The sequence below is a fragment of the Bradyrhizobium sp. AZCC 2289 genome, from assembly GCF_036924615.1.
GTDB lineage: Bacteria > Pseudomonadota > Alphaproteobacteria > Rhizobiales > Xanthobacteraceae > Bradyrhizobium.
This window is the reverse complement of sequence record NZ_JAZHRY010000001.1, coordinates 1,826,700-2,285,586: the sequence shown is the minus strand read 5'-3', so window position 1 is coordinate 2,285,586 and position 458,887 is coordinate 1,826,700. Positions and strand designations below refer to the sequence as shown.

Here is a 458,887-nt window from a genome sequence, read left to right as displayed (position 1 = left end):
TTTCCGACGTTCACAGCATGGAGCTGAAGGCCGCGCAGGGACTGAAGTTCGTGACCGCGTTCTACTGGGATCGCAACGACGAGAGCAGGGCCTGGTCGAAGCGCTTCTTTGAGCGGCACGGGAAAATGCCGACCATGGCGCAGGCCGCCGCCTATTCGGCCGTCCGTCACTACCTCACATCGATCGCTGCCGCGGGCACGGATGAGGCGAAGGCGGTCATGGTCAAGATGCGCGAGATCCCGGTGAACGATTTCTACACCAGCAACGGTCGCGTCCGGGAAGACGGCCGGATGGTTCACGACATGTATTTTGCCCAGGTAAAGAAGCCGTCGGAGTCGACCCGGCCCTGGGACTATTACAACATCCTGGGCGTGATCCCGGGCAATCAGGCGTTCCGTTCGCTGGCCGACAGCGGCTGTCCATTGGTGGCGCACTGATTTTGGTCGAACAGGTCTAGTTGCCGGCCGTCAGCACCGGGCGCACGCTGTCGATCTCGGCAATGATGAAATCGAAGAATGTGCGGACGCGCGGCATATGCCTGAGGTCGGGGTGCGTCAGCAGGTAGATCGGTGAGTAAAGTCCGGGCAACGGACCGAGCACTGAGACAAGATCGGCCTCCCGAACCGCAAGCGGCATCGGCAGCGGAGCAAGGCCCGCGCCCGACTTCACGGTCATGAGCAGCCCCGGCACGGTATTGCTTCGGGCAACCACCTGCGCATTCGGAGCCACCGACCGAAGCCATTTGGCGGCGTGGTGATCCCTGATGTCGCCGTCGAACTCGATCACCGAATGACCGGCGATGTCTTCGGCCCGTTCCACCCGGCCGTGGCGCTCGAGGTAGCCGCGGCTGCAATAGAGCGCCCAGGGCACATCGGCGATTTTGCGCCCCACCAGCGTCTCCTCGTTCGGGTTGCCGGCGCGTATCGCCACATCGGCTTCGCCCTTGGCGATATCGAGGAAGTGGTCGCTCATGATGAGTTCTACCCGCAGGCCGGGATGGCGGCTGTGAAAGGTCTCGAGCAGCGGCGATTGCATCAATCGATAGCCTATGGATTCCGAGCAGGTCACCCGAACCGAGCCGGTCGGCGTTTCGTCCGCAGCAACCAGATAGCGCTCGAGCGAGACGATCGCTTTCTCGACCTGTTCAGCCCAGGGCTGCAACTCCGTGCCGAACTCGGTGAGCCGGTAACCGGTCGCATGCCGGATCACGACATTCCGCCCGAGCCGCTTTTCCAGTTCGGCCAGCCGGCGGTGAACGGTCGACTGGCTGAGATTGAGCGCCTTCGCGGCCGCGATCGTGCTGCCATGGCGGGCCACCGCCAGGAAATGCCGAAGATCGTCCCAGTCAAACATGAGCTATTCACTCTTGACTTCGCGCGACGCAATCTTGCGGCTGCCGCATATGAGAAAATACGCCTAAGCGTAGCCCATTAACAATCGATACTGAGGGAGGCAGGCGGTCATGCTCGGGAAATCTTTCCATTTATTGGCGGCGTCGGCCCTGGCCGTCGCGTTGTTCGCCGGCGAAGTTGCAGCGCAAGAGGCCATCAAGGTCGGGCTGGTCATGCCGCTCACAGGTGTTTTGGGCCCGGTCGGAAAACAGGCCGTCGCCGGCGCCCGGCTCTACATGGCGCAACATGGCGACATGGTCGCCGGCCGCAAGATCGAGCTGGTCGTCCGGGACGACGCCAGCGTTCCCGACAATTCGAAGCGGATAACCCAGGAGCTGATCGTCTCGGACAAGGTCGCCATCCTGGGCGGCGGCCTGACGCCGAACGTGCTGGCCATTGCGCCCTTGGTCAACGAGAGCAAGACGGCGACGGTGGTCATGGTGTCGGGGACCTCGATCGTCACCGAACGGTCGCCCTATTTTGTGCGCACGAGCTGGACCCACGCCCAGCAGGCGAGCGTGCTTGCCAATTGGGCGGCGAAGAACGGGTCGAAGCGCGCCACCATCATCTCCTCCGACTGGGCGCCGGGGCACGAGGCATCCGGGGTATTTTCCACGACCTTCACCCAGGCCGGGGGCGCCATCGTGGAAGCGCTCAAGGTGCCCTTGGCGAACCCCGACTTCGCGCCGTTCCTGCAGCGCGCCCGCGACGGCAATCCCGATACGCTGTTCGTCTTTGTTCCCGCCAGCCAGGCCGCGATCCTGGCCAAGCAATTCGTCGAACGCGGGCTGGATAAATCCGGCATCAAGCTGATCGGCCCCGGCGATATCGCCGACGACGAAGACCTGCCCGGCATGAGCGACGCCATGATCGGCACCGTGACCGCCGGCTTCTATTCCGCCCATCACCCCTCGGCAATGAACAAGGAATATGTCGCCGCCTTTCAGAAGGCCAACGCCAATGTGCGGCCGAACTTCATCAGCGTCAGCGCCTATGACGGCATGCACCTGATCTATGAGGCGCTGAAGAAGACCGAAGGCAAGACCGACGGCCCTGCGCTCGTGGAGGCCATGAAGGGAATGGCGTGGGAAAGTCCGCGCGGCCCGATGTCGATCGATCCAAGAACCCGCGACGTGGTTCAGGACATCTACATCCGCCGGGTCGAGAAGGTCGATGGCGCGCTGTATAGCGTTGAATTCGAGACCTTCAAGGCGATCAACGATCCGACCAAGGTTGCGAGCAAGTAATCCGGACCATCCGACAACGAAGCCCCGCCCTGCGGGGCTTCGCGATTGTCCGGCCCCGGGGTTCGATAAATTTACCGGATCGATCAGCAATTTGCGTTTCAACATCTCCCGCGATCAACCAAAATGGTCGGTGAAGGCCCGCTGATCAACAAGGGCCGATGGGAGGAAACCGATGTCCAGTCAACAGCCGCTTGTCGTCGGCCTCGTTTTGGGAGCCATGATGATGACCGGACCTGCACGCGCCGACGCCCTGAAAGACGAAATCGCGCCGACCGGCAAGCTGCGGGTGGCGATCGCGATCAGCGCGGCCGGCGGCGCGTTCTGGTCGACCAGGACCAAAGCCGGCGGCTATGCCGGCGTACCCGTCGATCTCGGCAAGGAAATGGCCGCGCAGCTCGGCGTGCCCGTCGAATACGTCGTGCATAACAACTCCGGGCAGATCACCGACGCCGCGGCGAAGGGCACCTGGGATGTCACCTTCCTGCCGAAGGACCCGGAGCGGGAAACCAGGATGTCGTTCGGGCCTGTCTATGAGGTCGCGGACGCCACCTACATCGTCAAGGCCGGTTCGACGGCCGCAAATTTCCAGACGCTCGACCAACCCGGCATGAAGGTCGCCGCCGTCAACAACACGACGACGATGCGCGGCGCAATCGCGCATCTGAAGAACGCCAAGGTCACCGGCTATCAGACCTATGACGAGATCTTTGCCCTGCTCAAGAACGGCGAGATCGACGCGTTCGCGCTGTCGCGCGACCAGCTCAATGCCATGGCGAAGAAGATTCCGGGCACGCACGTGCTGGATGAGACCTTCAAGCAGACCGTCACCGCGGTGGCGGTGCCGTTGAACCATCCGCTGTCGGCCGCGTTTGCCGCCAAGTTCATGACGGACGCGACGACCAACGGCACGCTGCGTAAGGCCTATGACAATAACGGGCTGAAGGACAACCCGATCCGGACGAAGACGAAGTAACGGGCGATTGTTTCGATCCTAGCAGCTCGCACGAACTATCCCCGTCACCCTGAGGAGCGCGCTCTTGCGCGCGTCCCGAAGGGCGACGGCCACGGTCCGGATCGCTCATCCTTCGAGGCTCGCTGCGCTCGCGCCTCAGGATGACGGTGGTGGAGATGTGTCGAGCAAAGTAATCTCGTGCTAATTCGTCGCGCTCGCCGGGATCGGATCGAGGCCGCTCTTGACGAGGGTGTCGCGGGCAGCGGGCGAGGCAAGGAACTTGGTCAGTGCCCGGCCGGCGTCGGGTTCTTTCGACACGCTGAAGACTGGATTGCTTCGTCGCTTCGCTGCTCGCAATGACGTGGAGAGAGTCAACTCAAGAATTGACGTGCACGAAATCCCGCAGCAGCGGATAGATCTCGTTGTTCCAGCGCCGGCCCGAGAACACGCCGTAATGGCCAACGCCGGCCTGCATGTGGTGCACCTTGCGATAGGCGCGCACGCCGGTGCAGAGGTCCTGCGCTGCCAGCGTCTGGCCGATCGAGCAGATATCGTCCTTCTCGCCTTCGACCGTCATCAGGCCCATGCGCTTGATCGACGCCGGGTTCACCGGCCGGCCGCGATGCGTCAACTTGCCTTGCGGCAGCAAATGCTCCTGGAACACATCGCGCACGGTCTCGATGTAGAACTCCGCCGGCAGATCCATCACGGCAAAATATTCGTCGTAGAACGTCTTGATGATCTCGGCCTTTTCCTTCTCGCCCTTGGCGAGATGATCGGCGAGATCGATGTGCTGCTTGATGTGACGCTCGAGATTCATCGACACGAAGGCCGTGAGCTGCACGAAGCCGGGATAGACCTGCCGGAACGCGCCCTTGCACTGAAACGGCACGTAGTTGATCAAATTCTCCTGGAACCATTTGATCGGCTTGCTCTTGGCGAATTCATTGACCTTGGTCGGCTGAATACGGGTGTCGATCGGCCCGGCCATCAAGGTCAGCGTTGCCGGTCGCGCCGGATGATTGTTCTCCGACATGACCGCGGCTGCCGCGAGCGCGGAGACCGAGGGCTGGCAGATCGCCACCATGTGCGAGCGCGGGCCCATCTTGTCGAGGAAGGTGATCAAATGGTCGGTGTAGTCCTCAAGGCCGAATCTGCCGGCATTGAGCGGAATGTCGCGCGGATTGTGCCAGTCGGTGATGTAGACGTCGTGGTCCTGCAGCAGCGTCTTGACGGTGCCGCGCAACAATGTCGCGAAATGGCCGGACATCGGCGCCACCAGCAACAGCCGCGGCTGTTCCGGCCCATCCACTTTTTTGAAGCGCAACAGCGAGCCGAACGGCGTCGAGAAGGTGACTTCTTCCTCCACCTTCAGTTCCCGGTTGCCTACCATCACGCCGTCGATCCCGTAGGGCGGGCGCGCGTAGGTCAGCGAGGAGCGTGAAATCAATTCAAGCGCCGCCGCAAGCCGCCCGAACACCTTGTCGGAGACGCCCTGCGGCACGAGATTAAGATATTTGAGGGCTGCTGCGGCTCCGGTCCGCCACGGCGCCGTGAGGTCCATGTGGTTCTGGTACGCCTGGTACATCATTGACTTCATTCCGGTCCGCCCCTTCCCGTATTGCTATGCAATATCGAAGCCAAGGCGGCATCAAACGGCCTCGAAAACTGGCACGTCGCTTGCTGCGTCAGAAGCCGGTAGCATAGGCATTGGGCACGGGCCGCGAACCATCGGGGCGAGCGGGAGTGCCCGTTTGGCCGTAGAATCGACGTGCAGGCGTGAGGGAATGGCCTATGGCAAAAACAACACTGACCATCAGCAGCAAGAACTACTCGTCGTGGTCGCTGCGCGGCTGGCTGTTGACCAAATTCGCCGGACTGGAATTCGAAGAGGTCGTCACCGCACCCGACGATGCATCGGCGCGGGCCGAAATCCTGCTGCTGTCGTCGTCGATCCTGGTGCCGTGTTTACGGCACGAGGGCGCCACGGTCTGGGATACGCTGGCCATCGCCGAGTATCTCAACGAGATCATGCCTGCCGCCGGACTGTTGCCGCCGGACCGCATCCACCGGGCGCATTGCCGCTCGATTTGCGGTGAGATCCACTCGGGCTTCACGACGCTGCGGGCGTCGCTGCCGGTCAATCTGAAGGGCCATTTCCCCGGCTTCAAGATCTGGTCGCGGGCGCAGGCCGATATCGATCGGGTATGCACCATCTGGCGCGAATGCCTGGCCGAATCGGGCGGCCCGTTTCTGTTCGGCGAACGCACTATGGCGGACGCCATGTATGCGCCCGTCGTGACCCGCTTCATGACCTATGACGTGAAGCTCGACCCGAAGCTCGCGGCCTACGCCAAGACGATCATGGCCATGCCGGAAATGCAGGAGTGGATCGAGGCCGCCAAGGCCGAGCCGGCCGATATCGAGGAACTCGAGGTCGAATATTAGGCAATGCGCGCGGCGCTTTGCCCGTTTGAAGGGCTCAAGCAGCGGGCAGGGTTTGCTTAAGGCCGGTGCTGCCGACGATATGCGCGCCGCCCGTGTTGCCGGGTCGCAGACGGCGCGCCGACAATCGCCCAACTCGAATTCCGGTATCTCGCCAAATGCTTCGGCGGCTTTGCGGCGGCGCTCGTCAAAATCGCCGCAGTGCAGCGCGGCTGGCGTGATTTTCGCATAGCACCATACAGCCGTGAACGCGACGATGCGACGCTGCCGAAAATTTGGACGCCTTGCGTAGTCGCGATCTCGCCAATGAGAACCGTGGAGGCTTCAATGAATCAGCATGCTGTCGTCGGCAAATTTTCGCATGTCAAACCAACTGATACCGAATTCAAGGGCGGGGGTCTGCGCGACTTCTTCCTGTATCGCGACCTTGGCATCGCCGACGCCACCGGCGGCCAGGTGATCTGCCATCTGGTCAAGGCCAACCCCGATCTGCCCCCCGAGGAAGGCACCGGCTGGCACAAGCATCTGTGCAATTTCCAGATCGTGATCATGACCAAGGGCTGGGCCCGCTTCATGTACGAGGACAAGTCGACCCTGGTGCAGGCCGGCGACGTCGTGCATCAGCGGCCGGGTATCACGCACTATCTCTACGATTACTCGGAGGACATGGAGTATCTTGAAATCGTCAGCCCCGCCGATTTCGAGACTGTCGACGTGCCGCCGGCCGTCGACAAGGTGCCGCCGCCGACGCCCTGGAAGTGACGGATATGTCGTCGCCGGAGGAATTAACTTTTGTCGTCGGACGCTGGGTGCAGCCGATTGTCGTGGTGCTGGATATGGTGCGCCGCCTGCGACTGCGGTCGACATCTAGCCGTGAACAGGGGAGTACGGCACTCAACCACTGATTCGGACGCGCTTCGTTCCGTCGGCGTTCCGAACCTTAAGACGGCGCTCGTGCTCGTCGCATTTTGGCACAGGGCGTGACGTGTCAGGCGGTGCCCGCCTGTTTGAGGCGAGGCAGCCGCCATCCAATGACCGTCGCCTCCACGGCGCCGCCGGTTCTCTCATTGCGCCATTGACCATCGATAAAGCGGCAGGCGAACGGCAGCTGATAGGTGCCGCTGTGATCCTCGCAAAGCACCTCCACCGACTGGTCCGGCGGCGGCTCGCCGTTGCCGTCAAATTGCATCAGCCGCTTTTCGCGCGTTGCCATCGCATCATTCTCCGTTGCCGGGGCCTGCAAACGTCGGTTTGAGTTCCGCGGCCAAAAGTCTATTGCCTGTAATCCACGAAACCACAGCGCCCGAATGCGGTATCAGTGTGGTATCTCTGGCGCCGCACGCAGGCTTCGAGCAATTTGCCGTGATGAACGCTTTTTGAATGAGGATTTGATGATCGGCCGGACTGTTCTTTTCGTTTTGGCGTTGCTGATGCCCCATCTCGCCGCGAGCGCCTATGCGCAGGATGTTCCCGGCATCGAAATCTGCACCGTTGAAAAGACCATGGAGCGGCGGACCAGCTGCCTGCAGAGCAATGTCGACTTCCTGCAGAAGACGATCAGCAAGCTCGGCCTCGACCATCAGCAGAAGCTTGATGCCGCCAACCGGCAGATCGAAGGGCTGAAAAGCGCGCTCGCCACCCTGCAGAAGATCGTCGACGATCTGCAGGCGGCGCAGAAGAAGACGGCGGAGGATTTGAAGAAGAAGGCCGACGCGCCGCCCGTCAAAGACGGTACGCCGCCGACGAAGGATGCTGCGCCTGCCGCGAAGGATGGCGCGAAATAGTTTGGTTCACAGCACTCCGTCATGGCCGGGCATAGCCGTCCGAAGGACGGCGTCGCTTCCGCTCGCCTATGCCCGACCATCCACGTCTTTCTTGTTGCCGCCAAGACGTGGATGCCCGGCACAAGGCGGGGCATGACGATGTTGAAACAGGGTACTACCTGGTCAGCTGCTCTTCTCGCCGCTCATCACCGGCCCGAAGCGTTCCCAGGTCTCGCCCTTGAAGCGCATCATCTGAAGCTGCTCAAGAGGGGCGAAATCCGTCGGGCTGGTCTTGATCTTGGTACCCGGCAGGAAGATTCCGATCTCGAAATTCAGGTTCGCGGCCTGCTTCATAACGTTCTCGCGGGTCAGATCGTTACCGCACTGCCGCAGCACCTGCTCGAGCCCCTTGGCAACGCCATAGGCGAACACGGTCGCCGCGTCGTCCTGGTCGCCTTCCGGATACCATTTGGTCATGAACGCCCGCCACTCGTTCATGGGCGGATCGTTCTTCCAATCGGGATCCTTGGGATCCTTCAGATAGGCGGTGGAGAGAATACCCTGGCTGTTCTCGTAACCGGCCGGTTTCATCACGCCGCCGATCGAACCCGATACGTTGGTGAGGAAATGGACCGGGTGCCAATCGAGTTCGGCGATCTTCTTGATCGCCTGCGCCGCGAATTTCGGCGTGGCGATGTTGATGAAGATGTCCGGATTGGCGCCCTTGATCTGCACCACCTGGGAATCCACCGTCGGCGAAGCGGTCTCGTAGGACGATTCTATGACGATCAGCTTGTTGGCCTGATCGCCGAGGCCGTCGCGGAGCCCGATGACATAGTCCTTGCCGAAATCGTCGTTCTGATAGAGCACGCCGATCGTCTTGCCCGGATAGTTCTTCAGGATGTAGGCGGCGTAGATCCGCGCTTCGGTCTGGTAGTTGGGCTGCCAGCCCATGGTCCAGGGAAAGTTCTTCGGATCGTTCCATTTGGCCGCACCGGTCGAGACGAAGATCTGCGGCACCTTCTTGGCGTTCATGTATTTCTGGATCGCGGTATTGCCCGGCGTGCCCAGCGGATTGAAGATCAACAGCACCTCGTCGGATTCGACCAGCTTGCGCGCCTGCTCGACGGTCTTCGGCGGGCTGTAGCCGTCGTCATAGGAGACGAAGTTGATCTTGCGGCCGTTGATGCCGCCTTCGGAATTGAGCTTGTTGAAATAGGCCGCTTCGGTCTTTCCGATCGTGGCATAGGCGGACGCAGGGCCCGAATAGGGCATGATGTTGCCGATCTTGATCTCGGTATCGGTCGCGCCTGGATCGTATTTCTTCTGGGCATTGGCTGAACTTGCGACCGCGACGGCTAGAAGTCCCGCAAGGCATACGGATGTGGCATGGCTCAAGACACGGTAGTGCATCATCGTCCTCCCTGACGTGCTGGCCGAGGCTCATGCAGTCTTCATTTTAGGGCAGCTTGGTGAGCCGTCGGATCAATGCAGGATTGCAGTATGCACGATTGGGAACATGTTACCAGTACTGCCAATTCCGCTTGGCGGAACGGGCGGCGGTTCCGGCGGGGCGCGAGGATCGGAGCAAGGACTGTCAAGTGAAGCGCGCAGTAAACGAGCATGATGCGGGCGCTTCGAATGAAGGCCGTCGTCCATGAATCCAGCCCAGAAGGCACTCTGGTACATCGAAAGCCATCTGGCTCAGCCGTTGACGCTTGACGAGATCGCAGGCGTTGGCGGCGTCTCGCGCTTTCACATGGTGCGGGCGTTCGCCGCTGCCACGGGGTTTCCGGTCATGCGCTATGTGCGTGCCCGGCGTCTCAGCGAGGCCGCGCGCGCACTTGCCAACGGCGCACCCGACATTCTCAGCCTCGCGCTGGATGCGGACTACGGCTCTCACGAAGCATTCACCCGCGCTTTCCGCGACCACTTTGGCGTGACGCCGGAAATGGTTCGCGCCGCCACATGCCCGGATAAACTCAAGCTTCAGGAGCCGATCAAGATGGATTCCACCGCACTCGACCATCTCAAGCCGCCGCGTTATGAAACCAGCAAGCCGTTGCTCGTCGCCGGCCTCGGCGAGCGCATCACCCACGATAACCAGGGTGCCGGCATTCCCAACCAGTGGCAGCGCTTTCACCAGTCGGTGGACAACATCCCCGGCCGGATCGGCAAACTGGCCTACGGTGTCTGCTGCAACGGCGACGACGCCGGAAATTTCGACTACATCGCCGGCGTCGAGGTGACTGATTTCTCCGACCTGCCGCGCGAATTCAGCCGGGTGCGGATTCCCGAACAGAAATACGCGGTGTTCACCCATGCCGATCACATCTCGACCATCCGCCGCACCGTCAACACGATCTGGAATCACTGGCTGCCGATGTCGGGGATGAAGGCCGCCGACGCGCCGAACTTCGAACGCTATGACGAGAAGTTCGATCCGCTCACCGGCGATGGCGGGCTGGAAATCTGGATCCCGGTGAAGGAGTAGGGCGTTTTCAAGCGAAGTGGGCACCGGTTCGCGTGAAGAAAACGCGTCAAATAAAGGCTTGATATCCTGCAGGGCTGCCCTGCGCCGCTGATTTCCCCGCGCTTGCTTGGCAAGCGATAGCGACTTTGCCATAACATCGCGCAACGAATTGTTGCGCGTGCGGGATCGACGACGGAATCCACCTGCAGCCAAAAGCAAGCCGGGAGGATTTCATGGCCAATGTCCGCGTTCTCGCTACCGATCTGCAGTTTCCGGAAGGGCCGGTGGTGATGCCGGATGGCTCCGTGGTGCTGGTCGAAATCCGTGGGAAACGGCTGACGCGGGTTTATCCGGATGGGCGCAAGGAGGTCGTTGCGGAAATTCCCGGCGGGCCGAACGGCGCGGCGCTCGGGCCCGACGGCAAGATGTACATCTGCAACAACGGCGGGTTCAGCTGGATTCCGACCAAAAATACCATCATGCCGGGGCCGCAGCCGGACGATTATGCCGGTGGTTCGATCCAGCGCGTCGATCTGCAAAGCGGCAAGGTCGAGACCGTCGTCGACAAATGCGGCGAGCATGCCTTGCGCGGGCCGAACGATCTCGTGTTCGACAGGCATGGCGGGCTGTGGTTCTCCGACCTTGGCAAGCGGCGCGCCCGCGACATGGATGTCGGCGCATTCTACTACATCAAGCCGGGCATGAAGGAGATCGTCGAGGGCGTGCACGGTATCCTGCCCGCCAACGGCATCGGACTGTCGCCGGACGAACACACCGTCTATATCGCGGAGACCCCGACCGCGCGGCTGTGGGCCTACGAAATCTCCGAGCCCGGCACGGTGAAGCCGCGCGACGTGATCTATCGCGGCGAACGCGGCAAACCGATCGCGGGCCTCGGCGGCTACCAGATGTTCGACTCGCTTGCGGTCGAGGCGTCCGGCAATGTCTGCGTGGCGACGCTGATCTCGGGCTGCATCTCCGTGATTGCGCCCGATGGCACCCTGGTCGAGCAGGTGCCGACCGGCGACCGCGTCACCACCAATATCGCCTTCGGCGGGCCCGACCTGAAGACCGCCTACATCACGCTCTCCGGCAAGGGCGAACTGATCGCGATGGACTGGGCGCGGCCCGGGCTGGCGCTGAATTTTCTGAACAAGTGATGGCGATTGAGATAGTCCTCATGGTGAGGAGCGCCGCACTTGCGGCGCGTCTCGAACCATGAGTTGGTTACGGTGGCTTCATCCTTCGAGACGCGCTTCTAGCGAAGCGCTCCTCAGGATGAGGGGAGAGGAAACGTCAAATGCCATGGCTTGAACCGGTTACCCTCTACGGCACGCATGCACGGCTCGAGCCGCTGTCGCAGGAACATTGCGACGGGTTGACCGAAGCCGTGAAGGACGGCGAGCTCTGGAAGCTCTGGTACACCTCCGTTCCGAGCGCCGAGGGCATGCTTAGGGAAATCGACCGCCGGCTGGGCCTGCAGGCGGCGGGATCGATGCTGCCGTGGACGGTGTTCGATGCCGGCGGCCAGATCGCGGGCATGACGACCTACATGAACGTCGATACGACGAACCGCCGCGTCGAGATCGGCTCGACCTGGTACGCCAAGCGTGTGCAGCGCAGCGGCGTCAACACCCAGTGCAAATTGCTGCTGTTGACGCACGCCTTTGAGTACCTCGATTGCATTGCGGTCGAGTTCCGCACCCATTTCTTCAATCACCAGAGCCGCCGCGGCATCGAACGCCTGGGTGCCAAGCAGGACGGCATTTTGCGCAGCCACTCGATTGCGCCGAACGGCACGTTGCGCGACACCGTCGTGTACAGCATTATCGCCAGCGAATGGCCGACGGTGAAGGCGCATCTCAACTACCAACTCAACGAAAAGGCGCGGTAAATTCTTCAGCCGCGTTAGAAACGATACGATGGAAACGTTCGATTACGTGATTATCGGCGCAGGCTCTGCCGGCAGCGTGCTCGCCAACCGGCTCAGCGAGGATCCCGGCACCAGCGTGTGCGTGCTGGAGGCGGGGCCCAGCGATTGGCATCCCTACATCCATTTGCCGGCCGGCTTCATCAAGACATTCCACATGAAGAGCGTCAACTGGGCCTACCAGCAGGAGGTGGGCCCCTGGACCGGTGGCCGCAGCATCTATGCGCCGCGCGGCAAGACGCTCGGCGGCTCGTCGTCGATCAACGGCCATATCTACAACCGCGGCCAGCGCCAGGATTTCGACACCTGGGCGCAGCTTGGCAATCGCGGCTGGGGCTATCCGGACATCTTGCCCTATTTCAAGCGGCTGGAGCGCCGCGTCGGCGAGGGCGATGAAACCTATCGCGGCCGCGACGGCAATCTCACCGTCACCACGATGGATTGGCAGGATCCGCTGTGCGAGGCGTTCATGGCCGGCGCCATCAGCCTCGGCATTCCCCGAAATCCCGATTACAACGGCGCGATCCAGGAGGGCGTCTCCTACGCCCAGCGCACCATTCAAAACGGCCTGCGCGTCAGTGCGGCGACCGCGTTCCTGCATCCGGCGCGGAAGCGGCCGAATGTCCATGTGCGCACGCACGCGCATGTGACCAACATCATCCTCGAAGGCAAGCGCGCGGTCGGCGTGCGCTACATCAAAGGCGGCAAGGGCGGCGTGCCCGTTGAAGTCCGCGCCAACAAGGAAGTCATTCTTTCCGGCGGCACCTACAACTCGCCGCAACTGCTGCAATTATCCGGCGTCGGATCGCCGGAACTGCTGCAATCGCTCGGCATCGAGGTGCGTCACGCATTGCCCGGTGTCGGCGAGGGGTTGCAGGATCATTACGCACCGCGTTCGGTCGCGCGCGTCAAGAACATCAGGACCATCAACGAACTCCGGCGGGGGTTAAGCCTGTGGGTCGAGGCGCTGAAATGGGCCACGACCCGGCGCGGCCTGCTCTCGCTGTCGCCGACCATGGTCTATTGCTTCTGGCATTCCGGCGAGACCACCGAAAGCTCCGATCTGCAACTGACGTTCACGCCGGCAAGCTACAAGGAAGGCGTGCAGGGCCAGCTTGAAGACGAACCCGGCATGACCATCGCCTCATGGCAGCAGCGGCCGGAGAGCCGCGGCTATGTCCGCGCCCGTTCATCCGATCCGTTTGCGCCGCCGATCATCCAGACCAATTATCTCGTCGAAGAACTCGATCGCCGCGTCGTCGTCGCCGGCATGAAGCTGGCGCGGCGGCTGCTCGCCTCCAACCCGCTGGCGCGGTATTACGCCTATGAGGATTTTCCCGGCCCCAACGTGCAGTCCGACGACGAATTCCTGGCGGCGGCAACCCAGCGCGGCACCACTACCTTCCATCCCGGCTGCACCTGCCGGATGGGTCCGGCGGACGCCAAATGGGCCGTGGTCGACGACCAGCTGCGCGTGCACGGGCTGCAGGGCCTGCGCGTGGTCGACGCCTCGATCATGCCGCGGATGATCTCGGCCAATCTCAATGCCTCGACGCTGATGATCGCCGACAAGGCCTCCGACATGATCCGCGGCAAGGCCGCGCCGGAGGCCGTGAAGTTCGCGCAGTAGGTATTGAGCGATTTCCGGTTGCTTGAATCATTGCCGCTTTTCCCGTGGCCTCATGGTTCGAGACGCGCGAAGATGCGCTCCTCACCATGAGGGTCTGAGACCTCATCCTGAAAGGCTATGAAGCTATCTCGGACCTCATCCTGAGGAGCGGCGTCTTCGCCGCGTCTCGAAGGATGGGGCCAGCGAAGTGGAATTGCCTTAGACTAAGGGGCAGACCGCCTCGGGCCGGTACAGCGTGTCGATGGTGACGGTGCCCACCGCGCGCGACACGCACGGGCAGATCTTGCGATTGTCGCGCTTTTGCTGGTCGCTGAAGAAGACGTCGCGATGATCGATCTCGCCGTTGATCGCTACAACGTCGACGGCGCAAACCCCGCATTCGCCGCGCTGGCAGTCCGACATCACCTCGAAGCCGGCCTCGTTCAGCACGTGGAGCATGGAGCTGGTTTGCGGCACCACCAACTCGGTGTCCGAATTCTTCAGCCGCACGCGGAACTCCGCCGTCGGCAACAGTCCGCTGGAGCCGAAGGTCTCGTAGCGCAGATCGGCGGGTGGGCGGCCTGCGTCGTTCCAGGCGCGGCGCGCCGCTTCCAGCATCCGCATCGGGCCGCACATGATCGCGATGGCGTCATCCGGCAGCGCCTGAAAGGTGGCGTCGAGATCGATCCGCGCGCCTTCATCGCTGGCGTGAACGATCAGCCGATCGCCCAGCATCGCCGACAGTTCGTCGAGATAGGCGGCGTCCGCGCGCGACTTCACGGCATAGTGCAGGCGGGCGTCGATATTCCTGCGGCGCAAGGCGCTGGCGATGCCCACGATCGGCGTGATGCCGATGCCGCCCGCGATCAGACAATAGCTTTGCCTGTTCCAGTCGATGTCGAGCAGCGAGGCCGGGCTGGAAATCTCGATCCGCGCGCCCGGCTTCAAATGCCACATCCCGCGCGAGCCACCGCGGCTGTCCGGCGCCAGCCGCACCGCGATGCGATACCTCTCCGGATTGCGGTCGCCGACCAGCGAATAGCAGCGCCGCTGCGGTTGTCCGTCGACCAGGACGGCGACGCCGATATGGCTGCCGACCGGGTAGGGGGCGACCTGCCCGCCGTCGGGACGAAGCCTGATCTCGCGGATCATTGGTGTCACGTCGGTTGTCGCCTCGACCGTGCACCAGTTCCATTGCTCGGCAAAACGCATGGCGGTGTTTCCTCGCTATTCGGCGGTCGCCGATTTGAGCAGCGCCAGCGCGGGCAAAAGCTCGAGATGGCCGCGGTTGCGCAGCACCAGCCGCAGATTGCGCGCAGCGAGGCGGGAATGCTCGCGCATCACGGCCTCGGCGCGAGCGCCTTCGCGGTTCTCGATCGCGTCCAGCACGATGCGATGATGATCCTGCCCGATCAGCAGGATCTGGTGCGCCTCGGGCAGCGCCGATTGCGCCATCACGAACCCGCTCGGCGAGGCAAATGGCAACGCCGAGACCCGGTCGATCTCCCGAATCAGCGGCGCGCTGGCGGAAAGCTCGGTGAGCAGCGCGTGAAAGCGCGCGTTCAAGGTCACGTACGCGGAAAAAACCTCTTCCGAAACCCGGTCCTGCCGGACCAGCTGGTCGAGGTCGGCGAGACATTCCTTCAGCGGCTCGAGGCTGCGGGCGCTGGCGCCGCGCTCGGCGGCGAAGCGGGCGGCGAGGCCCTCGAGCGTACCGCGCAGCTCGATCGAATCGAGGATGTCGCGTTCGGTGAACGCCTTCACCATGAAGCCGCCGGAGGGAATCGCCTGCAGCAGGCCTTCGTCTTCGAGCCGGACCAGCGCCAGCCGCACCGGCGTCCGCGATACGCCGGTGATTTCGACCGCCTGCAGTTCGGAGATGCGCTCGCTCGACCGCAGCCGTCCGGACAGGATCAGGTCGCGCAGCGCCAGCTGGGCGCGCACGGTCTGCGAGACCGATCGTTCGGAATCGCGCTCGTTCATGGTTTTACTCCGCGGCTTGCGCGTTTGGCGGCGAGGTCTCTTTGGCCACCATCCGGTCGATCACGCGGCGCGCCCACATTGCGCCCGCGTCGATGTTGAGATTGTAGAAGGTGCGGTCCGGGTTCTCGCTGATGGCGCGCTGCTGCGCCTCGAGGATGATCTCGTCCTCGTGGAAAATGCTGGCGACGCCCTCGCGGATCTCGGTCGTCAGCTTCTGCTCGGTGCGGCGGTGGCTGCGGACGAAGGCCCAGAAATAGTGGCAGGTGGTGTCGGTCTCCGGCGTCATGGTGTTGAGCACAAAGCCGTTGACGCCCTGCGAGCGGTCGCCTTGCGGCGCGCCGCTGCCCGCAGGCGCGACGCCGACGTCGATATTGACGGTGCCGGGCGCCTGAAAATGGATGATCTGCCAGCGGTCGACCGGACCGGGCTTTTGCAACTGCGCCGCCCAGAACGGCGGCGCCTCGATGCCGTGCATCCAGCGCGTCACCGTCACGGTGCGCTCGCCATGGGTGACGTCGAACGGCGCTTCGGCGACGTGCTCGTTGCCGATGCTGGAGCCGTGCACGAAGGTCTCGTGGGTCAGGTCCATCAGATTGTCGACCACGAGCCGGTAATCGCATTTCACATGGATGGTCTTGCCGTCGCCGGCCCAGTCCGGATCGTCGTTCCAGTGCATATCCGGTACCAGCGCCGGATCGGCCAGCGCCGGGTCACCCATCCACAGCCAGATGAAGCGATGGCGTTCGACCACGGGATAGGATCGCACGCAGGCCGACGGGTTGATGGTTTCCTGCGAGGGCATGTAGGTGCAGCGGCCCTGCGAATTGTATTTCAGCCCGTGATAGCCGCAGACGACGGTGTCGCCGTCGAGCCGTCCCTTCGACAGCGGCACCAGGCGATGCCAGCAGGCATCCTCCAGCGCCGATACCTGCCCGTTGGACTGGCGGTACATCACGACATGCTTGCCGCAGATCGTTCGCGGAAACAGCGCGTGCTTGAGATCGACATCCCATGCGGCGGCGTACCAGGCATTGAGCGGAAAGGGTGTCGGCATGGCTGAACTCCCGTACGACAAACTGAGCTCAGTGTGTATACAAGAGGATCGCGAATATCGCAAATACTGGAATATTTAGGTTCTATAATACCTTTAAGGTATACATTTATTTGGATAAATGCGTCTCCAGGCAATAAAAAACCGCTCCCGGGCGGGGAGCGGTTCAGAAATCTGGCAGGCCTTAGCCGAGCAGCTGTCAGGCGATTGGCGTGGCTAGCCGTACACGAACACGTGGTCGTTCATATCGATGGCCGGGAATTCGTCCTTCTCGGCCCAGTAATCCTGGTTGTGCTGCCATTCCGGCTTGTCGCCGCGCTTCGGCAGCAGATGCATGCCGCGCATCATGTAGCCCGGATTGAAATTCTCCGGATCGATCCAGGGCAGCAGCGGCATGTTGTGGTCTTCCGGCCGCAGCGCCGGCGCCACCTTCCTGGCGCCGGTCTGCTTCATGTGGTTGAGCAGCTTGCAGACGAAGTCGGCGACCAGATCGACGCGCAGCGTCCAGCTGGCGCGGAAATAGCCGAATACCCAGACCAAGTTGGGCACGCCGGTGAACATCATGCCGCGATAGGTCACGGTATCGGCGAAATCCAGCGGGTTGCCGTCGACGGCGAATTCGATGTCGCCGTTGGCGGAGAGGTTGAAGCCGGTCGCGGTGATGATGATGTCGGCTTCGAGTTCCTTGCCCGACTTCAGCAGAATGCCCTTCTCGGTGAAGCGGTCGATCTCGTCGGTGACGACCGAGGCCTTGCCGGACTTGATGCCCTGGAACAAATCGCCGTCGGGGATGAAGGCGATGCGCTGCCGCCACGGCCGGTATTTTGGCGTGAAATGGGTGGCGATGTCGTAATCCTTGCCCAGATAAGCCTCGACCGCGGACAGCAGATCCTTCTTGGCCGCCTCGGGCTCCTCAAAGGTCTTGCGGGTGAAGGCGTCCTGATCGAACAGGATTTTGCGCCGCGTGATTTCGTGGATCCATTTCTCGTCGACCTGCAACAGGCGCAGCTGCTCGGCGATCTCGATCGCGTTGCGGCCGGTGCGGAAATAGGTCGGCGAGCGCTGCAGCATGGTGACATGCGCGCAGTCACCCGCCAAGGCCGGGATCAGGGTCGCCGCTGTAGCACCCGAGCCGATCACGATCACACGCTTGTTGTTGTAGTCGAGGTCATCAGGCCATTTCTGCGGATGGACGATCGGGCCCTTGAACCTGGCCATGTCCTTCCACTCCGGCGTATAGCCTTCGGTGTGGCGGTAATAGCCCTGGCACATCCAGAAGAAGTTGGTGGTGAAACGAACCGTTTCGCCGGTGTCTCCTCGGGTGGCCTCGATGGTCCAGAGATTTTGCGCGCTCGACCATTTCGCCGAGGTGATGGTGTGCTGATAGCGGATGTGGCGGGCAAGATCGTTCTCCTCGATCACCTCGCCCATATATTTGAGGATCTCGGCGGCGCTCGCGATCGGCGCGCTGGTCCATGGCTTGAAGCGGTAGCCGAACGTGTGGAGATCGCTGTCGGAGCGGATGCCGGGATAACGGTGGGTGCTCCAGGTGCCGCCAAAAGTCTTCTGGGTTTCGAGGGCGACGAAACTCGTGCCCGGGCACTGCGTGGTCAGGTGATAGGCGGCGCCGACGCCGGAGATGCCGGCGCCTGCGATCAGGACGTCGAAATGTTCGGTCGTGCCGGGCGCAGTTGTGTGAACTTGGCTTTGAACGTTCATATTCCCTGATCTTTTGTTTGTTGCGTCCGCGTAACTGAGGTGCCGGAACTTGAGCCCCGGCACGTTCAGTGGCGAATTACACTTCCCTGCGGCTGAGGAACGCCAGCCGTTCGAACAGATGCACGTCCTGCTCGTTCTTGAGCAGCGCGCCGTGCAGCGGCGGGATCAATTTGCGCGGGTCGCGTTCCCTGAGCATTTCCGGGGTGATGTCTTCGTTCAGCAACAGCTTCAACCAGTCGAGCAGCTCCGACGTCGAGGGCTTCTTCTTCAGGCCGGGCACTTCGCGCACCTCGAAGAAGATCCGCAACGCTTCTTCCACCAGGCGCTTCTTGATGTTCGGGAAATGCACGTCGACGATCCGGCTCATGGTGTCGGCGTCGGGAAACTTGATGTAGTGGAAGAAGCAGCGGCGCAGGAACGCGTCCGGCAGTTCCTTTTCGTTGTTCGAAGTGATCATCACGATCGGGCGCAGGCTCGCCTTGATGTTCTCGCCGGTCTCGTAGACGAAGAACTCCATGCGATCGAGCTCGAGCAAGAGGTCGTTGGGGAATTCGATGTCAGCCTTGTCGATTTCGTCGATCAGGAGCACCGGACGCTTGTCGTGGGTGAAGGCTTCCCACAGCTTGCCGCGCTTGATGTAGTTGGAGATGTCGGAGACCCTGGCATCGCCGAGCTGGCTGTCGCGCAGCCGAGACACCGCGTCGTATTCGTAGAGACCCTGCTGCGCCTTGGTGGTGGACTTGATGTGCCAGGTCAGAAGCGGCGCGCCGAGCGCTTTGGCGACTTCCTCGGCCAGCACGGTTTTGCCGGTGCCGGGCTCGCCCTTGATGAGCAGCGGGCGCTCGAGCACGATCGAGGCGTTGACGGCGATCTTGAGATCGTCGGTGGCGACGTAGTCCTTGGTACCGGTAAATTTCATAATACCCCGTATGGATAGGTTTCATTTTGATACTAGTGGAAAAAGCCGGCAGGTCTACCGCGGATTCCGCATAGGCCGTTTCAAACAATGTTGGAGGCAACTTCGCGCAAGGGCGCGCTGTTTCCGCCCTGCGGAATGCATCGCGCGCAGCAAATCCTTGCGGATTGTTTGTCAGAACTGAATAGCTGCCAGCGGGCTTTACCGTGGCGGCGGCCCTTGACGGGGGCCCCCCGGCGGGCGATCTAGAGAGCATGTTCCTGCAATTCTTCACATCGCTGCGCGACGCCCAGGTCCCCGTGACCTTACGGGAATATCTGACGCTGATGGAGGCGCTCGACGCCGATCTCGCCGAGCAGACGGTGGAGAATTTCTACTACCTCTCCCGCGCCGCTTTGGTGAAGGACGAGCGCAACCTCGACAAGTTCGATCGCGTGTTCGGCACCGTGTTCAAGGGACTGGAAAGCCTCCTGGACGCCATGGAGAAGGCGGACATTCCCGCCGAATGGCTGAAGAAGCTCGCGGAAAAATACCTTACCGAGGAAGAGAAGAAGCAGATCGAGGCGATGGGCTGGGACAAGCTCATGGAGACGCTTCGCCAGCGCTTGAAAGAGCAGCAGGGCCGCCATCAGGGCGGCAACAAATGGATCGGCACCGCAGGGACCTCGCCGTTCGGCGCCCATGGCTACAATCCCGAAGGGGTGCGGATCGGCCAGGAGAAGAACCGCAACAACCGCGCGGTAAAGGTCTGGGACAAGCGCGAGTTCAGAGATCTCGACGGCAATGTCGAGCTCGGCATCCGCAACATCAAGATCGCGCTGAGACGTTTGCGCAAGTTCGCCCGCACCGGCGCGCCGGACGAACTCGATCTCGACACCACGATCAAGGAAACCGCCAATCACGGCTATCTCGACGTACATATGCGCCCCGAGCGGCGCAACGCGGTCAAGGTATTGGTGTTCTTCGACATCGGCGGCTCGATGGATTCGCATATCGAGCAGGTCGAGGAGCTGTTCTCGGCGGCCAAGACCGAATTCAAGCACATGGAATATTTCTACTTCCACAACTGCCTCTATGAAGGCGTCTGGAAGCAGAACAAGCGCCGCTTCACCGACCGCACGCCGACCTGGGACGTGCTGCATAAATATCCGCACGACTACAAGGTGGTGTTCGTCGGCGACGCCTCGATGAGCCCTTACGAGATCATGGTCCCCGGCGGCTCGGTCGAGCACGTCAATGAAGAGGCCGGATCCGTCTGGCTCGACCGCATCACGCGCACCTATCCGCATGCGGTGTGGCTCAATCCGGTGGCGCAGAAACACTGGGACTATTCGGAATCCACCACCATCATCCGCCGCCTGTTCTCGGAGCGCATGTATCCGATCACGATCGAGGGACTGGAAGGCGCGATGAAGGAACTGGTGCGGTGACATCAGTCATTCCGGGATGGTCCGAAGGACCAGACCCGGAATCTCGAGATTCCGGGTTCGATGCGGAGCCTGTCATCGGGCCGCGCTTCGCGCGGACCCGGTGGCATCGCCCCGGAATGACGGGCCAAGAAAAATTGAGAGGGAATGCAAAATGCCCCAGACCATTCACCGCGGTATCAAATCCCTGATCGACGAAGCCAATGCCGAGATCGAGACCGTCAGCGCGGCGGACGCGATCAAGGCCGCGCAGAGTCCCGACGTCGTGATCGTCGACATCCGCGATCCCCGCGAGATCGAGCGCGACGGCAAGATTCCCGGCGCGTTCTCCTGCACCCGCGGCATGCTGGAGTTCTGGATCGATCCGGCGAGCCCGTACGCCAAGCCGATCTTCCAGGAAGACAAGAAATTCATCTTCCACTGCGCCGGCGGCATGCGCTCGGCGCTGGCGGCCAAGACCGCAAAGGACATGGGCCTGAAGCCGGTCGCCCATATGGGCGGCGGCTTTGCCGCCTGGCGCGACGCCGGCGGGCCGGTCGAAAAGTGGGAACCGAAGAAGAAGGGCTGAGGTTGACGCGCCTTCGCTCTCTCACTTCGTCATTCCGGGGCGCGCGCCAGCGCGAACCCGGAATCTCCTGGAACAACTTCTGGATTCCGGGTCTGCGCCTGCCGGCGCATCCCGGAATGACAACGAGGATCTTCCACACATGACCACCACCGACGATCCGCTGGTCTCCACCGACTGGCTCGCCGCACATCTCGACGATCCCACTGTCCGGATTATCGATGCCTCGTTCAAGCTGCCGGGCGTGCTGCCGTTGCCGCTGGATGATTATCTCGCCGCGCATATTCCAGGCGCAGCATTTTTTGATGTCGACGCGGTTTCCGATCACAATGACCCGCGGCCGCACATGTATCCCGACGCCGGGCAGTTCGCGCGCGATGTGGCCGCGCTCGGCATTTCCACCGGCGATACCGTGGTCGCCTACGATTCCGGCAGTTGGGTCGCAGCACCGCGGGCGTGGTGGATGTTCCTGTCATTCGGCTATCGCAACGTGAAGGTGCTGGATGGCGGTTTGAAGAAATGGACCAGCGAAGGCCGTGCGACGCAATCCGGCAAGGTCACGCCGAAACCCGGACAGTTCACGGCCAGGCTCGATCCCAGTTACATCCGAAGCCAGCAGCAAGTGCTCGCCAATATCGAAACGCGCGCCGAGCAGTTGGTCGATGCCCGCCCGCGCGGGCGTTTCGAAGGTACCGTGGCTGAGCCACGGCCGGATTCCCGCTCCGGCCACATTCCCGGCAGCCGCAATGTGCCTTACGCTGAATTGTTCGACGCCAGGACCGGCGCGATGAAATCGCTCGATGATCTGCGCAAGGCATTTGCCGGCGCCGGGGTCGACACCACGAAACCAATCGTGACCACCTGCGGCTCCGGCGTCTCCGCGCTGGTGCTGACGCTGGCGCTGTATCGCCTCGGCGTACGCGGCACCGCGCTCTATGACGGCTCGTGGGCCGAATGGGGTTTGCCCAACGGACCGCCGGTTGCGACCGGCCCGGCCTGAGTGACGCACGCCGGCCGCTTCACGGAAAATTGCTGCGACCGGTGGTCGCAAGCGAGGGTGGTATCGCAATTGCGGTATTACATCCGAGATGCACGGCAGCCGAACGCGCGCTGCCCAAGGTGTCGGATCATGCGGACAGGTCGATGGGCCTTTTGGCTGCTCTTGCCGGCCGCGGTCGCGGCCATGACCACGGGTGTCAACGCGGTGGCCGCTGAACATGTCGAAACGCTCGCGACGTCGGCCGGTGCGCCGGTCGCGCTCGGCACCGGGCCGGTGGCTGTGACGCTTGCGCCTCCGACTGCCGGCAAGGCGCTGTCCGCGCGGGTCGCAAGCGTCGGCGAGAACCGCAAGGTCTATCTCGTCGCCAGAGGGCTCGGCACCGACGAGCCGCCGGAGACGATCTACCAGATTTACCTCGGGCTACCGCCGGGCGTCGCGCCAAGTCCCGACGCGATTTATTATGTCGGCTCACTGAATTTCTTCCATGCCGTGGGAGCCGCGCGATCCGATCCGCGCTTTCTTAGTTTCGACGTGACCGCGCTCCTCCGGACGCTGCAGTCGCGCCATTCGCTGGGCGACACTACAACCGTAACGATCGTTCCGGCCGGTAGGCCCCGTGCCAGCGCCAAGCCTGTCATCGCCGAGGTCGCGCTGGTCGAGCAGTAGCCTGTATCTGCAGCCAAATGACGCAGCAACCGGCAATTTGATCCGGCAATTAAAGATTGCATTTTGTTGTGTCGACACCCTCGATGCGGTAGTCTGCGCGCGATCGTGCGGATCATCACAACCGAGGGAGGTAGACATGGCGGAGCTGTCGCGTCGTCATCTCGTCGTCAGCGGGCTTGCCGGAGCAGGCGCGAGCCTAATGCCCGGCTCCATCCGGGAAGCGAATGCCGCAACGTCGATCCGGTACAATCTGGCCTCGCCGAACGGCCAGGTGATGCTCAAGAAATATGCCCAGGCCGTGAAGCTCATGATGGCGCTACCGCCAAAGGATCCGCTGAGCTGGACCTTCCAGTGGTACACGCACGCGGTGCCGACCAATACCACCAAGGCGGCGGCGCTGACGCAGATCTTCGGGCCCAACCCGTCGCCGAACAAGACGCTGGCCACCGAGATGTGGAACACCTGCCAGGGGCACTTCGCGGCCTCCGGCGAGCCGTATTTTTGCCCGTGGCACCGGATGTATGTCTGCTACTTCGAGGAGATCATCCGCGCGGTCCTGAAGGATCCCAAGTTCACGCTGCCCTACTGGAATTATACGGTGCCGGCCGGCTATGCCGTGCCGAAGGAATTCCGCCTGCCGAATGACCCGCTGTGGGGTCCGCTGTATCGCCCGAACCGCAATCCGACATCCAATGCAGGGCAGCCGATCTTCGCCGCCGGCGGTTCGGCCAGCGATATGAGTCCTGCGCCGGCGATGGCGGAAACCCAATATCTGCCGAGTGGCGCGATACAAGGTTTCAACCAGACGCTCGACTTCGGTCTTCACGGCAACGTGCACGTCTTCACCGGCAACAGCCAGGGCATGGGCCAGATACCCTGGGCCGCGAACGACCCGATCTTCTGGATGCATCACTGCAACATCGATCGCATCTGGGCGAGTTGGAACAACGCCGGTCACGCCAATCCCAACACCGCGGCGTGGCAGGGCAAGGTCTTCATATTCGCCGGCCCCGACGGCAAGGGCGTCAAGGCGATCGTGAAGGATTACACCAACACCAAGAAGTGCGATTACCAATATGATCAGCTGATCGGTACGAAGCTCGTCGCTTCGGTTGCCGAGTCGCTCGCGCCTGCGGCGGCCGCGGCTCCGGTGACGGTGGCGAAGACACAGAGTGGACCGGTGGCGCTTGGCGCTGCGCCGGTTCGGGTCAGCCTGCAGGCCGCTGCATCTCCCTCGGCCGCGGCGTCACCGTTGTCCGCCAGGCTTTCAGCCCTGCCGGAGAATCACCGGGTCTATCTGGTCATCAACGACTTCAAGGCCGATGCGCAGCCGGAGACGCTGTTCCGCGTCTATCTCGATCTGCCCGACAATCCGCCGTCCGATCCGGTCAACAGCCACTATGTCGGATCCTTCAATTTCTTCGCCGCGGTTGCGCATGGCGACGACCACGACCACGCGGATGTTGCCCGGTCGATCAGCTTCGACATCACCGACATTGCCGCCAATCTCGATGCCAGGGGTCTGTTGAAGGCCGAGCACGCAGTGACGATCGTTCCGGCGAAGGCGCCGGCCGCGGACGCGAAAGCGGTCGTCGGCAATATCTCGTTCGTCGAGCAGTAGGGCGAGCCCGCGAAATTTGCGGTGAAGCGCGCCTGTCCCGCGCGCTTCGCTAGCGCGCTCTCGGCGTGATGGAGGGTTGTGCGAACGGATTGGCTTGTGGCTGAGCCGCCGCTGCCTGTCGCGCAATGCGCGCGCGTCGTGCGATGCGCCGGCGTTCCCGGGCACGCTGCGCCCGCTTCCCTGCGGGTGTTGCGTCGGCTTTTGCTGTTGTGGCCGGATTGATCGCGACCGCTGGACCGCCCAGCGTGGCGATCCTGGTCGCTGCGATGCTGGTCTCGGGCGAGGGCACCACGGCCGGTTGCTCGGACGCCACCGGCGCGGTTTCAGTGACCGGTGGCGCAGTTTCTGTGACAGGCGGCGCAGTTTCGGTGACCGGTGGCGGCGTTTCGGCGATCGCTGCGAGCTTCGGCTCGTCGGTTGAAGCGGGCGTCTCGGCTGGAGCTGGGGCGGTCGGCATGTCGAGCGCAGTTGCTGCAGTCGAGATGTCCGGCTTCGCCGCCTCCGGCGGGGACGCGTCCTCCGGCTTCAGCGCCGCCAGCTTTTCGGGCTCTGCCGGCGGCACGGCATCCGCAGCCTGCTCGGTTGGTGCCGCAGCCACGGCAACATTGTCCGGCGTATTCTCCTCGACCGGCGGCTCGACGCGCAGCAGCGCCAGTGTCGGCGCTGGCGCTTCGCTCGGCTGCGCAAACACGGTTTCAGGCGGTGGCTGTCGCGACGGCATGCTGGCAAATTGCTCATGCGCGGCACGCAACAGCGCCGCCGCGCCAAGCCCGAAGACCAGGACCGACATCGACAGGATGATCGCGGCGAACAGGAAACGAAAGCCGGGGAGCATGGTCGCGGGTTCCGCCTTTGGCGGGGGGCCCTTGGATCGGGCCGTTGAGACTTGAAGGGAACGCGGTGACCACAAAGCCAGCTTCGCACGCCGCGAATCAGACCGATTCGAGAATATCGCAACGCTTCGACGCTGTTCGTTACAAAATATGCGGCCGGCGCTCGCGATCGGGCGGCAGAGCCATGTTTTTGCGGAGGTGAGGCATCTTTACCGCAGCTGTCACGGGCGATCACAAAATGACCGATTTGGGCCGAGTTTCGCTGATTTGTCTTGAATGCGCCGCTATCTTCGGCCATCTGCCGTTAACGGTCCGGTGTGGCTTGGGGACTATATAAAAACGATGATGATGAACCGCATTCTGACGATTTGTGCTGCCGTGGCTGCTTGCGCGGCGGGAGCTTCGCTTGCCCAGGCGCAACAGAGCTATCCGGTACCCCCCGGCTCGGTCTATTCGACGGCTCCGGGACCCTATCCGCCCGGCGGCTATGTCGTCGATGAACGCCGCGGCCCCGGCATGCCGGATTTCGATGCCCTGGAAGATGACGACGCGCCGAACGCGCAGAGTTCGACCGCGCTGCCGCCGCCCGGCCCGGTAATGTCGCCGGACGACCCGCGTTATGGCCGCCCGATGGGCGCCCCGGTTTATTCCGATCGCGGCGCACCGGTGCCTACAGGCCCCGTTCTTTCTCCGGACGACCCGCGTTATGGCCGTCCGATGGGCGCCCCGGTCTATTCCGAACGCGGCGCACCGATGCCGACAGGTCCGGTGATGTCGCCGGATGATCCGCGTTACGGCCGCCCTGCCGGTCCGCCGCCGGTGATCTATTCCGACCGTCCGGATGGCCGCGTTCCGGCTGCGGGCGTGATGTATCCGAACGACGATCGCGGCTTGCGTCCGCCGGAGGCCGTCGGCACCGCGCCAAGCGTCACCGGAGCGGTTCAGCCGCAGCAATCGCCTGTGGGCGCCGATGGCAAGCCGATGGTGCTGTCCGCACTGCCGCCCGATGAACAGCCGGAAACGGGTCCTGCGCAGCTCGCGCCCAATTTGCGCCGCCAGGAAGTTGCGTTCGCGACCAAGGAGCCCGCGGGCACGCTGGTCGTCGATACCCCGAACACCTACCTCTATTACATCCTCGGTGGCGGCCGTGCGATCCGCTACGGCGTCCGCGTCGGCCGCGACGGCTTCACCTGGACCGGCGTGCAGAAGATCACCCGCAAGGCGGAGTGGCCGGATTGGCATCCGCCGACCGAGATGATCGAGCGTCAGCCCTATCTGCCGCGCTTCATGGCCGGCGGCCCCGGCAATCCGCTGGGCGCCCGCGCGATGTATCTCGGCTCGACCGTGTACCGCATCCACGGCACCAACCAGCCCTCGACGATCGGCAAGTTCGTCTCCTCGGGCTGCATCGGCATGCTGAACGAGGATGTCTCTGATCTGTTCGAGCGCGTGAAGGTCGGCACCCGCGTGGTGGTGCTGCCCGGTGGCCCGCCGCCGGGAGCTCTCACCGCGTCAGCCGCGCCGCCGCCCGGTGGACCCGCGGCGCCGCGTCCGGCGTCCGCGCAGTTGGCCCAGCCCCTTCCGGGAACGCAGCCGACCGTGGTGCCGCCGCTGCCCGCACCGGTGACGGTGCGCTGAGGCCGCCGATCGTCCGCGACATCATCCAAAAAGGCGCGCGATAGCGCGTCTTTTTCGTTGCGACTGCGAAGAGGGCTAAGCCAGCTTCTGCAGCGGTTCGCCCATGAACCAGGCGTCGATGCCCTCGACCATCTGGCTATAGTGATTGCGGAAACTGTCCTCGGTGACGTAGCCGAGATGCGGCGTCAGCACGAGGTTGTCGAGTTTGCGGAAGGGATGATCGACCGGCAGCGGCTCGGCCGAGAACACGTCGACGGCCGCGCCCGCGATCTTCTTCTGTGTCAGGGCTTCGAGCAGCGCGCCTTCATCGACGATCGGCCCGCGCGCGGTGTTGACGAGGTAGGCGGTCGGCTTCATCCGCGCGAGATCGGCTGCTCCCACCAGCCCGCGCGAGCGCGGGCCCAGCACCACATGCAAGGTGATGACGTCGGCGGTCGCAAACAATTCCTCCTTGCTGGCGTAGCCGACGCCGACTTCCTTGCAGCGTTCGGCCGTCAGGTTCGGGCTCCAGGCGATCACGTTCATGCCGAAGGCCTGAGCGAGCTTTGAGACCTTGCTGCCGAGCTTGCCGAGGCCGATCACGCCCAGCGTCCGGCCTTCGATTTCCATACCGACGAACTTTTGCAAGGGTTCGCCGGCATGCATCCGCGCGCTCTCGCGGCCGATATTGCGGGTCAGTTCCAGGATCAGGCCCATCGCCAGCGGCGCGGTGGGATCGCGTCCCCATTGCGTCCCGCACAGCGTCACCTTGTGGTCCTTGGCGGCATCGAAATCGATCGCGGCATTGCGCATGCCCGAGGTGATCAAGAGCTTCAGCTTCGGCAGGGCCGCAAACAAGGTGCGCGGAAACGGCGTCCGCTCGCGCATCGCGCAGATGATCTCGAAATCCTGCAGCGCGCGGGCCGCGGCCTCGGCGGTCGCAAACGGCTGATTGAACACCGTGACATCGACGCGGTCGGAGATTTTCGACCAGTCCGCGACCCTCAGGGCCAGATTGAGATAGTCATCGAGAATTGCACAGCGCAGCCGCGTCATCGGAGGTCCGTTCCTGGCGAGGATGACGGCGGGAAAGAGCCGTCGGGGAAAGGTCGCCATGGTTGCGCGCAATCGGCAGGCGCGCAAGCGGACTTAAAAGGAGACTTGCCTCAAATATCCGGGAAGGTCAGCCCGAACGGGCCTTGTGCTTGGCGCGCCAGGCGGGGCCGGGGCCGCGCATATAGTGCAGTTCCGGCCGATAGGGGTTGAACGCCCGGGCGAAGAACTGGCGCCAGAAGGCGCGGAATTCGGCGAACAGCCTGACCAGTCCATCGCGGCCGGTCGCCGGGTGCGAAACGGATGCCGAAGTGATCGTAGCCATGACGCGAGACCTCTGTTTTCACCGCGGCTTTTGCCGCCTTGGACGCACTGTTGGACGTCGTGAAAACGAGTTTTCGCCTCATTAATTAAAAGTTAGTTTCAATTAGCGTGATTTGGCGCACACATGGTGTCCATCCCGTATTCATCCGTGGTGAACGGATGGAAAACACGCCCCCGCGGTTGCCCTTTGGGGGCCGCGCCGCTACATCAGCGGCAGCAAATTTCCGATAAATCCAACGGTTTCCAGGGGATTCGATGGCCCGTCAGTTCGTCTATTTCATGCAGGGTTTGACCAAGAGCTATCCGACCCGGAAGGTGCTCGATAACGTCCATCTCTCGTTCTACCCGGACGCCAAGATCGGCGTGCTCGGCGTCAACGGCTCAGGCAAGTCGACGCTGCTGCGGATCATGGCCGGCCTCGACAAGGAATATAACGGCGAGGCATGGGTCGCCGAGGGCGCCCGGGTCGGCTACCTCGAACAGGAACCGCATCTCGACGCCACCAAGACGGTGCGCGAAAACGTCATGCTCGGCGTTGCCAAGCAGAAGGCGATCCTCGACCGCTACAACGAACTGGCGATGAACTATTCGGAAGAGACCGCCGACGAGATGACCAAGCTGCAGGACGAGATCGAGGCCGCAGGCCTCTGGGATCTCGACAGCAAGGTCGATCAGGCGATGGACGCGCTGCGTTGCCCGCCCGACGATTCCGATGTGACGAAACTTTCGGGCGGCGAGCGCCGCCGCGTCGCGCTCTGCAAATTGCTGCTCGACCAGCCGGAACTGCTGCTGCTGGACGAACCGACCAACCATCTCGACGCCGAGTCGGTGTCGTGGCTGGAAGGCCATTTGCGCAATTATCCCGGCGCGATCCTGATCGTGACCCATGACCGCTACTTCCTCGACAATGTCACCGGCTGGATCCTCGAACTCGACCGCGGCAAGGGCATTCCCTACGAGGGCAATTATTCGTCCTGGCTGGTGCAGAAGCAGAAGCGGCTTGAGCAGGAAGGCCGCGAGGACGCCGCGCATCAGAAGACGCTGGCGCGCGAGCAGGAATGGATCGCGTCCTCGCCCAAGGCGCGCCAGGCCAAGTCCAAGGCGCGCTACCAGCGCTACGAGGACCTGCTGAAGCAGGCCAGCGAGAAGCAGAACCAGACCGCGCAGATCACGATTCCCGTGGCCGAGCGGCTCGGCCAGAACGTGGTCGACTTCGAAGGCCTCAGCAAAGGCTTTGGCGATCGCGAGTTGATCGACAATCTTACCTTCAAGCTGCCGCCGGGCGGCATCGTCGGCGTGATCGGCCCCAACGGCGCCGGCAAGACCACGCTGTTCCGGATGATCACCAAGCAGGAAACCCCGGACAAGGGCTCGATCACCGTCGGCGAGAGCGTGCATCTCGGCTACGTCGACCAGTCGCGCGACGATCTCGACGGCAAGAAGAACGTGTGGGAGGAGATATCCGGCGGCAACGAGTTGATCCTGCTCGGCAAGCGCGAAGTCAACTCGCGCGGTTATTGCTCGTCGTTCAACTTCAAGGGCGCCGATCAGCAGAAGAAGGTAGGCTCCCTGTCAGGCGGCGAGCGCAACCGCGTGCATCTGGCCAAAATGCTGAAATCCGGCGCCAACGTGCTGCTGCTCGACGAGCCGACCAACGACCTCGACGTCGACACGCTGCGCGCGCTGGAAGAGGCGCTGGAGGATTTTGCCGGCTGCGCCGTCATCATCAGCCATGACCGCTGGTTCCTCGACCGCATCGCCACCCACATCCTGGCCTTCGAAGGCGACAGCCATGTCGAATGGTTCGAAGGCAATTTCCAGGACTATGAGAAAGACAAGATGCGCAGGCTCGGACAGGACAGCATCATCCCGCATCGGGTGAAGTACAAGAAGCTGACGCGGTGAGCTCGTTGATCTGAGCTATCCCACCTTCTCCGCCAGCCACATCTTGATGAGCGACTGATACGGCACGTCGCGCTTGTTGGCGGCGATCTTGATCTGCTCCAGAAGGCCCAGTGGCAGACGAATTGAGATCGCTGTGGTGGACGGCTTCAAGTTTGGAAAGCGCACACGCCCGGCTTTGCTCCAGTCGACGTAATCGCTGGAGTCGTGCGTCTCCCGGAATTTCCGCTCCTCGGCTTCGGTCTTGAAGGCGGGACGTGGTTTTGGCTTCTTCACAGTCTTCCCCCGATCCCCCGTTGGTCGGCCTCGGTCGGCATAGTTCACAATGATCAGCGCTTGTGATAATCTCATACTATGACTGAGCCCGACAACATTGTTCTTGAGCATCTGCGTCATATTCGCGGCGCGATTGATGACGTGCGCGACGACATTCGCGAGATCAAGCAGCGCGTCGGAAATCTTGAGAATCAATATGCCAGTATGTCGAATCGACTTGATCGGATGGACGTACGCATCGAGAGAATTGAACGACGCCTCGATCTGACGGACGCGTGAGCGGGCTGTTGAACGTCCGTATCACATCGGCTCTTGGCCTGCTGCTCCTGGTGCTGGCGCTCAACTCTCCCGCCCGCGCCGCCGATGCCGCCTTCACCCAGTTCACCGCCTCGCTATGGCCGGAGGCGCAAGCGGCCGGCGTGTCGCGCGCGACCTTCGATGCCGAGACCCGCGGGCTCGAGCCCGACTACAAATTGCCCGACCTGATCCTGCCGGGACGGCCCGCGACCGGCGCGCCGTCGCAGGCCGAGTTCGTGCAGGTGCCGGCCGATTACGTCAGGGAAGCCTCAATCGCGCGGCTGGCGGCGGAGGGGCAGCGATTGATGGCGAAGCATCGCGCCGCGCTGACCGAGATCGAATCCCGTTTCGGCGTGCCGGCGTCGGTCGTGCTCGCGATCTGGGGCCGTGAAACCGACTTTGGCCGTTACACGCTGCCCTACGACACGCTGCGGGTGGTTGCGACGCAGGCCTATGTCGGCCGCCGCAAGGATCAATACCGCACCGAATTCATCCTGGCGCTAAAAATCCTCGGCGAGGGGGCGGTGACGCGCAAGGACATGCGCTCGTCCTGGGCCGGCGCCACCGGCCTCACGCAATTTCTTCCGTCCGAATACTACAAGCATGGCGTCGATTTCGACGGCGACGGCCGCGTCGACATCTGGCATTCGGTGCCGGACGCGCTCGCCTCCGCAGCACAGCAACTTGTCAACAAGGGATGGCAGAGGGGCGTGCGCTGGGCCTATGAAGTGCGCGCGCCTGCCAATGTCGACTGCACCATGGGTGTGCCTGAAGTGACGAAACCGCTTGGCGAATGGCTGCGCGCGGGCTTCGTGCCGGTGCGCGGACAAAAGTTGAGCGCGGCCGAACAGGCGCAGCCGGCCTCGCTGCTGCAGCCCGAGGGCATCTACGGCCCGGCCTTCCTGACCACGCAGAATTACTTCGTCATCAAGGAATATAATTTTTCCGATCTGTATGTGCTGTTCGTCGGTCATCTCAGCGACCGCATGCTGAGTCCGCTGCCGTTCGCGACGCCGTGGTCGGCGTCGTCCCAGATGCGCACCAAAGATGTCGAAGCCATGCAGCGCCATCTGACGCAGATCGGTCTCTACAAGGACAAGCTCGACGGCAAGGCCGGCATGCAGACCCGCGCGGCGTTGGGGGCATATCAGAAGTCCGCCGGCCTGAAGGTCGATTGCTGGCCGAGCGACGCGGTGCTGCGTTCGCTCGGTGCGGCACGCTGAGCCAGGCGACGAGCGCAAAAGAAAAACCCGGCCGAAATCTCGGCCGGGCTTGAAATCAAGGCGCGTAGGTTTCGCGCCGGTCGGTCAGATCAGTTGCAGTACTCGACGCGGCGGAAACGCCAGCCGTAACCATCCCAATAGCGCTCGCGAACCATGCGGCAGGGCGGGGGAGCTTCTTCCACATACACCGGGCCGCCATAGGCCGGGCGGCTGGAGGCGATCGCGCCACCGACGATCGCGCCGCCGATCAGGCCGGCTGCCACGCCTGCGGCAACGCCACGCTGGGCGCTGGCGGGTGTCGCGGCGAGCGACGCGGCGATCGTTGCGACCGCGACGAAGGCAGCAAATGTCTTCTTCATGTCTAGGGCTCTCCTGGAGATGGCGCCTTCAGCCGACGCCGGGTTTAAGGTAACTCGCACGCTGGTTTCGAACTGGCCGTCTCGCCAAAAAGCGCACAACAGTCAACCGAAAGTAAACGTCATGGCCTGATGGGCGGAAAAAACGGTTTTTTCAGGCCGCAACAGGCATACGTCCCGGAAAACCAATGGTTTCTCGGGACGCTGCCGTCGATTTAATGTCGATTTAATGAAGGTGAACGGGATCAGTCGCAAACCCTGACGTTGCGAACCCGCCAGCCGTAGCCGTCCCAGAAGCGCTGGCGCTGCCAGACGCAGGGCGGCCCGTAATAGCCGGGATCGGCGACATAGGCCGGGCCGCCATAATAGCCATAGCCGGGGCCGTAGTAGCCGTTCTGCGATGCGATCGCGCCGCCGACGATGGCGCCGCCGATCAAGCCTGCGGCGACACCCGCAGCTACGCCGCGTTGCGCCTGGGCAGGGGCGGGGACCGCCACAGCCGAAATCGCCAGCGTGGCGACGGCAGCAAGTGCCACCAATGTCTTCTTCATGGCCTCACCTCTCTCGTGGGAGCAAAGGACTGCGATAAGCGGTCCGTCGCAGTGAAAGTTCCACATTTCTCTTGAATGATCAATGAACGGCGGTGCCTCATTTGGCGACGAATGTCGGTGGTGGTTAGGCGCTTTTGCGGTGCAAAACGGCGGTTTTTCGGCCACCCGCCGAGAGGATCCAGATGAGCGGGATGACGGCATTCGTGATCGCGGTCGGCGGCACATCGCTGATTTGCTATCTGCTGATGAACCGGGTGCAGAGCCGAAGCGCGCGACGCAGCCCGGCTGGCGACGGCTCGGCCGACGGGGCGAGCTACGATTCCGGCGCCGGCTGGCATAGCCTCAACTGGTTCGGCGCCGACAATTCCACTTCCGACCATTCGGGCCCATCGGGCGACTCCGGCGGCGGGGATAGCGGAGGCGGCGATGGCGGCGGTGGGGGTGGCGACGGTGGTGGCGGAGGCGATTGACGCTACCCTGTCAGATCGGCAGATCCGCGTTTGATGCCTGCGGCGCAAGGGTTTTTTAGACCCGTTCCAAACTGCTTTAGCCATCACTTTGGAATTGCTTGAAAGTGAGGTTTTTCCTTTTGCATCCCGTCCCGGCGTTCAATATCTGTGAGTTGAGCATCACCGATGGGCCTGCCGTCTCTATGATTGTTTGTTCCTGTAACGTCCTCAGCGACCACGATGTCCGCAATGCCGTGGTCGCCGCCGGGGAGCTGCCGCGCAATGCGAAGCAGATTTATGGTTGCCTCGGCTGCAGCGCGGAATGCGGCCGGTGCGCGCGTACCATCAAGACCATCATCGACGAGGCGCTCGGTCCCTGTGCCAAGGCCTGCTGCTCCGGCTGTCCGCATACCGCTGCGAACGACGAACCCGCCCACGACTTCGCACTCGCGGCCTACTGAAAATCCCTGAATCTGTCGGATTTCGCCGTTCCCAACGCTTTGCTCCGGGACCGGTTGCCCTTGTCTCTGAACTGACTTAGAAGCGTTCTAAACAATACTTCAGGCTCGTTTTAGCCTCAAAACCCGGAGTGCACCATGCAGGGCGACCCAAAAGTCATCGATTATCTCAACAAGGGCCTGCGCAGCGAACTCACCGCCATCAGCCAGTATTGGCTGCACTATCGGCTCCTGAACAATTGGGGCCTGTTAGAAATGGCCAAGGTCTGGCGCAAGGAATCCATCGAGGAGATGGAGCACGCCGACAAGTTCACCGACCGGATCCTGTTTCTCGACGGCTTCCCCAACATGCAGGTGCTCGATCCCCTGCGCATCGGCCAGAACGTCAAGGAAATCATCCAATGCGATCTGGACTCGGAGATCGCCGCGCGCGCGCTCTACCAGGAAGGCGCGACCTACTGCCATGGCGTCAAGGACTACGTCTCGCGTGATCTGTTCGAAAGCCTGATGAAGGACGAGGAGCATCACATCGACTTCCTCGAAACCCAGCTCGATCTGATCAAGCGCATCGGGCTCGAGCTCTACACCCAGAAGCACGTCGGCGGGCTCGAGAGCGAGCACTAGCTAGACTAGAAGTTCATGCAACGCCCAATGCTGTCATCGCCCCGCGAAAGCGGGCGATCCAGTATTCCAGAGACGTCAGTGATTGAGCCGGAAAAGCCGCGGCGTACTGGATCCCCCGCTTTCGCGGGGGACGACGACCAGCTTTGGAGCAGCGGGGAATTGCGCGCTCACAACTGCGTCTTGTAACGCGCCTCGACCACGGCCTGCTCTTCCGGCTCGCCGAGGTGGGTCTGGTCGTGGATCACTTGGCTGATGCTGGGCATGACCGTGCGTTCGACCCGCGTATCCGCCGACCACAATTTTGAGCGCATCAGCGCCTTGCCGCAGTGGAAATAGGCCTCGTGCACGTCGATCCGCAACACCGCGCGCGGCGGTTTGCCGAACTCCACCATCGACGCCAGCAGGTCTGGATCCGCCGACACCTTGCCCTTGCCGCCGACGCGCAGCGTCTCGTCGATCCCGGGCACGAAGAAGATCAACTGCACGAAGCCGCTTCCCTCGACGATGTTGCGAAAACTGTCGATGCGGTTGTTGCCGGAACGATCCGGCATCAGCAGCGCGTTCGGCCCGGCGACGTGGACAAAGCCGGGATTGCCGCCGCGCGGCGAAGCATCGACGCTGCCGTCGGAGCCCGACGTCGCAAGCACGCAGAACGGCGACATCGCGATAAAGTTTTTCGCATGGACGTCGATTTCCGGCCGCGCCTTCGCGATCACGCGCTCGGTGGGTTTTGGATAGATCGAGGCAAGGTCGCAAGGAGCAAGGTCGGTCAAGGAGGGCCTCCGGTCAGGTTTCGGCCAGAGTATCAGCAAGCGCCGACGGCGTCATCTCGACGCCATCTAAACTGCGTCCGCCGGCACGAAACAGCTGATGATGATGCTGCCGCGGTGGTGCACGTACCACACCACGGCTTCGCCGACCGGATTGCCGCGATCGCGGATGATGGCGCGCTCGGGCACCGCCATCCACTGACCCTCGATCGGAACCCAATAGGCGCCGTCGCGGAAATCATATTCGGTCTTATGGCCGTCGGAGATATCGCAACACGGCACACCGTTCGGCGCCATCACGCTCTTGAACCAGGCGCGGATGTCGGGCGGCACGTTCTCGTATTGACCATTGTCGAAGGCGATCGCCGCGTTTCCCAGCGTGGACAGACAGGCAAGCAAAACGATATGCGCCAGTCTTCGCATTCGATCCTCCACATTGCCGCATCGTCGGGCGCCGCGTCGCGCGTCATGACGACGAATCCGGAATGCGATTAGGCCCGAGCCGGGATGCGGATGCACGCTCAAAAAATGAGCGCCGCGGCCGATGAAAAATTGATGCGGTGCGAAAATCAGGCCTTGTGCTTCGCGCGCGGTTTCGCGAGCGATTGGGGCGCGATGTTCTGCCACGCCATGATCAGCGCGCTTTGCAGCGTCACCGGACCGGCCTTCGCAAGCCGCACATTGGTGCTGCCGCCTCTGCCCCATCCGCCCGGCACCGGGCGGAAGATTTCAGGCTCGGCCTCGATCAGCATGGACTGCTGCTCCGGCGTCAGCTTCACCATGCCCCAGTTGTCGTCGGGATAGCCGAGCGTGGCGAAGATGCGCTTGCCGACGCGGAAGTCGGCGTGGCCCTGATGGGCGCCTTCGATCGCCCCGGGCAGCCCGAGCGCGACGCGGCGGAAACGGTGTTGCGACATTGTGTGCTCAGTTTGGGTCGCGTCGGCTCACATCGTCCGCTGTGGCGCGATCTGCAGCAATTCCTGCAGCTGCCGGCTGTAGAATCTGGCGTTGCCGGTGGTGAGATGGCCGCGCGTCTCGGTGCTGGCGGGGATCAGATAGAGCTTGCCGTTCTTGATGCGCTTGATCGCCGCGTCGGTGATGCCGGTTTCCGGCGGATTGCGTTCGTCGTCGGCGGCATTGATCGCCAGCAACGTGGCCGCGATCTTCTCCATCCCGGCGGACGGATCGTAGTCGTGCGAGGCTTCCCACTGATAGATGTAGTCGTTGGCATCCGCGGTGACGGCAGTCGCCAGCCGTTCGTCGACCATCTTGTCGGCCTGGGCCGCCGTCGGCGCCAGCGTCTGATAGCCGAGCGTGCCGCCGCCGGTCGCAATGCCGTAGGCGTTGATGGCGTATTTCATCATCCGCGGCTGCGCGGTGTAGTTGCCTGAGTTGTAGTCGGGGTCGTTGCGGATGGTCTCGAGCATCATCCGCCGCAGCATCCAGTTGCGGGCCGCCATCGCGGTCGGCTGCGACGCCATCGGCACCAAGGCATCCATCATCTGCGGATAGCGCACGCCCCAGATCCAGGTATGCATGCCGCCCATCGAATTGCCGATCACGAGCCGCAAATGCTTGACGCCGAGGCCCTCGGTGACCAGGCGGTAATGCGCGTCGACCATGTCGTTATAATCGTACTTCGGAAACGCCGTCTTCATGCCGTCGGACGGCTTTGACGATTTGCCGTGGCCGATGCCGTCCGGGATGATGATGTAATATTTCGACGCATCGAGCGGCTGGCCCGGCCCGAACAACTGGCCGGCGAATTCCGCCGTCAGCATCCGCGACGCATCGCCGCCCGAACCGTGCAGCACCAGCACCGGCTGGCCGGTGGGTTCGCCCACGGTCGTATAATGCAGCCGCAACTCCGGCATGGTCTCGCCGGTGTGGAACTTGAAATCCCGGGCGATCCAGTCGCCCTGCTTCGGCGCTGGATAATCGGCCGCGACGGCGGCGAACGAGGTCAAAATAAATGCGGCGCACAGCGCCGCCCGCAGCAATTCCATGACGTTTCTCCCAGTGCATCGGCCGCCTTGCCGGGGCCTCTTGGGGACAAGCCTATCATGTCGGGAAAACGGAGCCGAGAACGAAGCATTGGCGGACCTGCGGAAAATTTTTGGAAGGGCGCAACCGGAGCGGGGAATATTACGCCTTGTCCTCGACGTCAGTCTCCGGGCGGTCGTTGCCGGCGGCGGTCTCGGTGTGCCATTTGCCGTCCGCAGTCTCGTATTCGATCGCTTCGGTGCGGCCGGGCACGCGCTGCTCGGCGGCCACGCGTCGGGCGGCAGCCAGCGCCGCGGCGTGCGTCGCGAACGGTTCCGAGAACACCCCATCAACGGTGTAAGCCCAGCCGCCGTCGTGCTCGACGATCTTGTAGGTGACATGGCTCATCGGGGAACTCGCTTCCTGGTACTGGAAACCGGGGTGAACGCAGGGCCTATTCTATGACAGAATAGGCCAGGATGTCGCAATTTGCATGGGCTGATCGTCCTTGGGAAAGCGATCCGCCCGCCGCCCGGGCTTCAGGAGAATACCATGTGCCGCAACATCAAGACGTTGTTCAATTTCGAACCGCCAGCGACGCCGGCCGAAATCCATGCCTCTGCACTGCAGTTCGTGCGCAAGCTTTCCGGGTTCAATTCACCGTCCCAGGCTAATGCCGAAGCGTTCAACCGTGCCGTTTCCGAGGTCTCCGATTCCGCCCGGCGTTTGCTGGCGTCGCTTCAGACCAATGCGCCGGCGCGAGATCGCGAGGTCGAGGCCGAGAAGGCGCGGGAGCGGTCGCGGGCGAGATTCGGATGACGCGCGTCTTTGCGGTGTCTGCCAGGTCGATCCCGGCTTGCTGATAGTCTTGCCGGACTGATGCTGGCATCGCGACGCAACGCAACGGCGCGATGATATCCAGGCTCCGAAATTTTCTCCGCGCTCAACGTGACGTATCTCACAGTACGGCTCGGCGCTGGCGTGCATGATGGCATCTCGTCGCAGCCATCGGAGAAGCGCCATGAACCGGACAACCCAGCTCAAACTGTGCTCGCTCGCCTTCGCGGTAATGTGGACCGGCTGGATGCTGTGGGCGAACGAACCGGTCGATCGCGCCAACATCGTCATGCTGGTCGTCTGCGGCGCTCTCGCGGGCTCGGCGTGGTACTACGCCATGCGCTGGTTACTTCAATTGATCCGCCTGTTGCCGCCGCACGATGGTCCCGTTAAGCCGGCACAATGGCGCCGCGCCCATCGCTGTTAGGTTCGTGGCGGGAGGTCTTTTTGGGCACTGGCTTTTCATGCCATTCCGGGCAGTATGATCATCGATAAATTCGGCTACAAGGAATGTCCGCGCGATTAAGCCGGGACCGGAGAGGCTGTTGATGGTCTGGTATGCCTACGTCGGCTGGTTTTTCGCCGGCGCGTTTCTCGTCAACGCCATTCCGCACGTCGTGCAGGGCGTTTGCGGCAACCGGTTTCAGACGCCGTTCGCGTCGCCGCGCGGCATCGGCGAATCCTCCGCCGTGCTGAACGTGATCTGGGGGTTCATCAATCTCGCCATCGGCGGCGTGCTGCTGCAAAGCTTCCTTCCCGAGCGATGGCCGCCGCCGTGGACGCTGTGTGTCGCGGCGCTGACTGGCGCGCTGGCAATGGCATTGTACCTCGCCAATTATTTCGGCAAGGTCCGCAACGCCGCGCCGCATCCGTAAGCGCGTCTACTTCTTGTCCTTGCGCCGGTGCTTCTTCTTTTTCTTGCGATCGCCGTCGTCATCTTCCGGATCCCCGGAGGGGTCGTCGACAGGCTCGGCCTCCGTCAGCGCCTCGCGTACGGCGGCTTCGCGTTCGGCGGCCTCAAGCTCGCGCATGTGCCGGTGATCTTCCCAGGCATCGAACACCAGGTGCAGCCACGGCATGATCTGTTCGATCGACGGTAATTGGCCGGGCGGACCGGCCTCGCCGCGCGGACCGGCCGGGCCTTGCGACCCGGGCTTGCCCTGCGGGCCGGCGTCGCCTCGTGCGCCTTGCGGGCCGGGTTTTCCTTGCGGGCCGGGCTTGCCTTGTGGGCCGGGCGCGCCCTGCGAACCGGCCTTGCCCTGCGGCCCCGGTTTGCCGCGCGCGCCATCAGGGCCGCGTTTTCCAGGATGACCCTGGGGTCCCGGACGTCCCGGTTCGCCCGCACGGTCGCGCGGGCCTTGCGGTCCCGCTCGTCCCTGCCGGGGTGATGTGTCGTCGGCCAATGGCATGCTCCGCGAATTGAAGCCGTTTTTAGCAGACGTTGGATGACGGCTTCAATTGCGCGGCAGGTGCTTTTGCACGGGATCAACAGTCCACGTCCCATTTCACCGGCAGATTGAGCCGCCCGCGAAACGCCCAGCCGCCGATCCGCACTGGCTCGCCGGGGTCGAGCCGCAAGCCCTTCAGCCGCGCGAAGATGCCGGGCAGGGCGACGTCCGCGACCATGGCGCGGGAGGCAAAGGCGCCGGCGCAGTAATGCGGGCCGGCGCCGAAGGCGATGCTCTTGGCGGTATCGCGCGTGATGTCGAAACGGTCGGGATCGCCAAAGCAGGCTTCGTCGCGATTGGCCGAGCCGAACATGAAGAACACGCGATCCTCAGGTTCGAAATCGACGCCGCCATAGGACCAGGGCTTGGCGACCCGGCGCGGTGACATCCCGATCGGCGCGATCCAGCGCGCATATTCCTCGAACACGTCGAGCCATGTCGCGCCGCCCTCGCGCGCCAGCGCGAGCTGGTCCGGATGCGTCAGCAGTGCCCAGACCGTGCCGGAAATGGCGTCGCGCGGTTCGTTCTGCCCGCCCGAAATCGCGAGCTTGATGTTGGCGCGAATGCTTTGCATCGGCTGGCCCGCGGCCAGGAGCACGCTGAGGATCGAGGTGTTCGGGTGCTTCGTCACCACCGGAATCATGTCGTCGATCGCCGCATCGATTCCGGCGGTGGCGGCATGGCAGCGCGCCTCGACCTGGCTGTCGCCGGTGTAATTGGCGATGCCGTCGATCATCGCCTGCGACCAGGCGTCCATGTCCTCAAAGCGCATGTTGGTCAGCCCGGTGACGTCCTTGAGGCATTCGGCCGACAGCGGCAGCGCGAACGCCTTGCAGAGATCGCCGCTTCCGGCCGGCGCCAGTTCGTCGAGGATACGGTCGGCGTGGGCTTTGAACTGCCGGATCCAGGTATCGCGCACGGTGCGCGGCGACACTGCGGGAAACATCGCCGCCCGTTCCGACATATGCGCGTCGCCGTCCTTGCGCATCATGTTGTGGCCCATCAGCACATTCATCAGGCCCGCCGGCTGATGCGAGGAGAACACGTCGATGCGCTTCTCCTGGCTGAAGATATCGTCGCGCCGCGTGAAGACGGTGGAACCGAGCTGCGGCACGAAGGCGATCGGCGCCTGTTTCCGCATCCTGGCCAGATCCGGATAGGGATCGGCCCAGAACTTCTGGACGTCGATCTCGTAATGCGGCGCGTTAGACATGCGGCTGCCCCTGGGGATTCGCCCCATCCGGGACTTCCCGCCCGGCTGGCGCCAGCCTAATCACAATGCGCGGGCACGTCGATTCCGTCGGCCGAATACAGCCTGATCTTGTTGCGCAGGGTGCGCACCGAAAACCCGAGCACGCGCGCGGCGCGCGTCCGGTTTCCGTCGCAACGCGCCAGCGTTTGCAGCACGAGCTCGCGCTCAATCTCTTCGACGGTAGAGCCGATCAGCAATGGGACGACTTCATTGAGGGCCAACGAAGGCGCCGGAGTTTCCGGCGCGACCAGCGTGGACGCATGTGACATGAACACCTCCCGATCAACGCCCGCTTCTGCGCTGAAGCGGAAACATCGGAACCAACTACCCCAAGCAAGTGCGACCGTGGGCGGAGTCGGTTAACAAGTTCTTAACGCAGGGCTGAGGGGCCCATAAGGCCCGAGGAATACCCAGAATTCGCCACGATTGCCGCTCGCCACGCAACCTCAGATCGTCCGGTAGCCGCCATCCACCATCACGATCGTGCCGCTGACATAGGCGGAGAGATCCGAGGCGAGGAAGATCGCGGGACCGACGATGTCCTCCGGCTTGCCGGGGCGGCCGAGCGGGGTGTGGTCCATGAAGACCTGCACAAGCGCCGGATTGCTGGCGCGCATCTTCTCGTTCAGCGGCGTTTCGATGAAACCCGGGCCGATCGCATTGACGCGCACGCCATCCTTGCCGAGTTCGGCGGCGAGCGCCTTGGTGAAGCCGAGCACGCCGTGCTTCGAGGCGGTATAGGCCGGGGAACTGGGCGTGCGCAGATGCACGAACGACTGGATCGAGCCGATATTGACGATGCGTCCCTTGGCGGCGCGCAACGGCTCGAGAAACGCATGCGTGACATTGAAGACGCCGGTCAGGTTGATGGCGATGATGTCTTCCCAGTCGTTGATCACGGCCTCGGCCGCGCCGAGCATGCCGTTGCGGCGGGCGATGCCGGCATTGTTGACCAGAATCGAGACTTTTCCGACCTTGTCGGCGACCTGCCTGGCCATCGCGACGCAGTCGTCGCGTTTGGTGACATCGAGGGCGAAGCTCTCGGCCTTGCCGCCGGCGTCGCGGATCTCGCTGACCACGTCGGCCGCCGCCTTGTCGTTCATGTCGAGCAGCACGACCCGCGCGCCCTCGCCGGCATAACCTTTCGCGATCGCGCGCCCGATGCCGGAGCCCGCGCCGGTGACGACCGCGATGTGGTTTTGGAGAAGGGGCATGGGGGTTTCCTCTGTTTTGGTTCTCAGACGATTCCAGACAAGCTAATTCAAACCTGAGGAATCTGAAACGCCAAGCCATGCCGGCGCGTTGCTATCATCCATTTTCGGTAATGCCATTTTTGGTGATGCCAATTTCGGTGATGCCATGGATCAGCAGCTCAAGGCATGGAAATCGGCCATCGAGCGGTTCTGGTCGGCCGCGACGCTCGACTATCGCGAAGTGGCGCGACTGGCCGCCGAGATCGCGGCAGTCAGCGCGGACGAGACGCTGCGGCAGGCGGCCGCGCAGGCGCTGCCGAGCCTGCGCAATGCGTCGCTCACCTCGGCGGATCACCGCGCCAGGGAAGTCGCGCGGCGGCGACTCAGCCTCGTCAGGGATGTCCTGCATACGCTGACCGCGCCGCGGTTCGGCAAGCGCGGCTTGGCGCCAAAAACGCTGACGCCGGAAGAGCATTACCGCCAGATGCTCGGATTGCCGTTCGGTGTCCGGCTGGCGGCAACCGAGATCCATCAAGCCTACAAGCGCGCGGCCAAGACCATGCATCCGGATGGCGGCGGCAACGAGCGGGAGTTTCGCGAGCTGTCCGCGGCGCGGGATGCGCTGATGAAGCCGCGTCAGGACCCCTAGCGCCTCGCGCCGCTTGCGCTAGCTGACCGCCTCGTGAATCGCGCGGCAGTGCCGCACGATGTTGCCGTGCGCGGTCACGAATTGCTTGAGCGGGGTATCGATGTCGTAAAAATAGATGTTGGCGATGAAGCCGTAGATGCCGGCGTCGATGCTGGTCGGCGTTTCGCCATGGACATAGCCCTGCGGCGGAATCAGCGCAGCAATCGCGCCGAGATCGGCGAGCCCGCGCGCCATCGCGGCATCGGGATCGTAACGGCCGATGCCCTGGTAGTAATAGCGCTGGGCATTGAAGGCCTGCGCCTTGGTGAGGCCTTCTTCGGTGAGGCCGGGATGTTCGCGCAGCAGCGCATCGCGGAACGCGTGCCAGTAGCGCTCGTCCTTCCAGCGCGAATAGGACATCACCCAATAGAGGTCGTCGAGCATGCGCGTGATCAGGAGGTTGGTGGTTCGCTGCGCGGTCGTGAGTGCGGCATCGATCGGCGGCCGGTATTTTGCGGTCACGTAGCCGAGGATGGTCTCGCTGTCGCCGACTGTATCGTCGCCGTCGACGATGTAGGGCAGCTGGCCGCGCGGCGCCTTCGACGCGTCGAAGATGTGCTCGTGCCGGAACGGCACGCCGGCGAGCCGCAGGAAGGCGAATACCTTCAGGCCGTAGCCGTTATTGTCGGCGACGCCGAACAGCGTGGGGTAGGAGTAGAGTGTGAGCATTTGGGACGGTCCATCGGGTGAGGAGAGCGGCCTGTCCGCCGTAGCTCGAAGAGCGAAGGCGGTGCCCACCATCGCACAACCGGACCATAAAAAAAGGCCGATGAGACTGATCTCATCGGCCCCGATCCCGAGCTTGATCTAAAGCCGTGATCGAAGTCTTCGCGGGGAGACTACGCGCTTACTGTTGCCGCATCTTCTGATAAGCGCCCGTGGCGTAGCTTCGTACGTGGGGATCCTTGTCCTGTTCGGACATGGTCTTCATCCGCGCGGCAAGCGCCGGTTCGTCGATAGCCGCGGCCGATTTCATTGCCCTGATCCGAACGCCGGCCTCCGAGTCATTCAGCAATTGTGTGGTGACGCTCACCGCATGCTGGGTCGGAAGCTTGGCGGCGGCGGCGGCCGCCGCCACCCGCACGACGTCGTGACGGCTGCGCGCCGCCATCGCCACGATGTCGTGCGCATTGCCCTCCGAGATCAGGCCGGCCAGATAGGCGGCCTTCGAGGCGATCCGCGGTTCGTCCTCGGCGACCAGCGCCTGCAGCTGCGGCAAGGCGCCCGGGCCGAGCGCCAGCGCCAGTTCCGGATAATCCAGCTCGTCCTTGTCGATCTCTTTGCGGACTTCATCCAATGTGGCCATTGACGCCTCCTATGAGGTCAGCGGGCTTGCGATCATGGTGTTGATCTCGGACTGGATCAGATCGGGCGGCGGGTTGGTGATGTTCCAGGTGCCGTTCCCCGTCATCAGCCGATCGTTATCGTTGACGTGGACGAGGCCGAGCACATGGCCGCATTCGTGACCCATGGTCCAGGGCGAGGCCACTGAGGTGATTACCGCGGCCGGCCGTCCGTCCGGGTGGGCGGCGCACCCGTTCAGCGGCGGCACCGTGGAGCGGACGAAGTAGACGCAGATGTCGTTGGCGCCGGCATTGTTGCGGTGGCCGAACAGATCGTTTTGCTCTGCCGTGGTCGAGCCCACCACGCAGGTGCCGACGTCGAGGTCGTTGAGCAGCGGCAGGTTCAGCGTTTCCTCGCTGGCGATCACGACGTCGATGCCGACGCCGGCATAGACGTCGCGCATCGACTGCATCATCTGCGCGCGCGAGATCGTGGTGGGTTCGCTCAGCACCTTGACGTGAACGCGAACCGCCTCGGACTGGTCCCACCAGGTCGAGTAGATGCGGCCGTCGGTGCCGGTGACGAACAGATCGAGATGGTCGGGATTGCGCGCGATCGGGGTGATCGGCGACGTCAGCGCCGCAGCACCGCCCGAGACGTTGAACCAGTTGGCCCAGCCGCTGCTCTGGTCCCACCAGGTCGAATAGATGCGGCTGTCGGTGCCGGTGACGAACAGATCGAGATGATTGGGATTGCGGGCGATCGCGGTGATCTCCGAACCGAGCGCTGCGGCGCCGCCGGAGACGTTGAACCAGTTCACCCAGCCGACGCTCTGGTCCCACCAGGTGGAGTAGATGCGGCCATCGGTGCCGGTGACGAACAGATCGAGATGGTTCGGATTGCGGGCGACCGCCGTGATCGGCGAGCGCAGCGCCGCGGCGCCGCCGGAGACGTTGAACCAGTTGGCCCAGCCGCTCGCCGCATCCCACCAGGTCGAGTAGATGCGGCCGTCGGTACCGGTGACGAACAGATCGAGGTGATTGGGATTGCGCGCAATTGCCGTGATCGGCGAGCCCAGCGCCGCCGCGCCGCCTGAAACGTTGAACCAGTTGGCCCAGCCGCTGCTGGCATCCCACCAGGTGGAGTAGATCCGGCCATCGGTGCCGGTGACGAACAGGTCGAGATGATTCGGGTTGCGCGCCACCGCGGTGATCTTCGAACCCAGTGCGGCGGCGCCGCCGGACACGTTGAACCAGTTGGCCCAGCCGCTGCTCGCATCCCACCAGGTGGAGTAGATGCGGCCGTCGGTGCCGGTGACGAACAGGTCGAGGTGATTGGGATTGCGCGCCACCACGGTGATCGGCGAGCCCAGTGCGGCGGCGCCGCCGGAGACGTTGAACCAGTTGGCCCAGCCGCTCGCCGCATCCCACCAGGTGGAGTAGATGCGGCCGTCGGTGCCGGTGACGAACAGGTCGAGATGGTTGGGATTGCGCGCGATCGCCGAAACCGGCGATCTCAATGCCGCTGCGCCGCCGGATACGTTGAACCATGAATGCCAGCTCATGCACGCCTCCCATTGTCAGAGCAAATGATCGGAGGGGGATGCTAGCACAACACAATCTCAAAGCGAGTGAACTGGCTCACGGCGCGCGACGCCCCGGCTTGTCACGTCAACAAGGTTGTCGTATCGCGGATCTTATCGAGAGATACGTGCAATTATCCGATCATTCGCGATATCCGACGCTCAATTACAGGTAGATTGCGTGTAAATCGCGCCTGAGATGGAAAATTGCCGGGCAACGGCGGGGTTTTTGTCCCGCATTTTCGTCGAGCGCGCCGGGCCGCAACGCGCGGATGCAAATGTGGCGAACGAGGGTGCGCTGATTTGTCTCGCCGTGCGGTTTGCCGTTCGTCCTACAGCTGATGGCCGCCACCAACTATTTTGACGAATATGAAATCGGCCCATCCGTGCAAGACTTCGCCGACAAATACCATGATCGCGATAAATACAATAATTCGCATCCTTTGATGATGCCGTTCTGTCGCCCGCCGAATCCGTGTGTTCTCTATTAGCGATCGATCCGAAGAGGCAAACTGCCCCCGTTGGGCGGCAGCTTCGTCCCCCTTGTTGAACGCTTCGAAACGAACTTCGCGCTGTACCTGAAGAATGATCATCAGGGCGCCGATCGCGGAAAGGCTTGCCCCCATCCTGTTGGCCAGATGTGGGTCGTCGTAGTAATAGCTCAAACCGAAAGACAGGATCACGTATAAAACGAGCAGAAAAATAAGTGATACCGTGGAGATCTTTGTCATCTCACGACTCTCTATTCTTTAATCCCAATAAGATTCCTCAATTTTGGACGGGTATATGAATTTCATTCCCGGAGCTCGCTTTAGATGCCAGGTGCCGCTGAAGAGCGGATGGACGCAATATCTCAGGTGATTGGCAAACCTGATCTTGTTGTGCGAGTTGAAGTGAAACAATCCATATTCGTAGTATTGCGTGTTGCGATTTGACTCGTCCGGATCGATAAATCCCAAAACCCCTATTTCATAGAGTGTTCTCCACGGATCGTCGGTTTCCATGGAAACGCTCTTGCGCATTCTTTTTCCAACCGAATGCAGTTCGCTAAGGGTGCATATCGTCGGCAATTCCGAGAGAACGTGTTCGCAGGCGATGATAAGCTCCTTATAGACCGGCATATAAGGTCTGAGAATTTGCCGTGCCAACGCCGACTCGCTTTCGTCGACGGCCTTTACGATTGCCGACGACGTTATGGTTCGCCAACTTGCGGTTTCCTGGTGAGAAATGCTGATGGCCCGGCTGAACAACAGGATCAGTTCTCGGGGCAATAATTGCGAATGACGGACCAGATACGCAACGGAATCTTCCTTTTGACCATACTTGTTCGTGACGTATTTCGGCATCACGGCGCCATAAAAGGTCATCAAGTTGTCGCGGTGAGAAAAATTCAGTTTTGAAATGTCCGCAATGAAGTTCTGATCCTCGGCCAGATGAATCTTCAGAAATTCGCGAAACCGCTCCGCCACTATTTTCAGGAGGTCGACCGGCTTCCAATGAAGTCGCGAATAGCTCGTAGCCGGAGACAGATCTCGGGTTTCGTTGGCTACATGTGTAAATAAATGCGGTTCGACCTCTTCGGGCACGCAGCAATAGATTTTAACCCGATCGTATGAGTCGCTGAAGTTGGTGATGCATCGGAGCAGCCCGGCAAGGATACGGGAGAAGCGCGGAGACGTTATTGGATACAGATCGAGAGAGTCTATGATGACAAAGCAGCGTCGTTTGGTGGCGCTGAGATATTTCAGTACGCTGTCTCGGGTCAGTTCAAACGCCTTCTGCAACGTCTCGCTCGTTATGGATTCGCGAGGGTCTATGATGTCGCGGCCTTCAATGAATTTAAATACCAGTGGAAGCTTCGATCGGTAGTCTATCGGGTTCGATTCTGAAGACGCGTCCCGAAAGATCTGGTTGAATATTGCTTGCCACAGATGACGCGCCCAGAAACGAGCTGCCGTTTCCGGCAATAGATCATCCCACATCGGCTGCGAACCGAGGGAGTGGTAGCAATCGATTCCGACGAGGTTCACGATCTCGTCGAGGTGATCCCAGGATTGAATGAATACATAGATGTCGTGATTATCGTTGATAGCGTCATCACGGCCATAGAAATAATGTTTGCGGCCGGAACCGGCGAGCATGGCCGCGACGATCGCTGTTTTGCCGGATCCCCTCCGGCCGAGAATTATTGGATGCAGATCGTGCAGCGCCAGGTCGAAGGGTTCGGCCTGGTAAATGAGCAGATTAACCGGGTCTTCATCTTGCTGATCATAAGCGCGTCGACGCAAAATGCGTTCGTGACGGATTGGCCCAAGCGGTTCGTCTGGGGTGAGGAAATCTCGAAGCGGCACGATTGTTCTCCGCTGCAACCCGAGAGGGCAATTAGACTAAACCCGCTGTAGGGCGACCGCAAGTCTCTCGATCGCTGTTGGACCATCCAAGGTTGAAACCGATCCCCCGCGCTGATCACCAAAGGCCTGGCGGAATCGCTGGCGCCGTGATGGTGCGTAGCACGACCCACGACACCCGATTGCTCTCCTGCTCTGCATCCAGATCCACGCCGCTTGCCACCCCCTTGAAAGCGGCGCTTGTGCACGATCGCGTTCACATGCGGCCGAACCGCCCGGCAGCTTTGCTGATCCGGCCTGCGGAGCGGGCAAAGCGCGCGTAGCGGGACCGTGGGCCGGGCAATCCGCAGTCCGCGCTGCGGAATCAACGGGGCGCGCTTCGCATCGGCCCATTGGCTCATTCCGGCCGTGCTTGCTAGACTCGGTCAAGCGCGATTCGACCTGCCTCGCAACGCATGCTCGCAACAATCCCCGGGAGACCTGAACCATGAAGATGTCATCCGCCATTCGTGCCGCGCTGGTCGCGCTGACGGCGTTCGCCGGCCTGTCCTCCGCCGCCGACGCCGACGACGGCTTCGTGTCGCTGACGATCTACAAGGCCGGATGGATCATCGGCGGCTCCGGCGGCGGCGGCGTGCTGAATTTTCGCGGCCGGAGCTATGGGCTGTCCGCCGGCGGCCTGGACTACGGCCTGGTGTTCGGCGGTTCCAGGACGGTGCTGCGCGGCCGGGTCAGCAACATCGTCAGGCCGTCGGATGTCGCCGGCGTCTATGGCGCGGCGGGCGCGGGGCTCGCGGTCGGCCGCGGCGCGCGCGCGATCGTGCTGACCAACCAGAAGGGCGCGGTGCTGGAACTGACCGGCCAGCAGGTCGGCCTGATGGCCAATGCGGATCTGAGCGGGCTGGCGATTACGATGAAGTAGTACGGGTGGGCGGTCTCTCCACGTCATTGCGAGCGAAGCGAAGCAATCCATCTATCCGCTGGCTGAAGCATGGATTGCTTCCGCCTTCGCTCGTTGAGCTTCGGCGGACCCGGTCGTCGCTTGCGCTCCTCGCAATGACGGGGGGAGGACTTCCGATTCACATGTCAAACAGCAATGCGGATACGCGTCCGCATTCTCGCGGCGCGATCCGCCCGAGCTTTGCGTCACGTTCCACCCTCGTAAAGCGCAGAGGGCGCAGGGAAGACCGGGTGCGCGCTGCACCCGCGGTCTCGTGTGCAAACATGCACAAAAGAAAACGCACACGAGCATACAGGTTCAGCGGAAACACTCCGGCCTTCCCCGCGCAATGGTTTTACGGCTTATAACGTGCTCTCCCCGGTGACCGGCTTTCTTGCCACCGTCATCCCCGAGAAGCTCCCTTCCCGGAAACTTGGCGCCAGCATCGGGGCGCCAGAACCACACGCCTTCGCCGTCCGCATCGGCCACGCTCGTCAGTCGTGGCCTTCGCGTCCACCGCATCTCACCGCAACGTTCGTGACGATCGCGACCCGCCCCTCATTCGGATGAGACGCGCGGAGTCAAACCACTGATTTGCCCGACGCGAAAAGCGAAATATTTTTCGCTGGAGGGCTGGACAGGTTTTTGCTGATTTGCCCGTCGGGCAGTTTTTTCATACCTCGCGCCTCAATAGAGGCCGTCATTCCGGGGCGATGCGAAGCATCGAGCCCGGAATCCATTTCGACGCCCGCGCATGACGCCCGATGGATTCCATGATGTGCAATCGCACATCATAGCTCGCGCCAAGAGGCGCGCCCCGGAATGACGGAGGATGAGGACCGTAGGGTGGGTTAGCGAAGCGTAACCCACCGTCCCTTAGGCTTGTTCGAACCAATTGCGCATCGCGCGATCCTGAATAGGATAGCGTGAGGCAGACTAACGGCATGAGGTTCGCGATGCCCCTCAACACCGACAAGATCGACGACACAGCGCTGGCGCTGCTCTATCTGACCTTGCACGACGACTGCAGGGCCTGGGAAAGGATTTGACTGGGGGGTGCTCGGCCGTCTGCACGACAAGGGCATGATCCACGATCCCGTGGGCAAAGTGAAGTCGGTGGTTTTCACGCCAGAGGGGCTGGAACGGGCGAAGGAATTGTTCGAGACGATGTTCGAGAAGTGAGCAGTCGGGCCGGTTGGTACAGGGTGGGTAGAGCCAACGGGTCGCGCGAATGCGCGCCCGATGATAAACTCCGCGAAACCCACCGTTTTTCCACTCGCACTCAACTCGTCATGCGCGGGCTTGACCCGCGCTTCCATCAAACACGAAGATGCGCTTCGCGCGATGGATTGCCGGGCATGGGCGAGCGGAAGCGACGCCGTCCTTCGGGCGGCTATGCCCGGCAACGACGGCTTTCCTACGCCTTCAGCGACGCCACGCCCTCGATCTCGATCAGCATCTTCGGATCGGGCAGCGCCTGCACCACGCAGGTGGTGCGGGCGGGATAGGGTGCGGGGCCGAACGCGCCGGCATACAGCGCATTCATCGCCGCGACGTCGGAGGCGCGCGTCAGCAGCACGTTGACCTTGACCAGATCATGGACGGTCGCGCCAGCCTCGCCGAGCACGCGCTTGATGTTGGTGACGACGTTGGCGAACTGGGCTTCGAAGCTGTCGGGCAGGGCGCGGTTTTCGTCAAAGCCGGGGATGCCGGAGATGAACAGGAGGTCGCCGGTGCGGGCGGCGAAGGAGAGGGGCGGGGCTTTGACGCCGGGTGGCGGGGGGAAGTGTTGGATGGGCATGAATATCTCCAACTATCTTTCTCTTGTTAGTCGGGTACCTTCTCGCCCCCTGATGATTGCGGACGAAGGCAGCACAGTTTTCCGGATGCCGTTCCGATTAGGATCATTCTCTTCCAAATCGCGGGAGTTGAGCAGATGCCTGCTACAATCTTCTGACTCGGATATGGACCGGCTTTGAACTCGGAAGGGTTCTTCGGCCAAGATTCTGGCTCGTCTACGCTCGTAGGGCTTTCCGAGGATTCAAACACTTCGACCGAATAGGACGAAAGCAGCTTTCTAGTCTTGAGATCCAGAACGGACAGAACGCCGTTTATGCGCGCCACATACAGCAGCTCATCCTGAACTATCGGTGACGACCAATTCTGAAAATAGCTATCGTCAAGCCTCTGTCGCCACATCCATTTGCCATTATCGAGCGAAAATGCATGGACCGCGTCATTGTACGAAAATGTCGAAAGAAGCAAATTATTCCAAACAGCCGGCACGATGCGCGAGTTACCGAACTCTGGCACTTCACTTCTGGAAGCGGTCTGTACACGGCCTGCATCCCAAAGCTTCTCACCCGTTTTCAATGAGAAGCAAACGATCGGAGGACGGCGATCATAAGTATTTCGGGCATAAGACACTACGGCGCGATCAGCTTTAACAACAATGCTCGAAATGCCCCGGACTTCCAGCATAAAGTCGAACTGTCCGGAGGCCTTATGTGGCTTTACTTCAAACATTGTTCGGGAGTTGATCTGGTCATCAATCAACTCCGCCAATGTTATGACTCCTGCTTGGGAGGCCACCAGAAATGACGCAGAAGCAACCCTTGTCGGATTTGCTCGAACTCCATAAGGCAATCTCCCTAGCACCGAAAACCTTTTGGCTCTTGTATCGTATTGGATGACCTCACCCGCGTGGGAAACTAGGATTCCAATCTTTCCGCTTGGTCGTTCGAGCTCGATTGCTCGAGTATAGACGGGCTCCTCCGCTTGGAATTTGCTAAAGATGAGGCCGGAACCTACATCTATTGCAAACACCTTGCCGCTATCGGTTCCAACAAGAAGTACATTGTCGACAATGGAAATCTCGTTTGCATCAGAATATGTCTCGGTGAACCAGATAATCCGTCCAGAATTCAAGTCGATGCAATAGACGCCGTCCTTAGGATCATCGACGTTCCAGAGTGCTCCAGACGAACTTAGAAAGGCGACGTCTTCCCGTACGATAATGTTGTTGCGAGAGTGCATACGACCAACATCGATCGACCAAAGAAGTACATTATCTCGCTTCAATTCTGAAAGCGGTTGTCCGATCATGGACGATGCCCTTTGATAATGGCCGTGAGTCGGTCGGCGAACGCTGCAATTTCACTCGGCTTCACTTCTTCCCACTGCAGGTCCTGCAGGTCGATTTGTCCCACGCGTAATGATGGCACCTCGCACTTTTCCGATACGATCGGAAGCACGAAGACTTCATTGTCGGGCATTTCATTCATTAGTTGCAGTGCCGTTCGAAATTCCACTTGGACATATCCGCGTTTGCGAACGGAGCGTGGCGATAGCAGGAGGGCCACATAGTCCGCATCTCGGATTTTCTGGTTCAACACGGAACTCCAGCGTTGGCCGATTTGCAGTCCCCTTCCGTCATAAGGTGTCGGCGGCTTGTCCATCCAAGGATCAAGCTCCGCGACCTCAAGCGCAAGATAAAGCTCGCACGCGTAGGCGTGATCTTCCTTCGCATACGAGATAAATATCATGCGTCGGCTTCAAACAGTTCGTTTTCACAACACCCGATTACTCTCCTTCACCTTCTCCGCATCCAGATACACCTGACCGCCCATCTCCTTGAACTTCTGCGACATCGCCGCCATGCCATCCTCGATGGTGCCAGACACCGTCATCCCCACACTCGCCGGATCGTTCAGCGTCGCCGCATAATCCCGCACATCCTGCGTGATCTTCATCGAGCAGAACTTTGGGCCGCACATCGAGCAGAAATGCGCGACCTTGTGGGCTTCCTTCGGCAGCGTCTCGTCGTGATAGAGGCGTGCGGTTTCGGGGTCGAGGCCGAGGTTGAACTGGTCTTCCCAGCGGAAGTCGAAGCGGGCGCGGGACAGGGCGTCGTCGCGCAGTTGGGCAGCCGGGTGGCCCTTGCCGAGATCGGAGGCGTGGGCGGCGATCTTGTAGGTGATGACGCCGACCTTGACGTCGTCGCGGTTGGGCAGGCCGAGATGCTCCTTCGGCGTCACGTAGCAGAGCATCGCGCAGCCGAACCAGCCGATCATGGCGGCACCGATGCCTGACGTGATGTGATCGTAGCCTGGCGCGATGTCGGTGGTCAGCGGCCCCAGCGTGTAGAACGGCGCCTCGCCGCACTCCTTGAGCTGCTTGTCCATGTTGATCTTGATCTTGTGCAGCGGCACATGGCCGGGGCCTTCGATCATGACCTGGCAGCCCTTCTTCCAGGCAATTTGGGTGAGCTCGCCGAGCGTCTCCAGTTCGGCGAATTGCGCGCGGTCGTTGGCGTCGGCGATCGATCCGGGACGCAGGCCGTCGCCGAGCGAGAACGACACGTCGTATTTGCGCATCAGGTCGCAGATTTCCTCGAAGTTTGTGTAGAGGAAGCTTTCCTTGTGATGCGCCAGGCACCATTTTGCCATGATCGAGCCGCCGCGCGACACGATGCCGGTGACGCGGTTGGCGGTGAGGTGGATGTAGGGCAGGCGCACGCCGGCGTGGATGGTGAAGTAATCGACGCCCTGTTCGCACTGCTCGATCAGCGTATCCTTGTAGAGCTCCCAGGTCAGTTTCACCGGATCGCCGTCGCACTTCTCCAGCGCCTGATAGATCGGCACGGTGCCGATCGGGATCGGCGCGTTGCGCAAAATCCATTCGCGCGTGGTGTGGATGTTGCGGCCGGTGGAGAGGTCCATCACGGTGTCGGCGCCCCAGCGGATCGCCCACACCATCTTGTCGACTTCTTCCTCGACCGACGAGGTCACCGCGGAGTTGCCGATATTGGCGTTGATCTTGGTGAGGAAATTGCGGCCGATGATCATCGGCTCGAGTTCGCCGTGGTTGATGTTGCAGGGAATGATGGCGCGGCCGCGCGCGATCTCGCTGCGTACGAATTCCGGGGTGACGAAGGCCGGCACCGAGGCGCCAAAGCTTTCGCCGTCGGCCAATGCGGCCTCGGCGCGTTCGAGCTGCACCTTGCGGCCGAGGTTCTCGCGGGTGGCGACGTAGATCATCTCCTTGGTGATGATGCCGGCGCGGGCGAATTCGAGCTGCGTGATCATGTGGTCGCCGGTGCCGCGCAGCGGCTTGTGGTGGGCGGTGAACGCCTTTGCCGCATGCGAGGCGCCGACATTGCCGTTGTCTTCCGGCTTGATGTCGCGGCCTTCATACTCCTCGACGCCGCCGCGCTCCTTCACCCATTCGATGCGCGCGCGGGCGAGGCCGGCATTGACGTCGATGGTCACGGCCGGATCGGTATAGGGACCGGAGGTGTCGTAGACGGGCAGGTTGGGCTCGCCGGCACCTTCGCTCAGGATGATCTCGCGCAGCGGCACCCGCACATCGGGCGCTTCATCGGGCGTGACCCAGATTTTTCGCGAGGCCGGCAGCGGGCCGGTGGTGACGGCGGGAAGCGTGGTGTCGGGGTTGGAGCGGATGTTCATACTGTATCCTCCTTTATATTGTTGTCATTCCGGACGGTCCGCGGCGCGGACCGATCCGGAATCTTGACGTTATTGCGCGAGATTCCGGGTTCGCGCTGCGCGCGACCCGGAATGACGCTGGTGGAAATTTTCCGTCATTGCGAGCCAACGGGTCGGCGCGAAGCGCCGCCCGATGACAGGCTCCGCGAAGCAATCCATAGTTCGGCTGGTTGTGAGATGGATTGCTTCGTCGCTTGCGCTCCTCGCAATGACGGCTGTGATAGTTTCGGAAATTCGTCACGCGGCCTCCGCGTTCTGGTCGAGCCAGGCGCGCACGCGCGCATCGGGGTCGGCGTTCTGGGTGACGTCGCTGACGACGGCGATCGAGTCGGCGCCGACGGCGAAAATGTCGGCGGCCTGTTCGAGCTTGATGCCGCCGATCGCGACCAGCGGGATGTTGCCGATGCGCTTCTTCCACTCGGTGAGTTTCGGAATACCCTGCGGCGCAAAGCGCATCGATTTCAGCGTGGTCGGGAAAATCGGCCCGAGCGCGATGTAATCGGGATTGGCGCGCAAGGCCGTCGCCAGTTCCTCGTCGTCATGGGTGGAGATGCCGAGCGTCAGCCCGGCTTTTCGGATCTCGCCGAGGTCGGCGCCGACCAGGTCTTCCTGGCCGAGATGCAGATGCTGCGCGCCGGCCACGATCGCCGCGCGCCAGTAATCATTGACGACCAGTTTGGTCGGCGTGCCCCTGGTCACGTCGAGCGCATCGCTGACGATCTGCAGCGCTTGACCGTCATCAAGTTCCTTGGCGCGCAACTGAATGGTGCCGACGCCAAGCTTGGTCAGGCGCTCGACCCACGCCACGCTGTCGACGACGGGGTAGAAGCGATCAGGATACGCGCGGCGATCTGGATACGCGTGGCGATCAGGATACGGCATGCCAGAAGGGTGTCCCGATGACAGGGGTTGAAGGGGAGGCGAAATCGCGGGCTTCCATCAGCCCGGCCTCGTATGCGGTGCGGCCGGCCTCGACGCCCAAGCGAAACGCGTTGGCCATCGCGATGGGGTCGGCGGCTTTTGCGATTGCCGTGTTGAGCAGCACGGCGTCGTAGCCGAGTTCCAGCGCGCGGGCCGCATGCGACGGCGCGCCCAGGCCGGCATCGACCACCAGCGTCACATCGGGCAGGCGGTCGCGCATCAGTTTCAGCGCATCGGGGTTGATGACCCCCTTGGCGCTGCCGATCGGCGCCGCCCACGGCATCACAACCTTGCAGCCGGCATCGACCAGCCGCATCGCGACGGAAAGGTCCTCGGTGCAATAGGGAAACACCTCAAAACCGTCCTTGATCAGGACGGCAGCCGCCTCGACCAGGCCGACCACGTCGGGCTGCAGCGTGTCGTTGTCGGCGATCACCTCGAGCTTGATCCAGGAGGTGCCGAACAATTCGCGCGCCAGCTTTGCGGTGGTCACCGCCTCGCGCACGCTGCGGCAGCCGGCGGTGTTCGGCAGCACCGTGACATCGAGCTCGCGGATCAGCGACCAGAACGCGTCGCCGGTCTTGCCCCCGGCGGCTTCCCGCCGCAGCGACACCGTGACGATGTTGGCGCCGGAGGCGCGAATGGCGCCTTGCATGATCGCGGGCGACGGATACAGCGCGCTGCCGATCAGGAGGCGGGAGGCGAAGGTTTTGCCGTAGAAGTTCAGCATGGTTTCAGTATCCTTGCGTGTCGCAAGCCGAGGCCGTCATCCCACCCATAGCTTGTCATCCCCGCGAAAGCGGGGATCCAGTATCCCAGAGACCTTTCGATTGAACCGAGAAGCCGCGGCGTACTGGGTCGCCCGGTCAAGCCGGGCGATGACAGTTGAATTTGTTCGACGCTCATCCCCATCACCCTCCCTGCCTTGGCGTGATGATCTCGATCTCGTCGCCGGCCTTCAACGCCGTCTCCGCCCAGCGGCTCTTCGGCAGCACGTCGTAATTCACGGCGATCGCGAAATGCGTGCCTTCGTATTCGAGCTCGGAGAGCAGCGCGTCGACCCGCGACGCGTTGATCTCCCGCGCCTCGCCATTGACGATCACGCGCATTGCATCACCTCATTGTCGATCACGCCGCGCTTGACATAGCCGAGCGTCAGTTCCGCCAGCGCCGGCGCCAGCAAAAACCCGTGGCGATAGAGGCCATTGACCGCGATCCTGTCGTGGTCGATCGCAATCCGCGGCAGATGGTCGGGAAACGCCGGCCGCAAGCCGGAGCCGAATTCGACGATCCGCGCCTCGGCAAACGCCGGATGCACCGCATAGGCCGCACCCAGCAACTCCAGCGCCGAGCGGACGCTGACGCCGGAATCTTCGGCCTCGATCGAGGTCGCGCCCAGCATGAAGCGGCCGTCGCCGCGCGGGATCACATAGAGCGGCCAGCGCGGATGGATCAGCCGGATTGGACGCGACAGCTCGACCTCGGAGGTCTCGACGATGATCATCTCGCCCTTGACGCCGCGCAATTCGGGCTGGGTGTCGCGCGCGGCGAGTCCGCGGCAATCGATCACGATGCCGTCGAGGTCTTTGGCATCCGCGTCGCTGTTGAATTCGATCCGGCCACCGGCGGCCGCGATGCGTGCGTGCAATTCCGGCAACACCCGGCGCGGCTCGACATGGCCTTCACCGGCATAAAACAGCCCGTCGCGAAAGCGGCCTTCCAGCGACGGTTCGAGTTCGCCGAGAGCGCGTGCGTCGAGCCGCTTGTGACCGGTGGTGAGCTTGGCAAAGCGCTCGAAATCGGCGCGCTCGCGCGCATGCGCCACCACCAGCGAGCCGTTGAAGGGGGTCTGCGGAAACTGCTCGCGCCAGAGGGCGAGCGAGCGGACGCCGAGCCGCGTGATCAGGGGTTCCGAGGTTTCGGCCTCGCACCAGGGCGCCAGCATGCCGCCGGCCCAGTGGCTGGTGGATTCCGTCATGGCCGCGTCACTGCGCTCGTGCAAGGTTACGGCATGGCCGGCCTGCGCGAACAGCAGGGCTTGCCAAGCGCCGGCAATGCCTGCGCCGATGATGGATACGGGGGAATCCCCCCCCGGCTTCGAACTCTGGTACATCCCTGTCCCTTCGCCGGCATGACCCGGATCAGGTTCAAAGGGTCACCGCGGTCTCAAGGCCAAACCGGCCCAAAGCTTGCGGTATCTCAGCTCCTCATCGGAGCTCCCCTCGGAACGGGGCTAATGTAGGCCGATCGGCGGGGGTGTCAACGGACACTGTCTCGTCATGCCCGGGCATAGCCGCCCGAAGGACGGCGTGCCCCGCCTATGCCCGGTTATTGGGTTGGAACCTGCTGAGCGTTGGCGTCGACGGGGCTATTCCGCGGTGCACCCGCGAGCACCGGTTCGGATTGTCGTGCGCGTTCGTGCCGCTGGCGCTTTGCGGCGCAGTAATAGCCGCTCGCATAATAATGCATGGCGCGGTTATGGTCGCTACCGGCGGCGTGATAGGCGCCGGCAAGATACTTGATGCCGTAGATGAGATTGGTCTCGGGATCGCGCAGGCCTTCAGCCGTGCCCGTGTAGCCAAGGCTGCGGGCGGTCGCGAGCTTGATCTGCATCAGCCCGATGGTGCCGCCGCGGCCGACCAGCGCCGGCTGGTATCTGCTCTCGCGCACGATCACGCGATGCACCAAAGCTTCCGGCACGCCGTTCGCCTGGGCATGGGTCGCGACCAGCGTTTCATATTGCGCACGTTGCTGCGCCTGCGCATCCGCGCCGCACGATAGCGCGGCGATGGCGGCGAGCCAGACGGAAGCCAGCATTCGTTTCATCTGAAATGGTCTCGAACCCTGGGATTTTCCGAGTTCCGCTTTCACACCCCAATTGTTGCGGCCGGCGGGCGGTGATGTGGCGAAATTCCGGCATCGAAGTTGAAATGAATCGTTAAATTCTTAACGACTGTTTGCCGCACGCATCGCAGCGACGGATTATCGTGCAAATGATTCAAGAGAGGTCTAGGATTTGGCGCGACAGGCAGCAGACCTGTCTCATCCAAAAAAAATTGCTACCTGGGAGATGCGCCATGGCCCGTTCCGATTTGCCTCGTGGAAATCCCTGCGCTCAATGCGGCAAGCCGATTGCGAAGCCGGACTGGATCGAAAGCGCGCCGGGCCGCACGTCCTATCTCTGGACCTGCCGCGCCTGCGATTATCGCTTCGAGGCCATCGCGATCTACGACGAATCCCAATCCGAACATGAGCCACTCGCGGCCTGACGCGCTTTAAGTCTTCAAGAAGCTGGTCTTCAAGAAGTCTTTACGCCGCCGACTTCTGCGTCTGCTGCTGCACGGGCAATTGAATCCGCGCCACCAGTCCGTGCGGCTGCCGGTCGTGCAGTGACAGCGTTCCGCCGTGCGCGAGCACAATGGCGTTGGCGATGGAAAGGCCGAGGCCGAAGCCCGTTGTCTCATCCATGTTGCGGGCGTCGTCGCCGCGCACGAACGGCTCCAGCATGTTGATCTTCTGCGCATCGGAAATGCCGGGACCATCGTCGTCGACATCGATGGTCACTTGGTCCGCCGATACGCTGAGGCGGATCACGGCTTCCGCGCCGAACCTCACTGCATTCTCCACCAGATTGGTGACGCTGCGATGCAGGTCGTCCGGCCGCACGGTCGCCATCGCATGGCCGGGGCCGACATAGGCGACCTTGCGTCCCATGTCGGCGAATTGATCGGTGATGAGCTGCAGCGTGCTCGCGATATCGACCAGCGTCATCGATTCCAGCCGGCGGTCGTTGCGCAGGAACGACAGCACCGATTCCAGCATCGAGCGCATCTGGTCGAGATCGCCGAGCATGCGGCTGCGATGGGTTTCGTCCTCGATGAATTCGGTGCGCAGCCGCATCCGCGTGATCGGCGTGCGCAGATCGTGGCTGATGGCGGCGAGCATTTTGGTGCGATCTTCGATCAGGCCGGTGATGCGCTCCCGCATCCGGTTCAGCGCCTTCGCCACCGAGCGGATTTCCTCGGGGCCGCGTTCCGGCAGCGGCGCCGCGGCGCCGTTGAGGCTGAAATCTTCGGCGGCTTTTGCGAATGACGACAGCGGCGCGGTCAGGGCGCGCGCCGCCCACAGGCCCAGCAGCGTGACGCTGATGACGGCAAACAGCAGCGTCATCATCCACGGCCCGGCCCAGAACGGCGGCCGCGGCCGCTGGTCCGGCATCAGGTTCGCGGCAATCATCGCGCCGTCCGGCAACGCGATGCCGATCCGGCTGGTGTAGACGTCGGGCGCCAGCGCGAAAATGCGATAGCCGTTGCCGAGGCGGCGATGCAGGCCGCGCAGGCCGGGGGCTCCGGGTTCGTCGGCTGCCGGCGCAGCATCCTGGCTAAGTTGTTCGATGCCGAGTTGCGGAAATGCGCGCGCAATATCCGCCGACAGCCGCGGCCGTTCCGAAACCGGTGCCGCGCCGAGCAAATGGGCTGCCGCGGCGAGCTGGGCGTGGCCGCGATCAAAGGACGAGTCCGGCTGGTCCGGCCGGTGGATCAGGAAGCTCGTGGTGATGATCAGATGCAGTGCCACGATCGAGGCGACCACCAGCGCTGCGATCTGTCCGCTGATGCGTTTCAGATTCAAAAAGCCTGTCAGCTTCATGATCAGTTGCTGGCGGCCGTGACCGCCTCGACTCTTATGGGTTCAACTCTTGGGGTGAACATATAGCCGCCCGAACGCACCGTCTTGATCATGGTGGGTTCTAGCGGCTCGGCTTCGATCTTGCGCCGGATGCGGCTGACCAGCACGTCGATGCTGCGCTCGAACGAGCCGGCGTTGCGGCCCTGGGTGAGGTCGAGCAGGCTGTCGCGCGACAGCACGCGCCCGGGCCGCTCGCAGAAGGTTCGCAGCAGGTCGAATTCGGCGCTGGTCATGGCCACCCGCGCGCCGGCGGGATTGCGCAGCTCCCGCAGCCGCAGATCGATCCGCCAACCCAAAAATGCCAGCGCGGTCGCGCCCTCGGTGGCGCTCGCGGTGCGGGCCGCCGCCTGCCGGCGCAGCACCGCGTTGATGCGGGCCAGCAATTCGCGCGGATTGAACGGCTTGGCCAGATAGTCGTCGGCGCCCATCTCGAGGCCGAGAATGCGGTCGACGTCCTCGCCGCGCGCGGTGAGCATGATGATCGGCGTCTGCGACTCGGCGCGCACCTTGCGGCACAGGCTCAAGCCGTCCTCTCCCGGCAGCATGACGTCGAGGATCAAAAGATCGACGCGGTGGTCGGTCATGGCGCGAACCATTTCGCGGCCATCGCTTGCCGTCGTCACGTTGCAGGCGTTGGTGCGCAGATATTTCGCGATCAGTGTCCGCGTCTCGCGGTCGTCCTCGACGACTAGGATATTGGGCGCTGCCTGGGCCATACCGACCTTTTGTCCGTGATTCGGGGCATTCGTCGAAGGATTTTTGTTTCGCAATGTTTCCAGCGCGATCCTTGCAACAGGTCGTAACAGGCCAAGTGGGCGGCGAGAAGGCCTCGTTAAGATTATTAACCCCACCGTCAGCGCGTCTTGCACGAACTCTCTGCGAACTCCCCAAGAACCTTGGAGCTATCATGACCTCGATCTCGGCGGCCTCCGCCAGCACCTACCAGTCGCCTCTTCAGAAGCTGCAGGCTGAGCTGCAGTCGGAAGTCACTTCGGGCGTCATCAGCTCGTCCGATCAGGACGCGCTGTCGTCGGCGCTGACTGATATCGATACCTCGCTGCAGAGCAGCCGGGCCAGCGACCAGACGAGCGGCACCAGGCCTTCGCCCGGCGATCTCAAATCCAAGATCGACGACCTCATCAATGGCGAAGTCTCCAGCGGCAAGCTGACCAGCGACCAGGCCACCGAATTGCAGGGCGTGTTCAAGGCCGCGTTCGCCAACGGCCCCGGCGGAACGGACGGTGCCGGTGGTGCGGATGGCGCAGGCGGCGCTCATGGCACCCACGGCCATCATGGCGGCCACGGCGGCCCGCCGCCGGCTGATGATTCGTCTTCGACCGACAGCAGCAGCTCGTCGAGCACCACTTCCGCCGACGACATCCTGAAGCAGTTTCTGCAGTCGCTGCAGGACTCGCTCTCGGCCTCGTCATCGAGCACTTACAGCGCAACCGGCACATCGAGCGCGTCGAGCAATACCAGCTCGTCCTTTTCCGCGCTCCTGATCGACTACCAGACCTGACATCTTGCCGACGCGCCGACGCGCGTCGCAGCCATCCTTTCCGGAAGGGGAAGGATGGCTGTCGCATATTTCGCAGTGCGGGAACCGGTTGCCGATTGCGACGTTGAGCCCTTTATTGATCTGTGGAGGGTCCGATGGCATCTGACGTCATGACCAAGCCGCATCAGTTGATCGCGAGCGATCGCGTCGAGGGCACTTCGGTGCGACGGCCGAACGGCGATATGATCGGCCACATCGAACGGCTGATGATCGACAAGGTCTCCGGCAAGGTTTCTTACGCAATCCTGAGCTTCGGCGGGTTTCTCGGCATGGGAACCAATCTGCTTCCGTTGCCCTGGGGCCGGCTGCGCTACAATGTCAGGGTCGAAGCCTATGAACTCGACATCGATGATGACGAGTTGAAGCGCGCGCCGTCGTTCCGCGCCGACAAGGATTTCGACTGGGGCGATCGTTCGCAGGAAGCGGAACTGCATCGCTATTACGGCATACCGCCGTATTGGGCCGGTTTCTGAGCGCGTGTTCCCTTGGAACCGTTGTCGAGGTGACGGGTTTTCTCAGTATCATTTTTCGAACTGAGGAGAACCGATATGTTAGCCAAATATACCATCGCCGGCCTGGCCGGTTCTGCGTTGCTGGCAAGTGTCGCGTTCGCGCAGACGCCGACCGCGACCACCGACCGCAGCAACATGGCGCCGGCCGCCGCATCCGATACCTCGTCGTCGTTCCAGGGCAACTGGCGCGCGTCGAAGGTGGTCGGGCTCAGCGTCTACAACGACAAGAATGAAAGCGTCGGCTCGATCAACGACCTCCTGACCGACAAGAGCGGTAACATCAAGGCCGTGGTGATCGGCGTCGGCGGCTTCCTCGGTGTCGGCGAACATCTGGTTGCGGTATCGTTCGACAAGGTCAAGTTCGTCAACGAGCCGATCGTCTACACCGGCGCAGCCAACCTGCCGAATGCGGGCGGCGCCAGGCCGTCCTCGACCACGACCACGGGAGCGGCGACCACCAATACCGCGCCCAGCGCGGCCAACACGGCGAAGCCAAATCCCTGGTATCCCGATCATGCCGTGTACAACGCGACCAAGGATGAGTTGAAGGCAATGCCCGAGTTCAAATATTCGACGGAGTAAGTCCGCGAAGTTGCGAGAACTTGAATGACTCATGGAAACGCGCCCGGGCGACCGGGCGCGTTTTTTGTTCGGTATCTCTCGACATCGTCATGGCCGGCCACGGCCGTGCTTCGGACGGCTATGGCCGGCCATGACGCGATCAATTTGCGGTCATCCGAATGCTGCACCGCATCCTATCAGCGCCGATGTCCCGATGTTAGGCTCTGCTCGCGGCAGGAGCACCTGCGTCCTGCCTGACAACAACGGGAGGACGACATGGCGGATAGCGTCTACAAGGTCATTGAGCTGATCGGTACCAGCAAGGATTCCTGGGAAAAGGCGGCCGCGGTGGCCGTCAACCGGGCCGGAAAATCCTTGCGCGATCTTCGTGTCGCCGAGGTGGTCCAGCTCGATCTGCAATTGGACGCCAAGGGCAAGATCGAAGCCTATCGCGCCAAGTTGAAAGTCTCGTTCAAGTTCGAGGGTTCGTAGACGCTTGCTAGGCTTAGCCGGGCCTACCCTGCGATCCGAGCACCAACGCGCCCGGTTTTGCCGGGCGCGTTTTCTTAGTTTCGTCATTGCGAGGAGCCACCGGGTCCCGCCTCCGGCGGGCCCGATGATAAACTCCGCGACGACCGCGTCCGCCGAAGCTCAAGGAGCGAAGGCGGAAGCAATCCATTCTTCCTTTGTGGTGCGATGGATTGCTTCGCTCCGCTCGCAATGACGTTTTTAATGCGTCACGAGCGGGCAGCCGCCCTTGTCGAGCGGGCGGAATGCCTCGTCGCCGGGCACGGTGGCGATCAGCTTGTAGAGATCCCATTCGCCCTTCGATTCCGACGGCTTCTTCACCTCGAACAGATACATGTCGTGGACCATGCGGCCGTCGATGCGGATCTTGCCGTTCTTGGCGAAGAAGTCGTTGATCGGGGAAGCGCGCATCTGCGCCATCACTTTCGGCGCTTCATCCGATCCGATCGCCTCGATCGCCTTCAGATAATGCATGGTCGCCGAATAAAGCCCGGCCTGGATCATGGTCGGCATGTGGCCGACCTTCTCGTTGAAGCGCTTCGAGAACGCGCGGGTCTCGTCGTTCATGTCCCAGTAGAACGCGTCGGTGACGATCAGGCCCTCGGTCGCCTTGGCGCCGAGCGCATGGGTGTCGGTGATCTCCATCAGCAGCGCGATCATCTTCTGGCCGCCCTGGGTGATGCCGAATTCCGAGGCCTGCTTCAGCGCATTGGTGGTGTCGCCGCCGGCATTGGCGAGCCCGATCACCTTGGCCTTGGAGGCCTGCGCCTGCAGCAGGAAGGAGGAGAAGTCCGACGAGTTGAGGGGATGGCGCACGTCGCCGAGCACCTTGCCGCCGCTCTCCTTGACGACGTTGGCGGCGTCGCGCTCCAGCGCCATGCCGAAGGCGTAGTCGGCGGTGACGAAGAACCAGGTGTCTTCGCCGCGCTTGACCATCGCCTTGCCGGCGACGTTGGACAGCGCATAGGTGTCGTAGGTCCAGTGCACGGTATTGGGCGAACAGGCGACGCCGGTGATGTCGGAAGAGCCGCCGCCGGAATTGATGTTGATCTTGTTCTTTTCGCGCGTCAGCGCGGAGACCGGCAGCGCGACCGAGGAGGTCGGCACGTCGAAGATCGCGTCCACCTTGTCGTTGTCGTACCAGTTGCGGGCGATGCTGACGCCGACGTCCGGTTTGTTCTGATGGTCGGCGGCGACCACCTCGACCGGCTTGCCTTTCACTTTGCCGCCATAGTCGGCGACCGCCATCTGCACCGCGGCCAGCGAACCCTTGCCGGTCGCATCGGCATAGAGGCTGGACATGTCGGTCAGCACGCCGATCTTGACGACGTCGTCGGAAATTTGCGCGCGCGCTGTGCCGCCGGATACGGCGAGTGCGAGGCCGGCCGCGACCGCGGCTGCGAGTGATTTCATGATTTTTTCTCCCAGGCTTCTTGTTGAGGGCTTCGGTTGAGGGCCTCTTCTATCCGGCTTTGCGAGCGCCCGCCAAGCCAACTTTTGGGTATGGCCCGACGGCAGGGTCCCACACCCAATAGAAACTGTCATCAGGCACCTTGTCCCGTCAGCCGCTCTCAGCCCTTCACCAAATCCCCCAGCAAATTCGCCCCCACCGTCAGCTTGGCGAGCGTCAGGCCGCTGGTAGCGATCTCCTCGACCGAACGGCGGATGCGCGCAGCTTTGGGATGGGCCGCGAGCCAGTTCTCTGCGGCCTGGTGGCCGGATTTGCCGTTTGCAAGCATATCGGCGACCAGTCTTCTTTCGGCGGCGGCGATCTGGTCAACGGCGCGGTCGATGGCGAGACGTTCGAAAAAATCGTTCGCCGTCACGCCGCGTGCGGCGGCGATGATGCGGTCGAGACCGAAATAGGCCTCGGCGGCGAAGAAGGTCGTGGCGGTATCGCCGATGACACGGTTGGTGCGTTCTGCGACCGTTACGATATCGGGTGCGGAGACCAGGGTGTCGAGATCGGCAAGTTCGCCGGCAAGTTCCGCCGGGACGCCGCCATCGGTCAAGTCTTGCCGGTGCTTGCTGCGCGCGGCCTGGATGTCCTGCGGCAGGGCATTGTCGAGCCCGGCGGCGATCTCACGGATGCTGGGGCCGAAGCGCGAGATCACGGCTTCCAGACCGGCGCTGAAATCAACATTGCGCACATACCAGACCACGCGGGAGTGCAGCAGATCCTGAACCGCGGCGTAGAGGCCAAGCTGCAATTGACCGTCGATCCTGTTGTCGAGCGCATCAATCGCGTCGTTCAGCCGATTGAGGCCGTAGGATTCATCCACCGCCACGAAGGCCATGGCGATGGTGGGCACGTCGGCATCGGTCTCGTCGATCAGGCGCACCACGCAAGCCGGTCCGCCGCGATTGATCACGGCATTGGCGAGATTAGTGGAGATGATCTCCCGCCGAAGGCGATGGAATTCCACCGAGTCGGGGAATTTGTCCCGAACCTCGCGTGGGAAGTATTGGGACAATTCGCGGGCGAGATAGGGATCGTTGGGCACGCCGCTGGCGAGCAGATCATCGTAGAGCGTCAGCTTGGCGTAAGCGAGCAGCACGGCAAGTTCCGGCCGCGTGAAGGGCTGACCGCGCCGCGTGCGCTCGGTGATCGCCACATCGTCCGGCAGGAACTCCACGGCGCGGTCAAGGAGGCCGCGTTGCTCCAGTGATTGCATCAGGCGGGCGAGGAAGCCGTTCTCGGCCACACCCTTGCGTTCGGCCAGCGAAAGCGCCAGCGTCTGCAGATAATTGTTGCGCAGCACCAGCATGCCGACCTCGTCGGTCATGGCGGCAAGCAGGCTGTTGCGATCGCTCTCGCTGAGGCGTCCATCGCGTTCGGGGCGCGCCAGCGCGATCTTGAGATTGACCTCGACGTCGGAGGTGTTGACCCCGGCCGAATTGTCGATGGCGTCGGTGTTGAGCTTGATGCCTTTCTGTGCCGCTTCGATGCGGCCGCGCTGGGTCGCGCCGAGATTGGCGCCTTCGCCGACCACCCGGGCGCGGACATCCGCGCCAGTGACACGGATCGGATCATTGGTGCGATCGCCGACCTGATCGTCGCTTTCCCCCGAAGCGCGGATATAGGTGCCGATGCCGCCAAACCAGAGCAGGTCGACGCGTGCCTTGAGGATTGCCCTCATCACCTCGAAGGGTGTGGCTTGCGGCCTATCGAGATCGAGCAACGCCCGCACTTCCAGTGCGAGCGGAATTGCCTTGAGCGAACGGGAGAACACACCGCCGCCCTGCGAGATCAGCGACTTGTCATAGTCCTGCCAGCTCGACCGGGGCAGGTTTAACATGCGCCGGCGCTCGGCATGGCTGATAGCCGGGTCGGGCGAGGGATCGATGAAGATGTCGCGGTGATCGAAAGCCGCGACCAGCCTGGTCGCCGGCGAGAGCAGCATGCCATTGCCGAAGACGTCGCCGGACATGTCGCCCACACCGGCCGCGATGAAGGGCACGGTCTGGATATCGGCGCCGAGCTCGCGGAAATGGCGCTTGACGGCTTCCCACGCACCGCGCGCGGTGATGCCCATCTTCTTGTGGTCATAGCCCTGGCTGCCGCCGGAGGCGAAAGCATCGCCAAGCCAATGGCTCTTCTCGGTCGAGATTGCGTTGGCGATGTCGGAAAAGGTGGCGGTGCCCTTGTCGGCGGCGACGACGAGATAGGGGTCATCGCCATCGTGCCGCACGGTATTGTCGGGCGGCACGATGGTATCGCCATCGAGATTATCGGTGAGTTCGAGCAGCGAGCGCACGAAGATGCGATAGGCTTCGGTGCCTTCGGCCATAAAGGCATCGCGATCGGAGGGTGGCGGCAGGCGTTTGGGCACGAAGCCGCCTTTGGCGCCGACCGGAACGATGACGGCGTTCTTGACCTGTTGTGCCTTGACCAGGCCGAGGATCTCGGTGCGGAAATCCTGCGGCCGGTCGGACCAGCGCAAGCCGCCGCGCGCCACCTTGCCGAAGCGCAGATGGATTCCTTCGACACGCGGCGAATAGACGAAAATCTCGTAAAGCGGCCGCGGCGCCGGCAGGTCCTCGATCTTGCGGGCTTCGAATTTGAAGGAGATCACCGGACGCGGATGCCCGTCCTGGCCGATCTGCCACAGATTGGTGCGGATGGTGGCCTGCACCAGATTGGTGAAAAGGCGCAGGATGCGGTCTTCGTCGAGCGAGGCGACCGATTTGAGTTGCTCCTCGATCTCGGCGAGGATGATCGTCTGGCGTGCGGAGCGCTCGGCATCGGTGGCGACGAGGCGCGGGTCGAAGCGGGCCTGGAACAGAGCGACAATGCTGGTGGTGATCGCGCTGTTCTTACGCAAAGTCTCCCACATATAGTCCTGGCTGAACGGCGCGCGGATCTGGCGCAGGTAGCGGGAGAGGGCCCGGATCGCCGAAATTTCGCGCCAGCTCAGGGCGGTCCGCAGAATGAGGGCGTTGTAACCGTCGGATTCGGTGCGATCACCTGCCACCGCCATGATCGAGGCTTCCAGGCGATGGTTGAATTCCGTGTTGATAACGATCGGCTTGCCGTCGTTGGCCTCGATCGTCATATCGTGCAGCCAAACCGGGGCGGGTGCCGGCGTCGCGCTGGGCACTATCTGATAGGTGCGTTCGTTGACGACGCGCAGGCCATGATTTTCGATCACCGGCACCCGGTAGGACAGCGACATGGGCGCGCCGCGCGAGAAGACCTTGAGGCCGAAGCGCGTCGGATCGTCCTCGCCCTCGATCCGGTAGACCGAAATCGCCACCGGACGAGCCGAAGTGAGCTTCTCGATGGTCGCGATATCGGTAGTCGCCTGTGAGGTGCCAAAGGCTTCTGTGTAGCCGCCGGTGAAGGCCCGGGCGTAACGGTTGGCGAGCATGCGGGCTCGCATGCCGTCAGTGGAGGTGGCGAGCGCGGCTTTCAGCTTGTCGCCCCAGGTCGCGGCGATGGCGCTGATCTCGGCTTCCAGCGTCGCGCGCGCGATGACAGGCGTATCGCCCTCGTAGCGCCCGATGATGTAGTGGACCCGGACAAGCGATCCTTCGGGGAAAGAGATGTAGGAGGCTGCAAGGCGCCCCTCATAGACTTGCGCCAGAAAGGCCGCGATGCGCGTACGCACATCGGTGTCATATTTCTCGCGCGGAATGAAGACGAGGACGGAGACGAAGCGGTCGAATTTGTCGGTCCGTGCCAGCGCCCGCACGCGGGGTCGCTCATAGAGCACCAGGATTTCCATGACGAAATTGTAGAGCGTCTCGGCATCGACCTGGAAGAGTTCGTCGCGCGGATATTCTTCGAGGATATGCTGGACGGCCTTGCCTGAGTGGCTGTCCGCATCGAAGCCGGCGCGCTCGAGCACCTGCGCCACCTTGTGGCGGACATAGGGGATCTGCCGCGCCGAGCGGGTATAGGCGCCCGAGGTGAACAGGCCGACGACGCGCAATTCGCCTTCGAGCCGGCCGTCGGGCGTATAGAGCTTGATGCCGACATAATCCATGCGGACACGGCGATGAACGCGGCTGCTTACGTTCGCCTTGACCACCATGAGAACGGTCGGCTCGCGCATGAATTCGCGGATTTCCGGCGTCATCACCACCATTTCGGTGCCGCGGCGCAGGACCTTCACATCCGGATCGCGCAAGATGCCGAGGCCTTCGCCGGTAGAGATGTCGTCCGGCGCATCAGTGTCGGGCGAAAAGCGATATTCGCGCAGGCCCAGGAAGGTGAAATTGTCGGCGCAGAGCCATTGCAGGAACTGGCTGGCTTCGGCGACCTCGTCGATCGGCAGCGGCGGGGGACTGGAGCTGAAGGTCTTGATAGCCTGTTCGACCCGGGCGCGCATGGCTCGCCAGTCGGTGACGCAGGCGCGCACGTCGTTGAGCGTTTTGGTGAGGCCTTCGATCAGCTTCTGGCGGTCGGCATCGGCGTCCAGACGCGCGATGTGGAAATGGATCAGGCTTTCGCGCTCGCCTCTTGCCCCATCTGGCAGCGCCTCGCCGTAGAAACGCAGGAGTTTGCCTTGCTCATCGCGCTCGACAGCGATGATCGGGTGGGCGACTAGCGTGACTTCGATGCCCTGCTCGGCGAGCTCCGCCATGGTGGAATCGAACAGGAAGGGCATGTTGTCGTTGAGAACTTCGAGCACGGAAATCTCGCGCCCGTCCGGCATCATCGGATTGATAACGCGGATATCGGCACTGCCCGCCGTGCATCGCTGCACATGTTCCCAGGCCTGTTCTGCGAGGAAGGCCAGGGAAGTCGCATCGTAGTTGGCGAGGTCTTCGATATTGGTGTGGTCGAACAGAAGCTCGGCAAAGGCCCGGGGCGTCTTGCCCGGCTGCATGCTTGCCGCTGCCTCGCGGATCAGGGTCGCGCGAGCTTTGTCGTCACGCCACGCCATAACGTCCTCCCTCTGTAGCCGCGCCGTCTAACCGCAGCGCTATTGTCTGCCTGATATTGGAGTGCAACTTTTGGGGCGCCATTTCCCCTGTTGTTGCAACGCAGGCATCTTGGCGGAGCAATACGATCGTCATCGTGCCGCCAAGTCTCAGCGGACGCAGCAGAGCTAAGGGCCATAGCGAGCACGATCCGCGCTAGCGCGATACGATGCTTGGAAACGACTGGCTTTCCCGTCTTCTGAAATTGTCCGCTTACGGCGCCAGTCTAGAGCTCAATTGTCGTCCTTACTATGTAATTTTGACCGGTTTTGATGCGTTGCATGAGATGCGCGCGGCAAGCAGAGCTTGCCAAGTTCCAGCTTTGCCGCAAAGGAGACCGGCGCATTCAAGCGTTTTGTGTTGCATGCCGTCGACGCCACCGGCATCGTGCACGCGATGCTGTTGCGGATCCAGGCCCTGCTGCTGCCCATCAAGACGCTGGTGTTGAGCGGGCACTGAGTCCCGTCCCAATGCTCCTCGCAGGCCGATTCATAGCGCCGGCAACGCGCTGACGGCGGCGTTGATGACGCCTTCGGTCTCCACGATCACGCGCAGCGTCTTGGAGTCGAAGGCGATGCCGGCCAGCCGCAGGCTGTTGATCTCGGCATCCACCCGCACGCCGTCCTCGTTCTTCTGGAAGTCGGCGATGACGGCGGCGATCTTCCTTTGCGCATTGCCGGCGAACGGCTTGAGGTCGACGATCAATTTGTCCGCCAGCGCTTTTTGCAAATGAGGCATCGCCGCACGCGCCGCGGCTCCCAGGAGGCCGAACGCGGCCTCGGATTCGACCGCCAATTCGACATCGGTCAGCCGCAGCGTCTGCTGCGCCTGATCGAGCACGGGCCGGCCCCAGACATGCACGGTGGCCTCGCCGCCGAGGCCGAGGAAGCTCTTCTTCTCCTTGGCCTTGACCAGCAGCGAGATCAGCAAGCGGTCGCCGGAAGCCGCGACGCTGGCATGTTTGACGGTGACGTCGACCGCCCCCGAGCCGTCCTCGGGAAACGTCTTGCCGACCAGCTGGGCTTCCACCAGCTGACTCAGCGCGACGAACGATATATCGACCGGCAAGCCGATCGAGACGCGGCCCGGCGTCGGCGGCACGATGTCGATCGTCGCCGGGAACGGACAATTGGGCTTGGTCTCGAGCTCCGTGACGCGGGTTTCGGCCTCGATGCCGAGCGTCAGCGTGACCGCCGACGCGTCGACGCGCGGCTGTGCTGCGATCGCGCGGGTCGGCCGCAACTCCAGCCAGAGCGGCGGCACGGAGGTGGCGCCGGTGCCTTGCAGCGGGATCGAGCGGCAGGCCTTGGCCCATTGCGCCCGTGCGTTCTGCTCGAACGCGGTATCGTTGCGCATCCGTGCCTGCACCGCGGCGAGCTGATCGGCGACCGTCTTGTCGATCAGCGGCTTGACCTGTGCCGGAACGTTGACCCGCGCGCCCGCCACCGAAAGGCTGGTGTCGCCGAGGTTCACCTGCGCCGCGAGGTTCGGCTCGATGCGCCAGGCGGCGGCGATTTTCGGCCGCGCGGTGATGACGACATTGCCCTTGATCTCGGCGCTGGCGTTGAGGTTCTTGATATTCACGCTGCCGATCTGCTTGGCGACATTGCCGCCGAGCAGGCTGCCGAGCGCATCGCCGACCGCGCCCGTCGCCTTCGCCGACAGCGAGCCGGTGACGTTGAGGGTTCCGGTCAGCGGCGTTGCCAGCGACAGCACATCCTGCGCGCCGGTCGCCGCGATCGGCCCGCGCTGGGCGGTCCAGCCGATATCGGCGTTCTGCAGGATCTGCGAGATCGGATTCTCGGCCTTGCCGTTGAAGGTTTTTGGCGCGCCGCGATCGGCGGCGTCGCGGATCGCCGACAGCGCAACCGCGACCGGTACCATCACGATGGAGCTGCGCGGCGCCGGCGGCAGCGGCGGCACTTCGACCAGCACGGGACCGCTGACCGTGGCGCGCGGCGCCAGCCAGTCCATTGCCTTCAGGCTGATCAGGAACGAGACCGCGACGATCGCGCCCCCGATCAGAATTGTCTTCAGATGCATCGGCAGACGCATCGTCCCCCCGAACCGATTGAGCCCAAACGGGTTCTACAGGGGAGGGGAAAGGTGCGCCAGTGAGGGCAAATTGATGTCCACCTTGCGGCCGGTATTGCCCGGCAGACACATTTGGGCGATTTCTACCTCACGGGCTTCATCCTTCGAGACGCATCGCTTCGCAATGCTCCTCAGGATGAGGTCTCAGACCCTCATGGCGAGGAGCGCGTCTTCGCGCGCGTCTCGAACCGTGAGGCCCCCGGGGGGAGCGGCAATGTTCGACCAACCGGAAAGCGCTCCAGGCGATCGTGGCCAAAGCGAAAACGGCCCCGGCGAATGCCGGAGCCGCTCTTCCGAGGCTCGAATTCCGGTCGGTTTAGCGGATGGCGGTGCCGAGATCGGCGCGGCGGTCGGTCATCGGCAGCACGATCACCTTGGTGCCGACATTGACCCGCGAATAGAGGTCAGCGACGTCTGCATTGGTGAGGCGCAGGCAGCCCGACGAAACCCGGGTGCCGATGGTCTCCGGCGCGTTGGTGCCGTGGATGCGATAGACCGAGCCGCCGAGATACATGGCGCGGGCGCCGAGCGGGTTGCCGGGGCCGCCGGCCATGTGGCGCGGCAGATAGGGCTGGCGGGCGATCATTTCCGGGGGCGGGGTCCAATCCGGCCATTCCGCCTTCTTGGTGATGGTCTGGGTGCCGGACCAGGTAAAGCCCTCGCGGCCGACGCCGATGCCGTAACGGATCGCCTGGCCGCCTCCGAGCACATAATAGAGATAGGTGTTGGGGGTATCGATGATGATCGTGCCCGGCGCCTCGCGGGTGGCATAGCTGACGACCTGGCGCTTCAGCCGCGCCGGCATCTCGACCACGCTGCCTTCGTCCTGGGACGGGGCGGCCTGAACCGGCGGCGGCGCCGCTTCGGTCTGCGGAATCAGCAGGAAGGGAAACAGCGGCAGCGGAGCGGCTGCGGCGGAAGTGGAAAAAGCGACGGTGCCGATGGCCAGCGCGCCCAAAGCGGCCGCAGCGAGGCGGGTATTCAGCCTGATTGAGTTGAACATTGTCGTCCCCTGTTTTGGCGCCCTGCGCGCCAGTTCGGCGCGTCGTTGGGCAGATCATTACAGGGCAGGCGTTTCGGGACGTTTGCACGAAACCGCCAAAATGGTTTCATCGCGGTAAGGAATTGTTTCTGGACGGTTTCGCGGCAGCGCTGGTTAACGTCGCCTCACCGCAGCGATCTTGCCGTCCCCGGGGACGCGCGGCGGGGCAAATCTAGCCGACGCGCACGCGGGCCACGCCGGCGGCCGAGGCGGTCCCCAGCGTGAGGCGGCGGTCGGTGACGGCGTGATGGAATTGCTCGAGCGCCAGCCCGAGCACGGACAGGTCATCTTCCTGGATCGCGCCATCTTCGTAGCAATCGAGCGCCTCGCGCAGGACGGCGTCCGCCTCGCCCTGCATCTCCGTCAGTTCTTCCGGCGTTTCGGCCTTGCGCGCCCGCGCAAGCAGGTCGAGCAGATTTTCGCGATGCGCGACGTATTGCTCGCGTTCGTCCCGCCTCCAGTAATGCTGCAGCCAGGCGCCCCCCGATCCCAGGCCCGAGAGCAGCAGAATGACGCCCCAGATATAGTCGCTATATTTTTCGAGGAAGGTGCGCTCGGTGCCGTCGATATAGGCCGCCGCGCCCTGGTGTGCCGGCAGCGCCGCGTCCTTGTCGGTGTCCGGCTTTTCGATCTTGGCCGCAGTCGGCAATTCCCTGGCGAGTTCGTGGCGCACCGTGAACAACTGACGGGCGAACGCGCCGACCGCGGTGTCGGACAACGACTTCGGCGCGATGATCAGGTGGTTGACGCTGACGGTATCGATCTTGTCTTCCGGCCGGGCCGGCGATGAGGCGAAAATGCTGCCGGGAATTTCCTCGGCTTCATAGAGCGGATGTTTCTTGGCGATGGCTTCCGAGACATCGACCGGGAGGAATTTCGGCTCGCCGCGCGCGGTGGCCGTCGCGGCGATGGCGTCAGCGGTGATCTTGCTGTCGAGCGGGCCGACCGCCATGAACGCATCAAGGGTCTGGTCGCGCGCCATCTCGGCGATTTGACTGGTGGCGAACTGCGTCACCGCGACCTTGTCGGGATTGACGCCCGACTCGGTCAGGATCACGCGCAGCAGCGTGACATTGGCCTCGCTCCGGCCGATGACGCCGATGCGATGTCCGGGAAGTTCGTCGATGCCCTTGATCTTCGGCGTCGGCGTTTTCTTCGAGCCTTTCGCCGCGAGACCCGACGGTGCCCACAGCACCACGACGTTCTTGCGCAGGATGGCGACGGATTCGGCGTAGGCCGGCAGGTTCAGATCGCCGCGCGCAATCGCAAGGTCGGTCTTGCCGGTGGAGAACAGCGCGATGCTCTCGGTCGCTCCTGCGGTCGTGATCGGCGCCAGCCGAATCGGGCTTCGCTCATTGGCAAAGGTCTGCGCCAGCAACTGGACCAGCTTCTGGTCGTCGCTGCCGGGTGGTCCGACCGCGATCCGCAAGGTGACCGGCCGCAACACGTAATAGACCGTGCCCGCGGCGACGCCGAACAGGAAAATGCCGACGGCGAGGATCAGCAGCGAATAGTTCTTTCGCTTCCGTCGCGGGCGGCGTGCAGCAATGTTTTCGTCGGGGTTTGACATCGTACTGTCACGTTACACGAAAAAACGTGGAAGCGGCCTTAAAAAACAACCTTACAGATCGATGACGTCATACGCCTGAAATATCCATGTCCTTAACGTCAGGAAATTGAGAATCATCGAATCTCGGGTTCCCACGATGCGGATATTGATCGCGACCGACGCTTGGCACCCGCAGGTGAATGGCGTCGTGCGGACGCTGACCTCGCTGGCCCGCAGCGCCTCGGCGCTCGACGCCGAAATTAACTTTCTCACTCCCGAGGGGTTTCCATCGGTTGGAGTCCCGACCTATCCGGGCTTGCGCGTCGCGCTGCCGAACCGGCGGGAGATCGCGCGCCGGATCGAGGCCGCCGCACCCGACGCCGTTCACATCGCGACCGAGGGACCGGTCGGCTGGGCGGTGCGCGCCTATTGCCGCCGCCGCAAACTCGCCTTCACCACCTCCTACACGACGCGCTTCCCGGAATATGTCGCGGTCCGCACCATGATCCCGGCCAGCGTCGGCTATGCGGTGCTGCGGCATTTTCACGCGGCCTCGAGCATGATCATGGTGGCGACCGACTCGCTCCGGCAGGAATTGAGCGCGCGCGGCTTTCGCAAGCTCGGCTTCTGGACCCGTGGCGTCGACACCGACCTGTTCAGGCCGGAGCAGCCGGCGGAACTCGATCTGCCGCGGCCGATCTTCATGACCATGGGCCGCGTTGCGGTCGAAAAGAATCTCGAAGCGTTCCTGGCGCTGGATCTGCCGGGAACCAAGGTCGTGATCGGCGACGGGCCGCAGAAGGCGGCGCTTCAACTAAAATATCCGAAGGCGAAATTCCTCGGCGAGAAAAAGGGTCAGGATCTGACCGCGCATCTGGCCACCGCCGATGTCTTCGTATTCCCGAGCCTCACCGACACCTTCGGCGTCGTGCAACTCGAGGCGCTGGCGTGCGGCACGCCGGTTGCGGCGTTTCCGGTCACCGGCCCGCTCGACGTGATCGCCGATCATCCGATCGGCGCGCTGGATTGGGATCTGCGCAGCGCCTGCGTCCGTGCGCTCGGCATGTCGCGCGAGGCGTGCCGGAATTTTGCGCTGGCGCGTTCCTGGGAGAACAGCGCGCGCCAGTTCATCGGCAATCTGACGGCGTTGCAGCCGAGCCGTTCGCTGCGGCCCGCCCGCCGCGTCGCCGGCACCAGCGCTGTGCAAGGGTAATCGAGAATTCATCGAACGAAAGAGACGAGAACACAATCATGGCAGAAATCATCAAGCTCGACTTCGACCGTGCAATGGTCGAGACCGCCTACGATCGTTGGGCGCCGATCTACGATCTCGTATTTGGCGGCGTCTTCAGCAAGGGTCGCAAGGCGGCGATCCAGGCGACCAACAGGATCGGCGGCCGCGTGCTCGAAGTAGGCGTCGGTACCGGCATCTCGTTGCCGCAATACGCGCCGCACGTCAGGATCTTCGGCACCGACATTTCCGAGGCGATGCTGCAAAAGGCCAGGAAGCGCGTTACCGAGCTCGGCCTCAAGAACGTCGAGGGTCTCGCGGTGATGGACGCCGAGAAACTCGAATTCCCCGACAATTCCTTCGACGTGGTGATGGCGCAATATGTCGTGACCGCGGTGCCGAACCCGGAAGTGGCGCTCGACGAGTTCGCCCGCGTGCTGCGGCCGGGCGGCGAGCTGATCATCCTGACCCGGGTCAGCGCCGATGCCGGCGTGCGCCGCTTCATCGAGCAGCGGCTGCAGCCGGTGGTGCGTCCGCTCGGCTTCCGGACCGCCGAATTCGCCTGGTCGCGCTATGCGCAATGGCTGGCCGGCGCGCGCGGCATGGAATTGGCGGAGCGCCGTCTGGTGCCGCCGCTCGGCCACTTCTCGCTGGTACGATTCCGCAAGATCGACGTCGCCGCCGCCGCGTGAGTCGGAGCAGCGCGGCGCTTTCGCCGTCGCTGCACGGGTTCATATGTCAACATCATGATGTCACATGCCGGACATCGAATCCCTGTAACCATGATCCCGAAAGAATTTTGGGGGAGACAATGATCAAGAACTTCCTGCAGGAACTGCGAACCCAGCGCTGGGACGACCATCGCTACTATCATCACAGCCGCATCAACCAGTCGCTGCACTTCGTCAGTTCGGTGAGCTTCCTGGTCGCCTATGTGATGCTGTTTGTGGATCCGATGGTGTCGGCGCTGCTCGGCTGGCTGGTCTCGATGACGTCGCGCCAGGCCGGCCACTTCTTCTTCGAGCCCAGGGGTTACGACCACGTCAACCACGCGACCCATGAGCACAAGGAAGAGATCAAGGTCGGCTATAATTTGCAGCGCAAGGTCGTGTTGATGGCGATCTGGGCGCTGTCGCCGCTGGTGCTGTACTTCGATCCCACCCTGCTCGGTCTATTCAAGCCATGGGTCTCATTCGCCGACTTCACCCGTCAGGTGGCGAAGGTCTGGCTCGCGGTGGGTATCGGCGGCCTCTTGTTCCGCACCATCCATCTGTTCTTCATCCGCGATATCGAGACCGGCCTGGTCTGGATGACGAAGATTCTCACCGACCCCTTCAACGATTTCAAACTCTATCACAAGGCGCCGCTGTTCCTGTTGAAGGGCGAACTGATCGATCCCGGCCTCGAGAAGCACGTCAAGCACGCCTGAGAATTGACTTCGGATGCCCCTAACGTTCGTCATGCCCGGGCTTGTCCCGGGCATCCACGTCTTGGCGGCACAAAGAAGAAAGACGTGGATGGCCGGGGATAGGCGAGCGGAAGCGACGCCGTCCTTCGGACGGCTTTGCCCGGCCATGACGAGGAATAGAACAGCGGAGTTACCGCAGCCGCTTTCGCGTCAGCATCTCTTTCAGGATCTGCCGCTTGATGCCCTTGTTGGTGAGGGCAGCGTCGTGCCACCACCAGCCGTCGCGCTTCATCTTCTCGGCGGCGGCGACGAAGCGGTCGGCTACCGCGGCAAAGTCGGCATCCGTATAGTTCAGGCTGAAGATCAAGCGGCCGCTTCCGACCCAGCTCAGCGCGAGCCCTTCGGCGCGCAGGTAATATTGAAGCATCCAGTTGTAACGGGACGGCTCGGTATAATGCACCATCCAGATCGACGACAGATTGCTGACCCGCACCGGGAGATCGGCTGCGGCCAGCCTGTCGTTCAACGCCTTGGCGCGCCCGTTCCAGGTTTCTTCAAGTCCGATATAGACCGAACGGAAATTGGGACTGGCGAGCCGGCCGAGGAATTCGTCCATCGCCGTCATGACGTAGGGGTGCGAGTTGAAGGTGCCGCGGGCAAAGCAGACGTCGGCCGGCCGGTCGTCGCGGAACCGGCGCATCAGATCCTTGCGGCCGCAGACCACGCCGACGGGCAACCCGCCCGCGAGACTCTTGCCATAGGTCACCATGTCGGCGCGGATGCCGAAATATTCCTGCGCGCCCCGGTGCGCGAGGCGGAAGCCGACAAAGACCTCGTCGAAGATCAGCACGATGCCGCGCTCGGTGCAGACCTCGCGCAGCTTCTTCAGCCATGCCGTGTAGGCGTCGTGATCGAACTTTCCGATTCGCGAACTGTCGACCAGCGCGGAATCGCCGGGCGCGTTGGCGTTGGGATGCAGCGCCTGCAGCGGATTGACCAGCACGCAGGCGATGTCGCGGCGCGTCTTCAGGACATGCAGCGTCCGCTCCGACATCTCGGCCAGCGTGTAGGTCTCGTGCGGCGAAACAGGATTGCCGACGCCGGGCTGCACGTCGCCCCACCAGCCGTGATAGGCGCCGGCGAAGCGCACCAGATGCGAGCGGCGGGTGTGATAGCGCGCGAGCCGCACCGCCTGCATCACGGCCTCGGTGCCGGACATGTGGAACGAGACTTCGTCGAGGCCGGAAATCTCGCACAGCCGCCGCACATTGTCGGTTATGACGGGATGATAGGGCCCGAGCACCGGCCCCAGCACATGCGCGCGCTCCTCGGCCTTGGCGATGCACTCCTTGTAGAAATCGTTGCCGAAGATGTTGACGCCGTAGGAGCCGGTCAGGTCGTAGGACACATTGCCGTCGACATCGGTGACGGTGACGCCGGCCGAGGACTGCACGAAGGTGCTGGTCGAAAGATGCTCGCGCACCAGGCGGCTGTACTGAAACGGCACCCGGTAGGCTTCGGTGAATTGCAGGTCGGAGATCCGGCTGGCCGCCTCCGCCGTCATCTGCCGGCCCTTGGCGTAGCGTTCGCCGTAGCAACCGGCGAGGCGGAAGAAGCCGTCCTGGCGCTGCATCGCCACCGCGGACGGCGCGCCGTCGGAGCGGAAGAAATCGTCGATATCGAATTCGTAATGCGGCACCAGGCGCGCGACCATCCTGGACATCTTGGAATGTCCGGTCAGCGAGCGGTGCTTGGCCCGCGACAGCGCCAGCCGCGCCTGCAATTTGGGGAAGGTCACCGCGGCGCCGGCAATCGCGGCGGCGGACAGCGACAGAATCGAAAGGGGCGAATCCATGCCACCAGCGCTAGCTAATCCAGCTAACAGAATAATGACAATCCGGGGCCTGATATCCAGCCTGACCCAGCAGGAGGACCTGAACTTCCTCTTGACCAACCGCATCCCGCGGGCGGCGCTGACCCGGTTCATGGGCTGGTTCGCCAAAATCGAAAATCCGCTGCTGCGCGACGCCTCGATCGCCTGCTGGCGGCTGTTTTCCGATCTCGATCTGTCGGAAGCGAAGAAGACCGAGTTCAAGAGCCTGCACGATTGTTTTACCCGCGAGCTTCGCCCCGGTCTGCGGCCGGCCGACCCCGATCCCGCCGTTGTCGCCAGCCCGAGCGACGGAATCATCGGCGCGTTCGGAAGGATCGAGGATACAAAACTGTTTCAGATCAAGGGCGCGCCCTACGCGCTGCTCGATCTGCTCGGCGACCCCGCCTTGGTGGAGCAACATCGCAACGGGCGCTTCGTCACCCTGCGGCTGACGTCGAGCATGTATCACCGCTTCCACGCGCCCTACGATTGCCGGATCGAGCGGGTCAGCTTCATCCATGGCGACGTCTGGAACGTCAACCCGATCGCGCTGAAGCGGGTCGAGCGGCTGTTCTGCAAGAACGAGCGCGCGGTGCTGCAAACCCGTCTTGCGTCAGGCGAGGCGCTGACGCTGGTGCCGGTCGCCGCCATTTTAGTGGCCAGCATCCGGCTGCATTTCCTCGATGTCACGCTCAACGCGCAAAGCAAGGGGCCGGTCGTGTTCCCGTGCGATGCCAGCGTCCGCAAGGGCGATGAACTCGGATGGTTCGAACACGGATCCACCATCATCGTGCTCACGCCGGATCATTTCGAGTTTTGCGACAACGTCATGGAAGGCGCGCGCATCCGCGCCGGCGAGCCGCTGCTGAGAAAACCGTCGGCGTAATCTCGATTCCGCCGCGCGCTTCGCTATATAGTGGTGATCGCAGCAAAATTCGAAATCCCAAATTTGGGAAGAGAGATGGCGCGGACGCCTGTTCTGGCGGCGGGAGGCATTGTGCTGCGGCTGGAGGACACGCCGCTGATCGCGGTGGTGCGCCTGCGCAAACGGAACGAATGGGTGTTGCCCAAGGGCAAGCTCGACGACGGCGAGACGCCGCGTGCGGCGGCCGAGCGCGAGGTGATGGAAGAAACCGGACATGATGTTGCCGTGCACGAATTTCTGGGAACGCTGGTTTATGAATCCCGCGGAGGCGCCAAGGTCGTGCACTATTGGCGCATGGACGCCGGTCGCGATCCGGTTCGCGAACTGATGCGCGACGTGAAAGCGGTCGAGTGGTTGCCGCTTGCGGATGCAGTCGAGCGGCTCTCGCGCGGCTATGAGCGCGCGTTTCTCGAAAATGTCGGGCCGATCGCCCTGCAGGCCGCCGGCAGTGTTGCCGAAGCCGACGGTTCGGCCGGGGTTGGGTTCGAACCGCGCGAGATCGTTGCGGTGGGCGATGACGTTCCAGGCCCGCGCAGAAGCTTCGCGCAACGAGTCAGGGACTGGCTGCGGCGCGCGGCCTGAGTCTTGCGCCACGCGAAATCGTCAGCGACGTTTTTCCTTCGGCGGCTTACCGCCCCTGGGCGGAGGCGGCAATCGACGCGGCGGCGGCGCCGGCCGGTTTTGCAATCCGGGCCGCTGCAGGCCGGGCGCGACAGGTGCAATGCCGGGCGGATGCGGCTGGGCTTGTTGCGGCACGCCCGGCTGCGGCGTGGCGGGCTGCGGCGCGGCCGGCGGACGAGCGCCGGGTTGCCGCACGCTTGGTGGCTGCACGCCTTGTTGCTGCCCACCTGGCTGCTGCACGCCCGGCGGCTGAACGCTTGGCTGTTGAACGCCGGGTTGCTGACCGCCTTGCTGCTGAACACCTGGCTGCACACCGCCCGGCGGCTGCGAACGCGGCAGTGGCGTGCCGCCGGGTTGACCGGGCAACGCCTGGCCTGATCGCGGCGGCACCGTCGCTTGTCCCGGCTGCGGCTGGGTCGATCCCTGCCGGTTCGGCGCGCCCGGTTGTGGCGGCTGACCGGGACGATTTGGCTGACCGGGCTGCGGCGGTTGTCCAGGACGATTCTGTTGACCCGGCTGCTGCGGGCCCGTCCGGTTCTGTCCCGGCACGCCGTTTGGCTGTTGCGGGCCGGATCGGCGCGGCGGGTTGCCACGGATCACGCCGGGATTGGCGCGGCGGAACGCGCGCTGCTCGTCGACGACCTGCCGGCCGACGGTCTGTGCAGCGTGAACCTGACGCACAAAACCCTGGTCGCGCGCGATTTGTTGCGGCGAAATCGTCAGCGGCACCGCGGCGACGCGCGCGCCTCCCACGCCGGGCCGGATGTTGAAGCCGCTGGCGCCTTGGGTCAGGAAGCCGAGCCGCGCGCCGGCGCGGTCGTTGACCTCGATCCGTCCGACCTTGCCGTCGGCGTCGGGATAGAGCTTGATCGCGACATTGTTCGGATTGTTGGCGGCCGCGCCTTGCGGCACTTCGACCAGGCCGGTGGTGCCGCGAATACCGAGCGTTGCGGTCGGCGTGGTGATTTTCATGTCGCCGGTCTTTGCCACCGACGCGGCCACGAAGGCCACGGTGCCCTTGGCGACGTCGAATATCGCCGAGTTGTTCTTGCCGCCGTCCTCGTAGACGTAGTTGTCGATCGTGATCTGCGAACTGGCCTTGAGGTTAAAGGTGGTGGCGTCGTTGAAGGTGACGCCGAGCGTCGAACTCGCCGCGGTCTGCACCAAATCGTTGAGATAGATGTCGTCCTTTGGCTTGAGCGGCGTGGTCTCGTTGCTGCGGGTGACGCTGGCGCTGCCGGTCAGGGTTGCGACATTGCCGATCGGCTCCTCGACGGCGGGCTGGGCATCGGCGGCCGGTGCGGCGGGATTGGGTGCAACGGGCGCCGGTGCGGCAGGCGCCGCGGGTTGCGCCGGTGCGGGCTGTGCCTGCGCCACTTGCGTGATGTCATCAGGTGCGGCGAAAACATCCGTCGCGCCGACGCAGCAGACGATGAGCAGGAGCGCGAATGAAAACCAGCGCCGCATCACGACAGATTCCGGGCAACGAGGGATTGGACGAAGAGCGGAGGGGGATATCAGCCTTGCCGGGCTGAATGCAGGATGAACGTGGCCGTTTTGTTGTCACGGCCGGCCAGAACGATGAAGCGCCACCCGGATTCCTGGCCGTGGCGCATTGTGACTTTATAATGGATCGGTCAGCCGCGCTTGTTCCGCATTTCGTGGCGAGGTTTTCAGAGCGTCATTCCGGGATGGTCCGAAGGACCAGATCTCAAATGCGCAATTGCGCATGAGGGAATCCTTGGATTCTCAGGTGCGCAATTGCGCACCTGGTTCGATGCTTTCGCATCGCCCCGGAATGACGGCTCGAGGCGCGTTTAGCTGACGCGTTTCCAGGTCTGGCCGCCGCAGAACATGCCGCCGAAGGCGCAACCCTGAACCTTGAGGGAATTGGTGCCCTTCAAGGCGATCGTCGAGTCGTAGTTGCGGCCGCTGTCCGGATCGTGAATCCGGCCGCTCCATTTAGAGCCTTCCGGTTTCATGTTGATCAGGATCTTCTCGCCGGACTTCTCGGCATAGCCGCAGAGATTGGCGCCGCACTCTTCGATGCGAACGTTGCCTTTATTCTCTTCGGTCGCCCAGACGCCGAGCGGCGTGGTCGGCGCAGGAGCGGGTGCGGCGGCGACCGGAGCCGGCTGCGGCACGGGTACAGCGATTGCGGCAGGCGCCGAAGCCGAGGGCGCAATGTCGTTGGCCACGGGTGCGGCGGTGGCAACCGTGGTCTGGGCCGGGGCTGGCGCCGCGGTGGTCGCTGCGGGCGCAACGGGTTGGGGTGCTGCGGCCTGAACGGGAGCGGGGGCGGGCGCCGATTTTGCCGGCGGCGGACTGGAGACGGTATCGTCATCGTCGTCGGCGTGGTTGGACTTGAAGCCCTTGAAGCCCGGCGCCGAAATCTTGATGCAGGACAGCGAGTCGCAGTTACGCGGCGCTTCGATGTGGATTTTCTGGCCTTCGATCTCGAACGAAATGCCATTGCCGGCATGCGCTGAGGTGGTGGCCATGAACAGCGCGGCGAGAACAATGAGCTTCTTCATGCGAGCCTCCTGGGCGGCCGGTGAATGCGTTGGCGCTAAACTTGCCAAGACCCTACGCGCCGTGAACGGTCCGTTCCGTGATGTGCGTCACGGGGAGGGTGGGTGACCCAAATCACATCCAGGACGGCCTCGATCGGCCTAGTTTCTCCGTGCTACCGGGGAGGTTGCGATGCGACGATTCTGGTTTCTCGCGCTGCTGATGGTGCTCAGTCCGCCCGCTTATGCGGGTTCGTTCTCTTTCTCGATCGGCGGACATCGGATCCACATCGAATCGTCGAGGTATTGCCGTTCGACGTCATGCGCTTCGGTATCGATCTCTGGCATCTATCAATCGCGCCGCGATCGTGACCGTTATGATGACGACAATCGCGATACGGTCGATCCGGTGAAGGCGCCCGCGGCGCCGACGCAAACCGCTGCGCCGATTATAGCGGCCGCACCCGCCAACAATCCCGCCGTTCAGCCCGCTGCCGCCGCGCCGCCGCCGGCGGTGTTCAAACCGGCGGCATCCACGACGCAGATCGTCGCCGCGCCGCCGCCACCGCCGCCCGCTGCGCCGCGGGTCGAGAAGCCGGCCGAAGCCGTGCGGCCCGCGCCCGCTGCCACGCCGCCGGTCCTGAAGGTCTCGCATCACGTGCAGGACATGGAGGATGAGCCGGCCGACACGCCGGTCGGCGACTGGCTGACCGAGGCCAAGGGAACGGTTCGCATCGTCAAATGCGGCCGCGCGCTGTGCGGCTATGTGCTCAACACCTCGTCGGACGACAAGGGCGAGGCGGTGCTGGTCAACATGAAGCCGAAGACGGACACGCGATGGACCGGCAGCGTCTACAGCCACGACAGCGGCGATACTTACTACGGCACGATGGACATCAAGGGACGAAACACGCTCCGCATCGAAGCCTGCGCGCTCGGCCGGTTCTACTGCTCGGGCAACAACTGGACCCGGATCACAGCCAGGAACGAGCCGATGATGTCGTCGCGGCAGACATTGCCGGAGCCGCGGTCGTAGCGAGCATGTCGCGGCGCCGTGTGCGCCGCCGACGTTTCCGATTTGTAATCGATGCGGTTCGAACCGCTCCCTCCATCGGATGCGACCGATAGCTGAAACGCTATTCGCCCGAGATGGAGACCGATCATGAAAGGCCTGAGCCTGATTGCCATGTTGTTGCTGGGCAGCGCGATCAACGCCCATGCCGACAACGACGTCTATAACAATACCCTGAAACAGCCGCGCGGCGACGATGCCCTGCACGCCGACACTGCGATATGCGATGCGCAATTCGGCGCACCCCGGAATGGCGTGCCGACATCGCGGGCCTACAAGAGCTGCATGCGCGCGCATGGCTGGCGCTTCAGCCATACGATCCGCGAGCGGGCGAAGCGCGACGATCGCTATCCCGATCCCGATAATCCCGGAATGATGTGCAGGGATTTTACGATTGGCGGTGTCACCGGATCAAGCTGTTCGAATTTTGACTAGCGGGATTGAACCGGGCTTTCTCTCGGTACCGTGCACGGGGCACACGACGGCTGATGCACATGATAACGCCCGGTGGAGGGACCACCGGGCGCCAACGTTCAGTTCTGTACGAAAAGCCTAGAACACGCCGAGCACGATGGCGCCGACGAAGGCGAATGCGATATACGCGGTCACAATGCTCAGTTTGCTGACGAGTGGCATGGGAAAACTCCCTTGGTTCACCTCGTGCCCGCGCATAACGCACGAGGCTAGCAATGCGTTCCCGGCGTAAAAAGTCAGCGTTGCTGTCGGTTCCCGCCTCTCCACCGCACCCGGCCCCCGGCAACGTGGTTAAAAATTAGTAAAATCAACACGTTGAAGAGTCCTTAAATAAATTGGTCGAACCTGCGGGGATGACGCGCGGAGTTCGTTTGTATCTGGTCGGCTCCTTCGTCCTTGTTTCGCTAGCGGGCTGCGGCCGCGGATTCTTCCAGTCCGCGGAGCGCGAACCGTGGCGGGCCGAGGCCGAGGTCGCATGCCTGAAATCCGGCGCGGTCAAGGAGACCCCGGAACTGGTCCGGATCGATCCGATTTCCGGCCCCGGCGTCTGCGGCGCGGAATTCCCGCTCAAGGTCGCGGCGCTGGGCGAGGGCAGCGGTACCTTTGGCTATAGCGACGAATTGCGGCCGCCGGGCACCATCGGCAATCAGCCGCGCTGGCCGATCGCGCCGGCAGCCGCGCCCGCGCCCTATTCGGACAATGCGCTGCGCCAGCCGAATTACGCAGCACCCGCCAATGGACCGATTTCGCTGTCGGCGCCGGGCGTAGCTCCCGAGGAAGACGAAATCGACCTGCCGGCCGAGGGGACGCCCGACCAGGTTGGCCGTTACATGAACGCGCCGGCCTATCCGCCGCGCGAGCGCTATTCGTCGCCTTCCCCGGCGCCTTATTCACCGTCTTATTCGCAGCCGCCGGTCGCCGCATCACCTTTGCCGCGGCTCGGGCCCGCGCAGGGCGATCCCGTCACGTCGGTCGGCCCGGTCGCGCTCAAGCCGACGGCGACGCTGGCCTGTCCGATCGTCTCGGTGCTGGACCGCTGGCTCGCCGATTCCGTGCAGCCGGCGGCGCAGCGCTGGTTCGGCGCGCGCGTGGTCGAGATCAAGCAGATCTCCGCCTATTCCTGCCGCGGCATGAACGGCAATCCGAACGCGCATATTTCCGAACACGCTTTCGGCAACGCGCTCGACATCGCTGCCTTCACGCTCGCCGACGGCCGGCGCATCTCGGTGAAGGACGGCTGGAAGGGCCTGCCGGAAGAGCAGGGCTTTCTGCGCGACGTGCAGGCCGCCGCCTGCCAGCAGTTCAACACCGTGCTGGCGCCGGGCTCCAACCGCTATCACTACGACCACATCCACGTCGACCTGATGCGCCGCTCCAGCCGCCGCATCATCTGCGAGCCGGCGGCGGTGTCGGGCGAGGAAATCGCGGCGCGGGTCGGCGGGCGCAACCCCTACGCCTCGCGCGACCCCTATGTGACGGGATCGCTCGGCGGCCGCAAAGTGCCGCCTCGGCACAAGGCTGGGGTCAACGAAGAAGACGAATTCGAGGACGAGTAGAGCCAAGCTCAATCCTCGGACGCGGGATCGCCGCGCTCATCGAACAGCGTTCTCAGCAGGCGCCACAATTCGCGGTGGCCCGCGGTTTGCCCGCCCTGGGTCAGGTAATCCGCAATGTCCATCGTGACCGTCTGGAACTCGATCGTGCCACCGGGACTTGCCTCCAGATGCGCGACCTCGCGCTCGACATACAGTCTCTTGCTGTCGGTATCGAACACCAGGGTACAGCGGTCGGCATGGGTGGTTTCCGGCCCTTGGACCTGACGATGCAATTCCCGCTTGAGGAGAGCCATGCTCCGCTCCCGATGATGACGATGGCGAAATTTTGCTTGCTCAACTTTGCTAGCTCAGCAAAGTGCGGACCATCGTGGCGGCGTTATAGATTTCGATCTGAAGCATCGGATAGGCCGATTTCAGTTTCCGCGCCGATGCCTCCGCAGCCTCGGCCGTGGCAAATTCGGATTTGAAGTGGCCGTCAACAACCACCACGAACCCTTCTGTGGGCGGCCGATCGGCCCGTGGCGCTTTCTTCGGCTCCGGCTCGTCGATTGAGAGAAGTGGCTTTTTCATCGGGGTCACCATCGAATGGCTTCCGGCCTGCCGCTCGGCATTTTACGCCAGTTGATGGCTTTTGTCTTGACTTGGATCGGGTTCGCCGCGCCCCCGGCGGCCTAATCGACCGGACGACGCGCGGCGTAGGCGGTACGCAGCCCCGGGACAAAGCCGCATCCTTCGTAGAACCGGTGGACGCGCGGGTCGGCCCGGCCGCTTTGCAGCAGCACGTGATGGCAATCCCGCTCCCACGCTTCAGCCAGGGCCGCCGCGATCACCGCGCGGCCATGACCGCGTCCCCAATAATTCGGATGGGTGACGACGTTTTCGATAATCCCATGCTGACGGCCGCCGCGCAGCAGGTTGGGAACGGTAATGAGCATGCAGGTCGAGACGATCGTTGCGTCCGCTTCGGAAACAAAAACCGCAAGGCCGTCGCGCGCCAGCGTCTCCTGCCAGATCTGTTCGGCCCTCGCGCGCGGCGCTACCGCACGGCTGACGTCGGAGACCGCAAACAGCGCCAGCAGCGCGTCGAGATCGGCGGCATCGGCAAGTCGGGCGGCGGGCATCAGGCCAACCTGTTTGCAGCGGTTGCTAGGACGGGCGCTACCATTCGGTGCAGAAATATTGTCGCGGAATCGCGCGATAGGCGGTGTAGCGATAATGCGGCCGGTAGGCGTAGCCGCGATAGAGCGCCGGTGGCACGTCGTAAAAGGCGCCGTGATAATAATTGTAAGCCGGCCCGTCGCTGCAGCGGTAGGGAACCTCGCCGACGCTGCCGATCCGGCGCACGCCGATCTCGTAGGGGACATCGGGCCAAAGCACGCGCGCTTGCGCCGGTTCGGGCAAGGACGCCGCGATCGCGGCCAGCGCCGCGGCGATGATCGGAGCCAATGTGTTTCTCATGAGCACCCCCCGCAATGACGGTTCGCCTTGCGGGGATTGTCACCCCGGGGCGCCGTCGTGTCCAGCGTCCGTGGCGCCGGGGGGCGCCGTGGGTCAATGTCGCCTGACGCCGGCGAAGCTGGTCGGGAGCGGAAATGAACAGTGCCGCAACGGCGGTGGCGCGGTCCGCGCCTTACGAAGCCGCCAGCTGCTCGAGAAGATCCCGCACCACGCCTTCCAGCAGATCGAGCTTGTAGCCCGTCATCGGCAGCGGCTTGGCTCCCGCGGTCGCTTCTCTTGCGGCGGTCGCGATGTTCGCGGCGCTCGCGCGCTTGCCCTGCAGGGCAGCTTCGGATGCGGTTAGGCGCAGCGGCACCGGCGCGACGCCGCCGGCGGCGAGCCGGATGAACTGGAAGGCGCCGTCGTTGATGACGGCACGCGCGCACACCTCGACCAGCGGCCACTCGGCGTAGCTGCGGCTGATCGCGCGCTTGTAGCGCGCGCGCTCGTTCGGCAGGGCTAAGGGAAGCTCGACACCCCTGATCATCTCCCCCGGCTTTAGCGCGTTGTCGGAGGCACCGTTGGAGCCGTCGCCGAAGGCCTCGGCGATCGTCAGCCGGTCCCTGCGGTCGGTGATGATCGTGGCGTCATAGGCCAACAGCGCCGCGGCCATGGTCGAGGGATGCGGCGCCACGCAGGGGCCGAGATCGAACGCGACGCCGTAGAGGTGATTGCCCGATCGCGCCGGACAATCGGTGCCGCCCTTCTTCAGGCAGGCAATGTGCGGATTGCGGAAATACCAGCAGCGCGAGCGCTGCGCGAGGTTACCGCCGAGCGTGGCGAGATGACGGACCTGCGGCGTCGCCAGCCCAAGCGCTGCGGCCGCAATGCCGGGATAGGCGGCAGCGATGGCGGTGTCGGCGGCAATGGCGGCGATGGTGGTGAAGGCGCCGATGCGCAAGGTCCCATCCGCGCCCCAATGCATGCTGGTCAAATCTGACGCCGCGGCGATATCGATCAGAGGCCCCGTCGAGACGCCACTGCGGCGGCGTTCGGAAAGGTCGGTGCCGGCGGCGCGGAATTCGGCGACATGGATGGCTGCGGAAGTCATGCGGCGGTCCTCCCTTTCAGGGCGGCAATCAGGCGATCGGGCCGGATCGGAATTTCGGTCAGCCGGATGCCGGTGGCGTTGCGGATCGCGTTGGCGAGCGCGGGTGAGGTCGGCACGGTCGCGACCTCGCCGATACCGACACTGCCGCCGAGCACGTGGTCAAAACCGCCTTCGTCGAAATGCACATCGATTTCGGGAATGTCGGCAATACCGGGGATCCGGTAATCCTCCATGCCGGCGGTGAGGATATCGCCGGTGCGCGGATCGGTTTCGCGCGCCTCGTAGAGCGCGTAGCCGAGGCCCTGAATGACCGATCCCGCCGCCTGGCTGTGCGCCAGCGCGGGTGCGGCAATTTTGCCGACCGCGATGCCGGTGTGAATATTGAGCACGCGGACATGGCCGAGCCAGGTATCGACCTCGACCTCGATCACCTGCACCGAGCTCGGCACGCCGGCGCCGACCGCGAGGTTGGAGAAGCGGCGCAGCATCCAGCCGAAGATCACGCCCATGAATCCCGCTTCCTTCAGCGGCGAGCGCACGCCGGGCGACGTTGGCTTGTCGTCCTCGGGCCGCACCGCGGAGACGCGCAGATCCGGCGAGGCCGCGAGCAATTCGCGCCACGGCGCATTGGAGCCTTTGACCGGCTTCCGCTTTGCGTTCTGCTCGATCGCGGCTTTCAGCTTTTGCACCGCGAGCAGCGCCGGTGGGATCATCGAGGCGGTCGAGCGGCTGCCGCCGGCGCCCGGTCCTTCCGGCAGATCGGACGCGCCGATCCGCACTTCGATCTCGTGCGGCTCAAGTCCGAATTCGCGCGCCACGGTGTTGGCGATCACGGTGCGGCTGCCCTGGCCGATGTCCTGCGTCGCGCAGCTCGCGACCAGGCGTCCGCCAACGACTGCGAGATCGACCTTGGAGCCGGGCTGCCAGAGATAGAGCCAGTAGCCGGTGGCGACGCCGACGCCGCGACGGTAGCGGCTGCTTTGCGGCGCCGCGCTTTTCGCGTTGCGCCAGACATCGAGCGAGGCGGCCCAATCGTACAGCCGCTGCCGATTGGGATAGGGATCCCAGCGCTTGCGCAGATCGATCGGATCGACCTTCATGCGAATTGCGGCCTCGTCGATCGCCTGCTCCAGCGCGAACGCCATCGGCGGTCCGCCCGGGCCGCGGAACGGCGCGCCGGGCGGCAGATTGCTGATGACGTCGAAGTCGACGAGTTCCTTGGCCTCCGCCGGATAGATCAGCCGGGCCAATGCGGCCAGCGTCGAATTGGTGGCGGCGCCGGTGTCGGCATGCGCGGTGAGCGACAGCGCCTTGAGACCGCCCTGCGCGGATGGCAGCAGCGCGATCTTGATCTCGGCCGCCGGCCGGTAGCCGCTGACGGCAAGCTCTTCGTGCCGGTCGTAGGCGATCCGGACCGGCGCCTTGGCCTCGCGCGCGAGATCGATCGCGGCCGTGGTCTCGATGCCGAGCGCGCCCTTGGAGCCAAAGCCGCCGCCGACATGATCGGCGATCACGCGGATCTTGTCGTGCGCGAGCTTGTAGCGCTTTGCCAATAGCTCCATCACGTGAAACACATTTTGGGTAGAGGCGTGCACCGTCAGTGCATCGCCATCGAAACGCGCGACGGTGGCGTGCGGCTCGAGGCAGGCATGCGATTGCGTGCCGGTGCGAAAAATTTCCTCGACCAGAAGGGGATTGTTGGCCGCGCGGGCTTCACTGACCCAACTGCGAACCTTCTTCGGCTTTTGCGAAAACGCCGCCGAGGGACCGCGGACATTGCCGTTCCAGGCCGCCGGCCCGCCGGCGCCCTCGGAAACGTTGCCGGCCTTCTTGCGGTTGGCCTTGTCGAACACGACCGGCGCGCCCGGCTTGCGCGCCGCATCCAGCCCGATCACCGACGGCAGGCGTTCGCTTTTGATTGTGATGGCGGCGATCGCGGCCAGCGCGGTCTTGCGGTCCTTTGCCGCAACGGCCGCGATCGGCTGGCCGACGAAGCGCACCATGCGGTCGTCGCCGAGCAGCGAGATCGCAGCACCCACATCCGCCATCGCGCGCGCCGGCGCCAGATCGATCTCGGCGATCCGTGCATGCGCCCATTGCGAGCGCAGGATCACGCCTTCGAGCTGCCCGTCATGGTGGATGTCGACGGTGTATTTCGCTGATCCCGTCACCTTGGCGCGCGCCTCGACGCGCGGCGAGGCAAAATTGTCGCCGTCGAACTGGCCCGAGCAGGCAGCGGCGACCGCGCGAAAAATGCCGTCATAGGCGCCGCAGCGGCACAGATGCCCTGATAATGCCGCACCGATTTCCTCGCGCGACGGCGCCGCCGTTCCCTTTGTTGCGCGCCAGCGATCACAGAACGCTACCGCCTCCACGATGAAGCCCGGTGTGCAGAACCCGCATTGCAGCGCGTCGTGCGCCATGAAGGCCTTCTGCACCGGGTGCAGTTTTTCCGCGCCGATGCCTTCGATCGTCGTGATGGACTTGTCCGCGGCATGGCGCGCGGGCATCAGGCAGCTCACGACCGGTTCGCCGTCCACCAGCACGGTGCAGGCGCCGCAGACGCCGGCGCCGCACACGAGCTTGGTGCCGGTGAGCCCCTGCGCGTCGCGCACGACATCGATCAGCAGCGCGTCGGGATCGTCGGGGAGGGAGGCTGTGCGGCCGTTGATCGTCATGGTGCTCATTTGCGATCTCCAGATTTTCGGCGGGCGGATTTTTTCGAAGGCGTTGGTTTTGCGGAACGCGGCTTCGGCAATGGGCCGACGGCGCCGGCGACCAGCGTTCGCAGCATGATGGCGAGATCGGCGAGGAACGCGTCGCGCGGCTGCATCGCCGGATGCATTGATTTGGCCCCGTTGACGGCCATCTCGATGCATCGCGCCAGTTCCTGCGGCGTCATGCCGTCGCGGGGCATCAGCCGCTGCCTGGCGCAGACCTTCTCGATGGTCGCCGCCAGCTGCGCGGCATAGAGTACGGCATATTTTTGATAGAGGTCGCGGCCATGAACCAGATGCTCGGAGAACAGCTCCTCGATATGGGGCGAGCCCTCGAGCGAAGCGAGCAACTGCCCGAGCCGTCCGCTGACCTCCGCGGTGAGGATATCGGCGAGGCCGAGGTCGGCCTTTTCCGCGGCGTTGGCGGCGGCGATCTCGGCGGCGAGCGCGCTCTGATGCAGCCGTTCGATCACGGCGCGGAACAGCGCTTCCTTGGACTTGAAATGATGATACAGCGCCTGCCGCGTCAGCCCCGCGGCCTCCGCCGCCTGCTCGATCGACGACCGCCGAAAACCATGGTGGCGAAACACCACCATCGCGGCGTCGAGAATGCGGTCACGGGGGCTCATTTGACGATTTTGACATAAATAGACGAAGTGTCAAATGACGAGGGCGTGAATGGGAAGGGGAGGGAAGGACGGCGCTTTTGTGCGCGAATCCTCTGGGCTAATCGGCCGCAGGAGCCTTCTCGCAGACTGACCTTGATTTAAGCCCGTAGGACCTCCTACTCGCGGATAGAATCCTATCAATGACGTGTGCTGTTAGTCTGGTTCGCACCCTTGACGGCGAGGCGGGCTCGCACCTTGCCATCGATTTCGCGCCCGGTGGCACGCTTCCACTTGCGGAGTTCGTCGACCGTCAGGATGACCTTTACAACTTGATCCTTCAGCGGGCTGCCCAAGGCTTCGATGCCTGCTTGAGCGTCAGCCAGCCATTCCTCGTAGGTATCATGGAGATCAGGGCAGATGCGTTTGAGTTCGTTCCACTCCTCGCGTCGGAACCAAGCGAGAGCAACCACAGAAACGTTTGACCGCTCCATGTCATTTCCTTTTCCTTCGCCAGAGCTGTAGGGCGGATTCGCGATGGTGTAATCCGCGTTTCACCGACGATAAAGTGGCTACGGCGCTGCACGATCGACCCATCATTTCGGCAGCCCGTGCTCGTCATAGCCGAGAATCTCGTCCGGGTTTACTTCGACGTCGGGCAATGCCGCATAACTTTTGCCGCAGCGACATCGTCGGTGCGCCGGCGCCGGCGCTCGCGGGCCAGTCGTTCACGCAGTGCCACGGTGACGGCAGAGGTCAGGCTCTCGCCAGTGAGCCGCGCGAGCTCAGTCGCCAGTTGGTGAGCTTCATCGTTCTTGATGTGCAGATGCATGGCGTGCGTCTCAGGAAACGAGGGCTTAGGAATGTTACATGAATATTCTACTACCATTCGCGCAAGATGAATTGACGGCTAACCCGTCCGAAGGGTTCTAGAACTGATCAATTCACCGCGCCGAAGGCGTTATAAATAAGTTTCTTGAACGCAGGCGTAATGCGCCAGCGTTCATTCTGGGTCTGCTCCAGTAGGATGTAGACCATGTCCAGTTTCGGATCGACGCCGAAGTAGGTCCCGCTGCCGCTATCCCATTTGAGTTCGCCGATCGAACCTGGCGGCGTTGGTTTGGCATTGCCCGGGTCGGTGCGCACCGCAAAGCCATAACCGAAGCCGAAGCCGTCGCCTGGAAAATAGAAATAGTCCCGCGCTACCCCGGAGTCGCGGCCGATATGGTCCGTCGTCATCGACGCGAAAGCGCGCATGCTGAGATAGCGTTTGCCGTCATATTGCCCGCCATCGAGAATCATCTGCGCAAAACGCGCATAGTCGGTCAGCGACGACACCAATCCGCCGCCGCCGGACTCCCATTCCGGATGCGCGCGGCGGTCAGCCTCCGCGCTTTTCAGAATCGTATCATCGGGCAGGGGCTCCGCCATCCGGGCGCGTTCGTCGGCGCTGCCGAGAACGAATTTGGTGCTGGTCATGCCGAGTGGATCGAAGATGTGCTGCTTTTCGAATTGATAGAGGCTCTGCCCGGATACGATCTCGATGATGCGGCCAACGACATCGGTTGAATGACCGTAACGCCAGAGCGTGCCGGGCTGCCGCGCCAACGGCAATCTGGCGATGCGCTCGGCAAACACCTTGTTGTCGAACTGCCCATCGAAAAGGCCCGATTCCGAATAGGCCCTGTCGATCAGCTTGCCGCCGATATAGTCGTAGGTGATACCCGAGGTATGCCGCAGCAGATCCTCAATGGTCAGCGGCCGGTCCAGCGGCACAAGCTTCAGATAGTGTGTTCCGTCCGCCGCGACGGAACTGACGCCGACCTGCACGTCGGCAAATCCCGGAATGTATTTGGAGGCGGGATCAAACAGCGAGAGTTTGCCGGCATCGATCAGCATCATCGCCGCGACGCTGGTAATGGGCTTTGTCATCGAGTGGAGTGCAAAAATCGTATCGGGCGTCATCGGAAGATGGGTCGCGACGTCACGGACGCCGAAACATTTGAGATAGACCGGCTTGCCGTGCTGCTGGATCAGGACGACGGCGCCCGGCAACTTTTCGCCGGCGATCTCATTGTCAAAAAATTCGGTGATACGCTGCAGTCCATCCGCCGAAGGAAGTTGAGCGCCGGCCGCCCGGCCTGGCTCGACGGCTTTGATGCCAATCACGATCGATGCGGCTGCCAGCATGATCCGGGCGGCACCCGACGCCGTGCCGCGGCCGAATTTCCTGTGAGCAAAGGTTGCGATCATTGCTCCCCCCGGGTTGTCCGGAGCATGATCGGTTCTGGTTGAAGCAGAACCGAAGCCCCAGATTCTTGTTTTGACGCGTTTCCTGCCGCAGATGCGGACAGTACCCCCACCGTACCGATAGGCAATCCAGCGCGTCACCGCTCTGGTGACTGCCCGACGGGCAAATCAGGAAATTCCTGTCAAATCAACTCAAATCAGGTCTAGAAACACCGCCGTCTCATCCCTCAAGAGGGGCGTTGGCCATCGTCACGAACGTTGGGGTGGGATGCGGTGGACGCGGCAGCGTCGGGCGCGCTTTGGATTCGCAGGGTGGGCTTCGGCTCGTGAGCGATTGACGACGCGCGGACGAACGGCGCTGAAGCGTACGGCAAAACCGTGTGGTCCTGGCACCCGTTGCTGGTGCTAAATCAGCGGAGGTTTTCTCGGGCCCAACCGGGCCTGACAAGACCTTCAATCCGCCAATGACGGTGACAAGACGAATTCGTCGCCGGGGAGAACTCGGCATAAGCCGTAAAACCATTGTGCAGGGAATGCCGGGATGCTCCGACTGTACCTGTATGCTCGTGTGCGCTTGCTATTGTTTTTTTGCACACGAGACCGCGGGTGCAGCAAGCACCCGGCGTTCCCTGCGCCCTCTTTCGGGCGGAAGAGTTTTCAACAGCTCGGGCGTATCGCGCCGCGAGACGCGAACTCACGAGAGCACCGTCATTGCGAGCGCAGCGAAGCAATCCATTTGGCAGCACAAAGAAAGAATGGATTGCTTCGCTGCGCTCGCAATGACGTGGACATGTCAGTGCTACCCTCTGTCGTCATCGCCCGGCTTGACCGGGCGACCCAGTATTCCAGAGGCGCCAGTGATTGAACCGAGAAGCCGCGGCGTACTGGATACCCCGCATGCGCGGGGTACGACGACCTTTAGTGAGGCCGCCGCCTTCCGCTCAGCTCGCCTTCGCCCGATACGCCGCCAAAAACATCCGCGTCGCGCTTTCGACGACCTCGTCCATGCGCTCGGCCGAGGGTGCGGGGGCGGCCTGAAACACGAACGGCAGGAACAGCGACGCCTTGCATACTTCCATGAACTGCGACGCCGCGAGCTGGCAGTCATCGATCGCGAGGTCGCCCGGCGCAACATGCGCCTTTAGATATTCGGCGAGGCGGTTGATGGTTTTTTCCAGCACGCGCTCGTAATAGCGGCGGCCGACGTCCGGCATCCGTTCGGCGATTGCCATCACGGTGCGGATGGCGGAGCCGCCGCCCGGCCGGCACAGCAGTTCGTTATAGGCCTTGCCGAATTCCAGCAGCGTGGTCGCGACATCGCGCGCGGGGTCGAAATTGAACACGACCTGGCCATGCTCGAGCGCTTCGCCCTCGACGATGGCTTCGAACAGCCGGTTCTTGTCGGCGAAGTAGACGTAGAGCGTGCCCTTGGAAACCCCGGCGGCACGCGCGATCTCGTTCATACTGGCGCCGTCAAACCCGAGATCCATGAACACCTTGCGGGCGCCATCGAGGATCTGCCGGCGCTTCGAGGAATCCTCATCGCCGACCAGATGAAGCGGGTTGGGGGTGGCTGCAACCATTGGTTAGCTTTTTCGCAAAAATTTCAACTCAGGATACGCACAGGTAGGAATTTTGACCCTATGATCCGAGTCATGCGAATATATCTTGACCGAACCGTTCGGTCAATGATAATTTGAAATCGGGTGGTGTCGCAGGCTTGCTGTCGGCCGCCTCGGCATCGCGACATTGTATTGAGGAGGCCGGTAATGGCCGCAGCGAGAGACCAGGCCGCACGCATCGTTCGCACCGGGCCGGAGACGGCAGAGGGTGAGGCTGCGCGTGATAATTCCGCCCATCTGGCGGAGCAGCTCCGGACTCACGTCGCGGAAGAAACCCGGCGGCTTCCCGCGGAGCCGCCGGCCAGCCCTGCGACCGAAAAGCCGGCCGCGCCGCCTGCCAATGCCGCCGCTCAGGTCGAGCCGAAATCGGGAAAGCGCAAATTCGTGATGATGGGCGTCGTCGCCTTGCTGGCGCTGGCCGCCGCGAGCTACGGCGCCTACTACCTTCTCGTCGGGCGCTTCTATGTCTCGACCGATGACGCCTATGTCCGCGCCAACAACACCACCTTGGGCGCGCGGGTGTCCGGGCACGTCGCGGCGATCCTTCCCGGCGACAACGCCATCGTTCACACCGGCGACGTGATCTTCAAGATCGATGACGGCGATTATCGCATCGCGGTGGATGCCGCGCGCACCAGGATCGCGACCCAGCAAGCCACCATCGACCGTATCGGCCGTCAGGTCGCGGCGATGGAAAGCGCGGTCGAACAGGCCAAGGCGCAACTCGTCTCCGCGGAAGCCGGACTGAAGCGCGCCGGTCTCGACTTCGACCGCCAGCAGGCGCTGAGCACCAAGGGATTTGCCTCGCGCGCCACCTTCGAAGTGTCCGAAGCCGGCCGCGACCAGGGCGTTGCCGCGGTGAAATCGGCGCAGGCGGCCTTTGACGCCGCGCGCGACAGCGTCGAAGTGACCAAGGCGCAGCAGAACGAGGCCCGCGCCCAGCTTGCGGAATTGCAGACACAGCTCGCCAAGGCCGAACGCGACCTCGACTTCACCTCGGTGCGTGCACCGGTCGACGGCACCTTCTCCAACCGCCTCGTCAACACCGGCGACTTCATCACGGCCGGCCAGCGGCTCGGCAACGTGGTGCCGCTCAACGACGTCTTCATCGATGCTAACTACAAGGAAACCCAGCTCAAGCGCATCCGCCCCGGCCAGCCGGTGACGATCAAGGTCGATGCCTACGGCCTTCGCAAATTCGAAGGCACCGTCGACAGCATTTCGCCCGCGGCAGGCTCGGTGTTCACGCTGCTGCCGCCGGACAACGCCACCGGCAATTTCACCAAGATCGTGCAGCGGCTGCCGGTCCGGATCCGGGTGCCGAAGGGCGTCGCGACGCAAAACCTGCTGCGTGCGGGCATGTCGGTTTACACCACCGTCGACACCCGCGAGGGCGCAGCCGATGCGGACAGCGAGGTCGACCTCGATTCACCGTTGATGATTCATCCGCAGTAATTCCTTGCGCCTCGGGCGAAGCCCGGGCGCGTGATCTGGGCAAATCATGGCTGACGCCACCACCGCTCCGCCCTCGATGATGAACACAGGAGCGCCGCCGTCCGAGCGCATCGCGCCGCGACGGCTGTTCGCGTTCCTGATCATGGTGTTCGGGATGTTCATGTCGATCCTGGACATCCAGATCGTGTCGGCGTCGTTGTCGGAAATCCAGGCCGGGCTCTCGGCCAGCTCCAGCGAAGTGTCGTGGGTCCAGACCGCGTATCTGATCGCGGAAGTGATCGCGATTCCGCTGTCCGGATTTTTGTCGCGCGCATTCGGCACGCGCTTGCTGTTTGCGATTTCCGCCTCCGGCTTCACCATCGCGAGCTTCCTGTGCGGCTTCTGTTCCTCGATCGAGCAGATGATCCTGTGGCGCGCGATCCAGGGCTTCCTGGGCGCCGGCATGATCCCGACCGTATTCGCGTCCGCCTACACGGTGTTTCCGCGTTCGAAATTCTACATCGTCGGCCCGATCATCGGTCTGGTCGCGACGCTGGCGCCGACCATCGGCCCGACCGTCGGCGGCATCATCACCGATTGGATGTCGTGGCACTGGCTGTTCTTCATCAACGTCGTTCCCGGCATCGGCATCACCATCGGCGTGCTGATCCTGGTCGATTTCGATCAGCCGAACTTGAAGCTGCTGGAGCACTTCGACTGGTTCGGCCTGTTCGCGATGGGCGGTTTTCTGGGCTCGCTCGAATACGTGCTGGAGGAAGGCCCGCAATATGAATGGCTGCAGGACACCTCGGTGGCGGTCTGCGCCGCGGTTTGCCTGGTTTCCGCGGTTGCCTTCTTCTGGCGGGTGCTGACGGCGCGGGAGCCGATCGTCGATATCCGCACCTTCACCGACCGCAATTTCGCGATCGGCTGCCTGATCTCGTTCTGCGTCGGCATCGGCCTCTACGGCCTGACCTATGTTTATCCGCGCTACCTCGCGGAAGTGCGCGGCTACAGCGCGCTGATGATCGGTGAGACCATGTTCGTCTCGGGGATCACCATGTTCCTCACCGCGCCGATCGTCGGACGGCTGATGACCAAGATCGACATGCGCCTGATCATCGCGATCGGCCTGATCACCTTCGCGATGGGCTCCTACCAGATGACCTGGATCACGCGCGATTACGATTTCTATGAATTGCTGATCCCGCAGATCCTGCGCGGCATCGGCATGATGTTCGCAATGGTGCCGACCAATACGATCGCGCTGGGGACCTTGCCTCCCGAACGGGTGAAGAACGCTTCGGGTCTGTTCAACCTGACGCGCAATCTCGGCGGCGCGGTCGGCCTGGCCGTCATCAACCAGGTGCTGAACGAGCGCACCGATCTGCACATCGTGCGGCTGCAGGAGCGCGTCAACTGGGGCAACGCCACCGCGGTGGAGACGCTGAACATGTTCACCCAGCGCCTGCAGGGCGTGGGCGATGCCGCATTGATGGCGATGAAACAATTGTCGCAGATCGTTCACCGCCAGGCGGCGGTGATGGGCTATGGCGACGCCTTCTTCATGCTGACGATGTTCTACATCTGCCTCAGCCTTCTGGTCATGCTGCTGAAAAAGCCCGCCGCATTGCCGTCGGGAGAGCCGGGGCACTAAAGCGTTTTCGAGCGAAGTGGATACCGGTTCGCATAGCAATCAAGTTTGCGCAGATTGCGTAGACTTATCTGCGGTAGAAAACGCGTCAAAACAAGAATCCAGAGCATCGGTTCTGATTCAATCAGAACCGATGGTCTAGCCGCATGCGCCGCCGGCGCGGCTTGAAGGTCACACTGTTGCGTTGAACGGCCCGCTCACGCGGTTGTCATATTGCCATTCACCCGTGATGCATTTATAAGCAGCGCATCGTCGCTCGAACCGGGGAGGATTTGCATGATTTCGATGTATTCGCAGATCGCGCGCCCGCGTCCGATGTCTGTGCTGGATTTTCGGTCGCACTGCTGACCGCGCCTGCCGCCAGCTTTGATCGGGCCTGACATCCCGATCTCCAGGCTTCCCAACGACTTACAGATATTTTTCACGACGCCCGGATCAGGTTTTGTGCCGCCGCGCGTCCATCCAGATGGAGCCGGCGTGCGCGCGAACCGCGTAGCCGGATGAGACCATGACCGCTCAAGCCAACAAGCGTCCCGCCGCGATCCGCGTGGTGATCCCGTTCGTGTTTCGCCACTGGCTGGAACAGCCCGTGCGCGCCTCGCTCGTCGCCGGCGGCCTGCTGGGCGCGACCGCGGCCGACCTGTTCATGCCGTTGTTCTCGGGCCGTCTGGTCGATGCGCTGACGCTGGGCGCGTCCGACCCTGCTGCGCGTCATGCGGCGCTGGCCGCGTTTGGCGGCATCGTGGCGCTCGGCCTGCTGTCGATGATCCTGCGCCTGACCGGGTTGCAGGCGATCGTGCCGTTCACGCTGAAGATCATGTCGGATGTGGCGCGCGACGCCTTCATGCGCGTGCAGCGATTTTCGACCGACTGGCACGCCAACTCGTTTGCCGGCTCGACCGTGCGCAAGATCACCCGCGGCATGTGGGCGCTGGATCTGCTCAACGACACCATTTTGATGGCGCTGGCGCCGTCGCTGACGGTGCTGTTGGGCTCGATGATCCTGCTCGGGCTGCACTGGCCGTCGCTCGGCCTCGTGATCGCCGTGGGCACCGTGATCTATGTGTCGATGACGATCGCGTTCTCGGTCAACTACATCGCACCCGCCGCGCGAATCTCCAACGCCTGGGACACCAAGGTCGGCGGCACGCTCGCGGACGCCTTGACCTGCAACGCGGTGGTGAAATCGCTCGGCGCGGAAGCGCGCGAGGACGCGCGGCTGGCCGGCGTCATCGGCCGCTGGCGCACGCGGGTGCGGCGAACCTGGCTGCGCTACAACTACACCTCGACCGCGCAGCTTATGGTGCTGCTGTGCTTCCGCGCCTCCGTGATCGGCGGCGCGATCCTGCTGTGGATCGCGGGACGCGCCTCGCCGGGCGACGTCACCTACGTGCTGACCAGCTATTACATCATCCACGCTTACCTGCGCGATGTCGGCATGCACATCAACAATCTGCAGCGTTCGGTCAACGACATGGAGGAACTGGTCGCGATCCATGGCGAGCCGATCGGCATTGCCGATGCGCCGGGTGCTGCGCCGATCGACATCCAGGGCGGCCGCATCGTGTTCGACGCCGTGACCTTCCTCTACGGCGGTCACCGCGCCCCGCTCTATGACGGCCTCACCGTGGATATCCGCGCCGGCGAGCGCGTCGGCCTAGTCGGCCGCTCCGGCTCGGGCAAGACCACGTTCGTAAAGCTGGTGCAGCGGCTCTACGACGTCTCTGGCGGAAGGATCCTGATCGACGGCCAGGATATCGCTCACGCGACCCAGCATTCGCTGCGCAGCCAGATCGCGATCGTGCAGCAGGACCCGATCCTGTTTCACCGTTCGCTGGCGGAGAACATCGCCTATGGAAGGCCCGGCGCCAGCATGGCTGCGATCGAGCAGGCCGCGCGGCTTGCCAACGCGCACGAGTTCATCCTGCGGCTGCCGAAAGGCTACGGCACGCTGGTCGGTGAACGCGGCGTCAAACTGTCGGGCGGCGAGCGGCAGCGCGTGGCGCTGGCGCGCGCGTTCCTGGCCGATGCGCCGGTGCTGATCCTGGACGAGGCGACGTCGAGCCTCGATTCGGAATCGGAAGGCCTGATCCAGCAGGCGATGGAGCGGCTGATGAAGGGCCGTACCTCGATCGTGATCGCGCACCGGCTGTCGACGGTGCGCAGCCTCGATCGCATCCTGGTGTTCGATCGCGGCGAGATCGTCGAGCAGGGCACCCACGCCACGCTCACCGCGCGGGCCGGCGGCATCTATCGCGGGCTGTTCGAGCGGCAGGCGACCGAGTTCGGCGAGGTCTCGGCGGCGGAGTGAGATCGTCAGGTCATTCCGGGGCGGCGCCAACGGGTCCGCGCAGAGCGCGGCCCGATGACAGGCTCCGAGCCGTACCCGGAATGACCGTGTTGATCGGCGCTGCCCGTCCGCGCGTGCGCGTCGAAATCGCAACCGTCGCGACCACGGCGGAGGCGAACAGCACGATCTGCGGCGTGATGGTCTCGCCGTTGAGGAAGGCCGCGAGCACGAAGGTGATGAAGGGCTGCAATAATTGGATCTGCGAGACCCGCGCGATGCCGCCCATCGCCATGCCGGCGTTCCAGGCGAAGAACCCGATCCATTGGGAGAAGATCGCAACGTAGAGCAGGCCGAGCCAGGGCTTCAAGGCGATGTGGCTGATGTCGGCCGGCATGCTGAGCGCGGCGGCCGGGATCGAGACCGGCAGCGCGATCACCAGCACCCAGCTGATGACTTCCCAGCCGGGCATCTGCGAAGTGAGCCGTCCCGAGAACGCGTAGCCGATCGCGGCGACCGCGACGGCGGCGAACAAAAGCAAATCGCCGGCGGAGAGTGTGCCGCCGCCTTGCCGCAGCGCAAACGCGACCACCAATGCGGCGCCGCCGACGGATGTGATCCAGAACAGGGGGCGCGGCCGTTCATGGGTGATGGCGACGGCAACCAGCGCGGTGGCAATGGGGAGAATGCCGAGCACCACGCCGCCATGCGAGGCGTCGACGCGCTGCATCCCGAGCGACATCAGAAGTGGAAACAGGATGCTGACGCACAGCATCGTGATCACGAGCTGAAACCACAGCGCGCGCGGCGGCAGCGGCCGGCGCAGCACCAGCAACAGCGCCAGCGAACACAGTCCGGCGATCGCGGTGCGCAACGATGTCAGTGCAATCGGATCAATTTCAGATACCGCGATGCGCGTCGCCGGCAGCGTGCCGCCGAAAATCGCCACGCCGATAAGGCCGAGCAACAGACCAAGACGTTCGCGCGATACCGAGGACGACATGACCGGAGAAGACATGGCGCGAGTGGTTAGCTCGTTTGCTTATGCGCGTATAGTTTTTTGCGCACGCCGCATGGCGGCCATGCGACGGTGCGCAATTTTGTCAGTGCAATCGGATCAATCCGCACTGCTGCTAATGGCCGACGCTGCTCCACACCAGTCCGATCCCGGACAGAATCAAAAGCCCGAGCACGACGTCACCGAAGTTTCGATCGCTGAGCGCATGATAGGTCCGTGTGCCGAGCCACGCGCCGACGAGTGTTCCTGGGAAAGCGCATAGCACCAGCCAGATGATTTCAGGTTTGACGAGGCCGGTTGCGATCTGCACGCAGAGCGCGGTTGCGAGGATTGTCCAGTTGAAAGTCTGGAAGATGCCGCGGCGCTCCTTCTTGCCCCAGCCGCGCACGCTCGCCCACAGAATGGGAATGGGACCCGAGAGTCCGGCGAGACCGCCAAGAATGCCGCCGGCGAAGCCGATGGCGGTGTCGGCCCATTTGCCGCCGAAGCGGAAAGCCATCGGCGTGCGCTGAAAAAACAGCGCGGTCGGAAACACCAACAGCAGCACGCCGATGGTCAGTTTGAAGACCTTGGGATCGGCATGGGCGATCATCAGGATACCCAGCGGCACGCCGGCGAGGCCGCCGACGATAAAAGGCCAGACCAGACCGAAGTCGATGCTGCGCCAGATGCCCGGCAGCGTCGAGGTTTGTGCGATGACCGAACAGATCAGGACCAGCGGCACGGCCATCGAAGGCGGCAGCACATAGAGCCAGATCCCAAGCGCCATCAGCGCAGTGCCGAAGCCGGCAAGGCCGGACACGAAACCGCCCGCGAGCGCGCCGAGGAAGAGGAGTGCGTAGGCGGTCGCGCTCAATCTGACTTTTCTCCTACGTCATTCCGGGGCGATGCGAAGCATCGAGCCCGGAATCTCGAGATTCCGGGTTCGCATCTTCGATGCGCCCCGGAATGACGGATGTGTTGGGGGGCGAACGTTTACACGAGGCAGCCCGCAGGTACTATCGCAATCAACGATAACTCCAAGGGGAAACGGCCGAATGAATTCAAGCTCCGCCAAAACCTTTCTGGTCTGCCACGGCGCCTGGTCGGCGGGATGGGCGTGGAAGAAGATGCACCCGCTGATGCAGGCCGCCGGACATCGTTTGGTCACGCCGTCCTACACCGGGCTCGGCGAGCGGGCGCATCTGGCCAATCCTTCGATCGATCTGGAGACCCATATCGAGGACATGCTCAACGTCATCACATACGAGGATCTGCGCGACATCGTGCTGCTCGGCCACAGTTATGGCGGCATGGTCGCAACCGGCGTCGCCGACCGCGCCCGCGACCGCGTCGCGCAGTTGATCTATCTCGACGCCTTCGTGCCGCGCGACGGGCAGTCGCTGTTCGATCTCAACGAATCCGGGCGGCAACATTTGCAGGACGCCGCCAAGAGCGGCGACGGCTGGCGCGTGCCGCCGCTGCAGACGCCTCCGGATACATCGCCCGCCGACGTCGAATGGCTGGCGGCGCGCCGCGTGTACATGCCGGTCAAATGTTTCGAGACCAAGCTCAAGCTGCAAAACGGCGAGCCGACCTTGCCGCGCAGCTACATCTACGCGACGCGGATCACGCCCGCCGATACGTTCGGCCCATTTGCCAAGCGCGCCCAAGGCGAAGCGGGCTGGCGCTTCTACGCGATCGACGCCAGCCATTCGCCGAACGTTACCGCGCCGGACGCGCTGACGGCGTTGCTGGAGAAGATTGTCGCTTGACGTGTCATTCCGGGGCGATGCGAAGCATCGAACCCGAAATCTCGAGATTCCCCGATGCGCAATTGCGCATCTGAGGTCTGGTGCTCGCGCACCAGCCCGGAATGACGATTTCCTAAATGGCGAAGGGTCCGGCGCGTCACGCCGAACCCTTCATTTTTAGAGCATCAGCCAGCCTGTAAGCCGGGTTCTGTAGGGCACCACCCGCTTTCGCGAATGATACGTGACGGCCATTCCTCTGGGACCATGTTCGCACATGGCCTCGAGCAACCTACCCGGACGGCGAGCCTGACATCGCCCTGCGGTGTTATCGCTTTCGCGAACAGCCCGCGTTGCCGTCCCTATTCGGTTTTGCTCCCGGTGTGGTTTGCCATGCCGTTTCCGTTGCCGGACCCGCGGTGCGCTCTTACCGCACCTTTTCACCCTTACTGCCCCCTCCCTTTCGGGTGGGGGAGCGGTTCGTTCTCTGTGGCACTGTCCCTGGGGTTGCCCCCGCCGGACGTTATCCGGCACCGTATGTCGATGGAGCCCGGACTTTCCTCCCCCGCAGCCTTTCGACCATAGCGGGAGCGGCCGTCCGGCCGACTGACGCCCCAAGGCATGGGGGTTCGGGGCCACAAGGTCAAGCCGATAACAGCTTCAGCCGGGCTCAAAATAAATTATCCTGAAGATGTCGTTTTGCGCGGCCCCCGTTCGACTGGGTGTCGGCGATCCAGCCGATCAAGAGGAGTATTCGAAATGCAGTATCTGTTGATGATCTATCGGAACGAAGCAGATTTGGGCCGTATGACCGCGGACGACCGCAAGAAAATGACGGCGGAATACGGTGTGTTCACCCAGTCCATCATCCAGAGTGGCCATTTCAAGGCTGGCGATGGGCTGCAGCCCACAACGACCGCAACCTCCGTGCGGGTCCGCGACGGCAAGACTTTGACGACCGATGGCCCGTTCGCGGAAACGCGCGAACAGCTTGGCGGCTACTATCTGGTCGAAGCCAAGGATCTCGACACCGCGCTCGGCATCGCCGCGCGGATTCCCGGCGCTACGACCGGCACCATCGAAGTCAGGCCGGTCATGATCTATGACTGAGACCTCGCCGTCATTCCCGGTTGTGCAATTGCACATCGTGGATGCGCCTTCGGTCGGCAATTGCCGATCTGAGGCGACAGGCTCTGATGTGCAATTGCACATCATAGCTTGTGCGGAGCCTGTCATCGGGCCGCGCTACGCGCGGAGCCGTTGGCACGCCCCGGAATGACGATTATTGAATAAACCATGACACCAACCGAGATCGAAAAAATATTCCGCGACGAGGCGGGGCGGGCGCTGGCCACGCTGATCCGTCTCGTCGGCGATTTCGATCTGGCGGAAGATGCCTTGCAGGATGCCGTCGCGGTCGCGCTGGAGCGCTGGCCCAATGGCAACCTGCCGGCCAATCCGCGGGCGTGGCTGGTCAATGTCGGCCGCAACAAGGCGATCGACCGCGTTCGCCGCAACATCGCGTTTCGCGGCAAGCAGCAGGAGCTGACCCACGAACTGCTGCTCAACGCGTCGCCCCCGTGCGAGGCCGCCGACAGCGTGCTCGACGACGACATGCTGCGGCTGATCTTTACCTGCTGCCATCCGTCATTTGCCGCCGAGGTCCAGGTCGCGCTGACACTGCGCACGGTGTGCGGGCTGACCACGGCGCAGGTCGCGCGCGCGTTTCTGGCGAGCGAAGACGCGATGGCGCAGCGCTTGCTCCGTGCCAAGCAGAAGATCCGCCTCGCCGGTATTCCCTATGAGGTGCCGGAGCGCGAAGCGCTCGAACCGCGGCTGCGCGGCGTGCTCGCGGTGATCTATCTGGTGTTTACCGAAGGCTATGTCGCGACCTCGGGCGAGGATCTGATGCGGCCGGATCTGGCGCGCGAAGCGATCCGGCTGGCGCGGCTGATCGATGCGCTGATGCCCGGACGCGGCGAGATCATGGGACTGCTCGCACTGATGTTGCTGCACGACGCGCGCCGCGCCGGCCGCGAGACCGCGGGCGGCGACATCGTTTTGCTCGAAGAGCAGGATCGTGCGCTGTGGGACGCCGGCCAGATCGCCGAGGGCCTCAAGCTGGTCGAGGATGCGTTGCGGATGCCGGGTCGGCCGCAATCCTACACGGTGCAGGCGGCGATCGCGGCCCTGCACGCGCGCGCACCCAATTATCAAGACACCGACTGGCCGCAGATCGCCGGCCTCTACGAAGTCCTGCTGCGCATCAGCCCGTCGCCGGTGATCGAACTCAATCACGCCGCCGTGGTGTCGATGGTCGACGGCCCGGCGCGGGCGCTCGACCTGATCGACGCGCTGGAAGCCCGCGGCGGTCTCAAGGGTTATGAAATGCTGCCGGCGGTTCGCGCCGATCTGCTGCGCCGGCTCGGCCGTCATGACGCGGCGCGCGAAGCCTATCTGGCGGCGACGGCTGCGACGCAACTGGAGCCGCTGCGGCGGCTCTATGCGCGGCGGATCGCGGAGATGGGTTGAGTTCAGTGCGCTGCGACCGCCTCGTAGATATCCTCCTCCTGCGCGGTGTGGAGGCGGACCAGGGTCTCGACGGTCTCGATCAGGCGCTGGGCGTCGCGAATGAGATAGCGGTCGACCTTCTCCGACGGCAGATCCTCGGTGACGCGGGCGAGCAGCCGGGCAACATGCAGGATCTCGCGGTGCGCGCGGCTCATCGCGGAGAGGCCGTGGCTCTCGCTGAGAACCCTGGCGAGCTGCGGATAGACCTGACCCTCGTCGTCGCGCTCGTGCACGACAACCTGGTCCTGCACCAGCCGGTTCGCCTCGGTGATCAATGCGGCCGCGTGTTCGGGAACGGCATCGTCGAGCGCATCGACGATCGATCGCAGCCGGTCGAGGCTCCCGATCAGCGTAACGTGGTTGCGATGCAGCTCGCGCCCGGCTTCGGCGGTCATGCGCTTCCCGGTGCTGGCGTGACCGGGATTCAGGGCGCGCAGCGCGTTGAGGATCACGGCAACGTCGATCACCTCCTGAACGATGGCGGCCGGAACCGGCATCAGCCAGCCGAACATTCCAGCCAGCATCGCCAGCGTCGAAAGCGCGATGCCGGCCACGATGCTTTCGATGGCGATGCGCCGCGCCCGTTGCGCGATCATGATCGCTTCGCCGACCCGATCGAGGCGATCGGCGAGGATCACCACGTCGGCTGCCTCGGACGAGGCGCTGGCGCCGCCGGCGCCCAGCGCGATCCCGACATCGGCGGCGGCCAGCGCGGGCGCATCGTTGATGCCGTCGCCGACCATGATGCTGGGATGAAGCCGCTGTTCGGAGCGCACTGCATCGACCTTGTCGGAGGGCACGCGTTCGGCCAGCACCGCGTCGAGATCGAGGGCGGCGCCGATGGCCTGCGCGGCTCCGGCACGGTCGCCGGTGACCATGATGATGCGGGCGATGCCGGCGTCGCGCAGCAGCCGGATCGCGCGCGGGGTGTCGGAACGAAGCTCGTCGGCGAGCAGCAACGCGCCGATCGGCCGTCCCTCGACCGCGACGAACACGATGAGCGCCGAACGCCACGAGGCGCGGCGTATCGCCCGCGCTGCCCATTCGGCAACGTGCCCGCCGGCAATCACCATCTCGCGTGAGCCGGCGCTGACCTGCCGTCCCTCGATCACGCCTCGCAACCCCGAGCCCATGGATTCCCGCACCTGTTCGGGCAGCTTGAGGCTCAGGCCGCGTTCGGTCGCCGCCTCAACGATGGCGCCGGCGATCACATGATGCGACGCCTGTTCGAGCGAGGCACCGAGCATCAATACCTGTTCGGCGGTTTCGCCCGGCGCAACCTCGACCGAAAGCAGCCGCGCGCCGCCGACCGTCAGCGTCCCGGTCTTGTCGAACAACACGGTATGGGCGCGCGCCAGCGCCTCCAGCAGGCCGCCGCCTTTGACGAGAATGCCGCGCCGGGCCGCTTGCGCAACGCCGGCGATGAAGGCCACGGGCGCAGCCAGAATGAGCGGACACGGCGTCGCCGCGACCAGCACGGCGAGGCTGCGAAGCAGATCGCCCGAGATCAGCCAGGCCACGAAGGCGAGCGCCAGCGTGACGGGCAAAAATATCAGCGCATAACGATCGGCCAGTCGCACGAACGGCGCTTTCGCGGTCCGCGCGGCGGTCACCAGACGCACGATGCCGGCATAGGTGCTTTCGCCTGATAGCGCCGACACCGTCATTTCAAAGGTCTCGCCGGCGTTCAGCGAGCCGCTCAGAATGGCCGCGCCGCGCGCCTTCGTCACCGGGATCGGTTCGCCCGTCAATGCGGACTCGTCGATCGTTGCATTGCTCGAAGTGATGACGCCGTCGACCGGAACCACTTCGCCGGCATGCACCAGCAGCCGGTCGCCGACTGCCACGGTGCCGACAGGCACTTCCTCGACGCCGCCATCGAGGCAGCGGTGGGCCTCGCGGGGGGCGCGGTCGACCAGCGAGCGCAGATCATGCTCGGCCCGGGCAACCGCGATATCCTCGAGCACGTTGCCGCCGGAATACATCAGCGCCACGACGGCGCCGGCCAGCGGCTGGCCAAGCGCGAGCGCCGCGCTCATCGACACCAGCGCGATCGCATCGACGCCGAACCAGGAGGTCCCTGACGATCGAGAACGCCAGTCCCGCGACCACAGGTATCGTCGCAAGCATCCAGCTGAGATCGGCGAGATCGGAGCGACCGGCGAGGTAAGCAACGATCCCTGCCGATAATCCCGCGATCGCGACCGCGACCAGTGCCCAGCGCAGGACGCGCTCCAATGCCATCGACCCATTCCGTGCTCATGCCGCCATCGCGGCTTGTCGCCGAAAATGCGCCTGTCAGGCTTGATGGAAATCAATTGGCCCGGCCGTGGGCGCTAGCTCGAAGCGGCGACCGTCGCTTCGGCCGGCAAGCTCGCCAGCAGCGCATGCAGCGTGGTCATGGTCGAATGATCGGCGACGCCGTCGACGCGGGCGGGGCGGAAGTGGCGCTGGAACGCGGTGACCACCTCCATCGTGGCGCCGTCGAATTTTCCGTGGGTGGGCACGTTGTAGCCATAGCGGGCCAGCGCCGCCTGCAGGCCCGCGACGTCGTCACTGATGCTGCCGAGCTTGAGCGCCTCGCTGCGCACGATCGGCGCCGGCTGCACCCAATGGCCGACGCCGGAATTGGCCAGCGAATGCCACGGAAATTTTTCGCCGGGATCCTTCTTGCGGGCCGGTGCGACGTCCGAATGCGCGAGCACGCGATGCGACGGCACCTTGCGGCGGAGCATGATGCCGCGGCACAGCGCGATCACGGCGGCGATCTGGCGCAGCGGGAAATCCGGATAGCCCCAATCGTGGCCGCGGTTGATGATCTCGACCCCGATCGAGCAGGAATTGATGTCTTCCTCGCCGGCCCAGAACGACGCGCCGGCGTGCCAGGCGCGCTTGCTCTCGGGCACGCATTGCACGATGCGGCCGTCCTCCAGGACGATGTAGTGCGCGGATACGTCGGTGCCGGCGGTGCAGAGCTGGGCGATCGCGCCTTCCACATCCGGCATGCCGGTGTAGTGCAGCAGGATCATGTCGGGCAGGCGGCCCTTGTTGCGGTCGCCATAGTTCGCCGACGGGATGACGTCGGAAGCGATCGAGGAATCCGGGGTAAAAGTCTGCATTTCGGCGTTGGCCCTGGGAACGGGGAGGGCACGTTGACGCTTCGAATCGATACCGGCAGATGCGAACGAACCTTGGGCCATAAGAAAACTCAAACCGGGCAGGAGAACGGCAATACGACGCTTTAAAAAATGAACTGTATTTACTATTCCTTTACCCTGTCATCCGCGCAATCCGGCGGCCGCCCTTCGCTTCGCATTTTGCCTGAGTGTGTGCGGCGGGCATCACCGGGTTCCCGGCGGTTAAAAACCGCGCAAATCCGGTGGCCGACCGTCAACGCTTTCTTAACGCTAAGTGCCGTTACTAAGTGGTGAAGAGCCGAACCGGTTTTGGGGACGGCCGAGGCCCTCTTTCACGCTCGAAACGCCATGGCAGGCCAGCAAATTCCGTACGGAAATGAGGGTTTGCTGGTCGGGGCGGGAAACGGCGATCACGCCCTGCGAGGGCTCTTTGGCCGGAAAAGGCTGGCAAAACGCGGGGATTTGAGGCGCAATGGGCCCGTCGGCGTCCAATTTCTGTTCCGTACGCTGGAATGTGCCAGAGACCGGCGCATGACCTCGGCTGCGCCTCGTCATATTTCCGTTCTCGGCCGCGAGGCGGTCGAGATGCTCAATCCGCGCGCCGGCGGCATCTATATCGACGCCACCTTTGGCGCCGGCGGCTATAGCCGCGCCATCCTCGACACCCCGGGCACCCGGGTCATCGGCATCGACCGTGACCGGTCAGCGATTACCGGCGGGTTCGATCTGGTCGACCGTTCGGGCGGGCGGCTGACCCTGGTCGAGGATCGGTTTTCCAACCTCGCCGAGATTTGCGACGGGCAGGGGGTCGAGGCGGTCGACGGAATCGTGATGGACGTCGGCGTCTCCTCGATGCAACTCGATCAGGCCGACCGCGGCTTCTCGTTCCGGCTCGGCGGCCCGCTCGATATGCGGATGGGCCATGACGGCCCGACCGCGGCCGATGTGGTCGCCAGGGCGTCCGAGGCCGATCTCGCCAACATCATCTACATCTTCGGCGAAGAGCGTCACTCCCGCGGCGTGGCGCGGGCCATCGTCGCCGCCCGCAAGGAAGCGCCGATCACGACCACCCAGGCGCTGGCCGACATCATCGGCAAGGTGGTCCGCTCCAAGCCGAACGAGATCCACCCGGCGACGCGCACGTTCCAGGCTTTGCGAATCTTCGTCAACGAAGAGCTCGACGAACTGCATCTGGCGCTGGCTTCGGCCGAGCGCGTGCTGAAGCCGGGCGGCCGGCTGGTGGTCGTGTCCTTTCATTCGCTGGAAGACCGCATCGTCAAGGATTTCCTTAACCAGCGCAGCAAGGCGGCCGGCGGGTCGCGGCATTTGCCCGAAGTGGCGCAGGCAGCGCCAAGTTTCCAGATATTGACCAAGCGGCCGGTCACGCCCGGCGACGCTGAGGTCTCGGCCAATCCGCGTGCGCGGTCCGCCAAGCTGCGCGCGGCCGAACGGACCGCGGCGCCGGCGCATGCGGCGGGTAGCTTGCCGGCCTGGCCCGTCCTCGCCGACGTGATGCGGGGAGGCTGATCATGCGGATCATCCATTTCCTCGTCATCGGCATGCTGGTGTTCGCGGCCGCCTATGTCTACCGGATCAAGATGGAATCGACGTCGCGCACCGAGAGCGTGCTGCGCCTGAACGCGGAAATCCGCGAGCAGCGCGACGCCATCGCCACGCTGCGCGCGGAATGGGCCAGGCTCGACGCGCCGCTGCGGCTGCAAGGTCTCGCGGACCGGCATCTGGAACTGAAACCGGTCAACGGGACGCAATATGACCAGTTGAAGAACCTGCCCGAGCGGCCGCCGAACTTCGCGAAGCCGGGCGCGCCCGATCCGATCGGCGCGATGATCAACACCATCGAGGCCGCTTCCGACGCCGAGACGGTGACCGGTTCGGTGCCTGCGCCGGCGCCGGGAGATCAGCAATGACCGATCAGGCGCTTGCGAAGACCAAGCCTGCCGAGCCTTGGCGGCAGCGGCTGATCCGCAGCCTGCTTTACGGGCGCAATGTCGATCGCACCGCGAAAGCGCGCGCCCGTGTCGGATTTGCGATCCTGGCTTTTGCGGCGATCTACGCCGTGCTCGCCGGACGGCTTGTGATGTTCGCGGTCGGCGCCGACAGCCATGGCGCGCGCCGCACCGCCTCGCAGGACGCGATTGCAACCGCGCGGCCCGATATCGTCGATCGCAATGGTGAGGTGCTCGCCACCGACGTCAAGGCGCCCAGCCTGTTCGGCGAACCGCGCCGGATCATCGACAAGGACGAGGCGATCGAGCTTCTGACCGCGACGCTGCCCGACCTCGACACCGGGGAGGTGCGCGACCGTCTGTCGTCGAAAAAGGGCTTTGTCTGGCTGAAGCGCGAAATCACGCCAACGCAGCAGCTGGACATCCATCGCCTCGGCATTCCCGGCATCGGCTTCCTGCGCGAGAACAAGCGCGTCTATCCCACCGGCGCCGAAGTCGCGCACCTGATCGGTCTGGTCAATATCGACAACCAGGGCATCGCCGGGATGGAGAAGTGGCTCGACAATAACGGGCTCGCCGATCTGCACCGCGCGGGCTTTGCCACCGACCGGCTGCAAAAGCCGGTGGAATTGTCGGTCGACCTGCGGGTCGAACACGCCTTGCGCGATGAACTCATGAAGGCGAAGGAAAAGTTCAAGGCCAAGGCGGCCTCCGGCATCGTCTCCAACGTCAAGACCGGCGAGATCGTCGCTTTGGTGTCGCTGCCCGATTTCGATCCCAACAACCCCCGGGAGGCGCACGATCCCGATCGCATCAACCGGCTGACCACCGGCGTCTACGAGATGGGATCGACCTTCAAGGCATTCACGCTGGCGATGGCGCTGGATTCCGGCAAGATCAACCTAAACTCGATGTGGGATGCGCGGGGAAACCTGCACTACGGCAAGTTCACCATCCATGACAGCCACTCGCTGGGACGTTTCATCAACACCAAGGAAGTGTTCACCTACTCGTCCAATATCGGTGCCGCGCGGATCGCGCTCGGTCAGGGCGTCGAGGCCCACAAGGCGTTTCTCGCCAAGATGGGCCAGTTGCACCGTCTGCGCACCGAATTGCCGGAAAGCGCGTCGCCGCTGGTGCCGCGCCGCTGGAGCGAGTTGAACACCGTGACCATCGCGTTCGGCCAGGGCCTGTCGGTAGCGCCATTGCAGGCGGTGATGGGTATCAACGCGCTGATGAACGGCGGCTACCTGATTCCCCCGACCTTCCTGAAGCGCAGCGAAGAGGAAGCGACGGCGCTCGCCAAGCGCGTGATCAAGCCGGAAACCTCTGACAAGATGCGGTTCCTGATGCGCCTCAATGCCGAGGTCGGCACCGCCAAGACGGCGGACGTCAAGGGCTACTATGTTGGCGGAAAAACCGGCACCTCCGAGAAGGTCATCAACGGCCGCTACGCGAAGAAGCAGGTGCTGAACTCGTTCACCGCCATCATTCCGGCGGATAATCCGCAATACCAGCTGCTGGTGATGCTGGACGAACCGAAGGCGCTGCCGGAAACTCACGGCTTCATCACCTCCGGCTGGAACGCGGTTCCGACCGGCGGCAAGGTCATTGCCCGCATCGCCCCGCTTTTGGGCATCGAGCCGCGGTTCGATTTACCGCCGTCCGACCGCCTCATTCTTGCGGCATCAAAGCCAACCCAGTAAGGCGTAGCTGAGAGGCGCCGGACTGCGCCGGCCGGACTGGAAGATCATGAGACTTCGCGACCTCTTCGGCGATGACGCCACGATCGAGCCGCAGGCCGATGCGGTCGTGGCCGCCGATGCGACCGAGGTCAAGGGCCTCGCGGTGGACAGCCGGGCGGTAAAGCCGGGCGATTTGTTCTTCGCGCTGGCCGGCAGCAAGACCGATGGCTCCCGATTCATCGATGCAGCGATTGCCTCCGGAGCCGTTGCGGTCGCAGGCGACCATCCCTCCACAGCCGATCGTCGCGTGCCCTTCGTCGTCACGCCGAATCCGCGCCGCGCGCTGGCGCTGGCCGCGGCAAAATTCTATCCGCGGCAACCGTCGACGATCGCCGCGGTGACCGGCACCAGCGGCAAGACCTCGGTTGCCGCCTTCACCCGCCAGATCTGGCAGCGGCTCGGTCATGCCTCCGCCAGCATAGGCACCATCGGGCTGGTTTCGCCGAAGCGCACCGTCTACGGCTCGCTGACCACGCCGGATCCGATCGCGCTGCATCGGCAGCTCGACGAGATTGCAGGCCATGGCGTCACCCATCTGGCCTTTGAAGCGTCATCGCATGGGCTCGACCAGTACCGGCTCGACGGCGTTCGCATCGCCGCCGGCGGTTTTACCAATCTGTCGCGCGACCACATGGATTACCATCCCGACGTCGCGCATTATCTCGCCGCCAAACTGCGGCTGTTCCGCGATCTCGTGGCGGCCGGCGGCGCAGCTGTCATTTCGGCCGACCATGAGTGCTCACAGCAGGTCATCGACGCGGCGCGCGAGCGCGGTTTGCGGATCATCGCGGTCGGCCGCAACGCCGACGGGGCAGGTGAGGGCATTCGTCTCGAGGCCGCATCGATCGAAGGTTTTGCGCAACAACTCGCGCTCGAACATCGCGGCCGCCGTCATAGCATCAAGCTGCCGCTGGTTGGCGAATTCCAGATCGAGAATGCATTGGTCGCCGCCGGACTGGCGATCGGCACCGGCAGCGCGCCGGATGCGGTGTTCGCCAGCCTCGAACATCTCGAGGGCGCCAAGGGCCGGCTGGAGCGTGTCGGCGAACATAATGGCGCGCCGATCTTCGTCGATTACGCACACAAGCCGGACGCGCTGGCGAAGGCGCTGCAGGCGCTGCGGCCCTACGCCAGACGCAAGCTCGTCGTCATCTTCGGCGCCGGCGGCGATCGCGACGCCGGCAAGCGGCCGTTGATGGGGGCGATCGCGGTCGAGAATGCCGATCATGTCATCGTCACCGACGACAATCCGCGCAGCGAGCAGCCGGAAACCATCCGCGCCGCAATCCTTGCTGCTGCGAAGGGTGCCAAGGATATCGGCGATCGCGCCGAGGCGATCCGGACTGGGATTGCGGCACTGGAGCCCGGCGATGCGCTGCTGATCGCCGGCAAGGGCCACGAGACCGGCCAGATCGTCGGCGACAGGACGCTGCCGTTCAGCGATCACGATGCGGTCGCGGCAGCACTGGCAGCGAGGGTCGCATGAGCGCGCATTTATGGACCATTGCCGACGTCGCCCGCGCCCTGGGCCTGGCCGGAAAATTTCCCGATACGACGATCGAATTCGTCACCCAGGACAGCCGCCTGGTGAAGCCGGGATGTCTGTTCGTGGCGTTGAGCGGCACGCCGAGCGGCGGCTTTATTTCGAGTTTTGCCAGTGCGCGCGACGGTTGGGAATTTGCAAAGCAGGCCGAGGCGGCCGGCGCGGTGGCGATGATCGTGCCGCACCGGATCGAGGGCGTGAGCGTGCCGCAACTGGTGGTGAAGGACACGCTGATCGACGGGCTGTGGACATTGGCGCGCGCGGCGCGGGCGAGGTTCAGTGGCCCGGTGATCGGCCTGACCGGCAGCGCCGGCAAAACCAGCACCAAGGAATTTCTCGCCGCCTATCCCGGCGCCTATGCCAGCCCGAGCAGTTTCAATAATTTCTGGGGCGTGCCGCTGACGCTTTGCAATGCCGGCCCCAAAGCCACGCTGTGGGTGGTGGAAATGGGCATGAACCAGACCGGCGAGATCGCGCGGCTCAGCGAATTGACGCAGCCGACGGTGGCGCTGGTGGTGAATGTGCAGCCGGTGCATCTGGAAAAGCTCGGCAGCCTGGAGGCGATCCGGCGCGAGAAGGTGAGTATTGCACAGGGTCTGCCGAAAGCCGGCGTGCTGGTGCTGCCTGGGGATGTCGAGGCGCCGGAATGGAATGGAAAAATCATCCGCTTCGGCGATGCGTCCAAGGTGCGGGCGTTGAAGCATTCGGCGCAGGGCGAAAGCTGGAACGTGGTCGCGCAGGTAGGCGGCAAGCAGGTTGAATTCGGCCTGACGCCCGGCGCGCCGCATCGTCTGCAGAATGCGCTGGCGTCGCTGGCGTCGATTCACGCCGCTGGCCTGGATGAAACATTACTGGCGAAAGAGCTCGGCAAGGTCGGCATCATGAGCGGGCGCGGGGTCGAGCAGACCGCGCACGGCGTGACCGTGATCGATGACAGTTTCAACGGCAACCCTGCCAGCATGGTGGCCGCCCTCGACAGCCTGAAGGCGCGGCCGGTGCATAACGGCCGGCGCATCGCCATTCTCGGCGACATGCTGGAGCTCGGCGCCGATGCGCCGGCATATCATGAAAAGCTGGCCGGGCATCTGCCGGGCATCGATGGCGTGTACTGCGTGGGCCCCTTGATGCGGCATTTATACGACCTGGTGCCGGCGGAAAACGGCCTCGGCTGGTACGAGGACCCGGCCACGCTCGAGCCGCAAAAAATCGCGACTTTACTGCGGGACGGCGATGTCGTGGTGGTCAAGGGCAGCAAAAAAATGTTTTGGGTCAACAAGTTTGTGCCAAGGTTGCTGGCCGCCCTACAGGCAAGGGCGTAAACTGCCCATGCTTACGACCCGCTTTTCCGTGCGGCGATTCGCTAGGCACGACGCGGTCATGATCAAGGTTTTGCTTGGTTTGCGGCTGAAAGCGATTATCAACACACCCGCAAGGCGCTTTCCCGGCAAGACGGCGAACGAAGCCGCGGTATAGGGCATATTGAATGTTTTACTGGCTGATCGAACTCTCCAATACCGTTCCCGGCTTCGGCGTCTTCCGTACCCTGTTGAACGTGTTTCGCTACATCACCTTCCGCACCGGTGGCGCGATGGTGACCGGGGCGCTGTTCGTCTTCCTGTTCGGCCCGTGGATCATCGACCATTTGAGGCTGCGCCAGGGCAAGGGCCAGCCGATCCGCACCGACGGCCCGGCGTCGCACATCGTCTCCAAGAAGGGCACGCCGACGATGGGCGGGCTGATGATCCTTTCGGGGTTGGTGGTCTCGACGCTGTTGTGGGCCAATCCGCTCAATCCCTACGTCTGGATCGTGCTGGCGGTGACGCTCGGCTTCGGCTTCGTCGGATTCTACGACGACTATCTGAAGGTCACCAAGCAGACTCATGGCGGTTTCGCCGGAAAATTCCGGCTTGCGATCGAGGCGGCAATCGCGCTGGCCGCCTGCTACGCCCTGGTGCGGCTCGGCCGCGACGTGTCCTCGACCTCGCTCGCGATCCCCTTCTTCAAGGACATGGTGTTCAATTTCGGCTGGTTCTTCATCATCTTCGGCGCCTTCGTCATGGTCGGCGCCGGCAACGCGGTCAATCTGACCGACGGACTCGACGGGCTTGCGATCGTGCCGGTCATGATCGCCGCCGCCAGTTTCGGCATGATCGCGTATCTGACCGGAAACGCGGTGTTCTCCGATTATTTGCAGATCAACTACGTCGCCGGCGCCGGCGAACTGGCGGTTGTCTGCGGCGCAGTGCTCGGCGCCGGATTGGGATTTCTCTGGTTCAACGCGCCGCCGGCCTCGATCTTCATGGGCGATACCGGCTCGCTTGCGCTTGGCGGCATGCTGGGTGCGACCGCGGTCGCGGTCAAGCACGAGATCGTGCTGGCCGTGATCGGCGGATTGTTCGTGCTGGAAGCGGTCTCGGTGATCGTGCAGGTGGTGTCGTTCAAGCTGACGGGAAAGCGCGTGTTCCGGATGGCGCCGCTGCATCATCATTTCGAACAGAAGGGCTGGACCGAGCCGCAGATCGTGATCCGGTTCTGGATCATCTCGGTGATGCTGGCGCTGGCCGGTCTCTCCACGCTGAAACTGCGGTGAGCATTTGATTCCCGTCACCTCCTTCGCCGGCAAGACGGTCGCCGTCTTCGGCCTCGGCGGCTCCGGACTTGCAAGCTGTCACGCCCTGAAGGCGGGCGGCGCGGAAGTGATCGCCGGGGACGACAGTACCGACAATGTCGTCAAGGCGGCCCAGGCCGGTTTCATCACCGCCGATCTGCGAACCGTGTCGTGGGCGAATTTCGCCGCGCTGGTTCTGACGCCCGGTGCGCCGCTGACCCATCCGGCGCCGCACTGGAGCGTGCTGGCGGCACGGCAGGCCGGTATCGAAGTGATCGGCGATATCGAGCTGTTTTGCCGCGAACGAAGGCGTCACGCGCCGGAGGCGCCGTTCGTCGCGATCACCGGCACCAACGGCAAGTCGACCACGACGGCGCTGATCGCGCATCTGATGAAGGTCGCCGGTTACGACACCCAGATGGGCGGCAATATCGGCACCGCGATCCTGTCGCTGGAGCCGCCGCGGATGGGGCGGGTGCATGTGGTCGAGATGTCGTCCTACCAGATCGATCTTTCGCCCTCGCTCGATCCTTCAGTCGGGATTCTCCTGAACGTCAGCGAAGATCATATCGACCGCCACGGCACGCTCGAACACTACGCCGCGGTGAAGGCGCGCCTGGTCGCCGGCGTGCAGCCACAGGGCACGTCCATTGTCGGCGTCGACGACGGCTGGTGCCGCAACATCGCCGACCGCCTCGACCGGGCCGGCAAGCGCGTGGTGCGCATCTCCGTGAAGAATCCGCTGCCCGACGGCGTCTATGTCGAGCGCGAAACCATCGTGCTTGCTTCCGGCGGCGCGCGCAGCGAAATCGCAAAGCTCGGCGGCATCGGCTCATTGCGCGGCCTGCACAATGCGCAGAACGCAGCCTGTGCCGCGGCCTGTGCGCTGGCGATGGGCATTGGCGCCGATGTCCTGCAGAACGGCCTGCGCAGTTTTCCAGGCCTCGCGCATCGCATGGAGCAGGTCGGCCGCCGCGGCAATGTGCTGTTCGTCAACGACTCCAAGGGCACCAATGCCGACGCGGCGGCACATGCGCTGTCGTCCTTCGGCGACATCTTCTGGATCGCCGGCGGCAAACCGAAACTCGGCGGCATTACGGGCCTGACCGAATATTTCCCACGCATCCGCAAAGCCTATCTGATCGGCGAAGCCGCGCCGGAATTTGCGGGCACACTGGGCGATCGCGTGCCGCACGAGATATCCGAGACGCTCGACGTCGCGGTGGCCAATGCCGCACGCGACGCGGAGGCATCAGGGCTGGCCGATCCCGTGGTACTGCTGTCGCCGGCCTGCGCCTCGTTCGACCAGTACCGCAATTTCGAAATCCGCGGCACGAAGTTCCGCGATCTCGTCACGGCGCTTCCGGGCGTAAAGCCGGTGGTGTGAGCAACCACAACCGTCATCGCCCGCGAAAGCGGGCGATCCAGTATTCCAGAGGCCTCGCGGTTCAATCACTACGGCCGCGGCGTACTGGATACCCGCTTTCGCGGGTATGACGACCGTTTGTGAGGTGGCACTAGCCAACATCTCAAAAGATTATGATCTCATTAACCCCTTGGAAACCATCCTGCGCCACCAATGGGCGTTACCTCTGCCATTTGGGGACGCCCATGCTTGCCCGTGACCAACGCACCCCGTTTTCCGAATGGTGGTGGACCGTCGACAAGCCGCTGCTGGCAGCGATCATCGCGCTGATGCTGGCTGGCGTCATTCTGTCGCTGGCGGCGAGCCCGCCGGTGGCAACAAGGATCGGGCTCGATCCCTTCCACTTCTTCAACCGGCACATCCTGTTCCTGCTGCCGTCTTTCATGGTGCTGATCGCGGTGTCGTTCCTGTCGCCGCGGCAGATCCGCCGATCCGCGCTGCTGGTGTTCGCGGTCTCGATCGCGCTGATCGTGGCGACACTGCTGCTCGGTCCCGAGGTCAAGGGCTCGCGGCGCTGGATCACGCTGCTCGGCGTCAACATCCAGGCCTCCGAATCCGCCAAGCCCGCCTTCGTAGTGATGGCGGCGTGGCTTTTTGCCGAATCGACCAAGCGCCCGGAAATGCCGGCGACCTCGATGGCGCTGGCGCTCCTGATGATGCTGGTGTCGCTGTTGGTGATGGAGCCGGACTTCGGCCAGACCATGCTGATCCTGATGGTGTGGGGCGCGCTGTTCTTCATCGCGGGCATGCGGATGATCTGGGTGCTGGGGCTCGCGGGCGCCGCCAGCGCCGGCTTGTTCGGCGCCTATTTGCTGGTGCCGCACGTCGCCGGCCGCATCAAGCGCTTCATGAATCCGGCCTCGGGCGACACCTTTCAGGTCGACACCGCGATGGAGGCGTTCTGGAACGGCGGCTGGTTTGGGCTAGGGCCCGGCGAAGGCATTGCCAAGCGCAGCCTGCCGGACAGCCACACCGACTTCGTGTTCGCGGTCGCGGCGGAAGAATTCGGCATCATCCTGTGCCTGGCGCTGGTCGCGCTGTTCGCCTTCGTCGTGATCCGCACGCTGTCGCGCGCCTACGCCACCGAGGACATGTTCGCGCGCTTTGCCGCTTCCGGCCTTGCGATCCTGTTCGGGGTGCAGGCCGCCATCAACATGGCGGTCAATCTGCAGCTGATCCCCGCCAAGGGCATGACGCTGCCGTTCATCTCCTATGGCGGTTCGTCGATCGTCTCATTGGCTTACGGCGTCGGCATGATGCTGGCGCTGACCAGGCTGCGCCCGCGCACCGAGATGGAATCGATCAACGATGCCAGCGCGGCGCGCGGTTACGCTTGACCTGAGGGGAAAGACGCGCTTTTCGTCATTGCGAGGAACGAAGTGACGACCTGTCCGCCGTAGCTCGAAGAGCGAAGGCGGAAGCAATCCAGCTTCCTGGCCTATGAATTGCTTCCGCCTTCGCTAAAGCTACGGCGGACAAGTTGCTTCGCTCGCAATGACGGCACTCGGTTCGCGAAGATTGCAACAATGAATTTAGCGCCTTTGATTCTGCTGGCCGCGGGCGGTACCGGCGGTCATCTGTTTCCTGCCGAGGCGCTGGGCGTCGAGCTGATCAAGCGCGGCCTGCGCGTGCGTCTGGCGACCGACGCCCGCGCGCTGCGCTACAGCGGGTTGTTCTCCAAGGACATGATCGACGTGGTGCCGAGCGAGACCGTGCGCAGCCGCAATCCCGTGTCGCTGGCACGCACCGCCATCATGCTGGGCTATGGTACCATGGTGGCGCTCAATCTGGTGCGGCGGCTGAAGCCCGCCGCCGTGGTCGGTTTCGGCGGCTATCCGACCGTGCCGCCGCTGATGGCGGCACGCTGGCTCGGCGTGCCCGGCATCATTCACGACGCCAACGCAGTACTCGGCCGCGCCAACCGCTTTCTCTCCAGCCGCGTCGACGCGGTCGCGACCTCGCTGCCCGGCGTGCTCGATCGCGATCCTTCGCTGGCCGGCAAGACAACCACCGTCGGCACGCCGATGCGTCCCGCGATTCTTGCCGCCGCGGCGGTGCCGTTTGCGACACCCGAACCGAATGGACCGCTGCGCGTGCTGGTGGTCGGCGGCAGCCAGGGTGCGCGGGTGATGAGCGATATCGTGCCGGGCGCAATCGAGCGGCTGGAGCCGGTGCTGTGGGCCCGTCTGATGCTGACGCAGCAAGTCCGCGAAGAGGACATGGCGCGGGTCCGCGCAGTGTATGACCGGCTCAAGATCAACGCCGAACTGGCGCCGTTCTTCGGCGACCTGCCGGCGAAGCTGGCGTCGAGCCATCTGGTGATCTCGCGCTCCGGCGCCGGTACGGTCGCCGAACTCGCCGCGATCGGACGGCCCTCCATTCTGGTGCCATTGCCGGGCGCGATCGATCAGGACCAGTTCGCCAATGCCGGCGTGCTGTCGCAGGCAAATGGTGCTTTACGGATTCCGCAGACCGAATTTACCCCCGACCGGCTGGCGGCGGAAATCTCCGCGCTGGCCGCCGAGCCCGCCAGGTTAACCGCGATGGCCACGGCCGCGCGCAGCGTCGGCAGGCTGGATGCGGCGGAGCGGCTGGCCGATCTGGTGATGAAAGTCGCCAGAATCTAGGCGCTTGCGCACAAAATTGCCCTTGTCATGCCCCGCGAAAGCGGGGCATCCAGTACGCCGCGCCGCTGATTTGACTCACGGGGGGCGCGGAATACTGGATCGCCCGCCGGAGCCTGTCATCGGGCGGCGCTTTGCGCCGACCCGTTGGCGGGCGATGACACCGAGGAACAACCATGAGACTGCCGCGCGAGATCGGACCCATTCACTTCGTCGGGATCGGCGGCATCGGCATGAGCGGCATCGCCGAGGTGCTGTGCAATCTGGGCTATACCGTGCAGGGCTCGGACGCCTCCGAGAGCGGCAACGTCGCGCGGCTGCGCGACAGGGGCATCACGGTCTCGGTTGGCCACAAGGCGGAGAATGTCGACGGCGCCGACGTGGTCGTGGTGTCGACCGCGATCAAGCGCGACAATCCCGAATTGATGGCGGCGCGCGCGCAGCGGATTCCCGTGGTGCGACGCGCCGAAATGCTCGCCGAGCTGATGCGGCTCAAAAGCTGCGTCGCGGTCGCCGGCACCCACGGCAAGACCACGACCACCACGATGGTGGCAACGTTGCTCGATGCCGGCGATCTCGATCCGACCGTGATCAATGGCGGCATCATCAATGCGTACGGCTCCAATGCTCGTCTGGGCGCCGGCGACTGGATGGTGGTGGAAGCCGACGAGAGCGACGGCACGTTCTTGAAACTGCCATCCGATGTCGTGATCGTCACCAACATCGATCCCGAACATCTCGATCACTTCAAGACCTTCGAGGCGATCCAGGACGCATTCCGCAATTTCGTCGAGAACGTGCCGTTTTACGGCTTTGCCGTGATGTGCACCGATCACCCCGTGGTGCAGACCTTGGTCGGCAAGATCGAGGATCGCCGCATCATCACCTACGGCGAAAATCCGCAGGCCGATGCGCGGCTGATGGATCTCACGCCGATGGGCGGCGGTTCGAAATTCAAGGTCGCGTTCCGCAACCGCAAGACCGATGCCACGCGCGAAATCGCCGACCTCCTGCTGCCTATGCCGGGACGGCACAACGCGCTCAACGCCACGGCCGCGATCGCCTTGGCGCATGAACTCGGCATTTCCGATGACATGATCCGAAAGGCGATCGCTGGCTTCGGCGGGGTGAAGCGGCGTTTCACCAAAACCGGCGAATATGACGGCGTCACCGTGATCGACGATTACGGCCATCATCCGGTCGAGATCGCAGCCGTGCTGCGGGCGGCGCGCGAATCCGCCAACGGCAAGATCATAGCGGTGGTGCAGCCGCATCGCTTCACCCGCCTGCAATCGCTGTTCGAGGAATTTTGCACCTGCTTCAATGACGCCGATGCGGTCGTCGTCGCTGAAGTCTATCCGGCCGGCGAGGCGCCGATCCCGGGCATCGACCGCGACCACTTTGTGCTCGGCTTGCGCGCGCATGGCCACCGTGAGGTGATTCCGCTGCAGAGTTCTTCGGAACTCGCCAAGGTCGTCCACGGCATCGCCGGCCGCGGCGATCTCGTCGTGTGTCTCGGTGCCGGCAATATCACGCAATGGGCCTACGCGCTGCCGGGCGAATTGAAGGCGCTGGGGTAGCGTTGATGTTCCCCGACATCACGCCCGATCTTAAGGCCGCGATGCCCGAATTGCGCGGGCGGTTGCTGGCGAACCAGTCGCTGGCCGAGCTGACATGGTTTCGCGTCGGCGGTCCGGCGCAGGTGCTGTTCACGCCGTCGGATGAAGACGACCTGGCTTATTTCCTGTCGCATCTGCCCAGGGAGTTTCCGGTCACTGTCGTCGGTGTCGGCTCCAACCTGATCGTGCGCGATGGCGGTATCCCGGATGTCGTGATTCGGCTGTCGCCGCGCGGGTTCGGCGACACCAGCGCCGAGGGCGACATCGTCAGCGCCGGCTCCGCGGCGCTCGACAAGCGCGTGGCGGAAACGGCGGCGGCGGCCAATATCGGCGGCATGGAATTTTTCTTCGGCATCCCCGGCTCCATCGGTGGCGCGCTGCGCATGAATGCGGGCGCCAACGGGAGCGAGACCCGGGACGTGCTGGTCGAAGCCACCGGCATCGGCCGCGACGGCGCCCGGCATGTATTTTCCAATGCCGGCATGAAGTTCGTCTACCGCAACAGCGGCGTCGATCCCGCGATCATTTTTACCTCGGCGCGCTTTCGAGGGGCCATCACGGCGCCGGAAGCGATCCGCGCGCGCATGGCCGAGGTGCAGACCCATCGCGAGACGGCGCAACCGATCCGCGAAAAGACCGGCGGCTCGACCTTCAAGAACCCGCCCGGTCACAGCGCCTGGAAACTGATCGACGCCGCCGGCTGCCGCGGTCTTCGCGTCGGCGGCGCGCAGGTGTCGGAGATGCACTGCAATTTCCTGATCAATACCGGTGATGCCACCGGGCATGATATCGAAACCCTCGGCGAGACCGTGCGCGCGCGGGTTAAAGATAATTCCGGAATCGAGCTACACTGGGAAATCAAGCGGGTTGGGATTCCGGCATAGTCGTCATTCGGGGGCGCGCACAGCGCGAACTACGATGTGCAATTGCACATCGGAGAATCCAGAAGTTGTATAGATAAGGAGATTCGGGGTCTGGTCCTTCGGACCATCCCGGAATGACGGAAGAATTGGCGGATCGAAACATGCGGATTACCATTCTCTTCGGCGGCACCAATAAAGAGCGCCTGGTTTCGGTGGCGAGCGCGCAGGCGCTGCATCGTGCCTTGCCGGAGGCCGATCTCTGGTTCTGGGATGTCGCCGATACCGTGCACGAGGTCCGCTCCGAAACCCTGCTCGGCCACACGCGGCCGTTCGAGGATGAATTCAAGCCCGGTAATCGCGGCATCGCGTTCGAAGCGGGGCTCGACAAGGCCAAGGCGGAAGACCGCCTGCTGGTGCTTGGCCTGCACGGCGGCCGGGCGGAGAATGGCGAGTTGCAGGCGATGTGCGAGATGCGCGGCATTCCGTTCACCGGATCCGGCTCGGCATCCTCGCATCTCGCCTTCGACAAGGCCGCGGCGAAACGCTTTGTGGCCATCGCGGGCGTGAAGGCGCCGGCGGGCGTTGCGCTTGATGACATCGAGGCCGCGTTCGCCGAATACGGCAGGCTGATTGCAAAACCGGCCAAGGATGGATCAAGCTACGGCCTGATTTTCGTCAATGCGAAGCAGGACCTCATCGCCGTCCGCAACGCCGCGAAGTCAGAGGAATATCTGATCGAGCCGTTCGTCTCCGGTATCGAAGCCACCTGCGGCGTGCTGGAGCAGGCGGACGGCGCGGTGTTCTCGCTTCCGCCGATCGAGATCGTGCCTGCGGAGGGCGCGTTCGACTACGCCGCCAAATACCTGTTGAAATCGACCCAGGAGATTTGCCCGGGCCGCTTTTTGCCCGAGACCACGGCAGAGATCATGGATCAGTCGATCCGGGCGCACCGGGCGCTGTCGTGCACCGGCTATTCCCGTACCGATTTCATCGTCTCGGCGAAGGGGCTGATCTACCTCGAGACCAACACCTTGCCGGGCCTGACCCCGGCCTCGCTGTATCCGAAGGCGCTCAAGGCGCAGGGGATCGATTTCGCCGATTTCCTGCGCGACCAGATCGTGCTGGCCGAAAAGCGCAGCCGGCCATAGCAGGAATGGCCTGACCGCCCGGCTATTCGCCCCTTGGCGAAGGGAACCGGGCGCGCCGGACGATTTATTGCGAAAATCCTAACGATTGCGCGGCAAAGTGCTCACAAGGCACATCAAAACACGCCCTGAGCGCACCGGTTTTACACTTTGTTTACCAGGAAGTCCGAAGGTTAACGCTGGCGGCGCATGTGGCGCTTGGCTGCCGGGGCGCGAGCAGTTGCGGATTTCCGCTTCGACGATCGCATCGAGGGAAAAAAGGCCTCTTCTGACTGGAGGTCCAAATCCAGCCCGGCATGACCGAGACGTCATTTGCGCCAGAACTCGCAAAGCCTTTTGCGGGAACAACATTTGACGAGCTCGTGCAATGGATGGTGCAGGACGCCTCGCTCGATCGCTGCGATCGCTGGGGCCCCAAGCTGACCTGAAAGCAGCCGCTATAGGAGCGGTCGTGCTGTTGCGCGAGCGGCTGGGCCGACGCCGCGTCCGCGCCAGGCCGGCGCTCGATCGCGCGCCGCCCAACCGCCTCATTCTGGCGCTCGAACGTTATTTGCCGCACCGGGCCGGTATTACTTTGACCGTGCTGATGCTACTTGGCAGCGCCGGCTTCGGCATCGTCAAGGGCGGCCATGTCGACGAATTGACCCAGGCTTTGAGCGATACCCGCAATGCGCTGGCCAATTCCGCCGGATTCCGCATCACTACCGTCGCCATCAACGGCCGCAAGCAGTTGAGCCAGGACGAAGTGCTCGCGATCGGCGGCGTCAACGGCCGCTCGTCGCTGTTGTTCCTCGATGCGGCCACCGTGCGCGACAAGCTCAAGGCCAATCCCTGGATTGCCGATGCCACGATCTTGAAGCTTTATCCCGGCCGGCTTCAGATCAACATAACCGAGCGGTCGGCATTTGCGCTGTGGCAGGAGGACGGCCGGTTGTCCGTTATCGCCGACGACGGCGCGGTGTTGGAGCCCTATGTGTCGCGCCGCTTCGTCACGCTGCCGCTGGTGGTGGGCAAGGGCGCCGATGTCAGAGCCAAGGATTTCCTGGCGCTGCTCGACCGCTATCCGCAGGTCCGCGCCGTGACCAAGGCTGCGATCTTCGTCGGCGAACGGCGCTGGAACCTACGGCTGAAGGACGGTCTCGATGTCCGCCTGCCGGAAAACGACGTCGGCAATGCGCTGGCGGCGCTGAGCAAGCTCGACAAGGAAGACAAACTGTTCTCGCGCGACATCGTCGCGATCGACATGCGCCTGCCGGACAGGCTGACGGTGCAATTGTCCGAGGATGCGGCCAAGGCCCGCGAAGAGCTGTTCAAGGACAAGAAGACCAAGAAAAAGGCCGGCGACGCATGACCGGCCTCGATCGCAATCAGACCCCGAAGACGCGCCCGATGGCGCAGAAGCGCACCGCGCTGGTGGCTTCCCTCGATGTCGGCACCAGCAAGATCGCCTGCATGATCGCGCGGCTGAAGCCGTGCCCGCCGAACGAGGCCTTGCGCGGGCGCAGCCATGCGGTGGAATTGATCGGCTACAGCCAGATCCAGTCGCGCGGCGTCAAGGCCGGCGCGGTGGTCGACCTCGCCGAGTGCGAACAGGCGGTGCGCCAGGCGGTGGCGCTGGCCGAACGCATGGCCAAGGTTCGCGTCGAATCCGTTTTGCTGTCCGTCTCCGGCGGCCGGCTGCACGGCCAGCTGGTGGAAGCCGCGGCCGATATTCGCGGCGGTTCCGTCACTGAGGCCGACATTACCCGCGTGACCTCGACCGGCATGCGCCACGCCACCGGCGAGGGCCGCACCGTGCTGCATGCGCTGCCGGTCGGCTACACCCTCGACGGCGCCAAGGGCATCCGCGACCCCAGGGGCATGGTGGCGCGGCAGTTCGGCGTCGACATGAACGTCGTCACCGCGGACGCCACCGTCGCCAAAAACCTGATGCTGGTGGTCGAGCGCTGCCATATCAACGTCGAAGCCATGGCGGCCAGCCCCTATGTCGCCGGCCTCTCGGTCCTGACCGACGACGAAGCCGATCTCGGCGCCGCCGTGGTCGAGATGGGCGCTGGCTCGACCACGATTGCAACCTATTCGGGCGGACGATTCGTGCACGCCTCCGGATTTGCGGTCGGCGGGCAACACATCACGATGGATCTTGCACGCGGTGTCGGTGCATGCATTGCGGATGCCGAGCGAATCAAGACTTTATACGGCACCGCGCTGACCGGCGGATCCGACGCGCGCGAGCTGATGTCCGTTCCCACCGCGGGCGACGAACGCGATGCTCCGCAGATCGTCTCGCGCGCCACGATCGCCAACATCGTCCGGCATCGCGCCGAGGAGATTTTTGAAATGGTCCGGGACCGGCTCGCGGATTCCCCCTTTGCGGCAGAGCCGAGGGCGCGGGTTGTCTTGAGCGGCGGCGCTGCGCAGCTCACCGGCACCGTCGAGCTGGCCACCCGGATTCTCAACCGGCCGGTCCGGATCGGCCGCCCGCTCGGCTTCGGCCGCATGCCCAATGAGGCGAAGGGCCCGTCGTTTGCGGTGCCCGCGGGCCTCCTGGTCTATCCGCAATACGCTCATCTGGAACACGTCGAACCGCGGCATACGCGGCAGCTCAGAACAGGGACTGACGGCTATTTCGGAAAGGTCGGACGATGGCTTCGCGAGGGCTTCTGATGACTGGATCCCAGACCAAACGACTTTCACCAACTCCCGCGGCCGCCGGCCGGGGCGAACCAACGCGCGCGTAATCGAGAGGCAACCATGGCACTCAATCTGACCCCCCCTGACATCAGCGAGCTGAAACCGCGGATTACCGTCTTCGGCGTCGGTGGAGCAGGCGGCAATGCCGTCAATAACATGATCACTGCCGGGCTGCAGGGCGTCGATTTCGTCGTCGCCAACACCGACGCGCAGGCGCTGACCATGTCGAAAGCCCAGCGCATCGTGCAGATGGGCACGCAAGTCACGCAGGGCCTCGGCGCAGGTTCCCAGCCCGATGTCGGCGCGGCCGCGGCGCAAGAGGTCATCGACGAGCTTCGCGATCACCTGAGCGGCGCCAACATGGTGTTCGTCACCGCCGGCATGGGCGGCGGCACCGGCACGGGTGCAGCCCCCGTCATCGCCAAGACCGCGCGCGAGATGGGCATCCTCACCGTCGGCGTGGTGACAAAACCGTTCCACTTCGAAGGCCAGCGCCGCATGCGCACCGCCGAAGCCGGCATTGCCGAGCTGCACAAGGTGGTCGATACGCTGCTGATCATCCCGAACCAGAACCTGTTCCGTGTCGCCAACGAAAAGACCACCTTCGCGGACGCCTTTGCGATGGCCGACCAGGTGCTGTATTCGGGCGTCGCCTGCATCACCGACCTGATGGTCAAGGAAGGCCTGATCAATCTCGACTTCGCCGACGTCCGCGCCGTGATGCGCGAAATGGGCAAGGCGATGATGGGCACCGGCGAGGCCACCGGCGAGAAGCGCGCGCTGACTGCGGCCGAAGCTGCGATCGCCAACCCGCTGATCGATGATTCATCGATGAAGGGGGCGCGCGGCCTCTTGATCTCGATCACCGGCGGCAAGGACCTGACCCTGTTCGAAGTCGACGAAGCCGCCACCCGGATTCGCGAGGAAGTCGATCAGGACGCCAACATCATCGTCGGCGCGACCTTCGATGAAACCCTGGATGGCATCATCCGCGTCTCCGTCGTTGCCACCGGCATCGAACAGGCGATCATCGCGCGCAACTCCGCGGCGCCGCCCGCCGTCGTGACCAACAGCGCGGCGTCGACGCCGGACAGCCGTCTGGCCGATCTGACCGCGCGGCTGCGCGCCGACAATCAGCGCCTTGCCGAACGTGCCCAGAAGCTCGATCCGATGGCTCCGGCCGCAGCGCCGGCTCCAGGCGCCGCCGCGCCGCAGCGCGCGGCGAACAGCGTCGAGCGCGCGGCACTGGCCGCCATCGCCGCCGCCGTCGCCCCGGAAGCGCCGCCTTCGGCGCCGCTGCAGCCCGCCTCCTATGGCGACGTCACGGTTCGTCCGATCGCGCAGAAGCCGTCGCTGTTCCCCGATCATGATATCGCCCGCGTCGAGACCGAAGAGCCGGCGACGCCCGACACCTTCATCCCGCAGGCGGCTGAGCGTCCGCCGGTCCGTGCTCCGCGGATGCCGAAGTTCGAGGATCTTCCGATGCCGGCGCAGGCCGAAATCCGGCAGGCTCGCGGCGAGGCCGGGGAAGAGCACCCGCAGAAGACCCGGCTGTCGCTGCTGCAGCGGTTGGCCAATGTCGGCCTCGGCCGCCGCGACGAAGAGACCGAGCCGCCGATCGAGGCGCGCGCCTCGGGACCGGCGATGGCGCCGCTCCCCGAACGCAAGCCGCAGCGATCGGTCGCCCAGCAGATGGCCGGTAACGAGCCGGTATCGGAGTATGCAAGACGCCCGGCGCCGCAGGGTTTGGACGTTCATGGCCGCCCGGCACCTGTTGCCGCGGCGCCACAGGGCGACGACCATCTTGATATCCCGGCCTTCCTGCGCCGGCAGTCGAACTGAAGTTTGTTACAATTCTGGTGACTAAAAAGGTCCCGGCTGATCCAGCCGGGGCCTTTTTCTTTGGCCCTGAAACAGGTCGCAGCTGGGTGATCAAGAAGCTGATATTAAATGATTAATTATGAATTCCGTGATCAGATGCCGCGGTCGAAACGGCCCTGAACCGTCCCGTAATTTGGTTAAGCTTGGGCTTGAATGCGGCAGAGATAGGGTAACAATCGGTAAAAAAGCGTGAGTTGGCGCGCTTTGGGGCTGTGACTATGGTCTGCCGTGACTTGGGGATGCCTAAAACTCGAATCAGCACGTAAACGCTGGTTCCTGCGTTTGGGTTAAGTCGGGTAGTGGGCGATTATCGCATGAAGTTCAGCCGTCAAACGACGCTTCGGTCGCATGCCACCGTGACGGGCGTCGGCGTTCATTCCGGTTTACCGGTTAGTCTTACGCTTGGACCTGCACCCATCGATGCAGGTTTTATTTTTGTCCGCACCGGTCTGGATGATTCCGACCGTGAAGTTCCGGCCACCGCCGAATCCGTCATCGCAACCGATCTTGCGACCGTTCTCGGCGACCGCGACGGTCCGCTGGTTTCCACCGCCGAACATGTGCTGGCTGCTCTGCGCGGTATGGGCGTCGACAACGCCATCATCGAAGTCGACGGTCCGGAAGTTCCGATCATGGACGGCAGCGCGGCGGCCTTCGTCGCCGCGATTGATCAGGCCGGCATCGTTACACAATCCGCGACCCGCCGTTTCATCCAGGTGCTGAAGCCGGTGCAGGTTGCGATCGGCGACTCCTTCGGTGAGTTGCGCCCCTATGCCGCCGGGTTCCGCGCCGAGGTTGAAATCGACTTCGCAAACCCCGTGATCGGGCGCCAGAGCTACTCGCTCGATCTCAGCCCGGAAAGCTTCCGCCGCGAGGTTGCGCGCGCCCGCACCTTCGGCTTCATGAACGACTTCGCGCGACTCTGCAGCGCCGGCTTCGCGCTCGGCGCGTCCTTTGAGAATACGGTGGTGTTCGACGGAACCCGTCTGCACAACGCCGAAGGCCTGCGCTACAGCGATGAATGCGCCCGCCACAAGGTGCTCGACGTGGTCGGCGATCTCGCATTGGCCGGCCTGCCGCTGCTCGGCGCCTATCGCTCGGTGCGTGGCGGCCACAAGCTCAACCACGCGGTGCTGACGGCGCTGCTGGCCGATCGAAGCGCCTGGCGGGTGGTCGAGGCCGAGACGGCGCGCCGTCCGCGCAGCCATGCCGAAGCCGGCGGCGGAATGGTGGGCGGCATGATTGCCCCGGCCTACGGCCCGGACGTTTCCTGATTCCGTACACAGGCGTTTTCTGCAGTAACCACAATTGGTAACGATGGTTTTCGGCCGCCTTAATCCGGGCGGAATGGCTGCGTATTCGGTTGGTTAACGACCATTTTTCGGCTACACAGGCCCTACGGTCGCAAGATAAGGCATCACTGGCGCGGGGGAATATTGCGTCCATGATCGCGGTTCATGGACGGGCGGGCTCCATCATTAACCGCATCATAGGCGTCAGGTCTTAAATTCCATGTCGGCACAGCGGATGACGCTCGAACAACGCAAACCATCGGGCTATGGCAGCCTCAACCGGGCCGCGCGGTCGCTTCGGCTGGCGGCGGGCCTGATTGTGCTGGCGATCCCCCTGAGCGGATGTGGCACCGGTTCGCTGTGGGACAAGTTCCTCGCCAAGGACGACACCTTCGTGGAAGAGCCCGCGGACAAGCTCTATAATGAGGGCTTGTACCTGATGAACCAGCGCAAGGAGCCGAAGGCGGCGTCGAAGAAATTCGAGGAAGTCGACCGCCAGCATCCTTATTCCGACTACGCGCGCAAATCGCTGCTGATGTCGGCCTATGCGTTCTACACCTCCGGCGATTACGACAGCTGCATCGGTGCGGCGACCCGCTACGTCACCCTGCATCCCGGCAGTCCGGACGCCGCCTACGCGCAATATTTGATCGCGGCTTCGCACTATGACCAGATTCCGGACATCTCCCGCGACCAGGGCCGCACCGAGAAGGCGATCGCGGCGCTGGAAGAGGTGATCCGAAAATATCCGACATCGGAATATGCCACCACCGCCAAGGCCAAGCTTGAAGGCGCGCGCGACCAGCTCGCCGGCAAGGAAATGGATGTCGGCCGCTATTACATGGAAAAGCGCGACTACACCGCCGCCATCAACCGTTTCAAGACCGTGGTCACCCGCTATCAGACCACGCGGCATGTCGAGGAAGCGCTGGCGCGGCTGACCGAGGCCTATATGGCGATCGGCATCGTCGGCGAGGCGCAGACCGCCGCCGCCGTGCTTGGCCACAATTTTCCTGACAGCCGCTGGTACAAGGACGCCTATAATCTTGTAAAGTCCGGCGGTCTCGAGCCGAGCGAGAATCAGGGCTCCTATATTTCCAGGGCCTTCAAGAAAATGGGTCTCGGCTAGGAATTTACTTCGCATGCTGGCGCGTCTGTCGATCCGTGACATCGTCCTGATCGAACGGCTCGATATCGAGTTTTCCCGTGGCCTCGCGGTGCTGACCGGCGAGACGGGCGCGGGCAAATCCATCCTGCTCGATGCCTTCGCGCTGGCGCTCGGCGGCCGCGGCGACGCGGGCCTCGTCCGTCACGGCGTGGAGCAGGGCCAGGTTACGGCCGTGTTCGATGTGCCCAAGGGCCATCCGGCCGCGGTGATCCTCAGCGATAACGGCCTCGACGATACCGGCGAAATGATCCTGCGCCGGGTGCAGCTTGCGGACGGCCGCACCCGCGCCTTCATCAACGACCAGGCGATCAGCGTACAGACCCTGAAAGCCATTGGCTCGGCGCTGGTCGAGATCCACGGCCAGCATGACGAGCGCGCGCTGGTCGATGCCTCGACCCATCGGCAGTTGCTCGACGCCTTCGCCGGGCTCGAGAAGGACGTCGCGGCACTGGAACAGCTTTGGGAGGCCCGGCGCACCGCCATCACCGCGCTCGAAGAACATCGCGCCAGCATGGAGCGCGCAGCCCGCGAAGCCGACTACCTCCGCCACGCCGCCGACGAACTGAGGACGCTGGCGCCGAAGGACGGCGAGGAAACTGCGCTCGCCGAACGCCGCACCACGATGATGCAGGGCGAGAAGATCGCCGGCGATTTGCGCGAGGCGCAGGAGGCGGTCGGTGGTAACCATTCGCCGGTGCCGGCGCTGGCCGCCGCGGTGCGCCGGCTGGAACGCCGCGCCGCCAATTCGCCGGCACTGGTGGAACCGGCGGTGAAAGCGATCGATATCGCGATCAACGCGCTGGAAGAAGCCGACCAGCATCTCCAGGCCGCGCTGATTGCGGCCGATTTCGACCCCGCCGAACTGGAGCGGATCGAGGAGCGGCTGTTTGCGCTCCGTGCCGCGTCGCGCAAATATTCGACCGCCGTCGATGGCCTGGCGGCGCTCGCGGCCAAATACGCGGATGATGTGGCGCTGATCGATGCCGGCGCCGACCAGTTGAAGAAGCTGGAGGCCGCAGCGTCCGAAGCCGACAAGCGCTATGGCACAGCGGCGGCGAAACTCTCGGCGGCGCGGACCAAATCCGCCGAAAAGCTCAACAAGGCCGTCAATGCCGAACTCGCGCCGCTCAAACTCGAACGCGCGAAATTCATGACGCAGGTCGAGACCGACGCCAAATCGCCGGGGCCGCAGGGCATCGACCGCATCGAGTTCTGGGTGCAGACCAATCCCGGCACCAAACCGGGGCCGCTGATGAAGGTCGCTTCCGGCGGCGAGCTGTCGCGCTTCCTGCTGGCGCTGAAGGTCGTGCTGTCCGATCGCGGCTCGGCGCCGACGCTGGTGTTCGACGAAATCGACACCGGGGTGGGCGGCGCGGTGGCCGACGCGATCGGCGCCCGGCTGGCGCGGCTCGCCGGCAAGGTCCAGGTGATGGCGGTGACCCATGCGCCGCAGGTCGCCGCGCGCGCCAACCAGCATTTGCTGATTTCCAAGGACGCGCTCGACAAGGGCAAGCGCGTCGCCACCCGCGTCAACGCGCTCGCCGCCGATCACCGCCGCGAGGAAATCGCCCGCATGCTGGCCGGCGCCGAGATCACCGCCGAAGCGCGCGCGGCGGCGGATCGGCTGCTGCGCGCGGCGACGGCGTAATTCGCTGTCATTCCGGGGCGTGCGAAGCACGAACCCGGAATCTCGAGATTCCGGGTCTGGTCCTTCGGACCATCCCGGAATGACGAACTTAGTTGCAGATCGATTCGTATAAATCTTCCCACTGCGGGTTCTGCGCTTCGATCAATTGAGTCTTCCAACTGCGCTTCCATTTCTTTAGTTCTTTCTCGCGGGAGATCGCCGAAATGGGATCGTCATAGATTTCGAACCAAACCAACCGTGTGATATTATATCGGGATGCAAAACCGGGGACGGCCTTTGTTCGGTGTTCGTAAATCCGGCGCACGATATCGTTCGTTACGCCAATATAGATCGCTCCGTCCCTTCGGCTCGCGATGATATAGACGTAGTAGTTCATGACTGTCGTTCGCAACCTTAAACCAGACGTCATTCCGGAGCGCGGATCCGGAATCTCGAGATTCCGGGTCTGGTCCTTCGGACCATCCCGGAATGACGGGCTAGAATTTCCATCATGATAGCAAAATCAAAAAAAGTAGCGCCTCTTGACGTCGCCAAGCTCACCAAGGCCCAGGCCAAGGTCGAGCACATGCGGCTGGCGCTGGAACTGGAAGGTCACGACAAGCACTACTACCAGGACGATGCGCCTAGCGTCACCGACGCCGAATACGATGCGCTGCGGCAGCGCTACGACGCCATCGAAAAGCGCTTTCCGGAATTCGTCACCTCGGACTCGCCGTCGCAAAAGGTCGGCGCGGCACCCTCGGGGCGTTTCAAGAAAGTGCGCCACGCGATGCCGATGCTGTCGCTGGACAACGCCTTCGCCGAACAGGACGTGCTCGATTTCGTCGGCCGTATCGAACGGTTTCTCAAGCTGCAGGACGACAAGATCGATTTTTCCGCCGAGCCGAAAATCGACGGGCTGTCGATGTCGCTGCGCTACGAGGGCGGCGAACTCGTCACCGCCGCCACCCGTGGCGACGGTGCGGAAGGCGAGGACGTTACCGCCAATATCCGCACGCTGGAGGATGTGCCGCAAAAACTGAAGGGCCGCAATGTGCCCGACATCTGCGAGGTCCGCGGCGAGGTCTACATGACCAAGAAGGCCTTTCTCGCGCTCAACAAGAAGCAGATTGAGGCCGGAGAAGCTCCGTTCGCCAATCCGCGCAATTCGGCGGCCGGTTCGCTGCGTCAGAAGGATCCGACCATCACCGCCTCGCGGCCGCTCGGGTTTTTCGCCTATGCCTGGGGCGAGATGAGCGCGATGCCGGAAGAAACCCAGTCCGGCATGATCGGCTGGTTCCAGCGCTGCGGCTTCAAGACCAACCCGCTGACAAAACTCTGTCACTCCACCGATCAGTTGATCGCGTTCCATCGCAAGATCGAGGAGCAGCGCGCCGAGCTCGACTACGACATCGACGGCGTCGTCTACAAGATCGACCGGCTCGACTGGCAGCAGCGCCTCGGCTTCGTGTCGCGCACGCCGCGCTGGGCGATTGCGCATAAATTCCCGGCCGAACGCGCCATGACCGTGCTCCGCGATATCGAGATCCAGGTCGGGCGCACCGGCTCGTTCACGCCCGTCGGCAAACTGGAGCCGGTCGGCGTCGGCGGCGTCATCGTGCAGAACGTCACGCTGCACAATGAGGACTACATCAAGGGCATCGGCGGCGACGGCGAGCAACTGCGCGACGGCCGCGATATCCGGATCGGCGATACCGTGGTGATCCAGCGGGCCGGCGACGTGATTCCGCAAGTCGTCGACGTCGTCATCGACAAGCGGCCGAAGAACGCAAAGGAATTTCACTTCCCGAAAAAATGCCCGTGCCCGCTGCACACCGACGTGGTGCGCGAGGAGACCGCGACGGGGGAGGAGGGCTCGCGCGCCCGCTGTACCGGCGAGTTCGCCTGTCCGTTCCAGAAGATCGAGCATCTCAGGCTTTTCGTCTCGCGCCGCGCCTTCGACATCGATGGGCTCGGCGAGAAGCAGATCCAGTTTTTCTTCGACGAAGAATGGGTGAAGGAACCCGCCGATATCTTCACGCTGCCCAAACGCAACGCCAAGCTGAAGCTGGAGGAGATTGAAGGCTACGGCGAGACGTCGGTGCGCAACCTGTTTGCCTCGATCGAGGGCCGGCGCAGGATTTCGCTCGAGCGTTTCATCTATGCGCTCGGCATGCGTCATGTCGGCGAGACCACCGCGCTGGCGCTGGCGCGCGGCTACGGTTCCTGGCAGGCTTTCCACGACGCGGGGCTGAAGGTCGCCAACGGCGACGAGGAGACCATCGCCGAGATGGATGCGCTGGACCAAATCGGCGACACCGTGATCAAGAGCGTCGCCGCCTATTTTGGCGAGAGCCATAACCGCGGCATCGTCGAGCGGCTGACGAAAGAGGTCGAGATCCTCGACGCCGAAAAGCCCAAGAGCAATTCCGCCGTCGCCGGCAAGACGGTGGTGTTCACCGGTTCGCTGGAAAAGATGACGCGCGATGAAGCCAAGGCCACCGCCGAGCGGCAGGGGGCCAAGGCCGCGGGCTCGGTGTCGAAGAAGACGGATTATGTGGTCGCGGGGCCGGGCGCAGGATCGAAGCTGGCTGAAGCCAAGAAGCACGGGGTAGCCGTGCTGACCGAAGACGAGTGGCTGAAGCTGATCGGGGAATAAGCTTCACAACATCCCCGACTCTTCCTCCTCTGCCTGTTCGATCAATTCCTCGCTGACCATCACCGTTCGCCGCGGCACGATGAAGATCATGGTCGAAGCGCAGAGAATCGATATCGCAAAAATCGCCGCCGTCAGTGGCAGCGTGCTGGTGGAATGGCCGCCGAGATAGGCGCCGAATTGCGAGACCAGCGCGCCGATGCCCTGCTGCAAAAATCCCATCGCGCCCGATGCGGTGCCGGCGGCGTCGGGGCGAACGCTGATGGCGCCGGCCGCCGAATTCGACATCACGAAGGCGTTGGCGACCATCACGATCATCTGGGTGCCGAACAGGAATGACGGCGCCTGATTGTATCCGGTGATGCTCCAGACCAGGTTCAACAGGCTGCCGCCGAGCTGCAGTGCCAGCCCGAACCAGATCAGTTTCTCCAGCGAATGGCGCGGCGCGAACCGCACGCAGAACAGGTTGCCGATCAGATAGGCAAACCCCGTGGCCGCAAACCACGCGCCATATTCGGCGCTGGTGCGGCCCATCTGCGTCACCACGATATAGGGGCCGCCGCCGGCGAAGGTGAAGATGATCTGCGAGGCCAGCACCTGGCACAGCACGTAGCCGATGAAGGCGCGGCTTTTGACCAGGCTGCCGACATCGCCGCGAAATCCGCCGGCTTCGCTGCGGTCGCGGCGCGTCTCGGGCAGCGCGAAGGCAATGAAGACCGTCACCGTCAGCGACGCTGCGGTGATGAGATAGAATATCGCGCGCCAGCCGAACGCGGTTTCCAGCAGGCCGCCGGTCAAAGGGCTCAGCATCTGCGCGATCATCATCACGGCGATGACGAGGCTGATCATGCTGCTGATGCGGTCGCGGCTGTAGAGGTCGCGGATGATGGCGCGGCTGACCACCATGCCGGTGGCGCCGCCCAGCGCCTGCAGGAAGCGCGCGGCGATCAGTTGCGGCAGGGTTTCGGCGAAGATGCAGCCGGCGCTGGCGGCGACCATCAGGCCGAGGCCGCACAGCAGCACCGGGCGCCGGCCGAATTTATCCGACAGCGGCCCCATGATGAGCTGCGAGCAGGCGATGCCGACCATATAGAGCGACACGGTCATCTGCGCGACCGAGATATCGCGCCCGAACGTGGTCGCCAGCACCGGCAGCGCCGGTACCAGCATATAGAGCGAGATCGGCGCGACGCCCGTCATCAGGACGAGCATCAGCAGCATGACCTTCGATGTCGCGAAGCTGTTGCTGTCCGTCGCCGCGCCGGGCGGCTTGCCCATCACGCCATGCATTCAGGTGCGATCCAATTGTGAATCGGACTGTAGCGGGATCGCTTCACGCGCGGATACGGCCGTTTCGGCATGCGGCTATTCCGATTTCGGGAGGCGAGGCGATGATGTTTCGCCTTGCGAACCAAATGCCTTTGTCGTCACCCGCGCGACAACCGGGGTTGTCATCACCCGCGCATGCGGGTGATCCAGTATTCCCGAGACGTCAGAGCTAAACCGAGAAGCCGCGGCGTACTGGATCCCCCGCCTTCGCGGGGGATGACGACCGTTGGTGCGGTCGTGATAACGTCTACTTCAGTTCCGCCGTCGCCTCGTCCAGCCACAGCTTCGTGGCGTTGTCGTTGAGATGCGGACGCACCTCGCGGTTGACGCGGGCGTGGTAAGCGTTGAGCCAGTCCAGTTCCGCCTGGCTCAGCATGTTCACATCGATCAGGCGCCGGTCGATCGGCGCCAGCGTCAGCGTCTCGAACGCATTCACCGGCTTTTCGGAGCCAGCGATGTCAGCGCCGACAACCAGTTCGAGATTCTCGATCCGGATGCCATAGGCGTCGGTCTTGTAATAACCGGGCTCGTTGGAAAGGATCATGCCGCGCTTCAGCGGCGCGGTGCCGAGTTTTGAAATCCGCGCCGGGCCTTCGTGGACCGAAAGATAGCTGCCGACGCCATGGCCGGTGCCGTGCTCGAAATCGAGACCGGCCTGCCACAGGAACTGCCGCGCCAGGCTGTCGAGCTGCGCGCCGGTGGTGCCGTCGGGGAATACCGCGCGCGTGATCGCCATGTGTCCGCGCAGCACGCGGGTGAAACGGTCGCGCATTTCCGCCGTGGGTTCGCCGATTGCCAGGGTGCGGGTGACGTCGGTGGTGCCGTCTTCATATTGCGCGCCGGAATCGATCAGCAGCAAATCGCCGGGTGAAATCCGCCGGTTGCTCTTGCGGGTGACGCGGTAATGCACGATGGCGCCATTCGGCCCGGTGCCGGCAATGGTGGGAAACGACACATCCTTCAGCGCACCGGTCTGGCGGCGAAACGTTTCCAGCGCCTCGACGGTGTCGATCTCGGTCAGCGCGCCTGACGGGGCTTCGCGATCGATCCAGGCCAGGAACCGGGTCAGCGCCACCGCATCGCGCTGATGCGCCGTTCGCGTTCCCTCGATCTCGGTGATGTTCTTCACCGCCTTGAGCAGGCTCACCGGATCATTGCCGCGCACCGGCTTGCCGCCGGCCGCCACAATCAGGCGGCTCAACGCATCGGCCGCGGTCGCGGCGTCGAGCGCGATCGCCACACCCTGCTGCGCCAGTTCGTTAAGCTGCGGCGTCAGCGCGTCGGGCTCCCTGACATCGGCGGATTGCTCGAGATGGTCGCGCGCCGCGTTCGAGAGCTTGCGGTGATCGATGAACACAGTCGGGCGGCCGTCCTTCGGCACCAGTGCATAGGACAGCGGCAACGGCGTATGCGAGACGTCGGCACCGCGGATGTTGAAGGTCCAGGCTACCGCGTGGCTATCCGACAGCACCAGCGCATCGACGCCGAGTTTTGCGATTTCCAGCCGGATCCGTTTGAGTTTCTCGGCTTCGATCTCGCCGGAAAATTGAATGCCGTGAACGGCGACCGGCCCGAGCGGCGGCGCCGGGCGTTCGGTCCACACCGAATCCAGCGGATTGCCGTCGATCGCGACCAGTTCCGCGCCGGCCTTGGCGCAGGCCGCCTGCAGCCGCTCGGCTGCCGCCGAAGTATGCAGCCATGGATCAAAACCGAGGCGGTCGCCGGCGGTCAGATGCTTCGCCAGCCAGTGTTCCGGTGGCGGATCGGCCAGCGGCTCGATATGCCAGGCCTTGCGGTCGACCTGTTTGGCCGCTTGCAGGGTATAGCGGCCATCCACAAAGACCGCGGCTTCCTGCGTCAGCACCACAGCCAATCCGGCCGAACCGGTGAAGCCGGTGAGCCAGGCCAGCCGCTCTTCCGACGGCGCGACATATTCATTTTGTTGCTGATCGGCGCGGGGAATCACGAATCCCGTCAGCTTGCGCCGCGCCAGTTCCTCGCGAAAGGCCGACAGCCGCGCGCCCAGCGCCACACCGCTTTCGGGTTCTTCGAATGTCTGGAAATGAGCTTCGAACATCGTCTGACCACTTTAGGATTGGATGGAGAAGTCCGCAATGCGGCGAGAATCACCGCAATTTGGCATAAGTTATGCTTGGATCGTGCTGCCTGCGTTAGACCGGGCGGAACGGTTTCCATAGCAAGTCGTTCACCCAACGATGCCCGGGGGAAATCCAGGAGTGTCTCAACTCAACGAAGAGGGGATGCACGATGCCTGCTTTCACGTTTGAGAAGATTTCGCCACCGGTGCGTCGCGGCCCGATTCCACCCATCGAGAAAAAGCAACGCGGCGTTATCGTCCAGATCCTGGGTCGCTTTGTGGAAGCACGCGTCAAACGCGCCATACGCGAAGAAGAAGAAAAGGGCGTCATCGCCCGATACAAACCTCCCGAATAGAGCCCATCGCTTTCAGATGCCGACCGATCAACGACGTCCCTCCTGCACCTGGCCGGAGGGGCGTTTTGATGTGGCGAGCGGGGATGGCGCCATCTTTCGTTGATGCGTCGTCACCCGGCCTTGCGCAACAGCAGGCTGCTCCAGCCTTCGATCCTGAGATGCCGTACTGGCACCAGACCCCGCGCCCGATAGGCCGCGATGACCGGGCCGGCCTGATGCGTCAACAGGCCCGACAGGATCACCAATGCCGAGCGTGCCAGATGCCGCGCCATCGGCGTTGCCAATTGCCGCAGCGGATTGGCGAGGATGTTTGCCAGCACCAGGTCGAACGGGCCGCGCTGCGCGAATTGCGGAGCCGCAAAACCAGTCGCGCGGATCGCCTGCACCAGATGCCCGGTTTCGTTCAGGTGCGCATTGTCGTGGGCGACGCGAACCGAGGCCGGATCGATGTCGCTTGCCAATACCGCGCCATGCAGCGCCTTGGCCGCGGCAATCGCCAGCACGCCGGTGCCGGTGCCGAGATCGAGCACGCGCCGCGGCTGATACGCTTTGAGGACATGATCGAGCAGCAAGAGGCAGCCGCGCGTGGTGCCGTGATGGCCGGTGCCGAACGCCAGCGCCGCCTCGATTTCGATGCCGAGCTTGTTGGCCGGCACGCGCGCGCGGTCATGGCTTCCGTGCACGACGAAGCGCCCGGCCGGGACCGGCACGAGATCCTCGAGCGCAGCCTTGACCCAGTCCCTGGCTTCGACCGTGTCGAACGCAATGTGCTGCGCGACCTCGTCGCCGGCGGCGAGGCCGACCAGCTCGCGGATCGAGGTCTGATCGGGCGCATCGGCAAAATGCACGATGATGTCCCACCGTCCGCTTGGGCCTTCAAACGCCGATATCGCGGCCTGGCCCTCGAAAAAGCTTTCGGTCAGCAGATCGACGACGTGCTTGGCGGTCTGCTCGCTGCCGATGGCGAAGCTGGCGCGGTGGGTGGACGGGGTGCGGGTGGAGGTCATCGAATGGTGGCAGTCATTGAGAGGCCGGAAACTCGAAACGGGCGATCTTGCGTAATTACCCGGTAATCGGGTCGCGCAACAACCCTGCTTTCCCGATGGGAGCTCGACGCACCACGAGGAATTCGGCTTTGAAATCCGTGATTTGGGGTTATTCGCGGCGCCGTTTCGTTCAAACTTGAGGAGTATTCGCGTTTCAATATCCAGAAAAGTTACACCTCGTCCATTTAAACAACCTTAGATGTTGTTCCGTAGATTCACCGATGGAACTTTTGAGTACCCTTTGTTCCAAGGGATCAAAATGAGGGCAGGACCGAACATGAAGACGCTTATTTCAAGATTTATTAAGGAAGAATCCGGCGCCACCGCGATCGAATACGGGCTGATCGCAGCCGGCATCGCAATCGCGATCATCACCGCAGTGCAGGGTGTTGGCACCCAGCTCAGCGCGAATTTTACTACGATCAGCACCTCGCTGAAATAATCGAACAACCCGCGGCGTTCTCGGGACCGGGCGGCACGTCGTCCGGTCTTTTTTTGTGATGGTCGGCCGGCGCCAAACCGGCCGAAATCCACATTACCGGGACCTCCGAACCGGCGGGCCGCCCGTTTCCCAGCCCGATTTCCTCCCGTCAGAAATCGTCAAAATCCGCCCTCCCTGCTATGCTGGCGAAAGCACGGAGAGGAGCCGGTCATGGCGGAAATCAATCGTAAACTTTACCAGAGCTGGCGCGGGCCTGGCCCGGCCGATCAGGATCATTGGTCGCTGGTCTTCGATCCCGACACCAGGCGTCTGCTGGTGCGTCACGAATGGCAGACCTCCCGGCATGACGGTTTCGACGAACTGGAGCTTGCGGAATTCCTGAAACAGTCCGGAGCTGCGCAAACGGCGTTGATCGACAGCCTGTTTCTGGTTCCGGCGGACGCCTGAGTTCACAGGCTTATCAACCGAACATAGCCTGGTTTTTCACAGGCTCCGGCCGCCGATGTGCACGGTCCGTGCACCGGCTCCTGCACAGACTTATCGGCCGGTTTTCCACAGCCTATCCACCGGCTTTTCAACCGGCCATCCACTCATTCATTCGATCACCTGTTCGGCGCGCACCTGGATGGTCGGCGGGATATCGATGCCGATGGTGCGGGCGGTCTTGAGGTTCAGGGCCAGCTCAAACTTGGTCGGCAGTTGAATCGGCAGGTCCACGGCTTTCTCACCCTTGAGGACCCGGTCGACATAGCCGGCGGCGCGCCGAAGCAGGTCGGCCTGATCGGCGCCGTAGCTGAGCAGCGCGCCGGCTCGGGCGTACTCGCTGAATTCGCCGACAACAGCAATCCGCGCGTCTATACCCGCCTTGCAGATGTCGGCCGTCAGCGCTGCGGTCAGAAAGTCGCGGAGCACGATCATGGCCGTGCCGCGCATCTCGCCCAGCGTTTTGAAATGCTCGACGACGGTGGCCGTGGAAAGCGAGCTCAGTCCAAATTTGACAGGCTCCAGCCCCGATTTCCTGGCGTCGGCCATCGTCTGTTCACCCCATGTGAATGAGGGGTCGGTTGCATTGTGCATGACCCCGAGCGTTTTCAGCCCGGGTATCAACTCTTTCAACATCTCGATCCGTTTGGCGGACATCTCCTCACCGAGCGCCGAAAAGCCGGTCAGGGTACCGCCGGGGTGGGCGAGGCTCGAGAACAGTTCAGGCTCACTGGCTGTAGCAGGCAGTGCGATCGCAACGACCGGAATCTTGGTCAGGCGAACCAGGGCGCGCGACATCGCGGGGCCCGGCGAAAGAAACACGTCGACGGGCAGTGCTGCCAATTCGGCGATCAGGGCGCGGGCGCGTTCGACGTTGCCCTCGGCGTTACGCTCTTCGATCACAATCGTGCGGCCCTCGATGTAACCGAGTTCACTGAGGGTTTGGCGAAAGGGAACAATGGCCTGGCCATCGACGGAAGCTGAAGCCAGCCCGATGAAGCCCACGATCGGAATGCGACGGCCGCCGGGCTGTTGCTGGCCTTGCGCTGAGAGTGGCCAGGCGGTGACCGCCCCGCCAAGCATCGTGATGAAATCGCGCCGCCGCATTCAGGCTCCTTGACGAGAGCGGACATCATACCGGTTGAAATCAGGGCAATGGAAGGGGCGAGGACCTTAACTCAGCCAAACAGCGCGCGATGATCCCGCAATATCACCCGCGCGGCGTTGTGGCCGGGGGCGCCGGTGACGCCGCCGCCGGGATGGGCGCCGCTGCCGCAATGGTAGAGGCCCTTCAGCGGCCCGCGATAATCGGCGTGTCCCAGCATCGGCCGCGCCGAGAACAATTGATTGAGCGTCAGCGCGCCGTGGAAGATGTCGCCGCCCAGCAGGCCGAACTGGCGTTCGAGGTCAAGCGGCGACAGCACCTGCCGGCCGATCACGCTTGACGCAAAGCCGGGCGCATATTGATCCACGGTCGCGATCATGAGATCGGCGACCTCGTCGCGATGATCGTCCCAGGATTTGCCGTCGGGCAACTCCGGCGCGACATGCTGGCAGAACAGGCTGGCGACATGCTGGCCGGAGGGGCTGAGCGAGTCGTCGAGCGTCGAGGGGATCAGCACCTCGATCACGGGCTCGCGGCTCCAGCCGTGCTCACGCGCGTCCTGCCAGGCGCGATCCATATAGCCGAGGCTCGGTGCGAGGATGATGCCGGCGGTGAGGTGATCGCCCGCGCCGGGCAGCGCCGTGAACGAGGGCAGGGCATTCAGTGCGACGTTCATGCGAAAGGTGCCGGAGCCGTTGCGCCAGCGCGTGATGCGCTCGAGAAATTCCGGCGCCAGCGCATCTGAAGGGACCAGCCTCGTGTACAGCAGTTTCGGGTTGACGCCGGAGGCGACGTATTTGGCGCGGACGGTTTCGCCATTGTCGAGGATGATTCCGACGGCGCGATCGCGTTCCACAATCACCTGGCGCACCCCGGCATCGGTTTCGATCTCGGCGCCATGGCCGCGCGCCGCGCGCGCCATCGCTTGCGTGATCGCGCCCATGCCGCCGATGGCGTGGCCCCAGACGCCCTTCTTGCCGTTCACCTCGCCGAAGGCGTGATGCAGCATCACGTAGGCAGAGCCTGCGGCATAGGGGCTGGCGTAATTGCCGACGATGGCGTCGAAGCCGAACAGCGCTTTCACCAGGTCGCTTTCAAAGCGTTCGTCCAGCATCTCGCCGGCCGAGCGCGTGAACAGGTCGAGCAGGTTGCGCTGCTGCTCCAGCGACAGTTTTCGTAACGCATTGGCGGTGCGGAGCGCATTGAAGGCTTCGCGAATCGAACCGATGCCAAAGCCCTCGACGATATTCGGCGGTGCACGCAGCACGAATTGGCGCAGCACGTCGGCGATCGCTTCAAGTTCGCGGGAGAATGCGTCGATGCGGCCGGCATCACGCGCGCTGAGCCTTGCAACCGACTGCTGCGTGCGGCCTTCGCCGGTCAAGAGATAGCTGCCATCGGGGGCGGGCAGGAAATTCTGCACCCGCCGTTCGACGATCCGCAGGCCCTGCTCGGCCAGCTTCAGATCCGAGATGATCTGCGGGTTGAGCAGGCTGACCGTATAGGCCGCGACCGAATTGCGGAACCCGGGATGGAATTCCTCGGTCACCGCCGCCCCGCCCACCACCTTGCGGCGATCGACCACCTTCACGCGCAGGCCGGCCATCGCGAGATAGGCCGCGCAGGTGAGGCCGTTATGCCCCGCACCGATGATGACGACGTCCGTTTCGTTCATGTCCGCTTCAAGAAGGATTGATTAGTTTTACCGCCGTCATTCCGGGATGGTCCCGAAATCCCTGGATTCCGGGTTCGCGCTTCGCGCGCCCCGGAATGACGTTTCACTCCACTCCTTAGCGAAGATGTGAATGTCCGCACAGCACCAAATGACGAATTCGACCACACCCCCCGCATTGCTCGCGCGGTTGCCTTGTGCTCCATTGCGGTTTCCCGGCAGGCCCTTGCCGGACGTCCTGCCGCCGGCGCCCGCCGGGTTCATGCCGGAGCTTTCATGACTTCCAAGCCGTCCGCCTCGCGAAACCGGCTGGTGCTGGGCGTCTATACCGCCGCGATCTTTGTCAGCGCACTGTTGCTGTTCTCGGTCCAGCCGCTGTTCACAAAAATGGTGCTGCCGCGGCTCGGCGGTTCGCCGGCGGTGTGGTCGGTGGCGATGGTGTTCTTCCAGTCGCTGCTGCTGGGCGGCTATGCCTATGCGCATTTCCTGATGCAGATCCGCAACCGCGCGATTCCGGTGGCGATACACCTGGTGCTGCTGGTGATCGCGCTGACGACGCTGCCGCTGTCGATTGCGGGCGGGTGGGGCGAGCCGCCGAATTCGGGCTATGCATTCTGGCTGCTCGGCCTGTTCGCGGTCTCGATCGGGCTACCGTTCTTCGCGCTCGCCGCCAACAACCCGCTGCTGCAGGCCTGGTTTGTCCGCACCGGTCATCCCAGCGGCCCGGACCCCTATTTCCTCTACGCCTCCTCGAATATCGGCAGCTTTCTGGCGCTGTTGTCCTATCCGGTGCTGCTGGAGCCGATGTTCACGCTGCGCACGCAGAACCTGATCTGGACCAGCTTCTATGGCCTGTTGATCGTCCTGATCGCGAGCTGCGGCGTCCTGCTGCTGGGTTCACCGGCGGGCGCCGCCGCGCTCAACATGCCCACTGAGGGTACCGACGCGCCGGCGCCGTCCTGGATCGTGCGGGCCCGCTGGATCTTCCTGGCCGCGGTGCCGTCGGGCCTCTTGATCGCGGTCACCGCGCACATCTCCACCGACGTCGCCGCCGCGCCGTTATTGTGGGTGCTGCCGCTGTCGCTTTATCTCCTGACCTGGGTGCTGGTGTTCCAGTCGCGCCCATTGCTGCCGCACAAATGGATGCTGCTGGCGCAGCCGCTGGCGATCGCTGGCGTGATTATTCTGCTCGCGGTCGGCGGCGAACAAAATTTGCTGCTGACGCTCGGCGGCCATCAATTGTGTTTCTTCGTCATCGCGATGGCCTGCCATGGCGAGCTGGCGCGCACCCGGCCACCGGCAAAATATCTCACTGGCTTTTACGTCGCGCTATCGTTCGGCGGCATGGTCGGCGGATTGTTCGCCGGCCTGATCGCGCCATTCACTTTCTCCTGGGTTGCGGAATACCCGATCCTGCTGGCGCTGGCCGCGCTGTGCCGGCCGCCCGGCGGCGACGCGCGGCTGCCGCGCTGGAGCGGCTGGTATTGGCCGTTCCTCGCCGTACTCGCGGTCGCGCTGATCGGACCGTCTTATTCGCCCGGCAAGATCATGAACTGGCTCGACGATTACCGTGTCTGGATGATCGGTGCGGTCGGCGTGCTCTCGGCGCTGCTGGCGCTCGGCCTGAACGCCAGCCGCTGGAAGATCTTTGCCACCGTCGCGGTGGCGCTGGTGCTGCTGCGGGCCTACCCGTCCGACGACGGGCGGGTGGAAACCGTGCGCAGCTTCTTCGGCGTCCACAAGATCGTGGTGACCCCGAGCGGCCAGTATCACGTGCTGATGCACGGCACCACGATTCACGGCGCCGAAAAATTCAAGAATGACGACGGCACCCCGGTCACCGGCCGGCCCGAGCCGATCACCTATTACCACAAGGACGGTGGCATCGGTCAGGCGATCACGGCGATCCGCGAGCGCAAGGGTGCACCGCTGCGGGTGGCGGTGATCGGGCTCGGCTCGGGCACGCTGACCTGTGCATCGCAACCCGGTGAAGACTGGAAGTTCTTCGAGATCGACCAGTCGATGGTCGATACCGCAAAAGACCCGAAATACTTCACCTATATCCAGAATTGCGAGCCGAACCTGAAGCCCGTGATCGGCGACGCGCGGCTGACCTTCGCGCGCGAGCCCGACGGCATCTACGACCTGATCATCGTCGATGCCTATTCGTCGGACGCGATTCCGATTCATCTGGCGACCGAAGAGGCGATGAAGATCTACAAGGACAAGCTGGCGCCGCAGGGCGCTGTCGTGATGCACGTCTCCAACCGGCATCTGGAGCTCGCCAGCGTCATCGTCGGCATTGCCGACGCCAACGACATGAAAAGCTGGGTCTACAGTGAGGATTCCGGCCGCGACAACGAGTACATCTTCTCGACCTCGGTGGTGGTCTCCGCGCGGGAGGAGGCCGACGTCGGCAAGCTTGCGTCCTCGGATGTCTGGGCCGAAACCGAGGCCGATGAAAACCAGCGGGTGTGGACCGACGATTACTCCAACGTGCTCGGTGCGGTTTACCGGCGGCTGCGCGACGGCGAGCAGTAATTCTCAATCTTCGGGGATCGGCTGCCGGAGCGATCAGTCGAAACGAAAAAGACCCCGCGGGTTTTGCAGAATGGCCATGCGGTCGTCGGGGTCGCCGACGATCTCGGCGAAGGCGGCGAGAGCCCTCGCATAGGTCTGGGTGCTTTCAAACTGGGTATGGGGCCAGTCGCTGCCCCAGATCAGGCGGTCGCGACCCAGCGAGCCGCGCAGCAGGACAAAGGCCTCGCGGGCGATCCGATTGCCGTCCTCGCCGATCCGGTAGGGTGCGGAAACCTTGACCCAGAGCCGGCGCGATTGGCCGAGTTTCGTCAGCGTCACGAGACCGGGGTCTGCGGCTCCCGTCCCGGCATTGGGCAGTGCATAGTGATCCAGCACGACGTTGACGCCAAAGGCGAGCAGTGCCGGCGCCAGCGCGGCCAGATCAATCGCGGCGCGCTGCACCTCGATTTGCCACTGCAGCTTCGCCGCACGTTCAAGCAACCCGCCCCAGGCCGGAGATGCGAGATCGGGCAGCGGCTTGCCGACTAGATTGAGTCGTAATCCCACGATACCGGAATCGTTCAGGCGGTTGAGATCATCAGACGTTATATTGGGTTCGACCACGGCGATGCCGCGCAGCCGGCCGCGCGCGGCGAGAACGCATTGCACCAGATAGGAATTGTCGGTCCCGAGGAAACTCGGTTGCACCAGGACGCCGTTGCTGATGCCGTTATCGTCGAGCTGCTGCAAATAGAGATCGAGCGGGGCGTCGTAGCCAGGCGCGTAGCGGCGGGAATCCGCGAGCTGAAGGCCGCGATGGAAGACGTGCGAATGCGTGTCGATCATTATCGGCTGCTTTTGAGATGGCTCGGCGCGCGCGGGGATGGCGGCGTAACCCAGTCCCGCCGCCACGAGAGATTTGCCGAACGTACGCCGGCTGATACGGGCTTGAATGGTTCCGGTCATCGGGCCGTCCGTTTCAATTCGCGGCGAGGTTCGGCGTGGGAGCCGGCAGCGGCGCGGTATCGGAAAAGGTCTTGCCGCGGGTTTCCGGCAGCAGCAGCACGGCAACAAACACGAGCGAGTAGGCGAAGGCCGCGTCCAGTCCGATGGCGGCGCCCAGTCCCAGATGCTGGCTGAGATATCCGACCAGGATCGGAAAGCCCGCCGAAACGATCCGGCCGAAATTGTAGCAGAACCCGACGCCGGTGCCGCGAACGCCGGCGGGGTAGAGTTCGCTGAACAGCGCGGCCATGCTGGCGGGAATACCGGCGGAGAAGAAGCCGAGCGGAAATCCGAGCACCAGCATCTGTGCGTTGGTGAGCGGCGCGAACACGTAAACCAGCACGGTGAGCACGCAGGCGGAGGCGAACACGGCGACGTTCGCGCGCCGGCCGATGCGGTCGCTCAAAATGCCGCTGGCGACACAGCCGCAGAAAAACGCGACGATGATCACGGCAAGGTAACCGCCGCTGCCCAGCACTGACAATTTGCGCTCTTCGCGCAGGAACGTCGGCAGAAAGGTGGTGAGGGCGGCGTATCCGCCATGGGCTCCGACGCCGAACAAGCCGCCGATCATGGTGGCCCGCAGCACGTCGGGTTTGAAGATGCCGAACAGGGTTTGCAGCGGAGAGGCCCGCTGCGCGGCCGTGGCGATCGCGCGCGCAGGCTCCGGCACGCCCCGGCGGACGTAGAAGATCAGCAAGGCGGGCAACAGGCCGGCGGCAAACATCGCGCGCCAGGCGATATCCGCCGAGAGATGCGAAAATAACACCGTGGCGAGGATGACCGCTGCGCCCCAACCGACCGCCCAGGCGCTTTGCACCGTGGCCAGCGCCTTGCCGCGATGCTGCGGCCGGATCACCTCGGCCATCAGCACTGCACCGGCGGCCCATTCGCCCCCGAAGCCGATGCCTTGAATGGTCTTGAGGATCAGCAATTGCGAATAGCTTTGCGCGAAGGCACAGGCGAAGGTGGCCAGCGCAAACCACAGGATGGTGATCTGCAAGGCCTTCACCCTTCCGTAGCGATCCGCCAGCGCGCCGGCGATCCAGCCGCCGAAGGCGCCTGCGAACAGGGTGACGGATCCCAACAGTCCCGCCTCCGTCTTGCTGATCGCAAAAGCGGCGATCAGTGCCGGGATCGCAAGGCTGAACATCTGGATGTCGAGCGCGTCCAGCGCCCAGCCCATGAAACACGCCCAAAATGTCTTGCGCTCCGGCGCGGAGCTCTCCTGGTACCAGTTCGACATCGTTTCCTCCCAGAACCGCGCCGGCCATTTTGGCTCGGCGTTAGCCGTCAGCGAATTTCCACGTGGTAACGGAATTTATCGGCGGCGCCGCGCGAGCGGCGCCACTCCAGCGGCTGCCGCGCCAGATCGTAGGCAAGCCGCTCGATGACGATCAGCGGCGCGTGCGGTTGAAGCCGCAGCAGTCGCGCCTTCATGGTATCGGCGGTCTCCACCGTCAGCGTTTCCTCGGCCGAGACAACCACCTGTTCGCAGCGTTCCTCGTACAGCGGATAGAGCAGATCGCCGAATTCACCGGGATCGACCGCAAGCAGCGGTTCGAAGCGAGCCCTCGGCAGCCAGATATCCTCCGCCAGCAGGGGCAGGTCATCGATCAGCCGGAGCCGCACGAGGTGGATAACGCCCTCGCGTGGACGGATGCGCAGCGCCGAGGCGACTGCCGACGGCGCCGGCATCGCCTCGCGGCGCAGGATGCGGCTGACGGGAATGCGGCGTTCGCCGGTTTCGGATTGAAAGCGGAAAAACCGGAACATCGAGGCGTTGAAGCGGGTCCGCTTCACGAAGGTGCCACGGCCTTGCTGCCGGTCCAGCACGCCCTCGGCGACCAGCTGGTCCACGGCCTTGCGCACGGTGCCGATGGCAACACCGTGGCGCTTCGACAGATCGGCCTCGGACGGGATCGCATCGCCCGGGCGCCATTGTCCCTCGGCGACCGCCGCCGCTAGCATGTCGCGCAATCGCTGGTACAGGGGTAAGCGCAGATCCAAATTCATATAGTCATCTATATGACTGAGGAGACAGGAGTCAATTGGTCCCGTTCGCAAGGCTCAGGCGTATCGGGCGTTCTGGTGGGGTGGAGTCTTGCCGACACATCCGGCTTCTGCGGAACTCGCAGGTCCCTCGGACATTCTCTTCCTGCCGCGCTTGGGCGGCCCAAGGAGAGTTTTCAAATGAAACGTCTATTGCTGATCGGAATCGCCGCCTGTGCGTTTGCGGCATTGCCGACGCTGTCCGCCTCGGCAATGCCTCACGCGACCGCCGACACGCTGGTGAGCGATATCGATAGCCCCATCATTCTTGCTCATGGCGGTCATGGCCATGGACATGGGCACATGGGACGCGGTGGTCGCGGACACCACTACGGCTGGGGCAGAGGCCGCCACCGCGGCTGGCACTGATCAATACTCCAGACAACTCCGTTGGAGGCCGCCTTGTTGGCGGCCTCTTTCATTTGGCCCACATGCAATGTCGCAAGCTCAGACTCGCCAAGCGTCCACGGACTCCGCGGGCCGATCAATGAGTGTGTGCCCGCTGGCGTTTTCGCGCGAACCGGTATCCACTTCGCGCGAAAAAGCCAGGGTGGCGTGATGTCGGGATGGCGCGTTCTATTCACGATGGTGGTGACCTTGACGCTTGGACAGGCCGACGCTGCGGAAGATTTCCTTGGCGGCGCAAAACTCTACGCCGACGTGGCGCGCTACGCCGCGTTCGGCTCGCATCGGTTCGGCTCGCCCGGCGACCGTGCCACGACCGACTGGATTGCAGGGGAATTGCAGGCCGCGGGCTTCAACGTCGCGTTCCAGCCGGTCGTTCTCGGCCGGCAGTATGTTGTCGACCGCGCGACGGCCGAAGTGGATGGCACGACGGCCGCGGCGACGCCGTTCTGGTGGCCGCCGGAAGACAAGAGTTCGTTTCATCTGACCGCGCCGATCACATCGCAACGTCGTTGCCCGGCTCGGCGCGGGCAAGGGGCCGGCCATTGTCGTGTCGACACCGATGACGGGCTGGTACAGTTGCGTTTGCGAGCGCGGACCGGGGATCGCCAATTTTCTGGCCCTTGTCCGCACCGTTGCCGCCGAGAAGCTGCCGGGTGATTTCGTCTTTGTCGCTACCGCCGGACATGAGATCGGTCATGACGGTATGGAGCTGTTTCTCAAGCAGGGCGCGCCGCCTCCGCGGGACACGCTGGTCTGGGTGCATTTCGGCGCCTCCAACGCCTCCAACGCCTGCTACGCCTGGACGGCAGGACCGCAGGGTTTCACGCGGGAAGACAAGGTCGACGTTGCGCTTCGCTCGATTGTGCTCAGCCCTTCCGCCGCGCCTCTGGTCGGCGAAACTTTTGCGGCGATCGAGGCGAGGCGCCTGATCGCGGAGAAGCAGGCGGTCGGCGAATTGCGCGACGTGCACGCGGCGGGCTATCGCAATTTCTTCGGGATGGCCGGCCTGCATCGCTTCTTCCATACGCCGGCCGACGATGTCCGCACCACCAGTCCGGAAATTCTCGAACCGGTGGCCCGTGCCTTCACTGAGGCCGTCCGCAAGGCCGCGGAGCGTGGCGAGCGCGCGTTCAGATAGGGCCTCGTCTCTCGACGTGAAAAAGGATCGACGCGCCGGCCGCGCGTCAATCCTGGTAGGTGAACAGCCCGCGTGGCTGATAATACGGCCGTGGCTGGTAATAATTGCCTTGCGGCGCCGGCGCATAGCCGCGATTGACGTAATATTGCTGCTGCGGCTGCGGATAGGCCTGCGCGTCATAGACGCGGCGGCTGCCGGGCGGCGCCGGATAGCGTGCCTCGTTGGAGCTGCCGTCGGCCGGATAGATGTAGCCGTCATCGGCGCGGGCCTGCGGCGCTGGCTGCTGCTGCGGCGTCAGCACCATCGGATCGCCGGCGGAATCGTATTGCTGCTCATATTGCGGCGCCGGAGCGCGGCGGGCGACGGCGGTGTTGCCACGCGGCCGCGGGTTGCGGGCCAGCGCGACCTGGGCCGAGCCGGTCAGCGTCACCGTGGTGTTGAGCACGCCTTCTTCCTGCACCAGCGCATACAGCGTCGAGGCATTGTCGCGCGACAGCCGCACGCAGCCATGCGAGGCGGGCGTGCCGAGACGGCCGACGGAATCGGTGCCGTGAATCGCATGTCCGATCTTGGTGAAGAAGATCGAATGCGGCATCGGCGCGTCGTCGAATTCCTTGGAGTAGTGGTCCTCTTCCATGCGGAAGGCGCGGAACGAGCCGTTCGGCGTCTCGCGCGAGGGGATGCCGGTCGACACCGGCCAGTGATAGCGCGCGACGCCGTCGATGGCGACGGTCATCTGCTGGTTGTCCTTGTCGATGGTGATGGCGACTTTGGCTTGCGCGGCGCCGGTGGCGAATAGCATGAGCCCGGTGAAGGCAACGAGGAAGGAACGCATTTTACCTATGGCCTCCAGGCCTCTTTGACTTAGGCACCTGATTGCAGTACCGCGGCTCTCCGTCCCCCCGGCATTCACTATGCCCGGAATCCGGCTTCGGTTCCAGTGGCGCGCAACCCGATCGTTAATCCGACATCCTGACTTTTTCGCGAGCGGTGACGGGCCCGCGACTCGAATTCGTCACAGATGCGCAACGATTTGGCCCCAAGGCCGTTTCAGAATCCCGCCTGACGACGCGATTGCCGCGGAATTTAAGGAATCCGGATGAACAAAACCAAGGTTAAGACGGCAGCGCCTGTTGCCAGCCTTCCCGTGCGGCAGATGCTTGCGGCCGCCGCCATCATGCTCGCGCTGCTGGCGATGCCCTTTGCCGGGCATGCGCAGGGCATCGTGCGCGGCGCCCGGGAGGGTTCGTACGAGGGCAACCGGATCGCCGGCCCGGTGGGTGGCGTGGTCGGCGGCGCGGTCGGTGCCGGGGTGGGCGGTGCCATGGGCGCGGTCAAGGGCGTGTTCGGCATATCCGATCATGGCTATCGCTGCCGGGGCTATTACAATCGCCACGGCCACTTCCGCTGTTATCGCTGACGCGCTTTCGCGCGTCAGTTCTTCAGCCGGTAGCCGGTCTTGAAGATCCACCACACGATGGTCATGCAAACGACGAGAAAGCCCACCGTCATGCCGAGGCTCAAGGTCACGCTGACATCGGCGATCTCGTAAAAGCTCCAGCGGAAGCCCGAGATCAGATAGACCACGGGATTGAGCAAGGTGATGGTGCGCCAGCCCGATGGCAGCATGTTCACCGAATAGAAGCTGCCGCCCAAAAACGTCAGCGGCGTCACCACCAGCATCGGGATCATCTGCAGCTTCTCAAAACCGTCAGCCCAGATGCCGATGATGAAACCGAACAGGCTGAAAGTCACCGCCGTCAGCACCAGAAAGGTCAGCATCCAGATCGGGTGATGGATCTGCAGCGGCACGAACAGCCCGGCGGTGGCGAGGATGATGAGGCCGAGGATGATCGATTTGGTGGCGGCGGCGCCGACATAGCCGAGCACGATCTCGAAATAGGAGATCGGCGCCGACAGCAATTCGTAGATTGTGCCGACGAATTTCGGAAAATAGATGCCGAACGAAGCGTTGGCGATGCTCTGCGTCAGCACCGACAGCATCACCAGCCCCGGCACGATGAAGGTGCCGTAGCTGACGCCCTCGACCGAAGTGATGCGCGAGCCGATCGCCGCACCGAACACCACGAAATACAGCGAGGTCGATACCACGGGCGAGACGATGCTTTGCAGCAGCGTGCGCCAGGTGCGCGCCATTTCGAACAGATAGATCGCACGGATCGCCTGGAAATTCATGGCGCCCTCACCAGGCTGACGAAGATGTCTTCCAGCGAGCTCTGCCTGGTATCGAGGTCCGAGATGCGGATGCCGGCGTTTCTGAGGTCGCTGAGCAGGCTGGTGATGCCGGTGCGCTCGCCCTTGGTGTCATAGTTGAAGATCACTTCGCGGCCGTCTTCCGACAGTTCGAGGTTGTAGGCCGCCAGATCGGCAGGTATCGCCTCGACCTTGTTTTGCAGATACAGCTTGAGCTGTTTCCTGCCGAGCTTCTGCATCAGCCCGGCCTTGTCCTCGACCAGGATGATCTCGCCCTTGTTGATGACGCCGATGCGGTCGGCCATCTCCTCGGCCTCTTCGATGTAGTGCGTGGTCAGGATGATGGTGACGCCGGACGCCTGCAGCGTCCGCACCACTTCCCACATGCCCTTGCGCAGTTCGACGTCGACGCCCGCGGTCGGTTCGTCCAGGAACAAAATCTGCGGCTCGTGCGACAGCGCCTTTGCGATCATCACGCGGCGCTTCATGCCGCCGGACAGCGTGACGATCTTGTTGTCCTTCTTGTCCCACAGCGACAGATCCTTCAGCACCTTTTCGATGTGCGCGGGATTCTTCGGCTTGCCGAACAGGCCGCGGCTGAAGCTGACGGTCGCCCACACCGATTCGAACGCGTCGGTGTGCAGCTCCTGCGGCACGAGGCCAATCAGCGAACGCGCGGCGCGGTAATCGGTGTTGATGTCATGGCCGCCGACGGTGACCCGGCCCTGGCTCAAATTGGCGATGCCGCAGATGATGCTGATCAGCGTGGTCTTGCCGGCGCCGTTCGGTCCCAGCAGCGCAAAAATCTCGCCGCGGTTGATATCGAGATTGATGTCGTTCAGCGCCTTGAAGCCGGAGCCATAGGTCTTGGACAGATTGGAGACGGAAATGATGGGGGACATGGCGGCTTGATGATGTGATTGGAAGATGCCGGAAAGGATGACGCGGCAGTGTGGCCCGGACGGGACAGGGGGTCAGCAGCAGATAGGGGCCTGAAGCGGGTTCCGCAATCAGCCGAAAAAATTATTATCTCTTTTTCGCCGGCTTTTTAGCAGCCGATGCCGAGCCTTTTGCCGCCGCTGCCTTGGGCTGCTCGCTCTGCTCAGGCATTTTCGCCACCGTCATGATCTGCGTCAGGTTGTTGGCGGGGGCGTTGGGACGGGCCGGGTCGAGCAATTGTTCCTCGCCCAATCCCACGGCCTGCAGTCGCTTCGACGAGATCTTGAAGGTGTTGACCAGGATGTCGCGGACCGCATCGGCCCTTCGCTGGCTGAGAAGCACGTTGTTGTCGCGCCGGCCGGTCGATTCGATATGGCCGACGATCAGGAATTCGTAGGGCAGCAGCGTCGAATTGACCAGCGCGTCGGCTATCCGCCCGATCGTCTGATAGGATTCCGGCCGGACGATCGGCGTGTCGGCATCGAACTGGATATCGACGCTGAAGCCCGGCAGCTTGGTCAGCTCGGGGGCAATCGGCGGCCGCTTCTGCGGCGGCGGCTCGTTCTTGCCCCGCGATTTCGATCGCTCTGCCGTTTGCTGGCGCAGCGTCACAAGATTCAGATCCGGCGGCGTCTCCAGGCCGCCGAGCTGGGTGACGAAGTCGCTCTCGGCCTTGTATCCGGCGTCGCCGATCGCCTGGTTGCATCGGGCGGTGAGGTTGCTGATGCCCAGCAGGCAGGCGATGGATTTTGCGGCTTCCTTGGCCTTGCCGCTGCACTTCTTGACGATTTCGTACTCGCATTGCCGCCCGACATTGGCGCGCGCCGCAATGTGCTTCTGAATCGCGTCGAGCGCGCCGGGATAGTCGGCCTTGCATTGGGCCGACATGGTATCCTGGTTCTTGTAGAGGCAATCCTTGGTGCGGTTGGAATCCAGATTGACGCCGCGGCAATTGGCGTCGAGGTCCGCCCCGCAGCTCTTGCCCAGCGTCGCGGCGGCATCGCCGAAACTGATCGTCTGCGCCGCCGCCAGTGACGGCGCGGCGAGCAGAAGGACCAACAATGTCGGCAGACCCCGGATCATGGCTTCATCTGATACGATGAAGTCGCAGGCGGTCAAGGGCTCCGGCGCAACAGGACCAGACTAAAAGTCGGGGTTGCCGCGAACCCGGCCGCTTTCTAGCCAACGGAAATTGACGGCTGACGCGCCGGGCTTTCAGTCGGCGCGCCACGGCTGGCGGTGGGCACAGGTTTCTGATTCGAATTTCAAACAGCAGATTCGTCGTCGCCCGGCATAGACGTCCGAAGGACGGCGTCGCTTCCGCTCGCCTATGACCGGGCGATCCAGTATTCCAGAGGCCTCCGGCTTCGACGAGAAGCCGCGGCGTACTGGATGCCCCGCTTGAAGCGGGCATGACAACCGAGGGAGCTGAAAGAGAAAGAGCAAATACCTTCGCGTTCTCGCGACACGATGCGCCCGAGTTGTGCAAATTCGTTACCCTCGAAAAGCAGAGGGCGCAGGAAAAGCCGGGTGCCCGGAGCACCCGCGGCCCGTGTGCATTGGTAGTAAGCACACGGTAGTCACCACGAGTATTCCGGAAATCACCCGGCTTTCCCCGCGCAATGGTTTTAACGGTTTCCTTCGTGCTCTCCCCGGCGACGAATTCCTCTTGTCACCGTCGTCGCGCGGATTGACGGTTTTGCTCGTCCCGGTTGGAGCTCGCAAAACCTCCGCGGACTTGACATCAGCAACGGATGCCAGGACCACACGACTTCGCCGTACGCAGCGACCTCACCAAACGCTTCGACCGGCCGTGTGCGGCCTGCCGAAGTCTTGGCGAAGGCGTTGAAGCGCCGTTCGTCCTGCGCGCTGGTGCTCGCTCACGGAAACCGCCCTGCGAACACACTTGCGTGCCCGACGCTGCCGCGTCCACCGCATCCCACCGCGCGTTTCGTGACGATCGCGAGCCGCCCCTCGTTCGGGTGAGACGCGCGGAGTTATGCCCTTGATTTGCCCGTCGGGGTGAAGCGAAACATTTTTGCACGAGGGGGTGGACAAGGGATTTCGATAATCGGCAAGTGATTTGCCGACGGGCAAAATCACGGGGTGATTTGATGCACGGAGCGATGGCGTCACGCGCCGCGTGAGCGCACGCGGGTAATTCCATCAGGGCGACAATGTGGGCCTTGACGTGGTCCGCGATTTCTGGGCAAAGCGGACGTTTCGCAGGCTTTGACGTTCCACAAACATTGCTTACGCTCAGCTTGAGGGCGTGGGAGAGGCTGAGGGTGCCGTCGCGGGGTTGGTAGGAATTGAGTGTGGCGTAGTCTCCGGGGTGATCAACCTCGAATCATCCGGCGTTGAAGCGTCGGACTGGAGACCACGCCATGACGAGCACTACCACGAAGCCTGATTCTTTGCAGCCTGCGGCCGATATGGCCGGCGATCTTTTCGACAATTGGTTTGATCCGCTTGAGGCCGAAGTGCGGGCTCGATCGCGTGAGTTCATCGAAGAACTGCTCCGCGGCGAGCTCGAGGCGGCACTTTCGCGGCCACGTTACGGGCGCATCCCGATGTCCGGCAACGAAGGAAGAGCGAGCGTTGCGGGCCACCGCCACGGCAGCCGGACGCGATCGCTGACCGGCACGTTCGGACCGATCGAGATCGCGGTGCCGCGCGCCCGTCTGACCACTGCCGATGGCAAGACGACCGAATGGAAGAGCCAGACGCTGCGGGCCTATCAGCGGCGCACACTGGCCGCCGACGCGCTGATCGCGAGCACGTATCTCGCTGGCACCAACACGCGGCGGGTGCGTCGCGCGCTCGCGGCCTTGTTCGGCGGGACGGTCGGCAAGGACACGGTGAGCCGGACCTGGCGCAAGGTGAAGAGCGACTGGGACGCCTGGCACACCCGCTCGCTGACTGGAGAGCCGATCGTGCGCCTGATCCTCGACGGCACCGTGGTGCGCGTGCGGCTCGACCGCAAGGCGACCTCCATCTCGCTGCTGGTCGTTCTCGGCGTGCGCGAGGACGGCCAGAAGGTGCTGCTCGCGATCAAGAGCATGGGCGGCGAGAGCGCCGAGGCCTGGCGCACTGTCCTTGCTGACCTCATCAATCGCGGGCTGCGGCGTCCGGAATTCCTCATCGTCGATGGCGCGCCGGGGCTCGACAAGGCCATCGCCTCCGTCTGGGACGGCGTGCCGGTCCAGCGCTGCACGGTCCACAAGCACAGGAACCTGTTCGCACATGCCCCAGAGCGGCTGCATGACGAGATCACCGCTGATTACAACGACATGATCTACGCGACGACGCCTGAGGAGATCGAAGCGCGCCGCAAAGCCTTCATCCGCAAATGGAGGCTCAAGCATCGCGCCGTCGCCGACAGCCTGGAGGAGGCAGGAGAACGCTTGTTCACCTTCACGCGCCTGCCGCCGAGCCAATGGCGCAGCGTGCGCACCACCAATGCAATCGAGCGGCTGCACGAAGAGTTCAAGCGAAGAATCAAGACGCAAACCGTGCTGCCGTCAGCAGACACCGCAGCCATGTTGTTCTGGGCGCTGCTCGCCTCTGGACAGATCAACATGCGCAAGGTCGATGGATGGCAGACGCTCGCCGTAAAGCCTGGCAATCAGCCGATTGACCTCGCAGCCTGAAACGATACCCTCATGTTCCCGGAGAATGCGCCACGCCCAATTCCAACCACTTCTCCGACGGCACCAGGCTGAGAGAGTATGGCGCGTAACATTCTGATTCTGGGAGCCTCGTATGGCTCATTGCTGGCGACAAAGCTGCTGATGGCGGGTCACAACGTGACTCTGGTTTGTCGGAAGAAGACTGCAGAACTCATCAATCGCGACGGAACCGAGGTTCGCATCAAGCTGCGTGACGAGGCGATGCACCGGGCGATTTTTTCGCGCGATCTGCCTGGCAAATTGGACGCGGTTACGCCCCCCGACGTCGATCTTTCCCGTTACGATCTGGTTGGTCTTGCCATGCAGGAACCGCAATACACCAACCATACGATCCGGGTTCTGATGATCAAGATCGCCGAGGCGAAGCTGCCTTGTCTTTCGATCATGAACATGCCGCCCTTGCCCTATCTCAAGCGGATCCCCGCATTGGCGGAAATGGATCTGGAGGAGGCATACACCAATGCCCAGGTATGGGAACGGTTCGAGCCGGGACTGGTGTCGCTCTGCTCGCCTGATCCGCAGGCTTTCCGCCCACCGGAAGAGGCGGCGAACGTCCTTCATGTCGGCCTGCCGACAAACTTCAAGGCTGCGGCCTTTGCCGATGAACAACACAACAAGGTGCTGCGGGAGCTGGAAGCGGACATCGACGCGGTGAAGCTGGACGGCCAGGACGTTCCGGTAAAACTCAAGGTGTTCGATTCGCTGTTCGTCCCGCTGGCCAAATGGTCGATGCTGCTGACCGGGAATTACCGCTGCATCACGCTGCACGAACCGCAGTCGATCCGCGACGCCGTGCACGGCGATCTGAAGCTCTCGCAGTCGATCTATGACCATGTCGACGCCATCGCGCGGCGTCTGGGGGCCGACCCGACGGATCAGGTTCCTTTCGCAAAATATGCCAAAGCGGCGGAAAGCCTCCTCAAGCCCTCATCGGCGGCCCGCGCGGTGGCCAGTGGAGCGCCTTTCATCGAGCGGGTCGACCTGCTGGTGAAGCTGGTTTCGGATCAGCTCGGCGTGCCCAGTGCCGAGATCGACCGCACGGTCCAGACCGTCGATCAAAAATTGAACGAGAAGATCGTGGCGGGCGGATCCGGCGCGCCGTAACGCGCTCCATCGCGGTTCGAGAAGGGCGCGCCGCGGTCGACGAAGATGGGCACCCTCTTTGAACCCTCCGTAGGTCTCTCGGGGCGCATCCAATCGATAGTCATTGCCCTTGATGTTGAAGACGACCCGGCAAACCGTTCGATTGCTTGCTCCAAGATCATGCAAGCAGCCGTTCACAGACAGCGATTTCAAACGGACGCCTCGGTCGGTTCTGACATCGTCACCCGGTTCTTTACGCTGGGACGCTCCTGCATCCTTGCGTGCCAGGCTTGAAGAGCCGTGCATTCCGCAGGCACCGGCAGCTCCACGAGCCCCGCAAAGATCAAACCGCCGATGACCGTGATGTCGGCCATCGAGAAGACCTCACCTGCGACGAACGGCTGTCGCTTTAGAATGGCATCGAAGTAGTGCATACCCTTTAGGGCTTTGTCGCGCTGACGGAACCCCCACTCAGCGTTCTGATAAATCTCGACGTCGGGTCCAAGCCCCGGTGTGGCGTGGTGGAAATAGATACTGATGGCGTCGAGCAGCTCCAACTCGGCGCGCTTGCTCATCATGTGGATCACGCCCTTTTGGCGCGGTGTCCTGCCGGTGAGTGTGGGAGCGCCATCAAGCGCGTCAAGGTATTCGGTAATCGCCGTGCATTCGCTAATGAAGGTCCCGTCGTCGAGTTCGAGCACCGGCAGTGTGCCTGAGTAGTTCTTGGCGAGGAACTCGGGCTTCTTGTGCTCGCCTTTCCAAAGATCGACCGACACAAACTGGACACGCGGCTGCAGGTTCTTCTCGGCCAAGGCAACACGGACGCGAGCCGGATAAGGGCCGGTGGGCCAATCGTAAATCTTCATCACTATTTCCTTTTGTCTACCTGCCACTTGGTAGGTAACATATAGAACTTCAAACTTGCCCGGTCAACGCCTATCTGCCACTTGGTAGGTTGGCTACGAAGCGGTGAGGCAGTGAGATGAGTTCAAGTTCTCGGGAGGCCATCCTGGCGGCCGCCAGAAGGACCGCACAGGCGCATGGCTACAGCGGCTTGAATTTCCGCGATCTCGCGGATGACGTGGGCATCAAGGCAGCTAGCATCTACCATCACTTCCCGAGCAAGGCCGATCTGGGCGCGGCAGTAGCGAGGCGCTATTGGGAGGACACCGCGGCTCACCTCGAGTCTATGTTGGCCGGAACCTCGGATCCGGTCCGCTGCCTGCAGCAGTATCCCGATATTTTTCGCAAATCGCTCGAGAGCGAAAATCGCATGTGCCTCTGCAGCTTCATGGCCGCCGAACATGATGACCTGCCGGAAGCGGTGAAGAAGGAGGTCCAGACCTTTGCCGATGTCAATGTTGCGTGGCTGAGCAGGGTTCTGTCCGCTGCGGCCCTGGTCAGTTCCGAGGAAAGCGAGCGGCGGGCTCGCGCCATCTTCGCCGCCGTCGCCGGCGCCCAGCTCATTGCGAGGAGCCGCTCGGATATCTCGCTCTATGACGCGTTGATCGACAGCTATCGCGTGGCGGGTCTCCTACCGGCATAAAGGATGCGATCTTTCATGCCGACGCGCGGCGTTCGGGAATTACGGTGCCGGTGCACTGAACTCGTCATCGTAATTCATTGAGATTGTGAGACGCGCAACAGCGGTTGCAACTGGACGGCTTGCATCGCAAGAACGGCGGGTCTCGGCGATGATAGCGTACCGAAGCGGCGCACCCGACACGATTCGAACGTAAGCCTCGTCTCGATCGCACTCGCGATTTCCAGGTCGGTCAGGGTTCGCGGTTCGGATCTTGAATCACCTGCGCAGCGGCGCCATCCTCGCGAAACGGCCGATGGCGACGGCACTCATGCTCTGAAGTTTACTTCCGCTTTCGACGGTACAAGGCCGCACTTTGCTGCTGGCTCAAGCCGGTCGCGAATGACCTGACGGCGACATTCGGTAAGTCGTGACGACATCTGCCGAGTTTATGACCCGGTTTCCGAACTATTCCTGTTGAGCCCGCGGGTAACGGCCTGTTCGACCCCAGTAGCCTGGTTTGATTTTGGCAGGGGCCTCATTTGCGCTGTGTACACAAGTGGACAGACCCAGCGACGCTGGCAGAGTATTGTAATTCCATCACCGCACGCTCCCGTGGCTTTTATCGGTGATGAGAACGCCGGTTGCGCTCCCGCCTCCCTCGAACAGGAGCAGCGCCATGCAGCAGCAGCGCCGCCGTTTCAAGCAAACAACAACATTAGACCAGCGTTTGTCGGAGCAAGCCGAGCGGCTTCGAAAAGAGGCCCAAGGCACGCCACGAGGGGTCAAGCGGGACGATCTACTCCGTAGAGCCCGGCAGGCTGAAACCGCTGCGCACATGCAGGAATGGATCATGTCCCCCGGACTACGCGCGCCTCAGTGAGCATTGAAACAACCGACGCTGGAGTAAGGCCGCCTCAGTTGGCGGCCTCTTTCATATCAGGCAAAGCCGGCGATGTTGCCCATTGGCACATCGCGTCATTTGCGGCCCAGCGGACATGGCGGCACTTGCTGCTGGCTTGAGCCGATCGCAAATGACCCAAAGCCAACTTGGACTGCGCGAACGGGATTTCGCCTAACCGGGCAACTGGACTATGCTTGCAATCGGTCCGGTTCAATTTCATTCTCGATTTAGTGCGGAGCGGAGGCGAAGCGATGCGACGCCGCAATTTTTTAGCATTGATGGCAGCCGCAGTATCCTGGCCCAAGAGAGCTGCCGCGCAAATTGCGAAACCAAGGCGCATTGGGCTTATGGCCAATCTGCCATTGCCGCCCATTCAGAGATTTGTTCAGAAATTGACGCAGCTTGGATACGTCGAAGGAAACAATATCATCATCGAATACCGGTTTGGAGAGGGCAGAGACGACCGCTTTCCTGCGTTTGCCGCTGAGCTGGTGGCATTGCCTGTGGAGGTAATTGTTGTTTGGGGAAATCCTGCTGCATTTGCGGCGAAACGCGCCACAACAACCATTCCGATCCTGATCGGCGCCGCTGGTGACGTCGTGAATACCGGTTTGATTGCAAGCGTCGCTCATCCGGAGTCCAACCTCACTGGATTTGTTGCGTTGAATGTGGAGCTGGAAGAAAAGCGCGTCGAACTGCTTCGGGAGGTCATCCCAAATTTGTCTCGCGTCGCGGTGTTGGCAAATTCCTCAAATCCACTGGGCCGCGTCAATCTCGATACGGTCCATCGGGCTGCCCAGCGACTGGGAGTTACAGTCGAGGTGTTCGATGCCAGAAACAGCCAGGACGTGGGGAGTGCGCTCGCCGAAGTGAAGGCATCTCAGCCTGACGCGGCGTTGGTTGCAGCCGACACTTTGCTTTTGAGCGAACGAAGGCAAATAACGGAAATGATGGCGGCGAGCCGCATCCCGGCGATCTACGCATTCAAGGAATTTTCTGACGCCGACGGCTTGTTGAGTTATGGCGCCGATCTCTCTGTCCTTTTTGAACGTGCTGCCGATTATTTGAACAGGCTCTTGCAAGGTGAGAAGCCCGGCAATTTGCCGGTACAACAAGCGACGACCTTTGAGCTGATCATCAATCTAAAGGCAGCGTCGGCTCTCGGTCTGACGATTCCAGCGGATGTCCTGATACAGGCGAATGAAGTGATCGAGTGATGTCGCTTCCGGGCACATCGCGACATTTCGTTGCGTTGCGGAATTTGGTCAAACCCTTGTCCGAGCCGGCCTGCCGCGTCACGTCGGAGCAGTTTTTCCGGGAGTCTTCGATCCTGCAGGCGATTCGGTCGCAGGCTTTATGCGAATGCGCATCAAGCCGCCTTTCGGTCGCTCGATCTCGAATGAATTCGTCTTTCGCACCAGGTCGCTCAGCTTTCGAAAGCCGAAGGTTCTGGGATCAAAATCAGAGGCGAGGTTGGAAAGCCGCCCTCCGACTTCTCCCAGAGGAACCCAGCCGTCCTCGCTCTCCATCTGTTCAATCACCTTCTTGATGATGGGCGCCGCCGAGCTAACGGGCTGGAGAGGCTCCGGCGTTGGCACGGCATCCCTGTTGTTGTTCGTCGCGCCGGGGAGCAGATTCTCGGTGTACACGAATTTTCGACAGGCCTGCCGAAAGCTCTCCGGGGTTTTCTGCTCGCCAAACCCGAAGACATCAACGCCTTGCTCGCGGATACGGGCGGCGAGGCGGGTAAAATCGCTGTCCGACGAAACAAGACAAAATCCGTCGAACCGGCCGCTATGCAGCAGGTCCATTGCATCGATGACCAGCGTGATGTCGGATGCATTCTTTCCGGTCGTATAGGAAAACTGCTGTTGCGGTATGATGGCGTATCTGGACAGTTTTTCCGCCCAGCTCTTCGAGCGAGGATCGGAGAAATCGCCGTAAATGCGACGGACGCTTGCCTCGCCTATCTTCGCGATCTCCTCGAACAGTCCATCCACGATCTTTGCGGAAGCATTATCGGCGTCGATCAGAACAGCGAGGCGAGGCGGGCGTTCGGAAGGCATGATGTATCCCCTAAATGGCTATGACCTGGGATCAATTCCGGGAGCCGATCATTGCGTCGAAATCAGCAATTTCGCCCGACGGCGTTCAGTGACCGCCACTTCTGGCTTACGCCCGCTCCACGAAACTATCGACCACCTTCTTCTCGCCGGCCTTCTCGAAGGCGATGGTGAGCTTGTTGCCGTCGACCTTCACCACGTTGCCGTAGCCGAATTTCTGGTGAAACACGCGGTCGTCGAGCGAGAATTCGGAATTCGTACCGGTGGATTTCGCCACCAGTTCGCCTTCGATCACCATCGGGCCGCGCTTGTTGCGCGAGAAGCCGCCGCCCGCTTCGTTGCGCGAGTAGGCATCGCTGCGCGAGCCTGAGGCATCGCTGCGCGAGCCTGAGAAAGACGACTGGCTTTCCTCAAAACCGCCGCGGTCCGACCCGCCGCGGTTCTGGTTGCGGGCGCGGTTGGCCTGGGCGCGCTGCCAGCCCGGCGTCGTATAGCTGGAGCCGAAGGACTCGACGTTGTCGAAGCGCGAGGGGCCGTAGCCGCCGGAGCCGCCCCAGCCGGAGCCCCCCTTGGATTCCGTGATCTCGACATTCGGCGCCGGCAATTCATCGAGGAAGCGCGACGGGATCGTGGTCGACCAGGTGCCGTGAATGCGCCGGTTGGTGGCGAAATAGAGCTTGGCGCGGCGGCGCGCGCGCGTCAGCCCGACATGGGCCAGACGACGTTCTTCCTCGAGGCCGGCGCGGCCCTGTTCGTCGAGCGTGCGCTGGCTTGGAAACAGGCCTTCCTCCCAGCCCGGCAGGAATACATTGTCGAATTCCAGCCCCTTGGCGGAATGCAGCGTCATCAGCGACACGGCCTCGTCGTCGGCGCCGCCGTCGCGGTCCATCACCAGCGAGATATGTTCGAGGAAACCCTGCAGGTTCTCGAACTCCTCCATCGAGCGCACCAGTTCCTTGAGGTTTTCCAGCCGGCCGGCGGCGTCGGCGGAACGGTCCTTCTGCCACATCTCGGTGTAACCGCTCTCGTCGAGCACGATTTCGGCCAGTTCCGTATGCGAGGTCACCTCGCGCCGGGCGCGCCAGCGGTCGAAATGCAGGATCAGGTCGCGCAGGCTCCCGCGCGCCTTCGGTTTCAGTTCGTCGGTCTCGACCACGGCGCGCGCCGCCTCGAACAGGGGAATGCGGCGCTTGCGGGCGTGGTCGTGCAGCATCTGCACGGTGGCGTCGCCAAGGCCGCGCTTCGGCACGTTGACGATGCGCTCGAAGGCGAGATCGTCGGCCGGCGAATTGATCACGCGCAGATACGCCAGCGCGTCGCGGATTTCGGCGCGCTCATAGAACCTGGGGCCGCCGATCACGCGATAGGGCAGGCCGAGCGTGACAAAGCGGTCTTCGAACTCGCGCATCTGGAACGAGGCCCGCACCAGGATCGCGACCTCGTTGAGGTTCTCACCTGATCGCTGCAGCTCCTCGATCTCCTCGCCGATGGCGCGGGCTTCCTCTTCCGAATCCCAGGAGCCGGTGACGGTGACCTTTTCGCCGTCGACGTCCTCGGTGCGCAGCGTCTTGCCGAGCCGGCCTTCGTTGTGCGCGATCAGATGCGAGGCGGCGGCGAGGATGTGGCCGGTGGAGCGGTAATTGCGCTCCAGCCGGATCACTTTGGCGCCGGGAAAATCGTGCTCGAAGCGCAGGATGTTGTCGACCTCGGCGCCGCGCCAGCCATAGATCGACTGGTCGTCGTCGCCGACGCAGCAGATGTTTTTGAGCGGCGAGGAGGGTGCCAGCCCGGGATGCGCGCCGATCTCCCTCGCCCCGCTTGCGGGGAGAGGGTCTTCCGTCATTCCGGGATGGTCCGAAGGACCGGACCCGGAATCTCGAGATGAGTCCTCATTATATTGAGATTCCGGGTTCGCATCTTCGATGCGCCCCGGAATGACCGGAGAATCCGAGTGCCCCGGAATGACCGCAGAAAGAGGCGCGCCCGGCTTGCTCGCCGCCTGCGACAGCAGCCTGAGCCACAGATATTGCGCGACGTTGGTGTCCTGATATTCGTCGACCAGGATGAACTTGAACCGGTTCTGGTATTGCCGGAGCACATCGGGATGTTCGCGGAATAGCCGGATGTTCTCCAGCAGCAGATCGCCGAAATCGGCGGCGTTGAGGATTTTCAGCCGTTCCTGATAGCTGGCGTAGAGCTTGCCGCCCTTGCCGTTGCCGAACACGGCGGCCTCGCCTGCCGGCACCTGCGACGGCGTCAGCCCGCGATTCTTCCAGCCGTCGATCAATCCGGCCATCATGCGCGCCGGCCAGCGCTTGTCGTCAATATTCTCGGCCTGCAGCAACTGCTTCAAGAGCCGGACCTGATCGTCGACATCGAGCACGGTGAAGTTGGATTTGAGCTGCACCAGTTCGGCGTGGATGCGCAGGATGCGGCCGCCGATCGAGTGGAAGGTGCCGAGCCACGGCATGCCCTCGACGGCCTGGCCAAGCATCTGGCCGAGCCGCAGCTTCATCTCGCGCGCCGCCTTGTTGGTGAAGGTCACCGACAGGATTTCGTGCGGCCGGGCCCGGCCCTGGCTCAGGATATGGGCGATCCTCGTGGTCAGCACGCGCGTTTTGCCAGTGCCGGCACCGGCCAGCACCAGCACGGGGCCGTCCAGGGTCTCTACCGCGTCGCGCTGCTCGGGATTGAGGCCGGTGAGATATTGCGGGGCCGCCGAGGCCCGCGCACGCGCGGCGATGCCGCCAGCGGCAGGCTGGTGCTCGGGAACGCCGTGATGGGGCAACTTGCTCGGCTCGGTCATTGCGAATCGTCTTGTCCCCACGATGGCACCATGGGGCGGTGAAGGGGAGCCTTCTTAGCAGGGATTAAGGGCCATATAGGGTCTCTTCGGCCGTTTTGACAGGTTTTATCCCGCAGCATCGGCAGGTTGGTTTTCGCGACCCAAGCGCGACTTTGTTCCTCGAAAATCCGAAAATTTCCCGGTTTAGCGGCCAGGAACCAGCATTCTCCGGCCGGATTGTTTCTGCAGTCGCGGCGCGGCGTTCTCAGCCGTGTCGATTGAGGCAGAAAACAGAGGATCGGATCATGCTGAGTTGGGTCGTTACGTTTCTGATCGTGGCGTTGATCGCAGGCATTCTGGGCTTCGGTGGTGTCGCCGGCGTCTCCATCGAAATCGCCAAGACGATCTTCTTCATCGCCGTCATCCTGTTCCTGGTGTCGGCGGTAGTTGGGCTGGCACGCGGACGCACGCGGGTCTAGCCGGACAGGATTGTTATTTGGCGCATGATCTCTGGACAAACGAAGTCGTTTGTCCGGGAAAACCGGCTTCCACTTTTCCGGATCATGCGCTACTTCGAGGGCATCGCCACTTTCCGGCCGATGCCCTCGGGGCGCGGCACGGCCGCATGCGAATTGACTACCGCCTCGATGCGGGCGCGGATGTCTGATGGAAACGGCGCGGTCTTGCGTGCATTCATGTCGATATGGATCGTCATGTTTTCCGAGGTGGCGGAGAGCCAGCCCTCGGTGGCGTGACGCAGTTCCTCGAACGTATGGATCCGCTTTTCGTCGGAGGCGAGCAGATAGACCGAAATCTGCACGGGATCGCCGAGGTGGATCTCGCGCAAATAACGAACATGGCATTCGGCGGTGAAGGTCGAGCCGTGGCGTTCCTTCATGTAGCCGGGGCCGATCCCGAGCTGCAGCCACATCTGGTCGATCGCGCGGTCCATCATGACGTTGTAATAGGCCATGTTGAGATGGCCGTTATAGTCGATCCATTGCGGTTCGATCTGCATCACCGAGGATAGAAACGGCGCAGGCGGCAGCGGCATATCCCGGACATCCTTGATAGTATCCTTGGCGTCGGCAACGGTCGTCATCGCGCATCCCTGTTTGTTCGATCTGGTCTCTTGACCCCTTATATATCCTTTGCCACGGTCGTCTAAAGCCGGGAGGAATTTGGCGTGGCGACAACAAGATTGGACAATTTGCAACGACCGGAGCCGCAGGCGCTGGCCAGCGCCATTGAGGCGCTCGCGGCGCGGTTCGGCAACCGGCTGATCACCTCGCAGGCGGTGCGCGAACAGCACGCCCATACCACCACCTGGCTGCCGTCGCAGCCGCCGGACGCGGTGGTGATGGCGCAGGAAACGCCTGACATCCAGGACGTGGTGCGGATCTGCGCTCAATTTGGCGTGCCCGTGATCGCGTTCGGCACCGGCACCTCGCTGGAGGGCCAGGTCAATGCCCCCGCCGGCGGCATCTGCATCGACCTGCACGACATGAACAAGGTGCTCGAAGTCCACGCCGACGATCTCGACTGCGTGATCCAGCCCGGCGTCACCCGCAAGGCGCTGAACGAGCATCTGCGCGACCAGGGCATGTTCTTCCCGATCGATCCCGGCGCCGACGCCTCGCTCGGCGGCATGGCCTCCACGCGGGCGTCCGGCACCAATGCGGTGCGCTACGGCACCATGCGCGACAATGTGCTGGCGCTCAAAGTGGTGCGCGGCGACGGCGAGATCATCACGACAGGCACGCGGGCGAAAAAGTCCTCCGCCGGCTATGATTTGACGCATCTGTTTGTCGGCGCCGAGGGCACGCTCGGCATCATCTCCGAACTCACCATCAAGCTGCGCGGCATTCCCGAAACCATCGCCGCCGCCGCCTGTTCGTTCGAGACCGTGCGCGGCGCCTGCCAGGCGACGATTCTGGCGATCCAGACCGGCATTCCGGTGGCGCGCATCGAACTGCTCAACGCCGAGCAGGTCAGGGCCTGCAATTCCTATTCGAAGCTGACGCTGCCGGAGACGCCGCTGCTGCTGCTGGAATTCCACGGCAGCGAAAACGAGGTCGCCGAGCAATCGAAGAATTTCAAGGAGATAGCCGGCGAATGCGGCGGCGGCGATTTCACCTGGACCACCAAGCCCGAGGACCGAACGAAACTCTGGCAGGCGCGGCACGACGCCTATTGGTCGGTGAAGGCGCTGCGTCCCGGCGCCGGCGTGGTCGCGACCGACGTCTGCGTTCCGATCTCGCGGCTGGCCGATTGCGTCACCGAGACCGAGGACGATCTGAAGCGGCTCAATCTCCTGTCGCCGATCGTCGGCCATGTCGGCGACGGCAATTTCCACTGCTCGCTGGTTTGCGACGTCGACAACCCGCAGGAGATGGCGCGCGGCGAGGAATTCATGCACCGGCTGGTCGAGCGCGCGCAGGCGATGGGCGGCACCTGCACCGGCGAGCACGGTATCGGGCAGGGCAAGCAGAAATATCTGAAAGCCGAACTCGGCCCCGAGGCGATCGACGCCATGCGCGCGCTGAAGGCAGCGCTCGATCCGCAGAACATCTTCAATCCCGGAAAGATCGTGCCGGCGGTCTAGCATCTCGTCTTTCCGGCGTGTCAGTCCGCCCTCTTCCCGTAGGCGCGCGCTGGCTCCGCGAACGGAACTTTTGCTTCCTTTCGGCGTCTTTCCAGTGCCGCAGCATCCGCGGCGTGGTGCAGGAGGGTGCCATGTCTAAATCGGCCATCGGAATTGCGGTCCTTGTCGTGGCGGCGCTGCTGTCGGGCGCGGCTCTCGGCAGGGGCGGCGGCGGAGGTCACGGCGGCGGTGGAGGCGGAGGTCACGGCGGTGGCGGCCACGGAGGTGGCGGCCATTTCGGCGGCGGCCATTTCGGTGGTGGAGGCCATGGCCATTTCGGTGGTGGCGGCCATGGCCATTTCGGCGGTGGAGGCCATGGCTTCGGCCACGCGCATTTTGGCGGTGGGCACCATGGCGGTGGAAGGTTCGCAATATCCCACTCGTTTTCGCACGGGGGTTTTCACGGCAATCGCTCGTTTGCCGGACACGGCGGAGCGAATTTCAGCCATATCCGAAACGCCGCGGTCGCATCGGGAGGCGCCCGCAACGCGATGAACTCGCTGTCGCACGCCGGTGGATTGCGCAACGGGCGCCTGCTCAGCAATCCCGCGGCACGCGCGCAGGTCGCCGCCGGTCTCGCCATGGCGGGCTGGCACGGCAGCGGCGCCAGCGGGTGGTGGCAACACGGCAGCGGCGGATACGGATGGGTTGGTCCGCTGTTCTGGCCGTTCGCCTATTTCGACATCTATGACTATGCGATCTGGGGAGACGGCTTCGGCTTCTGGGACTACGGCTACCCCGACATTTACGCCGGAATATTTGCGCCCTACGGCTATGATGATCTGGCAGGCTATCTGGCACCGCGCCCGTCCGGGCGACGGCACGCCAGGGTCGCCCCGTTAGCAGAGATGTGCGGTGACGACAGCCGCGATATCGCCGGCCTTCCGATCGTCCAGATCGAGACGGCGATTCAGCCGACCGAAGCGCAAGGTGCGGCACTCGACGAACTCGGCAACGCATCGATCTCGGCCGCCCAGACCATTCGTGCGGCATGCCCGACGCAGATCATACTGACGGCGCCGGGGCGGCTTGCGGTCATGCAGCAGCGCATCGAGGCGATGATGTCAGCGGTCGCCGCCGTGCAGCCGCCGCTGGAGAAGTTCCATGCTCTGCTGAACGACGAGCAGAAAGCCCGGCTCAATGCGCTCGCTGACGATCAGCGCAGGACCGCCGCGGCCAACCATGCCGGAGCGCCGCTGGTTCCAAGCTGTGGCGCCGCGCAGCCTTCCGGCGTGGAATGGCCGGCCAGCGAGATCGAGGCCAGGTTGCACCCGAACGACACCCAGCGCGCCAGTCTTGCCGCGCTGCAGGATGCCGGTGCCAAGGCCGCCCAAATGCTGAAGGCGGCTTGCCGGACGGACGACGCAATGACGCCACCGGCACGGCTCACCGCGATCGACAAGCGGCTCGATACCATGCTGCAGGCCGTCAAATCGGTGCGTACCGCGCTTGAGAATTTTTACGCCACGCTGAGCGACGAGCAAAAGGCGCAGTTCGAGGCAATCGGACCACGGCGGTCGGCGTAGCCCAAACCGGCTCGCAATCATCAAGGCTGGCGGCAGAAACCCGCACCAGGCGGCGCATCGGCTTTGCCTGAGGATTTTCCAGCCTCTGTTGCCGGAATGTCACCACCGGCGGATTTCCCGGGATGAAAATGCCGCCGTCGGGTCATGTCGTCCGTTTTTGCGGAGCGCACCGGCCGCAGATTCCATATGTCGATTTTATTTTTAAAGACTTAGCAATGCGATGGTTCAACAAGCGTAAGCCTGAGGACGTCTGGAACGAAGCCATTCAGTGGCCGATCGGCGATATCGAGGCTGCCCACCGGATACGCGACATCTGCCGTTCTGCCGCCGATAGCGCCGAAAGGGTCGGTCGTCTGACCGACGGTGTGGTCTCCAGGAAGAAATCGGATGGCCATAAAAACAACGATGCATCCGAACGCTACCAACGCGCCGCCAGGATCGCGATGGAAATCGCCCTCAAGATGTCCGACGACTTGCTGCGCGATTCCGCCGTGCGCGAGATTCTGCGCCTGTGCCTGAAGGCGGACGATACCAGGACGGCGCAGATCTTGTTTCGCGCGATTCAGACGGCATCCATCCGGGGCGATGTACTGAACGAGCATCCGGCGTTGCGGCCGTGAAGTTGCGTGCCGGGCCACCCTGACGACGCGGTTCCAGCATGACTATTCTATCGCCGCGCCCGTATTCGGAAAATTCATCTTCAGTGACGCAAAAGGATTTTTGACACCAACCCCAGGACCATTGTGAGGCTGATCATTGTGGGCTACTGGTCCCGAAAATAAGAAACAAAAAGCTTTGTGAGGGGAGATTTTCGATGACCAGCGACGCCGTGCTGGCGGATGGTCGTGCCGATCGCCGCCAAAGAATTTGGGCTATTTTCGGAAGTTCATCCGGCAATCTCGTCGAATGGTTCGATTTCTATGCCTACGCATTCACAGCGCTTTATTTTGCGCCGGCGTTCTTTCCAAAGGGTAATCAAACCACTCAGCTTTTGCAGACCGCAGCGGTGTTCGCGATTGGCTTTCTGATGCGGCCGATCGGGGGCTATGTCTTCGGTTTCGTCGCCGACAAGTACGGCCGCAAGAACTCGATGATGATCTCGGTGCTAATGATGTGCGCGGGGTCACTCGCCATAGCCATACTGCCGACCTATGCGAGCATCGGAGCCGCGGCGCCCGTGCTTCTGCTGATCGCGCGCATGGTACAAGGGCTGTCGGTCGGCGGCGAATACGGCACCAGCGCCACTTACATGAGCGAGGTGGCGCTGCCGGGCAAGCGCGGCTTCTACGCGTCCTTTCAATACGTAACGCTGATAGGCGGACAGTTGCTTGCCTCACTGGTTGTCCTGATTGTTCAGCTGGCGCTGTCCGACACCGAACTGAGAGCTTGGGGATGGCGTATCCCGTTCTTCATCGGAGCTATCTTCGCGTTGGTCGCATTGTTCTTGCGGGCGTCGCTCACTGAGACGTCATCGGCTGAAACCCGCTCGCGCAAGGAAGCCGGCTCCTTGCGCGAAATCTTCAAGCACCACACCAGGGCTTTCCTGACGGTCCTCGGCTTCACCGCGGGCGGATCGCTGATCTTCTATACATTCACCACCTACATGCAGAAATATCTCATCAACACCGCGCATATGAACGACCGCACCGCGAACATAGTGATGACCGCGGTGCTGTTTACCTACATGATCCTGCAGCCACCGTTTGGTGCATTTTCGGACCGCTTCGGCCGCAAGACGTCAATGCTGTTGTTCAGCGGCCTGGCAACTGTTTGCACGGTGCCGCTCATGTACGCCATTGGCGATGTCAGGAGTCCCTACGCTGCGTACGGTTTGATCGTCCTGGCGCTCGCCATCGTGTCGTTCTACACGTCGATCAGCGGCCTGGTGAAAGCAGAAATGTTCCCGCCCGAGGTGCGCGCGATGAGCGTTGGCCTGGCTTACGCCCTTGCGAATGCGATCTTCGGCGGCTCTGCCGAATACGTCGCACTTTGGTTCAAGGACAGTGGAGCGGAAACCGACTTTTATTGGTATGTCACCTTTATGTGCGCCGTTGCCTTCGTTGCCTCGGTCGTGATGCCGAATCCAAAAATCAAAGGTTATCTGCAGGGCCAAGGAACCGAAACCTAGCGCGGCTATTGTTTTGCGCGATTCAGACGGCATCCATCCGGGGCGATGTACTGAACGAGCATCCGGCGTTGCGGCCGTGAGCCGCGGGGGAAGGGCCCCTGTTGCTCGTTCGGTGATGCGCCCGCCGGAAGTGGCCATCGGCAATTTCACATGGCTTGCCTCTGTCGTCCTGCGCTACCCTTCCAGGAAAAGGGAGGCGCGCGCCATGCTGATCACGAACGTCCGGGCACACCACGTCCGGATCCCCTACGATGCCGGGGTTGCCAGTTTCCGGCAGGGCGCGTCGGCCATCGCCGCGCTCGACATGATCCTGGTCGAGGTTTCGACCGATGCGGGACTAACCGGCTGGGGTGACGCGTTTGGCTATGTCAGCCCGCGAACGACGGCGACGGCGGTCGATGAGATGATCGCGCCGCAGGCCCGCGGCCTGGAGGTACCGGACGCCGAGGGCATCCCGGCCTTCATCGAGCGTATCCAGCGCAATCTGCATCTGTTCGGCCGTTACGGCATTACGATGTTTGCGATTTCCGGCCTCGATATCGCGCTGTGGGATCTGGCCGGGAAAATGCAGGGCGTGCCGCTGCACCGCCTGATCGGCGCGCGCAAGCGGGCGCGGATTCCCGGTTATGCGAGCCTGCTCCGGATCGGGACGCCCGAATCCGTGGCGGGCGAATGCGCAACCGCGCTGCGGCGCGGCTACACCGCGATCAAACTGCATGAGACGACGACGCCGGCCGTATTCGCGGCGCGGCAGGCGATCGGGGCCGGGATTCCGCTGATGGTCGACATGAACTGTCCGCTGGATGGAGAGGAAGCAATCGCGTTCGCGCAGGCTTGCCGCCCTGCCGCCCTCAAATGGCTGGAGGAGCCGGTGTGGCCGCCGGAGGATTTTGCGACCCTGGCCGACGTGCGCGCGAAGGGCGGGCTCGATATCGCCGCGGGCGAGAATGCCTGCACGGTCCATCAATTCCGCCAGATGATGCAGGCGGGCGCGGTGAGCTACGCGCAGCCGTCGGTCACCAAGGTCGGCGGCGTTACGGAATACCTGAAAGTTGTCGCGCTGGCCGATGAGATGGGCGTCAGGCTCGCGCCGCATTCCCCGTATTTCGGACCCGGCCTGCTGGCGACGCTGCAACTGCTGTCGCTGCGCGATGACGGCACCTTCGTCGAATTGTTTTATATGAACCGCGCCGCCTGCCTTTGGCGCGGCCGCGTCGATACCGGTGCCGACGGCACCATCGCGGTGCCGGAGGGGCCCGGACTGGGCTACGAGCCGGACAAGGAAGTCATGGAGCGGTATCGGGTCTCATGACGGGGACGCCAGCGTGCGGACGGCTTCATCGACGCTGCGGAAGATGTGCTCTCGCGGCAGCACATCGTACAGCTTGAAACGCTCGAACGCCTGTTGGGCCCGTGTCGATTCCAGCCGGGCGATGGCGACCGTGATGCCATCCTCGTGGCATTGCCTGATGAGATTGATCAATGTCTGCGCGGCGGTGAAGTCGATTTCGATGATGCCGGTGGCTTCCAGAACGAGCAGCTTTGGTTTTGGTGTCGCGGCATTGAGAACATGAAGCACGTCGGCGCTGAAACTTCCTGCGTTGAGGAACGACAGCGGCGCCTGCAGGCCGACGACGGCGACATCAGGATGGCGTTCGCCGGCGACGTGCTGACTTGCCGGCCACCAGATCGTGGTGCCGGGCACCTGTTCGAATTCGATCAGCCGCGCCCGCGTCGTGGTCCAGATGCCGTGCAGCAGCGACAGCCCGATCCCGACCGCGACGCCCTGTTCGATCGGCAGCACGATGATCGCGGCCGCGGTCGCGACGATCAGCAGGAATTCGCCGAACGACTGGCGATAGATCTGGACGATCTGCCGGAGGCGGATGATGCGCAGCGCCACGAACAGCAGCACGCCGCCGAGCGCCGCATCGGGAACGTGGCGCAACAGCGTGGCGCCGAACGCCAGCAGTGCCAGCACGATTGCCGCAGCGAACAGTCCGGATAGCTGCGACCGTCCGCCGGTCTCGGACACGATGCCGGTCCGCGGCGGGCTGGCGTTGACCGGAAACGCACCGAACAGGCCTGCCAAAATGCTGCCGGCGCCGGCGCCGAGAAAATCGCGATCGACGTCGGCGGGCTTGTCGGGGTCGGAAGGGAACGACCGCGTGGTCGCCGCCGTCTGCACCATCACGACGATTGCGATCAGCAGGCTCAGCGGAACGAGCTTCGCCCATTGCTGTGCAGCGATGTCCGGCAATGACGGCGTCGGCAGACTTGCCGGAACGGTGCCGACCACGTTGACGCCCTTGCTCTCGAGGCCGGCTGCGATCACGGCCGCGGTGGCTGCGACCAGTCCGATCAGCGCACCGGGAATTTTGGCGCTGATCGCCTCCGATCCGGCGACCACCGCAAGCACGCCGAAGCCGATCGCAACGGTATAGAAATTGGCATCGCCAAGATGCCGCGCCAGCACCCCGATCTTGTCGAGCATCGGTCCCTTCGGCGCTTCCAGCCCGAGCACGCCGGGCATCTGCGAGACCAGGATGTGCACGGAAATGCCGGCGAGAAAGCCGACCATCACCGGCGTCGACAGCAGATTGGCGATCCCGCCGAGCCGAAACAGGCCGCCGAGTACCAGGATCACGCCGACCATCAGTGCCAGTGCGACCGCGAGCGCCTGATAGTCGGGCGAGCCGCTTGCGGCCATCAACACGAGCCCACCGGCGAAGATCGGCGTGATCGTCGAATCGGCGCCGCACGACAGGAAGCGGTTGCTGCCGAGCATGGCAAAGCCGATCGATCCCGCGATGAAGGCGAAGAAGCCGATCTGCGGCGAGAAGCCGCCGAGGCGGGCGGTCGCCATCTGTTCGGGGATCGCGATCGCCGCCAGCGTCAGGCCCGCGATCAGGTCACCGGGCAGATAGCTCGGCTGGAACGAAGCCAGCGAGCGGAAGATCGGCCAGGCGTGATCGGGTTTATCGGCGGCTTCCGTGGCCATCGCTGCTTCGATCCCTCCGAACAAATGTCTTCGGGAATATTCCGCTATCGTGCGGCCAAAAGCCAGCGGCGTAGTGGCGTTTGCACCAGCGAAGTCCGTGCTTAGTTAGGCCGTGTACTCATAAAACGAGAGATGTCCGCTTTCGGAGCTAAAGGAGACTCGCGCTGGCCACACCAGAATTTCGCATTTTTGACCCATACCGGAAAGTCGCACCCGCTTCATTCAAAATTGAGCATTCTGCGCGTCTAAGGTTGCCGAAATTCATTTTACAACCTAATCCTGCTTAGGCGGCCCATTAATCGACGGGTGCCGCCGAAAGGGCGATGTCTCCTGCCAGGCACCTTAGGTCCAATCACATGAAGCAAAAGCTTCTTTGGAGCAGCGCTCTAAACCGGATCGTTCTTGCACTCGCTGCAACAATTTCTGTCGCATCGATGAGCCATGCGCAGTCCGGACAACCGAAGCGTGTTGCCGCGATCTTGCCAGATATCGCGATGCTCATTCATGGACCAAGCGGTGAAGATTCATACAAATTGACGAGCACAGGGGATGATACTGTGACGCTCGAGGAGTTTGGTGATCGACGCATGCCTCTTGAGATACGTCAGATTCCAGACAAGAAATGCGTCTTTGTCGCCACAAGCCAAGAGAAGGATGGGTTCGATGTAGTGCAACTGGATCTTTCGAAATTCGACGGGACTTATCAGCTTTGGGAAGCTTGCGGCGGGCCGGCCTCCGCTCCCCCTGAGAATCGGTGCACCTACTCTCTTCATTTCAGTTCGCAGAAGCAGGCGTTTTGCTATTCGCGGTTTCCAAAACTGGACTTTGACTTGAGTAAGATTCCGTTTCCTGACGGTGCCTGCAACGCCTACGCGCTCGGTGCGCGAGAAAAGAAGTTCTATACCAAGTACATCGATGCTTATGAGCGCATTAAGGAGCAATGTGGGGGGTAGCCAAATTCCAGAGCGTTCCCGATTGATGAGTACGCACCCTATTTCGGACGCGCCTCGGTGATGGACCGGCGGATTGCCGCGAGCGGCGCATTGTCGTCGAACGCAAGGCTTTCGCCCTGCATCTTCACTCCAAGATCACGCCAGAGGGCTGCCAGATCGGGTGTCACCGGCTTCGGGCCCATCTCGTCATGCAGGTGCGTCAGCACGTCGACGCCGACGGCCTTGTCGGCGGTGGAAAGAACCCGATCGATCGACCAGTCCTTTTCGTGGTTGCCGCCGGCGGCGAGCACGCCGCGCATCGCGTCCTGCAGGCCGAACTTGTTGCCGGTGCGCTTGCGGATTTCGATATCGGCGAGCAGGCAGAACATCGCGCCGCCCCAATATTTCCGGCCCCAGGTGTCGGTATTGTCGAGTCCCTGATCGCCGGCCTGCGGCAGGCCTTTCGGCATGTCGCGCATCATCGCCTGCCAGATCTCCTGCGCCGTGAGGTCGCCGGCCTGCACCCGCGCGATCGGCTCGACATAGACGGCGAGGCCTTCCGACAGCCAATTGTAGCGATCGTCGAGGTCGGGCAGGGCGGTATGCACCATCTCATGGACGATCACCCAGTCACGCTTGAGATTCTCTTCGGTGGAATCGCGGCCGAGCGGCAGGCGGATGGCGGCGCCGCGATAACCCCAGGTGGTGCCGCCGCGCACCCGCGCTCCATCGACCGGCACGATCAGCAGGCGCAGCGAGCTGACGGGAAACCGGCCGTAATAGGTCGAGACCGCCCTGGCCGACGCCCTGATCCAGTCGAATATTTTTTCCCGGGGCAGCGCGATATCACCGGATGCGAACGCGACGTGGATGGTGCCGCCCGACACCTCCAGATCGGTTTTCGGCAACCGGTCGAAGGCGTCATAAGGCATGCGATCGCCGCGCAAATATTCCGATTGCGCGTCGGCGCGGAATGAGGCCAGGCCGGCCAATGCCGCCGCTGTCATGACGGCCATGACGATCCAGCGGAATCGCCCGGCGTTTTTCATCGCGACACGCTTCGGATCGGGTTCGGTCGCGGCTTTGCGGTTGATGGCTCTGCCATCAACGCGGCGGCTTGCTCGTTGAGATCGTTGAGAATCGCGGCGAGCAGGATTTCGCCCTTGGCCGATGTCGCCAGCGTCGGATCGCCATAGCTGCCGGAGCGGCTGTAATTCGGCGAGTTTTTGTCCGATGGCGTCAGGCGGCCGGGCGCGTCATGTTTCAGGGCGGGGCTGGCCTCGGCGCGCGCCATGTCGACCAGCTGCGGCGCCAGCGCCAGCATCAGCGAGGTCTCGAGTTCATCGGCATGGCTGCCGTGGCCCTGCGCGGCGAGCGCTTCGCCGGCGCGGCGATAGCGCGGGCCTTCGTAAATGCGCAAATGCGTGATTTGGCCGGTGTCGAGACGCGCCAGCGCGCGTTCGACCGGGGCCAGCGTGCTGATCCCGGTATTGAGCACGAACAATTTTTGGCAACCGCTATCGAGGATCCCCGCGGCGATTTCATGCACGACGGCCTCGAAGGTCGATGCGGAAAGGCTGCTGCTGCCGGCATATTCGGTGAAGGCGGGATAGTAGCCGTAGGTCAGCGTCGGCCAGACCAGCGCGTCGATCCGTTCCGCCAGTTTGGCCGCAAACCATTCGGCCTGGATGCGGTCGGTATTGAGCGGCAGATGGAAGCCGTGCTGCTTGGCCGCGGCGCCGATCGGCAGAATGGCCGCGGCGCCCTCAGCGATGCGCCGCGCGACTTCGTCCCACGTCAGGCGCTCGATAAAATTGCGATCGGTGTCGGTGCCCATGCCGGGCCTTTCATTTAGTCGCCGGCGGAAACGCCCGTCAGGCTTCCCGAACTGATCCAGCCGTGCAGATAGCCCGCGCCGCGCGCCGCCGCGCCATCGGGGTCGTCATAGGTCGCGAGCATCTCGCAGAGCACGCCGAAGGGGATTCCGTTGGCGGCCTCGTCCCACATCATCGCCTCTTCGGTGGGGAGTTCGCGAAACATCGGCGTCACGTCCTGGCGCCAGATCAGGAGGCGGGCAGGCTCTTCCAGCAGCTCCGCGCCCGGCGGGGTCTCGTCGTTCTTGAGCGCCATCCAGATCGCCGGCGCATTGCTGTTGAGATCGAGCCTGCGCGCGCTGGGGTGCGGCTGAAAGGTGAGATCGTTCCACACCTCCGGCGCAAAGCCGGCCATGTCGGCCAGCGCCAGCACCGGGCCTTCCGCGGCGTCGAAGGCGTCGTTGAGCGCCTTTTCCAGCGCGGCGAGGTCGGACAGGATCGGATGATCGCAATAGGGCGCGGTCGATTTCAGGAAATCGGGCAGGCCTTGCGAAAACCGGCGCAGGTTCGGATGTTCCGACGGCCTTGCCCTGACATAGGCATGCCCCATCTCGTCGAACGTCTCGTCGCCGAGATAGAGGTGCAGCAATTCGTGGTCGTTGCGCATGGCCTCGACCAGCCGCGAGCCGTAGGCATAGCGATAGACGCCGAACAGCGTTTCGCGTTTCTCCCTGGGGCTATCGAGAATTTCGGCCAGAACCGTATCGTCGCCGGTCAGAATGCCGCGCTGGAATGCGCCCTGCTGCCGCGCAAAATCGCTCATCCCGCCAGCTTGCCCGGCAGCACTTGTTCGGCGATCTCGCGGGTCCGGTTGACCTCCAGCAGCAGTTCGTCGAGCGGCGGGATTTTGTCGTCGCGCTCGATCATGGTGGAGACGCGGCCGAAACGTTTCAACGCTGCGACATAGAGATCCCAGACATCCTCGCATACGGGATGATCGTGGGTGTCGATGATGTGGGTGCCCATGTGGCTGTGGCCGGCCATGTGGAACTGCACCACGCGGTCGGGAGGGATGCCGTTGAGAAAGGCGAGCGGATCGTAGCCATGGTTGAAGGCGCTGACATAGACGTTGTTGACGTCGAACAACAGCCAGCATCCGGAGCGGCGCGACAATTCGGCCAGGAATTCCCATTCCGTCATTTCGGAATTGTTGAACTGGACATAGGTCGAGACGTTCTCGAGCACGATGGCGCGGCCGAGGAAATCCTGCACCAGCTGCACGCGGCTGACGACGTGATCGAGCGCTTCCTCCGTGTAGGGGATCGGCAACAGATCATGCAGATTCTTGCCATGCACGCCGGTCCAGCACAGATGGTCCGAAACCCATTTCGGCTCGACCCGTTTGGCGAGGTCTTTCAGGCCCTGCAGATATTCGAAATTGGGCGGCGCGGTCGAAGCGATCGACAGCGATACGCCGTGCATCACGACGGGATAGCGCTCGCGGATCCGGTCGAGCGTGCGCAGCGGCTGGCCGCCCGGCAGCATGTAGTTTTCGCTGATGATTTCGAACCAGTCGATCGGCGGATTGCCGGAGAGGATTTCGTCGTAATGCTGCGCGCGCAGGCCGAGACCGAAACCGAGGAACGGCGGCTTGGTTGATGTCGTCGGGCGGTCCGCAAGCGCCGCCGCGGAAGTCTCTGGCAATCTGCTTGCGACGTTCATGTCGTCTCCGCTCGAACGGCCAAAACGCGTAAGACTGCAAAACCGTCTTGGCCGTCAAATTATCATGGAAATGAGGCCCGGCATACCGGGCCCCAGTTCCGGATCGCTGTCGAATCAGGCGGGCTCGTACTTGCCCTTGGCGGCGTCGCACTTTTCCTTGGTCATGGCGGAAAAACCCTGACCCTTGCAGGCGTTCAGGCCCTTGCAGGCATGGTTGCCGCCCTTGCAGGCGCTCTGGCCCTTGCAGGCGTTGGCGCCGACGCATTTACCTTCGCCGGCGGCGTAGGCCACGGTCGACATGGTCGCCCCGGCCAGGAACAGCGTGGCTGCAGCGGCGGCGATTGCGGCGCCCGACCTGGAAGTCATCTTCATAAGCATCTCCTCCAAAAGAGAGTGTGACGGTGCAGCGCCCGCAAGCCTTGACAGTTCCCGGCTGGCAGACTGCACCCAGCAATAGCTACGCGCGGGATTAGTCCTGGTTACGCGGCCTGCCAACTTTATTTTTGGCGGTGGCCGCGAAACGACGAGGGCCCGGCACCGCCGAGCCCCCTTCGCCTCAGCCCTGAAAGGTCAGCCCTTGACGTAGGCGCCGCCCTTGGCCTTGCACTGCGCCTCAGACATCATCGAGAATCCGGTTCCCTTGCAGGCGTTCAGGCCCTTGCAGGAATTCGTGCCGCCCTTGCAGGCGCTCTGGCCCTTGCAGGCGTTGCCGGCCATGCACTTGCCTGTCGCGGCATTCGCCGGGGTCGAACTGGTCGACGCGACCGCACCGGCCAGGAACAGCGTGGCGGCGGCGGCGGCGAGCGTGGCACCGGACTTGGAATTCAACTTCATGACGTTCTCCTCGATGATTGTTTGAAGAAAAATGTGACGCCGTGAGCATCCGATGATCGTTCGATCACGAACCGCACAACGAACGGAGGTTTGGACAACAAGCAAATCGCGGAGGCTTCGCGCAGCATCCTCGGGCCACCGCGATTTGAGTGCTCATCCAGAAGCAGCTACGGGGCATCAGTCGATTTGGTTACAGAGTTTCAAAAGAAAATTTTCTTTTTGTGGGTTTGGACATCCCGTCCATGTCTAACACCGCCGCCCCAAGAGTATTTCGTTGCGCGGCAAGGAATGCTATCGGCGAATGCCGGTGGCCAGGAAAGCGTGGTGCTTCAAGCCATTACACCGCGTTTCGGCCCGATCCCGGTTGCGTCGCACAAGGAGCGGGCGCGTTCGATCAGTTCAGCGCCGCGCGCGAAGGTTTCAGCTTCGCCATTTGCTTGACATTGGCCTGAAGCTCCTCGGCACTGAAGGATGGAAACGAGCAGATGCGGTTGCTGCAGGCGAACGCCGCGGGCTCGCCGAGATCGGGATATTCGACATCGGGATTGGGCAGTTTGCCCTCGCGCAGATCCAGCCACTCCAGCCGCTTGTACCGGGCCGGCAGCGCACGCGCCAGGGCGTGCAGGGCCTGCGCGCGAGAATCGTCCTTGTGCCCGACGATCGTCAGATGGGTCGGCTCGACCGCCAGTTCTTCGTCGGCGAGCAACGCGCCGGGCAAAGGGCGTGCCATCTCGTCCGAAGCGCCAGCGAGATAGCGCATCGCATGGGACGCCTGCTCGCGATAGGCTTCATTGCCGTAATAGCGATTGAGTAGGTTCATGAAGCGGGCGACCTGAATTTGGTCGTCCGTCAGCTTGGCCGGCTTTGCGAACACGCCGGTTTTTCCTTCCGAGGTCTTCGAGGTCAGGAAGCCGCCGGCCTCGTCCCGGAATGTGGCGACGAAATCGCCGGCTTTGGCGGCCGAGGCAAGCCAGTCGCGGTTGCCTGTCGCGGCATAGAGATCGAGGAAGGCCTGCCCCATCGCCAGTGTGTCGCCGAGGAAGGGGCCGCCGCGATCTCTTTCGCCGTGGCGGAAGCCGCCGCCGGGCAATGAACGATTATCAATGGCCCATTTTGCCGCCCGTTCGGCCATCGCCAGTATCCTGGGATCGTTGGTGACGTCGTAATAAGCCGCCAGTCCGGAGATCGCCCAGCCATTTTCCCGCGCGTACAAATTGCTGTCGATGCGCGGCATGCCGAGCTTGCGGCGGTCGCCGTCCGATAGCGCGTAATATGTGTGGCCGTCGGTGTCGTGATCGAGATCGGCATCCTGGCTGACATAGAACGCGCCGTCGGAATTTAACAGGAAGGAAGCGAGATTGCGCTCGATGTCGCGGGCGGCGGCGAGATATTTCTGGTCTTTCCACAATGCATAGGCCTGGCTGTATTGCCGCAGATATTGCGCCTGGAACGACATGATCTTTTCGAAATGCGGTTTGCTCCAGGAGCCGGCTTCGGAATACTGGAATACGCCGCCCCATACCGGATCGATCAGCGCGATCGCGGCATCCAGCGTCTGCCGGGCGCGCTTGCTTGCCGTGGCATCGCCGGCCTCGGCGCGAGTGATCGCCAGATCCATGCTGTCGGCGTCGATGTATTTCTGGTTCTCGCCCCAGCCGCCGAGTCTGTCGTCCCAGGATTCGTCGAAATTCTTCGTCAGTTCCGCGCGTTGCTGTTTGGAGAGAAACGCCGACGCGGCCGGCTTGATCTCGAAGGCTTCGCCGACCGATGGACCCGGCGAGGGATCGTCGATGATGGCCTTGAGCAGCGCCTGCATCCGCTCCGGCTCGATGTAGCCCCTGATCTTGGCGATCTCGGTGCCGTCGGGGCCGAACACGATCGTTGCCGGCCAGCCCCAGTCGCCGTAGCGGTTCGACAGGTCAGGATTGGCGTCCTGATCCACGCGAACCGGCAGGTATTTGGAGGCCAGAAGTCCCTGAACTTCGGGGTCCGCGTAGGTGGTCTTTTCCATGACGTGGCACCAGTGGCACCACACCGCCTCGAGATCGAGGATCACGAAGCGCTTTTCGGCCGCAGCACGGGCGAACAGATCGTCGCCCCAGTTGCGCCAGGTCGGCCCCTCTGCTGCCGACAACGGCGATGCCGCAAGTGCGGCAATGGCGACGGTGGCGATGCGGACGAATTTCATGGCGGCTCCCGGAGTTGTTTCGACAGCTACGTGCGCGGAAAAATCCGGGCTCAGACTTTCCGCGATGTCACGGGAACGTGAGGGCTCCGGCCACAATCAGTTGGATTCTCAAGTGGATTCCTGGGGATGCCCGGCCGCATTCACCAGCAGCCGGTCCAGCGACGCGGCGCCGGGGCCGGCGATCGCGAGCCACATGAAGGCGGCGAAATAGGTCATCTCCTCGAAGCCGAGCAGGGTTTCCAGCGAATCGATGTCGCCCCATTTCGCCGACCTGATGGCGACCAGCATGACCACCGCCAGCATCGCGGCGGGAATCCTGGTGAACAGGCCGAGGATCAGCATGACGCCGCCGAAGAACTCGACGCCGGAGACGAAGGGGGTGAGGATTTTCGGGAAGGGAATGTCCCAGCTGACAAAATTCTCGGTGACCTGCGCCAGATTGGTGAGCTTGCCCCAGCCGCTCAGCATGAAGGTGTAGCCGACGATCAGCCGCATCAGCAGCGGGCCGGCCCAGGAGAAATACGACGCGATCCGCGCCGGCAGCCGGATGAGAAGATTGACTATGAAATTCATGCGAATCCCCCTCGAAACGATTGTCGTTAATCGAAGCCGCCGCGGCGGCTTGGCTAAGCAAACGCATAAATGGGCGGCCGCGATGGCGGCAACCTGGTCCTGGCAGGAGTTTCGCTGCGGCTGGCCCGCTTGTTACGGGGGACCTAGCCGAAATTTTGCAGCGCCGGGAATGTCTCCAGCAGCCAGATCGAGACGCTGGAGACGGCGCCGGTCAAAAAGCCGATGCCGGTGATCACCATTAAGATGCCCATGGCGTGCTCGACGCTGCGGAGATGCCGCTTCATCCGCGTGAATAGCGACGAGAACTGTTCGATCATGAACGCCGCCAGCAGGAAAGGAATTCCGAGCCCGGCAGAATAGACCGCGAGCAGGCCCGCGCCCTTGGTCACGGTGGCCTCGGCTGCGGCAACGGAAAGGATCGCCGCCAGTATCGGGCCGATGCAGGGGGTCCAGCCGAACGCGAAAGCCAGCCCCATCACATAAGCGCCCCACAGCCCGACCGGTTTCGGCACGGTCAGCCGGCCTTCGCGCATCAACAGGCCGATCCGCGTCAGCCCGAGGAAATGCAGGCCCATCACGATGATGACGATGCCGGCGACGATCGACAGTTGCGCCGACCAGGCCCGGATCAGGCCGCCGATCAGCGACGCGCTGGCGCCAAGTGCCACGAACACCGTGGAAAAGCCCAGCACGAATATCACGGCCGAGGCCATCACGGCGCGCTTCGAGGTCTGCGCGGTCTCGTCATTGGCGACGTGCTCGATGGTCGCGCCGGTCAGGTAGATCAGATAGGGCGGCACCAGCGGCAGCACGCAGGGCGACAGGAAGCTGACGAGACCGGCGATCAGGGCCGCCGGGATGGAAACATCGTGCATTTCGTGACCTTTGGAAGTGGCCGCCTGACATAGCGCGGTCTTGGCTTGTACGAAACAAACAATCCAGAAGTTTCGTAACCGGCAGGTTCACGGCTGGTCACAGAGCTGTGTCCGAAGGACCCGGATGGCCTCGCCAGCGAAACAAACGCTGCTATGTTCCGTATTGCGGTAGCGAACCCGCGGTTAAGGACCCCCATGCGCATCGGTATCCGCAGCGCCATTTCGGCCCTCGTGCTGACGTCGATCGTCGTCAGCGCCGTCGGCGTGCATTTATTGTGGTGGCGGACGGCGCAGCAGGTCAGCCAGACCCTGGCCGATACCATCAATGACCAGATCGTGTCCGCGGTTGGCGACGAATTGCAGTCGATCACCACGGAGGCGCGGTCGTCGCTGACGGCGGTGCGGACGCTCTTGATCGAAAAAGTGTTCGACTCGCGCGACGCCAAAAAGCGCGAATTCGTGTTCCTTTCGCAGTTGCAATCGCAGCCGACGATTTCGTGGGTCGCCTTCGCATGGCCGGACGGGTCGTTTTTCGCTGGGCACAAGCTCGGCGATTCCGGCCTTGAAATGCTCGAGATCACGATGCCCGATCGCAAGCTGCGGATCGACCAATACGAATTCGCTGGCAACAACGACATCCGGCTCAAGTCCAGGCGGGTCGAAGACACCAAATATTCCGTCACCGATCTGGAATGGTTTCGCGAAGCCATGCAGTCCGGCGACGAACATTGGTCGACGCTGACGACCCATCCGACCAGCGAGCGGCTGGCCGCGGTATTCGCGGCGCCGATCGATATCGATCAGAAGCGGGCCGGGGTGCTGGCCGTTATCATCGAACTGACCCGGGTCTCGAATTTCCTGTCGCAGCTCACGGTCGGAAAATCGGCCGGCGCCTTCCTCCTCGACCGCGACGGCGGCGTGATCGCTTCGCCCGATGCCGACGCAGACGAGCTGAATGCGCTGAAGACCAATCATCCGCTGTTTCCGGTCGCTGTCGACGCGATGCGCCAGTCCGGCAGCGCCTACGACCCCGGCAGCGGCGAGGCGTTTCATTCACAGGTGACGCGGGAGGGGAAGGCCTATCAGGCGGTGCTGACGCCGATTTCCTTCCCGGGCTGGTCGCTGGTGACGGTGGTGCCGGAGTCGGAATTCCTCGGGCCGGTGCAGATGACGATCCGGAAATTGCTGGTCGGCCTTGCGGTGCTGATCGTCTTTGCCGGGCTGTTGTCGGCATGGCTGGCGCAGCGCCTGATCGCCGCCCCGCTGATCAAGGTGATGGGCGAGATCAGGCATGTCGAGCGCTTCGACCTCGACAAGGTCGAGCGCCATCCGTCGCGGCTGACCGAGATCGAAAACCTTTCCGGCGCCATCGGCGACATGGCGCAGGGCCTTGCCGCGTTCAGGAAATACATCCCGGCCGATCTCGTGAAGCGGCTGGTCAGCGACGGCACCGGCGCGCGGCTCGGCGGCGCGGTCAGGCCCATGAGCGTGATGTTCATCGATCTCGCCGGCTTCACCGGCATGTCGGAGCGGCTGGGCGACCGCATCATCCCGCTGCTGTCGCGCTATTTCGATTCCGTGTCGGCGCAAGTTCAAAGTCACGGCGGCACCATCGACAAATTCATCGGCGACGCCGTGATGGCGTTCTGGGGCGCGCCGGCGGCAAATCCCGATCATGCCGTCGATTGCTGCCGCGCCGCGCTGGCCTGTCAGTGCGCGATGGCAGAGGCCGGCCTCGTCGACGACAACGGCCAGCCCGTCAGGATCAGAATCGGCGTCAATTCCGGCGACATGCTGGTCGGCAATATCGGATCGGAAGTGCGGCTGAACTACACCGTGATCGGCGATGCCGTGAATATCGCCAGCCGCCTGGAAAGCACCAACAAGGTCTACGGGTCGACGATCATCATCGGCCCCGAAACGCGTCGCCTGGCCGGCGACCGCATCGTGGTCCGCGAACTCGACCGGCTCGCGGTCTATGGGCGCGCCGGCGGCCTGCAGATCTACGAACTATTGGGAATGTCCGATGAGTTCACCGGCGCACAGGACTGGGTGAAATCTTATGAAGCCGGGCTGACGGCATGGCGTGCGCGGGATTTCGCGGCCGCGATCGGCGCGTTCGAGAAAGTGATGGATATCCGCAAGGACGATACGGCGTCGTCGGTGATGATCGAGCGCTGCAAGCAGCAGCTGCAAAATCCGACCAGCGACGATTGGGATGGCACGACCATCGCGCGAACGAAGTAGAGGTTGCGAGGGCGGAGGATTCTGGTGCCGACGTGCCTCAGCCCTTCGGTCGCACGGCAAACTCGCGTCCGCGAATCCTGACCAGATCATCGGCGGAATTTTTCAGGAGGACATTGGTCGCCGCGCGCGCGCCTTCGGCATTCCCGGTCGCAATCGCTTCCAGCACGGCGTGGTGCTCGACCAGCGCCCGTGTGCGGTGCGAGCCGCGGGCGGCGATGGTAAAACTCTGACGCAGGGTGATGTCGAACATCTGCGCGATCGGCCAGAAGAACTCGTTGCCCGTTGCAAAGTAGATCGCCTGATGGAAGATAATGTCGGCGGCCACGAATTGCTCGTCGAGCTTCGCCGCCGCCATCCCCTCGTAGCCGGTGCGGATCAGCGCGATGTCTTCTTCGCCGGCGCGGCTCGCCGCCAGCGCCGCGGCTGCCGGTTCGACCGCGCAGCGCAGCTGAAACAGTTTGGCGAGGTAATCGTCCATATCTGCGGTTTCGAGGCGCCAGCGCAGCACGTCGGGATCGAGCTGATTCCATTTCTGGGGCGGGCGAACCCGCGTTCCGCTCTTGGGGCGCGATTCAACCAGGCCCTTGCCGGTCAAGGTCCGGATCACTTCGCGCACCACCGTCCGGCTGACATCCATCATTTCGCAAATCTGCATTTCGGACGGCAGGGTTTCGCCGGCGCCGACGTCGCCACGCACAATGCTGATCCCGACCCGGTCCGCGACCTGGCTGTGAACGTTGCGGATCAACGCGTTGGAGCTTTGAAACATCGGAAAGCCTTTTGGAACGTGCGCCGGGGGCAGCCGCTCTTGCAAACGTCATTCGTTTAGTCATACAATATGATTAAAGCAGTGCCAAGCTCCGCCGCGACTAGACGGCGGGCGAAAGAAAATCCGTTCCCGGGAGGAGCATCATGAGGTCGAAGCCGCTCAGCCGTCGCGTCATTCTGCAATCTTCGATCGCCGCGACCGCCTGGATCGCCGCCGCGCCCGCCCTCACCGGGCAGGCCCAGGCCGCCACGCTCAAACTCAAATGCTCGTCGTCGCTGCCGAACGATCCCAAATATGCCAACGGCCGCGTCTACTACGACAATCTGGTCAAGAACCTGAAGGCGAACGGGCTTTCCGAGCAGATCGACGTCACCTTCTTTCCCGACAATCAGCTCGGCCAGGAAATCGACGTCATCAATTCGGTCAAGCTCGGCGTGATCGACCTGATGGTGTCGGGTTCGTCGATCTCGGCCAATCTGGTGCCGCTGGTCGGCACCTTCGACCTCGGCTATCTCTTCACCAGTTTTCTGCAGCAGACCAAGGCGTTCGATGCCGGCGCCGCCAAGCCGATCGAGGATGCGCTCCTGAAGGGCGCCAACATCCGGATCATCGCCTGGGCCTATAATTTCGGCGCGCGCAGCGTACTGGCGAAGAAGCCGGTGAAGACGCCGGAGGATCTTGCCGGCCTCAAGATCCGGACGCTGCCCAATCCGATCATCACCGAATGTCTCCGGCTGATGGGCGCCGCCGCCACGCCGCTGGCGTTCGGCGAAATCTACACGGCGCTGCAGGCCGGCGTGCTCGACGGGCTGGAACATGATCCGCCGACGATCCTCGCCAGCAAGTTCTACGAAACCTCGAAACATTATGCGCTGACCCAGCATATCTTTTCGCCGCTGGCGATCTATTTCAGCGACGCCACCTTCAACCGCATGGACCCGAAGCTGCGCGAGGGATTCCTCGACGCCGCGAAAAAGGCCGCCGCCGACAGCCGCACCCACGGTCTTGCGGTCGAGAAGGAGGCGCTGGCCGCGCTTACCGAGAAGGGCGTCACCGTCGTCGAATGCGACAAGGAAGCCTTCCGCAAGCGCGTGCTGCCGCAAACCGACAATTTCATCAAGGCCCGCCCCGAGGCGAAACCCGTCGTCGACATGATACGCGCGACGCAGGCTTGAGGCGCGTGGCCATGTCAATCGCCGCGGCGTCGCCAAGCGGCGGCCACCGGATCTCGGCTACGCTGCTCTCGGTGAGCGACGCGGTCGCCGCGATTTTGCTCGCCGCCGATCTCCTGGTCGTCTGCGTGTCGGTGCTGCTGCGCTTCCTGTTCAATGCGCCGGTCGAGTGGGCCGACGACGTCGCCCGCGGGCTTATGGTCGGATCGAGCTTCTTCGGCGCCGCCAGCGCGCTGGCGCGCAGCGAAAATCTCGGCGTGGCGTTTTTCATCGACCGGCTGCCCGCCGGCATCCGGCGCCTGGTCGATGCCATCGGCGCGCTGCTGGTCACGGTCATCGCCTTCTATGTCGCGTTCAACGCCATCAAGATGGGCTGGCTGACCACCGGACAAACCTCCGGCTCCGGCCTGCCGCTGGAACTGACGTTCTATCCAATGGGCGTCGGCGCGCTGTTCATGACGGTGTTCGCGGCCGAGGCTTTTTGCGCCCGCCACCTCCGCGACATGGTCGCGGGAGCGCTGGCAACCGCGCTGATCGCCGGACTTTATCTCGCCTGGGATTTCCTGTCGCCGGATTCGGTGCCGTCATCAGGGACGCTGATGCTGGTCGGCTTCTTCATCACGCTGTTTGGCGGATTGCCGATCGGATTCGCGCTGGCGCTGGCGGCGCTGATCTTCATCTGGGTCGAGGGCACGCTGCCCGGCGTCATCTTCGCGCAGCAGATGGCGCGCGGCATCGACAATTTCGTGCTGCTCGCGATCCCCTTCTTCATCCTCGTCGGCTATCTCATGGAAGCCAACGGCATGTCGGTTCGCCTGATCGAACTGCTGCAGCGTGCGGTGGGCCGCATGCGCGGCGGCCTCAACGTCGTCATGGTGACGTCGATGGTGCTGTTCTCGGGCATCTCGGGATCGAAGATGGCCGATGTCGCCGCCGTCGGCTCGGTGCTGATTCCGGCGGCGCGCCGCTCCCGGCAGAATCCCGGCGGCGCGGTGGCGCTACTGGCGGCGTCTGCCGTGATGGCCGAAACCATTCCGCCCTGCATCAACCTGATCATCCTCGGCTTCGTCGCCAATCTGTCGATCGGCGGATTGTTCATGGCAGGGCTGCTGCCGGCCGGGCTGATGGCCCTGGCCCTGATCGCGGTGTCGATCATCTTTGGCAAGCGCGCGCCGCCGGCCGAGGCTGACAAGCCGCAAATTCCGATGTCCGACCTGTGGAGCGGCGCCATCGCCTCGTTCGGCCTGATCTTCATGATCTTTGCCGGCTTCAAGAGCGGCTTTGCCACCGCCACTGAAATCTCCGCCTTCGCCGCGGTCTATGCCATCGTGATCGGCAGCATCGTGTTCCGCGAACTCAGCTTCAAGACCGCGACCCACAGCTTCATCCAGTCGGCGACGCGCTCGGGACTGGTGCTGTTCATCGTCGCCGCCGCGCAATCGCTGGCGTTCATCCTGACGCTGCAGCAGGTGCCGCATGCGGTGGGCGAGTTGACGCTGTCGATATCGGGAACGCACGGCGTCTGGCTGTTCATGCTGCTGTCGATCGCGGTGCTGATCGTGATGGGCTCGGTGCTCGAAGGCGCCGCGGCGCTGATCATCTTCGGGCCGCTGTTGCTGCCGGTCGCGGTCAAACTGGGCATCGATCCCCTGCATTTCGGCGTCGTGCTGGTGATCGCGATGGGGCTCGGCCTGTTTGCGCCGCCGCTGGGCCTCGGGCTCTACGGCGCCTGCCTGATCGGCAATGTGCCGATCGAACAAACGATCAAGCCGATCATGGGTTATCTGGGATTGCTGCTGCTGTGCCTGCTGGTGATCGCCTTCGTGCCGGCGCTCTCGACCGCATTGCCGCGCGCCCTCGGCTATTAGGAGATACCGTATTGAAAGTGCTGTTGGCCCACACCCCGCAGATGCGGCGCCAATATTACGGCGAGCGCAGCCTCGGCGGTTTGCGCGCGGTGGCCGACGTCAAATTGCACGAGGGTGACGACGCGCTCGATGCCGCGCACCTGATCGACGCTGCGCAAGATGTCGATATCATCGTCGCCGACCGCCTGACGGAAGGGCAGGGTGACATCTTTGCAAAGCTTCCAAAGCTGCGCGCCATGGTCCGCTGCGCGGTCGATATTCGCAATATCGACGTCGCGGCGGCGTCTGCGGCCGGCGTGCTGGTCACGCGCGCCGGGCCGGGCTTCATTCAATCGGTGACGGAACTCGCGCTCGGCTTCATGGTCGACCTGTCGCGCGGCGTTTCACGGGCGACTGCGGACTACCACGCAGGCCGAAAGCCGGAAGTCGTCATGGGCCGGCAGCTCGCCGGCAGCCGCCTCGGCATCATCGGTTACGGCAGCATCGGCCGCTATCTTGCCGGGATTGCAAAGGCGCTGGGGATGCGGGTGCTGGTCGCCGATCCCTTTGCGGCCGTGGACGACGCCAGCATCGAGCATCTGCCGCTCGACGATCTGCTTGCACGTTCCGACTACGTCGTCTGCCTCGCCGTCGCCAACGAGCAAACCGAGAATCTGATCGGCGCGGCGGCGCTGGCGCGGATGCAGCGCCACGCCTTCTTCATCAATCTGTCGCGCGGCAATCTGGTCGACGAGGCGGCGCTGGCCGCCGCATTGCGCGAGAACCGCATCGCCGGTGCTGCGATGGATGTCGGCCGCGCGCTGGATCAGATGCCGACGCCGGAGCTTGCAAGACTTCCAAACGTCATCGCGACCCCGCATATTGGCGGACTGACGCCGCCCGCAATCGAAAGCCAGTCGCTGGAAACGGTTCGGCAGGTCGGCACGATTATCAAGGGCGAGGTTCCCGTTGGTGCCGTCAACGCTGTTCATTGGACGCGCCGTCCATGAGCGGTCACCCAACTCCAGGTCAACTCCAGGGGAGAGAACAATGAAATCGCGCGTGCTTCGGCTTGGGACTTTTGTGTGCCTCGCATTGTTCGCCAGCTTACATTTCGGCGTTGCATCGGCCGGCGCCGCGACGGTCGTGGCCCTCGGTGCGAGCAATACCTACGGCAAGGGCGTGGCGCGCAATCAGGCCTATCCCGCACAGCTCGAAGCGATCTTGCGGGCGAAGGGGTTGAACGTCCATGTCGTGAACGCCGGCATCAACGGCGACACCACGGCAGGGATGTTGGGACGTCTGGACCGGGTGGTCCCGAACGGCACCAGCGTCGTTATCCTGCAGCCGGGCGGCAACGATGGACGCAAGCACAGCGCGGATCGCACGGCCGAGATTCAGAGCCGGCTGAGCGCCCGGGGCATTCCTGTCATCATGATGGCCAACAACATGCTGAAGGGCTTGCCGCATCAGCCCGACGGCCAGCATTTGACGCCGGAGGGCTATCACATGGTGGCCGAGCATCTGGCGTCTCAGGTGGCGGCCTCGATCGGCCGCTAGGAACCGGGCTCATGTAGCAAGCATCGCGGTAATGTCGCGTCATCCGGTCATAAACGCTGGACAAGCTGTCTGCGTCAGGCTCAAATTTGACGCGCGAAATTCAACCGCGGCCGTGAGCCGCGGAGCACGAGCGAAACGGACGCCCGCAGCCAACGATGGGTGCCGAATAAGGAAACCAAAGGGAGCATCACATGGCCATTTCACGTCGTGACGTCATATTGGGCAGCGCGGGCGCACTCGGCGCTGCAACATTTTCATTTCCAAAACCCGCCATTGCCCAGACGGAACCGATCAAGATCGGTTGCCTGGCCGCAATGACCGGGCCGAGTTCGGCGCCGACCATCGGTTTCAACCGCGGCGTCTACTTTGCAGCCGACGCGATCAATGCCGCAGGCGGCGTCAAGGGCCGCAAGCTCGAGATCGTCATGCGCGACACCCAGGGCGATCCGACCAAGGCGGTGAATGCCACGCAGGAATTGATCAGCCAGGCCAAGGTCCACGGCATCTGGGGGCCGCTCAATTCGGGCGAGGCGCTGGCCACCACGCCGATCATGGCGCGCGCCAAGATACCGAACATCCACCCTTGCGTCGTCGAAACGCTGATCGACACCACGAAATTCCCGAACGCCTTCCGCATGGCGCCGTCGAACAGCCAATGGGACGACGCCGTCCGTAACTACTGCCTCAATATCCTCAAGTTGAAGAAGATCGCCGTAATCGGCGACACCACGGGCTATGGCGTGACCGCCGTCGGCGCGTCGGTGGCGGCGTTCAAGAAGGATGGCGCCGAAATCGTTTATCAGGCCAATATCGATGCAACGCAGCCAGACATGACGCCCGACTTGCTCCGAGCGAAAAACGCCGGCGCCGAAGTCATCGTGGTGTGGAGCGTCACGACCGGCATGGAAGCGCGCATGTTCAATACCCGCGCCGCGATGAACTGGGATGTCGCGTTCGTCGGCCATCCCTCGCTATCATCGGGCGAGATCGCGGGCCTGGTCGAGAAGCCCGCCAATTGGGAAAAGGTCTACGCCATCGGCTACAAGAGCGTCAGCTATGACGGCGCCGGCAAGCTGCCCGCCAAGACCCAGGATCTGGTCGATCGTCTGACCAAGGCGAAGGTGGCGATGAACGACACGCTGCTGTGGTGGATCGCGGGCGGCATCGACGCCGTCGAGTTGTTCGCCAAGGCGGTCGAGACCAGCGGATCGACCGAGGGCCCCGGCATCATCGCGTATCTGAACTCGCTGTCGAAATACCCGGGCTATTTCGGCGACTACACCTTCAACCCGACCCAGCACAACGGCTATCCGACCGACGAGATCGTGATGTCGCAGGCGAGCACCGCCAGGAACGGCACCTTCGCACTGGCGCCGGGATACACGTAAGCGGCCGGAGAGGGCGCAGCCAATGCTCGCCTCCATCCTCGCATCGGGTCTTGCGGCGGGCGCGATCTACGCGCTCGTCGGCGTCACCTACAACACCATGTTCTCGACCTCGCGGGTGATGAGCTTTACCGCGGGCCAACTCGCCATGCTCGGCGGCGTGTTCGGCTCGATGTTCACGCTGAAGCTCGGCCTGCCGATCATCCCAGGTCTTTTCCTGACGCTGCTGGGGTGCGCGACCATCGGCATCATCACCGAATTCGTCGCGGTACGGCCGGTGCTCAAAAATCTCGACCAGCACCTCTACGTACTCTCGACATTGGCGCTGGCGCTGATGATCCAGCAGGTCGCGGCGATCAAATGGGGCACTGAGCCGCAGCCGTTTCCGCGCCTGATCGGGCTCGGCAGCGGGGTCTTTGACGAAAAATTCTGGCTGCCGGTGGTGGCCTGCGCGATCACGATTCTCGGCCTCGAATATCTCTATCGCGGCACGCTCGTCGGCCGCGCCTTCGTGGCGATCGCGGAGGATAATTTCGCGGCGCGCGCGCTCGGTCTGCCCGAGCGTAATCTGCGCGTCGCCAGTTATGCGCTTGCCGGGGTCGTCGGCGGCATCGCCGGATTTTCCGGCGGCGAATTGCTGCTGGCGTTCTTCGCCAATGGCGCGCTCTTGAATTTCTACGGTTTTGTGCCGGTGGCGCTTGGCGGACTGGGCAACAACCGCGGCGCCGTCGTCGGCGGGCTGGCGCTCGGCCTGTTTCAGCAGGCGGCGAACTTCCTCGTCGGCGGCATCTTCTCATCCGTCGCCGTGTTCACGCTGTTCATCGTGGTTCTGCTGGCGGCGCCGCAAGGCCTGTTCGGCGCGTCGACGGCGCGGAGGGTGTGATGACGGCCGTCACCGCAACCCCGGCCCGTCACGAGACCGCGACGATCCGCGCGGCATTGCCGCAGCTGGCGCCGTTCCTCGGCATTCTGGCGCTGGCGGTGATCCTGCCTTTCATCAGCAACGACTATTGGGCGCTGATCGGCACCCGCGCGGCGATCTATTGGGTGCTGGTGTCCGGCCTCAATCTGGTCGTCGGCTTCGCCGGTCATCTGGCGATCGGCTATGTCGCGCTGCTGACGCTCGGCGCCTATACCACCAGCGTGCTGGTCGCCGGCAATGTGCTGCCGCCGGTACCGGTCTTTGCCGCGTTGCCGGTCGCGGCCATCGTCGGCGCGGTGTTCGGCGTCATCGTCGGTCTGCCGGCGCTGCGCTTGCGAACCTTCTATTTCGCAATGTCGACGCTCGGCTTCGCCACCATCGTTACCCAGATCGCATTGGCCTGGCAGAGCGTCACCGGCGGCGGCATCGGTATATCAGGACCGGAATTTCCCCCGCCGTTCAATACCGCGTGGGGATTTTACTTTCTCTGCACCGGCTTTGCCGCGTTCACCACCTGGATGAGCGCCAACATCGCGCGCAGCCGGTTCGGCCGCGCTTTGATCGCGGTACGCGATGCGGAAGTGGCGGCGGAGGCCACCGGCATTTCGAAACCGAAAATGCTGATCGCGATCTTTCTGTTCGCCGGCGCGCTGGCGGCGATCGCGGGCGGATTGTTTGCGAGCCTGCAAACCTACATCACGCCGGACGCCTTCACCTTCGACCTGTCGGTGCTGTTCTTCATCGCGATCCTGATCGGCGGCCGCGGCTCGATCCTGGGGCCGATGCTCGGCACCATCATCCTGACCATTCTGCCGGAGATCGCCGCACCGCTGGCGGCGTGGTCGACATTTCTCTACGCGGTGTTGCTGCTGGTAATCGTGCTGGTGATGCCGGGCGGCATCGCGGCACTGCTCGATTTCCGTAACCGGCGCCCGCTCGCCAGCAACCGCGCGATTCTGCCGCGTCCCGCCGCGCTGGCCGATATCGTGCGCCAGCGCGCGGGCGGCAGCGCGCTCGCCTTGCGCGACATTTCGCTCAGCTTCGGCAATGTGCGGGCCATCGACGGCCTCGATCTCGATGTCGCACCCGGCCAGATCCACGGCCTGATCGGTCCCAATGGCAGCGGCAAGACCACCACGCTCAACGTGATCTCGGGCTATTACGCCGCCAAGGCCGGCACCATGGCCCTGGGCGATGCAGCGCTGCCGCCGGGCATGCCGGCGCTGCGGGCCGCGCGCGGCATTGCGCGCACCTTCCAGACCCCGCGCGTGATCGGCGAAGCGTCGGTGCTGCAGAACGTGATGATCGGCGGCACCATCGAGGGCAGGGCGACCTTTGTCGAGGCGATGCTGTCGCTGCCTCGAAACCGGCAGGACGAGCGCATGCTCGCTGCCAAGGCGCGGGCGCTGCTGGGTGTCGTCGGACTCGAGCCGCTGGCCGAGGTCCGCGCCGACCGCTTGCAGCACAGCGAGCTGCGCTTCATCGAGATCGCGCGTGCGCTGATGCTCGATCCGGATTTCCTGCTGCTCGATGAGCCCGCCGCCGGTCTTTCCAGCGACGAGATCGAGCGGCTGGCCGGGTTGATCAAGGCGATCAGCGGGCGCGGCACCGGCGTGCTGCTGGTGGAACACCACGCCGACCTGATCTTCGACATCTGCCACCAGGTCACCGTGCTCAATCTCGGGCGTACGCTGGCGGCGGGAACGCCGGCCGAGATTCGCGTTCACAAGGAGGTCGTCAGTGCTTACCTCGGCGGCTGAACCTCTGCTCGCCGTGACCGCGCTGGAATCCGGCTACGGCAAGATCCGCGTGCTGCACGGAATCGATTTCTATGTCGCCGCCGGCGAGGTGGTGGCGCTGCTGGGCCCGAACGGCGCCGGCAAGACCACCATGCTGCGCGCGCTGTCGGGATTGCTGCCGGTCAATTCGGGTCAGGTGCGCTTCGACGGCCGTGACATGACCAACGCCACGCCTCGCGACGCGGCGCGCGCCGGTCTCGTGCACGTGATCGAGGGCCATCGCGTGTTCACGCAGATTTCCGTCACCGACAATCTGTTGCTGGCCGGCTATGATTTGCCACGCAGCGAGCGCGCGGCGCGGGTCGAGGAAGCCTTGGCGTTCTTTCCCGAAATCGCCGAGAAACGTTACGAGCGCGGCGGCGCGCTGAGCGGCGGGCAACAGCAGATGCTGACGGTGGCACAGGGCCTGGTGCGCCGTCCGCGGCTGTTGATGCTCGACGAACCCTCCGCCGGGCTGTCGCCGGTGCTGGTCGACCGCGTGCTCAACGTCATCGGCCAGTTGCGCCGGCAGGGCACCGCGGTGCTGCTGGTCGAACAGCTCCTGGAAAAAGCACTCGCCGCCGCCGACCGCGTCTACGCGCTGGTGCAGGGCAATATTGTGCTGCAGGCGCCGACCAGCGAGAGCAATCTGCCGCAGCGGCTTGAGCATGCCTATTTCGGGCACGAAAGCCACGCATTGGATGGCCGGCCGGCCGCGCCCTGAGCGCAAGCGCGCCTTGACGATTACCGGAACGCGCTCGTGCGTTACGGCGGATCAACATCGCCGCCACCCCGTTTGCCAATTTCCGGGGGTGAGGTCGGTACATCGTGCGCTGGCGGGATCGGCGGATTGGCAACGCGTCGCGCCAGTTGCGGTGCCGCGACACTGGTACCTGTCAGACGAAATACCCCGCCGCTCCTGTTGGCTCCGGCACGTATGCCGCCGAGAGCGTAGGACTCGTCGCAGGGCAGCACGAAGTCCGGACCGGCGCGGGGACCACTGCGCGCGGGGCCGGCCGATGAATAAGACGACTTGCGTCCGTTCGAAAGGATGTAGCCACCGGCAACGTGCACGCTAGGAACGCTGGCGGTGGCAATCCCGTTAAGGGTGCCATTGCGACGGATGAGCGATCCGGCCTTGTCGAACTCTCCATCGTTTCGCGTGCAACCGGCCGCGGCCGATCGGGTTCGTTCCCACTCCGGGTCGACAAAATAGGAGCGCCTGGCGCCGGAGCGCACGTCCATGTTCGGGTCGCTGCGGGCCACATAGGCATGGACCTCGGCGTTCACGCCAACGCCATCAACCTGGATCGTCCAATCCCCGTGCTCGGGGACGAACCCGCCCGCCGCTATGGTGGGCTCGACGGCAAGCAGCCACACGGTGTTGTTACCCCATGGGAGCGGGGCGTACGCTCCGGTGAAGGACGGAACGGGGATGCCGGTGGGTGGTGGAATGGGACCGGTGGTAGATGTGGAAGTGAGGCCGCTGGGCGATTTAAGCGTGACGACAACACCGCTCGCATTGTTCTTTTTCGTCCAAACCTCGGCAAAGCAGAGTACGGAATTGTCGGGGGGAATACGCCACGTCCACTCGACATGGTCAGGCTCTGTCATAGTGTTCCTTGTGAAAGCGATATGGCCCTCGCTTAGATAGGCGTTGCCGGCAGCCAGACAGATCTCAAGCTTGAGCTTTCCCGCCGAGCCGTCGAACATCGTGACAAGGTCCGTCAGCGCGCTCTCCAGTTCCGCCGTGCCGTCGTGCGGTCCGGTCGTCGGCCCATAGCTGACGTTGATCACCACGTTCTTTGTTTTGCTCGGATCGACGAATGACAGGATGTAGTAGATGGCGTCCACGACATACGCCTTGAGCCATACGCCTGTCGCGTCACGGATGCAGTCCTCCGAGAATTGCACGAACACCACGTCGGCGCCGGCGGCAGGATCGGCGCCTGGCTGCCAGCTTGGTGGGTCGCGGCGGCCGATGCGCGCCGAGATCGGGACGCGTCCTGCGATCGCGTCCATCACATGCGCGCCGTGCGACCGCTGGCGCATGAGGGTCTTGAATCCGGCCTCGGCGTAACAGCCATCCTCGTCGACGCTGCCCGCGCTCGTCGAATGCAAATTGATCCACTCGTTGAGCCCGATCTTTCGCGAACCCGTGCCCGGCGGCTGTGAATCGCGCAGGAACTCGAGGCCATAGTGGAAGTCTGGCAGGATCTCGCCGAACTCGGAATTACTGTCGACTGGGATCGGCGTCCTGCCCAGGTTCTGGTCCCAGATGCCCCGCACTCGCGTGCCCGCCGCCGCGCCCGAGATAAACTTAACAAAATGGGCGGCGGCGAACGGGCAGCCGTCGTCGACCACGCCGATCAAGAGGTCTGTGGGCGGGTCAATGCTCGCCGTACGATCGCGCAGAATAGCCCTGCTGATCAACTTTTCGGCGGTCGGCTTTACCGGGAGTGACAATTCGACCCGGGAAACATGGTTGTTCCAGCTGCCAAATGTCGGCGGCCCGACCGCCGCCTTGGAGGCCCGCATCGTGGCATATCGGGAGTTCGGATCGGCCGGACCGAACTCGATACCTGGTTTGTGTTCATGTTTGTCGTCATCCATCTCTCTCGCGAACTCTGTTGCTTGCTTGGCGTCCTTGAACTCCACGAGCAGGAACAGCTTGAAATTCTTGTCATCGAAAAGTTCGAAATACTTGAAGTTCGTAGCGATCGCGTACCGGAGGTACGGGTCAAAACAACTCGGCAATTCCGCTTCAGCCATGGAACGTTCTCCACTTCGGATTGCAGAACGAGGCTTCGCCTAGAGGAATCTACCCGACCATTCCGCCTTGGCCGCGTTCCATAATTGATGCAGCAGGAGGGACTGTGTGATTGGCCCTCCCACGGATTCGGAATAGAAGTCGCCCGCGGAGAGTTGCTGGTCGGGGCTGAACGGATTGAAATCCCTGTGGGGGTGGTTGTCGCCGTAGCCGGCGTTGAATGTGCGGCTCTTCGATGCCGTGCTCCCCAGACAACGCCCGACAAAATACTCGCCCAGAGCCACGCCCAGCATGCGTCCTGCAATGCTGTCGACCGGGAAGTGGACACCCGCGACGACCCGGTTGGTCGCGATGCGTGCCGCCTGACGCTCGAGTTGCTCGATCACCGTCGCGTGCTTTGGTGGAGGTGCAGTCGGAGTGGGATCGAGGTTCAGCAGCGCTTTCAGCACGTGCGCAACCGCGTAGGCCTGCGTTGCGTGTCCCATCGGGAAGGTTCCGTGCCCCGGTGTCGTGATCATCGGCTGTACCTGGGCGTTGTATTCGACCGGACGATAGCACCCCAGCGCGTGCTTGAAGCGCATTTCCACGTACACGCAGAACTGCAGCGCGATGTTGATGAGTTCGAAGGTGCGTCTGGTCCGCTCGGGGTGCAGGTACACGATCGACGACCAGAAAGCGTATTGGGGATCGATCTGCGCCAGGATTTCCGTTGCACGTTCGTTACGCAGTTCGGCCCAGTTGAGGACTATCGGGATCTGTTTCTCGAATGTCGCTTGTGCCGGACGTTGGATTTCCGCAATCACATATGTGGGCGATAGGACCTTGAATGCGTTGGTGCCCGACGCCTGAAGGGTGATGCCTTGCAGCATCTCGCCGACCGCCGTGTAGGCGCGAACCCAGGCGTCCCACCGTTCCATTTGCACGGGGTCATCGATACCCGGCAACGCCGGCTCGTAGTAATGGGGCGGTGTCTCGGGAACGACCGTGATCCCTTCGCGCTCAAGGATAAGCGCGTCCACCATGATTGGATTGGCATAGACATCGCCCAGTGTGCCGAGTATGGCGCCGCCAGCCCCCCCGGCCCCACCTGCACCACCGGCCCCACCTGCTCCGCCAGCCCCACCTGCTCCGCCAGCCCCCCCGGCACCACCCGCACCTCCCGCTCCGCCCAGTTGGCTCATTTTGGCCTCCCTGTGAGTAGTCCTGTGAGTAGTTAGGTCAGCTTTCCGACGGCACTCCTGTCATTGCGCTGCAATTTGCCCGGTTCTGCTCATTTCAAATGTGCATTTTTTCACACAAGTGAGATATTTTTCCACGATCAATGCCGGCTGGAGTTGTCGTTTCCCGATGGCAAGCCTGCCATTGCCAGGCAGCGCGCCCAGTGCTGGCCCGTTTCGAGCTGTCCATTCGGCATGCGTGCAATGTATTTTTCCACCGTCAATTCCGGCTCGAGCTCCCGCAGCTTGTTCAGGGCTTCGCGCGCCTCACCCGTTCGCCCCTGAGAGACGAGCGATATCGTGAGTACCCGCCACGTGGAAGGATGCATGCGGTTGAGCACCAGCGACGAGCGCGCAAGCCTTTCGGCATTCACGTATTGATGCGCGGAAAGCTCCGCTGTCCCGCCAAGCGACTCGAAATAATAGCGCTGCGGATCGAGCGGGGAGAGTGCCATCGCGCGGCGCGTCGCATCCACCGCCGCGTCCCCGTCGCCCTTGAACGCGCTGACTGTGCCCCGATAGAGCCAGCCGAGCGCATGGCTGGGGTTGGCATTCACGGCCGCGTCGCAACGCTTGCCGGCGGTGTCCAGGTCTTTCAGCAGGTGACAATAGACGAACCCTTCGGTCGCCAGTGCAAGGGCGTCCGACGGGTCGCGTTCGAGCGCAGCGCGGGTGGCGCTCAACGCCTCGACAGCTTCGCGCTTGCGGTCCTCCGACCAGCCGCGCGTCACTCGCAGGATGTACCAATTGGCAAGCCACGCGCGCGGGGCTGCAATTCGGCTATGCCGGTTGATGAGCTCCTCGAGGATCTTGCGCGTCTGGAGGAATTCATGCTTGCTGGAGCGGTGCATCAGCTTGATGCTGCCAAGCAGCAATGAGTAACTCTCCAGGTTCGGCAACGGCTGGGTCATGACATGTTCGACTTCGGCGTCAACTACAGAGAGATGCACCGCCGCGGCGATCCGATGTGCCAGCTCACTTTCGGGCTTCAGCAGATCGCCAATTTCCCCACCGAGTCGGTCGGTCCAGACCACCCGGTTCGTGCGCGCTGCGGAGAGTTCCGCAGTCACCAGAAGCTTGCCCCTATCCACGACATATCCGCCGCTGAGTATATAGGTGGCGCCGAGATGGGCCGACACTTCCCCTACATCGCTCGCGCGGCCCCGAAACACGTTGGTCGAGAGGCGTGAAATCACTTTAAGGTTCGCCGCCTTCGACAGCCGCCAGATCACACTGTCCGCAATCAGGTTGCCGATATCGAAGTGTTCAGGCGAGTTGTTTCTCGCGCTGAACGGAATCACGGCGATAGTAGGTTCCATGGCGGCCCCATAGTCGCGTCTTCCGGTAAGGCTCGGGTGAGGACTTGCCGGCCCGACCCGATACGCTCGAACCGGCTTGTCAAAGTGCTTGAGAATGCATTCGCCGAGGTCTTCGCAGGACGCATCCACCCCATGCGTCAGTTCGTCGCGCGCCGCGGCGCTGCCGATCGTCTCGCCCGGATTCGCCAGGCTGGCCAAGGCCGCCGCCAGTTGCTCATGGGCTGACGCACTGGCGATTGTCTCGCCCGGTCCGGCCAGCGTTGCCAACCGTGCCGCCAGGTTTATGCCTGTCCCGTAAATGTCGATCCCGTCGCTCCACGCCATCGCGGCGTTGACTCCGGCGCGAAGGTTAAAATGCCGATGCTCCGGGATGTCGACATTCTGCGCGGCAAGTGTCCGGTGCATTTCTGCGGCGGCGTCGACGGCGTCGGGCACCACCTCAAAACGCGCCATCAGGCCGTCGCCAAGGCTCTTCACCATGACGCCGCGATGGCGCGGCAGTATTTCAGTGGTGACGATACGGATGAAATCTGCCCATCGGCGAACAGTGAAGGCTTCTTGCTCCCCCATGAGCCGCACCGACTCCACGAGGTCGACCAGCAGCACGACGGTCTCTTGTCGCACGAGTCCAGCGCCCCGAACATCGGATCGCTCGGTCCGGGCGCCTTCATTGCCTTTGTCCACCGCATCATCGCTCATGTTGATCCAACTTCGCGATCCCGGCCTTTTCCATTTTAGATGGTATGGAACCGCGCGCAAGAGGGCCCGCGAGAAGCACTCCGAATCGTCGGCAACTTGCCAAGGCATGCGCGCACGGCCGAAATTGCGAGGCGATCAGCTGATTTTGGAAATGCCGGATTGGGCTGTGCAGCAAGCTCGCGTCCCGGTACGGTACCAGAGAACGTCATGCGATCCTGAGCAGCGGATGCGACGGTGATTGCAGATCGACGCATCGCCGAGAAATATCCGAATCACCAACACATCGAGACAATGGACACGAAAAGGCCCCAGATGCGGCTTCCCTTCTTCTACGGCTGGACCATCGTCGCGGTGACGTTCGTGACCATGGCGATCGGCGTCAATGCGCGCACCGCGTTCTCGCTGTTCTTTCCGCCGATCATCGGCGAGTTCGGCTGGGAACGCGGCGTCACGGCCGGCGCGTTTTCCTTCGGCTTCGTGGTTTCCGGCGTCGTCAGTCCGTTGATCGGCCGGATGATGGACCGCTACGGCCCGCGCGCGGTGATGGAGATCGGGGTCGCGCTGATGGGCGGCGGATTGTTGCTGGCGCCGCTGACGACGCTGCCCTGGCATCTTTATCTCACCATCGGCGTCATGGTCGGCGCGGGCAGCGTTTGCCTCGGTTATTCCGGTCAGTCATTGTTTCTGCCGAACTGGTTCATCCGCCGCCGCGGCCTCGCCATGGGCCTTGCTTTCGCCGGCGTCGGGATCGGCTCGGTGACGCTGCTGCCATGGGTGCAACTGATGATCGAGCAAACCGGATGGCGCACCGCCTGTACCGCGATCGGTATCCTGGTCCTGGCGGTGCTGGCGCCGATCAACCTCTTGCTGCGCAAGCGGCCTGAGGATATCGGCCTGCTGCCGGACGGCGACGCCGCGCCGTCGGCCACCTCAGTGAAACCGGTTTCGAACATCGTCGATCCGGTCTGGGCCGGCACCGACTGGACGCTGCGGCGCGCGCTGCGCACCGCGCGGTTCTGGTGGATCGCGCTCGGCTATTTCTGCGGCCTGTACATCTGGTACGCGGTGCAGGTGCACCAGACCAAATTCCTGCTCGATATCGGGTTCAGCCCCAATGTCGGGGTGTGGGCGCTCGGCGTGGTCAGCCTGCTCGGGATTCCCGGCCAGATCTGGCTCGGCCATCTCTCCGACCGGATCGGGCGGGAATGGATATGGGCGATCAGCTGCGCCGGCTTTGCGATCTGCTTTGCGGCATTGATCGCGCTGAAATACGCGCCCGTGCTGCCGCTGGTTTATTTGATGGTCTTCACCCAGGGCGCGCTCGGCTATGGCCTGACCTCGGTGATGGGGGCGGTGGTGCTCGAAATATTCCAGGGCAAGCATTACGGCGGCATTTTCGGCACCATCATGCTGGCAGCGCTGGCGGGCGGCGCCGCGGGTCCGTGGGCGACCGGATTCCTGCACGACCTCTATGGCAATTACAGCATCGCCTTCGCGATCGGCATCGTGGTCAGCCTGCTCTCGGCAGTGGCGATCTGGCAGGCCTCGCCGCGCAAGGTTCGCGCGGTCGCCGGGCAATTGCACAAGGCGCACGCCGGCGCCTGAAGCGCTTGGTCAGGCCGACGCGATTCCGATCGCTCTCCGCAGATCGTTGATGGCGCGCAGGAAGCTGTCAGGTGGCGTTGTCTCCGGATCGATCAGGCGGTGCAGACGAAAACCGTCCTCCATGGCCAGCAGGATCGCGCCGGTCCATGTCGGGTTCAGCACGGCGTTCCTGCCGCTGCTCTTCGACGTGGTCTCGACGATATCGGCGATCAGCTTGCGCCGGGCGCGGAGCCGCTTGGCGAGTTCGGGCCTGCGCTTTTCGGCGCGCGCCACGAACAGGATCATCTCCATGTGCAGCAGGGGAGAGCGGCCGAGCGGATCCTGCTGGCTGCGGTCCATGCTCTTCAGCGCGTCGAGGAAGTCCGCGAGGTTGTTGTGCCTGGCAAGCAGATCGAGATTGCGCCGGATCGATTGCTCGACGTGATCCTCGATCATGGCGATGATCAGCTCGTCCTTGCTCTTGAAATTCGAATAGAACGCCCCGCGGGTAAAACCGGCCGCTGCTGCGATGGCCTCGATGCTGGCGCCGCCGATGCCCTGGTCCTCGAACACGCGCGCGGCCGCCTCGAACAGCTTCTCGCAGGTATCGTCCCGGGTCGGTCGCGTTCGAACTCTTGACATCCTGCCATTTTAGGGCAGAATGCAACTCGATACAATAGTGTATCGAGTTTCGATCCCGGTTAATATGCGCCATGTGCTAGAATGCGCAGGCGTTTCAGCGCTCCAACGAATTGAGGTCACCATGAACGAGCATGTTCAGACCGAAGCAGGCGAATCGCTTTTCAATCCGCTGGCGCCCGAGTTCATTCGCAACCCCTATCCCTATTACGAGCGATTGCGCACCACCGATCCGATGCACCTGACGGCGCATGGCGCCTTCGTCGCCAGCCGTCATGCCGAGGCCAGCCTTGTCCTGCGCGACAAGCGCTTCGGCAAGGATTATGTCGAGCGCACCATCCGGCGTTATGGCCCCGACATCATGAAGGAGCCGGTGTTCCGCAGCATGAGCCATTGGATGCTGCAGCAGGACCCGCCGGATCACACCCGTCTGCGCGGCCTCGTGGTGAAAGCCTTCACCGCGCGGCGGGTCGAGGACATGCGCCCGCGGATTCAGCAGATCGTCGACGAGACGCTTGATCGCATCATCCCGCAGGGCAAGATGGACCTGATCGAGGACTTTGCGTTCCGGCTGCCGGTCACGATTATCTGCGACATGCTCGGAATCCCGCCGGAGCATCGTGAGGTGTTTTATGCCGGTTCGCGCGATGGTGGGCGCATCCTCGATCCGGTGCCAATGACGCCGGCCGAAATTGCGCAGGGCAATGCCAACAACGCTATGGCCCAGATGTATTTCCATCAGCTGTTCGAACTGCGGCGGAAGAGCCCGGGCGACGATCTGACCACGCAGCTGGTGCAGGCCGAGGAAGACGGCAGCAAGCTCTCCAATGAGGAACTGACCGCCAATATCATTCTGTTGTTCGGCGCCGGCCACGAGACCACAGTCAATCTGATCGGCAACGGGCTATTGGCGCTGCATCGCAATCCCGATCAGCTGGCGCTGTTGAAGGCCAATCCCAATTTCATCACCAACGCCATCGAGGAGTTCCTGCGTTACGATTCCTCGGTGCAGTTGACCGGCCGGGTTGCGCTGGAAGACATCGAAGAGCTCGGCGGCAAGAAAATCCCGAAGGGCGAAAGCGTGCTGTGCCTGCTGGGGTCGGCCAACCATGATCCGGCCGTCTATCCGGACCGGCCGGAACGGCTCGATATCACGCGGCCCAACGTGAAACCGCTGTCCTTTGGCGGCGGCATCCACTTCTGCCTCGGCGCCCAACTGGCGCGGATCGAGGCGGAGATCGCGATTTCGACCCTGCTGCGCCGGCTGCCGGACCTGCGGCTCGATGACGCGGAGAACCCGGAGTGGCGGCCGACCTTTGTGCTTCGCGGGCTCAAACACCTGCCCGCAAGCTGGTGATCGGGCGGGCATAGCGTCCGGTTCGGTGGCTTCATCCTTCGAGACGCCGCTTTCGCGGCTCAACGATGCTTCGCATCGCCGGGAGAACCATGAGGCCACCGGACAAGCGGAATTCGCCCCAGCGACTTATGCCGCTGTGACTTCGCCACACTTGTCTCTATATATTGGGCTGCTTCGGCGCTGAGTTTTGCGTGGCGCGGCCGCGTGCCGGGGCGGGCTCAAGGGGAGGCACCGTGCAGACGACGCTGCTCGGCCTGGCAATCGCCATTATCATTGCGCTGGTGGCCGCGCTCGTCGGGCCGTATTTCATCGACTGGAACCAGTTCCGGCCGCAATTCGAGGCCGAGGCGACGCGGATCCTCGGTACGCAGGTGCGCGTCGGCGGCAAGCTCGACGCGCGGCTGTTGCCGACGCCGTCGCTGCAGCTGCGCTCGGTGGTGGTCGGCGGCGCCAACGATCTCGGCAAGGTGCGCGCCGACAAGCTCGACGTGGAATTCAGCCTGGGCGCGCTGATGCGCGCCGAATGGCGCGCCACCGAACTGACCATCAACGGCATGTCGCTCGATCTCGGCCTCGATCCCAGGGGCCGGATCGACTGGCCGGCCTCGACCGGACCGTTCAATCTGGGATCGGTGGCGATCGACCGCCTCAATCTCACCGGTCGCGTCGCCCTGCACGATGCGGCGAGCCGCGGCACCATCGAACTGAACGACATCGCCTTCTCCGGCGACGTGCGCTCGCTGGCCGGCGCGATCCGTGGCGACGGCAATTTCATGTTGTCGGGCGTGCGCTACCCGTTTCGCATCTCGTCCGGGCAGGGTCCCGACGGCAATGGCACCCGCGTGCATCTCAACATCGATCCCGGCCAGCGCGCGCTCGCCGCCGATCTCGATGGCGTGCTCACGCTCGAGGCGCGGGCCCCGCGCTTCGATGGAGCGATCACGCTCGCGGTGCCCGCCGGACAAAGAGGCACCGCCGACGACGTGCCGCCGCCGCCGTGGCGCATCGCCGCCAAGGTCAAGGCCGACACTTCGGCCGCGCGGCTCGACGCGATCGAGGTGAGCTACGGCGCCGAAGAACGTGCGCTGAAGCTTTCGGGCAGCGGCGACATTCGCTTCGGTGCCTCGCCGTTGCTTCACGTCGCGCTGTCGGCGCGCCAGCTCGATGCCGACAGGTTTGTCGCCAAGGACACTGTCAAGGACAGCAAGGACAACGCCGCCGAACCGGTTCGCGTGCTGCCCGCGCTGCGCACGCTGCTATCTGGAATTCCGCAAACCCCGATCCCCACACAAATCGAATTCGCCTCCGAGCAGATCATGCTGGGCGGGCGCCCGTTGCAGGATATCGCCGCTGAACTGGCCGGCGACGGAAAATCCTGGACCGTTCACCGGCTGGAGTTTCGCGCGCCGGGCACCACCCGGGTGTCGTTGAACGGTGCGACCGCGCAAGGCGCTTCACCGGACAGTTTCAAGGCGGCGCTCAACGTCGAATCCTCCGATCCGGATACGCTGCTGACCTGGCTGCAGGGCCGCGGCGATCTCGCCTCTCGCAGCCAGAAGCCGCTGCGGCTGCGCGGCGACGTCACGGTGTCGCCCGGCGGCTTTGCCATAGACGCCATGAAAGCCGAGATCGACGGCGGCGCGGTCGACGGGCGGGTCGCGGTTTCGCATCGTGCGGCGAACAATGGCTCGAAGGTCGACGCGGCATTGAAGGCGGAGCGGCTCGATCTCGATGCCGCGACGGCGTTTGTGCGTTCGCTCGCCGGTCCGCAGGGCGAATGGCCAGATGAGGCGCAGCTTTCGCTCGACGTCGGCCGCGCGATGTACGCCGGCCAGGAAATGCGGCCGCTGTTCGCCAAGGTCCGCTACAGCCCGAAGGAGATCGTCATCGACCGGTTGAAGATCGGTCAGCCCGACAACGTCATGGTGGATGGCGGCGGCAATTTCGATCGCGTCAATGCGACCGGAAAGCTGGTGCTGGATTGCACCGCGGCGTCGCTGGGACAGTTTGCCGGAGCTGTTGCACCATTTGCGCCATCGATTGCCGCGCGGCTCAATGCGGTGGGAGCAGGGCCGGGCCCGGCACGGATCAAGCTGACGCTCGATCTCCTCAGGAACAGCAAAACTACGGCTGGCGATCGCGTTGCTGCGTCCGCCACTCTCGATGTCGACGCGCCCCCGCTTAAAGGTCACATCAAGATGGGGGCGTCACCGCTGATCGCTGCGATCCGCAGCGCCGATCTCGAAGCGCTCGGCCGCGACGAGATCAGCGTCGAAACCAAATTTTCATCCGAGCAGGGCCGCGCGTTGCTAACGCTGCTCGGCCTCGATCGCGCGATCGCGGCCGGCGATGGCCCGGCGCAATTCGAGGGCACGGCCACCGGCGCGTGGCGGGCGCCGCTGCGGCTGAAGGCGAGGGTGTGGGGCGCGGGGCTCGATGCCGATGCCGAGGGCTCGGCCGAGCCTTGGGCGCCGGAGGCCAAGGCGAGCGTCAATCTGCGGATCCGCAGCGCCGATCTCGGGCCGCTGCTCGAACTCAGACCGTCCGACAGGCTCGCGAAGGACATCCGCGTATTCTCGCGCGTTTCGCTGGCCGGCAACCGGCTGACCTTCGACGATCTCGACAGCATCATTGCAGGCTCGCGCTTGCGCGGGCGCGTCGCGCTCACGATGGGGGACGAGAAAAACATCGAGGGCGAAATCGGACTCGACCAGCTTTCGCTGGCGCCGGTATTCGCGCTGGCGATCGGCGCCGCCGGACACGATGCCGCCGAACCGCTCGGCGCCGGGCTGACCAAGGGCTGGCGCGGCAGCATCGCGTTTCAGGCGCTGCGCGGGTTGCTTCCGGGCGGCAGCGAATTGCAGCCGGTCAGTGGCATGGTCAAGGGCGACGGCCAGTCGCTGACCTTCGATGCCCTCAAAGGCAAGATCGGCGGCGGCGAAGTAACCGCCAATGTCGACGCCCGGCAAAGTGCAAATGGCATTGCCTTGAATGCGAGCGTTCAGCTCAGTAGCGTCGACGGCGCGGCGCTGCGTTATCGGAACCTCGCGATGCCCAGGGGCCGCGCGTCGATGCAGATGACGCTGGCAAGCCAGGGCCGCAGTGCGTCGGCATTGACCGGCGCGCTGTCCGGCAGCGGCACGGTGACGCTGGAATCCGCCGTGATCGCCGGGCTCGATCCGCGCGCCTTCGACGTCGCGATCCGTGCCAGCGACGCCGGTCAGGCCAAGGACGACGCCAGGCTGAAGCAGTTCGTCGAGCCGGCGCTTTTGGCCGGCACGCTGTCGGTGACGTCGGCGCAAATTCCGTTCAACATCCGGGACGGCCGGATTCGCATCGGCGCGACCGCGCTCGATGCCAATGGCGCGCGTGCCATCGTCTCCGGCGGCTACGATATTCCCGCCGATCAGGCCGACATCCGCGCCACGCTGGCGTCGGCATCGGCCGGAACGGCGACCAGCCGTCCGGAAATCCAGCTGTTCGCCGAGGGCACGCCCGATGCGTTGAATCGCACCATCGATGTGACCGCTCTGTCGTCCTGGCTGGCGGTGCGGACGATCGACCGCGAAACACGGCGGCTGGATGCGATCGAGCGCGGCGAACCGCCGCCACCGCTGCCGACGCCGGTCCCGGTTGCGATCCCGCTGCCGACCGAGCCGGCGCTGGCGACGCCCGAGGCCAATCCTGCCAGCCCGCAGCCAACCGACGTGCCGCCACCGCCGCGCAGGCCGCTGCCGAAGCCCAGGGTCGTCGCGCCGCGGCCGCCATTGGTGCCGCCGGTCGTCAATGCGCCTCCACCGCCGCCGTCGGTGGCGAGCCAGCCGCAGGTAGCGCCGCTGCCGCCGCCGATCGACGTCAAGCCGGCGCCCGGCGTGCTGAAGCCGCGACCGCGGCCGCCGCTGTCGCTGACGCCGCAAGTCGCCAATCCGCCGCCGCAACGGCCGGCGTTGCAGAACAGCAATTAGGTTCTGACGACAGGTCGAAGCAGAAAACTCAACCGTCATCCTGAGAGGCTGTGAAGCTATCTCGGACCTCATCCTGAGGAGCGGCGTCTTCGCCGCGTCTCGAAGGATGGCCGCGAGTCCATTGTTTTGTCCATCCTTCGAGACGCTTGCTTCGCAAGCTCCTCAGGATGAGGTTTGTACTCTCCGTCATCCTGACGTGCGCTCGGCGGCGCAATTGCGCCGCAGACTTGCGCGCCTCGAAGGATGGGCAACGGCGGTGGCTGTTATCCTTCGAGGCTCGCCGAAGACGGCGAGGACCTCAGGATGACGGTCTAGAGTAGGTGTGCTCAATCAAGCCAACGCCATGAAACCCTAGAGCCAGATCTCCCGCTCGATCCCGATCGCCTGCAAAAATGTCGTGTCGTGGCTGACCGCGATCAGCGCGCCGTCAAAATCTTTCAGCGCATTTTCCAACTCTTCGATCGAGGCGAGATCGAGATGGTTGGTCGGTTCGTCCAGCAGCAACAGGAACGGCGGCTGCGGTCTTGCGAACACGCAGGCCAGTCCCGCGCGCAGGCGCTCGCCGCCGCTGAGCGTGCCTGATATCTGCAACGCCGCCTTGTTGCGGAAGGCAAACCGCGCCAGCGCTGCGTGCGCATCATTGGCGGACAGATCAGGATTCAGCCGGCGGAGATTATCGAGGATGCTTGAGGCCTGATCGAGCAGGCCCACATGCTGGTCGAGTACGGCGACGCGATCGGTCGGGCGGTGGATGGTTCCGGCGCTGGGCTTGAACTCTCCGGCGATGAGCCGAAGCAGCGTGCTCTTGCCGGTGCCGTTGGCGCCGCGGATCGCGATCCGCTCGGGGCCGCGTACTTCGAATGACAGCGGGCCGAACAAGGCGCGGCCGTCGAACGCCATCGCCACGTCGCTGAAGCTGACGAGTTCGCGGCCGGCGGGCAGATCAGTCTTCGGCAGATCGATCGCCAGTGGCGTCAATATTTCCACGCGCGCGCGGGCTTCCTCGAGCGCTTGCGCGCGGTCGCCGATCAGGCGGTCGGCGAGATGGCTGTCGCGCGCGCCGCTGTTTTCGGCGCGCTCCTTCTCCCGGTCCATGAACATCTTGTCCTCAATGCCCTTGGCCCGCCAGGCGCGGCCGGCCTTGTCGCGGCGCGCCTTCTTCTCCTTTGCTTTCTGAACGGCGCGTTCGGTGTTGCGCAAGGCATCCGAGGCACGATCAAGATCCGCCTCGGCGCGGGCTCTCGCGGCATCGCGTTGTCCGGCAAAGGCGGACCACGCGCCGCCGAACAGCGTGACGCCGATCGGCGTCAGTTCAATGATGCGATCGACGTGCTCCAGCAGCGCGCGGTCGTGGCTGGCGACGATGACGCCGCCTTGCCAGCGTTCGAGCAATTGCGCCACCGCCAGCCTTCCGTCGGCGTCGAGATTGTTGGTCGGCTCGTCCAGCAGCAGCAGGTCCGGGGCCTCGATCAGGAGACGCGCGAGTGCCACCCGCGTGCGTTCGCCGCCGCTTAAGGACGCGATCGGGCGATCCAGCGCCAAATCAGGCAGGCCGGTTTCCACCAGCGCGGTCTGCAGCCGGGTCTCCAGCGTCCAGTCGGCTTGCGCGGCATCGTCGAGCGAGCCGTCGCCCTGTTCGAGCCGCCGCAGCTGCGCGAGATCGCCGGCGATGCCGAGCGCCTGGCTGACGGATTGGCGCTCATCCGCAAGCTGGGCCAGCACGCCGATCGAGCCTGTGCGTTGCATCGACCCGCTCGCCGGTTCGATTCCGCCCGCGATCAGATGCAGCAGCGTCGACTTGCCGCAACCGTTGCGTCCGACCAGGCCGGTTCGCTCGCGCCCGAGCGCAAGCGTCAGTCCGTCGAACAGCGTGCGTCCGTCAGGCGTGGTGAGGGAGATGGAATCCAGAATAACAAACGCGGACATGGAGAACTTCCGGAATGGACAGGTTTCGCGGAGCGGTGAGGCTGGCGATATCCATTTCGGTCTCCATGGGGTTTGAGTTCGGTCCTTGTTTCTAGAAACTCGGCGTGCTCAGCGCAAGCGGATTTAGCCGGCGCCGAGCGCCACCGCGATCTGGTAGGTCGCCAAGCTCGCGACATAGGCCAGCGCCAGCATGTAGGCGAAGGTGATCACCATCCATTTCGAGCTGCCGGTCTCGCGGCGGATCACCGCCAGCGTCGAGGCGCATTGCGGCGCGAAAATATACCAGGCCAGCAGCGACAGTGCGGTGGCGAGGCTCCATTTGGTGGCCAGCACCTGCCCGATCTGCTCGGCGGCTTCCTTGCCGCCCTCGATGGCGTAGACGGTGCCGAGCGCTGCGACGGCGACTTCGCGCGCCGCCATGCCCGGGATCAGCGCCACGGCGATCTGCCAGTTGAACCCCAATGGGGCCAGCAGCGGTTCGAGCGCCTTGCCGATCATGGCGGCGAAACTGTAGTTGATCGCCGGGTCCTGCGCGCCGGCCGGCGGCAGCGGGAACGACGCCAGGAACCAGATCAGCACCATCATCGAGAAAATCGTGGTGCCGGCGCGCTGCAGGAACATCTTTGCCCGCGTATAGATGCCGATGGCGATGCTTTTTAGGCGCGGCAGCTTGTAGTCGGGCAATTCCAGCATGAAGGGCGCGGGCGCGTAGTCGCGCAGCATGAAGAACTTGATCAGGAACGAGACGCCGAGCGCGCTGGCAATGCCGACCGCATAAAGGCCGAACATCACGAGGCCGCGCAGATTGAGCCAGCCCCAAACCTGCGTGTCGGGAATGAAGGCGGAAATGATCAGCGTGTATACCGGGATCCGCGCCGAACAGGTCATCAGCGGCGCGATCAGAATGGTGGTCAGCCGGTCGCGGCGATTGTCGATCACCCTTGTGGCCATGATGCCGGGAATCGCGCAGGCAAAGCTCGACAGCAGCGGGATGAACGCGCGGCCGTGCAGGCCGGCGCCGCCCATGATGCGGTCCATCAGGAACGCCGCGCGCGCCATGTAGCCGAAATCTTCCAGCAGCAGGATGAACAGGAAGATGATGATGATCTGCGGCAGGAACACGATCACGCTGCCGACGCCGGAAATCACGCCGTTCTGCAGGAAGCTTTGCAGGAGCCCGGCGGGCAGGGTGTCATGCACCAGCTGGCCGAGGGCGGCGAACGCCGACGACAGCGCTTCCATCAAGGGCTGGGCCCAGGCGAACACCGCCTGGAACATCACGAACAGGATCAGCGCCAGGATCGCCAGCCCTGCCACCGGGTGCAGGGCCACGGCGTCGATGCGCGAGGTCCAGGTATCGGGCCGCGTCGGCAGGCTGACGGTTGCCGCGATGATGCGATCGGCCTCGCGCTGGGTGGCGCGCAACTGCGCGACCGTCAGGGGCTCCCAGAGATTTTCCGATGCCGGCAACGGGCCCTCCGCCGAGATATCGTCGGTCAATCGCAACAGATCGGCGGTGCCGCCCTTGCGCACCGCGATGGAGGTCACGACCGGCACGCCAAGCGTCTGCGACAGCTGCGCCACGTCCACGGTGACGCCGCGCCGCGTCGCGATGTCGAACATGTTGAGCACCAGCGCCAGGGGCCGGCCGGTGCGCTTGAGTTCGAGCACGAGGCGGATGGTCAGCCGCAGATTGGTGGAATCGGCGACGCAGAGCACCAGGTCCGGCACCGTCTCGCCGGGCGTCCGGCCGAGCACCATGTCGCGGGTGATTTCCTCATCGGGGCTGCGGCCGCGCAGCGAATAGGTGCCGGGCAGGTCGACCAGCGAAACCTGACGTCCGAGCGGCGTGACGAACGACCCTTGTTTGCGCTCGACGGTCACGCCTGGATAATTCGCGACCTTTTGACGGCTGCCGGTGAGCGCATTGAAAAGCGCGGTCTTGCCGCTGTTCGGCGTGCCGACCAGTGCGAGATGCATCAATGGAGCTTCCATGGCGTAAAGTCCCGTTCGCCTCAGGCGACAATGATGGCCATCGCCTCGCGGCGGCGTACGGCGATGGTGACGTTCTCGACGCGGACCGCGATCGGATCGCCACCCACGATGCCCTCATGCAGCACTTCCACCCGGGCGCCTTCGACAAAGCCGAGTTCGATCAAGCGGCTTTCGAGCTCGATGTCCGACAGCGCCGAGCCTGAATCGGCCGTCGCGATGCGGTGGATCACGCCGGAATAGCCGCGTTTGGCCAAACCCAGCGGTAATTGCGGGCGCGCGTCGTTTGCTTCGGTCATCGCCTGTCATTCCAATCGCGGAGCGACAGGTCAAGCGCGCTGGTTGCAACGACGCGTGAGCTTAGAACGATTTTAAATAGTCACATGGCGCATCGCCGGCATCAGATCCGGGTTTGCGTGGCTGCGACGGCTCGCTCGAAAACGCGTCTAGGCCTGCGGCCTTGCATCCGAAGGCGCTGCGGCTGGCACGGCGCGGGTGCGGAAATAATCCAGTACGAAAAGACGGATCGCCGACGACAAATTGCCCTGCTGGCGGTTGCTGTCGATCTCGCCGACCAGTTCGGACAGCGTCATGTTTCGCAGGCCAGAGATTTCCTTCATGCCGTTCCAGAAGGCCTCTTCGAGGCTGACGCTGGTCTTGTGACCGGCGACCACGATCGAGCGTTTGACGACGGGCGACTTCATGATGCGTCTCCGCCATCGATCCGGTGCTGATCCAGGAGATCGCGGGCGCGATCGCTGCTGATCTCATCGCGCGCGCGTTCGGATTTGGTGCGGCCGAACCGCGCCCGGTTGGCATCGGCCTGTTTGGCCGATTGCTCTTTCTCGCTGCGCTTCTTGAACCGCTTCAGGTTGACCAATTCCCCCATGCCCACCTCCATCATCCCATGGCCGGAAGGCGTGAGAGCTTGTTGCGATAACAAGCTTGGTCGCGCTGCGCGCAAGCAGAGTAGATGGTCATCCAGAATCCCCGTTCGACGCTCTCTGATAGCATCAAAAAATGTATTTCGCTCTGCGAAAACTAAATATTTTGTGGCTCTACCTGCGTCAACGCGACGCCGATAGATGACCGGCCCCATTCCTTAAGCGGAATGATCTATAATTATACCACGCACTCACCCGTAGTTTCCCGGGGCTCGTACGACGATCAGCCCGGGTGTGTCATTTTGTCCGGCTGCACCAGACGATCGAATTCCGCTGCAGTAACAAAGCCAAGCCGCACAGCCTCTTCCTTCAATGTGGTGCCGTTCGCATGCGCCGTCTTGGCGACCTTTGCGGCGTTGTCGTAACCGATCCTGGGCGCGAGCGCGGTCACCAGCATCAGCGAACGTTCCATCAAGTCCCGGATGCGCTTTTCGTCGGCGCGTATTCCCACAACGCAATGCTCGGTGAATGAACGAACCACGTCCGACAGCAGTTGGATGGAATGCATCATACAATATGCCAGCACTGGCTTGTACACGTTCAGCTCGAAATGGCCCTGGCTGCCGGCCACCGTGACCGCGGTCTGGTTGCCGAACACCTGGCAGCAAACCATTGTCATCGCTTCGCATTGGGTCGGGTTGACCTTGCCCGGCATGATCGACGAGCCCGGTTCGTTTTCCGGCAGGATCAATTCGCCGAGGCCGGAACGCGGGCCCGATCCCAACAGGCGAATATCGTTGGCGATCTTGAACAGGCCGGTCGCCACCGAGTTGATCGCGCCGTGCACCATCACATAGGCGTCGTTGGAGGCCAGCGCCTCGAATTTGTTGGGCGCGCTGCTGAAAGGCAGTTTTGTAATTTTGGCAACGTGTTTGGCGAACAGTTTTGCGAATCGCGGTTTGGAATTAAGCCCGGTGCCGACCGCGGTGCCGCCTTGCGCCAGCGGCAACAGATCCTTCACCGCGACACGAAGCCGCGCGATGCCACTCTCGACCTGGGCGGCGTAGCCGGAAAACTCCTGACCGAGCGTCAGCGGCGTCGCATCCTGGGTGTGGGTGCGGCCGATCTTGACGATTTTCGCAAAAGCCTTTTCTTTTTTGCGCAATTCGCGGTGCAGCTCGCCGAGTGCCGGGATCAGGTTGGCGACGATGCCCTGCGCCGCGGCGATATGCATCGCGGTCGGGAATGAATCGTTCGACGACTGGCTCATATTGACGTGGTCGTTGGGGTGGATCGGTTTCTTGGCGCCGAGTTCGCCGCCGAGCATCTGGTTGGCGCGGTTGGCGATCACCTCATTGAGGTTCATGTTGGTCTGGGTGCCGGAGCCGGTCTGCCACACCACCAGCGGAAAATGATCGTCGAGCTTGCCCTCGATCACCTCGCGCGCGGCGCGGGTGATGGCCCCGGTCCGGCGCGCGTCGATCAGGCCGAGCTCGCGATTGGTCTGCGCGGCGGCGAGCTTGACGATGCCGAGCGCATGCACGACCGGCATCGGCATCCGGTCCTGGCCGATGCGGAAATTCTGCTTCGAGCGTTCGGTCTGCGCGCCCCAGTAGCGATCGGCGGCAACGTCGATCGGACCGAAACTGTCGGTCTCGCTGCGGGTGGATTTGTTTCGCGATGTTGCTGGGGATCGAGCCATGAATAATGTCCGTTGCGCCGCGGAACGGCGGGACGAACATTCTACAGCATGATCCGGAAAAGTGGGTACCGGTTTTCCCTCGCGACAAACGCGGAACGCGTTTGCGCGGAGATCATGCTCAAAACAAAAAGCCAGACGGGATGATTTCTCGAAGAGAAATCATCCCGTTGCAGCGTCGCGGAATTTCGCGCGCGAATTATTTCTTGCGAAAACGATCCAGCCGCACCACTTCGGCGCCTTCGCTCGGCTTGGCCGGCTCGGCCTCGCTCTCGGCCGCGGACTCGGTTGCGGCAACCGGCAAGGCCGGGGCCGGAGGAACGGCGGGGAGTTTTGCCGCCGGCGTCTCGACTTCGGCCTCGGTCGGTTCGAACTGCAGTCCGAACTTCACCGAGGGATCGAGAAAACTCTTGATCGACGCGAACGGGACCACCAGCCGCTCGGGAATGCCGCCGAACGACAGGCCGACCTCGAAGCGATCCTCGGTCACCACCAGATCCCAGAACTGATGCTGCAGGATGATCGTCATCTCTTCGGGATATTGCGCGAGCAGCCGCGGCGACAGCTTTACGCCTTCGGCCGTGGACAGGAAGGTGATGAAGAAATGATGCTCGCCGGGCAGGCCGTGTTCGGCGGCGTCGGTCAGCACACGGCGCAGCACCCCGCGTAGCGCGTCGCGCGTCAGCACGTCGTAACGGATGTGATCGGTCGCCATGGTAGTCCTGTTGTGTTGAGAAAGTGACGCCGCCGGTCGCCCGACTCGCCTTTTGCCCCATGGTACCCCGGCGGGGGCCGCAGGTCAGCAGGCGTCATGAAGCGAATTTGCAGCAGAAATGCCCGGCCGAGCGGCAAATCGCAAGGAAGTGAAGGAATGAAGTGGAGGCTTCTGTTGCCAGGTGCCTCCGGACCCCGCCTGACGGAGCTTAACCCATCAGGACTTTAGACTTGGTCTTTCAAACTGCGTTACGCAGCCTGAGCAACCGGAGCATAGTTGTCGTTTGCAACTATTGCATAGCCCGATAACGGCGGAACCATACCGGGAAAAAACACGCCCTTTACGCCCTCGTCGATCCTGTTTCGCCCCCACCGAAACCCGCCGATTGGAAGGGTGGGCTTGGGTGGAGGCGCCGGGTACTGCCCCCGGGTCCGAATGGTTTATTGCGACGGCAATTTATTTCCATAGCCGGCGAACCGGCACCCCCAATATAGGGTGCAAAAGTTGAGAAAAACAGAGCCATTGCACCCCGCATTCCGCGCCGCAAAACGCGCCAATTTTGCATTGGTGTCGGCCCTGCGGCTCCGTTAAATCTGGAGGCATGCCTCCGGATTCCTCGCCGGCCGCCGTCCCGGCGCCGGATATTGCAGCCGCTCACCCGCCCAACCGGCCCGGCTTGGCCGAGTTGTTCTTTGCGTTCGCCAAGATGTCGCTGGCCGGCTTTGGCGGGGTTCTGGTCTGGGCGCGGCGCGGCATCGTCGAGCAGCACCGCTGGATGACGGCGGAGGAATTCAACGAGACCTTTGCGCTGTGCCATTTCCTGCCGGGGCCGAACATCGTCAATCTGTCGATGGTGTTCGGGGCGCGTTTCCGCGGCATTGCGGGCGGCATTGCGGCCTTTGCCGGATTGCTGCTCCCGCCGATGGCGCTGATGACGATTTTGGGCGCGCTGTACGCGCGATATGGCGAAATCGACGTGTTGCGGCGCATCCTGGCCGGCGTGTCGTGCGCCGCGGTCGGGCTCGCGATCGCGGTCGTTTTCCGAATGATGATGCCGCTGATCAAGAAGCGCGACGTGATCGGCCTTGGGCTGATGGTCGCGGTTTTCATTGCCATCGGCCTGCTGCGCCTGCCGCTGGCAGCCGTGCTGCTGGCGGCGACCCCGCTCAGCCTTGCCATCAACTTCGTCATGCGGCGGCGGACGAGCCCATGAATTCCGGCGACAATCCCATCGCGACGCTGGTCTGGACGTTCGGCCTGATGTCGCTGTTTGCGGTGGGCGGCGCCAACGCCGCGATTCCCGAAATGCACCGGATCGCGGTCGACATTCAGCATTGGCTGACCGACAAGCAATTCGCCGACATCTACGCCATTTCCCAGCTATCGCCGGGGCCGAACGTGCTGATCGTGACCCTGATCGGCTATTCGGTTGCGGGAATTGCAGGTGCGCTGGCCGCCACATTGGCGATGTGCGGCCCCACCGCCATGCTTGCCTATTGTGTGAGCCGTTTTCTGGCGCGATCGAGCCAGTCGCGCTGGCCCGCGACCATTCAGGCGGCGCTGGTTCCGCTTTCGATCGGCCTGATGGGCGCCAGCGGCTTGATTTTGGCGCAAGCCGCCGACCGGACCTGGGTCGCGGCCCTGATGACGGCCGCCGCAGCCGCGCTCGCCTTTGCCACCCGGCTCAACCCGTTCTGGATGCTGCTGGCCGGGGGGCTGTTGGGTTTCGCTGGCGTTGTCTGAGGAAAATCGATAGGCAGGACAGGGGTCTGCACCAAGCACCATCCAAACAGAATGGGCGAGAAGCCCTGTTGGGGAGAGAGATCGATGAGTGATTCGCCGGGCCACGTGCCGGTCAAATACATCATGCCGAAATGGGTTCGTGGTCCGCAGGATTTTGTCGGCGGCATCGCGCTGATGGCGATTGCGCTGTTCGCGCTGTGGGCGTCGAGCGATCTGCAGGGCATGCACGGGTTCTCGTTCGGCGCCGGCACCGCGCCGCGGATGTTCGCCGTGCTGCTGCTGGCGCTGGGCGCCGCGATCACGGTCGTCGGAATCGTCACCGAAGGTCCGCATCTGGCGCACTATGCCTGGCGGGGTCCGCTGTTCGTGTCGCTGGCGATCGTTTCCTTCGCCATCACGATCCGGCCGCTCGGCCTTGTGATCTCTGCGTTCGTCAGCTTCATCGTTTCGGCGCTGGGCACCCCGGAGACGAGGTGGAGGGAAACCATCATCGTCGGCATCTGCCTGACGATCGGATGCAGTCTGCTTTTCCCCTATGCGCTGGGGCTGCCGCTGCAGCTCTTCCCGCGCTTCCTGGTTCAGTGAGGGCGCGATGGTCGATCTCTTTCACAATCTCGGCCTCGGCTTTGGCGTTGCCTTTTCGCCGATCAATCTGATGCTCTGCCTGATCGGCGCGCTGGTCGGCACGCTGGTCGGCGTGCTGCCGGGCATCGGCACCATCGCCACCGTTGCGATGCTGCTGCCGATCACCTTCGGACTGCCGCCGGTCGGCGCCCTGATCATGCTCGCCGGCATTTATTACGGCGCGCAATATGGCGGCTCGACCACCTCGATCCTGGTCAATATCCCGGGTGAGGCGACGTCGGTCGTGACCACGCTGGACGGTTTCCAGATGGCCAAGCAGGGCCGCGCCGGCCCGGCGCTGGCGATCGCCGCGATCGGCTCGTTCTTCGCCGGCTGCGTCGCCACCGTGCTGATTGCGGTGCTCGGCGCGCCCTTGACGAAACTCGCCCTGGCGTTCGGGCCTGCGGAATATTTCTCGCTGATGGTGCTCGGCCTGATCTTCGCGGTGGTGCTGGCCAAGGGTTCCGTGCTCAAGGCGATCGCAATGATCGTGTTCGGGCTGTTGCTGTCGATGGTCGGCTCCGACATCGAGACCGGCGCCTCGCGCATGGCGTTCAACATTCCCGAGCTCGCCGACGGTCTTGGCTTCGCGACGGTGGCGATGGGCGTGTTCGGGTTCGCGGAAATCATTCGCAATCTCGACGCCGGCGCCGAGATGGACCGCGATCTGGTGCAGCAGAAGATCACCGGGTTGATGCCGACCAGGAAGGATCTGAAGGACTCGTTCCCGGCCATCGTCCGCGGCACGATCCTCGGATCGATCCTCGGCATCCTGCCGGGCGGCGGCGCGGTGATCGCTTCCTTTGCGGCCTATACGCTGGAGAAGAAGATCGCCAAGGATCCGTCGCGGTTCGGCCGCGGCGCGATCGAGGGCGTGGCGGCGCCGGAAAGCGCCAACAACGCAGCGGCCCAGACCTCGTTCATCCCGCTGTTGACGCTCGGCATTCCGCCCAACGCCGTGATGGCGCTGATGGTCGGCGCGATGACCATTCACGGCATCGTGCCCGGCCCGCAGGTGATGCAGAAGCAGCCCGAGCTGGTCTGGGGCATGATCGCCTCGATGTGGATCGGCAATCTGATGCTGATCGTCATCAACCTGCCGCTGGTCGGCATCTGGGTGCGGCTGCTGCGGGTGCCGTACCGGCTGATGTTCCCCTCGATCGTGATCTTCTGCGCGATCGGCATCTATTCCATCAACAACGCACCCGTTGACGTCGTGCTCGCCGGCGCCTTCGGGCTGGTCGGCTACTGGCTGATCAAGCACGATTTCGAGCCGGCGCCGCTGCTGCTCGGCATGGTGCTGGGACCGCTGATGGAAGAAAACCTGCGCCGCGCACTGCTGATCTCGCGCGGCGACTGGTCGGTGTTCCTGACCCGTCCATTGTCGGCGGTGCTGATGGCGATCGCGGCCTTCCTGCTGGTGCTGGCATTGCTGCCGACGCTGCGCAAGAAACGTGACGAAGTGTTCGTGGAGTCAGAGAGTTAAGCGGTTTCCGCAGGGCCGGTAAATCAAGGGCGGAACCTGGGTTCCGCCCTTGTCGTTTTGGGGCGGAACTCTCATTTTTCCGGGTATAATGCCGCCATACGGCCGAATCGGTGCTGTCGATCGGCCGCAGGACCGCTAAATCGTCTTGCCGCTAAATACGCCTTCCGGACAAGGCCGAGATACCGACCGCCATGAACCAGTACCACGATCTGCTCGAACGGATCCTCGCCGACGGTGCGGAGAAGCACGACCGCACCGGCACCGGCACGCTGTCGATCTTCGGCCACCAGATGCGCTTCAACCTGTCGGCCGGCTTTCCGATGCTCACCACCAAGCGGCTGCCGCTGAAATCGATCGTGCACGAATTGCTGTGGTTTCTGGCCGGCGACACCAACATCAAATACCTCAGGGATAACGGCGTCTCGATCTGGGATGAATGGGCCGACGCCAATGGCGATCTCGGGCCGGTCTATGGCTCGCAATGGCGGTCGTGGCCGGCGCCGGACGGCCGCAGCATCGACCAGATTTCCAACGTCATCGACATGATCAAGCGCAACCCGGATTCGCGGCGGCTGATCGTCAGCGCCTGGAATCCGGCCGACGTCGACAAGATGGCGCTGCCGCCGTGCCATTGCCTGTTCCAGTTCTATGTCGCAGGCGGCAAATTGTCGTGCCAGCTCTATCAGCGCTCGGCCGACGTATTCCTCGGCGTGCCCTTCAACATCGCCTCCTATGCGCTGCTGACCATGATGGTAGCCCAGGTCACGGGCCTGAAGCCCGGCGACTTCGTTCATTCATTCGGCGACACCCACCTCTATTCCAACCACCTCGAGCAGGCCCGGCTGCAGCTGACGCGCCCGACGCGGCCATTGCCGGTCATGAAGATCAATCCGGACGTGAAGGACATATTCGCGTTCCGCTACGAGGATTTCGTGCTCGAAGGCTACGACCCGCATCCGCACATCAAGGCGCAGGTTGCCGTATGAGTGGCTGTATGAGCAGCGGTCTGAGCGATTGAATGCCGCTCACCATCCGCCGCGCGCGTCCCGGTGAAGCCGGACTTGTCCTGTCGCTGGTTCGCGACCTCGCCGAGTACGAAAAATTGCTCCACGAGGTCGAAGCCACCGAATCCGACATCGACTTGGCGCTGTTCGGCGAGCAGCCGCGGCTGTTTTGCGAGATCGCCGAGTGGAATGGCGAGCCGGCAGGTTTCGCGGTGTGGTTCATCAATTTCTCCACCTTCAGCGGCCGCTCCGGCATCTATCTGGAAGATCTGTTCGTCCGCCCGGCGCTGCGTGGCAAGGGCATCGGCAAGGCGCTGCTGGTGAACCTCGCCGGCCAATGCGTGGCGAACGGCTGGTCGCGCCTGCAATGGTCGGTGCTGGACTGGAATACGCCGTCGATCGAGTTTTACAAATCGCTGGGCGCGGTCCTGATGGACGAGTGGACGGTATGCCGGGTCACCGGCCCGGCGTTGACCGCGCTGGCACAGGGGGCGCGCTGATGGAAGTCATGCTCATCGTGGCGGTCGCCGAGAACGGCGTGATCGGCGCCGATGGCGCCATTCCGTGGCGGCTGAAATCCGACATGCAGCGCTTGAAGGCGCTGACCTGGGGCAAGCCGGTGGTGATGGGACGCAAGACTTTCGTCTCGATCGGCCGGCCGTTGCCCGGGCGAACCAATATCGTGGTGACGCGCGACCCGGATTTTCGCGCCGCCGGCGTGGTGGTGACCAATTCCTTCGCCAACGCTCACGCAATCGCCACCGGCGACGCGCTGCGTCGTTTCGCCACTGAGATCGCGGTGATCGGCGGCGCCGAAATCTATGCGCAATGGATGGACGAGGCCGATCGGCTGGAAATCACCGAAGTGCATGCCCGGCCTGACGGCGACACATGTTTCGCCGCAATTGAGCCTTCGGTTTGGCAAGAGGTCGCGCGCGTGCGGAATCCGGCCGGTCCGGCCGATAGTGCCGACTTTTCCTATGTGACATATCGCCGGCGACAGCCGCATTAACCGCGCTAACTAATGTTTGCATTGACAATTGTGGCCTCAAGCATAGCTCGTTCGGCAGGGAAGCTTGCGTTGTAAGGGCCCGGGCGGTCCCCTATAAAGCCGGGCGGAGTTGCGAGGCTGGGCATCGTGCCCAAACCGGTGGTCCCGGACCCCGCCTTAGGAGATTATCGATGCCGTGGAAGAATCAAGGCGGGGGCCCCTGGGGCTCGGGTCCGAAAGGGCCGTGGGGCTCCGGTCCGCAGTCGGTCGGGCCACGGCCACCCGATCTTGAGGACCTTCTGCGCCGCGGTCAGGACCGGCTGCAGCAGCTTCTGCCCGGCGGCCATTTCAGCGGCATGGGCATCGCGCTGGTTCTGATCGGCGCCCTGGCGATCTGGGGATTGTCCGGCTTTTTCCGCGTCCAGTCCGAAGAACTCGGCGTCGTGCTGCGCTTCGGCAAGCATGTGCGCACCGTGCAGCCCGGCCTGAACTATCATCTGCCCTATCCGATCGAGACCGTGCTGCTGCCGAAGGCGCTGCGCGTCTCCACCATCTCGATCGGCATGACCTTGATCGACGATCCGGCGCGGCGCGGCCGCACCATGCGCGATGTGCCGGAGGAAAGCCTGATGCTGACCGGCGACGAGAACATCGTCGACGTCGACTTCACGGTGTTGTGGCGGATCAAGCCCGACGGCGTCGGCGATTATCTGTTCAACATCCAGAACCCGGAAGGCACCGTGAAAGCGGTCGCCGAAAGCGCGATGCGCGAGGCCGTCGGCAAGGCCAACATCCAGCCGATCCTAACCGGCGCCCGCACCACCACGGAAGCCAACGTCCAGGAACTGATGCAGAAGACGCTGGACAGCTATGGTGCAGGCATCCTGGTCCAGCAGGTCCAGATGCAGAAGGTCGACCCACCGGCGCAGGTGATCGATTCCTTCCGCGACGTCCAGGCCGCGCGCGCCGATCTCGAGCGGCTGCAGAACGAAGCGCAGACCTATGCCAACCGCGTCGTTCCCGATGCCCGCGGCCGCGCCTCGCAAATCCTGCAGGTCGCCGAAGGCTACCAGCAGCAGGCAATCGCCGAGGCCAAGGGCCAGAGCGCGCGCTTCCTGAAAGTCTATGACGAATACAAAAAGGCGCCTGATGTGACGCGGCAACGGATTTATCTGGAGACGATGGAGCGCGTGCTCGGCGGTTCCGAGAAGCTCGTCTATGACGGCGGCGGCTCGCAGAGCATCGTGCCGTATCTGCCGCTCAGCGAGTTGACGCCCAAGCGGCCGCCCGCGCCGGCCACGACCGGCCAGCCGCAGCAGGGTGGAGGCACGCGATGAGATCTCCCATTGCAGGCATCGTTACCCTGATCGCGCTGTTTATCGTCATTATCGTCGGCTACAGCTCGGTCTTCACCGTAGCCCAAACCGAGCAGGTACTGGTGGTTCGGCTCGGCGAGCCCATCCGCGTCGTCTCTGAGCCGGGCCTGAACTTCAAGGCGCCGTTCATCGACACCGTGATCTCGATCGACAAACGCATCCTCGATCTGGAAAACCCGTCGCAGGAAGTGATTGCGTCGGATCAGAAGCGGCTGGTGGTCGACGCCTTCGCCCGCTATCGCATCAAGAACGCGCTGCGCTTCTATCAGAGCGTCGGCTCGATCCAGGCCGCCAACATCCAGCTCACGACGCTGTTGAACGCGTCGCTGCGCCGCGTGCTGGGCGAGGTCACCTTCATCACGGTGGTGCGCGACCAGCGCGAGGCCCTGATGGCGCGGATTCGCGATCAGCTCGACAAGGAGGCCGACGGTTACGGCATCCAGGTGGTCGACGTGCGGATCCGGCGTGCCGATCTGCCGGAGCAGAACAGCCAGGCGGTCTACCAGCGCATGCAGACCGAACGGCAGCGCGAAGCCGCCGAGTTCCGCGCCCAGGGCGGCCAGAAGGCGCAGGAGATCCGCTCCAAGGCCGATCGCGAGGCGACCGTCATCATCGCCGAAGCCAACTCGACCGCCGAGCAGACGCGCGGCGCCGGCGACGCCGAACGCAACCGCCTGTTCGCCGAAGCCTATGGCAAGGATCCGGATTTCTTCGCGTTCTATCGCTCGATGACCGCGTATGAGACCGGCCTGAAGAGCAGCGATACCCGCTTCCTGCTGCGGCCGGATTCGGAGTTCTTCCGCTTCTTCGCCAATCCCGCCGGTCATCCGTCGGCGGCCGCGGCGCCAGCCGCGCCGAAGCCGTAAACTTAGCCGGCAAGAACTTAGCCGGCCCCGCACAAGATCTGAGCGAAGCGGGTTCCGCTTCGCTGAACCAAAAAAACGCGTCAAACGGGAGGTTGCCATCCGATGAGGTCCATAGCGTTCGCCGACTTCCTCATCGGTTTGGGAATCCTGTTCGTGCTGGAAGGCCTGCTGTTCGCCGCCAGCCCGGCCTGGATGCGCCGGGCCATGAAGAGCGCGCTGGCGACACCCGACAATATCCTGCGCGCCGTCGGCATCGGATCGGCGGTCGCGGGCCTGGTCCTGATCTGGTTCGTGCGGCGGTAGCGGCTGGTTCCGCTTGTTTCGTCATTGCGAGGAGCGAAGCGACGAAGCAATCCATTCTTTCTTTGCTTGGCGCGATGGATTGCTTCGCTTCGCTCGCAATGACGGGTGGGGAGAAAATCGCGTTGCGAATCAACGGAATCGTTACCCGTTGCCGGCCGGTTTTTCGCCGAAATGTCCGGCTCAAATGCTTGCGCCGCAGGCCGGTTCGGGCGCACTGTGGATCCCAAATCGACCCGCTGGAGAGAAGCCGATATGACCGCTGCCAGACCCGCCGTGAGCCGTCGCCTGCGCCTGATGGGAGCTGTGATCATGCTCGGCGCTGCGAGTATGCTCTGCGCGGCGCCGGCGTTCGCGCGGGGGCCGGACGGCATTGCCGACATCGCCGAGAAGGTGATCGACGCCGTCGTCAACATCTCGACCTCGCAGACCGTCGAAGCCAAGGGCGGCGGCGACCGGGGCGCGATGCCGCAATTGCCGCCGGGTTCGCCGTTCGAGGAATTCTTCGACGACTTCTTCAAGAACCGCAGGGGGCCGGGCGGCGACTCCAAGGGCGGCAACAACGACATGCAGCCGCGCAAGACCAATTCGCTCGGCTCCGGTTTCATCGTCGATACCTCGGGCATCGTCGTCACCAATAATCACGTCATCGCCGACGCCGACGAAATCAACGTGATCATGAACGACGGCACCAAGATCAAGGCCGAACTGGTCGGCGTCGACAAGAAGACCGATATCGCGGTTTTGAAGTTCAAGCCGGTGAAGCCGCTGGTCGCGGTCAAGTTCGGCGATTCCGACAAGCTGCGGCTCGGCGAATGGGTGATCGCGATCGGCAATCCGTTCAGCCTCGGCGGCACCGTCACCGCCGGCATCGTCTCGGCGCGCAACCGCGACATCAGCCAGGGCCCGTACGACAACTACATCCAGACCGACGCCTCGATCAATCGCGGCAATTCCGGCGGACCGCTGTTCAACCTCGAGGGCGAAGTGATCGGCGTCAACACGCTGATCATCTCGCCGACCGGCGGCTCGATCGGTCTCGGTTTCGCGGTGCCTTCGAAAACCGTGGCCGGCGTGGTCGACCAGCTCCGGCAGTTCGGCGAGCTGCGCCGCGGCTGGCTCGGCGTGCGCATCCAGCAGGTCTCCGACGAGATCGCCGAAAGCCTCAACATCAAGCCCGCGCGCGGCGCGCTGGTCGCCGGGGTCGACGACAAGGGTCCGGCGAAGCCGGCCGGCATCGAGCCCGGCGACGTCGTCGTCAAGTTCGACGGCAAGGAGGTCAAGGACCCGAAGGATCTGTCGCGCGTGGTGGCCGACACCGCGGTCGGCAAGGAAGTCGAGGTCGTCATCATCCGCAAGGGCGCCGAGGAGACCCGTAAAGTGACGCTCGGGCGGCTGGAGGATACCGAAAAGGTGCAGCAGGCCGCCGCCAAGGCCAAGGAAGAGCCCGGCGAAAAGCCGGTGACGCAAAAGGCGCTCGGCCTCGATCTCGCGACGCTGAGCAAGGATCTGCGGTCCAAGTACAAGATCAAGGACACCGTGAAGGGCGTGATCATCACCGGCGTCGACGGCACCTCGGACGCCGCCGACAAGCGGTTGTCCGCCGGCGACGTCATCGTCGAGGTGGCGCAGGAAGCGGTGAGCAACGCCGCCGACGTCAAGAAGCGCGTCGATCAGCTCAAGAAGGACGGCAAGAAGTCGGTCCTGCTGATGGTCGCCAACGGCGACGGCGAACTGCGCTTCGTGGCGCTGAGCGTGCAATAGCCGGGCGCTTAACCTCGCCCCGCGCTTGGCGGGGAGACGTCGGCGCGCAGCGCCGGGTGAGGGGCGGGAGCCTCAGCCCGCCGGGCGGCCGCGCAGCATCCCGGCGATGCCGAGGTCTTCGTCCAGTTCGGGCCAGTGGATGCCCATCGCCATCAGTTCGAAATTCCCGCGCGCCGCAGCGCTGGCCTCGCGGAGCCGCGGATACCAGGCCAGCGGCGTCGCGATCCTGCGGCCATCCGCCAGCGTCACCACGAGTTCGTCGGCGGTGAAGGCAACCGAGACCGGCCTGATATCGCCGACATCAATTTCCAAAGTGCTCATGCCATTTGCCTTCGAGCAGATCGCGTTGCGATCTCAGGTGACGGATAATAGCGCCGATTTCATGCGCAGGAAATCCCGCATTGACCGCGACTGAGAGGTCATGCAGCCAGAACTTGGCTTCGAAATCCCCGGCCCGGACGTGGACATGCGGCGGCTCGCCGCGTTCGTTCGAATAAAAGAACGCGCGATAGGGTCCCCAGCGCAGGACGGTCGGCATTCAGTCCTCGTCGTCCGGTTCTTCGAGAAGGCCCGGCTCAAGCGTAGCGCCGGCGCGCGCGAGATTCAACTCAAGCAGCTTTGCGAGCGCCTCTTCCTCGGAGATATCTGTTGGCCAGCCGTAGGCCGCCGCGACGGTGGCATCGAGATCGCGATGGGCGTCGGCCAGCCATTGCGGGCGCTGGTTGTAAAGATTGGTCAGCGTGCGGGTCTTCAGCGTGACGGCAGCCTGCGAATCCTTCGGCACGATACGGTCGGGATAACCGGGCACGACCTCCGGCTCCATCTTCACTAGTTCGGGCGGATTGAGCCAAACGTTACGCAACTCGTGGAGCCGCTTTGCTGCTTTCGCAATTTCTTGCGCGCGAGGATCGTGTTCATAACCTTCTGCCGGAATGTTCGGCGTTAACCCTTCAGGGAAAGGGAAGGTCTCGAAACCAAGACTTGGAGTGTATTGGGGATCGTTCCCGACGCCATGCCATCCACCAAGACGAAGGGACCACGCTTCGTGGAAACGGGAGTGAATAATACCGAATGTTGTGTCGTCGTTTCGAGCGATCGCAACCAAGCGAGTATCAGGGAGCATTGGTGCTGTAACCCAAGCGAACAATCGGTGCTTGGCGACGCGCGGCGTAACCATAAAACGGTTGAGACGCGACGTCGCAGACTTCAAATCGGCGCCAGATCGTCCCAAACGCCACCAATTCTCGCGTCGCTGTCTATCTCGATTGGTCGACCGAAAGGGTTTGACGATTTCGCGCAAATATTCGAACGGCAATTCGAAAAGACTTGCCTCCGCCTCGGCTCGCTCACCAAAATCAATTATCCATTTCCCTCTTGGTGAGCGAACAATATCTGTCCCGTTGGCCCAGGGAACGAGCACATCGCTATTTGGTCTACCGTGTGGGTTACGAGGAGCCTTAAGCCATGTTCTGGCAACATCTCCCGATACTTCAAAAGCACCGACCTTAACAGGACCTTGGAATCCGATTCCCAAATTGTCTGAGAGACGTTTTGCGCTCGTGAGATTGGCACTACTCGAACTTAAATCGGAGTTGATGACAGAAACAGATACCCCATTTAGCATCCGGTTGCCGTCATTCGAACCGAAGCAAACAATGCAAACTCGAACGTCCGCACCATCAACCGTCCATTCCTCGTCCGACCACGCTTCAAATATGTTCGTTGTAAGCTGAATACTATCCAGGACAGTTCGGCTGACGCCACGCCGGATCGATTGCGTTGCAACCAAGCCAACCTTGACTTCGTTGGAGTGCTCGACAGCGTCTCGCGCCTTTTCGAGCCAATAGATAACAAGATCGGCTCCTCGCGGAACACGCTTATCGTAAAGATTGAATAGCTCGCTTACATAACTGTCGCCGAGCCTCCTCTGAGCACCTGGCCGCCCAGAAAGGGAGGATTTCCAATGATAAATTCCGCCTCGGGCCACGCAGCTTCGACGAATGAGCCATCGTCCTTTGTCGTGATCAGCGCGTCACGGCATTCGATCGAATCGAGTTTGCGCAGGATAGGATCGGGCCTAGCATGAATCCCATTGCGCAGCCGCCACTGGATATCACCGATCCAGATCGTAGTGCGCGCAAGCTCAGCCGCGAGACGATTGATCTCAATGCCGTGTACGACCTCCGGGCCGATTACGGGTATACGGGGCGATAGCCCCAATGCTTCGCATTCGAGATTGGCTTTTAACTCGATGTCCTTGACGCCCTGCAAGGCGAGATAGAGAAAGTTGCCGGAACCGCAGGCGGGATCTAGGATAGTAACCTTGCGCAGCCGTTCGAGGAACTTTGCCCGCGGCTCTTCGGCCTTTGCCATCGCATTGTCGAAGGCGCGCCCCTTCTTAAGATGCGCCACCTCGACCAGCTTCTGCGTCTCGGCTCGCGCTATCTCCCATTCCGCACTTAGTGGGCGCAGAATCACCGGCGCGACGATCATCATGATCTTGTCGGGGTCGGTATAGTGCGCGCCGATCTGTGCGCGCTTGTCGGGATCGAGAAAGCGCTCGAACAGGGTGCCGAAAATCGTCGGATCAATCAGGCTCCAGTCGAGGCTGGCCGCCGCGATCAGCAGGCCGATATCGCCATCATCGAGTCGGATGGCGCGTCGTCCGTCGAACAGGCCACCGTTGAAATGCGCGATGTCAGTGAGATCGAACTCGCCGCCGTGCTCCATCGCCTCGAACAGCGAATTGAAATACTCCTGCGCCCTATCCGGCCTCTGTCCCGCACGTTTGAGCAATTTGGGGAAGAAGCCCTCCGGCAAAAGCTTGACGCTGTTGGCAAAGAAACAGAATACGAGCTGGTTGACGAAGTGGGCCACTTCCTCGGGCGTGCTTCGGCCCTGCAGCCGCAGTGCGATCGTGGAGAATTTGTCGGCAGCCTCTTTGGTGAGGCCAGCACGGGTTTCCTTGGGCCGCAGCCGCTCGGGGTCGTGGAAGACAGCCCATAGAATCTCGCGTTTTTCCGGCTGCGCGAGATCGTCGAGTTCTATCTCGTACTGTTTCGGAACCGTGTTGGTCCAAGCCGTACGGATGATGAAACGGTCGGTATCGCAAACGACTTGAAGCGGCGGATTTTCCAACGCAGCGGCGTAGCGCACGAGCTGTTCCATCGCGACGTTGAGGTCGCGCTTCTTTTTCTTGTACTCCCATGCAAAGAAGTTCTTCTTCCAGACATCGGCAAAGCCTTCGCCGCCCCCGGTTTTTGTGGCTCCCTTCTCGAAAGTGAACCACTCGCCGGTCGGGTCTGCCGAAACCGGGTCCTCGTGCTCGAACAGCTTGCAGAGGTCGAGGAAGTGGGTATGGGCAGCCGCCCGCTCGGTGAGCGCGACGGGCTTCCATTTTTTGATGAATTCGGCCGGAGTCATGATTCAGCGATAGCAGGAAATTCGGTCATCGGAATAGCCTGCGTTCGACTATATACCCAGTTCGTAGGCGGATTGAGCCGACCCATGCGCGGTCGCTCAACGAGAAGGTGCAAGACCTAATCCGCCATTCGCTTGCGATGAAGATGGCGGGTTACGCCCGCCGGGCCGCGCTTCGCGGCAGCCTGTCGGCTCAACCCGCCCTGCGAAGCTGCTTCGCGGCGCGCGCAAGAGTAATTCGATGCCGCGGCTGCGACAAAACAACGCGACGGGCAAATCAGTAAAAACCTGTCCAGCCCCCAGCTAAAAAATATTCCGCTTTCGCCGTCGGGCAAATCAGCGCTACCAGCTCGCCCCGTCCCACCCGACAAGAGGGGCGCTCGCGATCGTCACGAAACGCGGGGCGGGATGCGGTGGACGCTGATGCGCCTTTGACGAATGGTGCGTGAGGCGGACGGCGAAGTCGTGTGGTTCTGGCGCCTCGATGCTGGCGTCAAGTTCGTGAGAAGCACGCTTCTCACGGGCGACGGTGACAAGAAAGCCCGATCACCGGGGAGAGCGCGTTATAAGCCGTAAAACCATTGCGCAGGGAATGCCGGATTGCCTCCGCTGAACCTGTATGCTCGTGTGCGTTTTTTTGTGCATGTTTGCACACGAGACCGCGGGTGCAGCGTGCATCCGGCGTTCCCTGCGCCCTCTGATTTCAGACGGGCGGGATGTTTACCGAAAACCTCGCGCAAATCATGCGGCGAGACCGCGAAGCTGTGTTTGCGAATGAAGACACAACCACTCTCATCAAGCCCGGGCATGACGACCGAGTTCGTTGTGCTATCCCTCCACGAACTCGTCGCGCCGATAGCCCTGCACATACAGCAACGCGGTGAGGTCGCCATGATCGATCCGCGCGGCGGCGGCTGCGGCGACCGCGGGCTTGGCGTGATAGGCGACCCCGAGGCCGGCGGCCTCGATCATGCCGAGATCGTTGGCGCCGTCGCCGGCCACCAGCGTGTCGATCTCGTCGAGATCGAACGACTCCGTGAGTTCGATCAGGGTCGCAAGCTTGGCGGCGCGGCCCAGGATCGGCTCGGCGACTTCGCCGGTGAGCTTGCCGTCGCGCACCTTCAATTCATTGGCGCGGTTCTCCTGGAATCCGATCATCGCCGCGACGGCGTTGCTGAACAGCGTAAAGCCGCCCGAGATCAGGCAGGTATAGGCGCCGTGCGCGCGCATGGTCATGACCAGCTCGCGGCCGCCCGGCGTCGGCGTGATGCGCTTTGCCAGCACTTCATCGACCACGCCGACCGGCATATCCCTCAAGAGCGCGACGCGCTCGCGCAGCGCAGGCTCGAACGCGATCTCGCCGCGCATCGCGCGTTCGGTGATGTCGGCGACGTGGGCCTTGAGGCCGGCGAAGTCGGCCAGCTCGTCGATACATTCCTGGCCGATCATGGTGGAATCCATGTCGGCGAGAAAAAGCTTCTTGCGCCTGACCGCCCGAGGCTGCACGACAATGTCGATCGGCAGATCGCCGCGCGCCTGGCGCAGGCGGTTCTCGATGGCCTTGATATCCTCGCTTCCATCGAAGGGAATATCGACGGCCACTTCGTCGAACAGCCACTGCGCCCTGCCGGGCGAGGGCAGAACGGCCAGCGCGCCGTCGACGATGGTGGAGTCGAGCGCGGGGTTGGCGGGATTGCAGATGAGCGTGGCGACGAGAGACATGCAGGCGAATTCGCAAGTTGAGGGCAAGGCGGTGCTTATCGCAGGGCCGACCGCCAGCGGCAAGTCGGCGCTGGCGCTCGATTTGGCGCAAAAAACCGGCGGCGTGGTCATCAACACCGATTCCATGCAGGTCTATCGCGATCTGCGCATCCTGACGGCGCGGCCGACACCGGAAGAGGAGGCGCAGGCGCCGCACCGGCTCTACGGCCATGTCGACGCCGCCGTGAATTTTTCGGCCGGTGCGTGGGTGAGCGATGCCGCGAAGGCATTGGCGGAGGCGCGTGCGCAAAACCGGCTGCCGATTTTCACCGGTGGTTCCGGACTCTATTTCAAGGCGCTGACGCGCGGGCTTTCGGCGGTGCCGCCGATCGCTGCCGAAGTGCGCGAGGACGTGCGCGCAAGGCTGGAGCGCGACGGCGTCGAGGCGCTGCATGCGGCGTTGGCGCAAAAGGATCCCGTCTCGGCCGAACGTCTGAAGCCGCGTGACCGCACCCGGATCGCCCGCGCGCTTGAAGTCGTCGAAGCCACCGGCCGTTCGCTGACCGACTGGCATCGCGAAGGCCTGCCGCCGCTGTTGCCGCCGGACGAATTCAGTGCAGTGTTCCTCGCGCCCGAGCGCGAAGAACTGTACGCGCGGATCGATGCGCGGTTCGATGCGATGCTTGCCGCCGGCGCGCGCGAAGAAGTCGCCGCACTCGCCGCACGAAAGCTCGATCCGTTGCTGCCGGCGATGAAGGCCCATGGCGTGCCGGTGCTGATAAGGCATCTGAAGGGCGAGATTACCCGGGAGGTGGCGGCGGAAATCGGCCGTGCCGACACGAGGCACTACGCAAAACGGCAGTTCACCTGGTTCCGCCACCAACTGCCGGAGTTCGAATGGGTGAAGCCGGAAGCGGCGAGGGGGTGGGTTTCGGCTGTCATTCCGGGGCGCGAAGCGAACCCGGAATCTCGAGATTCCGGGTCTGGTCCTTCGGACCATCCCGGAATGACGACGAGGTCGTGAGCGGCCTTGTGCATGGCAGGAACGGCGAAATTCGCACTCGCCGAATGCTGGGAAGCCCGCTAAACTCCGAAAATCGCGCCGAGTGGCCGCCTTCCCTTGACTTCCGGGGTCTGGCGGCTATAAACGCGCAATCTTTGGGAAGTCCGAGCCGCAAAATGCGTAATATTATTACCAAACTCCTTATCGTAGTCGTACCCAGGCGCACCGCCGGGGATGGCTGAGGCCATCCACATTCAGGCGGTGTGCATGGGGCCTCTGGGGCCCTTTTTTATTTCCTAAAATCCGAACCGAATAAGCCGCGCTTAAGACAGCGCATCCGGAGCAAGCCAAGGAATACGTCATGACCGACAAGAGCCACGACAAGAACCAGATGACGGGAGCCGCGATGATCGTGCGCGCGCTCATCGATCATGGCGTGCAGCACCTGTTCGGCTATCCCGGCGGCGCGGTACTTCCGATCTATGATGAGATTTTCCAGCAGAGCGAGGTCGAGCACATCCTGGTCCGGCACGAGCAGGGCGCCGGTCATGCCGCTGAAGGCTATGCGCGCTCCACCGGCAAGCCCGGCGTGGTGCTGGTGACCTCGGGTCCCGGCGCCACCAACATGGTGACGCCGCTGACGGACGCGTTGATGGATTCGATTCCGCTGGTCTGCATCACCGGGCAGGTGCCGACGCACCTGATCGGCAATGACGCGTTCCAGGAATGCGACACTGTCGGCATCACCCGGCCCTGCACCAAGCACAATTGGCTGGTCCGCGACGTCAACGACCTCGCCAAGGTGCTGCACGAGGCGTTCTATGTCGCGACCACCGGCCGTCCGGGGCCCGTCCTGGTCGACGTGCCCAAGGACGTGCAGTTCGCGACCGGCACTTACCATCCGCCGCGCAAATCCGACGTGCATGTGTCCTATACGCCGCGGGTGAAGGGCGACGCGGCGCAGATCCGTAAAGCCGTGGCGCTGCTGGCGTCCGCCAAACGCCCGGTGATCTATTCGGGCGGCGGCGTCATCAATTCCGGCCCCGAAGCGTCAAAGCAGCTGCGCGAACTGGTCGAGGCCACCGGCTTCCCGATCACCTCGACCCTGATGGGCCTCGGGGCCTATCCGGCGACGGGCAAGAACTGGCTCGGCATGCTCGGCATGCACGGCACCTACGAAGCCAACCTGTCGATGCATGATTGCGACGTCATGCTGTGCATCGGCGCGCGTTTCGACGACCGCATCACCGGCCGCGTCGATGCGTTCTCGCCAAACTCGAAGAAGATCCATATCGATATCGATCCGTCCTCGATCAACAAGAACATCCGCGTCGACGTGCCGATCATCGGCGATTGCGCCAATGTGCTGGGGGACCTGCTGCAGGTGTTCAAGGCGGAGGCGAAGAAGCCGGATATCAAGGCCTGGTGGCAGGAAATTGCAAAGTGGCGCGCGCGCAATTCGCTGTCCTACAGGAAGAACAGCGATATCATCCTGCCGCAATTTGCCATCGAGCGCCTGTTCGAGGCCACCCGCGGGCGCGACACCTACATCACCACCGAAGTCGGCCAGCACCAGATGTGGGCGGCGCAGTTCTTCGGTTTCGAGGAACCGCACCGCTGGATGACCTCCGGCGGTCTCGGCACCATGGGCTATGGCCTGCCGGCGGCGCTGGGCGTCCAGGTCGCGCACCGCGACAGTCTCGTGATCGATATCGCCGGCGACGCCTCGGTGCAGATGACGATGCAGGAGATGTCGACGGCGGTCCAATATGAACTGCCGATCAAGATCTTCATCCTGAACAACCAGTACATGGGTATGGTCCGGCAGTGGCAGCAGCTGCTGCACGGCAACCGGCTGTCGCACTCCTACTCGGAGGCGCTGCCGGATTTCGTCAAGCTTGCGGACGCCTTCGGCTGCGTCGGCCTGCAGGCGATCAAGCCCGGTGATCTCGATGGTGCCATCAAGGAGATGATCTCGATCAAGCGCCCGGTGCTGTTCGACTGCCGGGTGGCGGCGCTGGAAAACTGCTTCCCGATGATCCCGTCCGGCAAGGCGCATAACGAAATGCTGCTGCCGGCTGAAGCAACCGATGAGGCCACGGCGTCCGCCTTCGCCGGCGGCAAGGCGCTGGTGTGAGACGAACGGATGTTTGATCTCAGGGAACTCGAACGTGCGCATGGGATCGTCGGCACCGCGGTGCCGCCGACACCGGCGCATGCCTGGCCGCTGCTCGCCGAGCGGCTTGGTACGAGCGTTGTGGTCAAGCATGAGAACCATACGCCGATCGGTGCCTTCAAGGTGCGGGGCGGGCTGGTCTATCTCGAGCGCCTGAAGCGCGAGCAACCCAACTCGCCCGGGATCATTTCCGCCACGCGCGGCAATCACGGCCAGAGTCTCGCGTTCGCCGCGCGCCGTCACGGCTTGCGGGCGACGATCTGTGTGCCGCACGGCAATTCGGTCGAGAAGAACCGCGCGATGCGGGCGTTCGGCGCCGAACTGGTGGAGCACGGCGAGGATTTCGAGGCGGCGCGGGACGAGGCGGTTCGCCGCGCCCAGTTCGAAGGGCTGCATATGGTGCCGTCGTTCCACCCCGACCTGGTGCTCGGGGTCGCGACCTACGCGCTCGAACTGTTCAGGACCGCACCGGACCTTGACGTTCTCTATGTGCCGATCGGGCTGGGCTCCGGCATCTGCGGCTGCATCCTGGCGCGCGACCTGCTCGGCCTCAAAACCGAAATCGTCGGCGTGCAATCGGCCGAAGCGCCGTCCTACGCGCTGTCTTTCTCGGCCGGCACGGTGGTGACGACCGAAACCGGCAATACGCTGGCCGACGGCATGGCGACGCGGATTCCCGTCGCCGATGCGCTGGCGATCATCCGCAAGGGCGCGTCGCGGATCGTGCAGGTCACCGACGACGAGATCGCCGCCGCCGTGCGTTTCTATTGGGCCGACACCCATAATCTTGCCGAAGGCGCGGGCGCCGCACCACTTGCCGCGGCGCTGCAGGACAAGGCCCGCAATCGCGGCAAGCGCGTCGGCCTGATCCTGAGCGGCGGCAATATCGATTTCGATCTGTTCCGCCGATGGGTTGGGACGGATGCTGCTGTCGCTGCAGAAACAGCGATGGCGTGAAGGAAAGTATCAAGGGGACGACAATGAACCAGCCCGCATCCGCCTACTTCCTCGAAGAGCGCCACGACCCGACCGAGTCGCACACGCTCTCAGTGCTCGTGCAGAACGAGCCGGGAGTGCTCGCGCGCGTGATCGGGCTGTTCTCCGGCCGCGGCTACAACATCGAAAGTCTCACCGTCTCCGAGACCGAGAGCCAGAAACATCTCTCCCGCATCACCATCGTCACCACGGGCACGCCGATGGTGATCGAGCAGATCAAGCATCAGCTCGACCGCATGGTCCCGGTCTACCGCGTCGTCGACATGACGCTGACCGGCCGCTCGATCGAGCGCGAACTCGCCATGGTGAAGGTGCGAGGCGGCGGCGACAACCGCGTCGAGGCTCTGCGGCTGGCGGATGCGTTCCGCGCCCGCGTGATCGACGCCACCACCGGGAGCTTTGTGTTCGAGATCACAGGCAATTCCGCCAAGATCAACCAATTCATCGATCTGATGCGTCCACTCGGCCTCGTCGAGGTGTCGCGCACCGGGGTTGCCGCGATCGGGCGCGGGCCTGAGGGGATGTGAACCATGCTGGCGCGCGACTGGTATTACAATCAACGGCGGCAGCTTGGCTTGGATTCTGCGGTTGCGTCGATCTACGACCGGCATGACGACAGCGATATCCGCGCGCGTGCGGCGCTGACCATGCTGGGCGTACAGCGCGGCTGGCGGGTGGCCGATATCGGCTGCTGCAACGGCGTGCTGGCCGTTGAGGCGGCGCTGATGGGCGCCGAAGTCGACGCGATCGATGTTTCGCCGGCGATGCTGGCGCTCGCCAATATCCAGGCCAAGGACCGCAGGGTCGCGATCCGCACCCAGCCGGCGGGCCTGTTGAGCTTCGCCTACCAGCCGAATTCCTATAATTTGATCGTCAGCGAGTTCACGCTGCATCATCTGCCGGATTTCTGGAAGGCGGTGGCGTTGTCGCGGATCTATGCCGCGCTGAAGCCCGGCGCGAACTTCTACCTGCGCGATATCGTCTTCGTCAGCATGCCCGACGGCGTCGAGCGCGACGTCGAGGCGTGGGCCGATTTTTCCATCAAGAACCATGATTTCGAGCGCGAGAGCGTGGTCACCCATATGCGGGACGAATATTCGACCTTCGGCTGGGTGGTCGAGCGCATGTTGACCGACGTCGGCTTCACGCTGGAATCGGTCGATTACCACGCGCCGCTGCACGGCACCTATCTCTTGCGCAAACCGAAGCCGGACCAACAGAGCTAGAAAAAAATGAAACCGGCCGATGTTTGCATCGCCGTCCTGGTGGCGGTGATCTGGGGGCTTGCGTTCGTCGCGAGCCGGGTCGCGCTCAACGAATTTTCGCCCGAACTGATGACGACGCTGCGCTTTGCCATCGCCGCGGTGCCGTGCCTGTTTGTGCGCAGGCCTGACGTCTCGTGGCCGCTCTTGATCGCGATCAGTTTTACGCTGTTTCTCGGCCAGTTCCTGGCGCAATCCATTGCCATCGCGCAGGGCGTTCCGGTCGGGCTGACCAGCGTGATCGTGCAGAGCCAGGCGCTGTTCACCATCGGCTTTGCGGCGCTGCTGTTCGCCGAATTGCCGACGCGGATGCAGACCATCGGCATCGCTATTGCGACCGTCGGCCTGCTGATGATCTGCGGCACCGTCGGCTATGATTTCAGCGTTGGCGCGTTCGCGGTCCTGATGATCTCCCCGGTCAGTTTTGCAGTCGGCAATCTCTTGCTGCGGCGCGCGCAGGACGTGCGGATGTTCGACCTGTTCGCGTGGCTGTGCCTGACAGCCGCGGTCCCGCTGTTCGCGCTGACGCTGGTCAGCAACGGGCCGCAGCCGACCTGGCACGCGCTGACGCAGATGTCGCTGACCGGCCTTGTCTGCATGCTCGGCCTCGGCGGGATTTCCACCAGCATCGCCTACTGGCTGTGGGGCCGGCTGTTGCGGGATTACACCGCGGCACAGGTGGTGCCGTTCGCGCTGCTGGTGCCGTTTGTCGGTTCGGCGGCGTCGAGCGTCGCGTTCGGCGAAACCTTTGGGCCGCTGCGGCTGGCTGGAATGGTCACCGTGGTCGGCGGCATCGCGGTGATGCTGTTGTCGAAACGCGCGAAAACTCTGCCGAAGATCGCGTGAGCCCCGCCATGTCGCATTCGCTGCTGATCGCCTTCGTGATGTTTGCCACCGTGATGTTCTTCACGCCGGGGCCGAACAACATCATGCTGCTGTTGTCGGGGCTCACTTACGGCTTCCGCCGGACGCTGCCGCATGTCGCCGGCATCACAATCGGCTTCGCCTTTATGGTGGGCGCGGTGGGCGTAGGTCTGGGCACCATCTTCATCGCCTACCCGGTGCTGCAGACGATCCTCAAATACGCCGGGGTCGCCTATCTGATTTATCTGGCCTTAGCGATCGCGATGTCCGACCCGGTGGCGCCGGAACAGGACAACCGGCGCGGGCCGATGACCTTCTGGGGCGCGGCCATGTTCCAATGGGTCAACGCCAAGGGCTGGGTCATGGTGATCGGCACTATCACCGCCTATGCGGCGATTGCCGCCTATCCCTGGAACATCGTGATCCAGGTCGGGCTCAGCCTCATTCTGGGAGTGGCTTCATGCACCGCCTGGGCGCTGTTCGGGAGCGCGCTGCGGCCGGTCCTGACCTCCCGGAGGCTGGTGCGGGCGTTCAATATCATCATGGCCTTGCTGCTGCTGGCCTCGCTCTATCCGGTCTTCATGGACGCATGATGCCGCACCGCGCCATGCGAGATGGGGGTTTCCCCTGAGGGGCAAAATGCTCTAGACAACGCCGGAAATTCGCGGGCGCCCGGCGGTCCTACCTACCCGAAAGCCTGATTTAATCGGCCATTTCCGGCCCCCCAAAGAGGAAACCACTATGCGTGTTTATTACGATCGCGACGCCGACCTGAACCTGATCAAGGGCAAGAAGGTCGTCATCGTCGGCTATGGCAGCCAGGGCCACGCCCATGCGCTGAACCTGAAGGATTCCGGCGTCAAGGACGTCGCCATCGCGCTGCGCAAGGGCTCGGCCTCGGCCAAGAAGGCGGAGACCGCCGGTTTCAAGGTGATGGAAGTCGCCGAAGCTGCCAAATGGGCCGATCTGGTGATGATGCTGACCCCCGACGAACTGCAGGGCGATATCTACCGCGATCACCTGCACGACAACATGAAGAAGGGTGCGGCGCTGGTGTTCGCGCACGGCCTCAACGTGCATTTCAACCTGCTCGACCCGCGTGCGGATCTGGACGTGCTGATGATCGCCCCGAAGGGCCCCGGCCACACCGTGCGCTCGGAATATCAGCGCGGCGGCGGCGTGCCCTGCCTGATCGCGATTGCGAAGGACGTCTCGGGCAATGCCCACGACCTCGGCCTCAGCTACGCCTCGGCGATCGGCGGCGGCCGCGCCGGCATCATCGAGACCTCGTTCAAGGAAGAGTGCGAGACCGATCTGTTCGGCGAGCAGGTGGTGCTGTGCGGCGGCCTGGTCGAATTGATCAAGGGCGGCTTCGAAACGCTGGTGGAAGCCGGCTATGCGCCCGAGATGGCTTATTTCGAGTGCCTGCACGAGGTGAAGCTGATCGTCGACCTGATCTATGAAGGCGGCATCGCCAACATGAACTACTCGATCTCCAACACCGCCGAATACGGCGAATACGTCACCGGCCCGCGCATCGTCACCGACGAGACCAAGAAGGAGATGAAGCGCGTGCTCAACGACATCCAGTCCGGCAAGTTCGCGCGCGACTGGATGCTGGAGAACAAGGTCAACCAGACCTCGTTCAAGGCAACGCGCGCCAAGCTCGCCGCCCATCCGATCGAGGAAGTCGGCGAAAAGCTCCGCGACATGATGCCGTGGATCAAGAAGGGTGCATTGGTCGACAAGACGAAGAACTGATCGTTCTTTGTCCACCGGCGTCTAGGACAGGGGTCGCGCATTGCGCGGCCCCTTTTGTCTATCCGTGGGGCGCGGTCCGTAGGGTCGGCAAAAGGCGCGCCTTTGCCAACCTCGCGCTCACCCCAGCCGCAGCGCCGTGAGCACGGCACGGCGGTCGAAATAGGGGCGCTCGCACACGATCCGGGCCGAGCCGGGGGAGAATCGACGCAACCGCCGTTGCGCTATCGCTCATGTGCGATTTGCCGATCGGGCTGGTCGAGCGCGCGCTGGTTCAGAGCGAGCCCGAGCAGGTTCTTATTCTGGCGAAAGCCATCGATCTTTCGTGGGATACGACGAAAGCCATCTTGACCTTGCAGGCCGGCCGCAGTGGCGTGACGAAAGAACGTCTGGACGAATGTTTTGCAAGCATTTTCCGGTTGAAGCCGAAGACCGCGAAGGCCGCGCTGCAGTTTTATCGGCTGCGGGAGCGGGCGAATCGCGATCCCGTGCATTGAATGGAGCCGTTCGGCACGCTCCGGAGTGGTCCTCGCGCGCACTGTCGCCGCTCTCCGCCGCAGCGAATCAAACGAGGATGACCTGCTTCTCGGGCTACTTCTCGATCCTGTTGTGGAGCTGCCAGAAACGCACGGTGCGCTGGGCCGTCTCCATCGACAGCTTCCTGTAATCCCGCTCTGCCACCTTCAGCGTTGGTTCGTCGATCGGGCGCGGCGCAGGCCGGTTGCGAAGGATCGTTTCGACGGTTGGCCAGTTCAGGCGGGCCGACCTGCAGGGGATCAGGACCAGATCGGCGCGGGGGCCTTCCAGCAGCCGGGCCATCATTTCGGTCGGGGCGTCGTTGAGAAGCGCGAGCGCGGCTGCGATTTCGTCGAATTTCCTGGCTTCGGCGAACGTGAAGACGGCGGCGTCGTCCAGCTCGTGCAACTCCTTCATCAGCTTGACGAGCTGCTCGGCCACCTCGAAATTCCGCGCCGATGAATCTTCCCCGCGCACGATGTCGTTCAGCACCCGCTTGATTTCCTCGAGCAGTGCCGGCGGCGCAATGGCCATGAGCCGGGCGCGCACCGCGTCCTTGGCGCGGCGCAGCAGGTCATGCAGGAACTTGATCGGGAGATCGAGGCGAAGGCCGAGGATCTCGACCAGTTCGTCGTCGCCTTCGGCGCGCGCCACGATGCCGGAATAGCCGGTCTCGGAGAACCGCGCGCTGGCGTTGTTTGCAAGCCTGCGAATGACCCTGGCTTCGCCGCGATTGACGATCACGTCGGTGACAGCCTCCGGCAGGTTTTCGCGCGCTGAAATCGCCAGCAGATGGGACTGGCCCTTGGTGCTTGCAATCTCGACCAGGGCCTCGGTTCCGAGGCGGCTGGAATGGGTGAGCACGTCGCCGGCGACGGCGATTTCATCGTCCCATGCGAGATGCCGGATAACCTCGAACGGCGCGTAATCGAGCGGCGCCAGCCGCTTGCTGAGTTCGGCCCTCGCGCGCGTTTCGACGCGGGCGATCAAAAGGCACAGCACGTCGTCGAAAACCTGGACCTGCTCGTCGCTGAGGCGGTCGCCGTCGTTGAGAAAGAGATCCGTCACCTGTCGCAGGGTTTCGACCCGTTTGGCTGACGAGCCGCCCCGGACGGCCTCCTCGAGTTCGGCGATGATCGAATGAGCGGGCTGTTGCTGCATGCACGGGAGTCCAGGGACAGATTCAAGCTTTGAGCCAGACAATGACGGTCGCCGCCTTACACTCGCGTTAAAGCGGCGTCCGTCAATGGCACGGAGTGAAGCTGACCGTTAGGCAACTGTAATTATTCTGTTTTTCACGTGAGCACGTGCAGCAAAATCATTCGTTGCGCGGAGAGACTCCGGTAACCCTGTCGTTCTTGCTGCGCTGCAGCCGGACGCCCTTCGCGCGGCAAATGGTCTCTGGCGATCGCAATTCGGCGGGCGGGCCGCGGCTTTCGGTAACCCGGTCCGGCTGCTATCCTTCGTGCCGTTCCAGAAAAAACCGATCGAGGAAACTGTCCGACAGAAGCCGTCAAATTTGCCCGCACCGGGGGGAGGAAACTCATGAAGCGTACGCTTAAGGATTTCTTCACGACAAATTTCGTCAGGGCGCTTGTCAGGGCGCTCGGACTTTCCGGACTGATCATTGCCCTGACGACGGTGTCGGCCGTCGCGCAAAAGAAATACGACACCGGCGTCACCGACACGGAAATCAAGATCGGCAACATCATGCCGTATTCGGGGCCTGCTTCGGCCTACGGCATTATCGGCAAGACGATGAGTGCGTATTTCCGCATGATTAACGACGATGGCGGCGTCAACGGCCGCAAGATCAACTTCATCAGCTATGACGACGCCTACAGCCCGCCGAAGACGGTGGAGCAGGCGCGCAAGCTGGTCGAGAGCGACGAGGTGTTTTTGATTTTCGCGCCGCTCGGCACCGCGAGCAATGCGGCGATCCAGAAATACATGAACACGATGAAGGTGCCGCAGCTGTTCGTCGCCACCGGCGCCTCGCGCTGGGGCGACCCCGAGCATTTTCCGTGGACCATCGGCTGGCAGCCGAACTACCGGGCCGAGGCGCGCATCTACGCGACCTACATCCTGCAGCATTACCCCAACGCCAAAATCGGCGTGCTCTACCAGAACGACGATTTCGGCAAGGACTACGTGCTGGGTTTGAAGGACGTGCTGCGCGACAAGTATGACAGCATGGTCGTCGCCAGCGTGCCCTATGAAATCAGCATGCCGACGGTGGATTCTCAGGTGGTCGCGATCAAGACCGCCAACCCCGACATCTTCGTCAATATCGGCACGCCGAAATTCGCGGCGCAGGCGATCAAGAAGGTTGCCGAACTCGGCTGGCACCCGATCCAGATCATGACCAACGTCTCCGCCTCGGTCGGCGCGGTGCTGAAGCCCGCGGGCCTCGACAATGCCACCGGCATCCTGAGCGCCGGCTATCAGATGGATGTCACCGATCCGCAATGGGATAGCTATCCCGGCATGCAGAAATACCGCGCCTTCATGGCCAAATATTATCCGGAAGCCGACAAGTCCGAGAGCGGACCGCTGACGGCTTTCAACACCTCGACCGCCCTGGTTGAGGTGTTGAAACGGTGCGGCGACAATCTGACGCGCGAGAACGTCATGAAGGTGGTGGCCAATCTCGATTTCGAGATCAACACCTACATCCCGGGCATCCGCATCAAGACCTCGCCAACCGATTTCTATCCGATCGAGCAGGTCCAGATGATGAAATTCACCGGCGCGAAATGGCAGCTGTTCGGCCCGATCATCGACGGGCATGCGGAGTAGGGCAGTACTTCGCCTTCCCTTTTGGGGGAGGAGCGGAGCCGGCGCCCGGCCATGGGCAATCGGCATGGTGCAAACACGGGCTAGCGGGTAGCATTGCTTCCTGAACGCGCAGTACCGCCGGGGCTTGCGCGACTGCGGGGTACGATATGCGTTTGCGCGACTGTCACAACTTTCATGATTTCCGACGGTTGGCGCAACGACGGCTTCCGGGGCCGATCTTCGACTATATCGACGGCGCAGCTGACGACGAGGTGACCTATCGCCGGAACACGGCAAGCTTCGAGCGTTGCGACCTGCTGCCCAGCGTCCTCCGCGGCGTGGAGACCGTCGATATGTCGGTGACCGTGCTGGGGCAGAAGCTGGCAATGCCGGTCTATTGCTCGCCCACCGCGCTGCAGCGCCTGTTCCATCACGACGGCGAACGCGCCGTCGCGGCGGCTGCGGCCAGGTACGGTACGATGTTCGGCGTATCCTCGCTTGGCACGGTCAGCATCGAGGAATTGCGCAAGGCGCACGATACGCCGCAGGTCTATCAATTCTATTATCACCGGGATCGCGGCCTCAACCGTGCGATGATGCAACGTGCCAGGGAGGCCGGGGTCGATGTCATGATGCTGACCGTGGATAGCATCACGGGCGGCAATCGCGAGCGCGACCTGCGTACCGGGTTTTCCATCCCCTTCAGGCTGACGCTCGGCGGGATGCTGCAGTTCGCGATCAGGCCGATGTGGGGCATCAACTACCTGACGCATGAGCGCTTCAAACTGCCGCAGCTGGACGAGCACGTCGACATGAGCGGTGGAGCGGTGTCGATCGGCAGGTACTTTACCGAGATGCTGGACCCGTCGATGAACTGGGACGACGTCGCCGAAATGGTCCAGCTATGGAATGGTCAGTTCTGTCTGAAGGGGATCATGACGGTGGCGGATGCGAAACGCGCGGTTCAGATCGGTTGCACCGGTATCGTGCTGTCCAACCATGGCGGCCGGCAGCTCGACGGCTCGCGGGCAGCTTTCGATCAGCTGGCCGAGATCGTGGACGCGGTGGGGGACCGAATTGACGTGATCATGGACGGGGGAATCCAGCGCGGCACCCACGTCCTGAAGGCACTGTCGCTCGGCGCCAAAGCCGTCGGGGTCGGACGCCTCTATCTTTATCCCCTCGCGGCGGCGGGGCAGGCCGGCGTCGAGCGGGCGCTTGGGCTGATGCGGGCGGAGATCGAGCGCGGAATGAAGCTGATGGGCTGCACGGCGATCAACCAGCTCTCACGTGAAAATCTGCGGTTTAGATAATTGCCTCGAGGGTTTCGGTCGAGCGCTGGGCAGGATTGTTGCCGCGAAGAGCATTTCTCATCCCGCCATCGTCGTTCGTCGACGACGGGCCAGCGTCGACGCGCGCGGTCTGTTGGTCCCAATCGGCGACGGCGCCGAAGGCCTTGCGTCGCATTTCGCGCCGTTCTTCATGCGCGCCTTGAGCTCGTTGCTGGCGCAGACCAGCCGCGCGCGCAACTCCTGCGCCTGCACGATGTGACGGTCGAGCTCGTTCAGCTTCCGCGCGATATGCCCGATCAAATAGTCGCGGCGCAGGCCATGCTCCCGGGTCTCCGCCAGTGCTCCCTTGATCTCGTCGAGCGTAAAGCCGAGTGATTGCGCCTGCAGGATCATCGTCAGCGCCTCAGCCGAATTCTCGTCATATTCACGGTAGCCGGCCTTGGTCCTGCGCACCGGACGCACCAGGCCTTCGTCCTCCAGGAAGCGGATCTTCGACGGCGCCACCCCGAACCGCCGCGCCAGTTCACCGATCTGCATGGCCGTTGCCTCCTTCGAATTAGCTTGACCTTCAAGTTAGGTTGAAGGTGTAACCTGCGCTCATCCGTCACCGAATTCAAGGTCAATCCATGCACACACCCATTCCGCCGTCGTCGCTGTTCGCTCCCCTGACGCTGCCGAACGGCGCGGTCGTTCCCAACCGTATCGCGAAGGCGGCGATGGAAGAGAACATGGCGGATAGCGGCCAGATCCCGGGCGAAAGCCTGCGGCGGCTCTACGAAAGCTGGGCCCAGGGTGGCGTCGGCCTGATCCTGTCAGGCAATGTGATGATCGATCCAACGGCGCTGACCGGACCCGGCGGCGTGGTGCTCGACGAGCGCCAGCCGATCGAGCCATTCAAGGCCTGGGCGCGGGCGGCGAGGCGTGGTGGCAACCAGGCGTGGCTGCAGATCAATCATCCTGGCCGGCAGGTCTTTGCTGCGATGGGACAGGAGGCGGTGGCGCCGTCGGCCATCGGCGTCAACATGGGTGCTTATTCGCATCTGTTTCCGGTGCCGCGCGCGCTGGATGAAGCGGGCATTGCTGCGATTGTCGGGCGTTTCGTCACCACCGCCCGACTGGCCGAGGCCGCCGGCTTTTCCGGTGTGCAGATCCATGCGGCCCACGGCTATCTGATCAGCCAGTTTCTTTCGCCGCTGACCAACCGGCGCACCGATGCATGGGGTGGCGAGTTGCAGAATCGCGCGCGGCTCTTGCTCGATGTGGTCAAGGCGGTGCGAGCCGTGGTCTCACCCGGCTTCTCGGTCGCGGTCAAGCTGAACTCGGCCGATTTCCAGAAGGGCGGCTTCGAGGCGTCGGATGCCGTGCAGGTAGTTCGCTGGCTCAACGAGTTGCCGGTCGATCTCGTGGAATTGTCCGGCGGCAGTTACGAAAGCCCGGCGATGCAAGGCGCGCCGCAGGCCACGGAAGGCGCGCCGCAGGCCGGCAGCACCGCTGCGCGCGAAGCTTATTTTCTCGACTTTGCCCGTGACATCAGCGCGGTGGCGCGGATGCCGGTCATGGTCACCGGCGGTATCCGCCGGCGCGCCGTTGCCGAGCAGGCGCTGAAGCCAAGCGGGGGCAGGCCGGGCGTCGCCCTGGTCGGCATCGCCAGCGCCATGGCGTTCGAGCCGAAGCTGCCCGAACGATGGAAGCGCGGCGAAGCGCTTGAGATCGAGATCCCGAGCGTCGGCTGGCGCAACAAGGCCTATGCAAGCCTTGCGAGGATGGCGCTGGTGAAGCTGCAATTGCGCCGCCTCGGCAAGCGCCGGCAGCCGAAAGCTGACGCCAGTCCACTGCTGGCATTGATCCGCCAGCAGATCATCACCAAACGGCGCACCCGGCTTTACCGGGCCTGGGTGTCACAGGCACGGCTCGAACCGTCCAGCGCATGATTTTATGTGCGGCCGGGGACTGGTTTTTTGGCGCTGAGTGCTAGAAAACCGTCCGGAGAGGAAGTTTATCATGAAATCTGTCGTCATCACCGGCGCGTCCACCGGCATCGGCTGGGCTACCGCAAAACTGCTGCTGGACCGCGGATTTCGCGTTTTCGGCAGCGTGCGCAAGCAGGCGGACGCCGACCGCCTCAAGGGCGAGTTCGGCGCAAACTTCACGCCGCTGATTTTCGACGTCACCGATGAGGCCGCGGTGCTGGCGGCGGCGCGCGAGGTCCGCAACGCCCTCGACGGCGAAACGCTCTCCGGACTCGTCAACAATGCCGGCATCGCGGTTGCCGGCCCGGTGCTCGAACTCGCCGCCGACGAATTCCGCCGCCAGTTGGATGTCAACGTCATCGGGCCGATCATCGCGACGCAGGCGTTCGGGCCGCTGCTCGGCTCCGATCCGTCGCTGAAGGGACCGAAGGGGCGCATCGTGATGATCTCTTCGGTCGCCGGCAAAAATGGCAATCCGCTGACGTCGGCCTATTCGGCGTCGAAACATGCGATCGAGGGGCTGTCCGAAAGCTTGCGCCGCGAGCTGATGCTGTTCGGCATCGATGTCATTATCGTCGCTCCCGGTGCGGTGAAGACCCCGATCTGGAGCAAGGCCGAGGAAGTCGATATTTCCGCCTACCAGAACTCGCCCTATTTTCCGGCGCTGAAGGGGATGCGGAAATACATGCTCAAGCTTGGCGAAACCGGATTGCCGGCGGAGAAGATCGCCGAGCGGATCGCCGAGGCGCTGACGTCGGCCAATCCCAGGGTGCGCTACCAGATCACGCCGGACTCGATGCGGTACCTGATGATGGCGATCCTGCCGAAACGGATGCTCGACAGGATCATCGCCAAGCGCCTCCGCCTGATGCCGCCGGCGTGACCATCATGCCGGGACGATTGATTGTCATCGCCTCGATTGTCGCGCTGGCGTCGGCGGCCCATGCCGGCGACCAGGGCGATCCCGACAAATCCTGCGACGGCAACACCTTCGAAATGGTCGAGTGTCTCAAGGCGAAGACGGCGCAATGGGACAAGCGGATGACGGTCGCTTACCAGCAAGCCTTGAAGGATGCGGTGCCGCAGCAGCGTGAGCAATTGCTCGCGGCGCAGCGGCTATGGATCCAGTACCGCGACGCCAATTGCCTGTATTACGGCATGGGCGAGGGCACCATCGCCCGCTTAGATGCCGGCGAATGCATGCGCAACATGACGCAAGCGCGTGCCAAGGAACTGGAAGATATCGGCCACCAATAAAAAGCCAAAGCTGCCTGAAACACCGGTTTCGCAGGAGTCTCGCGCATTCCCGCTCGACTGGAGTGATCATGACAATTGGCAGGAACAAGGCGGAATTGACCCAGCTCGCGAACGAAGCGCTTCGCAACCAGCCGGGATGCGAAACCGCTGTCATCACCGATCTTCACGCGTTGCCGAATGGGCGTGGAACTCGCAACTGGGAAATCCCGAATGTCATCCTCGGAGATAGCCTGATCAGTGACGTCGACCGGGCGGTCATCACCATTCACCACCAGCTTGGCCGCAAGTTCCATTTGCTCGGGGACGACTGACGCCCGCGCTATCCCGCCCCGACAGCATGCGGCGTTCGCGCCGACGCCATGCTGGATCATCCGCAGCGCGAACACCGCCAGCAGCGGGATCAGGAACAGCGCATATGGCGGCATGTCGGGAATCCGCTTGCCGAACGAGACCATGAGCTGAAACAGCAGATAATAACCGCCTGCGAGATGCAGCCTGCGCCAGGCTCGCGGGCCGATTGCCGCAGCGGTGCGGTCGAACGAGGTTGCGGTCATCGCGATGATGACGATGCAGCCGATGCCGCCGAAGACGTAGGAGGCAAGCGACGTCGCGGCGGCAAAACCCACGGGATCCATCACCGCGAAGCGATCTGTTCATTGAGGGTATTGCCAATCGACCCGGCGCGGCGGCGCGGTAACCTATCTTGGAAAGGGTCCGATCAGCTTTTGGTAGTGCGCCTTGACCGAAGCGTAGCATTCGCAGGCGCTCGCCCTCAAACCGTCCGCGTTCACGATCTGAATTTTGCCGCGGGCATATTTGATCAACCCCGCTTCCTGCAGCGTATGCGCGACTTCCGTCACGCTCGTCCTTCTGACCCCCAGCATCTCCGCGAGGTATTCCTGCGTGAAGGGCAGATTGTCGTTCTCCGACAAATCCCGTGCGCGAAGCAGCCAGCGGCACAGCCTGGCCTCCACCTGGTGGGTGGCGAAACACGCCGCCGACTGCTGGGCCTGGGCATACACGGTTTGCTCGTGTCGAATGAGCAGCGAAAACAATTTGGGGCTCTGCAAGGCTACGGATTTCAGCGCGTCGATATCGCAGACGGCGATTTCGCCGGCCAGTTGAACGATGCCGCGGCTCAGCGATATTTTTCCGTCGAGTGCCGCGGAAGCCCCTAAAACGCCATCCACGCCGACCATCGCGGCTTCGATGATTTCTCCGGTTGAAAGGGTGACGACGAGCGATGCGACGGCACCGGTCGGAAAGTAGACGTAACCGATTCGCTCGTCCGCCTCGAACAACACGTGATGCTGTTCGAAATATGCGGGCTTCAAATGCGGTGCGAGAAGCTTCAGATCGGACGCAGAGAGCAGGCTGAGCAAAAGGTTCTTCATAAAATGCGCTCCTGATGACAGGCGGGAGCGGTGCCTTGGCGCGATACCCGATAATTCCTGGACGGTACGACAGGTAGCGGACATAGCAAGGGAATTATTTCCGCTTGTGTCAGGTACCGGACAGACGGGTGCAGTCTTTCGAACAAACTATTTGGCGCACAGTTCTGCTGCGGCTCGGCGTTTGGATTGGGTCAGTGAGGCATGCTTACTTTGATCGAGCGTCCGCGTTGCCGCCGGTGCCAAACCCGGATGATGCTCGCGCGTATCGCGCCCCTGCCTGACGGGTCGGAGGAGCGGACCTTCGAATGCGCGAAATGCGAGCTCATCGAGACCCGGACGGTCGCAGATCCGCTGAAATCGAAAACTGTTGAACGGCTAACGACCAATGTCCGGCCGCGGCTCTGAGCAAGACCTCAGCCTGATCCAGATCATGATACGCGTTGCAATAGCCTGCGCGCTGACCGCGATGATCGCGATCGGCGCCTTCCTCGTGATCCTGTTCGTAGCCGGGACGGGTTGAGCAGGCGGCGTGGAGCGCGCGCAGGGTTAACTGGCCGCGTAGATGCCAGCCGCCAGCGCAATTCACATCTTCGGCGGTCTGCCCCGCTTCGCAAACAACAGCCCCTGCATGTCCACCGCATTCCTGAGAACGCCGGCGCGTTTCATCGCTTCGGTCCGCTCAGGCCCAGGCGCCAGCGCGCGGGCTTGTTCGAGGGCTGCCAGCGCCTCGGTCTCCAGATCGAGTTTGGGCCGCGGGTTTTTGATCGGTCGGGCCATCGCTTCAGTTCTTCGGCTTCAATGCGTCGATTTGGGCTGGATTGGTGGCCCGGCGTTCTGGATTGAGCCCGGTGCGGTTGCGGGCTGTCCGGGCTCGGCGGCGACCCAGCCCGCGGCGTCGGCCTCGAGCGGATCGATAGCCTCGATCCTGGTTTCGGTGTGAGCACAGCCTGGGCATTGATAGCTGCGGTGCTCGAAACCTTCCGGTCCAGCCGTGACGGCAGCCGTTATCATCCGCGTGTGGCAGTCGGGACAGCGCGGACGGTGGATAGGCAGTAGTTCCGGATCGGGTTTCCTCATCCCGGCCATGGCTCAAAACTAGCGCCGATCTGAAAAGCCTGTCTGTCCGGTCGCCGACAAAACCCTCGAAATTGGGACTGCCAGCAGGTGGTCGGATGAGGCCGGACGGCCCCGCCCGAGATGGTGTGGCGCGGTCCAGCCCCGCGCGAACCGCCAGAACCTGGCTGCCACCGGCAAATTCATTGCCTGTTCATGACGGTTCCACTACATTTTCATGACGCGACGCAGCTTCCGGATGCGCCGTGCGTCTCCTGGTCGTCGCCAGCCAAGGCATTAGTATTGCGCCGGGTAATGTTGCGTCCCGCCCATGGCGCCCGCGCCGAATCAAGGCTCTTCCGTTACCGCCCTTGCCGGCGGCATCGCCGCGATCGGCGTCTGGCGGCTGTTGGCCGTGGCAGCACCCCATCTGGCCGCGCTCGCCATCATGCTGCAGACCGAAACCGATTTCGGCGCGCGCACCGGCTTTTTGCTGTCGTGGGGGATCCTGAACTTCTTCTTCATCGCGCTATTGCGGCGCCCGGCGCTGTCCGGCGCGCTGTCGCTGACGCTGGTGGTGGTTTTGGTGCTGCTGTCGCGGCTCAAGCACGACGTGGTGCAGATGACCGCGAACTTCGTCGACCTGATGGTGATCGATCGCGATACCGCGGCCTTCCTGTTTACAATCTTCCCCAATCTGCGCTGGTCGGTGATCGGGGCCGGCCTCGTCACCATCCCCTTGATGTATGCGCTGTGGTGGCTCGATCCGTTCCGCATCCGCCGGTTGCCGGCGCTGGCCTGCTGCCTCGCCTGCCTTGCCGCCCTGGTCGGATACGCCTTGGCCTGGCCGGATGAGGCCTGGCGTGGCTATTACGACGACGGCTATTTGTCGAAATTTTCCCGCTCCGGCGTGACCGCGGTATCCGACTTCATCAAATACGGGTTCATGGAATCGGATGCGGTCGCCACCGAGCGCCTCAAGGTGCCGCTGGTGGACTCCTGCCATCCGGCGGGACGGCGGCCGAACATCATCATGATCCATGACGAGTCGAGCTTCGACATCCGTCAGGCCGAGGGCATCAAGGTGCCCGCGGGCTATGGCAGCCATTTCCAATCGTTCGACGGCAAGGAGCGCACGTTCCTCGCCGAGAGCAATGGCGGGCCGAGCTGGTTCACCGAATATAACGTGCTCGCAGGCCTCTCCTCGCGCTCGTTCGGCCGGTTCGCCTATTTCGTCACCCGGATCGCTTCGGGCCGCGTCGAGCGCGGATTGCCGCTGGCGCTGCGCCGCTGCGGCTACACCACGCTGTCGCTCTATCCGGCGTTCGGCGCCTTCATGAGCGCGCGCAGCTTCCAGATCACGACCGGCATCCAGCATTTCTATGACGCGCATGATCTCCACGCCAAAGACATCGAGCCGGACAGCTTCTTCTACGACAAGGCTCTGAAGCTGATCGCCGAGCAGCCGCAGGGGACGCCGCTGTTCACCTTCGTCTACCTCGCCGCCAATCATTTTCCCTGGGAAACCCGATTCCGGCCCGACCTGATGCCGTCCTGGCGCAAGCCCGGCAACGAGCCGGTGGTCGACGAATATCTGCGCCGGCAGACGATGAGCGCCAACGATTTCTCGGCTTTTATCGCCGGGCTGAAGAAGAAGTTTCCGGCACAGCCGTTCCTGATCGTGCGCTACGGCGATCACCAGCCGGAATTCTCGCCGCATGTGCTCGACCCCGGCCTCGACGAGGCCGGCGTCGGCAAAAAGCTGGAGAATTACGACCCGCGCTACTACGGGACCTATTACGCCATCGATGCCGTCAATTTCGAGCCGGTGAAGAGTCCGGCCGTGATGGACACGATCGACGCGGCCTATTTGCCGCTGGTGATCCAGGAAGCCGCCGGGATTCCGCTCGATCCGTCGTTCGAGGAGCAGAAGAGCATCATGCTCCGCTGCCAGGGGAGGTTCTACGACTGCAAGGACGGCGCGGAGGCGAGGCGCTTCAACCGGCTGCTGATCGACGCCGGGATGATCAAGGGGCTGTAGTATTCGTCATTGCGAGCCACCGGGTCGCGCGAATGCGCGCCCGATGACAGGCTCCGCGAAGCAATCCATCTGGAAGCGCCAAGAAAGAATGGATTGCTTCGTCGCTTCGCTCCTCGCAATGACGCTTTCGGTTCTCAGCCCTTTTTCACCGCGCCAAGTATCCGGTCCGCTTCCACGCGCCAGTCCGTGCTACGAGCGAAGGCTTCCGTGCCTTTCGCCCCGAACAGTCCTTCGTCGGCGAGGTCGGCGATAAAAGCCTGGCGTTCGGCGGTTCCTTGCGCCGACCATGGCGTCAGGCCGGCCTCGCGCACGGTCTCGGCGACTTCGCGAACCTCCTCGCTGCGGCGGCGGCCATGCTCGATCACGCGCTGGAAGAAATACGCGCCCTGTTTCTCCCAATCGATGCCGGGAAAGGTTTCCTTCATCGAGGCCAGCACCGCGTCCTCGACGCCGTAGGCACGGGCGGTGGTGAAGGCCTCGATCACCATCGCCTCCATGCCCTTGATCATCACGCTGCGGCACATCTTCACCGCCGAGGCGACGCCCAGTTCCTGGCTCGCCACCTTGGCGTCGAAGCCAAGCTCCACCAGTAGTGGCGCCAGCGTCGCCGCACCGGCGCCACCCAGCAGCAACGGCACCTTGATGCGGTAGGGCGGGATCGACGTCATCACGGCGCCCTCGACATAGCGGCCGCCCTTGCCGTCGATCAGATCAGCCGCGCGCTGCTTGGCGCCGGGCGAGGCCGAATTGAAGTCGAGGAACCAGGCGCCCTGTTTCACCGCGCCCGCGCAGGCTTCCGCGACCGGGACGGCCTGGCTCGCGGTGACGGCGGAAACGATGAAGTCGGATTGCGCAGCGAGATCGGCATGCGACGTCGTCAGCGCAACCCCATGCGTGGCGGCGTGATCGCGCAACGCGCCGCCGGCCTGGTCGCTGCGCAGCTTGATATCGTAGGCGGCGATCTTGACGTCCTGCTTGCGCAAATCCTCGGCGAGAATCCGGCCCACTTCGCCATAGCCGACGAGGCCGATATTCCAATGCCTGGGTTCGGTCGATGTCGCGGTCATTCCAAACGATCTCCATGCTCGGTTCGGTTGCCCGGTGAAGGGCGACGCGGTTACTGCTTTTGAATTCCGGCCTTCTCGATCACCTTCTGCCACTTGTCGATGTCGGACTGCAACCGGGCCGAAATCTCCTGCGGCGTACTGGCCTTGGCCTCGATGCCGAGTTCGAGCAGCCGCTTTTTCACCTCGGCGTCGGCGAGTATAGCCTGCAACGCGGCGTTGAGCGCGTTCACGATCTCCGGCGGCGTGCCGGCCGGGGCAAACAGCGCATTCCAGGACACCACGTCGTAACCGGTAACCCCGCTTTCGCGCACGGTGGCGAGTTCGGGCGTGCTTTCCGATCGCACCAGACCCGATGACGCCAGCGCCCGCAATTTCCCGTCGGCCAGATTGCCCTTGATCGAAGAATAGCCGTCGATCATCAGCGCGATGTCGCCCTGCAGCTGCGATACCATCACCTCGGGCGTGCCCCGAAACGGAATGATGGTGAAATCGATCCCGGCCAGCGTCTTGAACAATTCGGCCGACAGGTTCTGGGTGCTGCCGATATTGATGGTCCCGACATTGAGCGCGCCGGGTTTTGCCTTTGCCGCAACGATGAAGTCGCCAAGGGTTTTGAATTCCGAGCCGGATCCCGTCGCGAAGATGAAATCGAAGAACCCCAGGCTGGAAACCGGCGCAAAGTCCTTCAGCGGATCGAACGGCAATTTCTTGAACAGGGAGACGCTGATCGCGGTGCCGTTGGAGAGCAGCGCCAGGGTGTAGCCGTCGGGCGGCGACGAGATCACGGTTCGGGCCGCGGCGATGCCGCCGGCGCCGGGCTGGTTCTCGACGTAGAAACGCTGCCCGAGTTTGTCGCCGAGCTTTTCCGCAACGATGCGCGCGGTGGTGTCGGCAATGCCGCCGGGCCCGAACGGCACGACGATACGCACGGAGCGGTCGGGGTAACCGGCGGCATTGGCCGGTGGCGAGGCCGCGGGGGCGAACAAGGCAAGCGCCAGAATGAGGCGGGCGGCGGCGCGATAGAAAAACATCATCGGCAATTCCTTGCTCCCAAAAATCCAGCATCCGGTGTCGCGCTAGCGTTTCCCGATCTTATCCCACAGCCAGCGCGCCACCGCATCCGGCGAGGACGCGCCGTCGCCGCCGGCGGCGCGCAGATTGGCCTCGCGCATCGCGGCAATGTCGATCCTGCCGAGCAGCGGCTGCAGCGCCTCGCGCAGCACCGAATCGGAAGCGCGCTTCGGCGCGAGCAGCACGATGGCGTCGTAGGGCGGAATCGCGTGTCTGGGATCGTCGAGCACCACCAGATCGTATTTGGCAATCAGCCCGTCGCTGGTGTAGCCCGCGATCACGTCGACTTCGCCGGAGGCGACGGCGGCGTACATGAAGTCCGGCTGCATCTGCCGCTGGGTGCGGAACGGCAGGCCGTAGGCCTGCTTGATGCCGGCCCATTCCGGACGCGAGAAGAATTCATAGTCGGCCGCGATCGACATCGACGACGCCCGCGACGCCAGATCGGCGATGCTGCGAATGCCCAATTGTTCGGCGCGCCGGCGCGGCATCACCAACGCATAGGCATTTTCAAAGCCGAGTTCGCCCAACAGCGTGATGTGCTGCTGCGCCAGGGTCGCCTTCAATTCAGCCAGCAGCACGTCGCGCGGCTTGATATCGCTGTGATGGAACTGGTTGGCCCACAGCGTGCCGGAATAATCGACATAGACGTCGATATCGCCCGATGCCAGCGCATCGAAGATGACGTTGGAGCCGAGGCCTTCGCGCGAGGTGGCAGAGAGCCCGGCCGCCTGCAGCCGCTGCGCGATCAGCGCCGACAGCACATATTGCTCGGTAAAGGTCTTGGCGCCGACAACGTAATTCGATGCCGAACGCGACATCGTGGGCACCAGCGTGGCCGCGACCAATGCCGCGATGCCGACGCCGCCAATCGCCGCGCGAATGCGGCTGCGGTTGCGCAAGCCGTTTTCGATCAGCGCCAGCAATTGATCGACCGCGAGCGCCAGCACCGCGGCGGCGAGGCAGCCGAACAGCACGAACACCCAGTTCTGGGTCTGCAGCCCGGCAAAAATGTAATTGCCGAGGCTGGTCTGGCCGATCGGCGTCGACAGCGTCGCGGTGCCGATCACCCAGACCGCCGCGGTGCGGATCCCCGCCATCATGACCGGCAGCGCCAGCGGCAGTTCGACCGTGAACAGGGATTGCTGCGGCGTCATGCCGACGCCTTGCGCCGCTTCCAGGATCGCGGCGTCGACGCCCTGCAGGCCGGTGATGGTGTTGCGCAGCACCGGCAGCATCGAATAGAGCGCCAGCGCCAGCACGGCCGGCAGGAATCCGAAGGCGGAGAATCCGGCTCCGAACCACGACAGCGACAGCGCCGCGAGCGCCAGCAGCAGCGGATAGAACAGCGCCAGCAGCGCCAGCCCCGGCACCGTCTGCACGATGCTGGCAAGCCCGAGCAGCGCGCCGCGCAGCACCGGCCGGTTACGCGCGATGATCGCCAATGGCAGGCTGACCGCGAGCCCAAGCGCCAGCGCGGTGACGCTGACGCGGACATGATTGCCGAGATAATCCGGCAGATGCGCCAGTGCCTCATTCCAGCGCGGATCGGAGAACAGGTTCATGCCGCGCCATCCCGCGGCAACAAGGCCCCGAGCCGCTCGGCCTGCCGCCGCGGCGTGCGCAGCAATTCGCCGACATAGGCATCGCCGCTGCCCGTGAGTTCGGCCGGCGTGCCCTGCGCCAGCAGTTTTCCGCCGCGCATCACGGCAACGCGGTCGGCCAGCAATATGGCTTCGGTCATGTCGTGGGTGATCATGACAGTGGTCAGGCCAAGCTTGCGATGGAGATCGCGAAAATCGTCGCCGAGCGCATCGCGGGTTAAGGGGTCGAGCGCGCCGAACGGCTCGTCCATCAGCACGATACGCGGTTTTGCCGCGAGCGCGCGCGCTACGCCGACGCGCTGGCGCTGGCCGCCGGACAATTCATGCGGCAGCCGGTCGCGGTATTGCGCGCGGTCGAGCCGCACCAGATCGAGCAGTTCATCCACCCGCGCGGCAATCTCCGCCGCGGGCCAGCCGAGCAGTTTTGGCGTGACCCCAATATTGCCGGCGACGCTGATATGCGGAAACAGTCCGCCGCTCTGGAACACATAGCCGATGCGCCGCCGCAGGCCGATCGGGTCGACGCCGCTGATATCCTCACCTTCGACCGTGATGCTGCCTCCGTCGGCCTCGATCAGCCGGTTGGCCAGCCGCAGCAGCGTGGTCTTGCCCGAGCCGGAGCCGCCGACGATGGCCAAAAACTCGCCCTCGGCGACGTCGAGCGAGACGTCGTCGACCGCCACCACGCGCGCAGCACCCCGGCCGCCGTCAAAAGTCTTGCCGACATGCGTGTAAGCGATCAGCGGCGATGCTGGCATTCGTCTGATCTCACCCCCGTGGCATTCCCAACGGGCATAGTGATAGCCGAAAAAGCGGGCAGGTCGTGAGCCGCGCAGTGGCTTTTATTCCGGGAAGCGGACGTGCTTTGGCTGGAAATCCGCGGGTTCCACCCCGCTGCTATACTTTAGTTCCAGTTTCGCCATCGTGATGCGATCTGCGGCGGAGTATGGCTTGCTGCGCTTGCAGTCGCCGCTATAGTTCGCGCCGAACAGCTCATTAAGAGGCCTAATAAAGTGGAGAGAACAATATGATAAGAACATTCCGCCTCCCATTTTGGACATTGCAAGGGTTCCTCGGTGCGACTGCCCTGGGCCTGTTGGCGACGGCATCCAGCGGCGCCCTGGCCGCGGACCCAATCAAGATCGGGGTGATCGCGGAAGCCCAGGCCATTGCCGGCGCCTCGATCCCGCAGGCGGCGCAGTTGGCCGCCGACGAGATCAATGCGAAAGGCGGCGTCGACGGACGCAAGATCGAAATTGTCAGCTACGACAACCACAGCTCTTCGGCGGATTCGGTGCGTGCCTTCCAGCGCGCCGTCAACGAGGACAAGGTCAATGCCGTTATCTCCAGCTATATCAGCGAGGTCGTGCTCGCGCTCGAGCCCTGGGCCTCACGCCTGAAAACGCCGTTCGTGACGCCAGGTGCGGCCTCGAACGAAATCAGCAAGAGCGTTCACGCCGATTACGAGAAGAACAAATACACCTTTCACGGCTATCTCACCTCGGCCGCGCTGGCGATGTCGGTCTGCGACGCCGCCAAGGATCTGCTGGTCGATCAGAAACACATGAAGACCGCGGTCATCATGAGCGAGGACGCCGCCTGGACCAAGCCGCTCGACGTCGGATATGAGGAATGCCTGCCCAAGATCGGGTTGAAGGTGCTGGACCACATCCGGTTCTCGCCCGATACCACCGATTTCACGCCGATCTTCAACAAGATCGAGGGCTCCAAGCCCGATGTGATCATCACCGGCATTTCTCATGTCGGCGTGCAGCCCACGGTGCAGTGGAAGAACCAGCAGGTGCCGATCGCGATGTTCGGCATCAGTTCGCAGGCGACCAACGAAACCTTCGGCAAGGATACCAACGAGGCGGCGGAAGGCGTGCTCTATCAGGGCGTGTCCGGTCCGAACGTCGCGGTAACCCCGAAGTCGGTCCCGTTCGCCGAAGCCTTCAGGAAGAAGTACGGCAACTATCCGTCCTACGCCGGTTATACCTCGTATGACGAGGTCTATTACATCGCCGATGCCGTGAAGCGGGCGGGGTCGACGGATGCCGACAAACTGGTCGATGCGCTCGAAAAGACCGATTGGGAAGGCACCATCGGCCGCGTCCAGTTCTACGGCAAGGACGATCCGTTCACCCATTCGATCAAATACGGCAAGGGCCTGATCACCGGGTTGATGCTGCAATGGCAGGATGGCAAGCAGGTGTCGGTCTGGCCCAAGGAAATCGCCAAGAGCGAGCTGAAATTCCCCAGCTTCGTCAAGGCGACGAACTAAGTCTCGCATACATCAGCTCCCGGGCCCTGCCGGGAGCTGATTCATATGCCGCACCCTTCCTTTCCAACAGGCGGCCGGGCCGCCCTGGCCATTCATAAATGCTTGCGTTCCAGATTCTGATCGATGGCTTTGCCATCAGTGCGTTGTATGCGCTAGGCGCGACCGGCTTTACGCTCATCTTCGGCGTTTCGGGCGTGCTCAATCTCTCCCACGGCGCCATCATGGTGGCGGCAGCGGTGGCGGCTTGGGCCGCCGCCAGCGTGCTGCATGTGAACCCCTATTTCGGCGCGCTGATCGGGGTCGCGGTCGCGCTTGTCGCCGCGTTCGCGACCTACTTCGCGGTCGTGCGGCCCGATGCAGAATTCGCGGCTCATCCCCAACGAGGAGAAGGAAATCTTCGTCCTCACCGGCACGTTGCTGTGGGGGATCATGATCCAGGAACTGATCGCCTATTTCTTCACCAACAATGCCAAGACCGTGCTTCCGATCGTCGAGGGCGTCGTCGATGTGCTCGGCGTGCGCACGCCGAGGAACGAGATCTTCACCGCGGTGGTCTGCTGCTTCGTCATCGGCCTGCTCTGGCTATTGGTGAACCGCACCCGGACCGGCAAGGCGGTGCTGGCGGCGTCGATGAACCCGCGTGGCGTCACGCTGCTGGGGCTCGAACTCACGCGCATCTATGTCGTGGTGTGGGCGATCTACGGCGTGCTTGCCGGGATCGCCGGCGTGCTGCTCGGCATGTTCCTCGGCGTGAGCTCCTACAGCGTGGGCCCGCTTACAGCCAGCGCATTCTCCATCGTCGTGCTCGGCGGGCTCGGCAGCGTCTCCGGTTCCCTGATCGCCGCCTTCGTCGTCGGGTATCTCGAGACGCTGACGGCCTATCTCGTCTCGCCCGCCTATCGCACCATTCCGGCGCTGCTGCTGCTGGTGATCGTGATGTATATCCGGCCTCAAGGCCTGCTGGGGAGGCGTTGACGATGGCCGGGTTCTTCAAGTCGCGCCTGTTCTTCATCTCGCTCGTGACCGTGATCGTCGCCGCCACGTTGCCGCTCTACGTTTCCGGTTACATCCTTGGCCTCTTGACGGTCGCCTTCTATTTCGGCGTGTTCGCGATGGCCTGGGACCTGCTGTTCGGGTTCGCCGGCGAAGTGAATTTCGGGCCGACCTTCCTGATCGGGGTCGGCGCCTACACCGCAGGCATCCTCAACAATCAGTATGGATGGTCGGTCTATCTGTGCATCGTGCTCGGCGCGCTGGCCTCGGTGATCGCAGGCCTCGTGTTGGCGCTCCCGGCGCTGCGGGTGCGCGGCCCGTATTTCGGGCTGACGACGCTGGTCGCGGTCTTGATGTTGCAGAATTTCATCGTGGTGTTCGCCGATCTTACCGGCGGCGAGATCGGCTTGACGATCCCCGACGTCATCACCATCAATGCCGGCGCCAATTACTGGATCGCGCTCGGATTCATGACCATCAGCGCCGCGATCCTGTACGGGCTTTCGCAATCGCCGGTCGGACTCGTGCTGCAGGCGAGCGGGCAGGACCCGGTCCAGGCCGGCGCGCTCGGCTTCAACATCGTCAAGCACAAGCTGGCGGCCTTCATCGTCAGCGCCTTCTTCTCGGGGCTCTCCGGGGCGCTGCTGGTGTTCTACTTTGGCACCGCGTCGGTCGGCACCGTGGTCGACGTGGCGGTTGGTGTGAACGTCATCGTATCGGCGGTGCTGGGTGGCCGCCGCACCGTGCTGGGCGCGGCGCTTGGCGCCATCTTCCTGATCGTGGCCGGCGAATTCCTGAGGCCGACCGGCGAACTGGCGACGTTCATCGTCTCCGCCGTGGCCCTGCTGGTCGTGCTGTTCTTCCCCGGCGGTTTCCTCGGAGCGGCCTTGTCACGTGAGGCGCGCTCCTGATGGATGAACTCGTGATGGACAAGACTGTCGCAAACGCGCCCGTTCTCGAGGTCCGCGGCCTGACCAAGCGGTTCGGCGGGCTGACCGCCGTCAAGAATCTGAGCTTCGATCTGCGTGCCGGTGAGATTTTTGGCCTGATCGGGCCGAACGGCTCGGGAAAATCGACGGCGATGAAGAGCGTGATGGGCATCGAGCGTCCAACCGCGGGCGAGGTCGTGTTCCTGGGCGAGAACGTCGCCGGCCTTCCCGCGCACAAGATCGCGCGCAAGGGTTTTGGCATGGTGTTCCAGCATTCGCGTCCGCTGAACCGGCAGACCGTGCTCGAAAACATCATGGTCGCGCTATTACCCGACAGCCTGTTCATGCTGTTCCCCGACAAGGCCCTGAACGAGCGCGCCAAATGGATCGCGGAGCGCGTCGGCCTCGGCGCCGTCATGGACCGTCGACCGCCGACATTGCCCTTCGCCGATTTGCGCCGGCTTGAGCTTGCGAAGGCGATCGCACGCGATCCGAAGGTGGTGCTGGTCGATGAGCCCTTCGCCGGGCTGACGCGCGGTGAGGTCGACGTGTTCTCCGAATTGATCCGCAGCTTCCGCGACGAAGGCCGTGCGGTGATGCTGGTCGATCACAACGTCAAGAGCGTTGCCGCATTGGTCGATCGTGTCCTGGCGATGTATCTCGGCGAGGAAATCGTCACCGGCAAGGCCGACGAGGTGATGCGGAACGAGACCGTGCGGCGGGTCTATCTCGGCGGCGCCCTCGAAATCCATGCGCGCCCGGAAACCAGCTTCAAGGACAAGGTGCCGCTGTTGCAGGTCGAGAACGTCAGCGTGCTCTACGGCAAGGCGCAGGCACTGGAGAACGTCTCGATCCATGTGCATGAAGGCGAGTTCGTCTCCATCGTGGGTCTCAACGGCGCCGGCAAGACCACGCTGTTCAATACCATCTCGGGTTTCCTACCCTATAGCGGTGAGATCCTTCGCGGCGGCGAAAAGCTGCGCGGCATCGGCCCGGCGCGGATCGCCCGCAGTGGTCTCGTGCAGTGTCCGGAGTCGCGCGAATTGTTCGGCGAGATGTCGGTGCGCGAGAATCTCGATCTCGGCGGCCACCATCTGACCGAAGAGGCGAGGGCAACCCAGCTCAGCTGGCTGTTCGAGCTGTTTCCGATCCTGAAGGAGCGTCAGGGCCAGATGGCGCAGACCCTTTCCGGCGGCGAACAGCAGATGCTGGCGATCGGCCGCGCGCTGATGATGCAGCCGCAGATCCTGATCCTGGACGAGCCCACCCTGGGACTCGCGCCGGTCATTCTCGAACTGCTGTCAAAGGCGCTGGAAAGATTGCGCCAGACCACCTCGATCACGGTCTTGCTGGGCGAGCAGAACGTGACCTTCGCGCTTCCGCATGCCGACCGGGTCTATGTGCTCGAGCACGCGCGGATCGTCTGGGAAGGCGATCCCGGTCGCTTCGCCGCGGAGGCCGGCGCCGGATACCTTTAATCTCGGCACTAAAACAACAAGCAAAGAAAGGGAGAACACCGTGCGACGACCATTTGATATTTCGAGTCCGGCCCGCCTCGTCCCGCTAGCGTCGGCTCTTGCCCTTTGTCTCGTTGCCCCGGCTCACGCGCAGTCCGGAGATCCCATCAAGATCGGCGTCATCGCCGAAGTGCAGTCTATCGCGGGCGCCGCGACCCCCGGCGGCGCGCAGATCGCCGCCGACGAGATCAATACCAAGGGCGGCGTACTCGGCCGCAAGATCGAGATCGTCAGCTACGACAACAAGAGCTCGTCGGCCGATTCCGTGCGCGCCTTCCAGCGCGCGGTCAGCGAGGACAAGGTCTCGGCGGTGATCGCCAGCTATATCAGTGAGGTCGTGCTCGCGCTGGAGCCGTGGGCTGCGCGGCTGAAAATGCCGTTGATCACGCCGGGTGCTGCGTCCAACGAGATCACCAGGGCGATCCACAACGACTACGACAAGAACAAATACACCTTTCATGGTTATCTGACGTCGGCAGCCCAGGCCCAGCTCGTCTGTGACGCCGCCAAGGACCTGCTGGTCGACCAGCTCAAGTTCAAGACGGTCGCGATCATGAGTGAGGATGCGGCCTGGACCAAGCCACTCGATATCGGTTACGAGGCCTGCTTGCCGAAAGCCGGATTGAAGGTGGTCGACCACGTGCGCTTCTCGCCCGACACCACCGACTTCACGCCGATCTTCAACAATATCGAGAGCAAGAAGCCGGATGTGATCGTGACCGGTATCTCGCATGTCGGCGTACAGCCGACGGTGCAATGGAAAAACCAGCAGGTGCCGGTCCCGATGTTCGGCATCAGCGCGCAGGCGCTGAGCCCGACCTTCTGGGACGACACCAACGCCGCCGCCGAAGGTATTCCTTCGCTCGCGGTCGCGACGCCGGACGTTGCCGTCACCGCGAAGACCAAGCCGTTCGCGCAGGCCTTCAAGGCCAGGTTCGGCACGGCTCCGGCCTACACCGGCTACACCACCTATGACGAGGTCTACATCATCGCGGAGGCGATCCAGCGGGCCGGCTCGACCGATCCCGACAAAATGGTCACCGAGCTGGAGAAGACCAATTTCGAAGGCACCATCGGGCGCATCCAGTTCTACGGTAAGGACGACGAATTCACGCACGGCATCAAGGCCGGTCCCGGTGCGGTGACTGGCCTCGTGTTCCAGTGGCAGAATGGCAAGCAGGTCACGGTGTGGCCGAAGGCCGTCGCCGAAGGGAAACTCAAATTCCCTGATTTCGTGAAGCTGTCGCAGTAACGACGGGTGCAGTGACCGCTGCTCGCAGCGCTTACCCTCCCCTCCAGGGCCCCTCCAGGGGAGGGCAAGAACTCGCGTTTCATCTCGTCACGTTGAACTTGCCGTCTGTAACCGCTAAGGCATCTCCAAACGCTTCGAGAGGGGGGACGTGGTGGATCCGGCACAGCCGAATGCGGTCGCGCTTGACGATGCGACGGTGGCGTTTCGCCTGGCCGATGCGCGCGTCTATACCGCGGTCGAAAAGGCCAACCTTGCGGTGGCGCATGGCGAGTTCGTCGCCATCGTCGGGCCCACCGGATGCGGGAAATCCACGCTGCTCAACGTCGCCGCCGGGCTGCTCAAGCCGGCATCGGGGTCGGTCAGGATCTTCGGCCAGCCGCTGACGGGCCTGAACCGGGATGCCGGCTATCTGTTCCAGGCCGATGCGCTGTTCCCCTGGAAGACCGCGATCGACAACGTCGCCATCGGCCTCGAGATCAAGGGCGCGCCGCGCGAGCAGGCGCTGCAGCGCGCGCAGGGCTGGCTGACTTCAGTTGGTCTCGGCGCCTTCGGCAACCGTTATCCGCATATGCTTTCGGGCGGCCAGCGCAAGCGCGTCGGCCTCGCCCAGGTCCTGATCCGCGATCCCAAGATCCTCTTGATGGACGAGCCGTTCGGGCCGGCTCGATGCACAGACCCGGCAGATCATGGGCAATTTGCTGCTGGAATTATGGAACGCCGACCGCAAGGCGGTGCTGTTCGTCACCCACGATCTCGAAGAGGCGATTGCGCTGGCCGACCGCGTCGTGATCATGTCGGCAGGGCCAAGCGCGCGCATCATCGGCGACTGGCGGGTGTCGCTGCCGCGCCCGCGCGACATTTCGGAAGTGCGGATGGAAAAGGACTTCCACGAATTGCACCGGGAAATCTGGAGCGTGCTGAAGGACGAAGTGATGAAGGGTTATGCGCAATCATCGCAAGCGGCCGAGGCCGGCTGATGCCCCGTTCGACGCTTCTTGCCCTGCAAGTGCTGGTCGCCGTCGTCGTGCTCGGGCTGTGGCAGTTCTTCGCCACCGTCCCGGTGTTCGGCCGCATGGTGCTGCCGCCGTTTTTCTTCTCCAACCCGGTCGACGTTTTCAGCCAGATCGTCGCATGGTTCCAGAGCGGCGTGATCTGGAAGCACCTCGTCATCACGCTGTGGGAGTCGATTCTGGCGTTTGCGATCGGCTCGCTCGGCGGCGTCATGGTGGGCTTCTGGTTCGCGCGCCAGCCTCGCGTCGCTGCGGTGTTCGATCCCTATGTGAAGATGGTCAACGCACTGCCGCGCGTGGTGCTGGCGCCGATCTTCACGTTGTGGCTGGGCTTGGGCATCTGGTCCAAGGTCGCGCTCGGCGTCACGCTGGTGTTCTTCATCGTGTTCTTCAACGTCTATCAGGGCGTCAAGGAAGTCTCGACCACGGTGCTCGACAACGGCCGCATGCTCGGCATGAGCGAGCGGCAGTTGATGCGGCATGTCTACTGGCCGTCGGCGCTGTCGTGGATGTTCTCCTCGCTGCACACTTCCGTCGGCTTTGCCGTGGTCGGCGCGGTGGTCGGCGAATATCTCGGCTCCGCCGCAGGCCTCGGTTATCTGATCCAGCAGGCCGAGGGCGTGTTCGACGTTGCCGGCGTGTTCGCCGGCATGTTCGTGCTGTCCGCCTTCGTCATCCTGATCGACATGGGCGTGACGCTGGTGGAGCGGCGGCTGCTGATCTGGCGCCCGACCGCGGCGGACGGGCGGGGGTAGGTTCTCCCTGTCATTCCGGGGCGCGCGAAGCGCGAACTACGGTGCGCAATTGCGCACCTGAGAATCTCGAGATTCCGAGTTCGCGCTTCGCGCGCCCCGGAATGACGGCGCGAAGCCGCGCCCTCAGTTCAGCATCTTGATATCATCCGGCGTCTGCGGCGGCGTCTTGATCGCGATCGCCTTGAATGGCCGGCTATCGGGCTTGGTACCGCCATGCGGAGTGCCGTGGGGGATAATGACGAGATCGCCCGGCTTTACCCTCACTTCCTTGTCGCCGAGCCAGATCGTGCCGGTGCCTTCGAGGATGTACTGCATCTCGTTGGCGATCGGATGCAGGTGCTTGGGCACGTTGCCGTCCTGGACCGAGACGGTAGCGCCATCGGCGGAGACGAACATTTTTGAGCGCAATCCGCCGGCATTGGGGGGTGCAAGCGCGTCTCCTTCCAACTCGCCGGTATGAATGACCTGCGCCGTGATGCTCTCGGCGGCCAGCGCCGGGCGCAGCAGGTGCGTGACGCCGCAGCCGGCGGCAAAGGCCGCGGCGATCGAAAGCGTGGTGGCGATGCGATTCATGGATAGTCCTCCCAGTTTTTTGTGATGCAATGGTATGCCGCGAAACCAGCGTTGACCAGCGCGTGAGCCTGCATGGCCCGGCGAAAGATCATGCGCGCGGCCCGGAATAAACCCCGGTTTTTGCGGTCGCACCTTGGCACCAAAGTCGCCTTCTCAAGGCGTGCGCGCTGCTCTATCTTGCCGCCAACTGGAATGGAGGATTCCCATGAGGAAGATGTTTGGCCGGCTGGCCGGAGCGCTGTTGGCGCTGGCGCTGACGTCGGGCTTTGCCGCAGCGCAAAGCAAGATCACGGTCGCGGTCGGTGGCGGGGCCTGCCTGTGCTATCTGCCGACGGTGCTGGCCAAGCAGCTCGGCGAATTCGAACACGCGGGGCTCGCCGTCGACCTGGTCGACCTCAAGGGCGGCTCGGACGCGCTGAAGGCGGTGCTCGGCGGCAGCGCCGACGTGGTCTCCGGCTATTTCGACCATTGCGTCAACCTGGCGGCCAAGAAACAGGAACTGGTGTCGTTCGTGGTCTATGACCGCTATCCCGGGCTGGTGCTGGTGGTGTCGCCCTCGCACACCGGCGAAATCAAATCGATCAAGGATCTGGCCGGCAAGAAGGTCGGCGTCAGCGCGCCGGGCTCGTCGACCGATTTCTTCCTGAAATACCTCTTGAAGAGAAACGGCCTCGATCCGGCCAGCGCCGCCGTCATCGGCGTTGGCCTCGGCGCAACCGCGGTGGCGGCGATGGAGCAGGGCCAGATCGATGCGGCGGTGATGCTGGACCCCGCGGTCACGGTGCTGCAGGCCAGTCATCCCGACCTGAAGATCCTGAGCGACACCCGCACGCAAAAGGATACGCTTGCGGTGTTCGGCGGCGAATATCCAGGCGGCGCGCTCTACTCGACCGCCGCCTGGGTCGGCGCGCACGAGAAAGAGGTGCAGGCGCTGACATCGGCGATCGTCAATACGCTCGCCTGGATTCATTCGCATTCGCCGGAAGAGATCATGGCGAAGATGCCGCAGGAAATGGTCGGCAAGAACAAGGAGCAGTATCTCGCGGCGCTGAAGAACACGATCCCGATGTATTCGGAGACCGGCAAGATGGATCCGAAGGGCGCCGACGCCGTGCTCGCGGTGTTCAGCGAAAGCTCGCCGGAGGTCGCCAAGGCCAATATCGATGTGACCAAGACCTGGACCAACAAATACGTCGATCAACTCAAGAAGACGACGGGGTTGAATGCGAAGTAACGTGCAGCGATGAATGGCATGACGGCTCCGGTCATTCATCGCGTCACGTCGCTTGATCTGCCCGTGCAGCCATGGTCGTGGCCGTTCGCCGCGGCGCGGCGCGCGGATATCGATGCGCATTTCGCGGCTCAGCAGCGCGAAAAGCCGAAGCTCTGGAACGGCCGCGTTCTGCTCGGCCGCAATCCTGTTTTCGCCGGCGACCGCTTCACGGCCAGCTATTTCGAGACCGATTTCGCCAGTTTTCTGGCGTGGCGCGACTGGGGTTTTCCGGACAAGGACGTCTTCAACGGCTTCGGGATGGGGGCGCTGCTTTCCAGCGACGGCGCGTTTGCGCTGGGCGAAATGGGCCAGCATACCTCGAACGCGGGGCGCATCTATTTCCCGTCCGGCACCCCCGATCTCGACGATATCAGCGGCAGTGCGGTCGATATTGCGGGCAGCGTCGCGCGCGAACTCGAGGAGGAAACCGGGCTGACCGCGGCCGAATATCGCAGCGAGGCGCATTGGCATTGCGTTTCCACCGGCCCCGCCGTTGCGATGATCAGGATCCTGCGCGTCGATTTGCCGGGCGAGGTGCTGCGAGCCCGGATTGAAGCCAATCTGGCCTTGCAGCTATCGCCCGAGCTTGCGGCGATCCATCTGGTGCGGGGAACAGGCGATCTCAACGCCGCGATGCCGCGCTTTGTCACGGCATTCATCGAAGCGCAGCTTTCCAGCTAACCCCGAGTTGCAGGCGTTGGCGTGCTCCAGGGGGCGCGTGGGTCCGAAGGATGCGTATCCAATGCGCTTGACATCGGTCGAGGCTCCCCGTGTGATAGGCGCCAACAAAATACAAGAAAATGTGGTGCACAATCTTCCAGGGAGGATTCCATGCTGGTGCGCAGGGTTGCACGCCTGTCCGTTGGGCTGTTTGCCACGTTAGTGGTGCTGGGCATGGCGATTTCCGCCGACGCCCAGGAAAAGAAAATCAAGATCGGCGTGATCTACGACCTGACCGGTCCGCTCGCGGGCGGCGGTTCGGAACTGCAGTACATCGGCGCCAAGATCATGCTCGACCAGTACGGCAAGACCGGGGTTGAGGGTTACAAGGTCGAGGCGGTCTACGCCGATGCCCAGAGCAAGCCCGATGTCGCCATCAACGAGGCCGTCCGCCTCATTGAGCAGGAAAAGGTCGACATGCTGCTGGGCTTCTTTTCGTCGGCGCAATGCGTGCCGGTGGCCGCCCGCGTCGAGCAGCTCAAGAAGTTCATGTGGATCACCACCTGCATTTCCTCGGCGGTGCTCGCCGACAAGAATTTCAAATATGTCTTCCGCCCTCAGGCGAGCGGCGACCAGTTTGGCCTGATGACGATGGATTTCATCGCCCAGAACTCGGTGGCCAAGTTCGGCAAGGAGCCGAAGGACCTGCGGGTTGCCATCATCCATGAGGATGGCGCCTACGGTGTCGATGTGGCCAAGGGCAACGAGGTCGGCGCCAAGAAGGCCGGCTTCAACCTGGTGCTGAAGGAGGGTTATTCGGCGACCGCGCCCGATCTGTCCGCACTGGTGACGAAGTTGAAACGGGCCCGGCCCGACGTGATCTTCCACACCGGCTACAATCCCGACATCACGCTGCTGTTGCGTCAGGCGCGCGAGCAGGGGCTGAAATTCGGCGCGCTGGTTGGCCATGGTGCGGGCTATGGCGTCTACGAAAAGCTGAAGGAAGGCCTCGGTGGCGATGCGAACTATATCTTCGACACCGATCCGATCTCGATCTGGCTCGCCAACCAGAAATCCATGGATCCGAAGCTGCCGCTGGTCATCAAGATGGTCGGTGAGGAGTTCGACAAGGTCAAACCAGGCGTGGCGATCCGGTCTGCCCATGTCGGTATGGCCGCATCGAACACCTACGTCTTCCTCACCGAAGTGCTGCCGCGCGCGATCAAGAAATACGGTGGCGTCGATCCCGACGCGCTGCGCAAGGCGGCGCTGGAAGTCGACCTTCCCGAAGGCGGCACCATGCTCGGCTTCGGCGTCAAGTTCTTTGGCGAGGGAAGGGCGATGGCCGGGCAGAACGAACGCTCGTTCCCGGTCGTCATCCAGTACATCGACGACAAGTCCTATGTGGTGTGGCCGAAGAGCCAGGCGCAGCGCGAGGCCGTGCTGCCGCTGCCGGCGGGTACGACCTATAGTTACAAATAAGTGGTGGCTCTCAGCTTGCGAAAGGGACCGCCGTGCTCGTAGTCGAGGGCCTGATCAAGCGCTTTGGTGGCTTTACGGCCGTCAACAACGTGTCGTTCCGGGTCGAGCAGGGCGAGATTCTCGGCCTGATCGGCCCGAACGGCTCGGGCAAGAGCACGATCTTCAACATGCTGTCGGGCACGCTGGTGCCGACGGCAGGCTCGATCGAGTTCGACGGCGCGGAGATATCGGGCGTCGCACCGCACCGGATCATCAACCGCGGCGTCGGCCGCACCTTCCAGATCCCGCGGCCGTTCCATCGGCTGACGATTTTCGAGAACGTGGCGCTGGCGGGCTTCTATGGCCAGGGCAGCCACAGCCGGGCCAGGGCCGACGAAGCCGCCGAACGCGCGTTGGCCATGGTCGGCCTGCCGACCGATCGCCATGCCGGCGTCGATGGCCTCGGCGCCGCCGGCCTGAAAAAGCTCGAACTGGCAAAAGCGCTGGCGACCGGCCCAAAATTGTTGCTGGCCGACGAAAGCCTCGGCGGGCTCGACGAGACCGAGATGGATGCTGCCGCCGATATGCTGCGAAAGATCCGCGACGAACTCGGCATCACCGTCATCTGGGTCGAGCACATCATGGGCGTGCTGATGCGCGTGGTCGATCGCGTCATGGTGCTCGATCACGGCGAGAAGATTTCGGAAGGGCTGCCGTCGGCGGTCGCGAGCGACCCCCGGGTAATCGAGGTCTATCTCGGCACCGATGCGGATTCGAGCCAGGTCGCGGCCGCCGAAGCGCGCCGCCGCGCGGGGGCCTGACATGCTCGAGCTCAGATCGGTCGATGCGGGTTACGGCAGTTTTCAGGCGCTGTTCGGCGTCAGCCTGGAAGTGAAGGCCGGCGAGGCGGTCGGCGTGATCGGTCCCAACGGCGCCGGCAAGACCACCCTGATGCGGGTGATCTCCGGCCTGATCCGGCCGACCAAGGGCGCGATCACGATGGAGGGTACCGATGTGCTGGCGACGCCGGCGCACCGCATCGTCAGCCTCGGCATTGCCCATGTGCCGGAAAATCGCCGGCTGTTTCCGCGGCTCACCGTCGACGACAATCTGAAGATGGGCGCGTTCATGCCGGGCGCGCGCGCCAAATATGCCGAGCGGCTGGAATTCGTATTCGACCTGTTCCCCCGCATGAAGGAACGCCGCAGCCAGATGGCCGGGACCATGTCGGGCGGCGAGCAGCAGATGTGCGCGATCGGCCGCGCGCTGATGTCGAACCCGAAACTGCTGCTGCTCGACGAGCCGTCCGCCGGGCTCGCGCCGGTCGTGGTGCAGCAGGTGTTCGAGCTGGTGAAGCGGATCCGCGCCAGCGGGCTTACGGTGTTGATCGTCGAGCAGAACGTGCAGCAGGTGCTGCGCGTGGTCGATCGCGCCTATTTGCTCGAAGCCGGCAGCCTTCGCGCCTCCGGCACGTCGGCGGAGATGATGAGCAGCGACACCATCAAGCAAGCGTATCTGGGCGTGTAGAGCGGGGGCGGCGATGCAGGCGTTTCTGGATATCTTCGACATCTATCTGCTCGAAGCCGTGGTCAACGGCATCCTGCTCGGCGGGGTGCTGGCGCTGCTGGCGCTCGGGCTCAATTTGATCTTCGGCGTCATCGACGTGACCTGGATCTGCTACGCCGAGCTGGTCATGATCGGCATGTACGGCATGTATTACCTGGTCCAGGTCTTCGGCGTGCCGTACTGGGCCGCGGCGCCGCTCACCATTTTATTGGTCGCAGCGCTCGGGGCGGCGCTGCATTACATCGTCATCGCGCCGCTGTTGACGGCGCCGCCGATCAACCAGCTGCTGGCGACCGGCGGCGTGCTGTTCATCCTGCAGAGCTTTGCCACCGTCGCCTTCGGCATCGACTTCCGCAACCTCGGCATCCGCCTGCCGGTACTGGCGTTCGGCGAGATGCATTTCAGCTACGCGCGGCTGTTGTCGTTTGCCGCCGCCCTGATCGGCATGGTGGCGGTCTATCTTTTCATGAAGCGTACCTTTACCGGCACCGCGATCCGCGCCATCTCGCAGGACCGCCAGATCATGTCGCTGATGGGCGTCGATACCAGGCGCATCTACCTCATCACCTCGGCGCTGGGCGGCGCGCTCGCGGGGCTGGCGGCCTGCCTCCTGGTGCTGCAATACGACGTGCATCCGTTCGTCGGGCTGTCGTTCGGCCCGATCACCTTCCTGATCTGCGTGCTCGGGGGCTTGGGCAATTTCGTCGGCGGCTTCATCGCGGCGTTCGTGTTCGCCGAAATCATTTCGCTGGGCGGGCTGTTCTCGGACCTCGAATGGGGCTACGTGCTGGCCTTCGCCTTCTTCATCGTCATGATGTTCATCCGGCCCGGCGGCCTGCTGGCGAGGCGCACGTGAACCCGCGATACCTTGCCTGGGCGGCCGGAATAGCAGCGCTGATCGCGCTGCCCTTCGTCTATCGCGACCCCTACCATCTGCACATCCTGGTGCTGATCCTGATCTGGTCGTTCGCGTACACCTCGTGGTCGATCATGGGCCGCTTCGGTCTGGTGTCGCTCGGGCATGGCGGCTTCATGGGCGTCGGCGCCTATGTCACGGCGCTGTTGTGGAATCATCTCGGCGTCTCGCCATGGATCGGCATTCCCGTCAGCATGCTGGCGGCCGGGGTGCTGGCGCTCGTCGTCGCCTATCCCTGTTTCCGCTTCCGCATCACCGGCCATTATTTCGTGCTGGTGACGCTGGCTTTGTCCGGCATCGTGCTGCAGGTCATCACCGCCACCCGCGACTACACCGGCGGGTCGCTCGGCTACACTCCGAACCGCACCAAGGGCAGCGCGTTGCTGGCGCTGCAATTCGACGACAAGGCGACGTGGTACCTGATCGCGCTGTTCGTCTGGCTCGCGGGACTGTTGATCTGGCGCTGGGTCGACCGCAGCATGAGCCGCTATGCCATGGAGGCGATCTCGGAGGACGAGGACGCGGCTGCTGCGGCCGGCGTCAACGTGACCGCCGAAAAGCTCAAGATCACGCTGATCTCGGCGCTGATGACGGCGCTGGCGGGTGCGCTCTACTGCCAGTACCAGATGTTCATCTCGCCCGACACCGTCAGCGGCATCTCGGTGTCGCTGCAGATGGTGTTTGCCGTCATTGTCGGGGGCGTCTACGTGTCGCTCGGGCCGACGGTCGGCGCCATCATCACCATCCTGCTGGCGGAAATCCTGCGCATCGGCTTCGGCACCAAGGCGGTGGGCTGGGACAACCTCGTCTATGGCGTGCTGCTGGTGCTGTTCATCATATTCCTTCCCAAGGGCATTCTTGGTAGCGTGATCGCGAGATTGAAAACGCAACTCAAGATGCCCCAGAGATCATGAGCAAGAAACCGACGCAGCCGCTCGCCGACGAGCTGAGACCCTTCATCGCGCCGTTCCGCTTCGACGGATCGGGTGAATTCCATCTCAAATCGCACAAGACCGACGAGAAGGGCGGTCTGGACAAGGACAAGGCCGAGAAGATTCTCGATGCCAACCGCAAGCGGCTGAACGATTTTCAGGAAAAGCTGTATGCGCAGGACCGCTGGTCGCTGCTGCTGATCTTTCAGGGCATGGACGCCGCCGGCAAGGACTCGGCGATCAAGAGCATCTTTGACGGCGTCAATCCGCAGGGCTGTGAAGTCCATTCGTTCAAGCAGCCGTCGACGCTCGAACTCAATCATGATTTCCTGTGGCGCAGCATGATCGCGCTGCCGCAGCGCGGCCGCATCGGCATCTTCAACCGTTCCTATTACGAGGAATGCCTCGTGGTGCGGGTGCACCCGGAAATCCTCGGCAAGCAAAAACTTCCCGCCCGGCTCGTCACCACGGACATCTGGCGCGACCGGTTCGAGGATATTTCCGCGGTCGAACGCTATCTGGCGCGCAACGGCACCGTGATCCTGAAGTTTTTCCTCAACGTATCCAAGGAAGAGCAGCGCGCCCGCTTCCTCGACCGGCTGGAGGAGCCTGCGAAGAACTGGAAATTCTCGCTTGCCGATATTTCCGAGCGCGCGACGTGGGCCAAATATCAGGCCGCCTATCAGGAGGTGATCCGGCATACCTCGACGCGATCGGCGCCGTGGCACGTGGTGCCCGCCGACCACAAATGGTTCGCCCGCGTTGTGATCGGCTCGACCATTGTCAGTGCGCTCGACCGGCTCGACCTGCATTTCCCGAAAGTCGACAAGGCCGAACGCAGCGAATTCAAGCAGGTGCGCGAAGCGCTGCTGGCGGAAGGCAAGGGCGACGAAGGGAAGAAGGCGGTGAAGTCGGCGAAATAACGACGGTCGTCATACCCCGCGAAAGCGGGGTACCCAGTACGCCGCGGCCTTCCGGCTTCGACGCCGGTCTCTGGAATACTGGATCACCCGCTGGAGCCTGTCATCGGGCGGCGCTTCGGCGCCGACCCGGTGGCGGGTGATGACAACAGCATGCTGGGGTCTTTTAGGTCACCCCTCCTGACCATCTTTTGGCATTGCGGTTCGCCACATTTCTCGTCTAGAACGACCTCGGAACGTGGTCCCGGCAACCAACCGTCAATGGTTTTCGCCGAGGATTTGCGGGTCAAAGGGTTTGGCAATGCTGATTCGCAGCGAAAAGTTGGGAGTTCGGGGTGGAGCGGCCGAGGCTGCCCCCGCGATTCCGGCTGCGTCCCTGCCGACCCTGCTTCTTGGCGGGCTTCTGCTTCTTATCGGCCCCTGAGGGCCGTCTGGGCGGTTGCGCCTGGGCACTCAGGGGTTCGCGCGAGATCACCAGACCCTTCAGCGCCTAGAAAACAGCGCACGACCCATAAGGAATTCTTCCAATGACCACCGCCCCCAAGTCCGAGAAGGACCGCGTAATCGTATTCGACACCACCCTGCGTGACGGCGAGCAGTGCCCCGGCGCCACCATGACGTTCGAGGAAAAGCTCGAGATCGCCGAAATGCTCGACGACATGGGCGTCGACGTCATCGAGGCCGGTTTCCCGATCACCTCGGAAGGCGATTTTCAGGCCGTCAGCGAGATCGCCCGCCGTTCCAAGAATTCGGTGATCGCCGGCCTGTCGCGGGCCAATCCGAAGGACATCGACCGCTGTGCGGAAGCCGTGAAATTCGCCAGGCGGGGCCGCGTCCACACCGTGATCGCGACCTCGCCGCTGCACATGCGCGTCAAACTCAACATGACGCCGGAGCAGGTGATGGAGCTCTCGATCGCCAACGTCACCCGCGCGCGCAACCAGATCGACGACGTCGAATGGTCGGCCGAAGACGGCACCCGCAGCGAGATGGACTACCTCTGCCGCATCGTCGAAGCCGTGATCAAGGCCGGCGCGACCACCGTCAATATTCCGGACACCGTCGGCTACACCGTGCCGGAGGAATATACCCGCTTCATGCGCACGCTGATCGAGCGGGTGCCGAATTCCGACAAGGCGGTATTCTCGGTGCATTGCCACAACGACCTCGGCATGGCGGTGGCGAATTCGCTGGCCGGCATCGCCGGCGGCGCGCGCCAGATCGAGTGCACCGTCAACGGCATCGGCGAGCGCGCAGGCAATGCCGCGCTGGAAGAAGTCGTGATGGCGATCAACGTCCGCAACGACGTGTTTCCGTGGTGGAACAAGATCGACACCACGATGCTGACGCGGGCCTCGAAACTGGTGTCGGCGGCGACCTCGTTCCCGGTGCAGTACAACAAGGCGATCGTCGGCCGCAACGCGTTCGCGCATGAGAGCGGTATCCATCAGGACGGCGTGCTGAAGGACGCCTCGACCTACGAGATCATGCGGCCCGAAATGATCGGCCTGAAGAAGTCGTCGCTGGTGCTCGGCAAGCATTCCGGGCGTCATGCCTTCGTGCACAAGCTGGAGGAGATGGGCTACAAGCTCGGCGCCAACCAGCTGGAAGACGCGTTCTCGCGGATGAAGGCGCTGGCCGACCGCAAGAAGGACATCTACGACGAGGACATCGAGGCGCTGGTCGATCAGGAGATCGCGGCTTCCCACGACCGCATCAAGCTGACCTCGCTGACGGTGATCGCAGGCACCCATGGGCCGCAGCGCGCCACCATGAAGCTCGACGTCGACGGCCAGACCAGGATCGAGGAAGCCGAGGGCAACGGTCCGGTCGATGCGGTGTTCAACTGCATCAAGGCGCTGGTGCCGCACGAGGCGAAGCTGGAGCTCTATCAGGTCCACGCCGTCACCGAGGGCACCGACGCGCAGGCCGAGGTGTCGGTGCGGCTCGCCCATGAGGGCCGCTCGATGACGTCGAAGGCGTCCGATCCGGATACGCTGGTGGCGTCGGCCAAGGCCTATCTCGGCGCGCTCAACAAGATCGTCATGAAGCACCAGCGCGACAAGACCGCGGTGGCGGCGAGCTGAGGCGTAGCGTCATTCCGGGGCGATGCGCAGCATCGAGCTACGGTGCGCGATTGCGCACCTGAGAATCTCGAGATTTCAGGTCTGGTCCTACGGACCATCCCGGAATGACAACGCTGATAAGTGCATCCGGACAGCCGCCACACCGTCATTGCGAGCGAAGCGAAGCAATCCATCCCGCCGCGCCGGGAAAGAATGGATTGCTTCGTCGCTTCGCTCCTCGCAATGACGGCTGGGCATAAAACGCGTTTATCGCGCTTTCGATTAGAATCATTTTCCAACGAAGTGCGTTGTTCCGCCCTAATTTGAGATTTATAGCGCGATCGTTGGCGCTAACGTCCCGACGTCCATCATTCGTCAGGACGTCGCCCATGTCCCTGGAAACCATCGATCTCGACTCGCCGCAGCGTCAGCGCTGTGCAAAACCCGCCGAAGGCGCGCTGCTACGCCGGATCGATCTCACCACCTTGCGGCTGTTCATCGCGGTCTGCGACGAGCAGAACCTGACGCGGGCGGCGCAGCGCGAGCGCATCGCGGCCTCCGCCGTCTCCAAGCGGATGAACGATTTCGAGCTCGCCTTCGGCGTCACCCTGTTCAAGCGGCTGTCCAAGGGCATGGCCCTGACGCCGGTCGGCGAGGCGCTTTTGCACCACGCCCGCGTCACGCTGCTGAACGTCGAGAAAATCGCCGTCGAACTGTCGGAATATTCGCAAGGCGTCCGCGGCCATGTCCGGATGCTCGCGAACCTTTCGGCGATCGTGCAGTTTTTGCCGGAAGATCTCTCCGCCTTTTTCAGCGCCCATGAATTGCTGCGGGTCGACCTGCAGGAGCGGCCGAGCGGGCAGGTGGTGCGGGGCATCGAGGAAGGTGCCGCCGAAATCGGCATCTGCTCCGGCGAGGCCGAGACGCGCAGCCTCGAGGCATTTCATTACCGCACCGACAATCTGGTCGTGGTGGTGCGCGCGGATCACCCGCTGGCGGAGCGCGATCATTTGCTGTTCACCGACACGCTCGACTTCGACCATGTCGGCCTGCATGCGGCGAGTTCGATCTATTTGCGGTCGCAATACGCCGCGACCCAGGCCGGCAAGTCGATGCGGCTGCGTATCAACGTACCCGGCTTCGACGCGGTCTGCCGCATGGTGCAGGCGAATATGGGCATCGGCCTGATCCCCGATCGCGCCTTCGAGGTAGTCGGCGCCGGCATGGGGCTTCGATCGATCCGGCTGCGCGACGAATGGGCGAAACGAGAACTCCGGATTGTCGTGCGGGACGCCGCGCATCTTTCCGGCACCGGCCGCCTGGTGCTCGATCATCTCCGCGCCGCGGAGCAACCGGCGCACAAGATCGTTCGCGCCCATCCAACGTGAACCAATTCACATAAGTCCCGCACAAGTTGTGCTAAGGCGGGCGTCAGCGAGTTGGACACGCGGGAGGACGGTCATGGCGACGCCATTCACGTTCGAGGCGGTAGCTAACGATATCGCGGTTAGCGGCGGGGAGGTCAGCCTGGCCCTCGACAAGGCCGGCAATCCCAGCATCGCATTTTCTCAGGCAGGATCCGGCCAGATCATCGTCGCGCGACGGAACGGCGGATCCTGGACGCACGAGAACGTGCCGGGGAGCTTTATCGGTGTCGACATAAGGCCCTGGCTGGCGATCGATTCCACGGGCAATCCGAGGCTCGGCTATCAGGACTTGAGCAGCGGTGAATTGATCCACGCCGTCAAGAGCGCCGGTCAGTGGTCGTTCACGCATATCTCGACCAAGCTCACGCCGATTCAAGGGCCCGGCGGAGTTGCGGGCGTTACCTTCGCGCTCCATCCGGGACGACTGGATACGGAGAGCCGCGATGTCGGGTATTTCGTCTATGTCGATCTGGCGACGGACGGCATCGGCTTTGCGCATACCGGCAGCATCGGGCCCACGCCGGTGACGGTGCAAGTCGACACGACTGAACTGACCACGTTCGCCGATCCGTCGGTTTCATTCGATCCCTCGGAAAACTTCTTTGTCGGCTATGTCAGTTTTTTCCACTCGGGCAGTCCGCAGGACTTCGTTTCGGTCCGGGAGACGCATGTGGTGGACATCGAGCAAGGCACGTTTTCCACGCCCGCCGTGATCGAAGGATCGCAGCAGATCAATGTCAGGCGGCCGACGTCGATCGCGCGGACATTTTCCGATGGTTGCCTGGCCTATTTCGACATGGCCAGCAAAATCTTGAAAGCCAGCGTCTCGTCGGGCGGATTCTCCGGCATCGAGACCGTCGCGGCCAACGTCAACAACATCGTCACCCCATCGGCGGCGGCGAACCGAGGCGACTTTCGCGTGGCCTATTCCGACACCGACGCGATCAAGCTGGCATCCCGCAGCCCATCCGGCACCTGGACGGTCGAGCCCGTCGATGCGGTGAGCGCAGGATCGCCGTCGCTCGCCTACGACAACGCCGGGACCGCCAACATCGCCTATGTCGCGGGCGGCACGCTGAAATACGCAAGACGGTCGGAATGAGACATGCGTCCTGGTTGCGAACGCAGGACGTCGCGCGGCTTGGACAAATCTTAATCTGCGAGGCGACGGTGACAAAAAGGAATTCGTCGCTGGGGGAAGCACGAAGGAAACCGTTAAAACCATTGCGCGGGGAAAGCCGGGTGTTTTCCGGCGCAACCGTGGTGACTACCGTGTGCTTACTACCAATGCACACGGGCTGCGGGTGCTCCGGGCACCCGGCTTTCCCTGCTCCCTCTGTTGTCGGAGGGACGAAGTTTCTGGCACAGCTCGAGCGCATAGCGCGGCGAGATCGCGGATTTATGCCTAAAATTGGAGTGCCGTCATTGCGAGGAGCGAAGCGACGAAGCAATCCATCCTTTCTTTCCGCTGCGGCATGGATTGCTTCGCTTCGCTCGCAATGACGGTCGGGAAGAGTTCCCCCGGCGCCAGCGTTCTGCAACGGCGAACTCCCCATTAGCCAACCTCTATTGGACGCGGGCGGTGAGGCCGGGCACAGCGTTCAGCGTTGCGCCTTGCGAACGATTGTCCGTCAAACGGGCCGGCAGCGGCTGATCCGGACGGAATGGCGCATTTTGCAGTGCAGCAAATTCACAAAATAGCCCCTGCTAAAGGGGCAATGGCATTCCGGCCGGCTTCTCTGTATTGGTGCGGCTGACATACAAGGTTCGGGGCGGCGTTTTCGCTCCTCAATGGAATACGCGGGAGGAAACATGCGTAAATTGATATTGGCTGCGGCGTCGATCGCGGCCCTTGCTCTGGTTGGGCCGGCCTCGGCGCAGGCGCCGATCGTCATCAAGTTCAGCCACGTGGTGGCCTCCGACACGCCGAAGGGCAAGGCGGCCGACAAGTTCAAGGAACTGGCCGAGAAATACACCAACGGCAAGGTGAAAGTCGAAGTCTATCCGAACTCGACGCTCTACAAGGACAAGGAAGAACTTGAAGCGCTGCAGCTCGGCGCGGTGCAGATGCTGGCGCCGTCCAATTCCAAGTTCGGGCCGATCGGCGTCAAGGAGTTCGAGGTGTTCGATCTCCCCTATATCCTCCCGGATCTGGTGACCCTGCGTAAGGTGACCGACGGTCCGCTCGGCGCCCGGCTGCTCAAGCTGCTGGATGCAAAGGGCATGACGGGGCTGGCTTACTGGGATAACGGTTTCAAGGAGATGACCGCCAACAAGAAGCTGCTCACGCCTGCCGACTATAAAGGCGTAAAATTCCGCATTCAGTCGTCGAAGGTGCTGGAGGCCCAGTTCCGCGCGCTTGGCTCGATCCCACAAGTCATGGCGTTCGGCGAAGTCTATCAGGCGCTGCAGACCGGCGTGGTCGACGGCCAGGAGAACACCTGGTCGAACATCTACACCCAGAAAATGCATGAAGTGCAGAAATACGCGACGATCACCAACCACGGCTATATCGGCTATGTCGTGGTCGTGAACAAGAAGTTCTGGGACGGTCTGCCCGCAGACATCCGCGGCGAACTCGACAAGGCGATGAAGGAAGCCACCGCTTTCGGCAACGGCCAGTCGGCGAAGGAAAACGAGGACGCGCTCGCCGAGATCAAGAAAGCCGGCAAGACCGAAATCATCACGCTGACGCCGGAGCAGGACGCTGCGATGCGCAAGGCGATGGAGCCGGTCTACAAGGATGTCGCCAGCCGCGTCGGCCAGCCCTTGATCGACGAATTCCTCAAAGAGACCGGCGCGGCCAGCCACTGATAGACATGGTTTGAAGGGGAACGCGCTTTATTCGTGCCGTTGAGAAGGGACATCCTTCGTCATGCCCGGGCATAGCCGTCTGAAGGACGGCGTCGCTTTCGCTAGCCTATGTCCCGGGCATCCACGTCTTGCTTCTCGAAAAACAAAGACGTGGATGGCCGGGAGCGCAGACAAGTTTACGTAGTCTGCGCAAGGCAGACTACTATGCCCGGCCATGACGAATACGCGATAAGTGGGGAAAGTTCGAAGATGCTTCGTATCCTTGATCGGCTTGAGGAAATCATAATCACCTCGCTGATGGGCGCGGCGACTGTGCTGATTTTCGTTTCCGTCGTGCACCGCTTCGGCACCGGAATATCGTTTCTCTATCCCTTGTTCATTCAGATCCACATCGCCTGGGCCCAGGAGCTGTGCATCTACATGTTCATCTGGATGGCGAAATTCGGCGCCGCCTACGGCGTGCGAACCGGCATCCATGTCGGCGTCGACGTGCTGATCAACCGCCTCAACGACCGCTGGCGCAAGGGCGTCATCCTGTTCGGCCTGTTCGGCGGCGCGCTGTTCACCGCCATCGTCGGCACCATGGGCGCCAAGTTCGTCATCGAGCTGATGTCGACCGACCAGGTTTCGCCCGATCTCGAATTGCCGAGCTGGCTGGTCTATGCCTGCATCCCGCTCGGCTCCTATCTGATGTCGTTCCGCTTCATGCAGGTGATGTGGACCTACTGGAGCACCGGCGAGTTGCCGCACCATGATGCGGCGCATGTCGAAGGCGTGGTCGTCGATCCCAAGGCGCCAATCTCGCTGGGAGAAGCCTGATGAGCGCCGCCCTTATCTTCGGACTGCTGTTCGCGTTGATGCTGACGGGCATGCCGATCTCGATTTCGCTCGGCCTCACCGTTCTGACCTTCCTGTTCACGATGACGGAAGTGCCGATCGAAAGCGTCGGCCTGAAGCTGTTTTCCGGTCTCGACAATTTCGGCATCATGGCGATTCCGTTCTTCATCCTGGCCGGCACTTTTCTCACCCGCGGCGGCGTGGCGCGGCGGATGATCGCGTTCACGACCTCGCTGGTCGGTCATTTGCCGGGCGGACTGGGCTTGGCCGGCGTTGCGGCCTGCGCGATGTTCGCGGCGATCTCTGGCTCCAGCGTCGCGACCGTGGTGGCGATCGGCTCGATCATGATGCCGGCGATGGTCGAGCATGGCTATCCGCGCCGGTTCGGCGTCGGCGTGATCTCGACATCGGGCGCGCTCGGCATCCTGGTGCCGCCGTCGATCATCCTGGTGCTGTACGGCGTTTCCACCAACACCTCGATCGGCGCATTGTTCATGGCCGGCATCATTCCGGGTGTCATCCTGGCGCTGATGCTGGCGGCAGTGACTTTCTTCGTGGCGCTGCGCAACGGCTATCCCAAAATGCAGAAGGCTACACTCGGCCAGCAATGGACCGCGTTCCGCGAAAGCATCTGGGGCCTGCTGCTGATCGGCATCGTGCTCGGCGGCATCTATGGCGGCATCTTTACGCCGACCGAGGCGGCCGCGGTGGCTGCGGTGTATGCCTTCTTCATCACGGTGTTCGTCTACAAGGAACTCAAGCTCACCGAAGTGCCAAAGGTGCTGCTGCAGGCCGCGTCCATGAGCTCGATGCTGCTCTACATCATCACCAACGCGGTGCTGTTCTCGTTCCTGATGACGCATGAGCAGATCCCGCAGGAGATGGCGGCCTGGATCATCGACAAGAATTTCTCGATCTGGATGTTCCTGCTGGTGGTGAACGTCATCCTGCTGCTGGCCGGCAATGTGATGGATCCGTCGTCAATCCTTCTGATCATGGCGCCGATCCTGTTTCCGCTGGCGACCAAGCTCGGCATCCATCCGGTTCATCTCGGCGTCTTGATGATCGTCAACACCGAAGTGGGCCTCTGCCATCCGCCGGTCGGGCTCAATCTCTACATCGCCTCCTCGATCGCGAAGATGGGCATCAGCGAGATCACCATCGCGGTGCTGCCATGGCTGTGCGCGATGCTGGCATTCCTCGGCCTCATTACCTACGTGCCGGAGATTTCGCTGTGGCTGCCGCGGCTGCTCGGGATGATCTGAAGAAAACTTCATGCAGATTACATCTTGGTAAGAGAGAGGCTTATTTCCAACTTGTAAGTTGAATGCGCAGGCACGCGGGCTCATCTTCAGGCAACCTTCAAAGGAGGTTTCCATGAGGAAATTCGCTATTGCCGGCATCGCGGCCCTCGCCATTGCCGGTTCGACCGCCGTCTACGCCCAGCACCGCCATTGGGGCTATGCCCACATGCGGATGAACCCCGAGGACAGGGCAGCGTTTGCCGATGCACGGATCGCAGCCGTCCATGCCGGGCTCAAGCTGACGCCCGATCAGGAAAAATTGTGGCCGCCGGTGGAAACCGCAGTGCGGGATTTCGCAAAGCTGCGGATCGATCGCGCCAACGCGCGGATGAACGCCGAGAAGAATGATTCTGCCGACGCGCAGAAGCCGGACGATCCGGTCGCGCGCCTGCGCGAACACGCCGACAACATGGCGACGTCAGCGACCGCGATGAAGAAAATCGCGGATGCGGCCGACCCACTCTACAAGACGCTGGACGACGGCCAGAAGCGGCGTCTCGTCGCCCTGACCCACATGGGCCATCGGTTCGGCGGCGTAGGCTGGCATCGCGGATTCGAGCACGGCATGATGGATCACGGCGGTGACCGCGACCGCGACGATGGCGGCCGCGATCGCGGCTTCGACCGCAACCGTTACGATCGGGATGGCGGGCCGGACCGAGGCGGCCCCGAGCGGCTCTGACCGCTGACCCCTGAACGTTGGAAAAGCCGCCGGGTTCCGGCGGCTTTTCTGATTCCCGGATCGGATTCGGCGCCGCGTCCATTCTCGATGTTTCATTTGCGCAACAGTGGAAGGCTAAAATTTCACTGTTGAAGTCACCCACTTGACCAACCTTTAGTTGCGGTAAAGATTAGTCGACTTAAAGACTTGAGCTAAGAATTTACTTTTACGAATTGCAGCTGGATGGGCCTCCGGTGGGCCGGGGGATAGCGCCGCTTTTGGGCGGCTCTGATCGAACGTCGCAATACGAATGCGTATTTCTTTGCGTGGCGGGGCAAATACGTCTGGCAGTGACGCGTGCGCTCTCGGAGGCGTTGGCTGGGGGCAGCAATGGATGCGGCTACTGGGAAAAGAGGCCGGGATACCGAGCGAACTGGCGCGCCACACGCTTTCTGGGCGGCCGCGGCGAGATTGGTGCTTCCGCTGCTTTCGTTGATCGTTTCTGGATGCTCCATCCACCCGGTGCAGCAGGATGTCACCGGCGTGCCGCCCGTCGACATTATCCATCACATCCGCTGCGAGACGCGGCTTGCGATCGAGGACAAGGCGATCGAGCTCCTGCTCGCCTACAAGGGCGGGCAACACGAACCCTCGATAAATCTCGCAAAGTCGCTGCAAACGCAACGCGGTCAGGTCTGGAAATTTGATCCCAGAATACTCACCACGCAGGAAGAGCGTGCGTTCTACAACAGATACATCCGGACCGGTATTGCCTACGATTTCACGCTCGATATCACCGAAGACAACAAGGCTGCGTTACTGGCGGACCCGGTGCGACTCATCACAAACGGAGTGGCCGGTATCGGTGTGGGTGCAAGCGGTGAGTTCAGCCGAAACAACGCGCGGCGCTTCATCATGAGCGACACGTTCGCCAAACTGCTGGCTGATGACCATCTGGTTTGCGGCAGCGAGGGAGTTGAAAATTTTGTCTATCCAATCGCCGGCAGGATCGGAATCCGTGAGCTGATTTCGACGTTCATCGATCTGAACGAAGATAAAAGCCTGCAAACCCTGGACTCCGGCAATTCCCGGGTCTTCGCCGACACGATGACATTCCTGACCACGCTGACCGGATCGGTGAGCCCTCATGTCGAAATTGCGCCGGTGGGGAGCCAATGGGGTGTGGCAAGCCCCACCAGCTTTAGCGCCTTCGCGCAACGGATCGACAAGCACATGGTGACCATCGGCCTGTCTATGGATATCTCCAAGGGTGTTGCGGGCGCGGCTGTGCTGCCGCTTGCGGTTGGAAGATCGGCGCTGCAAAAGAGCAACGTTGTTTCACCGGCGGAACAAAGCGCGCTGGATGCGGTTCGGCAGGCAAAATTGGACGCATATCTCGAGCGGGCCACGCATTAGCGGCGTACCGGGGGCTACGAGCGCTCGCTCCTGCCGGAGATCCTCGGGGCAGCGACAATGGCCGCCGGACCGGTCCGGGCGGCCGCTATTGACGCCCTCCGGCGGACCAAATGGAAAGCCCTTGAAATCGGGCGGCTTTTTACCGTTCCGGGCGCCTGCCAAAGGCCGGGAAAACTCCTGCTCCTTTGCTGGACATCGCGGGGTCGCTTTGCTAAACGACGCCCTCTTGCGAAGGCTTTCCGGACCCGGTTCCGGGCGCATAGCTCAGTTGGTAGAGCAGATGACTCTTAATCATCGGGTCCCAGGTTCGAGCCCTGGTGCGCCCACCAATCGCCTAGCAAGATCAACGACATACTAGTATCCAAAGTTCGCACTCATGCGCTGCGAGCTTTGGGTCACGCTGGGGTCACAACGATCCACCAAAGGGTGCCCTCGCTGTTTGGCTAGTCTAGACTGAGAAGGTGAGGGGCGGTCGGCCGTGAGTCGAACTTGGGGGCGCGTGTTTACCGTCCGCGCGGAGCCTTCGGAATCATAATCTTGGGGTCGGGGGTTCGAGTCCCTCTCTCGCTACCATCTTAACCCCCGACAGAGAACTTTCGGGGAACAGCGGCTCACCGATCAAGGTAGCCAACCTTCCATTGACCTTCACATGAACCGGTTTGCCCGGTTCCGTGCGTTCTACGATGACATGATCGATAAGTTCTCTGACAGCGGCGACCATCTCGGAGTCCATCCGGTTGTCGCGGATTGCGACGGCGAGGTTCTCAACGACGGACAGATAACGTTGCTGAGTTGTCGGATGCAGAGAAACGGTGACCGGCTCGCGAAGGTCTTGGAGTTCAATCAGGATTTGCTGCTTCATTGCATTCAAATCCGAAATCTTCCCCGTAAATTGAGAAACGGGATCATGCGAATTCATCAACGCTTCAGTCAGTCGGCCAATTTGACGTTCGATTTCCCCAAGCTTTCGCTCAAGGTGCGGTCTCACGTTATTCGCATTCGCAACGAGGCGCTTTCGTTCATTCAGATAGGTTTGAAGGAAGAGCCGAATTGCGCTCGGGTCTATCAAATGTTTGCGTAATCCGGACAGCACAGCTTGTTCGATCTGGTCCAGATAATAGGTGCGGTTATTAGCGCATGTCCTAGAGTTGTGGAATTGGGTACAAATGACCCGGGTGCCACCGCGATCCTCGCCTTTTATGGACATTCCGCCACCACAAACGGCGCATCTCAGTAATCCACTCAGCAACCTTTTCGGTTTGCGGCGGTGTGACGCTGTAAGATTGCGACGTTCTTGTCTTATACGTGCAACCTCACCAAATTGTTGCGGTGTGATAATTTGGAGGTGCCGGGCTTCGGCCCGATGCCATTCGGATTCTGGATTAGGACGCGATATACGTTTCCGGGTCTCGGGGTCTTTCAACATCCGGACCTTATTCCAGACGAGACGCCCGCAATAGATTTCATTACCCAGAATTCCGTTGTGGCGATTGTTCGAACCAGTCAATGCGCCGGGTTGCCAGTATTCGCCGCGCGGCGGCTTCACCCCTTTCTTATTCAGGTCGTCGATTATCTGTCGAGATCGCATGCCTGATGCATATTTGGCATAAATGCTTCGAATGACTTCAGCTTCAGGTTCGTCAATAACCCACTCGCCCGGTTTTCCCGGAGTGGTCCTATAGCCATAGGCTAAACCGCCAGCGTGTTTGCCCTCCCGAATATTGCCAGCCGCTCCGCGACGAACCTTGTGAGCAAGGTCTGAAAGGTAGAAGGCACTGACGATACCGCGAACCCCGACCTGCATCTGATCGGCGCGACCTTCGTGGACGGAAATGATGTCAATGCCGTAAAACGTCAGTTTTTTGAAGATTGCCGCCATGTCCTCTTGATCCCGGGAGAGGCGATCCAACGACTCGACAATAAGAATATCGAAAGTTCCGGCTTTTGCGGCCTCCATCAATTTTTTGATGCCATCTCGTCCGTGCGTGGAAACACCGGACTTGGCGCGATCCTCGAACTCAGCAATGACTTTTGATTGCTCTCGTTTGGCTTTCTCACGACAAAGGACGAACTGATCTTCAATCGAACGTTCCGATTGAAGGTCAGTCGAATACCTTGCGTAAATGGCGGCCCGCTTCATATTTTCCTCATGTCTCATCAGAACCCGAATCGTCCTTTCTGTGAAGGGAATTTCTGGCTTCATGATCGGAAAGCGCCATCATTCGAGCGATGGCTTCTACTAACCGCGCAACGTCCGCCGTTAGATGACCAGCCGCAGTTGAATGCCTCGCTTTTGGCGGGGATTTGGCCAATTTCAGCCCAGCGCCCCCTTGCAGGGTGACGAAGGCTTAAGGGCTTTTTCAAACCACCGACGCTGGAATCCTTTGGCAATGCCATCGTTGAAGCGGATGTTTTTCGACCTGATATGCAGAGGACGAAGTAGCCGGGCCAGCTTCTGCGTATCGCGCAGGTATTGCCCGGACCAATCTTGGCCCTCGACTGTCAGTAGGCTCTCGATGAGTGTCGATGTCGGAAGCCGGTCAGCATTTCTCTGGTCGAAAATGGCGAGGATATCTTGAAGCAGACGAACGAGATCATCGTCATCTCGGTCTGATGTCCATGCGTCCTGTTGTAGGCCGCCGTCAAGGTAGTGCTGCGCCGCAATGGCATCAGCAACCGACAGCTTCTCAATTTTCGACATAACAATCCCTTCAGCGCGAAGCCAAAGGGGGTTCTTCCCTTTAAGCTTTAGCGTCGAAGGCTGCTGCACCGATGACTTACGTCCGGGCCGACGTTTGGCAAGGGGCTGCGGCAGGCGCAACGAGGCCAGCCCAAAAGCCCGGCTCGGCCGCAATGATCATGATTATCTGCCCCTGTCGTAAATCCATGATCGTTTGGAAGCGAAAATGGCGATCACGTCATTTCAAAAGCCGCAGCGACAGGCTCGGCTTTGTGATTACGATCTGACTTTTGAAAAGCGGCCTTTTGCAACGGCATGATCAGGACTTTCGTCGCCCTCCGTAAAATCAGAGAAAATTTGCCCCGTGTTCACGATTCCGTGATTGGGCTGAAACCGCGATTCCACCCGTGTTTTGCCGTGGGGAGATTCCGTTGGGCCATGGCCATCAGTGGTTCTTATGAAATGTTACGATAAGTGCACTGTGTAGTTGCGGGATCTCAATGCGAACCGCATCCCTAGATGAGTGTTGACGTTGACGACGCCGATGGTCGAGGGGCTACGAGGGTGTGTGCGTGACTTCCCGCAAGGCGATCCCGCCGTTGAACGGCAAGAGCGAAATTGGCTTTAAAGATTTTAGAAATCTAACTTGCCTTCCCTCGGAAGTCCGTAATCGCCTTGCCCGAATTGCCGAAGCCCAGCTTGATCATCCGGAGAGCAAGACCGATTTACTGAAATCGATTTTGGCCCATCGGTACGATCCCGAGCGGGGCTTTTATGTCCCGCTATCGGCTAGGCCGAATCTAACAAACTACTGGACCGAAGACATCGCGACTTTGCCCGACGCAGTTCATTCAGTCGATGGATGGAATCTGACGCTATTCTCGAACCCTCTGACGATGCCGCATAGCGGATCGAAACCAAGCCTGAGAGCGACGAACGCTGGATACCTCATCGTCACCCATGAATTCGATGGCGAAACACCAGAACAGTTCGCGGAAGTACTGGCTTGGTCATTGGACTCGGGAGCGTTCGCACAACTCGATAAAGAACTTCGGAAATATCGCGACTATCGCGGATACACAAGCGTATTCGCCGGACGCAGGTCTATTCACTTTCATTTCCTTTTTGACACCCGACATCTCAAGTACGCGCCGTTTGATGTTGATCTCGCGCTCCGTGTTGCCGAGCAAGATTCTCATGCGGCAATTATGACGAGAGCATATAATTTTTACTGGGAATTCGTTCACGATCTTATTCAGAAAATCCTGAAACCTTCGGTTCCGTCCGACCTACAACTGAATTCGTACGTCCACTGGCGGCGAACGCCGTATGGCATTCGGATTTTAGAGAAGCCTTCGCCGATTTTCGGGTTAGATGCAGGCACCAAGGTTCCACAGATCGTCATCAAAGAGAACATCAGGACGAAAGCTGCCAAAGGCAGCGACGCTTACATCGTCCCAGAGGTGTTTTCGGTAGCCACGCTGTTATCGAAGCGGAGTTCAACTGATCGTCGGGCCGGGTTAAGTGTGCACGATCACGACACAGCGTCGATGTTTTCCGAAGCGCACCTGATCCTCACCGGCGAATGGGGCAAATTTCCAAAACTGGCATCGATTCAGCCGTGCGGAGATGGGTGGGTGTTCAGGTTCTATAACCATTCGGGCGATACCAGCCCCGACACGTATGTTCGGGGCGACTACAAGAAGCTGGTCTTAGTCGGAAGTAATACCCCGGCTGGGAACTACTTTCTCCCTGACGACATGACCGCGAACGATTTCGGCGATTATCTCGCGATCTTGTCCGGCCAGCAGCCATTGGTGCGGACTATTGATACGCCAATTGTTGAAGGTCCCGGGTCTGAATCGAATGCCGGTCTTCACCGGAAGCAGTCGGAGATAGAAAGAAACTGGCCATTGCCGATGCGAGGTCTGCCATTGGCGCAGGTAATGGTCGAATACAGGAATAAGTTAAAGGGTGCAGTGGCCGCCTGCCGCGATTTCGAGGGTATGTATTCTGATTGTATCATCTTGTCAGGCGAGGGAATCGGAAAAACCACAGCCCATATGCGGTTCGCTGTCCAAGAAGCTTTATTTACCGCGCTCGACGGTAAAGGAGATCAGCAACGGTTCAACGCATTTGCTTTTCGCAGTCTTGGACAGGCAGAGGAAAAGGCCGCTGAGGCCGAGGAGAAGACCGGCTGCAAGATCGTAATCATCAAATCGTTTTGGGCGCACTACGAGGATGCCTGTGAGATCGAAGGCATTGAACCGCTTCCTCGCGCCCACTTTCATGACAGGTCGATCAATGGCGTTCTGAAAACTATTCAGGAGAGGCAACCGACCGTGTTCGACCGGTTGGAAACGATCCGATGTAACATCTGGCCGATGCATGGGGACAGACCCAATTTTGACGCGGCTGATACCCTAATTTTCACAAGCCATCCGACTGCATCAAGCTGGGCATTCAGCCAGATGACCCGGACATGGTATCACCCAGAATTTAAACCGTTCACGGACCCTGATGAGCAGGCCACACTGCGAAATCGGTTTTTGTTCGATAAGGTCATCTACGACGAACCTGAAATCGATGAGTTGCTATACATTATTCCTCAGAATCTATTTCGGCATCTGACCCAACAGCATGAAGCCGTCAACTGGAAGGACCTTCCAGTCCGCAAGCAGCGCGAATTGTACGAACAAGCGTGGGGGACTGGCGTACTTGGCAACGAAATGACCTTCGAATCCTATGAAGAACTGATGCGCATCCGACTCGACAAACTAGATCGGGTTGAAGTCGATTGCGACGCCATTCCGTTTGGCCATGACAATGTTGCCAAAGAAGATGGAAGCAAGACCGGTATATATCGCCAGCAACATGGCAATGCCTTCTATTTGGGTCCTAAGCAATGGCTGGCCCACAAGGGAACGCACTGGGCATTTCTGACTACAGAACGATTGGTGACAGATGTCATTGAGCAAGCATACGGCAAGATACCAAAAAGATTAATGGCGTTGCGGCTCGACAATATGCCGGATGTTTATCCGATCCGCATTCCAATCTTTCTCGATGTTTGGGCCGGTGCTGATAGGCCCGGCAAACAGAAAATATCCGTCCTCGCCAAGGAAATATTGAATGGCAATAGCAACGCGGTGGTAGTGGCCGATGGTGTTGATGATGACATTGGCGCAATGTCATTCCAGCGGATGAAGGGTCGCAATGATCTCGCCGATAAAGATGTCTATATTATCCTGACTAGTTTAGCACCGGAACTGTATGCCCGACTGAATGTCATCGGCCAATGGCTGGGAATTCCGGACATCATCGAACTGCATTACCAAGGTCTCATCAATCAGGCTGTCGGTCGAAATACAGGTTTCCGGCAACAGAATCATACGAAGACGGTGGTGATTTGTTCGCATCGGCTATGGAAACAGACGATATCAAAACTGAATCTAAAACGGCCCCGGGCGCTTCTGTATGAGACCGGGCAAAAGCCATGGTGATCGGTACCCGGCGCAACATGATGAATGGCTGAACCTCGGCCTTCGCCCTCGGTGGCTGCGCTCCGCTTCGCTGCGCTCCGCCAACTCGATTTTGATTCTACGGTTGTGCTCCAGTCTTTGAGGGTACCCCCCCGGTCAAGACCGATCCCTAATAAGATATCATAGGGAGTGACCTTGTGCGGGGGGGGGGGCGGTGTCCATGCCCCAGCGCGCCGAAATAGGTCTCTATCTCCAACCAATCGTCCTAAAATAGTGTTTCCCGGGCTTACAGTGGCTCTGGATGGCCCTAACCCTTTCCGGGTTGGCTCTGGCCCGTCCTACGATTCCAACATCAATAGGACAAATATACTGGTCGGGATCGCGAATGCAGTCCCAATCACCGCTCCCGAAGCCTTCGCGCCAATTCGTCTATCAGCCCTGCCAGCGGCGGTCGGTGAGTCCACTAGCCCCGATTCCTTATTCCACCATCAAAGATTTGGTCCCTCTACGGGCAGTACATCAGGCCAGCCCAAACCGCTGTTCTTGTTACCGTGTGACATTCGCTAAATAAATGTACCGCAAAGAAAGCGCACTACGGAAGAGGGAGAAAACAAATGGGAATATATTTTACCTTCAAGACGGAAACTTCGTTGGATAAGTTCATCGCGATGGTAAGGAGAAAACAAATCGATGTGGAGATCTTACCAAATCCAAAGGGGCCGCCATGTGAAGCCACATTAACTCACTGCGGAGTCATGGTGACGGTGGGCACTGATGCAGAGGGCAACGTTGCATGTGTGACACCGGAAAACGCTGACCGCGAAGTAAACGAAGAGATTCTCACTATGCTCGCGGGGATGTTCGAAGACGCTGAATTGATTTTGGAACATACATGGTGACCATGATGATGATCAAAGACCGCGTTCTCTCTCATCGCATTGATGCAGCCACTAAGGGCCGTATTACAACTCTGCTCGGCAATCGCTACTCGTCGATATCGGATTTTGTGCGGCAGGCCATTCAAGACCTGATTGCTAAGGAAGATGCTCATCGGAATCGGTGGACAGTCCGCTGACGAAACCGGTGGCCGGTCATTTGAGAAACTGCGTCAGCGTTCAATTTGGCTGAATCTTGTGCTATATTGGCCAACATGGATATCGAACTACGAAACCGTCTCCGCGCTGAAGCTCGGTTGCCCCTGCTGGACGTTGGGGCTGAGAATAAACGGCTGGCGGCGGTACGCGAGCAAGCCGCCTTCGAACGCGAGTGGCAACGCCGCAGACCAGAGTTCGCCCATCAATGGGTGGGCAACAGTGATGGTTGGCTGACCAACATGGGTCGCTACTCCCGTGCCCGCCAGCAGGTGCGGAAGGAAATCCAAGAGAGGCGCGATTGATGCCAGTGACCGGTGGCATATCAACTGACGATATTCTTATCGAGCAAGGATACAAATTGGTCGAGGACTGTTGGGAGAGTGACGGGCGTCTAACCTACTTGCATAGTGAAAACGCCGACCGCCATTTCCTGTCAGTTTTAACGAGAAGCCTCCAAAGTGGTGGATGGACACCGAATCGAGCCAAGTTGCGTTCGTTCAATCACGCCGAGAGCGGTGAATTTATCGAAGTTGAGCCGGGCGGTTCTGACGCAAGCGGGCATCTGCTTCATCGCTTGAAGGCGGCCGATTAGTTTAGGTCTGCGTCGATCTCTCACGAAAAACGATATCACGCGAAAGGGGAGCAAGCTTGGTCACTGAAAATGTCGAAATTCAAATTCAAGATTCAGGAATTTGGCGCACCGTGCATGTTACACAGAATGAATCACAGCAGATTTTGATAAACATGAAATCTATCCAATCGCGATATCCTGATCGGCGCGTTCGAGCCGTAAGCGATGGGCGATTGATAGATTTGCTGGGTTGAGGGGACAAATGGGAGTCTATGACAAGCTTCGCGACCATCTTCGTGCAGCGCGATTCTCTGAGATGGTGCTGACATTCCGGGAAATCGAGGACATCATCGGACGCCCGCTTCCGAATAGCGCAGTTCGTCCTCAATGGTGGGCGAATGAGACAAACCCGAATACAACCCGGTCACAACGAATTGCGTGGCGCGACGCGGGATATGACGCCTTCCTGATCAGAGATGCTCACAAGGTGAGATTCAAGCGGCAGTAGGCGGCTGGTGAAAAATTTCAACTCGGAGAACTCAAGATGTGATTCTCTTAGAATCAAAATAATGATTGCAGCTTGTCACACCATCGACCCACTATCTGGTTAGACGACCCTCGCCAACAGGAGGGCCTTATGCGAAAGTCACCATCGCCAAAGATTGCGCCATCTGAGTTTGCACCAGACTTCGTTTCGACGCTGCGGTCTATTCTCGACGCGGCTGTAGATCAGATTGATGTCGGCAACCGGACACCCGCGACAAAAGCGAAAATGGCGCAACGAATCCTGCGGGCGGCGTCCGTCGGATGGAATCACTGACCCGGTGACGCTAACTGCTTTCGCGGTTGAGGATGGGAAGCAGCCTGCGGATTAGCGCAAGGGTCTCGCTGCTTCATTCTGCTGATTCTGGTTCAGAAAAACCTGCATAGTGACGCCAAATCGGGCTGGGATTTCTCCGAAATAATATCACTACCAATGAAACGCGCCCGGAGAACGCTGCTAGGCGGTCACCGATAGCGGCGCTGAATGTTGGGCCAGTATCGGCTTTTGCCGGGGTACGTGCCATGCATCGGGCAGCGCCAGCGAGAGCCGGGTGATCAATCCCCGGTCTGCGCCCCAAACTACCACACAGGAAGGAAAGGGTGCTGAATTCTCGCCATCACCGAACTTAAGACGACCGCGCAACATGAAAACGTCAGCATGTCCGGCGACAAAATCATGCCAATAATTTGAGTCGGGTCTGGCCGGGATCAGGGCCACAACCACGCACCCGCGTCGTCCTTCATCGAAACATTTGCGAACCCAGTCGGCGACGCCACGGCCATATGGTGGGTTTACAAAGCATCGGCCCTTCCAGCGGGCAGACAGGCCGTCATCAACCTCGGTCAGTAGTATCTTGGCTTTCACCCTTGCCCGACGCCGGTCTGAGGTCGCTGCACAGGGGTCAAGGTCGAATCCTCCCACCGTCTCTGAAAGGGCCTTGGCCAGCCATACGGGGGTCTCCCAGAGATTATTCCCGGTACTGTTACCTGCGTGGGTCAGGAAGCCTCTGGGCGCGTCAGGCCGGGCCAGATAGAGGCCAGCGCCGACCGCACCGGCATATGCCTCCAACGTCCCAACGAGGCCGCCACCGGTCTCTACCGCTACCAAGGTGTTGCGGCTGACCCCCAGCGCCTTCGCCAGCTTTCTGCGACTTACCTTCCGGCGCTTCCGGGCCAGAACCATCGCTGGTCCAACCGGTCCGGCAATTAGTTGCCGTCCTCGCAATTCGAGGCCCAAGGCGTTCAGGACCGAATTCAGGCTGGATATCCGGCCACGGCCCTTTTCAACCGCCTGCACCGCCGAAAGACCGATATGGGCCTGTTCTGCTAACTCGGCTTGCGTTAGCCCTTCGGCCTTGCGGGCATCGCGAAAAAGACGGCCCAATTGGCTCTGGAATCCAACCAAATCCCGACCCCCATCCTGTCGAATGGCCCAACTATACGGATACGGGTTGAACAAAAGGTTAGGGACAGACGCGCAGCTTTGGATTGCACAATGATCGCGGATCACCAATAACTGAACAAGGCAAAATCCTTCGGGGGCAGAATGTTCGAACAGACTTTCAAGAATATAGATGACGTTCTGTGGAAAGAAGCCGGTTGCACCACCGAACTTGATTACACCGAGCAAACGTCATGGATTTTGTTTCTCAAATACCTTGACGACCTCGAACGGGAACGCGCGTTGGCCGCTGAGTTGGTCAGCAAACCCTACTCGTTCATCATCGACAAGCCGCATCGTTGGTCAAAATGGGCCGCGCCGAAAAAGTCTGATGGTAGCTTCGACCACGACAAGGCGCTGACCGGCGACGATCTGATCGCATACGTGGACGAGAAGCTGTTTCCATACCTGAAGTCGTTCAAGCAGAAGGCCGATGGCCCCTCGACCGTTGAGTACAAGATCGGCGAAATCTTCGGTGAAATCGAGAACAAATTTAGAAGCGGCTATTCGCTTCGCGATGCGTTGGAACTGATCGATGCCCTGCGTTTTCGTTCGCAGGCTGAGAAGCACGAACTGTCTGCGCTGTACGAAGCTAAGATCAAGAACATGGGCAACGCCGGTCGCAACGGCGGGGAGTATTAGACGCGCGGCGGGCTTAGAGTTTCGGGCCAGACGAACGGCGGACTAGGCGCACTTTTGGTCGGATTTATTTGTACAAGCAGCGCCTTTCGTAGCGGACCGGAGCAATTTCGAATAAGCTCAACGTCAAGTTGGAGCAAAGCAGGGCGGGTTTTGCGAGTGATCGGTAATTCCAAACGACCATTGACAGTGACAGATGAGACCGTCGTTGCAACGCATCTCATAGTGACCGTTCACGGAATTCGTACGTACGGTCATTGGCAAGAGCGGCTTGAGAAACTTGTGACAGCAGAGGCTGGCGATTCGATCGAATTCGTAAATTATAAACTCGGCTACTTCTCCGTTATCGCGTTCATGCTGCCAATTTTTCGCTGGCTAGTCGTCAGAAAATTCCGGATGGAGTTCGTAAAGTTGTGCGCCCGTAGGCGGCGCGACCGCATTGATTTGGTTGGACATAGCTTCGGGACCCACGTCATAGGCTGGGCCATTGCGGGGTTGGACCCTAAATCGGGGATCGTTATCGACACCGTCATACTTGCGGGAAGCGTGCTGCGAGCCGGGTTCCCTTGGCGCGACTTAATCGGCCACCGGGTCAAGCGTGTCATCAATGATTGTGGAACCGGCGACAAGGTGCTGCTGCTCAGCCAATTTTGCGTTCTCTTTACCGGTATGGCGGGGCGGACCGGGTTCAGCGGGGCCACGAGCAACGTGTTTCGCAATCGGTACTCCGAGTTTGGTCATAGCGGGTATTTTGAAGACAAAAACCGACGACCTTCAGATGATTATATGATTCAGTTCTGGGTCCCGCTGCTGCAGGGAAGTGGCAATTCAATCCAGTTCGACCAGCGTCGTTCTGGTCCCCTCGACGGTCTCATGACGGTTCTTGCGAATAACGCAGAGCCCGTCAAATTGATGGTCTATTTGACGCCCGTTTTGGTTTTGTTGGCAATTTTCCTACAGCTATATCGCGAGGCCGACCGACAACGAACCATTGCCGTTTCGCAACGAGATCAGGCCCTCCTTTCGCAAAGCCAGTTTTTGGCCGAAGCCGCTGATAGAAGCAGAGCGGGGGGGGATTCAACGACGGCGGAATTGCTGGCTCTTGAGGCGCTACCGCGCGATGGCTACGACCGCCCCTACTCACCGCAAGCCGAGGGTGCATTATTTGCCGCTTGGCAAACGGTTTCAGAAAGATTCGTTCTTCAGCGCAACAAGCCTGTCCGTACTGCAATGTTTAGCCCCGACGGCAAGCGTTTGCTTATCTCCTCCGGTGCGGTAGCCGAGTTGTGGAACCTGGAGGAAGGAAAGGTAGGAACAGTCTTCCGCGGACACACAGACGCTATCGTGAGCGCCAGATTTAGCCCTAACGGTCGCCAGATCGTTACCGCATCCGCTGACCAAACGGTTCGAATATGGGACGCAGACTCTGGAAGCAGCTTGTACACTCTGTCTGGCCATGTGCGTGGGGTTTGGACCGCCGCTTACAGTCCGGACGGTCATCGTATCGTAACAACGTCGGACGACGACACTACACGAATTTGGGATGCGGAGTCAGGTGAGGCAATTGCAGTGATCGGGAAGGCCTCACCTGCTAAGAGGCAAGAGTTTCAAGATGCGCACGGGCGGACGATCACTATCATGCCGCCGATAAATGGCGATCGAATTTATGAAGCCTCATTCAGCCTCGACGCCGAAAGGATTGTCACAGACGGCGACGATTTCACAGCAAAAATCTTTAGCGCGAAAACCGGCCGACTCTTGATGGTTCTCCAGCACACGGACGCGGTCCAGACGCTTGAGTTCAGTTCAGATGGCTCTCGTATCGTTACAGCGTCGCGGGACGGTGTTGCTCGGGTGTGGGATGCCGGTACCGGACAAACGACAGCGGTTTTCCAGACTGAAGGTGCAAAGATAGCGCAAGCTCACTTTAGCTCTGACGGGCACCGGCTGTTGACGACTTCAACTGACAGAATAGCTCGAATTTGGGACGTTGAGTCGACCAAGGTTCTTGTTCGGCTCGCGGAGCATCCAGACGGCATTGAAGAAATCGCCTTTAGTGCAGACGGACGCCGAGTGCTGACCTCATGTTCCGACCTAAGTGTGCGGATCTGGGACGCGAGTACCGGCCAGCGACTTGCAATTTTGTCAGGGCACACTAGCCAGTTGACGAGCGCTACATTCAGCCCAAATGGTCGCACCGTTGTCACCGCGTCTAGCGATGGCACAGCACGCATTTGGGATGTTGAGCCCGAGAAGGCCTTCACAACATTTGAGGGGCACGATCGAGAGGTCGAGGCTGCGGACTTTTCCCCAAATGGCCTACGCGTCGTGACGGCTTCTAACGATCATACCGCGCGCGTCTGGGACGCCAAAACCGGCAATGCGATATTCAAGCTGGAGGGGCACGATCATCGTGTGCGCGCAGCAAGCTTTAGTCCAGATGGACGACAAATATTGACTGCATCTTGGGATAGCACCGCTCGCCTTTGGGACGCCGAGAGCGGCACGTTAATCAAGGTATTTAAGGGTCACGAGGGACAAATCTGGGCCGCCGCTTTCTCTCCGGATGGTCGACTTATCGCCACAGGTGCAGACGACCAGACCGCGCGCGTCTGGGATGTGGCTTCAGGGCAGACCTTAATAATCTATCACGAGCATTTCGACACTGTTCGAGGCGTGATGTTTAGTAGGAATGGGCAACGTCTCGTGAGCAGTTCAGACGACCACACTGCTAGAATCTGGGACGTGAATACGGGGAAAACAATTTCCGTCTTTGAAAAAACGCAACTCGCCGCACTTAGCCCTGATGACTCAAAAATCCTTGTATGGTCTGGCAACAGTGGCCGAATTTTAGACATCAAGACTAACCGAGTCCTTGCAACCTTTAACGGACCTCCAGGATACGCTGAATATGTCGCGTTTAGCCCTGATGGTCGACGGGTCGTGACCGCGTTCTCTGATAAGGCAGCCTATATTTGGGACGCGGAGACCGGAAAAATGATTGTGCCCCTCCGAGGTCACGCAAGCCGTTTGAACAGTGCAGTATTTAGTCGGGATGGGCAGAGCATTGCCACAAGCTCTAACGATAATACAGCCCGTATCTGGCGCGTATTTCGGAGCACGCGAGACTTGGTCCACGATGCAAACAGAGCCGTTCCACGATGTCTAACCCAACTACAACGCTCTGCATTCGCTCTTGAAGATGAGCCTCCAGCGTGGTGCATCGAACTGGAAAAGTGGCCGAACTCTTCTGTCTCGTGGAAAAGATGGCTCGTTGATCGTAAGGCTGGTCGCACGGTGCCCTTGCCGACCGCTACCGCGGAATAGTTGAGGCCATTTCGCCCCCGGACGAGCAACCGCGATGGAAAGTTTTGGAAGTGGTACACGTTGGTGGTATCAAGCTGTGCGGCTGGAACAGAAATTTCTATGAGAATACAAGCGCTTCACCATTTTGGTGTCGCCTCTCTTCGGGCGCGCCACCCGATGACGCGAAAGACCCGGTGACGGTCGCTCTTGGCCCCGGATTTTATCGAGGACGTTGGACCGGTGGTGGCTTTGGGCCTTGCGGACACAGACGCCTATCGGGAATGTTTGGAACTGCGGATGATGAATCCGCCATTCGGAGGTTCAATCTCTCCCAATGGCGTGCTTACGAATCTCCAACACAATCAATGGGAAAGACGGGCGGCTGTTGTCGGGGTTTAAGGCCGTAGCGGTCTCTCGCTACCACATTCCCGGTAAACCCCTGGAATCTCTCGTCTTGACCGATCGCTGTTACGCTTGAGGGATGTATCAATGATACATCTGCGTGAACCCCTCAGCAATGGCCACGAAGGCCGATCGGATTCTCTAACGTAGTGGAAACGTTAGATCGTAGCGGCGTTGCTGTTTGCACCCACATCAGCATGACCGGTGGCTTTCTGCGCTGCCTCCTGGTTCATCTTCGGCGGCCTGCCCCGCTGAGGCTGGTGATGCCTTGCCTTGTCGGCAGTAGCATGTAGCCTGCTAACGAAGTCACGCTGCTGGACCGCCTCGGCGATGTGATCGACCAGCGCCTGCACGTCATGCCTGTCACGCAGAAACGCTGCCCAGCCCGCATTCGCAACGGCCTGTGCTATGTCACGCGGCAAAGCGCTTTGCGCCGCCTCGAGAGCCCTCTTGGCGGCCTCGACCGACGCTTCATAGCCCTGGATTGGGGGCATCTATTGCTCCTTTCATAAGATGAAGCGGGCCTCCATTGGCCCGCAGTCTAGATGTCTGCACCCAGGTGGACGGTTTCAAGGGACGCATCGTCGGACCAATTCTCTAGCTATGCGGCGCTTGTGTCTTGCTTCGCGGCGAACGAAGGTTGGGAAACGCATCAACCAACGTGGGTGTTGAGCATGTTCCCGACAGCAGAGACGAGCCTCGATACCATTGCAGTCTATGAGCACGACGCTATCAAGTTCGTTGGTCAGTACGCCCGCGAGTGCGAACCGGATGCCTGCGATATCCCCGGCGAGCAGTTAGTCGTGTTGGCGGTACGCTGGTTTCTGAACACTCACGATCGCTGGTCGGAAGCCTATGTTCGTCGCCTTGCGAACGCCCTGCAGCAGCGGCTGGCACGGTTTGTGGCGATGGAGTTAATCGATGATAGCCCCGACCCAGAGAAATCTCTGCTCTGGGCTTTGAAAAACAAGCGGCCTAGGTCGACGGACAAGACAGCCAAGGCCGATAAAAAGAGCAAGGAAGTGGTCCATAAAAAGAGAGTTGCCGCCAAGAAAAAGAAACGGAAAAAATATCGCAAATCGATCCGGGTGCAGGAGCTGCGTGCGCTCATCAATTATTTTCGCGACAAGGCTGACGGCTTTTCTCTCTGGACCGCGGGATATCTCCTGATCGCCTCGCGCATCGGCTGGCGGCCCGGCGAAATCGTGGCGTTGCGGCGTGAGGGATATCTTCTGCGGGCCCAGGCGGAAAAACACAGCAACGGCCGCGGCCTCGCCGGTACCTGCGAAGTGGATATCAGCGCCTATCCCGAATGGGTCGTTGCTCGCATCGACCAGTGGATTGCTGACATCGGGAAATGGGGGGAGCGGTACGAGGGATTGTGGAATTTGCGGGTGGTTATGAATGCTCGCCTTGCGACGGCATGCAAGTCCCTTGGCATTCGGCGCGTCTCGACATACACGCTTCGGCACTTCGCCATTTCGTGCATGAAGCGGAGCGGGTTTTCCAGATCGGAAATAGCGGTGCTCGTGAACCACGCGACAAATAGGACTGCCAGTGAAAAATATGGTAAGGCCCGCAGCGGAATAAAGAGGGCGAAAAAAATGCTGCGCTTCCAAGGAACGCGACTGGACCTCGTTCGCGATGAGGCTCGTCCCTATCGCGCCAAGGTCGAAGCCCCGCCCACGTATGCCGCGCCACCGTAGTATTTGTGGACGGGACTGACTCCTCTCGGCGATTCCTTCTACAAGCAATTCAAGCCGATCCTCGAAGCCGCTGGTGCGGCCGAGACCGGGTCTTGGCTCACATGCCGCGCGTCATCTGTTCGGAGCGCAATTGAAGAAGGAACTGGTGGCTGTGGAGGATGGCGCCGATCTGCTCGACCACGGAGGCGACACGAGACGAGCGAGCGGTGCTGCGAGGCGTATGCGATCGCCACGTTGCCCCAGGAAATCAATTTCATTCCTTGGGTAACGGAGAAGCAGGTGGCGCCGTTTTCGTACCCCCCGCGCTCAAAACGGCGAAAGGCTTCCCCTCAGCGCAGCGAATGGAAAACCCGGTTTACAACCGCTGAAGACGGAAGTCGGACTCCCTTCCGGGTCGGCTACCATTCGCATTTTTGGCGGCGACCGGCGGCGGCAAGTGCGCGAACGAGGCGCCCCTACCCGGAACCCAGCGCATTTCGGGGACTTAGCCCAGAAGCCAACCGACGAGTGAAGAAACATGTGGCTAGTCGGCCGAAAAAGACTGGCCGGCTCATTTGGGGCGATCAGCCTGAGATCAGGCCAGCTTGACCGCGTGTCAGCCAGTCCTACAATCCTCGGTTTAGGGCGGGGGCCATATTGGCGGGAACATCGATACGAGACAGGCTTTTGGCGGACCGGCGAGCTCTCCTCGATCTGGGTACGCGCAACAGGCTGATAAACATTCCCTTGCGGACAAAGAACATCCGCGCGATTGAGATCGTGGATTGCAAGTCGGTAGAGGTTTTCGACCTTCTAGGTCAAGCGAAGCGCTGTACCTTCGTCCCCACCGAGGGAGACAAATCCACCTCGGTGGCTGACGTATCGATGGGGACGACGACGGCAATATCGACGCGCAGGCGGCAATTCCTCACCATGATGTCCCCAGATGTCATCGCAGACATTAAACAGGCCGGGATCGAAGATTACCGGGCAGCTTGGGATGTCCTGGAGGAGGCGGCGCGGGACTGGCTGAAGCGGAGGAAAACCAGGAGAACCTCCTGAAACTCCTCCGTTTATTCTTGCGGTTGAGCAATTGGAGCGGTTCAATCAATTCCTGAAGGGCCAATAGATGAAGCTGTTTGGTTATCTTCCGGAGTCCCTATTCCAGCCTCTCGCAGGGCCAAAGAAGCACGTCTATGCCCGTCTCCTGATGCGCCTCTACGAGAAGGTGTACTCGGCCCGAATTCTGGAGACACCGCTCAGGGAAGAAGTCGTAAGGCAGATCGAGATCGGGCTTTCCGAATCCGGGATCGGATCGACGGACGAACTGTCGGAGGAGGGCGCCGAAGATCAGGGCACGAGCCAGGCCCACTATCTCGCCTACTATCGTCTGCGCGACACCGGCTGGCTGACGGAAGAAACGGAGAAATGGCGCGTCTACGTCGACATGAATCCCGACGCGTTCATGGTGCTGGGCGCAATCACCGACTTCGGGAACAGCCGCGTGCGTGTCGCCGGCGCCGTGGTCGACGTAAAGAACAATCTGGAGGCCGCGTTCCGAGAGCCCGAGACCATGGCACAAGGTCTCGCCAACGCACATGAAACGGCGGCGCGTTTCGCCCGTAGCATGCGACGCATCCTGGCCGGTATGCGCGAGATCGAAGACAGGATCCTCGGCAATCCGAACGCCGCATCCATCCTCCGGACGTTCTTTCAGGACTTTGTCGATGGATTGCTAATTGCCGATTACAAGCAACTGAAGACGTCGAACAACCCTTATCGCCATCGACGCACCATCACCTCCTTGGCCGCGGACATGCTCAGCGATACGGATCGGATCGGGAAGATCGCCCGCGCCTATGTTGATCAGGGCGTCGTCGCCGGCGGGGGTACGGTCGCATCGGCCGAAGAACGCGTCATCACAGAACTGGAGAAGATCAGGAGCGTCTTCGAGGACGTCGGACCCTTCATGGACAAGATCGAGGATTTCCGGGATCGCCTCGAACGTCGCATCCGCACGACCGTCCACTACATGGACGTCATGGGGGAAGGGTCTGCGGAGCGGATCGCCAGACTGATCGAAGGCCTCTCCGCGCTCAGAGCCGGTCGCGGTTGTCTGAACAAAAATTCCGCGTCGATAAGTGGAGCCTCTGCCGAGGTTAGGCCGCCGCGCGGAGCGGCGGAAGGTTGAAGTAAGCTTGATCCGGGGTCATGTCGTCAAGACTCGAATGAGGACGTCGGCCGTTGTAAAAGTCGAGATACCGGCCGATCGAATGTCGCGCCTCGCCGACGGATTCGTAGGCTCGCAGATAGACCTCCTCGTATTTGACGCTACGCCACAGCCGTTCGACGAACACGTTGTCCCGCCAGGCCCCTTTGCCATCCATGCTGATGGCGATGCCGTGGCTGGCAAGCAGACTGGTGAACGCCGCGCCCGTGAACTGCGAACCCTGGTCGGTGTTGAAGATTTCCGGCCTGCCATGACGAGCGAGAGCACCCTCCAACGCCTCGACGCAGAAGGCCGCCTCCATCGTGATCGACAGCCGCCACGACAGAACACGACGTGTCGCCCAGTCCAGCACCACGGCGAGATAAACGAAGCCGTGCGCCATCGGAATGTACGTGATGTCCATGGCCCAGACCTGGTTCGGCCGCCTGATCTCGATGCCGCGCAGCAGATACGGATAGATCTTGTGGCCGGGCTCGGGCTTGGTGGTGCGCGGACGGCGATACAGCGCCTCGATCCCCATCCGCCGCATGAGCGTCTTCACATGCCGGCGGCCGATCTTGCACCCCTGCAAAGCCAGCAGGCCTCGCAACATACGCGAACCGGCGAAGGGATACTCCAGGTGCAGCCGATCGAGACGCTGCATGATCTCGAGGTCGGCTGAAGAGACTGGACGCGGCAGATAGTACACGCTGCCGCGGCTGACCTTCAAAATCTCTGCCTGCTTGGTGATCGGTAGATCGTGTTCACGATCGATCATCGCTTTGCGCTCAGCCATCCCGCCTTGGTGAGCGCGCCTTCTAAAAAATCGTTCTCCAGCGTCAGCTCTCCGATCTTGGCGTGCAGCGACTTCACATCGACCGCTGGCGTGGCCGGTGTCCCGCCTCCCGGTCCGAAAATCTCGGAAGCGCTTGCCTCAAGCTGCGATTTCCATGTCGTTATCTGGTTGGGATGGACGTCGAAATGCTCCGCCAGTTGGGCGATGGTTCGGTCGCCCTTGACGGCGGCCAGAGCCACCTTCGCCTTGAAGGCCGCTGAGTGGTTCCGCCGGGGTCGTCTGCTCATGGTCTCTCCTGTTCACGGCGATTATCGCCGCTGTCAGGCAGAAATTCCACTTATCGTCCTGTCCAAATTTCCGCGACCGGCTCTCTCGACGACGATGAGGTCGAGATCCGCCTCCGGTCCCCGGACGTCGGACTCCCCATCACCTCGCTCGCGCTGTACACCCCGCCGCCCCCGAGAGCGCCGCCTGAGCGTACGCGCTTCAAGGTGCCGAAGCAGGACCCGTATCTGCGAGCCTACGTCCAGGCCACGACCGAGTTCGACCGCATGGTCCGCGTCACGGACCAGAAGCTGCTGGAATTCGTCCGTCGGCAGATGCAGGGGCGGAACCGGGCGTCTTCCGGAGAGATCGATATCGAAAGTATCCCGGACTTCTTCGCCTACCGCGCGTTGCCGAACCTTGCTGCGATCGGCCGGTCCGTGCGGCTGGGCGAATTCACGATCGCGCTTGATGAGGGACGCACCGCCAACGACTGGATCGACGTGACCGCCTTCCGGATCGAGCGAACGAGGACCGCCGCCGATGCTGCGTGATCTTTCAAAACTCATCGACGACGAAGACTCCGAAGGCGGTGACGGCGATCAGCTGCAGAAGGAGTTGCGCCAGGCGGCGCAGCAGCTCTGGCGCGCCCAGTTCATCTACGAGAACGACTGGGGCATGAAGACCTCCTACGAGATACTGCGGCGGCACATGGGCTATTTTGAAAACCTGTTCGACGCACTCGGCTATCGCGTCGTTGGCAGACCCGTCGACGGCTACGTCGGCCTGGTGGCGAGCGAACTTCCTCCACGTCAGAGCATGAAACTCGATGAAAGCCTGCTCCTGCTGGTGCTGCGCCTTCACTACGAAGAGGCCTTCACTCGGTTCGAGGCGAAGGAGTTCGGCGAGGTGGAGGTCGAGAGCGAGCAGATTTTGCAGATTTACGAAGACCGGACGCACCGAGAGCGGCCCAACTTCGGGCGGGTGAAGGAAATCCTCGCCGGCTTCCGGCAGCGCGGTCTGGTCCGGATCGTGGAGCAGGACGACAAAAACTTCGCGCTGTTCCTGCGACCGGCGCTTCCGATCGTGGTCTCGAAGGACACACTCGGTTCTCTCGAGGAGTTCGTCTCGCGCTCCACCACGGCCACGGCTGAGCCCCACGGCCAGAGCGAGGTCCAGACGTGATCGAGCTCCGTCGCATCATCGTGATCGACTGGTATCTGTTCCGGGCGCAGCAGGTCGACATGCGCGGCATGACCGCCATCATCGGGCCGAACGGCGCCGGAAAGTCGGCGATCATCGACGCCGTCCAGACGGTCCTCACCGGCGCGAGCATGGCCAGCATCCGGTTCAATCCGAGCGCTCAAAGCAACGTCAGAAGCAAACGCACGCTGCGCGACTACTGTCTCGGCGTCGTCTCCCTGGACGAAAAAGGCGAGCGGTCGGAGCCCACCCGTCAGAATGCATACACCTACATCGTCCTGGTTTTCGAGGATCTGGATGACGGCTCGGCGGTGAGTTTGGGCGTGGCCTTTTCGGCATCCGCCTCGAGGAGTGATGAGTCCTGCGAGGCCCGTTTCATCGCTAAGGGAGCGCTGACAAAGGACGATCTCCTCGCCTCGGTCGGCGATGACGAAGTCGAGACGCTGCAGTGGCATGCGGTACGCACCTCGTTGCGCGCCCGGGACATCGAGGTCGACGACGCATTCTCGAGCGCGACCGACTTCGTCGCGGAGTCCCTCCGAGCGCTGTCGCCGGCGGGATTTCCACTCGATCCCCGACGTTTCCAGAAGGCATTCCGGAACGCACTGCTGCTCAAGCCGGTAGACAACCCCACGGAGTTCGTTCGGAACTACGTCCTCGATGTCCAGCCGATCCAGGTCGACCGGCTCCGGCGCAGTATCGAGCATTGGCGTTTCCTGACGTCTCGCATCGAGGAATTGAAGGCCCAGAGCGCCAGCCTCACCGGGATCCTCCGGATAGTCGCTCGAGCCATCGACAACGAGCGGATCATCGCGGTCACCAATTGGCAGATCGCCCGCCTCGAATGGGAAGGTTTCAGCCGCGAGGCCCGGCATCAGGAGGATAGCCTGATGCAGCTGCGGAGCGCGGCGACCAAGGCAGAGATCGAAGCGACCGTAGCCGCGACCCGGCATGCGACCCTAGAGACGGAGCACAAGACGGTCGAGCTTTCGATCAAGACTAGCGACGGCGAACAACTTGCGCTGATGTACGAGTCCGACAAAAACCTGACGCTGGGCCAGCGCTCGAACGCCATGTCTCCGGTCAAGGAAATCGAAGGGCTCATCGCCTCGATCAGAACGGCGGTCGAGCGCAACCTACTGGTACGCCGCGACGACGTTCTGCACGCTCTTCTCAGCGCGGTCGTCGTCGCGCGAGGAAGAGCGCCGCTTTGGGACTGGGACAAGACACTGCCCGAGGACTGGCGGGAGGCGGCCTCCCATCTCGACGCCGCGCTGGACGCCGTCGATCAGCAGCGGCTCGAGGACATCCGCAAAACCTTTTCGGACGCGCATTTCCATGCTCGCGTCGCGACCAAGAACCTTCAAGACCGCATCGATCTGATCGACAGCAACTTGAAGCGGATGGAGCAGGGGCTCAGCCCGATCGAAGGGGGCACCAGGGACCTCATAAGACAGCTCGCTTCGCACGGCATCGAAGCAACGCCGCTATGCGAAGTGGTTGAGATCAGGGACGACAAATGGCGGATGGCGGCCGAGGCCGTTCTCGGCCGCTCCCGAGAAGCCTTGATCGTGGAGCCCGCAAGGGCGGTACAGGCCCTGGAGATCTTCCGTGAAGGCGGAGAATACTCCTTCAAAGATGCCGAGGTCATCAACACGACCAAGACGGACAGCACGCGGCCGGCCGAAAAGGGCTCTCTGGCGCAGATCATCAGCACCGAAAACCGTTACGCCCGAGCTTTCCTCAACTATCGCATCGGCCACCTCATGTTGGTCGAGACCATGGACAAGATGGTCGCCGCCGAGAACGCCATCACCCCCGATCTGGTAATGCAAGGTGGCCGGACGGTCCGGAGACTGCAAAAGCCCCGCTACCTGAAGCTCGGCCGCGCCACGCAAGACCAGATGCGCCAACAGCTTCAGGCCGAGCGACAGGAACTCCTGCAGCAGCTGGCTGAAAGAGCGCGGGACGTCGGACGGTCGGAAGAAGAAGCCCGCCTCTTCGAAGGCATGTTTGCGCAATTCCAGGCGATACGCGGCGCCAGCCTGACCTGCCTCGACAGCGGCGCCGCCATGGCCGCCTTCGATCGAAAGCTCGGCGAAATCCAAAAGAACATCGAGGACGCCAGACGCAATCGCGATCCCAAGCTCTTGGCGGATTTGGAACGCTTGAAAGCCGCTGTCTCGACCGCCGCAGGCATCAAATCCTCGACGCAGCGGGCGTTGACCGAAGCGCAGGGCGCGCGGGACCGGGCCGAAGGCGCGTATGAAAGCTACATGTTGAAGAACCGCGACGTCCTGTCGTCGACCCGGCGCTACCGCGCCCGGCAGGTTAGGGAAGGTTTCCCTCAATCGACGACTATGCACGATTATCAATCGGAGATTGGAGGGATCGTCACCGACACGATTCCGAACCTCATCGCGGGCTACACTGCAGACCGCGATCGGCGCTCGACCGACCGTCGCTCTAGCCTCATGCGTGAAATGACCAATACGCTGAACAAGCATAACCAGGACTTCCACGTCAGCCCGCCGTTCACGGCCGAAGAGGCGACCCCCGCCGCCGTCGAACAATGGGCCACGTCCGAAAAGCAGCGGCTCGATGCGCACGAACTGGTCCAGTACGAAGAGCAATGCCGGAACGCAGCAAGCGAAATGACCTCGGCGTTCCGCGACGACCTCCTTCACCGGCTGGACGACGCCTTCACCGGCATCAAAGCGACTTTGAATGAGCTCAACCGCCACCTGAAGGACCGGCAGTTCCACGGGCGGGACTACTACTGGTTCAAGGCGATGGAAGCACCGACTCACGCCGACATGATCGACCTGGTCAACGAGTCCCGCCGTCCCGACTTCAACCTGCCGCTTTTCGGGGACCGCAGCGAGGACGCCAATACCCCGATAATGCGCGCCGTTCGCCAGATCGAAGAGATCCTTTCAAACCCGGAGGCCCGGACCGAGGAGGTCGAAGATCCTCGGAAATACTTCAACTTCGAACTCTACATCCAGGACGAAAACGGCAAGATCCGGTCGTCGCTGTCGAGCCGAGCAGGGACGGGCTCCGGAGGCGAGGGGCAGCTTCCGTTCTACATCGCCATCGGAGCTTCGCTGGCCGCGACGTACCAGAATCGGCGAACCGGCCAGACTGGCCTGTCCCTTGCGATCTTCGACGAAGCGTTCAACCGCCTGGACACGAAGGCGATCGGCGCCTGCTCGGATTTCATGCGTGATCTGGGGCTTCAGGTCGTGCTGGCCACCCCCGATGAAAAGCGCCACGTTTTCATGGAGGTCGTCGATACCGTGGTGAACGTCAATCGCCTCGGTAACCAGGTGATGATCGACACCGAACTCCTCACCGCGAAGGCCCGGGACGAACTCGTCGCTGCCGATCCTTACCGCAAGGGCTTCGACGTATTCAAAGCAGAGGCCGTCGCCGCCGAGAATACCGCAGCGACTCCACAAGACCAGGCAGCTGAATGACGGACGTCCGCATGACCGAGGCCGGCGTCGAGTTCCTCGAACGTCTGCTGGAACGAAGCGAGCGGAATCCGGATCGGTCCCGCCCGGCGTCCGCCACTCCGCAGTACGACAACCTTTCTACGGCGCAACAGGTCGGCCGCTTCCACGATCTCATGGTGGCGGCGGAGAGATTCGGCGCCGTCGAGGTGCAGCGGGGCCGGAGAGACCGCGGCCACCTAATCGAGCGCGTGCGTGTCCGAGATCCCGATCTGCTCGCCCGCCACCTGGGTCGTCCGACCGCGGCCGCGACCGCGCAGCGCGCCCGGGAAGAACTGCTCCCAGTAGCTGGAACGGGAGAGCCATGGGTGGCCAGCCTGCTGGACGAGATGACCGGCCGTTGGATGAAGGGCGAGCCAGCCTACCGGCTGACCGCCGCCCAGACCGAAGCCGCCAAGGAGTTCTTCACGCTATTGGCCTCCATTTCGCGGCAGGAAGCCCGAGGGCTCGACGCACGCACGTTCTCCTTCCGGGCGACGAACGACACAAAGGCCTTCGATCGCCACGCCTCCCGGCTCGCTGCCGTTGTTGGTCTCCAAATCGGTCAGCCTGGCGCTGCGGGCGATGTCGTCTGGACCCACATCGGGTTGGAGCGATTCAGCCACCCCGTTCACCTCAAGGGACCGGTTGTCGTGGAAGGGCCAACCGGTCTTCTTGTGGACGGCGCCGCCAAGCCGTTCGCATCCATACACCCTGAGATGCTGCCTTCGCTGAGGATTAGTCGTCCGCCAGCGTATGTACTCACCGTCGAGAACTACGCGAGCTTCAATCGACAGGTCCGAGAGATAGAAAGCGACGGCCTGATCGTTTACCTCGGTGGATTTCCGGCTGCTGGCGTCATCGCACTGCTTGATCGCGTGCTCAGGGGAATCCCGAGCGCCGTTCCCTTCCTCCACTGGGGCGACATCGATAGCGGAGGATTGCGTATATTCAGACTTCTCGAAGAGGTTTTACCCCGGAGACCGACGCCGCATTTGATGACGCAGCAATTGGCGGAAAGTGCCGGACAGCCAACCGAACCAGATCCAAGCCTAGTCTCCGTCGCACGATCCGACAGCGCGGTCGCGGCGTTGGCTCAATGGCTTGCGTTTGATAAGGTGCCAATGACTTTGGAGCAGGAAGCGCTCGATCCGGTGCTCCCACGATAGTCGAACCTACCGCTTCATGAAGCGTTCGTAGGTGTCCTCGAGACCCTTACCCTCGTCCCAAGCCTTCGGTTCGGCTCCTCCCAGGTGCAGCAGGGTGTAGGCCGTGTCGTACTTCTCGCTTCTGAACGAAAGTTCTCGAGCGCGCTCGTTGAACCACACTCCCGTCGGGTGATCGACGCCGGCGCGGACATCCGGTGAACTGCTCCTGTGCGACGGCGGATGCAGCCGGCAAAGGGACGGGACCGCGGCTGGTGCGGATGAACGCACCACTGATCAGCGCTGGTTTGCTCGACCATGACCATTTGACAAAGCCGTCAACTGAAGTGACAAGCAGCGCCCTTCGTTCGGTGTACCGCAGCCATCTTAGAATGGCGGCCACAAGGGAGACTTCGTACCGATCGGCGCAGTTTCCCAGCACGTCGAAGTCAGGCTTGTCCTGCGGCGACACCTGCTTCCTGAAATCGTCCAGAGGCATCAGTAGCCAAGAGGCGAATTCGTTGGCCTCGCGCTCGACCTCGATCTTTGTCCGCCCGTCGACGTCAGCCTCGCTCGAGTGGATTCCGTCCGGGTACTTCTTCCTGTGGAGGAGATAGTGCCCGAATTCATGCGCGACCGTGAACCTCCTCCGCCCCGACGATTGTCCGCCTCCGTAGACGATACCCCATCTGGTTCGCGACTCGGCGGGCACGAGCGCACCGGCGAAGCCATCCAGGTCTTCTTCCTTCACCGCCACGATGGGATCGCCGGGAAAAAGCGATCTCGACGTCTCCATCGCGAGTTCGCCGATGTCGAACTTGTAGCGATTGGGTGGGTTGGCGATATTCAGCAATTGATTGAAGTGGTTTGCCCACCGCTGGACACCCCAGCCCTCAAAATCCATGGCTACTTGTCCAGCGCCTTCGCCAACCGGCGCAGCTGAGCGCGGGCCTCCGGCGACATAGCCTCATATTCCCGAAAGAATGCTTTGTCCTCGGCTGCCTCCAAATTCTCCGTCGGATCCCCTCCCAGAAGGTAGTCGACGGTAACATTCAGGGCCTTCGCCACCCCAGCGAGCTTCTCGCCGGAGGGACGGGGAACTTCCTTATTTTCCAGCTCCCAAAGGTACGATTTGCTCAGGCCAGCTTGTTCGGCAAGCTGATCTAAAGTAAATTTCTCCTTTTTTCTCAGTGACTTGATGCGGTCTCGAATGCTTTCGGCCACGTGCTGACCCCTCGGTACGTGTGTTCGGAGTAGCAGCATAGACTCTCCTTGACTTCCGGCAAGCAGTTTTATAAGTTCGTAGTAGCGATACATAACATAGCGCGGAAGCAAATCTGAGGATTTGAGCTTTATGCGCCATTTGGGGCTGAGATATGGGCTGTGCCCAAGACATCGACCGGCAGCTCGACCGGTTCCTCCTGGCGCATTGCCCCGATCCGGCATTGATCCGCTGCGCCATCGCGCGTTCTCAGCTCGTCACGGTCGCCGATTTCCTGCCGGATGAAATCATCTGCAGTCGCGGGGATCGTGTTACCGGCTGCTGGCTGGTCTTGAGCGGCCAGATCGAAATCAGAGCCGATCAGCAGACCGTCGCGTTCAGAGGTGCCGGCGAGATGGTGGGCGAGCAAGGGCTGCTCCACGTCTTGGCCGGGAAGACCGGCACGCGAACCGCAGACATCAAGGCGTGCGGCTCGGTCCGTTTGTGGTGCATCGATGCCTCATTTCAACAAGACCTGACCGACGCGGAAAAGGTCGTCTGGATCCAGACGCTGGCCGACATCGTGAACTTGAAGCTGGAGCAAGCCACGCATGGTCGTTCCGAGCTTAGGAGCTCTGCCGCCGAACACGAACTGCTCCTCCGGCGCTTCTCGGACGGTGATGCGCTTGGCATTGTGAAGATGGCTGCCGTCGGCCAGGCGGGCCCGATTCAGAATCGCAAGGCCGTCGTCTACTTCAGCGACCTCGCCAACTTCAGTGTTTGGGCCGCGGACAAGCAGCCCGTCGACGTCGCCCGTCATCTGCGCAACCTCGCGACGATTCAAATCGATTTGATCCGGAAGGCGCATGGCCAAATCGATAAGCTGATGGGCGACGGCGTGATGGCCTATTGGTTCATCGATACCCCCGAACGCGAAATGATCGAGCCGCCGGCGGTGGTCGATTGCGCCCGGAAGATCGCCGAAGAGAGCATGCGCTACATCGAAGACCAGCGGCTCGACCTTGGAATCCGGATCGGCCTTCACGCCGGCGATGTCTCGTTCGGCGACTTCGGCGCGGAGAACAGGATCGCGGTCACGATCCTTGGAGCGACGGTGAACCTCGCCGCCCGCTACGAACAGGCGAAATCGCCCGACCTCGGGCAAATCCGCATCAGCCCCCATTTGCGGGATCTCATCGTGCGATCCGGCATCGACTCCGACGCCTTCCGGGGACCAACGAAGGTGCAAGTGAAGCACGGCGTCGAGTTCGACGTCTTTTCCATCTGAAGGAGCCGCCCGATGTCTTGGAATGCAGACCGCGCCCAAACCAGAATCCGCGAGTACCTGAAAACGGTGCCTGAAGTCGATCGCCACGTGGCCCTCGACAGCGCCACCATGGCCAAGCGCGGGCTGTTGAGCCGCATGCCGCTGAGCGAGGCGTTCGTGGTCGAAGGCGCCCATGTCTACGGACAGCTTTTGGATTTCGAAGATTTGGTCGCTGAACGGGGCCAAGAGACCGAGGCGGCGCACCGCCGGCTTTTGGGTTTCTTGCACATGCACTACCGCGTGTGGGATTCGATCGTCGACGGCGACGATGGCGATCGCGTTGATTACCACGGTGCTCGGCTGCACGCCGTCATCGCATCCCCGGTGGGCGACCCGGCCGCTCAGATCGAGCGGGCCGTGGCGCTTGCCCGCAAGCTCACGGAGGCTGCTCAAAGGGTCGGCCAGGCCCATGGGTTCCCGTCGCGCATTCGTTTCGGCATCGATCATGGAAAGTGCCTTGCCATGACCACCGGCCGCGGTGCCCATGAGAAGGACACGCTCTTCCTGGGGCGGCCGGCAAACCACGCTGCAAAGCTGGTGGCCGCGGGAGCCGAGCAGGGCATCTTCCTGACCGAAACGGCTCAGAAGCGCGTGGCGGCGGGAGCCGTGCGCAAGTCCGCGGGCGTCATGACGCTCGATGAGGCATTCGTCCAGGGGGCGGTGAGGAAGTACGGCTTCGACAGCCTCGATCGGACGGCTTCGGCGGTCGCTCTCGACTCCGCCGAGCCAATGTTCCGCTTCAAGCGCCCCGCGCTGCCGTTGTCTACGGTCAAGTTCAGCGAGCTCTCGCCGGCGAATTCACTCCGCATGGGCATGGCCTCGATCTTCGCGGACATCGACGGGTTCACCAATTTCGTCGACCAGGCGATCCACGGCGGATCCGACAAGATCCGCGAGGCGGTCAAGATTGTTCACGTCATCCGGGAGGAGCTCAACGCCGTGCTCAAGGACGATTTTGGCGGCAAGCGCGTGCGCTTCATCGGTGACTGCATCCACGGCTGCGTGGCAGAAGGCGAACGCGCCGATGACGCAGCAAAAAGCGTGCGGCAGGCGGCCTTGTGTGCCGCCGCGATGCGATCGTCCTTTGATCTCTGCCTGAAAATCGTCGGATCGAAAGCCGCCATCGATCTCGCGGTCGGGATCGAGTATGGCCAGACGCCCGTGACGCGCCTGGGCCAGCGCGGCCAAGAGAGCGTGCGCTGTGCGGCAAGCCATGCAACGGTTGGAGCCGAGAGGGTACAACAGCAAATCGAGGGCGGCGGCGTCCGTCTCGGGCCCGCTGCTGCTGCCGTTGCTGACTTCTCCGTGCGCAAGAATTTCGGGGCTGGTCGCTTGATGACCTACGACTCGGCGGCAGACCTTCTCGGGGCGGTTTCATCGCCCGTTGTGCAGGTGGTGCGCGACCAGCCGGCCGCTCGCTCTCACGCCAGCAGCCTGTAGTCCGAGAACACCAGTATGGCTTCTCCGCGGCCGCCCATAGAAAGCATCATGAGGGCCGCTCCGGACTGGGCGGAAGTGACGTTTATCCACGTCAACGAAATCAACGTCGATGCCCTAGCCGTTCGCGCGAGCGGAAACTTGTCGCGCCTCTATAGGTTGGCGGTGGCGTTTGATGGCAGGGAAGTGCTTGCCCGAGAAAGAGTTGGTGCGAAGTTGTTGCCTGACTTCTGCCCGGAAAGGCACATCAACGCAGGCGGCTCGTTTTGCCTCGGACTGAACGCAGGCACGGGGATTGGCGATGTTACCGCGCCCGTATGGTGGGTGAAACTAAAGTCATTCCTGTTGTGTCAGGATACGGCCAGTGAAACTGGGGTCTGGCCAGACTACGCTCAGATGTCCCACGGCGACGCCGGCGAAATCGAAGCTAAGGCAGAGCAGATCGCGGAATCAATTGGTCGATTGGGCGACCTCCATCGTGCGGTCAGGTCGGATGAGGGGCCCATTGCGGCCTGCTTGGACAAGGTCAGAACGACTGGGCAACTCCGGAATGGTCGCAGCGCTTGCCTGTGCGGTCGGAAGGATGGAAACGGACGGTCGCTACTTCGGCGTGAATGCCACAAGCTGGGTTGTCCGATCGAGTTGGAGTTCGCACGCCGGCAGGAGACAAGGCGTTTCTGGGAGGCAGCGCGAGGCCAGCCGTGCTGTCGTTCGATGAAAAATTGCCCGTTGGCTGACCGCGCAGCACTTTTCCCCGACAAACGACCATCATTGAACACGGTTGACTTGTAATGTCGCGACAACCATGGGTAATTCTGAGCCCTTTTTCCAAAATTGCTAAGGGATCGTCTATGGTCAGATCGCTGATTGTCGCAGCGTGCGTCGTCGGAATGTCAGCCTTGGCATTTCTGCCGTCGGCGAAGTCCGCCGAACAAAACAATCCGTCTCAGATCGATGGAAAGCAGACGCCGGCGCCTGCCCAACCCCCTGCGGATGCGCGATCCACTCCCCCCACTCCAACGCCGGCCCTTCCGGGGAGAACTGGCGAGGCCGTAGCGGCCCGAAGTAACGATCCTCAGAAACAGTGCGTCAAAGCAGGGGAGTTTGCGGTCGAACTGAAATCCGGCCGAAACCCGGTAGGCGGCACGATCGTGTTCGCAACGAATTTTCTGCCGACAAACCAACGCGTGGACGTCGGCGTGCGAGCGCCATTCGTGGATGGCGTGAGGTATTTCGCGGGCATCGACTACGGGGACGGTGAAACCTATCTATTAAAAAGACAAGACGTGGTGACACGTCGGGCCGCGGAGTCTGACCTGCTCGTCAAGAAGCACCTGCTGGAGCCCGATCAGTCGATCGTCACCTTGAACATGGGTGACGACTTCGCCTGGCTTTGGAACCGGGTCGATCTCTATCTGTACACCTGCAACAGCCCCGTCGGCGAATCTCCAGGGCGTGTTTCCGTCACGACCGTCCGCCTGAGTCCCTATTGGCTGAGCATCGGGATCACCGTCGGCGAGGTGTTCCTCCTCTACGTCTGGATAGCGTTCGCGCTCCGCAAGCAAGACCACACTTTGGCGTCCTTCGTGCGCGCCCTGAACCCGGCTCGGGTCACTGCAGGCCCGGACGGGAAAGGAAGTCTGTCCACCTTCCAGACCCTTTCGTTTTCCTTGGTTGTCGTCGCACTGATTTCCCTGCTGCTTCTGCAGACAGGAATGCTCACGGACATCTCTGGAACAATCCTGACACTGCTCGGGATCAGCGGGATCGGCGCCACGGTCGCCAAGGGCGCCGATGCCCAACGCAATAACCTGTCCGCCGAGAACAGGGCGTGGCTTCTGCGTCGAGGCTGGATTCCGATGGCCAAGGCGACCGTCGATCCGTCGAACGCCTCGTGGCGCGACTTCTTCACCACGGACGGGGTCTTCGACGTCTACCGTTATCAGAGCTTCATCTTTGCACTGGTCGTGATCGGAGCTTTGATCGCAGCAGGCGTGACGCAACTTTCCACTTTCGTCATTCCGGACACCATCCTCGGCATCGTCGGCCTCAGCCAGGTCGTCTACATCGGTGGGAAGCTCGTGACGCCGACGAACATGTCCGACCTGAACGCCGCCATCGCCGGGCTGCGGACGGAAGAAAGCAAGTTCAAGGATGCTGCAACGAGCGCCAAACAGGGGCCAGTGGCAAGTTTGGCGGACGCCATCAATTCCGCGGGCCAAGGCGCGTACAGCGCGTACAGGGAAAAAGCGAAGGATGTTGCGGTGATCTTCACAGCGGAGACCGGCATCGTCGTTGGAGACGCCTCTCTCGATCCTGCTTTGGCTTAGGCACAAGGAGCACGAAGTGACCAAGAACATCCTCATCTTCGCCGACGGCACGGGTAACGAAGGCGGCTTGCTGCCCGACGAGAGCCGCACGAACGTCTACAAATTGTACCGTGCGACGCGGACCGGGCCAGAATCGATCATTGATCCCAGCAAGCAACTGGCTTTTTACGTACCCGGCATCGGAACGCCTACGCCCAGACACAACAGCTTTCTCGACCGAACAAAGGAGTCTGTCCGGCAGATGTTTGGGGTGGGCCTTACCGAGAAGATCATGGACTGCTATGTCGCGATCATCGGCGTCTGGGAGCCTGGCGACCGCATCTACTTGTTCGGCTTCAGCCGCGGAGCCTACACGGCCAGGTGTCTTTCCCACGTACTCGAAGTGTGTGGCATCCCGACAAAGCAGCCGGGCCTCGAAACCCTGAGCCTCGATCCGAAATCGCTACGGCGGATCGCGAAGGAAGCGGTGGCCTGCCTCTACAAGCTGGGCATGCCGATCACCGACGAGAAAACGCTGGCGGAGAGAGAGGCGAAGTTTCGTGCGGACTACGGCTCCCAGATCGGCCGGGCGGCAGGAGCTTCCGCCTATTTCATCGGAATCTGGGATGCTGTCGCGGCGATCGGAGTGCAGCGCTTCTTCCCCGATTGGGCGTACGACCGACACTTTTCGCCCGATGTGCAATATGCGCGACACCTCCAGTCGATCGACGAGGGCCGAAAGGACTTCAAACGCGTGGCGTGGGGAGGTCGAGGAACAGTCATGTGGCCGGACAGGAAGGACGAGCCCGAACAGTTCGATCAGATCTGGTTTGCCGGCAATCACGCCGACATCGGGGGAAGTTACCCCGAAAACGAATCCCGGCTGTCCGACATTACCCTGAAGTGGATGGTCGACTTCATCAGCAAAAAGATCCCCGAGCAAACCCGCGTTATCGTCGACGAAGGCCTGCTGAAGCTCTATCCGTCCAGCGACGGGATGATGCACGACGAGTGCATGGTCGGCGTGGGCGGCACTTCCCTCAATTGGGATCGGGCCGTTCGCGACGTCCCCGACACCGCTCAGCTTCACGAGACCGTCTACGAGCGTCTCGCCATGAAGTCGGTGCGAAACTACACGAGCTTCGGACCCTACAGGCCGGCTGCGCTGGAAAACCACTTGAAAGCGAAAAAATTCTTCGAAACCGACCGAGGCGCGGCTGCGGTCATGCCTCCGCCAACAGCGTCGGTATCACCGGGGCCCGAGACGCCGTAGAAAGCCCGCGATCGCTTCGCACCACACGGATCGTGTCCCTGGCCGGCAGAGGCTCTAATGCGGTCGGACGTGCCGGGCCTGCCAGGTCGGGACCGCTCCCAGCGCGATCACCCTTGCCGCTGGTTGTCGGGCTGCCAGCGTCGCGGGGAAATCGTGTCAGCTGAAGTCGACGAAAGCGAGTTTCAGAACGCTAAGAAGTCCAAAAAACCGCCTCGAAATTTTTTCGTGCGTCAAATTCAGCAAATCGAAATTTGGACGAAATTCTTTCGGAAGATCAAGGCAATGGGATAATCGAGTCATTCTTAAAGGTGCGGATCGAGTCGTTCTTAAAGTGAAATCGAGTCGTTCTTTCGTAGTCCGCACAAAGTTAGCCGCAAAAATTGCGGAATTGGTGGTCCCATCAGACATAAGCCCGCAACCAGGCCGTTATCAACGGATGATACTAACCATTGGACTACGAGTACAAACATTCATCACATACAAACGGAGTTGTCGCACCAACTGATAAGAAAATTACACAAAGCGTATCAGTTTAGCCGCACTTTTTGTCTCTTGCTTCATAACGAGCGGTTGCGGACGGTGGGTTCGGCGCAATGGGCAAGGGTCCTACTCCGCTGCCTCGCCCTTAACTTCGATCATCAGCACGTCCAGGCTTTCGATCTCCTGCATGGCGCGACCGGCGATGCCCTGGAGATCCCCATAAAGTCCGGCGGTGGAATCGAGCACGCCCCTGAGCTGCTCCTCGCGCTTGGCCCACAGCCGCATCATGGTCTTGCGTTCGCGATCGAGGTCGGCCTGCATGTCGGTGAACTTTTCGACGATGGCGTCGATGCGGTGGCGGAAGCGGGGGCCGGTCAGGTAGGCATAGACCATCTCCATCTTGGTCTGCTGGCCTTCCTGCGCCTGGCGGCTGGCGGCGACGTCGATCAGCGACTGCCGAAGTGCGATGGCGAGCGGGATCGCGAACCTGGGCTCCGTGACCCAGACGTTATCAACGAGGTCGAAGGTCTCAATTCCCTTGGGAAGCGCAGTCGAAACGATCAGCGCGATCTCCGCTTTGGCGGCGCGTTGATCATCGCGTAGTTTCGCGAGCCAGCCGTCGTTCCAATTCCGCGTGCGCTTGGACTCCCAAAGGATGGTGCCACAGGCCTGACCGCCGGGGCCAAGCACGCGGTGCACCACATCGCCGCCGAACTCGCCCTTGGCCACCGGCTCGACCAGGTCACGCGGGAAGCGGCTGCGGAGCAGGGATTCAAGTTCGATCTCGAGCGCTTCGCCCTGCAGCTGCTGCGAGCCCTGGTCGGCCCGGCGGCGCAGTTCCTCGATCTGGCGCTGCATGCCGGCGATCTGGGTCTCCTTTTCGGTGACCTTGGCCTTGAGTGCGTCCTCCGCCTCGAGCCTGGCCTTGTCGCGGACGGCAGCGAGATTCTCCTGGACCTTCTTCTCCACCGTGAGGTCCATCTCGCGCTTGGCTTCCTCAAGCTCCCGTTCCTTGCGCAACATCTGGGCCTGGACCTGCTGGGCTTCGGCGAGCTTCGCGTTGTTGGTGGCGAGCATCTGCCGCAGGTCCGCAAGCTGCCGGTCGCGCTGGCCGAGATCGTCAGCGAGCGCAAGACGCGCCTTTTTTGCCTCGGCTTCGGCGATGGCAGTGCGCTCGGACCGCAGCTTGGCCGCGACCTGTTCGTCGATCGCTTCGCGCGCCTTGGCGAGGTCGTCCTGCGTTTGCCTGAGCTGGGCCTCACGACGGCTGAAATCGGCCTCCTTGGCCGCAAGCTGCGCCTCGAACTGCTTGCGGGTCTCGGCGACCAAGGGCGCCGCAAGCGATTCGTTGAGCTTGATCTCGGTGTGGCAGTTCGGGCAGGTGATCTGAGGGTCGGTCACGGTGTCGGTCCTTTGGTGATTGCGCGGGATTGTATCGGGATTTCCGCCGTGGCTCGGGCCGAGTCGGGGCGTTATCCCCGGCAATCGCGCCGGTCGTGGCAATGGCGACACCCTGTACTGTGCTGTCTGTTTCGGCTTCTCGGCGGGGTCGTGCTTCATGGTCAGTTCCTCGTGGCGCGGAGGTCGCGTTCGCGCAGGATGGCTTCGACGATCCGGCGCAGGCGGCGCACTGAGCCGCCACGCCAGTGCCGCGCGACCGCGGCATGTTCGGCACCATCGAGAGGTAGCACCCAGCTTTCGTCGAGGCCGCGTTCTCGGGCGAGGTCGGCGATCACCGCCGGCAAGAGGCTGTCGCGATCTTCAGCGGCTGGCTTTCTAAAGGTGGCGACACGAAATCGGTCGCGGATCGGACTCGGCAGAGGATCAAGACTGTTGGCTGTTGCCACGAACGAGACGTGCGATAAGTCGAGGTTCGTCTGCAGCGCGGGATCCGGATAGCGCGCACTAGTTTCGGGTTCGAGGAAACCGAGTAGACAATCCCATAGCCGTCCATAGTCGGTGCGGGTCGCGGCCTTCTCGATCTCGTCTATGAGGACGAGCGGATTGGCGATTTTGCCTTGGGCAACAGCGAGAAAGGGATGGCAGGGTTCGGCCGAATACCAACGCCGGTCGGTTCCCCCGAATGTGGCGCCGTCGGCACGGGACGCGTCTTCGCGCCAGACGCTCAGACCGAGGATCTCTCCGAGCCGCCGAGCAAATCGGCTCTTGCCGCCGCCGGGGTCGCCGACCAAAAGCAGCGGCCGCAGCAGGATCGTGGTGCGCCCAACGAGGTCGGCAAGTGCGAAATCGATGACGTCGATGGCATAAGGGAATTCATAGATCAGTGTGCTGCGCACCTCGTGCAACGGCGGCACCTCGACCAGCGGCAGAGCAGTGTTGATGATGCTCTTCAGCGGACCGATGATGTCCTTGAGCTTGACGTTTTTCATCTCCTCAGGGCTCAGGCGAGCGACCACCAGATGATGTTCGGGCACGGCTTCCGCGGCAGCATCTGAAGCCTGCTCCGAGCGCTCGGCCGCTTTTTGATCGTCCTCCTTCTTCCTCCGACGCTCTTCCTCCGCCTTGACTTTCCGCCGGGCGGCAACGGCGGCCGCGGTGACGCGATGTTCCGCCATGCGATTACCGAGGAAGGCCGCGTTTTGCGCCGAAGTTGCCCTCGGCAACAGGTCGGTGCAGGCCGGCAGCGCCGCCCAGCCGAAGGCGAAGCGCTCGAGATCGCAGCAGAGCTCCTCCTCGGCATGCCTGGAGGTTGTCTGGAAAGCCTGGATCAGCGCCTTGCCGACCCTCCGGTGGTCCTCGAAGTAGGTCCGCTCGCGCGGCGTCGGCAGGCACAGAAGCCGCACGCAGTCGGCAAGGCTGCGCAAGTTCGGCTCGTTCCGAGTGACGGCGCGGTGGTCGAGCTCGGCCGCGAGCACAAGTCCGGCATCGACGCCAAGCGCCGCGGCCCAGGCCGCATTGTGGGGGAGCTGCGGACACAGCTCGTCGATCTCTGCGATCAGCCGCTGCTCGACGTGGTCGGCGCTGTCGGTGACGAGCATGGCGTAGCGCAGGAGCCGGGGTAGGTTCTTCAAACGCTCATCCCAGTCTGACGAATCGGCTGCCGCTCCGGTCGAGACGGCGTCGTCTGCGCCGGCGCCGGCAGATCAATGTCGTCGCCATCGTCTGTCGTGCTCATGACTCTTCCTCCGAGCCGTCGCCGCCGACAGCGCTGGAGGTCGCCATCCGTCTCAGCACGCGGCGGAGACCATCGCGATCGAGCGGCGGACCGAGCTTGTAGAAGCGCGAGAGCGAGCGGGCCCATGCGCCATCGGGATCGGCGAACCACAGCGGCGTGGTGGCGGCCGCGCAATCGCCCAGCAGGGGATGGCCGGTGACGCGGCCGATCAGATGCACGCCTTGCGGGGTGATCGCCGGCACCCAGTCCGTAAGGAGCGGAGCCTTCTGCAGCACGACCGGCGGGACTGGGCGCCCGCGTTCGAGGCGGTCGCAGTCATCGGCCAGGGCGCGGAGCCGGCGGCTGAGGTCAGGCGTAACGTGGGCGGGATCGAGGAAAGGAAACAGGCGCGTCAGCATGGATGAGCACTCGAAAATGTTTGGGGAGTGGGGAAGGGGTGCCTGACAGTGTGAAGGGCGTCGCTCACTCGATCTCCACCGTGAAGGCGCCGTCGAAGTCCGGGTTTTCGGGCCCGTAGCCGTGGGGATTGCAGACGATCCGGGTCCCGCCGACGCGATAGTCGCAGGAGTTGTGAACGTGGCCATGTACCCACAGCGTCGGACGGAACGCTTCGATCGTTGCGGACATGTCAGACACGAAGGCCGCCGTTACCGGATCAGTCCGGTACTTCGGCAGGATCGAATTCCAGTGGACGGGGTGATGGGTGACGACCACCGTGGCGCCGTTGAATCCCGTGGAAAGCGTTGCGTCGAGGTACGTCTTCGAGCGGTGGTGCAGCAGCGCAGCTTCCTGCGGCCGGAATCTCAGCCACGGTTTCTTCTGCCAGCCGATCAAGCGGTGATCGTTCATGCCGGCCGCGCACGCGTTCATGGTCGCCATCTGGTTCGCGTCGCCGAAGATTCGGTAGTCGGTCCAAAGGGTCGCGCCGACGAAGCGAACCCCGTTGACCACGACCGTGGCGCACTCCAGGAGGTGGAGGTTAAAGCTGGGAGCCCGTGAACGAGCGCGCTCGAGCTCATCCGGAACGAAGCGGCGATAATATTCGTGGTTGCCGAGCACCATCAGGATCGGAATGGACATCGGAACGATCCGCCGCGAGTGCTCGAAGGCCTGCACCGGACCTTCGCAGGTGTCGCCGGCGACGATGACGGCGTCGATGCCGTCGACGATCGTAATTTTCTTGATCGGCATCACATCGAGATGCAGGTCCGAAAACACTTGAACCTTCATGCGCTCTCTCCGTCGCGGTGACGTTCCTGGAAGGCCGTGAGCAGCACGGCCTCGGCCTGGCTGAACTTGCGCGGATTGCTCGAGTAACGCAGTCCGCGCGTGTACCAGGACGCGGCCAACTCGGTGGCAAGCCCGTGATTGAGGTCGGTCAGACCGATGACCTGCGCCATGACCAGCGCAGCCGCCGCGTTCCGCGCGAGCGCGCAGCGGCAAAGCGCCGTCATCGCGATGTCGACGGTCAGCGTGGCCGTTTCAATCGGCATCAGGGAGAACGCGACGCCGATGGCCGCCGCCGCATCTCCCGCGAGCGCGGCCGCGAGATCGTCGCCACCATGGAGCACGCCGATCCGCTCCACCGTCGTGAGCAGGAGGATCTGCTCGGCGTCGCGAAACGCATCGGACGGCAGCGTTCGCCACCATTGCAGGGGCGAGACATTTTCGGCCTTGAACGGCCACGGACGATCCGGCGGCCTCTTGATCCGCCAGGCCGGGTTGTCGATGGACGCGTTCGCCGCGACCGATCCGCGATCGATCGCGAGCGGAGCGCTGTCAGCGCCGGCACGGCGGGGTTCCTTGTGCCGGAGCTTGCGCTCCGGCACCTTCGTGTCATCCGTCATGGTCGACATCCTTACGCCGCGATCAGGATCGGCCGCGGATAGCGCGGCGGCTGCCACTTGCTGGAGTCGACATGCGCGCCGGTGACGACCTTCGCCGCGATGGCCGCGGACGGGAAGCGGACGGCGACGCACAGACGCTGCCGGTCCTGCACGCCCGGGATCGCCACGAGCGCCTCGGCGTCCATCAGCTCGTCACGCCGCGTATCGACGATCTGCGGCGCGCTCGGGTTGACCGTGCTGCGGACCTCGGAGCCCGCCAGCACCACGAAGCCCTCGGGCGTCGGATAGCCCCTCGCCCAGAGATCGCCATAGACGAGCTCGAGCTCGCTGCCGACCGGCGGCGTGGCAACCACGCCGATCTGCATCGGGCCGGCGTCATCGAGCCCGACGGCGTCGGCCTCGACGACCGGGCGACGCTGGCTGGCGAAGTTGGAGCGCAGCACACGGCACCCGGCGTCGAACAGCAGGCGCTCGCCGTGCTCGACAAAGATATCGAGCGAGGCGCGGCGGTGGCTCGGCAGCTCCAGGACCTGCGGGTTGGCGCCCTTCATGATGTCGACCAGGCCGGCCTGCTCGGCGATCTTGGTGAGGCGGTACTGCAGATAAAGAGCCGCGGTGGTGTCGAACCAGGCGCCTTCGTACCCCGAGATCACGTACACCTCCCGCGCGAAGCTCTTGCTCTGGTCGCGGTAGTGGTCGGAGAGGCGGCGGCCGATGTTGCCGGTCTCGCCGATATAGGCCGTGCAGTGGTCGGCCAGGACGTAGCAGGCCGGCACGGCGGCCCGCGTCATCGACATGTCCTTGATCATCGCGGCCGGGAAGGCGGACACCGAGAGGCGGCCGACATCGTCGTGCACCTCACGCAAGCCCTCGATGCCGCCCATCGGACGGTGGACGTTGGTGCAGGCGGCCTGCACCGAGCTGTTGGCAGAAAAAAGCGTCATGGTGGTTCTCTCTTTCTCGTCAGTTGTGTTTGAGAGATCGAAAAGCCCGGCGCCGTCGAGCCTGAGCGCACACGGCGACCCCACCCCCAACAGAGGGCGGCGGGCATACCCGGCCGTCCCGACTTTCGCCCGTCGGCAACGGTCGACGCCGCGTTTGAGCGCCGTGACCTTGCCTGGAGAGCTGGACGGGAGACGAGCCGGTCCGTGCAACGCTTGCGTTGCCGACGTCGAGCTTCGCGATCCGGCTAGTCGATGGAGGAGGTGGGGGTGGAGGGGGAAATCCCGTCCGGGCACGGCGTCGCGTTGGCGGCGCCGCGATCCCGCAGCCGGCGCGCGCAGTCGACGGTCTTGCCGATGTACATGGCCGCGCTGTCCTTCAGGATGTAAGCCGCAGGCATGGACGACGCTTCGATCGCCGGCCGGGTCGGGAAGGGGATGGACGTGACGGGAATGGTCTCGGGGCTGCCGGACATGCCGGGGTGCTCAGAGAACGGGGACGGGAACGGCGAATCGCCGTTATACTGGCTCTTAGCCATGATCGACTCCTTTAAAGTCGGTTGTGGTCAGGCCGTTGTCGTGTGTTGCAAGCACCGGCAGCGGCCGCCTTCGCAGGGATTGCGATCGGCACGACTAATATGGGGTGGCTTGCTTTGGAATTGCAAGTTCCGCCCCCGCTCCGCCGAGCGACATGGTTAATTGGCGTTCACAAATGGCGCCCCGGGCAGTCGGCGTCGATGCGCGCCGCGGACGAGGCGGCCACGCCGCTTTAACCGCGCATCATGGTTCGCAGGCGCGCGCACTGAGATCTCGGCACCCGCGCCGTGCTGGCCGCCGATAGTGTCCCCTGAGCGTGGTGTAGCTGGCGGAGGCTCAGCCTCCGGTGCTGGCTTGGCGACGGTCCGGCCGGCGGGGCCGCGAGCAATGCGGCCGGCCCGATGCTGTCAGAGATAAGCGATCTAGCCGCCTTCGGCGGATTAGATTGACGTGATTTGGCCCACTTGCTCAACGAGATGCGCAAGGGAGGGGCGCTGGGTCGAACCGATTGCCGAAGTATTGCGTTTCGCTGGACACCAGCCCCTCGCGGAATTCCATGATGCTCACTGCATAAGAGGGGATGCCGTCGTAGGTAAGGATGAATTCGCGCCCACTGGGCAATGCACGAACTCGGACTGCAATACGAATGTCGTCCGATACTACCTCGCTCCGGCGAAACGAAGACTCCTGAGTATACGAAGTTGAATCCGCGTCAGAAGATCCCGCTGCTCCAGGATGGCTCATTCACCATTGGAGAAAGTGCGGCGATCGTAACGTATTTGTCGCGGACCTATTCGAAGCCGGACAGTTCGCTTGTCCCCGATGACCCCGCGGAGTTCGCCCGATGGCTCGAATGGTGCATTTTTATCGTGTCCGAACTGGATTCCACCAGTCTTTACGTTATGCGGCGTCACGGAACCAACCGGGGCCTGGCGCATATCTACGGCGCGGCACCCGGAGTTGTTGAAAAGGCCGGCGAGTATTTCAGACAGCAATTGCATCACGTCGAGGTGTCTCTGGAGGACGGACGGCGCTACCTGATGGGCGATCGGTTCACCAGCGCAGATATCCTTTTGACGACGTGTCTGGTCTGGGCAAACGAATACGGCGTGGGGATCTGCGACAACGCTATGCCATATCTGGAAAGGGTAACCTCCAGGCCGGCTTACCAAAAGAGCCGAGCCGTGAACGCCGCCGAACTCTAGTTTCTCGAAAAGTTCAACGACATGCGCGACGATCTCGATCGCGAGCGCAAGGTGATGACCAAGTTGTGGGCAAAGCGCGAAGAGCAGCTCGGAGGCGTCCTCGATTCCACGGCTGGCCTCTACGGCGATCTTCAGGGCGTTGCCGGTCGGGCGATGCAGGAAATTGAAAGCCTGGAGGTTCAACTGATCGATAGCAACGTTGCCGGTTCCACCAACTGACTCTCAAGCTTCGTAGCCTCGGCAGATCGTCTAGATCTGTCGTCGGCGCTCCCAACTCAGGTCGTTACGAGTTTCTACCGGACGTTTCCGAACTCTTGATGAAATTTGCAGCTGCTTCTGCCGAATTGCAGCCAAACGCGTTGCCTCATTCGTGTTTTGCACGGGCATTGAAAAACTCAGCGAGGTCGACCCGGAGAGCGTCTGTCAGCCTGGCGAGAGAATCGAACGTTGGGTTTGCATCCCCGGCCTCGATGGCGCTGATCAGGGCCTGCCGGGTATCTGCCGCGCGGGCTAGTTCCTGCTGCGACATCTCGCGCATCAGCCGAAGCTTGCGAATGTTTCGAGCTAGAATGCTACGCGACGAATCCTTCTCTTTTCTGCTCATTCACCACCTCAGCCGTCGGCCGCGTGTTCTGACCGACCGGCTGTCCATTACGCCGGCTGGGTGCGGAACAAGGTTACTACGAGGCTGGAACTTAAAGCTATTCGTATATCGAATTCGTAGACCGGTGGGAGGGCGGACTGGGTTCCTTTCAACAGTTATTGATGTCGCAAGGCTCGACAAGTCGCTTGAAATAGTTGAGCCGCGGCTCATTATTCGACGTGACGCATCTGGTGTCCAGTTGCATCGGGGCCGGGCGGTTCCCCTCGTTTTGATTGCCGCCCGTATGGATATCGCAAGTCGGCGCCTGCGTCATTCCAACAGGTCAATCTTCCAGCCGGCGGCTTTGTGGCGACCAAGAGCCTCAGACGCTAGAGTGCAGGAGCACCGCCGCGAATGCGCTGTTCGACACCCTCTTTGCTGCATCCGACCGAAGGTAATCGCATCGACGTGGCCATCGCCGACCAGTGTTCGGGCGTCTCAATCGAAAGCGCCGAAGGGTCCTCGGCGACTAAGAAGAACCTTGCGTTTCTTCAAGTCCACGATCTCATCCGCGGTAAGATTTCGCTCCGTGAGGATCTCTTCGTTGTGTTCGCCTTGGAATGCCGGTACGCCGGGGGCAGGCAGCTCAGACCGACTGAATATCCACGGGTTACCTGGCATGCGTACCGTGCCGCCAGCACGGTCGTCGATCTCGACCACCGCGTTCCATTCCTTGACCCAATCCGATGCAGCAAATTCATTAACAGATCGAATCTGACCGATTGCGAGTCCACCCTCGCTGACTTGAGCCTGCAACTGCTCGAGATCGTCAAAAGTTCCGAGCCACGCTCTGACCTCCGCGAGCAATGAAGGAAGGTTCTTGCGGCGGAGGTTCGCTGTTGCATAGCGAGGATCCCGTAGCAGGTCGCTTCGCCGCATCATGGCGCAGTAGCGTGTGAACATCGGCGAATAGATCGGACTGCCCGCGATGGTCAGGCGGGTGCCGTCGGACATCTCAAAAATGTGGGACTCGTTGGCCGATAGCGCGATCGGCTCGCCGTCGGTATCGATTCCAGACAGCAGGGCGCCGGCACGTTCGTTGACCGACAACATCGTCGCCGCCATCGAAACGTCGACATATTGTCCCTCACCGGTGTTGTTGCGGTGCTGCAGGGCCGCGAGTACAGCAATCACCCCTTGCAGTCCGGTGTAGACATCGGCATGGCTGCAGGCATCGCCCCGGGCTTCAGAAAGCGCTTCGCCGAAGTGATCTTGCACGATTTCCGTCAGGCCTGTTTCGGCCTGAACGGTCGGCGCGAAAGCGGGCCGGTTGCGCCAAGAGGTCGATTGTCCGTATCCGCTCAGCGAAACATAGATGACGCGCGGGTTGAGCGCGCGGACGTCTTCGTACCCCAAGCCAAAGCGCGCAAGCGTACCGGGACGGAAATTCTCGACGATCACGTCGGCCTCGCGGCACATGTCGGTCACGATTGCGCGCGCTTCCGCATAATTCAGGTCGATGCTCAAATTCCGCTTTCCGGCGTTCTGCTGCACGTAGTACAGCCCTAGCCCGTCGACGTGCGGCAACGCAACCCTGCCGAGATCGCCAGCCGGCGGCTCGATCTTCGTCACGTCAGCGCCGAGATCGCGCAGCGCCTTCGTGCAATGAGGCCCGGCGAGTACGCGGGTGAAGTCGACAACCCGCAATCCTTCCAAGGGAGCTGGCATTATCAATCTCCTTCGAAGACTGCTGTTGCCGGGCCCGTCGAGAAGAAAGCGTCGAAGCCGCGTTGCCGATCTTTGGCCTTCCAAATCATGTCGTTGATTTCGACCTGCCGTTCGTCGGCGGCTTCGATTCCCCAACGTGCTGCGAGATTCGCCTGCAATTTGATGCCTTTGATAACCTCCGTCGGCCCTGCCGCAAGCTGCCGCGCCCAGGTCATCGAAGCCGATCCCAGTTCGGCTTCGGATACGACCAGGTTGATAATGCCCCAACGCTCGAAGGCCTGGGGGGTGTGACGACGGCCAAGCATCGCGATTTCCTTGGCCCGCGCCGCGCCGGCGCGCTGCGCCAGTCGCTGCGTGCCCCCGAGCAATGGCAGGAGGCCAACGGTGACCTCCACCTGCCCAAGGAATGCCGTGTCCGCCGCGATGATCATGTCACACGTAAGGGCTAGTTCCAGTCCACCGCCTAACACGCCGCCGTTCAAGGCGGCCACCGTCGGCACGGGAACGTCTTCGAGGCTCTGGAGCGCCGCTTTGAACTTCGATCGGTCCGTATGGATTAAGGTGGTGGTGCCGAAGGACTGGATCTCGGCGCCGGCGCAAAAGTGACGCATCGAGCTACGCAACAGGATCGCACGGCAACCATCTGCCACAACCGCCCGATAGGCTGCGATCAAATCTTCGATCAACGCGTCGTCGATGAGGTTATGGGGCGGCTTTGCGAGCGTCACCACGCCGACCTTGCCGTCGATTTCGTAGTTTACCGTTGTCATTCGTTTCATCCCTCGTTGAATTTGACAGCAAGTCGACCTGTCTGATCCAGTCGGACGCTTCGAGCAGTTGAGCCGCTTCCTCGCGCTGCAATTTCGACGACCGCGGCGAAGCTGACAACGTCAAACTGCGCCAATTATGATGTTCAAAACTGCCAAATTGTGGGACAAACGACAGCGACGGGGGCGTCCATTCGTGCCACACCGCAAGGCCTACGCTGTGAAGAAGAAAATGAGGGAGATCAGATTCATCACGCCGGTATCCGGCGACCCGGACGCGCCAACCCAGAATCTGTTGGGGTTGGGAGCACTTGCGGCCGAACTCGCGTCGGAAGGCATTTCGGTCAAGGACCTGTTTGCGAGAACCGGCGTCAATGTGGCGCAGCTCGAGGACGCTCACGCGCGCATCTCGCATCGGCAACGTCTGGCCATCTACCGGAACGCCAAGCGGCTGGCGAAACGATCCGACATCGGATTGCTGGCCGGGGCGCGGCAGAGGATCAGCGACTATGGGATATACGGCTATGCCATGGTAAGCAGCCCGACCTTCGGCGACGCGCTGATGTTTTCGCTTCAGCATGTCACCATGGCGGGGCCTGCGGTCAAACAGATCAGTTTCAGGGTCGACGGCCGAACGGCGATCCTGCGCAGCCACGGTCTTGATACCTTGGGCGATCTGCTGCCGTTTGCCGCCGAGTTCTGGCGAAGCTCCATGACCTCGCTGTTCAGCCGGGTGCTCGAGACGCCATTTCCGTCGACGCGCATGATCTTTCCCTTTCCGCCGCCCGTTCATTGGCGCAACTACGAGCGAATGTTCAACTGCCCGGTCGACTTCGATGCCGAAACCATGGAATGGCATTTCAATGCCGATGTTCTGGGACGACCTTGCCCGAACGCTAACCCAATCACGGCGAAGATCTGCCAGCAGGTCTGCGATGTAGTTCTGACCGAACAGCCCGGCGATTCGGATCTGGTCCGGAAAATTCGCTCGGCTTGTCTGAATAGTCCCGGGCGGTTTCCCGCAGCCGGCGAAATCGCAGAGAAGTTAGGATTGTCCCTGCGAACCCTTCACCGCCGTCTGGCCGAGGAAGGGCTGTCCTATCAAACGATCGTCGACAGGATGCGGCAGTCGGTGGCGACCGAGCTTTTGGAAAACACGCATATGGGTATAGATCAGGTCGCCGAGCGGGTCGGTTTTGCGGATGCGACGAGCTTTCGAAAAGCGTTCAAGAAATGGACCGGCAACGCGCCATCCGACTTCCGCTTAGGACAAGATCGACAGGAGCATATGACCCGCCAGAACTAGCGACAACCCCACTGCTAGGGTGAGAAGCTGTCCGTAGCGCAGGTCCTCCGGGTCGACTCCTTCCATCAACGAGAGTGCGTATACGGTCGACAAAGAGCATTCCATGGTTTTTCCCCTCAGCAGGTGAGTTACGCAGCTGCCTTTCCAGCAGGCACAAATTCGGCAGGTTCAATTCTTCCGACGCATGATCCAAAACCGATGGACGTGTATCCGTCACGACTGCAACGGCCCTTGAAGACAATCTCATCTCCGTCCAGCAGGAAACCTCGCTTTTCGCCATTCGGTAATGTCACGGGCTTCGTGCCGGCCGCCGTAAATTCGAGCATGCTGCTCAGTTCCGCCGGTTCGGGCCCTGAAATCGTTCCCGTGCCAATGAGGTCACCAGGCTGAAGATTGCAGCCGTTCACGGTGTGATGGGCGACCATCTGCGCGGGCGTCCAGTAGAGGTGCCGCGCGTTCGACGTTAGAATTCTGACGGCTGCCTCTTTCGCATCTCTCATCCGCTCGGTGGAAAGAAGAACCTCCAGATGAACGTCAAGTCCACCTTGAGCCTGGTCGACCTCGTCGAACAGGTAATCGAGAGGCCGAGGATCTCCATCCGGTCGCGGCATTGCTGGCGTCCGGAACGGCGCGACGGCGTCGGCGGTGACGATCCAGGGCGAAACGGATGTTGCGAAACTCTTGCTGAGAAACGGTCCGAGCGGAAACATCTCCCATCGCTGCACGTCGCGCGCGGACCAGTCGTTGAGCAACGAGTATCCGATAATCTCTTGTGACGCGTCCGCAATTCGGATGGGTTTACCTAACCTGTTACCACCTGCGACGTAAAATCCTATTTCGAGTTCGAAATCCAGCCGTTCGCACGGTCCGAAATTCGGGGGCGTACCCGGCTCCGCTGGCGGTCGCTGGCCGAGGGGCCTTCGCACGACTCCTTCTCCGACCTGCACGGAGGATGCTCGCCCGTGATAAGCATGCTTTGCGGATCGCGAAAGAATGCGGCGGGCATTCGTGCGTGTATTCGGACTGCCGCCGCAGACGATGCGCCGGCACGTGCGGAGGGGCGCGCGACTTGTCCGTGACGTCGTCCCGTCGGGCTCGCTGCCCGCGCTCCTTGATGCCGATCTGGCGATTGCCCAGGAGCCAGCCACCCTTCAAGGCAACGCGCCATCATTCCGGGAATTTCTTGCCGAACATCGGCAATCCGCTTTGCGACTCGGCCCTGGTCACTTCGTCCTGCAGCACATCCCAATGTTCGGCGCGCACGATCGGGCGAGATACCTGCGGTAGACATCGGGCCGGGCTTATTCCTAGCAGGCGCAAGAGAGCCTAGGGCTCACCATATGTAGTCTTGCGCAGCATCTCGATCTTGCGACGACAACCACACTGGTCAGGTTAGTCGCTGGCGCGGAGGCAAGTTAGAAATGAAAAAGATCAGCAAACGCATTTTCGCAGCCGCTGTTTTCCTGGCCGTTGCTACTAACGCGATCGCTGGGTCGGGCTACGATGGATCTTGGAATCCTGTTTTCCTAACGCAACGGGGTGCCTGCGATCCCACCTACGATTTCGTCGTCAACATCTCGAACGGGATCATAACGCATCCTAATCTCTTGAAGTTCAGAGAATATGTCGCGAAATCGGGTGGCGTTCGTGCTTCGGTCACCGTCGGAGATGAATGAACGGCACCGGCTCGATTGGCCCGGTGAGCTGCCTCCCGGGCGTCGAGGCCCACGTTGGCAGAGACAGCGCCAATCAGCCCAGGCTTAAAACAACTCGAAAAAGAGATTTTTGTAGTTGTCGAACATGGCGGCCTCCTATGCTTCGAATTGCCCGCATCTTAACCGTCCCGCCGGTCCCGGTAATCGGCGCCAAATGACTAAGGCTGCACCAAAGTTGCGTCAGAGCCAAAGTTGAACGCCGATTGACATCGAGCACTTCGAACATCGCGCCGTCTGGAATCCGGACGAATGTCGCGTCGAGATGCACTTGGTCAGCCATCGAGAACAGGTCGTCGAGATAGGGAGTGGGTTCTCGAATTCGGCACGGGCGAGATGATTCACACCGAGAATTCCTCCAAGTACCGGCCGGATGTGTTCCGGAAGATAGCGGAAGAAGCCGGATGGCCGGCTTCCCGAATTTGGACGAGCGACAATCCAGAGTTCGCGATCTTCTTGCTGAAGGCTCAGGCGCAAGGTGGGTTTTGCACTGTTGGTCATCTTGCTCCGCCTCAAACACATTGCGGCTCTGTGCAGAGTCATCATCAGACAGTGTCCTCGTCGTTCAGGCGCTGCGAGTGCCGCCTTCGAATGGAGCACGTTCACGCCATGTTCGGGTTCTGAGTCCTAAAAGGTGGCAGATACGGCGTTCTGCAGGACTTGGGATCATTTAATCTAGAATCGAAAATCGGATCGCTGGCGCTTCCGGGTGCCAGCGGGCTGAGCCGTTTGGGCGCGCATCGTCAGTTCTCAATGGGACTCTTTGAATGCCGCACGAAAAGATGGAGAGCTTATAAATGTCGGGACTGCTCGACCTAGTCGTGAAGGCGCACGGCGGAATAGAACGCTGGAACGCCGTTCGCGCCATCGAGGTTACCTTTAATTTCACAGGAGCCTTGCTTGAGCTCAAGGGATTTCCCGGACATTGGCGGCCCACCGCGTTCATCGACGCTCGTGAGCCCCGTACCGTACTCGAGCATATCGGGGGAGACGACCGGCGCTGGGTGTTCACTCCCGAGCGCGTGTGGATCGAACGGCCGGATGGCTCTCTCGTTGAGGAGCGGGGCAGTCCCCGCGCAGCATTCAAAGGGCATGAAAGATCCACGCCGTGGGATCATCTCCATCTGACCTATTTTCTGGGTTACGCAATGTGGAATTATCTCACCGCGCCGTTCTTATTCACTCGTCCAGGATTCAAGACCAGGGAGCTGCAGCCGCATTCGGAGAGCGGAGAGACTTGGAGGGTGTTGGAAGTCACCTATCCAGACGATATTCCTGCCCATTGCTCCGTCCAGCTGCTGTACTTCGGAGAGGACGGAATGCTTAGGCGTCTCGATTACGTAACTGACGTACTCGGCGGCGTGGCGGCGCACTACTGCTATGATCCCAAGAACTTTGACGGACTTACGATTCCTACGTTTCGCCGTGTGGTGAGGCGGACACCCGAGGGTCCGAAGTTGGCGGGGCCGACCTCGTTCTCCCTCGACTACTCGCACCTTCGAGTTATCAACCAATAGCCATGTGATCGTCTGCCATGCGCCATTCCGCGTGCGGACAAGGTCACCAAACGTAACTGTTGTCCTGAAGCGTCTCGTCGATGTGGAGTGCGGAATGCCGTTCCTTTTCCCGACGATTCGTAGCGCGGTCACTTGATTCACCCAAACCCGAAGGAGTCCGAAATGACCAAGACCACACCAGAACAGAACAAAGCTCTCGTCCTCAAAGCATTCGACACATTATTCAATAAGCGCGACTACGCCGCCGCCGAGCGCTTCTGGTCAGATCGCTACATCCAGCACAGCGCGCACATCGCGCCTGGCCGCGAGGGACTGTTCGCCCTGATCCGCACGGTGCCGGAGACGCTGCGCTACGAGAATCAGTTGGCCGTGGCTGAAGGTGACTACGTCATCACTCACGGCCGTTTCTCCGGTAACGGCCGTCCGGCCGCCTGGATCGCCGCCGACATCGTGCGCATCGAAGACGGCAAGCTCGCGGAGCACTGGGACGTCCTACAGGACGAAGTGACGAAAGCCGATTCCGTCAGTGGGCTGCCGATGTTCGGCGACCGCTTTCCCTCCTGATCGCTCCATCGCTCATACCCAAACAAAGGTCACACCCATGAACTCTTAGGCAACACGATCTCCATCGCCGGCGACGGATCTGGTACCGGCCGCAGGCTCGCCGAGGCCCTTCACAAGCTCGGCAATAAGATCATCATCGCGGGACGCCGGCGCGGCCAATTCGAATCCGTGATCACGGCGAATCCCGGAATGGTGAACCGTGGAGCTCGACATTACCGATCCCGCGAGCATCGATCGGGTGGCGGCCAAGTTGATCGCCGATCACCCGGGTCCCAATGTTCTCATCAACAACGCTGGCGTCATGCAACCGGACGCGGCCGCCGGCAAGGTCGATGACGCGGTCATGGTTTCCACCATCACGACAAAACTGATGGGACCGATCCGGATGACGTCCGCGCTCATCGAGCATCTCAAGGCCAAGGAGAACGCCGTCGTCGCCTATACCAGTTCCGTACTCGGCTTCGTGCCGCTGGGCGGCTACCGCGGTCTATTCATCGACAAAGGCGGCGTTGCATTCGTATATCCTCTCGCAGCGCTTCATGCTGCAGGGCACGAAGGTTCGAGTTCTCGAAATTGCGCCCCTATGGGTCCGTACGGAGCTCCTGCTTCGTTAGAATCGGCCGCGGCTAATCTCAATTTCAGGGATCTCGATGCCGTTGATCGGGACCTCGGATGGCCGCCGACATTGCACCGGGAGCTCATTTTTTCTTTGAGGGAACATGTCTTAATCCGAGCCCGCGGCTAATTCGACGATACGACGCCTCTTATCTGTGTGCTTGGATTCGCGATGCGGCGACGTTGATGGATGTTTCCCGCCATATGTCACACGCCATCAAGTTCCGCCACGCCGCAGACCAGAAGTCCTGGAATTCATCCCCATCGGAGCCAACGTTATGTCAGACAGCAAACGGAAAATTCTTGTGACCGGCGCAACCGGTCAGATCGGCGGCGCGCTGGTGCGCCTTCTCGCTGCCGAAAGCGAGCTGCGGGTGGTCGCTGCCGCTCGGGACCAAGGAAAGGCAACGAGCCTAAGCGTGCCGGTGGTGATGCTTGACTATGACCGTGAGGAGACCTTGGCGCCCGCTCTCGAGGGTATCGACAGCATTTTTATGGTGACGGGATATACCGTCGATATGCTCAAGCAGAGCAAGGCCATCGTCAACGCCGCGAAGCGGGCCGGTGTGAAACATGTCGTTCATCTCGGTGCGCCGGGCGACGATGACACCAAGGTTGGTCACTGGGGATGGCACCAGTTTGTCGAACGCTACATCGAATGGTCGGGGATTTCTTTCACCCACCTGCGGCCCGAGATTTTCATGCAGAACCTACTGGGCTACGGCGGAGCCAAGGCGGACAGTAAGGGCATCATTCGCCACTATATCGGCGACGCGCGCATCAGCTGGGTCGACTGCGACAACGTCGCTGCCGTCGCTGCTGTGGCGCTAAAGCGTCCGGATATCCATGCCGGAAAGACCTATCATCTCGGCTATGAGGCCAGGAGCCACTCGGAAATCGCCGAGATTCTAACCCAGGTCCTCGGTCAACAATTCATCGCTGAATCACGCCCACCCCAAGAGTTTCTGGAACAGATGCTGGCCGCTGGCGCAGACCCCGCTTATATGAAATGCGCCTATCAGAACTGGATCGACTACGAAGCGAGGGCGATCCCCGGCCAGGACGCCGTCTACGGCAACTTTTTTGACCTGACCGGCCGCAAACCCACCACCTGGGCCGAATTCGCCAAGCAGCATGCCGAGGCTTTCAAATATTGATGCCGACGACAAAAAGCTGAAGGCACGACAACATCGTTCACCGGCTAGAACAGCTTTGCATCGTCCGGGGAGACACCACGGTGCCGCTGCCAAATAAGTCACCCTGGCGTCGTGGCGGCCTTTCTTGCCGTGAGCCGTTTCCACCAAGCTACGGGGAGCATGACTCTTTGCATGTCTATTACGATTGATGTGACTTTGCCGCCAGATCTCGCCGCGCATGCGGCGTTCACCCGCGTTTTCCGCCCCGGCCACTTGACACTTGGCTTCGTTATGCCTCTGGAGGCCTATCCAGACAGCCCGCTGCCGACCTTAGCCGATCATGTCGATCGAGCCCGTCAAGCCGATGAAGCGGGCTTTGCGGCTCTGTGGTTGCGCGATGTTCCCTTTCTCGACCCCTCCTTTGGGGACGTCGGGCAGATACTCGATCCCTTTGCTTACGCGGGGTTCCTTGCGGCGATCACGAAGCACATCAGTATCGGCACTGCTGGGGTCGTGCTGCCGCTTCGGGATCCGTTGCTCGTTGCCAAACAGGCGACCAGTGTCGATCACCTTCTCGGTGGCCGCTTCCTGCTGGGGCTGTCGTCTGGCGACCGGCCCTCGGAATATCCGGCCTTCAGATTGGATTTCCGAGATCGTGCAGACCGGTTCCGCGATGCGGTCGACATCATCAAGGTGGTGACACAGGAGAGCTTTCCGCAGCATCGGTCAAAACATTACGGCGTTCTTGATGGTTCGATCGATCTTGTCCCCAAGGCGGCCGCCGGGCGTCTGCCATTGGTGGCAATTGGACGCGCGGCCCAGAACCGGGATTGGCTCGCGGCAAATATGGACGCCTGGATTTGGCACGGCCCCGACGTGTCTCAACTTTCCGCCATTGTACCTCAGTGGCGCGCGCTCGGCCCGAAGGCTGTGTTTAAACCCTACGGGTACGGCGTGATGTTCGAATTGCTGGAAGGCCCACATGCGCCACTTCAGCCCGGCCGCTATCTGCGCGCGGGGAGGTACGCCCTGATTGATCTGTTGCGCCGACATCAGGCAGAGGGCGTTTCGCATGTCATGCTGAACATGAAGTTGAGCCGTCGGCGGGCGGAGCCGATCATAGACGAACTCGCCGAACACGTCCTCCCTCTGTTTCCAGCTGGTTAGATCATCGGCGGGGAATTGGATGGCCTGTTAGAAGGGCTGGAGACCCAATGGGGGCTGTAAGAAGTCTCGAGTGCTGCTATCTCGTCAGGGGTTAGGGCGACCGAGAGTGCCGCCACGTCGTCCGTCAAATGATGAGGCGACGACGACAGACGCCGTAACTCCTGATTTCTGAGCGACCCATGGCAAGGCGACCTAGGCTCGCGAAACGCCTCTTGTCTCTGCGATAACACCAACCTACTCAACAACACAGCGGTCAGCATCCACGGATTGGGCATAGAGTTTCTGGGCCGACAAAATCGGTGTCCTGACGCTTGCTCGTCTCGTCCCAAATACGGGTGAGGGCCCGCGCGCCAACGGACTCCAAGGAAGTACTGCGATCTTTTGGTCGGCGCACAGGAGCAGCACGCTCTTCTTCACGACAAAGCAGATTGACGTGGTTTTGCATGCTGACAAACTTGGTCCAGCCATGCAACTCGGGGGTATAGAGGGCTTTGGCGAACTGCCAGGTATGGAGATTTGACGCCCCGATTTAGCTAACCTTGCCGGCTTTTCGTCCCAGCGATGGATTTGGCAGAGATCTACGTAATCGGTGCCGAGACAGGGCAAACTGTTGTCGATCTCTGTGAAGATATAAGCCCATGCCATTAGGGCCGGGATGCATACGGCCATGAAGCTTGGTTGCGATCACTACGTCATGGCGCGGCACGAAGTCCTTGAGTGCCTGCCCACAATCTCCTCGAACGTGCCGTCGGAATAAATATTCGCCGTGTCGAAGAAATTGATCTCGAGATAGAGCGCCAGACGGATGAAAGGCCGGCTTGTCTCTTCGTCAAACGTCCAAGAATGGAAGCCTCTTTCGGGTAGGCCATAGATCATGGATCCCAAACAGAGGCGGGACACCTCAAGGCCCGTTGAGCCAAGCTTCCCGTAGTCCATAGTGGAGCAAAGGCATTTGGGCAAAGATCGCCAGCGGCTGCTGTTGACGGCTTGCCGTGGCCCAGGGCTCGGGCCACGGCCAAACCCACTGAACTACAGTGCCGCCCGGCTCCGAACGAACTCACGCTGGTCGGCAAGCTTCCGCTGCGAAGCGGCCGTCATGTTGTCGGGCTGCCAATTCGCGCCATGGTCAAAGGTGCATCTGACGCTATTGATCCCGGGAAAGTCGGCGAGCACGCGCTCGATCTCCATCTCGAAATAGGGCAGCGCGTGACACAATGGCGAGGTCATGCAAAGGGCGATCTCCACGTCTCCCGATATGAACTCCACCTTCTCGACCATCCCCATCTCGACAATCGACAAAGGGACTTTGGTAGCGGCGCTGCATGGGTCGACGACCTCATGCAGACGCGCAAGCACATCCTCTTCCGTAAGGGCTGTCATTTTGCCAAGCCTTTCGAGAGAGAGGTCTCAAACGGTGCCGCCTTCCCTTTGGCCCGCGCGATGGCGAACTCATCACCCTCGATGTTCTTGGCGACGGTTTTCGGGTCGAGACCATGCATCCGCAGGTAATTGAGCCCAAGGATTTTCCGTTTGACCTCTTCGGTGATTTCCGGGAGCCCCTCGCGCTCGCGCATTTCCTCGGAGAAATGGAAATGTTCCCAGAACCACTTGAGCGGCGGCTCGGGGTGCAAAACACTGGCACCCGACGCCCACATGAGACGATCGAGCGCGCCTTCACCAGCATGGGTGATAAGGCCGGCGATGACCCTCTGGAACGCGCCCGGCTTAGCGACAGCAAGGTTCGACGTGGTTTCGAGGTTCACCCAGACGTTTGGGAAGCGCGCGAGTTGAAACGCCGTCTCCTCGATGAACGCGAAACCACCATGCACGACCTCGAACTGCAAATCGGGGAATGCCGCGGCGGCCGCGTCGATGTCGTCCATGCGGTAGTGATCCATGGGCACCGGCCCAAGGGGGATGGCCTTATGGATGGCGATGGCCTTGAGCCCCAGATCGAGGGCCCGCTGAAAGATCGGAAAGGCAAGTTCCGGATCATCCATGTGCCATCCGACAACACCGTCGGCCGTGTAGCTGTTCGGATAGAGCTTGATGCCGACCGGCTTCAATTCGTCGACTTGCTGCTCGAGCGAATCAAGCGCCTGCTCGGGAAACATCGGATCCACGCCGGCATAGACCTGGAAGCGATTGGGCCATTGTTCCCGGGCTTCCTTGGCTTTCGCTACACTGCATCCGCCGTCTTTGAAGGCGTTGATCGGCGTGACGTGATGACAGGCGAAATCGTAATCGCTCTCGACGAACAGCATCTTTGCCGTCTCCGGAAGCGTCCAATCGCGCGCAAAGTTCTCGTAGGAAAGCCTGTGTCCCACGGGGGAAAGACCGTAGTGCGCGCCATGGAAGGCATCGACGACGGCCTTGGAATAGCGGCCCGCTGCGTAGTTGTCTTCTGCAAGATTATAGCTGTGCGCCGATGCGTCGACGACCAATACGTCCTTAATCATGGATCTTTTCCTTCGGTATCATCCATATCGTTTCGATGACCGAATAGCCTGCGGTTAGGCCGTGGCCTCCTCGAGCACAGGGAAGTCGGTGTAGTGGCGCTCATCGCCGCCCCAGAAGGCGTCACGGACGTAGGGGTTGAGCGGCGCGTTCCGCCGAATGCGCTCAGGTAAATCCGGATTGGATGAAAACCACCGACCAAACGCAACCGCATCCGCATCGCCACGTTGAAGGATCGCCTCGGCACCCTCGCCGACAAAGCCGCCGGCCGCGATGATCGGCCCCTTGAATATCTTGCGCAGCTGCGCGGCGGCGACGGGCTCCGCATTTTCAAAACCGGCTTTTGCGTCATCGCCCTTGATGCGCGGCTCGATCAGATGGAGATAGGCAAGGCCAAGCGGATTGAGCAATTCAGCCACCCGGCTGAAAGTCCCTTCCAGATCACTGTCGACCATATCGTTCCATTCGCCGCTCGGCGACAGACGCACACCAATGCGGTCCGCGCCACGAAGCGCCGATACCGCTTCGATCACCTCCAACAAGATACGGGCGCGGTTATCGACAGACCCACCATAGGCATCCGTCCGCTTGTTGCTGCCATCATGGAGAAAGCTGTCGAGCAGGTAGCCATTCGCGCTATGGATCTCAACGCCATCCATGCCCGCTTCGAAAGCGCGACGCGCCGCATCGCGATGCTCACGCACCACTTGCGTGATGTCCTCAACGCTCATGACTTCGTGCGGCGAGACCGGTTGCCATCCGTCCTTGGTGAACGCCACGGTGTTAACCGGGACCTCGGAAGGGCCGATAGGCGCACGCCCGCCGGTGAGATCGACATGCGACGTACGACCGCAATGGACAATCTGCGCGACGATCTTGCCCCCTTTTGCGTGGACCGCGTCCGCGATCCTGCGAAATCCGTCGATCTGGCTGTCGTCGTAAAGGCTGGGGGCTCCCAGATAGCCTCGAGCCCGCATTGAGACGTTTGACGCCTCGATGATGATGAGGCCACCCTTCGAAGCGCGTTGACGGTAATATTCGACCATCATGTCGCTCGGGCTGTCATCCGGCTTCGCGCGCAGGCGAGTTGTCGGTCCATGGACCACGCGATGCGACAGGCTGATCGCCCCAAGCCGGGTGGGCGAAAACAGCTTCCGTCGGGAAGAAGAATTCATGGCTGGCTCCATTAGAAAGAGATCGACTAAAACGTCGGTCTCGCAGAAATAGACATGCCAAGAAGTCCGTAGTAGACTTTAGCTCGTAACATCATTTGTGAGATGAAGTCACAATGGCCAGGCTGGATGTAAATCGCTCCGGCGAGATGGAAGTCTTCGTACGGGTCGTCGAACTCGGCGGATTTTCCGCTGCGGCGCGCGCGCTTCGCATGACCCCCTCGGCGATCAGCAAGCTTGTCGGGCGTCTCGAGGCCAGGCTCGGCGTCCGGCTGGTCAATCGCTCGACGCGGAAGCTTCAGTTCACACCGGAAGGGCTGCTGTTTTACGACCGCAGCGTGGGACTGCTGGCCGACATGGACGAGGTCGAGCGATCCGTCGCCGAAGCCGAAGTTCCGAGTGGAAAGATCAGGGTGAGCGCCAACGTCCCGGTCGGGCGGCAATTGCTGTTGCCGATCGTTCCCGCCTTCCTCGACGCCTATCCAAAGCTCTCTTTGGAGATATCCCTGACGGACCAGCTGATCGATCTGCTGGAACAGCGGACCGATGTGGCCTTGCGCAGCGGCCCGCTCAAAAGCTCCCAGCTCGTCGCGCGCAAACTCGGCGCCGCGCGGATGATGATCGTCGGGTCACCGGACTATTTCGCACGATATGGTGTTCCGAAGACGCCGGGCGAACTGGCGCAGCATAACCGTCTTGGCTTCAGCTATACCCGAATGGTGAAGGGCTGGCCCTTGATCGACGATGGCGTGAAAAAATCCATATCGTCCTCAGGCAACGTCCAGGTCAGCGACGGCGACGCGTTGCGGATGCTTGCCGTCAGCGGCGTCGGCCTGGTTCGATTGGCCTCTTTCATGGTCCGGGATGATATCGCCGCCAAACGGCTCGTCCCTATTCTTGAGGAGTTCAACCCAGGCGATCTCGACGAACTGCATGCTGTTTATCTCGGGCTAGGTGGGCTCCTGCCGATCCGGATCCGCGTATTCTTGGATTTTTTGGTCCAGCGGAGCAAAATCAGCGAGACTCCACTGACCAGGAATGCCTGATCGGTCGGAGGTCTTGCCGCCGTGCGACCGAGACACTTCAATCCAAGGTGCTGGACCGCCCTAGGACGGATCGACATTCAGGATTGAACGAAGCCGCTGTCGCGGCGTGCGTGGCGAGGTGGCGTAGATCGCCTCTTGGCTGAGAGGATGTGGGTGTTGGAGCCCACCCCCTCAGACAGGAGTATTGAGATGGCCGATTTGAGCCCTCTTCGCCGCCGCATGATCGAGGACATGACAGTCCGTAATCTGTCGCCGGCGACGCAGCGATCCTACATCAGCGCGGTTTCGAAGTTGAGCCGCTATTTCGGCAAATCTCCGGATCGGTTGGAGCTGGAAGACGTCCGCGCCTTCCAGGTGCATCTGGTCTCGACCGGCATCTAATGGCCGGCGCTGAACCAGATCGTCTGTGCGCTACGGTTTTTCTACGGCGTCACGCTCGGCGAAGCGGCTGTTCCGGAGCGCATTCCCTATGCGCGACAGCCCCTTAAGCTGCCGGTGGTGCTGAACGCCGACGAAGTGGTCCAGTTCCTCGAGGCTGTGTCCAGCCTGAAGAGCCGCGCCGCGCTGACCACCGCCTATGCGGCCGGACTCAGGGCCTCCGAGGTCGCGGGACTGCGGATCGAAGACATCGACAGCGCCCGCGGTGTCATCCAGGTGCGCCACGGCAAAGGCGCGAAGGATCGCAACGTGATGCTGTCGCCCCAACTGCTTGGCATCCTGCGCACCTACTGGCGGCTCGCCCGGCCGCGGCTTTATCTGTTCCCGGGACGCGACGAAGATCATCCGATCGATCCGACCGTGTTGCACGCCGCTTGCCGGTCGGCGGTGAAGGCTGCGGGACTGACCAAGCGCGTCACGCTGCGCCACAGCTTCGCGACACATCTTCTGGAGAACGGAACCGACATCCGGATCATCCAGGTTCTGCTCGGACACACGACATACTGCCCGCGAACAGCCGGTTGAAGGCCGGATCACTTACCGGTTCCATCCTCGCTACAGTGAGACCGTGGTCATCACGCGACGGCTTGAGCGCAGCGGCGTCCAGTTCGTGGTTATTCGACAGCCGGAAAGTTCGCTTGCCTGTCTGCCCGCCTGGATGACGCAGGAGGCCGCGTCGCATTTCGAGATCAGCGATAAGCCACGTTTTTCCCTTGATATTTTGCAGTCCCTGCGCACCGAGGTCGATGCGCTTTTAGGCTTTCTCCTATCCGAATCAAAAACGGAGGAAGCCAATAATGACGCGCCGATCCGAAAATCTCCAGCCGAGCCTTTTCGAGGAGGATACACCACGCATCGACCTGGCGGCCGAGCAAAAGGCCAATCTGGCGCCACTGGTGGAGGCCCTGTTGCGCGAGATCGCAACGGCGCTTGCAAAGGGGGAGAGCAGTCATGACCAAGATCACGACTGAGTATCTTGCACGCAGCGCCTGTGTCTACATCCGTCAATCGACAGCCGATCAGCTGACACACAATCATGAGAGCCGGCGTCGCCAATATGGGCTCGCCGATCGCGCCAAACAGCTTGGCTGGACCACAATCGAGGTCATTGACGATGATCTCGGCCGCTCGGGCGGCGGTATCGCCCGCCCTGGCTTCGAGCGCCTGTTGGCGACAATCTGCGAGGGGCGCGTCGGCGCCGTGCTCGCGATCGAGGCGTCTCGGCTCGCGCGCAACGGTCGCGACTGGCATACGCTGATCGAGTTCTGTGGATTGGTCGGCACCATCATCGTGGACGAGGACGGAATCTACGATCCTCGCCATCCCAACGATCGGCTGCTGCTCGGCATGAAGGGAACGATGAGCGAGCTGGAGTTGTCGCTGTTCCGCCAGCGCTCGCAGGAGGCGCTGAAGCAGAAGGCGCGCCGCGGCGCGCTGATCCTCGGCGTGGCAGCAGGCTATGTGAAAGTCGGGCGCGATCGGATCGAAAAGAACCCGGATCAGCGGGTCCAGGGTGCATTGCAGCTCGTCTTCTCGAAATTTTCCGAGTTCCAAAGCGCGCGTCAGGTCCATATCTGGCTGCGAGACGAAAGCATCGAGTTGCCGGTGAAATCTCGCAAAGGCGAGGCGCGCGGCATCATCTGGAGATTGCCGGCCTACAATATCGTGCATAACATTCTGAACAATCCGATCTATGCCGGCGCCTATGCGTTCGGGCGAACGACGAGCCGAGTGAGCGTCGAGAATGGCCGCAAGCGCGTGCGGCGCGGCGTGCATCGGCCGATGGCCGAATGGGATGTTCTGATAAAGGATCATCATGAAGCGTACATCACCTGGGACGAGTTCGAGAGGAACCTGCGCGTGATCGCCAACAATGCGACCGGCATGAGCAGTGCGACGGCCAGAGGTGCGGTCCGGCAAGGAGAGCTATTGCTGGCCGGGCTTCTGCGCTGTGGCCATTGCGGACGCAAGCTGCACGTGCACTGCAGCGGCAAGATTGGTCGCTATGATTGCTACGGAGCCCGCACGAACCACGGCACGGAGCGATGCATCACGATCAGCGGCTTGAGCATCGACGCCGCAATCTGCAAGGAGGTACTGCGCGTTTTGAAACCGCTCGGCATCGACGCTGCCGTCAAAGCGATCGAGACCCAGACGAGCGAAACGACGGCCGCACAACGACAGCTTGAGCTTTCCCTTCAACAGACGCGCTATGAGGCAGCCCATGCGCGTCGACAATACGACGCCGTCGATCCCGCCAATCGCCTCGTGGCTGGCGAACTGGAACGACGTTGGAATGAGGCGTTGCAGGCCGTTCACAGGATGGAAGGCGAGATCGCCGCCATCATCGCGCGGCGGGCGCCGCCATTGGGCGATCAGGAGCGGCAACAGCTGCTACAACTCGGCGCCGATCTTGAGCGCGCCTGGACGCATCCGGCCGCCACTGCGGCGACGCGCAAGCGCATCTTGCGCACAGCGCTCAATGAGATTGTCGTCCGCAGGGACGGCGCGATCATTCACGCAGTCTTGCATTGGCAGGGTGGAAGCCACACCGCACTGCAGATCAATCAGCGACTGAATGCGGCCGGCCGGCGCAATCCTCGTGTTCCCGAGGATACAGTATCGCTCGTTCGCGAATTGGCCCGGTTGATGCCGGATCGGCAGATCGCACGGCTGCTCAACCGCTCCGGCAAGACCACCGGTCACGGCAATGGTTGGACCGAGCAGCGCGTGCGCGGCTTCCGCAAACACTATGAGATTGAGGTCTATCGTGACGGCGAATGGACCGAGCGTGGCGAGATTACACTCAACGCCGCTGCTGGGGCCATCGGCGTTTGCAAAATGACGGCTCTGCGCATGCTCCGTCGCGGCGACGTCAAGGGCCGACAAGTTTGTCCCGGTGCCCCCTGGGCGATCAAGGTGGAGGACGTGGCCGTTCTTGCCGCCCGGAAGCGATCAGTAGGTCCGGTAACACCAAATCCTGCTCAACCAACCTTTGAGTTTCAATGAGATAAGAGGATGCGTATTATGGCGCGTGACTGCTCGGGCACAATAATCTGTCGTCAACGGCGCGCTACACGCAGGTCGCCACCCATACGATCCGGGCGACGCAGAGCCCGCTCGACCGCCTGTCGCTGGAGGTGACGCCACCGGGATGACAGCGCGTCGGGATGCGGGTTATGGCTCGCCCCGACGTCCGCCCGCACAGGGCCGCCATCGAGATTGCCGATATCTTGCGCCGGCATGGCGACGCCTATCGCCGTTTGCATGCCGGTCATCTCGGTCGGGTCGAGCGGCGCGTGATGAGTGCGATCGTTGCGTGCCGCACCGAGGCGCTCGGCGGTCACATGGAGGCTTGCGACGACTGCGGCATGACACGCATCGCTTATAATTCCTGCCGGAATCGGCATTGTCCGAAGTGTCAGGGGAAAGCCAGGGGAAAGCCCGAGCCGCGTGGCTTGCCGCGCGAGAAGCCGACCTGCTGCCGGTTCCCTACTTCCACGTCGTCTTTACGCTTCCTGCCCCGATCGCCGCGATCGCTTTCCAGAACAAGGCCGTCGTCTATGCCATCCTGTTCAAGGCCGCCGCTGAGGCGATGACGACGCTTGCTGCCAATCCGCGACGGCTCGGCGCAGAGATCGGCGGCGTCGCGGTCCTGCATACCTGGGGACAGGCGCTGACGCATCATCCCCACATTCACTGTGTCGTGCCGGGCGGCGGCCTGTCACCTGATGGAACACGCTGGATCGCCAGCCGACCGAACTTCTTCCTGGCCGTCAAACCGATGTCCCGGCTCTTTCGCAGGCTTTTTCTCAAACGCCTGATCGCGGCCTTCAACGCCGGCGCCTTGCGCTTCTTCGGCGATCTTGCATCTCTTGCCGAACTCGACGCTTTCGCTGGTCGCATCAAAGCCATGCAACGCGTCAACTGGGTTGTTTACGCCAAGCGGCCCTTCGGCGACCCCGCACAGGTCCTGGCCTATCTCGGCCGCTACACCCATCGCGTCGCGATCGCCAACAGCCGGCTCGTCGCACTCGACGACGATCATGTCGCCTTCTCATGGAAGGACTATGGCCAAAACAGCGCGACAAAGATCATGAAGCTCAAACCCGACGAGTTCATTCGCCGCTTCCTGCTTCATATGCTGCCCGACGGTTTCCACCGCATCCGCCACTTCGGCATCATGGCCAACCGCCATCGCGCTGCCAAGCTGGCCCTTTGCCGCGAACTTCTCGATCATGAGCGGAGAGCCCTAAACGATGGCCAGCCAGCGCCTGTGGATTCGGAAGCTCAAACCTGGGCCGAGGTTCCTGCCTGTCCCGATTGTGGTGGCGTCATGCGCATCATTGAGCGTTTTCGACACAGCTTCAGCCGCTCCAGCCCTCGAACATCACCGTTCCGATGCGACACATCGTGAGCCAAGTCATGCCGTGCACGACGATCATCATTCGTCATTCCGCTCCCAGCGTCTCGATCATCGCGGACGATGTCGAATCCGTGCTGTCACACTGCGCGACAACAACCGTCCATTGCAGCAAAAAGTCTATCGCGATCTCCGGCCAAGCGCGTCTAATCTCAACTCTTCCCCGATGCGCACATCTCGTGTCTCTGTCTCACGCGACGAGCCAGCAGATCGGGCCTTGCGATCTCGAACAATCCCCATAGCTGCAAAACCGCGCATAGCTTCCCCGCGCCTTCGTTCAATCCGGCTTCAATGAGGTCGCGTCATAAGCGCCTGCCGCGCCCTCGCGTGAGCGCGACCTCACAGAACCCTCCAGATTCCCAAGCGGCTTGATCGCTGATTCATAGGGGTCCGTGATTTGGCACGGGCTTTGGCTCTGGGGATCAACCGATACGAGTTGAGCGAAACACAATGGGCGAAGATCGCGCCGTTGCTGCCCGGCAAGGCGAGCGCCCCCGGGCGAACGGCTGTTCGCGGGTGCTGCGATCCGGGGCACATTGGCGCGATCTCCCGCGTATTCAGTCGCCTTGGTCCAGTGGCGCGGCTGGCTCGGAGTTCGGGGCTGGCGGCTCAAGCGTGCTGGCGCAGGAAATCTTCGACAAGAACATGGAGGAAGCGCGGGGATGCACAAAGGCCGGTGCGTGTATTTTCGAGCAACGCCATTCCCTGAACATTTTGAATGCGCTGCCTGAACAGATGGACGGCACCGCCGGCCGCGAGATTGTGGTGTCAGCAAGCCTTCCTTTTCCGATGCCCGCTTTGCCATGTGTCGACATCGTTAGGAGGACTGAAGTCGTCGCGCGGGGTAGTCACGACGAGCGAAGCAGGTAGACCCAGCATCGAGCACGGGCTGCGAACCGCGCGACAATTCTCAAGAAGGGACCTAACCGATTCACTTCACGTCCCAGAGCTGCGATCTTCGCTCGGGGCGGCACGAGTAGTCCGACGGCTGTGATAGCGCCGCACGCAGCGATGGCGGCCATCGCAAACGCCCATGTAGCGTACAATCTGCGATCGATAAGTGCGCCGCTCAGAAGGGGGGCTATGATGTTGGCACACGACATGAGCGACTGATTGAGGCCCATGATCATACCTTGACGATTGATCGGAACGCTTCGCGACAATTCCGCCGTAAGCGTCGTTCGAATAAACATTGTGCCGAGGATGATCAGCGTCAGAGAGAGGGCGAGAAGGCTAATCCTTCCCACGATGGCGATTCCCAAAAATCCCGCCCCCATGCACGCAAAGGCGATCACGACAATGATCCCGTCGGACGCGTATCGACTAGCTCGTGTGATCAATAGGCCTTGGACAATAATATTGATGAAGCCAGCGTAAGCGAACACTCCGCCGAGCTCCTTGGCGACGCATATATTATCGCCATTGACGGTTGCCAGCTGGGTTGGCCCGACGCGCGCGGGACCACGCAGTTGCCGTTCGGTGTCGAAACCGTATTTCCGGTCGGTCCGCTGCGGTACGAACTCAATCCCGACACCGCAAAAATTAAAGGCAAGTCAATCTCGGAACGCTTTGTGATCATCAATCAAAACGGCAAGCCCGTCGCGACGACGCCGTTTGTTGATCCCGTTTACGCGGGTGTAGCCGACGCCGCTGAAGTCCGAGCGAAGGACTACGTTGTTTGGGACGACGAATTGCCTGGCTTTGGACTCCGCGTGTTTGCCTCAGGCAAGCGGAGCTATGTCATCCAGTATCGAGCCGCCGGCCGCTCGCGTCGCTATCGGAGGCCGAGTACCGAACACTAGGGCAAATGCTGCGAGCGGCCGCCCAGGAGGAAAAGTACGCGACGACGGTAGATATAGTTCGCCAGATCGCGTTGACCGGCTGCCGGCGCAGCGAAATGATCACCTTAAAATGGACGGAGGCCGACACCCAGGCGAGCTGCTTGCGATTAGAGGACAGTAAGGAAGGGGAATCCATTCGCGCAATCGGCCTACCCGTTGTCGAGTATCTTGAACAGCGTCGGATCGGTGCTCTCGGCACCTACGTCTTCCCGGGTCAAGGCGAAGACAATGCCTTCGGCAGCTTCCCGAACCATTGGCAAAAACTGTTCAAACACTCTCCACTCTCAGATGTGACGCCACACGTCCTGCGACACAGCTTTACGAGTATCGCCAATGATCTTGGTTTCGCCACGAAGCTGTGCGCGGTCGTCTTCGGAGAAAGCTGTTTCGAGCGCCGAAATCGCGTCCGGAGAAACGCGACGAAGTCCCTGCTCGAATCCACTGATGGTCGGCACTTGAGAAACGACGGCCCGTACCCGGCGATCGGTGGCGCCAAGTACGAGGGCGCGAGCGGTGAAACCGTGTTCCGAGCTGGCTGCCATGTCATCGCCTTTTGCGTCCATTCGAACTTGATCGCGACATCGCCGAGTCGAGCTTCACTCGGTAGCTACGCGGACGATCAGTTTGCCAAAGTTTCGGCCATCGAGCAGGCCGATGAATGCTTCCGGCGCATTGTCGATACCGTCCACGACGTCCTCCCTGTAGCGAAGGCTCCCCGAAGCGATCCACTCGGACCCTTCACGGTAGAACGCCGGGCGCTGATCGACGAACTCACGCTGGATGAAGCCGCGAACGAGGAGGCTCTTGCTCAGGATATCGCGCATCACGAGTGGAAGACGATCCGGTCCCGGAAAGCCGTCCGCTCCGTGGTTGTACTGCGCGATCAGACCGCAGACCGGGATGCGGGCGAACTCATTGAAAAGTGGGAAGACCGCGTCCCAGACCCTTCCGCCCACATTCTCGAAGTAGACGTCGATACCCTCGGGGCAGGCTGAGGCAAGTTGCGCCGCAAAGTCTGGCGTGCGATGATCGATCACTGCGTCGAACCCCAGCTCATTGCGTACGAAGGCGCATTTGTCCGCTCCGCCTGCGATGCCGACTGCGCGTGCGCCCTTGATCCTTGCGATTTGCCCGACCGCCGAACCGACGGCGCCGCTGGCCGCCGCGACAACGACCGTTTCTCCGGGCTTCGGCTGGCCGATTGTCAGCAGGCCGGAATAGGCCGTGAAACCGGGCATACCGAGAACGCCGAGCGCCGTGGTGATCGGCGCTTGCGACGGGTCGAGTTTCCGCAGTCCGTTGCCGCCGGAAACGGCGTATTTCTGCCAACCGGAATGAGAGAGAACGATATCGCCCTCGGAAAAGTCGGGATGTCGCGACCGGACGACTTCGGCGACGGTGCCGCCCTCCATGGTATCTCCGACTTCGACCGGCTTGGCATATGATTTGGCCGCATTCATGCGCCAGCGCATGTAGGGGTCGAGAGACAAGTAGAGTATCTTCAGGAGGACCTCGCCCTCGGACGGCTCCGGTGCGGGTCCGTCCTCGAGCCTGAAGTTGTGCGTCGTAGGGGTGCCATCCGGTCTGGAGGCGAGGAGAATCCGGCGATTGGTATAGGTGGACGTTGCCATGCTGCTTTAACTCCGTGGGGTGATCTTGCCGAGCGCATAGGGCTCATAGAGAGTTTTGTCTGTCATGCTTTGCCTTTCGCCTTGTCGAGATTTCTGCAAGCACCGGTCGTTCCATTCAGAGGCAGCGCAGCGGTCCTGCCACGAAGGCCCGCCTCATCGGCATTGTAGCGATGCACCCGATCCTGCAGCATTTGGTGGTCCATCCCGCAGCTCTGTGCCGCAGCCTTTCGGTCAATTCCTTCGACAACCAGCGCCAACGCCAGCATTCGACGCGACGCCAAAACGTCCTTCGTTTTCCCCGACGCAGCCCGAAGCTCGCTCGCCGTCAGGTCGTCACGTGTGATCTCGATCCCCGACATCGTCCCTGCCTCCTCCGAAAAAACAGAGAATCACGAACAAGCAATTCGGGAATCCCAGAGTCAGCATCATCGGCCGCTGGTATAAGACCTTTTAGGACGAGTGCTCATCGCTAATGATTTACCGAGGCAGTCAGGTAGAATTTCGGACCGGCTACCGCAATCGATTCAACGCTTCACGAGAGCGTCCCGACGACGAAATTGCTCGCGAGTTGCAGAAGCTCTCGGCCGGTCTGGATTTTTCCCGCCGATGTGAACAATCCATGCGCATGGCGCGGCAGATGGTGGTGTTCCACCTGCGTGCCTGCACGCGCAGCTGCGCCCGCATAAGCGATCCCTTCATCGCTCAGCGGATCGTGGCCGACCGTTACGATAAAAAGCGGCGGCTGCTTTCTCTCGGCCGTCAACAATGGTGACAGCCGTGGGTCGGCAAGGTCGAGCCCGGCAGGCACATAGTGATTGCCGAACCACCGCATCGAACTGGCCGTCAGCGGAAAACCCGACTTCACGAGCTGATAGGAGGGCGTCTCCCGGCTGAGGTCGGTCACAGGATACAGCAGGACCTGCCCGAGAATGCGCGCCGTATCCAGATGCTGGCTGGCTTCGTTGGCGAGCACTGTCGCCAAGCTTCCCCCCGCACTATCGCCGACGAGCACCACCCGGGTGACATCGGTCCGCAACGCTTCAGCATTGCCGGCAAGCCATTGCAGCGCCTGGCGACAATCATTCAGGGGAACCGGGAACTTGTGCTCCGGCGCCAATCGATAGTCGATCGCCGCCAGGGCAAAGCCGGTTGCGTTGCAGATATGGCGGCAGAGCGTGTCATGCGTGTCGAGGCTGCCGAGAACCCAGCCGCCGCCGTGAATGAAGACGATCAATGGCAGGACGTCATCGGCCTCCACGCCGCGCGGGCGATAAAGGCGGATCGAGGCGGTCGCGCCATCCACCGGATACCCGTGGGCGGCCACGCTGCCCACCTCTTCGGCAGGCAGGCCATTGGTCTTGCACGACGCGAGGTAGTTGGTGCGGGACTGCGCCAGCGTCACGTCCTGAAAGGATATCGCGCCGTTCGCCCGGAAAGCCCGAATCAGATCAGCGGCGTCGTCGGCGACCTCGGAGAGGGGTATGGGCTGATCGGCACTCTTCATCGCCGCGATCCTCGTTCAGACGCCTGGAAATCGGCGATGTCGAACCACGCGGCCTGGCGATAGGCGTCGGCCGTACCGGACCAGTTGTTGATCACCTTTCCGGCCGCGTTCTTGTACCAGCTGGAGCAACCGGACGAGAAGGCGGAATGCGTCATGTCGCGTTGCAGCTTTTCGTTGAAGCGGTCGAAGACACCCTCATCCACGTCGAGCGCGATCCGGTCGGCCGACGCCGTCTTCATGGCCTGCAGAATGTAGTTCTGCTGAATCTCGAGCATCGTGATGATGGAATTGTGGTTCAGGTTCGTGTTCGGGCCGTAGATCATGAACATGTTGGGGAAGTCGGGTACGGCCATCCCCAGATAGGCTTGGGCGCCGTCGGACCAGGCGTCGTCGAGCTTGACACCGTTTCTGCCCGTGATGCGCAGATCGCCGTGGAAGGCCTGGCTTTCGAAGCCCGTTCCGAAAATGACGATGTCGAAACCATGGCGCTCGCGATCGTCGGTGACGATCCCATCCTCGTCGAATTCCCTGATGCGACGTGTTTCGAGATGCACGTTGGCCCGCGTCAGCGCGGGAAAATAGTCGTCGGAGCGCAGAATGCGCTTGCATGCGAATTCGTAGTCGGGCGTCAGCTTGGCGCGCAGCTGCGGATCAGGAATCTGCGCTTCGAGATGGGCCAGGGCGATCGCCATTCCTTCGGCCTGCTCCTTCGTGCTGTGCTGCGTGCGCTGGAAGCCGGCCTCGCGGAACGCGTGCAGATGCCGGCGGCTTGCCTCGAAGCTCTCCGGATCGCGTTCATACGCGTCGAGCTGCTCGTCGCTGAATACGATCTGGTTGCGCGGCATGATCCAGTTGGCGCTGCGCTGGAACACGGTCAGCTCGCCGACGAGCGGAGCGATCTCCGGAACGTATTGCACCGCGCTCGCGGCATTGCCGACACTGGCAACGCGCTTCCCCGCAAGATCGATGGCATAGTCCCACTCGGCGGAATGGAATTTCGCGCCGCGAAACCTGTCAAGGCCGTTGAAAGCCGGCACGATCGGCCGATTCAGTTGGCCCCAGGCCGGCACGAAGAACTCCGCCACGTAACGGTCGCCACGTTTCGTTTCGAAATGCCAACGCTTGGTCGGCTCATGCCAATTGGCCGATATGATCTCCGACTCGAAGAGGATATGCGCGTCGAGAACGAAGGTTTTGACGATCGTCCGCATATAGGCCAGCAGCTCGTCGCGCCCGGCATACATCCGGCTGACGCGACGATGCGGAAGGAATCTGTAACAGTAGAGGTGAGCTTCGGTATCGCAGGCCGCGCCGGGATAGACGTTGTCGCGCCAGACTCCGCCGATGTCGTTCCCGCGCTCCAGGATGAGAAAATCATCGTCGCCGTTGCGCTTGAGCTGCGCGCCCATGCCGAGGCCGCCGAAGCCCGCGCCGAGGACAAGTGTGCGAATCGTTGTGATGCTGCTGTCGGTCATGGAAACATATTCTCTCAATACGTGATGTCGCCGGTTGCCCTGGCCCGCCAGTCGGCCTTTCGGTGTTCCTGGCGGGCCGGAAGCTCGCGCTCAGTGTCCGTGAATTCGCCCATGCTCCGCGTCGACATCGTGCAACGAGATGTTGCGCGTTTCGCGCAGCAGGCCCAGCGCACCCAGCGACAGGGCGATCACACCCAGGAGATAAATCACGATCGGAAGCGTTGCCGCGTAGTTGCGCAGCAGGATCGTCGCGACCAGGGGAGCGATCGAACCCGCGAGGATGGAGGAGATCTGATAGCAGAAGGACACGCCCGAATAGCGCATGCGGGTCGGGAAGATCTCCGAATAGACGGCGGCTTCCGGACCGTAGCAGAGCGCCTGGAAGAACAGCCCGACGCAGATGGCCAGCGTCACGTAGAAAAAGTTGCCGCTGTCCAGGACTGAAAAATAAACCAGCGCCCAGGGAACGAGACCCAGGTATCCAAAAAGGATGCAGTGCTTGCGCCCGATCTTGTCGGAGAGATAACCGCCGTAGATCATCGCAAAGAACTGGAACATGTTCGCGACGAACATAATCAGCAGGACCGTACAGAACGGCATTTTGACTTGCACGGTTAGATACGTAATCGTGAATACGACGATCGTGTAGTATACCGTATTTTCGCCAACCCGGATCAAGGTTCCAAGCAGGAGCTGCTTCGGATATTTGAGCAGCACCTCTTTGATGCTGGCGGATTGCTTGATGCTGTTCTGCTGCTTCTTTTGTGCCTCGACGAAGATCGGAGCATCCTCGACGGTGGCCCGAATATAGTAGCCGATGAAGATGATCACAGCCGAAAGCCAGAACGCAATTCGCCAGCCCCGGACGAGGAAATTCTCGCTCGAGAGCGCGAAGGAAAGGCCGAAAAGCACGATGCTCGCCAGCACGTTGCCGGCGCATGCCGCTGCCTGGGGAAAGCTGGCCCAGAAGCCGCGCTGGTCCGCCGGACTGTGCTCGCTCACGAGCAGAACGGCGCCACCCCACTCGCCGCCAACGGCAAAGCCCTGGACGAAGCGCAGGAAGACCAGGATGGCAGGAGCCCAGAAGCCGATGGAGGCGAATGAAGGGATGCAGCCCATCAGGAATGTCGAAAGCCCGACCAGCAGCAGGCTGAACTGCAGCAGCTTTTTGCGGCCGAACTTGTCGCCGAAATGGCCGAAGACGATTCCGCCGAGCGGGCGGGCGGCAAAGCCGACGGCATAGGTCGCGAACGCCGCGATGATGCCAAAGAGCGGGCTGTCGACCTTCGGAAAGAACAACTGCCCAAAGACGAGTGTGGCGGCGACGCCGTAAATGAAGAACTCGTACCACTCCGCGATCGTGCCCGCCATCGAGGCCGCGACGACTTTTCTGATGTCAATGCCTTCGGTCTTGGCGGGGCTGTCGGCGCCGGCTTGGATAGTCGCGCTCGTCATCGGATTTCTTCCCTTGAGTGATGTTTGAGTGATGTTATTGTGCGTTTCCGAGCCGGCAACGCCGGCCGGGCTAGAATGCTTCGCGGTAGAGCGTCAGGGCCCGGCTCTCGTCGAGCTCGACCGGATTGTTGACGAGCAGGCGTTGCTGGAGCATCGCGTCAGCCGCCAAGGTGGGCAGGCTGTCTTCCGTGACGCCGACGTCGCGCAGCCGTCGCGGAACGCCGCTGCGGTCCATGAGATCGCCCATGAAACCCGCAAAGGCCCGGGCTCGCTCGGCGGCTGGCGCATCGCTGGGGCCCAACACAACATCGGCCAGTTCGGCATAAAGGTGGGCCACGGCAGGGGCGTTGTAGGCCAGGACCGGCCCGAGCATCAGTGCGTTGGAGAGCCCATGGGGAATGTGATAGCGGCCGCCGAGCGGATAGGCCAAAGCGTGGACGGCCGCGACGGGGGCATTGGTGAACGCCTGGCCCGCCAACATCGCGCCGAGCAGCATCGCCTCCCGCGCGCGCCTGTCGCTCCCGTCCCGGCAGGCCGTGACGATGTTGGAGGCGAGCAGGCGCAGCGCCTCCCGTGCGAGGGCGTCGGAAATCGGATTCTTCTTGTGACGGGTGGTATAGGCCTCGATCGCATGCACCATGGCATCGATGCCGGTGGCCGCCGTATGTAGTGCGGGCAGCCCGAGTGTCAGCTCGGCATCGAGAATGACAAGGTCGGCGAAGAGCTGCGGCGCAACCACGCCCATCTTGGTCGTCTCGCCGGTCGTCATGATCGAGATGTTCGTGACCTCGGAGCCGGTTCCGGCGGTGGTGGGCACGAGCGCCAGCGGCGCGCGCGATCCTTGAACCTTTCCGATGCCATAGAGATCGCCGATCGCCTGCTTGGTCCGCAACAACACCGCGGCCAATTTCGCGACATCGAGGGAGGAGCCCCCGCCGAGGCCAAGCACCGCCTCAGATCCCGCCGCCAGGCTGACGCATTCCGCGAGAACGCTCTCGGGCGGATCGGCAACGACGGCGTCGAAGATCGTGACTTCAAAACCGTGCTGCGCCAGGGAAGCCTTGGTGGGCTCAAGGAGTCCGGCCTTATGCAGCCCGGCGTCGGTCACGACCAACAGCCTGCGGTGTTCGGACCAGGCGCCTAGGATTTCACCCAGTCGTCTCGCCGCCTGCCATTCCAGCATAATATTGGGGACGGTCCTAAAACTGAAATTATTCATCGAATGGCTCATCGTCGATATCTTTGTCTGGAGGCGCGATATTCGTGTTAAATCGCGGAGCACCAGTATTTAATCTCAATATATTCATCGATTCCGTAGCGAGACCCTTCGCGTCCCAGACCCGATTGCTTAACGCCTCCGAAGGGGACGACTTCATTGGAGATCAGGCCGGTGTTGTGGCCGACCATGCCGCACTCCAGCCGCTCCACGACGCGCCAGGCGCGTGCGTGATCACGCGTGTAGAAATAGGCGGCGAGCCCGTATTCGGTGTCGTTCGCGAGACGGATGGCGTCTTCCTCCGTCTCGAAGCGGAAAACGGGAGCCAGCGGTCCGAACGTTTCCTCGTGAGCCACGAGCATGCTTTCGGTTGAATCGGCGATCACCATGGGGGCCAGGAAGTGGCTCTGCTCTCCGGCACTGGGGGCGCCAGTCACCAGCCTCCCGCCCTTGGCAAGGGCATCGGCGACATGCTCGCGCACCTTGCTGACGGCAGCGGCATCGATCAAGGGTCCGATATCGACACCGGGCTCGAAGCCGTCGCCGACTTTCAGCGTGGCAACCTTGGCCGAAAGGCGCTCGACGAACGTATCATAGATGCCGGCCTGCGCGTAGATGCGATTGGCGCAAACGCAAGTCTGCCCCGCATTGCGGAACTTGGCCGCGATCGCTCCATCGACCGCGGCGTCGAGATCGGCATCGTCGAAGACGATGAACGGCGCGTTTCCGCCGAGCTCGAGCGAGATGCGCTTGATGGTGCCGGCACACTGGGCCATCAACTGCCTGCCAACCTCGGTCGAGCCGGTAAAGGAGAGTTTGCGCACTTTCTCCGAGCTTGTCAGCACTTCGCCGATGAGCCGTGACGGGCCGGTCACGATCTGCAGGACGCCGGCCTCATGAGCCAAGGCGACGATGGCCAATGCCGTCAGCGGGGTCTGCGTCGCCGGCTTGACGATCATCGTGCAGCCCGCGGCCAGGGCGGGGCCGGCCTTGCGGGTGATCATCGCCGCCGGAAAATTCCACGGGGTAATGGCGGCGCAGGCGCCGACCGGCTGCTTGAGGACCGTGATGCGCTTGTCGGTCGTTGGCGCGGGGATGATGTCGCCGTAGAGCCTCTTGCCCTCTTCCGCGAACCACTCGATGAAGGACGCCGCATAGGCGATCTCGCCGCGCGCCTCGGCGAGCGGCTTGCCCTGCTCGGCCGTCATGATCCGTGCTAGGTCGTCGGTATTGGCCGTGATGAGATCGAACCAGCGGCACAGGATCGCCGAGCGCTCACGCGCCGCCAGCGAAGACCAGCCACCCAACGCCGCGTCGGCGCGCTCTATTGCCGCTTCGATGGCTTCCCGATCAAAACTCCGGACACGGCCTACGATCGCGCCGGTGGAGGGATCGGTGACGTCGATGGCAGGCCCTCCGGTGGTGGGAAGCCAATTCTCAAGCTTGCTCGTAGGAGCACGGTCCACAGTGTACGCCAAAGATCACCCATTCATCTAATTGGTGTCGCGAATCTTGGTCAAACCCTTTTTGTCATCCCTTTGCCTTGCAACCGCCAGATCAGATGATCAATTCGGTCCTGGCCAAAGAATGGCTCCCCCTGGAACGCAAACGTCGGCACGCCCCAATGTTCTGACGCGGCATGGTCTTTCTCATTCGTCGCGATGATAGCCTCGTATCGCTCTGAATCCGCCGTGATCGCGGCATCGAGGTTTTTGAGATCGAAGCCAGCTCGCGACGCTGCGCGCGCAAGATGGTCGCCTTCGTTCCATCCATCGGTGCTTCCATCCCACAGAACAGGAGCGATAGCTTCGGCAAATTCCAGAGAACGTCCTTCGGCCTGAGCAGCCGCGCACAGCCTCGTTAGTCGATGAATGTAGGGCTGGTCGACCGCTACCTCGAGCGTTGTCATATCCTGTACAATCGGATCGGGGCGTGGAAGGCGGAATGGTATGCCATCATGAAGCGCAACCCTCGTACTGTCGAGATAGACGTACTTGGCGAAATTCGGACTCGCGGTTTTGAAGAAATTGGGTATACGCACCGCTATCGGATAGACCGGCCGTAATCTGACGACGACATTGTACGAATTCACCATTTTCCGCGTCTTCGTCAACGCGAGGTAGCTATACGGACTGCGAAACGAGAAGAACATGTCGACGACGAAAGTCATGTGTAAGGCTCCGATGGCAAGCAATTGACAAGTCCGGTGTGATGAAGGCGCCGTCCCTCAAGCATGATGTAGATGACCAAGCTGCTGAACGCGGGTGTGCGTGGCCTCGGCCGGCTGCTTTCTCGCCGGCGGTCTCGCTTGGTTGAGCGCTGTGCGACCCTCATGCCCGAATGAGAGACCGGCGCGCTGAGGCGCGGCCATTTATCTCCTGAGCGGTCTAGTTTTTTGTCACCAGCGGGCACTCGCTTTGAGTGAGCGGACGGAAGGCCTCCTTGCCGGGAATTTTCGCCAATACCTGATAGTAGTCGTATGGCTTTTTGGACTCGGCAGGCGTCTTCACCTTCATTAGGTACATATCGTGGAGAACGCGGCCGTCCTGGCGTATCTCGACCTCTTTGTTGTAGGCATCGTTGACGCGAAGCTCTCGCATTTTCTTTGCGACGACCTCGGAGTCTGTGGAGCCTGCTGCTTTAACAGCGCTAAGAAAATGATGGACGCCGCTGTAGGTGCCCATTTGCACCATGGTCGGTACGCGGCCTTTCATCTGACGGACAAACTTTTGGCTGATGTCCCGGGTCTGGTCGTCAAGATCCCAATAGAACGACGTTGTCAGGAGAAGCCCTTGTGTGACCTGGAGCCCCACCGTGTGAACCTCGGTGATAAAGATCAGGAGGCCTGCGAATGTCTGGCCGCCTTGGACAATTCCGAATTCCGATCCCTGCTTGAGGGCATTGATCGCGTCCGCTCCTGTGTTGGCTAGTCCGATGATCTTGGCTTTCGAGGCTTGTGCCTGCAGGAGGTACGAGCCGAAATCGGAACTATTCAACGGGTGCTTGACGGACCCAACGACTTTGCCGCCTGCCTCTTCCACGAACCTTGTGACATCGCGCTGCATACTGTGGCCGAATGCGTAATCTGCACTCAGGAAGAACCAAGTGTCGCCGCCTTGTTTGACCACCGCCTTTGCCGTTCCGTTCGCCAGGGCATAGGTGTCGTAAGTGAATTGAAAGGTTGTGAGAGCACATGCTTTGCCGGTGAAATCAGTTGTCGCCGCGCCGGTCACGGCAAAGATCGTTTTTGACGATTTCGCGACTTCATTCATGGCAAGCGCCGCGGCAGAGGAGGCACCGTCCGTAATAAGGTCGATGTGGTCGACGGCAATCAACTTTCTGGTGAGGGCGGAGGCGACATCTGGTTTGTTCTGGTGATCGAAGGCCAGGACTTCGATCTTACGGCCCAGCAATTCGCCGCCAAATTCCTCAACCGCCAAGCGGGCGCCGACCACCGATCCCAGTCCTCCGGCGTCTGCATAAGGACCGCTTTGATCATTTATCACCGCTATTTTGATAGGCGGATTTTCTTCCGAGTAAATTGGCGATGTAGACATCGCGATCACCGCAAAAGCGGTCAGCCATTTGATTTTCATTTCCATCCCCAACCGCACGTGCGGCCGCCGTTCGAAGCGCGCTGACCGTAATGTTCGACCATCATGTCGCTTGGGCTGTCATCCGGGGTTCGCGCGCAAGCGGGTTGTCGGTCCATGGACCACGCGATGCGACAGGCTGATCGCCCCAAGCTGGATGGGCGAAAACAGCTTCCGTTGGGAAGAAGAATTCACGGTTAGCTCCATTGATTGGGGATCGACTAAAACGTTGCTCTCGCAGAAATAGACATGCCAAGAAGTGCGCAATAGACTCTATTGCGTAACATCTTTTGTGAAATAAATTCACAATGGCCAGACTGGATGTAAATCGCTCCGGCGAGATGGAAGTCTTTCGTGCGGGTCGTCGAACTCGGCGGAGTTTCCGCTGCGGCGCGCGCGCTTCGCATGACCCCCTCGGAATGCCCGACTGCGGGAGTCTTAAAGCGGACCTCGCGCTCACCTTGAAGGGGAGCGATGATTTCGAATCGTTAGCTATTGGTATATGGTCTGATTGCGCTGGTCGCGATCGTCAGTTGGGTCTGGCTTCTGACGTGGATTGTCGCGAAGATTGTGCCGTCGCTCTAGCGAGCGGCGAAAATGCCGCGTCGGATCCAACTAGTGTTCAGTAGGCCAGGGGGCGATCCAAAGTGGCCTTCCAACCGACGCCAAAACGCGGGACCTCGACGTGTTCGAGACGGCGGCCTAGTTCAGGTGATCCTCGAACCAACCAATGGCGGCAGCGCTCGATTTCTCGAATTGCCCGAGGTACGGATCGAAGTGGTCTCCTTGGATCGTGACGAGCTTCTTTGGTTCGAGCGCCCGCTCGTAAGCGGCCAGTGCCAGGTCCGTAACGGTAATCGTGTCGGCCAATGCGACGATCATGAGTAACGGGGTAGGCGAGATTCTCGGCGCCCAGATGCCTGGCTCATACATCCGCGCAGCTCTCGTTGACTGGAGGGTCACGGAATTTTCCCAGGCGCCGTCGAGAAGCGGCTGCAGGTAGAAGTCGATGGCGGGTTTCGAACGGTAAGCCGCAGGGACGGCAGGGTCAGCGCCGACGATCAGTTGACGCCGCGGCGGTTCGCCACGAAGCTGTGCGCGGTCGTCTTCGGAGAAAGCGTTTTCGAGCGCCGAAATCGCGTCCGGAGAAACGCGACGAAGTCCCTGCTCGAACCCGCTGATGGTCGGCACCTGAGAGACGACGGCCCGCTGTCCCTGTCGGAAACTCAATCTTGCTGGCAACTGATATCGAATCGGGCGATGCTCCTGCCTTATGCGAGAGGTCTATAGCCTAATTTGGTTGGCGTTGGTCGGAGCGTTCCGGTCGCGGGCCGCGCTTGAGGCTGAAAACATGATTCTGCGTCATCAGCTTAACGTGTTGCGGCGGCAATTGCCGAAACGGCCGACGTTCGGGATGCTGGACCGTCTGATATTCGCCGGCTTGTATCGTTTGGCTCCGAAGGTGCTGGGCGCCTTGGCGATCGTGAAGCCGGAGACCGTGATTAAATGGCACCGCGCGGGCTTCAGATCGTACTGGCGGTGGAAGTCGCGGCGCCGTGGGGGCCGACCAACTGTAGCGCCTGAGATACGCAAGCTTATCCGCGAGATGAGCATTGCCAATCCGCTGTGGGGAGCGCCGCGGATCCATGGAGAACTCCTCAAGCTCGGCATCGATATCGGACAGACCAGCGTGGCCAAGTACATGGCCAAGCGAAGAGACCCGCCATCCCAAGGCTGGAGGACATTCCTTCGCAATCATGCCGACGGCATCGCCGCGATGGATCTGTTCGTCGTACCGACAATCTCATTTCGTCTGCTCTACGGCTTGTTGATTGTGGGGCATGGTCGACGGCAGATTTTATGGTTTGGCGTCACAGCGCATCCGACCGCAGATTGGATCGCAAATCAGATCACGGAAGCCTGCGGCTGGGAACAAGCTCCCCGCTATCTCATTCGTGACCGGGACGGCGCTTATGGGGAGGTCTTCATCCGAAGGCTTCGATCAATGGGCATTCGCGATCGACCGACCTCGCCGCGCTCTCCTTGGGAAAATGGATATGCTGAAAGGCTGATCGGTTCGATCCGCAGGGAATGCCTTGACCACGTTGTTGTGCTCAGCGAGCGCCACCTCCGTCACCTACTGCTGTCGTATATGAAATATTACAATGGGGCCCGCACGCATCTATCCCTGGAGAAAGATGCGCCGGTCTCGCGCGCCGTCGATCGCGCCGGGCATATTCTTTGTCGCTCAATCTTGGGCGGACTGCATCACCAATATGCCCGGATTTAATTTTACGACAGGCACAGGTCGCTTGATGACGCATACCTTCCACGAGCTGGTCATAGGCGGCGTTCTAGTTGCGCCCTTCATTTCATACGCGGTCGCGGCGCTTTTTGTCATACTGACTGATAATTCGACCGATCCTGCACCTGGTCGGATTTTCGAGAATGTTTAGTCACCCATCAATTGCAGAGCTCAGCCTCTACGTGACTGTCCTGGGCCTGCTGGTCTTGATCCTATGAGGGAGATGTCCGTGGCCACCACCAATCCGGAACGAACGGTCCCACGCGAAGCATCACAGCCGGCATCGCCGGGTTCGGCGCCCGCCCAAGCCGAGACGTCGGACATTACGTCTCAAGTCCATGAGGTCGCGCGTACGACCTCTGATCATCCGAGGTCAGACACGTTAAAGACTTCGGCGCCTTCCGCGCGAACCCGCGGAGCTGGGCTTTGGTTGTCCGTTTCGCACAGGCTTGCGACGCTTGCCATCGTGCTGCTTGCGGTTCTGGTGTCAATCGTGACGTGGGACATTTACGTGACGGCGCCGTGGACGCGCGATGGTCGCATCCGTGTCCAGGTCGCCAACGTCGCTCCTGAAGTCTCGGGAAAGATCATCGAGCTGCACACGGTCGACAACCAGTTCGTACATAAGGGCGACGTTCTGTACCAGATCGACCCCTTCGATTTCGATGTTGCACTGGGTACGAACAAAGCCGTGCTGGTACAGAAAGAAGCCGATCTGCATGTGAAGGAGCTGCAATCCCAGCGGCGGCTGCACCTCTCGGATCTCGCGACCACCCCGGAAGAGCAGCAGATTTTCGAGGGAAGCGCCATACAGGCGAGGGCCGTACTGGATGCGGCACGACAACAGGTAGCCCAGGCGGACATCAATCTCCAACGAACGCAGGTGCGCAGTCCCGTGAACGGCTACGTCACAAATCTACTGTTGCGGCAGGGGGACTACGCGCACGAAGGCGTAAGCAACATTTCGATCGTCGACACCGATAGTTTTTGGATAGACGGCTATTTCGAGGAAACCAAACTGGCCCGGTTATGCGTGGGCGACCGGGCCGAGGCCAAATTGATGGGCTACGCGATGCCGATCATCGGCCATGTAACGACGGTGACGCGCGGCGTCAGCGTCTCCAACGCGACGGCCGGCGCCCAAGGCCTACCCAATATCGATCCGGTCTACACCTGGGTGCGGCTGGCTCAGAGAGTGCCGGTTCGAATTGCGATCGACAACGTTCCGGCAGGTGTGCCGCTGGTGTCCGGCACTACAGCCACAGTCACAATACGTGGCGAATCGCCCATCGAAGGGGTAACCTGGATTGGGCGCGGGGTCTCCGTTCTGCAGACCAGCCTGTCCGACCTCCTCCACGGACTATCATCAAGGCCGGGATGCATTCCTCCTCAAACATGAGTCTGCTCGATGGCTGTGTGGGCGACATCCGTCGTCTGCTCGGCGGCGGCAGCGCGCTCGGTGTGGCCCAAGCGTTCGATCGATTGTGGGAAGTCGAACGACGCATCGAAAAGATGCGGTGCCGCCATAGACAGCATCGGGCGTAGGGAGGCGGAGGCGATCTGCGTTTCCTGAAATTCAGACGAAAGCGGGAGGTAGACCGAACGCTGGGCTCTGCCGCACCATAAAGGCATTCACGTAGCAATAACTCCCGGACAGGCGGCTGTCCCGCCTAGCGCGTTTCCTTCGGAATAGAGATCGCACGCGATGGTTATGTCGTGTTAGTTTTCTTGTGCAATCCGAGCCCCTGCACAAGAGAAGGAGATATCGGGGTGCTTGATCATATTCTCAGATTTATGACGCTTGGCACCGTCATCGTTGGCAGCATCGCTATCTACGCTGCGCTGCATACCAACAACCGGCGTCTAGGAGCTGATATTTACCTTAGATATTCCGACCGGATCTCCGATCTGCGGCGAAACCTCCCGATCAGCGCGTTCGTTGAACAAGATCCTCCCGGCGACGTGGAAAAGACGCCAGAAGAACGTCGGGCGGCGCATGAGATCATCTACTCAATCTTCGAACTTTATGAGCTAAAGGTGCACGGTTTCCTTCCGCCGGCGGTCTGGAAGATCCGAGAGCCCGATATTGAGGCGCTTCTGTCGCTGCCGTTCTTCCGGCAGGAACTGAAGGTGTTGGAAAGCAGGTTTGCAAATCACCCGCGCTTTGCAAGGTGGCTCGAACAGGTTAGGCGGATTAAGGCTTAACCCGGTTGCGAGACGCGAGGCTTCGGCTCGGTCCTGATCGATTATCGGCGTGGGGATTGAAACTGTTCGGATTCATTCGGACTCACATGGCGCTGTTGGCTGGGACTGACTTTTTCACCGCCTAGATGCTGACGCTGCGCGGGCTGTTGACCTACTACGTGCTGTTCTTCATGCATATCGAGAGCCGCCGGGTGTACGTCGCCGGGATCACGGTTCGTCCCAACGAGGCATGGATGAAGCAAATCGCCCGGAACGTGACCACGGACGATTGTGGTGCGCTTCGGGATTGTGCGGGAAGCTTCCGAACAAAACGTAACAACAAATTACATCCCTTCACTGGCAGGCCAAATGCGGGGATGGGAGGCTGAAGGTCAGTCGCCCAGTCCTTTGGAGCCGTCGAACCCGGAGTGGTTCTTGAAAACTGCATTTGGAGGAATGCCATGAAGAACCCCATTCTCGCCGCCACGCTCGCAGGTGTGACTCTAAACTCTGCCGCGGCACAATCCGGATCGAAGGCCGGTATCAAGAACGTCATTTTGGCGCACGGCGCATTCGCCGACGGCTCCGGCTGGGAAGCTGTCGCCGGAATTCTCAAGAAAGACGGCCACACGGTATCGGTCGTGCAGCACCTAGAAACATCGTATGCGGATGACATCAAGTTCACAAAGGCCGTGATTGACCGGCAATCCGGGCCGGTGGTTCTCGTGGGCACAGCTACGGCGGGGCCATTATCACTGAAGCTGGCAACGATCCAAAAGTTGCGGTGCTTGTTCGTGCTGACCATGACGTGCGGCAACACCAACGCGCCAATCTTACATGATCGACAAAAAGACGGACGCCATGATCCTGAGGCTGCCACGCGATCAACCACGCCGATCGCAATCAATCAACTAAGCGCTTAGGCCCCAAAATGACTGTTCTCCCATCCGTTGCTCTCCAGAAGCCCCCGCTCGATGGCGTCACGGTCATCGATATGTCGCGGGTGCTATCAGGCCCATATTGCACGATGGTTCTGGCAGACCTCGGCGCTCGAGTGATCAAGATCGAGCGGCCGGTGATCGGGGATGACACCCGCCAGTTCGAACCATTCAGCAAAGGACGATCCGGGTATTTCATGGCTTTCAACCGCCACAAGGAGAGTATCGCACTAGACCTCAAGACCCCATACGATCGCGAGATTCTCGACGCAATCCTGGAGGCCGGGGACATCCTCGTCGAGAACTTCCGCCCTGGTGTGATGGACCGTTTGGGCTACGGGTGGGAGACTCTCTCCATGCGGTACCCCAGGCTGATCTACGCCTCGATCTCCGGCTACGGCGACAGCGGTCCGCTCCGCGATCAACCGGCATACGATATGATCGTCCAGGCCGTGGGCGGCGCCATGAGTCTTACCGGTGAGACAGACGGGCCGCCGCTCAGATTTGGACCGTCCATCGCCGACCTCGGAGCAGGAATGTTCGCTGCGATCGGCATCTGCGCCGCACTTGCCGGTCGAGCCCGGACAGGCAAAGGTCAAAAAGTAGACATTGCCATGCTCGATGGCCAGGCGGCCCTTCTGGAGCATTCCTTGGCGCGCGTGGCCTTGGAGCCGACAGTGCCGACCCGAAGCGGTGCTCATCACTCCACGCTGGCGCCGTTTGGCGCCTTCACTGCGTCAGACGGCGATCTCGTCATTGCCGTGGCAAACGACGCCCTGTTTGGCAAGCTTGCCGCCGCTCTTGGCCAGCCGGAACTAGCCGACGACCCTCGCTTTCTTACCAACCCTCGCCGCGTGAAGAATCAGTCCGCTCTTAAGATTGAGATCGACCGGCTCCTCAGCCTTCGCACGATAAAGGACTGGATCACCGTGCTGCAAGTCGCCGAAGTGCCCTGCGGGCCGATCAATTCGGTCGACAAGGTGCTGCAGGACCCGCAACTGCTTGCACGTGAAATGTTCATATCTGTCTCGGATGCGGAGGGGGTCTCTATTCAAACAGCCAACAATCCGATTCGTCTCTCTGACGCGGGCAAGCGCGCCACGACCGCACGCTCGCCTATGCTTGATGAGCATCGTGAATCCCTCATCCGGGAGTTTATGACCACCAATGATCATATCAAGCTCGATCAAATCCGGCAGCTCGATGCGAGTAAGGATTTCGAGCCCTCGTTTGTAAACCTGGCGACGCTTAAATAGGAATCCAATCATGGCAGACGAGAACAAGTCGGCGCAAGCCGACCTATACGAGACGGTCAAAGTGGAGACCTCGGGACGCGTTGGTGTGGTTCACCTTCATCGGCCTGACGTCCTTAACGCGCTAAACGCGAAACTTTCTCATGAGCTGCTCGCGGCGCTGCGTACCTTCGACCAAGACGAAACGATTGGAGCTATGATAGTCACCGGCTCCGAACGCGCCTTTGCGGCCGGAGCCGACATTGCGGAAATGGCGCGCAAAACGCCGGTGCAGCTTCGCAACGAGAACTACTTCGGTGCCTTCGACGAAATCGCCAAACTCTCAAAGCCCATCATCGCCGCCGTGTCGGGATATGCTCTGGGTGGGGGCTGCGAGCTCGCTCTGATTTGTGACATCATTATCGCAGCGGAGAGTGCGCAATTCGGGCAACCGGAGATCAAACTCGGTACTCTGCCGGCCATAGGGGGATCTCAACGCCTCACGCGCGCTATCGGGAAATCGCTGGCAATGGAGGTGATCCTCACGGGCCGGATGATTACCGCGGCGGAAGCCAAAGCTACAGGCATGGTTGCCTCGGTCGTTGCTCAGGACGATCTGATGCAGGAGGCGTTACGCCTCGCCAATACAATCGCAGAGTACAACTTGCCTGCTGTTTGTGCCGCAAAGGAGGCGGTCAACCGCGCCTTCGAAAGCAATCTGGCGGAAGGCGTCCTGCATGAACGGCGCCTGTTTCAGGCATCCTTCGCAACCGAGGGCCAGCGGGAGGGGATGAACGCCTTTCTCGAGAAGCGGGCCCCCGTTTTTCCTCATCGCTAAGGTCCAACAGGGCTTTAGTTCAAACCTCGTTTCGAGGATGGGCCCGGCACCAATCCGGAGGAGTGGATCGAGATGCGTGAAGACGGGAGGCCATGACAATGGCCAATGCAGTCGAAGACCTCGGAGAATATGACTACATTGTCGTAGGCGCCGGCAGCTCAGGCTGTGTCGTGGCCAATCGGCTGAGCAAAGACGCTCGCAATAAAGTTCTGCTGCTCGAAGCGGGCGGCAAGGACAACTACATCTGGATTCATATTCCGGTCGGGTACCTCTACACCATGGGTAATCCGCGCACCGACTGGTGCTTCAAGACGGACCCGCAGGCCCATTTCGGCAACAAGATGTTGAATTATCCGCGCGGCAAGACACTGGGCGGTTCGTCATCGATCAATGGAATGGTCTATATGCGCGGCCAGGCAGGCGATTACGATGCATGGCGCCAGGCGGGGAATGCAGGTTGGGGTTGGGATGATGTGCTGCCCTATTTCATGAAGTCGGAAGACTATTTCGATGGTGCCGGCCCGTTCCACGGCGTCGGTGGCGAACAGCGTGTCGACAAGCCGCGGGTCCGGTGGGAACTGCTCGATGCATTCCGCGACGCTGCCGCCGAGGCGGGCATCCCAAAGATCGCGGACTTCAATGCCGGCGACAACACTGGCTCCGCCTATTACCCGGTCACGCAGAAAGGCGGCTGGCGCTTCAGCACGGCAGATGCGTTCCTTCGTCCCGCCTCGAAGCGCACGAATCTCCGCGTGCAGACGAAAGCGCTTGTCCACCGTGTGGAGCTTGAGGGCGGCCGCGCCAGCGCCGTACTGCTTGAAGTTGGCGGCAAGGTGTTGCGGGCGCGCGCTCGAAGCGAAATCATCCTGTCTGCCGGTTCGATCGGCTCGCCTGCTTTGCTTGAGCGTTCGGGGATCGGTGGCGCCGAGCGACTGCGTACCTTCGGTATCCGCCCGCTGGTGCACCTCGAAGGTGTGGGCGAAAACCTGCAGGACCACGTCATGCTCCGATGTGCGTTCAAGGTCGTAGGCGCGTCCACGATGAACACTCGCGCCGGCTCGCTGTGCGGCAAAGCTATGATCGGGCTCGAATATTTGCTGACCCGATCAGGCCCGATGTCGATGCCGCCAGGCCAGGTTGGGGCCTTCGCGAAGACTGATCCGCGCTTCGCGACCGCCAATGTGGAATACACGGTACAGCCGCTCAGTCTGGCCGCTTGGGGCGGCGACCTCGACCCCTTCCCCGCCTTCACCGCCGCGGCCATCAATCTCCGACCAGAGAGCCGAGGAAGCGTGCATGTCAGCTCGGCTAAGCCCGAGGACCCGCCGCGCATTGATCCCAATTACTGGTCGGCGGATGCAGACCGGCAAGCCGCAGTGGACGCTGTAAGGCTAACGCGCAGGATCGTCGCCCAGCCGGCGCTCGCCAAATACCGACCGACCGAATTCCGGCCGGGCCCGTCATTCCAATCCGACGCGGACCTCTTAAAGGCAACCAGAGAGATTGCGACAACAGCCTTCCATCCTGTCGGCACCGCGGCGATGGGAAAAGGCCCGCGCGCAGTCGTCGACGACCAGTTGAAAGTCTATGGAGTGCCGGGCTTGCGGGTCATAGACGCGTCGATCATGCCCAAGATCGTGTCGGGCAATACCAACGCGCCCTGCATCATGATCGGCGAGAAGGGCTCAGCGATGGTTCTCGCCGCCGCGAAGGACCGTAACGCGGCGTGGCCCGCCCATCATTCCCGAGCGTCCGAACTCCTCCAGCATAAGGATTGAGACCATGCCACTACTTCGTTTTGATCTGATCGAGGGGCGGGACAAGAAAACCGTCACCAAATTACTCGACGCCGCGCACGATGCCGTGGTCAGGGCGCTGGGGGTCCCTGTCCGAGACCGGTACCAGATTGTGCATCAACACCCTGAGCACGAACTGATTGTCCAAGACACCGGGCTCGGAATTGAAAGAAGCAAGAACGTTGTGCTGCTAACCATAACAAGCTTCCACCGAAGCGACGAGCTCAAGCAAGCTCTTTATAAGGCGTTGAGCGAAGAACTCGAGCGTCAGTGCGGGATTGCGTCCAATGACCTGATGATCTCCGTCGTCTCGAACACAGCATCGGACTGGAGTTTCGGCTTCGGCGCAGCCCAACTTCTTAAAGGCAAGCCCGCCGCCTAGCGCGCTGAGTCTGCTCGAACGGCGACGTGTGAACTTCCCAAGGAGAACAAACTTGGCAAAAGGATATTGGATCACCCTTTATCGTTCGGTTTCCGATCCGACCGCGCTGACGGCATATGCAAAACTTGCGGGGGCGGCGATAGCCGCCAATGGTGGCCGCTTCCTTGCACGCGGCGAAGCCGTCAAAGCCTATGAACAAGGGATTATTCAACGCACCACGGTGACAGAGTTCGATAGCGTCGAACAGGCTATCGCTGCCCACGACAGCCCCGCCTATCGAGAAGCCCTCAAAGTGCTCGGCAATGCTTGCGAACGGGATGTGCGCATCGTCGGGGGCGTGGGTTGAAATTCTCAACGATGCGCAGCCCGCGGGCCAGGGGCGCCGTCGACTGTGCGATGGCCGATCCGATGCAGGTCGCCGGCATTACGGGCTGGCTTCGCGCTGCGACTATAGCCACAGCCGGAATTCAATTTTCCAATCACGAAACACTACATCAATTGGGCGTTCGTTGATCCTCGCGATCACGATTCATGGACATCACAAGCGCACGATTGGGAAGGTGTCTTGGGAACATGGATGCGCGGCGAAGGGCAGCTCAATCTACCGCGTCGTTACGCCGAGGCGTCTGACAGGCTGATGAAATTCGCACCGACGCTCGCAGCCTGAGACGACTGCCTGACATATCGGATCATCCCATGGCAAAACTGACGATCAACGGTGAACAGAAATCGTTTGATGCTCCGCCCGACATGCCACTGCTCTGGGTGCTTCGTGACATCCTCGGTTTGACCGGAACGAAGTTTGGTTGCGGCATCGCGCAGTGCGGCGCATGCACCGTGCACATCGATGGCAAGCCGGTACGGTCTTGCATGTTGGCGGTCGGCGCTGTGCGCGACCGCGCCGTCACGACGATCGAAGGAATCGCTTCGACATCGGCCGGTGCAAAGGTGCAAAAGGCCTGGCTTGATTTGGAAGTGGTCCAGTGTGGCTACTGCCAATCCGGCCAGCTCATGTCGGCAGCTGCATTGCTCGCCAACACGCCAAATCCCGACGATTCCGATATCGATGCCGCGATGGCGGGAAATATCTGCCGATGCGGAACCTATGTGCGCATTCGAGCCGCGATCAAGCAGGCGGCTTCAGGACGTCAGTCGTAGGAGGGGCGCATGACAGTTGTTCAGAAGGGTTCTGAAGGATTTTCGCGTCGTTCCCTGTTGACCTCGGGATTGGCGGGAGGATTTCTGTTGGCGTTCCATCTTCCTGTGCGCGCATTCAACGAGTCGGTACAAGCTAGAGATGCTGATACTGGCGAGTTCGCGCCGAACGCTTTCATCCGCATTGATGGTTCCGGTAGAACAATTCTGGTCATGCCCCAGGTCGAAATGGGGTAGGGCGTCTACACCTCGATACCCATGATTTTGGCCGAAGAGCTCGACGCCGATTTTTCGCTTGTGACGCTTGAGCATGCGCCGCCCAGCGACAAGCTCTACGGCAATCCGATGTTCGGCATTCAGGCCACCGGTAATTCCAATTCCATCCGGGCGTGGTGGACGCCCTTGCGCACCGCCGGCGCCAGCGCGCGCGCCATGCTGGTTCAGGCGGCGGCGCGGCAATGGCAGCTCGATCCGGCAAGCTGCACGACCGCCAAAAGCGAGGTCATGCACAAGGAGAGCGGGCGCAAGCTTTCCTATGGCGAGTTGGCGCAGGCCGCGAGCAGCGAGGTGCCGCCCAAGGACGCCCCGCTGAAAGACCCGAAGGATTTCGTGCTGATCGGCAAGCCGCTGAAGCGGCTCGATACGCCCGACAAGGTCAACGGCAAGGCGATCTACGGCATCGACGCGATGCTGCCCAATATGAAGTTCGCCACGCTGAAGGCTTGTCCGGTATTCGGCGGCGGACGGTCTGGCTGAGAGCGGATTGCGAAATGCCAAGCTTGGCTCCCGCGCCTGTGAAGCTGCGCTCCCTTGCGACCGCCAGAAACGCGAGGAGGTCGCCTGCGTTCTCGCGGTTCATTCATTACCTCCACTAATGATTCCAATCAGTTTCTATCACCTAATCTTCCCAGCCCGAAAGAACTAGGTTCAGCGTGGTCGACCGGAATCGCGGCGCCCACCGACATGGACGACGTCCCGTCTTTCGCCGCGAGCGAAGCGCCGGTCCAATGATCCTGCAATACAAAATGAGGCGTTGGATGAACCCGATCTACGACTTCAAAGGACAGGTGGCCCTTGTCACCGGTGCCGCTCAGGGCATGGGACTGGCAACGGCACGGATGTTCGCCGAGAGCGGCGCCTCTGTCATTTTGGCCGACCTGGACGGCGATCTCGCCGCAAAGGAAGCCGAGCGGATCGTCAGGGACGGCGGCACCGCAATTGGCTTGGCCTGCGACGTCGCCAACGAGGCGCAGGTGGCGGCGATGGTCGACCGCGCGGTCGCAGAATACGGACGGCTCGATATGGCATTCAACAACGCCGGCATCCAGGTGCCGCCATCGGACGCAGCCGAGGAGCCGATCGAACATTTCGAGCGCGTCACCGCGGTAAACCAGCGAGGGGTCTGGGCCTGCATGAAGCATGAGCTGCGCGTGATGCGCGATCAAGGAAGCGGCGCGATCGTCAATTGCTCTTCTTTGGGCGGTCTCGTCGGCCTTCCGCAACGCGCAGCCTATCACGGCACCAAACACGCCGTGCTCGGAATGACCAAGAGCGCGGGTGTCGAATATGCCCCGCGCGGCATCCGCATCAACGCGGTCTGCCCCGGCACAATCGACACGCCGATGGTCGGCGACATGCTCAAAGGCCAGGCCGACGCGATGGCCGAAATCATGAAGCAGCAGCCAATCGGCCGCCTCGGTCGGGCCGAAGAGGTCGCGGCCGCCGTGTTGTGGCTATGTAGTCCGGCCGCGAGTTTCGTAATCGGCGCAGGCCTGCCGGTCGACGGCGGCTTCACCGCGCACTGAGGGCCATACCGCCAAGACTGCCGATCTGAAGCATTCGCGCGGATTCAGCGGGCGGGGCCACGTTCAAAAAGAAGGAGTTTCCGATGAGAACCCTCACGACGATCACCTTTACGCTTTGCCTGGTGGTACAGGCCACTGCCCAGACGGCAGCGACCAAGATGGAAGGAACCAAGGTCATGCCTGCGACAGAAGACATTCGCGCCGTCGCGCCGGTCCTCGAAAAGTATGCCAAAGGCGTCGTGCTCGGCGATCTATGGAAGCGGCCGGGACTGTCGGCGCGCGACAGGAGCGTCGTCACTGTCGCCGCTCTGATCGCGCGCGGTCAGACGGTCGAACTGCCGAACTATCTCAATCTCGCGCTCGACAACGGCGTAAAGCCCGCCGAGATCTCGGAGATCATTACGCATCTTGCGTTCTATACCGGCTGGGCCAACGCCATCGACGCCGTTCCGGCAGCAAAGGACGTGTTCAAGAGCCGCAATATCGGAGCCGATCAACTGCCGCCAGCTTCCGGACCGCAACTTCCCTTGGACGACGCGGCGGAGTCGCAGCGCGCCACGCGAGTCGAACAGCAATTCGGAAAGATCACGCCTAGCCTCGTCCAGTACACGACCGATGTGCTGTTCCGAGACCTCTGGCTGAGGCCGGGACTCGCGCCACGGGACAGGAGCCTGGTCACCGTCAGCGCCCTGGTCGCGACCGGCCAGGTCGCGCAGATCACCTATCATTTGAACCGAGCGATGGACAACGGGTTGACGAAGGAGGAGGCCGGAGAGGTCGTCGGCCATCTCGCCTTCTATGCGGGTTGGCCCAACGCATTCTCGGCCGCGCCGGTGGTCAAGGAAGTCATCGAGAAAAGGCCCCGGTAGCAATGTCGTACTCTCGTCGACAAGTTATCGTCGCCACCACCGGGTTCGCTGCATTCGCGGCGACGGGCGCCAGCGCGGAAACCTCGAACGTGCAGTGCAGGAGTTTAAACATGGATATCGACATCAAACGAAACGGCTCTCGTCCCGCCGCCAAGGGGTCTGCGGACTGGTTCACCGGATCGGTCCGCATCGACCCTCTCTTCCAAGCTCCGGATCCCGCACGCGTCGGCGCCGGCCAAGTCACGTTCGAGCCTGGCGCTCGGACAGCTTGGCACACGCATCCGCTTGGGCAAACGCTGATCATCACAGCAGGGCTCGGCTGGGTGCAGCGCGAAGGCGGGCCCGTCGAGGACGTTGGTCCAGGCGACGTCGTGTGGTTTCCGCCCGGGCTGAAGCACTGGCACGGCGCTTCGCCTACCACCGGAATGACGCACATCGCTATCCAAGAATCGCTAGGCGGCAGAAACGTGGATTGGCTAGAAAAGGTCAGCGATGAGCAATATCGAAAATGACAAATGTGCCCGTTCGGTCGGAAAAATCGAACGATCCGTTCAGCGATATTTTTGCGTCGGCGAGCTGATCGCTGCAATTCGTGAAACTCGTGAAGGGGACGTGAGAGATGAGCGAAGCGACACCAAGGACTCCTGCTGAAACAGACCAGCGGCCGCGAGACTGGATGAAGCGATCACAGATTGAAGGGCTCGCTGCATTGATTGTCGGCGGCGGGAGCGGCATGGGTGCAGCATGCGCGCGGACCTTCGCGGCCAACGATGGGCTGGTGATCGTGGCCGATCTCAACCTGGAGAACGCGGAGCGGGTCGCGTCGGAAATCCGCGAAAGCGGAGGCAAGGCGTCGCGCGACGTCTGGACGTGTCCAAGCGAGTGGACATCGATACAGCAGTGCAAAAAACAATGGCTACCTATGGTCGACTCGACGTGCTGATCAACTCAGCGACATGGAGCGCCAACTGTATGCTCGAAGATGTGGACATGCGCGACTGGGAGACAGCCTTCCAGACCAATGTCCATGGGCCGTTACTACTCGCCCGGGCCTGCCTACCGCATTTTCGGAAGAGTCCCGCACCAGCAATCGTCTTCGTCGGATCGTTGGCTGGCGTCGTGGGCTACGCCCGAAAGTCGGCTTATAGCACTACGAAATCCGCCGGATGCGATCGACGTACTCATTGGGCGCCAGCTGTTCGGCGCTTGGGTTGGGATTGAGGATCGTCTTCTTGATGTCCTCCGGCGAGCGAAACCCGCCTTTGACTTGCATCATCCGAACGACGGTCAGCCACGACATCATGACGGCTTTGAGAATCATGATGGAAGCGGCGATGGCATAGGTGTTGAAAAGGGGATTCTGAAAGCTCAGCTTGTCCATTGCTCCTGCCCTCGCGTTCCTGCGATCCGCAATCATTCAATCATGCGAAAGCACTTGATGGCTAGGCGCGTGTCCGGGCGTTAGATGGCAAGCGGCGGGCTCGGGCGGGTCGGCGTTCCGGCAGTTCTAGTCGATTCCGGGCGGGCACTCCGGGCAAGTGTCGCCGATCGAGTCCAGCACCTCCGCGATCGCGACCGCGGCGGCCGGCGGGGAGCAACCGGGCGGCGGGTCTTCGCAAGCGATCTGGAGAGCGCGCTCGCGGGCGTGCGGGTCGGCGCGTCCTGCATCCAGCCGTGCTCCTCGCATTCCCGGATGGCGGCGCCGCGCTATAGAGGACGGCGAAGATCAACTTGAGACCATTGCTAAGCGAGCGGCTTCACCAGCGCCGAAATCCTTCGCCGCCTCTTTCAGCGACGCCTGGGCGTGAGCCCGACCGCCTACAGGCAGCGCTTTCGATCGGCGCGCTGAGCGGCATAAAGGCGAGACGACGTTGCGCGCCTTGAGAGTGGTCGAGTCCCGGCCTGACCGCGAGACGGCTCCGATCCCAAATTTGGCACAAAAGGTGGGACGGATGGCATGGTCTGGTGGGGTCCGGGCTCGGTACACTCCGCCCGCATGCTGAGCCGCGGAGTGTACCGATGGAAGACGCAAAACAGATCGCCCTTCGCGCGTTGACCGGCGCCTTCATCGACCGGGATCCGAGTGTGGTTGAGCGCTATTTCGCCCCCGACTACATTCAGCACAATCCCGCCATTTCCAAACGGCCGGACCGCCATTCCCGGTCTTATCAAAAGCTTAAGCAAAGATTTTTCCTATGAGCCCGGCATGGTCGTGGCCGAGGGCAATTTGGTCATGGTGCACGGCCGCTATGTCGGCTGGGGACCGAAGCCGATGGTGGCGGTCGACATTTTCCGCGTGGTGAACGGCAAGTTGGTTGAGCACTGGGATGTGATGCAGGAAGAAGTGCCCGCATCCGCGACGGCGAGCGGCAATCCCATGTTCAGCCCGATCCGCAGCGGATCGTGACGCCATCACCACTGGGCCGTTATAGTTCAGCGCCGGTAGCTCCATCAGAACAACATCCATGCCTCGCGAGCATGGAGCCAGCCTACAAAGTCTTCTTCAAGCGGACTAGCGGTCTATATAGCAAAAATGGGACGTCAGCCAGGACGAGCCCACGTGGGAACAGTCGCGCAGCGGTTTCCCGATGTTCGGCTATAAATTCCCGGCCTGAGGAGTGGTGAGGATTGACTTGGGCGGCGCCGGAGAGTGTGATGGCAAAGCGAGATATCTTCAACAGGCGAATGCAGCACATATTGCGGCTGTCCGATGAGCTCGCTCCAGTCATCAAGACAATTCAAAAGAATTCCCTGGCGGCGACGCGGTGCGAACTCGTCATGCCTTTTGACGCCGTGACCAACCCGTCGCCTCGCGACGACGCCTATATGATCGTCATACAGATACACGGAAAGAATTCCCGCGAACTTTGGTTGGACGGCAAGCCGATAAAGACCGACCCGCTCCATGCAGGCGGCGTCGTGTTTCACGACATGCGCCAAGGCCCACGGTTCTATTTCCACGACCCTCTCGACTCGGTGAATTTTTATCTGCAGCGGAAGACTCTGGATGCGATCGCGGACGACGCTGACGCCCCGAGGATTTCCGATCTGAAGTTTACTCCAGGCGTGGGCGTCAGGGACCACGTTGTAGGGGAACTCACGCAACTGCTTTTGCCGGCGTTCGATAACCCTGAGCAGGTCTCCCGGCTCTTTGCCGACCATATAAGCCTGGCTTTAGCCACTCATATCGCTCACGCGTATGGAGGCATGAGAAGCGTCGCCGTGCCCTCGCGAGGCGGTCTCGCCACATGGCAGGAACGGCGGGCAAAAGAGTTCATGAGCGCAAACCTTCAGAGAGATGTTTCTCTTGCGCAGCTTGCGACGGAATGCTCGCTATCGGCCGGGCATTTCGCTCGCGCGTTCCGGCGTTCGACGGGTCTGTCGCCGCACCAATGGCTACTTCAACATCGGGTTGATGAGGCGCATGGACTATTACTCGACCGTAGGCTCTCGCTCGCCGAGATCGCACGCGCCTGCGGTTTTGCCGATCAAAGCCACTTCACGAAAGCCTATACGCGTCTGCGTGGTATCTCCCCAGGCGCTTGGCGGCGGCGACAGCAGGCAATTACTCCGAAGTCCTGAATAGGCGAACAGCAGCCGTGGTCCTACTCGATTCGAATCGAACAGACCAAGGATGTTTCGTTTTTACAAGAGCGCGCACGCCGGATCGCGTAGCTTTACGAAGTACCAGGAGTGTCAGAAGCGGAATGGGATGTGCCCAAACCGCACCGACTCACATTTTGGCAGGAAACGTGGCCCAATGGCATGGCCCAGGGGAATGCCGGCTCGGTAGAATTCCGATTACAGCAATTACAGCAGCGAGTAGCGGAGGGCGAAGTGGGAAAAAAGATGTCCACCTATCGCGCAGTGCAGGCGGTCAGTCCTGGAAAGCTGGAGCTGACCGAAAAGCCGTTGCTCGATCCGCCTGCCGGTCAGGTCCGCATCCGTGTCGAGGCGTGCGGCGTGTGTCATTCAGATTCCGCGACCGTAGAGGGGATCTTGCCGATCGAGTGGCCGCGAGTACCCGGCCACGAAGCGGTCGGACGGATCGACGCGATTGGAGAGGGCGTTGAGGGCTGGAAGCTGAACCAACGGGTCGGCATCGGCTTTCTCGGCGGCAACTGCGGATACTGCGACTATTGCCGCGACGGCGATCTCGTGAACTGCACCAACCAAGGCTACACCGGTGTGCAGCACGATGGCGGCTACGCCGAGATGATGATCGCCAAGGCGAGTGGCTTGATTGCTGTGCCGGACGACCTCTCCTCGGTCGATGCGGCGCCCCTGCTATGCGCTGGCCTTACGACCTTTAGCGCGCTCAGAAACGCGCCGGCGCGGGCAGGAGACCTGGTCGCGGTATTCGGCGTCGGCGGACTTGGTCATCTCGGCGTGCAATACGCGCGTCACATGGGTTTCGAGGTTGTGGCGATCGACCGCGGCGACGACCGCGCCAATCTTTCGAAAGAGCTGGGCGCGCATCACTATTTGAACAGCTCCGCAGCCGACGTCGCAAAAGAGCTGCAAAAGCTTGGCGGCGCGCAGGTGGTGCTGGCCACGGCGTCGGGCGGCAAGGCAGTGGCCGCTGCCCTCGGTGGCTTGCGGCGCGGTGGCGTGGTGATTTCGCTCGGTGCGACCGATGAGCCGATCGAGGTGTCGGCATTCGAGCTTCTCTTCAAGCAACTTGGCGTCGACGGCGCCCTGACGGGCACCCCGCGGGCTGGCGATGCGACGCTCAGATTCAGTGCGATGAGCGACGTCGCCGCCATGGTCGAGACCATGCCGCTCGAACGGGCGGCGGAAGCTTATGCGCGGATGATGTCGGGCGAAGCCCGTTTTCGGATGGTCCTGACCATGGTGTAGGCCTCACCGTCATCAACAGCAGCCCAAGGGGCTTATATGAGCAACAGCCTAGATCTGAAGGCGATCACCGAAAAGTTTTTTGCCGCCTACGACGGTCATGACGTCGACGGCATGCTGGCTCTTTGCGCTGACGGCGCGCAAGGACGGTATCTTCCTTACGGCAAGAAAAGCGACATGCCGATCCGGGGTGGCCTTGAACAAATCTGGCGCGGCCTGCTGGGGGCAGTGTCCGATTTCGGAGTCGAGGTAGTTGAGATGATCCAGGGCGAAGGCAACGTCGTCGTCGTACAGGCGTTGCTCGGCGGCGCCATGCCGGCGGGTGTCCCTGGCCTTGTAACGAAAGGCAAGTCCGACCGCATCGCCCACGCCTACATCATCCGCTACAGCGCGGAGGGCAAAATCATGCGCCTGGATTGTTATTGGGACAACACCGCCATCAACGCTATTAAGGCGAGCGTTCTGTGAGCGCACGCGAAGACGTCCTGTCGAGAAGATGCGGCGTACCGCGTCGCGTCGCTGAGAAAAAGTCTGTAGGCAATTCTGACGTCTGGCGGTGGTTCCGATGAATCAATTTCAGAAAATATTCGACGCCCAGAAAGCGCTCTTCGCCACCGGGGTCACACGCAGCTACGAATGGCGCGTCGACCAACTCGATCGCATGGCCCGCATGATCAGGGAGAACGAGGCGCGCTTCCAGCAGGCGATGGCGAAGGAATTCAAGACGGCCTCGCAGGAATACATCTTCGAGACAGCGGCATCGGCTGGCGAGAGCGAGGTCCAGAAGAGCCAGCTGAAAGAGTGGATGAAGCCGGTCGAAGCACCGGTGCCACAGTTCCTGGCCAAAACCGGCCATAAGGGGATGATCTATCGCGAGCCCTACGGCGTGGCGCTCATCATCGGCCCCTTCAACGGACCCCTGCTCCTGCTGATCCGTCCGGCGCTGGCGGCGCTCGCGGCCGGAAACACCTGTATTCTCACGCTGAGCGAAGCGCTCCCGGAAACGACCAAGGTGCTGCTCGACCTGATCCCGAAATATTTCGATCCGGCGGCCGTAGCCATGGTAGCTGGCGGCAAGGAACAGAACACCGAGCTCCTGAAGCTCTCGTTTGACTTCATTTTCTTCACCGGCAGCACCTTTGTCGGCAAGATCGTTGCGCAAGCGGCAGCGAAAAACCTCACGCCCGTTCTGCTCGAACTCGGCGGGATGAACCCGGCGATCGTCGATGAGACCGCGAATATTCCCGATGCGGCGAAAAAGATCGTCTGGAGCGCGATGGCCTGGGGCGGCCAATGGTGCACCTCGCCGGGCTACGCCTATGTCCATGAGTCCGTCGCAGACGCCTTCGGCGCCGAGGCCAAGAAGGCCTTGGTTGAGCTCTTCGGCAATGACCCGAAATCCAACTCCGACTACTCGCGCATCATCAACGCCCGTACGGTCGACCGGCTGGCCTCGCTCATCGATCCCGCCAAGGTGATCGCCGGCGGCAAGTCAGATCGCGATGCGCACTATCTCGATCCCACGCTTCTGTATCCCGTCACCTGGGACGACAAGATCATGGAGGACGAGGTCTTCGGACCCATCCTCCCGATCCTGACCTATAAATCCTTCGATGAGGCGATGGCGCGGATGGCGAAAACGGGACGTCCGCTCGCCGGTTTCATCTTCAGCCGCGATCAGAAAACCATCGACCGGTTCATCGGCCAGCTGTCCTTCGGCGGAGGCGGCGTGAATCTGGTGAACGTTCACCTGTTCGTCGAGACCATGCCGTTCGGCGGCACCGGATCCGCCGGGATGGGCCACTACTACGGGAAATACGGCTTCGATGCCTTGACACACGCCAAGTCGATGCTGATCTCGCCGCCCGACGTCGCAATCGAACATCTCTACTCGCCCTTCACCGAGGAAAAGAACCGGCAACTTGCGGGATGGTTCGCGTACTGAGGCGCTCATGGCCCGGTCTCATCCTAGACCAATGCCGGCCTCTCTCACGCTCAGAGGCGCTGCAGTGGGCCGCAGCGGGTGTCGACGGGTGCATAACGTAGGCTTTGCTGAATGGAAAAAGCCATGACTTTGGCACGCGTAAAATCGGTGGCCGGTGTCAGGATTGCAGATACGGCCTTATGCAACGCGGCCGTGGACCTGTTGGAGTCCTGCTCACTCGCATTTCTCTGCTCGCATTGTCTGCGCACGTACATTTTCGGAAGCCTTGCCGTCAGGAGTATCGGACGTTCGGTGGTCGATGAGGAGGCCGCGTTTTACGGGGCGGTTTTGCACGATCTTGGCCTGGTCCCGCCCTATCGCGGCGACAACCGGTTTGAGGTGGATGGCGCCGAGGCAGCTCGCGATTTCTGCACAAGGCACCACGTGTCACCCGAGCGGGCCGATCTGGTTTGGAGGGCGATCGCCCTGCATACCTCCCCGGGCATCGCCACACGGTTGGCAGACGAGATAGCGTTGGTCCATCTCGGCGCCGGCCTCGACTTTCTGGGTCTTGGCCTCGATCAGGTGTCGCCACAGGTTCTCGAGGAAATCCTCGCACAATACCCGCGGATGAAGTTCAAATCGGAATTCCGCGATCTCCTTGTCGCGCACTGCCAACACAACCCCGCCGCACAAGTTCTGACCTGGACCGACGATGTTGCCCGCACCGCCGGCTGCACGTTGCACGGCCGTCCAATCCCGACGGTATCACAAATCATGGCGGCAGCGCCCTGGGACGAATGACCCGAACCCGTCGCTCTGAAGTTACGTTGGAATAGATAGGAGATAACGCGCCTTGGGTATCACGCATCCCAAATTTAAAGCGATATGACTCCCGCCCGCAATGTCGGTTGTAGCCACCAATCAAAGGATCAACAAGAGCTTCAAGAACGCGGTCAAACTCTTCTTCGCTGCCGCGTTGGCGGCAAACGCTCTTTCCGCATTTCTCGCACATGCCCAGGGGACCACAAAAATGACTGAGCAACCGAAGGCGCTAACCACCGATAAATCCGTGCCCGGCTATTGGCGGGTCACGCTGAATAACCCTCCCATCAATGCCATTACCGATCGCATGTACGATGAGTTCTATGACCTGGTGGGTGAAATCGAAGCCGACCAGTCGCTCAAGATCGTCACCTTCGAGAGCGCCAATCCAGACTTCTTCATCGCCCATTACAGTAGCGCTGAGCCGCGCAGCCGGTTCGGCGTGCCGCGCTGGATTGAGGCAGCCGATCGTCTTTCCAAGAGCAGTGTTCTGAGCATTGCTGTTATCCGTGGCAGGGTGCGCGGCGGCGGAAGCGAATTCACAATGGGCAGCGACATCCGTTTTGCCAGCCGGGAAAAAGCGATCTTCGGCCAACCTGAGGTCGCCACTGGACTGATCCCGGGTGGCGGCGCGCTCGACAGGCTACCCCTGCTGGTCGGTCGTGCACGAGCAATTGAGATCATCCTTGGGGCGGATGATTACGACGCCGACACCGCGGAACGGTACGGCTGGATCAATCGGGCAATACCCGATGCTGAACTTGACGCGTTCGTGGCGAATTACGTCCGCCGCGTCCTTTCGTTCGACAAACAAGCCTTGAGCACTGCGAAGGCGGCTATCAATCGAACTGGTCTGGCCGATCCCGCACAGTTGAAGGCCGTACAGGACACCTTCTTCAAGTCATTCGCGTGGGACGGCGCAAAGAAGCGCATTCCCGTCCTGATCCAGCGGGGAATAGGAAAGCCTGGCGAGTTCGAGCTGAATCTGGGAAGGAACGTCGGAAATCTGGTTTCCGATTCCAAGTGATCACCGACTGCCTTTGACACCCCATTCTTACGGCGTTGGTGCACCGGACGCCGATGCTTCTTGTCGACGATGCCATCGATTGGGGGAGGCAAAAGCCAGCCGAGCGTAGTCATGTAATGCGGTTGGCGTCATTGGCCCCGTCTTTCGCCTGCCCTGGCGGTAATCCCCTCAACAGCTCGTGCTGCCCCGATCGATAGCTGAGCAGATCGCGGCTTGATTGCAGTCCTACGCTATCACTGGGAGGGCGATCGGAAAGAGCACCAGAATCGAGCAATGTGACCTCCGCCTGCGGCGGCAGCCGTCGAGTCCGCCGTGTGGATGCAATGGCCGGTTTTGGCGCAAAGCTGCCGTTCACAGGCATGTCCGCTCCTGGGGGCGGAACGGAAGTGAGATTTCGGGATCATCCGGACCGTTGATGACCCGAAGCAGAAATTGCAATCGTTCGCGGCGAGGTAACCTACGGGTAGGTGATAGGGACTTCGATTCCGATCGCTTGCGAGTTCGATTAGAGACGGCCGGCGAGCGTTAGGTCCGCGCTTCAAAGTTGATGTCTGACTTCACGAATCTTCTGCCGCGAGGCGCAGCCCTCAGATCCAGCTTCCGCCGCGAGTGGCTCGACGGTGGTTGCCGAACCGGCTCACGCCGGTTCGGCAACGGCGATCACGACCGAATGAAAGCGAGCAAGTCGGAATTGATCACGTCTGCATTCGTTGTGCACATGCCGTGCGGAAAGCCGGGATAGACTTTGAGCCTGCTGCTCTTGAGAAACTTGGCCTGAAGCAGTGCGGCGTCCTTGTAGGGTACGACTTGGTCGTCGTCGCCCTGCATGATGAGCGTCGGCACCTTGATCGCTTTCAGATCTTCCGTCTGGTCGGTCTCCGAGAAGGCCTTGATGCCGTCATAATGAGCCTTGGCGCCACCCGTCATGCCCTGGCGCCACCAATTCTGGATAATTCCCTGCGAAACCTTCGCACCCGAGCGATTGAAGCCATAAAACGGACCGGATGCCACATCGAGATAGAACTGCGACCGGTTGGCGGCCAGCGCCTTGCGGAAGCCATCGAACACCTCAATCGGGGTCCCGTCGGGATTTTTGTCGGTCTTGAGCATGAGCGGCGGAACAGCGCTGATCAGAACGGCTTTGGCGACGCGACCCTGAGGCTCACCATACTTCGCGACATAACGTGCCACTTCGCCGCCGCCGGTGGAGTGGCCGATATGGACGGCCTTGCGGAGATCGAGATGCTCGGCGACCGCAGCCGCATCGGCGGCGTAGTGATCCATGTCGTGCCCGTCGCTGACCTGCGTCGAGCGGCCGTGGCCGCGGCGATCATGGGCGACGACCCGGAAGCCTTGGGCGACGAAGAACAACATCTGAGCGTCCCAGTCATCCGAGCTGAGCGGCCAGCCATGATGAAAGACGAGGGGCTGCGCGGTCTTCGGCCCCCAATCCTTGTAGAATATCTGCGTCCCGTCTTTGGTCGTTACAAATGTCATGCTCTCGGCTCCTTTTGTCTGGGCAGCAGTTTTATGGGTAGATTGGGCGGTCGCGGTGCTGAGGGAAAACAACGGAGCCGCAGCCGCGACAGCACTTGCTACAAGAGCCGTCCGCCGGGAGATCAAACTCTCCCTATCCCCTGCGTCCTTCGATTTCATCATGCCTCCTTGTTCGGGGGCGAACGCGAACTTCGAAACCCCTGAAACTTCAAAACGCGCGCTTTCGGACTGGTCCGAGGCCGTGGCGGGCCCCGGTTCCATCCATTCCTTCACTGCGGGGGTGTAATGTTTCCCCGCTGCACACGCTAGTCTGAGCTAGGCTCAACTCGCAAAAGGGAGCAGTTTTTTTCAAGTGGCGATTCGAATTGGATGACTTCAGCGTTTGCATGCTCTTCCCGGCGCCGGTTGCATTTCATGGTTTGCAGCGGAAACGCCCAATGGCCGACAGATTTTTAAATGACGCGCGCTCGTTCAATGGCGTGTCCAGCGATGACGCGGTGGCAGGTGGATTTGCGATAGTCCGCTTTGCCTGTGAGCAGTCGCATTTGGCAGGTCAGGTATTGGCACAAAGCGTTAGTTTGTGCAGTGCATGGCCATGTCCGGAGTTGCACTATTCGGATATGGCTAATCTGGCGGGCGATGTCCGCTTCTGCGTGAAGAGCAGACATCGTTTTTATTCGATTTGCTACTGGCCGCTTCTGGCGCAAAGGGGTCATTCGGCAATTCGAAAAGTTTACCTGGTGAGCGCATCACCTGACGGGATCTGAAACGAGGCTACGATTTATGAAGTGCCGTACCTGAGCGGCGCGTGAACCCACATTACTTCCGGCGCTCGACAGCTCCCTTTCAGCGTCCGCGAGCCGCTTTCCACATAGTCATTTTGACCAAATTGGTTTTTCTTGAGCTAGGCATTACCGGAATCGAAACGACCAGCGCGGTGCGCCGAGGACGGGCCAGATTGGCATGGCCATGGTGATCGCCTTGGTCATCTCGAAGCTGGACGAGTTGACCGAGGCGATCGCGGACTCGTCGGCCGCATACTGGTCGACTTGCAGGGCGCGGATTCTACGTCGTCGAGGCGAAGTCCATGTTGCGCCGCCTGAGCAATTGCCTCGTCGATCTGGCCGACCGCGAGGGCGAGCTCAGCGGGTCAACGGGCGAAGCGCTGGCGCCGTCGTCCTGGGGCGAACGCCCGTTGCCGTTCTGACGCGTCAACAATGAGTGGGTGGCGCTGCGGCAGGCTCTCATTGCGAGGCGCACGGGTTGCTATAAGGCTTCCAGGACGCCATCCTAAGACCGAGCGGCGCAGGTCGCTTGAGTTTTGGTCTCGTGACCTCGGGCGCCAGAGGGCGTAAGAAGACCGCGGCGTCAGCACCATTACGTCGACGCCGACCCACGAAGTTCCACCTCTTGCGACTGCGTTGAACGAGGCGACTCCGCAGTCGATCGTTCGCACCGAGCCAGAGTTGGGGAATAGGAGGCATCAAGTGAGTGTGGATAGCACTGCGTTTGCGGCCGACGCACTTAGAGCTGACGTAACCGCCAGGCGACGATCAACGTCCGCGGTGGGTACGGTTATCGATGGCATTCAAGCTGACGTCAGCGAGGGGCGGCTGGTAGCCGGACAGAAGCTGACCGTCGAGGCGCTCACTCGTCAATACAGTGTGAGCCGCGGGACTGTTCGAGAAGCGCTGAGGAGACTCGCCGCGGAAGGGCTCATCGACTTGCGTTTCAACTACGCTCCGAGAGTCCGGATGTTCTCGCGCGAGGAACTGCGCTCGGTTAACGAGGCGCGGGCTGCTATCGAGGCCGAAGCGGCGGCGCTGGCTGCGCGCCGATACGCCACCTCAGACCGCCAGCGCGAATTCGAGGCGCTATCCGCTGCAATCGAGAAGGCGGCGTTGGAACAGGCTCGGGAGACCTTCTTAAGCCTCAACCGCGCGCTTCACGACCTGATACTGACGATCGCCGGCAATCCCGTGATCCGTGATTTTGCGCGGCAACTGCAGTTGCAGATCTTGCAAAGCCAGATGCGCCAATACGACAGCAGCAATTCCTTCATTCCAATTGCGCAGCAGGAGCATCGCAAGATCGTCGAAAGCATCCGCCGTGGCGACCCTGACGCTGCCGCGGCGGCGATGCGAGCACACCTCGTTCGCCAGACAGAGCTGTTCGCGAGCCTGCCAGAGAGCTTCTACTCCGCCGAGGAGTAGGGTTTAGGCCTAGGCCATTCTGCGGGCCGAAGAGTCTTTCGAGGCCGCGTGCGCGACTGCTTTCGACGGACGAGAGTCTCGCGAGATGCCAGGCGCTGCCGATAGTAGGGAAGCCGGCATTACAAAGCGGTAGCCACGCCCTGGAATGTTCGAAATATAGCGGACTTTCTTCCTGTCATCCCCGAGTGCCTTGCGCAGCGTCACCATGTGGACGCGCAAATTGGACTCGTCGACGAAGGTATTGGGCCATGCTTTTTCGATGAGGGTCTGGTTGCTGACGATCTCGCCGGAGCCTTCGATCAGTGCAATCAGGATATCAAGCGCACGACTACCGATCTCTACCGCGACGCGGTCCCTTTTGAGACGACGCTCAGCGAGACAGAGACGGAAAGGCCCGAACGAATACGTGCCCTTCGATAGAGCAGGTTGTCCCTTGTCAGACATGACGTCCTGCCGAGAACATGACAGCTATTGATCTCCCATGCTCTTATGCGCTGCTCCGAGCTGCTGTCAATCGGCATAAGAGGGGATTTTGGGAGCCTGTCCCGCGAAGTCACGAACAGATCGCTTCGTAGGCTATTTTTGCTCAAGATACACAGCTGGCGCCGCCATGTGCTCGACTCTCATCACTAAAGTTTAGAGCAAGATTGTTCCTAATCGAGCAGCCACGTACAAGCGCCGTCCGTGCTGAGGATGCATCGTGGCCCAACTCTCCCCCACTCCAGAAGCTGGCCGATCCCACCCCCTCGCCGGTCGCATCACGCATTAAGGAAATTCACGAACTTGGCAGTGCAATGAATCTCGCGCAGCGCACCATACGGTCGTTCGCGCGATTCGTTCCTAAGGAGATCGTCCGAGGGGTGATGGACAAATCCGTATCTGCTGAGTTTGGCGGAGTCAGAGAGGAGGTTACCGTCGTTTTTACCGACGTTAGAGACTTTACGACTATCGCCGAGTCAGCCGACCCCGACATGCTCATGCGCCAAATTCGCGGTATTTCTCCGTGCTTACAGAGGCTTTCCTCGCCGAAGGCGGAACAGTCGACAAGTTTATTGGCGACGCCGTGATGAGCCGTGCACAGGGAGGACAGCAATGAAGGCCGTTGGATACCAGAAATCGCTATCGATCGAGGACAAGGACGCCCTGCTCGATTTCGAGACCGCAAAGCCGGAACCGAAGGGACGCGATATCCGCGTTGCGGTGAAGGCCATCTCGGCCAATCCGGTCGACTACAAGGTCCGCAAGCGCGCGGCGCCGCCAACAGGCGAATACAAGATTCTGGGCTTCGATGCCGCAGGCACCGTCGATGCGGTCGGACCTGATGTCTCCCTCTTCAAGCCGGGCGATGAGGTCTTCTACGCCGGCTCGATCCTGCGCCAGGGGACCAACTCCGAATTTCATCTGGTCGATGAGCGCATCGTCGGCAAGAAGCCCAGGACGCTGTCATTTGCGCAGGCGGCAGCGCTACCGCTGACCTCGCTGACTGCCTGGGAGTTGCTGTTCGACCGCCTCGGCGCGCTGCCCGGCAAGAGTTTTGATCCGCGCACGCTGTTGATTGTGGGCGGCGCCGGAGGCGTCGGCTCGATCCTGACCCAGCTCGCGCGCCGGCTGACCGGCCTAGCCGTGGTAGCGACCGCAACGCGACCTGAATCACAAAAGTGGTGCCTCGAGCTCGGCGCGCATGCCGTGGTCGACCACGCCAAGCCGCTGAAGGAGCAGATCGAGAAGCTGAAAGCACCGCCGCTCGCGCTGGTCGCAAGCCTCACCAACACCGACCAGCACTACAAGGCGATTGCGGAAGTGATGGCGCCGCAGGGCAAATACGGCCTGATCGATAACCCCGCCGAGTTCAATGTTGCGGTGTTCATGGGCAAGGCGATCTCGGTCCACTGGGAATCGATGTTCACCCGCTCATCGTTCCAGACGCCTGATATGATTGCCCAGCACAATCTGCTAAACGACGTCAGTGACCTGATCGACAAGGGCGTGCTGCGCACCACGATGCACCAGACCTTCGGCATCATCAACGCGGCGAATTTGAAGCGCGCCCATGCGCTCCTGGAAAGCGGCAAGTCGCGCGGCAAGATCGTGCTGGAGGGGTGGTGACACGAAGGATGTAGGGTGGTTAGCTTCACACCAAAGGACCAGGACTTTGGCAATGGATGAGATTGTTACCGAACACGATGGAAGCATCTTGCGCATCCAATTGAACCGCCCGGTAAAGCAGAGCCGCGCGATCTAAGGCATCAAGATTTTGCTGGAGCCATCAGGTGAGCGCATGCCATCCTGTCCGTTTTAGTCCGTGGTCGAGGGCCGCGGCGATCAAAAGAGGTAAAATAGGATTACCGAGACAGACATGCAAACGCCGCCGCCCTCAATGATGCCCGCCGACATCGAGCAAGGCATCGCAAAGGACGCGCAAGAGAATTTGGACCGGCTCGACGTGGTCAACGTTCCGACTTATGGCGGCTCGGCGCCGTGGTACGTCGGCCAAACAACCGAAGGGTTGCTTGAAGGCGTGATCAGATACCAGATGTATCTTGAGGACTCGGTCGCGCACGACCCTGAGCCCGACATCACGATTAACTGGCAGCCGAACGGCGATTACACCGCGCAGATCCAATACACGAACGCTGATACCGGTGAGACGATGCCTGCGCTGGTTGTGGAGGTGACGGAATAGTACGCGGATACTCAGACGCTACTCAAGTGGGGTGAATTTCGTCGCCGAGACCGTCACCCTATCGCCTGCTTCTGCGCGGTACTGAGCCCTCGATGGCGCGTTCCAGTGTGCCTCGAAGGCCGCTTCGTCGCGGTAGACCTCAAAGAGCATCAACCGCGTATCCTCTCCATCGCGTGGCCGTAGGACTTCGAATTGGAGCGTACCGGGCTCATCGCGCAGGCATCGCGCCCTGTGCGCCATGAGAAGGGGCAGTAACTCTTCCATACGTCCGGGAGCGACCTCTATGGTCGCCAGGATGGTCAACTTTGGCATTTGGCCGCCTCCTCACTGATGGACCGAAGCGTAGCATACTAGATTTAAAGAAAGCGGCCGGTGCCGGATTGCTTGAAACCGCCAAAGGGCGCCATCGGTCACGAAATCGACATCAACAAAACTTGATCTCCACCCTTCATCTAGCTCATCCATTTGAACTTGCTGCGTGCTAATGAGTCCGCGCCCCAAGAGAGCATAGGCAGACAGCTGGGTTCAAGAAAAAATTACTTGAACAGCTGTGGGATCGTTGCCATCGGACTGACAGTTGACGCTCATGCGATGGGACAGCCTCATCGACGATGACCGTTTCCGGTGCCAGTCGCGACGTCAGATCCAAGGAGCTACAAAATGCGGATCTACAGTTTGGCCCTTTGACCGACGCTTATGGACAACGGCTTGGCAAGGCATTGCGAGTCGGAAACGCACCCGCGATCGTTACCCGGGCATTGCGTACAGCTGATATGGCGGTCACGGAGATTCGATGCGATAATCCGCTGCCGGAATTGAGCGGCTCGATGCAGCCGGAAGATGCTTTTATCGTCGCTTTGTACCTTCGCGATTCTCCCAATTGCGAATGTTGGGAGGATGGCCGACGAGTGTCGGTGTGGGACCAGCGGATTGGCGAGAGTTCTCTCCATGACCTGAAGCGAGATCCCGCCGCGCTCATCCGCAATCCCTATCAATGTCTGGCTTTCTATCTGCCGCGTGCGGCGCTGGACGCGATCGCTGACGATGCCAACGCGCCGCGAATTCGCGATCTGAGCTATAAGCCCGGCGCGGGCGTCAACGACGTCACGATTTCCGGCCTGGGGAGCTTGCTGCTGCCCGCCCTCAGCCATCCCGACCAAGCTAACCCGTTGTTTGTCGACCACGTCCTGCTGGCGGTCGGGGCGCATATCGCTCAAACCTATGGAGGCATGCGGCCAGTGTCGCGGCCGGCCCGGGGTGGGCTCGCGCCCTGGCAGGAGCGACGCGCGACGGAAATTCTTCGCGCCAACCTCAAAGGCGGTGTGGCGCTCAGGGAGGTGGCGCGAGAGTGCGGCCTGTCAGTGGGTTATTTCTCGCATGCCTTCCGTCGCACGTTGGGTATGGCGCCGCACCAGTGGCTAATTGAGCAGCGCGTCGCGCTATCCAAGGAAAAGCTGCGCGATGACGGGCTGTCGTTATCGGATGTGGCCGCGGAGTGCGGCTTCAGCGACCAAAGTCACCTCGCGCGAGCTTTCAGACAGACGGTCGGCGTAAGTCCGGGCGCGTGGCGTCGGACTCTCAAGCGATAGCAAGAGGGCCCGCGCGGTGCAATGTCGTTCACTAGCACAAACCTTATTTGGCGAACTGACATCACTCTTATCGCGCTATTTGCGGAGCGCTTGCGAGATTGAGCGCTATCGTCCGCATTGGGCGGCTGCTTCCCTCCCGCATCGAGGGCCGCCCTGCAAGCATCGCTTAGGTTGGCGTACTTCTCTTTGAGGCAAATCGATATCTCATCTGCATCCGGGATGAACGCGCTGCAAAGTCTGAACACGTCAGGGGTGCAGGCCAAGCGCTGCTCCGGTGTTCCTTGTGAGGAGAAAGCGGGCGTGGCCGTTGTGGACAGCAGGGCCGCCGACACGCACAAACGCGCCAAAGGCATCGGCCGAAGCAGTTTCAATTCGCAGTTTTCCACGATCATCCGAGCTTTCATGCAGGCCTCGATACACGTTGGCTGCAGCGCGCTTGTCGCGAAATGTCGGAGTTTGTAACTTTCTGCCCCGTTGTCGCTCTTGCCTCGCAAGAACGGGGCGGAGCATCGAGGAGATAGCGAGGTTGCCCGGTTCAATCGGCTTCGCATAAACACCGGGCGCGCACGAACCACCAAGTCATACGTTTGTCCAAGCGTTGGAATCGACGCCAACGCTAACAGCTCACGTTCAAATAATGCGCTGATAGGCTATCGGTGGTGGGACGAGGAAATGCTTAAAGGATTCACCGCTCCTCGCTCCCCCTTGGGTGTCGCCGCTTTAGTCCCGCCGCCACCCTGGCATTTTGCAGGCGACGTCCTGGCGGTGGTGTTCTGGAATGATCCCGATCTATCGCTCAAATCCTTCCGATGGGTGTCGAACTTGACAAGAAACGTCCGGGGCACGCCGTCGCACTTTTCGCAGACTACCAATTTACCGCGCAGAACGATGAGTATCTCGACCTCGCCAGATATCAAAGTCGCAGCTTTTGCGTTCCGCCCGCAATCACGGTTGATGCCAACAAACGTATTCGATGGCACATTGAAGGAGGTCGCGGTCGAGATGGTTCGACCCTGCCGTATCAAAAAAGCGCAGTAAGGGTACCCGTCGGGTTTCGATCGTGGACACCACTGCGAGGCGATATAGCCGCTAAGTAAGGACGACTCATAAAATTGAAGTGTCTTAGCTGAACCGAACCAATGCCGTTCAGGCCGCCGATTTCGGAGCCTACGAATGCGATGGGTAGAAGCGGTTCAACAATCTGAGTTCGTCCGGTGCACCGGCGCTGGTCGGTGCATCCTTCGTGGCGATCCCCACCATCGTCTTCATGTTGTTCATAACCTCGGCATGAGACAGGCGTTTGGTCAAAGTCCATCCAGCTGGAGGCGCGACCTTGGGAGCCGGCGTGAGCCGATAGGACGAGCCCCCGCCAATTATCTAGCCTTCGTCTAGCTCGCATCCATACGCATTTGGCAGCGTGCCAATGAGTCCACCCCCAAAAGAGCATAAAGCGGTCAGCTGGGATCACGTCCGTTCAAGAATAACTTGAACAACTGTGGGATCGTCGCACCGGAAAGATAGTTAACGCTCATGCGACGGGAAGGCCTCATGATGACCGTCTCCGATGCCGGTCGCGACGTCCAATCCAAGGAGCAAAAAAATGAGGATCTACAGTTTGGCCCTTTGAGCTATTGAGCGAGTGATGACCGAGACTTATGGACAACGGCTTGGCGAGGCATTGCGAGTCGAAAACGCACCGGTGATCGTTACCCGGATATTGCGTGCAGCTGATATAGCGGTCACGGAGATTCGATGCGATAATCCGCTGCCGGAAATGAGCGGGTCGATGCGGCGGGAAGATGCTTTTGCCGTCGCTTTGCACCTCCGCGATCGTCCCAATGGCGAGTATTGGGAGGATGGCCGACGAGCGTCGGTGGGCGACTTGCGGGCCGGCGAGAGTTGTCTCCATGACCTGAAGCGAGATCCCAGAGGTCTCCTCGACAAACCCTATCACGTGCTTTCATTTTATCTGCCGCGTGCGGCGCTAGACGCGATCGCTGACGACGCCAATGCGCCGCGAATTGGCGATCTGAGCTATAAGCCCGGCACGGGTGTCAACGATGGCACGATTTCCTGCCTGGGGAACTTGCTGCTGCCTGCCCTCAGCCATCCCGACCAAGCTAACCCGTTGTTTCTCGACCACGTCCTGCTGGCGGTCGGGGTGCATGTTGCTCAGACCTATGGCGGCATGCGGCCAATGTCGCGGCCGGTCCGGGGTGGGCTCGCGCCATGGCAGGAGCGACGCGCGACGGAAATTCTTCGCGCCAGCGTCAAGCGCAGTGTGACGCTCATGGAGGTAGCGCGAGAGTGCGGTCTATCAGTGGGTTATTTCTCGCACGCCTTCCGTCGAACGCTGGGCGTGTCGCCGCACAAATGGCTAATCGAGCAGCGCGTCGTGTTATCCAAGGAAAAGCTGCGCGATGACGGGCTGTCGCTATCGGATGTGGCCACGGAGTGCGGCTTCAGCGACCAAAGTCACCTCACGCGAGCTTTCAGACAGACAGTCGGCGTAAGTCCGGGCGCATGGCGTCGGGCTCTCCAGCGATAGCAAGCGAGCCGTATTATCAGTACTGTTCAAAAAGCGGATCGGGCAGCATGGAGCACGATCCAGCGACCCGAATGACCTCACCGTAGGCTCGAGCGCATACGCGGGGCGCCCCATCGGTTTGGATACGACCCTGCGGTGCTCGCGCAACAGTTCGTACTCCAGAGCCGCGAGAGGACTTTACTCGCGACGCAGCTCTGACCGGCAAATCTGGCCGATTGGCGCCCCCAATCAACGCTGAGTTCGGGATTGCTAGACCGTGGCGTCAGAATTCCGCCAGCGGTCGCACGAACCTTTTCAACCGCTGCGCTCGAGCTGGTTCGCGATTGTTTTCAAAGGTGACGAAAGCGTCGCGCTTTTCAGACGTGGAGTTAGAAGCAGAACCGTTCCAGAGACGACAGTCTCATCAAAGATGATCATCGGCTTGCGCGGCATAATCACGATCGAACTTTGAGTTAACACGATCCTGATCGCAAGAGAGGTACGACATGTCGAGGCCAATTGAAATCTTCTCAAGACGCGGTTGCGAAGGCAGTTAATTTCGCACGCTTCTTCGCCGATGCCGAGGCGCTCTATTCCTACGAAGGCACCTATCAGATGCAAAATCTGATCAGATGCAAAATCTGATCGTCGGAAAAGCTATCACCGGCCATGGCGCCTTCGTGTGACATCGCAGCGGCCGGCACTTTGAGGCCGGCCGCCCTCATCCAGGAGATATGATCATGGTTTTGCAAGCTGCAGCGACTGCAACAGTATCCAACCCCTTGCCCAGGGCGGCATTGGCGCTTGCGAATGTTCAGTACGAGAAAAAGGGTTCGATCGCCTATGTGATGGTCAACCGGCCCAAGGTGCTCAACGCGCTCAATACGCCGACCTGGACCGATTTGCGGGCTGCATTCGAGGATGCAAAGGCCGACGCTTCCGTGCACGGCGTGATTCTCACCGGCGCGGGCGACAAGGCCTTCATCGCCGGCGCCGACATCAGTGAACTCGCGCATGTCGACGCCTATGAAGCGGAAGAGTCCAGCCGGTTCGGGCAGAGCGTGCTGGACCTCATCGAAAATCTCGGCAAACCGGTGATCGCGGCGATCAATGGCTTTGCGCTTGGCGGCGGTTGCGAGACGGCGATGGCTTGCACGATGAGGATCGCGGCGGAGCATGCCAAGTTCGGGCAGCCCGAAGTGAAGCTGGGCCTGCTGCCCGGTGGTGGCGGCACGCAACGCCTGCCGCGCTTGGTGGGCAAGGGCCGTGCGTTGCAGTTGATCCTCACCGGAGAAACAATCTCGGCCCAGGAAGCCTATCGTATCGGACTCGTCAACGAAGTTGTCCACGCGGCCAATCTCATCGCGCGAGCCGAGACGATCCTGAAGCAGATCTCCGCCAACGCGCCGATCGCCGTAAAATTCTCGCTGGAAGCGGCCAACAAGGGGATGGACACCAGCCAGGCCGAGGGATTTGCGCTCGAAGCGTCCTATTTCGGCATCTGCGCCGCAACGGAAGACAAGAAGGAAGGCACTTCCGCCTTCCTCGAGAAACGTGCACCGCAGTTCCGCGGTCGGTGAAACGGTCGCCGCACACGGCGATCTGGAAAGGACGACTATGGCAAGCGACAATATATTCTCTGGACTGAAAGTGGTGGATCTGGCGAGCTTCATCGCCGGCCCCAGCGCCGCGGTGATCCTGTCGGACTTCGGCGCTGACGTCATCAAGGTGGAGCCACCACACGGCGACCTATGGCGAATTGCGAACCACCTGCCGCCGCAGCCGGTCTCCGAGGATGCCTACCCTTGGCACCTCACCAATCGCAACAAGCGGGGTATGGCGCTTGATCTGAAATCTCCGAGCGCCCATCAGGTTCTCGAAAAACTGGTGAAATGGGCCGACGTTCTCATCGTCAACACACCACATCCGGCGCGTGCGCGACTGAAGCTTGAATATGACGACGTGGTGCAGTGGAATCCACGTTTGATCTACGCCGACATCACGGGCTTCGGCGACAAGGGACCCGATGCGGATCTCCCCGGCTTCGACATCACGTCGTATTGGGCGCGCAGTGGATTGTTGTCGATGACACGCGATGCGGGTGCGCCGCCGACCTGGCCGGTAGCAGGCAGCGGTGACAATGCCACCGCCGTCGGGCTCTATTCGGCGATCGTCACCGCCCTGTATCGCCGTGAGCGCACCGGAGAGGGCGCGCATGTCACGACCTCGCTGCTCGCCGAAGGCGTGTGGTCCGCCAGCGTCTCGATCCAGGCCGCGCTGTGCGATGCAAAATTCTTCGGGCTGCACGATCGCAAGAACCCCGCCAATGCGGCAATGAACGTCTGGCGCGCCAAGGATGACACCTGGTTCGTTCTCCTCATTACACCCGACAAGCTGGCAGCCGTCGCCAAGGCCATCGGCCGCCCTGATCTTCTGACCGATCCGCGGTTCTCCGATCCAGCGAAGCTGATGGCGAATATGCCGCAGCTCACGGCGATCCTCGACGAGATATTCAGCGCCGAGCCGATGGCCCATTGGTACGAGGTGTTCAACGGAGTCCATGTGACGTTCGGAGCTGTGCGCGGGCCGCAAGAGGTGATCAACGATCCGCAGCTGCGGGCGAACGACATCATCGTTCCGCTCGAGGGCGCCGGCGGCAAGCTGACGTCCACCATCTCTAGCCCGCTTCAGGTGCATGGCGTCGCCAAAGTGCCCGCCAAGCGCGCGCCGAAGATTGGAGAACACAACGAGGAAGTTCTCCAGCAGCTGGGATTCAGCGCGACCGAAATCGATGGTTTGCGTGCGAGCGGTGCGATTCCGAAGGCGAAGGTACATGCTTAGCGTGACGACATTGTTCGGGGCGGCGGGTGCCGCACCGGACTTTCACTTGCAGTGAAATGGTGGACGATCGGGAAACAGGGATTGGCCGATGGAGCGATGCGGAATTCGTAAGAGCCGTGCATAGGGGAATTGGGAAGAATGGAGAGGATCTCTATTCTGCCTTTCCGTACACGGCCTATGCGCTGCTTTCGACCGACGACGTCCTTGCCATCCGTGCCTACCTTTCAACTGTGCGACCAGTGTCGCTGCGGAACACCGGCAACACACTCGTTTTCCCGTTCAACCAGGGGTACTCGCTGAGAGCCTGGAAGCTGTTTGTGCCGACCAGGCCATGGGAGCCGTCCGTGGCCCACGGCGCGACGTGGAATGTGGCACGACATGTACGATTCGACTCTCGACATCCAGAATTGCGAGTGAGGTTGATGCTTGCAGGCAACGTCGTAAAGTGCGGGGTCTCTGACAATGGGTCGGCACCTGAATCCATCCGGCACGGTCGAGGGCTTACGATCGTCCGCGAGTTGGCCAGCAGTTTGGGTGGCCGCGTTCATACGTCTTGCGCCGCCGAAGGATCTTCTTTCCTTCTCACCTTTCCGTTGACTGAGGCCGAGCAATGCGCCGCCGGCGCGACTCATGATGTTTTGAAGCGGAAGAAGATGGGCCGCCCTCGGCGGTTGATTTGCACTGGAGGCTTCCTACTTCGGCATCTGCGCAGCGGCCACCGAAGACAAGAAGGAAGGAACCTCCGCTTTCCTCGAGAAACGCGCAGCAGTTTCATGGGCGGTGAATTTCAAGCGCAAGCAAAGCCGATGACGTGCCATGGCAAGTCTTGATTCCTCTCACGCGGCGACCGAACGGTTTCGGCTGACCAGCTCGGACGGACTGTGCCTCGCGTGCGCGCGTTGGGACAGTCGCGGTCCAACCCGCGCCGTTGTTCAGATCGCGCACGGTAGGGGCGAGCACATGGGGCGTTATGCCGGCACCATCGAGTTTCTCGTTGCGGCCGGATTGACGGTTTACGCCAGCGATCACCGGGGGCACGGCCTCACCGCTCGCTCGGCATCGCATTTCGGGGAATTCGGCGAAGGCGGTTTTGAATTGCTCGTGCAGGACATGGAGCGTCTGAGCGAGTTCGCCAGTGACGAAAATCCCGACCTGCCGCTGATCCTGCTTGGCCACGGCATGGGATCCTTCGCCGCGCAAAGATACGTCATCGATCACAGCCACGATGTCGATGGATTGGTGCTCTCGGGATCGGGCGCGCTTGATGGGTTGGCCCGGGCCGTGGTTCTGGCGCCGGCCGGCAGCAACCTCCTCAATGCCGCCTTTGAGCCCGCGCGCACGCCGTTTGACTGGCTCAGCCGCGATCAGGCTATTGTCGATGCGTTCATGGCCGACCCCCTCTGCTTCGCGGACCTCCGCCCCGAAGCTCTTGCTTCCTTTCTCGGCACCGCACCGCGGCTGTGCGATCCCGTTGCGCTCCGGAAGATCCGCCGCGACCTGCCGATCTATTTGTTCTCGGGTAGCGAAGACCCCGTCGGGCAGCAGCTGCGCGGGCTTCACGTGCTGATCGATCGCTACCGGGATGCGGGGCTACGCGACGTCTCGTTCGATTTCTATCCGGGCGGGAGACACGAGATGCTCAACGAAATCAACCGCCGCGACGTCCAGACCAGTCTGCTCGGCTGGATCTCCCAGCAAGTTGAAAAATGGACGGCGAGCGTGGCCGCATTGTTGGCGTAAGTCCGGGCGCATGGCGTCGGGCGCTCAAGGAATAGCAAGCGAGCGGAGTTTCCTTCGGATTTCGTAGGCTGCACCGGGGGCGCTCAAAACAGCGGGTCGGGTGACATCGAGCGCGATCCAGCGATCCGGACAACCGGCACAGTAGGTCCGCGCTATGCGACGAGCACCAGGATACGACCCTGCTGGTGCTCTCGCAACAGTTCGAACCAGTCCGCGATACCGACACGCAGGCCCGTCGAAAAAGATCCTGCAGAGCCGCGAGAAGACTTTCAACTCGCGACACAGCTCTGACGGCAAACTCTGACCGGCAAATCAGGCCGATGGGCGCGCCCCCAATCCAACGCTGAGCGGGATGTGCAGGATGACTAGATCTCGGAGATAGAACTCTGCTCGCCGTTGAACCGAACTTTTTCAACTGCCGCGCTCGACCTCGTTCGGGAGAACGCTGGAGAATGAGGCGCCACGCTCTTCAGAAGTAGCGTTAGCAACAGAATCGTTCGATCGACGACAGTCTCATCAAAGATCATCATCGGCCCGCGCGGCATGGTCACGTCGAGCTTTCGACTAACAAAACGTTAGTGCGACGGTGGTTGTCTCGCGCCTCGCCGCCGGCCACTCTGCAAATGGAGATTCTTATGAAGTCGCTGTCCACGATCGCAGTTGCCGTGCTATTGATCGCTATGCCCGCTTGTTTTGCCCAACAGGTTGTTGGGTCTACCAAGCTCGGCGTCGCCAATGTCGAACTACGCGACGTCACGACGGGCTGGAGCACCAAACGCCAGGTCCTCGGGAAAAACGTCTTCAATGACAACGGTGAGACCATTGGGAAAATCGATGACATCATCGTGGCGCCCGACAAGGCGGTGTCATACGCCATCGTCGGCGCAGGCGGCTTTCTGGGCGTTGGCCGCCACGATGTGGCAATTCCGGTGGGCCAGCTGAAGGAGAATGGTGGAAAATTCATCCTTCCGGGTGGTTCGAAGGACGCAATCAAGGCTTTGCCTGAATTCGAATATGCGGACAAGCAATAGTCACAAACAATGAAGCGCTCCGATGAGCCCGCTAAGCGGGCCATCACTGCAACAAACCTCGAAATTGATAGGAGAGCTTCAATGGGTGCTAACTCAGAGCTACTAGAATCCGCTGGCGCATAGACAAGCCTCATCTGGCCTAGTTGAAGTGGCTGGATCCCGATCGGAGCCGGGATCCAGCCGAAAAGCTGTGCCTTGAAATAACAAGGCTTGCCTAGCAAAAGGGCCGGACCTTCGTGCGGTTAAAGAGCGTGTCCGACAAGCCGAAAAACGGCATCTTGACCGGAAGCGTCCCGCTGATCGCGTTGGCGATTGCGGCGGTGCTGTTGCTCAGCCTTGGCGGACCCACCTCGGCACAGTTTTTCAATTTTGGCGGATTTCAGCAGCGGCCGCCGCCGCAACGCGGTGACGGCAGGCTCGGTGGCGGCTGGTTTGGTAACGACACGTCTGGTCCGTTTCAGCAGCGCGCGCCCCAGCCTCGGTGGCATAGGCGGAGGGCCTCGACGCCCGTGCGCGAGGATTTTTCAAGGGCCCCGCCGCCTGAGAAGCGCGACACAGTGCCCGAACGCAACGTGCTCGTGCTCGGCGACGCCATGGCCGACTGGCTCGCTTACGGCCTTGAGGACGCCTACACCGAGCAGCCCGCCATCGGCGTGATCCGGAAGGTGAAAACAATTTCCGGCCTGATCCAGTACCAGCCCAAGGGCGCGCCTGCCGATTGGGCGGCCGCTGCAAGGAACATCCTCGCCAACGAAAAGCCCGACGTCATCGTGGTGATGCTAGGCCTCAACGATCACATGACGATCCGCGAGCCAGCTGCCGAGAAAAGCGAGAAGCCGGCCGACAAAAACGCGCGCAAGCCGGACAACAAGCCTCGAGATGTGAAGCCGAAGGACAATGCTGGCAACAACACGGCCAAACCCGACGACAGGGCGGCCGACGACGAATTGCCGCGGGCCGATGCAGAGAATACCGACGCGCCGCCGGTGGCGCTGGAGAAGAGCACGCGTTCGCCGAATGGCATCTATGAGTTTCGCGACAGCCGCTGGGTCGAGCTCTACACCAAGAAGATCGACGAGATGATCGCGGTCACGAAGTCGAAGGGCGTGCCGGTGGTCTGGGTGGGATTGCTCGCGATCCTCGGACAGAAGAGCACCTCGGACATGCTGTTTCTCGACGCGCTCCACCGGGACGCTGCGGGGCGCGCTGGGATCACCTATGTCGATATCTGGGACGGATTTGTCGACGAAGCAGGGGGCTTCCTGCAGAAGGGCCCCGATCACGAAGGCCAGATCCGCCAGTTGCGCACCGATGACGGCGTCTATTTCACCAAGCCCGGCGCGCGCAAACTCGCCCACTATGTCGAGCGCGAGATCACCCGTCTTCTCGCTGGGCGCTCGGACCCGATTGCGCTACCCGCCGAGCCTGCAACCCCCGCCTCCAAAGCAGTCCCCGGTCAGACCGCGCCGCGTCCGTTGGCGGGGCCGATAGTGCAGCTGGTCGCCGCTACCGCTAACAGCGACCAATTGCTCGGCGGTCCGGGGGCGCCGCGGGCCGCGGTCGACGCGCTTGCCGCGCGGGTCATGATCAAAGGTGAGCCTTTGTCGGCGCCGGCTGGTCGCGCCGACGACTTTACCTGGCCGCGCCGCGAAGTCGAGACGCCCGTAGCATCGGCATCGCCCAGTGGCTTGCGCGATGTGCGCGCCCAGGTGACGGCGCCGGCTACATTGCTAAAGCCGAAAAGCATCGCCGATAAGAAGTAGGTCGGCCCGACAGCAGGACACCGCGCACTGCGAGGCTTGCACCGAATGTCCGCTTGGCGGTTTGTTCGCAGCGCTGAACATGACGGCAAACCCTCCTCGACTGATTGATCGCTTTCGGACAGCCTTGCGCGGTGCCGCTCCTCGCAAGCTTCATCGCCATCATGCGAGGGAGAATGATGGACGCGTCGCCGCTGGCGTGAACCAAATCGCGGATATTCCCGTTTTGAGGAATCTTTCAGGCGGAGACCGGTTCGATCAGGAATGCGTGAGTTCGATCCCTCCCGCTCCTGTCCCTGTCGAAAACCTCATCCGGCTGGTGAAAGACCGAGAATCGGGCGATGCTGCTGGGTCATGAGGGATCTATGCAGGCTGATTGGTTGGATGGTTGTCGATCTGTTGCGGTCGCGGGTTGCGCTCGAGGTAGAAATTTGGATGCTACGGCAGCAGATAAACGTTCTGCGGCGGGCGGCTCCAAAGAAACACGCCTTCAGCGCTTTAACGAGGGATTTGCTCCCAGCCGCAAGCCTCAGTGAGCTGATTGGCGATCCATTCGGTCGCTCGCGACCTCAGACCGAAAAACGGCAGCCGACTCGCTTTCGTTGCCTGTACGAGTCTTGGTCGCAATCCTCGTCGTTCTTGCGTGGTCCGCGACTGCTTCTGTTCGCTATTCCTTGAGCGCCCGACGCCAGTCGCGCGGAGTTACGCCAACAAGGCGGGTGAAGTGATGCGTGAAATGACTTTGATCGGCGAAGCCGCACTCCGTGGCAACATCGGCGAGCGACAGCCGCTCATCGCGCAGCTTTTCCTTTGCCACCTCGGCGCGGCGCTCCATTAGCCATTGGTACGGCGTCACTCCTACGGAACGGCGAAACGCGCGCGAAAAATGGACCCTCGACAACTGGCATTCCCGCGCCAGCTCCCTGACCGGCACACCACCGAGGTTGGCGGCGATTATCTCCTTCGCGCGTTGCTCCTGCCATGGCGCGAGCCAACCCGGGACCGGCTGCGACACTGGCCGCATGCCGCCATAGGTCTGAGCAACATGCACCCCGACCGCCAGCAGGACGTGGTCGACAAACAACGGGTTAGCTTGGTCGGGATGGCTGAGGGCGGGCAGCAGCAGGCGCCCGAGGGTGGCAATCGTGACGTCGTTGACGCCCACGCCGGGCTTATAGCTCAGATCGCGAATTCGCGGCGCGTCGGCCTCGTCAGCGATCGCGTCCAGCGTCGCACGCGGCAGATAAAATACCAGCGAGTGATGGGGCTTTTCGAGGAGAATGGTGGGATCTCGCTTTAGGTCACAGAGACAACTCTCGCCAGCCCGCAAGTCGCACACGGACGCCAGTCGGCCATCCTCCCAATATTTTAAACGGGGAATATCGCGGAGGGACAAAGCGACGAGAAAAGCATCTTCCTGCTGAATCGAACCGCTCCTTGCCGGCGGCGGGTTATCACATCGAATCTCGGTGACGGCCATATCAGCGTTACGCAATGCCCGGGTAACAATCGCAGGTGCGTTTTCAACTCGCAATCGATCCCCAAGCCGTTGTCCATAACCATCGGTTCTCACTGGCTTCATCATCGTGCCCCACTCCGTTCGCCATGCGTGTAATGCTACGCCGCTACACACGCTAGATTAATGTGAGGGCAGGCTCAATTCAGCAGAATGGAGCCGTTTTTTACAAAGGCCGACAGATTCCTAATAAGTAACGCGCGGCTCGTTCGATGGTGTGTCCGGCGTTGACGGCGATGGCAGGTGGATTTGCGAACAGTCCGCTTTGCACAGTGAGCAACTAGGTGGGGGATTCAGGTCCGGGCCTAGCGGCGCCGGCTCTTGAGCGCGTGTTCGAGGCGTTCTACAGCACGAAACTAGGCGGTCTGGGGCTTGGACTATCGATCTGCCGATCGATTATCGAAGCGCATAACGGACGATTGTGGGCGAGCCCAAACGTGCCATGTGGCGCTATCTTTGGCTTCATTGCGCCTACTCATCCGGCCGCCATCGTGAGTGGAGTGCCGCTTCGGGATCTGCGACATGGCAGGCATCGAGTCTGGCAGGCAGCCGATCAGTGGTGGTGAAGAGTAATGGGATCTTTACGGTCATGTAGGCTGAGCGTCTGCGCTAGGTAACGCAACTTGGGCTAGGGCTTTGTGGCCACGGAACAGCAGCCGCCTGTTGGGCATTGCGCCCGGGACGGTACGCGTACACGCATCGCGACCGAGGCCGCGGCGATCGGTCCCTGCGCGGCCCTGCTGTGCGAGAAGGTCCTGACCGATCGCCCGCATCCTGAACAGGGCTTCCGGGCCTGCCTCGGTATCGTCCGTCTCGTGAAGGGCTTCGGCCGCGAGCGGGTTGAAGCGGCATGCAGCCGGGCGCTCGATATCGGCGCACGCACCTATGGATCGGTCAGGTCGATCCTCGACAACCGGCTCGACCAGGCGCCCGCGCCCCGGCCGGCGCAGGATGATCGCGCCATCACCCACCCGAATATCCGGGGATCCCGCTATTATCACTGAAGGAGATCATGATGCTGCAACATCCCACCCTCGACCGACTGAACGCGATGGGGCTGGCCGGCATGGCGAGAGCGTTCGGCGAACTTGCCGCCAATGCCGAGGCTGAACGGCTCACCCATCCCGAATGGCTGGCGCTGCTGCTTGACCGCGAATGGGGCTTCCGCCACGACCGCAAGCTCGCCGCCCGGCTGCGCTTCGCCAAGCTGCGGCATCAGGCGGCACCCGAGGACGTCGATTATCGCAGCCACCGCGGCCTCGACCGGGGGCTGTTCCTCAAGCTCGTCGCCGGCGACTGGATCGCCGCGCACGACAATCTGGTCATCTGCGGTCCGACCGGCGTCGGGAAATCATGGCTGGCCTGTGCGCTGGGCCACAAGGCCTGTCGCGACGACCGATCCGTGCTGTATCAGCGCGTGCCCAAGCTGTTCGCCAGCCTGGCATTGGCACGCGGCGACGGACGCTATGCCCGCTTCCTGGCCAAGCTTGGCAGCGTCCAGCTCCTGATCCTCGACGACTGGGGGCTCGAGCCGCTCGACGCTCAGGCCCGCCACGATCTCCTCGAAATCCTCAAAGAACGCTATGGCCGTCACTCGACGATCATCACCAGCCAGTTGCCGATCGCGGCCTATGCCGACGCCATCCTCGACCGGCTCGTCCACAATGCCCGCCGTCTCGACCTCGACGGCGACAGCATGCGCCGCGCCAAATCCCCTCCAGAGGCTTGACGAAAGCCGCGAACGAAACAACAACAGCCATAGCCAGCACGGCCCCATCTCCGGGGGGCGACATCGTCTCGGAACAAGGGCGCGCAATCATCTCGGAAACGAGGGGCGGCTTCGTCGGAATCGGCAGTCAGGCCGTAGTTTCGCTGCATAGTCGGCGATCGCCGGACCAGCCATTATACCTAGGTGCACGTCCGGCAGCCGCGTTTCAGGCTCAGCGATGAGGCTCCTCCGATAGCCTGTCGAGTGCCGCCCGGCCAGCGATCGGAGGTTGGCGCTTGTGATCGCGCCCTGACAACAGATTTTCACAAGAATTTACACCTCGACGTCCAATCCAAGGAGCTACAAAATGCGGATCTACCGTTTGGCCGATTGAGGGGTAGAGGGAGCATGACCGAGGCTTATGGACAGCGGTTTGGGGAGCGATTGCGAGTCGAAAATGCACCCGCGATTGTTACCCGGGCATTGCGTACCGCCGATATGGCCGTCACGGAGGTTCGGTGTGATAATCCGCTGCGGGAAATGAGCGGTTCGATTCAGCAGGAAGATGCTTTTCTCGTTTGTTTGCACCTTCGCGATCGTCCCCGTCGCGAATATTGGTTGGATGGCCGACGAGCGCCGATGTGCGACTTGCGGGCCGGCGAGAGTTGTCTCCATGACCTGAAGCGAGATCCCAAAGCTGTCCTCGACAAGCCCTATCACACTCTGGCTATTTATCTGCCGCGTGCGGCGTTAAATGCGATCGCTGACGAGGCCAACGCGCCGCGAATTCGCGATCTGAGCTATAAGCCGGGCGGGGGCGTCAGCGACGTCACGATTTCCAGCCTCGCGAGGTTGCTGCTGCCCGCCCTCCGCCATCCGGACCAAGCTAACCTGTTGTTTCTCGACCACGTCCTGCTGGCGGTCGGGGTGCATGTTGCTCAGACCTATGGCGGCATGCGGCCAATGTCGCGGCCGGTCCGGGGTGGGCTCGCGCCATGGCAGGAGCGACGCGCGACGGAAATTCTTCGCGCCAGCGTCAAGCGCAGTGTGACGCTCATGGAGGTAGCGCGAGAGTGCGGTCTATCAGTGGGTTATTTCTCGCACGCCTTCCGTCGAACGCTGGGCGTGTCGCCGCACAAATGGCTAATCGAGCAGCGCGTCGTGTTATCCAAGGAAAAGCTGCGCGATGACGGGCTGTCGCTTTCGGATGTGGCCACGGAGTGCGGCTTCAGCGACCAAAGTCACCTCACGCGAGCTTTCAGACAGACAGTCGGCGTAAGTCCGGGCGCGTGGCGTCGGGCTCTTCAGCGATAGCACGCGAGTATCGTAATTATCAGTACCGTTCAAAAAGCAGATCGGATGACATCGAGTGGCGGTCCATCAATCCGAATGACCTCACCTTAGGCCCGCGCGCATAGGCAGGCTCAACTAGATACGACCCTGCTGATGCTCTTGCAATAGTTTGAGCCAGCCTCTGATCTCGACACGTAAGGCGTCGATCAATCACAAAACCGCGATGTGACTTTCCCCGCGACACAGTTCTGGCCTGGCAAATCAGGCTGATTGGCGGGTCCTAATTCAGTTCTGGAATGACTGGACCGCGGCGCCAGAACTGCGCCAGCAGTTGAGCCGACTTCTTTCTCGACCTCGTTCGCAATTGCTCTCAGAGCGGGCAGAAGCGTCGTGCCTTTCATACGTGGAGTTAGAAGCAGAACCGTTCCAGAGACGACAGTCGGATCAAAGATGATCATTGGCCTGCGCGGCATACTCACGGTCGAACTTTGAGTTAACGCGATCCAGGTCGAAAAGAGGTGCGGCATGTCCAAGCCGCTATTGAAATCATCACAAGACGCTGCGAGGGCAGCTATCCCGCGCCTGTTTGTCCTTGAGTTGAATGCCGGCCGCATTCACTCCATGAATATCGACGGTTCCAGCCGCAGGACCATCGTGTCGGATTGCCACTTGCCCGATGGCATCGTCGTCGATGTCGAGGCCGGACATATCTACTGGACTAACATGGGCATCCCAAACCTGAATGACGGGTCCGTCGAGCGCGCCGACATCGACGGCAAGAACCGCAAGACCATCGTCGCGCAGGGAGACACCCACTCTCCGAAGCAGATCATTCTCGATAAGAAAGGCGGCAAGCTCTATTGGTGCGACCGTGAGGGCATGCGCGTGATGCGCTGCAATCTCGACGGCTCGCAGCTGGAGACGCTCATCGAGACCGGGCACGGCGAAGCCGATAGCCGAGATGCGTCGCGTTGGTGCGTCGGGCTGACGATCGACCCGAAATTCGGACATATCTACTGGACGCAAAAAGGTCCAGACAATGCCGGGCTCGGCCGCCTCTTCCGCGCCAATGTCGAAATCCCCGCCGGCCAGACTGCAGCCAACAGATCCGACATCGAGATCTTCTTCGACAAGTTGCCGGAGCCGATCGATCTCGAGCTCGACCACAAGAACCGTGTTCTCTACTGGACCGACCGCGGCGACCCGCCGCGCGGCAACACAGTGAACCGGGCTTCGGTCGACAACAAGCCTGCCGAGCCAGAGATCGTGGTGACCCATCTCATGGAGGGGATCGGTATTGCGCTCGACGTTCCAAACGATCGCATGTTCGTGACCGATTTCGCCGGCTCAATCTATTCCGCACGGCTCGATGGATCCGGTGAACGAAATTTCCTCTATGCGCAGGGCAACCTCACCGGCATCGCATATGCCGAAATCCCGGAGGAGAAGTGACATGTCGCAAAACAAGCCCATTCGCCGCATCGCCGTCATCGGCACGGGCGTCATCGGCGCAAGCTGGACCTCGCTCTTCCTTGCCCACGGCCTTGACGTGGTGGCGACAGACGTTGCGCCAGGCGCGGAAGCAGCATTGAAGCGCTTTGTTTCAACAGCGTGGCCCGCGCTGCAACGGCTCGGCCTCGCACCCGGTGCCTCCCAGAACAGGTTGTCATTCACCGCGGCCCTGGCGGACGCTGTCAAGGACGCCGATTTGGTCCAGGAAAACGGGCCCGAGAAGATCGACTTCAAGAAGGCGCTCTATCGCCAACTGGATGAGCTGCTGCATCCCAGCGTCATCATCGCCTCAAGCTCATCGGGCTTGACCATGAGCGAAATTCAGTCGGGCGCCGCGTCCCATCCCGAGCGCTGCGTCATCGCCCATCCGTTCAATCCGCCGCACTTGATCCCGCTGGTCGAGATCGTCGGGGGAGCAAAGACATCGAAGAATACGATCGAGCGCGCCGCTGAATTCTACACGTCGATCGGGCAACGGACGGTGCGCGTCAACAAGGAAATGCCGGGGCATGTCGCCAATCGCCTGCAGGCGGCTCTGGCCCGAGAGGTTTATTACCTTGTCTCCGAAGGTGTGGTGAGCGCCGCCGATGTCGACACCGCTTTGTGCTGGGGCCCCGGCCTGCGCTGGGGCGTCATGGGCAACATGATGCTCAACCATCTCGGCGGCGGTCCGGGCGGCATAGAGCACTTCTTCCAGCAATTTGCGGGCCCGATGACGGCCTGGTGGAAGACCCTCGGCTCGCCGGTGCTAACTCCGGAAGTGCAAAAGAAGCTCATCGACAGCGTTCATGCCGAGGCCGGATCGCGCTCGATCGACGAACTCGCGGCGGAACGCGACGACGTCCTGCTCGGCCTGATTGAGCTGCGCAACAAGGCGGCCAGGTCGAGCCAAACGAAATCGACGGAGCCTGTCTCCTGAGGCCAGGCGCTACCCGGCGAGATCGATCAAACGTCCTTCAACTTTCTCCAGCATTGGGAGTTCCGAATGCCCACCGCAACCGCAGCAAGCAAAACCGCCGCGCCAAAGCCAGTGCCTGTACCCGATGGCGATTTCTATCAGCTGATCGAACTTCTCACGCCCGAGGAGAAGGCGCTCGTCAAAAAGGTGCGGACATACATGGAGACCAAGGTCCAGCCGATTATCAACAAGTACTGGGCCGACGATGCATTTCCATTCGAACTGCTGCCTTCGTTCAAGGAGCTTGGCCTCGGAGGTCTCGGCTTTGAGGGTTACGGCTGCGCGGGCGGCAGCCAGAAGCTGTTCGGCTTCGTCGCGATGGAGTTGGCGCGCGTCGACGCGTCGTTCTGTACATTCTGGGGCGTACATAGCGGCCTGGCGATGGGTTCGATCTATCTTGATGGGTCCGAGGAGCAGAAGCAGAAATGGCTGCCGCAAATGGCGCGTTTCGAAAAGATCGGGTGCTTCGGGCTCACCGAGCTGCTGGTCGGTTCGGGAACAAGCGGCGGACTGACCACGACCGCCAAGCGTGAGGGAGATAGCTGGATTCTCAATGGCCAGAAGCGGTGGATCGGCAACTCGACGTGGTGCGACCTTTCGATCATCTGGGCGCGCGATCTGGCTGACAACCAGGTGAAGGGATTCATCATCGAGAACAAGTCGACGCCCGGCTTCAGCGTCGAAAAGATCGAGCACAAGATCGCACTCAAGGTGGTCCAGAACGGCCAGATCACGCTGAAGGACGTGCGGGTGTCGGAGGCGAATCGCCTACAGGGCGGCAATTCGTTCCGCGATACCGCGCGCGTGCTGCGGATGACGCGGTACATGGTGGGTTGGGCGTCAACAGGCATCCAGATGGGCGCATTCGAAGCAGCCCTCAAATATGCCCAGGAGCGACTGCAATTCGGCAAGCCGATCGCCTCGTTCCAGATGATTCAAGATTTGCTCGCCAAGATGCTTGCCAATCTGACCGCGTGCCAGTGTTTGATGCTTCGCCTGGCGCAGCTTGATGATGAAGGTAAGCTTGGCGACCATCACGCGGCGCTGGCGAAGGCGTTCTGCACGGCGAAATCGCGCGAGACGGTCTCGTGGGGACGCGAGGCGCTGGGCGGCAAGGGCATCGTCGCCGACTACAATGTTGCACGCTTTTTCGCCGATGCCGAGGCGCTGTACTCCTACGAAGGCACCTATCAGATGCAGAATCTGATCGTCGGCAAGGCCATCACCGACCACGGCGCCTTCGTGTGACATCCCAGCGGCCGGCGCTCCGACGCCGGCTGCCCCTCATCCAGGAGATATGACCATGGTTTCGGGAAACGCATCATTGACCGCTTCGCCTGCAACAGCACCAAACTCCCTGCCCAGGGCGGCATTGGCGCTTGCGAACGTCCAGTACGAGAAAAAGGGTTCGGTCGCCTACGTGACGGTCAACCGGCCCAAGGTGCTCAACGCGCTCAATACGCCGACCTGGACCGATTTGCGGGCCGCATTCGAGGATGCAAAGGCCGACGCTTCCGTGCACGGCGTGATTCTCACCGGCGCGGGTGACAAGGCCTTCATCGCCGGCGCCGACATCAGTGAACTCGCGCATGTCGACGCCTATGAAGCGGAGGAGTCCAGCCGGTTCGGGCAGAGCGTGCTGGACCTCATCGAAAATCTCGGCAAGCCGGTGATCGCGGCGATCAATGGCTTTGCGCTGGGTGGCGGTTGCGAGACGGCAATGGCTTGCACGATGAGGATCGCGGCGGAACATGCCAAATTCGGGCAGCCCGAGGTGAAGCTCGGGCTGCTGCCCGGCGGCGGCGGCACGCAACGCCTGCCACGCCTGGTGGGCAAGGGCCGGGCGTTGCAGCTGATCCTTACCGGCGAGACGATTTCCGCGCAGGAAGCCTATCGCATTGGCCTCGTCAACGAAGTTGTCCCCGCGGCCAATCTCATCGCTCGCGCCGAGACAATACTAAAGCAGATCTCCGCCAACGCGCCGATCGCCGTGAAGTTCTCCCTGGAGGCGTCGAACAAGGGGCTGGACACCAGCCAGAGCGAAGGCCTTGCACTGGAAGCTTCCTACTTCGGCATCTGTGCGGCAACGGAAGACAAGAAGGAAGGCACCTCCGCCTTCCTCGAGAAGCGCGCGCCGCAGTTTCACGGACGCTGAATTTCGAGCACAAGCGATATCGGACATTCCCCATGGCAAGGCCTTCTCCCTCCCGAGTTCCGACAAAGCGCTTCCTGCTGACCAGCTCCGACGGACTGTGCATCGCGTGCGCCCGCTGGGGCAGCCGCGGCCCGGCCCGCGCCGTTGTTCAGATCGCCCACGGGATGGGCGAACACATGGGGCGCTACGCCGTCACCGTCGATGCGCTCGCTGCGGCAGGTCTCACCGTCTACGCCAACGATCATCGCGGGCACGGCCTCTCGGCCCACTCGCGATTGGGAGAACTGGGCAGGGGCGGCTTTGAACTTCTCGTCCAAGACATGGCCCGCCTGAGCGAGATCGCCAGAGGGGAAAATCCCAACCTGCCGCTGCTCCTCTTGGGGCACAACATGGGATCCTTTGCGGCGCAGAGATACGTCATCGACCACAGCCACGAGATTGATGGTTTGATCCTCTCGGGATCGGGAGCGCTTGAAGGCTTGGCCCGGGCCGCGCTTCCGGAGAACGCGGGCAGCAACCTCCTCAACGCCGCATTCGAGCCGGCGCGCACGCCTTTCGATTGGCTGTGCCGCGATCGGGCGATCGTCGATGCGTTCATGGCTGATCCCCTCTGCTTTGGAGATCTTCACCGCGACTCTCTTGTTTCGTTCCTCGGCACCGCGCCGCGGTTGTACGATCCCGTCGCACTCCGCAAGATCCGCGGCGATCTGCCGATCTATTTGTTCTCCGGAAGCGAAGACCCTGTCGGACAGCAACTGCGGGGACTCCACACACTGATTGACCGTTACCGCGATGCCGGGCTGCTCGACATCGCCTTCGATTTTTATCCGGGCGGTCGACACGAGATGCTGAACGAGATCAACCGGCGCCAGGTCCAAACCCGCCTGCTCGGCTGGATTTCCCAGACACTGGAAAAACTGAACGACAATGACCGCCGCGTTTCAATCACGCCCGAACTTCAACACTAAGGAGACGAACATGCCGAACGACAACATCTTTTCCGGACTCAAGGTGGTGGATCTGGCGAGCTTCATCGCCGGCCCCAGCGCTGCCGTGATTCTTTCCGACTTCGGTGCCGACGTCATCAACGTGGAGCCGCCGAACGGCGATCACTTGTAATGAAAGTCGCTAAAGCGGCGACCAAAGGGCACCAAATTCGGATGCGGAATAGCACAATGCGGCGCTTGTACCGTACACGTCGACGGCCGTCCCGTTCGGTCCTGCATGTTGCCGGCGGCGAACGTGGGCTCTCGCAAAGTGACGACGATCGAGGCCATCGGGCAAAAGGAGTGCGGGCGCAGGATCCAGGAGGCGTGGCTCGAACTGGAGGTCGTCCAATGTGGCTACTGCCAGTCGGTCAGATCATGAGCGCGGCGGCTCTCATCGAGCGCAATCCTGCCCCCGATGATGCTGAAATCGATGCGGCGATGGCCGGAAACATCTGCCGTTGCGCGACATACGCGCGCATACGCGCCGCGATCAAGTCGGCCTCCCGCACATGACCGAGCACCTGTCGATTTCCCGTCGCAAGTTGATCGTGGGTGGGCTCATGGTCGCCTTCTGTAGCGCCCGAGCACGAGCTGCGACGTCCGAAGCGACAGGTCCGAGCGCAATCGGCGGTTTCGTCCGCATCTCGCTAGAGGAAGGCATATCGCTTGTGATGCCGAGCGTCGAGATGGGTCAGGGCATCTACACCGCGGAAGCGGCTTTGCTGGCCGAGGAGCTCGACGTACGTCTCGATCAGATCGTGGCGATTGCCGCTCCGCCCGACGCATCGCTTTACGCGCAGCCTCTCTTCAAGGCCCAGATGACGGGTGGGTCCACCTCGATCCGGGGATTTTGGACCCCTCTTCGGCAGGCGGGGGCCGCTGCGCGATCCATGCTCGTTGCCGCGGCGGCGCAGGCTTGGGGAGTGCATCCGGACGAATGCGCCACGAAGGACGGCGCGATCCTGCATTGACGGGCCGGGTGCTAAGATACGGAGAGGTCGCTGAATCGGCCGCGACCCTGCCAATACACGAAGATCCGAAGCTGAAGTCGCTCGGTGAGTTCAAGATCATCGGCAAATCCCAACGTCGCATCGATACGCCGCCCAAGGTGAATGGGAGCGCGGTTTACGGGATCGATGTGACGATAGACGGAATGAAAACCGCAGCCGTCGCGATCAGCCCCGTGGACGGAGGCGGGGTGAAATCGGTCGACGAAAGTCGCGCACGAACGATTCCCGGCGTAATCGACATCTTGCGCATCGACGACGCAGTAGCGGTCGTCGGCGAACACTATTGGGTCGCTCACATCGGCGTTAAAGCACTGGAAATCGATTGGGAGTTGGGGCCGAACGCGAAGATGACCACCGCATCGATCCGCGCCGAGACCGCGAAAGCGGCCGATGAGGGTACGCCGATCAAGGCTCTCGATCGCGGCGACGTCGAGACCGGGCTTGAGCGCGCGACGAAGCGAGTGACAGCCGAATACGGGCTTCCGTTTCTGGCTCACGCGACGATGGAGCCGATCAATACGACCGTCCATGTTCGGCCTGACGGCTGCGATATCTGGGTAGGCACTCAGACGCCCGTGGTGGCTCAGAAGCATGCGGCCGGGATCACGGGACTTCCGGTCGATAAGGTGGCGTTGCACAACCATCTGCTCGGGGGAGGATTCGGGCGCCGGCTCCAGGCCGATACGATCGAGCAGGCCGTTCGTTTCGCCAGGCAGGTCTCTTACCCCCTGAAGATCATCTGGACGCGAGAGCAGGATATCCGGCACGATCGTTTCCGCCCCTGCTATCTCGACAGACTAACAGCGGGTCTGGACGAACAAGGCCGGCCCTTGGTCTGGACCCATCGCACCACGTCGGGAACGGTCAGACGCTACTTCGACGAAGACGGCTGGCCGGAAGGAAAGCTCGATAAGGATGCCGTCGATGGAGCTTGGGACAGCCCCTATGCGTTCCCAGCCATCAAGGTCGACTGGATCAGACACGATCCGCCGGTCAAGCTGAACTGGTGGCGCGGCGTCGGCCCTACGCACAACGTTTTCGTCGTCGAAAGCTTTCTGGACGAGTTGGCGCATACCGCGGGACAGGATCCGATCGCCTACCGGCGGGCGTTGCTCGATGCCAATCCGCGTGCGATGGCCGTGCTGGACAAGGTTGCCGACGCCGCGGGCTGGAACAAGCCGTCAGAGCCGAGGTCAGGGCGCGGGGTTTCGCTACATCAGAACTTCGGAACCTACGCCGCTCTGGTCGTCGAAGTCGCAGTGGCCCTCTCGGGCGAGATCTCGCTGAAGAGGATCGTGGCAGCCGTCGATTGCGGCATCCAAATCAATCCGGACATCATCCGCGCACAGATCGAAGGCGGCGTTCTGTTTGGACTATCGGCCGCTCTGTTTAACGGCATAACCTTCGATGAGGGACGCGTCGCAGGGCAATTTCAACGACTACCGACAACTTCGCATCAACGAGACGCCGCCGATCGAGGTCCACCTTTTGGATAGCGGCGAGAAGCCAGGCGGCCTCGACCATCCGGTCCGAAGGTCATCGCATCTGACGCCTTGCAGCAACCCGGTGTTACCGATCGAAAAGCCGGATACTGGCGAAAGACCCGGTCTTACAGGAGTTGCGCGAATGCTTCGCCGATTGCTTTTCGCGAGCTCGATAGTGTTGGGGCTGGTCTTTGCCGCGGTCTGTTACGCCGAGATGTTCGGGTTCGATTAGGGCCGAAGATTGTAAAGCGTGGCCATGCGCATGCCGCTGGCTTCGATCAGTTGCAAGATCGAGGACAGATTGAAAATCGCGGGGTTAAGCTCAGAATTGTATCGGCCGCATTTCTTCGAATTCGTCGCGGCACGCGTCGCTGAAGCCTCGCAAAAGATCGATTGTGCCATCGATCGCCATTTCGCGCAGCTCGACGAAACTTTTGTCCGGCTCCAAATAGGTGTCCAGGATTTTTCGGGCGACTTCTTCGGCTCTCTGGATTACCGTCTTTGAAGACACTGCCCGCATCCCGCTCAGCTTCGCGTAAAGACCGACCAAGCCGGGGATGTCGGCTGCAGAGTGCTGGAGAGCATCAATGTAACATTTGGCGGCGTCCTCGATGAAATCACCGTAAAGAATCTGCCGACGGCTCTTCTCGTGAAGAACCCACTCGGCGCGGACCTGGCTTCGGTAGCTCAGCCATGTCGCAATTCCGCTCGCCAAGCCGCCGACGGCGGCTCCGGTAAGCGCGGCAAGCGCAGAGATGATCGAGACGTTCATAGGTGCAATCCCAAACAAACTACGGCATCCGGCAATCATGACCACCGAGCCTCACAACGACTATGACACAGACGACCGCGGCCCTTCGGAAATCAGCCGTGATCTCCGTTGCCCCGACAGATAAGACTAGAACCATTGCGTTTGGACGCGGAACCGGTTCTGAAGCTGCGGCAGCGCGAGCACGTGTAGCGCGGCCCACACCAACCAGGTCAGAAAGCCGCTGCTGCGCCAATGGCCGGCCTCGGATGGCGAAGTTCTTGCCAACCACCGCCATGTTGCCTTTGTTGCGGTACCGAAACGGCCGGCCATCCTAGCGTCCCCTTATTCGGTTGGCGATGACCTGTCCGACAAATCGGCCCTGTTGAATGGCGGCCTGCGCCACGCCGGGGACGGGGTGACCATCCTGGGTTATCGAGGCGGCATCTCCGACCACAAAGACGTTGGGCGCCTCGGGGATATCCATGAACGCGCCCACGAAGGCGCGCCCGGCGCGGTCCGTCTTCGTCCCCAGCATTTTTACGACAGGCGAGGCGCTAACGCCCGCTGTCCAAAGCACGGTGGCGCCGGGAATGCGGGCGCCAGCCGCGATGACGCCCTGCTCGTCAACCTTGTCGACCTTGACGCCAGTCGAAACTTCAACGCCGAGCTTCGTTAGCCGCTTGGCCGCCTTTCGCGACAGCGATTCCGCAAATGTCGGAAGCACGCGGGCGCCGCCGTCGAGCAATACAATTCGGCTCTTGGCAGGGTCGATCTTGCGGAAATTTTTGCGCAGTGTGATCGTGCCTAGTTGAGCGATCGAAGCGGCAAGCTCGACGCCGGTCGGGCCGGCGCCGACCAGAACGAAGGTCATTTGGCGCGCGCGTTCCTTCTCGTCATCGGTTGACTCCGCCAGTTCAAACGCACCGAGGATCTTGGTTCTGATCGTCTCAGCGTCGTTGAGGCTCTTGAGGCCTGGCGCGAACCGCGCGAACTCGTCGTGACCGTAATAGCTCGGCCGCATTCCAGCGGCGATCACGAGGAAATCGTACTCCATTTCTCGACTGCCAATTCCTGGGCAAAATGGCCTCGACGGTGGGCGCCCCCGGGTCGATGCCCTTAACCTCCGCCAGCAATACGCTGAGGTTCGTCTGTTTTGCCTCAAGCTGCCGAAGTGGCGCCGCTATCTCGGCTGGCGCCAGAACAGCGGTGGCGACCTGATACAGGAGTGGCTGGAAAATATGATGATTACGCCGGTCGATCAGCGTTATTTTGACATTGGCTCGCTTGAGCGCCCGCGCGGCCGCGATACCGGAGAAGCCTCCGCCAACGATCAGGACGCGTTTTTTGCCTGGCAGCGTCTTTGCAAAAGGCGGCTTTTCTTGTGGAAACGATTTGGTCAGAACTGTCGCCATGGAAATTCCTCCAGATCCGAAGGTACCTCGGTCTCTGGTATGGATATGGTCGTTGTGACGGCCGCTCTTGAACGGCCCTACGGTGCATGGAACGTTCACGCCGTTTTCGTGTTGGCGTGGATAGCGAGCCCTTCAATAGCTGGCGCGGGCGGACCGCCCAAGGTAATCGCCGCAACGATCAGGAATGACATGGCGCCGTTCGTTACGACGCTCATAAGCCTGCCTCGATGATCCGGCTATCGCGAGCTTTACACCGGCCTGCCTTAGAAAAAGATGGCCGCTTGTTGAAACCCGCACGGATTATTCTGAAATCATGCGAGTGCGCCGGACGTCCCTGAATTCGTCAACGGACAGTTTTGAGCATGTTTGGCGTAAATCCCGCATCTGCGTTCAATCGGATTTGGCCGCGCGAAGACATATTGAGTGCAGCTTTGAGACGCGGTTCGAGCTCAACACGACGGCTCTCACTTTAGATGAAGTATTACACAACCGGCGCACTCAACCTTCACCGGAGCCCCCATGAACGAGCAATCCAAACGACCGCCGTTGGCCCATGCATCGGGCACGCCGGTCGCGGATAATTTTAACATTCAGACCGCGGGGCCGCGCGGTCCCGCCTTGCTGCAGGATGTCTGGCTGGTCGAGAAGCTCGCGCATTTCGCCCGCGAAGTGATCCCTGAGCGCCGCATGCACGCCAAGGGCTCCGGCGCCTACGGCACCTTCACCGTCACGCACGACATTACGCGCTTCACTAAGGCCAAAATCTTTTCAAAGATCGGCAAACAGACCCCGATGTTCGCCCGCTTCTCGACCGTCGCGGGCGAGCGAGGCGCCGCGGACGCCGAACGCGATATCCGCGGCTTTGCCCTGAAGTTCTATACGGAAGAGGGTAACTGAGATGTCGTCGGCAACAACCCGCCGATGTTCTTCTTCCGCGATCCACTGCGCTTCCCTGACCTCAATCACGCTATCAGGCGCGATCCGCGCACCGGTATGCGCAGTGCCGATAACAACTGGGACTTCTGGACGCTGCTGCCTGAGGCGCTGCACCAGGTCACGATCGTCATGAGCAATCGAGGTATTCCGAAAAGCTTTCGTCACATGCATGGTTTCGGCAGCCACGCGTACAGCTTCCTCAATGCCGGAGATGAGCGCGTCTGGGTCAAATTCCACTTCCGTACCCAGCAGGGCATCCAGAATCTGACCGACGCGGAAGCCGAGTCTCTCGTCGGCAAGGATCGCGAAAGCCATCAGCGCGATCTGTTCGAAAATATCGATGCCGGCAATTTTCCGCGCTGGACGCTGTTCATCCAGGTGATGACGGACGCTCAGGCGAAGGCATTCAAATTCAATCCTTTCGACCTGACCAAGGTCTGGCCAAAGGGTGACTTTCCGCTGATCGAGGTGGGATATTTCGAACTCAACCGGAACCCCGAGAACGTCTTTGCCGAAGTCGAACAGGCCGCGTTTTCTCCCGCCAACATCGTGCCGGGCGTCAGCTACTCACCGGACAAGATGCTGCAGGGGCGCCTCTTCTCTTACGGAGATGCGCAGCGCTACCGACTAGGCGTCAATCACCACCACATCCTGGTCAACGCACCGAAATGCCCGTTCCAAAGTTATCATCGCGACGGCGCCATGCGCACCGACGGCAATCTCGGCGCGACCCCCACCTACTTCCCCAATAGTCGCGGCGAGTGGATCGATCAGCCGCAGCTTAACGAGCCGCCGCTGGAGCTTGAAGGCGCAGCCGCACATTGGGACCATCGTGTCGACGACGATCACTACCAGCAGCCGGGCGACCTTTTCCGTAAGATAACGCCTGCCCAGCGGCAAATCCTGTTCGATAACACGGCTCGCCAGGTCGGCGCCGCAGCGAAGCACATTCAGGAGCGCCATGTCGTAAACTGCGCCAAGGCAGATCCGGCCTACGGTGCGGGCGTCGCGAAGGCGCTAGGCATGGATTTGAAATAAATCAAGATTGGGGTGGAGTAGGCCTCGCTCTCGTCGCCAGCTGAGGGCGCTCCGCGCAGCGTCTGTCGCCCCCGATCGGGTACCGCTCCTGTCGTTCAAACAGGATCTTCGTAACGCGGCAGGTCAAGGAATTGGACTCGGCCGCATCGACGCGGAATAGAAACGGCACAGGATTCGATATGAGGAGCTTATTCAGTCTGGCTACGTTCGCCATCGGGGCGCTGTGCTTCGTGGCTTTCCTTACCAAGGTAAGGCCAGCTTCCATCATCGTAGCACCTTCGCCGAGCGAGCAGGTGCGAGCTCAGTGATGCGTTCGGTTTTTCGGGTATGTCCCAAAGGCGAAGCTGATTGCTCAATTTTCAAGAGCGGTAAGCGGTGCCTATAGCCCGCTATTTCATGTTTGTTGGAGGCACGCTTGCGGCTTTGTTGTTCATCCCCGGCTGGCTTCTGCCACCCCCCCGAGGAACATTCGCTGATCAGTCCGTCGCCCTCGATAGAGCGGTTATCCGGATCAAGTCCGCCCACAAATGGCCGGAGGAGGTCATTCTGGACACCAGTCAGCCGACCATCACTCCTCCCGTTACCATGGACCCTCCGGAGATCCAGTCGTCGATTTCACCACCGCCTAACGAAACGCCGGATCCGTCGAATCTTGAAGCTACGGCCCTGTTCCAGCCAGATACACAGCCGGCTGTAATCCATCATCCAACCCCGCAATCCAAATTCCGCCTGGCAAGGAACGCCCGATCGAGGCGCGCAACCAGAGGCCCAGTTATACACCGCCGAACAGTAATGGGCGGGGATTGTTGCCAGTTTTGGTGGATTGATAGCGGTCAAATAAGCTCGAATGCCATGCGGCCCAAGCGTGCTACGTCGTCATGGCCCTATTAACGAGCGTTCGATCGGAAGAAATTGCGCATCTATCATCTAAATAAATCAGCAACGTCCAAGATCGTCCAAGACACATCCGTTATCCTTGCAGCATCAAGAGGAGCCGAAATTCACCGCTTATTTCGCGTTACGTTTGACCGCGCGGGCTAACCGGCATCTCGCATTGGGAGCAACCTTGCATGACCGAATACCTGATCGCCGCGCGCGCTGTGGTCATCCTCTGGACAGGTTTCGCAGTAATGCCGGCCGAGATCGTCTTTGACGCGATTGAGGCCGAATTGGAGCGTCGCGGCGTCGGGCTATGAAGGCCCCTGTCCGAAGCTATTCACTATGTGCGTCGTTTGAAACGGCAGCGCCATCCGAACGAAACCACGGCGGCCGCTGTTGGTCGGAGAGAACAACTCGTTGGAGCACGTAATGACGGAGCACATCGCGCATTTGGCGAATTCCGATGGATCTTTGCTTCTTCGAGAGTTGGACCACAGAATAAAAAACGAACTGACGTCCGCGATATGCGCGGTTTCAGCTAAAGCGGTGCAGTCGGATAGCGTGATAGTCAAGGCCGCGCTGCTCGAAATTGTGGACTTCCTGCATCAATGGGCCGACGTTCATCACGCGCTGCACATGCCGGATCAGGGGCGCCTCACCGATGCCGCGAGCTACCTCCAGCAGGTTTGCTTCGCCATTACGAAATACCGACTGGATTGCCTGGCGATACGTGTCTTGTATTCGGCGGATGATCTAAGGCTTGAAGGAGGACGCTGCTGGAAGCTCGGACTGATCGTCTCCGAGCTACTCACCAATGTGGCACGCCATGTAAAATTCGACGCTGAACTACCAGAATTGCGAGTGAAGTTGATGCTCGCAGGCAACGTCGTAAAATGCGGGGTCTCTGACAATGGGGCGGCACCTGGCGGGCGATTTGAGGATTTCAGCCAGGGTGGTGGCTTTCCTGCACCCGGACGACCTTCCAGAAACTGCAAAGGCTCTTTCTCACACAGTTCAGACCGGAACTTATTTCCAGGTTGTGCACCGTCTTCGTCGAGCGGACGGCGAGTTTCGTTGGCACCATGCTCGTGGCGAGCCTCTGCGCGACCGAGAGGGGCGGATCATCCAGTGGTATGGCCTTTCTGTTGATATCGATGAAGCCAAGAAGGCCGAAGATCGGCTACGCCGCAGTGAATCCTATTTGGCGGATCCTCAATGCCATCGAAGCGATGCGCGATATCGGCGAGGAAATGCGGGAATTGCTCATCAGCAGCCGTAACGAACCGGATGGCGTGTCAGTCGAGGTGCGAGATTCAGGTCCAGGCTTCGCGCCGGCGACTCTTGAGCGCGTGTTCGAGGCGTTCTACACCACGAAACCGGGCGGTTTGGGGCTTGGGCTATCGATCTGCCGGTCGATTATCGAAGCGCATAACGGACGATTGTGGGCAAGCCCTAATGTGCCACATGGCGCTATCTTTTGCTTTACTGCACCGGCTCATCCGGCCGCCGCATCGTGAAGATGCAAGGCTGAGTGTCTGCGCTAGGCAACGCGACCCGGGCTGCGCGGCTTTGTCGGTGTCAGTTGCAACTGGTCGGCCATCCGCGCCAGGTCAGGCAAGGACGATGCCCGCATCTTGCGCATCACCTGGCCACGATGAACTTTTACCGTGATTTCGCTGACGCCGAGGTCGGCTGCAGTCTGCTTGTTCAATCGCCCGCTCGCCACGAACGCCATGACCTCGCGCTCCCGCGGCGTCAAACCTTCGAAACGAACTTTCAGGTCGGCCATGGCCCGTTCCTGATCGAGCCGCGCTTTATCATGGTCATGACCGAGCTGAATCGCTTCCGGCAAATCCTGCTCCCTGAATGGCTTTGTCAGGAATTCGATGGCGCCGCCCTTCATCGCCTGCACCGACATTGGAATGTCGCCATGTCCGGTGATGAAGATGATCGGCAGCTGTCCTTTGGCACCTGCCAGTTCGCGCTGCAGTTCGAGTCCGCTCTGGCCGGGAAGCCGCACGTCAAGCACCAGGCAAGCGGGTCCTTCTGGCCGATCCGCCGCGAGAAATTCGCTCACCGATCCGAACAGGCTGACCCGAAAGCCCGCCGATCGAAGCAGCTTGCCTAGTGAGTCCCGCACTCCCGGATCATCGTCGATGACCATCACTGTTGGCGGTTGCTCTACCAGGTGTTCCTCGCTGACATGCGCATTAGCTTTGCCATTCCTCCAAGAAACATAATGAGATTACCGCGTAGGCGATAGGACGACCAGCCCCAATATCCAAGGAAAAGCTGCGCGATGACGGGCTGTCGCTATCGGATGTGGCCACGGAGTGCGGCTTCAGCGACCAAAGTCACCTCACGCGAGCTTTCAGACAGACAGCGGCGTAAGTCCGGGCGCATGGCGTCGGGCTCTCCAGCGATAGCAAGCGAGTCGTATTATCAGTACTGTTCAAAAAGCGGATCGGGCAGCATGGAGCACGATCCAGCGACCCGAAGGACCTCACCGTAGGCTCGAGCGCATACGCGGGGCGCCCCATCGGTTTGGATACGACCCTGCGGTGCTCGCGCAACAGTTCGTACTCCAGAGCCGCGAGAGGACTTTACTCGCGACGCAGCTCTGACCGGCAAATCTGGCCGATTGGCGCCCCCCAATCAACGCTGAGTTCGGGATTGCTAGACCGTGGCGTTAGAATTCCGCCAGCGGTCGCACGAACCTTTTCAACCGCTGCGCTCGAGCTGGTTCTGGTTCGCGATTGTTTTCAAAGGTGGCGAAAGCGTCGCGCTTTTCAGACGTGGAGTTAGAAGCAGAATCTTTCCAGAGACGACAGTCTCATCAAAGATGATCATCGGCTTGCGCGGCATAATCACGATCGAACTTTGAGTTAACACGATCCAGATCGCAGGAGAGCCGAAGACATGAAAATTCTCGTCCCCGTGAAGCGTGTAATCGACTTCAACGCCAAGGTCCGGGTCAAGCCGGATGGCTCGGGGGTCGACCTCTCCAACGTGAAGATGTCGATCAACCCCTTCGATGAAATCGCCGTCGAAGAAGCCGTGCGTCTTAAGGAAAAGGGCGTGGCGAGCGAGGTCGTCTGCATCTCCATCGGCCCCCCCGCGGCGGAGGACACCCTGCGGACCGGCCTGGCCATGGGCGCCACGCGCGCGGTCCTGCTCACCCACGATGGAGACCTCGAGCCGCTGGCGGTGGCCAAGGCGCTTGCCGCGGTTGCCGCGGAGGAAAAGCCAGACCTGATCATCCTGGGCAAGCAGGCGATCGACTACGACTGCGACCAGACCGGCCAGATGCTGGCGGCGCTCCTCGGATGGCCGCAGGGCACCTTCGCTTCTAAAATCGAGGTGAACGCCGCCGACGTGGTTGTGACCCGTGAAGTGGACGGCGGCCACCAGACCGTGAGGCTGCAGCTGCCGGCGATCGTGACCGCAGATCTGCGTCTCAATCAGCCGCGGTATGCGAGCCTGCCCAGCATCATGAAGGCCAAGCGGGCGCCGCTGGAGCGCAAGCCGCTGGCCGGCCTGGGCTTGGACACCGGCGTGCGCCTCGAAGTCCTGAAGATGGCCGAGCCGCCTCACCGCAAAGCCGGCGTGAAGGTCAGCTCCGTCGCCGAATTGGTGAGCAAACTGAAGACCGAAGCGGGAGTTTTCCAATGACAAGCCTGGTATTGGCCGATCACGACAACGCGTCCCTGAAGGACTCCACGGCCAAGGCCGTCTCCGCGGCCCATCTGCTGGGCGGGGACGTCCATGTCCTGGTCGCCGGCCTGAATTGCGTCGCTGCGGCTGAGGCTGCGGCGCGGATCGATGGGGTCGCAAAGGTGCTGCACGCCGAGGCGCCCCAATACGAGCACATGCTGCCGGAGCCCCTGGCGGCCCTAATCATCGCGCAGGCCGCCGGCTACGACGCCTTCCTCGCGCCTTCGACGGCGAGCGGCAAGAACGTGATGCCGCGGGTCGCCGCGGGGCTGGACGTCATGCAGATCTCCGATGTGATGAACGTGCTCTCGCCTGACACCTTTGAGCGGCCGATCTACGCCGGCAATGTCATTGAGACGGTAAGGTCCAAGGACGGGAAGAAGGTCATGACCGTCCGCACCACGGCCTTCCCGCCGGCGGCCGCCGGCGGCGTCGCGGCGCCGATCGAGACCCTCGGGCCGGTCGCGTCACCCGAGATTTCGACCTTCGTCAGCGAGGAGCTGACCAAGTCCGAGCGTCCTGAGCTGACGGCCGCCAGGATCGTGGTCTCGGGCGGTCGGGCGCTCCAGAGCCGCGAGAATTTCACCAAGCTGATCGAGCCGCTTGCCGAGAAATTGCACGCCGCGGTCGGCGCCTCGCGCGCCGCGGTGGACGCGGGCTACGCGCCCAACGACTGGCAGGTGGGTCAGACCGGCAAGATCGTGGCGCCGGACCTCTACATCGCCATCGGGATCTCGGGCGCCATCCAGCATCTGGCGGGCATGAAGGACTCCAAGGTGATCGTGGCGATCAACAAGGACGCCGACGCGCCGATCTTCCAGGTCGCCGACTATGGCCTTGTGGCTGACCTGTACACGGCTCTGCCCGAGCTCGACCGGGAACTCGCCGCCATCGGCAAATAAATAGTCCGCCGTCGTCGCCGACGACCGCGCTCGTCCCTGACATCCACCGGAGATCAACATGCCGACCTACAGAGCCCCCGTCGAAGAGTCGCTGTTCCTCATCAACGACGTCTTCCACATCGACCGCTACGCGAACCTGCCAGGGTTCGCCGACCTGTCCCCCGACATCATCGAGGCGACCCTGGCCGAGGCGGCCAAGCTCTGCGAACAGGTGATCGCGCCGCTGAACCGGGTCGGCGACATGGAAGGCTGCACGCGTCACGACGACGCGAGCGTCACCACGCCCACCGGATTCAAGGAAGCGTTCCGCCAGCTCACCGAGGGCGGCTGGATGGGCATCTCGGCGCCCGTGGAATACGGCGGTCAGGCGCTACCTGGCGTCATCGGCAACATCGTCAATGAGTTCCTCGCCTCGGCGAATCTGGCGTTCTGGATGTATGTGGGCCTGACGCAGGGGGCGGTCGACGCCCTGATCATCCACGGATCAGCCGAACAGAAGGCCACCTACCTGCCCGCCATGATCGCCGGCAAATGGACCGGCACGATGAACCTGACGGAGCCGCAATGCGGCACCGATCTGGGGATGGTGCGCACCAAGGCCGTCAAACAGGCCGATGGCTCCTACCGGATCTCCGGGACGAAGATCTTCACCTCGTCCGGCGAACACGACATGGCCGAGAACATCATCCACCTGGTCCTGGCGCGGATCGAGGGCGCGCCTGCGGGCACGCGGGGGCTTTCCCTGTTCGTTGTCCCCAAGTTCATCCTTGAGGCCGGCGGCGCGCTGGGCCCGCGAAACCAGGTGTCCTGCGGCTCGATCGAACACAAGATGGGAATCCACGGCAACTGCACCTGCGTGATGAACTTCGACGACGCGGCCGGCTGGATCGTGGGCGGAGAGAACCACGGCCTCAAGGCCATGTTCACGATGATGAACCATTCCCGGCTGGGCGTCGGCATCCACGGCATGGCGATCTCCGAAGTCGCCTACCAGAACGCGGCGGCCTATTCTAAGGAGCGCCTGCAGGGCCGCTCGCTCACCGGACCGAAGTTCCCTGACAAGCCGGCCGACCCGATCATCGTCCACCCGGACGTGCGGCGCTCGCTGATGACGATCCGGGCCCTGACCGAAGGCGCCCGCGCGCTGATCGTCTGGACCGGCCTCAAGCACGACATCGCCAAAGGATCGGATGACCCGGCCGTGCGGGAACAGGCCGAGGATCACCTCGCGTTGATGACGCCCGTGATCAAGGGCTACTGCACCGATGGCGGTTTCACGAACGCCGTACTGGCCCAGCAGATGTACGGCGGCCACGGTTACATCGCCGAGAACGGCATGGAACAATTCGTGCGGGACGCCCGGATCAACCAGATCTACGAGGGCGCGAACGGGGTGCAGGCCATGGACCTGGTCGGGCGCAAAATCGGCCTGGACGGTGGCCGGCCGGTGAAGACCTTCTTCGCCGAGGTCGAAGCCTACCTTGCCGGGGCGGCGAAGGATGAAGGCCTGTCGTCCTACGCCAAGCCGATGCAGGAGGCGTTGCGTCACCTGCAGCAGGCGACCGGCTGGCTTGCCAAGAACGGGCCTGCAAACCATGACGACCCGGGCGCCGGCGCCTGCGACTACATGCACCTGTTCGGCCTGGTGGCCTTCGGCTTCATGTGGTGCCGCATGGTCGAAGCGGCGCGCGCAAAGCTGCCGCAGGCGGCCGGCGACGCGGCCCAGCGCCTGAACGCCAAGCTCGTCACCGGTCGGTTCTACATGGAACGGATGCTGCCCGAGACCGCCATGCGCCTGGCCCGCATTCAGTCGGGGTCCGCGAGCACCATGGCGCTGCCGGCGGACGCCTTTTAACCCCCCACGCGGCGTTAGCCAGAAAGCGACCTTACGATGTCCGCACCCTTACCGCCGCGCGAGTCCATGGCGTTCGACGTCGTCATCGTCGGGGCTGGCCCCGCCGGCCTTTCGGCGGCGATACGGCTAAAACAGCTTTCGACAGACCTTTCCGTGGTCGTGTTGGAGAAGGGGTCGGAGGTCGGCGCCCACATCCTGTCGGGGGCGGTGGTCGATCCGATCGGCATCGACGCCCTGCTGCCAGGATGGCGAGATGATGAAAATCCGTTCAAGCAGCCCGTCCTCGACGATCGGTTCTACTGGTTGACCGCTGGCAGCGCCGTGCGGCTGCCCAACATCCTGATGCCGCCGCTGATGAGCAACCACGGCAACTTCATCGTTTCGCTCGGTGACGTCTGCCGCTGGCTCGGACGGAAGGCTGAGGCGCTTGGCGTCGAGATCTATCCCGGCTTCGCCGCGACGGAGGTCCTCCACGGCGACAAGGGCGAAGTCCTGGGCGTCGCCACCGGCGACATGGGGATCGGAAAGGATGGCGAGCCTCGCGACGGCTTCACTCGCGGGATCGAGCTTCGCGGCAAATATACGCTCTTCGCCGAGGGGGCGCGGGGAAGCCTGTCCAAGCGCGTGATCGAGCGGTTCGGCCTGGACGCCGGCCGGGACCCGCAGAAATTCGGCCTCGGCATCAAGGAGCTGTGGCAGGTCCCCGAAGACCGCCATCGGCCCGGGCTCATCCAGCACAGCTTCGGCTGGCCTCTCGACCTCAAGACTGGCGGCGGCTCCTTCCTCTACCACTGGGGCGACCGGCTGGTGTCGGTGGGTTTCGTGGTTCACCTCAACTATCGCAACCCCTGGATTTCCCCGTTCGAAGAGCTGCAGCGTTTCAAGACGCACCCGGCGATCCGCGGGAATTTCGAGGGCGGCAAACGCATAGCCTACGGCGCGCGCGCGCTCACCGAGGGTGGCTGGCAGTCGGTGCCCAAACTGGTGTTCCCAGGCGGCGCGCTCATCGGCTGCGCCGCGGGCTTCATGAACGTGCCGCGGATCAAAGGCAGTCACAACGCGGTGCTGTCGGCCATGCAAGCGGCGGAGAACGTCGCCGCCGCGATCGGCGCCGGCCGCGCCCACGATGAGCTGCCCGACTACGAAGCCCAGTGGCGGGGCTCGGCGATCGGCAAGGACCTTCGGCGGGTCCGCAACGTAAAGCCCCTGTGGTCGAAGCTGGGCACCGTCGTGGGGGTCGGGCTTGGCGGTGTGGACATGTGGACCAACACGCTAGGCTTCAGCCTGTTCGGCACGCTCCATCATGGGCATCCGGACTCAGCCACGCTGCAACCGGCCAAGACCTTCAAGCCGATCGATTACCCGAAGCCCGACGGCGCTCTGACCTTCGACCGTCTGTCGTCGGTGTTCCTCTCCAATACGAACCATGTGGAGAACCAACCGGTCCACCTGCACGTGCTGGACGGCGACGTGCAACGTCGATCCGAGCACGACATTTTCGCCGGCCCTTCGACCCGCTATTGCCCGGCCGGCGTCTACGAGTGGGTTGGCGAAGGGCCAGATCTGAAGTTCGTCGTCAACTCGCAGAACTGCGTCCACTGCAAGACCTGCGACATCAAAGACCCCAACGGCAATATCACCTGGGTCCCGCCCGAGGGCGGCGGCGGCCCCAGCTATCCGAATATGTGAGCCGCGGAGTTCAGGTCATGATCAAGCGGTCGGGACCTTGCCGCACGCGGCGGAGGGTCCGCGGCGGCCTCGCGCTTGCCGCCGTCGCGGCCGGAGGCGCCCGCGCCGGCGAAGCCTCGGCGGGCGACCTTGGGGTGGCTCTGGAGGACGCCCTGACCGATCCATCGCCGTCGCACTTCTATGCGAATCTTGGGCCGGGCGTGCTCCTGTTCGACGCCGGCGCCACCGTCAAGGAACACGGCGTGGCCCTCCCGGGCGCGACCATCAAACTCGACCCCAATACGACGCTGATCTCCGAAGTGGGCTATCGCGACATACAAACAACGCCCTGCATTGCTCCTTGGAAGATTTCTATTCATTTAGGAATTCGGCGTGTGGGAAGGAACAGACCATGAGATGTCGCGACAGGATTTCTAAGGCACCACGGCGTTCAAGCTCAGCCGCGCAAATGACTCGCACAATGTCTTGTCTTCTTCCTTCCTGCTTTCGTGACGCGGCCCGATGACCAACGTCGCAGCGAGGGTTAGCAAAATAACGACTGATCTCGGGGGCCCTCAACCCGATACGATCTTGTCCTTTGGCCCCTTCAGGCTCGCACCGCTCAGGAAAGCTCTTTTTGAGAATGAGTGCCCGCTAAGACTGCGCAGCAGAGCTCTCGACATTCTGACCCTCCTCGTTCGGCGTGCCGGCGGCGTCGTGACCAAGGAAGAGATCATTCGGGAAGTTTGGCCGGACACGTTTGTTGAGGAAACGAATCTCCGGGTAAATATTGCCGCAATCCGGAAGGCTTTGGGTGACGGGCGGGATGGCAGACGGTACATCGTCAACATACCAGGCAGAGGCTATTGCTTCACAGCGCCGGTATCATGCCTCAATGTTGCGCCTTTCTCCGAAGCGAAGATCGCATCAACTCCGTCTGCATCAAATCTGCCCACGCGGATAACCCGCGTAATCGGTCGGGATGATGTTGTGGCGACAGTCAGCGAATTGCTGGCTGAACACCGTTTCGTCACCATTGTCGGCCCAGGAGGAATCGGCAAGACCACCGTCGCCCTAGCGATCGCCCCTAAGCTCGCCAGCCGTTACGAGCATGGCGTTAGATTTATCGACTTGGCACCCCTTGCCGATAGCCAACTCGTCTCAACGGCATTCGCAAGCGCACTCGGGCTTTCGATCACGTCCGACAACCCACTTCCGAGCACGATCGCTTATCTCCAGGATAAGTCCATGCTGATCCTGCTCGACAACTGCGAGCACGTGATTGGCTCGGCAGCAAGTCTGACCGAAGATGTCCTGAAAGCTGCGCCGAACATAAGCATCCTGGCGACAAGCCGGGAGGCCATGCGGGCTGAGGGCGAGTGGATTCATCATCTAGCGCCAATGGATCTGCCAAAGTCTGAGCCAGGCATCACCGCGGAGTTCGCCCTGAAGTTCTCAGCCGTTCAGCTGTTCGCGGAACGAGCTTCAGCCGTCAGTGATTCTTTCGAGCTTTCGGATGAGAACGCCTCTGTAGTTGTGGGCCTTTGCCGCCGACTGGATGGGCTCCCGCTTGCGATCGAGCTCGCTGCTGCGCGCGTTAATCTATTCGGTGCGGAGGCACTGGCTGCGCGGCTTGACGACCGGTTGCTCTTGCTCAGCGAAGGCCGCCGCACCGCGTTGCCTCGACATCAGACCCTGTATGCGACATTAGACTGGAGCTACGACCTTCTGACGGAGGATGAGCAGGCTATCCTCCGCGCGATATCGATCTTCAAAGCGGCGTTTAGCATGGAAAGCGCGATGTCTGTCGCGACAACCGACCATCTATGCAAAGACGCCTGCATGGACGGTCTTGCGAGCCTGTCTGAAAAGTCATTGCTGCAGATCGACGTGACCGGACCGACGATTAGATGCCGTCTGCTCGACAGCACCCGAGCCTATGCGCTCGCGAAGCTGCGGGACGCCGGTGATCTATGTTTGCTGTCGTGTCGCCACGCCGAGCGTATTGTCGAACTCCTTATCCAAGCCGAAGAAGACTGGGACGAAATAAGCACCCCCGAGTGGGTCGCGCTTTATGGCCCAATGATCGACGATATCCGCGCTGCCTTGCGCTGGTCACTCTCGCCCGAGGGCAATGGACAGCTCGTCGTTAAATTGGCGGCGGCCGCTATCCCCCTATGGATGCACCTTTCCCTCCTCAACGAATGCCGCGAATCAGTGTGTACGGCACTGAACCGCGCCGATGACGCATCCTGGCTGTCGGTGAACAACACTCATCGGCGAATGAGACTGCTCGCTGCTTCGGGGCTGTCGATGATCTACACCAAAGGCCCAGGCCCTCAAATCGAAGAGGCGCTGAATATGGCATTCGCGCTCGCGACGAGCCTTGGAGATACTGACTATCAGCTCAGGGCGGTTTGGGGATTGTTCGTTGCCACCTTCAACGAAGGCAATTTCCCGACGGCTTTGGGGCGGGCCGAGATTTTTCGCAGGGTCGCGGCGACTTCTTCCAATCCCAATGATCTAAAGGCAGGTAACCGCCTTTTGGGCTTTGCCTTGCATATGCTCGGCCGCCAAAGCGAGGCGCGAGAGTATGTGGAGGGCATGCTCAGAAGTTACGTCGTTCCGACGAGACGGTCGGATCACGTCCGCTTCCAATATGACCAGCGCGTTGCAGCCCGCGTACCACTCTCAGCTATCCTGTTTCTACAAGGCTATTCGGATCAAGCGATGGAGAACGCAACGCGGGCGGTCGAAGAGGCTCAATCGATCAATCACGCGCTCTCACTCGGCTACGCCCTCAGTACGACAGCCTGCCCGACGGCTCTTTTGACGGGAGACCTCACGACTGCCGAGCGGTACGTTTCGATGCTTACCGGCCATTGCGCCGCACACGGTCTCGGGCCGTGGCGAGCATGGGGACGATATTTCGAGGGCCTGTTGGCGGCGCGGCGAGGCCAGTTCGCTTCCGGAATACAGGGAATGGCGGCAGCTCTCGATGAGCTGAAAACCACCGGCTTCGGACTCCGCTATACGTTCCTTTTAGCCGAATATGCTGACCTCCTCGGCAAAGCAGGACGTGCGAACGACGGGCTCACCGTTATCGACGAGGCTTTGTCCCGCTGCGAGCGGGGCCAGGAGGGATGGTGCTTACCCGAAATCCTTCGCATCAAGGGCGAACTCTTGCTTCAGGCAGAGACGGCAAATTCCTCTGAATTGGCAGAAGAGCTGTTCAGGAGTTCGCTTGAGAAAGCCCGTGCCCATCGCATGCGTGCCTGGGAACTGCGGACCGCGATCAGTCTCGCAAAGCTTTCCTTGACCCAAAAGGGGGAGGCGGACGCGCTTACTCTGCTTTCATCCATCTATTCCGAATTTACCGAGGGATTCGACAGTCCTGACCTTGTCCAGGCCAGAGACCTGCTGAAGCTTCACCCCAACCATATTGGCCGCCCAATATGAGTGGGTCGAGGATTGGGATGGGCTCCTGGCTTAATATCTTGGATGAAAAGGCTGTCATCCATCGGCTCGACTGCTCGGACCGACAGGTGCCGGATGGCATGACAGACACTATGACTGGAGACGTCCTGGCGATATCTCTCGGGGATGAGATTATTGTCTACGGCCTGGCGGTCCGTCCCGCGTATGAGGCATTGAAGAGCCAACTCGGCCAATATGCCGGCCTATTGTTGTTGATCTATGGCAGCCCGCGCGCCAATTGCCCGGATTTGGAAGTGATGGCGGTGGCGGCCGACCAGTTGCGCCAAACAGTCGAGTTGCTTGGCTCAGTGCGCCTACCCGCGGGGGCAGTCAATTACCACCGCAGCCTCCAGGAAGCAGCGCACCAGCTCGAGCAGGTACACCGCGACCTGGTCAACGGCTTGCGTCAAGTAGACCAGAGGGAGGAGGCGCATCGCCGCCTTAAGGTAGCTCAGGCTCTGCTGCACAAGGCCTCTGACACTCGTTTTGCCATGACCATGGTAGATTTTGGAAGCAGCTGCTGCAGCTGCGCCGAGCCCAAGACAGGGCGCTCGCGGAGCAAAGGAGCAGAAGAAAAAGATGGCCGACTATTCCATCTGGGTTCTCGAATATGCGGCCGCGGAGGATTTCAACAAAAGCGGCATTCTCTACGGCGCCCATAATCAGGGAACAAAGAAGCTTCCCTTCTGCTATGTCGTGATCAAAGGGCGCGGCCACACGGCAATGGTCGATGTCGGCTACGATAACAAGGCCTATGGGAAGCAACTCGCCGACAAGTTCGGCTTGACCAATTGGCACTCTCCGCGGGAGGTGCTGGCCGACATTGGCCTGACCCCTGAGGATGTGGATACCGTCTTTGTCAGCCATGCCCATTTCGATCACTTCGGTAACAGCGAAGATTTCCCGAATGCCCGCTTCTACATTCAAGAACGGGAGGTCTCCAAATGGGTCTGGGCCATGTCCTTACCCGAGCGTATGCGCTGGATGATGATCGCGGTTGATCCGAACGACATTCTCCGCTGCGTCCAGCTGGCCAAGGATGGGCGCCTTGTGTGTGTGGATGGCGTAATGATGGATGCGTTGCCGGGCATCGACCTGCATCCGGCTTTCGACAGCCATACGTTCGGCAGTATGTGGATCGAAGTGCGCAATGACGGCTCAGCCCAATCGGCCGACCGCTGGATCCTCGCCGGCGACCTGATTTATGACTTTGGTAACCTGGCGTCGGACGGAGGCGCGGTCGGGGTGGAAACGATGTACACGCCAGTTGGCCTGGGTGTTGGCAGCCAGACTAACCTCGTGCTCGCTACGGAAGCGATGATGAAAAGCGTGGCCTACGAAGCACGACGCGTCATTCCCGTTCACGAGGAGCGCCTGAAGGACGCTTTCCCTTCCCGAATCACGCGCCACAGTCTGCGCGTCACGGAAATTTGTCTGGCCGACGGAGAAGCCTCGAAGGTCGCCTAAAGCTGATGGGGTGGACGCCCCCCGACGGCATCGATGTGCCAAAGTGGAGGTGTTGAAGCACCACTGAGGGAGGCGTCCGTGTCGCAGGTTATCACAATTGGTCTGGATATCGCCAAGAACGTTTTTCATGTGCACGGCGCGGACGCGCAGGGCGCGATGGTGTTCAGCCGCAAGGTCACGCGCGGTAAGCTGCTCGAGTTCTTCGCGATCCTTGAGTGCATTCTTGCGGCGACAAATTGATCGATCAAGCTCGCAGACTGCTCTCGCGTAACGAAGCGATCGCCGCCGCATAGTCCGGCGCGCCAAAGATCGCAGTCCCCGCGACGATCACGTCGGCGCCCGCTTCAATGGTCCGGCGGACCGCAGCAGAGTCCTGTCCCCCATCGACTTCGATATAAGGCGCAAGTCCGCGCGCGTCACATCGCGCGCGAAGCTCGGCAATTTTTGGCAGCATTTCGGGAAGGAAGAGCTGGCCGCCAAAACCCGGATTGACCGTCATCACCAGCACGATGTCGACCAGATGCAAGACATACTCAATCCAGGCGACAGGCGTGGCCGGATCGATGACGACGCCCGGGCGAGCACCCAGCGAGCGAATCTGGCTGAGTACCCTGTGGAGGTGGACGGTTGAGCCGGGCTCGGCTTGAACGAGAATATGGTCGGCACCAGCGACGATGTAGCGCTCCAGGCTTCGCTCGGGTTCGACCACCATCATGTGCAGATTGAGCGCCTTTTGGGTATTTTGCAGGATCGCTTTCACGATTCCGGGACCGAATGAGATTTCCGGCACGAACCGCCCATCCATGATGTCGATGGATCCAGTCGGCTCCGGCCTTGTCGATCGCGCGCACCTCTTCAGCCAAGCGGCCGAAGTTGGCAGCGAGAACCGACGGAGCGATTTTCAGGGCTCGGGTCACGGTCGAGAACTCCTTCTTCATAACCGTTGGGCTGATTACGCTGGCTGAGCGACCTTCCGCCGATCGTCACCAACTCGACGCTCGAAGGCGACGAATTCCCAAAGCCGGGCGCGTTCGAGCCGCGGACTTGGCGCGCCGTCGGCCACCCGATGCGCAGTTACGGCTTCAGACACACGCCGGCAGCGAAGTTCCTGGCAAGCCTCGTCTCGCCGCTCGGTCAGGCTGCTGCATAGTCGGCGATCGCCGGACCAGCCATTATACCTAGGTGCACGTTCGGCAGCCGCGTTTCAGGCTCAGCATGATGCTCCTGCGATAGCCTGTCGAGTGCCGCCCGGCCAGCGATCGGAGGTTGGCGCTTGTGATCGCGCCCTGACAACAGATTTTCACAAGAATTTACACCTCGACATCCAATCCAAGGAGCTACAAAATGCGGATCTACAGTTTGGCCCTTTGAGCTATTGAGCGAGTGATGACCGAGGCTTATGGACGACGGCTTGGCGAGGCATTGCGAGTCGAAAACGCGCCGGCGATCGCTACTCGCGTATTACGCACGGCGGATATAGCAGTTACAGAGGTTCGATGCGATAATCCGCTGCCGCAAATGCGCGGTTCGATTCAGCGGGAAGATGCTTTTCTCGTCGGTTTACACCTCCGCGATTTTCCCAATCGCGAACATTGGGAGGATGGCCGAGGAACGCAGGTGTCCGACTTGCGGGCTGGCGAGAGTTGTCTCTATGACCTGAAACGAGGGCCCGGTGCTCTGCTCGACAAGCCCTATCACACTCTGGTTTTTTATCTGCCGCGGGCGGCGCTGGACGCGATCGCAGACGAGGCCAATGCGCCGCGAATTGGCGATCTGAGCTATAAGCCCGGCGCGGGCGTCAACGACGTCACGATTTCCTGCCTGGGGAACTTGCTGCTGCCGGCGCTCAGCCATCCCGACCAAGTCAACCCGTTGTTTCTCGACCACGTCCTGCTGGGGGTCGGGGTGCATGTTGCTCAGACCTATGGCGGCATGCGGCCAATGTCGCAGCCGCCCCGGGGTGGGCTTGCGCCATGGCAGGAGCGACGCGCGAAGGAAATTCTTCGCGCCAACCTCAAGGGCAGTGTGGCGCTCAAAGAGGTAGCGCGAGAGTGCGGCCTGTCAGTGGGTTATTTCTCGCATGCCTTTCGTCGCACGTTGGGTATGGCGCCGCACCAGTGGCTAATCGAGCAGCGCGTCGCGCTATCGAAGGAAAAGCTGCGCGATGACGGGCTGTCGTTATCGGATGTGGCCGCGGACTGCGGCTTCAGCGACCAAAGTCACCTCACGCGAGCTTTCAGGCAGACGGTCGGCGTAAGTCCGGGCGCGTGGCGTCGGACTCTTCAGCGATAGCAAGCGAGTATCGTAATTATCAGTACCGTTCAAAAAAGCGGATCGGGTAACATCGAGCGCGATCCAGCGATCCGAAGAACCTCACGGTAGGTCCGCGCGCCTACGCCGGGCACTTCATCGACCTGGATACGACGCAGCTCTGACCGGCAAATCAGGCCGATTGGCGGGCCCCCTAGACCGTGGCGTTAGAAATCCTCCAGCGGTTGAACCGAACTTTTCAACCGCTGCGCTCGACCTCGTTCGTGATTGTTCTCAAAGGAGGCGAACGCTTGGGAATGAGGCACCGCGCTCTTCAGAAGTGGCGTTAGAAACAGAATCGTTCCTGCGACGACAGTTTCATTAAAGATGCCTATCGACATGCGCGGCATGATCACGGTCAAGCTCTGAGTTAACATGCTTCAGACCGCAACAGGGGTGCGACATGTCGAGTCCGTCATTGAAATCCTCTCAAAGCGCTGGTGCGAGGGTGGTTGTCCCCGCGCCTCGCAATCGGCCGCTCATGCAAATGGCGAATCTTATGAAGTCGCTGTCCACGATCGCAGTTGCCGTGCTGTTGATCGCTACGCCCGCTTGTTTTGCCCAACAGGTTGTTGGGTCTACCAAGCTCGGCGTCGCCAATGTCGAACTACGCGACGTCACGACGGGCTGGAGCACCAAACGGCAGGTCCTCGGGAAGAATGTCTTTAATGACAACGGTGAGACCATTGGGAAAATCGATGACATCATCGTGGCACCCGACAAGGCGGTGTCATACGCCGTCATCGGCGCAGGCGGCTTTCTGGGCGTTGGCCGCCACGATGTGGCAATTCCGGTGAGCCAGCTGAAAGAGAATGGTGGAAAATTCATCCTTCCGGGTGGTTCGAAGGACACAATCAAGGCTTTGCCTGAATTCGAATATGCGGACAAGCAATAGTCGCAACAATGAAGCGCTCCGATGAGCTCGCTAAGCGGGCCATCACTGCAACAAACCTCGAAATTGATAGGAGGCTTCAGTGGGTGCTAACTCAGAGCTGAGTGATTTTCAGAGCGCAGTGAGAACCGCACTAGGTGAACACTGGAAGTGGTTCGTGTTTCAGGGCATCGTCATGCTCGCCTTGGGATGTCTGGCTGTGGCGGAGCCGGTCATCGCATCTGTCGCGGCGGGCATATATATCGGATGGCTGTTTCTGTTCAGTGGCCCGCTCGGCCTGGTCACCATGTTCTCGGCGCACGACGCATCTGCATTCTTCTGGATTCTGCTGACCTCGGCTGTTTCGCTTGCCGTAGGAATCCTCTTGATCTGGAAGCCTGATGAGGGGACCGTTTCACTTACGCTCGTGCTAACGGCTTTCTTCATCGCGGAAGGCGCCTTCCAAGTCGGAACTTCGATCTCCTATCGCGATGTCTTGCCCGGTTCCTGGGGCAGTCTGCTCGCAAGCGGAATCACGGATCTCGTTCTTGCGGGGCTCATCATTTATTTTTGGGGGCTCATCATTGATTTTTGGCCGCAGAGTGCGAGTTGGACGCTCGGCCTTATCGTGGGCACCAATTTGATCTCGACGGGACTCGCAATTCTCATGACCGCGATTGAAGTCCGCAACGTCGGAAAATCCAGGTGATCGTCGAAAATCAGCTCAAAGTCCCCCGGCTAGGAAAAAATATGAAGACGATATTCATTACAGGTGCTTCAAGCGGATTGGGGAAAGCCACCACGAAATTGTTCTCGGCAAAAGGGTGGAACGTCATCGCAACGATGCGAACGCCCGCTAAAAGGAGCTCAGAAGCTTATCCAACATCTCGGTCCTCGAATTGGATGTTTCCAATCCGAAGCAAATCCATGAAGTGGTGGAAGGGGTAACTTCGAAGGGAAGTGTGGATATCGTGCTGAATAATGCGGGGTATGCACTGACCGGTCCACTCGAGGCCAGTTCGGATGAGCAGGTGATGACGCAGATAAACACTAACGAACTCGGCGCGATCTTGGTGACCAAGGCCTTTATTCCGCATTTTAGAGAACGAAAATCCGGCATGTTCTTAACCACGACTTCAATCGGCGGTCTTGTGTCGTTCCCGTTAAATGCTGTTTACCACGCTACGAAATGGGGCTTGGAGGGCTTTGCCGAAAGTCTCGCCTTTGAGTTGAAGCCTTTCAACATCTCGGTGAAGACCATCAGCCCTGGCGGTATCAAATCCGATTTCATGGGCAACGCGCAGATGGTCGAAGATAAAAACTATGCCGAGAGTTTTCAAAAAATGTTGGCGATGTTTGGAGATGCGCTGCCGGGAAGCAGGCCGGAGCAGATTGCAGAAGTCGTTTATGCAGCTGCGACAGACGGCAGAGAACAGTTGCGCTATGTGGCGGGAGCGGATGCAATCGCAACTTATCAGCGCCGTGCGGATGTCGGAAGTGAAATGTTCCATGGAGAACTGATGAAAAAATTCTTGGGCCAGACCATCAATGGAGGATAGGCAACCTCTGTATTACGGGTGCGCGATTTGCACGATGGTTGCGGGTGTGAATTGATCGTTCAAAGGCATTAGCAGTCCGCTGAAAAGCCTTGAAATGGAAAGGATGGCATTACCAACATTCAAATTGGTCCGGTGATCGCGATCGTCTTAAGCTGCACTATTTGGAAAGGCGCACATGGTCATGAACTGTGACGGTGAAGAAAAATGATCGACGAACAACGACGATAGTACAAACAGGAGACTACAATGCTGAACCGCTCAGAAATCCTTAGGTGTGGCAGAGCCGCACGATACGCAGTTTGTGACGGCAAGCTTGGTCTCGTCCGGCACCACTCGTGGCGGACCCCGCTTTGTTCCAAGAAGTGCGTCGATCGTTTCAAAGATCGCCGGGCAAGGGAACCGTTGAACGAGGAGCGCGGTACATGAAGCCATTCACCCCTTGGGAACGTGGAGGTAGCTCGTGAACAACACCGCCGATACCGTTTTAAGATACGCCGAAAGCGTTGCCTAGCAAATCTGCGTTGTTGAGTCGGAATACAGGTCATGCCTTCCTTTCGTCAGTTGCTCGTCCTGTCATTCGCTATTTCGACGGGATTCTTTTCTCTTGCTGGCTGTAGTTCTCCTCCCAGATCACCCTATACGGCATCCGATGCCGCGTCCGCGCGGGTATTGAACGTCAATGAACTGCGCAGATATACCGATGAGCCGGCAGCAACGTTCCTCAAGGAACCACCTGTAAGTTTACGTGCCGGTCCTGTCAGCTATCTTGCCTTGTCGGGAGGCGGGGCCGACGGTGCTTATGGCGCGGGTGTGCTGAATGGCTGGACCACGGCAGGTACGCGCCCAAAATTTACAGTCGTTTCGGGGGTGAGCACGGGTGGGTTGATTGCGCCATTTGCATTTCTTGGCCCAGCCTACGACGGCACATTGCGGGAAGTATACACCAGCGGCATCGCTGAAAGCCTTCTGGATGCGCCAAGCATCTTGAACGCGCTCTTCGGATCAGGCCTGTTTGGAAACTCGCGGCTTCGCGAGTTGGTGGCCCGCTATGTCGACCAGAATATGCTCGCGGCAATTGCAGAGGAACACGCCAAGGGCAGGGATCTTCTTATCGTGACGACCGATCTCGACACCCAACGCACAGCGGTATGGGACATGGGGCGCATTGCTGCGGTGGGGTCTCCCCAGGCGCTAAGCCTGTTCCGTGATGTCGTGGCCGCATCCGCAAGTATCCCGGTGGTTTTCCCGCCGATGATGATTGACGCGGAAGCAAACGGAAATCACTTCCAGGAAATGCATGTAGACGGTGGAGTGACGGCTCCGGTGCTGACCTTGCCGGAAGCATTCATTTTACGAAACGGAGCGTTCGTCCGAGGTCTGCGTATAACCATCTACATCTTGATCAACAACAAGGTTGAGCGAGATTTCCAACTGGTGCGGAACAGCACGATCGACATCGCGGCGCGGGCTTCGGCTTCCGTCACGAAGACGCAAACCCGCTCCATTCTCTATGAGACTTTTGACTTCGCTCGCCGCAACAATTTCGGATTCAATCTGACCTACATCGACAAAGGCTTTCCGTCGTCAGGTTCCTCCGGCTTTGAAACGAACTACATGCGTTCTCTTTATCAGTACGGATATGACAAGGCCAAAACCGGTAATTTTTGGGTCAAGGTGCCGCCACCGGATGATGTCTCATCAAGCGGTTTCCGGTTTAAAAGTTCCTCGATGTAGTGGTGGTCTAAAGATCATACCTGCGAGCGAAGTTCGGCGGGTGTGTTGGTAAAATCTAGAATTCTCTGCCGATCACGGAAGGGAAGAGCGTCAATGTCGACCTGGGTGAACGCGGCCGACCATGACTGCACCTTGGCCTACGTCCCGATACTGTCTTATGTCGTCGTCGAAACTAAAAAAGTTACACTCGGCGAACTTGGCCACGTCTGGTCGGGATCGCTCAAGGCCGGCAGCATTGGAGTCGAGCGGCTTCTTTGGCTTCAGTGCGTTTAATGCGGACGGGGAAACCTTGCATTGAACTTCGGCGGGCCCATTCAGCATCGTGAAAAGGGCAATTCCGTTGTTAATACTCCGACGAATAGCGTAGGCCCATCTAAATCGTCGACCGAACATCCAAGACGGAGACGATGGAATGCCGCTAAATCCCCCATTAAAGGGAACGCGATGCCCACATTGTTCGGCCCCATCAGACCTGGAAGTGTCGAGTCACCTAATGATGGCTCCGCTGAAGCGTGCCCGCAACACGCGTGACCATGTACCAACCACGATCATGGTGGAATATTATGTTCAGCGCGTCAGCGCGCGGCTGATCCTGAGCGAGGCCACTGGCGTCAGTCCGCAAGGGGAGGCGGGCGAGGGCTCCGACGATCTAGCCACAGGAAAGCCCGGCGTCAAGCCGATCCATCCGCAACATCTCGCCCGACTGATCAGCCAACATGCTACCGAGAATGCGATCTTCACCTTCGTCGTCGGGACACCCAGCATTTGGGCGCCGCGCTATTTGAAGATGAATGGCCGCCGCCGGTTCACAGCAGGCCGAGCTGTTAATCATCCTGCGGCAACTGCGGCCGTCTATAAAACCTAAGGAAATCGACACTTGTTGAACTAGGGCGCGAACCCATAATTTGGAGGAGCAGCGGACGTCTGTTTTGGTGCTCATAGCGGACTCACGTCGGACTTCGCGCGAGGTCCGAAAAGTGCCAACGGCCGACATTGAAAAATGAGCGATGGTAGAATGGCGGAAGCCTCACTGTTCTCCGGCCGACTTGCAAAAGCGCTGCCTCAGCTCGTAAAGGCGATACCACAGACCGCCTATCGTTACGTTGACGAGTATTTTCTGTAGCGCCGACCACGATCGAGGTGCTTGATATGGATCAGGGGCATCCTTGTTCGGGGCTGGGCATCGTCCCGCCACATCAAGTAGACGCGCGCCTTGACCAGTGACCCAGTTTGAAAATAACAGCGGCCTTAGGTCCGGTACGGGACCGACGCCCTGCCCACATCCGGGTTACGGTTCCCCATCCCGTAAATTACAGGGGGTGGAGCACGATGAACCATCCATGGATGGAGCGATGACCGGAGCTTATGGACAACGGCTTGGCGAGGCGTTGCGGGTCGAAAACGCACCGGCGATCGTTACCCGGGCATCGCGTACAGCTGATATGGCCGTCACAGAGATTCGGTGTGATAATCCGCTGCCGCAAATGAACGGTCCGATTCGGCAGGAAGATGCTTTTTTCGTCGCTTTGTACCTCCGCGATTCTCCAAATCGCGAATCTTGGGAGGATGGCCGACGAGTGTCGGTGTGCGACCATCGGATTGGCGAGAGTAGTCTCCATGACCTGAAGCGAGCTCCCGCCGTGCTCATCCACAAGCCCTATCACTTTCTGGCTTTCTATCTGCCGCGTGCGGCGCTGGACGCGATCGCTGACGACGCCAACGCGCCGCCAATTCGCGATCTGAGCTATAAGCCCGGCGCGGGCGTCAACGATGTCACGATTTCCCGCCTGGGGAGCTTGCTGCTACCCGCCCTCAGCCATCCGGACCAAGTCAACCCGTTGTTTCTCGACCACGTCCTACTGGCGGTCGGGGTGCATGTCGCTCAGACCTATGGAGGCATGCGGCTAATGTCGCGCCTGGCCCGGGGTGGGCTCGCGCCATGGCAGCAGCGACGCGCGACGGAATTTCTTCGCGCCAACATCAAGGGCAGTGTGGCGCTCAAGGAGGTGGCACGAGAGTGCGGCATATCAGTAGGTTATTTCTCGCACGCCTTCCGTCGCACGCTGGGAGTGGCGCCGCACCAGTGGCTAATTGAGCAGCGCGTCGCGCTATCCAAGGAAAAGCTGCGCGATGACGGACTGTCGCTATCGGATGTGGCCACGGAGTGCGGCTTCAGCGACCAAAGTCACCTCACGCGAGCTTTCAGACAGACGGTCGGCGTAAGTCCGGGCGCGTGGCGTCGGGCTCTCCAGCGATAGCAAGCGAGCATCGTAATTATCAATACTGTCTAAACAAGCGGTTCGGGTAACATCGAGCGCGATCCAGCAATCCGAATGACCGCGCCGTAGGCGCGCGCATACGCCGGGCGCCCCATCGACCTGGATACGACCCTGCTGGTGCGTCGCAACAAGTTCGAACCAGTCCGCGATATCGACAAGCAAGCCGTCGAAAGATCTCCAGAGACGCGAGAGAACTTTACTCGCGACACAGCTCTGACCGGCAAATCGGGCCGATTGGCGTGTCCCCAATTCAACGCTGAGCATAAGTTCAGGAATGGCCAGATCGTAGCGCCAGAATTCCGCCAGCGGTCGAACCAAACACCGCTGCGCTCGAGCTAACTCGCGATTGTTATCGAAGAGGGCGAAAGCGTCGTACTTCTCAGAAGTGGAGTTAGAAGCACAACCATTCCACCGACGGCACTCTCATTCAATATCGCCGCAAGTATTGGTGGCACAGTCGCGGTCAAACGCTGACCGATTCGGCATCAGATCGACACACGAGAAGGGCCGTAAATGAAGCCAGTCACTGGTGGAAAGGAGGTAACTCGTGAACAACACCGCCAATGCTGCCCCGCACTTCATTCAGCGTCGGGTCATTCATATCGTCTTTGCCTCGACTAGCGGTCACACGGAGTACGTCGTGGATGCTTTGACCTCTTCGTTGAAGAGCATCACGCCAGGCTGGGAGATCGAGGCAACCAGGGCCGAGAAAATGAAGCCACAGGATTTGCTAAGCGGAGATGTTCTCCTGCTCGCCTCCGCGACCTGGAATACAGGGGGCACCGAGGGACAATTGAATCCGCACATGTGGGCTTTGCTCCATGACAAGGCGAAGACTCTGGACCTGGCCGGCAAGCCTTGTGCGTGCATCGGACTAGGAGACCATCGATATTTCTACACGGCGCGAGCGGCGGATCATTTGCAGCACCACGTCAAGGTCCATCATGGCCGGCTCATTGTTCCAACGCTTAAAATCACGGACGAACCCTACGGCCAGGAGGAAGCAGTAACAGTCTGGGGCAGACAATTGGTGGAAGCGTCGAAACAGATCGATTGGTCCTAGGCGATGCCCCGCATATCTCTCAAAATGGTCGGCGCGTCCGGACAGGGAGTAAACTCCATTGGCGCGATTATCGCCAAAGGTCTCAAAAGATCGGGATTTTGCGTGTTCGGCTATCGCGAGTATCCCTCGCTCATCAAGGGCGGGCATGCGAGCTATCAGCTGGACATCTCGAATCAGAGCATCCGCAGCACGGAAACAAAGGTAGACGTGCTGGTCGCGCTTAACCATCACGGGCTCGAGCTGAATATGGAGGAACTGAAGCCGGGAGGGATCGTGCTGCACGTGACGCCCGGATGGCAGTTTCCGGAGCATCATCAGAAACTCATCGCGGAGCGAAATCTTCGCGTCATCTATTTCCCGGTTGATGATATTCTCAATCGCCTTGGTGCGAGGGCAATTCTGTCGAACGTGCTGCTGACCGCCTTTGTCTGGTCCATGCTTAACCAGGATGTCGATGTCCTCAAGTCTCTCGTCGGAGAGAAGTTTGCGAAGAAGAAAGCTCTGGTCGAACTCAACATGCGATGTATCGATGAGGGATATTCCTTTGTCGATCCAGAGCAGGGGAGGATCTCCGTCGCGTTGCCGCAGCCCGACAAAGGCTTCGCCGGCCACCTTTTGATTACCGGCAGTCAAGCGATGGGGCTCGGCGCGGTTCATGCGGGGGTGCGGCTCTATGCCGGCTATCCGATGACGCCCTCAAGCCCGTTGCTGTCGTTCATTGCCGAGCTCGAAAACAAGACTCACATGGTGGTCAAGCAGGCGGAAGACGAAATCACCGCCGCGCAGATCGTGAGTGGGGCGATGTACATGGGAACCCGCGCGCTAACCGCCACCTCGGGTGTCGGATTTGATCTTATGAGCGAGACACTGTCTCTCGACGCCATGATCGAGAACCCGGCGGTGTTTGTGCTCGCGCAACGCCCCGGTCCGGCGACCGGCTTGCCGACCTGGACGGCTCAAGGTGGTCTCTTGCAGGCCGCGAACTGCTCTGCTGGCGAATTCACGCGCTGCGTCATGGCGGTCAGCAACAGCCAGGACGCCTTCGATTTGATGCCGGTCGCATTCAATCTGGCAGAGCAGTACCAAATCAGTGTCATTGTCCTCACCGACAAGCAGATCGCCGAGGCGCTCTACACCCAACACCCCTACGATCTGGAAAAGGCCGAAATTGATCGTGGCCGGCTCGTCGTCGATCCCGACAAGCTGAAATTCCTGAAATCGTCTGATCGATTTGACCCGCACGCCAAGGGCGGCGTTTCGTTGCGATGGCTTCCCGGCAGTGACGCGGCGACCTATTGCGCCCAGGGCGATGAACACAATGCTGTGGGCGCGGTGGATGAGTCCAGCCTGAATACCAGGTTGCAAATGGAAAAGCGGTTGCGGAAGTTCCATGGATTAAAAGCGGTGCTGCCCGCACCTCATTTGAGCACCGGCGGTCGCAGCGCGAAGACAGCCGATTGGATGGATGCAGGCGACGAAATCGAGTTGCTCGCGATCGGCTGGGGAAGCACCGGTGACGTGTTTCAGGACGTCATGCGCAGCGCTGAACTGCGCGGGCGGAAGATCGTGTATTTGCACTACACCTATCTCTGGCCACTCCGCACCCACGAGCTTCAGATCTTGGCAAAGCGGTCAAAACGCATTGTCCTGGTGGAGCAAAACTATCAGGGGCAGTTGGGCATGCTCATCAGGATGGAATGCGGCCTGGACATCCCGGACAAAGTTCTCAAGTACGACGGCCGGCCGTTTTTCTACGATGAGCTTCTTGCATCGGTGATGGAAAGATGTGCGAGCACGTCGGAAAACGAACAGAAGCTTTCCAGTCTCGAATATGCAGGTACCCCATCATGAATATCGCGCTGCAGACCCGCCCGCCCGCTCTTTCCGACTACTATTCGGAAACCAAATGCATCTGGTGTGACGGCTGCGGCAATTATGGCATTTGGACGGCCGTTAAGTATGCGCTGGTCGAACTGAATTTACATCCGTGGCAGGTTTGCCTTTGCTACGATGTCGGTTGTCACGGCAACGGCTCGGACAAAATCGAGGGCTACCGCTTCCACGGGCTCCATGGTCGCGTCATCCCGTTTGCAGCAGGCGCGAAGCTTGCAAATATGAAGCTTCCGGTCATCGCCTTCGGCGGGGATGGCGCGACCTTCTCGGAGGGTATCGGGCATTTGATTCACGGCGTGAGGAGCAACTATCCCATCACGTTCGTCCTGCACAACAATACGAACTACGGGCTGACGACCGGGCAGGCGAGTTCGCTCACGCCACAGGGCCAGCCCATGAACACAAGTCCCAACGGGATTCCCGAGCATACGTTGGCGAGCATGGATCTGATCTTCGCGCTCAACCCCACCTTCGTTGCCCGTGGCTTCAGCGGCGACATCAAACTGATGACGCGCATCCTCAAGGCCGCGATTCAGCACCGCGGCTTTGCCTTCGTCGAGATGCTCCAGGCCTGTCCGACATACAACCACTTCACGACGCACGAATTTCTGCTGGAACGGTACTTCGATGCGAATGCCGGAGGCCACGACCCAGGCAATCTGCAGCAGGCGAAGGCGCTCGCTACGCAGGTTCAGGAACGCATCGCCTGCGGCATTCTCTATCAACGCGAAGACGCTTCCGACTTCTATAGCCGGCTAATTCCGCGGCAAGGCCTGGAAACGACCTGCGTCGAGGAGGTGAGGAGGTATGATGTGAGCGAGTATTGGAAGGAACTGGTGTAACTAAAGTTAACCGTTGGGAACGCGACGACGCGGGCTTCGAACTTGATCATTTCCTTCATCCGTCTGTTCGAGCGATGTTGGCAGCGCCGGCGCCTATAGTTGTAGCTCATGGTCTGGTCTCCCGCAGCGCCAACGATCGGAAATTCCGCGAAGCGGCTCTGTGGTGGTCGCTGGCTCATGGCCAGAACGACATTATTGTGCTGGCCAGCGCGCCTCGTCTTAACTGTTCCGCGTCGATCTAAATGAGTGGGCCAATGTCAAAGAAACAACTATTCGTAGCCCTATTATCGCTGCTGATCTGCGCACCCTCCCATGCCGGCACTACGTTGCGTGGCGAAATCAGCGCGGCTCAGGAACAGGATGCAAGCGGCAATGGACTTAGCGACGAGGCGATCAGCCGTGAACTTGACTTGTTCCGAGGCGCGGAAATATCACTGCGCCAGGCGATGAAGATCGCCGACAGCCTCCACCCCGGTTCGAGGATCGTGGATGTCAGTTTTGATGGCGGCTCCGGCTCATCCGTTTATCGCGTGAAGACGTTTCGGCTGGATCGCATCTGGGAAGATGCGATCGACGCCAGAACAGGCGAGGTTGCGGGCAATGCTACAGTGTCTTCCATGAGCGAGTTGAAGCTAGAGGACCGCCTCAACTTGATCGCCATGCAATCGGTCCGGCAAGAGCTTGCAGATGCAGTGTTCGTAGCCGAGGATAGCACGTCAGGAAAGGCGCTCAGCGGCGGACTGATGAACGAAGCTGGCAAGTTGATTTTTGTGATCGTGGTGCTGTCCGGCACTAACCTCAAGCAGGTCATGCTCGAACCGCCGAGTGCCAGCAACCTGGAAACGCTTCCGCATCGTTCAAGGCAGCATTGACGTCTAGGATCAGGCCTCACTGACGAAAGACAATTGTTGGCCTTCAATGCCGTTTCCGTCCCCCACTATCGGCGATGCTAAACGTTCGGCTGACGCATCGGCAACTGACATCATCAATTGCGCATGAAGACGCTCGCCGAGCGGCAGCGTCCCCGCTCGTTAAGCGACGCGGTCAAGTGGCTGCTGGCGCGGCAACTGAGTGGCGACCGGCCAGATATCCTGGCCGTGGCACGCGGACTCGGCGTAGGCGAGCGCTCCCTGCAGCGCCGCCTTGGCGGCGAAGGCACCAGTTTCCAAGTTCTCTTGAACGCGGTGCGCCGCTCGCGTGGGCGGAAGCTGCTTGCGGACCCTGCTCTCGACATCGACGAAGTGGCGTTTCTGTTGGGATACGAGGGCCAGAACTCGTTCTTCCGTGCCTTTCGCAAGCGCCCTTTGGCTTGCGAGCCTTCTAAGGCAGGAAGCCGCGGATCTTGCAAGCTTGATCCAGAAATCACGAGAGTGAGTTGGGATCGAGGCGTTTATCGAACCACAGGCCATACGCAAGTAATCGCACGCTCTCTCGCCGTGTCCACGAAACAGTCAAGGAGGTGCTCGTGACGATCCCCGAACTCGCGGAGAAGGCATGACTTGTATTCTCGTCACGCACGAAATAGGTTTCGCCCGCGCAGTCGCCGAACAGATCTACATTAACGATCATGGAGGCATCTTCAGCACAATCCCCACGATCGGAAAGGAGCATGCCCTTTCCAGAGACGACATTCTCGTCCAAGACAATCAAGTTCGATCCTAAGATAGCTTCGGCCGGAGGACAATTTGCCAGCGGGTGGCTATGGATAGTTCTGAACTGGACAAACTCGCCACCTGGTTGATGCACGGCGCGCGCTCGGCGTCGACACCCGCCGATTTCCTCAAGCAGATGTGCGAACGGCTGGTCGCCGCCGGCATTCCCCTGTGGCGCGTAGGCGCTTTCGTGCAGACGCTACATCCCGACGTGTTCGGCCGCAGCTTCGTGTGGCGGCAGGGCACTGAGGTCGTTGTTACCGACGCTCCCTTCGACATTCATGACTCGCCGCAGTTTAAGAACAGCCCGTTTCCGAGTCTCTACAGCAGTGGCCAAGAAGGGCGCTATCGTCTCGACAATCCCGAGAGTCGGCGCTTCCCTTTCTTCGATGACGTGCGTGCGGAAGGGGCAACGGACTACATCGCCGTTCCCTTGCTGTTCACCGACGGCACTATTCATGCATCTAGCTGGACCACGAAGGTCGAAGGCGGCTTCACGGATGACCATCTCGCGGCCCTGCGATCGGTGATTCATCCTCTCAGTCGGCTCGCCGAGATCCACGCCATGCGCCGCACGGCAGCTGCGCTGCTCGACACCTATGTCGGCAACCGTGCCGGCGAGCGCATCCTGGCGGGACAAATCCGTCGTGGACATGCAGAAGCGATGCAAGCCGCGATCTGGCTATCCGATCTTCGCGGGTTCACCTCGCTATCCGATCGCCTTCCCGCGGAAACTGTCGTGGACATCCTCAACCGGTATTTCGATTGCCAGGTGCCAGCCATCCGCGAGCACGGTGGCGAAATCCTGAAATTCATGGGCGACGGGTTGCTTGCCGTGTTTCCGATCGCGAAGGACGGCGGCAATCTCGCCGAGGTCTGCGGCCGCGCGCTTGAGGCCAGCCGCAAGGCCTCCGCCAATGTCAATGCCATGCACTATCCGAGCGGTGATGAGGTCGAACGCTTTCGTTTTGGTGTGGCGCTGCATATTGGTGACATCCTGTTCGGCAATATCGGCGGCATAAGCCGGCTCGACTTCACCTGCATTGGACCCTCCGTCAATCTTGCTGCGCGGCTGGAGAAGATCGCGAGCCGCCTGCATCGCACTGTGGTGGCATCAGCCGCCTTTGCCGGGGCTTGCCACCAGGACTGGGTCGATCTCGGCGAATTTTCAGTCGCCGGGTTCTCCAACGCTCATCGCGTGTTCGGCTTGCGAGACGAGGTGATTGATCCTGCGGCAGGCTGATCGTCGGCACTGCACGGGTATCAAGCTGTTGGTCCGGCGAGTCTGAGTTCTATCGAGGAGCGCTGCCGAGAGCACCGGTCGCCAACGCCAGCGTGGCAGCTGCGGACAAAGCCGTGCTGTAAGCATCGGTCGACGCGTTTCGAGCTTGTAGAAGCTGGGTTTGAGCGATGTTGACATCGGTGATTGAGCCGACGTGGTTGCGGTAGCTGGCGAGTGCGCTTTCGAATGTCGTTTGTGACGCCGCGGCAAGCGCATTTGCAGCGTTGTGGGCTGATAGGCTTGTACGAAGCGCATTATCGGCCACGACCAGCTGTCGCACCGCGTCGTTCCGGCGACGCGTGAGCAAGGCCCCCGCGCTATCGGCATTATTGCGGGCTTGTTCCAGTAAAGCCGCCCGAGTGCCGCCGTCGTAAATCGGGACGGTCGCGCCGACGAGAACGCTGCTGGCGACACGGGAGGGATTGATATTGGCCGTTCCCGACTGCTGGCCGAGTCCCGGAATGGAGCTGATCGAAAGATTTGCCGCATTATAGGCGGTTGTTCCGCTCAGAAAGACCTTGGGCAGGAACTCCGCGACGGCAGCATCCACGTCGGCATTTGCGGCCTTTTGCGCGGCATAGGCGGTTAGGATATCCGGCCGGCGGGCAAGCGCTGTGGAAATGACGCTTTGGATTGAAGCCGCCAGGTCCGGTGAAAGTCTGCGGTTGGCCGCAGTAGCTATGTTGATCCGTGTGAGCGGCGAAATCCCCATGGCCGAAATCAGATTCAAATAGGCATTTTCTGCAGCGCCAGTGGTTTGGACCAGCGCGAGCTTCGCCTGTGCGGTGGCCTGGTGGGCTTGGGAAACCTCCACCACCGTTCCAATGGCGTTCTTGTAGCGATCGTTTGCCGCCGCTTCCACATCCTGCGCGTTCTTCAGCGATTGGCCGGCGCTGGCGGCGCGTGCGCGAGCCGCGGAATTGGCATAGAAGGCAACGCTGACGTCGTAGATGATCTGCTGATGGGTCGCATTGAACGCGATATTTGAGATGATCGAGCCTTGCTTGGCGGCTTGCACCTTGGCCGCACGTTCGCCGAAATCGAATAACAGCCATTCCAGCGATGCGGCTGCAATCGCGCCGTGTGCCTCAGCATTGGTGGAAAGGCTGGTTCCCGCTGCCGACACACTTCCTTGATTGTTGAGATACACCTCGGCGGCAGTCGCTCTCAATCTCGGAAGATACGCGCTCTCGGCAATGCCGGTGGCGAGCGCCGCATTGCGAGCATCGTTCCAGGCAGTTCGCGTCAAAGGGTTGTTGCTTTGCGCTATGTCGATCAACTCAGGGAGCGAATAGACCTTCCGCCGGTCCAGTCCGAGAGGTGCCGGCAACCCCGTAAGATCGGTATTGACGGGTAGCGCGTAACTCGCCTTGGATTCTATCGAGGGTTTCGCACCTGGGACAATTTCACCGGTCGTCGTCGTCGTCGGTACCCAAGGCTTGTCGGCGCGGTCGGGTGCCATGTCGACATCCCATGCGGCGCAGCCGCCAAGACCCAACAAACAAATGGCGGCAACAATACTCGGTTTAAACTGACGCATGTACCTCTAGCCCCCCACCCCGGCGCACGAACGCAGACTCCAGGACTTCAAGATCAGCCACGACAAATCCATCGACGGTGCAGGGGGCGCGAGGGTCTTTGCCGGTGTTGCTGGGAAGGCCGTTTTGGCTCGGCGGCATCGTTACTTCCACCAACCGAGTCCCGCTGCTCAACTCGTTTGCCAACGTATCAAGCCGATGGGCAACAGCTCGGCTCGCCGCCGACTGCTCGTTCGAAAGCAATAGCAGAGGCCCCATTAGCGCGCGGATATGGCGGATCGCGCGGGCGCGAGCGGTGAGCCGGAACTGAGGCGATCCGATCCTCGAGGATTCGTATGCGGAAAGCTCGACATCCTGGCTGATCACGCCCATCGCGCCAGCAGCGTCGGTTGCAAGGCTGTCGCGCCGCGAGCGGCTTGTAGCGTTTGTTAGATCGACGAGGCGGCGAAGCAGGGCAACAAGCCCTGGGTCAATGCGGCGGATCACGGTGACCGGCCAGATATTCGTGAATATGAGATAAGCGACGACGTTCCCGAGCAAGATGCCGATGATTCGATCGCGGGCAATCGTGAGGTCGAAAGCGGGGCTTGGCCCCTGGATTACGCAGAGGAAAAATGCAAAAGCCAGCTGGTAGCCCATATAGGAGATGCGCGGACTTCCGGCAGCCACCCATGCGGAGACAAGGCCCACGACGAATACGACGATCAGCAAGGCGCCGATCGATGTCAGGTGCGGAAGCAGAAAGACGATTGCGGCAAATCCCAATCCAGCACCGATAAGGGCGCCCAAGATCCGAAGCGTAAACTTCTCGATCGTCTCCGCCGTCGTTCCCAGCGAGACCATGTAGCAAGTGATGAAGGAAGTATGAATCCCGGGCCAATCAACCAGCAAATAAGCTGCATAGCAGAACATGGCCGCGGCGGTCGTCTTTAGAGCGTAGTAGACGTGATCGGGATTGGTAAAGGCATCGGAGAGAAAAAAGCCTGCTTTGGCGGCTTCGACGATGGGCAGTTCGGGGAGAGGGCGTTCGGTGAAACGTCGCAACGCTTCCTTCATGTCGGCAAGCAGCGTGGCCGTGACCGGCGGCAAATCCTCCTCGCCATGCTCGATCGCAACGTCGACAGGATATCCTCCCGCGCGAAGGATCGACGCCATCTCATCGAGCGTGTCCGCAATCTGGCCACGGAGGGGCGGGGGCATCGTCTCCGACTGCGTACGATCTGCGAAGTCGACCAGCAGCAGGATAGTGGTGATGCTGTCTGTCGCGTGGCCAAGTGCTGCGATATCGGCCGGAGGCGAGGATTTCTCGATGCCCGCCATTTTCAGCCAGGTTTTCAGTTCGGTGACGCCTTCCGAGAGGGTCTCCTCGAAAGCGTCGCGGACCTTCTCGTCGCCGTTGCGCATCAGCGACGCAGCGAGCGCCAGACGATGCGCAAGCGCCTGCTCAAGAAGTCGTCTCGGGGGCGGACCAAGAACAAGATTGAGCGCGATCGATACGGTGGCGGGGATGGTGACGAACAGCCAAGCATAGAGATAGCCGCGCGTTGCGAGTTCTCCGACGTGGGCATCACTCAAAAGGTCCAGTCCGTACCCGACGATCATCGCAATGATGGCGGCCAGCGGCTTTAGCTTGCTGGCGGAAGCGAGGAACAGCAGGCCGAACGACACCACGGTTATGCTGATCACTCGCCACAGCGGCTGGTCGATCACCGCCGTCGCTACCAGCATAAGTATGCCGACGAGCAGCGATATCAGGATCGTGAGCACGATGCTGATGATCACACTCTCCATTCTGTCGCGCTTCATGACGAAGAATGCGACATAGGCCGTAAGCGCCGGATCGGGTGTCTGGTAAATTTCGACGACAAGCGTTGTCAGCGCGCAGGCCAGCGCAAGCCGGATGGAGAACTCGAGACGGCCCGGAAACGGACGCAGCAGCGCCAGGCGCTCGCGGAATTGCTGCCCAAAGCTATCTACATGCGCGGCCATGCTTGACCTCAACGACCGCGCTCGCGCCGAGCCGCATCAGCTGCTGTTGCGGCTGCTCTATCCGTACCCTCACTGGAAACCGCTGTGCCACGCGCACCCAATTGAGCGATCGCTCGACATAAGGCAGCGACTTCGGAAGATTCACGCGATCGGTGTCCAGGACACCGGTTCCGAGGCCTTGCACGATCCCCTTGAGCGGTCGTTGACGATCGATCATCGAATGAACCGTCACGCAGTCGCCAACGGAAATCGCGTCCAGATCGGTTTCCCGGAAGTTGGCGACGGCGAACCATTCCTCGGTGTTGACCAACGTAAAAAGCGTTTGAGAGGGCGCGACCATCTCTCCCGTCGACACGCTCAATCCGACAACGCGGCCGGCATGGGTTGCGCGGACAGTGGTGTCATCCAGCCCGCGCTGGGCTAACGCCAACGCAGCTTTTCGGGCCTGCACATTGGCCCGGGCCGCGGCGTCGGTATCGATGGCGGTGATGGCGGCCGCCTCCTGAACGTGCGCCTGCTGAAGGGACGTTTCCGCGTCGTTCCGCGAAGTCTGGGCTTGGTCGAGCTGTTGGGTCGGCACGTAGCCCTTTGCGGCCAGCGGAGTCAGCCGTTCGACGGTGCGCTTGGCGAGTTCCAGATTGGTCTCCGCGCGCTGTACTTGCTCGGCGGCAACTTTGGCGGCGGAGCGCTGGGTCGAGAGCAGCCGTTCCTGGGTATCCAGCGAAGCCTCGGCAATGGCCAAATCGGCTTCGGCCTGGGCTACCGCGATGCGATGCGGCACCGGATCGATTTGGAACAGCAGGTCACCCTTGGAAACGAGTGTGTTTTCGGAAACCGGGATTTCGATGATCCGACCGCCGATCGCCGCGGCGACGTGGACGACATCGGCATCGATCGTTGCCGCGTCGGTCCATGGCATCACGGCGTTTCGGCGAGCGACGTAAATCGCGATGCCAATCGCCGTCGCGATCAGCAGAATGGAAATCAGCTTGCCGATCGGCAGCGAAGGTGCCCGTTTTCCCGCGGTCTTCATCGTCAGCGCCCGAAACAAATGAGCCAGACCAGCAACGCAAAGATAGCGCCGAGCGACGTGCAGAGCGGGAGTTGAAACGGCAGAACGTCGGTAAGGTTACGGGCAGCGAAAAAGATCCGCGCGCCGAAGGCAACGAAAATGCCGAGTACGGCGCAAAGCAGCCACGCCGGAAAAAAAGCTCCGAATAGATCGAAGGAAGGTGCGCCTGCTTCAGAACAACCGCACAGCGACAGCAGCGGCAGCGCAAGGACGCCGGCGCTGACAGGACGTCGCTTGATCCGGTGCTCCGCCCAATAGGGATGTCGTGCCACCAGGTATGGCAGCGCCTTACGCCAGGATAGTGCTGCGACCTTCATACGAACTCTGTGCCAAGCTGCGATCTCACATGACGGTTACGGCCGCCGCGGGGACGACGTTCGCATCAGTTCGGACATATCGCGTCATCTTACGCAAGCACAGCGTCGAACTCTTGTCGAAAACTGCTCTAATCGCAGCACCACGAAACCGGGCGGTCTGGGGCTCGGGCTGTCGATCTGTCGGTCGATTATCGAAGCGCATGCCGGACTATTGTGAACGAAGGCCTAACGTGCCACGTGGCGCTATCTTGGCTTCATTGCGTTTGTTTATCCGGCCACCGGGCACGGCGCATTCCTATGTCTGTGTAGGCGCCAGCAGCATGTCAACAAAGGCAAAGCCCCGGTGACGAAAAATCTTCCATCATTCTTCGGCGTTCCTATCAGGGTCATCGGTCACTTGAGGCGGGAGTGTTGTCCGGCGCGCTCACCGTAGATCATTGCACGATCCAGTTTTGAGCGCAAACGTACGAAAAATATTCGTGGCGTCCAATCATACGACGCTCGTTCGTGAGACTGTCATTGCTGCTAAAAGTTCCGACGGATTGGCCGCCCGATTGCAAGGAGTGACGACAAATGACACTGCAGGACGCGAAGGTGCGCGGGACGGCGCCGCTCGCCGTCCAATCTATCCTCGAATTCGGTGAAATTGATTTCCGCGGCTCTCACGGAAATGTTGGCGGATATGTTCGCCTTATATCTCAAAACCAAGAATTTCCATTGGTATGTATCCGGTCCGCATTTTCGCGACGATCATCGTATGCTGGACGAACAAGGTGCTCAAATTCTTGCGACGACAGATGCGATAGCCGAGCGGGCCCGGAAGGTCGGAGGAACGACGATCCGCTCCATCGGACATATTTCCCGCCTCCAGCGAGTATTAGACAATGATGCCGACTACGTCACCTCGCTCGACATGCTGGCTGAGCTCCGTGACGACAATCTCCAGCTTGCCGCCCGTCTGCGGGAGACCCATAGACTGTGCGGCGAAAACGGCGACGTCGCCAGCGCGAGTTTGATCGAGCCCTGGATCGATGAGGCGGAGGGCCGAACCTGGTTCTTGTTCGAGAGCAGCCGACGCGGTGCTTTGGCCGGCGCCGGACGCAGCGCTGCGGCGCTTGGAACTAGCAAGGTTTCTGCGAACGGCCGGGTTGGCATGTCCCCCGTATGATGACTTGGACATCAGAGACGCATGTCCTCCCTCGATGCGCTCTGGTGGAAAACTGACACCAACAAAAACGGCTAGTTCTGCGATATTTGTTGTCGATGCGGGGCCGTCAAAAAATGTGTCAACAGATGTGTCAATAACCCTTGAGAAACCATCGCCATCGGCTGACGAATTGCCTAGCCGTACTCGGGAGCTTGCTCGATGGCGGCGCACATCATGCTGCAAGAAAGCGGTGAGAAGTATCAATCGCAACGGGTTAATTTCGCTGATGCAGAGCAGCGCTCTGAGGCATACTTGAAGATTAATCCGCAGGGCCGCGTGCCCGCGTTGATCCTTGATAACGGTGAGCCTCTTGCCGAAAATACTGCGATGCTTCCATATTTGGGCAAGCGATTTGGACTTTGGCCGACCGATGCAATCGCCGAGGCGAGGGTATTGTCACTCATAGGCTTCTTGGCGACGAATGTTCACCCTTCTGTCGCGCACATGTGGCGGCCAGAGGCCTTAGACGAACGCCACCCAGTCAGCTTACAGCTGAGACAGGCGTCATCGTCTGCAATACAAGTCTGACGAGATCGACCTGCCGATGTGTACCGGTTTTATCGAATGTCGTTCGCAAGTGCCAGCGTGCAGTCTCGAAGGCGATGCTGAGCGCCGCGGCGCATCAGCGAGTGTGGCGCCTTGTGCAAGCAAGCCTGTCAGGGCCGCTTGGCGAGGCGAAAGGCCGAATACGTTTGCTAGTTTGCCCAAATCCAAACGGGGTTTCTCGTCTGGCTGTTTGACGAACATGATCGCCTGCGCAGCCGGCATGAAGAATCTCTCGGAATTTTCCACGCCGAGCGGCATTACGGTGGAAATTAGGGCCGGTCGCCCCGAGGGCCTGGGGCTCGGCGAGCGCGGTCCCGTGTGGTGGGGCGACGGGTCGCCGGATCTCAACCGGCACATGGCGAAGAACACACTTTATGCCGAGTGGTATGCGAAACTAGCTCGCTCCGACCAGGGAGGAATGTGAATTGCCAAAAGCCGCAATCTTCGATCTCGACGGCACGCTTTTGGACTCGGTGGATCTCCACGCGTTGGCATGGCAGGAAGCCATGCTCAAGTTTGGCCACGATGTGAGTTTCGAACAGGTGAGGGGCCAGATCGGCAAGGGGGGAGACAAGCTCATTCCCGTATTCCTTTCCGCTGACGAACAACGAGACCACGGCAAAGAACTCGAAGAGTGGCGAGGCAACCGTTTCAAAACCGAATATCTGCCGCTTGTACGTCCCTTCTCGGCGGTCCCGGACCTGCTCCGGCGCGTGCGCGACGCTGGACTTCAGATCGCGGTTGCTTCCTCGGCCAAGAAGGATGAAGTCGACCAGTATCTCGACATCGCAGGCATCACCGATCTGGTGGATCTGAAAACGTCTTCGGACGATGTGGAAGAATCCAAACCCGCACCGGACATCTTCGAGATCGTTCTCAAGAAGCTCAAGATCGAAGGCGCCGACGCCGTCGCGATCGGTGACACGCCCTATGACGCTGAAGCGGCAGGGAAGGCTGGCGTCGCGACCATCGGCGTGCTCTGCGGCGGGTTTCCTGAGAGTTCGCTGAGGCAAGCCGGATGCGTCGAGGTGTATCAGGGGCCTGCTGCGCTACTAGCTCTTTTCGAACGTTCGTTGCTGGGCAAGTAGCCAAACATCGTGCCTCAGATCCTGCGCCCTTGGCTCAGCCCTCGATTTGCGTCTCAAAATAGAAGCGATATGGCAGCGCTAACAAAGACTTCCAAGCGATCGGCGTTGAGCGCGGGCATTCTGGCCTACCGGAAAGGCGCTGGCGGGCTCGAAGTTCTGCTCGTTCACCCCGGCGGTCCGTTCTGGCGCCAGAAGGACGATGGCGCCTGGTCCATCCCGAAGGGCGAAATCGATGCCGCGGAAGATCCAGAGCAGGCGGCGCGACGTGAGTTTGCCGAGGAACTCGGCACCAGCGCCTCGATTGGTCGGCTGCAGGCCTTAGGGGAGGTTCGTCAGCGAGGAGGGAAACGCGTCATCGCATTCACCGGCGAGGGCCATTTTGATCCCGCGGCACTGGCGAGCAATACGTTCGATATCGAATGGCCGCCCCGAAGCGGTCGGCGACAGAGCTTTCCTGAAGTCGACCGCGCGGAATGGTTCGATATCGAGTTCGCACGAACGAAGATGCTCTCCGGGCAAATGGAGCTTCTCGATCGTCTTTTGGCGATGACGGGTGAGAGCGCCGGGAAATGATGTTCAGGATCGGAATCATTTCGGACACGCACGGCCTGTTGAGGCCCGAGGCGGAACAGCGCCTGACGGGCGTCGACCACATCGTTCACGCCGGCGACATCGGGCGTCCCGAAATCGTCGACGCGCTTCGCCGGATCGCGCCAGTCACCGCCATCCGTGGGAACGTGGACAACGGCGAGTGGGCCTGCGAGTACCCCGATACGAAACTGGTGCGCCTGGCGGGAATTTCGATCTACGTTCTGCACGACCTGAAGACGCTGCAGATCGACCCCGGCGCCGGTATCGACGTGATCATTTCCGGACATTCCCACGTACCGAAGATCGACACGGTCGGCGGCGTCCTCTACCTGAATCCCGGCAGCGCGGGACGGCGGCGCTTCAAGTTGCCGATCACGCTTGCGACGCTCGAAGTCACGCCTGAGGGCATGCGACCGGAAATCCACGACCTTGGAGGCGACTGAACGCATCGCCGTGAAGGGTTCGCTATTTACGCGAACGTTCTCGTTCGCGCACGACATCCTTCGCTCGCTTGTCGGACCTCAGTCCAAGGTAGACGGGCTGGCGCAGTTCGCCCTTGCCCGTCCACTCCGCGAATTTGACCTCGGCAACCAGTGAGGGCCTGACCCAGGTCGTGGCGGCCTCGTCTTTCACTTTGGCAGGAAAGGGCGATTTAGGAGCCGTCAGCTCACGAGCTTGGCGTGGAGGTCTTCCAGGACCTTGTGGCTGAAGCCAGCGCCTACATGTCCGATGTAGCGCCATGTGTCGTCTTCCCGCACGGCGAGGACCAGGGCGCCGAAGAACGGCCGGGTGCGCCTGGGCGCCGTGAATCCGGCGATCACCACTTCCTGCCAATCCGGGGTGCGGCTTCCGGACGTATACGCGCTGTCGGCGCGCTTCGCCATGACGCCTTCCAAACCCCTCCGCTCTGCCTCGGCAAAGAATTTGGTACCATCCCCTTTGCGGTGGGCGCTAAAGGCGACCAGCTTGTCGCGCGGGAGAATCGCCTTCAGCCGCTTCTTGCGTTCGAGGAGAGGCTGCTTGCGCAAGTCCACTGCGTTCTCAAACATGAGATCGAAGGCGCAATACAGGAGCTTCGCTTCATGGCGCAGCGCATTTTGGAGCAGCTGGAAATGCGAGATGCCGTCCTTTCCGATCGCGACGAGGTCGCCGTCGATCACGGCGTCGCCCTTCACGCACTCCAGCGCTTTGGCGACTTCCATATAGTTGCGGCTGATGATCTTGCCATTGCGGCTGTAGAGCGCAAGCGCCTATCGCCGTGTAGGAGTCTGATCGACTTCCGGTGATTGAGTTGCCGGTTGCCAATGCCATGCATTGAAAAGCGGAAGAACGTTCAATGCATCGCAGCCGCATTCAAGATTAACCGCCAGTTCTAAGCGCATCCCGCTTTCGTCCGTCTGTCCCGTTCCCGACATTTCAAATCAAGCCACTGTGGCTGAAACACTTGGCTTCAGATACGGCTGGTTCACCCGGCACAAACCAGCGCAGAAGCGCGAAGTCTGAGCGGGTCTCGCACGCCGTCCGCCGCCTGCTTCAAGATGTGCTGAGCCATCACAGATTTGAGGGTTTCAGATTTGGAACCATCCGGGAGAGCCGCCCAAGCTTCATCAAGGGACCGTTCGGAGCAGAATCAAGGTTTCGGGATCATATTGGGCCATCGCAGCACCTTCAGAAGCCACTCCAAACGCTGACCCCAGGGCTGTCTGCTAAGTTCCCGACATAGCTGGAAATAAAGCTCGCTTTCCCCCATCAAAGGCCTAAGCGTCTGTGCATTATCGGCATACCTTCTGGGCGCCGCTGACTGAGAGTTCGGTAACGCTCCCGCCTGTACTCGGGAGCATGACATGCGCAATTCCGGTAATTTGCTATTGGCCTCTCTTTCCGAGAGTGACGCAGCCGCTCTGCGGCCACACCTGAAATCCGTCCATCTGGACCATGAGCGGGTTTTGTTTGAGGCCGGGGGAAAGGTCTCGGACATCTACTTTCCGACAGGTGCCATCGTCTCGCTTGTGGCGGGTCTTTCCTCTGGAGAGCTAATTGAAGCGGCGATGGTCGGCAAAGATGGTGTCGTCGGCACCTTCGCCGCGCTTGGTGGCAACGTCCCCATCAATCAGGCCATAGTTCAACTCGCCGGACCCGCGCTAACGTGCAAAATAAGTGAGCTCCGAAGCGCGGTGCTTCAAAGTCAGTCCTTGCTATCAACGCTGTTTCGGCATGAGCAAACGGTCTATGCGCAGGCGAGCCAATCGGCTGCATGTATGGCAGCCCATCAGGTGGAAGCGCGACTATGCCGATGGCTTCTTCGGTCAAGAGACTTAGCGGGCTCGGATAGTCTACAGTTCACCCAAGAATTTCTTGCCGAGATGTTGGGCGTCAAGCGAACCAGCGTGACGTTGCATGCGCGCACGCTGCAACAGGCCGGAATGATAAAGTATTCGAGGGGCCATATTCAAATCATCGATGTTGAAGCCCTGCAGGAAACCGTCTGCGAATGCTACGACACCGTCAAATCGTACTACCAAGCATTGCTCGGGCCGCAGTCGGCATAATTCTTCCAGCCTTCTGGTGCGGCCGGCCACGTCAGCTATGCCGCCGAAAGCGGAAGCAGAGCATAAGCCGCTCCGTCATTGGCCAATGCGGGTTGATGGCGCTGCTCGTGGGTGCCGCCGACTAAGAACCGTTGACCAACCCCGCACGCGCCGCAGCGCGGCTTCCAATCGCTCCTTCTCCTTATCCCAGCGGGCTTCCTCGGTTCGCGATCTCTTCTCGAGTGCCTCGACCTCGGCCTTGATGGCGGCGGCCCGCTTCGCGTGCTCCTGCTCCGCCTTCTCCAACGCAGCCTGCGCCTTGTCGACCGCGTGTTGACGGCGTTCACGGTCCTTCTGCTTGGCGGCCTCTTCGCTCGCCCGTTCGCGCTCACGACGCTTCTGCTCCTTTTCGTAGACGAGAGCGGCCTTTCGCTCCGCCGCCTTGTCGACGGGGCGAGAGTAAAGCTGCTTCGCTTGACTGCCTTTCGACTTGCGGGCGGCCTTCTTTGCCCCGGAGCCGCCTAGATTGGTGGGCAGCTCAGCACGCTCGCCGAAGGATCCGTCGGATCCGACGGGGCGCCGGAGCACAACGCCCGGTTTCGCCATGGCCGCGGCGATGATGTCCGGATCGTCGCTTTCCTTCGCCGCGCCCTGATGGAAGAGATTGCTGTCCGCCCCCCACGCTTCCAGAGCCGCTTTCATCGACGGCGCCGCGATCGCCAGATCGAAGAAGCCCAGCGAAGTCTGATAGGTTTTCAATTTCCTGGCCATCGGCCTGATCCACCCTGCCCGATCGATCGTCAATGTCGCGCACGCCACGGCGCCTGCGGAACACGACGTGGCCTCGAAGCGTTCCCTCATCCTTGAAGGACTTCCATGCAGTTCGCAACGCGCTCTTAAAAGGATTGCCCTCGAATGAGCCGGACGTCGACCCTGCCCAAACGCCTGCAGCCGATGCTCGCTACGCTCACCGACGCGCCGTTCGACGATCCCGGCTGGGTTTTCGAGGACAAGTACGACGGATTCCGGATGATCGCAGAAATCCGCCGGGGCAAGGTTGGACGAAGTGCAAATCCGCGTTCCGCTGCCGCGACCGACCAGACCGAGCCGGACTTCCAGCTGTCGGCAAATCTAAGGAACATTTACGGACGCGGGGTACCCCGCATCGTCCTTCCGAGCGGGATGACTTCGCTTTGTGTTGACCAAATCCCAGATCGGCGGCGATCCAACTACGGTACGCAACGAAGCAATGAACGCGATCACTTTTGCGGGCGGTTCCGCAAGTGCCCTCAGCACGTAAATTCCACCCGTTTCTCCGTCTGCGCCAACCGCTGTCGCCAGAAGACGCCTCAATGAGCCAGCCGCTATGTCCTGCCCAACGACCCAACTTGGCAAAAGAGCAATGCCAAACCCGGACAATGCTGCCTCTCGTAGTGCCTCGAAGTCATCGCATCGGAACACATCCCGAATACCGGCGAGCCGTTGATTCGCTTTTCCAAGCAAACGGGACCAGCCCAGGACATCCGAGCCGTGCAACTTGTCGAGCAAGCGATGCCCTGCCAGCGCTGCGATTGAATTCGGACGGCCAAATTTGTCGAGATAGTGCGGACTCGCGACCATTCGCATTTCATGCGCGGCCAGCTTCGTTGCTATCAGAGAACTGTCCGCGAGTTGGCCGACTCGAATAACGGCGTCCAGTCGCTCAGTTACCGGATCGGCGATGTGTTCGCTCAAATCGAGCTCCGCATTCAACTCCGGATGTTCCGATAGCAAGGCCTCGAGAGCGGGCACCACATAGCGCTTGCCGAAGGTCGGAAGACTGGCAATCCGTAGCACCCCGCTTACAGCGCCGGTGAGCGCAAGGACCTCGCCTCGCAAATCGGCAAGGTTATCAAGGACCGGTTGCGCCCGCTGCAATACCAATTGGCCAGCACTGGTTGGTACCAACGCGCGGGTAGAACGGGTCAATAGCGGCACGCCCAGATTTGCTTCAAGCGCGTCGATCTGTCGTACGATCGAGGAGTGCGTCATTGAACGCCGGCGCGCGACGGCCGAGAAGCTGCCGAGGCGGCAGACTTCAACGAAGACCGAAAGATACTCGGCGAACCTCACATTTTCCATCTGTGCATTTTGTGCACAGTTGTTTCTGTCAAGCAATCCCTTAACCGGCGCTGGCCGGTCGTCTAGTGTTCTTCTGTCCAATCGAAAAGTATACCAAGTGAGTGACATCATTCTTAAGGACAAAATCCTGTCGTCGTCCGCTTACAGCCATGTAATCGCTGTTCCGCAGGCGAAAATCGACATCGCGCACTGGTTGCTTAAGCTCGCCGAACCGAAATATCGGCGATGCTGTCCGCCGGATCACATAAGCTGTGGCTCGACCTTCACCGACGACGGCACGCGGATGTCAATCAACGTCGAGATGATTGGACGGACAGTGACGCTCCAGCATTATATCGCGGAGACCGCTACAGCGCATCTTTGCCGCATGATCTCCACGTCGGATGGGTTCACGCAAAACGGCCGCACGCGCGTGCAGATAATTTGGACGCTCAGCGTGAAACCCCGTCGACGACATTCACTACGAATGACTAACAGCGTTGTCGCTCATCCCACGGCAGCGTTCACGGACTTCATCGCCGCGCGCAACACCAGCTTCGAACCGGCCGCTGACGCCGGGCAACGCGGTGGCGAGCATAATCGGCGTGATAAGCATCGCGCACCGGGCGTCGGCTCTGCAAAGAGCTCTCCTCAACTGAATTCGATGGCTGGACCGCG

At 61.9% G+C, this 458,887-nt stretch carries 424 protein-coding genes, 1 tRNA gene, 2 other RNA genes, 32 pseudogenes and 1 riboswitch (2 of these 460 only partly in view); of the genes and pseudogenes, 280 read left to right on the top strand and 179 right to left on the bottom strand.

The window, feature by feature from the left end:
- Positions 1-437, top strand: partial view of an ABC transporter substrate-binding protein gene (locus V1289_RS11185; protein WP_334397002.1) — the final stretch only. 772 nt of this gene lie to the left of the window's left edge; the window shows 437 of its 1,209 coding nt (coding positions 773-1,209); its start codon lies beyond the left edge, outside the window; it ends in the stop codon at positions 435-437.
- Positions 438-453: 16 nt separating this feature from the next.
- On the opposite strand, the gene V1289_RS11180 is transcribed toward V1289_RS11185, so the two are convergent.
- Positions 454-1,353, bottom strand: coding sequence for a LysR family transcriptional regulator (locus tag V1289_RS11180; protein WP_334397001.1), 900 nt, complete (start codon positions 1,351-1,353; stop codon positions 454-456).
- A 109-nt stretch (positions 1,354-1,462) separates the two neighbouring features.
- Here V1289_RS11180 and V1289_RS11175 point away from each other — a divergent pair, with 109 nt between their 5' ends.
- The gene (locus V1289_RS11175) at positions 1,463-2,638 is read left to right on the top strand and encodes an ABC transporter substrate-binding protein (protein ID WP_334397000.1); all 1,176 of its coding nucleotides are present in this window, start codon (positions 1,463-1,465) and stop codon (positions 2,636-2,638) included.
- Positions 2,639-2,861: 223 nt separating this feature from the next.
- Complete coding sequence (locus tag V1289_RS11170) at positions 2,862-3,611, top strand: transporter substrate-binding domain-containing protein (RefSeq protein ID WP_442896176.1); 750 nt, start codon at positions 2,862-2,864, stop codon at positions 3,609-3,611.
- A 355-nt stretch (positions 3,612-3,966) separates the two neighbouring features.
- Here V1289_RS11170 and V1289_RS11160 read toward each other — a convergent pair whose 3' ends face one another.
- On the bottom strand, positions 3,967-5,190 hold the full coding sequence (locus tag V1289_RS11160) for a polyhydroxyalkanoate depolymerase (protein ID WP_334396999.1): 1,224 nt from the start codon (positions 5,188-5,190) through the stop codon (positions 3,967-3,969).
- 194 nt (positions 5,191-5,384) lie between these two features.
- Between V1289_RS11160 and V1289_RS11155 the strand changes: the two genes are divergently transcribed.
- A complete protein-coding gene (locus V1289_RS11155; protein ID WP_334396998.1) occupies positions 5,385-6,038 on the top strand; it encodes a glutathione S-transferase family protein in 654 nt (217 codons plus the stop codon).
- A gap of 324 nt (positions 6,039-6,362) precedes the next feature.
- The gene (locus tag V1289_RS11150; protein WP_334396996.1) at positions 6,363-6,797 is read left to right on the top strand and encodes a cupin domain-containing protein; all 435 of its coding nucleotides are present in this window, start codon (positions 6,363-6,365) and stop codon (positions 6,795-6,797) included.
- Positions 6,798-7,023: 226 nt separating this feature from the next.
- On the opposite strand, the gene V1289_RS11145 is transcribed toward V1289_RS11150, so the two are convergent.
- A complete protein-coding gene (locus V1289_RS11145) occupies positions 7,024-7,248 on the bottom strand; it encodes a hypothetical protein (protein ID WP_309179049.1) in 225 nt (74 codons plus the stop codon).
- Positions 7,249-7,426: 178 nt separating this feature from the next.
- Between V1289_RS11145 and V1289_RS11140 the strand changes: the two genes are divergently transcribed.
- Positions 7,427-7,819 (top strand): hypothetical protein, encoded by a 393-nt coding sequence (locus V1289_RS11140; protein ID WP_334396995.1) that lies wholly within the window; start codon positions 7,427-7,429, stop codon positions 7,817-7,819.
- Between the two features lie 162 nt (positions 7,820-7,981).
- Here the strand turns inward: V1289_RS11140 and V1289_RS11135 are convergent, their stop codons facing one another.
- Entirely contained in the window at positions 7,982-9,214 is a 1,233-nt protein-coding gene (locus V1289_RS11135) for an ABC transporter substrate-binding protein (protein WP_334396994.1), read from the bottom strand.
- A gap of 241 nt (positions 9,215-9,455) precedes the next feature.
- Between V1289_RS11135 and V1289_RS11130 the strand changes: the two genes are divergently transcribed.
- The 4 genes from V1289_RS11130 to V1289_RS11115 all read left to right on the top strand — a co-directional run bounded on the left by V1289_RS11130 (position 9,456) and on the right by V1289_RS11115 (position 13,831).
- Positions 9,456-10,292: an AraC family transcriptional regulator gene (locus V1289_RS11130; protein ID WP_334396993.1), complete on the top strand. Its 837-nt coding sequence runs from the start codon at positions 9,456-9,458 to the stop codon at positions 10,290-10,292.
- A 212-nt stretch (positions 10,293-10,504) separates the two neighbouring features.
- Positions 10,505-11,431 (top strand): SMP-30/gluconolactonase/LRE family protein, encoded by a 927-nt coding sequence (locus V1289_RS11125; protein WP_334396992.1) that lies wholly within the window; start codon positions 10,505-10,507, stop codon positions 11,429-11,431.
- Positions 11,432-11,571: 140 nt separating this feature from the next.
- Positions 11,572-12,165 (top strand): GNAT family N-acetyltransferase, encoded by a 594-nt coding sequence (locus V1289_RS11120; protein ID WP_334396990.1) that lies wholly within the window; start codon positions 11,572-11,574, stop codon positions 12,163-12,165.
- Positions 12,166-12,193: 28 nt separating this feature from the next.
- Positions 12,194-13,831, top strand: a complete 1,638-nt coding sequence (locus V1289_RS11115; protein ID WP_334396989.1) for a GMC family oxidoreductase — start codon at positions 12,194-12,196, stop codon at positions 13,829-13,831.
- Positions 13,832-14,029: 198 nt separating this feature from the next.
- Here the strand turns inward: V1289_RS11115 and V1289_RS11110 are convergent, their stop codons facing one another.
- From V1289_RS11110 to V1289_RS11090, 5 genes are all read right to left on the bottom strand, one after another.
- Positions 14,030-15,022, bottom strand: coding sequence for a PDR/VanB family oxidoreductase (locus V1289_RS11110; protein WP_334396988.1), 993 nt, complete (start codon positions 15,020-15,022; stop codon positions 14,030-14,032).
- Between the two features lie 15 nt (positions 15,023-15,037).
- On the bottom strand, positions 15,038-15,793 hold the full coding sequence (locus V1289_RS11105; RefSeq protein ID WP_334396987.1) for a GntR family transcriptional regulator: 756 nt from the start codon (positions 15,791-15,793) through the stop codon (positions 15,038-15,040).
- 4 nt (positions 15,794-15,797) lie between these two features.
- Positions 15,798-16,847: an aromatic ring-hydroxylating dioxygenase subunit alpha gene (locus V1289_RS11100; protein ID WP_334396986.1), complete on the bottom strand. Its 1,050-nt coding sequence runs from the start codon at positions 16,845-16,847 to the stop codon at positions 15,798-15,800.
- A gap of 213 nt (positions 16,848-17,060) precedes the next feature.
- Entirely contained in the window at positions 17,061-18,563 is a 1,503-nt protein-coding gene (locus V1289_RS11095; RefSeq protein WP_334396985.1) for a flavin-containing monooxygenase, read from the bottom strand.
- Between the two features lie 76 nt (positions 18,564-18,639).
- A complete protein-coding gene (locus V1289_RS11090; protein ID WP_309179036.1) occupies positions 18,640-19,482 on the bottom strand; it encodes an AAA family ATPase in 843 nt (280 codons plus the stop codon).
- 251 nt (positions 19,483-19,733) lie between these two features.
- On the opposite strand from V1289_RS11090, the gene V1289_RS11085 reads away from it, so the two are divergent.
- The 5 genes from V1289_RS11085 (at position 19,734) to V1289_RS11065 (ending at position 24,758) form a co-directional block, all read left to right on the top strand.
- The gene (locus V1289_RS11085) at positions 19,734-20,909 is read left to right on the top strand and encodes a vWA domain-containing protein (protein ID WP_074273766.1); all 1,176 of its coding nucleotides are present in this window, start codon (positions 19,734-19,736) and stop codon (positions 20,907-20,909) included.
- A gap of 151 nt (positions 20,910-21,060) precedes the next feature.
- Positions 21,061-21,474: a rhodanese-like domain-containing protein gene (locus tag V1289_RS11080; protein WP_334396984.1), complete on the top strand. Its 414-nt coding sequence runs from the start codon at positions 21,061-21,063 to the stop codon at positions 21,472-21,474.
- A 139-nt stretch (positions 21,475-21,613) separates the two neighbouring features.
- Positions 21,614-22,471 (top strand): 3-mercaptopyruvate sulfurtransferase, encoded by an 858-nt coding sequence (gene sseA / locus V1289_RS11075; RefSeq protein ID WP_334396983.1) that lies wholly within the window; start codon positions 21,614-21,616, stop codon positions 22,469-22,471.
- A 129-nt stretch (positions 22,472-22,600) separates the two neighbouring features.
- Positions 22,601-23,137, top strand: coding sequence for a DUF7868 domain-containing protein (locus V1289_RS11070; protein ID WP_334396982.1), 537 nt, complete (start codon positions 22,601-22,603; stop codon positions 23,135-23,137).
- 136 nt (positions 23,138-23,273) lie between these two features.
- Positions 23,274-24,758: a tyrosinase family protein gene (locus V1289_RS11065; RefSeq protein WP_334396981.1), complete on the top strand. Its 1,485-nt coding sequence runs from the start codon at positions 23,274-23,276 to the stop codon at positions 24,756-24,758.
- 49 nt (positions 24,759-24,807) lie between these two features.
- Here the strand turns inward: V1289_RS11065 and V1289_RS11060 are convergent, their stop codons facing one another.
- Positions 24,808-25,593 carry a hypothetical protein gene (locus V1289_RS11060; RefSeq protein ID WP_334396980.1) on the bottom strand — a complete coding sequence of 262 codons (786 nt, stop codon included), beginning with the start codon at positions 25,591-25,593 and terminating at the stop codon, positions 24,808-24,810.
- Between the two features lie 340 nt (positions 25,594-25,933).
- On the opposite strand from V1289_RS11060, the gene V1289_RS11055 reads away from it, so the two are divergent.
- Positions 25,934-27,229 carry a L,D-transpeptidase family protein gene (locus V1289_RS11055; RefSeq protein ID WP_334396979.1) on the top strand — a complete coding sequence of 432 codons (1,296 nt, stop codon included), beginning with the start codon at positions 25,934-25,936 and terminating at the stop codon, positions 27,227-27,229.
- Positions 27,230-27,304: 75 nt separating this feature from the next.
- Here V1289_RS11055 and V1289_RS11050 read toward each other — a convergent pair whose 3' ends face one another.
- Both V1289_RS11050 and V1289_RS11045 read right to left on the bottom strand, forming a co-directional pair.
- Positions 27,305-28,264 carry a D-2-hydroxyacid dehydrogenase family protein gene (locus tag V1289_RS11050; protein WP_334407391.1) on the bottom strand — a complete coding sequence of 320 codons (960 nt, stop codon included), beginning with the start codon at positions 28,262-28,264 and terminating at the stop codon, positions 27,305-27,307.
- 127 nt (positions 28,265-28,391) lie between these two features.
- Positions 28,392-28,586 (bottom strand): hypothetical protein, encoded by a 195-nt coding sequence (locus V1289_RS11045; RefSeq protein ID WP_334396978.1) that lies wholly within the window; start codon positions 28,584-28,586, stop codon positions 28,392-28,394.
- 254 nt (positions 28,587-28,840) lie between these two features.
- Here V1289_RS11045 and ettA point away from each other — a divergent pair, with 254 nt between their 5' ends.
- Positions 28,841-30,490 carry an energy-dependent translational throttle protein EttA gene (ettA, locus tag V1289_RS11040; protein WP_334396976.1) on the top strand — a complete coding sequence of 550 codons (1,650 nt, stop codon included), beginning with the start codon at positions 28,841-28,843 and terminating at the stop codon, positions 30,488-30,490.
- A gap of 15 nt (positions 30,491-30,505) precedes the next feature.
- Here ettA and brnA read toward each other — a convergent pair whose 3' ends face one another.
- Complete coding sequence (gene brnA / locus V1289_RS11035; protein ID WP_334396975.1) at positions 30,506-30,763, bottom strand: type II toxin-antitoxin system BrnA family antitoxin; 258 nt, start codon at positions 30,761-30,763, stop codon at positions 30,506-30,508.
- 299 nt (positions 30,764-31,062) lie between these two features.
- Between brnA and V1289_RS11025 the strand changes: the two genes are divergently transcribed.
- A complete protein-coding gene (locus tag V1289_RS11025; protein WP_334407389.1) occupies positions 31,063-32,283 on the top strand; it encodes a lytic murein transglycosylase in 1,221 nt (406 codons plus the stop codon).
- Between the two features lie 89 nt (positions 32,284-32,372).
- On the opposite strand, the gene V1289_RS11020 is transcribed toward V1289_RS11025, so the two are convergent.
- Together V1289_RS11020 and V1289_RS11015 are read right to left on the bottom strand one after the other, a co-directional pair.
- Positions 32,373-32,642: a hypothetical protein gene (locus V1289_RS11020; protein ID WP_334396972.1), complete on the bottom strand. Its 270-nt coding sequence runs from the start codon at positions 32,640-32,642 to the stop codon at positions 32,373-32,375.
- Positions 32,643-32,884: 242 nt separating this feature from the next.
- Positions 32,885-33,190 (bottom strand): hypothetical protein, encoded by a 306-nt coding sequence (locus V1289_RS11015; RefSeq protein ID WP_334396971.1) that lies wholly within the window; start codon positions 33,188-33,190, stop codon positions 32,885-32,887.
- Between the two features lie 182 nt (positions 33,191-33,372).
- On the opposite strand from V1289_RS11015, the gene V1289_RS11010 reads away from it, so the two are divergent.
- The 3 genes from V1289_RS11010 to bfr all read left to right on the top strand — a co-directional run bounded on the left by V1289_RS11010 (position 33,373) and on the right by bfr (position 34,721).
- On the top strand, positions 33,373-33,660 hold the full coding sequence (locus tag V1289_RS11010) for a hypothetical protein (protein WP_334396970.1): 288 nt from the start codon (positions 33,373-33,375) through the stop codon (positions 33,658-33,660).
- A gap of 182 nt (positions 33,661-33,842) precedes the next feature.
- On the top strand, positions 33,843-34,100 hold the full coding sequence (locus V1289_RS11005) for a (2Fe-2S)-binding protein (protein WP_334407387.1): 258 nt from the start codon (positions 33,843-33,845) through the stop codon (positions 34,098-34,100).
- Between the two features lie 135 nt (positions 34,101-34,235).
- Positions 34,236-34,721, top strand: coding sequence for a bacterioferritin (gene bfr / locus V1289_RS11000; protein WP_334396969.1), 486 nt, complete (start codon positions 34,236-34,238; stop codon positions 34,719-34,721).
- 167 nt (positions 34,722-34,888) lie between these two features.
- Here bfr and V1289_RS10995 read toward each other — a convergent pair whose 3' ends face one another.
- The 5 genes from V1289_RS10995 to V1289_RS10975 form a co-directional block, all read right to left on the bottom strand.
- Entirely contained in the window at positions 34,889-35,494 is a 606-nt protein-coding gene (locus V1289_RS10995; protein WP_334396968.1) for a pyridoxamine 5'-phosphate oxidase family protein, read from the bottom strand.
- A 66-nt stretch (positions 35,495-35,560) separates the two neighbouring features.
- Positions 35,561-35,914: a hypothetical protein gene (locus tag V1289_RS10990; RefSeq protein ID WP_334396966.1), complete on the bottom strand. Its 354-nt coding sequence runs from the start codon at positions 35,912-35,914 to the stop codon at positions 35,561-35,563.
- Between the two features lie 146 nt (positions 35,915-36,060).
- Positions 36,061-36,408 (bottom strand): MmcQ/YjbR family DNA-binding protein, encoded by a 348-nt coding sequence (locus tag V1289_RS10985; protein ID WP_334396965.1) that lies wholly within the window; start codon positions 36,406-36,408, stop codon positions 36,061-36,063.
- A 27-nt stretch (positions 36,409-36,435) separates the two neighbouring features.
- Entirely contained in the window at positions 36,436-37,497 is a 1,062-nt protein-coding gene (locus V1289_RS10980) for an alpha/beta fold hydrolase (protein WP_334396964.1), read from the bottom strand.
- A 139-nt stretch (positions 37,498-37,636) separates the two neighbouring features.
- Positions 37,637-37,882, bottom strand: a complete 246-nt coding sequence (locus V1289_RS10975) for a DUF2188 domain-containing protein (protein ID WP_334396963.1) — start codon at positions 37,880-37,882, stop codon at positions 37,637-37,639.
- A 144-nt stretch (positions 37,883-38,026) separates the two neighbouring features.
- On the opposite strand from V1289_RS10975, the gene V1289_RS10970 reads away from it, so the two are divergent.
- The 3 genes from V1289_RS10970 to V1289_RS10960 all read left to right on the top strand — a co-directional run bounded on the left by V1289_RS10970 (position 38,027) and on the right by V1289_RS10960 (position 39,186).
- Positions 38,027-38,293 carry a DUF2277 domain-containing protein gene (locus V1289_RS10970; protein WP_074278223.1) on the top strand — a complete coding sequence of 89 codons (267 nt, stop codon included), beginning with the start codon at positions 38,027-38,029 and terminating at the stop codon, positions 38,291-38,293.
- 202 nt (positions 38,294-38,495) lie between these two features.
- Positions 38,496-38,738, top strand: a complete 243-nt coding sequence (locus V1289_RS10965; RefSeq protein ID WP_334396962.1) for a hypothetical protein — start codon at positions 38,496-38,498, stop codon at positions 38,736-38,738.
- Between the two features lie 118 nt (positions 38,739-38,856).
- On the top strand, positions 38,857-39,186 hold the full coding sequence (locus V1289_RS10960) for a hypothetical protein (RefSeq protein WP_442895985.1): 330 nt from the start codon (positions 38,857-38,859) through the stop codon (positions 39,184-39,186).
- A 6-nt stretch (positions 39,187-39,192) separates the two neighbouring features.
- Here the strand turns inward: V1289_RS10960 and V1289_RS10955 are convergent, their stop codons facing one another.
- The 4 genes from V1289_RS10955 to V1289_RS10940 all read right to left on the bottom strand — a co-directional run bounded on the left by V1289_RS10955 (position 39,193) and on the right by V1289_RS10940 (position 42,225).
- Positions 39,193-39,720: a collagen-like protein gene (locus V1289_RS10955; protein WP_442895984.1), complete on the bottom strand. Its 528-nt coding sequence runs from the start codon at positions 39,718-39,720 to the stop codon at positions 39,193-39,195.
- Positions 39,721-39,796: 76 nt separating this feature from the next.
- Positions 39,797-40,972, bottom strand: coding sequence for a cytochrome P450 (locus tag V1289_RS10950; protein WP_334396959.1), 1,176 nt, complete (start codon positions 40,970-40,972; stop codon positions 39,797-39,799).
- Positions 40,973-41,028: 56 nt separating this feature from the next.
- Positions 41,029-41,280, bottom strand: coding sequence for a helix-turn-helix domain-containing protein (locus V1289_RS10945; RefSeq protein ID WP_334396958.1), 252 nt, complete (start codon positions 41,278-41,280; stop codon positions 41,029-41,031).
- A gap of 177 nt (positions 41,281-41,457) precedes the next feature.
- On the bottom strand, positions 41,458-42,225 hold the full coding sequence (locus V1289_RS10940; RefSeq protein WP_334396957.1) for an SDR family NAD(P)-dependent oxidoreductase: 768 nt from the start codon (positions 42,223-42,225) through the stop codon (positions 41,458-41,460).
- A 145-nt stretch (positions 42,226-42,370) separates the two neighbouring features.
- On the opposite strand from V1289_RS10940, the gene V1289_RS10935 reads away from it, so the two are divergent.
- Complete coding sequence (locus V1289_RS10935; RefSeq protein ID WP_334396956.1) at positions 42,371-42,853, top strand: hypothetical protein; 483 nt, start codon at positions 42,371-42,373, stop codon at positions 42,851-42,853.
- A gap of 18 nt (positions 42,854-42,871) precedes the next feature.
- On the opposite strand, the gene V1289_RS10930 is transcribed toward V1289_RS10935, so the two are convergent.
- The 5 genes from V1289_RS10930 to V1289_RS10910 form a co-directional block, all read right to left on the bottom strand.
- Entirely contained in the window at positions 42,872-43,561 is a 690-nt protein-coding gene (locus V1289_RS10930) for a glutathione S-transferase C-terminal domain-containing protein (RefSeq protein WP_334396955.1), read from the bottom strand.
- A 178-nt stretch (positions 43,562-43,739) separates the two neighbouring features.
- Entirely contained in the window at positions 43,740-44,198 is a 459-nt protein-coding gene (locus tag V1289_RS10925) for a HEAT repeat domain-containing protein (protein WP_334396954.1), read from the bottom strand.
- Between the two features lie 9 nt (positions 44,199-44,207).
- Positions 44,208-45,740, bottom strand: a complete 1,533-nt coding sequence (locus tag V1289_RS10920) for a hypothetical protein (protein WP_334396953.1) — start codon at positions 45,738-45,740, stop codon at positions 44,208-44,210.
- A 350-nt stretch (positions 45,741-46,090) separates the two neighbouring features.
- Positions 46,091-46,489, bottom strand: coding sequence for a hypothetical protein (locus V1289_RS10915; protein ID WP_334396952.1), 399 nt, complete (start codon positions 46,487-46,489; stop codon positions 46,091-46,093).
- 18 nt (positions 46,490-46,507) lie between these two features.
- Complete coding sequence (locus V1289_RS10910) at positions 46,508-48,109, bottom strand: P-loop ATPase, Sll1717 family (protein ID WP_334396951.1); 1,602 nt, start codon at positions 48,107-48,109, stop codon at positions 46,508-46,510.
- 484 nt (positions 48,110-48,593) lie between these two features.
- Here V1289_RS10910 and V1289_RS10905 point away from each other — a divergent pair, with 484 nt between their 5' ends.
- Together V1289_RS10905 and V1289_RS10900 are read left to right on the top strand one after the other, a co-directional pair.
- Positions 48,594-49,028, top strand: a complete 435-nt coding sequence (locus V1289_RS10905; protein WP_334396950.1) for a hypothetical protein — start codon at positions 48,594-48,596, stop codon at positions 49,026-49,028.
- Positions 49,029-50,002: 974 nt separating this feature from the next.
- Positions 50,003-50,228 (top strand): annotated as a pseudogene (locus V1289_RS10900) (DUF6429 family protein).
- Positions 50,229-50,463: 235 nt separating this feature from the next.
- Here the strand turns inward: V1289_RS10900 and V1289_RS10895 are convergent.
- The 9 genes from V1289_RS10895 to V1289_RS10855 all read right to left on the bottom strand — a co-directional run bounded on the left by V1289_RS10895 (position 50,464) and on the right by V1289_RS10855 (position 58,300).
- The gene (locus V1289_RS10895) at positions 50,464-50,847 is read right to left on the bottom strand and encodes a RidA family protein (protein ID WP_334396949.1); all 384 of its coding nucleotides are present in this window, start codon (positions 50,845-50,847) and stop codon (positions 50,464-50,466) included.
- Between the two features lie 26 nt (positions 50,848-50,873).
- Positions 50,874-52,151, bottom strand: coding sequence for an outer membrane protein assembly factor BamB family protein (locus V1289_RS10890; RefSeq protein WP_334396947.1), 1,278 nt, complete (start codon positions 52,149-52,151; stop codon positions 50,874-50,876).
- On the bottom strand, positions 52,148-52,591 hold the full coding sequence (locus tag V1289_RS10885; RefSeq protein ID WP_334396946.1) for a toll/interleukin-1 receptor domain-containing protein: 444 nt from the start codon (positions 52,589-52,591) through the stop codon (positions 52,148-52,150). The genes V1289_RS10890 and V1289_RS10885 overlap by 4 nt, the downstream gene beginning before the upstream one ends.
- Positions 52,592-52,615: 24 nt before the next feature.
- Positions 52,616-54,514 carry a phosphomethylpyrimidine synthase ThiC gene (thiC, locus tag V1289_RS10880; protein ID WP_334396945.1) on the bottom strand — a complete coding sequence of 633 codons (1,899 nt, stop codon included), beginning with the start codon at positions 54,512-54,514 and terminating at the stop codon, positions 52,616-52,618.
- Positions 54,515-54,790: 276 nt separating this feature from the next.
- Positions 54,791-55,435 carry a thiamine phosphate synthase gene (locus V1289_RS10875; RefSeq protein WP_334396944.1) on the bottom strand — a complete coding sequence of 215 codons (645 nt, stop codon included), beginning with the start codon at positions 55,433-55,435 and terminating at the stop codon, positions 54,791-54,793.
- Entirely contained in the window at positions 55,422-56,204 is a 783-nt protein-coding gene (locus tag V1289_RS10870; RefSeq protein WP_334396942.1) for a thiazole synthase, read from the bottom strand. Before V1289_RS10870 ends, V1289_RS10875 begins: the two co-directional genes overlap by 14 nt.
- A 181-nt stretch (positions 56,205-56,385) precedes the next feature.
- On the bottom strand, positions 56,386-56,583 hold the full coding sequence (thiS, locus tag V1289_RS10865) for a sulfur carrier protein ThiS (RefSeq protein ID WP_074273950.1): 198 nt from the start codon (positions 56,581-56,583) through the stop codon (positions 56,386-56,388).
- Complete coding sequence (locus tag V1289_RS10860) at positions 56,574-57,587, bottom strand: FAD-dependent oxidoreductase (protein WP_334396941.1); 1,014 nt, start codon at positions 57,585-57,587, stop codon at positions 56,574-56,576. Before V1289_RS10860 ends, thiS begins: the two co-directional genes overlap by 10 nt.
- Positions 57,575-57,707, bottom strand: a riboswitch (TPP riboswitch). It overlaps the preceding gene by 13 nt.
- Before the next feature lie 95 nt (positions 57,708-57,802).
- Positions 57,803-58,300 (bottom strand): lytic transglycosylase domain-containing protein, encoded by a 498-nt coding sequence (locus tag V1289_RS10855; RefSeq protein WP_334396940.1) that lies wholly within the window; start codon positions 58,298-58,300, stop codon positions 57,803-57,805.
- A 251-nt stretch (positions 58,301-58,551) separates the two neighbouring features.
- On the opposite strand from V1289_RS10855, the gene V1289_RS10850 reads away from it, so the two are divergent.
- Positions 58,552-58,743, top strand: coding sequence for a hypothetical protein (locus V1289_RS10850; protein WP_334396939.1), 192 nt, complete (start codon positions 58,552-58,554; stop codon positions 58,741-58,743).
- Positions 58,744-58,783: 40 nt separating this feature from the next.
- Here the strand turns inward: V1289_RS10850 and V1289_RS10845 are convergent, their stop codons facing one another.
- Together V1289_RS10845 and V1289_RS10840 are read right to left on the bottom strand one after the other, a co-directional pair.
- Complete coding sequence (locus tag V1289_RS10845) at positions 58,784-60,121, bottom strand: ATP-binding protein (protein WP_334396938.1); 1,338 nt, start codon at positions 60,119-60,121, stop codon at positions 58,784-58,786.
- A 2-nt stretch (positions 60,122-60,123) separates the two neighbouring features.
- Positions 60,124-60,876, bottom strand: coding sequence for a response regulator (locus V1289_RS10840; protein ID WP_334396937.1), 753 nt, complete (start codon positions 60,874-60,876; stop codon positions 60,124-60,126).
- A gap of 191 nt (positions 60,877-61,067) precedes the next feature.
- Between V1289_RS10840 and V1289_RS10835 the strand changes: the two genes are divergently transcribed.
- The 4 genes from V1289_RS10835 (at position 61,068) to V1289_RS10820 (ending at position 63,283) form a co-directional block, all read left to right on the top strand.
- On the top strand, positions 61,068-61,679 hold the full coding sequence (locus V1289_RS10835) for a hypothetical protein (RefSeq protein ID WP_334396936.1): 612 nt from the start codon (positions 61,068-61,070) through the stop codon (positions 61,677-61,679).
- A gap of 134 nt (positions 61,680-61,813) precedes the next feature.
- Complete coding sequence (locus V1289_RS10830; protein ID WP_309178990.1) at positions 61,814-62,191, top strand: PRC-barrel domain-containing protein; 378 nt, start codon at positions 61,814-61,816, stop codon at positions 62,189-62,191.
- Positions 62,192-62,266: 75 nt separating this feature from the next.
- Positions 62,267-62,812, top strand: coding sequence for a PRC-barrel domain-containing protein (locus V1289_RS10825; protein ID WP_334396935.1), 546 nt, complete (start codon positions 62,267-62,269; stop codon positions 62,810-62,812).
- Between the two features lie 255 nt (positions 62,813-63,067).
- The gene (locus V1289_RS10820; RefSeq protein WP_309178988.1) at positions 63,068-63,283 is read left to right on the top strand and encodes a dodecin family protein; all 216 of its coding nucleotides are present in this window, start codon (positions 63,068-63,070) and stop codon (positions 63,281-63,283) included.
- Between the two features lie 237 nt (positions 63,284-63,520).
- On the opposite strand, the gene V1289_RS10815 is transcribed toward V1289_RS10820, so the two are convergent.
- Together V1289_RS10815 and V1289_RS10810 are read right to left on the bottom strand one after the other, a co-directional pair.
- Positions 63,521-64,732, bottom strand: coding sequence for an ABC transporter substrate-binding protein (locus V1289_RS10815; protein ID WP_334396934.1), 1,212 nt, complete (start codon positions 64,730-64,732; stop codon positions 63,521-63,523).
- A gap of 158 nt (positions 64,733-64,890) precedes the next feature.
- Entirely contained in the window at positions 64,891-69,711 is a 4,821-nt protein-coding gene (locus V1289_RS10810; RefSeq protein WP_334396933.1) for an NAD-glutamate dehydrogenase, read from the bottom strand.
- 361 nt (positions 69,712-70,072) lie between these two features.
- Between V1289_RS10810 and V1289_RS10805 the strand changes: the two are divergent.
- Positions 70,073-70,207 (top strand): annotated as a pseudogene (locus V1289_RS10805) (HlyD family secretion protein); the annotation flags it as partial.
- Positions 70,208-70,237: 30 nt separating this feature from the next.
- Here V1289_RS10805 and V1289_RS10800 read toward each other — a convergent pair.
- The 3 genes from V1289_RS10800 to V1289_RS10790 all read right to left on the bottom strand — a co-directional run bounded on the left by V1289_RS10800 (position 70,238) and on the right by V1289_RS10790 (position 74,454).
- On the bottom strand, positions 70,238-71,803 hold the full coding sequence (locus V1289_RS10800) for a DUF4403 family protein (RefSeq protein WP_334396932.1): 1,566 nt from the start codon (positions 71,801-71,803) through the stop codon (positions 70,238-70,240).
- Positions 71,804-72,158: 355 nt separating this feature from the next.
- Positions 72,159-72,845: a L,D-transpeptidase gene (locus tag V1289_RS10795; protein WP_334396931.1), complete on the bottom strand. Its 687-nt coding sequence runs from the start codon at positions 72,843-72,845 to the stop codon at positions 72,159-72,161.
- Positions 72,846-73,056: 211 nt separating this feature from the next.
- On the bottom strand, positions 73,057-74,454 hold the full coding sequence (locus V1289_RS10790; protein WP_334396930.1) for a TAXI family TRAP transporter solute-binding subunit: 1,398 nt from the start codon (positions 74,452-74,454) through the stop codon (positions 73,057-73,059).
- Between the two features lie 136 nt (positions 74,455-74,590).
- Here V1289_RS10790 and V1289_RS10785 point away from each other — a divergent pair, with 136 nt between their 5' ends.
- The 3 genes from V1289_RS10785 to V1289_RS10775 all read left to right on the top strand — a co-directional run bounded on the left by V1289_RS10785 (position 74,591) and on the right by V1289_RS10775 (position 77,093).
- Entirely contained in the window at positions 74,591-75,646 is a 1,056-nt protein-coding gene (locus tag V1289_RS10785; RefSeq protein WP_334396929.1) for a glycosyltransferase family 4 protein, read from the top strand.
- A gap of 38 nt (positions 75,647-75,684) precedes the next feature.
- Positions 75,685-76,356, top strand: a complete 672-nt coding sequence (locus V1289_RS10780; RefSeq protein WP_334396928.1) for a class I SAM-dependent methyltransferase — start codon at positions 75,685-75,687, stop codon at positions 76,354-76,356.
- 119 nt (positions 76,357-76,475) lie between these two features.
- The gene (locus V1289_RS10775) at positions 76,476-77,093 is read left to right on the top strand and encodes a hypothetical protein (protein ID WP_334396927.1); all 618 of its coding nucleotides are present in this window, start codon (positions 76,476-76,478) and stop codon (positions 77,091-77,093) included.
- A gap of 169 nt (positions 77,094-77,262) precedes the next feature.
- On the opposite strand, the gene V1289_RS10770 is transcribed toward V1289_RS10775, so the two are convergent.
- Positions 77,263-78,927: an aminotransferase class III-fold pyridoxal phosphate-dependent enzyme gene (locus V1289_RS10770; protein ID WP_334396926.1), complete on the bottom strand. Its 1,665-nt coding sequence runs from the start codon at positions 78,925-78,927 to the stop codon at positions 77,263-77,265.
- 34 nt (positions 78,928-78,961) lie between these two features.
- Between V1289_RS10770 and asd the strand changes: the two genes are divergently transcribed.
- Together asd and V1289_RS10760 are read left to right on the top strand one after the other, a co-directional pair.
- On the top strand, positions 78,962-79,831 hold the full coding sequence (asd, locus tag V1289_RS10765) for an archaetidylserine decarboxylase (RefSeq protein ID WP_334396925.1): 870 nt from the start codon (positions 78,962-78,964) through the stop codon (positions 79,829-79,831).
- A 75-nt stretch (positions 79,832-79,906) separates the two neighbouring features.
- The gene (locus V1289_RS10760; RefSeq protein WP_334396924.1) at positions 79,907-80,452 is read left to right on the top strand and encodes an NUDIX hydrolase; all 546 of its coding nucleotides are present in this window, start codon (positions 79,907-79,909) and stop codon (positions 80,450-80,452) included.
- Between the two features lie 21 nt (positions 80,453-80,473).
- On the opposite strand, the gene V1289_RS10755 is transcribed toward V1289_RS10760, so the two are convergent.
- Both V1289_RS10755 and V1289_RS10750 read right to left on the bottom strand, forming a co-directional pair.
- On the bottom strand, positions 80,474-81,958 hold the full coding sequence (locus tag V1289_RS10755; protein WP_334396923.1) for a FecR family protein: 1,485 nt from the start codon (positions 81,956-81,958) through the stop codon (positions 80,474-80,476).
- A 350-nt stretch (positions 81,959-82,308) separates the two neighbouring features.
- Positions 82,309-83,025, bottom strand: coding sequence for a DUF2147 domain-containing protein (locus V1289_RS10750; RefSeq protein WP_334396922.1), 717 nt, complete (start codon positions 83,023-83,025; stop codon positions 82,309-82,311).
- 169 nt (positions 83,026-83,194) lie between these two features.
- Between V1289_RS10750 and V1289_RS10745 the strand changes: the two genes are divergently transcribed.
- The 3 genes from V1289_RS10745 to V1289_RS10735 all read left to right on the top strand — a co-directional run bounded on the left by V1289_RS10745 (position 83,195) and on the right by V1289_RS10735 (position 86,103).
- Entirely contained in the window at positions 83,195-84,037 is an 843-nt protein-coding gene (locus V1289_RS10745) for a DUF2147 domain-containing protein (protein WP_334396921.1), read from the top strand.
- A gap of 126 nt (positions 84,038-84,163) precedes the next feature.
- A complete protein-coding gene (locus tag V1289_RS10740) occupies positions 84,164-84,508 on the top strand; it encodes a hypothetical protein (protein ID WP_334396919.1) in 345 nt (114 codons plus the stop codon).
- Between the two features lie 392 nt (positions 84,509-84,900).
- Complete coding sequence (locus V1289_RS10735) at positions 84,901-86,103, top strand: extensin-like domain-containing protein (RefSeq protein ID WP_334396918.1); 1,203 nt, start codon at positions 84,901-84,903, stop codon at positions 86,101-86,103.
- 8 nt (positions 86,104-86,111) lie between these two features.
- On the opposite strand, the gene V1289_RS10730 is transcribed toward V1289_RS10735, so the two are convergent.
- The 11 genes from V1289_RS10730 to V1289_RS10680 form a co-directional block, all read right to left on the bottom strand.
- Positions 86,112-86,396 carry a hypothetical protein gene (locus tag V1289_RS10730; protein ID WP_334396917.1) on the bottom strand — a complete coding sequence of 95 codons (285 nt, stop codon included), beginning with the start codon at positions 86,394-86,396 and terminating at the stop codon, positions 86,112-86,114.
- Positions 86,397-86,445: 49 nt separating this feature from the next.
- Positions 86,446-86,673: a hypothetical protein gene (locus V1289_RS10725; protein WP_334396916.1), complete on the bottom strand. Its 228-nt coding sequence runs from the start codon at positions 86,671-86,673 to the stop codon at positions 86,446-86,448.
- A gap of 101 nt (positions 86,674-86,774) precedes the next feature.
- Positions 86,775-87,224 (bottom strand): GNAT family N-acetyltransferase, encoded by a 450-nt coding sequence (locus tag V1289_RS10720; RefSeq protein ID WP_074273974.1) that lies wholly within the window; start codon positions 87,222-87,224, stop codon positions 86,775-86,777.
- 37 nt (positions 87,225-87,261) lie between these two features.
- Positions 87,262-87,561, bottom strand: coding sequence for a hypothetical protein (locus V1289_RS10715; RefSeq protein ID WP_334396915.1), 300 nt, complete (start codon positions 87,559-87,561; stop codon positions 87,262-87,264).
- 172 nt (positions 87,562-87,733) lie between these two features.
- A complete protein-coding gene (locus V1289_RS10710; protein ID WP_334396914.1) occupies positions 87,734-88,651 on the bottom strand; it encodes an FAD binding domain-containing protein in 918 nt (305 codons plus the stop codon).
- Positions 88,648-91,338: a molybdopterin-dependent oxidoreductase gene (locus V1289_RS10705; RefSeq protein ID WP_334396913.1), complete on the bottom strand. Its 2,691-nt coding sequence runs from the start codon at positions 91,336-91,338 to the stop codon at positions 88,648-88,650. Before V1289_RS10705 ends, V1289_RS10710 begins: the two co-directional genes overlap by 4 nt.
- Positions 91,335-91,997 (bottom strand): TetR/AcrR family transcriptional regulator, encoded by a 663-nt coding sequence (locus V1289_RS10700; protein WP_334396912.1) that lies wholly within the window; start codon positions 91,995-91,997, stop codon positions 91,335-91,337. Before V1289_RS10700 ends, V1289_RS10705 begins: the two co-directional genes overlap by 4 nt.
- A gap of 176 nt (positions 91,998-92,173) precedes the next feature.
- Positions 92,174-92,467 carry a hypothetical protein gene (locus V1289_RS10695; protein WP_334396911.1) on the bottom strand — a complete coding sequence of 98 codons (294 nt, stop codon included), beginning with the start codon at positions 92,465-92,467 and terminating at the stop codon, positions 92,174-92,176.
- 149 nt (positions 92,468-92,616) lie between these two features.
- Positions 92,617-92,805, bottom strand: coding sequence for a type II toxin-antitoxin system VapB family antitoxin (locus V1289_RS10690; RefSeq protein WP_334396910.1), 189 nt, complete (start codon positions 92,803-92,805; stop codon positions 92,617-92,619).
- 107 nt (positions 92,806-92,912) lie between these two features.
- Positions 92,913-94,163, bottom strand: a complete 1,251-nt coding sequence (locus V1289_RS10685) for a serine hydrolase domain-containing protein (protein ID WP_442896175.1) — start codon at positions 94,161-94,163, stop codon at positions 92,913-92,915.
- 1,001 nt (positions 94,164-95,164) lie between these two features.
- Positions 95,165-95,806: a TetR/AcrR family transcriptional regulator gene (locus V1289_RS10680; protein ID WP_334396908.1), complete on the bottom strand. Its 642-nt coding sequence runs from the start codon at positions 95,804-95,806 to the stop codon at positions 95,165-95,167.
- Between the two features lie 186 nt (positions 95,807-95,992).
- Here V1289_RS10680 and V1289_RS10675 point away from each other — a divergent pair, with 186 nt between their 5' ends.
- Positions 95,993-97,300 carry an HlyD family secretion protein gene (locus V1289_RS10675; protein ID WP_334396907.1) on the top strand — a complete coding sequence of 436 codons (1,308 nt, stop codon included), beginning with the start codon at positions 95,993-95,995 and terminating at the stop codon, positions 97,298-97,300.
- A 46-nt stretch (positions 97,301-97,346) separates the two neighbouring features.
- The gene (locus V1289_RS10670) at positions 97,347-98,936 is read left to right on the top strand and encodes a DHA2 family efflux MFS transporter permease subunit (RefSeq protein WP_334396906.1); all 1,590 of its coding nucleotides are present in this window, start codon (positions 97,347-97,349) and stop codon (positions 98,934-98,936) included.
- 194 nt (positions 98,937-99,130) lie between these two features.
- Here V1289_RS10670 and V1289_RS10665 read toward each other — a convergent pair whose 3' ends face one another.
- The gene (locus tag V1289_RS10665) at positions 99,131-99,316 is read right to left on the bottom strand and encodes a hypothetical protein (RefSeq protein ID WP_334396905.1); all 186 of its coding nucleotides are present in this window, start codon (positions 99,314-99,316) and stop codon (positions 99,131-99,133) included.
- A 125-nt stretch (positions 99,317-99,441) separates the two neighbouring features.
- On the opposite strand from V1289_RS10665, the gene V1289_RS10660 reads away from it, so the two are divergent.
- Positions 99,442-101,244, top strand: a complete 1,803-nt coding sequence (locus tag V1289_RS10660; protein ID WP_334396904.1) for an ABC transporter ATP-binding protein — start codon at positions 99,442-99,444, stop codon at positions 101,242-101,244.
- Positions 101,245-101,254: 10 nt separating this feature from the next.
- On the opposite strand, the gene V1289_RS10655 is transcribed toward V1289_RS10660, so the two are convergent.
- Both V1289_RS10655 and V1289_RS10650 read right to left on the bottom strand, forming a co-directional pair.
- Positions 101,255-102,238, bottom strand: coding sequence for a DMT family transporter (locus V1289_RS10655; protein WP_334396903.1), 984 nt, complete (start codon positions 102,236-102,238; stop codon positions 101,255-101,257).
- A gap of 115 nt (positions 102,239-102,353) precedes the next feature.
- Positions 102,354-103,094, bottom strand: a complete 741-nt coding sequence (locus V1289_RS10650; protein WP_334396902.1) for a sulfite exporter TauE/SafE family protein — start codon at positions 103,092-103,094, stop codon at positions 102,354-102,356.
- A 181-nt stretch (positions 103,095-103,275) separates the two neighbouring features.
- Here V1289_RS10650 and V1289_RS10645 point away from each other — a divergent pair, with 181 nt between their 5' ends.
- Entirely contained in the window at positions 103,276-103,992 is a 717-nt protein-coding gene (locus V1289_RS10645) for an alpha/beta fold hydrolase (RefSeq protein ID WP_334396901.1), read from the top strand.
- Between the two features lie 160 nt (positions 103,993-104,152).
- On the opposite strand, the gene rnpB is transcribed toward V1289_RS10645, so the two are convergent.
- Positions 104,153-104,578: RNase P RNA component class A (gene rnpB, locus V1289_RS10640), an RNA gene on the bottom strand.
- 149 nt (positions 104,579-104,727) lie between these two features.
- Here rnpB and V1289_RS10635 point away from each other — a divergent pair.
- Positions 104,728-105,078 carry a YciI family protein gene (locus tag V1289_RS10635; protein ID WP_334396900.1) on the top strand — a complete coding sequence of 117 codons (351 nt, stop codon included), beginning with the start codon at positions 104,728-104,730 and terminating at the stop codon, positions 105,076-105,078.
- A gap of 186 nt (positions 105,079-105,264) precedes the next feature.
- On the top strand, positions 105,265-106,500 hold the full coding sequence (locus tag V1289_RS10630) for an RNA polymerase sigma factor (protein WP_334396899.1): 1,236 nt from the start codon (positions 105,265-105,267) through the stop codon (positions 106,498-106,500).
- Between the two features lie 2 nt (positions 106,501-106,502).
- On the opposite strand, the pseudogene V1289_RS10625 reads toward V1289_RS10630, so the two are convergent.
- Positions 106,503-108,783: pseudogene (locus V1289_RS10625) on the bottom strand (heavy metal translocating P-type ATPase).
- Between the two features lie 92 nt (positions 108,784-108,875).
- Complete coding sequence (locus V1289_RS10620; protein ID WP_334396898.1) at positions 108,876-109,658, bottom strand: N-acetylmuramoyl-L-alanine amidase; 783 nt, start codon at positions 109,656-109,658, stop codon at positions 108,876-108,878.
- A 549-nt stretch (positions 109,659-110,207) separates the two neighbouring features.
- Here V1289_RS10620 and rsmH point away from each other — a divergent pair.
- The 19 genes and pseudogenes from rsmH to recN all read left to right on the top strand — a co-directional run bounded on the left by rsmH (position 110,208) and on the right by recN (position 133,899).
- Complete coding sequence (gene rsmH, locus V1289_RS10615) at positions 110,208-111,203, top strand: 16S rRNA (cytosine(1402)-N(4))-methyltransferase RsmH (protein WP_334396897.1); 996 nt, start codon at positions 110,208-110,210, stop codon at positions 111,201-111,203.
- Between the two features lie 2 nt (positions 111,204-111,205).
- On the top strand, positions 111,206-111,604 hold the full coding sequence (ftsL, locus tag V1289_RS10610; RefSeq protein WP_334396896.1) for a cell division protein FtsL: 399 nt from the start codon (positions 111,206-111,208) through the stop codon (positions 111,602-111,604).
- Positions 111,601-113,349: a peptidoglycan D,D-transpeptidase FtsI family protein gene (locus tag V1289_RS10605; RefSeq protein WP_334396895.1), complete on the top strand. Its 1,749-nt coding sequence runs from the start codon at positions 111,601-111,603 to the stop codon at positions 113,347-113,349. The genes ftsL and V1289_RS10605 overlap by 4 nt, the downstream gene beginning before the upstream one ends.
- 46 nt (positions 113,350-113,395) lie before the next feature.
- Entirely contained in the window at positions 113,396-114,874 is a 1,479-nt protein-coding gene (locus V1289_RS10600; RefSeq protein ID WP_334396894.1) for a UDP-N-acetylmuramoyl-L-alanyl-D-glutamate--2,6-diaminopimelate ligase, read from the top strand.
- Positions 114,871-116,250, top strand: a complete 1,380-nt coding sequence (locus tag V1289_RS10595) for a UDP-N-acetylmuramoyl-tripeptide--D-alanyl-D-alanine ligase (RefSeq protein ID WP_334396893.1) — start codon at positions 114,871-114,873, stop codon at positions 116,248-116,250. Before V1289_RS10600 ends, V1289_RS10595 begins: the two co-directional genes overlap by 4 nt.
- A 164-nt stretch (positions 116,251-116,414) precedes the next feature.
- Positions 116,415-117,521, top strand: a complete 1,107-nt coding sequence (gene mraY / locus V1289_RS10590) for a phospho-N-acetylmuramoyl-pentapeptide-transferase (RefSeq protein ID WP_074273996.1) — start codon at positions 116,415-116,417, stop codon at positions 117,519-117,521.
- A gap of 4 nt (positions 117,522-117,525) precedes the next feature.
- The gene (gene murD, locus V1289_RS10585) at positions 117,526-118,926 is read left to right on the top strand and encodes a UDP-N-acetylmuramoyl-L-alanine--D-glutamate ligase (protein WP_334396892.1); all 1,401 of its coding nucleotides are present in this window, start codon (positions 117,526-117,528) and stop codon (positions 118,924-118,926) included.
- A 224-nt stretch (positions 118,927-119,150) separates the two neighbouring features.
- Positions 119,151-120,302, top strand: a complete 1,152-nt coding sequence (gene ftsW, locus V1289_RS10580; protein WP_309178946.1) for a putative lipid II flippase FtsW — start codon at positions 119,151-119,153, stop codon at positions 120,300-120,302.
- A 189-nt stretch (positions 120,303-120,491) separates the two neighbouring features.
- Complete coding sequence (gene murG, locus V1289_RS10575) at positions 120,492-121,592, top strand: undecaprenyldiphospho-muramoylpentapeptide beta-N-acetylglucosaminyltransferase (protein ID WP_334396891.1); 1,101 nt, start codon at positions 120,492-120,494, stop codon at positions 121,590-121,592.
- A 173-nt stretch (positions 121,593-121,765) separates the two neighbouring features.
- On the top strand, positions 121,766-123,169 hold the full coding sequence (gene murC, locus V1289_RS10570; RefSeq protein WP_334396890.1) for a UDP-N-acetylmuramate--L-alanine ligase: 1,404 nt from the start codon (positions 121,766-121,768) through the stop codon (positions 123,167-123,169).
- Positions 123,170-123,171: 2 nt separating this feature from the next.
- On the top strand, positions 123,172-124,092 hold the full coding sequence (murB, locus tag V1289_RS10565; RefSeq protein WP_334396889.1) for a UDP-N-acetylmuramate dehydrogenase: 921 nt from the start codon (positions 123,172-123,174) through the stop codon (positions 124,090-124,092).
- 140 nt (positions 124,093-124,232) lie between these two features.
- The gene (locus tag V1289_RS10560; RefSeq protein WP_334396887.1) at positions 124,233-125,219 is read left to right on the top strand and encodes a D-alanine--D-alanine ligase family protein; all 987 of its coding nucleotides are present in this window, start codon (positions 124,233-124,235) and stop codon (positions 125,217-125,219) included.
- Between the two features lie 83 nt (positions 125,220-125,302).
- Positions 125,303-125,644, top strand: a pseudogene (locus tag V1289_RS10555) (D-alanine--D-alanine ligase); the annotation flags it as partial.
- Positions 125,584-126,567 (top strand): cell division protein FtsQ/DivIB, encoded by a 984-nt coding sequence (locus V1289_RS10550; protein ID WP_334396886.1) that lies wholly within the window; start codon positions 125,584-125,586, stop codon positions 126,565-126,567. The pseudogene V1289_RS10555 and the gene V1289_RS10550, both read left to right, overlap by 61 nt.
- On the top strand, positions 126,564-127,883 hold the full coding sequence (gene ftsA, locus V1289_RS10545; protein WP_334396885.1) for a cell division protein FtsA: 1,320 nt from the start codon (positions 126,564-126,566) through the stop codon (positions 127,881-127,883). The genes V1289_RS10550 and ftsA overlap by 4 nt, the downstream gene beginning before the upstream one ends.
- An 87-nt stretch (positions 127,884-127,970) precedes the next feature.
- A complete protein-coding gene (gene ftsZ / locus V1289_RS10540) occupies positions 127,971-129,752 on the top strand; it encodes a cell division protein FtsZ (RefSeq protein WP_334396884.1) in 1,782 nt (593 codons plus the stop codon).
- 353 nt (positions 129,753-130,105) lie between these two features.
- Positions 130,106-131,065, top strand: coding sequence for a UDP-3-O-acyl-N-acetylglucosamine deacetylase (gene lpxC / locus V1289_RS10535; RefSeq protein WP_334396883.1), 960 nt, complete (start codon positions 130,106-130,108; stop codon positions 131,063-131,065).
- Between the two features lie 238 nt (positions 131,066-131,303).
- On the top strand, positions 131,304-132,212 hold the full coding sequence (locus V1289_RS10530) for an outer membrane protein assembly factor BamD (RefSeq protein WP_334396882.1): 909 nt from the start codon (positions 131,304-131,306) through the stop codon (positions 132,210-132,212).
- Positions 132,213-132,225: 13 nt separating this feature from the next.
- Positions 132,226-133,899, top strand: a complete 1,674-nt coding sequence (recN, locus tag V1289_RS10525) for a DNA repair protein RecN (protein ID WP_334396881.1) — start codon at positions 132,226-132,228, stop codon at positions 133,897-133,899.
- Positions 133,900-133,987: 88 nt separating this feature from the next.
- On the opposite strand, the gene V1289_RS10520 is transcribed toward recN, so the two are convergent.
- A complete protein-coding gene (locus V1289_RS10520; protein WP_334396880.1) occupies positions 133,988-134,275 on the bottom strand; it encodes a GIY-YIG nuclease family protein in 288 nt (95 codons plus the stop codon).
- A 114-nt stretch (positions 134,276-134,389) separates the two neighbouring features.
- On the opposite strand from V1289_RS10520, the gene ligA reads away from it, so the two are divergent.
- Positions 134,390-136,537 (top strand): NAD-dependent DNA ligase LigA, encoded by a 2,148-nt coding sequence (ligA, locus tag V1289_RS10515; RefSeq protein WP_334396878.1) that lies wholly within the window; start codon positions 134,390-134,392, stop codon positions 136,535-136,537.
- Between the two features lie 3 nt (positions 136,538-136,540).
- Here the strand turns inward: ligA and V1289_RS10510 are convergent, their stop codons facing one another.
- Both V1289_RS10510 and V1289_RS10505 read right to left on the bottom strand, forming a co-directional pair.
- The gene (locus V1289_RS10510; RefSeq protein ID WP_334396876.1) at positions 136,541-137,824 is read right to left on the bottom strand and encodes a multidrug effflux MFS transporter; all 1,284 of its coding nucleotides are present in this window, start codon (positions 137,822-137,824) and stop codon (positions 136,541-136,543) included.
- A 286-nt stretch (positions 137,825-138,110) separates the two neighbouring features.
- On the bottom strand, positions 138,111-139,940 hold the full coding sequence (locus tag V1289_RS10505) for an aminopeptidase P family protein (protein WP_334396875.1): 1,830 nt from the start codon (positions 139,938-139,940) through the stop codon (positions 138,111-138,113).
- A 191-nt stretch (positions 139,941-140,131) separates the two neighbouring features.
- Between V1289_RS10505 and V1289_RS10500 the strand changes: the two genes are divergently transcribed.
- Positions 140,132-140,317: a hypothetical protein gene (locus tag V1289_RS10500; protein WP_334396874.1), complete on the top strand. Its 186-nt coding sequence runs from the start codon at positions 140,132-140,134 to the stop codon at positions 140,315-140,317.
- Positions 140,318-140,427: 110 nt separating this feature from the next.
- Here V1289_RS10500 and V1289_RS10495 read toward each other — a convergent pair whose 3' ends face one another.
- Positions 140,428-141,324 (bottom strand): 50S ribosomal protein L11 methyltransferase, encoded by an 897-nt coding sequence (locus V1289_RS10495; RefSeq protein ID WP_334396873.1) that lies wholly within the window; start codon positions 141,322-141,324, stop codon positions 140,428-140,430.
- 316 nt (positions 141,325-141,640) lie between these two features.
- Between V1289_RS10495 and V1289_RS10490 the strand changes: the two genes are divergently transcribed.
- Both V1289_RS10490 and V1289_RS10485 read left to right on the top strand, forming a co-directional pair.
- Positions 141,641-141,805 (top strand): Flp family type IVb pilin, encoded by a 165-nt coding sequence (locus V1289_RS10490; protein WP_334396872.1) that lies wholly within the window; start codon positions 141,641-141,643, stop codon positions 141,803-141,805.
- 210 nt (positions 141,806-142,015) lie between these two features.
- Positions 142,016-142,252, top strand: coding sequence for a hypothetical protein (locus V1289_RS10485; protein ID WP_334396871.1), 237 nt, complete (start codon positions 142,016-142,018; stop codon positions 142,250-142,252).
- Positions 142,253-142,399: 147 nt separating this feature from the next.
- On the opposite strand, the gene V1289_RS10480 is transcribed toward V1289_RS10485, so the two are convergent.
- The 3 genes from V1289_RS10480 to V1289_RS10470 form a co-directional block, all read right to left on the bottom strand.
- Positions 142,400-143,395 (bottom strand): ABC transporter substrate-binding protein, encoded by a 996-nt coding sequence (locus V1289_RS10480; protein WP_334396870.1) that lies wholly within the window; start codon positions 143,393-143,395, stop codon positions 142,400-142,402.
- 71 nt (positions 143,396-143,466) lie between these two features.
- Positions 143,467-145,068 carry a phytoene desaturase family protein gene (locus V1289_RS10475; RefSeq protein ID WP_334396869.1) on the bottom strand — a complete coding sequence of 534 codons (1,602 nt, stop codon included), beginning with the start codon at positions 145,066-145,068 and terminating at the stop codon, positions 143,467-143,469.
- A gap of 36 nt (positions 145,069-145,104) precedes the next feature.
- The gene (locus V1289_RS10470) at positions 145,105-145,329 is read right to left on the bottom strand and encodes a hypothetical protein (protein ID WP_334396868.1); all 225 of its coding nucleotides are present in this window, start codon (positions 145,327-145,329) and stop codon (positions 145,105-145,107) included.
- 12 nt (positions 145,330-145,341) lie between these two features.
- On the opposite strand from V1289_RS10470, the gene V1289_RS10465 reads away from it, so the two are divergent.
- Positions 145,342-147,606 (top strand): spermidine synthase, encoded by a 2,265-nt coding sequence (locus V1289_RS10465; protein WP_334396867.1) that lies wholly within the window; start codon positions 145,342-145,344, stop codon positions 147,604-147,606.
- 33 nt (positions 147,607-147,639) lie between these two features.
- Here V1289_RS10465 and V1289_RS10460 read toward each other — a convergent pair whose 3' ends face one another.
- From V1289_RS10460 to V1289_RS10450, 3 genes are read right to left on the bottom strand one after another with little or no spacing between them, the layout of a single operon-like run.
- Positions 147,640-148,551 (bottom strand): amidohydrolase family protein, encoded by a 912-nt coding sequence (locus tag V1289_RS10460; RefSeq protein ID WP_334396866.1) that lies wholly within the window; start codon positions 148,549-148,551, stop codon positions 147,640-147,642.
- A gap of 13 nt (positions 148,552-148,564) precedes the next feature.
- Complete coding sequence (locus V1289_RS10455; protein ID WP_334396865.1) at positions 148,565-149,836, bottom strand: MFS transporter; 1,272 nt, start codon at positions 149,834-149,836, stop codon at positions 148,565-148,567.
- A gap of 47 nt (positions 149,837-149,883) precedes the next feature.
- Positions 149,884-150,606: a GntR family transcriptional regulator gene (locus tag V1289_RS10450; RefSeq protein ID WP_334396864.1), complete on the bottom strand. Its 723-nt coding sequence runs from the start codon at positions 150,604-150,606 to the stop codon at positions 149,884-149,886.
- A gap of 177 nt (positions 150,607-150,783) precedes the next feature.
- Here V1289_RS10450 and V1289_RS10445 point away from each other — a divergent pair, with 177 nt between their 5' ends.
- The 3 genes from V1289_RS10445 (at position 150,784) to V1289_RS10435 (ending at position 152,188) form a co-directional block, all read left to right on the top strand.
- Positions 150,784-151,011 (top strand): hypothetical protein, encoded by a 228-nt coding sequence (locus V1289_RS10445; protein WP_309178923.1) that lies wholly within the window; start codon positions 150,784-150,786, stop codon positions 151,009-151,011.
- Between the two features lie 189 nt (positions 151,012-151,200).
- Positions 151,201-151,707 (top strand): hypothetical protein, encoded by a 507-nt coding sequence (locus V1289_RS10440; RefSeq protein ID WP_334396863.1) that lies wholly within the window; start codon positions 151,201-151,203, stop codon positions 151,705-151,707.
- Positions 151,598-152,188: a hypothetical protein gene (locus V1289_RS10435; protein ID WP_334396862.1), complete on the top strand. Its 591-nt coding sequence runs from the start codon at positions 151,598-151,600 to the stop codon at positions 152,186-152,188. The genes V1289_RS10440 and V1289_RS10435 overlap by 110 nt, the downstream gene beginning before the upstream one ends.
- Positions 152,189-152,234: 46 nt before the next feature.
- Here V1289_RS10435 and V1289_RS10430 read toward each other — a convergent pair whose 3' ends face one another.
- Positions 152,235-153,023, bottom strand: a complete 789-nt coding sequence (locus tag V1289_RS10430; protein ID WP_334396861.1) for a L,D-transpeptidase — start codon at positions 153,021-153,023, stop codon at positions 152,235-152,237.
- 264 nt (positions 153,024-153,287) lie between these two features.
- On the opposite strand from V1289_RS10430, the gene V1289_RS10425 reads away from it, so the two are divergent.
- Positions 153,288-153,608, top strand: coding sequence for a hypothetical protein (locus tag V1289_RS10425; protein ID WP_334396860.1), 321 nt, complete (start codon positions 153,288-153,290; stop codon positions 153,606-153,608).
- A gap of 14 nt (positions 153,609-153,622) precedes the next feature.
- Here V1289_RS10425 and V1289_RS10420 read toward each other — a convergent pair whose 3' ends face one another.
- From V1289_RS10420 to V1289_RS10405, 4 genes and pseudogenes are all read right to left on the bottom strand, one after another.
- Complete coding sequence (locus tag V1289_RS10420) at positions 153,623-154,384, bottom strand: ABC transporter permease (RefSeq protein ID WP_309178919.1); 762 nt, start codon at positions 154,382-154,384, stop codon at positions 153,623-153,625.
- Positions 154,381-155,304, bottom strand: a complete 924-nt coding sequence (locus tag V1289_RS10415; RefSeq protein WP_334396859.1) for an ABC transporter ATP-binding protein — start codon at positions 155,302-155,304, stop codon at positions 154,381-154,383. Before V1289_RS10415 ends, V1289_RS10420 begins: the two co-directional genes overlap by 4 nt.
- 124 nt (positions 155,305-155,428) lie before the next feature.
- Positions 155,429-156,034, bottom strand: coding sequence for an OmpA family protein (locus V1289_RS10410; protein WP_442896174.1), 606 nt, complete (start codon positions 156,032-156,034; stop codon positions 155,429-155,431).
- A pseudogene (locus tag V1289_RS10405) lies at positions 156,014-156,424 on the bottom strand (hypothetical protein); the annotation flags it as partial. The gene V1289_RS10410 and the pseudogene V1289_RS10405, both read right to left, overlap by 21 nt.
- A 1,352-nt stretch (positions 156,425-157,776) precedes the next feature.
- On the opposite strand from V1289_RS10405, the gene V1289_RS10400 reads away from it, so the two are divergent.
- Positions 157,777-158,994, top strand: a complete 1,218-nt coding sequence (locus V1289_RS10400; RefSeq protein WP_334407198.1) for an IS256 family transposase — start codon at positions 157,777-157,779, stop codon at positions 158,992-158,994.
- A gap of 78 nt (positions 158,995-159,072) precedes the next feature.
- On the top strand, positions 159,073-160,137 hold the full coding sequence (locus V1289_RS10395) for a ketopantoate reductase family protein (RefSeq protein ID WP_334396858.1): 1,065 nt from the start codon (positions 159,073-159,075) through the stop codon (positions 160,135-160,137).
- Positions 160,138-160,325: 188 nt separating this feature from the next.
- Here V1289_RS10395 and V1289_RS10390 read toward each other — a convergent pair whose 3' ends face one another.
- Positions 160,326-160,982, bottom strand: a complete 657-nt coding sequence (locus tag V1289_RS10390) for a glutathione S-transferase (protein ID WP_334396857.1) — start codon at positions 160,980-160,982, stop codon at positions 160,326-160,328.
- 116 nt (positions 160,983-161,098) lie between these two features.
- On the opposite strand from V1289_RS10390, the gene V1289_RS10385 reads away from it, so the two are divergent.
- Together V1289_RS10385 and V1289_RS10380 are read left to right on the top strand one after the other, a co-directional pair.
- A complete protein-coding gene (locus tag V1289_RS10385) occupies positions 161,099-161,662 on the top strand; it encodes a TetR/AcrR family transcriptional regulator (RefSeq protein ID WP_334396856.1) in 564 nt (187 codons plus the stop codon).
- A 1,131-nt stretch (positions 161,663-162,793) separates the two neighbouring features.
- Complete coding sequence (locus V1289_RS10380) at positions 162,794-163,759, top strand: ABC transporter substrate-binding protein (protein WP_334396855.1); 966 nt, start codon at positions 162,794-162,796, stop codon at positions 163,757-163,759.
- A gap of 78 nt (positions 163,760-163,837) precedes the next feature.
- Here the strand turns inward: V1289_RS10380 and V1289_RS10375 are convergent, their stop codons facing one another.
- Positions 163,838-164,608 carry an NYN domain-containing protein gene (locus V1289_RS10375; RefSeq protein ID WP_334396854.1) on the bottom strand — a complete coding sequence of 257 codons (771 nt, stop codon included), beginning with the start codon at positions 164,606-164,608 and terminating at the stop codon, positions 163,838-163,840.
- A gap of 106 nt (positions 164,609-164,714) precedes the next feature.
- Entirely contained in the window at positions 164,715-167,411 is a 2,697-nt protein-coding gene (locus tag V1289_RS10370) for an ATP-dependent helicase (protein ID WP_334396853.1), read from the bottom strand.
- A gap of 284 nt (positions 167,412-167,695) precedes the next feature.
- Here V1289_RS10370 and V1289_RS10365 point away from each other — a divergent pair, with 284 nt between their 5' ends.
- Positions 167,696-167,869 carry a DUF1328 domain-containing protein gene (locus tag V1289_RS10365; RefSeq protein ID WP_309178911.1) on the top strand — a complete coding sequence of 58 codons (174 nt, stop codon included), beginning with the start codon at positions 167,696-167,698 and terminating at the stop codon, positions 167,867-167,869.
- 89 nt (positions 167,870-167,958) lie between these two features.
- On the opposite strand, the gene V1289_RS10360 is transcribed toward V1289_RS10365, so the two are convergent.
- A complete protein-coding gene (locus V1289_RS10360; protein ID WP_334407383.1) occupies positions 167,959-168,444 on the bottom strand; it encodes a thioesterase family protein in 486 nt (161 codons plus the stop codon).
- Positions 168,445-168,576: 132 nt separating this feature from the next.
- Between V1289_RS10360 and V1289_RS10355 the strand changes: the two genes are divergently transcribed.
- Positions 168,577-169,995, top strand: a complete 1,419-nt coding sequence (locus V1289_RS10355; RefSeq protein WP_334396851.1) for an FAD-binding oxidoreductase — start codon at positions 168,577-168,579, stop codon at positions 169,993-169,995.
- Between the two features lie 20 nt (positions 169,996-170,015).
- On the opposite strand, the gene V1289_RS10350 is transcribed toward V1289_RS10355, so the two are convergent.
- Positions 170,016-170,483, bottom strand: a complete 468-nt coding sequence (locus V1289_RS10350) for a hypothetical protein (RefSeq protein ID WP_334396850.1) — start codon at positions 170,481-170,483, stop codon at positions 170,016-170,018.
- Between the two features lie 42 nt (positions 170,484-170,525).
- Here V1289_RS10350 and V1289_RS10345 point away from each other — a divergent pair, with 42 nt between their 5' ends.
- The 4 genes from V1289_RS10345 to V1289_RS10330 all read left to right on the top strand — a co-directional run bounded on the left by V1289_RS10345 (position 170,526) and on the right by V1289_RS10330 (position 175,000).
- Complete coding sequence (locus tag V1289_RS10345) at positions 170,526-171,560, top strand: Spy/CpxP family protein refolding chaperone (protein ID WP_334396849.1); 1,035 nt, start codon at positions 170,526-170,528, stop codon at positions 171,558-171,560.
- Between the two features lie 122 nt (positions 171,561-171,682).
- A complete protein-coding gene (locus V1289_RS10340; RefSeq protein WP_334396848.1) occupies positions 171,683-172,180 on the top strand; it encodes a hypothetical protein in 498 nt (165 codons plus the stop codon).
- Positions 172,181-172,374: 194 nt separating this feature from the next.
- Entirely contained in the window at positions 172,375-173,688 is a 1,314-nt protein-coding gene (locus tag V1289_RS10335; RefSeq protein WP_334396847.1) for an MFS family transporter, read from the top strand.
- 205 nt (positions 173,689-173,893) lie between these two features.
- Positions 173,894-175,000: a mandelate racemase/muconate lactonizing enzyme family protein gene (locus V1289_RS10330; protein WP_334396846.1), complete on the top strand. Its 1,107-nt coding sequence runs from the start codon at positions 173,894-173,896 to the stop codon at positions 174,998-175,000.
- Here V1289_RS10330 and V1289_RS10325 read toward each other — a convergent pair.
- Entirely contained in the window at positions 174,995-176,689 is a 1,695-nt protein-coding gene (locus V1289_RS10325; protein ID WP_334396845.1) for a SulP family inorganic anion transporter, read from the bottom strand. The two genes, V1289_RS10330 and V1289_RS10325, sit on opposite strands and share 6 nt — an antisense overlap.
- A gap of 356 nt (positions 176,690-177,045) precedes the next feature.
- Here V1289_RS10325 and V1289_RS10320 point away from each other — a divergent pair, with 356 nt between their 5' ends.
- A complete protein-coding gene (locus V1289_RS10320; RefSeq protein ID WP_334396844.1) occupies positions 177,046-177,642 on the top strand; it encodes a hypothetical protein in 597 nt (198 codons plus the stop codon).
- 38 nt (positions 177,643-177,680) lie between these two features.
- Here V1289_RS10320 and V1289_RS10315 read toward each other — a convergent pair whose 3' ends face one another.
- From V1289_RS10315 to V1289_RS10275, 9 genes are all read right to left on the bottom strand, one after another.
- Positions 177,681-178,670: a hypothetical protein gene (locus V1289_RS10315; RefSeq protein WP_334396843.1), complete on the bottom strand. Its 990-nt coding sequence runs from the start codon at positions 178,668-178,670 to the stop codon at positions 177,681-177,683.
- Positions 178,667-179,458 (bottom strand): creatininase family protein, encoded by a 792-nt coding sequence (locus tag V1289_RS10310; RefSeq protein ID WP_334396842.1) that lies wholly within the window; start codon positions 179,456-179,458, stop codon positions 178,667-178,669. The genes V1289_RS10315 and V1289_RS10310 overlap by 4 nt, the downstream gene beginning before the upstream one ends.
- Positions 179,459-179,472: 14 nt before the next feature.
- Positions 179,473-180,258, bottom strand: coding sequence for a DNA-binding domain-containing protein (locus tag V1289_RS10305; RefSeq protein WP_334396841.1), 786 nt, complete (start codon positions 180,256-180,258; stop codon positions 179,473-179,475).
- Positions 180,255-181,157, bottom strand: coding sequence for an MNIO family bufferin maturase (bufB, locus tag V1289_RS10300; protein WP_334396840.1), 903 nt, complete (start codon positions 181,155-181,157; stop codon positions 180,255-180,257). Before bufB ends, V1289_RS10305 begins: the two co-directional genes overlap by 4 nt.
- Before the next feature lie 114 nt (positions 181,158-181,271).
- Positions 181,272-181,529 (bottom strand): BufA2 family periplasmic bufferin-type metallophore, encoded by a 258-nt coding sequence (gene bufA2 / locus V1289_RS10295; RefSeq protein ID WP_334396839.1) that lies wholly within the window; start codon positions 181,527-181,529, stop codon positions 181,272-181,274.
- Between the two features lie 198 nt (positions 181,530-181,727).
- Complete coding sequence (gene bufA2, locus V1289_RS10290; protein ID WP_334396838.1) at positions 181,728-181,991, bottom strand: BufA2 family periplasmic bufferin-type metallophore; 264 nt, start codon at positions 181,989-181,991, stop codon at positions 181,728-181,730.
- Between the two features lie 394 nt (positions 181,992-182,385).
- Positions 182,386-184,179, bottom strand: coding sequence for a DUF255 domain-containing protein (locus V1289_RS10285; protein WP_334396837.1), 1,794 nt, complete (start codon positions 184,177-184,179; stop codon positions 182,386-182,388).
- 108 nt (positions 184,180-184,287) lie between these two features.
- Positions 184,288-184,752: a DoxX family protein gene (locus V1289_RS10280; RefSeq protein ID WP_334396836.1), complete on the bottom strand. Its 465-nt coding sequence runs from the start codon at positions 184,750-184,752 to the stop codon at positions 184,288-184,290.
- Positions 184,753-184,895: 143 nt separating this feature from the next.
- The gene (locus V1289_RS10275; protein WP_334396835.1) at positions 184,896-185,627 is read right to left on the bottom strand and encodes a cytochrome c biogenesis CcdA family protein; all 732 of its coding nucleotides are present in this window, start codon (positions 185,625-185,627) and stop codon (positions 184,896-184,898) included.
- A 195-nt stretch (positions 185,628-185,822) separates the two neighbouring features.
- Between V1289_RS10275 and V1289_RS10270 the strand changes: the two genes are divergently transcribed.
- The gene (locus V1289_RS10270) at positions 185,823-187,874 is read left to right on the top strand and encodes an adenylate/guanylate cyclase domain-containing protein (protein ID WP_334396834.1); all 2,052 of its coding nucleotides are present in this window, start codon (positions 185,823-185,825) and stop codon (positions 187,872-187,874) included.
- 37 nt (positions 187,875-187,911) lie between these two features.
- On the opposite strand, the gene V1289_RS10265 is transcribed toward V1289_RS10270, so the two are convergent.
- A complete protein-coding gene (locus V1289_RS10265; RefSeq protein WP_334396833.1) occupies positions 187,912-188,643 on the bottom strand; it encodes a FadR/GntR family transcriptional regulator in 732 nt (243 codons plus the stop codon).
- Between the two features lie 143 nt (positions 188,644-188,786).
- Here V1289_RS10265 and V1289_RS10260 point away from each other — a divergent pair, with 143 nt between their 5' ends.
- From V1289_RS10260 to V1289_RS10225, 8 genes are all read left to right on the top strand, one after another.
- Positions 188,787-189,818, top strand: coding sequence for a TRAP transporter substrate-binding protein (locus V1289_RS10260; protein WP_334396832.1), 1,032 nt, complete (start codon positions 188,787-188,789; stop codon positions 189,816-189,818).
- 11 nt (positions 189,819-189,829) lie between these two features.
- Positions 189,830-191,683 carry a TRAP transporter large permease gene (locus V1289_RS10255; protein ID WP_334396831.1) on the top strand — a complete coding sequence of 618 codons (1,854 nt, stop codon included), beginning with the start codon at positions 189,830-189,832 and terminating at the stop codon, positions 191,681-191,683.
- An 11-nt stretch (positions 191,684-191,694) separates the two neighbouring features.
- Positions 191,695-192,672, top strand: a complete 978-nt coding sequence (locus tag V1289_RS10250; RefSeq protein ID WP_334396830.1) for an NAD(P)-dependent oxidoreductase — start codon at positions 191,695-191,697, stop codon at positions 192,670-192,672.
- 40 nt (positions 192,673-192,712) lie between these two features.
- Positions 192,713-193,222, top strand: coding sequence for a GDSL-type esterase/lipase family protein (locus V1289_RS10245; RefSeq protein WP_334396829.1), 510 nt, complete (start codon positions 192,713-192,715; stop codon positions 193,220-193,222).
- Between the two features lie 191 nt (positions 193,223-193,413).
- Positions 193,414-194,610, top strand: a complete 1,197-nt coding sequence (locus V1289_RS10240; protein ID WP_334396828.1) for an ABC transporter substrate-binding protein — start codon at positions 193,414-193,416, stop codon at positions 194,608-194,610.
- Between the two features lie 22 nt (positions 194,611-194,632).
- Positions 194,633-195,490, top strand: coding sequence for a branched-chain amino acid ABC transporter permease (locus V1289_RS10235; RefSeq protein WP_334396827.1), 858 nt, complete (start codon positions 194,633-194,635; stop codon positions 195,488-195,490).
- Entirely contained in the window at positions 195,490-197,289 is a 1,800-nt protein-coding gene (locus tag V1289_RS10230; protein WP_334396826.1) for a branched-chain amino acid ABC transporter ATP-binding protein/permease, read from the top strand. The genes V1289_RS10235 and V1289_RS10230 overlap by 1 nt, the downstream gene beginning before the upstream one ends.
- Positions 197,270-198,031 carry an ABC transporter ATP-binding protein gene (locus V1289_RS10225; protein ID WP_334396825.1) on the top strand — a complete coding sequence of 254 codons (762 nt, stop codon included), beginning with the start codon at positions 197,270-197,272 and terminating at the stop codon, positions 198,029-198,031. Before V1289_RS10230 ends, V1289_RS10225 begins: the two co-directional genes overlap by 20 nt.
- A gap of 41 nt (positions 198,032-198,072) precedes the next feature.
- Here V1289_RS10225 and V1289_RS10220 read toward each other — a convergent pair whose 3' ends face one another.
- From V1289_RS10220 to V1289_RS10210, 3 genes are all read right to left on the bottom strand, one after another.
- Complete coding sequence (locus V1289_RS10220; protein WP_334396824.1) at positions 198,073-200,079, bottom strand: hypothetical protein; 2,007 nt, start codon at positions 200,077-200,079, stop codon at positions 198,073-198,075.
- Positions 200,080-200,118: 39 nt separating this feature from the next.
- The gene (locus tag V1289_RS10215) at positions 200,119-201,258 is read right to left on the bottom strand and encodes a phosphatase PAP2 family protein (protein WP_334396823.1); all 1,140 of its coding nucleotides are present in this window, start codon (positions 201,256-201,258) and stop codon (positions 200,119-200,121) included.
- A gap of 137 nt (positions 201,259-201,395) precedes the next feature.
- Entirely contained in the window at positions 201,396-203,312 is a 1,917-nt protein-coding gene (locus V1289_RS10210; RefSeq protein WP_334396822.1) for an adenylate/guanylate cyclase domain-containing protein, read from the bottom strand.
- Positions 203,313-203,624: 312 nt separating this feature from the next.
- On the opposite strand from V1289_RS10210, the gene V1289_RS10205 reads away from it, so the two are divergent.
- A complete protein-coding gene (locus V1289_RS10205; protein WP_334396821.1) occupies positions 203,625-204,917 on the top strand; it encodes an MFS transporter in 1,293 nt (430 codons plus the stop codon).
- Positions 204,918-204,926: 9 nt separating this feature from the next.
- On the opposite strand, the gene V1289_RS10200 is transcribed toward V1289_RS10205, so the two are convergent.
- Complete coding sequence (locus V1289_RS10200; RefSeq protein ID WP_334396820.1) at positions 204,927-205,538, bottom strand: TetR/AcrR family transcriptional regulator; 612 nt, start codon at positions 205,536-205,538, stop codon at positions 204,927-204,929.
- Between the two features lie 121 nt (positions 205,539-205,659).
- Here V1289_RS10200 and V1289_RS10195 point away from each other — a divergent pair, with 121 nt between their 5' ends.
- Together V1289_RS10195 and V1289_RS10190 are read left to right on the top strand one after the other, a co-directional pair.
- Complete coding sequence (locus tag V1289_RS10195) at positions 205,660-206,892, top strand: cytochrome P450 (protein ID WP_334396819.1); 1,233 nt, start codon at positions 205,660-205,662, stop codon at positions 206,890-206,892.
- 233 nt (positions 206,893-207,125) lie between these two features.
- Positions 207,126-210,857, top strand: a complete 3,732-nt coding sequence (locus tag V1289_RS10190) for an AsmA family protein (protein ID WP_334396818.1) — start codon at positions 207,126-207,128, stop codon at positions 210,855-210,857.
- A 351-nt stretch (positions 210,858-211,208) separates the two neighbouring features.
- Here the strand turns inward: V1289_RS10190 and V1289_RS10185 are convergent, their stop codons facing one another.
- The 8 genes from V1289_RS10185 to ssrA form a co-directional block, all read right to left on the bottom strand.
- Positions 211,209-212,783 (bottom strand): ABC-F family ATP-binding cassette domain-containing protein, encoded by a 1,575-nt coding sequence (locus V1289_RS10185; protein WP_334396817.1) that lies wholly within the window; start codon positions 212,781-212,783, stop codon positions 211,209-211,211.
- Between the two features lie 123 nt (positions 212,784-212,906).
- Complete coding sequence (feoB, locus tag V1289_RS10180) at positions 212,907-214,778, bottom strand: ferrous iron transporter B (protein WP_334396816.1); 1,872 nt, start codon at positions 214,776-214,778, stop codon at positions 212,907-212,909.
- 20 nt (positions 214,779-214,798) lie between these two features.
- A complete protein-coding gene (locus V1289_RS10175) occupies positions 214,799-215,074 on the bottom strand; it encodes a FeoA family protein (RefSeq protein WP_334396815.1) in 276 nt (91 codons plus the stop codon).
- A 147-nt stretch (positions 215,075-215,221) separates the two neighbouring features.
- A complete protein-coding gene (locus tag V1289_RS10170) occupies positions 215,222-215,479 on the bottom strand; it encodes a ribbon-helix-helix domain-containing protein (protein ID WP_334396814.1) in 258 nt (85 codons plus the stop codon).
- Complete coding sequence (locus V1289_RS10165) at positions 215,476-215,664, bottom strand: DUF4169 family protein (RefSeq protein ID WP_309178866.1); 189 nt, start codon at positions 215,662-215,664, stop codon at positions 215,476-215,478. The genes V1289_RS10170 and V1289_RS10165 overlap by 4 nt, the downstream gene beginning before the upstream one ends.
- A gap of 278 nt (positions 215,665-215,942) precedes the next feature.
- Entirely contained in the window at positions 215,943-217,361 is a 1,419-nt protein-coding gene (fumC, locus tag V1289_RS10160) for a class II fumarate hydratase (RefSeq protein ID WP_334396813.1), read from the bottom strand.
- Positions 217,362-217,557: 196 nt separating this feature from the next.
- On the bottom strand, positions 217,558-218,073 hold the full coding sequence (locus V1289_RS10155) for an SspB family protein (protein WP_309178864.1): 516 nt from the start codon (positions 218,071-218,073) through the stop codon (positions 217,558-217,560).
- Between the two features lie 160 nt (positions 218,074-218,233).
- Positions 218,234-218,593: a transfer-messenger RNA gene (gene ssrA, locus V1289_RS10150) on the bottom strand.
- An 81-nt stretch (positions 218,594-218,674) separates the two neighbouring features.
- Between ssrA and V1289_RS10145 the strand changes: the two genes are divergently transcribed.
- From V1289_RS10145 to V1289_RS10095, 11 genes are all read left to right on the top strand, one after another.
- Positions 218,675-219,286, top strand: coding sequence for a chromate transporter (locus tag V1289_RS10145; protein ID WP_334396812.1), 612 nt, complete (start codon positions 218,675-218,677; stop codon positions 219,284-219,286).
- Positions 219,283-219,816 carry a chromate transporter gene (locus V1289_RS10140; protein ID WP_334396811.1) on the top strand — a complete coding sequence of 178 codons (534 nt, stop codon included), beginning with the start codon at positions 219,283-219,285 and terminating at the stop codon, positions 219,814-219,816. The genes V1289_RS10145 and V1289_RS10140 overlap by 4 nt, the downstream gene beginning before the upstream one ends.
- Before the next feature lie 84 nt (positions 219,817-219,900).
- Positions 219,901-220,401 (top strand): tripartite tricarboxylate transporter TctB family protein, encoded by a 501-nt coding sequence (locus V1289_RS10135; protein ID WP_309178861.1) that lies wholly within the window; start codon positions 219,901-219,903, stop codon positions 220,399-220,401.
- Between the two features lie 7 nt (positions 220,402-220,408).
- The gene (locus tag V1289_RS10130) at positions 220,409-221,926 is read left to right on the top strand and encodes a tripartite tricarboxylate transporter permease (RefSeq protein WP_309178860.1); all 1,518 of its coding nucleotides are present in this window, start codon (positions 220,409-220,411) and stop codon (positions 221,924-221,926) included.
- 191 nt (positions 221,927-222,117) lie between these two features.
- Positions 222,118-222,912 (top strand): thymidylate synthase, encoded by a 795-nt coding sequence (locus tag V1289_RS10125; RefSeq protein WP_334396810.1) that lies wholly within the window; start codon positions 222,118-222,120, stop codon positions 222,910-222,912.
- Positions 222,913-222,944: 32 nt separating this feature from the next.
- Positions 222,945-223,430, top strand: coding sequence for a GNAT family N-acetyltransferase (locus V1289_RS10120; RefSeq protein ID WP_334396808.1), 486 nt, complete (start codon positions 222,945-222,947; stop codon positions 223,428-223,430).
- Complete coding sequence (locus V1289_RS10115) at positions 223,430-223,942, top strand: dihydrofolate reductase (RefSeq protein ID WP_334396807.1); 513 nt, start codon at positions 223,430-223,432, stop codon at positions 223,940-223,942. The genes V1289_RS10120 and V1289_RS10115 overlap by 1 nt, the downstream gene beginning before the upstream one ends.
- Before the next feature lie 170 nt (positions 223,943-224,112).
- Entirely contained in the window at positions 224,113-225,258 is a 1,146-nt protein-coding gene (gene hflK, locus V1289_RS10110; RefSeq protein WP_334396806.1) for an FtsH protease activity modulator HflK, read from the top strand.
- Positions 225,255-226,163 (top strand): protease modulator HflC, encoded by a 909-nt coding sequence (gene hflC / locus V1289_RS10105; RefSeq protein ID WP_334396805.1) that lies wholly within the window; start codon positions 225,255-225,257, stop codon positions 226,161-226,163. The genes hflK and hflC overlap by 4 nt, the downstream gene beginning before the upstream one ends.
- 102 nt (positions 226,164-226,265) lie before the next feature.
- Entirely contained in the window at positions 226,266-226,466 is a 201-nt protein-coding gene (locus V1289_RS10100) for a DUF2065 domain-containing protein (RefSeq protein WP_334396804.1), read from the top strand.
- 252 nt (positions 226,467-226,718) lie between these two features.
- Positions 226,719-228,227 (top strand): Do family serine endopeptidase, encoded by a 1,509-nt coding sequence (locus V1289_RS10095; protein WP_334396803.1) that lies wholly within the window; start codon positions 226,719-226,721, stop codon positions 228,225-228,227.
- 72 nt (positions 228,228-228,299) lie between these two features.
- On the opposite strand, the gene V1289_RS10090 is transcribed toward V1289_RS10095, so the two are convergent.
- The 5 genes from V1289_RS10090 to serB form a co-directional block, all read right to left on the bottom strand.
- Entirely contained in the window at positions 228,300-228,548 is a 249-nt protein-coding gene (locus V1289_RS10090; RefSeq protein ID WP_334396802.1) for a DUF2442 domain-containing protein, read from the bottom strand.
- Entirely contained in the window at positions 228,529-228,765 is a 237-nt protein-coding gene (locus tag V1289_RS10085; RefSeq protein WP_334396801.1) for a DUF4160 domain-containing protein, read from the bottom strand. The genes V1289_RS10090 and V1289_RS10085 overlap by 20 nt, the downstream gene beginning before the upstream one ends.
- Positions 228,766-230,016, bottom strand: a complete 1,251-nt coding sequence (locus tag V1289_RS10080) for a hypothetical protein (protein ID WP_334396800.1) — start codon at positions 230,014-230,016, stop codon at positions 228,766-228,768.
- Positions 230,017-230,129: 113 nt separating this feature from the next.
- Positions 230,130-231,650: a DNA methyltransferase gene (locus V1289_RS10075; protein ID WP_334396799.1), complete on the bottom strand. Its 1,521-nt coding sequence runs from the start codon at positions 231,648-231,650 to the stop codon at positions 230,130-230,132.
- Between the two features lie 825 nt (positions 231,651-232,475).
- A complete protein-coding gene (gene serB / locus V1289_RS10070; protein ID WP_334396798.1) occupies positions 232,476-233,369 on the bottom strand; it encodes a phosphoserine phosphatase SerB in 894 nt (297 codons plus the stop codon).
- On the opposite strand from serB, the gene miaA reads away from it, so the two are divergent.
- The 9 genes from miaA (at position 233,347) to V1289_RS10025 (ending at position 241,904) form a co-directional block, all read left to right on the top strand.
- A complete protein-coding gene (miaA, locus tag V1289_RS10065; protein ID WP_334396797.1) occupies positions 233,347-234,372 on the top strand; it encodes a tRNA (adenosine(37)-N6)-dimethylallyltransferase MiaA in 1,026 nt (341 codons plus the stop codon). The genes serB and miaA overlap by 23 nt on opposite strands.
- Positions 234,373-234,712: 340 nt before the next feature.
- Positions 234,713-236,488 carry an acetolactate synthase 3 large subunit gene (locus V1289_RS10060; RefSeq protein WP_334396796.1) on the top strand — a complete coding sequence of 592 codons (1,776 nt, stop codon included), beginning with the start codon at positions 234,713-234,715 and terminating at the stop codon, positions 236,486-236,488.
- Positions 236,489-236,497: 9 nt separating this feature from the next.
- Positions 236,498-237,484 carry a threonine dehydratase gene (locus V1289_RS10055; protein ID WP_334396794.1) on the top strand — a complete coding sequence of 329 codons (987 nt, stop codon included), beginning with the start codon at positions 236,498-236,500 and terminating at the stop codon, positions 237,482-237,484.
- Between the two features lie 23 nt (positions 237,485-237,507).
- Positions 237,508-238,050 (top strand): acetolactate synthase small subunit, encoded by a 543-nt coding sequence (gene ilvN / locus V1289_RS10050; protein ID WP_334396792.1) that lies wholly within the window; start codon positions 237,508-237,510, stop codon positions 238,048-238,050.
- 3 nt (positions 238,051-238,053) lie between these two features.
- A complete protein-coding gene (locus V1289_RS10045) occupies positions 238,054-238,749 on the top strand; it encodes a class I SAM-dependent methyltransferase (RefSeq protein ID WP_334396791.1) in 696 nt (231 codons plus the stop codon).
- Positions 238,750-238,755: 6 nt separating this feature from the next.
- Positions 238,756-239,631: an EamA family transporter gene (locus V1289_RS10040; protein ID WP_334396790.1), complete on the top strand. Its 876-nt coding sequence runs from the start codon at positions 238,756-238,758 to the stop codon at positions 239,629-239,631.
- Between the two features lie 8 nt (positions 239,632-239,639).
- Positions 239,640-240,242, top strand: a complete 603-nt coding sequence (locus V1289_RS10035) for a LysE family translocator (protein ID WP_334396789.1) — start codon at positions 239,640-239,642, stop codon at positions 240,240-240,242.
- 148 nt (positions 240,243-240,390) lie between these two features.
- Complete coding sequence (ilvC, locus tag V1289_RS10030; protein ID WP_309178842.1) at positions 240,391-241,410, top strand: ketol-acid reductoisomerase; 1,020 nt, start codon at positions 240,391-240,393, stop codon at positions 241,408-241,410.
- 200 nt (positions 241,411-241,610) lie between these two features.
- Positions 241,611-241,904, top strand: coding sequence for a DUF2336 domain-containing protein (locus tag V1289_RS10025; protein WP_334407381.1), 294 nt, complete (start codon positions 241,611-241,613; stop codon positions 241,902-241,904).
- A 94-nt stretch (positions 241,905-241,998) separates the two neighbouring features.
- Here the strand turns inward: V1289_RS10025 and V1289_RS10020 are convergent, their stop codons facing one another.
- On the bottom strand, positions 241,999-243,084 hold the full coding sequence (locus V1289_RS10020; RefSeq protein WP_334396788.1) for a DUF2336 domain-containing protein: 1,086 nt from the start codon (positions 243,082-243,084) through the stop codon (positions 241,999-242,001).
- Between the two features lie 384 nt (positions 243,085-243,468).
- On the opposite strand from V1289_RS10020, the gene V1289_RS10015 reads away from it, so the two are divergent.
- Entirely contained in the window at positions 243,469-244,722 is a 1,254-nt protein-coding gene (locus V1289_RS10015; protein ID WP_334396787.1) for an ABC transporter substrate-binding protein, read from the top strand.
- 146 nt (positions 244,723-244,868) lie between these two features.
- Complete coding sequence (locus tag V1289_RS10010; protein WP_334396786.1) at positions 244,869-246,014, top strand: alpha-hydroxy acid oxidase; 1,146 nt, start codon at positions 244,869-244,871, stop codon at positions 246,012-246,014.
- A gap of 57 nt (positions 246,015-246,071) precedes the next feature.
- Here the strand turns inward: V1289_RS10010 and V1289_RS10005 are convergent, their stop codons facing one another.
- Positions 246,072-246,530: a MerR family transcriptional regulator gene (locus V1289_RS10005; RefSeq protein ID WP_334396785.1), complete on the bottom strand. Its 459-nt coding sequence runs from the start codon at positions 246,528-246,530 to the stop codon at positions 246,072-246,074.
- Between the two features lie 89 nt (positions 246,531-246,619).
- On the opposite strand from V1289_RS10005, the gene V1289_RS10000 reads away from it, so the two are divergent.
- The 4 genes from V1289_RS10000 (at position 246,620) to V1289_RS09985 (ending at position 249,531) form a co-directional block, all read left to right on the top strand.
- Positions 246,620-247,924 carry an NADH:flavin oxidoreductase/NADH oxidase family protein gene (locus V1289_RS10000; RefSeq protein WP_334396784.1) on the top strand — a complete coding sequence of 435 codons (1,305 nt, stop codon included), beginning with the start codon at positions 246,620-246,622 and terminating at the stop codon, positions 247,922-247,924.
- A 70-nt stretch (positions 247,925-247,994) separates the two neighbouring features.
- Positions 247,995-248,846 carry an SDR family oxidoreductase gene (locus V1289_RS09995; protein WP_334396783.1) on the top strand — a complete coding sequence of 284 codons (852 nt, stop codon included), beginning with the start codon at positions 247,995-247,997 and terminating at the stop codon, positions 248,844-248,846.
- A 5-nt stretch (positions 248,847-248,851) separates the two neighbouring features.
- A complete protein-coding gene (locus V1289_RS09990) occupies positions 248,852-249,220 on the top strand; it encodes a lysozyme inhibitor LprI family protein (protein ID WP_334396782.1) in 369 nt (122 codons plus the stop codon).
- 95 nt (positions 249,221-249,315) lie between these two features.
- A complete protein-coding gene (locus tag V1289_RS09985) occupies positions 249,316-249,531 on the top strand; it encodes a hypothetical protein (RefSeq protein ID WP_334396781.1) in 216 nt (71 codons plus the stop codon).
- 387 nt (positions 249,532-249,918) lie between these two features.
- Here the strand turns inward: V1289_RS09985 and V1289_RS09980 are convergent, their stop codons facing one another.
- On the bottom strand, positions 249,919-250,524 hold the full coding sequence (locus V1289_RS09980; protein ID WP_334407379.1) for a Crp/Fnr family transcriptional regulator: 606 nt from the start codon (positions 250,522-250,524) through the stop codon (positions 249,919-249,921).
- A 475-nt stretch (positions 250,525-250,999) separates the two neighbouring features.
- Here V1289_RS09980 and V1289_RS09975 point away from each other — a divergent pair, with 475 nt between their 5' ends.
- Positions 251,000-251,134, top strand: coding sequence for a hypothetical protein (locus V1289_RS09975; protein ID WP_334396780.1), 135 nt, complete (start codon positions 251,000-251,002; stop codon positions 251,132-251,134).
- Positions 251,135-251,196: 62 nt separating this feature from the next.
- On the opposite strand, the gene V1289_RS09970 is transcribed toward V1289_RS09975, so the two are convergent.
- Together V1289_RS09970 and V1289_RS09965 are read right to left on the bottom strand one after the other, a co-directional pair.
- A complete protein-coding gene (locus tag V1289_RS09970; RefSeq protein WP_334396779.1) occupies positions 251,197-251,391 on the bottom strand; it encodes a hypothetical protein in 195 nt (64 codons plus the stop codon).
- 18 nt (positions 251,392-251,409) lie between these two features.
- Positions 251,410-251,691, bottom strand: a complete 282-nt coding sequence (locus V1289_RS09965; protein WP_334396778.1) for a hypothetical protein — start codon at positions 251,689-251,691, stop codon at positions 251,410-251,412.
- Between the two features lie 307 nt (positions 251,692-251,998).
- Between V1289_RS09965 and V1289_RS09960 the strand changes: the two genes are divergently transcribed.
- Positions 251,999-253,708, top strand: a complete 1,710-nt coding sequence (locus V1289_RS09960; RefSeq protein WP_334396777.1) for a sulfatase-like hydrolase/transferase — start codon at positions 251,999-252,001, stop codon at positions 253,706-253,708.
- Positions 253,709-253,842: 134 nt separating this feature from the next.
- Here the strand turns inward: V1289_RS09960 and V1289_RS09955 are convergent, their stop codons facing one another.
- The 4 genes from V1289_RS09955 to V1289_RS09940 are packed head-to-tail and all read right to left on the bottom strand — an operon-like array spanning position 253,843 to position 258,208.
- The gene (locus tag V1289_RS09955) at positions 253,843-254,775 is read right to left on the bottom strand and encodes a DUF1932 domain-containing protein (RefSeq protein ID WP_442895983.1); all 933 of its coding nucleotides are present in this window, start codon (positions 254,773-254,775) and stop codon (positions 253,843-253,845) included.
- Between the two features lie 50 nt (positions 254,776-254,825).
- Entirely contained in the window at positions 254,826-255,809 is a 984-nt protein-coding gene (locus V1289_RS09950; protein ID WP_334396775.1) for a tripartite tricarboxylate transporter substrate binding protein, read from the bottom strand.
- Positions 255,810-255,851: 42 nt separating this feature from the next.
- Positions 255,852-257,411 (bottom strand): glycine betaine ABC transporter substrate-binding protein, encoded by a 1,560-nt coding sequence (locus V1289_RS09945; protein WP_334396774.1) that lies wholly within the window; start codon positions 257,409-257,411, stop codon positions 255,852-255,854.
- A complete protein-coding gene (locus V1289_RS09940; protein ID WP_334396773.1) occupies positions 257,408-258,208 on the bottom strand; it encodes an ATP-binding cassette domain-containing protein in 801 nt (266 codons plus the stop codon). The genes V1289_RS09945 and V1289_RS09940 overlap by 4 nt, the downstream gene beginning before the upstream one ends.
- 269 nt (positions 258,209-258,477) lie before the next feature.
- On the opposite strand from V1289_RS09940, the gene V1289_RS09935 reads away from it, so the two are divergent.
- From V1289_RS09935 to V1289_RS09905, 7 genes and pseudogenes are all read left to right on the top strand, one after another.
- Positions 258,478-259,731, top strand: a complete 1,254-nt coding sequence (locus tag V1289_RS09935) for an ABC transporter substrate-binding protein (protein WP_334396772.1) — start codon at positions 258,478-258,480, stop codon at positions 259,729-259,731.
- A 98-nt stretch (positions 259,732-259,829) separates the two neighbouring features.
- Positions 259,830-260,706, top strand: a pseudogene (locus V1289_RS09930) (branched-chain amino acid ABC transporter permease).
- Positions 260,707-260,708: 2 nt separating this feature from the next.
- Positions 260,709-261,635 carry a branched-chain amino acid ABC transporter permease gene (locus tag V1289_RS09925; protein ID WP_334396771.1) on the top strand — a complete coding sequence of 309 codons (927 nt, stop codon included), beginning with the start codon at positions 260,709-260,711 and terminating at the stop codon, positions 261,633-261,635.
- Positions 261,635-263,131: an ATP-binding cassette domain-containing protein gene (locus V1289_RS09920; protein WP_442895982.1), complete on the top strand. Its 1,497-nt coding sequence runs from the start codon at positions 261,635-261,637 to the stop codon at positions 263,129-263,131. The genes V1289_RS09925 and V1289_RS09920 overlap by 1 nt, the downstream gene beginning before the upstream one ends.
- Positions 263,132-263,171: 40 nt before the next feature.
- Positions 263,172-264,422 (top strand): ABC transporter substrate-binding protein, encoded by a 1,251-nt coding sequence (locus V1289_RS09915; RefSeq protein WP_334396770.1) that lies wholly within the window; start codon positions 263,172-263,174, stop codon positions 264,420-264,422.
- A gap of 151 nt (positions 264,423-264,573) precedes the next feature.
- Positions 264,574-265,399 (top strand): annotated as a pseudogene (locus V1289_RS09910) (ABC transporter ATP-binding protein).
- Positions 265,399-266,187, top strand: coding sequence for an ABC transporter permease (locus V1289_RS09905; RefSeq protein WP_334396769.1), 789 nt, complete (start codon positions 265,399-265,401; stop codon positions 266,185-266,187). The pseudogene V1289_RS09910 and the gene V1289_RS09905 overlap by 1 nt, the downstream one beginning before the upstream one ends.
- A 123-nt stretch (positions 266,188-266,310) precedes the next feature.
- On the opposite strand, the gene V1289_RS09900 is transcribed toward V1289_RS09905, so the two are convergent.
- Positions 266,311-266,760, bottom strand: coding sequence for a cupin domain-containing protein (locus V1289_RS09900; protein WP_309178817.1), 450 nt, complete (start codon positions 266,758-266,760; stop codon positions 266,311-266,313).
- A 205-nt stretch (positions 266,761-266,965) separates the two neighbouring features.
- Here V1289_RS09900 and V1289_RS09895 point away from each other — a divergent pair, with 205 nt between their 5' ends.
- The 17 genes and pseudogenes from V1289_RS09895 (at position 266,966) to V1289_RS09815 (ending at position 285,342) form a co-directional block, all read left to right on the top strand.
- The gene (locus V1289_RS09895; protein ID WP_334396768.1) at positions 266,966-267,994 is read left to right on the top strand and encodes an ABC transporter substrate-binding protein; all 1,029 of its coding nucleotides are present in this window, start codon (positions 266,966-266,968) and stop codon (positions 267,992-267,994) included.
- A gap of 18 nt (positions 267,995-268,012) precedes the next feature.
- A complete protein-coding gene (locus V1289_RS09890; protein WP_334396767.1) occupies positions 268,013-268,714 on the top strand; it encodes an NUDIX hydrolase in 702 nt (233 codons plus the stop codon).
- A gap of 150 nt (positions 268,715-268,864) precedes the next feature.
- Positions 268,865-270,175, top strand: a complete 1,311-nt coding sequence (locus V1289_RS09885) for an ABC transporter substrate-binding protein (RefSeq protein WP_334396766.1) — start codon at positions 268,865-268,867, stop codon at positions 270,173-270,175.
- A gap of 32 nt (positions 270,176-270,207) precedes the next feature.
- Positions 270,208-270,975, top strand: a complete 768-nt coding sequence (locus tag V1289_RS09880) for an ABC transporter ATP-binding protein (RefSeq protein WP_334396765.1) — start codon at positions 270,208-270,210, stop codon at positions 270,973-270,975.
- Between the two features lies 1 nt (position 270,976).
- Positions 270,977-271,681, top strand: coding sequence for an ABC transporter ATP-binding protein (locus V1289_RS09875; protein WP_309178811.1), 705 nt, complete (start codon positions 270,977-270,979; stop codon positions 271,679-271,681).
- 13 nt (positions 271,682-271,694) lie between these two features.
- Complete coding sequence (locus tag V1289_RS09870; protein ID WP_334396764.1) at positions 271,695-272,576, top strand: branched-chain amino acid ABC transporter permease; 882 nt, start codon at positions 271,695-271,697, stop codon at positions 272,574-272,576.
- Positions 272,573-273,626, top strand: a pseudogene (locus V1289_RS09865) (branched-chain amino acid ABC transporter permease). The gene V1289_RS09870 and the pseudogene V1289_RS09865 overlap by 4 nt, the downstream one beginning before the upstream one ends.
- A complete protein-coding gene (locus V1289_RS09860) occupies positions 273,547-274,491 on the top strand; it encodes a polyphosphate kinase 2 family protein (RefSeq protein ID WP_334396763.1) in 945 nt (314 codons plus the stop codon). Before V1289_RS09865 ends, V1289_RS09860 begins: the two are co-directional and overlap by 80 nt.
- Before the next feature lie 524 nt (positions 274,492-275,015).
- A complete protein-coding gene (locus V1289_RS09855) occupies positions 275,016-276,575 on the top strand; it encodes a 2-isopropylmalate synthase (protein WP_309178808.1) in 1,560 nt (519 codons plus the stop codon).
- Positions 276,576-276,943: 368 nt separating this feature from the next.
- Entirely contained in the window at positions 276,944-277,942 is a 999-nt protein-coding gene (locus V1289_RS09850) for a LysR family transcriptional regulator (RefSeq protein WP_334396762.1), read from the top strand.
- 73 nt (positions 277,943-278,015) lie between these two features.
- Entirely contained in the window at positions 278,016-279,083 is a 1,068-nt protein-coding gene (locus tag V1289_RS09845) for a hypothetical protein (RefSeq protein ID WP_334396761.1), read from the top strand.
- A gap of 710 nt (positions 279,084-279,793) precedes the next feature.
- Positions 279,794-280,795 (top strand): TRAP transporter substrate-binding protein, encoded by a 1,002-nt coding sequence (locus V1289_RS09840; protein ID WP_334396760.1) that lies wholly within the window; start codon positions 279,794-279,796, stop codon positions 280,793-280,795.
- 249 nt (positions 280,796-281,044) lie between these two features.
- Positions 281,045-281,614 (top strand): TRAP transporter small permease, encoded by a 570-nt coding sequence (locus tag V1289_RS09835; protein WP_334396759.1) that lies wholly within the window; start codon positions 281,045-281,047, stop codon positions 281,612-281,614.
- Complete coding sequence (locus V1289_RS09830) at positions 281,614-282,897, top strand: TRAP transporter large permease (protein ID WP_074274122.1); 1,284 nt, start codon at positions 281,614-281,616, stop codon at positions 282,895-282,897. Before V1289_RS09835 ends, V1289_RS09830 begins: the two co-directional genes overlap by 1 nt.
- A 112-nt stretch (positions 282,898-283,009) precedes the next feature.
- Positions 283,010-283,618, top strand: a complete 609-nt coding sequence (locus V1289_RS09825; protein WP_334396758.1) for a Spy/CpxP family protein refolding chaperone — start codon at positions 283,010-283,012, stop codon at positions 283,616-283,618.
- Between the two features lie 369 nt (positions 283,619-283,987).
- Positions 283,988-285,013, top strand: coding sequence for a hypothetical protein (locus V1289_RS09820; protein ID WP_334396757.1), 1,026 nt, complete (start codon positions 283,988-283,990; stop codon positions 285,011-285,013).
- A gap of 253 nt (positions 285,014-285,266) precedes the next feature.
- A tRNA-Lys gene (locus V1289_RS09815) sits at positions 285,267-285,342 on the top strand.
- Positions 285,343-285,542: 200 nt separating this feature from the next.
- Here the strand turns inward: V1289_RS09815 and V1289_RS09810 are convergent.
- Together V1289_RS09810 and V1289_RS09805 are read right to left on the bottom strand one after the other, a co-directional pair.
- Positions 285,543-287,153 carry a recombinase family protein gene (locus V1289_RS09810; protein ID WP_334396756.1) on the bottom strand — a complete coding sequence of 537 codons (1,611 nt, stop codon included), beginning with the start codon at positions 287,151-287,153 and terminating at the stop codon, positions 285,543-285,545.
- Between the two features lie 174 nt (positions 287,154-287,327).
- On the bottom strand, positions 287,328-287,714 hold the full coding sequence (locus V1289_RS09805) for a DUF3631 domain-containing protein (RefSeq protein ID WP_334396755.1): 387 nt from the start codon (positions 287,712-287,714) through the stop codon (positions 287,328-287,330).
- 551 nt (positions 287,715-288,265) lie between these two features.
- Between V1289_RS09805 and V1289_RS09800 the strand changes: the two genes are divergently transcribed.
- The 3 genes from V1289_RS09800 (at position 288,266) to V1289_RS09790 (ending at position 292,250) form a co-directional block, all read left to right on the top strand.
- Complete coding sequence (locus tag V1289_RS09800) at positions 288,266-291,196, top strand: hypothetical protein (protein WP_334396753.1); 2,931 nt, start codon at positions 288,266-288,268, stop codon at positions 291,194-291,196.
- Positions 291,197-291,789: 593 nt separating this feature from the next.
- Positions 291,790-292,074 (top strand): hypothetical protein, encoded by a 285-nt coding sequence (locus tag V1289_RS09795; protein WP_334396752.1) that lies wholly within the window; start codon positions 291,790-291,792, stop codon positions 292,072-292,074.
- Positions 292,068-292,250: a hypothetical protein gene (locus V1289_RS09790; RefSeq protein ID WP_334396751.1), complete on the top strand. Its 183-nt coding sequence runs from the start codon at positions 292,068-292,070 to the stop codon at positions 292,248-292,250. Before V1289_RS09795 ends, V1289_RS09790 begins: the two co-directional genes overlap by 7 nt.
- An 87-nt stretch (positions 292,251-292,337) precedes the next feature.
- Here the strand turns inward: V1289_RS09790 and V1289_RS09785 are convergent, their stop codons facing one another.
- Positions 292,338-292,556, bottom strand: a complete 219-nt coding sequence (locus V1289_RS09785) for a hypothetical protein (protein WP_334396750.1) — start codon at positions 292,554-292,556, stop codon at positions 292,338-292,340.
- Positions 292,557-292,570: 14 nt separating this feature from the next.
- Between V1289_RS09785 and V1289_RS09780 the strand changes: the two genes are divergently transcribed.
- Positions 292,571-292,861 (top strand): hypothetical protein, encoded by a 291-nt coding sequence (locus tag V1289_RS09780; protein WP_334396749.1) that lies wholly within the window; start codon positions 292,571-292,573, stop codon positions 292,859-292,861.
- 241 nt (positions 292,862-293,102) lie between these two features.
- On the top strand, positions 293,103-293,348 hold the full coding sequence (locus V1289_RS49640; protein ID WP_442895981.1) for a DUF7662 domain-containing protein: 246 nt from the start codon (positions 293,103-293,105) through the stop codon (positions 293,346-293,348).
- Positions 293,349-293,840: 492 nt separating this feature from the next.
- On the opposite strand, the gene V1289_RS09770 is transcribed toward V1289_RS49640, so the two are convergent.
- A complete protein-coding gene (locus V1289_RS09770; protein WP_334396748.1) occupies positions 293,841-294,788 on the bottom strand; it encodes a DNA N-6-adenine-methyltransferase in 948 nt (315 codons plus the stop codon).
- A 141-nt stretch (positions 294,789-294,929) separates the two neighbouring features.
- Here V1289_RS09770 and V1289_RS09765 point away from each other — a divergent pair, with 141 nt between their 5' ends.
- Together V1289_RS09765 and V1289_RS09760 are read left to right on the top strand one after the other, a co-directional pair.
- A complete protein-coding gene (locus V1289_RS09765; RefSeq protein ID WP_334396747.1) occupies positions 294,930-295,466 on the top strand; it encodes a type I restriction-modification system subunit M N-terminal domain-containing protein in 537 nt (178 codons plus the stop codon).
- Between the two features lie 156 nt (positions 295,467-295,622).
- Positions 295,623-298,790, top strand: a complete 3,168-nt coding sequence (locus tag V1289_RS09760; RefSeq protein ID WP_334396746.1) for a WD40 repeat domain-containing protein — start codon at positions 295,623-295,625, stop codon at positions 298,788-298,790.
- A 539-nt stretch (positions 298,791-299,329) separates the two neighbouring features.
- Here V1289_RS09760 and V1289_RS09755 read toward each other — a convergent pair.
- Positions 299,330-299,665, bottom strand: coding sequence for a DNA-binding protein (locus V1289_RS09755; protein ID WP_334396745.1), 336 nt, complete (start codon positions 299,663-299,665; stop codon positions 299,330-299,332).
- A gap of 180 nt (positions 299,666-299,845) precedes the next feature.
- On the opposite strand from V1289_RS09755, the gene V1289_RS09750 reads away from it, so the two are divergent.
- From V1289_RS09750 to V1289_RS09740, 3 genes are all read left to right on the top strand, one after another.
- Positions 299,846-300,877 (top strand): hypothetical protein, encoded by a 1,032-nt coding sequence (locus V1289_RS09750; RefSeq protein ID WP_334396744.1) that lies wholly within the window; start codon positions 299,846-299,848, stop codon positions 300,875-300,877.
- Positions 300,878-301,543: 666 nt separating this feature from the next.
- Positions 301,544-301,918 (top strand): DUF4011 domain-containing protein, encoded by a 375-nt coding sequence (locus V1289_RS09745; RefSeq protein WP_334396743.1) that lies wholly within the window; start codon positions 301,544-301,546, stop codon positions 301,916-301,918.
- A 67-nt stretch (positions 301,919-301,985) separates the two neighbouring features.
- Positions 301,986-303,047: a Wadjet anti-phage system protein JetA family protein gene (locus tag V1289_RS09740; protein ID WP_334396742.1), complete on the top strand. Its 1,062-nt coding sequence runs from the start codon at positions 301,986-301,988 to the stop codon at positions 303,045-303,047.
- On the opposite strand, the gene V1289_RS09735 is transcribed toward V1289_RS09740, so the two are convergent.
- A protein-coding gene (locus tag V1289_RS09735; RefSeq protein WP_334396741.1) for an IS3 family transposase occupies positions 303,016-304,148 on the bottom strand; the annotation gives its coding sequence in 2 pieces (ribosomal slippage) (positions 303,016-303,893 and positions 303,893-304,148; 1,134 coding nt in all). The two genes, V1289_RS09740 and V1289_RS09735, sit on opposite strands and share 32 nt — an antisense overlap.
- On the opposite strand from V1289_RS09735, the gene V1289_RS09730 reads away from it, so the two are divergent.
- From V1289_RS09730 to V1289_RS09715, 4 genes are read left to right on the top strand one after another with little or no spacing between them, the layout of a single operon-like run.
- The gene (locus tag V1289_RS09730; protein ID WP_334396740.1) at positions 304,122-304,679 is read left to right on the top strand and encodes a Wadjet anti-phage system protein JetA family protein; all 558 of its coding nucleotides are present in this window, start codon (positions 304,122-304,124) and stop codon (positions 304,677-304,679) included. The two genes, V1289_RS09735 and V1289_RS09730, sit on opposite strands and share 27 nt — an antisense overlap.
- The gene (locus V1289_RS09725) at positions 304,669-305,310 is read left to right on the top strand and encodes a DUF4194 domain-containing protein (protein WP_334396739.1); all 642 of its coding nucleotides are present in this window, start codon (positions 304,669-304,671) and stop codon (positions 305,308-305,310) included. Before V1289_RS09730 ends, V1289_RS09725 begins: the two co-directional genes overlap by 11 nt.
- Entirely contained in the window at positions 305,307-308,807 is a 3,501-nt protein-coding gene (locus V1289_RS09720) for an SbcC/MukB-like Walker B domain-containing protein (RefSeq protein ID WP_334396738.1), read from the top strand. Before V1289_RS09725 ends, V1289_RS09720 begins: the two co-directional genes overlap by 4 nt.
- An 11-nt stretch (positions 308,808-308,818) precedes the next feature.
- A complete protein-coding gene (locus V1289_RS09715; RefSeq protein WP_334396737.1) occupies positions 308,819-309,991 on the top strand; it encodes a Wadjet anti-phage system protein JetD domain-containing protein in 1,173 nt (390 codons plus the stop codon).
- Between the two features lie 46 nt (positions 309,992-310,037).
- On the opposite strand, the gene V1289_RS09710 is transcribed toward V1289_RS09715, so the two are convergent.
- Together V1289_RS09710 and V1289_RS09705 are read right to left on the bottom strand one after the other, a co-directional pair.
- The gene (locus tag V1289_RS09710; RefSeq protein ID WP_334396736.1) at positions 310,038-310,871 is read right to left on the bottom strand and encodes an ImmA/IrrE family metallo-endopeptidase; all 834 of its coding nucleotides are present in this window, start codon (positions 310,869-310,871) and stop codon (positions 310,038-310,040) included.
- A gap of 2 nt (positions 310,872-310,873) precedes the next feature.
- Positions 310,874-311,191: a helix-turn-helix domain-containing protein gene (locus tag V1289_RS09705; protein WP_334396735.1), complete on the bottom strand. Its 318-nt coding sequence runs from the start codon at positions 311,189-311,191 to the stop codon at positions 310,874-310,876.
- 152 nt (positions 311,192-311,343) lie between these two features.
- Here V1289_RS09705 and V1289_RS09700 point away from each other — a divergent pair, with 152 nt between their 5' ends.
- Genes V1289_RS09700 through V1289_RS09680 form a run of 5 tightly spaced genes read left to right on the top strand, consistent with a single transcriptional unit; the run spans position 311,344 to position 317,514 of the window.
- Positions 311,344-312,456, top strand: a complete 1,113-nt coding sequence (locus tag V1289_RS09700; protein ID WP_334396734.1) for an adenylate/guanylate cyclase domain-containing protein — start codon at positions 311,344-311,346, stop codon at positions 312,454-312,456.
- 12 nt (positions 312,457-312,468) lie between these two features.
- Positions 312,469-313,935, top strand: a complete 1,467-nt coding sequence (locus V1289_RS09695; protein ID WP_334396733.1) for an adenylate/guanylate cyclase domain-containing protein — start codon at positions 312,469-312,471, stop codon at positions 313,933-313,935.
- Positions 313,936-313,950: 15 nt separating this feature from the next.
- Positions 313,951-314,724, top strand: coding sequence for an E2 domain-containing protein (locus V1289_RS09690; RefSeq protein WP_334396732.1), 774 nt, complete (start codon positions 313,951-313,953; stop codon positions 314,722-314,724).
- A gap of 59 nt (positions 314,725-314,783) precedes the next feature.
- Positions 314,784-316,262 carry a hypothetical protein gene (locus tag V1289_RS09685; protein WP_334396731.1) on the top strand — a complete coding sequence of 493 codons (1,479 nt, stop codon included), beginning with the start codon at positions 314,784-314,786 and terminating at the stop codon, positions 316,260-316,262.
- Between the two features lie 16 nt (positions 316,263-316,278).
- A complete protein-coding gene (locus V1289_RS09680; protein WP_334396730.1) occupies positions 316,279-317,514 on the top strand; it encodes a DUF2235 domain-containing protein in 1,236 nt (411 codons plus the stop codon).
- A 606-nt stretch (positions 317,515-318,120) separates the two neighbouring features.
- Here the strand turns inward: V1289_RS09680 and V1289_RS09675 are convergent.
- The 7 genes from V1289_RS09675 to V1289_RS09645 form a co-directional block, all read right to left on the bottom strand.
- Entirely contained in the window at positions 318,121-319,395 is a 1,275-nt protein-coding gene (locus V1289_RS09675) for a DUF2130 domain-containing protein (protein ID WP_334396729.1), read from the bottom strand.
- A gap of 161 nt (positions 319,396-319,556) precedes the next feature.
- Positions 319,557-321,026 (bottom strand): AAA family ATPase, encoded by a 1,470-nt coding sequence (locus V1289_RS09670; RefSeq protein ID WP_334396728.1) that lies wholly within the window; start codon positions 321,024-321,026, stop codon positions 319,557-319,559.
- A gap of 100 nt (positions 321,027-321,126) precedes the next feature.
- Positions 321,127-321,528 (bottom strand): DUF6634 family protein, encoded by a 402-nt coding sequence (locus tag V1289_RS09665; protein ID WP_334396727.1) that lies wholly within the window; start codon positions 321,526-321,528, stop codon positions 321,127-321,129.
- 64 nt (positions 321,529-321,592) lie between these two features.
- The gene (locus tag V1289_RS09660) at positions 321,593-322,360 is read right to left on the bottom strand and encodes a metallophosphoesterase family protein (protein WP_334396726.1); all 768 of its coding nucleotides are present in this window, start codon (positions 322,358-322,360) and stop codon (positions 321,593-321,595) included.
- Positions 322,357-322,977: a hypothetical protein gene (locus tag V1289_RS09655; RefSeq protein WP_334396725.1), complete on the bottom strand. Its 621-nt coding sequence runs from the start codon at positions 322,975-322,977 to the stop codon at positions 322,357-322,359. Before V1289_RS09655 ends, V1289_RS09660 begins: the two co-directional genes overlap by 4 nt.
- Before the next feature lie 11 nt (positions 322,978-322,988).
- Positions 322,989-323,921, bottom strand: a complete 933-nt coding sequence (locus tag V1289_RS09650; protein WP_334396724.1) for a hypothetical protein — start codon at positions 323,919-323,921, stop codon at positions 322,989-322,991.
- Positions 323,922-324,166: 245 nt separating this feature from the next.
- Complete coding sequence (locus V1289_RS09645; protein WP_334396723.1) at positions 324,167-324,457, bottom strand: hypothetical protein; 291 nt, start codon at positions 324,455-324,457, stop codon at positions 324,167-324,169.
- A 618-nt stretch (positions 324,458-325,075) separates the two neighbouring features.
- Here V1289_RS09645 and V1289_RS09635 point away from each other — a divergent pair.
- Together V1289_RS09635 and V1289_RS09630 are read left to right on the top strand one after the other, a co-directional pair.
- Positions 325,076-325,660 (top strand): glutathione S-transferase family protein, encoded by a 585-nt coding sequence (locus V1289_RS09635; protein ID WP_334396722.1) that lies wholly within the window; start codon positions 325,076-325,078, stop codon positions 325,658-325,660.
- Between the two features lie 3 nt (positions 325,661-325,663).
- Positions 325,664-325,879 (top strand): annotated as a pseudogene (locus V1289_RS09630) (DUF2130 domain-containing protein); the annotation flags it as partial.
- A gap of 145 nt (positions 325,880-326,024) precedes the next feature.
- Here V1289_RS09630 and V1289_RS09625 read toward each other — a convergent pair.
- The 3 genes from V1289_RS09625 to V1289_RS09615 form a co-directional block, all read right to left on the bottom strand.
- Positions 326,025-326,264 (bottom strand): helix-turn-helix domain-containing protein, encoded by a 240-nt coding sequence (locus tag V1289_RS09625; protein ID WP_334396721.1) that lies wholly within the window; start codon positions 326,262-326,264, stop codon positions 326,025-326,027.
- A 477-nt stretch (positions 326,265-326,741) separates the two neighbouring features.
- A complete protein-coding gene (locus V1289_RS09620) occupies positions 326,742-327,971 on the bottom strand; it encodes a CaiB/BaiF CoA transferase family protein (RefSeq protein WP_334407374.1) in 1,230 nt (409 codons plus the stop codon).
- Positions 327,972-327,973: 2 nt separating this feature from the next.
- Positions 327,974-328,750: an enoyl-CoA hydratase/isomerase family protein gene (locus tag V1289_RS09615; RefSeq protein WP_334396720.1), complete on the bottom strand. Its 777-nt coding sequence runs from the start codon at positions 328,748-328,750 to the stop codon at positions 327,974-327,976.
- Between the two features lie 220 nt (positions 328,751-328,970).
- Here V1289_RS09615 and V1289_RS09610 point away from each other — a divergent pair, with 220 nt between their 5' ends.
- Positions 328,971-330,044: an AraC family transcriptional regulator gene (locus tag V1289_RS09610; protein WP_334396719.1), complete on the top strand. Its 1,074-nt coding sequence runs from the start codon at positions 328,971-328,973 to the stop codon at positions 330,042-330,044.
- 128 nt (positions 330,045-330,172) lie between these two features.
- Here V1289_RS09610 and V1289_RS09605 read toward each other — a convergent pair whose 3' ends face one another.
- Positions 330,173-330,970, bottom strand: a complete 798-nt coding sequence (locus V1289_RS09605) for a fumarylacetoacetate hydrolase family protein (RefSeq protein ID WP_334407371.1) — start codon at positions 330,968-330,970, stop codon at positions 330,173-330,175.
- Positions 330,971-331,465: 495 nt separating this feature from the next.
- Here V1289_RS09605 and V1289_RS09600 point away from each other — a divergent pair, with 495 nt between their 5' ends.
- The 7 genes and pseudogenes from V1289_RS09600 to V1289_RS09575 all read left to right on the top strand — a co-directional run bounded on the left by V1289_RS09600 (position 331,466) and on the right by V1289_RS09575 (position 336,755).
- A complete protein-coding gene (locus V1289_RS09600) occupies positions 331,466-331,720 on the top strand; it encodes a hypothetical protein (RefSeq protein ID WP_334396718.1) in 255 nt (84 codons plus the stop codon).
- A 241-nt stretch (positions 331,721-331,961) separates the two neighbouring features.
- Positions 331,962-332,380, top strand: a pseudogene (locus V1289_RS49635) (L-histidine N(alpha)-methyltransferase).
- A gap of 173 nt (positions 332,381-332,553) precedes the next feature.
- The gene (locus V1289_RS09595) at positions 332,554-333,273 is read left to right on the top strand and encodes a hypothetical protein (RefSeq protein ID WP_334396717.1); all 720 of its coding nucleotides are present in this window, start codon (positions 332,554-332,556) and stop codon (positions 333,271-333,273) included.
- A 162-nt stretch (positions 333,274-333,435) separates the two neighbouring features.
- Positions 333,436-333,837 (top strand): nuclear transport factor 2 family protein, encoded by a 402-nt coding sequence (locus V1289_RS09590; RefSeq protein WP_334396716.1) that lies wholly within the window; start codon positions 333,436-333,438, stop codon positions 333,835-333,837.
- Between the two features lie 250 nt (positions 333,838-334,087).
- Positions 334,088-334,582 carry an SDR family NAD(P)-dependent oxidoreductase gene (locus V1289_RS09585; RefSeq protein WP_334396715.1) on the top strand — a complete coding sequence of 165 codons (495 nt, stop codon included), beginning with the start codon at positions 334,088-334,090 and terminating at the stop codon, positions 334,580-334,582.
- A gap of 148 nt (positions 334,583-334,730) precedes the next feature.
- On the top strand, positions 334,731-335,609 hold the full coding sequence (locus V1289_RS09580) for an SDR family oxidoreductase (RefSeq protein WP_334396714.1): 879 nt from the start codon (positions 334,731-334,733) through the stop codon (positions 335,607-335,609).
- 171 nt (positions 335,610-335,780) lie between these two features.
- A complete protein-coding gene (locus tag V1289_RS09575; RefSeq protein WP_334396713.1) occupies positions 335,781-336,755 on the top strand; it encodes a TIGR03571 family LLM class oxidoreductase in 975 nt (324 codons plus the stop codon).
- On the opposite strand, the pseudogene V1289_RS09570 reads toward V1289_RS09575, so the two are convergent.
- The 4 genes and pseudogenes from V1289_RS09570 to V1289_RS09555 form a co-directional block, all read right to left on the bottom strand.
- Positions 336,752-337,691: pseudogene (locus tag V1289_RS09570) on the bottom strand (aldo/keto reductase). The gene V1289_RS09575 and the pseudogene V1289_RS09570 overlap by 4 nt on opposite strands.
- 93 nt (positions 337,692-337,784) lie before the next feature.
- Positions 337,785-338,135: a metal-sulfur cluster assembly factor gene (locus V1289_RS09565; protein WP_334396712.1), complete on the bottom strand. Its 351-nt coding sequence runs from the start codon at positions 338,133-338,135 to the stop codon at positions 337,785-337,787.
- Complete coding sequence (locus tag V1289_RS09560; RefSeq protein WP_334396711.1) at positions 338,132-339,199, bottom strand: amidohydrolase family protein; 1,068 nt, start codon at positions 339,197-339,199, stop codon at positions 338,132-338,134. Before V1289_RS09560 ends, V1289_RS09565 begins: the two co-directional genes overlap by 4 nt.
- Before the next feature lie 69 nt (positions 339,200-339,268).
- Entirely contained in the window at positions 339,269-340,387 is a 1,119-nt protein-coding gene (locus V1289_RS09555; RefSeq protein ID WP_334396710.1) for an alkene reductase, read from the bottom strand.
- Between the two features lie 113 nt (positions 340,388-340,500).
- Between V1289_RS09555 and V1289_RS09550 the strand changes: the two genes are divergently transcribed.
- From V1289_RS09550 to V1289_RS09515, 9 genes and pseudogenes are all read left to right on the top strand, one after another.
- Positions 340,501-341,430, top strand: a complete 930-nt coding sequence (locus tag V1289_RS09550; protein ID WP_334396709.1) for a LysR family transcriptional regulator — start codon at positions 340,501-340,503, stop codon at positions 341,428-341,430.
- 189 nt (positions 341,431-341,619) lie between these two features.
- Positions 341,620-342,363 (top strand): annotated as a pseudogene (locus V1289_RS09545) (site-specific integrase); the annotation flags it as partial.
- Between the two features lie 302 nt (positions 342,364-342,665).
- Positions 342,666-342,839 carry a hypothetical protein gene (locus V1289_RS09540; RefSeq protein WP_334396708.1) on the top strand — a complete coding sequence of 58 codons (174 nt, stop codon included), beginning with the start codon at positions 342,666-342,668 and terminating at the stop codon, positions 342,837-342,839.
- Positions 342,820-344,877 (top strand): recombinase family protein, encoded by a 2,058-nt coding sequence (locus V1289_RS09535; RefSeq protein ID WP_334396707.1) that lies wholly within the window; start codon positions 342,820-342,822, stop codon positions 344,875-344,877. Before V1289_RS09540 ends, V1289_RS09535 begins: the two co-directional genes overlap by 20 nt.
- Positions 344,878-344,906: 29 nt before the next feature.
- Positions 344,907-345,026: pseudogene (locus tag V1289_RS09530) on the top strand (tyrosine-type recombinase/integrase); the annotation flags it as partial.
- 21 nt (positions 345,027-345,047) lie between these two features.
- Positions 345,048-346,285, top strand: a pseudogene (locus V1289_RS09525) (IS91 family transposase).
- A 621-nt stretch (positions 346,286-346,906) separates the two neighbouring features.
- Positions 346,907-347,161: a hypothetical protein gene (locus tag V1289_RS09520; RefSeq protein WP_334396706.1), complete on the top strand. Its 255-nt coding sequence runs from the start codon at positions 346,907-346,909 to the stop codon at positions 347,159-347,161.
- Between the two features lie 476 nt (positions 347,162-347,637).
- The gene (locus V1289_RS49630; RefSeq protein WP_442895980.1) at positions 347,638-348,093 is read left to right on the top strand and encodes an Arm DNA-binding domain-containing protein; all 456 of its coding nucleotides are present in this window, start codon (positions 347,638-347,640) and stop codon (positions 348,091-348,093) included.
- Positions 348,066-348,515 (top strand): annotated as a pseudogene (locus V1289_RS09515) (tyrosine-type recombinase/integrase); the annotation flags it as partial. The gene V1289_RS49630 and the pseudogene V1289_RS09515, both read left to right, overlap by 28 nt.
- Here V1289_RS09515 and V1289_RS09510 read toward each other — a convergent pair.
- From V1289_RS09510 to V1289_RS09465, 10 genes are all read right to left on the bottom strand, one after another.
- Positions 348,417-348,695 carry a hypothetical protein gene (locus V1289_RS09510; RefSeq protein ID WP_334407998.1) on the bottom strand — a complete coding sequence of 93 codons (279 nt, stop codon included), beginning with the start codon at positions 348,693-348,695 and terminating at the stop codon, positions 348,417-348,419. The pseudogene V1289_RS09515 and the gene V1289_RS09510 overlap by 99 nt on opposite strands.
- Before the next feature lie 33 nt (positions 348,696-348,728).
- On the bottom strand, positions 348,729-349,763 hold the full coding sequence (locus V1289_RS09505; RefSeq protein WP_334396705.1) for an NADP-dependent oxidoreductase: 1,035 nt from the start codon (positions 349,761-349,763) through the stop codon (positions 348,729-348,731).
- 62 nt (positions 349,764-349,825) lie between these two features.
- A complete protein-coding gene (locus V1289_RS09500; protein WP_334396704.1) occupies positions 349,826-350,029 on the bottom strand; it encodes a hypothetical protein in 204 nt (67 codons plus the stop codon).
- Between the two features lie 266 nt (positions 350,030-350,295).
- Complete coding sequence (locus V1289_RS09495) at positions 350,296-351,267, bottom strand: alpha/beta hydrolase (RefSeq protein WP_334396703.1); 972 nt, start codon at positions 351,265-351,267, stop codon at positions 350,296-350,298.
- Positions 351,264-352,742 (bottom strand): flavin-containing monooxygenase, encoded by a 1,479-nt coding sequence (locus V1289_RS09490; RefSeq protein WP_334396702.1) that lies wholly within the window; start codon positions 352,740-352,742, stop codon positions 351,264-351,266. The genes V1289_RS09495 and V1289_RS09490 overlap by 4 nt, the downstream gene beginning before the upstream one ends.
- Positions 352,743-352,832: 90 nt before the next feature.
- Positions 352,833-354,197 carry an MFS transporter gene (locus V1289_RS09485; protein WP_334396701.1) on the bottom strand — a complete coding sequence of 455 codons (1,365 nt, stop codon included), beginning with the start codon at positions 354,195-354,197 and terminating at the stop codon, positions 352,833-352,835.
- A 70-nt stretch (positions 354,198-354,267) separates the two neighbouring features.
- Entirely contained in the window at positions 354,268-355,416 is a 1,149-nt protein-coding gene (locus V1289_RS09480) for an iron-containing alcohol dehydrogenase (RefSeq protein WP_334407369.1), read from the bottom strand.
- A 47-nt stretch (positions 355,417-355,463) separates the two neighbouring features.
- Entirely contained in the window at positions 355,464-356,879 is a 1,416-nt protein-coding gene (locus V1289_RS09475; RefSeq protein WP_334396700.1) for an NAD-dependent succinate-semialdehyde dehydrogenase, read from the bottom strand.
- Between the two features lie 50 nt (positions 356,880-356,929).
- Complete coding sequence (locus tag V1289_RS09470; RefSeq protein ID WP_334396699.1) at positions 356,930-357,583, bottom strand: 2-hydroxychromene-2-carboxylate isomerase; 654 nt, start codon at positions 357,581-357,583, stop codon at positions 356,930-356,932.
- Positions 357,584-357,800: 217 nt separating this feature from the next.
- On the bottom strand, positions 357,801-359,009 hold the full coding sequence (locus V1289_RS09465; protein WP_334396698.1) for an ABC transporter substrate-binding protein: 1,209 nt from the start codon (positions 359,007-359,009) through the stop codon (positions 357,801-357,803).
- A gap of 305 nt (positions 359,010-359,314) precedes the next feature.
- Between V1289_RS09465 and V1289_RS09460 the strand changes: the two are divergent.
- Positions 359,315-359,423, top strand: a pseudogene (locus V1289_RS09460) (helix-turn-helix domain-containing protein); the annotation flags it as partial.
- A 285-nt stretch (positions 359,424-359,708) separates the two neighbouring features.
- On the opposite strand, the gene V1289_RS09455 reads toward V1289_RS09460, so the two are convergent.
- On the bottom strand, positions 359,709-360,197 hold the full coding sequence (locus V1289_RS09455; RefSeq protein ID WP_334396697.1) for an alpha/beta hydrolase: 489 nt from the start codon (positions 360,195-360,197) through the stop codon (positions 359,709-359,711).
- Between the two features lie 160 nt (positions 360,198-360,357).
- Between V1289_RS09455 and V1289_RS09450 the strand changes: the two genes are divergently transcribed.
- The 3 genes from V1289_RS09450 (at position 360,358) to V1289_RS09445 (ending at position 362,710) form a co-directional block, all read left to right on the top strand.
- Positions 360,358-361,296: an integrase core domain-containing protein gene (locus V1289_RS09450; protein WP_334396696.1), complete on the top strand. Its 939-nt coding sequence runs from the start codon at positions 360,358-360,360 to the stop codon at positions 361,294-361,296.
- Between the two features lie 158 nt (positions 361,297-361,454).
- Positions 361,455-361,529, top strand: coding sequence for a hypothetical protein (locus V1289_RS49625; protein WP_442896173.1), 75 nt, complete (start codon positions 361,455-361,457; stop codon positions 361,527-361,529).
- A gap of 212 nt (positions 361,530-361,741) precedes the next feature.
- Entirely contained in the window at positions 361,742-362,710 is a 969-nt protein-coding gene (locus tag V1289_RS09445) for an HlyD family secretion protein (RefSeq protein ID WP_334396695.1), read from the top strand.
- Here the strand turns inward: V1289_RS09445 and V1289_RS09440 are convergent.
- Positions 362,701-362,838, bottom strand: a complete 138-nt coding sequence (locus V1289_RS09440; protein WP_334396694.1) for a hypothetical protein — start codon at positions 362,836-362,838, stop codon at positions 362,701-362,703. The two genes, V1289_RS09445 and V1289_RS09440, sit on opposite strands and share 10 nt — an antisense overlap.
- Before the next feature lie 243 nt (positions 362,839-363,081).
- Here V1289_RS09440 and V1289_RS09435 point away from each other — a divergent pair, with 243 nt between their 5' ends.
- From V1289_RS09435 to V1289_RS09390, 10 genes and pseudogenes are all read left to right on the top strand, one after another.
- Positions 363,082-363,516 (top strand): hypothetical protein, encoded by a 435-nt coding sequence (locus V1289_RS09435; protein WP_334396693.1) that lies wholly within the window; start codon positions 363,082-363,084, stop codon positions 363,514-363,516.
- A 125-nt stretch (positions 363,517-363,641) separates the two neighbouring features.
- A complete protein-coding gene (locus V1289_RS09430; RefSeq protein ID WP_334396692.1) occupies positions 363,642-363,884 on the top strand; it encodes a hypothetical protein in 243 nt (80 codons plus the stop codon).
- Between the two features lie 72 nt (positions 363,885-363,956).
- Positions 363,957-364,418 carry an alpha/beta fold hydrolase gene (locus V1289_RS09425; protein ID WP_334396691.1) on the top strand — a complete coding sequence of 154 codons (462 nt, stop codon included), beginning with the start codon at positions 363,957-363,959 and terminating at the stop codon, positions 364,416-364,418.
- A gap of 8 nt (positions 364,419-364,426) precedes the next feature.
- A complete protein-coding gene (locus V1289_RS09420) occupies positions 364,427-365,689 on the top strand; it encodes a CaiB/BaiF CoA transferase family protein (protein WP_334396690.1) in 1,263 nt (420 codons plus the stop codon).
- Between the two features lie 10 nt (positions 365,690-365,699).
- Entirely contained in the window at positions 365,700-366,503 is an 804-nt protein-coding gene (locus V1289_RS09415; protein WP_334396689.1) for an enoyl-CoA hydratase-related protein, read from the top strand.
- A gap of 92 nt (positions 366,504-366,595) precedes the next feature.
- Positions 366,596-368,281, top strand: coding sequence for a GMC family oxidoreductase (locus V1289_RS09410; protein ID WP_442895979.1), 1,686 nt, complete (start codon positions 366,596-366,598; stop codon positions 368,279-368,281).
- Positions 368,282-368,285: 4 nt separating this feature from the next.
- Positions 368,286-368,681: a tautomerase family protein gene (locus tag V1289_RS09405; protein WP_334396688.1), complete on the top strand. Its 396-nt coding sequence runs from the start codon at positions 368,286-368,288 to the stop codon at positions 368,679-368,681.
- Positions 368,682-368,733: 52 nt separating this feature from the next.
- Entirely contained in the window at positions 368,734-369,027 is a 294-nt protein-coding gene (locus V1289_RS09400; protein WP_334396687.1) for a DUF1330 domain-containing protein, read from the top strand.
- A 350-nt stretch (positions 369,028-369,377) separates the two neighbouring features.
- Complete coding sequence (locus V1289_RS09395; RefSeq protein WP_334396686.1) at positions 369,378-369,839, top strand: (2Fe-2S)-binding protein; 462 nt, start codon at positions 369,378-369,380, stop codon at positions 369,837-369,839.
- Positions 369,840-369,848: 9 nt separating this feature from the next.
- Positions 369,849-370,577: pseudogene (locus V1289_RS09390) on the top strand (molybdopterin cofactor-binding domain-containing protein); the annotation flags it as partial.
- Here the strand turns inward: V1289_RS09390 and V1289_RS09385 are convergent.
- A pseudogene (locus V1289_RS09385) lies at positions 370,576-370,695 on the bottom strand (LysR family transcriptional regulator); the annotation flags it as partial. The pseudogenes V1289_RS09390 and V1289_RS09385 overlap by 2 nt on opposite strands.
- 178 nt (positions 370,696-370,873) lie before the next feature.
- Between V1289_RS09385 and V1289_RS09380 the strand changes: the two are divergent.
- From V1289_RS09380 to V1289_RS49620, 4 genes and pseudogenes are all read left to right on the top strand, one after another.
- Positions 370,874-371,641: an SDR family NAD(P)-dependent oxidoreductase gene (locus tag V1289_RS09380; RefSeq protein WP_334396685.1), complete on the top strand. Its 768-nt coding sequence runs from the start codon at positions 370,874-370,876 to the stop codon at positions 371,639-371,641.
- Positions 371,642-371,724: 83 nt separating this feature from the next.
- On the top strand, positions 371,725-372,510 hold the full coding sequence (locus tag V1289_RS09375) for a carboxymuconolactone decarboxylase family protein (protein WP_442895978.1): 786 nt from the start codon (positions 371,725-371,727) through the stop codon (positions 372,508-372,510).
- A 116-nt stretch (positions 372,511-372,626) separates the two neighbouring features.
- Positions 372,627-373,022, top strand: a complete 396-nt coding sequence (locus V1289_RS09370) for a (R)-mandelonitrile lyase (RefSeq protein ID WP_334407366.1) — start codon at positions 372,627-372,629, stop codon at positions 373,020-373,022.
- 107 nt (positions 373,023-373,129) lie between these two features.
- Positions 373,130-373,731, top strand: a pseudogene (locus tag V1289_RS49620) (SDR family NAD(P)-dependent oxidoreductase).
- Here V1289_RS49620 and V1289_RS09360 read toward each other — a convergent pair.
- Both V1289_RS09360 and V1289_RS09355 read right to left on the bottom strand, forming a co-directional pair.
- The gene (locus V1289_RS09360; protein ID WP_334396683.1) at positions 373,661-373,891 is read right to left on the bottom strand and encodes a hypothetical protein; all 231 of its coding nucleotides are present in this window, start codon (positions 373,889-373,891) and stop codon (positions 373,661-373,663) included. The pseudogene V1289_RS49620 and the gene V1289_RS09360 sit on opposite strands and share 71 nt — an antisense overlap.
- A gap of 126 nt (positions 373,892-374,017) precedes the next feature.
- Positions 374,018-374,208 (bottom strand): annotated as a pseudogene (locus V1289_RS09355) (hypothetical protein); the annotation flags it as partial.
- 61 nt (positions 374,209-374,269) lie between these two features.
- Here V1289_RS09355 and V1289_RS49615 point away from each other — a divergent pair.
- The 9 genes and pseudogenes from V1289_RS49615 to V1289_RS09315 form a co-directional block, all read left to right on the top strand.
- A pseudogene (locus V1289_RS49615) lies at positions 374,270-374,359 on the top strand (hypothetical protein); the annotation flags it as partial.
- A 170-nt stretch (positions 374,360-374,529) separates the two neighbouring features.
- Positions 374,530-374,709 carry a hypothetical protein gene (locus tag V1289_RS09350; RefSeq protein ID WP_334396682.1) on the top strand — a complete coding sequence of 60 codons (180 nt, stop codon included), beginning with the start codon at positions 374,530-374,532 and terminating at the stop codon, positions 374,707-374,709.
- Positions 374,710-374,716: 7 nt separating this feature from the next.
- Complete coding sequence (locus V1289_RS09345) at positions 374,717-374,917, top strand: nuclear transport factor 2 family protein (RefSeq protein ID WP_334396681.1); 201 nt, start codon at positions 374,717-374,719, stop codon at positions 374,915-374,917.
- Positions 374,918-375,165: 248 nt separating this feature from the next.
- Positions 375,166-376,092: an AraC family transcriptional regulator gene (locus V1289_RS09340; RefSeq protein WP_334396680.1), complete on the top strand. Its 927-nt coding sequence runs from the start codon at positions 375,166-375,168 to the stop codon at positions 376,090-376,092.
- A 267-nt stretch (positions 376,093-376,359) separates the two neighbouring features.
- A complete protein-coding gene (locus V1289_RS09335) occupies positions 376,360-377,370 on the top strand; it encodes a zinc-binding dehydrogenase (RefSeq protein ID WP_334396679.1) in 1,011 nt (336 codons plus the stop codon).
- Between the two features lie 36 nt (positions 377,371-377,406).
- Positions 377,407-377,835, top strand: coding sequence for a nuclear transport factor 2 family protein (locus V1289_RS09330; protein WP_334396678.1), 429 nt, complete (start codon positions 377,407-377,409; stop codon positions 377,833-377,835).
- A gap of 97 nt (positions 377,836-377,932) precedes the next feature.
- Positions 377,933-379,312 (top strand): aldehyde dehydrogenase family protein, encoded by a 1,380-nt coding sequence (locus V1289_RS09325; RefSeq protein WP_334396677.1) that lies wholly within the window; start codon positions 377,933-377,935, stop codon positions 379,310-379,312.
- Between the two features lie 111 nt (positions 379,313-379,423).
- Positions 379,424-380,095: an HD domain-containing protein gene (locus tag V1289_RS09320; protein WP_334396676.1), complete on the top strand. Its 672-nt coding sequence runs from the start codon at positions 379,424-379,426 to the stop codon at positions 380,093-380,095.
- A gap of 100 nt (positions 380,096-380,195) precedes the next feature.
- A complete protein-coding gene (locus tag V1289_RS09315) occupies positions 380,196-381,143 on the top strand; it encodes an enoyl-CoA hydratase/isomerase family protein (protein ID WP_334396675.1) in 948 nt (315 codons plus the stop codon).
- A gap of 660 nt (positions 381,144-381,803) precedes the next feature.
- On the opposite strand, the gene V1289_RS09310 is transcribed toward V1289_RS09315, so the two are convergent.
- Complete coding sequence (locus V1289_RS09310) at positions 381,804-382,640, bottom strand: alpha/beta fold hydrolase (protein ID WP_334396674.1); 837 nt, start codon at positions 382,638-382,640, stop codon at positions 381,804-381,806.
- Positions 382,641-383,077: 437 nt separating this feature from the next.
- Between V1289_RS09310 and V1289_RS09305 the strand changes: the two genes are divergently transcribed.
- Positions 383,078-383,407, top strand: a complete 330-nt coding sequence (locus V1289_RS09305; protein WP_334396673.1) for a hypothetical protein — start codon at positions 383,078-383,080, stop codon at positions 383,405-383,407.
- A 798-nt stretch (positions 383,408-384,205) separates the two neighbouring features.
- Positions 384,206-384,853, top strand: coding sequence for a GntR family transcriptional regulator (locus V1289_RS09300; protein WP_334396671.1), 648 nt, complete (start codon positions 384,206-384,208; stop codon positions 384,851-384,853).
- Positions 384,854-384,862: 9 nt separating this feature from the next.
- Here the strand turns inward: V1289_RS09300 and V1289_RS09295 are convergent, their stop codons facing one another.
- On the bottom strand, positions 384,863-385,297 hold the full coding sequence (locus V1289_RS09295; protein WP_334396670.1) for a winged helix-turn-helix domain-containing protein: 435 nt from the start codon (positions 385,295-385,297) through the stop codon (positions 384,863-384,865).
- 648 nt (positions 385,298-385,945) lie between these two features.
- Here V1289_RS09295 and V1289_RS09290 point away from each other — a divergent pair.
- Together V1289_RS09290 and V1289_RS09285 are read left to right on the top strand one after the other, a co-directional pair.
- The gene (locus tag V1289_RS09290) at positions 385,946-386,959 is read left to right on the top strand and encodes a zinc-binding alcohol dehydrogenase family protein (RefSeq protein WP_334396669.1); all 1,014 of its coding nucleotides are present in this window, start codon (positions 385,946-385,948) and stop codon (positions 386,957-386,959) included.
- Between the two features lie 250 nt (positions 386,960-387,209).
- Positions 387,210-387,536: a hypothetical protein gene (locus V1289_RS09285; protein WP_334396668.1), complete on the top strand. Its 327-nt coding sequence runs from the start codon at positions 387,210-387,212 to the stop codon at positions 387,534-387,536.
- 18 nt (positions 387,537-387,554) lie between these two features.
- On the opposite strand, the gene V1289_RS09280 is transcribed toward V1289_RS09285, so the two are convergent.
- Positions 387,555-387,848 (bottom strand): putative quinol monooxygenase, encoded by a 294-nt coding sequence (locus V1289_RS09280; protein WP_334396667.1) that lies wholly within the window; start codon positions 387,846-387,848, stop codon positions 387,555-387,557.
- Positions 387,849-388,147: 299 nt separating this feature from the next.
- Between V1289_RS09280 and V1289_RS09275 the strand changes: the two genes are divergently transcribed.
- Together V1289_RS09275 and V1289_RS09270 are read left to right on the top strand one after the other, a co-directional pair.
- Complete coding sequence (locus tag V1289_RS09275; RefSeq protein WP_334396666.1) at positions 388,148-389,125, top strand: helix-turn-helix domain-containing protein; 978 nt, start codon at positions 388,148-388,150, stop codon at positions 389,123-389,125.
- Between the two features lie 672 nt (positions 389,126-389,797).
- Positions 389,798-390,163, top strand: a complete 366-nt coding sequence (locus V1289_RS09270; protein ID WP_334396665.1) for a hypothetical protein — start codon at positions 389,798-389,800, stop codon at positions 390,161-390,163.
- A gap of 129 nt (positions 390,164-390,292) precedes the next feature.
- On the opposite strand, the gene V1289_RS09265 is transcribed toward V1289_RS09270, so the two are convergent.
- Entirely contained in the window at positions 390,293-390,433 is a 141-nt protein-coding gene (locus V1289_RS09265; RefSeq protein WP_334396664.1) for a hypothetical protein, read from the bottom strand.
- Between the two features lie 391 nt (positions 390,434-390,824).
- Between V1289_RS09265 and V1289_RS09260 the strand changes: the two genes are divergently transcribed.
- The 7 genes from V1289_RS09260 to V1289_RS09230 all read left to right on the top strand — a co-directional run bounded on the left by V1289_RS09260 (position 390,825) and on the right by V1289_RS09230 (position 399,027).
- Entirely contained in the window at positions 390,825-391,673 is an 849-nt protein-coding gene (locus tag V1289_RS09260; protein WP_334396663.1) for a helix-turn-helix domain-containing protein, read from the top strand.
- Between the two features lie 498 nt (positions 391,674-392,171).
- Positions 392,172-392,297: a hypothetical protein gene (locus tag V1289_RS09255; RefSeq protein ID WP_334396662.1), complete on the top strand. Its 126-nt coding sequence runs from the start codon at positions 392,172-392,174 to the stop codon at positions 392,295-392,297.
- Positions 392,298-392,392: 95 nt separating this feature from the next.
- Positions 392,393-393,232 (top strand): enoyl-CoA hydratase-related protein, encoded by an 840-nt coding sequence (locus V1289_RS09250; protein ID WP_334396661.1) that lies wholly within the window; start codon positions 392,393-392,395, stop codon positions 393,230-393,232.
- A 37-nt stretch (positions 393,233-393,269) separates the two neighbouring features.
- Complete coding sequence (locus V1289_RS09245) at positions 393,270-394,493, top strand: CaiB/BaiF CoA transferase family protein (protein WP_334396660.1); 1,224 nt, start codon at positions 393,270-393,272, stop codon at positions 394,491-394,493.
- Between the two features lie 816 nt (positions 394,494-395,309).
- Positions 395,310-396,233, top strand: a complete 924-nt coding sequence (locus V1289_RS09240) for an alpha/beta hydrolase (protein WP_334396659.1) — start codon at positions 395,310-395,312, stop codon at positions 396,231-396,233.
- A 635-nt stretch (positions 396,234-396,868) separates the two neighbouring features.
- Positions 396,869-397,264, top strand: a complete 396-nt coding sequence (locus tag V1289_RS09235; protein ID WP_334396658.1) for a PRC-barrel domain-containing protein — start codon at positions 396,869-396,871, stop codon at positions 397,262-397,264.
- Positions 397,265-397,515: 251 nt separating this feature from the next.
- Positions 397,516-399,027, top strand: a complete 1,512-nt coding sequence (locus V1289_RS09230) for an SGNH/GDSL hydrolase family protein (RefSeq protein WP_442895977.1) — start codon at positions 397,516-397,518, stop codon at positions 399,025-399,027.
- Positions 399,028-399,691: 664 nt separating this feature from the next.
- Here the strand turns inward: V1289_RS09230 and V1289_RS09225 are convergent.
- Positions 399,692-400,609, bottom strand: coding sequence for a helix-turn-helix domain-containing protein (locus tag V1289_RS09225; RefSeq protein WP_334396657.1), 918 nt, complete (start codon positions 400,607-400,609; stop codon positions 399,692-399,694).
- 215 nt (positions 400,610-400,824) lie between these two features.
- On the opposite strand from V1289_RS09225, the gene V1289_RS49610 reads away from it, so the two are divergent.
- The 13 genes and pseudogenes from V1289_RS49610 to V1289_RS09165 all read left to right on the top strand — a co-directional run bounded on the left by V1289_RS49610 (position 400,825) and on the right by V1289_RS09165 (position 411,661).
- A complete protein-coding gene (locus tag V1289_RS49610; protein ID WP_442895976.1) occupies positions 400,825-401,106 on the top strand; it encodes an ATP-binding protein in 282 nt (93 codons plus the stop codon).
- An 81-nt stretch (positions 401,107-401,187) separates the two neighbouring features.
- Positions 401,188-401,544, top strand: a pseudogene (locus V1289_RS09220) (IS21 family transposase); the annotation flags it as partial.
- A gap of 11 nt (positions 401,545-401,555) precedes the next feature.
- On the top strand, positions 401,556-402,269 hold the full coding sequence (gene istB / locus V1289_RS09215; RefSeq protein ID WP_334407362.1) for an IS21-like element helper ATPase IstB: 714 nt from the start codon (positions 401,556-401,558) through the stop codon (positions 402,267-402,269).
- A 387-nt stretch (positions 402,270-402,656) separates the two neighbouring features.
- Positions 402,657-403,562 carry a helix-turn-helix domain-containing protein gene (locus tag V1289_RS09210; protein WP_334396655.1) on the top strand — a complete coding sequence of 302 codons (906 nt, stop codon included), beginning with the start codon at positions 402,657-402,659 and terminating at the stop codon, positions 403,560-403,562.
- Between the two features lie 504 nt (positions 403,563-404,066).
- Positions 404,067-404,993, top strand: a complete 927-nt coding sequence (locus V1289_RS09205) for a 3-hydroxyacyl-CoA dehydrogenase (RefSeq protein ID WP_334396654.1) — start codon at positions 404,067-404,069, stop codon at positions 404,991-404,993.
- A 1-nt stretch (position 404,994) separates the two neighbouring features.
- Entirely contained in the window at positions 404,995-405,972 is a 978-nt protein-coding gene (locus tag V1289_RS09200; protein WP_334396653.1) for a 3-hydroxyacyl-CoA dehydrogenase NAD-binding domain-containing protein, read from the top strand.
- Positions 405,973-406,038: 66 nt separating this feature from the next.
- Entirely contained in the window at positions 406,039-407,259 is a 1,221-nt protein-coding gene (locus V1289_RS09195; protein ID WP_334396652.1) for an acyl-CoA dehydrogenase family protein, read from the top strand.
- A 55-nt stretch (positions 407,260-407,314) separates the two neighbouring features.
- Positions 407,315-408,166 carry an enoyl-CoA hydratase-related protein gene (locus tag V1289_RS09190; protein WP_334396651.1) on the top strand — a complete coding sequence of 284 codons (852 nt, stop codon included), beginning with the start codon at positions 407,315-407,317 and terminating at the stop codon, positions 408,164-408,166.
- 32 nt (positions 408,167-408,198) lie between these two features.
- The gene (locus tag V1289_RS09185; protein ID WP_334396650.1) at positions 408,199-409,134 is read left to right on the top strand and encodes an alpha/beta fold hydrolase; all 936 of its coding nucleotides are present in this window, start codon (positions 408,199-408,201) and stop codon (positions 409,132-409,134) included.
- 10 nt (positions 409,135-409,144) lie between these two features.
- A pseudogene (locus V1289_RS09180) lies at positions 409,145-409,267 on the top strand (CoA transferase); the annotation flags it as partial.
- A gap of 45 nt (positions 409,268-409,312) precedes the next feature.
- Positions 409,313-409,668 (top strand): annotated as a pseudogene (locus V1289_RS09175) ((2Fe-2S)-binding protein); the annotation flags it as partial.
- Entirely contained in the window at positions 409,665-410,126 is a 462-nt protein-coding gene (locus V1289_RS09170; RefSeq protein ID WP_334396649.1) for a molybdopterin cofactor-binding domain-containing protein, read from the top strand. The pseudogene V1289_RS09175 and the gene V1289_RS09170, both read left to right, overlap by 4 nt.
- On the top strand, positions 410,093-411,661 hold the full coding sequence (locus tag V1289_RS09165) for a xanthine dehydrogenase family protein molybdopterin-binding subunit (RefSeq protein WP_334396648.1): 1,569 nt from the start codon (positions 410,093-410,095) through the stop codon (positions 411,659-411,661). The genes V1289_RS09170 and V1289_RS09165 overlap by 34 nt, the downstream gene beginning before the upstream one ends.
- Before the next feature lie 310 nt (positions 411,662-411,971).
- On the opposite strand, the gene V1289_RS09160 is transcribed toward V1289_RS09165, so the two are convergent.
- The 3 genes from V1289_RS09160 to V1289_RS09150 all read right to left on the bottom strand — a co-directional run bounded on the left by V1289_RS09160 (position 411,972) and on the right by V1289_RS09150 (position 413,812).
- Positions 411,972-412,421, bottom strand: a complete 450-nt coding sequence (locus tag V1289_RS09160; RefSeq protein ID WP_334396646.1) for a hypothetical protein — start codon at positions 412,419-412,421, stop codon at positions 411,972-411,974.
- A gap of 310 nt (positions 412,422-412,731) precedes the next feature.
- Positions 412,732-413,454, bottom strand: coding sequence for an NAD(P)/FAD-dependent oxidoreductase (locus V1289_RS09155; protein ID WP_334396645.1), 723 nt, complete (start codon positions 413,452-413,454; stop codon positions 412,732-412,734).
- Complete coding sequence (locus V1289_RS09150) at positions 413,348-413,812, bottom strand: FAD-dependent oxidoreductase (protein ID WP_334396644.1); 465 nt, start codon at positions 413,810-413,812, stop codon at positions 413,348-413,350. The genes V1289_RS09155 and V1289_RS09150 overlap by 107 nt, the downstream gene beginning before the upstream one ends.
- A gap of 519 nt (positions 413,813-414,331) precedes the next feature.
- Here V1289_RS09150 and V1289_RS09145 point away from each other — a divergent pair.
- The 5 genes and pseudogenes from V1289_RS09145 to V1289_RS09130 all read left to right on the top strand — a co-directional run.
- Positions 414,332-415,786 (top strand): annotated as a pseudogene (locus V1289_RS09145) (catalase).
- 1,070 nt (positions 415,787-416,856) lie between these two features.
- Positions 416,857-416,982, top strand: a complete 126-nt coding sequence (locus V1289_RS09140; RefSeq protein WP_334396642.1) for a hypothetical protein — start codon at positions 416,857-416,859, stop codon at positions 416,980-416,982.
- Positions 416,983-417,094: 112 nt separating this feature from the next.
- A pseudogene (locus V1289_RS49605) lies at positions 417,095-417,355 on the top strand (histidine kinase dimerization/phosphoacceptor domain -containing protein); the annotation flags it as partial.
- Positions 417,356-417,575: 220 nt separating this feature from the next.
- Positions 417,576-417,944 (top strand): PAS domain-containing protein, encoded by a 369-nt coding sequence (locus tag V1289_RS49600; protein WP_442896172.1) that lies wholly within the window; start codon positions 417,576-417,578, stop codon positions 417,942-417,944.
- Positions 417,874-418,182 (top strand): annotated as a pseudogene (locus tag V1289_RS09130) (ATP-binding protein); the annotation flags it as partial. The gene V1289_RS49600 and the pseudogene V1289_RS09130, both read left to right, overlap by 71 nt.
- A gap of 23 nt (positions 418,183-418,205) precedes the next feature.
- Here V1289_RS09130 and V1289_RS09125 read toward each other — a convergent pair.
- On the bottom strand, positions 418,206-418,853 hold the full coding sequence (locus tag V1289_RS09125; RefSeq protein ID WP_334407360.1) for a response regulator transcription factor: 648 nt from the start codon (positions 418,851-418,853) through the stop codon (positions 418,206-418,208).
- Positions 418,854-418,987: 134 nt separating this feature from the next.
- Here V1289_RS09125 and V1289_RS09120 point away from each other — a divergent pair, with 134 nt between their 5' ends.
- From V1289_RS09120 to V1289_RS09075, 10 genes are all read left to right on the top strand, one after another.
- Positions 418,988-419,056, top strand: coding sequence for a hypothetical protein (locus V1289_RS09120; RefSeq protein WP_334407358.1), 69 nt, complete (start codon positions 418,988-418,990; stop codon positions 419,054-419,056).
- Positions 419,057-419,584: 528 nt separating this feature from the next.
- Positions 419,585-420,337 (top strand): electron transfer flavoprotein subunit beta/FixA family protein, encoded by a 753-nt coding sequence (locus tag V1289_RS09115; protein WP_334396638.1) that lies wholly within the window; start codon positions 419,585-419,587, stop codon positions 420,335-420,337.
- Positions 420,334-421,281, top strand: coding sequence for an electron transfer flavoprotein subunit alpha/FixB family protein (locus V1289_RS09110; protein ID WP_334396636.1), 948 nt, complete (start codon positions 420,334-420,336; stop codon positions 421,279-421,281). Before V1289_RS09115 ends, V1289_RS09110 begins: the two co-directional genes overlap by 4 nt.
- Before the next feature lie 58 nt (positions 421,282-421,339).
- Positions 421,340-423,136, top strand: coding sequence for an acyl-CoA dehydrogenase C-terminal domain-containing protein (locus V1289_RS09105; RefSeq protein WP_334396634.1), 1,797 nt, complete (start codon positions 421,340-421,342; stop codon positions 423,134-423,136).
- Positions 423,137-423,172: 36 nt separating this feature from the next.
- Complete coding sequence (locus tag V1289_RS09100; protein WP_334396633.1) at positions 423,173-424,825, top strand: electron transfer flavoprotein-ubiquinone oxidoreductase; 1,653 nt, start codon at positions 423,173-423,175, stop codon at positions 424,823-424,825.
- 17 nt (positions 424,826-424,842) lie between these two features.
- Positions 424,843-425,220, top strand: coding sequence for a hypothetical protein (locus tag V1289_RS09095; RefSeq protein WP_334396631.1), 378 nt, complete (start codon positions 424,843-424,845; stop codon positions 425,218-425,220).
- Between the two features lie 106 nt (positions 425,221-425,326).
- Positions 425,327-428,263, top strand: a complete 2,937-nt coding sequence (locus V1289_RS09090) for an ATP-binding protein (protein ID WP_334396630.1) — start codon at positions 425,327-425,329, stop codon at positions 428,261-428,263.
- A gap of 17 nt (positions 428,264-428,280) precedes the next feature.
- Positions 428,281-428,943: a hypothetical protein gene (locus tag V1289_RS09085; protein WP_334396629.1), complete on the top strand. Its 663-nt coding sequence runs from the start codon at positions 428,281-428,283 to the stop codon at positions 428,941-428,943.
- Positions 428,861-429,748, top strand: a complete 888-nt coding sequence (locus V1289_RS09080; protein WP_334396628.1) for an N-acyl homoserine lactonase family protein — start codon at positions 428,861-428,863, stop codon at positions 429,746-429,748. The genes V1289_RS09085 and V1289_RS09080 overlap by 83 nt, the downstream gene beginning before the upstream one ends.
- A gap of 78 nt (positions 429,749-429,826) precedes the next feature.
- Positions 429,827-429,988, top strand: coding sequence for a hypothetical protein (locus tag V1289_RS09075; RefSeq protein ID WP_334396627.1), 162 nt, complete (start codon positions 429,827-429,829; stop codon positions 429,986-429,988).
- 4 nt (positions 429,989-429,992) lie between these two features.
- Here the strand turns inward: V1289_RS09075 and rpe are convergent.
- A pseudogene (gene rpe / locus V1289_RS09070) lies at positions 429,993-430,686 on the bottom strand (ribulose-phosphate 3-epimerase).
- Positions 430,687-431,134: 448 nt separating this feature from the next.
- Here rpe and V1289_RS09065 point away from each other — a divergent pair.
- The 12 genes and pseudogenes from V1289_RS09065 (at position 431,135) to V1289_RS09015 (ending at position 443,171) form a co-directional block, all read left to right on the top strand.
- Positions 431,135-432,040, top strand: coding sequence for a helix-turn-helix domain-containing protein (locus V1289_RS09065; protein WP_334407356.1), 906 nt, complete (start codon positions 431,135-431,137; stop codon positions 432,038-432,040).
- A 517-nt stretch (positions 432,041-432,557) separates the two neighbouring features.
- The gene (locus tag V1289_RS09060) at positions 432,558-432,953 is read left to right on the top strand and encodes a PRC-barrel domain-containing protein (protein ID WP_334396626.1); all 396 of its coding nucleotides are present in this window, start codon (positions 432,558-432,560) and stop codon (positions 432,951-432,953) included.
- Positions 432,954-433,107: 154 nt separating this feature from the next.
- A complete protein-coding gene (locus V1289_RS09055; RefSeq protein WP_334396625.1) occupies positions 433,108-433,638 on the top strand; it encodes an HdeD family acid-resistance protein in 531 nt (176 codons plus the stop codon).
- 41 nt (positions 433,639-433,679) lie between these two features.
- On the top strand, positions 433,680-433,877 hold the full coding sequence (locus V1289_RS49595) for an SDR family NAD(P)-dependent oxidoreductase (RefSeq protein ID WP_442896171.1): 198 nt from the start codon (positions 433,680-433,682) through the stop codon (positions 433,875-433,877).
- Complete coding sequence (locus tag V1289_RS09050; protein ID WP_334407354.1) at positions 433,814-434,488, top strand: SDR family NAD(P)-dependent oxidoreductase; 675 nt, start codon at positions 433,814-433,816, stop codon at positions 434,486-434,488. Before V1289_RS49595 ends, V1289_RS09050 begins: the two co-directional genes overlap by 64 nt.
- A gap of 543 nt (positions 434,489-435,031) precedes the next feature.
- Entirely contained in the window at positions 435,032-436,222 is a 1,191-nt protein-coding gene (locus V1289_RS09045; protein ID WP_334396624.1) for a patatin-like phospholipase family protein, read from the top strand.
- A 625-nt stretch (positions 436,223-436,847) separates the two neighbouring features.
- Positions 436,848-437,027, top strand: a pseudogene (locus V1289_RS09040) (ubiquinone-dependent pyruvate dehydrogenase); the annotation flags it as partial.
- Positions 437,028-437,574: 547 nt separating this feature from the next.
- Positions 437,575-438,480, top strand: coding sequence for a helix-turn-helix domain-containing protein (locus V1289_RS09035; protein WP_334396623.1), 906 nt, complete (start codon positions 437,575-437,577; stop codon positions 438,478-438,480).
- 568 nt (positions 438,481-439,048) lie between these two features.
- A complete protein-coding gene (locus tag V1289_RS09030; RefSeq protein ID WP_334396622.1) occupies positions 439,049-439,564 on the top strand; it encodes a flavodoxin family protein in 516 nt (171 codons plus the stop codon).
- Between the two features lie 3 nt (positions 439,565-439,567).
- On the top strand, positions 439,568-441,415 hold the full coding sequence (locus V1289_RS09025) for a 2-oxoacid:acceptor oxidoreductase subunit alpha (protein WP_334396621.1): 1,848 nt from the start codon (positions 439,568-439,570) through the stop codon (positions 441,413-441,415).
- Positions 441,412-442,299: a thiamine pyrophosphate-dependent enzyme gene (locus V1289_RS09020; RefSeq protein WP_334396620.1), complete on the top strand. Its 888-nt coding sequence runs from the start codon at positions 441,412-441,414 to the stop codon at positions 442,297-442,299. Before V1289_RS09025 ends, V1289_RS09020 begins: the two co-directional genes overlap by 4 nt.
- Before the next feature lie 254 nt (positions 442,300-442,553).
- Positions 442,554-443,171: a PepSY domain-containing protein gene (locus V1289_RS09015; RefSeq protein ID WP_334396619.1), complete on the top strand. Its 618-nt coding sequence runs from the start codon at positions 442,554-442,556 to the stop codon at positions 443,169-443,171.
- Between the two features lie 159 nt (positions 443,172-443,330).
- On the opposite strand, the gene V1289_RS09010 is transcribed toward V1289_RS09015, so the two are convergent.
- A complete protein-coding gene (locus tag V1289_RS09010; protein WP_334396618.1) occupies positions 443,331-443,468 on the bottom strand; it encodes a hypothetical protein in 138 nt (45 codons plus the stop codon).
- On the opposite strand from V1289_RS09010, the gene V1289_RS49590 reads away from it, so the two are divergent.
- The 3 genes and pseudogenes from V1289_RS49590 (at position 443,430) to V1289_RS09000 (ending at position 445,194) form a co-directional block, all read left to right on the top strand.
- Complete coding sequence (locus V1289_RS49590; RefSeq protein ID WP_442896170.1) at positions 443,430-443,768, top strand: helix-turn-helix domain-containing protein; 339 nt, start codon at positions 443,430-443,432, stop codon at positions 443,766-443,768. The genes V1289_RS09010 and V1289_RS49590 overlap by 39 nt on opposite strands.
- Positions 443,744-443,877, top strand: a pseudogene (locus V1289_RS09005) (peptide ABC transporter ATP-binding protein); the annotation flags it as partial. The gene V1289_RS49590 and the pseudogene V1289_RS09005, both read left to right, overlap by 25 nt.
- A 123-nt stretch (positions 443,878-444,000) precedes the next feature.
- Positions 444,001-445,194 (top strand): adenylate/guanylate cyclase domain-containing protein, encoded by a 1,194-nt coding sequence (locus tag V1289_RS09000; protein ID WP_334396617.1) that lies wholly within the window; start codon positions 444,001-444,003, stop codon positions 445,192-445,194.
- A 49-nt stretch (positions 445,195-445,243) separates the two neighbouring features.
- On the opposite strand, the gene V1289_RS08995 is transcribed toward V1289_RS09000, so the two are convergent.
- The 4 genes from V1289_RS08995 to V1289_RS08980 form a co-directional block, all read right to left on the bottom strand.
- On the bottom strand, positions 445,244-446,773 hold the full coding sequence (locus V1289_RS08995) for a TolC family protein (protein WP_334396616.1): 1,530 nt from the start codon (positions 446,771-446,773) through the stop codon (positions 445,244-445,246).
- Positions 446,760-448,553, bottom strand: coding sequence for an FUSC family protein (locus V1289_RS08990; RefSeq protein WP_442895975.1), 1,794 nt, complete (start codon positions 448,551-448,553; stop codon positions 446,760-446,762). Before V1289_RS08990 ends, V1289_RS08995 begins: the two co-directional genes overlap by 14 nt.
- A gap of 187 nt (positions 448,554-448,740) precedes the next feature.
- On the bottom strand, positions 448,741-449,793 hold the full coding sequence (mdtN, locus tag V1289_RS08985; protein WP_334396614.1) for a multidrug transporter subunit MdtN: 1,053 nt from the start codon (positions 449,791-449,793) through the stop codon (positions 448,741-448,743).
- A gap of 2 nt (positions 449,794-449,795) precedes the next feature.
- Complete coding sequence (locus tag V1289_RS08980; protein WP_334396613.1) at positions 449,796-450,149, bottom strand: YtcA family lipoprotein; 354 nt, start codon at positions 450,147-450,149, stop codon at positions 449,796-449,798.
- A gap of 640 nt (positions 450,150-450,789) precedes the next feature.
- Here V1289_RS08980 and V1289_RS08975 point away from each other — a divergent pair.
- The 6 genes from V1289_RS08975 to V1289_RS08950 all read left to right on the top strand — a co-directional run bounded on the left by V1289_RS08975 (position 450,790) and on the right by V1289_RS08950 (position 454,024).
- A complete protein-coding gene (locus V1289_RS08975) occupies positions 450,790-451,317 on the top strand; it encodes a Dps family protein (protein ID WP_442895974.1) in 528 nt (175 codons plus the stop codon).
- A 198-nt stretch (positions 451,318-451,515) separates the two neighbouring features.
- Positions 451,516-451,884: a glutathione S-transferase family protein gene (locus tag V1289_RS08970; RefSeq protein WP_334396612.1), complete on the top strand. Its 369-nt coding sequence runs from the start codon at positions 451,516-451,518 to the stop codon at positions 451,882-451,884.
- A 217-nt stretch (positions 451,885-452,101) separates the two neighbouring features.
- The gene (locus tag V1289_RS08965) at positions 452,102-452,326 is read left to right on the top strand and encodes a hypothetical protein (RefSeq protein ID WP_334407996.1); all 225 of its coding nucleotides are present in this window, start codon (positions 452,102-452,104) and stop codon (positions 452,324-452,326) included.
- A 1-nt stretch (position 452,327) separates the two neighbouring features.
- Positions 452,328-452,990, top strand: a complete 663-nt coding sequence (locus tag V1289_RS08960) for an HAD family hydrolase (RefSeq protein WP_334396611.1) — start codon at positions 452,328-452,330, stop codon at positions 452,988-452,990.
- Positions 452,991-453,059: 69 nt separating this feature from the next.
- The gene (locus tag V1289_RS08955; RefSeq protein ID WP_334396610.1) at positions 453,060-453,563 is read left to right on the top strand and encodes an NUDIX domain-containing protein; all 504 of its coding nucleotides are present in this window, start codon (positions 453,060-453,062) and stop codon (positions 453,561-453,563) included.
- Entirely contained in the window at positions 453,560-454,024 is a 465-nt protein-coding gene (locus V1289_RS08950) for a metallophosphoesterase family protein (RefSeq protein ID WP_334396609.1), read from the top strand. Before V1289_RS08955 ends, V1289_RS08950 begins: the two co-directional genes overlap by 4 nt.
- 22 nt (positions 454,025-454,046) lie before the next feature.
- Here the strand turns inward: V1289_RS08950 and V1289_RS08945 are convergent.
- Positions 454,047-454,828, bottom strand: a pseudogene (locus V1289_RS08945) (ATP dependent DNA ligase); the annotation flags it as partial.
- A gap of 597 nt (positions 454,829-455,425) precedes the next feature.
- Here V1289_RS08945 and V1289_RS08940 point away from each other — a divergent pair.
- Positions 455,426-456,130, top strand: a complete 705-nt coding sequence (locus V1289_RS08940) for a Crp/Fnr family transcriptional regulator (protein WP_334396608.1) — start codon at positions 455,426-455,428, stop codon at positions 456,128-456,130.
- A gap of 75 nt (positions 456,131-456,205) precedes the next feature.
- Here the strand turns inward: V1289_RS08940 and V1289_RS08935 are convergent, their stop codons facing one another.
- On the bottom strand, positions 456,206-456,880 hold the full coding sequence (locus V1289_RS08935; RefSeq protein ID WP_334396607.1) for a cell envelope biogenesis protein TolA: 675 nt from the start codon (positions 456,878-456,880) through the stop codon (positions 456,206-456,208).
- Between the two features lie 144 nt (positions 456,881-457,024).
- On the opposite strand from V1289_RS08935, the pseudogene V1289_RS08930 reads away from it, so the two are divergent.
- Positions 457,025-457,168: pseudogene (locus V1289_RS08930) on the top strand (non-homologous end-joining DNA ligase); the annotation flags it as partial.
- 72 nt (positions 457,169-457,240) lie between these two features.
- On the opposite strand, the gene V1289_RS08925 reads toward V1289_RS08930, so the two are convergent.
- Positions 457,241-458,230: a LysR family transcriptional regulator gene (locus V1289_RS08925; RefSeq protein ID WP_334396605.1), complete on the bottom strand. Its 990-nt coding sequence runs from the start codon at positions 458,228-458,230 to the stop codon at positions 457,241-457,243.
- A gap of 97 nt (positions 458,231-458,327) precedes the next feature.
- Here V1289_RS08925 and V1289_RS08920 point away from each other — a divergent pair, with 97 nt between their 5' ends.
- Positions 458,328-458,887: the 5' portion of a hypothetical protein gene (locus V1289_RS08920; RefSeq protein ID WP_334396604.1), read on the top strand. The gene runs 112 nt beyond the window's last position; the window shows 560 of its 672 coding nt (coding positions 1-560); the start codon lies at positions 458,328-458,330; its stop codon lies off the right edge, out of view.

Bases quoted from the DNA above. Each gene is read 5' to 3' on its own strand.
- V1289_RS09725 (WP_334396739.1), top strand. From the start codon at position 304,669: ATGCTGCGTGATCTTTCAAAACTCATCGACGACGAAGACTCCGAAGGC.
- V1289_RS10700 (WP_334396912.1), bottom strand. From the start codon at position 91,997: ATGAGCCCCCGTGACCGCATTCTCGACGCCGCGATGGTGGTGTTTCGC.
- V1289_RS09395 (WP_334396686.1), top strand. From the start codon at position 369,378: ATGGCAAAACTGACGATCAACGGTGAACAGAAATCGTTTGATGCTCCG.
- V1289_RS10360 (WP_334407383.1), bottom strand. From the start codon at position 168,444: ATGCCGCTGCCGCCTGCGCCGTTTCTATCCTCGGTGATGCAGATCGAA.
- V1289_RS10550 (WP_334396886.1), top strand. From the start codon at position 125,584: ATGGATGGTGCAGGACGCCTCGCTCGATCGCTGCGATCGCTGGGGCCC.
- V1289_RS10695 (WP_334396911.1), bottom strand. From the start codon at position 92,467: ATGGAGCGGTCAAACGTTTCTGTGGTTGCTCTCGCTTGGTTCCGACGC.
- V1289_RS10740 (WP_334396919.1), top strand. From the start codon at position 84,164: ATGAAAGGCCTGAGCCTGATTGCCATGTTGTTGCTGGGCAGCGCGATC.
- V1289_RS10260 (WP_334396832.1), top strand. From the start codon at position 188,787: ATGAGGTCGAAGCCGCTCAGCCGTCGCGTCATTCTGCAATCTTCGATC.
- V1289_RS10375 (WP_334396854.1), bottom strand. From the start codon at position 164,608: ATGCCTTCCGAACGCCCGCCTCGCCTCGCTGTTCTGATCGACGCCGAT.
- V1289_RS11125 (WP_334396992.1), top strand. From the start codon at position 10,505: ATGGCCAATGTCCGCGTTCTCGCTACCGATCTGCAGTTTCCGGAAGGG.
- V1289_RS09280 (WP_334396667.1), bottom strand. From the start codon at position 387,848: ATGCCAAAGTTGACCATCCTGGCGACCATAGAGGTCGCTCCCGGACGT.
- V1289_RS10345 (WP_334396849.1), top strand. From the start codon at position 170,526: ATGAACTCGCTGTCGCACGCCGGTGGATTGCGCAACGGGCGCCTGCTC.
- V1289_RS11105 (WP_334396987.1), bottom strand. From the start codon at position 15,793: ATGAACGAGCGCGATTCCGAACGATCGGTCTCGCAGACCGTGCGCGCC.
- V1289_RS09955 (WP_442895983.1), bottom strand. From the start codon at position 254,775: ATGACCGCGACATCGACCGAACCCAGGCATTGGAATATCGGCCTCGTC.
- istB (WP_334407362.1), top strand. From the start codon at position 401,556: ATGCTGCAACATCCCACCCTCGACCGACTGAACGCGATGGGGCTGGCC.
- V1289_RS10335 (WP_334396847.1), top strand. From the start codon at position 172,375: ATGACCAGCGACGCCGTGCTGGCGGATGGTCGTGCCGATCGCCGCCAA.
- V1289_RS10945 (WP_334396958.1), bottom strand. From the start codon at position 41,280: ATGTCACATGCGTCCACGCTGGTCGCGCCGGAAACTCCGGCGCCTTCG.
- V1289_RS10200 (WP_334396820.1), bottom strand. From the start codon at position 205,538: ATGTCAAGAGTTCGAACGCGACCGACCCGGGACGATACCTGCGAGAAG.
- V1289_RS10140 (WP_334396811.1), top strand. From the start codon at position 219,283: ATGAATTCCGGCGACAATCCCATCGCGACGCTGGTCTGGACGTTCGGC.
- V1289_RS09935 (WP_334396772.1), top strand. From the start codon at position 258,478: ATGATAAGAACATTCCGCCTCCCATTTTGGACATTGCAAGGGTTCCTC.
- V1289_RS10490 (WP_334396872.1), top strand. From the start codon at position 141,641: ATGAAGACGCTTATTTCAAGATTTATTAAGGAAGAATCCGGCGCCACC.
- V1289_RS09205 (WP_334396654.1), top strand. From the start codon at position 404,067: ATGTCCAAGCCGCTATTGAAATCATCACAAGACGCTGCGAGGGCAGCT.
- V1289_RS09965 (WP_334396778.1), bottom strand. From the start codon at position 251,691: ATGAGGAAACCCGATCCGGAACTACTGCCTATCCACCGTCCGCGCTGT.
- V1289_RS09700 (WP_334396734.1), top strand. From the start codon at position 311,344: ATGGGCTGTGCCCAAGACATCGACCGGCAGCTCGACCGGTTCCTCCTG.
- V1289_RS09900 (WP_309178817.1), bottom strand. From the start codon at position 266,760: ATGAATCGCATCGCCACCACGCTTTCGATCGCCGCGGCCTTTGCCGCC.
- V1289_RS10005 (WP_334396785.1), bottom strand. From the start codon at position 246,530: ATGCAGATCGGTGAACTGGCGCGGCGGTTCGGGGTGGCGCCGTCGAAG.
- V1289_RS09905 (WP_334396769.1), top strand. From the start codon at position 265,399: ATGCCCCGTTCGACGCTTCTTGCCCTGCAAGTGCTGGTCGCCGTCGTC.
- V1289_RS10210 (WP_334396822.1), bottom strand. From the start codon at position 203,312: ATGAGCGATGATGCGGTGGACAAAGGCAATGAAGGCGCCCGGACCGAG.
- V1289_RS09060 (WP_334396626.1), top strand. From the start codon at position 432,558: ATGAAGTCGCTGTCCACGATCGCAGTTGCCGTGCTGTTGATCGCTACG.
- mdtN (WP_334396614.1), bottom strand. From the start codon at position 449,793: ATGAAGACCGCGGGAAAACGGGCACCTTCGCTGCCGATCGGCAAGCTG.
- V1289_RS11100 (WP_334396986.1), bottom strand. From the start codon at position 16,847: ATGCCGACACCCTTTCCGCTCAATGCCTGGTACGCCGCCGCATGGGAT.
- V1289_RS10035 (WP_334396789.1), top strand. From the start codon at position 239,640: ATGTCGCATTCGCTGCTGATCGCCTTCGTGATGTTTGCCACCGTGATG.
- V1289_RS10145 (WP_334396812.1), top strand. From the start codon at position 218,675: ATGCCTCCGGATTCCTCGCCGGCCGCCGTCCCGGCGCCGGATATTGCA.
- V1289_RS10365 (WP_309178911.1), top strand. From the start codon at position 167,696: ATGCTGAGTTGGGTCGTTACGTTTCTGATCGTGGCGTTGATCGCAGGC.
- V1289_RS09490 (WP_334396702.1), bottom strand. From the start codon at position 352,742: ATGACCGACAGCAGCATCACAACGATTCGCACACTTGTCCTCGGCGCG.
- V1289_RS09285 (WP_334396668.1), top strand. From the start codon at position 387,210: ATGCAAACGCCGCCGCCCTCAATGATGCCCGCCGACATCGAGCAAGGC.
- V1289_RS11085 (WP_074273766.1), top strand. From the start codon at position 19,734: ATGTTCCTGCAATTCTTCACATCGCTGCGCGACGCCCAGGTCCCCGTG.
- V1289_RS10350 (WP_334396850.1), bottom strand. From the start codon at position 170,483: ATGGCTGAAATTCGCTCCGCCGTGTCCGGCAAACGAGCGATTGCCGTG.
- V1289_RS11155 (WP_334396998.1), top strand. From the start codon at position 5,385: ATGGCAAAAACAACACTGACCATCAGCAGCAAGAACTACTCGTCGTGG.
- V1289_RS09625 (WP_334396721.1), bottom strand. From the start codon at position 326,264: ATGAGCAGAAAAGAGAAGGATTCGTCGCGTAGCATTCTAGCTCGAAAC.
- mraY (WP_074273996.1), top strand. From the start codon at position 116,415: ATGTTTTACTGGCTGATCGAACTCTCCAATACCGTTCCCGGCTTCGGC.
- V1289_RS11145 (WP_309179049.1), bottom strand. From the start codon at position 7,248: ATGGCAACGCGCGAAAAGCGGCTGATGCAATTTGACGGCAACGGCGAG.
- V1289_RS11020 (WP_334396972.1), bottom strand. From the start codon at position 32,642: ATGAAGAAGACATTTGCTGCCTTCGTCGCGGTCGCAACGATCGCCGCG.
- V1289_RS10560 (WP_334396887.1), top strand. From the start codon at position 124,233: ATGCGGATTACCATTCTCTTCGGCGGCACCAATAAAGAGCGCCTGGTT.
- V1289_RS10895 (WP_334396949.1), bottom strand. From the start codon at position 50,847: ATGCCCATCCAACACTTCCCCCCGCCACCCGGCGTCAAAGCCCCGCCC.
- V1289_RS11150 (WP_334396996.1), top strand. From the start codon at position 6,363: ATGAATCAGCATGCTGTCGTCGGCAAATTTTCGCATGTCAAACCAACT.
- V1289_RS09805 (WP_334396755.1), bottom strand. From the start codon at position 287,714: ATGTCGAAAATTGAGAAGCTGTCGGTTGCTGATGCCATTGCGGCGCAG.
- V1289_RS10875 (WP_334396944.1), bottom strand. From the start codon at position 55,435: ATGCCGTATCCTGATCGCCACGCGTATCCAGATCGCCGCGCGTATCCT.
- V1289_RS10845 (WP_334396938.1), bottom strand. From the start codon at position 60,121: ATGAAGCTGACAGGCTTTTTGAATCTGAAACGCATCAGCGGACAGATC.
- V1289_RS10120 (WP_334396808.1), top strand. From the start codon at position 222,945: ATGCCGCTCACCATCCGCCGCGCGCGTCCCGGTGAAGCCGGACTTGTC.
- V1289_RS09925 (WP_334396771.1), top strand. From the start codon at position 260,709: ATGGCCGGGTTCTTCAAGTCGCGCCTGTTCTTCATCTCGCTCGTGACC.
- V1289_RS10690 (WP_334396910.1), bottom strand. From the start codon at position 92,805: ATGCATCTGCACATCAAGAACGATGAAGCTCACCAACTGGCGACTGAG.
- V1289_RS09350 (WP_334396682.1), top strand. From the start codon at position 374,530: ATGGAAGACGCAAAACAGATCGCCCTTCGCGCGTTGACCGGCGCCTTC.
- V1289_RS09920 (WP_442895982.1), top strand. From the start codon at position 261,635: ATGGATGAACTCGTGATGGACAAGACTGTCGCAAACGCGCCCGTTCTC.
- V1289_RS10340 (WP_334396848.1), top strand. From the start codon at position 171,683: ATGAAAATGCCGCCGTCGGGTCATGTCGTCCGTTTTTGCGGAGCGCAC.
- V1289_RS10075 (WP_334396799.1), bottom strand. From the start codon at position 231,650: ATGACTCCGGCCGAATTCATCAAAAAATGGAAGCCCGTCGCGCTCACC.
- hflC (WP_334396805.1), top strand. From the start codon at position 225,255: ATGAGATCTCCCATTGCAGGCATCGTTACCCTGATCGCGCTGTTTATC.
- V1289_RS09015 (WP_334396619.1), top strand. From the start codon at position 442,554: ATGTCAAAGAAACAACTATTCGTAGCCCTATTATCGCTGCTGATCTGC.
- V1289_RS09250 (WP_334396661.1), top strand. From the start codon at position 392,393: ATGGTTTTGCAAGCTGCAGCGACTGCAACAGTATCCAACCCCTTGCCC.
- V1289_RS11115 (WP_334396989.1), top strand. From the start codon at position 12,194: ATGGAAACGTTCGATTACGTGATTATCGGCGCAGGCTCTGCCGGCAGC.
- V1289_RS11170 (WP_442896176.1), top strand. From the start codon at position 2,862: ATGACCGGACCTGCACGCGCCGACGCCCTGAAAGACGAAATCGCGCCG.
- V1289_RS10430 (WP_334396861.1), bottom strand. From the start codon at position 153,023: ATGCGTTCCTTCCTCGTTGCCTTCACCGGGCTCATGCTATTCGCCACC.
- V1289_RS09835 (WP_334396759.1), top strand. From the start codon at position 281,045: ATGCTTCGTATCCTTGATCGGCTTGAGGAAATCATAATCACCTCGCTG.
- V1289_RS11080 (WP_334396984.1), top strand. From the start codon at position 21,061: ATGCCCCAGACCATTCACCGCGGTATCAAATCCCTGATCGACGAAGCC.
- V1289_RS09755 (WP_334396745.1), bottom strand. From the start codon at position 299,665: ATGCCCCCAATCCAGGGCTATGAAGCGTCGGTCGAGGCCGCCAAGAGG.
- V1289_RS10925 (WP_334396954.1), bottom strand. From the start codon at position 44,198: ATGGCCACATTGGATGAAGTCCGCAAAGAGATCGACAAGGACGAGCTG.
- V1289_RS49640 (WP_442895981.1), top strand. From the start codon at position 293,103: ATGGGAGTCTATGACAAGCTTCGCGACCATCTTCGTGCAGCGCGATTC.
- V1289_RS10735 (WP_334396918.1), top strand. From the start codon at position 84,901: ATGACGCGCGGAGTTCGTTTGTATCTGGTCGGCTCCTTCGTCCTTGTT.
- V1289_RS10665 (WP_334396905.1), bottom strand. From the start codon at position 99,316: ATGTCAGGCCCGATCAAAGCTGGCGGCAGGCGCGGTCAGCAGTGCGAC.
- thiS (WP_074273950.1), bottom strand. From the start codon at position 56,583: ATGCGCGTGATCGTCAATGGCGAGGCGCGGGAGATCAACGCGTCGCGG.
- V1289_RS10495 (WP_334396873.1), bottom strand. From the start codon at position 141,324: ATGACCTCCACCCGCACCCCGTCCACCCACCGCGCCAGCTTCGCCATC.
- V1289_RS09305 (WP_334396673.1), top strand. From the start codon at position 383,078: ATGGCCGACAGATTTTTAAATGACGCGCGCTCGTTCAATGGCGTGTCC.
- V1289_RS10220 (WP_334396824.1), bottom strand. From the start codon at position 200,079: ATGGCTGAAGCGGAATTGCCGAGTTGTTTTGACCCGTACCTCCGGTAC.
- V1289_RS09315 (WP_334396675.1), top strand. From the start codon at position 380,196: ATGTCGGTTGTAGCCACCAATCAAAGGATCAACAAGAGCTTCAAGAAC.
- V1289_RS09210 (WP_334396655.1), top strand. From the start codon at position 402,657: ATGACCGAGGCTTATGGACAGCGGTTTGGGGAGCGATTGCGAGTCGAA.
- V1289_RS10730 (WP_334396917.1), bottom strand. From the start codon at position 86,396: ATGGCTCTCCTCAAGCGGGAATTGCATCGTCAGGTCCAAGGGCCGGAA.
- V1289_RS09655 (WP_334396725.1), bottom strand. From the start codon at position 322,977: ATGACGGATGACACGAAGGTGCCGGAGCGCAAGCTCCGGCACAAGGAA.
- murG (WP_334396891.1), top strand. From the start codon at position 120,492: ATGAATTTAGCGCCTTTGATTCTGCTGGCCGCGGGCGGTACCGGCGGT.
- V1289_RS09335 (WP_334396679.1), top strand. From the start codon at position 376,360: ATGTCCACCTATCGCGCAGTGCAGGCGGTCAGTCCTGGAAAGCTGGAG.
- recN (WP_334396881.1), top strand. From the start codon at position 132,226: ATGCTGGCGCGTCTGTCGATCCGTGACATCGTCCTGATCGAACGGCTC.
- ilvN (WP_334396792.1), top strand. From the start codon at position 237,508: ATGAACCAGCCCGCATCCGCCTACTTCCTCGAAGAGCGCCACGACCCG.
- V1289_RS09295 (WP_334396670.1), bottom strand. From the start codon at position 385,297: ATGTCTGACAAGGGACAACCTGCTCTATCGAAGGGCACGTATTCGTTC.
- V1289_RS10505 (WP_334396875.1), bottom strand. From the start codon at position 139,940: ATGTTCGAAGCTCATTTCCAGACATTCGAAGAACCCGAAAGCGGTGTG.
- V1289_RS09975 (WP_334396780.1), top strand. From the start codon at position 251,000: ATGTCCGGCCGCGGCTCTGAGCAAGACCTCAGCCTGATCCAGATCATG.
- V1289_RS11060 (WP_334396980.1), bottom strand. From the start codon at position 25,593: ATGCTCCCCGGCTTTCGTTTCCTGTTCGCCGCGATCATCCTGTCGATG.
- V1289_RS10915 (WP_334396952.1), bottom strand. From the start codon at position 46,489: ATGACAAAGATCTCCACGGTATCACTTATTTTTCTGCTCGTTTTATAC.
- V1289_RS09685 (WP_334396731.1), top strand. From the start codon at position 314,784: ATGGTCAGATCGCTGATTGTCGCAGCGTGCGTCGTCGGAATGTCAGCC.
- V1289_RS10760 (WP_334396924.1), top strand. From the start codon at position 79,907: ATGGCGCGGACGCCTGTTCTGGCGGCGGGAGGCATTGTGCTGCGGCTG.
- V1289_RS09550 (WP_334396709.1), top strand. From the start codon at position 340,501: ATGGCCAGGCTGGATGTAAATCGCTCCGGCGAGATGGAAGTCTTCGTA.
- V1289_RS10890 (WP_334396947.1), bottom strand. From the start codon at position 52,151: ATGATCGGACAACCGCTTTCAGAATTGAAGCGAGATAATGTACTTCTT.
- V1289_RS08950 (WP_334396609.1), top strand. From the start codon at position 453,560: ATGATGTTCAGGATCGGAATCATTTCGGACACGCACGGCCTGTTGAGG.
- miaA (WP_334396797.1), top strand. From the start codon at position 233,347: ATGAGCGTGGCGACGAGAGACATGCAGGCGAATTCGCAAGTTGAGGGC.
- V1289_RS10230 (WP_334396826.1), top strand. From the start codon at position 195,490: ATGACGGCCGTCACCGCAACCCCGGCCCGTCACGAGACCGCGACGATC.
- V1289_RS10990 (WP_334396966.1), bottom strand. From the start codon at position 35,914: ATGCGAAGACTGGCGCATATCGTTTTGCTTGCCTGTCTGTCCACGCTG.
- V1289_RS10155 (WP_309178864.1), bottom strand. From the start codon at position 218,073: ATGGCGACCGATCACATCCGTTACGACGTGCTGACGCGCGACGCGCTA.
- bufB (WP_334396840.1), bottom strand. From the start codon at position 181,157: ATGAACGTCGCAAGCAGATTGCCAGAGACTTCCGCGGCGGCGCTTGCG.
- V1289_RS10475 (WP_334396869.1), bottom strand. From the start codon at position 145,068: ATGAACGAAACGGACGTCGTCATCATCGGTGCGGGGCATAACGGCCTC.
- V1289_RS09885 (WP_334396766.1), top strand. From the start codon at position 268,865: ATGCTGGTGCGCAGGGTTGCACGCCTGTCCGTTGGGCTGTTTGCCACG.
- V1289_RS11045 (WP_334396978.1), bottom strand. From the start codon at position 28,586: ATGGCTACGATCACTTCGGCATCCGTTTCGCACCCGGCGACCGGCCGC.
- V1289_RS09155 (WP_334396645.1), bottom strand. From the start codon at position 413,454: ATGGAGTACGATTTCCTCGTGATCGCCGCTGGAATGCGGCCGAGCTAT.
- V1289_RS10310 (WP_334396842.1), bottom strand. From the start codon at position 179,458: ATGGGCACCGACACCGATCGCAATTTTATCGAGCGCCTGACGTGGGAC.
- V1289_RS10015 (WP_334396787.1), top strand. From the start codon at position 243,469: ATGAAGCGTACGCTTAAGGATTTCTTCACGACAAATTTCGTCAGGGCG.
- V1289_RS09850 (WP_334396762.1), top strand. From the start codon at position 276,944: ATGTCCCTGGAAACCATCGATCTCGACTCGCCGCAGCGTCAGCGCTGT.
- V1289_RS09105 (WP_334396634.1), top strand. From the start codon at position 421,340: ATGCCGACCTACAGAGCCCCCGTCGAAGAGTCGCTGTTCCTCATCAAC.
- V1289_RS11070 (WP_334396982.1), top strand. From the start codon at position 22,601: ATGCGGACAGGTCGATGGGCCTTTTGGCTGCTCTTGCCGGCCGCGGTC.
- V1289_RS09360 (WP_334396683.1), bottom strand. From the start codon at position 373,891: ATGGACAAGCTGAGCTTTCAGAATCCCCTTTTCAACACCTATGCCATC.
- V1289_RS10460 (WP_334396866.1), bottom strand. From the start codon at position 148,551: ATGACCGGAACCATTCAAGCCCGTATCAGCCGGCGTACGTTCGGCAAA.
- V1289_RS10045 (WP_334396791.1), top strand. From the start codon at position 238,054: ATGCTGGCGCGCGACTGGTATTACAATCAACGGCGGCAGCTTGGCTTG.
- V1289_RS09715 (WP_334396737.1), top strand. From the start codon at position 308,819: ATGACCGAGGCCGGCGTCGAGTTCCTCGAACGTCTGCTGGAACGAAGC.
- V1289_RS09740 (WP_334396742.1), top strand. From the start codon at position 301,986: ATGAAGCTGTTTGGTTATCTTCCGGAGTCCCTATTCCAGCCTCTCGCA.
- V1289_RS09425 (WP_334396691.1), top strand. From the start codon at position 363,957: ATGAAGAACCCCATTCTCGCCGCCACGCTCGCAGGTGTGACTCTAAAC.
- V1289_RS10240 (WP_334396828.1), top strand. From the start codon at position 193,414: ATGGCCATTTCACGTCGTGACGTCATATTGGGCAGCGCGGGCGCACTC.
- V1289_RS09430 (WP_334396692.1), top strand. From the start codon at position 363,642: ATGCTGACGCTGCGCGGGCTGTTGACCTACTACGTGCTGTTCTTCATG.
- V1289_RS10385 (WP_334396856.1), top strand. From the start codon at position 161,099: ATGAGTTCAAGTTCTCGGGAGGCCATCCTGGCGGCCGCCAGAAGGACC.
- V1289_RS09095 (WP_334396631.1), top strand. From the start codon at position 424,843: ATGATCAAGCGGTCGGGACCTTGCCGCACGCGGCGGAGGGTCCGCGGC.
- V1289_RS10755 (WP_334396923.1), bottom strand. From the start codon at position 81,958: ATGCGGCGCTGGTTTTCATTCGCGCTCCTGCTCATCGTCTGCTGCGTC.
- V1289_RS10840 (WP_334396937.1), bottom strand. From the start codon at position 60,876: ATGGCCCAGGCAGCGCCCAATATCCTAGTCGTCGAGGACGACCGCGAG.
- V1289_RS10500 (WP_334396874.1), top strand. From the start codon at position 140,132: ATGCCTGCTTTCACGTTTGAGAAGATTTCGCCACCGGTGCGTCGCGGC.
- ftsA (WP_334396885.1), top strand. From the start codon at position 126,564: ATGACCGGCCTCGATCGCAATCAGACCCCGAAGACGCGCCCGATGGCG.
- V1289_RS10800 (WP_334396932.1), bottom strand. From the start codon at position 71,803: ATGCGTCTGCCGATGCATCTGAAGACAATTCTGATCGGGGGCGCGATC.
- V1289_RS09225 (WP_334396657.1), bottom strand. From the start codon at position 400,609: ATGATGAAGCCAGTGAGAACCGATGGTTATGGACAACGGCTTGGGGAT.
- V1289_RS09960 (WP_334396777.1), top strand. From the start codon at position 251,999: ATGGCGCCCGCGCCGAATCAAGGCTCTTCCGTTACCGCCCTTGCCGGC.
- V1289_RS11055 (WP_334396979.1), top strand. From the start codon at position 25,934: ATGATGATGAACCGCATTCTGACGATTTGTGCTGCCGTGGCTGCTTGC.
- V1289_RS10255 (WP_334396831.1), top strand. From the start codon at position 189,830: ATGTCAATCGCCGCGGCGTCGCCAAGCGGCGGCCACCGGATCTCGGCT.
- V1289_RS09140 (WP_334396642.1), top strand. From the start codon at position 416,857: ATGACCGAATACCTGATCGCCGCGCGCGCTGTGGTCATCCTCTGGACA.
- V1289_RS09890 (WP_334396767.1), top strand. From the start codon at position 268,013: ATGACGGCTCCGGTCATTCATCGCGTCACGTCGCTTGATCTGCCCGTG.
- V1289_RS10820 (WP_309178988.1), top strand. From the start codon at position 63,068: ATGGCGGATAGCGTCTACAAGGTCATTGAGCTGATCGGTACCAGCAAG.
- V1289_RS10380 (WP_334396855.1), top strand. From the start codon at position 162,794: ATGCGACGCCGCAATTTTTTAGCATTGATGGCAGCCGCAGTATCCTGG.
- V1289_RS09380 (WP_334396685.1), top strand. From the start codon at position 370,874: ATGAACCCGATCTACGACTTCAAAGGACAGGTGGCCCTTGTCACCGGT.
- V1289_RS09810 (WP_334396756.1), bottom strand. From the start codon at position 287,153: ATGAAGCGGGCCGCCATTTACGCAAGGTATTCGACTGACCTTCAATCG.
- V1289_RS10450 (WP_334396864.1), bottom strand. From the start codon at position 150,606: ATGAATTTGGATCTGCGCTTACCCCTGTACCAGCGATTGCGCGACATG.
- asd (WP_334396925.1), top strand. From the start codon at position 78,962: ATGACAATCCGGGGCCTGATATCCAGCCTGACCCAGCAGGAGGACCTG.
- V1289_RS10905 (WP_334396950.1), top strand. From the start codon at position 48,594: ATGAAGATGTCATCCGCCATTCGTGCCGCGCTGGTCGCGCTGACGGCG.
- V1289_RS10245 (WP_334396829.1), top strand. From the start codon at position 192,713: ATGAAATCGCGCGTGCTTCGGCTTGGGACTTTTGTGTGCCTCGCATTG.
- V1289_RS10670 (WP_334396906.1), top strand. From the start codon at position 97,347: ATGGCTGACGCCACCACCGCTCCGCCCTCGATGATGAACACAGGAGCG.
- V1289_RS10605 (WP_334396895.1), top strand. From the start codon at position 111,601: ATGACCGATCAGGCGCTTGCGAAGACCAAGCCTGCCGAGCCTTGGCGG.
- V1289_RS10415 (WP_334396859.1), bottom strand. From the start codon at position 155,304: ATGTCCCCCATCATTTCCGTCTCCAATCTGTCCAAGACCTATGGCTCC.
- V1289_RS09235 (WP_334396658.1), top strand. From the start codon at position 396,869: ATGAAGTCGCTGTCCACGATCGCAGTTGCCGTGCTATTGATCGCTATG.
- V1289_RS10400 (WP_334407198.1), top strand. From the start codon at position 157,777: ATGGCCGGCGATCTTTTCGACAATTGGTTTGATCCGCTTGAGGCCGAA.
- V1289_RS09100 (WP_334396633.1), top strand. From the start codon at position 423,173: ATGTCCGCACCCTTACCGCCGCGCGAGTCCATGGCGTTCGACGTCGTC.
- V1289_RS11135 (WP_334396994.1), bottom strand. From the start codon at position 9,214: ATGATGCACTACCGTGTCTTGAGCCATGCCACATCCGTATGCCTTGCG.
- V1289_RS10710 (WP_334396914.1), bottom strand. From the start codon at position 88,651: ATGACTTCCGCAGCCATCCATGTCGCCGAATTCCGCGCCGCCGGCACC.
- V1289_RS09995 (WP_334396783.1), top strand. From the start codon at position 247,995: ATGAAATCTGTCGTCATCACCGGCGCGTCCACCGGCATCGGCTGGGCT.
- V1289_RS10815 (WP_334396934.1), bottom strand. From the start codon at position 64,732: ATGAAATCACTCGCAGCCGCGGTCGCGGCCGGCCTCGCACTCGCCGTA.
- ftsW (WP_309178946.1), top strand. From the start codon at position 119,151: ATGCTTGCCCGTGACCAACGCACCCCGTTTTCCGAATGGTGGTGGACC.
- V1289_RS09165 (WP_334396648.1), top strand. From the start codon at position 410,093: ATGCGCCACGAAGGACGGCGCGATCCTGCATTGACGGGCCGGGTGCTA.
- V1289_RS10195 (WP_334396819.1), top strand. From the start codon at position 205,660: ATGAACGAGCATGTTCAGACCGAAGCAGGCGAATCGCTTTTCAATCCG.
- V1289_RS10980 (WP_334396964.1), bottom strand. From the start codon at position 37,497: ATGGAATTGCTGCGGGCGGCGCTGTGCGCCGCATTTATTTTGACCTCG.
- V1289_RS09420 (WP_334396690.1), top strand. From the start codon at position 364,427: ATGACTGTTCTCCCATCCGTTGCTCTCCAGAAGCCCCCGCTCGATGGC.
- V1289_RS10135 (WP_309178861.1), top strand. From the start codon at position 219,901: ATGAGTGATTCGCCGGGCCACGTGCCGGTCAAATACATCATGCCGAAA.
- V1289_RS09290 (WP_334396669.1), top strand. From the start codon at position 385,946: ATGAAGGCCGTTGGATACCAGAAATCGCTATCGATCGAGGACAAGGAC.
- V1289_RS09860 (WP_334396763.1), top strand. From the start codon at position 273,547: ATGAGCAAGAAACCGACGCAGCCGCTCGCCGACGAGCTGAGACCCTTC.
- V1289_RS09325 (WP_334396677.1), top strand. From the start codon at position 377,933: ATGAATCAATTTCAGAAAATATTCGACGCCCAGAAAGCGCTCTTCGCC.
- V1289_RS10280 (WP_334396836.1), bottom strand. From the start codon at position 184,752: ATGAATTTCATAGTCAATCTTCTCATCCGGCTGCCGGCGCGGATCGCG.
- V1289_RS09270 (WP_334396665.1), top strand. From the start codon at position 389,798: ATGCTTAAAGGATTCACCGCTCCTCGCTCCCCCTTGGGTGTCGCCGCT.
- V1289_RS09495 (WP_334396703.1), bottom strand. From the start codon at position 351,267: ATGAAGAGTGCCGATCAGCCCATACCCCTCTCCGAGGTCGCCGACGAC.
- V1289_RS09340 (WP_334396680.1), top strand. From the start codon at position 375,166: ATGGCAAAGCGAGATATCTTCAACAGGCGAATGCAGCACATATTGCGG.
- V1289_RS10125 (WP_334396810.1), top strand. From the start codon at position 222,118: ATGAACCAGTACCACGATCTGCTCGAACGGATCCTCGCCGACGGTGCG.
- V1289_RS09615 (WP_334396720.1), bottom strand. From the start codon at position 328,750: ATGAAACGAATGACAACGGTAAACTACGAAATCGACGGCAAGGTCGGC.
- thiC (WP_334396945.1), bottom strand. From the start codon at position 54,514: ATGAACATCCGCTCCAACCCCGACACCACGCTTCCCGCCGTCACCACC.
- V1289_RS10825 (WP_334396935.1), top strand. From the start codon at position 62,267: ATGTTAGCCAAATATACCATCGCCGGCCTGGCCGGTTCTGCGTTGCTG.
- V1289_RS08955 (WP_334396610.1), top strand. From the start codon at position 453,060: ATGGCAGCGCTAACAAAGACTTCCAAGCGATCGGCGTTGAGCGCGGGC.
- V1289_RS10480 (WP_334396870.1), bottom strand. From the start codon at position 143,395: ATGCGGCGGCGCGATTTCATCACGATGCTTGGCGGGGCGGTCACCGCC.
- V1289_RS09940 (WP_334396773.1), bottom strand. From the start codon at position 258,208: ATGCCAGCATCGCCGCTGATCGCTTACACGCATGTCGGCAAGACTTTT.
- V1289_RS11095 (WP_334396985.1), bottom strand. From the start codon at position 18,563: ATGAACGTTCAAAGCCAAGTTCACACAACTGCGCCCGGCACGACCGAA.
- V1289_RS11160 (WP_334396999.1), bottom strand. From the start codon at position 5,190: ATGAAGTCAATGATGTACCAGGCGTACCAGAACCACATGGACCTCACG.
- V1289_RS08940 (WP_334396608.1), top strand. From the start codon at position 455,426: ATGCGCAATTCCGGTAATTTGCTATTGGCCTCTCTTTCCGAGAGTGAC.
- V1289_RS10320 (WP_334396844.1), top strand. From the start codon at position 177,046: ATGAAGCAAAAGCTTCTTTGGAGCAGCGCTCTAAACCGGATCGTTCTT.
- V1289_RS10705 (WP_334396913.1), bottom strand. From the start codon at position 91,338: ATGAGCACCATGACGATCAACGGCCGCACAGCCTCCCTCCCCGACGAT.
- V1289_RS10680 (WP_334396908.1), bottom strand. From the start codon at position 95,806: ATGGTTGCAGCCACCCCCAACCCGCTTCATCTGGTCGGCGATGAGGAT.
- V1289_RS09375 (WP_442895978.1), top strand. From the start codon at position 371,725: ATGAGAACCCTCACGACGATCACCTTTACGCTTTGCCTGGTGGTACAG.
- serB (WP_334396798.1), bottom strand. From the start codon at position 233,369: ATGTCTCTCGTCGCCACGCTCATCTGCAATCCCGCCAACCCCGCGCTC.
- V1289_RS09275 (WP_334396666.1), top strand. From the start codon at position 388,148: ATGACCGTTTCCGGTGCCAGTCGCGACGTCAGATCCAAGGAGCTACAA.
- V1289_RS09790 (WP_334396751.1), top strand. From the start codon at position 292,068: ATGGTGACCATGATGATGATCAAAGACCGCGTTCTCTCTCATCGCATT.
- V1289_RS10985 (WP_334396965.1), bottom strand. From the start codon at position 36,408: ATGTCGCAACACCGTTTCCGCCGCGTCGCGCTCGGGCTGCCCGGGGCG.
- V1289_RS11180 (WP_334397001.1), bottom strand. From the start codon at position 1,353: ATGTTTGACTGGGACGATCTTCGGCATTTCCTGGCGGTGGCCCGCCAT.
- V1289_RS09820 (WP_334396757.1), top strand. From the start codon at position 283,988: ATGGATGCGGCTACTGGGAAAAGAGGCCGGGATACCGAGCGAACTGGC.
- V1289_RS09240 (WP_334396659.1), top strand. From the start codon at position 395,310: ATGGCAAGTCTTGATTCCTCTCACGCGGCGACCGAACGGTTTCGGCTG.
- V1289_RS10330 (WP_334396846.1), top strand. From the start codon at position 173,894: ATGCTGATCACGAACGTCCGGGCACACCACGTCCGGATCCCCTACGAT.
- ftsZ (WP_334396884.1), top strand. From the start codon at position 127,971: ATGGCACTCAATCTGACCCCCCCTGACATCAGCGAGCTGAAACCGCGG.
- V1289_RS10785 (WP_334396929.1), top strand. From the start codon at position 74,591: ATGCGGATATTGATCGCGACCGACGCTTGGCACCCGCAGGTGAATGGC.
- V1289_RS09345 (WP_334396681.1), top strand. From the start codon at position 374,717: ATGGTCGTGGCCGAGGGCAATTTGGTCATGGTGCACGGCCGCTATGTC.
- V1289_RS10395 (WP_334396858.1), top strand. From the start codon at position 159,073: ATGGCGCGTAACATTCTGATTCTGGGAGCCTCGTATGGCTCATTGCTG.
- V1289_RS09830 (WP_074274122.1), top strand. From the start codon at position 281,614: ATGAGCGCCGCCCTTATCTTCGGACTGCTGTTCGCGTTGATGCTGACG.
- ligA (WP_334396878.1), top strand. From the start codon at position 134,390: ATGATAGCAAAATCAAAAAAAGTAGCGCCTCTTGACGTCGCCAAGCTC.
- V1289_RS09035 (WP_334396623.1), top strand. From the start codon at position 437,575: ATGACCGGAGCTTATGGACAACGGCTTGGCGAGGCGTTGCGGGTCGAA.
- V1289_RS10940 (WP_334396957.1), bottom strand. From the start codon at position 42,225: ATGCCCCTTCTCCAAAACCACATCGCGGTCGTCACCGGCGCGGGCTCC.
- V1289_RS09150 (WP_334396644.1), bottom strand. From the start codon at position 413,812: ATGGCGACAGTTCTGACCAAATCGTTTCCACAAGAAAAGCCGCCTTTT.
- V1289_RS10745 (WP_334396921.1), top strand. From the start codon at position 83,195: ATGCGACGATTCTGGTTTCTCGCGCTGCTGATGGTGCTCAGTCCGCCC.
- V1289_RS09665 (WP_334396727.1), bottom strand. From the start codon at position 321,528: ATGCTGACGCGCCTGTTTCCTTTCCTCGATCCCGCCCACGTTACGCCT.
- V1289_RS10115 (WP_334396807.1), top strand. From the start codon at position 223,430: ATGGAAGTCATGCTCATCGTGGCGGTCGCCGAGAACGGCGTGATCGGC.
- V1289_RS10920 (WP_334396953.1), bottom strand. From the start codon at position 45,740: ATGAGCTGGCATTCATGGTTCAACGTATCCGGCGGCGCAGCGGCATTG.
- V1289_RS10205 (WP_334396821.1), top strand. From the start codon at position 203,625: ATGCGGCTTCCCTTCTTCTACGGCTGGACCATCGTCGCGGTGACGTTC.
- bufA2 (WP_334396838.1), bottom strand. From the start codon at position 181,991: ATGAAGTTGAATTCCAAGTCCGGTGCCACGCTCGCCGCCGCCGCCGCC.
- V1289_RS11050 (WP_334407391.1), bottom strand. From the start codon at position 28,264: ATGACGCGGCTGCGCTGTGCAATTCTCGATGACTATCTCAATCTGGCC.
- V1289_RS10750 (WP_334396922.1), bottom strand. From the start codon at position 83,025: ATGAAGAAGCTCATTGTTCTCGCCGCGCTGTTCATGGCCACCACCTCA.
- V1289_RS10040 (WP_334396790.1), top strand. From the start codon at position 238,756: ATGAAACCGGCCGATGTTTGCATCGCCGTCCTGGTGGCGGTGATCTGG.
- V1289_RS10850 (WP_334396939.1), top strand. From the start codon at position 58,552: ATGGCCCGTTCCGATTTGCCTCGTGGAAATCCCTGCGCTCAATGCGGC.
- V1289_RS10175 (WP_334396815.1), bottom strand. From the start codon at position 215,074: ATGACCGAAGCAAACGACGCGCGCCCGCAATTACCGCTGGGTTTGGCC.
- V1289_RS09780 (WP_334396749.1), top strand. From the start codon at position 292,571: ATGCCAGTGACCGGTGGCATATCAACTGACGATATTCTTATCGAGCAA.
- V1289_RS09555 (WP_334396710.1), bottom strand. From the start codon at position 340,387: ATGAATTCTTCTTCCCGACGGAAGCTGTTTTCGCCCACCCGGCTTGGG.
- V1289_RS09580 (WP_334396714.1), top strand. From the start codon at position 334,731: ATGTCAGACAGCAAACGGAAAATTCTTGTGACCGGCGCAACCGGTCAG.
- V1289_RS09620 (WP_334407374.1), bottom strand. From the start codon at position 327,971: ATGCCAGCTCCCTTGGAAGGATTGCGGGTTGTCGACTTCACCCGCGTA.
- V1289_RS09970 (WP_334396779.1), bottom strand. From the start codon at position 251,391: ATGGCCCGACCGATCAAAAACCCGCGGCCCAAACTCGATCTGGAGACC.
- V1289_RS10325 (WP_334396845.1), bottom strand. From the start codon at position 176,689: ATGGCCACGGAAGCCGCCGATAAACCCGATCACGCCTGGCCGATCTTC.
- hflK (WP_334396806.1), top strand. From the start codon at position 224,113: ATGCCGTGGAAGAATCAAGGCGGGGGCCCCTGGGGCTCGGGTCCGAAA.
- V1289_RS09450 (WP_334396696.1), top strand. From the start codon at position 360,358: ATGATTCTGCGTCATCAGCTTAACGTGTTGCGGCGGCAATTGCCGAAA.
- V1289_RS10465 (WP_334396867.1), top strand. From the start codon at position 145,342: ATGACTTCCAAGCCGTCCGCCTCGCGAAACCGGCTGGTGCTGGGCGTC.
- V1289_RS09045 (WP_334396624.1), top strand. From the start codon at position 435,032: ATGCCTTCCTTTCGTCAGTTGCTCGTCCTGTCATTCGCTATTTCGACG.
- V1289_RS10970 (WP_074278223.1), top strand. From the start codon at position 38,027: ATGTGCCGCAACATCAAGACGTTGTTCAATTTCGAACCGCCAGCGACG.
- V1289_RS09535 (WP_334396707.1), top strand. From the start codon at position 342,820: ATGACCAAGATCACGACTGAGTATCTTGCACGCAGCGCCTGTGTCTAC.
- V1289_RS09590 (WP_334396716.1), top strand. From the start codon at position 333,436: ATGACCAAGACCACACCAGAACAGAACAAAGCTCTCGTCCTCAAAGCA.
- lpxC (WP_334396883.1), top strand. From the start codon at position 130,106: ATGAAGTTCAGCCGTCAAACGACGCTTCGGTCGCATGCCACCGTGACG.
- V1289_RS09500 (WP_334396704.1), bottom strand. From the start codon at position 350,029: ATGCTGGCGTTGGCGCTGGTTGTCGAAGGAATTGACCGAAAGGCTGCG.
- V1289_RS09645 (WP_334396723.1), bottom strand. From the start codon at position 324,457: ATGGCTAAGAGCCAGTATAACGGCGATTCGCCGTTCCCGTCCCCGTTC.
- ettA (WP_334396976.1), top strand. From the start codon at position 28,841: ATGGCCCGTCAGTTCGTCTATTTCATGCAGGGTTTGACCAAGAGCTAT.
- V1289_RS09195 (WP_334396652.1), top strand. From the start codon at position 406,039: ATGCCCACCGCAACCGCAGCAAGCAAAACCGCCGCGCCAAAGCCAGTG.
- V1289_RS09415 (WP_334396689.1), top strand. From the start codon at position 365,700: ATGGCAGACGAGAACAAGTCGGCGCAAGCCGACCTATACGAGACGGTC.
- V1289_RS10315 (WP_334396843.1), bottom strand. From the start codon at position 178,670: ATGAAAAACGCCGGGCGATTCCGCTGGATCGTCATGGCCGTCATGACA.
- V1289_RS09825 (WP_334396758.1), top strand. From the start codon at position 283,010: ATGAGGAAATTCGCTATTGCCGGCATCGCGGCCCTCGCCATTGCCGGT.
- V1289_RS08995 (WP_334396616.1), bottom strand. From the start codon at position 446,773: ATGCGTCAGTTTAAACCGAGTATTGTTGCCGCCATTTGTTTGTTGGGT.
- V1289_RS10660 (WP_334396904.1), top strand. From the start codon at position 99,442: ATGACCGCTCAAGCCAACAAGCGTCCCGCCGCGATCCGCGTGGTGATC.
- V1289_RS09065 (WP_334407356.1), top strand. From the start codon at position 431,135: ATGACCGAGGCTTATGGACGACGGCTTGGCGAGGCATTGCGAGTCGAA.
- V1289_RS09465 (WP_334396698.1), bottom strand. From the start codon at position 359,009: ATGAAAATCAAATGGCTGACCGCTTTTGCGGTGATCGCGATGTCTACA.
- V1289_RS10795 (WP_334396931.1), bottom strand. From the start codon at position 72,845: ATGTTCAACTCAATCAGGCTGAATACCCGCCTCGCTGCGGCCGCTTTG.
- V1289_RS10870 (WP_334396942.1), bottom strand. From the start codon at position 56,204: ATGCTGAACTTCTACGGCAAAACCTTCGCCTCCCGCCTCCTGATCGGC.
- V1289_RS10100 (WP_334396804.1), top strand. From the start codon at position 226,266: ATGAGGTCCATAGCGTTCGCCGACTTCCTCATCGGTTTGGGAATCCTG.
- V1289_RS09945 (WP_334396774.1), bottom strand. From the start codon at position 257,411: ATGAACCTGTTCTCCGATCCGCGCTGGAATGAGGCACTGGCGCATCTG.
- V1289_RS11140 (WP_334396995.1), top strand. From the start codon at position 7,427: ATGATCGGCCGGACTGTTCTTTTCGTTTTGGCGTTGCTGATGCCCCAT.
- V1289_RS10645 (WP_334396901.1), top strand. From the start codon at position 103,276: ATGAATTCAAGCTCCGCCAAAACCTTTCTGGTCTGCCACGGCGCCTGG.
- bufA2 (WP_334396839.1), bottom strand. From the start codon at position 181,529: ATGAAGATGACTTCCAGGTCGGGCGCCGCAATCGCCGCCGCTGCAGCC.
- V1289_RS09505 (WP_334396705.1), bottom strand. From the start codon at position 349,763: ATGGCAACGTCCACCTATACCAATCGCCGGATTCTCCTCGCCTCCAGA.
- V1289_RS10095 (WP_334396803.1), top strand. From the start codon at position 226,719: ATGACCGCTGCCAGACCCGCCGTGAGCCGTCGCCTGCGCCTGATGGGA.
- V1289_RS10265 (WP_334396833.1), bottom strand. From the start codon at position 188,643: ATGTTTCAAAGCTCCAACGCGTTGATCCGCAACGTTCACAGCCAGGTC.
- V1289_RS10780 (WP_334396928.1), top strand. From the start codon at position 75,685: ATGGCAGAAATCATCAAGCTCGACTTCGACCGTGCAATGGTCGAGACC.
- V1289_RS10285 (WP_334396837.1), bottom strand. From the start codon at position 184,179: ATGAAATTCGTCCGCATCGCCACCGTCGCCATTGCCGCACTTGCGGCA.
- V1289_RS10275 (WP_334396835.1), bottom strand. From the start codon at position 185,627: ATGCACGATGTTTCCATCCCGGCGGCCCTGATCGCCGGTCTCGTCAGC.
- V1289_RS10270 (WP_334396834.1), top strand. From the start codon at position 185,823: ATGCGCATCGGTATCCGCAGCGCCATTTCGGCCCTCGTGCTGACGTCG.
- V1289_RS10685 (WP_442896175.1), bottom strand. From the start codon at position 94,163: ATGCTGGCAGCCGCATCGATCGTGATTGGCATCAAAGCCGTCGAGCCA.
- V1289_RS09750 (WP_334396744.1), top strand. From the start codon at position 299,846: ATGTTCCCGACAGCAGAGACGAGCCTCGATACCATTGCAGTCTATGAG.
- V1289_RS09595 (WP_334396717.1), top strand. From the start codon at position 332,554: ATGTCGGGACTGCTCGACCTAGTCGTGAAGGCGCACGGCGGAATAGAA.
- V1289_RS08965 (WP_334407996.1), top strand. From the start codon at position 452,102: ATGATCGCCTGCGCAGCCGGCATGAAGAATCTCTCGGAATTTTCCACG.
- feoB (WP_334396816.1), bottom strand. From the start codon at position 214,778: ATGGAAGCTCCATTGATGCATCTCGCACTGGTCGGCACGCCGAACAGC.
- V1289_RS09160 (WP_334396646.1), bottom strand. From the start codon at position 412,421: ATGAACGTCTCGATCATCTCTGCGCTTGCCGCGCTTACCGGAGCCGCC.
- V1289_RS10470 (WP_334396868.1), bottom strand. From the start codon at position 145,329: ATGAACCCGGCGGGCGCCGGCGGCAGGACGTCCGGCAAGGGCCTGCCG.
- V1289_RS09575 (WP_334396713.1), top strand. From the start codon at position 335,781: ATGTCTATTACGATTGATGTGACTTTGCCGCCAGATCTCGCCGCGCAT.
- V1289_RS10725 (WP_334396916.1), bottom strand. From the start codon at position 86,673: ATGAAAAAGCCACTTCTCTCAATCGACGAGCCGGAGCCGAAGAAAGCG.
- V1289_RS09480 (WP_334407369.1), bottom strand. From the start codon at position 355,416: ATGAATAATTTCAGTTTTAGGACCGTCCCCAATATTATGCTGGAATGG.
- V1289_RS09000 (WP_334396617.1), top strand. From the start codon at position 444,001: ATGGATAGTTCTGAACTGGACAAACTCGCCACCTGGTTGATGCACGGC.
- V1289_RS08970 (WP_334396612.1), top strand. From the start codon at position 451,516: ATGGCGGCGCACATCATGCTGCAAGAAAGCGGTGAGAAGTATCAATCG.
- V1289_RS09085 (WP_334396629.1), top strand. From the start codon at position 428,281: ATGGGCTCCTGGCTTAATATCTTGGATGAAAAGGCTGTCATCCATCGG.
- V1289_RS09660 (WP_334396726.1), bottom strand. From the start codon at position 322,360: ATGAAGGTTCAAGTGTTTTCGGACCTGCATCTCGATGTGATGCCGATC.
- V1289_RS10655 (WP_334396903.1), bottom strand. From the start codon at position 102,238: ATGTCTTCTCCGGTCATGTCGTCCTCGGTATCGCGCGAACGTCTTGGT.
- V1289_RS10130 (WP_309178860.1), top strand. From the start codon at position 220,409: ATGGTCGATCTCTTTCACAATCTCGGCCTCGGCTTTGGCGTTGCCTTT.
- bfr (WP_334396969.1), top strand. From the start codon at position 34,236: ATGCAGGGCGACCCAAAAGTCATCGATTATCTCAACAAGGGCCTGCGC.
- V1289_RS09470 (WP_334396699.1), bottom strand. From the start codon at position 357,583: ATGACTTTCGTCGTCGACATGTTCTTCTCGTTTCGCAGTCCGTATAGC.
- V1289_RS10835 (WP_334396936.1), top strand. From the start codon at position 61,068: ATGACCTCGATCTCGGCGGCCTCCGCCAGCACCTACCAGTCGCCTCTT.
- V1289_RS49600 (WP_442896172.1), top strand. From the start codon at position 417,576: ATGGGGCGGCACCTGGCGGGCGATTTGAGGATTTCAGCCAGGGTGGTG.
- V1289_RS09845 (WP_334396761.1), top strand. From the start codon at position 278,016: ATGGCGACGCCATTCACGTTCGAGGCGGTAGCTAACGATATCGCGGTT.
- rsmH (WP_334396897.1), top strand. From the start codon at position 110,208: ATGACCTCGGCTGCGCCTCGTCATATTTCCGTTCTCGGCCGCGAGGCG.
- V1289_RS11065 (WP_334396981.1), top strand. From the start codon at position 23,274: ATGGCGGAGCTGTCGCGTCGTCATCTCGTCGTCAGCGGGCTTGCCGGA.
- V1289_RS10485 (WP_334396871.1), top strand. From the start codon at position 142,016: ATGGCGGAAATCAATCGTAAACTTTACCAGAGCTGGCGCGGGCCTGGC.
- V1289_RS10950 (WP_334396959.1), bottom strand. From the start codon at position 40,972: ATGTCTAACGCGCCGCATTACGAGATCGACGTCCAGAAGTTCTGGGCC.
- ilvC (WP_309178842.1), top strand. From the start codon at position 240,391: ATGCGTGTTTATTACGATCGCGACGCCGACCTGAACCTGATCAAGGGC.
- V1289_RS10885 (WP_334396946.1), bottom strand. From the start codon at position 52,591: ATGATATTTATCTCGTATGCGAAGGAAGATCACGCCTACGCGTGCGAG.
- V1289_RS10860 (WP_334396941.1), bottom strand. From the start codon at position 57,587: ATGTACCAGAGTTCGAAGCCGGGGGGGGATTCCCCCGTATCCATCATC.
- V1289_RS10595 (WP_334396893.1), top strand. From the start codon at position 114,871: ATGAGCGCGCATTTATGGACCATTGCCGACGTCGCCCGCGCCCTGGGC.
- V1289_RS09635 (WP_334396722.1), top strand. From the start codon at position 325,076: ATGCACGAACTCGGACTGCAATACGAATGTCGTCCGATACTACCTCGC.
- V1289_RS09710 (WP_334396736.1), bottom strand. From the start codon at position 310,871: ATGGATTTTGAGGGCTGGGGTGTCCAGCGGTGGGCAAACCACTTCAAT.
- V1289_RS09510 (WP_334407998.1), bottom strand. From the start codon at position 348,695: ATGGACGCAAAAGGCGATGACATGGCAGCCAGCTCGGAACACGGTTTC.
- fumC (WP_334396813.1), bottom strand. From the start codon at position 217,361: ATGGCTCGATCCCCAGCAACATCGCGAAACAAATCCACCCGCAGCGAG.
- V1289_RS49595 (WP_442896171.1), top strand. From the start codon at position 433,680: ATGAAGACGATATTCATTACAGGTGCTTCAAGCGGATTGGGGAAAGCC.
- V1289_RS09950 (WP_334396775.1), bottom strand. From the start codon at position 255,809: ATGATGTTTTTCTATCGCGCCGCCGCCCGCCTCATTCTGGCGCTTGCC.
- V1289_RS10770 (WP_334396926.1), bottom strand. From the start codon at position 78,927: ATGGATTCGCCCCTTTCGATTCTGTCGCTGTCCGCCGCCGCGATTGCC.
- V1289_RS10530 (WP_334396882.1), top strand. From the start codon at position 131,304: ATGTCGGCACAGCGGATGACGCTCGAACAACGCAAACCATCGGGCTAT.
- V1289_RS09870 (WP_334396764.1), top strand. From the start codon at position 271,695: ATGCAGGCGTTTCTGGATATCTTCGACATCTATCTGCTCGAAGCCGTG.
- V1289_RS09185 (WP_334396650.1), top strand. From the start codon at position 408,199: ATGGCAAGGCCTTCTCCCTCCCGAGTTCCGACAAAGCGCTTCCTGCTG.
- V1289_RS10520 (WP_334396880.1), bottom strand. From the start codon at position 134,275: ATGAACTACTACGTCTATATCATCGCGAGCCGAAGGGACGGAGCGATC.
- V1289_RS10955 (WP_442895984.1), bottom strand. From the start codon at position 39,720: ATGCCATTGGCCGACGACACATCACCCCGGCAGGGACGAGCGGGACCG.
- V1289_RS10510 (WP_334396876.1), bottom strand. From the start codon at position 137,824: ATGCATGGCGTGATGGGCAAGCCGCCCGGCGCGGCGACGGACAGCAAC.
- V1289_RS10715 (WP_334396915.1), bottom strand. From the start codon at position 87,561: ATGAGAAACACATTGGCTCCGATCATCGCCGCGGCGCTGGCCGCGATC.
- V1289_RS10165 (WP_309178866.1), bottom strand. From the start codon at position 215,664: ATGGGGGAATTGGTCAACCTGAAGCGGTTCAAGAAGCGCAGCGAGAAA.
- V1289_RS09875 (WP_309178811.1), top strand. From the start codon at position 270,977: ATGCTCGAGCTCAGATCGGTCGATGCGGGTTACGGCAGTTTTCAGGCG.
- V1289_RS09650 (WP_334396724.1), bottom strand. From the start codon at position 323,921: ATGACGCTTTTTTCTGCCAACAGCTCGGTGCAGGCCGCCTGCACCAAC.
- V1289_RS10830 (WP_309178990.1), top strand. From the start codon at position 61,814: ATGGCATCTGACGTCATGACCAAGCCGCATCAGTTGATCGCGAGCGAT.
- V1289_RS10675 (WP_334396907.1), top strand. From the start codon at position 95,993: ATGGCCGCAGCGAGAGACCAGGCCGCACGCATCGTTCGCACCGGGCCG.
- V1289_RS09565 (WP_334396712.1), bottom strand. From the start codon at position 338,135: ATGACAGCCCTTACGGAAGAGGATGTGCTTGCGCGTCTGCATGAGGTC.
- V1289_RS11010 (WP_334396970.1), top strand. From the start codon at position 33,373: ATGAGCGGGATGACGGCATTCGTGATCGCGGTCGGCGGCACATCGCTG.
- V1289_RS10810 (WP_334396933.1), bottom strand. From the start codon at position 69,711: ATGGCGTGGCGTGACGACAAAGCTCGCGCGACCCTGATCCGCGAGGCA.
- V1289_RS10440 (WP_334396863.1), top strand. From the start codon at position 151,201: ATGTCGGGATGGCGCGTTCTATTCACGATGGTGGTGACCTTGACGCTT.
- V1289_RS10425 (WP_334396860.1), top strand. From the start codon at position 153,288: ATGAACAAAACCAAGGTTAAGACGGCAGCGCCTGTTGCCAGCCTTCCC.
- V1289_RS09840 (WP_334396760.1), top strand. From the start codon at position 279,794: ATGCGTAAATTGATATTGGCTGCGGCGTCGATCGCGGCCCTTGCTCTG.
- V1289_RS10235 (WP_334396827.1), top strand. From the start codon at position 194,633: ATGCTCGCCTCCATCCTCGCATCGGGTCTTGCGGCGGGCGCGATCTAC.
- V1289_RS11005 (WP_334407387.1), top strand. From the start codon at position 33,843: ATGATTGTTTGTTCCTGTAACGTCCTCAGCGACCACGATGTCCGCAAT.
- V1289_RS08980 (WP_334396613.1), bottom strand. From the start codon at position 450,149: ATGAAGGTCGCAGCACTATCCTGGCGTAAGGCGCTGCCATACCTGGTG.
- V1289_RS09600 (WP_334396718.1), top strand. From the start codon at position 331,466: ATGAAAAAGATCAGCAAACGCATTTTCGCAGCCGCTGTTTTCCTGGCC.
- V1289_RS10020 (WP_334396788.1), bottom strand. From the start codon at position 243,084: ATGCAGCAACAGCCCGCTCATTCGATCATCGCCGAACTCGAGGAGGCC.
- V1289_RS09690 (WP_334396732.1), top strand. From the start codon at position 313,951: ATGGCTTCTCCGCGGCCGCCCATAGAAAGCATCATGAGGGCCGCTCCG.
- ftsL (WP_334396896.1), top strand. From the start codon at position 111,206: ATGCGGATCATCCATTTCCTCGTCATCGGCATGCTGGTGTTCGCGGCC.
- V1289_RS10170 (WP_334396814.1), bottom strand. From the start codon at position 215,479: ATGAAGTCGCCCGTCGTCAAACGCTCGATCGTGGTCGCCGGTCACAAG.
- V1289_RS10620 (WP_334396898.1), bottom strand. From the start codon at position 109,658: ATGCAGACTTTTACCCCGGATTCCTCGATCGCTTCCGACGTCATCCCG.
- V1289_RS10630 (WP_334396899.1), top strand. From the start codon at position 105,265: ATGACACCAACCGAGATCGAAAAAATATTCCGCGACGAGGCGGGGCGG.
- V1289_RS10975 (WP_334396963.1), bottom strand. From the start codon at position 37,882: ATGAGCCATGTCACCTACAAGATCGTCGAGCACGACGGCGGCTGGGCT.
- V1289_RS09855 (WP_309178808.1), top strand. From the start codon at position 275,016: ATGACCACCGCCCCCAAGTCCGAGAAGGACCGCGTAATCGTATTCGAC.
- V1289_RS08925 (WP_334396605.1), bottom strand. From the start codon at position 458,230: ATGGAAAATGTGAGGTTCGCCGAGTATCTTTCGGTCTTCGTTGAAGTC.
- V1289_RS09115 (WP_334396638.1), top strand. From the start codon at position 419,585: ATGAAAATTCTCGTCCCCGTGAAGCGTGTAATCGACTTCAACGCCAAG.
- V1289_RS09025 (WP_334396621.1), top strand. From the start codon at position 439,568: ATGCCCCGCATATCTCTCAAAATGGTCGGCGCGTCCGGACAGGGAGTA.
- V1289_RS10775 (WP_334396927.1), top strand. From the start codon at position 76,476: ATGATCAAGAACTTCCTGCAGGAACTGCGAACCCAGCGCTGGGACGAC.
- V1289_RS09310 (WP_334396674.1), bottom strand. From the start codon at position 382,640: ATGACATTTGTAACGACCAAAGACGGGACGCAGATATTCTACAAGGAT.
- V1289_RS10215 (WP_334396823.1), bottom strand. From the start codon at position 201,258: ATGAGCCAACTGGGCGGAGCGGGAGGTGCGGGTGGTGCCGGGGGGGCT.
- V1289_RS10930 (WP_334396955.1), bottom strand. From the start codon at position 43,561: ATGCTCACACTCTACTCCTACCCCACGCTGTTCGGCGTCGCCGACAAT.
- V1289_RS09410 (WP_442895979.1), top strand. From the start codon at position 366,596: ATGACAATGGCCAATGCAGTCGAAGACCTCGGAGAATATGACTACATT.
- V1289_RS09245 (WP_334396660.1), top strand. From the start codon at position 393,270: ATGGCAAGCGACAATATATTCTCTGGACTGAAAGTGGTGGATCTGGCG.
- V1289_RS09405 (WP_334396688.1), top strand. From the start codon at position 368,286: ATGCCACTACTTCGTTTTGATCTGATCGAGGGGCGGGACAAGAAAACC.
- V1289_RS11015 (WP_334396971.1), bottom strand. From the start codon at position 33,190: ATGAAGAAGACATTGGTGGCACTTGCTGCCGTCGCCACGCTGGCGATT.
- V1289_RS10090 (WP_334396802.1), bottom strand. From the start codon at position 228,548: ATGAGCACTTTGGAAATTGATGTCGGCGATATCAGGCCGGTCTCGGTT.
- V1289_RS10185 (WP_334396817.1), bottom strand. From the start codon at position 212,783: ATGTCCGCGTTTGTTATTCTGGATTCCATCTCCCTCACCACGCCTGAC.
- V1289_RS10455 (WP_334396865.1), bottom strand. From the start codon at position 149,836: ATGTCGAACTGGTACCAGGAGAGCTCCGCGCCGGAGCGCAAGACATTT.
- V1289_RS11120 (WP_334396990.1), top strand. From the start codon at position 11,572: ATGCCATGGCTTGAACCGGTTACCCTCTACGGCACGCATGCACGGCTC.
- V1289_RS09485 (WP_334396701.1), bottom strand. From the start codon at position 354,197: ATGACGAGCGCGACTATCCAAGCCGGCGCCGACAGCCCCGCCAAGACC.
- V1289_RS09795 (WP_334396752.1), top strand. From the start codon at position 291,790: ATGGGAATATATTTTACCTTCAAGACGGAAACTTCGTTGGATAAGTTC.
- V1289_RS09990 (WP_334396782.1), top strand. From the start codon at position 248,852: ATGCCGGGACGATTGATTGTCATCGCCTCGATTGTCGCGCTGGCGTCG.
- V1289_RS09765 (WP_334396747.1), top strand. From the start codon at position 294,930: ATGTTCGAACAGACTTTCAAGAATATAGATGACGTTCTGTGGAAAGAA.
- V1289_RS10935 (WP_334396956.1), top strand. From the start codon at position 42,371: ATGGATCAGCAGCTCAAGGCATGGAAATCGGCCATCGAGCGGTTCTGG.
- V1289_RS10055 (WP_334396794.1), top strand. From the start codon at position 236,498: ATGTTTGATCTCAGGGAACTCGAACGTGCGCATGGGATCGTCGGCACC.
- V1289_RS11090 (WP_309179036.1), bottom strand. From the start codon at position 19,482: ATGAAATTTACCGGTACCAAGGACTACGTCGCCACCGACGATCTCAAG.
- V1289_RS09080 (WP_334396628.1), top strand. From the start codon at position 428,861: ATGGCCGACTATTCCATCTGGGTTCTCGAATATGCGGCCGCGGAGGAT.
- murC (WP_334396890.1), top strand. From the start codon at position 121,766: ATGAGACTGCCGCGCGAGATCGGACCCATTCACTTCGTCGGGATCGGC.
- V1289_RS10635 (WP_334396900.1), top strand. From the start codon at position 104,728: ATGCAGTATCTGTTGATGATCTATCGGAACGAAGCAGATTTGGGCCGT.
- V1289_RS11110 (WP_334396988.1), bottom strand. From the start codon at position 15,022: ATGCGTTTTGCCGAGCAATGGAACTGGTGCACGGTCGAGGCGACAACC.
- V1289_RS10720 (WP_074273974.1), bottom strand. From the start codon at position 87,224: ATGCCCGCCGCCCGACTTGCCGATGCCGCCGATCTCGACGCGCTGCTG.
- V1289_RS10370 (WP_334396853.1), bottom strand. From the start codon at position 167,411: ATGACCGAGCCGAGCAAGTTGCCCCATCACGGCGTTCCCGAGCACCAG.
- V1289_RS09170 (WP_334396649.1), top strand. From the start codon at position 409,665: ATGACCGAGCACCTGTCGATTTCCCGTCGCAAGTTGATCGTGGGTGGG.
- V1289_RS10855 (WP_334396940.1), bottom strand. From the start codon at position 58,300: ATGAAACGAATGCTGGCTTCCGTCTGGCTCGCCGCCATCGCCGCGCTA.
- V1289_RS09020 (WP_334396620.1), top strand. From the start codon at position 441,412: ATGAATATCGCGCTGCAGACCCGCCCGCCCGCTCTTTCCGACTACTAT.
- V1289_RS09540 (WP_334396708.1), top strand. From the start codon at position 342,666: ATGACGCGCCGATCCGAAAATCTCCAGCCGAGCCTTTTCGAGGAGGAT.
- V1289_RS10085 (WP_334396801.1), bottom strand. From the start codon at position 228,765: ATGCCGACCGTCCTGCGCTGGGGACCCTATCGCGCGTTCTTTTATTCG.
- V1289_RS10010 (WP_334396786.1), top strand. From the start codon at position 244,869: ATGCGTTTGCGCGACTGTCACAACTTTCATGATTTCCGACGGTTGGCG.
- V1289_RS10420 (WP_309178919.1), bottom strand. From the start codon at position 154,384: ATGAATTTCCAGGCGATCCGTGCGATCTATCTGTTCGAAATGGCGCGC.
- V1289_RS09330 (WP_334396678.1), top strand. From the start codon at position 377,407: ATGAGCAACAGCCTAGATCTGAAGGCGATCACCGAAAAGTTTTTTGCC.
- V1289_RS08935 (WP_334396607.1), bottom strand. From the start codon at position 456,880: ATGGCCAGGAAATTGAAAACCTATCAGACTTCGCTGGGCTTCTTCGAT.
- V1289_RS11130 (WP_334396993.1), top strand. From the start codon at position 9,456: ATGAATCCAGCCCAGAAGGCACTCTGGTACATCGAAAGCCATCTGGCT.
- V1289_RS09895 (WP_334396768.1), top strand. From the start codon at position 266,966: ATGAGGAAGATGTTTGGCCGGCTGGCCGGAGCGCTGTTGGCGCTGGCG.
- V1289_RS10060 (WP_334396796.1), top strand. From the start codon at position 234,713: ATGACCGACAAGAGCCACGACAAGAACCAGATGACGGGAGCCGCGATG.
- V1289_RS11175 (WP_334397000.1), top strand. From the start codon at position 1,463: ATGCTCGGGAAATCTTTCCATTTATTGGCGGCGTCGGCCCTGGCCGTC.
- V1289_RS10000 (WP_334396784.1), top strand. From the start codon at position 246,620: ATGCACACACCCATTCCGCCGTCGTCGCTGTTCGCTCCCCTGACGCTG.
- V1289_RS09110 (WP_334396636.1), top strand. From the start codon at position 420,334: ATGACAAGCCTGGTATTGGCCGATCACGACAACGCGTCCCTGAAGGAC.
- V1289_RS10445 (WP_309178923.1), top strand. From the start codon at position 150,784: ATGAAACGTCTATTGCTGATCGGAATCGCCGCCTGTGCGTTTGCGGCA.
- V1289_RS09440 (WP_334396694.1), bottom strand. From the start codon at position 362,838: ATGGCGGCACCGCATCTTTTCGATGCGTCGTTCGACTTCCCACAATCG.
- V1289_RS10790 (WP_334396930.1), bottom strand. From the start codon at position 74,454: ATGTCAAACCCCGACGAAAACATTGCTGCACGCCGCCCGCGACGGAAG.
- sseA (WP_334396983.1), top strand. From the start codon at position 21,614: ATGACCACCACCGACGATCCGCTGGTCTCCACCGACTGGCTCGCCGCA.
- V1289_RS09695 (WP_334396733.1), top strand. From the start codon at position 312,469: ATGTCTTGGAATGCAGACCGCGCCCAAACCAGAATCCGCGAGTACCTG.
- V1289_RS09320 (WP_334396676.1), top strand. From the start codon at position 379,424: ATGGAAAAAGCCATGACTTTGGCACGCGTAAAATCGGTGGCCGGTGTC.
- V1289_RS10600 (WP_334396894.1), top strand. From the start codon at position 113,396: ATGAGACTTCGCGACCTCTTCGGCGATGACGCCACGATCGAGCCGCAG.
- V1289_RS10305 (WP_334396841.1), bottom strand. From the start codon at position 180,258: ATGAGCGATTTTGCGCGGCAGCAGGGCGCATTCCAGCGCGGCATTCTG.
- V1289_RS09190 (WP_334396651.1), top strand. From the start codon at position 407,315: ATGGTTTCGGGAAACGCATCATTGACCGCTTCGCCTGCAACAGCACCA.
- V1289_RS10390 (WP_334396857.1), bottom strand. From the start codon at position 160,982: ATGAAGATTTACGATTGGCCCACCGGCCCTTATCCGGCTCGCGTCCGT.
- V1289_RS09090 (WP_334396630.1), top strand. From the start codon at position 425,327: ATGACCAACGTCGCAGCGAGGGTTAGCAAAATAACGACTGATCTCGGG.
- V1289_RS09200 (WP_334396653.1), top strand. From the start codon at position 404,995: ATGTCGCAAAACAAGCCCATTCGCCGCATCGCCGTCATCGGCACGGGC.
- V1289_RS09610 (WP_334396719.1), top strand. From the start codon at position 328,971: ATGAGGGAGATCAGATTCATCACGCCGGTATCCGGCGACCCGGACGCG.
- V1289_RS10965 (WP_334396962.1), top strand. From the start codon at position 38,496: ATGAACCGGACAACCCAGCTCAAACTGTGCTCGCTCGCCTTCGCGGTA.